The sequence below is a fragment of the Roseibium sp. genome, from assembly GCF_965233565.1.
Classification (GTDB): Bacteria; Pseudomonadota; Alphaproteobacteria; order Rhizobiales; family Stappiaceae; genus Roseibium.
The window spans coordinates 4,832,827-5,294,199 of the sequence record NZ_OZ247494.1; the positions used below are offsets into that span (position 1 = coordinate 4,832,827).

395 protein-coding genes, 5 tRNA genes and 1 riboswitch (2 of these 401 cut by a window edge) are annotated in these 461,373 nt (G+C 59.8%); of the genes, 222 read left to right on the forward strand and 178 right to left on the reverse strand.

Features of this window, described 5'->3' with window-relative positions; all coding sequences use genetic code 11:
- The 3 genes from ACO6TG_RS22105 to ACO6TG_RS22115 all read right to left on the reverse strand — a co-directional run.
- A protein-coding gene (locus ACO6TG_RS22105) for a DUF3179 domain-containing protein (protein WP_422375167.1) crosses the window boundary here: on the reverse strand, positions 1–967 show its 5' portion. The gene continues 62 nt to the left of window position 1, outside the view; 967 of the gene's 1,029 nt are visible here — the first part of the coding sequence; its start codon is at positions 965–967; the stop codon falls past the left edge of the window.
- A gap of 60 nt (positions 968–1,027) precedes the next feature.
- Positions 1,028–1,477, reverse strand: coding sequence for an NUDIX hydrolase (locus tag ACO6TG_RS22110; RefSeq protein ID WP_422375168.1), 450 nt, complete (start codon positions 1,475–1,477; stop codon positions 1,028–1,030).
- A 127-nt stretch (positions 1,478–1,604) separates the two neighbouring features.
- Positions 1,605–1,994 carry a hypothetical protein gene (locus ACO6TG_RS22115; RefSeq protein WP_422375169.1) on the reverse strand — a complete coding sequence of 130 codons (390 nt, stop codon included), beginning with the start codon at positions 1,992–1,994 and terminating at the stop codon, positions 1,605–1,607.
- 242 nt (positions 1,995–2,236) lie between these two features.
- Here ACO6TG_RS22115 and ACO6TG_RS22120 point away from each other — a divergent pair, with 242 nt between their 5' ends.
- Together ACO6TG_RS22120 and ACO6TG_RS22125 are read left to right on the forward strand one after the other, a co-directional pair.
- A complete protein-coding gene (locus ACO6TG_RS22120) occupies positions 2,237–2,998 on the forward strand; it encodes an SOS response-associated peptidase (RefSeq protein WP_422378934.1) in 762 nt (253 codons plus the stop codon).
- Positions 2,999–3,075: 77 nt separating this feature from the next.
- A complete protein-coding gene (locus ACO6TG_RS22125; protein WP_422375170.1) occupies positions 3,076–3,933 on the forward strand; it encodes a methyltransferase in 858 nt (285 codons plus the stop codon).
- A gap of 8 nt (positions 3,934–3,941) precedes the next feature.
- Here ACO6TG_RS22125 and ACO6TG_RS22130 read toward each other — a convergent pair whose 3' ends face one another.
- The 5 genes from ACO6TG_RS22130 to ACO6TG_RS22150 all read right to left on the reverse strand — a co-directional run bounded on the left by ACO6TG_RS22130 (position 3,942) and on the right by ACO6TG_RS22150 (position 10,624).
- Positions 3,942–5,741: a caspase family protein gene (locus tag ACO6TG_RS22130; protein ID WP_422375171.1), complete on the reverse strand. Its 1,800-nt coding sequence runs from the start codon at positions 5,739–5,741 to the stop codon at positions 3,942–3,944.
- A 178-nt stretch (positions 5,742–5,919) separates the two neighbouring features.
- Positions 5,920–6,351 carry a glyoxalase superfamily protein gene (locus tag ACO6TG_RS22135; RefSeq protein WP_422375172.1) on the reverse strand — a complete coding sequence of 144 codons (432 nt, stop codon included), beginning with the start codon at positions 6,349–6,351 and terminating at the stop codon, positions 5,920–5,922.
- Between the two features lie 414 nt (positions 6,352–6,765).
- A complete protein-coding gene (gene dnaA, locus ACO6TG_RS22140; protein ID WP_422375173.1) occupies positions 6,766–8,223 on the reverse strand; it encodes a chromosomal replication initiator protein DnaA in 1,458 nt (485 codons plus the stop codon).
- Between the two features lie 426 nt (positions 8,224–8,649).
- A complete protein-coding gene (locus tag ACO6TG_RS22145) occupies positions 8,650–9,141 on the reverse strand; it encodes a hypothetical protein (protein WP_422375174.1) in 492 nt (163 codons plus the stop codon).
- A gap of 70 nt (positions 9,142–9,211) precedes the next feature.
- A complete protein-coding gene (locus ACO6TG_RS22150; protein ID WP_422375175.1) occupies positions 9,212–10,624 on the reverse strand; it encodes an FAD-binding oxidoreductase in 1,413 nt (470 codons plus the stop codon).
- Positions 10,625–10,794: 170 nt separating this feature from the next.
- Here ACO6TG_RS22150 and fabI (ACO6TG_RS22155) point away from each other — a divergent pair, with 170 nt between their 5' ends.
- The 3 genes from fabI (ACO6TG_RS22155) to ACO6TG_RS22165 all read left to right on the forward strand — a co-directional run bounded on the left by fabI (ACO6TG_RS22155) (position 10,795) and on the right by ACO6TG_RS22165 (position 13,748).
- Positions 10,795–11,613, forward strand: coding sequence for an enoyl-ACP reductase FabI (fabI, locus tag ACO6TG_RS22155; protein WP_422375176.1), 819 nt, complete (start codon positions 10,795–10,797; stop codon positions 11,611–11,613).
- 95 nt (positions 11,614–11,708) lie between these two features.
- Positions 11,709–12,353, forward strand: a complete 645-nt coding sequence (locus ACO6TG_RS22160) for a histidine phosphatase family protein (RefSeq protein ID WP_422375177.1) — start codon at positions 11,709–11,711, stop codon at positions 12,351–12,353.
- A gap of 216 nt (positions 12,354–12,569) precedes the next feature.
- Positions 12,570–13,748 carry a DUF3095 family protein gene (locus tag ACO6TG_RS22165; protein WP_422375178.1) on the forward strand — a complete coding sequence of 393 codons (1,179 nt, stop codon included), beginning with the start codon at positions 12,570–12,572 and terminating at the stop codon, positions 13,746–13,748.
- A gap of 2 nt (positions 13,749–13,750) precedes the next feature.
- On the opposite strand, the gene ACO6TG_RS22170 is transcribed toward ACO6TG_RS22165, so the two are convergent.
- Positions 13,751–16,024, reverse strand: a complete 2,274-nt coding sequence (locus tag ACO6TG_RS22170; RefSeq protein WP_422375179.1) for a putative bifunctional diguanylate cyclase/phosphodiesterase — start codon at positions 16,022–16,024, stop codon at positions 13,751–13,753.
- A 307-nt stretch (positions 16,025–16,331) separates the two neighbouring features.
- Between ACO6TG_RS22170 and aroC the strand changes: the two genes are divergently transcribed.
- Together aroC and yghX are read left to right on the forward strand one after the other, a co-directional pair.
- The gene (aroC, locus tag ACO6TG_RS22175; protein ID WP_422375180.1) at positions 16,332–17,417 is read left to right on the forward strand and encodes a chorismate synthase; all 1,086 of its coding nucleotides are present in this window, start codon (positions 16,332–16,334) and stop codon (positions 17,415–17,417) included.
- Positions 17,418–17,549: 132 nt separating this feature from the next.
- Positions 17,550–18,437: a YghX family hydrolase gene (gene yghX, locus ACO6TG_RS22180; RefSeq protein WP_208989030.1), complete on the forward strand. Its 888-nt coding sequence runs from the start codon at positions 17,550–17,552 to the stop codon at positions 18,435–18,437.
- Between the two features lie 426 nt (positions 18,438–18,863).
- Here the strand turns inward: yghX and ACO6TG_RS22185 are convergent, their stop codons facing one another.
- The 15 genes from ACO6TG_RS22185 to ACO6TG_RS22255 form a co-directional block, all read right to left on the reverse strand.
- A complete protein-coding gene (locus ACO6TG_RS22185) occupies positions 18,864–19,418 on the reverse strand; it encodes a hypothetical protein (protein WP_422375181.1) in 555 nt (184 codons plus the stop codon).
- 25 nt (positions 19,419–19,443) lie between these two features.
- Entirely contained in the window at positions 19,444–20,763 is a 1,320-nt protein-coding gene (ribB, locus tag ACO6TG_RS22190) for a 3,4-dihydroxy-2-butanone-4-phosphate synthase (RefSeq protein WP_422375182.1), read from the reverse strand.
- Positions 20,764–20,835: 72 nt separating this feature from the next.
- The gene (locus tag ACO6TG_RS22195; RefSeq protein ID WP_422375183.1) at positions 20,836–21,945 is read right to left on the reverse strand and encodes a class I SAM-dependent methyltransferase; all 1,110 of its coding nucleotides are present in this window, start codon (positions 21,943–21,945) and stop codon (positions 20,836–20,838) included.
- Positions 21,946–21,948: 3 nt separating this feature from the next.
- Entirely contained in the window at positions 21,949–23,181 is a 1,233-nt protein-coding gene (locus ACO6TG_RS22200; protein WP_422375184.1) for a class I SAM-dependent RNA methyltransferase, read from the reverse strand.
- Positions 23,182–23,231: 50 nt separating this feature from the next.
- Complete coding sequence (locus tag ACO6TG_RS22205) at positions 23,232–23,957, reverse strand: LysE family translocator (protein ID WP_422375185.1); 726 nt, start codon at positions 23,955–23,957, stop codon at positions 23,232–23,234.
- The gene (locus tag ACO6TG_RS22210; RefSeq protein WP_422375186.1) at positions 23,927–24,667 is read right to left on the reverse strand and encodes a TlyA family RNA methyltransferase; all 741 of its coding nucleotides are present in this window, start codon (positions 24,665–24,667) and stop codon (positions 23,927–23,929) included. The genes ACO6TG_RS22205 and ACO6TG_RS22210 overlap by 31 nt, the downstream gene beginning before the upstream one ends.
- 12 nt (positions 24,668–24,679) lie before the next feature.
- Positions 24,680–24,814, reverse strand: a complete 135-nt coding sequence (locus tag ACO6TG_RS22215) for a hypothetical protein (RefSeq protein WP_256386407.1) — start codon at positions 24,812–24,814, stop codon at positions 24,680–24,682.
- A gap of 28 nt (positions 24,815–24,842) precedes the next feature.
- Positions 24,843–25,469 (reverse strand): SCO family protein, encoded by a 627-nt coding sequence (locus tag ACO6TG_RS22220; RefSeq protein ID WP_094074245.1) that lies wholly within the window; start codon positions 25,467–25,469, stop codon positions 24,843–24,845.
- A gap of 25 nt (positions 25,470–25,494) precedes the next feature.
- Positions 25,495–26,016 (reverse strand): copper chaperone PCu(A)C, encoded by a 522-nt coding sequence (locus ACO6TG_RS22225; protein WP_422375187.1) that lies wholly within the window; start codon positions 26,014–26,016, stop codon positions 25,495–25,497.
- Between the two features lie 36 nt (positions 26,017–26,052).
- Positions 26,053–26,436: a hypothetical protein gene (locus ACO6TG_RS22230; protein WP_422375188.1), complete on the reverse strand. Its 384-nt coding sequence runs from the start codon at positions 26,434–26,436 to the stop codon at positions 26,053–26,055.
- Positions 26,437–26,519: 83 nt separating this feature from the next.
- Entirely contained in the window at positions 26,520–27,941 is a 1,422-nt protein-coding gene (locus ACO6TG_RS22235; protein WP_422375189.1) for an MFS transporter, read from the reverse strand.
- 205 nt (positions 27,942–28,146) lie between these two features.
- Positions 28,147–30,066, reverse strand: a complete 1,920-nt coding sequence (dxs, locus tag ACO6TG_RS22240) for a 1-deoxy-D-xylulose-5-phosphate synthase (RefSeq protein WP_422375190.1) — start codon at positions 30,064–30,066, stop codon at positions 28,147–28,149.
- 390 nt (positions 30,067–30,456) lie between these two features.
- Complete coding sequence (locus tag ACO6TG_RS22245; RefSeq protein ID WP_422375191.1) at positions 30,457–31,590, reverse strand: helix-turn-helix transcriptional regulator; 1,134 nt, start codon at positions 31,588–31,590, stop codon at positions 30,457–30,459.
- 403 nt (positions 31,591–31,993) lie between these two features.
- Positions 31,994–32,242 carry an exodeoxyribonuclease VII small subunit gene (locus ACO6TG_RS22250; RefSeq protein ID WP_094075030.1) on the reverse strand — a complete coding sequence of 83 codons (249 nt, stop codon included), beginning with the start codon at positions 32,240–32,242 and terminating at the stop codon, positions 31,994–31,996.
- Between the two features lie 175 nt (positions 32,243–32,417).
- Positions 32,418–33,347, reverse strand: coding sequence for a histone deacetylase family protein (locus ACO6TG_RS22255; protein WP_422375192.1), 930 nt, complete (start codon positions 33,345–33,347; stop codon positions 32,418–32,420).
- A 241-nt stretch (positions 33,348–33,588) separates the two neighbouring features.
- Here ACO6TG_RS22255 and ACO6TG_RS22260 point away from each other — a divergent pair, with 241 nt between their 5' ends.
- Positions 33,589–34,362: a substrate-binding periplasmic protein gene (locus ACO6TG_RS22260; RefSeq protein WP_422375193.1), complete on the forward strand. Its 774-nt coding sequence runs from the start codon at positions 33,589–33,591 to the stop codon at positions 34,360–34,362.
- 440 nt (positions 34,363–34,802) lie between these two features.
- On the opposite strand, the gene ACO6TG_RS22265 is transcribed toward ACO6TG_RS22260, so the two are convergent.
- Positions 34,803–35,798 carry an L-threonylcarbamoyladenylate synthase gene (locus ACO6TG_RS22265; protein ID WP_422375194.1) on the reverse strand — a complete coding sequence of 332 codons (996 nt, stop codon included), beginning with the start codon at positions 35,796–35,798 and terminating at the stop codon, positions 34,803–34,805.
- Between the two features lie 216 nt (positions 35,799–36,014).
- Here ACO6TG_RS22265 and ACO6TG_RS22270 point away from each other — a divergent pair, with 216 nt between their 5' ends.
- From ACO6TG_RS22270 to ACO6TG_RS22285, 4 genes are all read left to right on the forward strand, one after another.
- A complete protein-coding gene (locus tag ACO6TG_RS22270; RefSeq protein WP_422375195.1) occupies positions 36,015–37,796 on the forward strand; it encodes an acyl-CoA dehydrogenase in 1,782 nt (593 codons plus the stop codon).
- A gap of 20 nt (positions 37,797–37,816) precedes the next feature.
- Positions 37,817–38,560 (forward strand): crotonase/enoyl-CoA hydratase family protein, encoded by a 744-nt coding sequence (locus tag ACO6TG_RS22275; protein WP_422375196.1) that lies wholly within the window; start codon positions 37,817–37,819, stop codon positions 38,558–38,560.
- A gap of 150 nt (positions 38,561–38,710) precedes the next feature.
- Entirely contained in the window at positions 38,711–39,574 is an 864-nt protein-coding gene (locus tag ACO6TG_RS22280) for an SDR family oxidoreductase (protein WP_422375197.1), read from the forward strand.
- A 188-nt stretch (positions 39,575–39,762) separates the two neighbouring features.
- The gene (locus tag ACO6TG_RS22285) at positions 39,763–41,304 is read left to right on the forward strand and encodes an ankyrin repeat domain-containing protein (RefSeq protein WP_422375198.1); all 1,542 of its coding nucleotides are present in this window, start codon (positions 39,763–39,765) and stop codon (positions 41,302–41,304) included.
- Here ACO6TG_RS22285 and ACO6TG_RS22290 read toward each other — a convergent pair.
- Positions 41,272–42,039 carry a DeoR/GlpR family DNA-binding transcription regulator gene (locus ACO6TG_RS22290; protein WP_422375199.1) on the reverse strand — a complete coding sequence of 256 codons (768 nt, stop codon included), beginning with the start codon at positions 42,037–42,039 and terminating at the stop codon, positions 41,272–41,274. The two genes, ACO6TG_RS22285 and ACO6TG_RS22290, sit on opposite strands and share 33 nt — an antisense overlap.
- A 101-nt stretch (positions 42,040–42,140) precedes the next feature.
- Here ACO6TG_RS22290 and ACO6TG_RS22295 point away from each other — a divergent pair, with 101 nt between their 5' ends.
- Together ACO6TG_RS22295 and ACO6TG_RS22300 are read left to right on the forward strand one after the other, a co-directional pair.
- On the forward strand, positions 42,141–43,322 hold the full coding sequence (locus tag ACO6TG_RS22295) for an N-acetylglucosamine-6-phosphate deacetylase (protein WP_422375200.1): 1,182 nt from the start codon (positions 42,141–42,143) through the stop codon (positions 43,320–43,322).
- A gap of 99 nt (positions 43,323–43,421) precedes the next feature.
- Positions 43,422–44,228 (forward strand): mechanosensitive ion channel family protein, encoded by an 807-nt coding sequence (locus ACO6TG_RS22300; protein ID WP_094074254.1) that lies wholly within the window; start codon positions 43,422–43,424, stop codon positions 44,226–44,228.
- Positions 44,229–44,440: 212 nt separating this feature from the next.
- Here the strand turns inward: ACO6TG_RS22300 and ACO6TG_RS22305 are convergent, their stop codons facing one another.
- Positions 44,441–47,272 (reverse strand): cation:proton antiporter, encoded by a 2,832-nt coding sequence (locus ACO6TG_RS22305; protein WP_422375201.1) that lies wholly within the window; start codon positions 47,270–47,272, stop codon positions 44,441–44,443.
- 110 nt (positions 47,273–47,382) lie between these two features.
- Complete coding sequence (locus ACO6TG_RS22310) at positions 47,383–48,315, reverse strand: DMT family transporter (RefSeq protein WP_422375202.1); 933 nt, start codon at positions 48,313–48,315, stop codon at positions 47,383–47,385.
- Between the two features lie 213 nt (positions 48,316–48,528).
- Between ACO6TG_RS22310 and ACO6TG_RS22315 the strand changes: the two genes are divergently transcribed.
- Both ACO6TG_RS22315 and ACO6TG_RS22320 read left to right on the forward strand, forming a co-directional pair.
- The gene (locus ACO6TG_RS22315) at positions 48,529–50,688 is read left to right on the forward strand and encodes a malate synthase G (protein WP_422375203.1); all 2,160 of its coding nucleotides are present in this window, start codon (positions 48,529–48,531) and stop codon (positions 50,686–50,688) included.
- Positions 50,689–50,986: 298 nt separating this feature from the next.
- Entirely contained in the window at positions 50,987–51,802 is an 816-nt protein-coding gene (locus ACO6TG_RS22320) for a substrate-binding periplasmic protein (RefSeq protein WP_422375204.1), read from the forward strand.
- 129 nt (positions 51,803–51,931) lie between these two features.
- On the opposite strand, the gene ACO6TG_RS22325 is transcribed toward ACO6TG_RS22320, so the two are convergent.
- Positions 51,932–52,684, reverse strand: coding sequence for a hypothetical protein (locus ACO6TG_RS22325; RefSeq protein ID WP_422375205.1), 753 nt, complete (start codon positions 52,682–52,684; stop codon positions 51,932–51,934).
- A 372-nt stretch (positions 52,685–53,056) separates the two neighbouring features.
- Here ACO6TG_RS22325 and ACO6TG_RS22330 point away from each other — a divergent pair, with 372 nt between their 5' ends.
- Positions 53,057–53,899: a hypothetical protein gene (locus tag ACO6TG_RS22330; protein WP_422375206.1), complete on the forward strand. Its 843-nt coding sequence runs from the start codon at positions 53,057–53,059 to the stop codon at positions 53,897–53,899.
- 262 nt (positions 53,900–54,161) lie between these two features.
- Here ACO6TG_RS22330 and ACO6TG_RS22335 read toward each other — a convergent pair whose 3' ends face one another.
- The 7 genes from ACO6TG_RS22335 to ACO6TG_RS22365 form a co-directional block, all read right to left on the reverse strand.
- Entirely contained in the window at positions 54,162–54,965 is an 804-nt protein-coding gene (locus ACO6TG_RS22335) for an ABC transporter permease (RefSeq protein WP_422375207.1), read from the reverse strand.
- Positions 54,958–55,725, reverse strand: a complete 768-nt coding sequence (locus ACO6TG_RS22340; protein ID WP_422375208.1) for an ABC transporter ATP-binding protein — start codon at positions 55,723–55,725, stop codon at positions 54,958–54,960. The genes ACO6TG_RS22335 and ACO6TG_RS22340 overlap by 8 nt, the downstream gene beginning before the upstream one ends.
- Positions 55,726–55,780: 55 nt before the next feature.
- Complete coding sequence (locus tag ACO6TG_RS22345; RefSeq protein WP_422378935.1) at positions 55,781–56,797, reverse strand: ABC transporter substrate-binding protein; 1,017 nt, start codon at positions 56,795–56,797, stop codon at positions 55,781–55,783.
- A gap of 7 nt (positions 56,798–56,804) precedes the next feature.
- Positions 56,805–57,491: a GntR family transcriptional regulator gene (locus tag ACO6TG_RS22350; protein ID WP_422375209.1), complete on the reverse strand. Its 687-nt coding sequence runs from the start codon at positions 57,489–57,491 to the stop codon at positions 56,805–56,807.
- A gap of 187 nt (positions 57,492–57,678) precedes the next feature.
- Complete coding sequence (locus ACO6TG_RS22355) at positions 57,679–58,890, reverse strand: mandelate racemase/muconate lactonizing enzyme family protein (protein WP_422375210.1); 1,212 nt, start codon at positions 58,888–58,890, stop codon at positions 57,679–57,681.
- 10 nt (positions 58,891–58,900) lie between these two features.
- On the reverse strand, positions 58,901–60,388 hold the full coding sequence (locus ACO6TG_RS22360) for an aldehyde dehydrogenase family protein (RefSeq protein WP_422375211.1): 1,488 nt from the start codon (positions 60,386–60,388) through the stop codon (positions 58,901–58,903).
- Positions 60,388–62,001, reverse strand: a complete 1,614-nt coding sequence (locus ACO6TG_RS22365) for a GMC family oxidoreductase (RefSeq protein WP_422375212.1) — start codon at positions 61,999–62,001, stop codon at positions 60,388–60,390. Before ACO6TG_RS22365 ends, ACO6TG_RS22360 begins: the two co-directional genes overlap by 1 nt.
- A gap of 183 nt (positions 62,002–62,184) precedes the next feature.
- On the opposite strand from ACO6TG_RS22365, the gene ACO6TG_RS22370 reads away from it, so the two are divergent.
- Complete coding sequence (locus ACO6TG_RS22370; protein ID WP_422375213.1) at positions 62,185–63,072, forward strand: LysR family transcriptional regulator; 888 nt, start codon at positions 62,185–62,187, stop codon at positions 63,070–63,072.
- A gap of 60 nt (positions 63,073–63,132) precedes the next feature.
- Here the strand turns inward: ACO6TG_RS22370 and ACO6TG_RS22375 are convergent, their stop codons facing one another.
- Both ACO6TG_RS22375 and ACO6TG_RS22380 read right to left on the reverse strand, forming a co-directional pair.
- Complete coding sequence (locus tag ACO6TG_RS22375) at positions 63,133–65,514, reverse strand: fatty acid cis/trans isomerase (protein ID WP_422375214.1); 2,382 nt, start codon at positions 65,512–65,514, stop codon at positions 63,133–63,135.
- A gap of 6 nt (positions 65,515–65,520) precedes the next feature.
- Positions 65,521–65,751, reverse strand: coding sequence for a hypothetical protein (locus tag ACO6TG_RS22380; protein ID WP_208988391.1), 231 nt, complete (start codon positions 65,749–65,751; stop codon positions 65,521–65,523).
- A gap of 203 nt (positions 65,752–65,954) precedes the next feature.
- Between ACO6TG_RS22380 and ACO6TG_RS22385 the strand changes: the two genes are divergently transcribed.
- Together ACO6TG_RS22385 and ACO6TG_RS22390 are read left to right on the forward strand one after the other, a co-directional pair.
- On the forward strand, positions 65,955–67,280 hold the full coding sequence (locus ACO6TG_RS22385) for an FAD-binding oxidoreductase (protein WP_422375215.1): 1,326 nt from the start codon (positions 65,955–65,957) through the stop codon (positions 67,278–67,280).
- A gap of 1 nt (position 67,281) precedes the next feature.
- On the forward strand, positions 67,282–68,604 hold the full coding sequence (locus ACO6TG_RS22390) for an NAD(P)/FAD-dependent oxidoreductase (protein ID WP_422375216.1): 1,323 nt from the start codon (positions 67,282–67,284) through the stop codon (positions 68,602–68,604).
- A gap of 41 nt (positions 68,605–68,645) precedes the next feature.
- Here the strand turns inward: ACO6TG_RS22390 and ACO6TG_RS22395 are convergent, their stop codons facing one another.
- Positions 68,646–68,870: a hypothetical protein gene (locus tag ACO6TG_RS22395; protein ID WP_422375217.1), complete on the reverse strand. Its 225-nt coding sequence runs from the start codon at positions 68,868–68,870 to the stop codon at positions 68,646–68,648.
- A gap of 356 nt (positions 68,871–69,226) precedes the next feature.
- On the opposite strand from ACO6TG_RS22395, the gene ACO6TG_RS22400 reads away from it, so the two are divergent.
- Positions 69,227–69,853: a GNAT family N-acetyltransferase gene (locus ACO6TG_RS22400; protein ID WP_422375218.1), complete on the forward strand. Its 627-nt coding sequence runs from the start codon at positions 69,227–69,229 to the stop codon at positions 69,851–69,853.
- A 76-nt stretch (positions 69,854–69,929) separates the two neighbouring features.
- Entirely contained in the window at positions 69,930–70,448 is a 519-nt protein-coding gene (locus ACO6TG_RS22405; RefSeq protein WP_422375219.1) for a ClbS/DfsB family four-helix bundle protein, read from the forward strand.
- 29 nt (positions 70,449–70,477) lie between these two features.
- Here ACO6TG_RS22405 and ACO6TG_RS22410 read toward each other — a convergent pair whose 3' ends face one another.
- From ACO6TG_RS22410 to ACO6TG_RS22420, 3 genes are read right to left on the reverse strand one after another with little or no spacing between them, the layout of a single operon-like run.
- Positions 70,478–71,176, reverse strand: a complete 699-nt coding sequence (locus ACO6TG_RS22410) for a GNAT family N-acetyltransferase (protein ID WP_422375220.1) — start codon at positions 71,174–71,176, stop codon at positions 70,478–70,480.
- Positions 71,169–71,489: an antibiotic biosynthesis monooxygenase gene (locus ACO6TG_RS22415; protein ID WP_422375221.1), complete on the reverse strand. Its 321-nt coding sequence runs from the start codon at positions 71,487–71,489 to the stop codon at positions 71,169–71,171. Before ACO6TG_RS22415 ends, ACO6TG_RS22410 begins: the two co-directional genes overlap by 8 nt.
- A complete protein-coding gene (locus ACO6TG_RS22420) occupies positions 71,486–72,016 on the reverse strand; it encodes a MarR family winged helix-turn-helix transcriptional regulator (RefSeq protein ID WP_422375222.1) in 531 nt (176 codons plus the stop codon). The genes ACO6TG_RS22415 and ACO6TG_RS22420 overlap by 4 nt, the downstream gene beginning before the upstream one ends.
- Positions 72,017–72,113: 97 nt before the next feature.
- Here ACO6TG_RS22420 and ACO6TG_RS22425 point away from each other — a divergent pair, with 97 nt between their 5' ends.
- The 3 genes from ACO6TG_RS22425 to ACO6TG_RS22435 all read left to right on the forward strand — a co-directional run bounded on the left by ACO6TG_RS22425 (position 72,114) and on the right by ACO6TG_RS22435 (position 75,084).
- Positions 72,114–72,467, forward strand: a complete 354-nt coding sequence (locus ACO6TG_RS22425; RefSeq protein ID WP_422375223.1) for an ArsR/SmtB family transcription factor — start codon at positions 72,114–72,116, stop codon at positions 72,465–72,467.
- Between the two features lie 10 nt (positions 72,468–72,477).
- A complete protein-coding gene (locus ACO6TG_RS22430; protein ID WP_422375224.1) occupies positions 72,478–72,969 on the forward strand; it encodes an SRPBCC family protein in 492 nt (163 codons plus the stop codon).
- A 273-nt stretch (positions 72,970–73,242) separates the two neighbouring features.
- On the forward strand, positions 73,243–75,084 hold the full coding sequence (locus tag ACO6TG_RS22435; RefSeq protein WP_422375225.1) for a pentapeptide repeat-containing protein: 1,842 nt from the start codon (positions 73,243–73,245) through the stop codon (positions 75,082–75,084).
- An 18-nt stretch (positions 75,085–75,102) separates the two neighbouring features.
- Here the strand turns inward: ACO6TG_RS22435 and ACO6TG_RS22440 are convergent, their stop codons facing one another.
- Together ACO6TG_RS22440 and ACO6TG_RS22445 are read right to left on the reverse strand one after the other, a co-directional pair.
- Positions 75,103–76,086 (reverse strand): DnaJ C-terminal domain-containing protein, encoded by a 984-nt coding sequence (locus tag ACO6TG_RS22440; RefSeq protein ID WP_422375226.1) that lies wholly within the window; start codon positions 76,084–76,086, stop codon positions 75,103–75,105.
- A gap of 197 nt (positions 76,087–76,283) precedes the next feature.
- Positions 76,284–76,751, reverse strand: coding sequence for an RT0821/Lpp0805 family surface protein (locus ACO6TG_RS22445; protein ID WP_422375227.1), 468 nt, complete (start codon positions 76,749–76,751; stop codon positions 76,284–76,286).
- Between the two features lie 80 nt (positions 76,752–76,831).
- On the opposite strand from ACO6TG_RS22445, the gene pdxH reads away from it, so the two are divergent.
- Positions 76,832–77,467 carry a pyridoxamine 5'-phosphate oxidase gene (gene pdxH, locus ACO6TG_RS22450; RefSeq protein ID WP_422375228.1) on the forward strand — a complete coding sequence of 212 codons (636 nt, stop codon included), beginning with the start codon at positions 76,832–76,834 and terminating at the stop codon, positions 77,465–77,467.
- Between the two features lie 43 nt (positions 77,468–77,510).
- Here pdxH and ACO6TG_RS22455 read toward each other — a convergent pair whose 3' ends face one another.
- From ACO6TG_RS22455 to ACO6TG_RS22465, 3 genes are all read right to left on the reverse strand, one after another.
- The gene (locus ACO6TG_RS22455) at positions 77,511–78,485 is read right to left on the reverse strand and encodes a magnesium transporter CorA family protein (RefSeq protein ID WP_422375229.1); all 975 of its coding nucleotides are present in this window, start codon (positions 78,483–78,485) and stop codon (positions 77,511–77,513) included.
- A gap of 159 nt (positions 78,486–78,644) precedes the next feature.
- Complete coding sequence (locus ACO6TG_RS22460; protein WP_198338308.1) at positions 78,645–78,788, reverse strand: hypothetical protein; 144 nt, start codon at positions 78,786–78,788, stop codon at positions 78,645–78,647.
- 281 nt (positions 78,789–79,069) lie between these two features.
- A complete protein-coding gene (locus ACO6TG_RS22465; RefSeq protein WP_422375230.1) occupies positions 79,070–79,507 on the reverse strand; it encodes a hypothetical protein in 438 nt (145 codons plus the stop codon).
- A gap of 146 nt (positions 79,508–79,653) precedes the next feature.
- Between ACO6TG_RS22465 and ACO6TG_RS22470 the strand changes: the two genes are divergently transcribed.
- On the forward strand, positions 79,654–80,643 hold the full coding sequence (locus ACO6TG_RS22470) for a DUF1499 domain-containing protein (protein WP_422375231.1): 990 nt from the start codon (positions 79,654–79,656) through the stop codon (positions 80,641–80,643).
- Between the two features lie 39 nt (positions 80,644–80,682).
- Here the strand turns inward: ACO6TG_RS22470 and ACO6TG_RS22475 are convergent, their stop codons facing one another.
- Positions 80,683–81,582: an MBL fold metallo-hydrolase gene (locus ACO6TG_RS22475; RefSeq protein WP_422375232.1), complete on the reverse strand. Its 900-nt coding sequence runs from the start codon at positions 81,580–81,582 to the stop codon at positions 80,683–80,685.
- 145 nt (positions 81,583–81,727) lie between these two features.
- Here ACO6TG_RS22475 and ACO6TG_RS22480 point away from each other — a divergent pair, with 145 nt between their 5' ends.
- The 9 genes from ACO6TG_RS22480 (at position 81,728) to phoB (ending at position 91,435) form a co-directional block, all read left to right on the forward strand.
- Entirely contained in the window at positions 81,728–82,207 is a 480-nt protein-coding gene (locus ACO6TG_RS22480) for an SRPBCC family protein (RefSeq protein WP_422375233.1), read from the forward strand.
- 187 nt (positions 82,208–82,394) lie between these two features.
- Positions 82,395–83,747 carry an ATP-binding protein gene (locus ACO6TG_RS22485; protein ID WP_422375234.1) on the forward strand — a complete coding sequence of 451 codons (1,353 nt, stop codon included), beginning with the start codon at positions 82,395–82,397 and terminating at the stop codon, positions 83,745–83,747.
- A 118-nt stretch (positions 83,748–83,865) separates the two neighbouring features.
- Positions 83,866–84,867, forward strand: a complete 1,002-nt coding sequence (locus ACO6TG_RS22490) for a substrate-binding domain-containing protein (RefSeq protein ID WP_422378936.1) — start codon at positions 83,866–83,868, stop codon at positions 84,865–84,867.
- Positions 84,868–85,183: 316 nt separating this feature from the next.
- Complete coding sequence (locus ACO6TG_RS22495; protein ID WP_422375235.1) at positions 85,184–86,221, forward strand: substrate-binding domain-containing protein; 1,038 nt, start codon at positions 85,184–85,186, stop codon at positions 86,219–86,221.
- A gap of 80 nt (positions 86,222–86,301) precedes the next feature.
- Complete coding sequence (pstC, locus tag ACO6TG_RS22500) at positions 86,302–87,774, forward strand: phosphate ABC transporter permease subunit PstC (protein ID WP_422375236.1); 1,473 nt, start codon at positions 86,302–86,304, stop codon at positions 87,772–87,774.
- Positions 87,774–89,123 (forward strand): phosphate ABC transporter permease PstA, encoded by a 1,350-nt coding sequence (gene pstA, locus ACO6TG_RS22505; protein WP_422375237.1) that lies wholly within the window; start codon positions 87,774–87,776, stop codon positions 89,121–89,123. Before pstC ends, pstA begins: the two co-directional genes overlap by 1 nt.
- A 20-nt stretch (positions 89,124–89,143) precedes the next feature.
- Positions 89,144–89,932, forward strand: a complete 789-nt coding sequence (pstB, locus tag ACO6TG_RS22510) for a phosphate ABC transporter ATP-binding protein PstB (RefSeq protein ID WP_422378937.1) — start codon at positions 89,144–89,146, stop codon at positions 89,930–89,932.
- 28 nt (positions 89,933–89,960) lie between these two features.
- On the forward strand, positions 89,961–90,656 hold the full coding sequence (gene phoU, locus ACO6TG_RS22515) for a phosphate signaling complex protein PhoU (protein ID WP_422375238.1): 696 nt from the start codon (positions 89,961–89,963) through the stop codon (positions 90,654–90,656).
- Positions 90,657–90,736: 80 nt separating this feature from the next.
- Positions 90,737–91,435 (forward strand): phosphate regulon transcriptional regulator PhoB, encoded by a 699-nt coding sequence (phoB, locus tag ACO6TG_RS22520; RefSeq protein ID WP_094074289.1) that lies wholly within the window; start codon positions 90,737–90,739, stop codon positions 91,433–91,435.
- Between the two features lie 443 nt (positions 91,436–91,878).
- Here phoB and ACO6TG_RS22525 read toward each other — a convergent pair whose 3' ends face one another.
- Positions 91,879–92,409, reverse strand: coding sequence for a GcrA family cell cycle regulator (locus ACO6TG_RS22525; RefSeq protein ID WP_094074290.1), 531 nt, complete (start codon positions 92,407–92,409; stop codon positions 91,879–91,881).
- A 428-nt stretch (positions 92,410–92,837) separates the two neighbouring features.
- Here ACO6TG_RS22525 and ACO6TG_RS22530 point away from each other — a divergent pair, with 428 nt between their 5' ends.
- The 5 genes from ACO6TG_RS22530 (at position 92,838) to ACO6TG_RS22550 (ending at position 100,947) form a co-directional block, all read left to right on the forward strand.
- Positions 92,838–94,037 (forward strand): aspartate aminotransferase family protein, encoded by a 1,200-nt coding sequence (locus ACO6TG_RS22530; RefSeq protein WP_422375239.1) that lies wholly within the window; start codon positions 92,838–92,840, stop codon positions 94,035–94,037.
- A complete protein-coding gene (gene argF / locus ACO6TG_RS22535) occupies positions 94,034–94,963 on the forward strand; it encodes an ornithine carbamoyltransferase (protein ID WP_422375240.1) in 930 nt (309 codons plus the stop codon). The genes ACO6TG_RS22530 and argF overlap by 4 nt, the downstream gene beginning before the upstream one ends.
- A 12-nt stretch (positions 94,964–94,975) precedes the next feature.
- On the forward strand, positions 94,976–95,950 hold the full coding sequence (locus ACO6TG_RS22540) for an Hsp33 family molecular chaperone (protein WP_422375241.1): 975 nt from the start codon (positions 94,976–94,978) through the stop codon (positions 95,948–95,950).
- A gap of 213 nt (positions 95,951–96,163) precedes the next feature.
- Positions 96,164–97,534: an efflux RND transporter periplasmic adaptor subunit gene (locus ACO6TG_RS22545; protein ID WP_422375242.1), complete on the forward strand. Its 1,371-nt coding sequence runs from the start codon at positions 96,164–96,166 to the stop codon at positions 97,532–97,534.
- An 11-nt stretch (positions 97,535–97,545) separates the two neighbouring features.
- A complete protein-coding gene (locus ACO6TG_RS22550) occupies positions 97,546–100,947 on the forward strand; it encodes an efflux RND transporter permease subunit (RefSeq protein ID WP_422375243.1) in 3,402 nt (1,133 codons plus the stop codon).
- Between the two features lie 15 nt (positions 100,948–100,962).
- On the opposite strand, the gene ACO6TG_RS22555 is transcribed toward ACO6TG_RS22550, so the two are convergent.
- A complete protein-coding gene (locus ACO6TG_RS22555; RefSeq protein WP_422375244.1) occupies positions 100,963–101,607 on the reverse strand; it encodes an alpha/beta family hydrolase in 645 nt (214 codons plus the stop codon).
- A 116-nt stretch (positions 101,608–101,723) separates the two neighbouring features.
- Between ACO6TG_RS22555 and ACO6TG_RS22560 the strand changes: the two genes are divergently transcribed.
- Positions 101,724–102,572, forward strand: a complete 849-nt coding sequence (locus tag ACO6TG_RS22560; RefSeq protein WP_422378938.1) for a sterol desaturase family protein — start codon at positions 101,724–101,726, stop codon at positions 102,570–102,572.
- A gap of 8 nt (positions 102,573–102,580) precedes the next feature.
- On the opposite strand, the gene ACO6TG_RS22565 is transcribed toward ACO6TG_RS22560, so the two are convergent.
- Together ACO6TG_RS22565 and ACO6TG_RS22570 are read right to left on the reverse strand one after the other, a co-directional pair.
- Positions 102,581–103,444 carry a transporter substrate-binding domain-containing protein gene (locus ACO6TG_RS22565; RefSeq protein ID WP_422375245.1) on the reverse strand — a complete coding sequence of 288 codons (864 nt, stop codon included), beginning with the start codon at positions 103,442–103,444 and terminating at the stop codon, positions 102,581–102,583.
- 598 nt (positions 103,445–104,042) lie between these two features.
- Positions 104,043–104,489 (reverse strand): Lrp/AsnC family transcriptional regulator, encoded by a 447-nt coding sequence (locus ACO6TG_RS22570; protein WP_422375246.1) that lies wholly within the window; start codon positions 104,487–104,489, stop codon positions 104,043–104,045.
- Between the two features lie 147 nt (positions 104,490–104,636).
- On the opposite strand from ACO6TG_RS22570, the gene ACO6TG_RS22575 reads away from it, so the two are divergent.
- Positions 104,637–104,864 (forward strand): DUF1127 domain-containing protein, encoded by a 228-nt coding sequence (locus ACO6TG_RS22575; protein WP_422375247.1) that lies wholly within the window; start codon positions 104,637–104,639, stop codon positions 104,862–104,864.
- A gap of 650 nt (positions 104,865–105,514) precedes the next feature.
- On the opposite strand, the gene ACO6TG_RS22580 is transcribed toward ACO6TG_RS22575, so the two are convergent.
- Positions 105,515–105,588 (reverse strand) — tRNA-Gly (locus tag ACO6TG_RS22580).
- Positions 105,589–105,775: 187 nt separating this feature from the next.
- On the opposite strand from ACO6TG_RS22580, the gene ACO6TG_RS22585 reads away from it, so the two are divergent.
- Entirely contained in the window at positions 105,776–106,576 is an 801-nt protein-coding gene (locus ACO6TG_RS22585; protein ID WP_422375248.1) for an ion transporter, read from the forward strand.
- A 543-nt stretch (positions 106,577–107,119) separates the two neighbouring features.
- On the opposite strand, the gene ACO6TG_RS22590 is transcribed toward ACO6TG_RS22585, so the two are convergent.
- Positions 107,120–107,668 (reverse strand): IMPACT family protein, encoded by a 549-nt coding sequence (locus tag ACO6TG_RS22590; protein ID WP_422375249.1) that lies wholly within the window; start codon positions 107,666–107,668, stop codon positions 107,120–107,122.
- A gap of 5 nt (positions 107,669–107,673) precedes the next feature.
- Positions 107,674–108,810, reverse strand: coding sequence for a 2'-deoxycytidine 5'-triphosphate deaminase (locus ACO6TG_RS22595; RefSeq protein ID WP_422375250.1), 1,137 nt, complete (start codon positions 108,808–108,810; stop codon positions 107,674–107,676).
- A 128-nt stretch (positions 108,811–108,938) separates the two neighbouring features.
- A riboswitch (SAM riboswitch) is annotated at positions 108,939–109,018 on the forward strand.
- Positions 109,019–109,062: 44 nt separating this feature from the next.
- Between ACO6TG_RS22595 and ACO6TG_RS22600 the strand changes: the two genes are divergently transcribed.
- Positions 109,063–110,262: an O-succinylhomoserine sulfhydrylase gene (locus ACO6TG_RS22600; protein ID WP_422375251.1), complete on the forward strand. Its 1,200-nt coding sequence runs from the start codon at positions 109,063–109,065 to the stop codon at positions 110,260–110,262.
- A 977-nt stretch (positions 110,263–111,239) separates the two neighbouring features.
- Positions 111,240–111,752 carry an Hcp family type VI secretion system effector gene (locus ACO6TG_RS22605; protein WP_422374345.1) on the forward strand — a complete coding sequence of 171 codons (513 nt, stop codon included), beginning with the start codon at positions 111,240–111,242 and terminating at the stop codon, positions 111,750–111,752.
- 492 nt (positions 111,753–112,244) lie between these two features.
- Here the strand turns inward: ACO6TG_RS22605 and ACO6TG_RS22610 are convergent, their stop codons facing one another.
- On the reverse strand, positions 112,245–112,859 hold the full coding sequence (locus ACO6TG_RS22610; RefSeq protein WP_422375252.1) for a LysE family translocator: 615 nt from the start codon (positions 112,857–112,859) through the stop codon (positions 112,245–112,247).
- 93 nt (positions 112,860–112,952) lie between these two features.
- Between ACO6TG_RS22610 and ACO6TG_RS22615 the strand changes: the two genes are divergently transcribed.
- Positions 112,953–113,867 carry a LysR family transcriptional regulator gene (locus ACO6TG_RS22615; protein ID WP_422375253.1) on the forward strand — a complete coding sequence of 305 codons (915 nt, stop codon included), beginning with the start codon at positions 112,953–112,955 and terminating at the stop codon, positions 113,865–113,867.
- Positions 113,868–113,874: 7 nt separating this feature from the next.
- Here ACO6TG_RS22615 and ACO6TG_RS22620 read toward each other — a convergent pair whose 3' ends face one another.
- A complete protein-coding gene (locus ACO6TG_RS22620; protein ID WP_422375254.1) occupies positions 113,875–114,486 on the reverse strand; it encodes a CDP-alcohol phosphatidyltransferase family protein in 612 nt (203 codons plus the stop codon).
- Positions 114,487–114,660: 174 nt separating this feature from the next.
- Here ACO6TG_RS22620 and apaG point away from each other — a divergent pair, with 174 nt between their 5' ends.
- Positions 114,661–115,062: a Co2+/Mg2+ efflux protein ApaG gene (apaG, locus tag ACO6TG_RS22625; protein WP_422375255.1), complete on the forward strand. Its 402-nt coding sequence runs from the start codon at positions 114,661–114,663 to the stop codon at positions 115,060–115,062.
- 11 nt (positions 115,063–115,073) lie between these two features.
- Here the strand turns inward: apaG and ACO6TG_RS22630 are convergent, their stop codons facing one another.
- The 3 genes from ACO6TG_RS22630 to ACO6TG_RS22640 form a co-directional block, all read right to left on the reverse strand.
- The gene (locus tag ACO6TG_RS22630; protein WP_422375256.1) at positions 115,074–115,481 is read right to left on the reverse strand and encodes a hypothetical protein; all 408 of its coding nucleotides are present in this window, start codon (positions 115,479–115,481) and stop codon (positions 115,074–115,076) included.
- A 121-nt stretch (positions 115,482–115,602) separates the two neighbouring features.
- Complete coding sequence (locus tag ACO6TG_RS22635) at positions 115,603–116,688, reverse strand: alpha/beta hydrolase family protein (protein WP_422375257.1); 1,086 nt, start codon at positions 116,686–116,688, stop codon at positions 115,603–115,605.
- Between the two features lie 19 nt (positions 116,689–116,707).
- Positions 116,708–117,121 (reverse strand): tellurite resistance TerB family protein, encoded by a 414-nt coding sequence (locus tag ACO6TG_RS22640; RefSeq protein WP_422375258.1) that lies wholly within the window; start codon positions 117,119–117,121, stop codon positions 116,708–116,710.
- Between the two features lie 214 nt (positions 117,122–117,335).
- Here ACO6TG_RS22640 and ACO6TG_RS22645 point away from each other — a divergent pair, with 214 nt between their 5' ends.
- The gene (locus tag ACO6TG_RS22645) at positions 117,336–118,994 is read left to right on the forward strand and encodes a lysine--tRNA ligase (RefSeq protein WP_422375259.1); all 1,659 of its coding nucleotides are present in this window, start codon (positions 117,336–117,338) and stop codon (positions 118,992–118,994) included.
- 52 nt (positions 118,995–119,046) lie between these two features.
- On the opposite strand, the gene ACO6TG_RS22650 is transcribed toward ACO6TG_RS22645, so the two are convergent.
- From ACO6TG_RS22650 to ACO6TG_RS22665, 4 genes are all read right to left on the reverse strand, one after another.
- Positions 119,047–120,939, reverse strand: coding sequence for a vWA domain-containing protein (locus ACO6TG_RS22650; RefSeq protein ID WP_422375260.1), 1,893 nt, complete (start codon positions 120,937–120,939; stop codon positions 119,047–119,049).
- A 191-nt stretch (positions 120,940–121,130) separates the two neighbouring features.
- The gene (locus ACO6TG_RS22655; protein ID WP_422375261.1) at positions 121,131–121,934 is read right to left on the reverse strand and encodes a pyrroline-5-carboxylate reductase family protein; all 804 of its coding nucleotides are present in this window, start codon (positions 121,932–121,934) and stop codon (positions 121,131–121,133) included.
- Positions 121,935–122,023: 89 nt separating this feature from the next.
- Positions 122,024–122,917: a thermonuclease family protein gene (locus ACO6TG_RS22660; RefSeq protein WP_422375262.1), complete on the reverse strand. Its 894-nt coding sequence runs from the start codon at positions 122,915–122,917 to the stop codon at positions 122,024–122,026.
- A 17-nt stretch (positions 122,918–122,934) separates the two neighbouring features.
- Positions 122,935–123,570: a helix-turn-helix transcriptional regulator gene (locus tag ACO6TG_RS22665; protein ID WP_422375263.1), complete on the reverse strand. Its 636-nt coding sequence runs from the start codon at positions 123,568–123,570 to the stop codon at positions 122,935–122,937.
- Between the two features lie 177 nt (positions 123,571–123,747).
- On the opposite strand from ACO6TG_RS22665, the gene ACO6TG_RS22670 reads away from it, so the two are divergent.
- The 3 genes from ACO6TG_RS22670 (at position 123,748) to ACO6TG_RS22680 (ending at position 125,777) form a co-directional block, all read left to right on the forward strand.
- Positions 123,748–124,092, forward strand: coding sequence for a DUF952 domain-containing protein (locus ACO6TG_RS22670; RefSeq protein ID WP_422375264.1), 345 nt, complete (start codon positions 123,748–123,750; stop codon positions 124,090–124,092).
- Complete coding sequence (locus ACO6TG_RS22675) at positions 124,089–125,183, forward strand: quinone-dependent dihydroorotate dehydrogenase (protein WP_422375265.1); 1,095 nt, start codon at positions 124,089–124,091, stop codon at positions 125,181–125,183. Before ACO6TG_RS22670 ends, ACO6TG_RS22675 begins: the two co-directional genes overlap by 4 nt.
- An 81-nt stretch (positions 125,184–125,264) precedes the next feature.
- Positions 125,265–125,777, forward strand: a complete 513-nt coding sequence (locus tag ACO6TG_RS22680; RefSeq protein ID WP_422375266.1) for a DinB family protein — start codon at positions 125,265–125,267, stop codon at positions 125,775–125,777.
- A gap of 134 nt (positions 125,778–125,911) precedes the next feature.
- Here the strand turns inward: ACO6TG_RS22680 and ACO6TG_RS22685 are convergent, their stop codons facing one another.
- Entirely contained in the window at positions 125,912–127,264 is a 1,353-nt protein-coding gene (locus ACO6TG_RS22685) for an MATE family efflux transporter (RefSeq protein WP_422375267.1), read from the reverse strand.
- A 155-nt stretch (positions 127,265–127,419) separates the two neighbouring features.
- Between ACO6TG_RS22685 and ACO6TG_RS22690 the strand changes: the two genes are divergently transcribed.
- Complete coding sequence (locus tag ACO6TG_RS22690; protein WP_422375268.1) at positions 127,420–128,346, forward strand: histone deacetylase; 927 nt, start codon at positions 127,420–127,422, stop codon at positions 128,344–128,346.
- Between the two features lie 6 nt (positions 128,347–128,352).
- Here the strand turns inward: ACO6TG_RS22690 and ACO6TG_RS22695 are convergent, their stop codons facing one another.
- The 7 genes from ACO6TG_RS22695 to ACO6TG_RS22725 all read right to left on the reverse strand — a co-directional run bounded on the left by ACO6TG_RS22695 (position 128,353) and on the right by ACO6TG_RS22725 (position 137,618).
- Positions 128,353–129,303, reverse strand: coding sequence for a hypothetical protein (locus tag ACO6TG_RS22695; protein WP_422375269.1), 951 nt, complete (start codon positions 129,301–129,303; stop codon positions 128,353–128,355).
- A 114-nt stretch (positions 129,304–129,417) separates the two neighbouring features.
- A complete protein-coding gene (locus ACO6TG_RS22700; protein ID WP_422375270.1) occupies positions 129,418–129,696 on the reverse strand; it encodes a DUF6460 domain-containing protein in 279 nt (92 codons plus the stop codon).
- A 534-nt stretch (positions 129,697–130,230) separates the two neighbouring features.
- Positions 130,231–131,304, reverse strand: coding sequence for an AraC family transcriptional regulator ligand-binding domain-containing protein (locus ACO6TG_RS22705; protein ID WP_422375271.1), 1,074 nt, complete (start codon positions 131,302–131,304; stop codon positions 130,231–130,233).
- Between the two features lie 157 nt (positions 131,305–131,461).
- On the reverse strand, positions 131,462–133,672 hold the full coding sequence (locus ACO6TG_RS22710; protein WP_422375272.1) for a 3-hydroxyacyl-CoA dehydrogenase NAD-binding domain-containing protein: 2,211 nt from the start codon (positions 133,670–133,672) through the stop codon (positions 131,462–131,464).
- 163 nt (positions 133,673–133,835) lie between these two features.
- Positions 133,836–135,044 (reverse strand): acetyl-CoA C-acetyltransferase, encoded by a 1,209-nt coding sequence (locus ACO6TG_RS22715; RefSeq protein WP_422375273.1) that lies wholly within the window; start codon positions 135,042–135,044, stop codon positions 133,836–133,838.
- Positions 135,045–135,068: 24 nt separating this feature from the next.
- Positions 135,069–135,707: a glutathione S-transferase family protein gene (locus ACO6TG_RS22720; RefSeq protein WP_422375274.1), complete on the reverse strand. Its 639-nt coding sequence runs from the start codon at positions 135,705–135,707 to the stop codon at positions 135,069–135,071.
- 114 nt (positions 135,708–135,821) lie between these two features.
- Positions 135,822–137,618, reverse strand: coding sequence for an acyl-CoA dehydrogenase C-terminal domain-containing protein (locus tag ACO6TG_RS22725; RefSeq protein WP_422375275.1), 1,797 nt, complete (start codon positions 137,616–137,618; stop codon positions 135,822–135,824).
- Between the two features lie 336 nt (positions 137,619–137,954).
- Here ACO6TG_RS22725 and ACO6TG_RS22730 point away from each other — a divergent pair, with 336 nt between their 5' ends.
- Positions 137,955–138,710: a VOC family protein gene (locus ACO6TG_RS22730; protein WP_422375276.1), complete on the forward strand. Its 756-nt coding sequence runs from the start codon at positions 137,955–137,957 to the stop codon at positions 138,708–138,710.
- 87 nt (positions 138,711–138,797) lie between these two features.
- Here the strand turns inward: ACO6TG_RS22730 and ACO6TG_RS22735 are convergent, their stop codons facing one another.
- A complete protein-coding gene (locus tag ACO6TG_RS22735) occupies positions 138,798–139,259 on the reverse strand; it encodes a MerR family transcriptional regulator (RefSeq protein ID WP_094074329.1) in 462 nt (153 codons plus the stop codon).
- 424 nt (positions 139,260–139,683) lie between these two features.
- Between ACO6TG_RS22735 and ACO6TG_RS22740 the strand changes: the two genes are divergently transcribed.
- The 5 genes from ACO6TG_RS22740 (at position 139,684) to ACO6TG_RS22760 (ending at position 147,622) form a co-directional block, all read left to right on the forward strand.
- On the forward strand, positions 139,684–143,655 hold the full coding sequence (locus ACO6TG_RS22740) for a peptidoglycan-binding protein (RefSeq protein ID WP_422375277.1): 3,972 nt from the start codon (positions 139,684–139,686) through the stop codon (positions 143,653–143,655).
- A gap of 193 nt (positions 143,656–143,848) precedes the next feature.
- Positions 143,849–144,778, forward strand: a complete 930-nt coding sequence (locus ACO6TG_RS22745; protein WP_094074331.1) for a sulfite exporter TauE/SafE family protein — start codon at positions 143,849–143,851, stop codon at positions 144,776–144,778.
- Positions 144,775–145,554: a TIGR02186 family protein gene (locus ACO6TG_RS22750; RefSeq protein ID WP_422375278.1), complete on the forward strand. Its 780-nt coding sequence runs from the start codon at positions 144,775–144,777 to the stop codon at positions 145,552–145,554. The genes ACO6TG_RS22745 and ACO6TG_RS22750 overlap by 4 nt, the downstream gene beginning before the upstream one ends.
- Positions 145,555–145,861: 307 nt before the next feature.
- Positions 145,862–147,004: an AI-2E family transporter gene (locus tag ACO6TG_RS22755; RefSeq protein ID WP_422375279.1), complete on the forward strand. Its 1,143-nt coding sequence runs from the start codon at positions 145,862–145,864 to the stop codon at positions 147,002–147,004.
- A gap of 237 nt (positions 147,005–147,241) precedes the next feature.
- Entirely contained in the window at positions 147,242–147,622 is a 381-nt protein-coding gene (locus ACO6TG_RS22760) for a hypothetical protein (protein ID WP_422375280.1), read from the forward strand.
- A 45-nt stretch (positions 147,623–147,667) separates the two neighbouring features.
- On the opposite strand, the gene pdeM is transcribed toward ACO6TG_RS22760, so the two are convergent.
- Together pdeM and ACO6TG_RS22770 are read right to left on the reverse strand one after the other, a co-directional pair.
- Positions 147,668–148,405 (reverse strand): ligase-associated DNA damage response endonuclease PdeM, encoded by a 738-nt coding sequence (gene pdeM, locus ACO6TG_RS22765; RefSeq protein WP_094074335.1) that lies wholly within the window; start codon positions 148,403–148,405, stop codon positions 147,668–147,670.
- Entirely contained in the window at positions 148,402–150,906 is a 2,505-nt protein-coding gene (locus ACO6TG_RS22770; protein WP_422375281.1) for a ligase-associated DNA damage response DEXH box helicase, read from the reverse strand. Before ACO6TG_RS22770 ends, pdeM begins: the two co-directional genes overlap by 4 nt.
- Positions 150,907–151,239: 333 nt before the next feature.
- Between ACO6TG_RS22770 and ACO6TG_RS22775 the strand changes: the two genes are divergently transcribed.
- Genes ACO6TG_RS22775 through ACO6TG_RS22785 form a run of 3 tightly spaced genes read left to right on the forward strand, consistent with a single transcriptional unit; the run spans position 151,240 to position 154,133 of the window.
- Entirely contained in the window at positions 151,240–152,262 is a 1,023-nt protein-coding gene (locus ACO6TG_RS22775) for a ligase-associated DNA damage response exonuclease (RefSeq protein ID WP_422375282.1), read from the forward strand.
- A 49-nt stretch (positions 152,263–152,311) separates the two neighbouring features.
- Positions 152,312–152,755 (forward strand): DUF4440 domain-containing protein, encoded by a 444-nt coding sequence (locus ACO6TG_RS22780; RefSeq protein WP_422375283.1) that lies wholly within the window; start codon positions 152,312–152,314, stop codon positions 152,753–152,755.
- Positions 152,748–154,133 carry a right-handed parallel beta-helix repeat-containing protein gene (locus tag ACO6TG_RS22785; RefSeq protein WP_422375284.1) on the forward strand — a complete coding sequence of 462 codons (1,386 nt, stop codon included), beginning with the start codon at positions 152,748–152,750 and terminating at the stop codon, positions 154,131–154,133. Before ACO6TG_RS22780 ends, ACO6TG_RS22785 begins: the two co-directional genes overlap by 8 nt.
- A gap of 10 nt (positions 154,134–154,143) precedes the next feature.
- On the opposite strand, the gene ACO6TG_RS22790 is transcribed toward ACO6TG_RS22785, so the two are convergent.
- Complete coding sequence (locus ACO6TG_RS22790; RefSeq protein WP_422375285.1) at positions 154,144–154,785, reverse strand: PAN domain-containing protein; 642 nt, start codon at positions 154,783–154,785, stop codon at positions 154,144–154,146.
- 69 nt (positions 154,786–154,854) lie between these two features.
- Positions 154,855–155,487, reverse strand: coding sequence for a TetR/AcrR family transcriptional regulator (locus ACO6TG_RS22795; RefSeq protein ID WP_422375286.1), 633 nt, complete (start codon positions 155,485–155,487; stop codon positions 154,855–154,857).
- Positions 155,488–155,787: 300 nt separating this feature from the next.
- Here ACO6TG_RS22795 and ACO6TG_RS22800 point away from each other — a divergent pair, with 300 nt between their 5' ends.
- Positions 155,788–156,615: a MipA/OmpV family protein gene (locus tag ACO6TG_RS22800; RefSeq protein ID WP_422375287.1), complete on the forward strand. Its 828-nt coding sequence runs from the start codon at positions 155,788–155,790 to the stop codon at positions 156,613–156,615.
- 45 nt (positions 156,616–156,660) lie between these two features.
- Here the strand turns inward: ACO6TG_RS22800 and ACO6TG_RS22805 are convergent, their stop codons facing one another.
- Entirely contained in the window at positions 156,661–158,721 is a 2,061-nt protein-coding gene (locus tag ACO6TG_RS22805; RefSeq protein ID WP_422375288.1) for a DEAD/DEAH box helicase, read from the reverse strand.
- Between the two features lie 308 nt (positions 158,722–159,029).
- On the opposite strand from ACO6TG_RS22805, the gene ACO6TG_RS22810 reads away from it, so the two are divergent.
- The 3 genes from ACO6TG_RS22810 to ACO6TG_RS22820 all read left to right on the forward strand — a co-directional run bounded on the left by ACO6TG_RS22810 (position 159,030) and on the right by ACO6TG_RS22820 (position 163,740).
- Positions 159,030–161,351: a methyl-accepting chemotaxis protein gene (locus ACO6TG_RS22810; protein ID WP_422375289.1), complete on the forward strand. Its 2,322-nt coding sequence runs from the start codon at positions 159,030–159,032 to the stop codon at positions 161,349–161,351.
- Positions 161,352–161,439: 88 nt separating this feature from the next.
- A complete protein-coding gene (locus ACO6TG_RS22815; RefSeq protein WP_422375290.1) occupies positions 161,440–163,095 on the forward strand; it encodes a cisplatin damage response ATP-dependent DNA ligase in 1,656 nt (551 codons plus the stop codon).
- Between the two features lie 114 nt (positions 163,096–163,209).
- The gene (locus ACO6TG_RS22820) at positions 163,210–163,740 is read left to right on the forward strand and encodes a hypothetical protein (RefSeq protein WP_422375291.1); all 531 of its coding nucleotides are present in this window, start codon (positions 163,210–163,212) and stop codon (positions 163,738–163,740) included.
- Positions 163,741–163,742: 2 nt separating this feature from the next.
- Here the strand turns inward: ACO6TG_RS22820 and ACO6TG_RS22825 are convergent, their stop codons facing one another.
- Entirely contained in the window at positions 163,743–164,612 is an 870-nt protein-coding gene (locus tag ACO6TG_RS22825) for a thioesterase family protein (protein WP_422375292.1), read from the reverse strand.
- A 565-nt stretch (positions 164,613–165,177) separates the two neighbouring features.
- Here ACO6TG_RS22825 and ACO6TG_RS22830 point away from each other — a divergent pair.
- Both ACO6TG_RS22830 and ACO6TG_RS22835 read left to right on the forward strand, forming a co-directional pair.
- On the forward strand, positions 165,178–165,861 hold the full coding sequence (locus ACO6TG_RS22830) for a response regulator (RefSeq protein ID WP_422375293.1): 684 nt from the start codon (positions 165,178–165,180) through the stop codon (positions 165,859–165,861).
- Between the two features lie 266 nt (positions 165,862–166,127).
- Positions 166,128–168,620: a putative bifunctional diguanylate cyclase/phosphodiesterase gene (locus ACO6TG_RS22835; RefSeq protein WP_422375294.1), complete on the forward strand. Its 2,493-nt coding sequence runs from the start codon at positions 166,128–166,130 to the stop codon at positions 168,618–168,620.
- A gap of 37 nt (positions 168,621–168,657) precedes the next feature.
- Here ACO6TG_RS22835 and ACO6TG_RS22840 read toward each other — a convergent pair whose 3' ends face one another.
- Complete coding sequence (locus tag ACO6TG_RS22840; RefSeq protein WP_422375295.1) at positions 168,658–172,179, reverse strand: PAS domain-containing hybrid sensor histidine kinase/response regulator; 3,522 nt, start codon at positions 172,177–172,179, stop codon at positions 168,658–168,660.
- A 282-nt stretch (positions 172,180–172,461) separates the two neighbouring features.
- Here ACO6TG_RS22840 and ACO6TG_RS22845 point away from each other — a divergent pair, with 282 nt between their 5' ends.
- From ACO6TG_RS22845 to ACO6TG_RS22870, 6 genes are all read left to right on the forward strand, one after another.
- Complete coding sequence (locus ACO6TG_RS22845; protein WP_422375296.1) at positions 172,462–173,640, forward strand: pyridoxal phosphate-dependent aminotransferase; 1,179 nt, start codon at positions 172,462–172,464, stop codon at positions 173,638–173,640.
- A gap of 74 nt (positions 173,641–173,714) precedes the next feature.
- On the forward strand, positions 173,715–174,914 hold the full coding sequence (locus ACO6TG_RS22850) for a two-component system sensor histidine kinase NtrB (RefSeq protein ID WP_422375297.1): 1,200 nt from the start codon (positions 173,715–173,717) through the stop codon (positions 174,912–174,914).
- A gap of 5 nt (positions 174,915–174,919) precedes the next feature.
- Entirely contained in the window at positions 174,920–175,534 is a 615-nt protein-coding gene (locus ACO6TG_RS22855; protein WP_422375298.1) for a response regulator transcription factor, read from the forward strand.
- 134 nt (positions 175,535–175,668) lie between these two features.
- Complete coding sequence (locus tag ACO6TG_RS22860) at positions 175,669–176,016, forward strand: response regulator (protein ID WP_422375299.1); 348 nt, start codon at positions 175,669–175,671, stop codon at positions 176,014–176,016.
- 240 nt (positions 176,017–176,256) lie between these two features.
- Entirely contained in the window at positions 176,257–176,970 is a 714-nt protein-coding gene (locus tag ACO6TG_RS22865; RefSeq protein ID WP_422375300.1) for a Crp/Fnr family transcriptional regulator, read from the forward strand.
- Between the two features lie 132 nt (positions 176,971–177,102).
- Positions 177,103–178,185 carry a MerR family transcriptional regulator gene (locus ACO6TG_RS22870; protein WP_422375301.1) on the forward strand — a complete coding sequence of 361 codons (1,083 nt, stop codon included), beginning with the start codon at positions 177,103–177,105 and terminating at the stop codon, positions 178,183–178,185.
- Positions 178,186–178,248: 63 nt separating this feature from the next.
- On the opposite strand, the gene hemN is transcribed toward ACO6TG_RS22870, so the two are convergent.
- On the reverse strand, positions 178,249–179,625 hold the full coding sequence (gene hemN, locus ACO6TG_RS22875; RefSeq protein ID WP_422375302.1) for an oxygen-independent coproporphyrinogen III oxidase: 1,377 nt from the start codon (positions 179,623–179,625) through the stop codon (positions 178,249–178,251).
- A gap of 88 nt (positions 179,626–179,713) precedes the next feature.
- Between hemN and ACO6TG_RS22880 the strand changes: the two genes are divergently transcribed.
- Both ACO6TG_RS22880 and ACO6TG_RS22885 read left to right on the forward strand, forming a co-directional pair.
- On the forward strand, positions 179,714–180,463 hold the full coding sequence (locus tag ACO6TG_RS22880) for a glutathione S-transferase family protein (protein ID WP_422375303.1): 750 nt from the start codon (positions 179,714–179,716) through the stop codon (positions 180,461–180,463).
- A 73-nt stretch (positions 180,464–180,536) separates the two neighbouring features.
- A complete protein-coding gene (locus tag ACO6TG_RS22885; protein WP_422375304.1) occupies positions 180,537–181,613 on the forward strand; it encodes an AbrB family transcriptional regulator in 1,077 nt (358 codons plus the stop codon).
- 91 nt (positions 181,614–181,704) lie between these two features.
- Here the strand turns inward: ACO6TG_RS22885 and glyA are convergent, their stop codons facing one another.
- The gene (glyA, locus tag ACO6TG_RS22890; protein ID WP_422375305.1) at positions 181,705–183,027 is read right to left on the reverse strand and encodes a serine hydroxymethyltransferase; all 1,323 of its coding nucleotides are present in this window, start codon (positions 183,025–183,027) and stop codon (positions 181,705–181,707) included.
- A 111-nt stretch (positions 183,028–183,138) separates the two neighbouring features.
- On the opposite strand from glyA, the gene ACO6TG_RS22895 reads away from it, so the two are divergent.
- Positions 183,139–184,026, forward strand: a complete 888-nt coding sequence (locus ACO6TG_RS22895; protein ID WP_422375306.1) for a LysR family transcriptional regulator — start codon at positions 183,139–183,141, stop codon at positions 184,024–184,026.
- A gap of 5 nt (positions 184,027–184,031) precedes the next feature.
- Here the strand turns inward: ACO6TG_RS22895 and ACO6TG_RS22900 are convergent, their stop codons facing one another.
- Complete coding sequence (locus ACO6TG_RS22900; protein WP_422375307.1) at positions 184,032–184,961, reverse strand: DMT family transporter; 930 nt, start codon at positions 184,959–184,961, stop codon at positions 184,032–184,034.
- A 296-nt stretch (positions 184,962–185,257) separates the two neighbouring features.
- Between ACO6TG_RS22900 and ccoN the strand changes: the two genes are divergently transcribed.
- From ccoN to ACO6TG_RS22945, 9 genes are all read left to right on the forward strand, one after another.
- A complete protein-coding gene (gene ccoN / locus ACO6TG_RS22905; RefSeq protein WP_422375308.1) occupies positions 185,258–186,913 on the forward strand; it encodes a cytochrome-c oxidase, cbb3-type subunit I in 1,656 nt (551 codons plus the stop codon).
- 14 nt (positions 186,914–186,927) lie between these two features.
- Entirely contained in the window at positions 186,928–187,662 is a 735-nt protein-coding gene (ccoO, locus tag ACO6TG_RS22910) for a cytochrome-c oxidase, cbb3-type subunit II (RefSeq protein ID WP_422375309.1), read from the forward strand.
- Positions 187,663–187,667: 5 nt separating this feature from the next.
- Positions 187,668–187,823, forward strand: coding sequence for a cbb3-type cytochrome c oxidase subunit 3 (locus ACO6TG_RS22915; RefSeq protein WP_094074356.1), 156 nt, complete (start codon positions 187,668–187,670; stop codon positions 187,821–187,823).
- 3 nt (positions 187,824–187,826) lie between these two features.
- Entirely contained in the window at positions 187,827–188,705 is an 879-nt protein-coding gene (ccoP, locus tag ACO6TG_RS22920; RefSeq protein WP_422375310.1) for a cytochrome-c oxidase, cbb3-type subunit III, read from the forward strand.
- Positions 188,706–188,877: 172 nt separating this feature from the next.
- Positions 188,878–190,341, forward strand: coding sequence for a cytochrome c oxidase accessory protein CcoG (ccoG, locus tag ACO6TG_RS22925; protein WP_422375311.1), 1,464 nt, complete (start codon positions 188,878–188,880; stop codon positions 190,339–190,341).
- 10 nt (positions 190,342–190,351) lie between these two features.
- On the forward strand, positions 190,352–190,864 hold the full coding sequence (locus ACO6TG_RS22930; protein WP_422375312.1) for a FixH family protein: 513 nt from the start codon (positions 190,352–190,354) through the stop codon (positions 190,862–190,864).
- Between the two features lie 4 nt (positions 190,865–190,868).
- Entirely contained in the window at positions 190,869–193,115 is a 2,247-nt protein-coding gene (locus tag ACO6TG_RS22935) for a cation-translocating P-type ATPase (RefSeq protein ID WP_422375313.1), read from the forward strand.
- A gap of 5 nt (positions 193,116–193,120) precedes the next feature.
- Positions 193,121–193,273: a cbb3-type cytochrome oxidase assembly protein CcoS gene (gene ccoS / locus ACO6TG_RS22940; RefSeq protein WP_422375314.1), complete on the forward strand. Its 153-nt coding sequence runs from the start codon at positions 193,121–193,123 to the stop codon at positions 193,271–193,273.
- Positions 193,274–193,394: 121 nt separating this feature from the next.
- Entirely contained in the window at positions 193,395–194,069 is a 675-nt protein-coding gene (locus ACO6TG_RS22945; RefSeq protein WP_422375315.1) for a class I SAM-dependent methyltransferase, read from the forward strand.
- Positions 194,070–194,103: 34 nt separating this feature from the next.
- Here the strand turns inward: ACO6TG_RS22945 and ACO6TG_RS22950 are convergent, their stop codons facing one another.
- Positions 194,104–194,271, reverse strand: coding sequence for a hypothetical protein (locus tag ACO6TG_RS22950; RefSeq protein WP_422375316.1), 168 nt, complete (start codon positions 194,269–194,271; stop codon positions 194,104–194,106).
- Between the two features lie 351 nt (positions 194,272–194,622).
- On the opposite strand from ACO6TG_RS22950, the gene ACO6TG_RS22955 reads away from it, so the two are divergent.
- Positions 194,623–195,102: a response regulator gene (locus tag ACO6TG_RS22955; RefSeq protein WP_422378939.1), complete on the forward strand. Its 480-nt coding sequence runs from the start codon at positions 194,623–194,625 to the stop codon at positions 195,100–195,102.
- Between the two features lie 23 nt (positions 195,103–195,125).
- Here ACO6TG_RS22955 and ACO6TG_RS22960 read toward each other — a convergent pair whose 3' ends face one another.
- A complete protein-coding gene (locus ACO6TG_RS22960; RefSeq protein ID WP_422375317.1) occupies positions 195,126–195,314 on the reverse strand; it encodes a hypothetical protein in 189 nt (62 codons plus the stop codon).
- Between the two features lie 237 nt (positions 195,315–195,551).
- Between ACO6TG_RS22960 and aroQ the strand changes: the two genes are divergently transcribed.
- Positions 195,552–195,995 carry a type II 3-dehydroquinate dehydratase gene (gene aroQ / locus ACO6TG_RS22965; protein WP_422375318.1) on the forward strand — a complete coding sequence of 148 codons (444 nt, stop codon included), beginning with the start codon at positions 195,552–195,554 and terminating at the stop codon, positions 195,993–195,995.
- A gap of 62 nt (positions 195,996–196,057) precedes the next feature.
- On the opposite strand, the gene ACO6TG_RS22970 is transcribed toward aroQ, so the two are convergent.
- Positions 196,058–196,747 (reverse strand): sugar transferase, encoded by a 690-nt coding sequence (locus ACO6TG_RS22970; RefSeq protein ID WP_422375319.1) that lies wholly within the window; start codon positions 196,745–196,747, stop codon positions 196,058–196,060.
- A gap of 319 nt (positions 196,748–197,066) precedes the next feature.
- On the reverse strand, positions 197,067–198,374 hold the full coding sequence (locus tag ACO6TG_RS22975; protein WP_422375320.1) for a UDP-glucose dehydrogenase family protein: 1,308 nt from the start codon (positions 198,372–198,374) through the stop codon (positions 197,067–197,069).
- Positions 198,375–198,704: 330 nt separating this feature from the next.
- Between ACO6TG_RS22975 and ACO6TG_RS22980 the strand changes: the two genes are divergently transcribed.
- Positions 198,705–200,852, forward strand: a complete 2,148-nt coding sequence (locus ACO6TG_RS22980; RefSeq protein WP_422375321.1) for an EAL domain-containing protein — start codon at positions 198,705–198,707, stop codon at positions 200,850–200,852.
- Positions 200,853–200,859: 7 nt separating this feature from the next.
- Here the strand turns inward: ACO6TG_RS22980 and urtE are convergent, their stop codons facing one another.
- The 5 genes from urtE to urtA form a co-directional block, all read right to left on the reverse strand.
- A complete protein-coding gene (gene urtE / locus ACO6TG_RS22985; protein ID WP_422375322.1) occupies positions 200,860–201,555 on the reverse strand; it encodes an urea ABC transporter ATP-binding subunit UrtE in 696 nt (231 codons plus the stop codon).
- 173 nt (positions 201,556–201,728) lie between these two features.
- Positions 201,729–202,475 (reverse strand): urea ABC transporter ATP-binding protein UrtD, encoded by a 747-nt coding sequence (urtD, locus tag ACO6TG_RS22990; RefSeq protein ID WP_422375323.1) that lies wholly within the window; start codon positions 202,473–202,475, stop codon positions 201,729–201,731.
- Positions 202,476–202,480: 5 nt separating this feature from the next.
- Positions 202,481–203,728 (reverse strand): urea ABC transporter permease subunit UrtC, encoded by a 1,248-nt coding sequence (urtC, locus tag ACO6TG_RS22995; RefSeq protein ID WP_422375324.1) that lies wholly within the window; start codon positions 203,726–203,728, stop codon positions 202,481–202,483.
- Positions 203,725–205,347 (reverse strand): urea ABC transporter permease subunit UrtB, encoded by a 1,623-nt coding sequence (gene urtB, locus ACO6TG_RS23000; RefSeq protein ID WP_422375325.1) that lies wholly within the window; start codon positions 205,345–205,347, stop codon positions 203,725–203,727. The genes urtC and urtB overlap by 4 nt, the downstream gene beginning before the upstream one ends.
- A gap of 208 nt (positions 205,348–205,555) precedes the next feature.
- Positions 205,556–206,842 carry an urea ABC transporter substrate-binding protein gene (gene urtA / locus ACO6TG_RS23005; protein ID WP_422375326.1) on the reverse strand — a complete coding sequence of 429 codons (1,287 nt, stop codon included), beginning with the start codon at positions 206,840–206,842 and terminating at the stop codon, positions 205,556–205,558.
- Positions 206,843–207,189: 347 nt separating this feature from the next.
- On the opposite strand from urtA, the gene ACO6TG_RS23010 reads away from it, so the two are divergent.
- The 3 genes from ACO6TG_RS23010 (at position 207,190) to ACO6TG_RS23020 (ending at position 212,387) form a co-directional block, all read left to right on the forward strand.
- Positions 207,190–210,579 carry an ATP-binding protein gene (locus ACO6TG_RS23010; RefSeq protein WP_422375327.1) on the forward strand — a complete coding sequence of 1,130 codons (3,390 nt, stop codon included), beginning with the start codon at positions 207,190–207,192 and terminating at the stop codon, positions 210,577–210,579.
- Entirely contained in the window at positions 210,569–211,483 is a 915-nt protein-coding gene (locus ACO6TG_RS23015; protein WP_422375328.1) for a response regulator, read from the forward strand. Before ACO6TG_RS23010 ends, ACO6TG_RS23015 begins: the two co-directional genes overlap by 11 nt.
- A gap of 181 nt (positions 211,484–211,664) precedes the next feature.
- The gene (locus ACO6TG_RS23020) at positions 211,665–212,387 is read left to right on the forward strand and encodes a FadR/GntR family transcriptional regulator (RefSeq protein ID WP_422375329.1); all 723 of its coding nucleotides are present in this window, start codon (positions 211,665–211,667) and stop codon (positions 212,385–212,387) included.
- A gap of 259 nt (positions 212,388–212,646) precedes the next feature.
- On the opposite strand, the gene ACO6TG_RS23025 is transcribed toward ACO6TG_RS23020, so the two are convergent.
- From ACO6TG_RS23025 to ACO6TG_RS23050, 6 genes are all read right to left on the reverse strand, one after another.
- Complete coding sequence (locus tag ACO6TG_RS23025; protein WP_422375330.1) at positions 212,647–213,450, reverse strand: ATP-binding cassette domain-containing protein; 804 nt, start codon at positions 213,448–213,450, stop codon at positions 212,647–212,649.
- Positions 213,447–214,325 (reverse strand): ABC transporter ATP-binding protein, encoded by an 879-nt coding sequence (locus ACO6TG_RS23030; protein WP_422375331.1) that lies wholly within the window; start codon positions 214,323–214,325, stop codon positions 213,447–213,449. The genes ACO6TG_RS23025 and ACO6TG_RS23030 overlap by 4 nt, the downstream gene beginning before the upstream one ends.
- A complete protein-coding gene (locus ACO6TG_RS23035; RefSeq protein ID WP_422375332.1) occupies positions 214,322–215,173 on the reverse strand; it encodes an ABC transporter permease in 852 nt (283 codons plus the stop codon). The genes ACO6TG_RS23030 and ACO6TG_RS23035 overlap by 4 nt, the downstream gene beginning before the upstream one ends.
- Entirely contained in the window at positions 215,166–216,176 is a 1,011-nt protein-coding gene (locus ACO6TG_RS23040; protein WP_422375333.1) for an ABC transporter permease, read from the reverse strand. The genes ACO6TG_RS23035 and ACO6TG_RS23040 overlap by 8 nt, the downstream gene beginning before the upstream one ends.
- 88 nt (positions 216,177–216,264) lie before the next feature.
- The gene (locus ACO6TG_RS23045; protein ID WP_422375334.1) at positions 216,265–217,791 is read right to left on the reverse strand and encodes an ABC transporter substrate-binding protein; all 1,527 of its coding nucleotides are present in this window, start codon (positions 217,789–217,791) and stop codon (positions 216,265–216,267) included.
- Between the two features lie 48 nt (positions 217,792–217,839).
- Positions 217,840–219,408: a phytoene desaturase family protein gene (locus tag ACO6TG_RS23050; protein ID WP_422375335.1), complete on the reverse strand. Its 1,569-nt coding sequence runs from the start codon at positions 219,406–219,408 to the stop codon at positions 217,840–217,842.
- Positions 219,409–219,518: 110 nt separating this feature from the next.
- On the opposite strand from ACO6TG_RS23050, the gene ACO6TG_RS23055 reads away from it, so the two are divergent.
- From ACO6TG_RS23055 to ACO6TG_RS23075, 5 genes are read left to right on the forward strand one after another with little or no spacing between them, the layout of a single operon-like run.
- Positions 219,519–220,310: a cyclase family protein gene (locus ACO6TG_RS23055; protein ID WP_422375336.1), complete on the forward strand. Its 792-nt coding sequence runs from the start codon at positions 219,519–219,521 to the stop codon at positions 220,308–220,310.
- A gap of 10 nt (positions 220,311–220,320) precedes the next feature.
- Positions 220,321–221,877, forward strand: a complete 1,557-nt coding sequence (locus tag ACO6TG_RS23060) for a phytoene desaturase family protein (RefSeq protein ID WP_422375337.1) — start codon at positions 220,321–220,323, stop codon at positions 221,875–221,877.
- Positions 221,874–222,368, forward strand: coding sequence for a MarR family winged helix-turn-helix transcriptional regulator (locus ACO6TG_RS23065; RefSeq protein ID WP_422375338.1), 495 nt, complete (start codon positions 221,874–221,876; stop codon positions 222,366–222,368). Before ACO6TG_RS23060 ends, ACO6TG_RS23065 begins: the two co-directional genes overlap by 4 nt.
- A gap of 23 nt (positions 222,369–222,391) precedes the next feature.
- Entirely contained in the window at positions 222,392–224,542 is a 2,151-nt protein-coding gene (locus ACO6TG_RS23070; protein ID WP_422375339.1) for a thiamine pyrophosphate-dependent enzyme, read from the forward strand.
- The gene (locus ACO6TG_RS23075; protein ID WP_422375340.1) at positions 224,542–226,101 is read left to right on the forward strand and encodes an indolepyruvate oxidoreductase subunit beta family protein; all 1,560 of its coding nucleotides are present in this window, start codon (positions 224,542–224,544) and stop codon (positions 226,099–226,101) included. The genes ACO6TG_RS23070 and ACO6TG_RS23075 overlap by 1 nt, the downstream gene beginning before the upstream one ends.
- Positions 226,102–226,378: 277 nt before the next feature.
- Here ACO6TG_RS23075 and ACO6TG_RS23080 read toward each other — a convergent pair whose 3' ends face one another.
- Positions 226,379–227,518 carry an aminotransferase class V-fold PLP-dependent enzyme gene (locus ACO6TG_RS23080; RefSeq protein ID WP_422375341.1) on the reverse strand — a complete coding sequence of 380 codons (1,140 nt, stop codon included), beginning with the start codon at positions 227,516–227,518 and terminating at the stop codon, positions 226,379–226,381.
- 234 nt (positions 227,519–227,752) lie between these two features.
- On the opposite strand from ACO6TG_RS23080, the gene ACO6TG_RS23085 reads away from it, so the two are divergent.
- From ACO6TG_RS23085 to ACO6TG_RS23165, 17 genes are all read left to right on the forward strand, one after another.
- Positions 227,753–228,460 carry a GntR family transcriptional regulator gene (locus ACO6TG_RS23085; RefSeq protein WP_422375342.1) on the forward strand — a complete coding sequence of 236 codons (708 nt, stop codon included), beginning with the start codon at positions 227,753–227,755 and terminating at the stop codon, positions 228,458–228,460.
- 26 nt (positions 228,461–228,486) lie between these two features.
- Positions 228,487–229,614, forward strand: coding sequence for a cupin domain-containing protein (locus tag ACO6TG_RS23090; RefSeq protein WP_422375343.1), 1,128 nt, complete (start codon positions 228,487–228,489; stop codon positions 229,612–229,614).
- Between the two features lie 30 nt (positions 229,615–229,644).
- The gene (locus ACO6TG_RS23095; protein ID WP_422375344.1) at positions 229,645–230,847 is read left to right on the forward strand and encodes an ABC transporter substrate-binding protein; all 1,203 of its coding nucleotides are present in this window, start codon (positions 229,645–229,647) and stop codon (positions 230,845–230,847) included.
- A 3-nt stretch (positions 230,848–230,850) separates the two neighbouring features.
- A complete protein-coding gene (locus tag ACO6TG_RS23100) occupies positions 230,851–231,624 on the forward strand; it encodes an ABC transporter ATP-binding protein (RefSeq protein ID WP_422375345.1) in 774 nt (257 codons plus the stop codon).
- On the forward strand, positions 231,621–232,337 hold the full coding sequence (locus ACO6TG_RS23105; protein ID WP_422375346.1) for an ABC transporter ATP-binding protein: 717 nt from the start codon (positions 231,621–231,623) through the stop codon (positions 232,335–232,337). The genes ACO6TG_RS23100 and ACO6TG_RS23105 overlap by 4 nt, the downstream gene beginning before the upstream one ends.
- Positions 232,334–233,224, forward strand: a complete 891-nt coding sequence (locus tag ACO6TG_RS23110; protein ID WP_422375347.1) for a branched-chain amino acid ABC transporter permease — start codon at positions 232,334–232,336, stop codon at positions 233,222–233,224. Before ACO6TG_RS23105 ends, ACO6TG_RS23110 begins: the two co-directional genes overlap by 4 nt.
- The gene (locus ACO6TG_RS23115) at positions 233,224–234,189 is read left to right on the forward strand and encodes a branched-chain amino acid ABC transporter permease (protein ID WP_422375348.1); all 966 of its coding nucleotides are present in this window, start codon (positions 233,224–233,226) and stop codon (positions 234,187–234,189) included. Before ACO6TG_RS23110 ends, ACO6TG_RS23115 begins: the two co-directional genes overlap by 1 nt.
- A 448-nt stretch (positions 234,190–234,637) precedes the next feature.
- Positions 234,638–235,078 (forward strand): DoxX family protein, encoded by a 441-nt coding sequence (locus tag ACO6TG_RS23120; RefSeq protein WP_422375349.1) that lies wholly within the window; start codon positions 234,638–234,640, stop codon positions 235,076–235,078.
- Between the two features lie 171 nt (positions 235,079–235,249).
- Positions 235,250–235,837, forward strand: a complete 588-nt coding sequence (locus tag ACO6TG_RS23125; RefSeq protein WP_094074395.1) for an ANTAR domain-containing response regulator — start codon at positions 235,250–235,252, stop codon at positions 235,835–235,837.
- Between the two features lie 59 nt (positions 235,838–235,896).
- Positions 235,897–237,006, forward strand: coding sequence for a CmpA/NrtA family ABC transporter substrate-binding protein (locus tag ACO6TG_RS23130; protein ID WP_422375350.1), 1,110 nt, complete (start codon positions 235,897–235,899; stop codon positions 237,004–237,006).
- Between the two features lie 386 nt (positions 237,007–237,392).
- Positions 237,393–238,775, forward strand: coding sequence for a CmpA/NrtA family ABC transporter substrate-binding protein (locus ACO6TG_RS23135; protein ID WP_208989038.1), 1,383 nt, complete (start codon positions 237,393–237,395; stop codon positions 238,773–238,775).
- An 83-nt stretch (positions 238,776–238,858) separates the two neighbouring features.
- Positions 238,859–239,941 (forward strand): ABC transporter permease, encoded by a 1,083-nt coding sequence (locus ACO6TG_RS23140; RefSeq protein WP_422375351.1) that lies wholly within the window; start codon positions 238,859–238,861, stop codon positions 239,939–239,941.
- Positions 239,942–239,951: 10 nt separating this feature from the next.
- Positions 239,952–241,712 carry an ABC transporter ATP-binding protein gene (locus ACO6TG_RS23145; RefSeq protein WP_422375352.1) on the forward strand — a complete coding sequence of 587 codons (1,761 nt, stop codon included), beginning with the start codon at positions 239,952–239,954 and terminating at the stop codon, positions 241,710–241,712.
- A gap of 17 nt (positions 241,713–241,729) precedes the next feature.
- Positions 241,730–244,183, forward strand: coding sequence for a nitrite reductase large subunit NirB (gene nirB, locus ACO6TG_RS23150; RefSeq protein WP_422375353.1), 2,454 nt, complete (start codon positions 241,730–241,732; stop codon positions 244,181–244,183).
- On the forward strand, positions 244,180–244,527 hold the full coding sequence (gene nirD / locus ACO6TG_RS23155) for a nitrite reductase small subunit NirD (RefSeq protein WP_422375354.1): 348 nt from the start codon (positions 244,180–244,182) through the stop codon (positions 244,525–244,527). Before nirB ends, nirD begins: the two co-directional genes overlap by 4 nt.
- Positions 244,528–244,579: 52 nt before the next feature.
- Positions 244,580–247,267, forward strand: a complete 2,688-nt coding sequence (locus tag ACO6TG_RS23160) for a molybdopterin-dependent oxidoreductase (RefSeq protein ID WP_422375355.1) — start codon at positions 244,580–244,582, stop codon at positions 247,265–247,267.
- Complete coding sequence (locus ACO6TG_RS23165; RefSeq protein WP_422375356.1) at positions 247,242–248,423, forward strand: SAM-dependent methyltransferase; 1,182 nt, start codon at positions 247,242–247,244, stop codon at positions 248,421–248,423. The genes ACO6TG_RS23160 and ACO6TG_RS23165 overlap by 26 nt, the downstream gene beginning before the upstream one ends.
- Here ACO6TG_RS23165 and ACO6TG_RS23170 read toward each other — a convergent pair.
- Positions 248,409–250,643, reverse strand: a complete 2,235-nt coding sequence (locus ACO6TG_RS23170; protein ID WP_422375357.1) for a DNA/RNA non-specific endonuclease — start codon at positions 250,641–250,643, stop codon at positions 248,409–248,411. The genes ACO6TG_RS23165 and ACO6TG_RS23170 overlap by 15 nt on opposite strands.
- An 845-nt stretch (positions 250,644–251,488) precedes the next feature.
- Between ACO6TG_RS23170 and ACO6TG_RS23175 the strand changes: the two genes are divergently transcribed.
- Complete coding sequence (locus tag ACO6TG_RS23175; protein ID WP_422378940.1) at positions 251,489–251,980, forward strand: dienelactone hydrolase family protein; 492 nt, start codon at positions 251,489–251,491, stop codon at positions 251,978–251,980.
- Between the two features lie 355 nt (positions 251,981–252,335).
- On the opposite strand, the gene ACO6TG_RS23180 is transcribed toward ACO6TG_RS23175, so the two are convergent.
- A tRNA-Thr gene (locus ACO6TG_RS23180) sits at positions 252,336–252,410 on the reverse strand.
- A 428-nt stretch (positions 252,411–252,838) separates the two neighbouring features.
- Between ACO6TG_RS23180 and ACO6TG_RS23185 the strand changes: the two genes are divergently transcribed.
- Together ACO6TG_RS23185 and murA are read left to right on the forward strand one after the other, a co-directional pair.
- Entirely contained in the window at positions 252,839–253,033 is a 195-nt protein-coding gene (locus tag ACO6TG_RS23185; protein ID WP_422375358.1) for a hypothetical protein, read from the forward strand.
- A 166-nt stretch (positions 253,034–253,199) separates the two neighbouring features.
- A complete protein-coding gene (murA, locus tag ACO6TG_RS23190; protein WP_094075051.1) occupies positions 253,200–254,489 on the forward strand; it encodes a UDP-N-acetylglucosamine 1-carboxyvinyltransferase in 1,290 nt (429 codons plus the stop codon).
- Positions 254,490–254,879: 390 nt separating this feature from the next.
- Here the strand turns inward: murA and ACO6TG_RS23195 are convergent, their stop codons facing one another.
- Positions 254,880–255,356, reverse strand: coding sequence for a DUF3124 domain-containing protein (locus ACO6TG_RS23195; protein WP_422375359.1), 477 nt, complete (start codon positions 255,354–255,356; stop codon positions 254,880–254,882).
- A gap of 47 nt (positions 255,357–255,403) precedes the next feature.
- Between ACO6TG_RS23195 and ACO6TG_RS23200 the strand changes: the two genes are divergently transcribed.
- From ACO6TG_RS23200 to ACO6TG_RS23260, 13 genes are all read left to right on the forward strand, one after another.
- Positions 255,404–255,700 carry a hypothetical protein gene (locus tag ACO6TG_RS23200; RefSeq protein ID WP_422375360.1) on the forward strand — a complete coding sequence of 99 codons (297 nt, stop codon included), beginning with the start codon at positions 255,404–255,406 and terminating at the stop codon, positions 255,698–255,700.
- A 140-nt stretch (positions 255,701–255,840) separates the two neighbouring features.
- Entirely contained in the window at positions 255,841–256,278 is a 438-nt protein-coding gene (locus tag ACO6TG_RS23205; RefSeq protein WP_422375361.1) for a DUF2948 family protein, read from the forward strand.
- Positions 256,279–256,332: 54 nt separating this feature from the next.
- Positions 256,333–257,628: a histidinol dehydrogenase gene (gene hisD, locus ACO6TG_RS23210; RefSeq protein WP_422375362.1), complete on the forward strand. Its 1,296-nt coding sequence runs from the start codon at positions 256,333–256,335 to the stop codon at positions 257,626–257,628.
- Between the two features lie 28 nt (positions 257,629–257,656).
- Positions 257,657–258,154 (forward strand): UPF0262 family protein, encoded by a 498-nt coding sequence (locus tag ACO6TG_RS23215; RefSeq protein WP_094074409.1) that lies wholly within the window; start codon positions 257,657–257,659, stop codon positions 258,152–258,154.
- On the forward strand, positions 258,154–258,606 hold the full coding sequence (locus ACO6TG_RS23220) for a low molecular weight phosphatase family protein (RefSeq protein WP_422375363.1): 453 nt from the start codon (positions 258,154–258,156) through the stop codon (positions 258,604–258,606). The genes ACO6TG_RS23215 and ACO6TG_RS23220 overlap by 1 nt, the downstream gene beginning before the upstream one ends.
- Position 258,607: 1 nt before the next feature.
- Positions 258,608–259,198: a GNAT family N-acetyltransferase gene (locus tag ACO6TG_RS23225; RefSeq protein ID WP_422375364.1), complete on the forward strand. Its 591-nt coding sequence runs from the start codon at positions 258,608–258,610 to the stop codon at positions 259,196–259,198.
- A gap of 145 nt (positions 259,199–259,343) precedes the next feature.
- Positions 259,344–259,562, forward strand: coding sequence for a translation initiation factor IF-1 (infA, locus tag ACO6TG_RS23230; RefSeq protein ID WP_006939340.1), 219 nt, complete (start codon positions 259,344–259,346; stop codon positions 259,560–259,562).
- Between the two features lie 34 nt (positions 259,563–259,596).
- A complete protein-coding gene (locus tag ACO6TG_RS23235; RefSeq protein ID WP_422375365.1) occupies positions 259,597–260,223 on the forward strand; it encodes a Maf-like protein in 627 nt (208 codons plus the stop codon).
- 38 nt (positions 260,224–260,261) lie between these two features.
- Positions 260,262–260,456 carry a DNA gyrase inhibitor YacG gene (yacG, locus tag ACO6TG_RS23240; RefSeq protein WP_157739121.1) on the forward strand — a complete coding sequence of 65 codons (195 nt, stop codon included), beginning with the start codon at positions 260,262–260,264 and terminating at the stop codon, positions 260,454–260,456.
- Between the two features lie 462 nt (positions 260,457–260,918).
- On the forward strand, positions 260,919–262,529 hold the full coding sequence (locus tag ACO6TG_RS23245; RefSeq protein ID WP_422375366.1) for a bifunctional metallophosphatase/5'-nucleotidase: 1,611 nt from the start codon (positions 260,919–260,921) through the stop codon (positions 262,527–262,529).
- A gap of 206 nt (positions 262,530–262,735) precedes the next feature.
- Entirely contained in the window at positions 262,736–264,151 is a 1,416-nt protein-coding gene (locus tag ACO6TG_RS23250) for a tetratricopeptide repeat protein (RefSeq protein WP_422375367.1), read from the forward strand.
- A gap of 9 nt (positions 264,152–264,160) precedes the next feature.
- Entirely contained in the window at positions 264,161–267,043 is a 2,883-nt protein-coding gene (locus ACO6TG_RS23255; RefSeq protein ID WP_422375368.1) for a FecR domain-containing protein, read from the forward strand.
- 197 nt (positions 267,044–267,240) lie between these two features.
- Positions 267,241–267,316: transfer RNA gene (locus tag ACO6TG_RS23260), tRNA-Phe, on the forward strand.
- A gap of 154 nt (positions 267,317–267,470) precedes the next feature.
- On the opposite strand, the gene ACO6TG_RS23265 is transcribed toward ACO6TG_RS23260, so the two are convergent.
- Positions 267,471–277,589: a LamG-like jellyroll fold domain-containing protein gene (locus tag ACO6TG_RS23265; RefSeq protein ID WP_422375369.1), complete on the reverse strand. Its 10,119-nt coding sequence runs from the start codon at positions 277,587–277,589 to the stop codon at positions 267,471–267,473.
- 475 nt (positions 277,590–278,064) lie between these two features.
- Positions 278,065–279,021, reverse strand: coding sequence for a LysR family transcriptional regulator (locus ACO6TG_RS23270; RefSeq protein ID WP_422375370.1), 957 nt, complete (start codon positions 279,019–279,021; stop codon positions 278,065–278,067).
- Positions 279,022–279,176: 155 nt separating this feature from the next.
- Here ACO6TG_RS23270 and chvE point away from each other — a divergent pair, with 155 nt between their 5' ends.
- The 7 genes from chvE to ACO6TG_RS23305 all read left to right on the forward strand — a co-directional run bounded on the left by chvE (position 279,177) and on the right by ACO6TG_RS23305 (position 288,347).
- Positions 279,177–280,256 (forward strand): multiple monosaccharide ABC transporter substrate-binding protein, encoded by a 1,080-nt coding sequence (gene chvE / locus ACO6TG_RS23275; RefSeq protein WP_422375371.1) that lies wholly within the window; start codon positions 279,177–279,179, stop codon positions 280,254–280,256.
- 96 nt (positions 280,257–280,352) lie between these two features.
- Complete coding sequence (gene mmsA, locus ACO6TG_RS23280; protein ID WP_422375372.1) at positions 280,353–281,867, forward strand: multiple monosaccharide ABC transporter ATP-binding protein; 1,515 nt, start codon at positions 280,353–280,355, stop codon at positions 281,865–281,867.
- A 13-nt stretch (positions 281,868–281,880) separates the two neighbouring features.
- Positions 281,881–283,125 carry a multiple monosaccharide ABC transporter permease gene (gene mmsB / locus ACO6TG_RS23285; protein WP_422375373.1) on the forward strand — a complete coding sequence of 415 codons (1,245 nt, stop codon included), beginning with the start codon at positions 281,881–281,883 and terminating at the stop codon, positions 283,123–283,125.
- 4 nt (positions 283,126–283,129) lie between these two features.
- Positions 283,130–284,125 (forward strand): AraD1 family protein, encoded by a 996-nt coding sequence (araD1, locus tag ACO6TG_RS23290; RefSeq protein WP_422375374.1) that lies wholly within the window; start codon positions 283,130–283,132, stop codon positions 284,123–284,125.
- 3 nt (positions 284,126–284,128) lie between these two features.
- Positions 284,129–285,871, forward strand: a complete 1,743-nt coding sequence (gene araD, locus ACO6TG_RS23295; RefSeq protein ID WP_422375375.1) for an L-arabinonate dehydratase — start codon at positions 284,129–284,131, stop codon at positions 285,869–285,871.
- On the forward strand, positions 285,871–286,794 hold the full coding sequence (locus ACO6TG_RS23300) for a Gfo/Idh/MocA family protein (protein ID WP_422375376.1): 924 nt from the start codon (positions 285,871–285,873) through the stop codon (positions 286,792–286,794). The genes araD and ACO6TG_RS23300 overlap by 1 nt, the downstream gene beginning before the upstream one ends.
- A 44-nt stretch (positions 286,795–286,838) precedes the next feature.
- On the forward strand, positions 286,839–288,347 hold the full coding sequence (locus ACO6TG_RS23305) for an aldehyde dehydrogenase (NADP(+)) (protein WP_422375377.1): 1,509 nt from the start codon (positions 286,839–286,841) through the stop codon (positions 288,345–288,347).
- A 175-nt stretch (positions 288,348–288,522) separates the two neighbouring features.
- On the opposite strand, the gene ACO6TG_RS23310 is transcribed toward ACO6TG_RS23305, so the two are convergent.
- The 5 genes from ACO6TG_RS23310 to ACO6TG_RS23330 form a co-directional block, all read right to left on the reverse strand.
- The gene (locus ACO6TG_RS23310; protein WP_422375378.1) at positions 288,523–289,683 is read right to left on the reverse strand and encodes a Gfo/Idh/MocA family protein; all 1,161 of its coding nucleotides are present in this window, start codon (positions 289,681–289,683) and stop codon (positions 288,523–288,525) included.
- A gap of 450 nt (positions 289,684–290,133) precedes the next feature.
- Positions 290,134–291,189 (reverse strand): sugar phosphate isomerase/epimerase family protein, encoded by a 1,056-nt coding sequence (locus ACO6TG_RS23315; RefSeq protein WP_422375379.1) that lies wholly within the window; start codon positions 291,187–291,189, stop codon positions 290,134–290,136.
- An 86-nt stretch (positions 291,190–291,275) separates the two neighbouring features.
- On the reverse strand, positions 291,276–292,232 hold the full coding sequence (locus ACO6TG_RS23320; RefSeq protein ID WP_422375380.1) for a substrate-binding domain-containing protein: 957 nt from the start codon (positions 292,230–292,232) through the stop codon (positions 291,276–291,278).
- A 108-nt stretch (positions 292,233–292,340) separates the two neighbouring features.
- Positions 292,341–293,357 (reverse strand): ABC transporter permease, encoded by a 1,017-nt coding sequence (locus tag ACO6TG_RS23325; protein WP_422378941.1) that lies wholly within the window; start codon positions 293,355–293,357, stop codon positions 292,341–292,343.
- A gap of 2 nt (positions 293,358–293,359) precedes the next feature.
- On the reverse strand, positions 293,360–294,883 hold the full coding sequence (locus ACO6TG_RS23330; protein WP_422375381.1) for a sugar ABC transporter ATP-binding protein: 1,524 nt from the start codon (positions 294,881–294,883) through the stop codon (positions 293,360–293,362).
- A gap of 203 nt (positions 294,884–295,086) precedes the next feature.
- On the opposite strand from ACO6TG_RS23330, the gene ACO6TG_RS23335 reads away from it, so the two are divergent.
- Complete coding sequence (locus ACO6TG_RS23335; protein WP_422375382.1) at positions 295,087–296,121, forward strand: LacI family DNA-binding transcriptional regulator; 1,035 nt, start codon at positions 295,087–295,089, stop codon at positions 296,119–296,121.
- A 42-nt stretch (positions 296,122–296,163) separates the two neighbouring features.
- On the opposite strand, the gene ACO6TG_RS23340 is transcribed toward ACO6TG_RS23335, so the two are convergent.
- The 8 genes from ACO6TG_RS23340 to ACO6TG_RS23375 form a co-directional block, all read right to left on the reverse strand.
- A complete protein-coding gene (locus ACO6TG_RS23340) occupies positions 296,164–297,279 on the reverse strand; it encodes an isocitrate/isopropylmalate dehydrogenase family protein (protein WP_422375383.1) in 1,116 nt (371 codons plus the stop codon).
- A gap of 10 nt (positions 297,280–297,289) precedes the next feature.
- On the reverse strand, positions 297,290–297,937 hold the full coding sequence (gene otnC, locus ACO6TG_RS23345) for a 3-oxo-tetronate 4-phosphate decarboxylase (RefSeq protein ID WP_422375384.1): 648 nt from the start codon (positions 297,935–297,937) through the stop codon (positions 297,290–297,292).
- Positions 297,934–299,166: a 3-oxo-tetronate kinase gene (otnK, locus tag ACO6TG_RS23350; RefSeq protein WP_422375385.1), complete on the reverse strand. Its 1,233-nt coding sequence runs from the start codon at positions 299,164–299,166 to the stop codon at positions 297,934–297,936. The genes otnC and otnK overlap by 4 nt, the downstream gene beginning before the upstream one ends.
- Positions 299,163–299,960: an N-acyl homoserine lactonase family protein gene (locus tag ACO6TG_RS23355; RefSeq protein ID WP_422375386.1), complete on the reverse strand. Its 798-nt coding sequence runs from the start codon at positions 299,958–299,960 to the stop codon at positions 299,163–299,165. Before ACO6TG_RS23355 ends, otnK begins: the two co-directional genes overlap by 4 nt.
- Positions 299,957–300,247 (reverse strand): putative quinol monooxygenase, encoded by a 291-nt coding sequence (locus ACO6TG_RS23360; RefSeq protein ID WP_422375387.1) that lies wholly within the window; start codon positions 300,245–300,247, stop codon positions 299,957–299,959. The genes ACO6TG_RS23355 and ACO6TG_RS23360 overlap by 4 nt, the downstream gene beginning before the upstream one ends.
- 14 nt (positions 300,248–300,261) lie before the next feature.
- The gene (locus ACO6TG_RS23365) at positions 300,262–301,545 is read right to left on the reverse strand and encodes a TRAP transporter large permease (protein WP_422375388.1); all 1,284 of its coding nucleotides are present in this window, start codon (positions 301,543–301,545) and stop codon (positions 300,262–300,264) included.
- Entirely contained in the window at positions 301,542–302,072 is a 531-nt protein-coding gene (locus ACO6TG_RS23370) for a TRAP transporter small permease (protein ID WP_094069761.1), read from the reverse strand. The genes ACO6TG_RS23365 and ACO6TG_RS23370 overlap by 4 nt, the downstream gene beginning before the upstream one ends.
- A gap of 67 nt (positions 302,073–302,139) precedes the next feature.
- Positions 302,140–303,153, reverse strand: a complete 1,014-nt coding sequence (locus tag ACO6TG_RS23375; RefSeq protein ID WP_422375389.1) for a TRAP transporter substrate-binding protein — start codon at positions 303,151–303,153, stop codon at positions 302,140–302,142.
- Positions 303,154–303,337: 184 nt separating this feature from the next.
- On the opposite strand from ACO6TG_RS23375, the gene ACO6TG_RS23380 reads away from it, so the two are divergent.
- The 3 genes from ACO6TG_RS23380 (at position 303,338) to ACO6TG_RS23390 (ending at position 306,949) form a co-directional block, all read left to right on the forward strand.
- On the forward strand, positions 303,338–304,375 hold the full coding sequence (locus ACO6TG_RS23380; RefSeq protein WP_422375390.1) for a Gfo/Idh/MocA family protein: 1,038 nt from the start codon (positions 303,338–303,340) through the stop codon (positions 304,373–304,375).
- Complete coding sequence (locus ACO6TG_RS23385) at positions 304,368–305,042, forward strand: GntR family transcriptional regulator (RefSeq protein WP_422375391.1); 675 nt, start codon at positions 304,368–304,370, stop codon at positions 305,040–305,042. Before ACO6TG_RS23380 ends, ACO6TG_RS23385 begins: the two co-directional genes overlap by 8 nt.
- Positions 305,043–305,332: 290 nt before the next feature.
- A complete protein-coding gene (locus ACO6TG_RS23390; RefSeq protein WP_422375392.1) occupies positions 305,333–306,949 on the forward strand; it encodes a di-heme oxidoredictase family protein in 1,617 nt (538 codons plus the stop codon).
- A gap of 766 nt (positions 306,950–307,715) precedes the next feature.
- Here the strand turns inward: ACO6TG_RS23390 and ACO6TG_RS23395 are convergent.
- The gene (locus ACO6TG_RS23395) at positions 307,716–308,234 is read right to left on the reverse strand and encodes a DUF2585 domain-containing protein (protein WP_422378942.1); all 519 of its coding nucleotides are present in this window, start codon (positions 308,232–308,234) and stop codon (positions 307,716–307,718) included.
- 215 nt (positions 308,235–308,449) lie between these two features.
- Between ACO6TG_RS23395 and ACO6TG_RS23400 the strand changes: the two genes are divergently transcribed.
- The 5 genes from ACO6TG_RS23400 to ACO6TG_RS23420 all read left to right on the forward strand — a co-directional run bounded on the left by ACO6TG_RS23400 (position 308,450) and on the right by ACO6TG_RS23420 (position 314,720).
- Complete coding sequence (locus ACO6TG_RS23400) at positions 308,450–310,051, forward strand: peptide chain release factor 3 (protein WP_422375393.1); 1,602 nt, start codon at positions 308,450–308,452, stop codon at positions 310,049–310,051.
- Positions 310,052–310,058: 7 nt separating this feature from the next.
- Entirely contained in the window at positions 310,059–310,529 is a 471-nt protein-coding gene (locus ACO6TG_RS23405) for a GNAT family N-acetyltransferase (protein ID WP_422375394.1), read from the forward strand.
- 117 nt (positions 310,530–310,646) lie between these two features.
- Positions 310,647–311,492, forward strand: a complete 846-nt coding sequence (locus ACO6TG_RS23410) for a metal-dependent phosphohydrolase (RefSeq protein WP_422375395.1) — start codon at positions 310,647–310,649, stop codon at positions 311,490–311,492.
- Between the two features lie 187 nt (positions 311,493–311,679).
- Positions 311,680–312,960, forward strand: a complete 1,281-nt coding sequence (locus ACO6TG_RS23415) for an MFS transporter (RefSeq protein ID WP_422375396.1) — start codon at positions 311,680–311,682, stop codon at positions 312,958–312,960.
- Positions 312,961–313,454: 494 nt separating this feature from the next.
- Positions 313,455–314,720, forward strand: a complete 1,266-nt coding sequence (locus ACO6TG_RS23420; RefSeq protein WP_422375397.1) for a diguanylate cyclase domain-containing protein — start codon at positions 313,455–313,457, stop codon at positions 314,718–314,720.
- Positions 314,721–314,774: 54 nt separating this feature from the next.
- Here ACO6TG_RS23420 and minE read toward each other — a convergent pair whose 3' ends face one another.
- Genes minE through minC form a run of 3 tightly spaced genes read right to left on the reverse strand, consistent with a single transcriptional unit; the run spans position 314,775 to position 316,729 of the window.
- Positions 314,775–315,035, reverse strand: a complete 261-nt coding sequence (gene minE / locus ACO6TG_RS23425) for a cell division topological specificity factor MinE (protein ID WP_094069771.1) — start codon at positions 315,033–315,035, stop codon at positions 314,775–314,777.
- Positions 315,032–315,853, reverse strand: a complete 822-nt coding sequence (gene minD / locus ACO6TG_RS23430; protein WP_094069772.1) for a septum site-determining protein MinD — start codon at positions 315,851–315,853, stop codon at positions 315,032–315,034. Before minD ends, minE begins: the two co-directional genes overlap by 4 nt.
- 57 nt (positions 315,854–315,910) lie before the next feature.
- The gene (minC, locus tag ACO6TG_RS23435) at positions 315,911–316,729 is read right to left on the reverse strand and encodes a septum site-determining protein MinC (RefSeq protein ID WP_422375398.1); all 819 of its coding nucleotides are present in this window, start codon (positions 316,727–316,729) and stop codon (positions 315,911–315,913) included.
- Between the two features lie 343 nt (positions 316,730–317,072).
- Here minC and ACO6TG_RS23440 point away from each other — a divergent pair, with 343 nt between their 5' ends.
- Both ACO6TG_RS23440 and ACO6TG_RS23445 read left to right on the forward strand, forming a co-directional pair.
- The gene (locus ACO6TG_RS23440; protein ID WP_157738628.1) at positions 317,073–317,405 is read left to right on the forward strand and encodes a hypothetical protein; all 333 of its coding nucleotides are present in this window, start codon (positions 317,073–317,075) and stop codon (positions 317,403–317,405) included.
- Between the two features lie 222 nt (positions 317,406–317,627).
- Positions 317,628–318,548 (forward strand): DMT family transporter, encoded by a 921-nt coding sequence (locus tag ACO6TG_RS23445; RefSeq protein WP_422375399.1) that lies wholly within the window; start codon positions 317,628–317,630, stop codon positions 318,546–318,548.
- 192 nt (positions 318,549–318,740) lie between these two features.
- On the opposite strand, the gene ACO6TG_RS23450 is transcribed toward ACO6TG_RS23445, so the two are convergent.
- The 4 genes from ACO6TG_RS23450 to ACO6TG_RS23465 all read right to left on the reverse strand — a co-directional run bounded on the left by ACO6TG_RS23450 (position 318,741) and on the right by ACO6TG_RS23465 (position 323,055).
- Complete coding sequence (locus tag ACO6TG_RS23450) at positions 318,741–319,889, reverse strand: ABC transporter permease (RefSeq protein WP_422375400.1); 1,149 nt, start codon at positions 319,887–319,889, stop codon at positions 318,741–318,743.
- Positions 319,886–320,824 carry an ABC transporter ATP-binding protein gene (locus tag ACO6TG_RS23455; RefSeq protein WP_422375401.1) on the reverse strand — a complete coding sequence of 313 codons (939 nt, stop codon included), beginning with the start codon at positions 320,822–320,824 and terminating at the stop codon, positions 319,886–319,888. The genes ACO6TG_RS23450 and ACO6TG_RS23455 overlap by 4 nt, the downstream gene beginning before the upstream one ends.
- A complete protein-coding gene (locus ACO6TG_RS23460; RefSeq protein WP_422375402.1) occupies positions 320,821–321,777 on the reverse strand; it encodes an HlyD family secretion protein in 957 nt (318 codons plus the stop codon). The genes ACO6TG_RS23455 and ACO6TG_RS23460 overlap by 4 nt, the downstream gene beginning before the upstream one ends.
- A gap of 573 nt (positions 321,778–322,350) precedes the next feature.
- The gene (locus ACO6TG_RS23465) at positions 322,351–323,055 is read right to left on the reverse strand and encodes a ParA family protein (protein WP_094069778.1); all 705 of its coding nucleotides are present in this window, start codon (positions 323,053–323,055) and stop codon (positions 322,351–322,353) included.
- A gap of 378 nt (positions 323,056–323,433) precedes the next feature.
- On the opposite strand from ACO6TG_RS23465, the gene ACO6TG_RS23470 reads away from it, so the two are divergent.
- From ACO6TG_RS23470 to ACO6TG_RS23485, 4 genes are all read left to right on the forward strand, one after another.
- Entirely contained in the window at positions 323,434–324,342 is a 909-nt protein-coding gene (locus ACO6TG_RS23470) for an alpha/beta hydrolase (protein WP_422375403.1), read from the forward strand.
- 153 nt (positions 324,343–324,495) lie between these two features.
- On the forward strand, positions 324,496–324,834 hold the full coding sequence (locus ACO6TG_RS23475) for a hypothetical protein (RefSeq protein WP_422375404.1): 339 nt from the start codon (positions 324,496–324,498) through the stop codon (positions 324,832–324,834).
- A 217-nt stretch (positions 324,835–325,051) separates the two neighbouring features.
- On the forward strand, positions 325,052–326,185 hold the full coding sequence (locus ACO6TG_RS23480; protein WP_422375405.1) for a serine hydrolase domain-containing protein: 1,134 nt from the start codon (positions 325,052–325,054) through the stop codon (positions 326,183–326,185).
- 117 nt (positions 326,186–326,302) lie between these two features.
- Positions 326,303–327,334, forward strand: coding sequence for a hypothetical protein (locus ACO6TG_RS23485; protein ID WP_422375406.1), 1,032 nt, complete (start codon positions 326,303–326,305; stop codon positions 327,332–327,334).
- Positions 327,335–327,419: 85 nt separating this feature from the next.
- Here ACO6TG_RS23485 and ACO6TG_RS23490 read toward each other — a convergent pair whose 3' ends face one another.
- On the reverse strand, positions 327,420–328,337 hold the full coding sequence (locus ACO6TG_RS23490) for a LysR family transcriptional regulator (protein WP_422375407.1): 918 nt from the start codon (positions 328,335–328,337) through the stop codon (positions 327,420–327,422).
- Between the two features lie 84 nt (positions 328,338–328,421).
- On the opposite strand from ACO6TG_RS23490, the gene ACO6TG_RS23495 reads away from it, so the two are divergent.
- The 3 genes from ACO6TG_RS23495 (at position 328,422) to ACO6TG_RS23505 (ending at position 330,632) form a co-directional block, all read left to right on the forward strand.
- On the forward strand, positions 328,422–328,568 hold the full coding sequence (locus tag ACO6TG_RS23495; protein WP_422375408.1) for a hypothetical protein: 147 nt from the start codon (positions 328,422–328,424) through the stop codon (positions 328,566–328,568).
- A 150-nt stretch (positions 328,569–328,718) separates the two neighbouring features.
- Positions 328,719–329,381, forward strand: a complete 663-nt coding sequence (locus ACO6TG_RS23500; protein WP_422375409.1) for a class I SAM-dependent methyltransferase — start codon at positions 328,719–328,721, stop codon at positions 329,379–329,381.
- A gap of 84 nt (positions 329,382–329,465) precedes the next feature.
- Positions 329,466–330,632 carry an MFS transporter gene (locus ACO6TG_RS23505; RefSeq protein ID WP_422375410.1) on the forward strand — a complete coding sequence of 389 codons (1,167 nt, stop codon included), beginning with the start codon at positions 329,466–329,468 and terminating at the stop codon, positions 330,630–330,632.
- 6 nt (positions 330,633–330,638) lie between these two features.
- On the opposite strand, the gene ACO6TG_RS23510 is transcribed toward ACO6TG_RS23505, so the two are convergent.
- From ACO6TG_RS23510 to ACO6TG_RS23535, 6 genes are all read right to left on the reverse strand, one after another.
- Positions 330,639–331,823, reverse strand: a complete 1,185-nt coding sequence (locus ACO6TG_RS23510) for a VWA domain-containing protein (RefSeq protein WP_422375411.1) — start codon at positions 331,821–331,823, stop codon at positions 330,639–330,641.
- A complete protein-coding gene (locus tag ACO6TG_RS23515) occupies positions 331,816–334,092 on the reverse strand; it encodes a DUF5682 family protein (protein WP_422375412.1) in 2,277 nt (758 codons plus the stop codon). The genes ACO6TG_RS23510 and ACO6TG_RS23515 overlap by 8 nt, the downstream gene beginning before the upstream one ends.
- A 21-nt stretch (positions 334,093–334,113) precedes the next feature.
- The gene (locus tag ACO6TG_RS23520; RefSeq protein ID WP_422375413.1) at positions 334,114–335,190 is read right to left on the reverse strand and encodes an ATP-binding protein; all 1,077 of its coding nucleotides are present in this window, start codon (positions 335,188–335,190) and stop codon (positions 334,114–334,116) included.
- The gene (locus ACO6TG_RS23525) at positions 335,187–336,608 is read right to left on the reverse strand and encodes a DUF5691 domain-containing protein (RefSeq protein WP_422375414.1); all 1,422 of its coding nucleotides are present in this window, start codon (positions 336,606–336,608) and stop codon (positions 335,187–335,189) included. The genes ACO6TG_RS23520 and ACO6TG_RS23525 overlap by 4 nt, the downstream gene beginning before the upstream one ends.
- Entirely contained in the window at positions 336,601–337,977 is a 1,377-nt protein-coding gene (locus ACO6TG_RS23530; protein ID WP_422375415.1) for an SWIM zinc finger family protein, read from the reverse strand. Before ACO6TG_RS23530 ends, ACO6TG_RS23525 begins: the two co-directional genes overlap by 8 nt.
- 235 nt (positions 337,978–338,212) lie before the next feature.
- Positions 338,213–339,124, reverse strand: a complete 912-nt coding sequence (locus ACO6TG_RS23535; protein WP_422375416.1) for a LysR substrate-binding domain-containing protein — start codon at positions 339,122–339,124, stop codon at positions 338,213–338,215.
- A 277-nt stretch (positions 339,125–339,401) separates the two neighbouring features.
- On the opposite strand from ACO6TG_RS23535, the gene katG reads away from it, so the two are divergent.
- The 8 genes from katG to ACO6TG_RS23575 all read left to right on the forward strand — a co-directional run bounded on the left by katG (position 339,402) and on the right by ACO6TG_RS23575 (position 349,698).
- Positions 339,402–341,576, forward strand: coding sequence for a catalase/peroxidase HPI (gene katG, locus ACO6TG_RS23540; RefSeq protein ID WP_422375417.1), 2,175 nt, complete (start codon positions 339,402–339,404; stop codon positions 341,574–341,576).
- Between the two features lie 418 nt (positions 341,577–341,994).
- The gene (gene fabI, locus ACO6TG_RS23545; protein ID WP_422375418.1) at positions 341,995–342,759 is read left to right on the forward strand and encodes an enoyl-ACP reductase FabI; all 765 of its coding nucleotides are present in this window, start codon (positions 341,995–341,997) and stop codon (positions 342,757–342,759) included.
- 9 nt (positions 342,760–342,768) lie between these two features.
- Positions 342,769–345,405: a DUF3141 domain-containing protein gene (locus tag ACO6TG_RS23550; RefSeq protein WP_422375419.1), complete on the forward strand. Its 2,637-nt coding sequence runs from the start codon at positions 342,769–342,771 to the stop codon at positions 345,403–345,405.
- A 146-nt stretch (positions 345,406–345,551) separates the two neighbouring features.
- Positions 345,552–345,782: a hypothetical protein gene (locus tag ACO6TG_RS23555; protein WP_422375420.1), complete on the forward strand. Its 231-nt coding sequence runs from the start codon at positions 345,552–345,554 to the stop codon at positions 345,780–345,782.
- A gap of 27 nt (positions 345,783–345,809) precedes the next feature.
- Entirely contained in the window at positions 345,810–347,171 is a 1,362-nt protein-coding gene (locus ACO6TG_RS23560) for a DUF2157 domain-containing protein (RefSeq protein WP_422375421.1), read from the forward strand.
- Positions 347,168–347,740, forward strand: a complete 573-nt coding sequence (locus ACO6TG_RS23565) for a GDYXXLXY domain-containing protein (protein WP_422375422.1) — start codon at positions 347,168–347,170, stop codon at positions 347,738–347,740. The genes ACO6TG_RS23560 and ACO6TG_RS23565 overlap by 4 nt, the downstream gene beginning before the upstream one ends.
- A 56-nt stretch (positions 347,741–347,796) precedes the next feature.
- Positions 347,797–348,840 carry a class I SAM-dependent methyltransferase gene (locus ACO6TG_RS23570; protein ID WP_422375423.1) on the forward strand — a complete coding sequence of 348 codons (1,044 nt, stop codon included), beginning with the start codon at positions 347,797–347,799 and terminating at the stop codon, positions 348,838–348,840.
- Between the two features lie 156 nt (positions 348,841–348,996).
- Positions 348,997–349,698 carry a pseudouridine synthase gene (locus tag ACO6TG_RS23575; RefSeq protein WP_422375424.1) on the forward strand — a complete coding sequence of 234 codons (702 nt, stop codon included), beginning with the start codon at positions 348,997–348,999 and terminating at the stop codon, positions 349,696–349,698.
- A gap of 52 nt (positions 349,699–349,750) precedes the next feature.
- Here ACO6TG_RS23575 and ACO6TG_RS23580 read toward each other — a convergent pair whose 3' ends face one another.
- Both ACO6TG_RS23580 and ACO6TG_RS23585 read right to left on the reverse strand, forming a co-directional pair.
- A complete protein-coding gene (locus ACO6TG_RS23580; protein WP_422375425.1) occupies positions 349,751–350,869 on the reverse strand; it encodes a TauD/TfdA family dioxygenase in 1,119 nt (372 codons plus the stop codon).
- Positions 350,870–351,125: 256 nt separating this feature from the next.
- On the reverse strand, positions 351,126–351,689 hold the full coding sequence (locus ACO6TG_RS23585) for an HdeD family acid-resistance protein (protein WP_422375426.1): 564 nt from the start codon (positions 351,687–351,689) through the stop codon (positions 351,126–351,128).
- Between the two features lie 149 nt (positions 351,690–351,838).
- On the opposite strand from ACO6TG_RS23585, the gene ACO6TG_RS23590 reads away from it, so the two are divergent.
- From ACO6TG_RS23590 to ACO6TG_RS23605, 4 genes are all read left to right on the forward strand, one after another.
- Positions 351,839–352,258, forward strand: a complete 420-nt coding sequence (locus ACO6TG_RS23590; RefSeq protein WP_422375427.1) for a MarR family winged helix-turn-helix transcriptional regulator — start codon at positions 351,839–351,841, stop codon at positions 352,256–352,258.
- Between the two features lie 90 nt (positions 352,259–352,348).
- Entirely contained in the window at positions 352,349–353,611 is a 1,263-nt protein-coding gene (gene fabF / locus ACO6TG_RS23595) for a beta-ketoacyl-ACP synthase II (RefSeq protein WP_422375428.1), read from the forward strand.
- A 268-nt stretch (positions 353,612–353,879) separates the two neighbouring features.
- The gene (locus ACO6TG_RS23600) at positions 353,880–354,437 is read left to right on the forward strand and encodes a helix-turn-helix domain-containing protein (protein WP_422375429.1); all 558 of its coding nucleotides are present in this window, start codon (positions 353,880–353,882) and stop codon (positions 354,435–354,437) included.
- A gap of 53 nt (positions 354,438–354,490) precedes the next feature.
- On the forward strand, positions 354,491–354,991 hold the full coding sequence (locus ACO6TG_RS23605) for a GNAT family N-acetyltransferase (protein WP_422375430.1): 501 nt from the start codon (positions 354,491–354,493) through the stop codon (positions 354,989–354,991).
- A gap of 4 nt (positions 354,992–354,995) precedes the next feature.
- On the opposite strand, the gene ACO6TG_RS23610 is transcribed toward ACO6TG_RS23605, so the two are convergent.
- Positions 354,996–356,804, reverse strand: coding sequence for an ATP-binding cassette domain-containing protein (locus tag ACO6TG_RS23610; RefSeq protein WP_422375431.1), 1,809 nt, complete (start codon positions 356,802–356,804; stop codon positions 354,996–354,998).
- Positions 356,805–357,006: 202 nt separating this feature from the next.
- Between ACO6TG_RS23610 and ACO6TG_RS23615 the strand changes: the two genes are divergently transcribed.
- The 5 genes from ACO6TG_RS23615 (at position 357,007) to ACO6TG_RS23635 (ending at position 363,101) form a co-directional block, all read left to right on the forward strand.
- Positions 357,007–357,504, forward strand: coding sequence for a BA14K family protein (locus ACO6TG_RS23615; RefSeq protein ID WP_422375432.1), 498 nt, complete (start codon positions 357,007–357,009; stop codon positions 357,502–357,504).
- Positions 357,505–357,726: 222 nt separating this feature from the next.
- Positions 357,727–359,313 carry a peptide ABC transporter substrate-binding protein gene (locus ACO6TG_RS23620; protein WP_422375433.1) on the forward strand — a complete coding sequence of 529 codons (1,587 nt, stop codon included), beginning with the start codon at positions 357,727–357,729 and terminating at the stop codon, positions 359,311–359,313.
- Positions 359,314–359,404: 91 nt separating this feature from the next.
- Positions 359,405–360,328 (forward strand): oligopeptide ABC transporter permease OppB, encoded by a 924-nt coding sequence (gene oppB / locus ACO6TG_RS23625; protein WP_422375434.1) that lies wholly within the window; start codon positions 359,405–359,407, stop codon positions 360,326–360,328.
- Between the two features lie 13 nt (positions 360,329–360,341).
- Entirely contained in the window at positions 360,342–361,466 is a 1,125-nt protein-coding gene (locus ACO6TG_RS23630; RefSeq protein WP_422375435.1) for an ABC transporter permease subunit, read from the forward strand.
- 9 nt (positions 361,467–361,475) lie between these two features.
- Complete coding sequence (locus tag ACO6TG_RS23635; protein ID WP_422375436.1) at positions 361,476–363,101, forward strand: ABC transporter ATP-binding protein; 1,626 nt, start codon at positions 361,476–361,478, stop codon at positions 363,099–363,101.
- A gap of 179 nt (positions 363,102–363,280) precedes the next feature.
- Here ACO6TG_RS23635 and ACO6TG_RS23640 read toward each other — a convergent pair whose 3' ends face one another.
- Positions 363,281–364,231: an SDR family oxidoreductase gene (locus ACO6TG_RS23640; protein ID WP_422375437.1), complete on the reverse strand. Its 951-nt coding sequence runs from the start codon at positions 364,229–364,231 to the stop codon at positions 363,281–363,283.
- 193 nt (positions 364,232–364,424) lie between these two features.
- On the opposite strand from ACO6TG_RS23640, the gene ACO6TG_RS23645 reads away from it, so the two are divergent.
- On the forward strand, positions 364,425–365,288 hold the full coding sequence (locus ACO6TG_RS23645; RefSeq protein ID WP_422375438.1) for an AraC family transcriptional regulator: 864 nt from the start codon (positions 364,425–364,427) through the stop codon (positions 365,286–365,288).
- A gap of 94 nt (positions 365,289–365,382) precedes the next feature.
- On the opposite strand, the gene ACO6TG_RS23650 is transcribed toward ACO6TG_RS23645, so the two are convergent.
- Complete coding sequence (locus ACO6TG_RS23650) at positions 365,383–366,150, reverse strand: GntR family transcriptional regulator (protein WP_422375439.1); 768 nt, start codon at positions 366,148–366,150, stop codon at positions 365,383–365,385.
- Between the two features lie 377 nt (positions 366,151–366,527).
- On the reverse strand, positions 366,528–367,592 hold the full coding sequence (locus tag ACO6TG_RS23655; RefSeq protein WP_422375440.1) for a dipeptidase: 1,065 nt from the start codon (positions 367,590–367,592) through the stop codon (positions 366,528–366,530).
- A gap of 160 nt (positions 367,593–367,752) precedes the next feature.
- On the opposite strand from ACO6TG_RS23655, the gene ACO6TG_RS23660 reads away from it, so the two are divergent.
- Both ACO6TG_RS23660 and ACO6TG_RS23665 read left to right on the forward strand, forming a co-directional pair.
- On the forward strand, positions 367,753–368,490 hold the full coding sequence (locus ACO6TG_RS23660) for a L,D-transpeptidase (RefSeq protein ID WP_422375441.1): 738 nt from the start codon (positions 367,753–367,755) through the stop codon (positions 368,488–368,490).
- Between the two features lie 86 nt (positions 368,491–368,576).
- On the forward strand, positions 368,577–369,110 hold the full coding sequence (locus tag ACO6TG_RS23665) for a hypothetical protein (protein WP_422375442.1): 534 nt from the start codon (positions 368,577–368,579) through the stop codon (positions 369,108–369,110).
- Positions 369,111–369,120: 10 nt separating this feature from the next.
- Here the strand turns inward: ACO6TG_RS23665 and trhA are convergent, their stop codons facing one another.
- The gene (trhA, locus tag ACO6TG_RS23670; RefSeq protein WP_422375443.1) at positions 369,121–369,774 is read right to left on the reverse strand and encodes a PAQR family membrane homeostasis protein TrhA; all 654 of its coding nucleotides are present in this window, start codon (positions 369,772–369,774) and stop codon (positions 369,121–369,123) included.
- 223 nt (positions 369,775–369,997) lie between these two features.
- On the opposite strand from trhA, the gene ACO6TG_RS23675 reads away from it, so the two are divergent.
- Positions 369,998–371,509 (forward strand): malonate--CoA ligase, encoded by a 1,512-nt coding sequence (locus tag ACO6TG_RS23675; RefSeq protein WP_422375444.1) that lies wholly within the window; start codon positions 369,998–370,000, stop codon positions 371,507–371,509.
- A 45-nt stretch (positions 371,510–371,554) separates the two neighbouring features.
- Here the strand turns inward: ACO6TG_RS23675 and ACO6TG_RS23680 are convergent, their stop codons facing one another.
- Positions 371,555–372,910, reverse strand: coding sequence for an MFS transporter (locus ACO6TG_RS23680; RefSeq protein WP_422375445.1), 1,356 nt, complete (start codon positions 372,908–372,910; stop codon positions 371,555–371,557).
- Positions 372,911–373,010: 100 nt separating this feature from the next.
- Positions 373,011–373,964, reverse strand: coding sequence for a LysR family transcriptional regulator (locus tag ACO6TG_RS23685; protein WP_422375446.1), 954 nt, complete (start codon positions 373,962–373,964; stop codon positions 373,011–373,013).
- Between the two features lie 79 nt (positions 373,965–374,043).
- Between ACO6TG_RS23685 and ACO6TG_RS23690 the strand changes: the two genes are divergently transcribed.
- From ACO6TG_RS23690 to ACO6TG_RS23700, 3 genes are all read left to right on the forward strand, one after another.
- On the forward strand, positions 374,044–374,961 hold the full coding sequence (locus ACO6TG_RS23690) for a DMT family transporter (RefSeq protein WP_422375447.1): 918 nt from the start codon (positions 374,044–374,046) through the stop codon (positions 374,959–374,961).
- A gap of 88 nt (positions 374,962–375,049) precedes the next feature.
- Positions 375,050–375,634, forward strand: a complete 585-nt coding sequence (locus ACO6TG_RS23695; protein ID WP_422375448.1) for a nitroreductase family protein — start codon at positions 375,050–375,052, stop codon at positions 375,632–375,634.
- A 128-nt stretch (positions 375,635–375,762) separates the two neighbouring features.
- Positions 375,763–376,296, forward strand: a complete 534-nt coding sequence (locus ACO6TG_RS23700) for a DUF2867 domain-containing protein (protein WP_422375449.1) — start codon at positions 375,763–375,765, stop codon at positions 376,294–376,296.
- Between the two features lie 10 nt (positions 376,297–376,306).
- On the opposite strand, the gene ACO6TG_RS23705 is transcribed toward ACO6TG_RS23700, so the two are convergent.
- Positions 376,307–376,963 carry a cupin domain-containing protein gene (locus ACO6TG_RS23705; protein WP_422375450.1) on the reverse strand — a complete coding sequence of 219 codons (657 nt, stop codon included), beginning with the start codon at positions 376,961–376,963 and terminating at the stop codon, positions 376,307–376,309.
- Positions 376,964–377,114: 151 nt separating this feature from the next.
- A complete protein-coding gene (locus tag ACO6TG_RS23710; protein WP_422375451.1) occupies positions 377,115–377,930 on the reverse strand; it encodes a substrate-binding periplasmic protein in 816 nt (271 codons plus the stop codon).
- 395 nt (positions 377,931–378,325) lie between these two features.
- Here ACO6TG_RS23710 and ACO6TG_RS23715 point away from each other — a divergent pair, with 395 nt between their 5' ends.
- Together ACO6TG_RS23715 and ACO6TG_RS23720 are read left to right on the forward strand one after the other, a co-directional pair.
- Positions 378,326–379,801: a helicase HerA domain-containing protein gene (locus ACO6TG_RS23715; RefSeq protein ID WP_422375452.1), complete on the forward strand. Its 1,476-nt coding sequence runs from the start codon at positions 378,326–378,328 to the stop codon at positions 379,799–379,801.
- A gap of 99 nt (positions 379,802–379,900) precedes the next feature.
- Positions 379,901–380,269: a hypothetical protein gene (locus ACO6TG_RS23720; protein ID WP_422375453.1), complete on the forward strand. Its 369-nt coding sequence runs from the start codon at positions 379,901–379,903 to the stop codon at positions 380,267–380,269.
- A gap of 13 nt (positions 380,270–380,282) precedes the next feature.
- On the opposite strand, the gene ACO6TG_RS23725 is transcribed toward ACO6TG_RS23720, so the two are convergent.
- Positions 380,283–380,690, reverse strand: coding sequence for a GFA family protein (locus ACO6TG_RS23725; protein WP_422375454.1), 408 nt, complete (start codon positions 380,688–380,690; stop codon positions 380,283–380,285).
- Positions 380,691–380,905: 215 nt separating this feature from the next.
- On the opposite strand from ACO6TG_RS23725, the gene ACO6TG_RS23730 reads away from it, so the two are divergent.
- Positions 380,906–381,376: a DM13 domain-containing protein gene (locus tag ACO6TG_RS23730; protein WP_422375455.1), complete on the forward strand. Its 471-nt coding sequence runs from the start codon at positions 380,906–380,908 to the stop codon at positions 381,374–381,376.
- Positions 381,377–381,431: 55 nt separating this feature from the next.
- On the opposite strand, the gene ACO6TG_RS23735 is transcribed toward ACO6TG_RS23730, so the two are convergent.
- Complete coding sequence (locus ACO6TG_RS23735) at positions 381,432–381,749, reverse strand: hypothetical protein (RefSeq protein ID WP_422375456.1); 318 nt, start codon at positions 381,747–381,749, stop codon at positions 381,432–381,434.
- A 227-nt stretch (positions 381,750–381,976) separates the two neighbouring features.
- Here ACO6TG_RS23735 and hmgA point away from each other — a divergent pair, with 227 nt between their 5' ends.
- From hmgA to ACO6TG_RS23775, 8 genes are all read left to right on the forward strand, one after another.
- On the forward strand, positions 381,977–383,350 hold the full coding sequence (gene hmgA / locus ACO6TG_RS23740) for a homogentisate 1,2-dioxygenase (RefSeq protein WP_422375457.1): 1,374 nt from the start codon (positions 381,977–381,979) through the stop codon (positions 383,348–383,350).
- Positions 383,347–384,216, forward strand: a complete 870-nt coding sequence (locus tag ACO6TG_RS23745; RefSeq protein ID WP_422375458.1) for an MBL fold metallo-hydrolase — start codon at positions 383,347–383,349, stop codon at positions 384,214–384,216. The genes hmgA and ACO6TG_RS23745 overlap by 4 nt, the downstream gene beginning before the upstream one ends.
- A gap of 7 nt (positions 384,217–384,223) precedes the next feature.
- On the forward strand, positions 384,224–385,237 hold the full coding sequence (locus tag ACO6TG_RS23750; RefSeq protein ID WP_422375459.1) for a fumarylacetoacetate hydrolase family protein: 1,014 nt from the start codon (positions 384,224–384,226) through the stop codon (positions 385,235–385,237).
- Positions 385,238–385,431: 194 nt separating this feature from the next.
- Positions 385,432–386,391, forward strand: a complete 960-nt coding sequence (locus ACO6TG_RS23755) for an MBL fold metallo-hydrolase (RefSeq protein ID WP_094069822.1) — start codon at positions 385,432–385,434, stop codon at positions 386,389–386,391.
- 2 nt (positions 386,392–386,393) lie between these two features.
- Positions 386,394–386,918, forward strand: a complete 525-nt coding sequence (locus tag ACO6TG_RS23760; RefSeq protein WP_422375460.1) for a DinB family protein — start codon at positions 386,394–386,396, stop codon at positions 386,916–386,918.
- 24 nt (positions 386,919–386,942) lie between these two features.
- On the forward strand, positions 386,943–388,562 hold the full coding sequence (locus ACO6TG_RS23765) for an FAD-dependent oxidoreductase (protein ID WP_422375461.1): 1,620 nt from the start codon (positions 386,943–386,945) through the stop codon (positions 388,560–388,562).
- The gene (locus ACO6TG_RS23770; RefSeq protein WP_422375462.1) at positions 388,559–388,750 is read left to right on the forward strand and encodes a DUF2783 domain-containing protein; all 192 of its coding nucleotides are present in this window, start codon (positions 388,559–388,561) and stop codon (positions 388,748–388,750) included. The genes ACO6TG_RS23765 and ACO6TG_RS23770 overlap by 4 nt, the downstream gene beginning before the upstream one ends.
- A 300-nt stretch (positions 388,751–389,050) precedes the next feature.
- Positions 389,051–391,492, forward strand: coding sequence for a methyl-accepting chemotaxis protein (locus tag ACO6TG_RS23775; protein ID WP_422375463.1), 2,442 nt, complete (start codon positions 389,051–389,053; stop codon positions 391,490–391,492).
- A 73-nt stretch (positions 391,493–391,565) separates the two neighbouring features.
- On the opposite strand, the gene ACO6TG_RS23780 is transcribed toward ACO6TG_RS23775, so the two are convergent.
- The 4 genes from ACO6TG_RS23780 to ACO6TG_RS23795 form a co-directional block, all read right to left on the reverse strand.
- The gene (locus ACO6TG_RS23780) at positions 391,566–392,828 is read right to left on the reverse strand and encodes a TRAP transporter large permease (protein WP_094074430.1); all 1,263 of its coding nucleotides are present in this window, start codon (positions 392,826–392,828) and stop codon (positions 391,566–391,568) included.
- A gap of 53 nt (positions 392,829–392,881) precedes the next feature.
- Positions 392,882–393,433 (reverse strand): TRAP transporter small permease subunit, encoded by a 552-nt coding sequence (locus ACO6TG_RS23785; RefSeq protein ID WP_422375464.1) that lies wholly within the window; start codon positions 393,431–393,433, stop codon positions 392,882–392,884.
- Positions 393,434–393,505: 72 nt separating this feature from the next.
- Positions 393,506–394,528 carry a TRAP transporter substrate-binding protein gene (locus ACO6TG_RS23790; RefSeq protein WP_422375465.1) on the reverse strand — a complete coding sequence of 341 codons (1,023 nt, stop codon included), beginning with the start codon at positions 394,526–394,528 and terminating at the stop codon, positions 393,506–393,508.
- A gap of 30 nt (positions 394,529–394,558) precedes the next feature.
- Positions 394,559–395,116 carry a gluconokinase gene (locus ACO6TG_RS23795; protein WP_422375466.1) on the reverse strand — a complete coding sequence of 186 codons (558 nt, stop codon included), beginning with the start codon at positions 395,114–395,116 and terminating at the stop codon, positions 394,559–394,561.
- A gap of 180 nt (positions 395,117–395,296) precedes the next feature.
- Between ACO6TG_RS23795 and ACO6TG_RS23800 the strand changes: the two genes are divergently transcribed.
- Positions 395,297–396,253 (forward strand): LacI family DNA-binding transcriptional regulator, encoded by a 957-nt coding sequence (locus ACO6TG_RS23800; protein WP_422375467.1) that lies wholly within the window; start codon positions 395,297–395,299, stop codon positions 396,251–396,253.
- A gap of 128 nt (positions 396,254–396,381) precedes the next feature.
- Here ACO6TG_RS23800 and ACO6TG_RS23805 read toward each other — a convergent pair whose 3' ends face one another.
- The 5 genes from ACO6TG_RS23805 to ACO6TG_RS23825 form a co-directional block, all read right to left on the reverse strand.
- Positions 396,382–397,725: a cytochrome P450 gene (locus tag ACO6TG_RS23805; protein WP_422375468.1), complete on the reverse strand. Its 1,344-nt coding sequence runs from the start codon at positions 397,723–397,725 to the stop codon at positions 396,382–396,384.
- 27 nt (positions 397,726–397,752) lie between these two features.
- On the reverse strand, positions 397,753–399,456 hold the full coding sequence (locus tag ACO6TG_RS23810) for a Dyp-type peroxidase (RefSeq protein ID WP_422375469.1): 1,704 nt from the start codon (positions 399,454–399,456) through the stop codon (positions 397,753–397,755).
- 11 nt (positions 399,457–399,467) lie between these two features.
- Positions 399,468–400,490, reverse strand: a complete 1,023-nt coding sequence (locus ACO6TG_RS23815) for a hypothetical protein (protein WP_422375470.1) — start codon at positions 400,488–400,490, stop codon at positions 399,468–399,470.
- Positions 400,483–401,145 (reverse strand): hypothetical protein, encoded by a 663-nt coding sequence (locus tag ACO6TG_RS23820; RefSeq protein ID WP_422375471.1) that lies wholly within the window; start codon positions 401,143–401,145, stop codon positions 400,483–400,485. Before ACO6TG_RS23820 ends, ACO6TG_RS23815 begins: the two co-directional genes overlap by 8 nt.
- A gap of 431 nt (positions 401,146–401,576) precedes the next feature.
- A complete protein-coding gene (locus ACO6TG_RS23825; RefSeq protein WP_422375472.1) occupies positions 401,577–402,650 on the reverse strand; it encodes a GGDEF domain-containing protein in 1,074 nt (357 codons plus the stop codon).
- Positions 402,651–403,294: 644 nt separating this feature from the next.
- Here ACO6TG_RS23825 and ACO6TG_RS23830 point away from each other — a divergent pair.
- Together ACO6TG_RS23830 and ACO6TG_RS23835 are read left to right on the forward strand one after the other, a co-directional pair.
- Positions 403,295–404,137: a hypothetical protein gene (locus ACO6TG_RS23830; protein WP_422375473.1), complete on the forward strand. Its 843-nt coding sequence runs from the start codon at positions 403,295–403,297 to the stop codon at positions 404,135–404,137.
- A gap of 344 nt (positions 404,138–404,481) precedes the next feature.
- Positions 404,482–405,738, forward strand: coding sequence for a diguanylate cyclase (locus ACO6TG_RS23835; protein ID WP_422375474.1), 1,257 nt, complete (start codon positions 404,482–404,484; stop codon positions 405,736–405,738).
- A gap of 34 nt (positions 405,739–405,772) precedes the next feature.
- On the opposite strand, the gene ACO6TG_RS23840 is transcribed toward ACO6TG_RS23835, so the two are convergent.
- Together ACO6TG_RS23840 and ACO6TG_RS23845 are read right to left on the reverse strand one after the other, a co-directional pair.
- Positions 405,773–406,579 (reverse strand): substrate-binding periplasmic protein, encoded by an 807-nt coding sequence (locus tag ACO6TG_RS23840; protein WP_422375475.1) that lies wholly within the window; start codon positions 406,577–406,579, stop codon positions 405,773–405,775.
- 260 nt (positions 406,580–406,839) lie between these two features.
- Positions 406,840–406,916, reverse strand: a tRNA-Pro gene (locus tag ACO6TG_RS23845).
- A 374-nt stretch (positions 406,917–407,290) separates the two neighbouring features.
- Here ACO6TG_RS23845 and ACO6TG_RS23850 point away from each other — a divergent pair.
- Positions 407,291–407,365 (forward strand) — tRNA-Gln (locus ACO6TG_RS23850).
- A 635-nt stretch (positions 407,366–408,000) separates the two neighbouring features.
- On the opposite strand, the gene ACO6TG_RS23855 is transcribed toward ACO6TG_RS23850, so the two are convergent.
- Positions 408,001–408,567, reverse strand: a complete 567-nt coding sequence (locus ACO6TG_RS23855; RefSeq protein ID WP_422375476.1) for a TetR/AcrR family transcriptional regulator — start codon at positions 408,565–408,567, stop codon at positions 408,001–408,003.
- Positions 408,568–408,628: 61 nt separating this feature from the next.
- Between ACO6TG_RS23855 and ACO6TG_RS23860 the strand changes: the two genes are divergently transcribed.
- Complete coding sequence (locus ACO6TG_RS23860) at positions 408,629–409,171, forward strand: dihydrofolate reductase family protein (RefSeq protein WP_422375477.1); 543 nt, start codon at positions 408,629–408,631, stop codon at positions 409,169–409,171.
- Between the two features lie 56 nt (positions 409,172–409,227).
- On the opposite strand, the gene ACO6TG_RS23865 is transcribed toward ACO6TG_RS23860, so the two are convergent.
- On the reverse strand, positions 409,228–410,634 hold the full coding sequence (locus ACO6TG_RS23865; RefSeq protein ID WP_422375478.1) for a phosphatidylserine decarboxylase: 1,407 nt from the start codon (positions 410,632–410,634) through the stop codon (positions 409,228–409,230).
- Positions 410,635–410,959: 325 nt separating this feature from the next.
- On the reverse strand, positions 410,960–413,122 hold the full coding sequence (locus ACO6TG_RS23870; protein WP_422375479.1) for a methyl-accepting chemotaxis protein: 2,163 nt from the start codon (positions 413,120–413,122) through the stop codon (positions 410,960–410,962).
- Between the two features lie 554 nt (positions 413,123–413,676).
- Between ACO6TG_RS23870 and ACO6TG_RS23875 the strand changes: the two genes are divergently transcribed.
- Positions 413,677–415,599 carry an acyl CoA:acetate/3-ketoacid CoA transferase gene (locus ACO6TG_RS23875; protein WP_422375480.1) on the forward strand — a complete coding sequence of 641 codons (1,923 nt, stop codon included), beginning with the start codon at positions 413,677–413,679 and terminating at the stop codon, positions 415,597–415,599.
- A 32-nt stretch (positions 415,600–415,631) separates the two neighbouring features.
- On the opposite strand, the gene ACO6TG_RS23880 is transcribed toward ACO6TG_RS23875, so the two are convergent.
- Positions 415,632–416,339: a helix-turn-helix transcriptional regulator gene (locus ACO6TG_RS23880; protein ID WP_422375481.1), complete on the reverse strand. Its 708-nt coding sequence runs from the start codon at positions 416,337–416,339 to the stop codon at positions 415,632–415,634.
- Positions 416,340–416,418: 79 nt separating this feature from the next.
- Here ACO6TG_RS23880 and ACO6TG_RS23885 point away from each other — a divergent pair, with 79 nt between their 5' ends.
- A complete protein-coding gene (locus ACO6TG_RS23885) occupies positions 416,419–417,015 on the forward strand; it encodes a glutathione S-transferase family protein (RefSeq protein ID WP_422375482.1) in 597 nt (198 codons plus the stop codon).
- Positions 417,016–417,104: 89 nt separating this feature from the next.
- Here ACO6TG_RS23885 and ACO6TG_RS23890 read toward each other — a convergent pair whose 3' ends face one another.
- Positions 417,105–417,605 (reverse strand): PilZ domain-containing protein, encoded by a 501-nt coding sequence (locus tag ACO6TG_RS23890; RefSeq protein WP_422375483.1) that lies wholly within the window; start codon positions 417,603–417,605, stop codon positions 417,105–417,107.
- 321 nt (positions 417,606–417,926) lie between these two features.
- Between ACO6TG_RS23890 and cysQ the strand changes: the two genes are divergently transcribed.
- Genes cysQ through cysN form a run of 3 tightly spaced genes read left to right on the forward strand, consistent with a single transcriptional unit; the run spans position 417,927 to position 421,692 of the window.
- Entirely contained in the window at positions 417,927–418,769 is an 843-nt protein-coding gene (gene cysQ / locus ACO6TG_RS23895; protein WP_422375484.1) for a 3'(2'),5'-bisphosphate nucleotidase CysQ, read from the forward strand.
- A gap of 57 nt (positions 418,770–418,826) precedes the next feature.
- Positions 418,827–419,756, forward strand: coding sequence for a sulfate adenylyltransferase subunit CysD (gene cysD / locus ACO6TG_RS23900; RefSeq protein WP_422375485.1), 930 nt, complete (start codon positions 418,827–418,829; stop codon positions 419,754–419,756).
- A 1-nt stretch (position 419,757) separates the two neighbouring features.
- Positions 419,758–421,692: a sulfate adenylyltransferase subunit CysN gene (cysN, locus tag ACO6TG_RS23905; protein WP_422375486.1), complete on the forward strand. Its 1,935-nt coding sequence runs from the start codon at positions 419,758–419,760 to the stop codon at positions 421,690–421,692.
- Between the two features lie 29 nt (positions 421,693–421,721).
- Here cysN and galE read toward each other — a convergent pair whose 3' ends face one another.
- Complete coding sequence (gene galE / locus ACO6TG_RS23910; RefSeq protein WP_422375487.1) at positions 421,722–422,711, reverse strand: UDP-glucose 4-epimerase GalE; 990 nt, start codon at positions 422,709–422,711, stop codon at positions 421,722–421,724.
- A 194-nt stretch (positions 422,712–422,905) separates the two neighbouring features.
- On the opposite strand from galE, the gene ACO6TG_RS23915 reads away from it, so the two are divergent.
- The gene (locus ACO6TG_RS23915; RefSeq protein WP_422375488.1) at positions 422,906–423,919 is read left to right on the forward strand and encodes an NAD-dependent epimerase/dehydratase family protein; all 1,014 of its coding nucleotides are present in this window, start codon (positions 422,906–422,908) and stop codon (positions 423,917–423,919) included.
- A 9-nt stretch (positions 423,920–423,928) separates the two neighbouring features.
- Here ACO6TG_RS23915 and ACO6TG_RS23920 read toward each other — a convergent pair whose 3' ends face one another.
- Together ACO6TG_RS23920 and ACO6TG_RS23925 are read right to left on the reverse strand one after the other, a co-directional pair.
- A complete protein-coding gene (locus tag ACO6TG_RS23920) occupies positions 423,929–424,405 on the reverse strand; it encodes a YbaK/EbsC family protein (protein ID WP_422375489.1) in 477 nt (158 codons plus the stop codon).
- Between the two features lie 540 nt (positions 424,406–424,945).
- Positions 424,946–426,106 (reverse strand): NAD(P)/FAD-dependent oxidoreductase, encoded by a 1,161-nt coding sequence (locus ACO6TG_RS23925; RefSeq protein WP_422375490.1) that lies wholly within the window; start codon positions 426,104–426,106, stop codon positions 424,946–424,948.
- A 122-nt stretch (positions 426,107–426,228) separates the two neighbouring features.
- Between ACO6TG_RS23925 and mnmD the strand changes: the two genes are divergently transcribed.
- Entirely contained in the window at positions 426,229–426,957 is a 729-nt protein-coding gene (gene mnmD / locus ACO6TG_RS23930) for a tRNA (5-methylaminomethyl-2-thiouridine)(34)-methyltransferase MnmD (RefSeq protein WP_422375491.1), read from the forward strand.
- 35 nt (positions 426,958–426,992) lie between these two features.
- Here mnmD and ACO6TG_RS23935 read toward each other — a convergent pair whose 3' ends face one another.
- Positions 426,993–427,862: a LysR family transcriptional regulator gene (locus ACO6TG_RS23935; protein WP_422375492.1), complete on the reverse strand. Its 870-nt coding sequence runs from the start codon at positions 427,860–427,862 to the stop codon at positions 426,993–426,995.
- Positions 427,863–428,019: 157 nt separating this feature from the next.
- Here ACO6TG_RS23935 and bla point away from each other — a divergent pair, with 157 nt between their 5' ends.
- Together bla and ACO6TG_RS23945 are read left to right on the forward strand one after the other, a co-directional pair.
- On the forward strand, positions 428,020–428,916 hold the full coding sequence (bla, locus tag ACO6TG_RS23940; protein ID WP_422375493.1) for a class A beta-lactamase: 897 nt from the start codon (positions 428,020–428,022) through the stop codon (positions 428,914–428,916).
- 92 nt (positions 428,917–429,008) lie between these two features.
- On the forward strand, positions 429,009–429,317 hold the full coding sequence (locus tag ACO6TG_RS23945) for an EthD family reductase (protein ID WP_422375494.1): 309 nt from the start codon (positions 429,009–429,011) through the stop codon (positions 429,315–429,317).
- Here ACO6TG_RS23945 and ACO6TG_RS23950 read toward each other — a convergent pair.
- The 5 genes from ACO6TG_RS23950 to ACO6TG_RS23970 all read right to left on the reverse strand — a co-directional run bounded on the left by ACO6TG_RS23950 (position 429,314) and on the right by ACO6TG_RS23970 (position 434,072).
- Positions 429,314–430,267, reverse strand: coding sequence for a 2-hydroxyacid dehydrogenase (locus ACO6TG_RS23950; RefSeq protein ID WP_422375495.1), 954 nt, complete (start codon positions 430,265–430,267; stop codon positions 429,314–429,316). The genes ACO6TG_RS23945 and ACO6TG_RS23950 overlap by 4 nt on opposite strands.
- A gap of 118 nt (positions 430,268–430,385) precedes the next feature.
- Positions 430,386–431,525 carry a serine hydrolase domain-containing protein gene (locus ACO6TG_RS23955; protein WP_422375496.1) on the reverse strand — a complete coding sequence of 380 codons (1,140 nt, stop codon included), beginning with the start codon at positions 431,523–431,525 and terminating at the stop codon, positions 430,386–430,388.
- Positions 431,526–431,782: 257 nt separating this feature from the next.
- Entirely contained in the window at positions 431,783–432,292 is a 510-nt protein-coding gene (locus ACO6TG_RS23960) for an SRPBCC family protein (RefSeq protein WP_422375497.1), read from the reverse strand.
- 20 nt (positions 432,293–432,312) lie between these two features.
- Positions 432,313–433,188, reverse strand: coding sequence for an alpha/beta hydrolase family protein (locus ACO6TG_RS23965; RefSeq protein ID WP_422375498.1), 876 nt, complete (start codon positions 433,186–433,188; stop codon positions 432,313–432,315).
- 38 nt (positions 433,189–433,226) lie between these two features.
- The gene (locus ACO6TG_RS23970) at positions 433,227–434,072 is read right to left on the reverse strand and encodes an SDR family oxidoreductase (RefSeq protein ID WP_422375499.1); all 846 of its coding nucleotides are present in this window, start codon (positions 434,070–434,072) and stop codon (positions 433,227–433,229) included.
- A gap of 151 nt (positions 434,073–434,223) precedes the next feature.
- Between ACO6TG_RS23970 and ACO6TG_RS23975 the strand changes: the two genes are divergently transcribed.
- On the forward strand, positions 434,224–434,799 hold the full coding sequence (locus ACO6TG_RS23975) for a TetR/AcrR family transcriptional regulator (RefSeq protein WP_422375500.1): 576 nt from the start codon (positions 434,224–434,226) through the stop codon (positions 434,797–434,799).
- Positions 434,800–434,892: 93 nt separating this feature from the next.
- On the opposite strand, the gene ACO6TG_RS23980 is transcribed toward ACO6TG_RS23975, so the two are convergent.
- Positions 434,893–435,258 carry a metalloregulator ArsR/SmtB family transcription factor gene (locus tag ACO6TG_RS23980; RefSeq protein ID WP_422375501.1) on the reverse strand — a complete coding sequence of 122 codons (366 nt, stop codon included), beginning with the start codon at positions 435,256–435,258 and terminating at the stop codon, positions 434,893–434,895.
- A gap of 246 nt (positions 435,259–435,504) precedes the next feature.
- Here ACO6TG_RS23980 and ACO6TG_RS23985 point away from each other — a divergent pair, with 246 nt between their 5' ends.
- The 4 genes from ACO6TG_RS23985 to ettA all read left to right on the forward strand — a co-directional run bounded on the left by ACO6TG_RS23985 (position 435,505) and on the right by ettA (position 440,434).
- Positions 435,505–436,524 carry an acyl-CoA desaturase gene (locus ACO6TG_RS23985; RefSeq protein WP_422378943.1) on the forward strand — a complete coding sequence of 340 codons (1,020 nt, stop codon included), beginning with the start codon at positions 435,505–435,507 and terminating at the stop codon, positions 436,522–436,524.
- A 38-nt stretch (positions 436,525–436,562) separates the two neighbouring features.
- Positions 436,563–437,618, forward strand: a complete 1,056-nt coding sequence (locus ACO6TG_RS23990) for a hypothetical protein (protein ID WP_422375502.1) — start codon at positions 436,563–436,565, stop codon at positions 437,616–437,618.
- 90 nt (positions 437,619–437,708) lie between these two features.
- Entirely contained in the window at positions 437,709–438,527 is an 819-nt protein-coding gene (locus ACO6TG_RS23995; protein ID WP_422375503.1) for a hypothetical protein, read from the forward strand.
- A gap of 257 nt (positions 438,528–438,784) precedes the next feature.
- Positions 438,785–440,434, forward strand: coding sequence for an energy-dependent translational throttle protein EttA (gene ettA, locus ACO6TG_RS24000; RefSeq protein WP_422375504.1), 1,650 nt, complete (start codon positions 438,785–438,787; stop codon positions 440,432–440,434).
- Between the two features lie 119 nt (positions 440,435–440,553).
- Here the strand turns inward: ettA and ACO6TG_RS24005 are convergent, their stop codons facing one another.
- Positions 440,554–441,081 carry a ricin-type beta-trefoil lectin domain protein gene (locus tag ACO6TG_RS24005; RefSeq protein ID WP_422375505.1) on the reverse strand — a complete coding sequence of 176 codons (528 nt, stop codon included), beginning with the start codon at positions 441,079–441,081 and terminating at the stop codon, positions 440,554–440,556.
- A gap of 117 nt (positions 441,082–441,198) precedes the next feature.
- Positions 441,199–441,531, reverse strand: coding sequence for a DUF2834 domain-containing protein (locus ACO6TG_RS24010; RefSeq protein ID WP_422375506.1), 333 nt, complete (start codon positions 441,529–441,531; stop codon positions 441,199–441,201).
- Positions 441,532–441,703: 172 nt separating this feature from the next.
- On the opposite strand from ACO6TG_RS24010, the gene ACO6TG_RS24015 reads away from it, so the two are divergent.
- The 3 genes from ACO6TG_RS24015 to ACO6TG_RS24025 all read left to right on the forward strand — a co-directional run bounded on the left by ACO6TG_RS24015 (position 441,704) and on the right by ACO6TG_RS24025 (position 445,864).
- The gene (locus ACO6TG_RS24015; RefSeq protein WP_422375507.1) at positions 441,704–443,806 is read left to right on the forward strand and encodes an FUSC family protein; all 2,103 of its coding nucleotides are present in this window, start codon (positions 441,704–441,706) and stop codon (positions 443,804–443,806) included.
- Positions 443,807–443,964: 158 nt separating this feature from the next.
- Entirely contained in the window at positions 443,965–444,804 is an 840-nt protein-coding gene (locus ACO6TG_RS24020) for a hypothetical protein (protein WP_422375508.1), read from the forward strand.
- A gap of 190 nt (positions 444,805–444,994) precedes the next feature.
- Positions 444,995–445,864 carry a hypothetical protein gene (locus ACO6TG_RS24025; RefSeq protein WP_422375509.1) on the forward strand — a complete coding sequence of 290 codons (870 nt, stop codon included), beginning with the start codon at positions 444,995–444,997 and terminating at the stop codon, positions 445,862–445,864.
- Positions 445,865–445,883: 19 nt separating this feature from the next.
- Here ACO6TG_RS24025 and ACO6TG_RS24030 read toward each other — a convergent pair whose 3' ends face one another.
- Positions 445,884–446,672 (reverse strand): substrate-binding periplasmic protein, encoded by a 789-nt coding sequence (locus ACO6TG_RS24030; RefSeq protein WP_422375510.1) that lies wholly within the window; start codon positions 446,670–446,672, stop codon positions 445,884–445,886.
- 259 nt (positions 446,673–446,931) lie between these two features.
- On the opposite strand from ACO6TG_RS24030, the gene ACO6TG_RS24035 reads away from it, so the two are divergent.
- Together ACO6TG_RS24035 and ACO6TG_RS24040 are read left to right on the forward strand one after the other, a co-directional pair.
- Positions 446,932–447,546: an MOSC domain-containing protein gene (locus ACO6TG_RS24035; protein WP_422375511.1), complete on the forward strand. Its 615-nt coding sequence runs from the start codon at positions 446,932–446,934 to the stop codon at positions 447,544–447,546.
- 44 nt (positions 447,547–447,590) lie between these two features.
- Positions 447,591–447,983 carry a RidA family protein gene (locus ACO6TG_RS24040; RefSeq protein ID WP_422375512.1) on the forward strand — a complete coding sequence of 131 codons (393 nt, stop codon included), beginning with the start codon at positions 447,591–447,593 and terminating at the stop codon, positions 447,981–447,983.
- A gap of 38 nt (positions 447,984–448,021) precedes the next feature.
- On the opposite strand, the gene ACO6TG_RS24045 is transcribed toward ACO6TG_RS24040, so the two are convergent.
- Positions 448,022–448,333 carry a DUF2293 domain-containing protein gene (locus tag ACO6TG_RS24045; RefSeq protein ID WP_422375513.1) on the reverse strand — a complete coding sequence of 104 codons (312 nt, stop codon included), beginning with the start codon at positions 448,331–448,333 and terminating at the stop codon, positions 448,022–448,024.
- Between the two features lie 9 nt (positions 448,334–448,342).
- Positions 448,343–450,340: a putative bifunctional diguanylate cyclase/phosphodiesterase gene (locus ACO6TG_RS24050; protein WP_422375514.1), complete on the reverse strand. Its 1,998-nt coding sequence runs from the start codon at positions 450,338–450,340 to the stop codon at positions 448,343–448,345.
- A 380-nt stretch (positions 450,341–450,720) separates the two neighbouring features.
- Between ACO6TG_RS24050 and ACO6TG_RS24055 the strand changes: the two genes are divergently transcribed.
- Together ACO6TG_RS24055 and ACO6TG_RS24060 are read left to right on the forward strand one after the other, a co-directional pair.
- The gene (locus ACO6TG_RS24055) at positions 450,721–451,347 is read left to right on the forward strand and encodes a helix-turn-helix transcriptional regulator (protein ID WP_422375515.1); all 627 of its coding nucleotides are present in this window, start codon (positions 450,721–450,723) and stop codon (positions 451,345–451,347) included.
- A 27-nt stretch (positions 451,348–451,374) separates the two neighbouring features.
- Entirely contained in the window at positions 451,375–453,258 is a 1,884-nt protein-coding gene (locus ACO6TG_RS24060) for an ABC transporter ATP-binding protein (RefSeq protein ID WP_422375516.1), read from the forward strand.
- A gap of 8 nt (positions 453,259–453,266) precedes the next feature.
- Here the strand turns inward: ACO6TG_RS24060 and ACO6TG_RS24065 are convergent, their stop codons facing one another.
- Positions 453,267–454,358 carry a hypothetical protein gene (locus ACO6TG_RS24065; protein ID WP_422375517.1) on the reverse strand — a complete coding sequence of 364 codons (1,092 nt, stop codon included), beginning with the start codon at positions 454,356–454,358 and terminating at the stop codon, positions 453,267–453,269.
- 299 nt (positions 454,359–454,657) lie between these two features.
- Between ACO6TG_RS24065 and ACO6TG_RS24070 the strand changes: the two genes are divergently transcribed.
- From ACO6TG_RS24070 to ACO6TG_RS24095, 6 genes are all read left to right on the forward strand, one after another.
- On the forward strand, positions 454,658–455,503 hold the full coding sequence (locus ACO6TG_RS24070; RefSeq protein WP_422375518.1) for a helix-turn-helix domain-containing protein: 846 nt from the start codon (positions 454,658–454,660) through the stop codon (positions 455,501–455,503).
- Between the two features lie 221 nt (positions 455,504–455,724).
- The gene (locus ACO6TG_RS24075) at positions 455,725–456,231 is read left to right on the forward strand and encodes a hypothetical protein (RefSeq protein WP_422375519.1); all 507 of its coding nucleotides are present in this window, start codon (positions 455,725–455,727) and stop codon (positions 456,229–456,231) included.
- A 164-nt stretch (positions 456,232–456,395) separates the two neighbouring features.
- The gene (locus ACO6TG_RS24080) at positions 456,396–457,079 is read left to right on the forward strand and encodes a PspA/IM30 family protein (RefSeq protein ID WP_422375520.1); all 684 of its coding nucleotides are present in this window, start codon (positions 456,396–456,398) and stop codon (positions 457,077–457,079) included.
- Between the two features lie 2 nt (positions 457,080–457,081).
- The gene (locus ACO6TG_RS24085; protein ID WP_422375521.1) at positions 457,082–457,837 is read left to right on the forward strand and encodes a YqiJ family protein; all 756 of its coding nucleotides are present in this window, start codon (positions 457,082–457,084) and stop codon (positions 457,835–457,837) included.
- 56 nt (positions 457,838–457,893) lie between these two features.
- The gene (locus tag ACO6TG_RS24090) at positions 457,894–459,738 is read left to right on the forward strand and encodes a flotillin family protein (protein WP_422375522.1); all 1,845 of its coding nucleotides are present in this window, start codon (positions 457,894–457,896) and stop codon (positions 459,736–459,738) included.
- Between the two features lie 114 nt (positions 459,739–459,852).
- Positions 459,853–461,082 (forward strand): hypothetical protein, encoded by a 1,230-nt coding sequence (locus ACO6TG_RS24095; RefSeq protein WP_422375523.1) that lies wholly within the window; start codon positions 459,853–459,855, stop codon positions 461,080–461,082.
- 46 nt (positions 461,083–461,128) lie between these two features.
- Here the strand turns inward: ACO6TG_RS24095 and ACO6TG_RS24100 are convergent, their stop codons facing one another.
- Positions 461,129–461,373, reverse strand: the 3' portion of a protein-coding gene (locus ACO6TG_RS24100) for an FMN-binding glutamate synthase family protein (RefSeq protein WP_422378944.1). 1,417 nt of this gene lie beyond the right edge of the window; only the last 245 of its 1,662 coding nucleotides appear in the window; the start codon falls outside the window, past its right edge — the gene reads right to left on this strand; its stop codon occupies positions 461,129–461,131.

A 461,373-nucleotide genomic window follows, 5' to 3' on the forward strand; every position in this document is an offset into this window, starting at 1 on the left:
ACGTGACGTCGTGAACGAGTGCCTGTTCACCTTCCGGTGTTTTCCTGACCGCCACGACGGACCCGACGGCCCGGCCGTCGCCGGTGGCAGATGCATCGAGGATGGACGCCTGTTCGCCGGTCCAGCGCAGCAACGTCTCGTCCGTCAGCGCAACCGTGCCGGCATTGCGGATATGCTCAAGAGTGGCGGCATGAAGTCTGGTGCCGTCCCGCACCAGAACGACCCGCGCCATCGGGTTGATGTTCTCCGGCAGGTCGCCCTGAAAAAGCGGGAAGGGTGCCGACCGGCTGTCGTAACCGACATAGGGATTGCGGCCATAGTCCCGCCGCGCGGGAACGGGCCGCGCGAGCACATCTGCAGTCGGGTGTTGCTGCCGGAAGGCAGCGAAGGAAACCACTCTCGACGGCAGCATCTTCAGGTCGCGGCCCGCATGAGTGCCGACGATGCCTTCGCCGGTGAACTGCTGCCACCAGGTTTCGCTCTGTCGGTCATACATGACGAGGTCAGAATTGCGCAGAAGACCCGTGGTGCCGAAATCCAGCGTTTCTCCGTCGAGGCGCCGGTCAAAGGCAATCGAGGAATTGCAAAGCGGGCAGTAGGTCACCGACACCGGAACGGATCCGATCCTGTCATTGACGATCTCGTGCCAGATCAGGATCTGCAGCGGATAGGCGCGGACAATACCGTCCACATCCAGCCGGATCACCGGTTCCCTGTCCTCCAGCCAGTCAATGTCTGTTGCCGTTTCAAACCGTGGCTCATCAATGGACGGGATACCGTCCTTTGGAGGACCGCCGGAAAAGATGGTGCCGAGATCAACCGTGCTCTTGCTGAAATCGGTGCTGAAGCCCGCGCGCCGCCACTGGTCCGGACTGGCCTGGGCGGAGACGACGACGAACAGGCAAAACACGGTGGCTTTTGCGATATGCCTGGAAATTGTCAGGCCCGTTTTGACAAGCTTGTCCATTGCTTGATCCCTCAGGAGTGAACCAGAGGCATGGTTGTCGCTATTCGCCGCGGTTTCGAATCACGGCTTTGCAATCCTGTGTGATGATGCCAGTGCCAGCAGCCGCCGGATCCGCTCGGGGGTACCAGGCGTTGTCGGCCGGCCGTCCAGGTCTTCCGGCAGGACCCAGTCCAGCGCCGCCGCATCGTCCTGGGCTTCGGGGGTGCCGGAAAGATAGGCGCCGCAAAACACGGTCAGGATGAAATGCGTGACCACCCTGCCGTCATCGTCGTGCTGAATGGAATCGAACGTCTCGACAGGTTGATCGAGATCCGCAGTGACCCCCGTTTCCTCCAGCAACTCGCGCGCGGCGGCTTCCTTGAGAGTTTCCCCGAGTTCAATCACGCCGCCCGGCAGGCTCCAGTGATCCTTGAAGGGCGGCTTGCCGCGCTTGACGACAAGCGCCCGGCCGTCCCGGTGGCAAAGCACGCTGACGCTGGCACGTGGTGCATCGGGATAGAACCTGGACATGAAGACCTCGGCAACAGGAAAGGAATCGGTGCGCTGCCAGAGAATAGGGCGCCCTCAGGCACAGGAACAGTCTTGAGAACGCGGACCGGTTCAATGAGCCTTATGGGGCCAGTCCCTAACGGGGAAATCAGGCGAACAGGGCGTCGATTTCTGCCTGTGCGCCGTCGCCTTCGTGTTCGGAGGCTTCCGGTTCGACATGGCCGTGAATGACCGCGCCGGCAATGGCGATCAGCGGTTTGATCTCGAGCGTCGCCTTGTCGGCGATCATGGCGGCAACCTCTGCCGGATTCGGTGCGGCGCGCAGCTGATCCTGGATCTCGCCGACAAGCCTGTTGATGTCGGCAACCTGGGCTTCCAGGTGCTCGCGCAAATAGGCAGGGGCCGCATGATAGGCCTGAATCGCCAGATTCTTGTCCTTGAAGGTGGAGTTCTCGAAATGCCCTTCATAGTCAAGAGGGTCCCACTCCAGGACATCTTCGGCGCAGTCCGGCATGTCGGGAAGCATTTCAAGAAGCATCATTACCTCATTGAAATGATTGAGGTAATCAGTGGCAAGCCCGGTCTGGGGGTTGATGTTTGCCTCCTCCAGCCGATCGGCTGCCAGCTCCCCGGCGCCCAATACTGGATGCAAACACTCCATACCTGTCCCCCTGTTATTGACTTGAGGCCTAAGCTACTTCTTTTTTGTTTCCAATTGCCTAACTTGGCGACAGCCAATTGCCGGACGCGTTTACCGGTGAAGAAACGGAGGGAACAGCCATGTGCGGCCGCCTGGCCCTGACGACGCCGCCCGACGCCGTGCGCTCCTTCTTCGGCTATGTCGATCGGCCGAATTTCCCGCCGCGCTACAACATCGCGCCAACCCAGCCGCTTGCCATCGTGAGACAGACACTGGACGGGACGCGCCGGTTTCACCTGGTGCGCTGGGGATTGATCCCGGGTTGGGTCAAGGATCCGTCCAGTTTCACGCTGCTGATCAACGCCAGAGCAGAGACCGCTGCGCAAAAACCATCCTTTCGCACCGCCATGCGGCACGGCAGATGTCTGATTCCCGCATCAGGCTTCTATGAATGGCGACGCACGCCGGAGGGCAAGCAGCCATTCTGGATAAGGCCCCGCAACGGCGACATCATGGGGTTTGCCGGTTTGTGGGAAACCTGGTCCGATCCGGATGGCGGCGACATGGATACCGGCGCGATCCTGACGATCGAATCCAACCGGATGATGTCCGAGATCCATCACCGCATGCCCGTGATCCTTAAGCCGGACGATTTTGGCACCTGGCTGGACGTTGCCAATGTGGAGCGGCGAGATGCGGAAAAACTGCTGTTGCCGGCCGAAGACGACTTTCTGGTCGCCAGCCCGGTTTCGACCCGGGTCAACAAGGTCGTCAACGACGACCCGGATGTTCAGCGTGAGATCTCCGCAGTGGAAATGGCGGTGCCGCTGAAAAAGATCAGGGACGCCGGCAAGGCATCGGAAAAGCAGGCTGCCGACGACAGTCAACTCGATCTTTTCTGAGCAAGCGGCAATTCAGATTTTGCGTGCATCTGACGTGTCAGCCCTGTAGGGCAGGAGAAAAGCGCCGGAACAGAAACATGATCGATGACGAGCACCCGTCCGACCAAGAGGACGACACCGAAAACGAAGCCCTTGCCGAGGCCTATAACCGTGGCCTTGAGCTTCAGAAGGCCGGCGACTTCAAGGGCGCCGAGGCAGCTTTCCGTGAAGCGCTTGCGCTCGATCCCGACGACAGCGGGGGCGTCAGCGTCCGGCTTGCGGCCATGGGCGCGGAGACAAGCCCGGAGAAGATGCCCGATGCCTATGTCGCAACGCTGTTCGACCAGCATGCCGACGTTTTTGACGAGATCCTGGTCGACGAGCTGGGCTATTGCGTGCCGCTGCTGGTACGCGACCTGATTGCGAAGCTGGAGATCGGACCTTTCGCAAGGGTGCTGGATCTTGGCTGCGGCACCGGCCTGACCGGAATGGCACTGGCTGACTGTTCTGTACACCGGACCGGTGTGGACCTGTCGGAGCGAATTGTGGAACTGGCCTATGACCGCGAAGTCTACGAGGATCTTTATGTCGGCGAGGCGGTCGAATTTCTGAAGGACTTCGAGGAAGAGGACGGCACGCGCCCGGGCTGGGACCTGATCGCGGCAACGGATGTGTTTCCCTATCTGGGAGCCGTTGAGCCGTTTCTGAAGGGCGCAGCCGATCGGCTGACCCCGCGTGGCTATCTGGCTTTTTCAACCGAGACCCTGTCGGACGCACTCCTGCAGGGACGTCCCTACATGGTCGGCCCGAACAACCGCTTTGCGCAAAGCGAAGATTATGTCCGTACCGCACTGGACAAGGCCGGTTTCGACATTCTGACGATGGACCCGATCACGGTGCGTCAGGAGGCTGGCGATCCGGTTCCGGGCCATCTCGTCATGGCGCAGATGCGCTGAAGGCGGATCTATTTGAGGAAATAGAACTCACGCCTCAGGGCAGAATTGTGCCAAGGCGATTGAGACCCTCTGGTGGCGGAGTAAACATCCGCTTTGACCCGTTTCATCATGATCTCGATTTCAAGGCCCGGCGTTTCGATGTGTTCAAGAAGGGCTGTGGTGAACGGGCTGTTGTCGCCGTCTCCATCAAGGGCGACTTCGCCAGGCGCTGTGGCATAACCAATCAGGATATTGCCGCCGCCGGCCTCGGGTGCAGCAAGACCACGGCCGACATAGGCACTGCGGCTGGTCCCGAGACTGCGGAACCGGCGGGCAAGCGGATTGTCCCGGCAGGCATCGAGCAGCGCGATCGAAAGCCGTCCGGGCGCATTCATGTAATTCAGGATGGTGCCAAGTTCGATGGTCTCGAAATCGACCGCGGTGGGGTCCTCGAGTTTCGCATCGATCGGGATCAGAAAATTCTTGCCGCCCATCTGCATGGCGTGTCCGGCATAGAAGAACAGGGCAACGTCGGCATCCCTGATGGCACGTACATAGGAGCGGACCGTGCTTTCCATCGCCACCTTGCTCTGATCCAGGCCGACGATGACCGTGAAACCGAGACGCTTCAATGTCTCGGTCAATCGGGCAGCGTCATTCTTCGGGTTGGGCAAGAGCGGGGCATATTCATAGGCTGAATTGCCCATCACCAGGGCAACCCGCTTGCCGTCCGGCAAGGTAGACAGATCCGGCAGAGACGGCGAGGAGGTAGGTGGCGCGCCTGGTGCGGGGGTGGCTACCTGAGGCGGGACAGGATCCGGTCCGATAACCGGGATGTCCTTGTCCGGTTCGCCATTGTTTCTGGTTGCCGCAGCAGCCAGGTACCGTCCATAGGCCCAACCGCGCATGCCGTTGCCGAGTTCGATCTCGATCCACGCACCCTGCTGGGTCAGCATGGTGACTTCCGTCCCTTCCAGCAGCCGGGCAATTTCCGCATGACCGGTTCCGGCTCCCGTGCGCAGCGACAGGAATGTGTCGCCGCTGTCGCTCAAGTCGCCGACAAGACCGGGGCGTGGCGGTGAAATGGCCCGGCTGACGACGGTCGGCGCTGGCGTCGGCTGGGGAGACACGGTCGGCGGTGTTGCCGGAGCAGACGGAACGGAGGCAACATATTTGCTATAGGCCCAGCCGCTGCGGCCGTCCTGCAGCCGGACACTCAGCCAGGAGCCCTGGCGTCCCAGGATTGTCAGAGGCGTATTCGTGCCCATTCTGGCGATTTCCTGGTATCGGGATCCGGGCCCTGTGCGCAGGGACAGGTAATTGTCACCGCGTGGATTGAGGCCGGTCACGTAGCCCTGATTGGACGGCCTGTAACTGCCCGATCCGGCGGGAGATCCCCCCTGCAGCGCCGTTGCCGACAACAGCGCCTGCGACAGGCCGCCGGTCACGCCGGTCGCCGACCAGACCGCATATTGAAACCGTTCTCCATTGTGGAAATAGCTGTCGCCGGGGATGGCACCGCTGGAAATCAGGCTGTTCTTGAAGGCATTGCCCGCTGGCTGGCGCATCCAGCCGAGCGTAACCGCATACCAGCCATTGTTGGACTGGAACACTGTTGTCTGCGGAAAGCGCGGTGCATACCCGCGCGCCAGCGAGACAGCGGAATTGGCATCGGACCGGCTTGCAATGACAAGCCAGCCGCTGTTGCCGCCGGGCATGACCGAGGCCTTTGCGAGGGGCACGGAGGCCAGCACAATCATGGCAAGCGCAAGCAGGATCTGCGTCACCGGTCCCAGACGGGAAGCGGGTATTGTAACTGGGAGGCTCATATCTCCGGCCCTCATCCTGCAGACGACATGCACGACCCGAGTATGGCACGGCTCCGGCAAGATGAAACAGGGGAACCTGCCGAAGGCGGCTGCATGCCGGGAAAGGAAGGGAGAACAGGAAGATGCTCCCGGCGGGAAACCGGGAGCATCGGGTTGGAACACCTGCCGATGTCAGCTCCTAATCGGCGCGGTGAAGCCTCAGATAAGGTTCGCCATCGGAGGTGCGTTTGATGGCGACACCTTCCGCATCGATCAGGCAGGTTACCCGGCTGCGATAGGCGGAGAAGCTGTCGAAGGTCACCACATCCACCGCTTCATCGAATTGCAGGGTCACCCGGTATTGCCCGGCCGGACCGATCCGGGCGAGCGCCAGGACTTCGCCCTGAAACACCTGTTTCATGTAGGAGCCTGAGACCCTGTCTCCGACGGCAAGGGACATCTGGTTCTGGTGCGAGGCCACCGCATGGGCGGTGTTCCAGTCCTTGAAGCCATATTGGGCGGACAGGAGTTCCAGCGCCTGGCTGTGCGAGAGTTTCTGCCCTTTTTCGGCCAGTGCGGCCTTGAGCCGTTTCGCCTGTGCCTTGAGCTGGGCAACGCTTGGAAGCGTCATGTCGAATACCTTTCCAGGAAAGGCAGGCGGTCGGGCATTGCCCGTCATGGGGCCCGCATTGCCATCAAGCCTGCACATCCGTGAAGGTCGACAAGAAGCCGCGACATCTGTCGCGGAAGGGAATTCACCATGGGCAGTGCCTGCGGGCGGCCGGCTCCCTCTGACCGCGCGCAGACATACGCATGCCGCCAGCATCTGTCAACGTGGCCGAAAATGCCAATGAGACAAAAAGAAAGCCGCAGAAGCGGCTTTAAGGAGAGGGAGGTTAAGATGAAACACCGGGCAGCTGCCACTGCCTGATGCAGCCTGCACTTTTTGCGCAGACGATTGATTGCTCCGTATGGGGGAGAGCAATCGCGACAGCGGGCGTGCCCGGTGTCGCTGGTCGCCGGGGGAGGGGTGTCCCCGGAGAGATCAGGTGTGGACCAGCCGCTTCAGGAGTTCGACCTCCTGCGAAAGAGCCTTGTCCTTGCTCACCATGTCTTCGATCTTGCGCACGGCGTGCAGCACGGTCGTATGATCGCGGTTGCCGAAACGGCGGCCGATTTCCGGCAGCGAACGTCCGGTCATCACCTTGGCGATATACATCGCGATCTGACGCGGCCGGACCAGGGTGCGGGCGCGGCAGGACGACAGGAGGTCGGCCTTGGTCACGCTGAAGTGCTTGCAGACAACCTGCTGAATTTCCTCGACCTTGATGGAGCGCGGCTCGCCGATCCGCACCAGATCGTGCAGGGTCTTTTCGGCCAGGTCCATGGTGACAGGCTGTTTGGTCAACTGGTTATGGGCAAAGAGCCGGTTGAGAGCACCCTCCAGATCCCGTGCCGAGGAAATGACATAGCGTGCGATGTAGTCGGACACCTCCTCCGGCACGGAGAAGCCGGGATGGGTCCGGCGGGCCGCGGAGACGCGCTTTTTCAGAATGTCGTGGCGCAGGGCATAGTCTGTCGCCTGAATGCCGACAACTTCACCCTTCTGAATGCGCCGCCGCAGGGCTTCGCCGAGCGTGTCCAGTTCATCCGGTGACCGGTCCGCCGCCATGATGATCTGCGACGGAGCTTCCATCAGCATTTCCAGGGTCTTGGCGAATTCATCCTGGCCCTGTTTGCCATGCAGGAACTGGAGGTCGTCTACCAGCAGCAGGTCGATGGAGCGCATGGCCTGGCGCAGAACCGGGAAGGCCGGAGTGCGCAGCGCCGGCACCAGGTGATACATGAAGAATTCGGCCGAGAGATAAGCCACCTGACGCCCGGTTTTGCGCGCTTCAGAGGCAGCAGCCTGCAAGAGATGGGTCTTGCCGATACCGGTGGACGAATGGATGTAGAGCATGTCCAGCGTGCCTTCATGGCCGGCGGCCATCTGGCGCACGGCCGCACAGGCCAGGCTGTTGGACGAGCCCTCGGCAAAGGTATCGAAGGTCAGTTTCGGATTGAGCGCTGCACCGTTCAGGAAGTCGGCAGCGGCTTCTTCGCCCGTATCCGCCAGGCAGGGAATGACTGCTGCGCCTGCGCCGAATTGAGGCGTGCTGCTGAAAGGACCGGGACGACCGCTGATGCGACGTGCTGTGATCGCCTTGGGAGCATTGCCCGCTGTGATCCGCCGGGGGCGAAGCGCACCGCGAACCGTCAGTTCGATACGTTTGATATCGTCCTGTTCGCGTTTCCAGAGGCCGACGAGCTGCTTTTCGTAGTTGCTCTGGATCCAGTTTTTCAGGAAGCGGGTCGGTACGGACAGGCGGACTGCATCGCCTGTGGTTTCTTCATGGTTTACCCTGCCGAACCAATTTGAGAATACATCGTCCCCGAGTTCGTTTCTCAGTTCCTTTTTCACACGATCCCATTGATCCGAACCGGCTAAGTTCTGAACCTGCATTGTGGCCTCCATTGGAGGGACCGCTTTTAACCGCTCCCTCCCTGTGCACTGTCTATGAGCCGCGAATTTCCGCCTTCGCTGCCCGTTTGCTTTTGTCCGGTCGCAGGGCCCTTTTTAGGCCTTCTGACCGCTGGCTTTTAACGCCTATGAAACATCATTAACCTTTTACTTACCATATTTTCAAATAGCTTATTTTTATGAGGTCATAGACGTTTCATATTGTAATTTTTGTAGATGACGGGCGCTGCGCATGTAAATTTTACATAGAGAATCTTAGCTTCCGTCATCGTCAGGACCTGCCGCAAGTCCTGACCGAGTTGTTCTCCTCTGGCTGTTTTGGCTCTTCCTGTGAGCACGCAAGCAATTTTAGGAAAAATTTAACTTTTAGGAAATTTTTCTGCGAGTTTTCAAAAGGCAGATGAAAAACTAGTGAAATCGAACGAGGCGGATACCGATCGGTTGGAAAAAAGCCTGTAACTTCTGCCGATTACCGGTTTTGATGCTTTTCGGATGCAGGTGTCCTGAACCGCCGAAAGAGTCGATGAGCCGCCTAAAGAGCGCTTTGGAGTGCCGGAAGTTGGGGACAGTTTCAGCCGTCAAAAAGGGCGCAGCGGTGGGGCTGAGGAGGCGCGGTTTAAAAGTGCCGTTTCCGTAAACTGCCATAAGATCAATCGCATGGGTCTCGATTTCGGTGCAGCCGATCCGGTCCCTGAATTTGAGCGCGATATTAACCTTATCCCCAACCCCACCAGTTTTCAGGCGATCCGTCAGTTTTGACAATTGATCGGACCGTTCGGTCAGCGGGTGAAATGTCGGTGTCAGGCAGAGCAGAACGGTTGAAGTAGTTTTAAGTGTAAAACAAAGACCTCCGCCCTGAACGCAACAAACGCAATCCGGCAGGCGCGCCAGACCGGCCAAAGAAAACGGCCGCTCTGCATTCTGCAGGCGACCGTTAAATGTTGCCGGTCATGTGACCTGACCGGACAGATCAGAGAACGCGGCCGGGGTTCAGCAGACCCTTGGGGTCAAATGCCGACTTGATGCGTTTCATGAGGTCCATCTCGATGTCGGTCTTGACCTGAGCCAGCAGATCCCGCTTGAGGCGGCCGATGCCGTGTTCCGCCGAGATGCTGCCGCCGAAGTCTCCGACGATGCCGTGGACAATGGTGTTCATCTCATCCCACTTGGCGAGATAGCTCTCTTTGTCCGCCCCGACGGGCTGGCTGACGTTGAAGTGAATGTTGCCATCGCCGATATGGCCGAAGGGCACCGGCCGGCACCCGGGCACAAACGCCTCGACGGCGGCCATGGCCTTGTCGAGAAACTCCGGAATGGAGGCAACGGGGACAGAAACATCGTGCTTGATCGAGCCGCCTTCGGGCTTCTGCACTTCCGACATGCCGTGCCGGATATGCCAGAAATCCTGGACCTGGCTGAGGTTTTGCGCAAAGGCCGCGTCTTCCACCAGACCGTCCTCGAACGCTTCACCGAGCACGCTTTCCAGGAGGTCGCGCACCGGAAAGGCCTCGGACCCGCTGGACATCTCCATCAGCACGTACCAGGCGTGCTGCCCTTCCAGCGGATCGCGCGCGCCTTCAAGGTGTTTGAGGCAGAATTCCACGCCGACACGGGGCATGATTTCAAAGCCGGTCAGCACCGGTCCGGCGCTCGCCTTGGCCAGGGTGAACAGCTTCAGCGCCGCTTGTGGATTCGGCAGACCGACGAAAGCCGCCTCGAGCTTCTTCGGCTTGGGGAAGAGTTTCAGCGCAGCCGCTGTAATGATCCCCAAAGTGCCTTCACCGCCGATAAATAATTGTTTCAAATCATAACCGGTATTGTCCTTGCGAAGCGTTCTGAGACCGTTCCAGATGTCACCATTCGGCAGCACGACTTCGAGCCCCAGAACCAGATCTCGGGTGTTGCCGTAAGCCAGCACGGCAGTGCCGCCGGCATTGGTGGAAATGTTGCCACCGATCTGACAGGAGCCCTGCGCTCCGAGAGATAACGGGAACAGGCGATCGGCTTTTTCGGCCTCCTGCTGCAGCGCTTCAAGCACGACGCCGGCTTCCGCCGTGAGCGTGAAACCGGCCGGGTCGACGTCCCGGATCTTGTTGAGACGCACCAGCGACAAGACGATTTCATCCCCGGTTTCCTGCGGGATTTGCCCACCCACCAGACCTGTGTTGCCGCCCTGTGGCACGACCTTGAGATCATGCTCATAGGCATAGGCCATGACCGCACTGACCTCCTCGGTGTTGCCCGGGCGAAGGACCATCGGCGTGACCCCTTTATAGAGATCGCGCCACTCGGTCAGGTAGGGGGCCTGGTCGTCCGGGCTGGTCAGAACATTGGCTGCGCCGATCAGGTCGGCGAAGCGGTCGGCGTGGGGGGAGCGCTCCATGAGCGAGGTCCTCGTGAAGTTTGACAGTGAAATTCGGGCGCCAACATAGTGGCTCGATCCGGCCACGTCGACGCTTCATTCCGTCGCCGTGTCACTTGAAGCTCGAAACCCCTTGTGCCATAGGATGCCAGCCCGTTCGGGTGGTAGTGGAATTCTTTTCGGAGATGAAGATGGCGGAAACGCGCGGACTGATGAATGGCAAACGTGGCCTGATCATGGGCGTGGCAAACAACAAGTCGATTGCCTGGGGTATTGCCAAAGCACTGGCCGACGCGGGAGCCGAACTGGCGCTGACCTATCAGGGGGATGCGCTGAAGAAACGTGTTGAGCCTCTCGCCGATCAACTGGGTGCCTTTGTCGCCGGCCATTGCGACGTCACTGATGGCGCTTCCATCGATGCCGTTTTCAAGGCCCTGGAAGACAAATGGGGCAAGATCGATTTCCTCGTTCACGCCGTTGCCTTCTCCGACAAGTCGGAACTGACCGGCCGGTTCGTGGAGACGAGCTCCGACAACTTCGCGCGCACCATGGATATCTCCTGCTATTCGCTGGTTGCCGTGACCCAGCGGGCCGAGAAGCTGATGGAAGACGGCGGTTCGATCCTGACGCTCACCTATTACGGTGCCGAGAAGGTCATGCCGCATTACAACGTCATGGGCGTTGCCAAGGCGGCTCTGGAAACCAGCGTGAAATATCTGGCGATGGATCTCGGACCGAAAAACATTCGCGTCAACGCAGTGTCCGCCGGTCCGATCAAGACACTGGCAGCGTCCGGCATTGGCGACTTCCGCTATATCCTGAAGTGGAATGAATACAATTCACCGCTTCGGCGCACGGTAACCATTGAGGAAGTCGGCGACAGCGCCATGTTCCTTCTGTCCGATCTCGGCCGCGGCGTGACCGGCGAGATCCAGCATGTCGATTGCGGCTACAACATCGTCGGCATGAAGGCGGTGGACGCGCCGGACATATCGGTCGTCAAGGACTGACCCATCGAACGGCCGGTTCCCAACCGGCCGTTTTTGCATTCAGGATGTGCTGTCCGCCCTTCCGAAGAGACGTTTCCCTCCTATCTGGTAACACCATGACCAAAGTTATTCCCGCGCCAGGCTTGGGCCTCATGCCGAAACTGCACGATCCCGAGCTGCTGATATTCGTCCGTCATGGCGAAACCGACTGGAATTTTGAAGGTCGCATGCAGGGGCAGAAGGACATTCCTCTGAACGCCACCGGCCAGGCGCAGGCAACAGATAACGGCCAGCGTCTCCAGGGCTATCTGGCGCAGGAGGGCATCGACCCGGCAACGCTCGACTTCGTTTCGTCTCCGCTCACCCGGACCCGGTCGACCATGGAACTGCTGCGCGGCGCCATGAACCTGGACGCGTCCGCCTACCGGCTGGAAGATCAACTGAAGGAAATCACCTTCGGAGCCTGGGAAGGGTTCACCCTGGAAGAGCTCGCGGAGGAAGAACAGGACCTTATCCTGCAGCGCCGTGCGGACAAGTGGGGCTTCGTGCCCCCAGGCGGCGAAAGCTATGAAATGCTGGCGGACAGGATTGGTGTCTGGCTCAAGACGGTCGACCGGCCCTCCGTCGTCGTCTCCCATGGCGGTGTGTTCCGGGTGCTCCGGGGGCATCTGGAAGGCCGGGAGAAGGTGGCGGTGCCCAAGCTGGATGTGCCCCAGGACAAGGTGTTTGTCTGGCGGAAAGGCTGTTTCGAGGTCGTTTGAACCTTTTCTGTTCCTCGGCAAAAAAGGCATCACGCCGTTGTGGTGCCTGGAACATGCGTCCTTTGGTCCGGCTGCGATACAGCTTCCGGCAACCCATCTTCCCATCGTCCCGTCTCTTCGGGCAGATCGGTGTACACAAAGAGTTTACACCGGGCCGGTCGCATGAGTTGATCGGCTTCTGCCGAAAAGGCGTAGACGGCGAAACCATCGGGGAAGATGACCGTGTCCGCGGAAGATTTTTACACCGAACTGCCCAGTTTTTCCGACTTCAGTACCGTTGGTGTTCTGGATGAATACCGGCCGGTTCCCGATGACTGGTATGTTTTGGTGGCCGATATCGTTCGCTCGACCGATGCCGTTGCGGCCGGGCGATACAAGGATGTCAACATGCTTGGAGCTGCCGTCATTGCCGGTGTGCTCAACAGTGTTGGCCGGGATCGTGTCCCCTTTGTCTTTGGCGGCGACGGCGCAACGCTGGTTGTTCCGGCAACCGATCTTGCGGCGGCGAGCGACGCGCTTGCCGGTGTTGTGGATCTGGCCCGCCAGGTCATGGAGCTTGAGCTGCGGGCCGCGGCCATTCCGGTATCTGCACTGCGCGAACTGGGCGGCGACATTCGTTTGCGAAAATACCAGCTCAGCCCGGGCAATCACCTTGCCATGATCATCGGCGATGGGCTGGCGCTGGCCGATCGTATTTTAAAGGATCCGGATCAGGTCGCGCCTTATGCCATCAGCGCAGATCGGGCTGAGCTCCCGCCGCTTGAAGGACTGTCCTGCCGGTGGGAGCCGCTTCCCTCACAGGAGGGACACATCGTGTCGCTGATCCTGAAACCGGCCGGCGGGAAAACCCTTCCGGGTCTGATGGAGGATATCGCCGCCCGGCTCGGCTACAACCCGCTGTCAGACGACAAGAAGGTGCGGATGGCGGAAGGGAAACGACTGAAGTTTCGGTTTCCACCCACCGGCATCCGCTCCGAAGTCCTGTTGGCGCACGCTCACAATCACCTGCGCGGCTGGTGCCAGTCCATGATGGAGAATGTCTTCTTCGTGATCTCCTATGCCACTGGCTGGCGCATCGGACCTTTCGATCCCAAAAAATATTTCCGGGAGCTTGGCCTCAACACCGACCACAGAAAGGTTGGCGACAGTCTGCAACTGGTACTGGACCTGACGCCAGGCCAGTTGTCGGACCTGGAGAACCATCTTGAGCAGGCCTATACACAGGGTGGCCTTGTCTATGGCATGCATGTCTCCGACACGGCTCTGATGACCTGTTTTGTCCAGGACATCGGCAACAGCCATCACATTCATTTCGTGGATGGTGCCGATGGCGGCCTGTCGATGGCGGCGGCAGCTTTCAAGAAAAGACAGGCGATCATAAGTGCAACGGGCTAGGGTCAGGAGCGCGCCCGGGCTGCCATGGAAGGTTCTGCCGCTGACACCGGTTGAACGAAATTCTGCTTGAGGATCAGCGCGGCAAGCTGATCTTCCGGCACGGCCTTTGAGATCAGGAAGCCCTGGATCACGTCGCAGCCGTTCTGTCTGAGCCAGTTGCGCTCGCCTTCCGTTTCAACGCCTTCCGCCAGGACGCTGATGTCCAGGCTCTTGGCCAGGTTGATCAGGGCGCTGGTGAATTTCTGCAAATCTGGGTTTGTGTCGACGCCGGACACGAAACTGCGATCGATCTTGACCCGGTCTACCTTGAGGTCACGCAGGCTTGAGATGCTCGAATGCCCCGTGCCGAAATCATCAAGCTCGATGAAAAAGCCGAGGTCTGACAGCCGGGCTATGTTCTCCTTGATCGGCATCGCCGTGATCTCGTCGATCATGACCGCTTCCAGAATTTCCAGACTGACGTCGGACGGTTCAAGGCCGAGCGCGCGAACCTGCTGATCGAGGGCGTCGACGGCCTTGGCGCTGGTCAGGAGACTGGCGGAAACGTTGAGGCCGAGATGGATGGGATGATGGCTTGCACCGCTCAGGTCGACGGCGAGACGAAGCGCCTTTTCGCGCACGGCCGCTTCGATATCCTCCATGTAGCCCGCCTCGACCGCAGCGGGCAGGAAAGCCCCCGGGAAACGGACCGTGCCGTCGTCGATCCAGCGCGCGAGCGCTTCGGCGCCGACGACCTTGCCCGAATGGATATCCACCTGCGGCTGGTACCAGGCGACAATATTGTCATCCTTCAGCGCCTTCTTGAGTTTCTTGGCGACTTCGTCGTGTTCCTCAAAGGCGGCCCGCATTTCCGCCGTGAACCTGACCACCTTGAGCGGCCCCTTCTGCTTTGCGGTGCGCAGGGCAAGGGCGGCATCGGTGAGCACATTGTCCGTGATTGGCTCGCCTTCCTGATTGATACATAGGCCCGCACTGGCATCAATCGCGGTCTTGTGGCCGTCAATCACCCTTTCCTTGCCGACCTCGCGCAACAGTTTCTGGGCAAATTGCTCGAAGCGGTCCCTTGTCTTGACCTTCGGTCTCAACAGCGTGAATTCGGTGCCGCCTGTCCGGCAGAGGAAATCGTCCGGTTGCGCCTGCTGCGACATCTGCTCGGCGACCTCCCGAAGGATAGAATCACCATTGTGATCGCCGAAACGGTCGTTGATTTTCTTGAACTGGCGCAGATCGAGCAGGATCAGGCCGGCCCGGCTCTTGCTGTCGAGCATTTCCATCGACCGGATCGTGTTCAGGAGCGCACGGCGATTGGGCAAACCTGTTAGCGGGTCGTGAAACCCAAGGTCTTCGAATTCCCGCTGCGTCCGGTCAGCGAGGGCGCGGCTCAGGGCAATCGCAATGGCAAAGGCCCCCAGGATGACCAGACCGCCGACAAGACCGGCCAGTGCAACAGCGAACAGGGTTTCGGCTCTGCGGGTCTGCAGGTCTTCATAGAGGTAGTCGATTGCCGCCTGCCACAATGTGAATGTGGCGCTGACCAGCTCAGGCTGAGCCGCAATAACGGGCTCCCAGACAACGTCGTCACCGGTTGCCGCCTTGATCGTGGAGGAAAGAAGTTTTGCGCCCTCTGTCTGGTAGGCGTGGTTGGCCTTGCGATAGGCCTGTGCGTGTTGCTGCAGCTCGACGGCACTTTCCCCGGCCAAGAGATCAAAATACTCGGTGGCTTCCCGCGATGCCCCGTCGGCCGCAATCTTGAATTGCCCCCCCTGAACGGGAATGAGCATCTTGTCCCAGACGTTGATCAAGGTCCGGTCTCTCAACATCCGGGCATTGGACACCATGATGGAGGACTCGATGACAACCGTGGGCAAGGTGTCATTGACGAGATGAGGGAGGCGGGAGGCTTCGAAAGAGGATGTTGAACTGATCTTGGCGAGCTGTGTCACGGACGAGGCCAGCATTCTGGCCTGGCGCAGCGCCAGCGGCACGCTCTCTTCTGTTAGAAAGGCATCGAGATGTCCGGTGAGTTCATCCGACATTTCCTGGCCGGTGAAAGCAGCCAGTTGCTTGCGCAGATTTTCCGGAGGGCGGCTGATCTCTCCCGTGAGGGCCTTTTCCTGCATCAGTGGCCCGAGCGCTTCAATCAGGTGCAGCCCGGCAAGGCTGCGGTCGATCGCGCTGACCTGTTCGAATCTGTTGTAGAACCAGAGCGATGCAAACAGCAGGCTTGGAGCCAGCAGAAAAATGATCAGTCCCGTCAGCCAGCCTCGGATCCGCAAGGTTTTGCCTCTTAATGCGTTTTTGCCCCAACATTGTCTTAGTGGTAGAGCCTTAAGGATTGGCAAATTTAAAGTCGTATTGGTGCCGGACTTGGAAGGTTCTTGAAGAATTTACTTATAAGTGTTTCCCACTCACGGATTGGTGAGTGTATTTTTCCTGTTCGACGCTCGCGAAAATTCACTAAGTCTTTGAGGGCAACCTGACGCCGAATGCGTCGTTTAACCAGCGTTCCGGGCTTGAGCTTGCTGGCTTGATGGCGTATCGCTCTGCCCCTGACAGCTCGTATTCAAGCCGCGGAAGCCTTTCATGTCGCATAACAGTTTCGGTCATCTGTTCCGGGTCACGACCTGGGGTGAAAGCCACGGTCCCGCCATTGGCTGTGTGATCGACGGGTGTCCGCCTTTGATCCCGCTGAATGAGGCCGATATTCAGGGTTTCATGGAAAAGCGCAAGCCAGGTCAATCCCGGTTCACCACGCAGCGCCGGGAACCGGATGAAGTAAAGATCCTGTCCGGTGTCATGGTCGATGAGGACGGTGTCCAAAAGACCACGGGCACACCGATTTCGCTGATGGTGGAGAACACCGATCAGAGGTCGAAGGACTATTCGGAGATCAAGGACCGCTTCCGCCCCGGTCACGCCGACTTCACTTACAACGCCAAATACGGCATTCGCGACTATCGCGGTGGTGGTCGATCCTCCGCGCGAGAAACGGCCATGCGAGTGGCTGCCGGCGCGGTTGCCCGCAAGGTCCTTCAGGGCGTGACCATTCGCGGCGCCCTGGTACAGGTGGGGCCGCACAAGGTTTCCCGCGACAACTGGGACTGGTCTGAAGTCGACAACAATCCGTTCTTCTCGCCGGACGCTGCGGCTGCCGCTTTCTGGGCTGACTATCTGGACGGCGTGCGCAAGGCCGGGTCTTCCGTCGGGGCCGTGGTGGAAATTGTCGCCGAAGGAGTTCCGGCCGGCTGGGGCGCGCCGATCTACGGCAAGCTCGATACCGATATCTCGGCAGCGATGATGTCGATCAATGCGGTCAAGGGCGTTGAAATCGGCAACGGGTTTGAAGCCGCGACGCTGACGGGCGAGGAAAACGCCGACGAAATTCGCGTCGACGATGTCGGTCAGCCCATGTTCCTGACCAACAATGCAGGCGGTGTTCTCGGCGGAATTTCAAACGGCGATCCCCTGGTGGCCCGTTTTGCGGTCAAGCCGACATCTTCCATCCTGACCGAGCGCAAGTCGATCACCCGGCAGGGAGAAGAAGTCGATGTCATGACCAAGGGCCGTCACGACCCCTGCGTTGGTATTCGTGCTGTTCCCGTGGGTGAGGCGATGATGGCCTGCGTGCTGGCGGATCATTTCCTGCGCCACCGCGGCCAGGTCGGTTGACGATAGCCGGGTTACATCTCGATACAATTCTGTAGCCTGGTGTCTCTGGATGTTGGCGGTCACACCCCTAATTCTGATTGCAGCACGGTGCCGTGCCTATCAGGGAGTGATGACATGAACGAGATGACCCCGATCCGCCGCATGACGGCGAAAGATTTTCCGCAGGAATTGCTCGATCTATACGACTATTACGCTCATGGAAAAATCACCAAGCGGGAGTTCCTGAGCGGGGCCGCAAAATTCGCGGTTGCCGGCGTGACCGCCTCAATGTTGCTCGATCAGTTGTCGCCGAATTACGCTTTGGCCCAGCAGGTCGCTCCCGACGACGACGCAATTGTCACCGAACGTATCACCTATCCGTCGCCGAACGGCCATGGCGAGGTCAACGGCTATCTGGTGAAACCGGCCGGTGTGACCGGCAAACTCCCCGCAGTTCTTGTGATCCACGAAAACCGGGGCCTCAACCCCTATATCGAGGACGTCGCACGGCGCCTCGGCAAGGCCGGGTTCATGGCATTGGCGCCGGACGGCCTGACATCTGTCGGCGGATACCCCGGCACAGATGACAAGGGGCGCGAGCTGCAGCGCACCGTGGACAGGGAAAAGCTGCTCAACGACTTCTTCGCCGGGTTCGAGTTCCTGCTCGCCCATGAAGGCAGCACCGGCAAGGTCGGCGCGGTCGGCTTCTGTTACGGCGGCGGTGTAGTCAATGCGATCGCGGTTGCCTATCCGGAACTTGCGGCCGGCGTGCCCTTTTATGGCCGTCAGGCGGATGCGGCCGATGTGCCGAAAATCCAGGCACCCCTGATGCTGCAATTCGCCGAGCTCGACGAACGCATCAATGCGGGGTGGCCGGCTTACGAAGAGGCCCTGAAAGCCAACGGCAAGGACTATGTCGCCCACATGTATCCGGGCGTGAACCACGGCTTCCACAACGACACCACCCCACGCTACGACGAGGCGGCTGCCAAGCTGGCGGAAGAGCGCACGGTTGAGTTCTTCAAGCAGCACCTGATGTAGGAGCTGCCCTGGGAGCGGTAACCCGAGACCCTATTCTTGGTCGTCATTGCCGGACTTGATCCGGCAATCCATGCCGTGACTTCTGTCTGTCCCGATGCCTTGCAACTGCAACCGGAACGGTATGGATCCCATGGGTCAGGCCATGGGATGGCGGCGGTGGAGAGGGGTTCCGCGACACGGACCAAATGCATGGCGGCGTGTCGCACCCACTTCTCTTGTTGTCATCCCGGTTTGACGCGAAAGCGTCAAGACCGGGACCTCGTAAACGCAGTCGCTTGAAGGAAGCTCGCATGCACCGGTGAGTACTGGATCCCGGACTTGGCTGCGCCAATCCGGGATAACAAACGAGCGGAATGTTGCCGTTCGGTATATTGGCCCGGCAGCGCTCAAAGAGCTTGGAGAAGCTGCATTAGTCTGGAAAAAATCTCAAACAAACTTGAACGCACGGATGCGGCTGAGGATTTCGTCCGGGTCGGCGGACAGCGTGTGCAGGTTGATCGCAATCAGCTCGCGGCCGTGCTCGCGCGGGGTGCGTTTCCAGTTGCGCATCATGAACTTTTTCCAGACCGGAAAGGTTTGGGCCTTGGAGACGGCATTTTCGAGTGGCCGGGTCAGTAGAACATCCAGCCTGACCAGCTCCATGTTGCGCACCGAGGTGCGCTTGACGTCGGTCATCCGGATCGCCGCCCAGTCGATAAAGCCGATGCGTTCCACGTAAAGCCCGTCTTCGTTGGCACCGAGTTGCGGCCTGCTTTTTTCGATCATCGGATAATGCCAATAGGCAATGCCGAGCGGTGCCAGTCCGGCAACCGCCAGGAGAGGAATGCCTCCGACCAGGCCGATGACAACAAACAGGATGCCGAGCAAGAGGCTGCCATAGACAAGGCCCTCGCTCTGGCCGCGGTTGAAGCCGACCGTGAAGGGCACCGGTTCCGGCTTCGCGGCCTCTTCGTTCGAAACTGCCTCGGTCTTAGCCGCCATGAAGGATCACCTCGTGATGGATCCTCTAGGTGTCGAGGATCTCGGTTTCGTCAATCTTGATGTCGAACCCTTCCAGCCCCACGTAATGGCGCTCACGTGATGCCAGCAGGCGTATGGAACTTACCCCCAGGTCCTTCAGGATCTGTGCGCCAAGTCCCACTTCACGCCATTGTTCCTGTCTAGCTTGTGCGGAGCTGTGTTCCTCGGAATCTGCGGCTTCAAAGTCGGATCTTGCACGTCTGGATTGACGGGCGACCCCGACCGAGCCCTCGCGCAGATAGACAATAACGCCGCGGCCGCGTTCGGCAAAATGCTTCATGATCTGATCGAGCGGCTGGCTGTCGCCGAACACGTCGTCGAGAACCGATTCCAGCTGAAGCCGGACGGGGACGTTGCGCCCGTCGAGAATGTCGCCATAGACGATCGCCAGATGGTGCATCGGGTCATAGGGCGTGGAATAGGTCATGGCATAGGCCGGACCGCAGACCGTGTCGACCGGCTGTTCATTCACCCGTTCGACCATGCGTTCGGTGCGCTGGCGCCAGGCAATCAGGTCGGACACGGAGACCATCTTGAGGTCATGCTCAGCAGCAAATTCGGCAACCTGCTGGCCGCGTTTGACGGTGCCGTCGTCGTTGACCAGTTCGCTGATGACCCCGACCTGTTCCAGGCCTGCAAGGCGGCAGAGATCGACGGCAGCTTCGGTGTGGCCGGAGCGGATCATCACGCCGCCTTCCTTGGCGACCAGCGGGAAGATGTGACCGGGCCGGACGAAGTCGTCCGCACCGACATTCGGATTGGCCAGGGCACGCACGGTGGAACAGCGTTCCTCGGCGGATATGCCGGTGGTCAGGCCCTGGCGATAATCGACGGAGATGGTGAAGGCGGTGGCCAGCGGTGCGTCGTTTTCCGCCACCATCGGGTCAAGGCGCAGTCGCCGGGCATGCGCAACGGTCATCGGGGCGCAGATGATGCCTGAGGTGTGGCGCACCATGAAGGCCATCTGTTCGGGCGTGACTTTGGAGGCGGCGACGATCAGGTCGCCTTCATTCTCGCGATCGTCATCGTCGGTCACGACAACCATCTCACCTCGTTCGAATGCGCGGATTGCTTCAGCGACACGGGCCTGGGACACGGGATGCTCCTTGGTTGTGGCTAGTCCGAGAAAGTCGTTGGGTGTGACCTCGCCATTGGTGGCGATTGCGATCTTGCGGGCCATGTCCCGCGAGACCCAGACATTCGGGTCATTACAGAGGGCGGTGACAGAGGCAGGCGAAAGGTTGGCGCGGCGTGCGAAGGCGCTGCGGCTTTCCCCTGTCTGTACAAGCCATTGGTCAAGTCTCATGAGCCAGCATATACGCCCGTTCTCTTTCAGCCACAAGAGAAGGCTGTGCGAAAATTCAGTGACACTGAAAGATTAGTCGGATTTTCGATATTCCGCGACGCGCGAGACAAACGCAGGGCTCATCCATGTCTCCTTGAGACCGGCGCTTGCGCACAGGCCTGTCAGATCTTCTGTGAGGTAGGACGTATAATACGGTTCGTGGAACAGCTGGGGAAAGAGCGACAGGAGGCCGTCGTAATCCGGCACGTCACCGGTCTGCAGGCTGTCGACAAACAGGAACGACCCGCCGGGTCTGAGGACGCGCGCAACTTCCGCGATCACCTGTCGCCGGACCTTGGGGGGCAATTCGTGGAACAGGAAAACGCAGGACACCACGTCCTGCGAACTGTCCGCAAAAGGCAGGGTCTCGGCCATGGCGGTGACGAAGCGCGCCCGCCGTGTCTGCATCCGGTCCTGCGCCACGTTGAGATAGGGCTCTGACAAATCGAGACCTGTGCCGGTCAGGCGCGGGAACGCCGTCAGCGCCGGTCGCAGCAAGCCGCCGGTCCCGCAGGCCAGGTCCAGATAGGCGATCTTGCGCTGGTCCTTCCGGCGCAGGATCTGGGCAAACGGCACCAGAGCCCTGCGGCGCATGGCGGCCGTCGCTCCGGAAAACAGCACGTCAACCTGGAAGTCGTAGAGTTTCGCGCTGTCTTCAGAGAGCCATCCATCCGTCTGGAAATGAAAGTTCTGCCGATAATAGCGCGGCAGGGCCGCGGCAAACCCGTCCGGGTCTTCATTGACTTCCTGATGGGCACCGGTGGCCCGGCGGCGGGCAACTTCCGGCACATCCTTGAAAAAGGCACGGCTGGTGGCCAGCAATTCGCGCGGGCTCATGGTGCCGTCCGACGGCATGGGATAGAGCCCGTCTTCGACGGCCTTCAGATCGGCGGCGAACAGCTTGACGATGTCGGCCAGCATGCGCCGCTGGCTTGGCACCGGGCCGTCCGGCTCCACCTTCGGCGTTTCCGGCAGATCCTTCTGCAGATCCCTGTTCATTCGCCGCATGGCTTCAGAATGCAGCGTGTAGAGTGCGAGCCGGCTGCCCTGATAAAGCGCATAGCGGGTCCGGCGGGCGAGACTGGAAAGCGGCAGGGAACGCCCCCGTGAAGAAGGTCCGGTGTCCTGGTCTGCCGCGCTCATGGCTCACTCCCTTGTCAGCACTGCCACGACTTCAATATGGGGCGAATAGTGGAACTGGTCCACTGGTGTGACGCTTTGCAGCACATAACCGCCGTCGATCAGGATCCGCAGATCCCGGGCAAGGGTGGCCGGATTGCACGACACCGCCACGACCGTCTTGACCTTGGAAAGCGCCAGTTGCTCGGCCTGGGCCTGGGCACCGGCGCGTGGCGGATCGAACACCACCGTGTCGAAGGGCTCCAGCTCATCGCGCACCAATGGGCGCCGGGAAAGGTCGCGGCGCTCGAAGGTGACTTTCTTCAGGCCTTGCGGTTTGCGCAGGGCCTTGTCGAACGCTGCGAGCGCCGCAGCGTCGCCTTCCACGGCATGAACATTGGCGCTGCGCGCAAGCCGCAAGGCGAAGGTGCCGACACCGGAAAACAGATCCGCAACGTTCTTGGCCTTGCCGATGCCGGCAAGGACCAGTTTCGACAGCGCTTCTTCGGCAGCAATGGTCGCCTGTGTGAAGCCGCCCGGAGCGGCCACGATGCCGACACCGCCCATGTCCAGCAGGGGCGGGCGGACTTCCAGGATCACCTCGCCATTGACGGAGAGCCGTGCCAGATCCAGCTCGACCACCTTTTGGGACAGGGCCGGGATCTTGCGCTCGTAAGTCTTGTCCGCCTTGTCGATGGCGATATCCAGCCCGGCGGTTGAGGCCAGCACGGTCAGGCGCAGGTCGCCTTTCTTGGGCAGGACTTCCGCTGCAAGCGACTTCAGCCCGGGCAGGGCTGCAACGATGGCAGGATCGAGCACCGGACATTCGGCGATGTCGACCAGACGGTGGCTGGCCTTCTCGTGATAGCCAAGCAGGGTGTGACGGCCCGCGCGTGTTGCCGTCAGGACGGCGCGGCGACGCCCGCCAGCCGTGGCCGCGACGGTCTGCTCAATATCGGTTTCAATGCCCCGGTCCCCGAGCGCCTTGGCGACCAGGCCGCGCTTCCAGTCGAGATAGGGGTGTTCGGCAAGATGCTGCACCGAGCAGCCGCCACAGGTCTTGAAGTGCCGGCAAACCGGCTCGATCCGGTCTGGTGACGGGGTGTCGATCACAGGCTTTTTCGCCCGTCCATCGACGACTTCGGCGCGAACGGTTTCGCCGGGCAGGGCACCGGCGACAAACACGGACCCGGTCTCGGTCTGGGCGATGCCGTCGCCGCGATGACCGAGCTCGGTAACAATCAGCTCTCTCTCACTCATGGCTGAGCGATAGCGCCAAAGGGCGCTGCGGGCAAGCGCTGCACCTCAAGTTAGGCCGAAGACAGGATTTTCACGCCGGCAAAGGTAAAGAACGCGCCGAACGCGGCCTGGATGGCGCGCCGGGCCCGGCGGTAGGCCGCAAGCATGAGAGAGGTGGAAAAAAGCAGGGCGTAGCCGACATTGACCAGGAACGAGAGCCCCACCGTGCCGACCAGGATAGGAATACCGATCCACCAGGGGCCGCCGTCCTGAACGCCGAGCGAGACGATGGCCAGCCAGCCAAAAATCGCCTTGGGATTGGTGATCATCACGAGATAGCCCCGCAGGAGCAGCTGGCGTCCCGAGAGTTTCTGATCTGCCGTTGGCATGGCTGTCATGTCCTGATGGGTCCCTGCGGCCCGAAAGGCCTTGAAGGCCAGGAACAGGAGATAGACCCCGCCGAAGATCTTGATTGCGATCAGAAGAAAACCGAATTGCGCCAGAAGAGCCGACATGCCGATCACCGTCAGGGTGCCCCAGGTGATCGAGCCGAGAACGACACCGAATGCAAAACAGACACCTGCCTTGCGGCCAGAATGCATGGCCGTTCCCATGATGGCCAACACGCTGGGCCCCGGACTGAGCACGGCAAGAAGAAAGGCGGAATAGACCAGCAACAAGCCGGGCAGGTAGGGGGTGATCGTGTTCATGAAAGACTTGCGGGCAATTGGCAGGAGCCAGAGCTTATCGTGGACGGCGTCTTGTGTCAGCCGGCCTTTTTCCCAAAAAGCAGCCATTCGGCATTGCCGTCACCGCCCTTGACGGGCGAAGGGATGAGATCCACGGCTTGCCAGCCGCCGACACTGTCAAGCCAGGTCCTGAGGGAACAGGCGGTCTCTTCGGCCGTGTCCGGATCCACCAGACCGCCCTTGCCGATATTGTCCTTGCCGGCCTCGAATTGCGGTTTGACCAGAAAGACGCCGCAAGCACCCGGAGCGGCCAGATCGAGAGCCGGGGGGAGGGCCAGTTTCAACGAGATGAAGCTGACATCGGACACAAGCAGGTCCGGCCGGTCTCCGTCCAGATCGGCAAGGCTCAGGTCGCGGGCGTTCAGGCCCTCTTTTGCGACTACGCGTGCGTCGCTGCGCAGCAAGTCATGCAACTGATCATGGCCGACATCGATGGCATGGACCTTGGCCGCACCGCGTTCCAGCAGCACCTGGGTGAAGCCGCCGGTCGAAGCGCCGATGTCGAGGCAGATGAGGTCTGCCGGGTCGATGGTAAAGCGGTCCAGACCCTCGATCAGCTTCAACGCCGCCCTGGAAACGTAGCGCGACGCCGGGTCCTCGACCTTGATCGCGTTGTCCGAGCCAACCTTCTGCGCCGGTTTGGTGCAGATTGCTCCATTGACGCTGACCGTTTCACGCAGGATGGCATCACGCGCCCTGGCGCGGCTCGGGAACAGGCCCAGATCGACAAGATGCTGGTCGAGGCGGAGTTTTGACATCAAGGACGAGGATCAGAAGCAATTGGCGATGGCGGAGAGCAGCCGGTCGGCATAAACACGGTCGCCCGCATAGACCCACAGCACGGCAGACAGCGCGAGCAGACCCGTCGCGCCGGCTGTCAGTCCTATGAAAAGCGGTTTGCCCATGGTGTCCGGGTCTCTCCGATATCAGGTGTCAGGAAGACGCAGGTGCCGTTGCGATCAGACGCTCCAGCTTCTTCATGGCGTTTTCCTCAGCTTCGCCATACGCGATGGTGCCGACGAACTTGTTGTCCGCATTCATCAGGTAGACGGCCGCGGAATGGTCCATCGTATAGTCACCATCGTCAAGAGGCACCTTCTTGGCGTAGACGCGATAGGCCTTGAGCATCGCGTCAACCTGCTCGCGGGAGCCGGTCAGCGGTAGGATGCGCTTGTCGAACGCCCAGACATAGTCGCGCATGACATCGGGCGTATCGCGCTCCGGATCGACGGTCACGAAAGCGTAATTCAGCTTGTCCGCATCAGGTCCGAGCGCTTCCATCCAGCCCTGCAGTTCCGACAAGGTCGTCGGGCAGACGTCCGGACAGAACGTGAAGCCGAAAAACAGCACGGTCGGTTTGCCGGCAAGCGTTTTGTCCGACACTGTTTCGCCCGATCCACTGACCAGCTCGAATGGTCCGCCGATAGCGGCGAGCGGTTCGATCAGGGCGCCGGAATTCTGATTGCCTGCGGTCTGCTGATAGACCAGGTATCCGGACACGCCGGCAAGGACGGCAACCGCCGCCCAAGCCACGTACCGGAAGAGTTTCAAGCCAGACATGGTCTCGTCCTCTTCTCAGTTAAGGTCAGTTCTTGCTGTGGTCGTGGCCATGGTCATGGCCATGCTCGTGATCCATCTTGCCGCCGTTCGGGGTCTTGGCACCCATCTTGGCAACATCGAGTTCGACCGACACCTCACCGGCCTTTTCGAACGTCAGGACCACAGGCACCTTGCTGCCTTCTTCGAAGGACTGGTTGAGGCCCATGAACATGATATGGAGGCCGCCCGGTTTGAGGGCAACGGTTTCGCCGGCCGGGATCTCGATACCGTTTTCCAGCTCGCGCATTTTCATGACGCCGTCGGTGACAGCCATTTCATGAATTTCCGTCTTTTTGGCGACATTTGAGCTTGCCGAGACCAGGCGGTCTGCTTCCGAACCGGTATTGACGATCTCGATGAAACCGCCACCGGCCTTTGCCTTCGGCGGTGTTGCCCGGGTCCAGGCCGTGCTGAGTTCCAGGTCGCCGGCCTTGTAGTCCTGTGCGAAGGCGGAAAGGGACACGAGCGTGAGCGCTGTTGCTGCCACAACAGATTTGAAGATGTTCATTTTGAGTTTCCTTGAAGTCTGAAGAAATGGTCGGTTTCAGATTCTGGAAACGGGTGGGGCCCGGATGGTCCGTGTTTTTTCCGGGAATCGAAGCGCGCTCGGGCCTTGGCGGACTGTTTCGACACTCTTCTGAGCGGTCCTGGCCGGTCCGGTTGCCTGGGCCTGCGGTGCGAGGCAGGGCCCCATGGCGCAGCCATGCGGACAGGCCTGGGCACACTGGCAATGAATGGGGTCGTGGGGCGCAGGCAGTCCCTGTTCGAGACCGGATGGTTGGCATAGGCTTGTCAGGCCGTCGGCTGCCGCCATTTGCGGCGAGAGAGCGCTCGCCAGCACCAGCAGGCACAGACGCAGCACAAATGCCGTTCCCGCCAGTGCCACAAGCGGGTGGCGCTCCTGCCGAAGCAATTGCATCTGTGTCAAAGGCCTTGCCATGATGCGGCTATAAGACGGTTCAGGTCGGAAGTCGAGCGGCGAAACGGCGCAGGGACGGGGCTGGGGCCGGCCTATGCGGGTTTTGCCGGATTTTCGGTTTGCGTCTCAGGTGCGTCAGGCTGTTCCTTGTCTGACGCATCGTCGGCGTTCGAAAGGGCCTCAGCCTCGGACGCATCGGCTGTTTCACTCTCCTCGGGTGTGTCGAAATTATAAATATCGTCTTCATAGGCCGGGAATTCTTCCGGCGGGATGACGTATTCTTCCGTTTCCCAATCCAGTGGCTCCGGCGAGATGACCGAACCGACCTGGGCCGTCGAGGCGTATTCGAAGTCGGTCTTTTCGTCGGAGGTCAGTGCCGAACGGGTGATGATACGGGTCAGGATGAAACCGACCATCACAACCATCACGACGGAGACCATCACGAACAGGCCGGACGGCCCGATCTTTCCCATCAGCAGGGAGGCCGCAAACGGGCCGACGATCGAGCCGATGCCGAAGGACAGCAGCATGCCTGATGAGGTCTCGACAAAATCCTCGGCTGCCGCGTGGTCGAATGCGTGCGCGACGGTGATGGCGTAGAGCGGCTGGGAAGCCAGGCCGACGAATATCGCCATTGCGATTGCCGCAATGAACCCGTCTGGCGAGAAAAAGACGATCGCCAGGGCACCCGCTGCGGTCCAAAGCCCCAGTCCCACAAGCACGAGGCGCCGGTCCATCTTGTCCGATAGGCGGCCCACGGGCCATTGGGCCAGCATGCCGCCGCCGATAAATGCCGCCGCGAAAAAGGCCGACTGGTTGGTCGAGAGGCCGATCTGCGATCCGTAAAGCGGTGACAGGGTCAACAGAGCGCCTTGTGTTGCACCGACAAACAGGACCCCGACAAAGGCGGCAGGGGAGTTCAGGTAGAGCTGCTTGGGGCGGAAGCGCACAAGCGTGATCGGAGCCGGCTGTGTGGAGTTGGTCAGCGATACCGGCATCACCGCGATGCTGACGGCAACAGACGCGATCACAAAGGGCACGAAGGAGGAGATGCTCATCGTTGCGATCGAGATCTGACCGAGCATCAATGCAGCGAACAGGATCACGATGTAGAACGACATGATCGTGCCGCGATTTTCATTTGTCGCGCTCTCGTTCAGCCAGCTTTCGACAATCATGTAGAAGCCCGCCAGGCAGAAACCGGAAATCATCCGGATCAGGAACCATGCAGTCGGATCAATCATCACCGGATGCATGATGGCGGAGGCTGACATCAGCGACACCAGCGCGGCAAAGGCCCGGATGTGGCCGGCACGCATGATGATCAGCGGCGCACCAAGGCAGCCAAGTACCATGCCGACGAAGTAGGCGGACGACATGGCACCGATTTCCAGATCGGTGAAATAGTACCTGTCGGCAGCAAGCGGCAGCAGTGTCGTTTGCAGACCGTGCCCGAAGATAAACAGGGCGACGGACAACAAAAGGGCGGACACGGAAAGAAGCGTCTGGGCCATGGCTGCGTCCTGAAAATGTGTGCCGACGTCTATTTGAACGACTGTCAGCTGAAGTTGCAGATGAAATTGCAAAAGCGCCGGACGAGCCGGCCGCCTGATCCTGCAAATCAGCCTTCACAGCTCTTCCGGTCCGTGTCAATGACCAAAAAAATCCGCTCCCCATGTCAGGCATGGGAAGCGGCGTTTTTGAAATGTATTTCGTCGGTTATGCGCGCTGCGGAGCGGTCATCGCCTCCGTGCCGAGAGCGGCAAAGACGGTCTTCATGATGCCGTCGCAGTTCAGGCCGGCGGCCGCATACATGGCGTCGGGCTTGTCCTGGTCGATGTAAGTATCGGGCAGGGCGAGCGTGCGCACCTTCAGACCGTTGTCGAGCAGGCCTTCTTCCGCCAGCCGGGTCAGGACATGGCTGCCGAAGCCTCCGACCGATCCTTCTTCGACCGTCACGAGAACCTCGTGCTCCCGCGCAAGGCGGCGGATCAGGTCCATGTCGAGCGGCTTTGCGAAACGCGCGTCGGCGACAGTTGTCGACAGGCCTGCGGCATCCAGCTCCTCGGCTGCCTTCAGGCACTCGGCCATGCGGCCACCGAAGCTCAGAAGAGCAACCTTCGTGCCTTCACGGCGAATGACGCCCTTGCCGATTTCAAGCACGCTGCCGCGCTCCGGCATCTCCAGGCCAACACCTTCGCCGCGCGGATAACGGAAGGACATCGGACCATCGTCATAGGCAACCGCGGTTGCCACCATGTGTCTCAGTTCCACTTCGTCCGCTGCGGCCATGACCACGAAACCCGGCAGACAGCTCAAGAAGGCTGTGTCGAACGCACCGGCATGTGTGGGGCCATCGGCGCCGACCAGGCCCGCCCGATCGATCGGGAAGCGGACCGGCAGCCCCTGGATCGCCACATCGTGGATCACCTGGTCATAGGCGCGCTGAAGGAAGGTGGAATAGATCGCGGCAAACGGCTTGTAGCCTTCCGTGGCCAGACCGGCGGCGAAGGTCACTGCATGCTGTTCGGCAATGCCGACGTCATAGGTCCGTTCCGGAAAGGCTTCGCCAAAGAGGTTCAGTCCCGTGCCGTCCGGCATGGCCGCCGTGATCGCAACGACCTTGTCATCTGCTTCTGCTTCCTTGATCAGGGAAGTGGCGAAGACGTTGGTGTAGCTCGGCGCATTGGCTTTCGGCTTGGCCTGTTTGCCGGTGACAACGTCGAATTTCGCGACACCGTGATACTTGTCTTTTGCCCCTTCGGCCGGCCCGTAGCCCTTGCCCTTCTGGGTGACTGCGTGAATCAGCACCGGGCCGTGATGCGTGTCACGGACATTTTTCAGGACAGGCAGCAGGTGTTCCAGATTGTGGCCGTCAACCGGTCCGACATAATAGAAGCCGAGCTCTTCGAACAGTGTGCCGCCGGTCCAGAAACCGCGCGCATATTCTTCTGCTCGCGCCGCCTTTTCAAAAACAGGCTTGGGCAGGTTCTTGACCAGGTTCTTCGCGGCGTCGCGCAGGGTCTGGTAGGTCGGGCCGGACACAAGTTTGGCCAGGTATGCCGACATGGCGCCGACGGGAGGGGCGATCGACATGTCGTTGTCGTTGAGGATCACGATCAGCCGCGAGCCAAGATGCCCGGCATTATTCATGGCCTCATAGGCCATGCCGGCCGACATGGCCCCGTCGCCAATGACGGCGATGACATTGTTGTCGCCGCCCTTGAGATCTCGCGCAGCAGCCATGCCGAGACCGGCTGAGATCGACGTGGAAGAATGGGCGGCCCCAAAAGGATCGTAGATGCTCTCCGCGCGCTTGGTGAAGCCGGATAGTCCATCTCCCTGGCGAAGCGTCCGGATCCGGTCGCGGCGTTCCGTCAGGATCTTGTGCGGGTAACATTGATGTCCGACATCCCAGATGACCCTGTCGTCCGGTGTGTTGAAGACGTAATGCAGTGCAACGGTCAGCTCGACCACCCCCAGCCCGGCGCCCAGATGGCCTCCGGTGATCGACACGGCGTCAATGGTCTCCGCGCGCAGTTCGTCCGCGAGCTGCCTCAGTTCGCCTTCCTCAAGCTGACGAAGATCAGCCGGCGAAAGAACCTTGTCGAGAAGGGGGGTGTCTGGTTTGGAAGTCACTCTGGAGACCGCTCCACGATTAGAAAACTGGCGCGCAGGCATACACTAACCCGATATAGGGCGCAAATTCGAAGAGAGGAATGCGCCAAATTGGCAGGGGGGAGCTGCCAAGACTCGGTCCTTGATCGAATTTGTCCAACTAAATTAGGGGTTGGACCAGCATTTTGTGTGCAACTTTTCGCGAAATTGTCATTAGTCACCCGTTTGGGTGATGCGTCCCCCTCAGAACTACCTTAAGGGAAAGGGGTGGTCGATGGGGCCACGTGCACAGTGATCAACTTGGGGTCGTATTTCGCGGCCCCATTTTTTTGTCCATTCACATGGGCAGGTTGCCCGATTTCGCCTGAATTGCAGGTACTTCCGAACGCCAGTGCGCAGAGGCTGTCTTCGCTAAAACAGCTGTGCCAGCCGATGAACCAGCTTTGCCAGCTGGAGTTGCGTGTTGTTGCCGGTTTTTTCGTAGATGCGCCGAAGGTGTGTCTTGGCCGTGTTCCGGGTGATCCCGAGGTCTTCCACGGTTGCGTTCATGGAGCCTGTCATCGTCAGGTGCCGCGCCAGATGAGCTTCCGACTGAGACAGGTCGAAGTGATCCTGAAGACACTTCTCGACGTCCTGGGGCACGTCTTTCGTTTCTGTGAACCTGATCATGAAAAGCGGAGCGGCGAACCGGGCCGGTGAAGGCGGGGTGGGGTAAACCGTTTTGATCAGGATGCGTTTGAGCAAACCATCTGGACCGACAACGCAGACAGATCGCTGAGGATGCTTCTCGGTGCCGGGAACGGGCCTGTCGGGAGCGTGACGCGTCGCCACCGCCAGTTCCAGAAGCGCGGCGTCCAGTTGCTTGTTTTTGACGACAAGCTTTTGACGCTGCTGGGTTGCCGTATCCGATCTGGTCAGGGCCTCGAGGCAGGTCGGCGTCTGGGCTAGAATATCCCTGTCGGTATTGATCAGCACTGCCGGATTGTCTGTCGCTGACAGCAGAACGCGATTGAACTGATTATTCTGCCGATGTTTTTCCAGCTGAAAGTGCAGGTTTAACCCGGGGGCCAGGGCCTTGACTATGTTCCGGAACGTGTCCCGTGCGAGGGCGACATCGATACTGTGTGGATGGTGCGACGTGAACAGGCAGCCGAAGAGAATGGTCGACTTGTCCGTTCGCCAGATCGGTGAGACGAGTCCGGGAGCAAGGCGCAGATTAATCAGCGGGTCGTTGATGTCCTTGCCGGTTTCATCGCTGGAATTCTCGTTGGCCGGATTTGCCTGTTGCACGGCAAGGTCGGTGAACACCTCTTTGCCTGTGTTGCTCCGATCCAGAGAGGTTTTGCAATAGGGGTAATAGAGAGATGCTTCGGACAACATGAACTGAAGTGCATCACGGCCTTCTTCAGTTTCAATCTGCTTGAGCAGAAGGCCCAGGTCTTGTGCTGGGCGGTGACCGCCGAAATGGGGCAGTGCTGCGCCGGTGCCATCAAATTCCGCCAGGAAAGACCTGCACTCCAGTGTCCGGTCGATGAAATCGAGCACCTGGGGCCAACCCTCGGTTTGAGAGGAGCACTCAAGAACCCGCATAAGTAGATTTGCTTGGTCTGTTTTGCTGAGTGCTGGCATAGCTTGCATTGTCTACTAATTATTACATAAATGCCTCGTTAGACTGTCAATATTACTAGCAATTTATCTCTTTCTTGGCAATAGTAGCGATATTTTTTCTGATTATTGCTTAAATTCAGGCGGACAGATGGAGGTGTCATGTCCCTGGATACAGGGCGGCAGTCGAGACTTCAGCGGGCGTAATTACGCACGTTCGTTGCATGGAAGCGTCGGGCAGGTTTGAACACGACAAACGCCTGAATTGGTCATGGCGCACCTACCCGAGTCTATGTCCTCGTCTATTGCGACCTGACCAGTCGACGACCGAAGACTATTGGCGTTATTGCGGGTCCAGGGCTTCCGTGCCGCTGGCGTCTCCGTTCTGGCCCAGCTGGATCTTTTCCACCTTCGCCTCGGCGGACTTCAGCAAGGTGTCGCAATGCTTGCGCAACGCGTCGCCGCGCTCATACATCTCGATGCTGCGTTCCAGCGGCACGTTACCCTGCTCCAGTTCGCGCACGATCGTCTCCAGCTGCTTGAGAGCCTCTTCAAAGGAGAGCGCGGAAATGTCGTTCGCTGCATCGGCCATCGGTGTGGGTTCCGTTCCTGTTCGCATCCAGTGATCCTGCTGCAAACTTGCGGGCGCAGCGGCTGAGGTCAAGGTGTCAAATGTCTTTCAGGGCGATCATCCACTTGGATTTGCGCAACGGACTGGCCCACTTGTGAGGGGCATGACGCACATTTGAACTTGTCGCCTGAGCTGGTCAGCCAGTCATCAATGTCATGACATGTGCCGCTGTGGACCGCGCCAGGCCCTCCAGATCGTACCCGCCCTCCAGCACAGAAATCAGATGGCCGTCGCTGTGTTTGTCGGCAACATCCATCAAGGCCCGTGTCGCCCAGGCGAAGTCGGCTTCGACCAGGTTGAGACCACCGAGAGGATCCCGGGCATGGGCATCAAATCCGGCCGAAATGATCACGAGTTCCGGGGCGAATGTATCCAGGCGTGGCAGGATCACAACTTCAAAAGCCTCCTTGAACCCGGCACCGTCCTCGCCCGGTGGCAGTGGGACATTGACGATTGTATTGGCGTCTCCCGTTTCGGAAGCCGCACCTGATCCCGGATAGAGCGGCATCTGATGGGTGGAACAATACATCACCGTCGGATCGTCCCAGAAAATGTCCTGTGTGCCGTTCCCGTGATGCACGTCGAAATCGATGATCGCGACTCGTTCCAGTCCGTATTTTGCCTGCGCATAACGGGCAGCCACCGCCACGTTGTTGAAAAAACAGAAGCCCATGGCCCGGTCTTTTTCCGCATGGTGTCCTGGCGGCCGGGAGGCGGAAAAGGCGTTGTTCACCTTGTCGGTCAGAACTTCATCGACAGCACGGCAGGCGCCGCCGACGCCGCGCAGGGCCGCCTCCCAGGTGCCCGGCGACATGGTGGTGTCCGCATCGACTCTGGCCGTTCCTTCCTGGGGGGCCAGCCGATGCAGCATGTCGACATAGCTCATCGGATGCGCGCGCGCGATGTCCTCCACCGCTCCCATTGGCGCCATGTCGCGTTCAACCGGCTGGAACTTCTCGTGTTCCAGGATCCGGTCGATGGCGCGAATTCTGTCCGGGCGCTCGGGATGGCCGACGGGCGTCAGATGATCGAGATAGGACGGGTGATGCAGGATCAGGGTAGACAAAGAGGCGTTTCCGGAAGGTCAGAATTGTTTTGAGCATCTGACCGGTTGCAATTGAGACTGTCAATTGCCGAAAGGGATATTGCAACGCGGTTGGGTGATGGAGGATTTCTGGGTTTTTGATTTCATGTATTGATAAAAATTACTATAACAAATTCAAATAAAAATTTTGACCAAGTAATCAAATTTTTAGTTTGTGCGGGTTTTACTCTGCGTGCAAAGCGTGTTTCAGCAGGGGTAAAACATGAAAAATCTCTCTTTCATCGCGGTCGGTGTTCTTGCGGTGGTTGCTGCCGGGTCCGCCCAGGCCGATGACATCAAGGTCTTGGCCGGAAATCTGCCGCCAATGTTCCTCGACGGCGGCAAGGGGCGTGAGGCCGAGATCATCACCGCCGTGATGGAAAAATGTGGTCATACGGTCTCCTTCGAAATTCAGCCCTTCACCCGCCACTGGGAAACCTACAAGTCCGGTGATGGTGACGCCGTTGCGACCGTTCCCCAGGGCATGCCGATCGACGGCACGGCAAGCGACGTTTACATCCATTACCAGAACGGGGTCTCGTTTTTGTCGGACAGTGGCGCCAGCTACACCGGCCTCGGCGATCTGGCCGGCAAGAAGGTGATCGGGTTCAAGGGAGCGGAAAGCATCATTCCAGGGCTTGCAGATCACACCGGTTCCTTCGCTGACTATCGCGAAGTGACCGACCAGATCACGCAAAGCCGGTCGCTGTTTGGGGGACGTGTCGATGCCATCATCGGTGACGGCATGCTCTTTGCCGAATACAATCAGCAACTGCGCGGCCAGAGCGACCTGCGCTTCGATCCGAACCAGTCGGTAACCTTCAAGGCGGTGTTTGCCTCCAGCCCTTACACCATGGCGTTCCGAAATGCGGCGCACGCGGAGGATTTCAACCGTTGCTTCAAGGAGCTGGATGCCGATGGCACGATTGCCGGGATCAACACGGCCTGGGTCGACAAGTATCGCGACAGTCTCGGCGAATCCTATCTGGGGTACTGAGCCGGCACTGCCTAAAAAAAGGGCCGGCTGTTAAGCCGGCCCGTTCCGAGGTGCGAGCACCGCAATGCCCGAGGGGAGGTCCGCTGCATCTCAAATCTGAGTTTTAATCTATGTGATTCCAGTAAGGGAATGCGAGCTTTTTACCGTAATCCTTTCGGTACATGGTGTTGATAAGTTTGAAGACGTCCCAGATTTCCCGGTGTCTATTGTATGATTTGCTTAACCAAAATCCGGTTTCGGGCACGTGTATTGTTTGTCCGTTAAAACGGAAACTTGTCCAGGCGGGAACTTTATTTCAGGCGGACATGCTTCACTTGAAAATTCAGAACCGGCGTATGACTTGCTGATTTTTCTGGCTTTTTGTTTGGGTGATGAAGAAATGGTCAGTTCCTCGAGGGAACGGCGATCTTCAACCAGCAGGACGATGGCCTGAAAACCTGTCAGGGCCGAGGGGCAGCGGCGCGGCGGAGCCTGTCGTTGATCGCTTCGCCCAGTCCAAAGTTGGGGATAATTTGTGCGCGAATGACGGCAACCCCGCTCGCATCGAGCCATCGCATGGCCTGAAACAGATTCGCGGCTGCTTCTGTAAGGTCGCCGGTCTGGCTCAGGTTGAACTCCGCACGGGCGACTTCGGCACCGGGCAAGCGGGTCGGGCCGAATGACAGCAGGCCGTCTTCCGCAGACGCCTCTGCGGCTTCCAGAACAAGACGGGCATTGGGCGCGTAGTGCGAGGTCAGCATGCCGGGGGCCGCGGGGGCATCCGGCTGCGTGGACGGGTCCCGCGTTGCCAGTTCCGTTCCAAGCACCTGTTCGATGTCTTCCCGGGTCAGTCCGCCTGGTCGCAGGAGGCGGGGTTGGTCATCGATCAGTCCGACAATCGTCGATTCGATCCCGACGGCGCAGGGGCCGGCATCAATTACATAGCTCAGGGAGGGTTCCAGGTCGGCAACCACGTCCCCGGCGCGAGTCGGGCTGATCCGGCCGGATCTGTTGGCGCTTGGAGCGGCGAGCGGACGCCCTGTTCTTTCCGCGAGAAACCGCATGACAGGGCCATTCGGCACGCGCAGGGCGACGGTCTCAAGCCCAGCCGTTGCCAGGTCCGAAATCGGTGATCCCTTTTTCTTCGGCACAACCAGTGTCAGCGGCCCCGGCCAGAAGGCTTTCGCAAGTTTCAGGGCTCGATCATCAAAATGCCCATGGTCCAAAGCGCTTTCCAGTGAAGGCACGTGAGAGATCAGCGGGTTGAATTGCGGCCGGCCCTTGGCTTCAAAAATTCTGGCGCAGGCTGTGCCATTGGTGGCATCCGCCGCCAGCCCGTAGACGGTCTCGGTCGGGATCGCGACAAGGTCTCCTGCCAGCAGGGCAGAGCAGACCGCATCCGCTTCCGGCGCGCTCTTCCAGTCAGGGCTGTCGATGTCGAGTGTCCAACGTTGCATGTGGCAAGGCTCGTCCTGCAGGTTCCGGCGACCTGACCAAAAAGACGATGACCTGCCGCAGCGATACGGGTTGACGTTAACGTCAACTGGTCTATTGTCCTGTCAACTCGCTGTCGATAGCGCCTTTTGCGGAGAAGCCGGGCTTCCGTCAAGCTTTGAGCCGCGAAAACAATCAAATGCCGGACGAATGGAGCCGGCAGGTTTGGGAGGACCTGAATGTATCGAGCCCCGGTCGATGAGATTGCTTTCACGCTGAAACATGTCTGCGGATTGGGTGATCTGCAGCAGAATGCCCGCTTCGCCGACCTTGGCGATGATCTGGTCGATGCCATTTTGACGGAAGCCGGCCGCTTTGCAGCTGAAGAGATTGCTCCCCTCAACAAGGTTGCCGATACGCACGGCACGCCGCTTGAAAACGGTGAGGTCTCGACGCCTCCGGGCTGGCGCGATGCCTATCATGCCTGGATTGAGGGCGGCTGGAACGGGCTGACCGCTGATCCGGAAGCAGGGGGACAGGGCCTGCCGCAAATGTTGTCGGCCGCCGCGCTGGAAATGTGGAACTCCGGATCGATGGCCTTTGCCATCGGTCCGACGCTGACCATCGGCGCTGTCGAGGCGATGGAAAAACATGCCTCCGAGGAGCTCAGGGCCAAATACCTGGAAAAGCTGGTTACAGGCGAATGGATGGGCACCATGAACCTGACTGAGCCGCAGGCAGGCTCGGACCTTAATGCCCTGAAGGCCAAGGCCGAGCGCCGGGACGACGGCACCTACCGCATTTTCGGGCAGAAGATCTTCATTACCTATGGCGATCATGACCTGACCGACAACATCATCCATATGGTATTGGCCAGGCTGCCGGACGCCCCTGCCGGAACAAGAGGCATTTCCCTGTTCCTGGTGCCGAAGTTCCTGGTCAACGATGACGGGTCACTGGGCGAACGCAACGACGTCAAGGTTGCCGGTGTCGAGCACAAGATGGGGATTCACGGCTCGCCAACCTGCACCATGGTTTATGGTGACGAGGACGGCGCCATCGGTTGGCTGGTTGGCGAGGAGAACCGCGGTCTTGCCTGCATGTTCACCATGATGAACAACGCCCGGCTGGCCGTCGGCATTCAGGGCCTCGGGGTGGCCGAGCGCGCCTATCAGCATGCGCTCGCCTATGCCGTTGAGCGCAGGCAGGGCAGGGCACCTGGCGACACCGGCGAAGGCATGAGCCCGATTGCCCGCCATCCGGATATCAAGCGCATGCTGCTGGGCATGAAGTCGCGCACACAGGTTGCCCGGGCAATCTGCTACGCCTGTGCTCATGCGATCGACATGGCCAATGTCGCGGAAGATGCCGAAAGCAGAACGTTCTGGAACGAGCGCGCCAGCCTGCTGACGCCGATTGCCAAGGCCCTGTCGACGGATTTTGGTGTCGAAGTGGCGTCGCTCGGCGTCCAGATCCATGGTGGCATGGGCTTCATCGAGGAGACCGGCGCTGCCCAGCATCTGCGCGATGCCCGTATTGCGCCGATTTATGAAGGCACCAATGGCATCCAGTCCATCGACCTGGTCATGCGCAAGCTTCCGCTGTCCGGTGGCGGACACATCAAGGGTTTCATTCAGGAACTGAAGGAGATTGCAGACGAAGTGACTGCCTCCAATCGTCCGGAATTCGGTGCGACGGCCGAACGGCTAGCCGCCAGCATTCAGGATCTCACAGAAGCGACCGACTATATGCTGAGCGCTCAGGCAGACGGCCGGGTTGCGGATGCCTTGTCGGGTGCGACCCCCTACCTGCGCGTGGCGGGACTGGCACTCGGTGGCGCCCTTCTGGCCAAGGGGGCGCTGCGGTCTGCCGAAGAGCCGGCCGCGCGGCTGTCGGAGCGTACGCTTCTGGCGCGCAGCTTCTGCGAGACCACCCTCGGCGAAACATCGGGCCTGAAATCGGACATCCTCCTGTCGGCCGCGGCCATTCAGGATTTTGATCCGGAAGCCCTGGCCTCCTGATCGCTGCCCTGGAGTAACAGATGATAAGAACATCCATTGAGGACGGCGTCCGGACCCTGCGTCTGGACCGGCCGGAGAAGAAGAATGCCCTGACGGGTGACATGTACAACGCGCTCGCCGACGCATTGGAAACCGGCAATGGCGACGACGCAATCCGCTGCCAACTGATCTGCGGTCAGCCCGAGGTCTTTACGGCCGGCAACGACATCGGCGATTTCCTGCAATATGCCGGCAAGGTTGCCATCGACGAAACGCCGGTCGTGCGGTTTCTGCGGGCGCTGGTGCGCAATGAAAAGCCGCTGGTGGCTTCCATCGATGGCCTGGCCATCGGGGTCGGCACGACCTTGCTGATGCATTGCGACATGGTCTTTGCCAGCCCGCGCTCGCTGATCCGCTCGCCCTTTGTCGATCTCGGACTGGTGCCCGAAGCCGGGTCCAGCCTGCTTGGTCCGCAATTGATGGGCCACGCCAGGGCGTTTGAACTGCTCTGTCTCGGCAATGGCTTCTCCGCTGAAAAGGCAGCTGCCTGCGGTCTGGTCAACGAGGTCGTCGAGGACGATGTCGATGCCGTGGCGTTCGCCTGTGCAAAGGACATTGCGGCAAAACCGCCTCAGGCCATGGCCCTGTCGCGCAAGCTGCTGCGCGGGGACACCTCGGTCTTGTCGGACAGGGTGGAAGAGGAAATCAAGATCTTCGCCAGCCGCCTGACGGCACCGGAAACCATCGCCGCTTTCCAGGCCTTCATGATGAAGAAAAAGGCTTGAGGGCAGAACGCCACCACTCCGTTGTCATCCCCGCGCAGGCGAGGGCCCAGTAATCGCCGGCGATGGGAATGGGATGAAGCAATTGCCACTGCCTTGAGGCATCGACGCAGAAACAGGACCGCCATCGGGCGAAATCCAGGAGGAAACATCATGTCCCTGAAGGGAAAAACACTTTTCATCACCGGTGCGTCGCGCGGGATTGGCAAGGAAATCGCGCTGCGTGCAGCCCGGGACGGCGCGAACATTGCCGTTGCCGCAAAAACCGCGGAACCGCATCCGAAACTGGACGGCACGATCTTCACCGCCGCCGAAGAGATCGAGGCCGCGGGCGGCAAGGCCCTTCCGATCGTGCTGGACGTGCGTGACGACGAAGCCGTAAAGGAAGCCATCGACAAGACGGCGGCCGAGTTCGGCGGTCTGGACATCCTGGTCAACAACGCAAGCGCCATTCAGCTGACACCCTTGCAGCAAACCGACATGAAGCGCTTCGATCTGATGCACCAGATCAATACGCGCGGCACGCTCGCCTGTTCCAAACACGCGATCGAGCATCTGAAAAACGCGGACAATCCGCATATCCTGATGCTGTCGCCACCGCTCGACATGCAGGAGAAATGGTTCGCACCGTTCACCCCCTATTCGATTGCCAAGTATGGCATGAGCCTTGTGGTTCTGGGACTTGCAGGCGAGCTCAAGTCCAAGGGCATAGCGGTCAATGCACTGTGGCCGCGCACGACCATCGCGACGGCCGCGATCAAGAACATCATCGGCGGTGACAAGATGATGCAGCAGAGCCGGACACCGGAAATTCTCGCCGATGCCGCCTACGAGATCTTCACCTCGCCCTCGAAGGACTTCACGGGTCAATTCGTCATTGACGACACGTTCCTGGCAAGCCGTGGCGTAACTGATTTCGACAAGTACCGGGTCGATCCGAGCCTGGCGCTGGCACCGGATTTCTTCGTGCCAGACGACAGCAAAGCGCCCTGCGATCTTGGTCCGGTCAAGAGCTGAAACGATCGTTGATCCGGCTGAACGGGCTTGCAATGTCCAGCCCGTTCAGGCAGGTTGCCGGTGCCGACGAGGGCGGCAACCGGATCCGCGGAAAGCGAAAGCACCCTGACACCTGACGACATATGCCGGTTTTTCACCTGCGCCCGATACCAGCGGATCACCCGGGCATCTGAACCAGGAGAAAAGCCATGTCCAACGGACCTGCATCTTCCCTCGATACCTATAAGAACGCGGCGCGCCGCTTGCGCAAATCGCATGCCAAAGGCGAGGCTGAAGCCCTTGCGCGCGTTGCCGCCCATGTTCCCTCAGACAAGGCGCTGAGACACGCAGACTTTCTGCATGTGATTGCCCGCGAAGCGGGCCATGACAGCTGGCCGAAACTGAAATTTGCGCTGGAAAGCGCGGCCATGAGCCGGGCGGAGCGGGCCGAACGGCTGAAGATGGCGCTCTATTTCGGCCAGCACTGGGTCACCGAAAAACTTCTTGCCGCGGACCCGGCGCTGAAAGAAGACAATCTCGGCCTGCAGATCGCTCTCTATGATCTGGCTGCGGTCAAGTCCGCACTTGAGTCCGAGCCGAATGCGGCGCTCAGCGAAATCGGTGTGCGCACGCCTATTCTGCATCTCGCCTTTTCCAAGGAAATTCATCGCAGTCCGGAGAGGCAGGGCGACATGCTCGCCATCGCCGAGCTGCTGCGCACGGGCGGCGCTGACGTGAATGACGGCTACGCCACCGAGCCGGGCTCTGAACACAAGGTCTCTGCGCTCTACGGTGCCCTGTGCCATGCCGACAATCCTGTTCTCGGCGAGTGGCTGCTGGAGCATGGCGCGGATCCGAACGACAATGAAAGTCTCTATCACAGCACCGAACTGTCCGGCACGGCCGCACTCAAGCTGCTTTTGAAACATGGCGCCAGGCCCGATGGTACCAACGCGCTTGCCCGCGCCCTGGATTTCCGTGAAGAGGACAAGGTACGCCTGCTGCTGGAAGCCGGTGCAGACCCGGACGAAGCGATCCGGGATCACCCGAGCGGCCAGCCGATCGAAACAGTCCCGGCTTTGCACCAGGCCGCGCGCCGCTGGTGTCCGGCTCCGCTGGCAGAGCTTCTCCTGGATCATGGCGCGGACCCGAAACGGGTCTGGAAGGGGCATACGCCCTACGCAACAGCCAGGATCTTCGGGAATGAGGATGTGGCAGCCCTTCTGGAACAAAGGGGCGCAGCAACACCCTTAAGCGAGATGGAAAAACGGCTGGCCGATTGCGCGATGGGAAAGACCCCCGCCGCGCCGTTCGACCTGGCGACCTTGCCGGAGGAAGACCAGCTCCTGCTGACCCGCATTGTATTTCAGGAGGACCGTTTGGATCATCTGAAGGCGCTCGTCGAGGCGGGACTTGATCCGAACAGGACGGATGAAATGGGACTGCCTCCGATCCATGCCGCTGGCTGGGCCGGCTTGCCGGAGGCGGTCGCCTATCTGCTGACCCTCAAACCGGACCTGACCTGGAAGAACGCCTTTGGCGGGGACGCTCTGGACACCGTGCTGCACGGCTCTGAACACCGGCTGGACAAGGACGAGCGGGACCACATCACCTGTGCCCGGTTGCTGCTGGAGGCCGGCAGTGAGCTCTATCCGCACTTCATCACCGGCTGCGGCAACGAGGACATGGTGCAGTTTCTGGAAGACTGGCAAGACAGGTCAGGCAAGCTCGATGGCAAGGCCACTGGCTGATAACGCCTCATAAGCGGGACCGTCGGCCTCCCTTTCCACGATCAACGTGTTGAGCTGGGTGACGGGACCTATCCTGTAGGTGGCGGCGGTGCCGATCTTGTCCGCCGTCACCACCGCAACGGACTCCGAAGCAGCCGAGATCATTGCCCGCTTGAGCAAGGCCTCGTCATGGCCGCTGGTTGTCAGGCCGGCTGACGCGTCAATACCGTGGACGCCAAAAAACAGAAGATCGGCGTGAATGTTTCCAAACGACTCCAGAACGGCCGTTCCGACAGTCATCCTGCTGTGTTTTTCAAAGACGCCGCCAAGTAGAATGACCTCGGCCGCCGGATGATCGACCAGCGCCAAAGCTGTCTCAGGGCTGTTGGTAATGGCTGTGAAGGCCAGGGCGTGCGAGACCTGACGGGCAATTGCCAGGTTGCTGGTGCCGCCATCGAAGATCACGACCTGACCGGGCTTGATCAGAGATGCGGCGCGGATTGCCAGCCGGTCTTTCACCGGGCGGGACTTTTGGGAACGCGTTTTGAAGGGGTGCTCGGCTGGCGACAAAGGCAAGGCTGCACCATGCACGCGCTGTATCAGGCCTTCTGTTGCCAATTCTCTGAAATCCCGCCGGGCAGTGTCCTCCGACATGTCGAATTCTGCGGCGAGATCTGCAGTGGTCAAGCGCCCCCTGTCTTTGAGGGCCGCCAGAATGAAGTGCCGGCGTTCGTCCGGGCTGCTGGTCATGGACATTGACAACTTCCATAGTTTGCATGTTTATGCACGAATAAGAAAAAACGTGCAAATCTCGAAATGCGCTTGCCTGCGCCACCTGTCCAGAGGCCCTGAACCCGATGGAAGAAACACGGATTTTCAAAGGGGCGATCGTACTGCCTGATCTGGTTCTACCAGATGGATATCTCGTCTGCCGAAATGGCAAAATCGACCATGTCGGCCCGGGTAATCCCTGGCCGAATTTACCGGTACAAGAAGTTGAGATCCTTGCGCCGGGCTGCGTCGACATTCACGTGCATGGTGGGGCGGGTGCCGATTTCATGGATGGCACAACTGCTGCCGTGGAGACCGTTGCCAGGTCTCACGCAGGCCACGGTACCACGACGTTGTTTCCGACGACGACGACAGGAAGTTTTGATGAACTGGAGGCCATGGTCACCGCCTGCGAAACGGTGTGTGACAATTGGCAACCGGATCGGGGCGCGCGCATCGCCGGCGTCCATTTCTACGGTCCCTATTTCGCAGAAGACAAAACCGGGGTGCACGCCAAGACAGGCCGCCGGGATCCCGTCAGGTCCGAATATGAGCATTTTCTGACACGTGACATCGTCCGGATCGCAACTTGTGCTGCGGAGTTGAAAGGGGCGGCGGAGTTCTATCGCTTCGCCGCTGCTCGGACCAGTTTGCTGACTTGCGGTCATTCGAATGCGTGCTGGCAGGAAATGGAAGCCGCTTTCCGGGACGGTGTCCGGCATGTTGATCATTTCTGGTGTGCGATGAGTTCCGTGGCTTCCCTGCGCAAGCGGTTCGGCACACCGATGCGCGCCGGAATGGAACAGTTCGTGCTGGCAAATGAAGCCATGAGCACCGAGGTCATTGCCGACGGGCATCACCTGTCGGACGACCTGCTTGCGTTCGCCTACCGGATGTTCGGCCCGCACCGTCTGTGCCTGGTAACGGATGCCAATCGTGCACTAGATTGTCCGCCCGGCACTTATCGCTTTGGCCCTGAGGCCTCGGGCAGTCTCGTTGTCAGCAATGGTGAAACGGTGTGCGGCGCGGACGGATCGCTGGCCAGCTCGATGCACGGCATGGATCGCATGCTTCGCATCATGGCAAAAGCTACCGGTGCGTCTTTGCCCGATCTCTTCCGGATGGCCAGCCTGACACCGGCGACCCTGACCGGAATTGCCGGCGATGTCGGCAGCCTTGAAACCGGCAAGCGTGCAGACATTCTGCTGTTGTCAGAAGACCTTGAGCTGCGAGACGTTTTTGTGGCAGGTCAGAAGTTCCGGACCTGAAAGAGGCGAACACCGGCAGGCCTTGTTGCTGGCCAAGCACCCTCAACCGCTGTTAGAACTTCCCGCAGGGTTTATTTTACCAAGGACGGAGGGGTCTTCATGGAAAGTGCAATGGACCAGGTAAGTGTCTGGATGCCACTGCTGATCAATGCGGTGAAAGCTGTCATCGTTCTGGTGATCGGCTGGTTCCTCGCCGGTTTTTTCTCGGCACTTGTCAAGAAACGCATCGTCAGCCACCCGCAGATTGACGACACGATCGGTGGGTTTGCCGCTTCGATCGTGCGTTGGCTGATCCTTCTGGTCACCGTGATTGCCATTCTCCAGCTCTTCGGCATCCAGGCAACCAGCCTTGTTGCCGTGCTCGGCGCCGGTACGCTGGCCATCGGCCTGGCCTTGCAAGGCACGCTCAGCGATGTTGCCGCCGGGGTCATGCTGATCATTTTCCGGCCCTACAAGATCGGCCAGTTCGTCGACATCGGCGGCACGTCGGGAACGGTGAAGGACGTCAATATCTTCGTGACGGAACTGGTGACGCCGGACAACGTCCAGATCATCATGCCCAACGGCAAGGCCTGGGGCACGGTGGTGACCAATTTTTCGGCCCACGCCACCCGCCGCCTCGATCTGACTTTCGGCATCGATTATGGCGATGATGCCGACAAGGCGATCCAGATCATCCTGGATGTGGCCGGTGCGGACAGCCGTGTTCACAAGGATCCGGAGCCCTGGGTACGCGTGACCAATCTCGGCGACAGTTCTGTCGATCTCGGCGTGCGCCTGTGGTGTGAGGCCGGCGATTATTGGGAGCTGAAGTTCCACATGCTCAAGGCTGTCAAGGAAGCCTTTGACGCCGGCGGCATCTCCATTCCCTATCCGCATCAGGTGGAAATCCAGAAGGCGGGCTGAGCCAGAGACATAATCCGCCACCTTTCCCGGCGGTGGATGCCTTGTGTCGTCTCCGCGCAAAAGGGGCCCCTGGGTGCTTCATCTATTGCCAGGGCAAATTCCCGAGTGGCCGGGATGCGGCACCGCTCTGTGCCTGGCCTGGACAACAAGCTGAAAAAGCTGCGGGCATTGCCACTGTTGGCTCTTGCCCGCCGCGACACCTCTCGTGCGTCTCAGACTTTCTCAGGTTCCTTTGGCATGACGCCATCCGGCAGTTCGGACCCGCCTTCCGGGGTGTTATCATCACTGGAAACGGGGGAGGAACTGGCTGCTGCTGTTGCGTCCGATGACTGTGGCGCGCCAGGTTCCGCTTTCGGATCCTCCGTGGCCTGGCCTGCCTCGGCCTGCTGACCGGTCTCGGAAGAGGCATCTCCCAATGGCTCGCTCGTCTCGTCCTCCGGAGTGCCGGCATTGGCGTCCGGCTTCACGGCGTCTGCCTCAGCGGCGGCCGCCGTTCGCACGTCTGCCTGAACCTCGGAAAACACCGGGACCACGGGATCCTCGATGTCTTCCGGGTCGTCGTCGGTATTCATCAGTTGCCGCTTCTGTGCCAGCGACACGACATGGTCCCGCAGGTCCTGGTGCTCGGCCATCAGTGCCTTGAAATCCTGGGCCTTCAGGCTGAGCAGCTGGCAATAGCCGAGCGCCACCACGTCGGCACTGCGCCGGCCGCCGGTCATCAGGGCAATTTCGCCGAACACGTCGCCGCGACCGAGCCGGACATTGTGGGTCGGTGCCTGCACTTCAACCGCGCCGGAGGCAATGAAATAGGCTGCATCGCCCCGGTCGCCCTTGCGGATCAGCTTCTCGCCGGGGGTTGCGAATTGCGGTCGCATCATGCGGCGGATCGCCTTTTGCTGCTTGCGCGGCAGGTCGGCAAAAAGCGGATGAGCGCTGACCAGCTCCCGCGTCTTGAGACCGAGATCCAGCTTCGGCCGGGTATGACACTCGCGGCGGGTGCGCTCGACATCGCGCAAGAGATCGCGATGCAGCTCGGTGCCGATCAGCATCTGCGCCTTGGCCTCGTCATAGGCGGTCTCTTCAAGCCGCACCCCTGCCTTACGCAGGAACTGGCCCTCCAGGGCATCCGCGTAATCAGGATATTGCAGGCGCAGGGCATCGATTGCGGCCAGGGTCTCGTCCTGGCGCAGGGTCAGTGTGTCCTGCAGAATGTCGGCAACGCGGTCGCCGAGCAGCGGCCTGATCCGCCGGTTGTTGAAGACGATCAGCTCGTCGGCGAGAATGCGGTAGACCAGCAGGAATTCGAACCGGTCGGCCAGCTGGATGGCCAATGGCCGTGCAATCCGTAGGCGACGTTGCAGCGACTGGGCCAGGCGGAAGCCTAAGCCGAATTTGAGCGGTTGGCGGGTGGCCCTCTTATAGCCAGACCGGCCGTCGCTGCGCGCCAGATCTCCTGACCGCCCTGTCAGCGTGAGGAACCGGGAGACGGAGCGTCCGGAAATTGTCTTTTCGTGAAAATGCTCCAGAACCAGTTGCTGTTCCCGGTCGGCCAGCGCAATCAGGCCGATGCGCACACGGTCCCAGTCCGTCAGTTCATCCAGCTTGTTGGTCTGGGCTGCGGCTGCTGCCCGGTCTTCGTAATCCTTGAGAACAGGTCCCGAAACATCTGGGCCAATATGATAGCTGCAGGCGGCGGATTCCAGCTCGTGCCGGATGTCCGTCAGGGACAGCGACAGGTATTGCGTCCTGAGTGCCTCGTCTCTTGCATTCAGCTGGTCGAGCTTGAGCAGCCGGATCAGCGGTTTCAGGCTGGTTCCGTAGACCAGCAGGGTGAAGAGTACAAAGCCGGTGGAAAGCTTGGTGACAAAGCCGGAAACTTCCGACGACAGCAGGGCATGTTCCGAAACGGAGAGGGCAAGCGTCAGCGTCACGGCGCCGCGCATTCCACCCCACAACATCACCGTCTTGTATTTGGAATTGACTGCCTGTCCGACCTTGAAAACGCTCAGGACCGGAAGCAGGCCGAAGATCACGACGGCGCGTGCTGCGAGGGCGGCGATGATCACGACCAGGAGCAGCAGAATATCGACGGGGGAAAACCCTTCGACAAAGCGCGGGATCAGGATGGCGGACAGAAGGAAAATCAGGGAGGCGGCCCAGAATGAAATCTGCTCCCAGACCGCGTGCAGAAACTGCCAGGCGGAAGGCTGGATCCTTGCCAGTCCATAAAAATTGAAAACGGTGCCAGCGCAGACAACAGCAACGACGGCGGAAACGTCGACAAACTGGTCGCTGAGCACATAGGTGCCGTACGGCAGGGCCAGGCTGAGCGTGACCTGGGCGAGGGGCAGGTCGCGCATCAGTGGCAGCAGGCTGACGGTCACCCTGCCGAGTACGGCGCCGACCAGGATGCCGCCTGCAAAGGACCGGCAAAAGGCAATCAACGCCTCGTCCACCTGCAAGGTGCTCTGGCCTGTCAGCATGTGCAAGAGGATGACGAAGATCACGATCGCGGCAGCGTCGTTCAGAAGGCTTTCACCCTCCACGATCCGAGCAAGCCGGGCCGGCGCACCGATGTCCCGGAAGATGGCAACAACAGCGACCGGGTCGGTCGTGGCCACGATCGCCCCGAGCAACAGGCAGGCGATCAGGCCGATGTCGTGCAGCGAGAACAGCAGGGCAAGCGGGTATAGTCCGAAACCGATGAAGGCAGTGGCCACGAAAACGGCCACCACGGCCATGACCAGAATAGGGGCAATATCTTCCATGATCCGGCGCACATCCAGCGTCAGGGCGGTCTGGAAGAGCAGGATCGGCAGGAAGATGTAAAGGATCATCTCCGAGTCGAGCGGAGGATTGATGAAAACATCGGCAATGGAATTGAATGCGTCGGTCTCCGCCGAATAGCGCAGATAGATCGCCAGAATGCCGATCAGCGTGCCAACGGTTGCCAACAGCACGCTCGGCGCAAGCCCCAACCGTCTGGCAAGGGGCTGCAGCAGCGAAATCGTGATCAGCAGCAGCGCAAAAGCGCCTGTTATCAAAGGTGTTTCCATCGCGCCATGGTGCACTGCGATTGCGGCAATTTCAAATTGGTGGATCTTTGTTCTGACAGCAAAAGGTCAAGGACATGTTGCCGCAGGATCGTTGCCGGCTATTCCCTCGCTTTGCGCTCGGAGAGCCAGATGCCGCCAAGCACCAACACAAGGGCGGTGCCATGGTGCCACTTGAACTCTTCTCCGAGGATCGACACGGCCAGGATCGCGGCGAAGATCGGAACGAGATTGATGAACACGCCCGCCCGGGCCGGACCGATCAGCTCCACGCCGCGCATGAAGAAGATCTGTGCCAGAAACGAGGGGAAGAGGGCGATGTAAAGCACCACCAGCCAGCCTTGCAGGCTTGGCCATTGGGCGCTGTCGGCCCCCATTTCGTAAAACAGGCCCGGTACCGACGTGACGGCGGAAATGCCGGCGAGCACCGCGAAGAACGTCAGCGGTGAGACTTGCGGCCGGTTTCGGAGCGCGAGCGTGTAACCGGAATAAAGCACACAGGCGATGAGCATCACGCCGTCGCCGGGATTAACCGCGAGCGCCAGCAGCACCTCCAGCTTGCCCTGGGCGGCAATCAGCGTGACGCCGGCAAGCGTCAGCAAGATGCCGAGCACCTGCAAGAGCCGCACCTTTGTGCCGAAGGCAATGACGGAGCCGATCAGAACCAGGATCGGCATGGAGCCCTGGATGATGCCGAGATTGACGGCGGTCGTTTCGGTAGCCGCGATGTAGAACAGCGAGTTGAACCCGACAAAACCGAAGATCGCCATTAGCAGCATGCGCGGAAAATAGGGCTTCATCAGCGGCCATTCGCGGCGAATACTGGCCCATTGCATCGGCAGCATGATCGCGGCCACGATCACCCAGCGCAAAAACACAACCACCATCGGCGAGACTTCGCCCACAGCGAGACGGCCGGCCACCGTGTTGCCACCCCAGAAAAGAGTGGTGAGCGCCAGCATCAGCAGCGCATTGCCATAGGTCAGGTCGCCAAGTCGTTTCACCAGCGCAATCATGGTGTCCTGTGGGGTCATGAGAGAAAACGGAAACGCCATCGGTAGCGGATCGCGTGAAGGGCCGAAAGGCCTTTTATTTTGTATACCGTCTTATACTGTTGGAGATAATGATCTGGATCTTTTCCAAATTGGAAAAAGTCATGGGAGGCATCCGGCAATTGACGCGTGCCGTCTTTCACCCCAAAACACCTGCAAACAGCCATTAAAAGAGATTTTCAAAGGAGCTGCCCCATGACAGGCCGGATCGATGTGCACGGATTGAAAGTTGCCAGCGACCTCTATGACTTTGTGAATGAAAAGGCATTGCCGGAAACAGGTGTCGATCAGGACCATTTCTGGAAGAGCCTCTCTGATCTCGTTCATGACCTGGCACCGAAGAACCGTGCACTTCTGGCTAGACGGGATCAGCTGCAGGAACAGATCGACGCCTGGCACAAGGCCAATCCGGGCACGCCGGACATGGCCGGTTACAAGTCCTTCCTGAAGGAGATCGGTTATCTCGTTCCGGAAGGGGAGGCCTTTGAGGTCGGCACCGCGAATATCGATCCGGAAATCGGCAGCGTTGCCGGTCCGCAGCTCGTCGTTCCGGTCATGAATGCACGCTATGCCCTTAACGCCGCAAACGCCCGTTGGGGCTCCCTTTACGATGCTCTTTACGGTACCGACGCCATGGGATCGAAACCCTCTGGCAAGGGGTTCGATCCGGCGCGCGGCGCTGAGGTCATCGCCTATGCCCGCAAGATCCTCGACGAAGCTGCACCGCTTGGCTCGGGTAGCTGGTCGGAAGCCACCGGCTTTTCCGTCGAGAATGAGAAGCTGGTGGTTGCCACCGGGAGCGGCTCTACGGGGCTGGCAAATTCGGCTCAATTTGCCGGTTATTCCGGTGACACTTCTGCGCCATACAAAGTGCTACTGGTAAAGAACGGTTTGCATCTGGAAATCGACATCGATGGTCAGCATCCGATCGGCAAGACCGACAAGGCGCATATCGCCGACGTGATCCTTGAATCGGCCATGTCGACGATCATGGACTGTGAGGACAGCGTCGCCGCCGTCGATGCGGAAGACAAGGTGGTCGTCTATTCCAACTGGCTCGGCCTGATGAAGGGCGACCTGGAAGAAACCTTCGAAAAGGGTGGCGAGACCATCACCCGCCGCATGAATGGCGACCGCAACTACACCGCGCCCGACGGCAGCGCCCTGTCGCTGCATGGCCGCTCGCTGCTTCTGGTGCGCAATGTCGGCCACCTGATGACCATCGACGCGGTGCTCGACAGGGACGGGAACGAGGTGCCGGAAGGCCTGCTCGACGGCATGATCACCGGCATGATCGCTCTGCACGACGTCGGCCCGAATGGCCGTGAGCTGAACAGCCGTGCCGGCTCGGTCTATATCGTCAAGCCGAAGATGCATGGTCCGGAAGAGGTTGCCTTCGCCTGCGAGATCTTCAACCGGGTCGAAGATGCACTCGGCATGGCCCGTAACACGCTCAAGATGGGCATCATGGACGAGGAACGCCGGACAACGGTGAACCTGAAAGAGTGCATCCGACAGGCCAGGGACCGGGTCTTCTTCATCAACACCGGCTTCCTAGATCGCACCGGCGACGAGATGCATACCTCCATGGAAGCCGGTCCGATGATCCGCAAGGGCGACATGAAGGCCGCCACATGGATCGGGGCTTACGAGAACAACAATGTCGATGTCGGTCTTGCCTGCGGCCTGCCGGGCCATGCCCAGATCGGCAAGGGCATGTGGGCCATGCCGGACCTGATGCAGGCGATGCTGGAGCAGAAGATCGGCCATCCGATGTCAGGTGCCAACACCGCCTGGGTGCCTTCGCCGACGGCAGCAACCCTGCACGCGCTGCATTATTACAAGGTCCGTGTTGCCGATCGCCAGGGTGAGCTGAAGTCCCGCGACGCCGCGAAGCTGGAGGACATTCTGTCGATCCCGGTCGCCGAGCGCCCGAACTGGGCACCGGAAGACATCCAGGCCGAACTCGACAACAATGCCCAGGGCATTCTGGGCTATGTCGTGCGCTGGGTGGAGCAGGGGGTTGGCTGTTCCAAGGTACCGGACATCAACGATGTCGGCCTGATGGAAGACCGGGCCACCTTGCGCATTTCCTCCCAGCACATTGCCAACTGGCTGCATCACGGCGTTGTCTCCAAGGACCAGGTCCTGGAAACCCTGAAGCGCATGGCTGCCGTCGTTGACGGACAGAACGCGGGCGACCCGCTCTACCGGCCGATGGCGGATGACTTTGACGGCTCTGTCGCCTTCCAGGCCGCCTGTGAACTGGTGCTTGAAGGAACAAGTCAGCCCAACGGCTACACCGAGCCTGTACTGCATCGCCGCCGGATCGAGTTCAAGGCGAAAGTCGCCTGACGGCCGGTTTCCCGACTAGCACGAAACGTCCTTGAGGCGGTCCGCATGGGCCGCCTCTTTTGGGTTTCGGTGTGCAGGGAAACAATCGCAGTCTGCGTTACCCGGCATGGTCGGACGGCAGAGACAAGCTATATGGTCGGCCCAGTCTTTCCGTTCTGGAAAAGACTGCCGTTGGGACTAACTGCAAAATGCAGCTGTTTACCTGACCGAATTTACGTTGGGTTAGGTTCGATTTGCGATAACGTACCACTTCTGGTTTTGTTGCTTCGGCAAATTGCGAGGGGGGAGCTGTGATCCGATGATGCGATTTTTACTCGCCGCTATCGTGCTTTGTCTTGCAACTTTCAACAGCCAGGCGAGCGCGAACGAATGCAAGAAAATCATCGCCTCCGCTCACCCGAACTATCCCCCCTATCATTGGCGTGAGGGCAATGAAATTGTCGGTGCGAGCGTCGATCTCAACAGGCTTGTGTTTCAGGAAATAGGGGTCGAATTCGCAGCCGTCTATTCCGGTCCCTGGAAACGGGTTCTGGCGACGGCCGAGAGCAACATGATCGACTTCGTCATGTCGCTGAAACGCACGTCCGAGCGCGAGGCCTTTCTTCGATTCACGGACTATCCAGCCTTTCCCAATCCCTTTACGGCGTTCACGCTTGTTGAGAACTCCTTCGATCTGGAACGTTGGAGCGATTTGAAAGCGCTCAAGGGAAGCAAGAATGCAGGAGATCGCTACGGACAACCTCTCGACAGTTATGTTCTTGAAATCCTGAAACTACCGGACAATGACTCTCTTGAAGACAATGTAAACCGGCTGATGCTCGACCGGCTCGATTACATCATTCATGGCCGGTATGTCGGACAGGCACATTTCGGAATTATCGAGGGTGGGGAAAAAATCGTTCCGCTGGAAAAGGATATTATCGGCGGGTTCATCCATAGCGGATTCTCTCTTGGCTCGAGCTGCGCCGTCCATCTGGAATATCTCAATCGGCGCTATCTTGAACTGTTTGGCGATGGAACCGCGGAAAGACTGCTCGAGGTGAACATCGAAAGGTGGGTAGCCTTCAATCACCGGCAGAAGGCCGGGGAGGAAAACACCCGCCGTCAGAATTGAAATCCGGACATGCTTGTTAACCGGCGGCAGATGCCGGAAGGGCGCATCGGCCAGAAAGCTTCCGCAACGATCAAGTGGCAGCCTGCGCTGGCGCGGAGCAACTTGTCCTAAATCGTCGCCCGCCTCCCTTTAATCTTCGTCCAGCATGAGAATTCCGCGGCCGCCATTGGTTGCAAGGTTCATGATCAGTTCAAGCTGCCTTTCGGTTACCTCGGGGAGATCCTGTGCAAGAAACTTGGAGGTGCTCATTTGCTTTGCAGGAACGTCGGAGGCCAGCATCACACGAGAGGCGAAGTAGCTTTTCTTAGGGTGCTTACGAAGGATGATACCCTTGAAGCGATTTTCGGACATGCCTGTCTTCATCACCATGAAAAACGGGTTTTCCTTGTCTTTTTCTATCCCGATGAAGACAAGGAAGGAATTGAACTGCATCACCCGTCCTGAAATGACACTGTCATGAGCCTCGTTCAGATCCTGGCTTGAATCGACGCGATATCGTATTTCGAAGCAGAGGTAGGAGCTGGAGCCATCGTCGCGAAAGGTCAGGCTGCCAACCGCCAGCCGAGGATCCTTGGCATGAAGCTCCGAAGAGTTTTTTGCGTATCGGTAGATGTGGCCGCCCTTTTGAAATTTGCGTTTCAGACGCGCGAGCGCGCTGCTGCCCTGTGCGGCATGCGGCGCCAAAAAGCTCTCCAAACTCACAGTATTCGGCGTCTCTTCGATGCCCAAGTCCGAACCGATGTCCGGGAAAACGTCTGCGACCAGTGGACGTATATAAGTGTCGATCTCGTGTAACCGTGTGTAGTTCCTTGTTTGGGCGTCCTGCGCGATCAGGCGCTGGTGGAGTTTTTTCGTATAGGCCGCGTAGACTGCGGCGGACATTGATCTCTTGCTTTCCGCATTTGAATGCGAGCTTTTGGATATCGGTCCGTTCGAAGAGTCTACATAATCGCTGTATGAGATTCCAAATTTGCTCTTGGCATAATTAAGTAGGCTTAACAGCTTTAAGATGTCGGAATCGTTCGGTTCTTTGTGATATCCAGAAAACTCATTGTTTATTGGCATCTAAAAATGTCTCCGAGAGGGGTAACTCTAATTAATTCAGAATAAGTGCCGCTGACGACAAGGCAACGAATCGTATTGATAGGGACCCCTTTTTTTCCGGATTCTTATTTTTGCTTTCCAGTTTTCCTTTGCTGCCAGCGTTCTGCAAACCCAGGATGTTTGAAGAACTCTGGAGACGGGAGGCTTCAAATGTTTAGGTCGATTGTTTGTTACGCAATGGTGCTGTGGTTGTTCAGTGCGCTATCGGCGCCAGCCTTTGGCCGCAGTCTGTTTAACGCGTGGGAAGTCGGGTCGCTTGACCAGATTGATGCCTACACAGCAACCATGCTCTCTGACCTTAAGAAATTCGAGCAGGCTTGGCGCATTACGCTGCATCACCGCAAGATGAAGGCCAATCATGACCATTTTGACCAAACAAAGTTGGCCGTGTGTCGGCTGTCGTTTCGATGGATCAATACCCAGCGTGCCATGCTCGAGGCGCGGAAGCGTCAGAAAACGGTGTACCGCCTGACGGTTCCGCCATCGGTTGACGGGCTCCGCGAGGCGACAAAGAAGGCGTTCGATCTCGCAAACGAATATGTTGATCGCCCAAAGGACTGCAAGGCGCTGACGATCCAGGACTATCAGAGGTTCGTCGAAGCAACGCGCAATCTGCGGGAGATTAGAAACCGGCTCGGGAAGATCTCGAAGAGGCAGCGGAAAACGGCTTGGTCGACGACCTTGTCAGTTGAGCTGAGCCCACTTCCCTTAAAACTGGAAGTCGTTGAGGGGTCGATCAAACTGAAGTTCACAAAAAACATTGGTCCATTGAAGTTTGATCTGCAAACTGGCCCCAAACTTCAGCGCTACAGCTCCTCCAGCGGATTGAAGTACCTGGTTGTCAGAACGCCAGATAAGAGAGCTCGTGTTTTTTTCGTTGCCGGAATGAATCTGGAATTCGCTCTGCCGGCGTCTGTTGTCAATGTCTCAGGAGAAACGCTGACGATCACGTGTTCGCAGGCTTGTCTTTCAGAGCTCAACCGGTCGATCTAGCTGGCTTGAATGACTGACGGATTGTTCCAAAAGGCGATTAGAGAGGCTGAAATCGAATGGCGGACAAAAGTTCCGCCATTCCGACAGCAAGATACCTTCTTAAACATTGGATGCCGACCATGATGTTCTGAGGCTCCAGCAGAGCAATGACACTGGCTGCGTTTTTTGATCGATTGAGACGAACAGGTCGGCTTTACTCAGACCTTGTTTCAGATCGGTGAATCCCTCACGGTTCCGTTCGGTTTTGTCGCGATGTGTCGTCTTAAGTCCGCCAGCCGAGCAGGTGCCGCTCAACCGCACCGATCAGCGCGCTGACCAGAACCCCCAGCAGGGACAGGATCACGACACCTGCGAACAGGCGCTCCAGATCATAGAGAGACCCGGCCTCCAGGATATAGGCTCCGATCCCGTATTCGGCTCCCAGCATTTCGGCGGCCACCAGCAGGATGATCGCAATGGCAAGGCTGATGCGAAGGCCCGACAGAATGCCGGGCATGGCGCCCGGCAGCACGATCTTGCGCACGATGGACCACCAGGACAGGCCGAAGCTCTGGCCCATACGAATGAGGGTCCGGTCAACATTGTCTACCGCGCCATAGGTCGCCACGACCGTGGGCGTGAAAGTGCCGAAAGCGATCAGCGCGTATTTCGAACCTTCACCGATCCCGAACCAGATAACAAAGAGCGGCAGCAGTGCGATCTTGGGGATCGGGAAAATCGCCGCGACCAGCGGCACCATGCCTGACCGGATATAGGAGAACAGGCCGATCAGCACCCCGACGCTGATGCCGATGCTGACACCGATCGCCGCGCCGACGATCAGTCGCGACAGCGAGGGGCCCAGATGTTTGAACAGAAGTCCACTTTCGTAGAGCTCCACCAGCGTCTCCAGCACGTCTGAGGGTCTCGGCAACGTGAGCGCCGAAATCCAGCCCGCGCGTGTTCCCCATTCCGCGATCAGGATCAGGCCGACAAAGACGGCGAACCCCACCCAGCGATGCGGTTTCGGTGCGAAACCGCCACCGCGAAAAGCGACGGCGTTTCGAGTGACGGTGTCATCAGACATGGATCAACTCCGCATCGGCCGCACGGGCTTCATCGCGCATCAGCTGCCAGAGATGTTTCTGCGCAGTCTCCAGATCGGCATCGCCGAACTCGCGACCGGCAAGGGGCTTGTCGATGGTCACGATCTCGCGGATCTGACCCGGACGGCGCGACAGAACAACCACCTGATGCCCAAGCCGAACCGCTTCTGCCAGGTTGTGGGTGACATAAACCGCCGTGAACGGCTGACGGGTCCACAGATCCACGAGATCATCCATCAACAGTTCGCGGGTCTGGCTGTCGAGTGCGGACAAGGGCTCGTCCATGAGCAGGACAGCCGGATTGACCGCCAGTGCCCGGGCGATGGCCACACGTTGTTTCATACCGCCGGACAGCTGTTTCGGCAGGGCCCCGGCAAAGTCGGTCAGTTTCGTGCGCGCCAGCACATCGTCGATGATGCTTCGGGCCCTGTCTCCCTTGATGCCATGATCCTCAAGCACCAGCGAAATGTTGCCGGAGACAGTTCTCCAGGGCAGCAAGGCAAAGTCCTGAAAGATATAGGTCAACGGGTTCAGGCAGCCTTCCGGCGGGTCGCCGAGTTGCAGGACCTGCCCGGACATGGGCCGTTCCAGCCCGCCGATGAAGCGCAACAGCGTGGACTTGCCACAGCCCGACGGGCCAACGATGCAGGCGATCTGCCCGCTGGGTATATCCAGCGAGATGTCTCGCAGCACGTCAAAGGAATCATAGGAATGGCTGATGCCATCCAGTCGAATGTCCATGGGGGTCTCGCAGCAAGAAGCAGGACCGAATACCTCCGGTCCTGCTCCGAAAGGGTCAGCCTTCGATGATGTCCACGTAGGATCCGTCGACGACCTGGTCGATCGTGATATCCGCATCGACCAGCCCCTCGGACTGGAACCAGGCGAGCTGGTCCTTGATCGAGGCGAGGTTGAGCGCCGCGCCCTTGTTGAGCCGCATGGTTCCGTTGATGATCGAAGGTGCCGCCTTTTCCCGCGGGCGATCCGTGTAGACATATTTGTGGATCAGGTCGACCATCGCGTCCTGGTCCGCCGTCTTGTCGATCATCGCGGCGGTGTAGTCGTCAACACCCTTGGAATAGGCTGACAGGTAGCGCTCGGTCAGGTCGCGTTCATTCGCGGCATTCTCGGCTGATGTAAAGACCGTGGTCACCTGGTAGTTCGGCAGGTAGTCGGAGACACTGCCGATGATGTGCACGGCACCGGAGCCGGCGAGCGGCTTGGCGATATGCGGCACGATGGACCAGCCGTCGACCTGACCGGACTTCATTGCGCCGATGATGGCGCCCACCTTCTGCAGCGGCGTGAAGGACATGTCGATACCTTCGGCCGCGGCCATTTTGGAGCCCATGTAATGGAAGGACGAGCCGGCCTGGGTGACTGCGAATTTCTTGCCGTCCAGGTCCTTCGGTGTTTTCACGCCGGCCTGGAAGGCAGCGTCGGCGGCCAGGAACTTCTGGCCGTCGATGCCGGCTTCTTCGCTAAGACCGCCGCCGATCACCTTGATCGCCCCTTTCTGCGCCAGGCTGATCAGGCCACCGGAGACCGCGGTCAACGCAAAGTCGACATCGCCCGAGGCAATCGCGACGGCCATGGGCTGTGCCGCCTGGAAAAACTCGAACTCGACGTCGAGACCGGCCTCGTCGAAATAGCCGCGCTCGAAGGCGACGAAGTTGCCGGCATGGGACGTAAAACGCAGAGCCCCGACCTTGATCTTCTTGTTTTGAGCAAGCGCAGGCGTGGCAAGGCCTGTTGCAGCCAGCGTTCCGCCCATCAGGGCGAGTGCCTTGCGGCGGTTGAGTTCGGTCATGATTCCCTCCCTATGATTTTTCCGTCGTTTTCAGGTCTGCCTTGATGTCGTCCTGCAGCAAGCTGAGTGCCATGGCCTCGTCTTTTCTCAGCACCGCGTCGAGCAGGGCCTTCTGGCGGGTCCGACGAGACGGCCAGTCCAGTTTGCCTTCGCGCAACTGCGCCAATCGGAACCGGCGGCTCTGATCAAAGAACTTGCGCTGCAGATCGATCAGCCGCGGGCTTGCGCAGGCTTCGATCAGGACAGCGGCAAAGGCGCCACAGGCCTTGTCCCATTCCAGCGCTGTCAGGTCGTCCGGATTTTCCGTCACCTGCTGTTCCGCCTTTTGCAAGGCGTGATGCGCCGCAATCACGCGCCCTTCCCAGGCAACATCTCCGATTGCGATCGCGCGCGAAAGCGCAACCGTTTCGATCTGCAGGCGCACCAGTTGAATGTCGCAAAGGTCGTCCTCCGTGGCCGACGTCACACGGAAGCCACGCTGTGCAGTGGCTTCGACAAGGCCCTCGGAGGACAGGATCCGCAAGGTCTCGCGCATGGAATGGTTTGAGCCGCCATAGCGCGTGCGAAGTTCATTGATTTTCAGCTTCTGGTCGGGCAGCAGCTTTCCGAACGCGATGTCCTTGCGCAGGGCGGAGGCAAGCAGTTCCACGATCGTGTTGTCTTCAGACGATTTACCCGAGAACAGCATTGCGTCCATCTATCCCAAAAAGTTGGATATTTTTCGTATTAATACATAATTCTGTCAATCTCTAATCAAGTGAACACGCCCTTGAGGCCGCCGAGCAGCACCCAGGTCACAGGCATCGGGGCCTCGCAGTCTTCGGAGGCAGCGAGACTTCACCGGACTTCGGTGGGCCCGAAAGATTTGGACCCGGCAATTGCCGTCAAAGCGGCAAAGCCGGTGTTTCCTGAAACCCGAGATGGAGCGCGTTGCCTTCGTAAGGATGCGCTCTGGCGACCTCTTCGTTGAGCTCGTGGCCCAGACCCGGTTCGGTTGACGGGATGACATAGCCGTCTTCCCAACGGATCGGTGTTGTCAGCAGGTCGGCATAAAACCCGTCAAAGGTGCGGATCGATTCCAGAACCAGGAAATTCGGACTGCAGGTGGCCAGCTGGATGTTTGCCAGAGCGACCAGCGGCCCGCAGTAAAGATGCGGGGCGACCTGGGCCGAATGACACTCGGCCATGGCGGCGATCTTCTTGGCCTCCAGAAGACCGCCGACCCGGCCGAGGTTCATCTGCAAGATGCTTGCAGCCCCGGTCTCCAGCACGCGCGCAAATTCGTACTTCGTACAAAGCCGTTCTCCGGTCGCAACCGGGATGGACGTAAAACGCGCGACGTTTGCCATGTCCTCCGGGCTTTCCGGCGGGATGGGCTCCTCGAACCAGAGCGGGTCATAGGCTTCCAGCCGGCGGGCGAGGCGCCTGGCACCTGAAACGGTGAACTGGCCATGGGTGCCGAACAGCAGGTCCGCCTTGGTGCCGACCGCGCTGCGGATCTCACGGCAGAAGGCTTCCGAGCGCTCCAGGTCTTCCAGGCTCGGCTGGTGGCCATCATAGATCGTGTAAGCCCCGGCCGGATCGAATTTGACGGCGGTGAACCCCTGCTTCACAGCCTTTGCGGCTGCTTCGGCTGCCATTCCCGCGTCGTTATAGACATTGGGTTTGTCCGGGTCCGGGTAAACATCGCCATCAGCCGGATAGAGATAGGTGTAGGACCGCAGTCGCTCATGCACCTTGCCACCCAGAAGTTCGTATGCCGGTTTGCCGGCGGCCTTGCCGATAATGTCCCAGCAGGCCATTTCCAGGCCTGACAGCACGCCCATGACAGAGACATCCGGGCGCTGAGTGTATCCGGCGCCATAGCTCTTGTGCCAGAGCTTCTCGATGTGATGCGGGTCTTCACCGGCAAACTGGCGATGAAACACGTCCTTTGCCATCTCGGCGACCAGATGCGGACCGAACGTGGCATTGTAGATTTCGCCGTAACCTTTGATGCCACAGGTGGTGACCAGCTTGACAAAGATGAAATAGCGGCCGCCATGCCGGGGAGGCGGGTTGCCGACGACAAAGGTCTCGATATGGTCGAGTTTCATGGAAATCCCGTTAGCTGGCGTTGCTGATCGTGATCGATTTCACCTTGGTATAGGCGTCGAGCCCTTCCCAGCCCTTTTCTCGGCCATAACCGGATTTCTTGTTGCCGCCGAAGGGCAGTTCAAGTCCGCCGGCCCAATAGTCGTTGATCGACACCTGACCGCAATCCATGGCACCGGCAACCCGCATGGCCCGGCCGACATCATTGGTATAGACGCTGGCAATCAGCCCGAACTCCGTGCCGTTGGCAAGGCGGATCGCTTCTTCTTCGGTCTCGAAAGTCTGAACGGATAGCACCGGCCCGAAAATCTCTTCCTGGACAGCCGGATCGTTCGGGGCGAGGTCGGCGATGATAGTCGGCTGGAAGAACCAGCCCTTGCCGGTGTCGGCGTCACCCGTGACATCCCCACCGGTCAGGATATTGGCGCCGCGGGCCTTGGCGGCATCGACATGGGCCTTGATGCGAGACAGATGCAGCTCTGAATTGATCGCGCCCATGTCCGGGGCGCTCAGGCCGTGGCCGGTTCTGATTTTCTTGGCCTGTTCGGCCAGGATCGCCAGCACGTCGTCACGCAGGGACTTGTGCAGGATGAGGCGGGAGCCGGCCGAGCAGATCTGCCCGGAATTGGAGAAGATTGCCCAATAGGCGCCATCGGCCACTTTTTCCGGATCGGCATCTGCAAAGGCAATCAGCGGCGACTTGCCACCGAGTTCCAGCGTCAGCCGCGTGACATTGGGAGCCGCCATCTGGGCAACATTGATACCGGTGGTGACCGAACCGGTGAAGGTCAGCTGCTTGATGCGTGGATCGCGCGCCATCTTGGCGCCGACATCCGATCCGAGCCCCGTTACCACGTTGACCAGCCCGTCCGGTACGCCGGCTTCGGCAAGCAGTTCCGCCATGACAAGAGCGGTGAAAGGGGTTGTCTCGGCCGGCTTGGCAACCACCGAGCAGCCGGCGGCAAGCGCAGGGGCAACACCGCGCGCGAAGGTCGAGGTGGGATAGTTCCAGGGAATGATGTGTCCCGTAACGCCGACCGGTTCGCGCATCGTGAAGGCGGTATAGGCGGGACCGAGATTGACGGACCGGCCGTCCAGCTTGTCGGCAGCACCGGCATAGTATTCGAACAAGCGCGCCGAAGACTGCACGTCGCCCTGGGCTTCGGCCAGGGTCTTGCCGCTGTCGATTACTTCGATCACCGAGAGGCGGTCGGCATTTTCCCTGAAGAGCCGGGCGACATTGTTGAGGATCCGGCAGCGCTCGCCGGGCGTCACCTGGCGCCAGTGACTGGCGGCTTTTTCCGCCGCATCGATGGCCCGGTCCATGTCCGTGTCGTCGCCAAGAGAAAATTCGGCGAAGGCCTCGGCACGGCCGGGATCGAAACTTTCCATCTTGCTATTGGAGGCTGCGGTTGCCTTGCCGCCGATGAAATGGCCATCGGGCAGGGCGTCCAGCTTGCCGGTGGAAAGATACGTTTGTGCGATGTCCTGGACTGTCATCAGTGAACCCGTTGCTGATCTTCTAGAATGAGGTCGGCCCCCTTGAGGGCCAGCATCATGGTCGGGGCATTTGTGTTGCCCGACGTGATATTGGGAAAGGCGGAGGCATCAACCACGCGCAGCCGGTCGACACCATGGACCTTGAGGCGGCTGTTGACCACCGTGCTGTTCCGGTTTTCGCCCATGCGGCAGGTCGAGACCGGGTGGAACACCGTTGAGGCACGGGTTCGGAAATCCGCCAGCAGGGCCTCGTCGTCAAGCTGCGGCAGATGAGGCGCTTCCGATTGCTCGACCAGCGCACGGAGGGCCCTGCTCGCCATCAACCGCTGACAGAGACGCCCACCGGCAATCACGGTCGCGCGGTCCTCCTCGGTTGCGAGGGAATTCGGCTGGATCCTGGGCGCTGCTGCCGGATCAGCACTGACGATGTCGACGCGTCCGCGGCTGGTCGGGCGTGCCGGCTGGGCGCAGATGATGAAGCCGTTGAACGGGTCGATGGTCAGCTGGTTCGAGTTCCCCCTTGGCAGGAGCCGGTAGCTGATCGGATTGAAATAGAGCTGCTGGTCCGGCCGGCTCAGCTTGCCATTCGAGCGCAGAAAGCCGCCGCATTGATTGACCGAAAGCGACAGCGGTCCTTTTCGCGTCAGTGCATATTGTGCGGCTGCCAACGCCCTGCCCACCAGAGGCCGCAGCACGGCATTCAGTGTCGGTTCGTTCGCCCTGAAAGTGAAGTTCGCGGCCAGGTGATCCTGGAGGTGGCCGCCGACATTGTCGTTCTCGTGGAGAACCGGAATGCCCAGATCGGAAAGAAGATGTCCCGGACCGATCCCGGAGAGTTGCAGCAGTTGTGGCGAGCCGATCGCGCCGGCCGACAGGATCACTTCGCGGCCTGCCATCAGCGTTTCACCACCAAGAAGCTCGACACCTATGGCTGTTTTGCCTTCAAACAGGATCCGGCGAACCTGAGCCCTGGTGCGCACGACCAGATTTGGCCGTGTCTTCGCGGGGTGCAGGAACGCCCTTGCGGAGGAACAGCGGCGGCCGTTCTGCGTGTTGATCTGGTAGATGCCGCCGCCTTCGGGCTGCTCGCCGTTGAAGTCATCGGTCCAGGGCAAGCCGACTTCGCGTATGGCATCGCGAAAGTGCCGGTTCACCGGGTGCACCTGGTCCGTCACGTTCTGGATGTGAATGGGGCCTTTCCCCTGCTTTTCACCGACGGGCGACACTCGTGTTTCCAGGCGTTCGAAGGCCCGTTTGACAGTGGGCCAGTCCCAGCCTTCGGCACCGGAGGCAGCCCAGTCGTCGAAGTCTCCCGGCAGACCGCGGCAATAGACCATGGCGTTGATGGAACCGGACCCGCCCAGGAGGCGTCCACGCGGCCAGGAGACACGGCGCCCGCCAAGGCCTTCATCCGGCTCCGTCATGAAGCGCCAGGTGCGCTTCGGGTCGGAATTCAACTTGCCATAGCCGAGCGGTAGAGAAACCCAGGGCGAGGCATCGGATCCGCCCGCCTCCAGGAGGAGGACACGTGTCTGCGGGTCGGCGCTCAGACGCTCCGCCAGGATGCAGCCGGCCGAGCCGGCGCCCACGATGATGAAATCGGCCTTGTCCATGTCGCAACACAGTCAGATTGCAGGTTCGCATTGATTGTGAAGGCGGTGCCGAAATTGGTGAAACGAAAAATGATTTGGTATAGCATTGAAAAATTTTGAAGGAATGCGCTGACATCAAAGGACAGAGTCGAATGACGCTTTGCCTGAACTGGCTGGTCTTTCCTGGAAAAAAAGGTGGTCTGAATGGCCTATAACCTGCCACCGCTTGGCTGGCTTCGTGCCTTTGAGGCGTCCGCCCGGCTGGGCAATTTCACCCGCGCGGCGGAAGAACTGCTGATCACGCCGGCAGCCGTCAGCTATCAGGTGCGCCAGCTGGAGCAGCAGCTGGGCTATCCCCTGTTTGACAGGGTACACCGGGAACTTGTGCTGACCCGACTGGGCCAGACCTATCTGCCGACAGTCGAAAAGGCCTTCTCCGATCTCTCGATTGCGACGGTTTCCGTATTCGGTGAACGTGCGCGCCAACCGGTCCGCTTTCGCTGCCTCAACAGCTTCGGTCAGCTCTGGATGATCCCCCGGATCAGCGCGTTTCAGAAGGTGCACCCGGGCATCGATCTGCAGATGATTTCCGCTTCCTGGGCGGAGACCCTCAGTCCGGAACTGTTCGAGATCGATATCCGCTTCGGTGACGGCAGCTGGACGGACGGTGCCGTTGAATTCCTCTTGAACGATCCGGTGATACCGGTCTGTCATCCGGACCTCGCCTTGCCGGCCGGCACGCGGGATGTCGTAGCACTTGCCGAAGCGCCACGGCTGGACATCATGGGCGTGATCGACACCTGGGAAAGTTTTTTTCGCGATTTCGGCCAGGCCGTGCCGACGCGAAACGGACTGCAGGTGGACCAGACCCTGTCAGCTCTGGAACTGGCAGCGTTAGGCCATGGGCATGCATTGGTCCTGGAAACACTCGCCCGACCCTATCTCGACAGCGGCCGGCTGATCCGTTCAACGACAAGACAGATAAAGAGCCGGCACAGCTATTATCTCGTTACCAACGGGCCTCGCCAGGCCCTCGGTCCGGACGCACAACTGTTCTGCGACTGGTTAATCCGGGAACTTGGAGGCAGGTAGAACCTGGCAACCGATCCACCGAGACGGACATATGGCCCGCCGCAGGATGGGATACGCCAGTCACTCAACTGAAAACCGGAACTCGAACAGCCGCTCTATCGGGTCGAGCGCCTTTGGGTCGCGGTAGCGGTTGAGGTCCAGCAATCCGGCTTCCACGGCGTTCTGGCCATTGAGCGACGTCTGAACGCGGTCATAGACCTGCCAGAAATCCTTGTGGGTGCGCCGGATGCCGTAAGTCGACACCAGTTTGAGATAATCACCCTGGGTTTTGACCTGGCCAAGCACCGCGACAAAGTCGGCAAGCTGGTCCGCCTGCAGCCGGAAGAAAAAATTCGGATAGCTGCTGATCTGTCCGCGAACAGTGGTGACGCTGTCCCGCTCCGGCTGCCGGCGCAGGCTCTCGTTGAAGAGGAAGGCAACATTGGCATGGGCTTCGTCGTGGATCAGTGAAAAAATCTCGTCGCCCTGATCTGTCTCCACCAGGACAATGGCTATATCGGGAAGGAACTTCGCAAAGGGCGCGGGCGTTGCGCTCAGCGGCCGGAGCTGGCTGGCAAGGGAACCGGGCGGGGCGCAAGCGTCACCCGTGCAGCGATTGATCGGGTCGGCGACCGGCCAGAGGGCTGGTTCGGTTTCAATAAGGGTCTGCAGAAATTCTGCTTTCGGGGCCTGGCTCCTGAACTCGATACCGGTCGGCGACGACGTGTCGATGCCGCTTTCCTTCCAGAGGTCGACAAGATTGACCAACGGCCCCTGGTACCAGCTGTCATGCAGCGGCTGACGCCGGTTCGGCGGCAGGAAGGACAGGAAGATCCGTTCGCCTTCCCGGCGCAGGCTGTCCATGTAGAGCCGCGTGGTCAGCTGATGTTCGACATTACCGAACACATCGAAACCGGCAACCAGATTGTAGTAGATGCGTTCAAACAACGGGAAATCGATCACCCAGGCCGTTTCCGGCACGGTTCCGGTAAATCCTGTCGTGACAGAGGCGGATGAGAAGTTCCGGTAGATGGTCAGACGTGCATCGACATTCGCACCGTCGCCGTCCCAGATATCCGAATACTCAGGTCCGCCCTGGGTGAGGTACTTGCGGGCATAGCGCGCCTGGCGAAATTCCTGGTACTTGACCGGGCCAAGTTGCAGGAAGCTTTTGAGACGTTCGGTGACCTTGCCGTCTGATCGGGCGACCGGCAGTTCCAGGATCGGAATGGCCGCTTCCAGAAACTCCGGGTCGGTCACGGAAAGATCCGCATCCGGCTCCAGAAAGGACACCCAGAACCGGTCCTCGATCACATTGACGGCCACCTGGCCATAGCAGACGGGGCCGCGAATGAACGAACGCACAAAATAAAGTGCGTCATCGAGCAGGTACCGGTAGCGGCTGCGGGCCGGGATGGCCCTGAAGGTGGAAAGCGGATTGCCGCCGGCCGCCGTGGAATAGGGCGGCAGCTTGTCCAGTGTCCAGTTCTCTGACAGGAACAGCGCCCGGTAGCGGTCAAGCCGCTTCGGCCCGATCTCGTAGACCATGTGTTCCTTGTGCAGGATGGTGCCGTCAAGCGGGACAAGACGATAGTGGAAATGCTCGCCCGGGTCGTCGAAGGGGCGCCGCGTGGCGATTTCGTCCGGCGGACTGCTGGGTGCGCCGCGCGACCTGATCAGGCGGAAGAAGCGGCGGGGATGATCCCCTTCGAGATGAAGATGGGCCAGGAACAAGTGCTCATAGATGTATCGAGCAACCAGCTGCTGTTTGAGCGTTTTGTCATTCAGAAAGCGTTCAATGGCCTGGATCTGCTCCCGGATCTGGGGCGGCAGGTCAGGAGCGGCTGCCGGTGCCGGAGTGCCGTCCGCTGCCCAAGCAAGGAGACGCTCGTATTCGCTATCCGGCAGCGGCGCCATGGCAAAGGGCATGCCGCCGGTGGGGTGGTCGTCCAGATAGTCGGAAATTCCGTTTTCTGCCGGGCAGGCATTTTTGCGCAGGGACCTGATGTCGAGGTCATCCGGCAAGGGCGCCCCAAGCGTGAAGGGCGCGTTGCGTCCCGCCCGCAGCAGCTGCTCCAGAACAGATGGCCCGTCAGACTGGTCTGTGACCGGGAAGAAGCCCTTCTGGCGCCACTCGGGCACGGTCTTTGCGTCAATACCGAGCCGCGTCATCGGGGCATCGTCGAGCCGGGTGGATTCATAGACTTTCTGCTTGCTGGCACCACGCAGCCAGCCGTCCGGCGAGGACAATTTCAGCTGGCATGGCGCGTCGTAACAGCCGTGGCAGACAACGCAGCGCTTGTTCAGCACATCCTGAATGGCAGGGGCGGATGGCTGCTGCGCCGAGGCAATGCCACCGAGCCACACGACAAATGTCAGCAAAGCCGCCAGGCAAGTTGCGGATATCTGAAGAGGTGGCCGACAGAACGGGAGAATGATCGGCACGCGTTTGAACACCGCCATGAAGCGTCAGCCTTCGTCCTCTTCCATTCTCGGCCGGGTTTCCCGGTCCGGATGTTCAGGCCCCTTGTAGGCAAAAAGATAGGCCCAGCCGGCATATCCGGTAATGGCGCCCATGATGATGGTCCAGGTCGAATTTCCGAGGGAGTACTCCATCCCCGTCCAGCCCGCGCAGAAAGCGACCAGAAGAATTCTGCGCCAAAGCGGATCAAACCAGGGGTGCTCAACGGGTCCAAACACAGTTTTGCCTTCCTTATGCATCATCTGGGCGTCGGCAGGTGCATGTCATGTGACGCTGCGATAGCCTCAAGAGCTTGCAATAGCACACAAAACCTGGCCGCGTTGGACTGATTACACCTTGAAACCAGCCGCTGAACAAGTGATTGTGAGCTTCCTATCCTGGTCGCCACCAATCATGCTGAAAAAGGAGCCGTGGAGCCGACATGCTGAGTGCGCTTGATCTCCTGACAGCTAATGACACTCCCGGTCAACACGCCCCTTCCTATTATGCTGCGACGGCCAGCCGGACAACGGCGCATCCGCCGCTCGAAGGCCCGCGCAGTTGCAGTGTCTGTGTCGTTGGCGGCGGCTATACCGGATTGTCCGCGGCCCTGCATCTGGCCGAGCGCGGGCTGGATGTCATCCTGCTGGAGGCAAACCGGATCGGCTGGGGGGCATCGGGACGCAATGGCGGACAGGTCGGCTCCGGTCAGCGGGTCGAGCAGACGGTGCTGGAAGAGCGTCACGGAAAGTCGCACGCCAGGCTGCTCTGGGACCTGGCAGAGGAATCCAAGGCGCTGGTCAGGAGGCTGATTGCCAGGCATCAGATCGACTGCGACTACACGCCCGGCATTCTGCATGCCGATCACCGCAAGAGTTTTGTCGAGGAAAGCCGCGACTATGTCGAACATCTGCGGCTGGTCTACGGATATCAGGACATCCGCTTTGTCGATGGCGAGGAGATCGGCAACCAGGTGGGCAGCCCGCGCTATTACGGCGGTTCGCTGGATATGGGCGCAGGCCATCTGCACCCGCTCAACTTTGCACTTGGCCTTGGACAGGCTGCCGAAGCGGCCGGTGCCAAACTGTTCGAGGAGACGAGGGTCACCGGCATCGAAGGCAAGGGCGCGGCGCGGATCACGGTCAGGACGGAACGCGGAGAAGTGCGCGCCGATCATCTGATCCTGGCCTGCAACGGTTATCTCGGCCGGCTCGACCGCGAGACGGCGGCCCATGTCATGCCGATCAACAATTTCATCGTGGCGACGGAGCCTTTTTCCGAAGACCAGGCCAAAAGGATCATCCCGAACAATGTTGCCGTGGCCGACAGCAAGTTCGTGATCAACTATTTCCGCCTGTCCGCCGACCGGCGCCTGCTCTTCGGCGGTGGCGAGAATTACGGCTATCATTTCCCTGAGGACATCAAGTCCTTCGTGCGTTCCCCCATGCTGGAGATCTTCCCGCAGCTCGAGGACGTTGCAATTGACTATGGCTGGGGCGGCACGCTGGCGATCACCCCCAAACGCATGCCCTATTTTGCGCGGCTGGCTCCCAACATGCTGACGGCAACGGGTTATTCCGGGCACGGGGTTGCCATGGCCACCCTGGGCGGCCAGATCCTGGCCGAGGCGGTCGCGGGCACCTCCGGGCGTTTTGACGTCTTCGAGAAGCTCGACATTCCGGCCTTTCCAGGAGGCGACAAATTGCGTTTCCCGCTCCTGGTTCTGGCCATGACCTGGTTTTCCTTGCGCGACAGGCTGGGGATCTGAGGTGTTACAGACCCGCACTGAGCCGCTCAAAACCATCGGCAGCTATTGGGAAGCGAGTGTTCCGCCCCAGAAGCAGGACCGGCAGCTGATCGGCAATGCCGTGTTCGAAGTCGCCGTCATAGGCGCCGGATATGCCGGGCTGAGTGCAGCACTCAAGCTGGCCCAGTCCGGCATTTCGGTCTGTGTTCTGGAGGCCGAACATGTCGGGTATGGGGCTTCGGGCCGCAATGGCGGCTTTTGCTGCCTGGGGGGCACAACACTCGATGAACGTCAGCTGATCCGGAAGTTCGGCCTTGAGGAAGCCCGCAAATTCGTTGCCTATCAGGTGGCGGGCATCAATCTGGTTGAACAGAGGCTGACCGAGTGGCAGTGCGATGCCGGTCGCCATTCTCAAGGTGAAATGTATCTGGCCCACCGAACAAAGGACATGGCGTCTTTGGGCGCCCACGCGACGTTCTTGAAGGAAAATTTCGGTATCAAGGCCCGATTGCTGTCGAAAGAGGACCTGTCGGCCGAGGGCTACGGCGGCCCTGGCTTCCATGGCGGTTTGCACCTGCCCTACGGCTTCGCCCTGAACCCCATGGCCTATGTGCAAGCTCTTTCCAGCGAGGTACGCCGGGCGGGGGGCAAGATTTTTGGCAAGTCTCCGGTGACCGGTCTGACGCGAGACGGTGACCGCTGGCACCTGGAAACCGAGCACGGCTTTGTCCGTGCGCGAAAGGTTGTTCTCGCCGGCAATGGTTATACACGTGAGGACACGCCGAAATGGCTGCACGGCAGAACCCTGCCGGTGATGTCTTCGATCAGGGTGACGCGGCCCCTGAGCGATGCGGAGCTTGAGGCTCAAGGCTGGACAGCGGACACGATGTCGGCCGACACGCGCATCCTCCTGCATTACTTCAGGCTCCTGCCGGACCGGCGTTTCCTGTTCGGCACGCGGGGCGGCATCTTTGAGAATACGCCGGCGCTGGCTGCGATGGAAAAACGGACCGATGCGGATTTCAAGAACATGTTTCCGGCCTGGTCTGAGGTTGAAACGGAGTACAGCTGGTATGGCCATGTGTGCCTGGCCAGAAATCTGACGCCGTTTGTAGGGGAGGTGCCAGGCCTGAAAGGTGTCTTTGCCGCAATGGGCTGGCATGGCAGCGGCATTGCCATGGCTTCGATTTCCGGGGAGAAAGTCGCCGGTCTGATCATGGGAAAATTAGAGCAATCGGAGTTGCCGGTTCCGCTGCAACGCCCCTTTGCCAGGTTCCCGGTACCGGCCTTGCGCAAACTGTATTTGCAGGGCGCCTACTGGTGGTACGGCTGGAAGGATCGCTGATACGGCGGCTCAAGGTGTTGTTCGAGCCGCCGTACCGCTGATTATTTCACCGTGATGACGTATTTGTCGACCACGTTCCGGATCTTGGCGGAACCGGAGACATACATGTCCATCGTGAAACCGACCTTGAAAACGTCTTCACCCTTGTAGCCTTTGTTGGGCTTGTAGATCACAAGGGTGCCCTTGACCGTTTTACCGGCGCAGCGACCCTCCTGAAGCTTGCCGCTGACCTGCTTGAAGCTGACCTTGCCATGTTTCGGTGCCACTCTGACCTTCATCTTGGGAGGTGCACCTGTGAGGCACCCCGGAAGAGTCGTTGCTCTGGAGCCGACAACCGTTGATTTGTTGCGCGGGACAGATTCACGAAACGTATCGGCGAAGGACAAGGATGAAAGGCACAAAAGAAACAAACCAGCTAAGAAAATACGCATTTTTTACTCCTAGTATTTCTAACAGGGTGTCCTTAGAGCCAGACTCTCGGATTGACAATCAGATCGAGACCTTGCACCGGCAGCAGTTGATTGGGTGTTGCGGTTTTGCCGCATGCCGAAAGGCATTGCGCCGCAAGGGCAAGTCTGGTTTTTGAGAGCCGCATGAGTTCCAAGCAAGAAGCCACCAGCCGATGACGCAAAAAATCCAGATCCGTCCCGCAGAAGGCCGAGACCTCGAAGCTGTATATTCTATTTGTCTCAAGACTGGCGATGCCGGCCGTGACGCCACCGCTCTTTACCGGGATCCGAAGCTTGTTGGTCATATCTATGCAGCGCCCTATGTCGCGCTTGACGGGGCCGTCAGTCATGTTGCCGAAGATGACCTGGGCGTGTTGGGCTATGCGGTCGGGGCGACGGACACAAGAGCCTTCGAGCAACGCCTTGAACGGGACTGGTGGCCGGCTCTGAGGTTGCAATATCCTGAAGGTGCGGATGGTGCCGTCGGAGAAATGCAGGACGCCCTGAGGATCAGATCCATTCACCATCCTGTTCCGGCACCGGACGACGTCGTCTGCCGCTTTCCGGCGCATATTCACATGAACCTTCTGCCACGCGCGCGGGGCAAGGGTGTCGGCTCAAGGCTGCTGGAGGCCTGGCTGGCGGAGGCGCGGTCTCAGAGTGCAACGGCGGTGCATGCAGGGGTCAGCGCGGTTAACAAGGCAGGCCTCGCCTTCTGGACGGCGAGAGGCTTCGAGCCGGTCCTGGAAGCGCCTGAAAGCGGCAGTCGCGGCACGATCTGGTGCGGACGGCAGGTTTGACCGAAGAGCCCTTGTTTTACATCAAGGCGGGCCGGGATTGGTTCCACCACCATTGCGCGTGGAAAAGGAGGACGTCATGCCAGCCAAATCCAAGCAGGAATTGCTGACGGTCACGCATGCCGAGTTTGAAAAGCTGCAAACCGTCCTGAATGAGCTACCGGCCATGTTGCGGCTGGAAAAGGATGACGAGGACACGTCCCCGAAAGATATCGTCGGGCACCGGGCGCACTGGATCCAGCTGTTCCTGGGCTGGTACCAGGACGGGCAGGCGGGCAGGGAGGTCCATTTCCCTGCAAAGGGTTACAAGTGGAACGAGCTCAAGCGGTACAATGCCGACCTGCGGCAGAACCAGGCGGGACTTTCCTGGCAGGCCGCACGATCGCTTCTGGACACCGGTCATGCCGAGCTTGTCGCGCTGATTGAAAGTCTCAGCGAGGAAGAGCTTTACGGCGGAGCGATGAAGGGCGCCAACAACAACTGGACCCCGGGCCGTTGGGCAGAGGCGGCTGGTCCAAGCCACTATCGTTCGGCCGGGAAGTATCTTCGGCAGAGAAGCAGAGCTTTCAAGGCAGCCCGGCCGGAAACCGCTGCCTGACGACACCTTCCGGCAAAAATTCGTCCGGCCTAACCTGCCCGCTTGACCACGGCGACATTCACCTCGCGCCAGATGTCAAATCCGAGTTTCCGATAAAGCGCAATCGCGCCGTGATTGTCGGCATAGGCATGCAGGAAGGGCGTGTCTCCCTGCGACCTGATATGGGAGGCGACGTGACATGACAGGACCGACGCAAGACCCTGGCCACGGAAGTCGGGATGACAGCAAATGCCGCTCAGTTCGGTGTAACCGGTCAGGTTCAGCCGCGTTCCCGCCATGGCAGCAAGCCGTCCATCCACTTTCACGCCCCAGAAAGGGCCAAGCTCCGGTGTGCGGGACGTGAAGGGGCCGGGTTTGGTGAGGGTGGCCAAGGCAACCATCTCGGGAATGTCGGCGCTGGTGAGCCGCGCGATCTCGGCGGGAGCCGTCTTGTCTGCAATTGGCCCGGTCTCTGTCATCAGCACACCCGTGGCGGTTGTTTCGGCAGCAAGAGTGTCCGGCAACTCGATCTCATCGGCCTGGAGCAGGTAGACGTGATCCTCACCCGGAGCGATCAGTTGCGCCAGCGCGTCGAGCGCTTCGCCGCTGTTGTCCTTTGTGGAAGCGAAAGGGGAAACAGCTGGATCGAACCGGCAGGCCAGCGGCCCTCCCATAACGAACTTCCGCTGTCGGGTGGTCAACGCAGACCAGACAACCCGGTCGAGCAAAGGGACGGAGGTGTCAGGCATTGTTTCGACTTTCCTTCAATTCATAATGCTGTGCGGTCTGGTCCCACCGTTTCAGCACGCTCTGTGCAGCTTCCGGCACGTAGCACTTTTGATAGTCGGCGCCCTGAAAGGCGATGATGTTGTCGAGGGACCGGAAACTCATGATGGTGACGAATTCGACTTCGTCGTCCAGCTCCCGGCGAAGCACTTCGATCCCCAGGTAACCGGGAATTGCCTTAGCCTCGATGCCTGGAATGACCTGTGTGGTCAGCACGTCGAAATACCGGTCCGCGTTTTCATGCGTCGTCCACCCATGCCACAAGCGCTTGATCATTCGGGCTTCTCCCTTCCTGGCGAGAGGCTTTCCCAGGCTGGCAGGGGGGCGTCGCTCCGGTCTGCCCCGAGCGGTTTCCGGTCAAGCGCCTTTTCCAGCTGATCAAGCTGTTGCAGCAATGGACCATCGAGGTCCACGCAGGCCTGTGCAACAGCAATGGAGACGGCCGGCCACAGGGTCGCCTTCAAGTGCAAAACCAGTTGCTCACCGTTCTCGGTCAGGGCAATGCGACTGACCCTGCGGTCCTCCTTCAGGGGGACCGCCCTGACCAGCCCGTCGGCCTTCATCTTGTTGATCATGCGCGTGACACCCGGCTGGCTCTGGCCGAGCGCTTTTGCCAGCTCGCCGATGCTCAGGGAGCCCTGACGGTCGAGCGCTGCCAGCACCGGGTTGTGCGGCGTCGGCAGGCTGGTGCCGGCAAGCTCCGAAGCCAGTTCCTGGGTCTGCATCTGCAGCTTCTCTCCGATCCGTTTCAGCCGGCTGCCGAGCGTGGCATAGCCAAGAACGCGAACAACATCTTCCGTCATGATCGCCTCAAAAAATAACAAGTTATATAACTATGCATGAAAAGCCCTGTCAATTGGAGCTGGACAGAGTCTGGAGAATCAATATAACTAATTGGTTATGGAACAAGTTGGTTATGAAAATGCGCCAGCCAGTCTCGATGCGGTGTTTTCAGCCCTGTCGGACCCGACACGCAGGGCGATCCTGACGCGGCTGGCCAGTGGTGACGCGTCGGTGAACGAGTTGGCGGCTCCGTTTGAAATGAGCCAGCCCGCTGTTTCGAAGCATCTGAAAGTGCTGGAGAAAGCCGGGCTGATCACACGTGGAACGGACCGTCAGCGCCGGCCAGCCCGGCTGAATGCGGCGCCGATGCAGGACGCTATCGCCTGGCTTGAAGAATTCAGCCGGTTCTGGGCCTCGAGCTTTGACCAGCTCGACGCATTGCTTGAAGAATTGAAATCAGTGGATCGTTAGGGAGTAGGCTATGGCTTTGCCTGAATTTGTTTTGGAAAGACGTTTCAACGCACCGCGTGCACTTGTGTGGCGAAGCTGGACGGAACCGGATCTTCTGGCGCGCTGGTACGGGCCTGGTGTGGAGACGGTCATTCACAAGCTGGATGTCACGCCGGGCGGGCTTTGGCTCAATGAAATGCGGATGGGCGGCGGGTCTCACTACCAGCGGGTCGAATACACTGAAGTGATTGCACCTGAGAAACTGGTCTGGCTGCATTCCGTCTCTGATGGCGACTGGAACATTGCCGCCAACCCGATGATGCCGGACTGGCCCCGCGTTCTTTTGACCACTGTCACCTTCGAAGAGAAGGACGGTCAGACCGATGTGCGTCTGACCTGGGTGCCGCATCAGGCAAGCGAGGCTGAAATCGCCTGTTTTGCCGGCGCCGTTGCCGGTCTCGACAAGGGCTGGGGCAAAGGCATGGAACTGCTGGCCGAACTGCTTGCGGAATTGCAGGCTTAGGCTCGTTGGCAAAGCCGCGATTGCAAATCGCGGCTTTGCGACAAGTCGCTTTCGCAAGATTGGTCTGTTGTTTTCTTTTTCAGTTGACCGTTTTCCTTATGCGGATCGCTCATTAGTGGCGTGCACCATTAGGTAACGGTCCTTTTCCTGGTGCCTCCAGCTGCTAGAAAATGCAGCTGTAGGTCAATTGCATTTCTCCCAGGATTAGCAGCCGTGGCAATCTTGACGCAGTCACAACTCTTGGTTTCAATATGCTAGGGGATGGAGGCGCGGATGGGCGACGGGCGTGCTGAGAAAATTGAACCGCTGACTGCGGCTGACAAGTCGATGCTGAAACATGTCGACGTCGTATCGACGAATGCGCGCGGGACGTGGTTTGTCTTGACTGCCACGCTCCTGTTTTCTGCTATCGCTGTCGCAGGTGTTAGAGACAGAGACTTTTTTGCGTATGGATCCGGCCTCACTCTCCCGTTGATCAATTTTTCCGTACCCATAAACTCCTTTTTCCTGGCCGCCCCGGTCATCGTCCTCGGCCTTTACATCTACCTTCATCTTTATTTGGGCAAGCTCTGGCGAGCATTGTACCTTTTGGGACCAAAACTCAGAGACAGCAGGTCCACGGATGATGTGGTCTTTCCTTGGTTGATTTCAGACGCAGCGATCTATCTTCTGCCCGATGCTCCCCAAAATGCTCGCAACTGGCTGACGATCGCAATCGTATTTCTCGTGCTTTGGCTCGCTGGCCCTGTCGTGCTTGGAATTTTCTGGTGGCGTAGCTTTGCGCCGCACAATGTCTGGTTGACCCTGTGGACCGGGGGCATCTTCGGCTTGGGCCTGTTGAGCGCTACCGTGAGCTTTCTATCCTTTTTGCAGCTCACCAGGTCCCGGGCCCAAGCCGGAGTGAAAAGCTTCTGGAAATTCGCTTTTGGTTTCTGGGTCGCGTTTGTGCTGGTCGTGTGTGTCTTGATCACGGCCATCGGTGTTTTTCGCACTGCCGGATTCAACCTGATAGTTGAGAAGGGCAATAGCCCCTCGTCAAGCGTCGACCAGAAGATTCTGGCGTTCTTCAATATTGACGAGCAAGCGATCTATTCAGCAAATCTCTACAAAGCTGAAATCGTCCAAAGACCGCAAGACTGGATTGACCACGATGAAGCGGAAGCCAGGTTTCTGGCCCAATACAGCGGCATTGAGCGCAGGCTTATAACGGGTGACGAAGACTGGGTTGTAGACGCAAAAAAAGCCTTCGACAACGAACAGAAGGCGAGACGCGACGGACTGAAATCACAGCCCTTTGAAGGCTGGAACCTGCGTGGGGCGAATGCTCAGGAGGCCTTTATGCCTGGCGCAGAAATGCGAAAAGCAGACTTGCGGGGAGCAAATTTTCTATCGGCAGTTCTCGAAGGTGCAACCTTGTTTCAGGCCAATTTGGAGCACGCCCGCTTCAGATTTGCGAATTTGCAGACCGCTCGGCTGTGGAAGGCCGACATGGATTACACCTGCTTGGAAAAGGCAAAGTTGGTCAGAGCCGATCTGTCCTGCTCCTTCATCCGTTTCGGCGAAATGAGAAAGGTGAACCTTTCTGAAGTCTACGCAGTGGAAGCAAACCTGATAGGCGCAAACCTAGAAAAAGCTGAGCTCAGAAAGGGCGACTTCAATAAGGCCAATTTTGCCGATGCAAATCTTGAAAAGGCAGACTTGTGGGGAGCAACACTAGTCGACGCGGATCTACAAGGCGCAATTCTCGATGGAGCATTGGTGGCATCTGCTGACTTGTCATCGAAAAATCTGTCGGAAAAACAACTCATGGCATCCTTCGGAGACGGGGCAACGAATCTACCAGACGGGTTTTTGCCACCTCCACACTGGCCCACGACCAAGCTTGATAGAGCGTCTGCCGAGAGGGAGTGGCGCAACTGGCGGAAGGAGCGCTCGGACAATGAACCCAACGCCGAGCAGTCCTCCCGAGCCGATGCGGGTCGATGCAATAGCAATGAACGTAGGTTTCGTGCCGACCAGATGCTGCAGCTCCTGGAACGAAAAACGTATGTTCAGGCTAAGGGAGGCCTGGAACCCCAATGCAACGTTTCAGAAGGACCGGAAGAGAAAAACTGATCAAGGCTCCAAGTGCCCTTAATCAAACTCCGGTCCACGCGCCCGGTAAGGCGTGATTTCTTTCCAGGCTTTCATGAGCGTGTCCAGTTCGTCGTCGCCGTGCGGCGGCATCACGATCTGGAGCTTGACCAGAAGATCTCCATGACCGCCGGTCTTGGTCGGCAGGCCCTTGCCCTTCAGCCGCATGCTCTTGCCGCTTGAGGCATTGGCCGGAATGGTCAGGTTCACGGCACCAGAGAGCGTCGGCGTGCGCACTTTTGCGCCCAGCACCGCCTCGTAAAGCGTCAGCGGCAGGTCGAGATGCAGGTCCGAACCTTTCACCTCGAACAGCTTGTGCGGCTTGAGGCGGATCTCCACCATGGCGTCCCCGGACGGTCCGCCGTTTTCACCCGGATGCCCCTGGCCTTTCAGGCGGATCTTTTCACCTTCGACAACGCCCTTGGGCAGGGTGACGTTGACGGTCTTGCCACTGGGCAGCGTCACCTGCGTCTTGCCGGAATTGACGATGTCTTCCAGTGAGACCCGCGCCACGATATCGGCATTGCTGCCTTTGGTCTTCGGTGGTGCCTTGGCTCTTGCCCCGGCACCGCCGAAACCGCCGCCGGCCGCTCCGCCGCGGGCCTTGCCGCCGCCAAAGCCGCCGAAAATGTCGTTCAGGATGTCATCGAAGCTGCCGCCACCGGCACCGCCTCCGCCAGAGCTTCTGTAGCTGCGCCGGCCGCCGGCTCCGAAGTCTTCGTGACCCGTAAAGCCATCGAACCCACCGGCGTGGAAGCGCTGCTTGCCTTCCGCGTCGATCTCGCCGCGATCAAACTGCGCACGCTTTTCCTTGTCGCCGATGATCTCGTAGGCTTGGTTGGCCTCGGCAAAGCGCTTTTGCGCCGTCGGATCATCCTTGTTCTGATCCGGATGGTATTTTTTGGCCAGCTTTCGGAAGGCCTTCTTGATGTCGCTCTCGCTGGCGTTTTTTGCCACGCCGAGAACGCTATAGGGATCACGCATTCGTTTCACCAGGTTTCTAAGAGTTCCAGCAAGGCGACCCGCTTTCCGCGGCTCTGCCGGTTGCGCCGGCGAGCTCAGGCGGTTTCGAGGTCAAGCCTGACCGGATTTATCCTTTATATCGGGACGGATAGGAAAAAATTCCAGCCCTCCGTCACCGCTTCAGGGACACATCGGTTTTAGCGGGTTTTTGCCTTAGTTCAAGCTTCGGAAACAGTGAGGGCCGTGACAGCAAATTTCCGGGTGATGTCCCGGCAGGCCGTGCCGTCATAGAGCTTGATGCCGGCAATGGTGTTTGCGGTGGTCCGGAAGGTCAGGCAACCGGTTGCGCTCAGCACGCTTGTGTCGATCCCGGTCACCGTGCCTGAATTGCCGCTTACGGAATTGAGCCAGGGCAGGGCAACGCCGGTTGCTGCCTGACCATCCGCAAGGGTCGCCCCGAGCGTATCGAGATGGCCGGCGATGATGCTGCGATCTTCTTCGTCAACGTCCGAATAGGCGACATCGGATGCAGACGGGATCGATCCGGTCAGAACGGTCGGGGTTGCCACGTTGTTGCTGCCCATCGGTACCGAGACCTGAGCGCAGCCGCCAAGCGACAGGCCTATCGCCAGGAGGATGCCTCCAAGGGGGTGGATCTTGATGTGTCCGTCAGTATATGAACGCATACGATACATGTTTGGACGGCCTCCGATTTGGCGCATTCGCTGCCATGCTCGAGGCCGCCAATTCCTTAGACAGGTTTCCTATGACCGACCTAAAAGATCCGCCGGAAGAGTTAACAAAAGGTGACTTCACGGAAGTCGTGAAGCCATTTGAACTGTTTGCTGAATGGCTTGAGGATGCCAAGGCGTCCGAACCCAATGATCCCAATGCGCTTTCGCTGGCCACGGTCGACGAGACCGGCTTGCCAAATGTGCGCATGGTTCTGTTGAAGGGGTTCGACGAGGCCGGGTTTGTTTTTTACACAAATTTTGAGAGCGCGAAGGGGCGGGAACTTCTGTCCGCCGGCAAGGCTGCCATGTGTTTTCACTGGAAGTCCCTGAGACGTCAGGTCCGGATTCGCGGCGACGTTGTCGAAGTGAGCAAGGAAGAGGCGGACGAGTATTATCGCTCGCGGCCACGCGGCAGTCGCATCGGGGCCTGGGCGTCGAAGCAGTCCCGGCCTCTGGAAAGCCGCTTTGCGCTTGAGAAGGAAGTTGCCAGGTTCACGGCCAAGTTCGGTATTGGCGACATTCCCCGTCCGGACCACTGGTCCGGCATGCGCCTGGTGCCGACCGAGATCGAGTTCTGGCACGACCGCCCGTTCCGTCTGCATGACCGAGTGAAATTCACCCGCTCATCGACGGATCAGCCCTGGACGAAAGAGCGGCTCTATCCCTGACGTACTGTCCGGTGTGCCTTGACGGCGCATTCTGCAAACCAGTTCAAAGCAATCGTTTCCAGCGGAAGAACAGGAACGTGGCAACGACGGATACAAGCATCAGTCCGATCGAAAACAGGAAGCCCTGCTGCCATTCCAGCTCCGGCATGTTGGTAAAGTTCATGCCATAGATCGAAGCGATCAGGGTTGGCGGCAGGAAGATCAGGCCGAGAACGGTGAAAATCTTCGAGATCTGGTTCTGTTCGAGTGTGACCAGGCCGACGGTCGCGTCGAGCAAAAACGCGAGTTTGTTGTCCAGCGCGTCGCCGTGTTCCTTGATGGAGTGGATGTCCCTGCCATACATCTTGCAATCCGCCAACTGGTCATCATTCAGTCCGAGGCGCTTGGCGTGGGTGCTTATATAAAACAGCATCCGGGCGAGTCCGGTGCACACGTCATGCATCTTGGATACGTGCAGGCCGATCTGCCCGAGGCGCTTGATGGCGATCTGGTAGCTGGCCGTCTTGCGTGTGTTGAGGCCATCACCGAATACCTCGACCGCCAGCTCGTCATATTTGGCGGACGCGCTTTCCATCTCGTCGGCGCAGCGGTCGACGATGATATCCAGCATGGCAAACAGGACCGCCGGTCCATTGTGCGGAATGGTTTTGTCGGCCTGAACTCTCTTTGAGGCAATGCTGATGGATTTCGGTTCGCCGTAGCGAACGGTCACCAGCCGTTTGGCGCTGGCCACAAAGGTGACCGACGACAGCGCCGGATCGATCATGCGTGTGGCGATCGGCAACTGTGCAGTCATCACCACAGCGCCGGGTTCCAGATAGAGGCGTTCGGATGTTTCGATCGACGCGATCTCGTCGCGTGTGGGGATTTCCGCCCCCATCAGTTTTTCGGCGGCCTGTTGTTCCTCGGGCGTCGGAGCCACAAGGTCGATCCAGACGGAGGTCGCAGGTACTGGGTCCCCCGGCAGAAGCTCATGGCGGTCAAGACCATTTACCGAAGGACAATAGGCAATAATCATTCAGGCAATCTCCGCAGGGACAGCATTCGTGTCCGGGTCGGCGGCAGTTTGCCCAAGAGGCGTTGACGGGGCAACAGTTTCGCGGCGAAACCAGAAGGCCGGATGGAGATTAGTCCGATCCGGCAGTCTGACGCGAGTGCACCGATGAAACGGTACGGATTACTTACCGCTTTTACCCAGTCCGCCGGGTTTCCGGCACATGGCGGCGGCGTTGAGCGCAGCAATGCCGACAGGCTTGTAGAGATTTACGAGCTTGGCTCCGGCCGTGTTGGTCGGGGTCGGGCGGGAAGATTGCTCAGACATGTCCTCAGTCCGTTGTTCATATCCAGAGCCCGCAAGCTGGTGATCGGTTGATGTTTCGCGGGCGTCGTGCATTTGGTATCCAATTGCGGCAAAGGGAAGGCGTTTTGCCTTCGCAGCTGACAGTTCCTGCTTGGAACCTGCAAAAAGCATGCGCTTGTTGGAACAATTCGGCCAGTCAAAAACCATAACAGGTTGTAACGAAACCCCCGTTGATTTGAAGTAATCAGGTAAGGGTTTATTTACTTTCGGGTAGGTCGGTGCCCGCTGAGACCAATTTCTGCTCAAATGAGGAAGCTTTTCGGGTCTCGAAGCGTCTTGTGCCGCGCTGCGCAAGACAGCCCGTAACAGCAACGAGAGAGAGCCACGAGAAGTGTTGCAGCGATCAAGGCCAGGCCACCGAGCATGAGCCCGGACGACAAGGGTGCTCCCAGCAGGATCAACAGGGTCCCAATACCGGTCCCGATCACGAGCAGCGCAATCGTCGTCCGGATATAGAGATAGTGTGCTTCAAGGGGTCTTTCGCCGGACTCGGCATTTCGGATTGCCAAGAAAAGGGCGAATGGTACGGTCAGGATGGCTGCGACCAGAAGGTAACACAGACAGATATTGGCAAATCCCGGGCTGAACAGGCCGGCCGGTGACCTACCTGATCTGGAGTTGTAGTCGCGATCCCGATGATCCGGGTTTTTCACCCGAAGACGGGAGCGTAGTCCGGTCATTCCCCACCTCGGATCTTGCGAAACGAACCTGCTTGCCCTCCGTCCATTTACGCTTTGTCCAAAGCGGATGTGAAGTTCATTTTTGACATTTCAGTCGGATGCGAACAAACAATGCATAAGTCGGCAGACTTCAGGGTCAGGACGAAATGAAGCGATATGCCACCCATCGAACCGCAACGGCTCCTGCAAGCCGTACGCTGGCGTCCTGCGCGTTGGCGCTTGCCGTGGTGACGTTTCTGGCAAAACGCTTCGGTCTGATCGATGCCGACGTCTTCGTTTTGTCCTTCATGGTGGCAGCAGCCGTCGCGCTGATCGCGATTCTTCTGGCGGTATTTGCGCTTCACCGTGTCTGGGCCCTTGGAGGACCGGGTGTCCCGGCAGCCCTGACGGGTGTGGTGCTAGGCCTGCTTGCGATCGGTCCGCCCGCTTTGACCGTGGCCATTCTGGTGCTTCGCCCGGGAGGACATGACGTGTCGACAGACCGCCTCAATCCCCCTGAGCTGACCAGTGCAGGCCTTTCCGGCGAGCAGCCGTTCTTGAGCTGGTTTGATGCAACGCTTGAACGGGACGTCTGGCCGGCCCTCGCTCAACTGAAGACCGATCCTTTGGATGTGCAAGCCGGTACCGGACCTGCGATGCTTTATCCCGACATCGTGTCGCGCCGCTATCGGATCTCGACGGCCCAGCTGCATGCGGCCGGGCGCAAGGCACTGGAGGGGCTTGGCTGGAACCTCGTGGATGAGTTGCCGCCTGATCTTCTGGACGTCGCAACGCGTCTTCAGGCTGTCGGCCGGTCCCAGCTGCTTGGGCTGGATCACGACGTGGCGCTGAGGATCCGGCCGGATCCGGTTGGTGCCCTGCTTGATGTGCGCGCGCGATCGCGCACGCCGCTCAAGGATCTGACGGGCAACGACGACCACATACGCGGTGTCTTTGCCGAAATCGACCGTGTCCTTTTGGAAACCTATGGCGACCTGTCCCGTCTGGCCGTGGACGAGGCCGAAGTGGAAGGTCTGGAACCGGAGCCTGTCGAAGAGCCGCGCGACACGATCCCGCTGCCCGGGTTCAAGCCGTATTTCGAAGAAGAAGACGCTCCCGTCCCAGATGGCGTCGAGCTGACGGATCTTGAAGGCTAGGGTGAGCCGCGCCTGATGCGGCCCCGTCGCGCTGACCGGTCAGGACAGGCGATAGGTTGCGTCAAGCGTGAGCGACGGCGCGGCTGTCACGAGGTCGCGGCTGCAAAGATCCTCCAGATGGGCGAAGACCGACAGGCCTGCGGCCGGATGGAGCGCGCGGTCAATGTCGGCATAAAGCGCCTCAACGATTTGCGGGATCGTTTTCCGGTTTTCGCGGAGCTGATCAAGAATGGCGGTTTCCCTTTGAAGCCGGTGCCGCTTCAAATCTTCCACATAGGACCGCGCCTTGACCACCAAACCGCCATGGCCGGGAAGATAGGTTTCCTCCGACCGGCTCAGCAAGGTGTCGATGGAGGCCATGTAGTCCCGCATGTTGCCATCCGGCGGCGCGACAATGGAGGTTGACCAGGCCATGACATGATCTGCCGAGAGCAACAAGTCGGTTCCCTCAAGCGCGAAACAGAGATGGTTGGCGGTGTGCCCGGGTGTGGCGACGGTTTCCAGCGACAACTCCTGCGCCGAGAACAGGTCGCCATCTTCCAGCTGTCTGTCAGGCTGATGCTCCTTGTCGCCGCTGGCATCAAGCGGATTGATTTCATTGGCGGCAAGATCGCGGGCGGCACGGTGCGGCCCGCAACCGACGATCGGCGCACCGGTCTGTTTTTGCAACAGCCGTGCGCCCGGTGAATGATCGACATGGGTGTGGCTGACCAGAATCGCCTCGATCTCGGCGCCGTCAGCAGCCTTCAGGATCGACTCAGTATGGTCCGGCAGCGCCGGGCCGGGGTCGACGACCACCAGACGCCGTGTTCCGAGCAGATAGGTATTGGTGCCATGGAAGGTGAAGGGACCGGGGTTCTGCGCCGTTAGGCGGCGTATTCCAGACTGGATTTCGACCGGAGAACCGTAACAGGGGTCAAACTGTCTATCATGTTTCATTTGGCCGATATCACCTTGTACCGCGGTCCTGTTGCGTCATGTATCTGACGTTTGAATCGGATAGGGAAGCAGAACTTTGCCAAGCCCCGGCAACATGTGAAACAGTGTCCCTTGAATTTAATCGTTTAGAGCATGGCGAAACATAATGGCGTATGAAACGGAATGCCGCTTCGATTGCTTGCTTGATCTTCCAAGGGATCAGGCGTTTTCGCTATTTGTCGATCGACTTGATCTCTGGTGGACATCGCCCTTCAGCAAGGCGAACGAGGAGGAAACCGAAGCCGGCATCGAGCCTTTCGCGGGTGGGGCCTGCTACGAAATCGACGGCAATGGTCGGCGGCGTATCTGGGGCACCGTCCTGTCCATCGAAGAACCGCTTTTCATCAGGCTTGCCTGGCAAGTGACCCTGGACGGCGAAGAAGAAGCGGATCCGGCTGCGGCCAGCCGTGTCATGGTCAACTTTCGAGACGCTGGAAGGTCAACTCGGCTTGAGGTCGTCCACACGGAATTCCTGAGGCACGGGGAAGCGGGGGCGGACTATATGGAACATATGCGTGCCCCGGCAGGCTGGCCGCACATCCTCCAGAAACTGCAGGCCGCTGCGAAATCGGGCGCCATGCGCTGAGAGCCGGGCAGGACACCGCTGACGGAAAATCTCCCCCTGTCGCTTGATTGACATGCTTTCCATGCTAGGTGGAAAGTCCAAAAACGCTTTTGTTTTCGCTGTTTCGGCCTTGTGCAATTATTAAGGCGTCGAAATAGTGCACTTCCCTGAAAGCGCATCCCGCTGGTTATAGTTTACGCATGAACCCATGACACAACCGTCGACGTCTAACGACCAGGCTCCGGAGCCGCAGCCGGCCGCCTCACCACTGACACGCCTTGGAGAGGCCAAGTGGCTCTTGCTCGCGGCCCTTTTTGCGGCGCTTGCCGCCGTCATCTTCTATGACGTTCCTTCGTCAAGCGCCTTTGCCTTTCTGGTGATCTTGTGCGTTGTCGCCGGTTTCATTCCACGCAGAACCGCCAGCCGGCGGGTGAAACTCAATGCGCAGCGGGAAATCCGGCGGATGTGGCCGGGCACGGGAATGAAGGTCACCCTGGATGCTTTGCCAACGCCCTGCTTCGTCGCCGATGGCCGCGGCATCACACGTTATGTGAACCAGCAGGCCCAGGTCACATATGAAGGTGTCAAGCCCGGCGATCCCCTGTCATTTTCCTTGAGGGCGCCGTCTCTGCTGGAAGCTTTCGATCGGGTCTGTGCCACCGGAGAGGCAGAACGGATCAGCTGGATCGAGAAAGTGCCGACGGAGACGTGGTACGAGGCTCATATCGCGCCCATCTACATGCCCGGCAATGCGGTGCCGGATCGCATGCCAGGCCTGCCCGATTTCATACTGGTGGTGATACAGGACCTGACCGAAAATCGGCGGCTGGAGCGCATGCGGACGGATTTCGTTGCCAATGCAAGTCACGAATTGCGCACGCCCCTCGCGTCGCTGACAGGTTTTATCGAGACTCTGCAGGGTCCGGCCCGGAACGACCCGGAGGCTCAGGACCGGTTTCTGTCTATCATGTTGGACCAGGCCGGACGTATGCGCCGGCTGATCGACGATATCCTGTCGCTGTCACGCATTGAGCTCAAAGCCCATGTGCGTCCGGTAAGCACAGTCGATTTTGCAGAGATCATTCGCCACACCGCCGATGCGCTCTCGCCACTGGCTGCAGATCTGGATGTTGAAATCCGGGTCCACCTTCCGGACCTGCCGGTGCGGATCAAGGGAGACCGTGACGAGCTGATTCAGGTGACGGAAAATCTGATCGAGAACGCGCTGAAATACGGACATGACGGGCAGTTTGTGGATGTTGAACTAGCCGAACAGATCGAAGCGGAAGATCACACCTGGCAAATGTCGGTTCGCGACTATGGCGCAGGCATTCCGCCGGAACATCTTCCGCGCCTGACGGAGCGTTTCTATCGCGTTGATGTTGAATCGAGCCGCGCGATGAAGGGCACCGGCCTTGGGCTTGCCATCGTCAAGCATATTCTCACACGGCACCGTGGGCGTCTGGAGGTTGAAAGCGAAGCTGGCAAAGGGGCGACGTTCAAGATCAATCTACCGGCTTCGGAAAGTGCTGAAACCGCTTCGGTTGTCACGCCCGCCTGAACTCCAGGCTCCAGGTGTCGTAAAGCTGACGCTCGAAACTGCTATTTCATGTCAAACCGCCCGATTTATTGGGGCGAAACTGATTTCTGCCGCGTTGCGAAAAGTTTTTAGGAGAAGCCTGGTGACACAGAAATTGACGATTCTTGCGATTTTGGGAGGCCTCTTCTGTGTGGCGCCTGCGACTGCGGAAGCGCGAGACCGGCTCCTGATCGTTGGATCCTCGACGGTCTTTCCCTTTGCAACGGCGGTGGCTGAAAAAGTCGGCGCGGTGGGCCAGAAATATCCAATCGTTGAATCGACGGGTACCGGTGGTGGATTTGACCTGTTTTGCCGCGGAACCGGCGCAGCCACACCAGATATCACCAACGCGTCCCGCCGCATGAAGCCGGAAGAATTTGAGACATGCAAGGCAAACGGTGTGACGCCGGTCGAAGTCGAGATCGGCTATGACGGCATCGTTCTCGCCAATTCCCGGTCTGGGCAAAAGATATCCCTGACGCTTGAGCAGATTTTCCAGGCACTAGCTGAAAAACTTCCCGGACAAGACTCTCTTGTGAACAATCCCCATGTGACCTGGTCGGACATCGATCCTCTGTTGCCTGCGGAAAAGATCAAGGTACTCGGTCCGCCGCCGACCTCCGGTACGCGGGATGCCTTCGAGGAACTCGTCATGGAAGAAGGCTGCGAAATGACCGGAGGCCTGAACGATGAGCAATGCACGCGGATCAGGCATGATGGCAGTTTTGTCGAAGCGGGCGAAAACGATGACCTGATCGTCGGTGCCTTGCAGGCCAGCCCCGTCACGGTCGGAATTTTTGGCTATTCCTTCCTGAAAGGGAACCTGGACAAGATCCAGGGCGTGAGCGTGAACGGTGTCGAACCGACCTTCGAAAAGATTGCCTCTGGCCAGTACCCGGTTTCCCGGCCGCTTTTCTTCTACATCAAGAAGGAACATGTCGGGGTGATTCCCGGGATCGAAGACTATGTGGCAGCATTCACCGATGAAGCTGCCTGGGGTGACGACGGTTACTTGGCGGACAAGGGCTTGATTCCACTCGCGCCCGAAGCCCGCAAAACGCAGGCCGCTGCGGCGCTTTCCCTCAATGCTCTGCAACTCTAAGTGCTTAGCCGGATAATGAATGCGATCATGCGGCGATGATTGGCAGACCGGTCTTTTAAGAAACACTGTCATCATTGCGCATATCTGCGACGACATTCACAAGGCGCCCTGACAAGTGACATATTTCGCCTCAAGATGACACAAAACCGTAAGACGGCGAAAATTTGTCATATTTTTCAAAATCTTAAATTGTCACAAAACTGAAAAACAACTGTCATAGAACTCTCATCCACGGGGCCTAGGTTCCCGGCATCGCCCATGCATATCCGTGCATGGCGACCATCTAGAAACCTTGACATTCAAAGGGAGTGGTCAAGTGAAATTTACGACCCTCGTTAGCGCAACTGCCCTGGCCGTTGCTTCCACTGCATTCGTTGGCGCAGCCCAGGCTCGCGACCAGGTCCAGGTCGCTGGTTCTTCCACGGTTCTGCCTTACGCTTCCATCGTTGCTGAAGCTTTCGGCGAAAACACCGATTTCCCGACCCCGGTGGTTGAGTCCGGTGGTTCTTCTGCTGGCCTGAAGCGCTTCTGCGAAGGTGTTGGCGAAAACACCATCGACGTTGCCAACGCTTCCCGCAAGATCCGCGAAAAAGAGATCAAGGCTTGCGCTGAAAACGGCGTCAAGGACATCATCGAAGTCCGCATCGGTTACGACGGGATCGTGTTTGCTTCCCAGAAAGACGGCCCGGCTTTCACCGCTTTCACTCCGGACGACATCTTCAACGGTCTGGCTGCCAAGGTTCTGGTTGACGGCAAAATCGTCGACAATCCGTACACCAAGTGGTCCGAATTCAACTCCGCTCTGCCGGACGTTGAAATTGCTGCCTTCATCCCGGGCACCAAGCACGGCACCCGTGAAGTCTTCGAAGAGAAGGTTCTGGCAGTTGGCTGTGAGCACACCGGTGCCATGAAAGCCATGATGGACGCTGGCATGTCCGAAGACGACGCTGAAGATGCTTGCATCGACGTGCGCGCTGACGGCAAGTCCACCGACATCGACGGTGACTACACCGAGACCCTGGCTCGCATCGACAGCAACCCGAACGGCATCGGCGTCTTCGGTCTGGCATTCTACGAGAACAACCAGGACAAGTTGAAAGTCGCCACCATGAGCGACGTTGCTCCGTCCACCGAGTCCATCGCTTCCGGCGAGTATCCGGTTTCCCGTCCGCTGTTCTTCTACGTCAAGAAGGCACATATCGGCGTGATCCCGGGCCTGAAAGAATACGCTCAGTTCTTCATCGCTGACGAAATCGCTGGTCCGCAGGGCCCGCTGGCTCAGTACGGCCTGGTTTCCGACCCGGAACTGGCTGCTGTCCAGGCTTCTGTCGCCAACGAAGACACCATGAAGTAATCGAGCCCCGGCTCGATCCGGGGGCGGCAAATCCCGCCGCCCCCTTTTTTGTTTCCGGACATTAATACTCGGGGGACCCAATGTCCTTGTTCTGGCTCGTTGTGATCGTGCTTGCCATTGCGGTGGTAGGCTACGTTGTCGGGCGCGGGCGCGCCTTGGCCAGCGCCGGGGGAGACATGCGACACCTGCATTCTCTTCCTTCTTACTACGGGTCGAACGTGGCAATGAAAGCTGCGGTCCCGGCCTTTCTGATCCTGATTGTCTGGCTGCTTGCGCAGCCGTTTTTTATCAACAACAGCATTTCCGGCATGATCCCGGACAGCGCGATTGCTGAAGGATCTTCGCGCGGTCTTGTGCTCGCCGAAGTTCGCCGCGCTGCGCGCGGCCTCGACAACGCGGTTGCCTCGGGGCTTATGGACGAAGACTTCGCCCGCAACGCCCGCGCCGACTTCAACGATGTTACGACGCGCCTCAAAGATGCGGGTCAGATCGTCACCTCGCAGATCACGCAGCCGATCCTCCGGGCTGCGCAGGCCTATCGTGTCCAGGTTGCGACCGGCAATTTCTTCATGTCGATCGTGGTGATCCTTGCCGCAATCGGTGGCGCGCTATGGGCTCTTCGCGAGACCAATGCGGATTTTCGGGCACGGAACACCGTTGAAAAAGGCGTTCGCGTCATTCTGCTCTCGGCGGCTTCGATTGCCATTCTGACCACTGTCGGCATCGTCCTGTCGCTGGTCTTCAACACAGCCGAATTCTTCCGCCTTTACCCCGCCTCCGACTTCTTCTTCGGCCTGACCTGGTCACCGAGCTTCTCCGGCCGTGGCGGCTCGTCCGAGCTGGGTATCATTCCACTGCTCTGGGGCACGTTCTACATTTCGCTTGTCGCGCTCGCTGTCGCAGTGCCGATCGGATTGTTCGCAGCCGTTTACCTCTCGGAATATGCCGGACCCAAAGTGCGCGCCATTGCCAAGCCGCTTCTGGAAATCCTGGCCGGTATCCCGACCATTGTTTACGGCCTCTTTGCTCTTCTCACGGTCGGCCCGCTGCTTCTCTCGGTCTTCGGTGACGGCGGTCTCGGCATCATGAAGGCGGGTACGGCCGTCATGACCGCCGGTCTCGTGATGGGCATCATGCTGATCCCCTTCGTGAGCTCGCTCTCCGACGACATCATCAACGCCGTGCCTCAGGCGATGCGCGATGGTTCCTATGGCCTTGGTGCAACCAAGTCGGAAACCGTCAAACAGGTGATCCTGCCGGCCGCGCTGCCGGGCATTGTCGGCGCGATCCTTCTGGCCGCCTCGCGCGCCATTGGCGAGACCATGATCGTGGTGCTCGGCGCCGGGGCCGCTGCCCGGTTGAGCCTCAACCCCTTTGAAGCCATGACCACGGTGACGGCGAAGATCGTCAGTCAGCTGACCGGTGATGCGGATTTCGCATCTCCAGTGGCTCTGGTCGCCTTTGCGCTGGGTATGACACTCTTCGTTGTCACCCTGGGACTGAACATCGTCGCGCTTTACATCGTGCGCAAGTACCGGGAGCAGTATGACTGATGACCGACACGACACTTACTCCCACGACGTCCGAAACCCCTGCCAGCGCGCCGAAACAGCCGAAATCGCTGTATGCGCTCGATGACCTGACCCGCAAGCGCAATGCAGCGGAAAAACGGTTCAAGGCTTACGGTATTACGGCCATCGGCATTGGCCTGTTCTTCCTGGTGGTGCTGGCCTACGCGATCATTTCCGAGGGCATCCCGGCCTTCACCAAGACCGTTGTTGAAGTCGACTTCACCCTCACGCAGGAACAGTTCGACAAAGCCGAAGGCACGCTCTTCAAGACCAAGGCCTATGAAGGGATCTTCATCGAGGCGCTGAAGGGACAGCTGGAGGAGAGCGGTGTCAGTGTGCCGTTCGATGCAGCAACCATCGAACGCATCGTCGGCAAGCCGGGGGGTACCATCCGGTCGTTCTTCCAGGCCAATCCGGAACAGCTGGGCCAGCCGGTCCGGTTCGAACTGGCCGCGGCGTCCAGGGTGGACGGCTATATGAACGGCCGCGTGACCCGGGACAACATGACCGACAGCCGCTTCCTGATGAAAGCCGACCTGGATCTGGTCGACACGCTGGTCGAGGCCTCCGTGATCAAGACGGTGTTCAACTGGAACTTCATCACGGGCGCCGACTCTGGCGTGGACAACCCGGGCGGGGCCGGCATCGGCGCAGCCGTCATCGGGTCCTTCTTCATGATGCTGGTGGTGCTGTTCCTGTCGCTGCCGATCGGTGTGGCCGCATCCATCTACCTTGAGGAATTCGCGCCGCAGAACAAGTTTACCGACCTCATCGAAGTGAACATCTCCAACCTGGCGGCTGTTCCCTCCATCGTGTTCGGTATTCTTGGCCTGGCCGTCTTCATCCAGTTCATGCACCTGCCGCAATCGGCACCGCTCGTCGGCGGTCTCGTGCTGACCCTGATGACATTGCCGACCATCATCATCTCCACCCGTGCGTCGCTCAAGGCCGTACCGCCGAGCATTCGCGATGCGGCGCTCGGCGTCGGGGCCTCCAAGATGCAGGCGATCTTCCATCATGTGCTGCCGCTGGCCATGCCGGGCATCCTGACCGGCACGATCATCGGCTTGGCGCAGGCCCTTGGCGAGACCGCTCCGCTGCTCCTGATCGGTATGGTTGGCTTCGTCGCCCGTGGCTATCCGGATGGGTTTGTTGACGGGTTTATCGAGCCGAACTCGGCGATGCCGGCCCAGATCTACACCTGGGCAGCGCGTGCCGACTTTGCCTTCTATGAAAAAGCATGGGGCGGGATCATCGTTCTTTTGATTTTCCTCCTCACAATGAACATTCTTGCGGTTCTCCTGCGCCGCAGATTTGAACGCCGCTGGTAAGGGACGAACCGATGAACCAGATGCTCAATACTGAACGGGCAAACAACATGACCGACAGCAAGATTTCCGCAAGCAAGGTGCAGGTCTATTATGGCGATACCCACGCCATCAAGGACGTGGACATTGAAATCCAGCCGCGCTCTGTGACCGCCTTCATCGGTCCGTCCGGCTGTGGCAAGTCGACGTTCCTGCGGACCATCAACCGCATGAATGACACGATCGACATCTGCCGCGTGGAAGGTTCGATCAAGATCGACGGCGAGGACATCTACGATCCCAAGGTCGATCCGGTGCAGCTGCGCGCCAAGGTCGGCATGGTGTTCCAGAAGCCGAACCCGTTCCCGAAGTCGATCTACGACAACATCGCCTACGGTCCGCGCATTCACGGCCTTGCCAAGAACAAGTCCGAGCTTGACGACATCGTCGCCTCGAGCCTGCAGAAGGCCGGTCTCTGGGAAGAAGTGAAGAACCGTCTCGACGAGCCGGGCACCGGCATGTCCGGTGGGCAGCAGCAGCGCCTGTGCATCGCGCGTGCGATTGCGGTCAGCCCGGAAGTCATCCTGATGGATGAGCCTTGTTCTGCGCTCGATCCGATCGCGACGGCCAAGGTCGAGGAACTGATCGACGAACTGCGCGAAAACTTCACGATCGTGATCGTGACCCACTCCATGCAGCAGGCCGCACGCGTGTCTCAGCGCACCGCGTTCTTCCACCTTGGCATTCTGGTTGAGGAAGGTCCGACCGAGGACATCTTTACCAATCCGAAAGACAAGCGTACGCAGGACTACATCACAGGCCGCTTCGGCTAAGCGCTTACCGAATTCGAGGGGACACGGGATGTCTGAACATACAGTCTCGGCTTATGACGAGGAACTGACGGCTATGGCCGGCAAGATCGCCGAAATGGGCGGTCTGGCGGAAAAAGCCTTCGCGGATGCCGTCCATGCGCTGGTGTCGCAGGATCTGGCCCTGGCCAAATCGACCATTGCCAACGACGTTCGCCTGGATGCTTTGCACCAGGAAGTCGAAGTCAAGCTGATCGAGATCATTGCCCGCCGTCAGCCGATGGGCCAGGACCTGCGTGAAGTCACCGCGGCAACACGTATTGCCAACGATCTGGAGCGGGTCGGCGACCTCGCCAAGAACGTTGCCAAGCGCGTGATTGCCATCGACAGCGATCTCCAGTCCAAGAAACTCGCCATTGGTGTGGAACACATGACCGAACTGGCGTTGTCGCAGCTGAAGCAGGTTCTGGACGCCTATACCCGCAAGGACGCGGAAACGGCGCGCAAGGTCCAGGAAGCCGATGCTGAAGTGGATGCGATCTATACCTCGCTGTTCCGCGAGCTGCTGACCTACATGATGGAAGACCCGCGGGTCATCACCCAGTGCGTCCATCTGCTGTTCTGCGCCAAGAACATCGAGCGTATCGGTGACCACGCGACCAACATCGCGGAAAACGTCTTTTACATGGTGACCGGTGAACGTCTGCCGGAAGAACGCGCCAAGGTGGACGAGACGGGCGCGGCCTAGTTTCGACACCTGTCGCGGTAGCGATCCGACCGGCGCAACAACCTTCACCCTGCGCCGGTTGCTGAAATTGGAGCGAATGCATGCCGAAGGTGCTCATCGTTGAAGACGAAGAACCCCTCAGCCTTCTGTTGAGATACAATCTGGAAGCCGAAGGATATGCGGTTGAATCGTGTGTCCGTGGGGACGAGGCCGAAATCCGCCTGCGGGAAAGCCTGCCCGACCTGCTTCTGCTCGACTGGATGTTGCCGGGCCTGTCCGGTATTGAACTCTGCCGCCGTCTGCGCGCGCGAGAAGATACCGAGCGTCTGCCGGTCATCATGCTGACAGCCCGCGGCGAAGAGGCCGAGCGCATCCGGGGCCTGTCAACCGGTGCCGACGACTATGTGGTAAAGCCTTTTTCCGTTCCGGAACTGATGGCACGCGTGCGCGCCATCCTGCGCAGGGCTAGCCCGGAAGTGGTGTCGACCATGCTGCGGTCCGGCGACATCGAGCTCGATCGGGAAACGCACCGTGTCCGTCGCAACACCAAGGAAATCCATCTTGGTCCGACCGAATTTCGGCTTCTGGAATTCCTGATGACGTCGCCTGGCCGCGTGTTCTCGCGCGAGCAGCTGCTCGACGGTGTCTGGGGCCATGATGTCTATGTGGATGAACGCACCGTGGATGTACATGTCGGCCGGCTCCGCAAGGCGCTCAACCGGGGCAAGGCCAAGGACCCGATCCGCACGGTGCGCGGCGCCGGCTACGCCTTCAATGACCAGTTCTCGGCCAGCGCCTGAGCGCTGACCGTGGAGCAAGACATCTAAAAGCCCGCCCTTGGCGGGCTTTTTATTTGATGTTTCTATCCATCGTCATTTCGGACGCAGCGAAGCGGAGATCCAGGGCCGGCGAGCTTCCGGTTTCTCCCTAATTTGTTCACGGACAAACGCTGGGCCTCCCAGGGCCCGGCACGCGCGTTGCTTGGCCGAAGTGACGAAAGGAAGGTCATGACAGGGAACCCATCCTCAACTCCGTCATTGCCGGACGTGATCCGGCAAGCCACGCCAGGACGATCCGGTTGCGCAGGGCCATGCGTTGGCCACAGGCCCTGGCAGGGATGCCATGGACTAGCCATGGCACGACGATGGCGGAAACGGCCGCTTCCTGCCGCCAAAAACCGCATTAAGAAAAAGCCCGCCGATTGGCGGGCTTTCAATAAGGGCAGACCTTTGAGGCGTTGCCGTTATCCGGCCTTTGCGACCACCTTGCGGTCACGCCGACGGTCGGCGACCGGCTGGTAAGCGATCTTGCAGTGGTAGGTGCAATAGGGGACACCGGCTTCGGACTGGCGGCCGCAGAAATAGAAGTCGTCGGTCGCCGGATCGCCGATCGGCCATTTGCAGGTCCGCTCGGTAAGCGTCAGGATCGTTGCCCGCTGGGAGATCGGCACCACATCGGCAATCGGTTCGATTTCCGGCTTGGCTTCAACAACCGGAGCTGGCGTAATATCGGCTTTCAGGGCCGTTGCGCCAATGCTCTGCGGCTGCTGCGTCGGCTTCTTGGGGGCGGCGCTGCTGGGAGCGGCCGTCCGCGGCCGGCGCGGCTTGGCGCTGGACGAAGAGGATTTCGCGCGACCGGACAGGCCAAGGCGATGCACTTTGCCGATCACGGCGTTTCGGGTCACACCACCCAGCTCGCCTGCGATCTGGCTTGCGCTCAAGCCTTCGCTCCAAAGCTTCTTGAGAAGCTCGACCCGTTCGTTTGTCCAACTCATTGCCGCACCCTTTTATTTGACCGCCTTGCGGCCATTAACCCCGTGTTAAGCATGCGTATGCATGCCTAAGTATGGCATATCTAGTGCCTCTAAGTGATTTGCCGCACGAGATCTCGTGTTCGATGTCCCAGAGGTTACAATAACGTTAATTTATCAGGCAACCGTTTGACCCAAACCAGTTGGGGATGAAGGGACTTTTCCCCAAATAAGCGATGCCCTTGAGACTTTTACGAAATCTGTCCTCGGCGACCCTGGAGCGGCATTTCCATTGACAGTCCATGGTGGGGGCGGTGTATAAGACTTCCGCTGCGTGCCGCCTCATCGGGCGGCACGTTGCGTTTTGGCCCGAACGCATCTGACAAGGTGCCGGTCCCGCGTCAAGGTGACGTTGGGGCCATTTGGGCGTTCTTGAGGAGATAAAAGAGGTTATGTCCGCGACTGCACTATTCGGAAATTACGCAAGATCGAACCTGTCTTTCGATCACGGGGAAGGTGTCTGGCTTGTCACGAAAGACGGCCGACGATTCCTCGATTGCGGTTCCGGCATCGCGGTCAATTCTCTCGGCCACAGCCATCCGCATCTGGTGCAAGCCCTCCAGGACCAGGCTTCCAAGCTCTGGCACATTTCCAACCTGCACCAGATCCCGGAAGGGGAACGGCTGGCGCAGCGTCTGTGCGAGGCGACATTTGCCGAAAAGGTCCTGTTCGTGAACTCGGGCGCCGAGGCCATGGAAGCGGCGATCAAATGCGCGCGTCGTTACCAGTATGACAAGGGCCAGCCTGAACGCTTTCACATCATCACCTTCGAAGGTGCTTTCCACGGCCGGACCATTGCGACCATTGCTGCCGGTGGTCAGGCGAAATACCTGGAAGGGTTCGGCCCCAAGGCGCCCGGCTTCGACCAGGTGCCCGCCAACGACCTGGAAGCCCTGAAGGCGGCCATCGGTCCGCAAACGGCTGCAATCTGTCTTGAACCGATCCAGGGTGAGGGCGGCATTCGCGAAATCCCGACCGATTTCCTGCGGGCCGTGCGCAAGCTGTGCGACGACAATGGTCTCTTGCTGATCCTTGACGAGATTCAGACTGGTGTTGGCCGCACGGGCAAGCTGTTTGCGCATCAATGGACGGATGTCGAACCGGACCTGATGGCGATCGCCAAGGGCATCGGCGGCGGCTTCCCGATGGGCGCCTGTCTCGCAACCGCCGAAACGGCCGCGGCGCTGGCACCGGGAACCCACGGCACGACTTTTGGCGGCAATCCGCTCGCCATGGCCGTCGGCAATGCGGTTCTGGATGTGGTCCTGGAGGACGGATTTCTCGCGGATGTCCAGAAAAAGGGTCTCAGCTTCAAACAGAAGCTGGCGGGTCTCGTCGACGGCCATCCAAAGGTGCTGGACCAGGTGCGCGGCAACGGCTTGATGCTGGGCCTCAAATGCGTGGTTCCGGCAGGTGACTTTGTCGGGGCGGCCCGCGAGGCCGGTCTTCTGGCCGTGCCGGCCGGCGACAATGTGGTGCGCATCATGCCGCCGCTGACCATGACCGAAGATGAAATAGCGCTGGCCGTGGAGCGCCTGGAACAGGCGGCCGAAGCGGTTGAAGCCAAATTGGTGGAAGGAGCGGCCGAATGACCGCGAACGGATCCTACCGGAATTTTCTGGACCTGACCGATTTTGAAGGCGACGACCTGCGTGCCATTCTGGCGACCAGCCGCAAGATTAAGGCGGAACGCAACGGCGTTCATCGCGGCGTCGGTCCGCTGGCGGGCAAGGTGCTTGCCATGATCTTCGAGCAGCCTTCGACCCGAACCCGCATCTCTTTCGATGTCGGCATGCGCGAGCTCGGCGGTGAAACGCTGATGCTGACGGGCGCGGAGATGCAGCTCGGCCGCGGGGAGACCATCGCGGACACGGCGCGTGTTCTGTCCCGTTTTGTCGATGCCATCATGATCCGCATCCTTGATCACAATGATCTCAGGGAACTGGCCGAGGCGGCAACCGTGCCGGTGATCAACGGTCTGACCAAGCTGTCGCATCCGTGTCAGATCATGGCTGACCTTCTGACTTTCGAGGAGCATCGCGGTTCCATTGCCGGCAAGAGCGTTGCCTGGACCGGCGACAGTAACAACGTTCTGGCGTCCTGGATCCACGCGGCTCCGCGGTTCGACTTCGAATTGCGCATTGCTACGCCGGGTGAACTGGCGCCGCCACAGGACCTGGTTGACGCTGCCCGCGCCAAGGGTGGTTCCATTCAGGTCACAACAGACCCATATGAGGCCGTCAAGGGGACCGACTGTGTCGTCACCGACTGCTGGGTGTCCATGGGGGACGATGACACGGAAACGCGTCACAACCTTCTGAGCGCCTATCAGGTCAATGAACGGCTGATGGCGGAAGCGAACGGGGATGCCCTGTTCATGCACTGTCTGCCGGCTCACCGGGGTGAGGAAGTCACCTCGGAGGTCATGGACGGTCCCAATTCCGTTGTGTTTGACGAAGCCGAAAACCGGCTCCATGCCCAGAAGGGTATTCTGGCCTGGTGTTTCGGCGCAGCTTAAGGCAAAGCCATCGTGGCACTCAATCTTGATGACCTGGGCATCACGCCGGCCGGACTGGATGCAGTCCGGCCTTTCGCCGTTGAAGCCCTTGATGTGCGCGGCCGGGCGGTCGCGCTCGGACCCGTTCTGGAAAACATCATCAGCCGGCACGATTACCCCGAGCCGGTCTCCAGGCTTCTGGCCGAAGCCATTGTCCTGACCAGCCTTCTGGGCACATCGCTCAAATTTGATGGCCGGTTCACACTGCAGACCCAGACCGATGGTCCGGTCTCCATGCTGGTGGTCGACTTTTCGACCCCGGATGCCATCCGGGCCTGCGCCACGTTCGACCGCGAGCTGGTCGAAGAACTGGTGGCGGGGGGCAAGGCAACCCAGGAAACTCTCCTGGGTCGCGGGCACCTGGCGATGACGATCGACCAGGGACGCCACATGCAGCGCTATCAGGGCCTGGTGGAACTTGACGGCATTTCACTGGAAGAAGTCGCGCGACGCTATTTCGAGCGTTCCGAACAGATCCCGACCGAAGTGCGGTTGAGTGTCGGGGAACTGTTTACCCGCAAGGAAGGCGAAGGACCGGTCAAATCCTGGACGGCCGGCGGCATTCTGGTTCAGTTCCTGCCCGAAGCACCGGAGCGTGCCAAGCAGGCTGATCTCGATCCGGGAGACGCGCCGGAAGGTGCCGTGCCTCACGAAGTCGAGGAAGACGATGCCTGGGTGGAAGCCAAGGTGCTTGTTGAAACGGTGAAGGATATCGAGCTGACCGACCCTGAAGTCAGCGTCGAGATGCTTCTTTTCCGCCTCTTCCATGAGCGGGGCGTGCGCCTGTTCGAACCACAGCCGCTGGCCGACAAGTGCAGCTGTTCTCGCGAGAAGATCGAAAGTGTTCTGGCCGGCTTCAGTGCCGAGGAAATCGAGCATATGACGATGGACGGCAAGATTGTCGTCACCTGCGAATTCTGCAGCAGCCGCTACGAATTCGATCGCTGATCTGTCATTTCAGCCCCAAAAAAGTAACCGGCGGTCGCAATTGTCGCCGCCGGAAACATCCTGTTACATTTTTCGGCGTGCCTTAAACCACCTTGAAAGGTAAGCCGGGCTTGAATTTTGCAGCGCGAAGTAAATCTATCGTCGTACGCAGGAGCATGTCCGGAGTTCAAAGGACAGACTCCAGGCACAGCCCGAAACGCCTTGTGAGCAGAGATGTTGCAGTCCTTACAGAAAGAGTCCGGCCAACAGCCCGTTTCCGAAGTCCTGCCGCCGCCGCAGTCTGAGGAAACCAGGAGAAGCGGACGGGTGCTGCTTGTCTTCAAGGCGATGCTGCAGGTATTGCTCGCCTTTGCCATCCTTTTCGGGGCCGTCAAAGGCATGAATGCACTGGTTGCGTCAAAGCCCGACGTGCCCAAGCGTCCCATCCAGGAAAAGAGCTACGCGGTTGAGACGATCTCCGTTGCACGCGCCGACCACGCACCTCGGATCAACGTCTTCGGGGAAACCATGGCGGGCCGGGAGGTTGAACTTCGGGCCCTGGTTGCCGGCGAGGTCATCGAGGTCCATCCGAACCTGAAGGCCGGTGGTGCGGTCAAACAGGGGGACGTCCTGGTGGCCATCGACCGGTTCGACTACGAAGGTGCGGTGACCGAGGCGGAAGCCAATCTGGCCGAAGCGCGCGCTGCCCTTGTCGAAAGCGAAGGCCGGGTCGAACTGGAAAAGGCCAATATGGTGCGTGCCCGGGAGCAGCTGGAATTTGCTCAGCGGGATTTGCAACGCGCAGAAGATCTGCTCGGCAAGGGCGCCGTCACCGAGAGGACGCTGGATGACCGCAAGCTGATCGTCTCGCAGCGCCAGCAGTCTCTTGAGCAATCCCAGAATACGCTCGCGCTGGAAGCGGCCAGGGTCGATCAGCAGACCGCAGCCATCAAGCGCCTGGAATGGCGCCTGCAGAACGCGCAGCGGCAGCTTGAAAACACTATCCTGACCGCGCCCTTCGATGCCATCGTGCGATCTGAAGCCGCCGAACTTGGCCGGCTGGTCAGCGTCAATGACGCCATCGTCTCGCTTTATGACAGCGACGCCTTCGAAGTCCGTTTCACGCTCTCCGACAACCAGTATGGCCGTCTCCTGGCGGAGACCGGCACAGTGGTCGGACGTCCGGTCGAGGTGACCTGGTATCTGGGCAATGAACCCGTCACCTTTCCGGCAACGGTGACCCGCATCGGCGCAGATGTCGCCAGCAACCGGGGCGGGGTTGACCTGATTGCCCAGATCGATACGACCGGCGTCGATATTCCCTTGCGCCCCGGGGCTTTTGTCGAAGTGGCGCTGTCCGACCGGGTCTATCCGCAAAGCTTCCGGGTTCCGGAAACGGCCTATTATGGCGGCGGCACGGTTTATGTCGTCACCGACAGCCGGCTGGAGCCGCGCGACGTGACTTCGCTCGCCATCGATGACGGTTTCATTCTTGTCACGGGCGCTTTGGAAAACGGGGAGACGCTTTTGACCACCCGCATTCCGGAAGCCGGTGAAGGCCTCCTGGTAAGGGATATTGCCAACAGCGCGGCCACGGCCGAGTAACGGGGCGTTCCATGGATATCGGCAACAAATCCCGCGGCTTTCTCGAACTGCTGGTCCGCCATGCCAATGCGGCCAATCTGATCATGGCCGTCATGGTGCTCTTTGGCGTCTATGGTTTTGCCAAGCTCAACACCCAGTTCTTTCCGACCATCAAGACCGACCGGATCGCGGTTTCGATTTCCTGGCCGGGCGCCAGCGCCGAAGACGTCGCCTCCAACATTCTGGAAGTGATTGAACCGGAACTGCGTTTCATCGATGGGCTCGACGAAATCGTCTCTTATGGCCGCGAAGGCAGCGCCTCTGTTCAGATGAATTTTGTTGAAGGCACCAACATGCAGCAGGCGCTGTCCGATGTGGAACAGGCCGTTGCCGGTGTCACGACACTGCCGGTGGATTCCGAAACACCGGTCGTGGCCGCCTCGACCTTCACCGATGGCGTCGCGACGCTGGCCCTGCGCGGTCCCTTCACCGAACAGGCCTTGAAAGTGTTTGCACGTCAGATGCGTGACGACCTACTGGCGCGCGGCATCGACAAGGTCGAACTTTATGGCTACCGGTCTCCGGAATACCTGGTCGAGATCCCGGAGCGCGAACTGCGCCGTCTCGACCTGACCATTGCCGACGTTTCCAGCCAGATCGCCGGCAACACGATCGATCTGCCGGCGGGCAATCTCGACGGGGCTGTGGAGCGGCAGATCCGGGCGCTTTCGGAGGAACGCTCGCCCGATGCGGTCGGGCGGGTGGAGGTCAAGGCCTTCGCATCGGGCGAGAAGACGCTGGTGAAAGACATCGGCACGGTCGTCCGGGACTTTGATTCCAGCGAGAACCAGGGTTTCTCCGGCGGTGAGCGGGCGGTGGAACTGCAGATCCTGCGCACGGAAAAGACCGACACGATCAAGGCCGCTAAGATCGTCGACGACTATCTGGCGGAAATCACGCCGCAGCTGCCGCAAAGTCTTGAGGTCCTGAAATATGACGTGCGTGCGGATGCCGTTGAGGGCCGCATCACCCTGTTGCTGGAAAACGGCCTGTCGGGTCTGGTGCTGGTTGTCGGCATCCTGTTCCTGTTCCTGAATGCTCGGATCGCCTTCTGGGTGGCCGCCGGCATTCCGGTCGCCATGATGGCAACGGTCGGGATCATGTGGCTGATGGGCGAAAGCATCAACATGATCTCGCTGTTCGCGCTGATCATGATGCTGGGCGTGATTGTCGATGATGCCATTGTCGTCGGCGAACACACGGCGACCCGGCGCAGTCTGGGGGACAGCCCGGGCGATGCGGCGGTCAATGGTGCAACCACGATGCTGGCGCCGATCTTTGCCGCCAGCCTGACCACCATCGCCGCGTTTTTGCCGATCCTGCTGGTGAGCGACGTGCTTGGCCAGATCATGGGTACGCTTCCCGTGGTTGTCGTTGCCGTCGTGATTGCCTCGCTGATCGAGTGTTTCCTGGTCCTGCCCGGACATCTCTCCCATGCAATGGAGAACCGCCCGGGCTGGAGCTGGTGGCGCGTCGTCATCCTGGCCGCGATCCCGGCGATTTTCGTGACGGCGCTGGTGTCCCAGCCGGACATGTCCGTGCCGCCCTATTTCGACCTGATCGACGACCCGTTGCGGGCTTTCAGGGATACGGTTGGTCTCGTGCCGTTCGAACTGGTGATCATCCTGGCCTTTTTTCTCTTGGCCGTCGGCTTCGAGACGCTGCTGATGGCGCTGCGCCGGTCCAAGAAGCGCCGCGGTGCCTATGAGCGTCCGGGCTGGTTCCGCCGGGGCTTCGATGCAGGGTTTGGCTGGGTTCGTGACTTCCCCTTCCGAGCCTTCGTGACCGCGGCCGTCAACTGGCGCTATGTCACCCTGGCCGTGGCGGTTGCCGCGATGATCCTGGCCGTTGGCCTCGTGCGGGGAGGCCGGGTCGGCTTCACCTTCTTCCCGTCGCCAGAAGCGGAAAACCTGACAGCCTCGATCTTCTTCCATGCCGGCATTCCCGAGGACGAGGCCATTGCCGGCATCTTCAGGATTGAGGACGCCCTGACCCAGGCCGAGGCGCAGCTGACGGACGGCACCGATCAGGAGCTGGTGGTCGCCACCTATGCCACGCTCGGCAAGGCCGGCAACAATCGCGGCGACAATGTCGCCAACATCACCGTACAGCTCAGCCGTTCCGAAGACCGAACGATCCGCACGCCCGATATCGTCCGCGCCTGGCGGGCTGCCTTGCCGGAAATTCCGGGTACGTCGCGGATCGCCATTGCAGAGCGCCGGGGCGGACCTCCCGGGCGCGATCTGGATGTGCGTCTCACCGGTGCGCCGTTGAACGAGCTGAAAGCGGCCGCCCAGGAACTGCAGCAGGAGCTTTCCGGCTTCCCGGGCACCAGCGGTGTCGAGGACGATCTGCCCTATGGCAAGCCGGAACTGGTGGTCGAGCTGACCCCGCGCGGCCACGCGCTCGGGTTCACGGTGGAAAGCGCCGCCCGTCAGATCCGCAACGCCTTTGAAGGCAATATTGCCCGGCGCTTTGCCGAAGGTGACGAGGAAGTTGCGGTCCGCGTCAAGCAGGTTTTCGATCAGGACGGCACCGCCGCGCTCCGGCAACTGTCCCTGAAGACCCCGGCTGGGGACTTCATCCCGCTGACCGAAGTTGTCAGGCTGACGGACGATCAGGGTTTTTCCGTCATCCTGAGGCGCGACGGCCGGACGATTGTCTCCGTGGTGGCCGACGTCGACAGCACGGTCACGTCCAACACGGAGATCATCGCCGAACTCAGCAAGGACTTCCTGCCGAGCCTCGCCGACCGCTATGGTCTGGACTATTCCTTTGCCGGCCGGGCGGAAGAGCAGTCCAATGCGTTCTCTGATCTCCTGACCGGGGTCATGCTGGCGGTTGTCGGCATCTACATCATCCTGGCGGCGATCTTTTCCAGCTATTCGCGGCCTATCGTGGTGATGTCGATCATCCCCTTCGGCATTGTCGGGGCGATCGTCGGTCACTGGGTGATGGGCTTCAACCTGACCATCCTCAGCATGATCGGACTGCTGGGCCTCGCCGGCATTCTGGTCAACAACTCGATCATTCTGGTCGCCCGGTTCGAGGAACGCCGCAAGACAGGCGAGGATCTGAACTCCGCCGCCGTCGGGTCCAGCTGCGACCGCCTGCGCGCCGTGCTGCTGACCTCGCTGACGACAATTGGCGGTCTCTTGCCGCTGATGTTCGAAACCAGCCTGCAGGCCCAGTTTCTGTTACCGATGGCGATAACCATCGTCTTCGGCCTCGGCACGGCGACGGCCCTCGTTCTGGTGCTGGTGCCGGCTCTGATCAAGATCGGCGATGACCTCGGCAGTCTGGTCAGGCTGCGGCGCCGGCCGCCGCCCGAAGCTCTGCGGTCCGCTGGCCGGGATCTGACGCCTGCCGAATAAACGCTGGCCGAGGGATCAGCCGAGGCGCTTGGCAAAAGAAGCGGTTGCCTTTGCCGCTTGCCTGATGTTGCCGTCGAGCGTTGCTGGCGACTTGCCGCGCGGGCCGAAATCGTGATTGCCGTCTTCCAGATAGGTCAGCGCCACATGATCCGGCACTGTGATGGCCTCGATCTCGGCGCGTGAACCGAACGGGTCGCGATCCCCTTGCAGGATCTGTACCGGCCGTTTGGCGTCTTCCAGCGGCGCCAGGCGCCAGTCGGCGTCCGGTTTGCCGGTCGGGTGAAACGGATAGCCGAAACAGGCAACGCCCTTGACGCGGCCGGGCAGGGAGCCGCCGCCGGCCAGCATCGCAGCCACGCGGCCGCCCATCGATTTGCCGCCGACCAGCAAGGGGCCGTCGCTCTCGTTCATCAGGGCCTGCAGGGCGGTCTGGAACTCGCCGATCAGCTTGTCTGCGCGTGGCGGCGGCTTTTTCGGGCCACCCGTCCGCCGGCCGGCCATATAGGCAAATTCAAAGCGGGCGACAGCGATCCCTTCGGCAGCAAGCGCCGTGGCCAGCTTCTCCATGAAGGTGGAATCCATCGGCGCTCCGGCGCCATGGGCCAGCAGCAGGGTTGCAGCCGGGTCGGTGTCGGGACGGGTCCATAAAAAGGCGGTCATGGTGATGTGATCTGTCGCAGAGGCAGGAACTGTATAGAAGGATATGGTTTCATCTGCCGTAAAGAAGCGCCATCTGAATGGCAAGCGGCTTCGACAAGGACCACCGGATTTCGGTAATGTTTGACCAGATCGATATCAACCAGCTGCGCATGGCCTGCTTTGGCGGCATCTTTCTTGTCATGGCGCTCCTGGAAGTCTGGCTGCCGCGCCGGGGCCTCAGGAACGGCCGTCTGAAACGCTGGCCCACCAATTGGGGCCTGATCGTTCTGGATGCCACGCTGGTGCGGCTGATCTTTCCGATCGGTGGTGTTGGCCTCGCCCTTCTGGCGCAGGAAAAGGGCTGGGGCCTCTTCGGTCTTGCCGGCTGGTCCGGCGGGCTTGCCGGCCTGATGACCTTCCTGCTGCTTGACCTGGCCGTCTGGTTCCAGCACCTGGTCTCTCACAAGGTGCCGATTTTCTGGCGGCTGCACCGGGTGCACCACGCCGACAGCGAGGTCGATGCGACAACGGCCCTGCGTTTCCACCCGATCGAAATCCTGCTGTCCTTTGTCTGGAAGGGCGCGGTGATCGTCGCGCTTGGCGGGCCGTGGGAGGCGGTGCTGGTCTTCGAGATTGTCCTGAACGGCTCGGCGGTCTTCGGCCATGCCAACATCCGTATCCCGGAACGCGCCGACCGGATGCTGCGCTGGCTGATCGTCACGCCGGACATGCACCGGATCCACCATTCGGTGATCCAGCGGGAGACCGACAGCAATTACGGCTTCTATCTCTCCGTCTGGGACCGCCTCTTCGGGACCTACACACATGACCCCGAAAAGGGTCATGACGGCATGGAGATCGGTCTCGGCCCGTCCCTGACACCCAGAGCCCATTCCTTCCCCTTCAGCCTGATGATCCCGTTCGTGAATAGCAACGAACAGAAACGGCAAGGGGATGATGCACGGGGCGCATCAACAGACAGCTGAGCCCCTGTTCAATAGAAGCTTTGCGGGAAATAGCGCAGATAGAGTTCGCGGTAGATGCCCTTCTGGTGCAACTGGCGCAGGGCATAGGTGAGGGCGGCGGCCCGCTCCGGGTCATCGGCGCGGGTGGCAATCGCCATGCCTTCATCGAAGTATCCCGGCTCCAGCCAGGGGCCTCCGGCAAAGCTGCAACAGTTTTCCGCCGCCTCGCTCGGCAGCCAGAAGGACAGGCTGAGCCCGTCGCCGAAATGGGCATCCACTTCGCCCGCCTTCAGGGCGTCGCGTGCGTCCTGCGCGGTTTCAAAGTCGACGGTCTCCGCATCGGGGAAAAAACGCTCGGCAAAGGCTTCGAAACGGGACCCTGCCTCCACCGCGATTTTCCTGCCGCCTAGCGCCTGTTCGTCGAAGCTCTCCAGATCGTCGGTCAGCACCACGAAGCGGGCGGGCAGTTTCAGATAGTCCTCGGTGAAATTGAGCTGTCCCGCACCGGGCCGGTTGCGGGAAAGACCGGCAATGATCGCGTCGCCTTCTTCCTCGTCCAGCGCCTTGATCAAGACGTCGAACAGCTTCAGCCTGAGCGCACAGGAACTGCCGAGCTCCTGGCAGAGCGCGCGGGCCAGATCGACATTGAAGCCGGTCAGGCGGCCTTGCGGGTCGCGGAAGACAAACGGCGGATAGCGGTCGATCGCCAGGAACTGGATCCGGTCCGGAATGGAGGTCGGCCGGTCATGAACGGCCTTCGGGTCCCAGAAATTCGGCACGCGCACATCCGGCTCCTGGGCAAACGCGCCCTGTCCCGGCACGCTCAGGAGAAGGGCCAGCAATCCGCCAACCAGTTGCTTGCGAAAGGTGAAAAGAGCTCGAGAAATGGGCACGCGGCCGGGTCCGTTCCGTGTCTGATCAGGCCCGGTTCCAGCGAGCCGGGATTCGTTGCTCCAAGACTATCGCGAACAGGCGGGGCTTGTCAGCCCGATGCGACCCGAAGAGACAAACGCGTCGTCTGATCCGGATCTCCGTGTCACAGGTGTTTCTTGCACGCGAACAGGCTGTCATGCGAAGGGCACCCATGCTGCGTGAAATCTCTGAACTCAGCTTTCCCTCAGTGTCATCCCGGACTTGATCCGGGACCCACTCGCTTCCAGAGCAATCGAACTGGTCGGAGGCTGTGCTGCAATACACTCATGGCGTCGGCAAGCTGCTCTTCGAGCAGGCCCCGGGTCTCGCAAAGCTCGCCCGGGGTGACACCAGAGAGGAGACGAATACGGTCCTTGGGCCAGGCCCCGGAGCGCTGCCTTCCCCTCAGTGTCATCCCGGACTTGATCCGGGACCCACTCGCTTCCAGAGCTATGAAACCGGTGGGAGGCGGTGCTGCAAAACACCCATGGCATCAGCACGTTGCGCTGCGAGTGGAGCTCGGATCGCGCTGCGCTTGTCCGGGGTGACGCCAGTGAGTGTAGACATGGCGCCAGGAGACTACGCCACCTCGGGATCATAGGAGCGCAGGACAACGATCGTGTCGAAGCCCTTGATCTCTTCGGCATAAAAATGCCGTTCGGTGAACGCGGCATAGGCTTCCATGGAGGCGCATTCGATGGTGAGCACGAGATCGGCCTTGCCGGTGACGTGGTAGAGCTTCTTGACTTCCGGCAGCTTCAGCAGCTTTTCGCGGGCGCGTGCGTTCCGCTCCGGCTGACCGCGCACCATTTCCAGCATGGCCAGAAGGGTGACGGTGGTCCCGGTTACTTCCGGCGCCAGAACGGCGATTTCCTTCCGGATGGCGCCGACCTCCCGAAGCCGCTGCACCCGGCGCAGGCAGGCCGCCGGCGACAGGCCCACCTTCTCCGACAACGCTTTGCCGGTCTGGCGCGCATCCAGACTGAGCAGCCGCAACAGCTGATGATCGAAATCGTCAAGATCCATGAATTCGGGTTCCGATTGCGAGTGATGCGAAAAATTATCGGATGATGGAGAAATTTGCGAGACCTTTTCTCGATTGCAAGAAAATTGCGCACCGTTCGCGGCGACTCCACATAGGCTTGTTGCATCGATCCAAGAAGGAGCAAGACCATGTCCGACCAGACCCTGACCCCGAGACTTCTCACTGTAACAACGGCCCCCAGGAGCGTCCGGAGTGCGGGATCATTCAGGCACTTCCTTGAAACCCTCACCCGCCTGCTGCGCCGTCGCCGCGACCGCGCGCACCTGTCCGAATTGCCGGATTACCTTCTGGAAGATATCGGGCTGACCCGGGCGGATGTGCCAGGGAGGCCGCCGGTGGGGGAGGGGTGGCGGTAGACACTCGTTCATGGAGTTGCGAGTTCAGCGCAAAGATCTCTTTTCGTGTCAAAATGTCGAGCGTGTCGGCATTGTGCTAAGCATTCAGAGAAGACTTAAACTGTTTTTTGTCTTAGGTATTCCGCGGGGCAACGGGGAAAACATTGAACGAATGTGAGGTCAGATGCTGAGTACGAAAGTCTTTATCGCGGTTCTATGTGTTGACATATTATTGTTTGCGTTTCTTGCGTATATTGCGAAGTGTTTTTTGCATGACTTCTTCTTTTATCGGGCGAACGGTTGGAATTTTGAAGAAGAGCGTGAGGGGGCTCTGAAGGTTTTTGATGGAGACCCAGGTGGTGATGAACCACTGTCAGGGAGAAAAAGGTTCTACTCGCAAATATTTTGCTTTGTGATTTGTGCCTTTCTGTTTGTCGTTTTTCTGGCTCCTTTGATATCAAGTGCGCGTCAGTGGTAAATTTGAAGAAAACTTGAGAATAATTTGGCGATATTATTAGATTGAAAAACTAGTTTTGTGATATCTATCGTTGGATAGGGCTGGAATTTCATTGATGTTGCATTGCAAGTAGCGTCGCTGGAATAGAATAGGGCTCTAAGTCCACTACTCGATTAGCGGATTCCTCAATTTTGAATTTGTGTAAGCTAAAATATGGAGCGGGTGAAGGGAATCGAACCCTCGTCTTAAGCTTGGGAAGCTCCTGCTCTACCATTGAGCTACACCCGCTGATCCGGTCCCCTGGCAGGATCGACCCCGCTTTCTGCGCCGATCCTATTTGCCTGTCAAGCAGGCTTCGCCGGGGATCGCGGCTTTTCCCGGGTCGGTTTGATCTTGCACTGCGGCAGAGAAATCGCCATGTTCCGCCCGGCGCGGCAGAAAGCCGCCGGAACTTCTAAATATTCGGGTCGGCTTTATGCGAAATCAGGTCAAGGCGCTGGTCACGTCGCGCACATGGGAATTCTGCATCATCGGGATCATCGTTCTGAACGCGATCACGCTGGGGCTGGAAACAAGCCACGCAGTGATGAACAGTATCGGACCGGCGCTGGTCCTGATCGATCAGATCATTCTCGGCATCTTCGTGATCGAACTGGCCCTGCGCCTCTTTGCCCACGGTGCAAAATTCTTCCGCGATCCCTGGAGCCTTTTTGATTTCGCCATTGTTGCGATCGCACTGCTGCCCTCCAACGGCCCTCTTGCCGTGCTGCGCTCGCTTCGCATCCTGCGTGTGCTGCGGCTCATTTCCGTGGTGCCGTCGCTCCGCCGCGTGATTGGCGGCCTGATCGCGGCGCTTCCGGGCATGGGCTCGATTGTCGTCCTGATGGCACTGGTCTTTTATGTCTTCGGCGTCATGGCGACCAAACTGTTCGGCGCGAGCTTTCCCGAATGGTTCGGCGACCTCGGGGCCTCGCTTTATACGCTCTTCCAGATCATGACGCTGGAAAGCTGGTCCATGGGCATCGTCCGGCCGGTCATGGAACAATACCCCTATTCCTGGCTGTTCTTCGTGCCCTTCATCCTGTGCACGGCCTTCACGGTTCTGAACCTGTTCATCGGTATCATCGTCTCGGCGATGCAGGAGGAGCACGAGGCGGAGGCCGACGCCAACCGTCAGGCGATCCACGACGAAACCGGCCTGATCCTGGAAGAGGTCAAGGCCATGCGCGTGGAACTCAGCCAGCTGCGCGCCGAGGTCGAGCGTACCCGGGCCTGACCCGGTCGGTAGCCGCGGCGATCTTCGGTGCCGCGCGGCTCGGGTTCCGGCCCGGAACCACTGGACTGGCAGGCAGCAAGGACCGGCGCCAGCACAAGCGCGATCAGGACACGTTTCAGCTTCATCGGGATGCTCCTGGTGGATCGGTTTCCTTCTTTACGCAGAAAACGCCCTGGATCGATCACGCCGTCTTCATCTTCGTCAGTGCCGGCTCCGATCCGGCAATCCACGCCGCCGCCTCGCCTCATTGGGCGTGTTTTGGATTGGGCGGCACTCCGGCAGAGACCTCGCCGGCTGGCATCGGGAGGGTGAGCGCTGGAAGCTCGGTGAAAATCGCCAGAGGGCGTTGGGTTTCGGTGCAGCCAGCGTTCCCGGGCCGATCCTTCGAGACGCCGCGCTGCGGCTCCTCAGGATGAGGCTGGTGCTGTGGCTGAGGCGGGTGCGCCATTCGCTGTTCAGCGCCATATTGCCCCGTGTTCAACCTCATCCTGAGGAGGGCCAACGGCCCGTCTCTAAGGATCGGCGACAGGCACCGCCGCGGACCTAAAGCGCGGCCAGGGCCTCTTCCGGCCCTTCGACCGTCAGCGTCACACCGTCTTCGGTGTAATCGCGTGACAGCACGGTGAGCCCAAGGCCGTCGATCCGGCGTTCCAGCTCCGAGCTTCCGGCGAAGTCCGCGCTGACCTGTTTCACCAGCACCTTCTGAAACGGAACGAGCACGGCATTTGCAATCGCGTCCTGGGCCGCGCCGGAATAGGCGCGGGCGAGGCCGCCGCCACCGAGTTTGGTGCCGCCGAAATAGCGAACGATCATAACGGCGCAATTGATCAGGTCGGCGCCCTGCAGAACCCGCAAGGTGGGCATGCCGGACGTGCCGGCAGGTTCGCCATCATCCTTGCCGCTTTCCTCGATGCGGCCATCGTCCAGAAGGCGTCTGTGCGCGGTGACGACGTGGTTGGCCTTCCGGTGTTCCTTGCGCAGCTCCTCCAGGCGCTGCTCGAACAGGTCCAGCGGCACCAGATGTGCCAGAAAGCGTGACTTCCGGTCTTCCAGAAATCCCTCGAATTCGCTTGTGACAGTTTTCAGGCCCATGAAACTCAGGCAGGGACCCTGAAATGCTTGGAAAGCTTCAGCGCCTGGCCCTGGTAGTTGGAGCCGATGCCCTCGCCATAAAGCCGCTGCGGCCTCTCGGCCATGTGTTCATAGACCAGCCGGCCGATGGTCTGGCCATGTTCGACGATGAAGGGCACATCGTGAGAGCGGACTTCCAGAACGGCTCTGGAGCCGACCCCGCCGGCGCCCGCATGGCCGAAGCCCGGATCGAAGAAGCCGGCATAGTGAACGCGGAACTCGCCGACCAGCGGGTCGAAAGGCACCATCTCGGCGGCATAATCCGGCGGCACATGTACCGCTTCCTGGCTGACCAGGATGTAGAAGGCATTCGGGTCGAGGATCAGCTCGGCGTGCTGACGCCGGTAGATCGGTTCCCAGAAATCGAGCGGATCCTGGGCGCCGACCTTGTCGACATCGATCAGGCCGGAATGATGCTTGGCGCGATAGCCGATCAGGCTGTTCTCACCGTCGCCTTCCAGGTCGATGGACAGCTGGACACCGTTGCCGATGCGCTCGTTGCCGCCGCTCATCAGGGTGTGGGTCTTGTGGACCTCTTCCAGGACGCTGTCGGCGATCAGGGACTGGCCGCGGCGGAAGCGAATCTGGCTGAGGCGTGAGCCTGAGCGTACCAGGATCGGGAAGGTCAGCGGCGAGATCTCTGCGTAGAGCGGGCCGGTGTAGCCGGCCGGTATGGTGTCGAAGGCAAGACCGTTGTCGGTGATCACGCGGGTGAAGACGTCGAGCCGGCCGGTGGAGCTTTTCGGGTTCGCGGTCGCGGAAATGTCGGCGGCCAGCGCCAGGCTTTCCTGCAGGGGCACGATATAGACGCAGCCGGTCTCCAGAACGGCACCTTCTGTAAGATCGACCGTATGAAGCTTCAGCTGTTCCAGCCTGTCGGCGACCTTGATCGCCGGTCCGGGCAGAAAACTGGCGCGCACCCGGTAGGCCACCTGGCCAAGGCGGAGGTCGAGACTGGCGGGCTGGATCTGACCTGACACCGGGGGCAGGGCAGCGGCGATCTCGCCGGTGGAGAACATGGCCTCAATGATACGTTCGGGCAGGATCCCCTCGGCGGAGAGAGTTGCGCTTCCGTTCAAGGTCTGGCCCGCTGTCACGTTCATCTTTATGTCCTGCTTTATTCTCTTCTATCGTCCTTAACGGATGCAGCGCGCTGCGCCAACAGGCTTTGCGGCGCCAGACGAGAATTCGGCAAAGAACATTGACCGGCGCGGCGTTTTCCCGTAGGAGAAGCACACTTCGTGGTGATTTGGGCCGGCCGGCTTGCAGCCACGTTAAACAAGTCGCTAAAAAGGCCGGAGGTGCGAACCCCGGTCTTGAGGCTGGGGTTTTTTGCGTTTGGAGCACTGGAAGACATGACTGAGACCACCAAGACCGGAAACAAGAACTGGCGTCCTGCCACCAGCCTGGTGCATGGCGGCACCATGCGGTCGCCCTTTGGTGAGACCTCCGAGACCATCTACCTGACGCAGGGCTTCACATATGCGGGTGCCGAGGCCGCAGAAGCGCGTTTCAATGGCGACGATCCGGGTTATGTCTATTCGCGCTATGCCAACCCGACCGTCACCATGTTCGAAGACCGGATCAAGGGACTGGAAGGCGCGGAAGCTGCCCGTGGCACGGCCAGCGGCATGGCCGCCGTCAATCTGGCGCTGATGGCCTCCGTCAAGGCCGGTGATCATGTCATTGCCTCCAAGGCCCTGTTCGGCTCCTGCCGCTATATCTGCGAAACGCTGCTGCCTCGCTTCGGTGTGGAAAGCACCCTGGTCGACGGCACCGACATCGATCAGTGGAAGGCTGCGGTGCGGCCGAACACCCGGGCGATGTTCCTGGAAAGCCCGACCAACCCGACGCTGGAAGTGATCGACATTGCCGCCGTTGCCGATATCGCCAAGGAAGCGGGTGCGCGCCTGATTGTCGACAACGTCTTTGCAACGCCGCTCTACCAGTCGCCGCTTGAACTCGGCGCCGATGTCGTCATCTATTCCGCCACCAAGCATATTGACGGTCAGGGCCGCTGCCTGGGCGGGGTTGTCCTGTCCGACGAGGAATGGATCACCGACGAGGTGATGCCCTTCATCAAGCATACCGGACCGCATATGAGCCCGTTCAGCGCCTGGGTGCTCTTGAAGGGCCTTGAAACCCTGCCGCTGCGCGTGGCGCGTCAGACGGAAACCGCCGGTCAGGTCGCCGACTTCCTGGCCGATCAGGCCAAGGTCTCGCGTCTGATCTATCCGGGCCGCGCCGACCACCCGCAGGCCGATGTGGTTGCGCGCCAGATGCGGGCCGGTTCCACCATGGTTGCCTTCGAAATCGACGGCGGCAAGGAGGCGGCGTTCCGCTTCACCAACGCGCTGGAGATCATCAAGATCTCCAACAATCTGGGCGACGCAAAGAGCTTGATTACGCATCCGGCCACGACAACCCACCAGTCGATCGGTGAGGAGGCCCGCGCCGAGCTCGACATTTCCGACGGCATCCTGCGGCTGTCGATTGGCCTGGAAGACCCGCTTGATCTTCTGGAAGACATCGAAAAGGCGCTCGGAGCGATCTGAGCCGAGGGGGCATGAGCCATGTGACCTGGACCTGGTGTCGGGCCAGGTTCAGGGCATGAGTGCCCGAGTGGTCTGGACTATCCCGATCCGAAAGGCGAGGCCAACCGCTCCCCTTTAGGGTTTTTCCCCGCTCGTCGCGCTATCGCCTTCGGTGTCACCCCGGGCGAGCTGCGCGAGACCCGGGGCCTACTCACTTCCAGAGAGCCTGATCCTCTCGCACAGCGGATCCGCAAAAATTTGAATGCCCTGCGCTACAGCAAGGGGCCCTGCGAGTAGGCCCCGGCTCTCCGCTGCGCTGCGGCCGGGGTGACACAGGTGCGAAGGCCGCACCACGTAAATCAGAGCTGAAAAGTGGCCTAATGTTGCCGGTCCCACTTCGCCACGCCGTCTCCTTCGGTGTCACCCCGGGCGAGCTGCGCGAGACCCGGGGCCTACTCGTTTCCAGAGAACCTGATCCTCTCGCACAGCGGATCCGCAAAAATTTGAATGCCCTGCGCTACAGCAAGGCGCTCTGCGAGTAGGCCCCGGCTCTTCGCTGCGCTGCGGCCGGGGTGACACCGGGGTTTGCAAGAGCCTCATTGGAAAAGCGGAACAGTTGGAACTAGACGGAGCGATTCTGCGCACTCGATCGCAAAAAGAGCTGCAAGTGGCACAAACCACTTGTCCAATCCTCCAAAAACTCGCCGCCATCCCCTCACTTGCCCCTCCGAAAACCCGTTTTGTGATGTTCGTCACACTTTGCCTGCGCGTGTTTCTTCGCAGTCCGGAGGTGACTGTGCAGAAAACTGCACAGTTCCATATTTTAACACTTTCCCGACGGACGGAATTTCCGCTGCGAAAACAATCACATCATGAAAATTACGCAAGTTGGCACACCCGTTGCAATTCTCTCCCCATCGGCTCCAGACAACGAGCCCCGGAAGTCAACAACAAGAACAGACACTCACTGAACGCACAGCCAAGCAGGAGATTTCAAAATGTCCAACATCGCTTACATCACCATCAAAGGCGCAACCCAGGGCGACATGACGTCTGACGCAACCACCGCCGACAGCATCGGCAACCTGTGGCAGGAAGGTCATGAAGGCGAATCCCTCGTCTACGCCTTCGAACAGAACGCCATCGTGCCCCGCGATCCGCAGTCCGGTTCGATCATCGCCACCCGCCGCCACATGCCGACCACCTTCATGAAGCCGGTCGACAAGGCCACGCCGCTCCTGTGGCAGGCCCTGGCCACCGGCGAGAGCCTGGAAATCGAAGTCCAGTTCTGGCGCACCTCGACTGCCGGTGTTCAGGAACACTACTACACGATCAAGTTCGAGGACGCGGTTCTGGTGGAAGGCAAGACGATCCTGCCGGACGTCAATGACGAAGCCAACGCATCCCGCGGCGACACCGACAAGTGGTCCTTCACCTACCGCAAGTGCGACTGGACCCACGAAAAGGCCGGCACCAGCGCGTCCGACGACTACCGCGCACCGGTCACCTAAGGCAAGACAACAAACTGACAACGCCTCCGGGCTGCGACCTGCAACGCAGCCCACCTGTCGGACAGGGTGCCCCTCCTGCCGGCTCAAACCGCCCGGTTCTGCGACCGGGCGGTTTTTCTTTGTTCGACGCAGTTGCTGCGACAGCCCTCAACCAAGTCCATGCTTTACGGTGTCACCCCGGGCGAGCTTTGCGAGACCCGGGGCCTACTCACTTCCAGAGTAGTCGGAATTTCAGAAGGGCATGGCTGCGCTTTTCTGCATTTCTTGCTCCCCCTCGGCAAGCGGATCTGCGAGTAGGCCCCGGCTCTCCGCTTCGCTTCGGCCGGGGTGACATTGAGGGATTGGTGTTGCAGGTGAGACATTGGGAGTATGGGAGCCTGCCGTTAATGCATCTCTCCAGCTGTGTCACACAGGGCGGGCCTTGCGAGACCCGGTCGCCGCAGCACCTTGATCGATTTGCCGATTGCGCTGACATCGGTCTCAGGGCGGGCTCTATCTGGCGAAGGCCAGGAACCCGGCCGCGCCCATCAAAGCGGTGCCGCCGACCTTGTTGAGCAAACCCGGATGCGCCCGCAAAAAACCGAAGGCAGCGCGAGCGCCAGCGGCGTAGAGCATGACAAAGGCGAAATCGAGCGCCGCCATGGTCGGGCACATCAGGAGCAGTTGCGGGCCGAGATCTGCTGTCGGGTCGATGAACTGCGGAAAGAAGGCCGTGAAGAAGACAAGGGCCTTCGGGTTGCCGAAGGCCACCAGAAAACCGGACAGGAACAAGCGGGCCGGGCGGGAAGAGGGCACATCCGGAGTTACCGGTCCTGCTGCTGCTGGCGCTGTGCGCAGCATCCTGAGGCTCATACAGATCAGAACGATGACCCCGCACCATTTCAATAGCTGAAAGGCGAACAGGGAATTGGCGATCAGGACGCCAAGGCCGATTGCCACCAGAAGCATCTGGATCAGGTTGGCAGTGATGTCACCCAGGGCGGTGAAAAGCGTCCTCTTTGACCCGAAATGCAACGCGTGCACCATGCCGAGCAGGATGCTGGGGCCGGGGCTCATGGTCAGGATCAGGGCGGCGGCCACAAAGGCCAGATAGGATTCAAGGGACATTTCTACCACGATACGAAAGGAAGGACATGACGGGAGGGTGTGTTCGTGGCATTTCTACGAGAAATGAATATCATGAAAAAATAACTGAGAGTTATGAAAATACTTCCCGAGTCCCAAGATCTTCCGCTGACCGTTGCCCGTGCCCTCGATCTGATTGGCCGGACCGGTAGCGTTTCGGAAGCCGCCGAGGCACTTGGTGTCACGCAGCCCGCGGTCAGCAAGGGGATTGCCCAGCTGGAGGCGCGCTTTGGCCTCAGCTTGCTGAAACGGGGATCAAGACCGCTGACACTCACCGAGGAAGGCGAAGCGCTGGCCCGCTTCGCCCGCCAGTCCGACCTGGCGCAAAGCCAGGCCCTGGGGGCACTGGAAGATGCCCGAAGCAACCGCCGCGGCACGGTCCGGCTTGGCTCCTTCGGATCGTCGGCCTCTTTCCACATCCTGCCGAAAACCCTGGCGGCCTTCGCCCGCAAGCATCCCGGAATTTCCGTGGAGGTTCAGGAATTTCCCGACGACGAATTACGCAAGGTACTGGCGGAGGACCTCGTGGATGTGGCGATCCTGTCAATCGAGGTGAAGGAGACACTCGAGGTCTTGCCGATCACCGCCGACAAGCTGGTGGCGTTGCTGCCGCTCGGTCATGCGCTGATGTCCAGGAGCTGCCTGACCGCAGCGGATCTTGCAGACGATCCGTTCATTTTGACGAAGGGGGGCAGTGGGCCCCTGGTGGAGCGCTGGTTCGCGCAAGCCGGCATCAGCCCCCGGATAACCCACACGATCCTGCAAGTGAATTCGATCGTGGCCCTGGTGCAGGCCGGGCTTGGTGTCTCCATCATCGCGGAACAAGCGCTGCCCGATGTGAGCGGCAGGTGCCATGTGGTGCCGCTTGATCCGATCGCTCCCAGAACCATCGGGTTTGCCCGGACCGGTAGGCCATTTCGTGCGCATGCAGCTGACACCTTCTGGCAGTTCTGTAGCCGGCTGGAACCCTTGGGTCCTGACCCCGGGTGACGGGCTTTTAGGACTTCCGCAGGGCCTTAACTCCGATGAGAAGCCGGGCACCTGCTGAGAGGAAGCAAATCGCTGCAAAGGCCCAGGCCAGCACCGGAAACCAGTCTGGCAGAAGGGCCATCAGCAGAAAAAGCGCAATGGTTTCTGCACCTTCTGCGAGCCCGCCAATGTAATAAAGCGATTTCGAGCCCTGCGCCGTGGTCGAGAGCCTGTTCTTTTCCGCCATGATGGCAAAGGCCAGGAAGGCCGAGCCATTGGCGTAGAAGCTCGCCAGCAGTGCTGTTGCGGCCAGTGCATTGGCCTCCGGATTCTGCAGGGCAAACGCCAGCGGAATGGACCCGTAGAAGAAGAAGTCGAGCGTGATGTCCAGATAACCGCCAAGATCGGTCTTGTGGTTGGCGCGGGCAACTGCACCATCGAGGCCGTCGGCGAAGCGGTTGAGGGCGATCAGAAAGAAGCCGAGCAGGAACTGGCCGCAGGCAATGGCAACGGCCGCGCCCATGCCCATTGCAAATCCGCAAATGGTGACGGTGTTGGCGCCAATTCCGATGCCGGCGACAAGCCGTCCCAGCTCGTTGAGCGGCGGATTGATCAAGGGGCGCAGGCGGGCATCGAACATGGGGCTTCGGCTTTTTTGTGAGTTTGTGCCGCCTACATGCAAAATCCCTCTGCAAATCACAAGCGAATCCGGCCCTTGAGCGAACAACCCCCTTTCACGCTTGTGTCATTCGCCCTATAAGCGCCTCCGGAACATTCGGGTTCACACCCTGGCCTGAAGGCAAAAGGAACAATCGTGTCGGGCAGTTACAGTGCCATTACCCATGGGATCGAGGTTTCGGTCGAGCCGTTTTATCTGGACGATGAATCGCAGCCGGATGAGCGCTCCTATATCTGGGCCTATATGGTCGAGATCCACAATGGCGGCAGCGAACCGGTCCAGCTGAAAACACGTTACTGGCAGATCACGGATGCCATGGGACGACAGGAAGAGGTCAGCGGCGAGGGCGTGGTTGGAGAGCAGCCGGTGATCGAGCCCGGCGAAACCTACGAATATTCCTCGCATTGTCCGCTCTCGACCGAGAGCGGCATCATGGCCGGATCCTATTCAATGGAGCGCCCGGACGGTTCGCGCTTCGACGTCATGATCCCTGCCTTTTCCCTGGACCTTCCGGATGCGGTTCACAGCCTGAACTGAGCGCGTCTGGCTCAGATGCTGAAGAGCCCGCCGACAAAGCCGATCAGGAGCCAGAGGATCCACTTGCGGCGATTGAAGGCCGTCAGCAGCGTCACCGCCAGAGCCCCGAAGACCAGATAGAGACTGTGACCGGCAAAACCGGTGCCAAGCACAATGGCAAACAGGTCCGGATCCGTGTTCTTGGCCAGGTGAAAATGGTCTTCAGCGAAACTCACCAGGCTGTCGGCTGCCAGGCCGCAGACAAAGCCTGCAAAGGCAATCAGCATGCGCGCGCCCCAGTTGACGGGCCTGGGCCCGCTGTGAACGCGGATCCGGCGCATTTCCGTTGCCGGCCGGTAACGGCGCACCGGAGCCTGTTGCCGGTGCCGCCGCAGCGGATAGCGAATGCTGACCTGATCTCCGAAAGCCTGTCCGTTCATGCAACCTTCCCACAGCATGTTGATGAGCGTAGTGGCAGCCCCTCGGGTCGTTGCCAGGACACCGCTCCCCCGATGTCGGTCATAGGTCAGCGGGCTTTAGGGAAGGGCAAACAAATTCGCTTCAATTTGAACGATCTGCGGATGCGCTTTTTCTTGAGCCGGCCGACGCCTGGTCGTTGATCCAGCCGCACAGAGCATCAAGGGCCCCGGGCGCATAGGCCTTGCGGCCAAGGACGGCAAAAGCCAGCTTCGACCAGGCCGGCATGTCACCTTCCGTTTGCTGATTGAACAGCGACGCTCTCAACAGGGCATGGGTGCCGTCTGCAATGACGAGGGACCTGTTGGCGTCGTTGCGGTGCTGCAGGATCTGACGGTAGCGGTCCGAATTATAGTCGGGATCGACATTGAGATCGTGGCTGCCATGCAAGGTCAGGACGGGAGCCGTGACCTGGGCAAGGTCCTGGCTTGCATCGGCAAGTGCGTTTTTCAGCACGAACCCGAACCGCGCTTCGGACATGGGTGTCCCCGAACGGGTGTCGGAAAGATAGCTTTGGTAGCTGTAGCCTTTGGAGAGAAGGCGCTTGTTGCCGGCCGTGTTCGCCTGCAGTGCTGCGTCAATGTCTTTGGCAGAAGCACCCTCGCGTTCCAGCCGGCGCCGCGTGAGATAGGCACCTTGCCGCAGCCAGTTGACCGCACCGCCGATGATGACAAAGAAATCCGCCTGTGCCGGTTCCCTTGCCAGGATCGGCACCACCCAGCCGCCTTGCGAGAGGCCGATAAATCCGGTGGCAGACCGGGACAGCTCCGGCTCGGCCTTCACCGCATCAAGCGCAGCCGTGGCAAGCTCTGCCCTGTCGGTCATGGAAAAGGACAGCCAGTCGCCGGAGCTCTGGCCAATGCCCGGCTTGTCCCAGGAATAGACGGCAATGCCACTGTCCAGAAGCGCGCTGATCATCGGCATGTAACCGCCGCCGCTATAGCGGTCCGCCGGACCGTCGCCATGGACCAGGAGAACTACCGCGGACGTATCGGCCTCGGGTAGATGCAGCGTGCCGGCGACGGACATGTCCTTGAAGCTGAAACTTAGCGGCCGGGTCCGGTATTCGGAAAAGTCGAAATCTTCCAGACCCTCGAAGGCGAGGATGAACAGGACCAGGACAAGGGCAATAGCTGTCCCGGCCCAGAAAACGAGCCTTCCACGTTTCAATCAATGCGCTCCGATGTGGTCAGGCTGACCGGTGGCGGGCAATCGCGCTGCGCTCGATCGCAGCGATGGTGAGCTTGTCGAGCTTGAAGCGGTCCCGCAGCAACTGCAGGATGCGCAGCTCTTCCTGCTCAACATGGAGATCGGCTGCCGCGACTTCAACCGCCAGCGCATAGGCCGTGTCGTAAAGCTTGTGCGGCAGCACGTCGCCAACAAGCTCTAGGACAAGCTGCAGGCCGTTTTCTTCCTGCAGGATGTCGCCGCAGCGCTGGGCGGCGGGAATGATGCGGCCGCCGTCATAGCCGTCGAAGACCGGCAGCATCTTGACGACGTCGCCGATAGTGGCGAGTTCCATGTCGGTCATTTCATTGTCCGACGCCGAAACGATGACCATCACGTAGATGAGGGCTTCCTGAACGCTAATGGGCTCATTCATAGACACAATTCATTCTCCAGTGGCGCCGGTTCCAGGGCAAATTGAACGCCCGGTTTATAGGCTTGCACGGCAAGCATCAAGTCACGGGCTTGCGACATGTGATTGCACATGCATGCGGCTTGATCTAGTGTCGCGCCGCAGCAATTGGCAGGAAGACACAAAAACCTGCCTGAGCTGCAATCCAACCAATCCCATGAACAGAACGAAATCCAAAATGACCGACCAATCCCTGCCTCCGCTTGACCTTTCGCAAGAGTTTGTCGAGGCGGCCCGGAAATCGAAAGCCTGGCCGTTCGAAGAGGCGCGAAAACTGGTCAAACGGATCGAAAAGCGGGATCCGGGCAAACCGGTTCTGTTCGAGACGGGCTACGGTCCGTCAGGCCTGCCGCATATCGGTACCTTCGGCGAGGTGCTGCGCACGACCATGGTGCGCACGGCCTTCCGCCTGCTTACAGAAGACAAGATCCCGACGCGGCTCCTGAGCTTTTCCGACGATATGGACGGCATGCGCAAGATCCCGGAAAATGTTCCGGACCGGGCCGCGCTGGAACCCTATCTGCAGATGCCGCTCAGTGCCGTGCCGAACCCGTTCGGCGGCGATTACGAGAGCTTTGCCGCGCATAACAACGCCATGCTGTGCCGCTTCCTCGATACCTTCGGCTTCGACTACGAGTTCGCCAGCGCGACTGAATACTACAAGGCCGGCAAGTTCGACGATGTCCTGATCAGGGCGACCGAGAAGTACCAGAAGATCATGGACGTGATGCTGCCGACCCTCGGCGCGGAGCGTCAGGCGACCTATTCGCCTTTCCTGCCGATCTCGCCAAGCTCCGGCCGTGTGCTTTATGTGCCGATGAAGGACGTCAATCCGAAAGACGGCACCGTCACCTTCGAGGACGAGACGGGTGAAGACATCACGCTGCCGGTCACCGGCGGCAATGTGAAGCTGCAGTGGAAGCCGGATTTCGGCATGCGCTGGGCGGCCCTTGACGTCGATTTCGAGATGTTCGGCAAGGATCACATGACCAACGCGCCGATCTACGACAAGATCTGCAACATCCTGGGCGGCAAGGCACCGGAACACTACGTCTATGAGCTGTTCCTGGACGACAAGGGGGAGAAGATCTCCAAGTCCAAGGGCAACGGCCTGACCATCGACGAGTGGCTGACCTATGCCTCGCCGGAAAGTCTGGCGCTCTACAATTACCAGAAGCCGAAAACGGCGAAGAAGCTCTATTTCGACGTCATCCCGAAGGCGGTGGACGAATACTACACCTTTGTCCAGAAATACGAGCAGATGCCGGTGGAGCAGAAGCTGCAGAACCCGGCCTGGCACATCCATTCGGGTGACATCCCGAAGATCGACATGCCGGTGCCGTTTGCCATGCTGCTCAACCTGGTCTCCGCCTCCAACGCGGAGAACAAGGACGTGCTCTGGGCGTTCATCTCGCGCTATGCACCGGGCGTAACCGCCGAAACGCACCCGGCTCTCGATGCCCTGGTCGGCTACGCGATCCGCTACTTCGACGATTTCGTCAAGCCGACCAAGTCGTTCAAGACGCCGGACGACGTCGAACGCACGGCACTGGAACAGCTCGACGCCAAGCTGGCTTCCCTGCCTGCGGATGCAGATGGTGCGGCCATTCAGGACGGCGTTCTGGACGTCGCCCGTGCCATCGAGCGCTACCAGGATCCGAACAAGAAGGGCCCGGATGGCGGTCCGGGCGTTTCGGTCGCCTGGTTCTCGGCGCTCTATCAGCTGCTGCTTGGTCAGGAAAAGGGCCCGCGCTTCGGTTCTTTCGTGGCGCTTTACGGCATTGCCGAAACCCGCGAGATGATCCGCAAGGCGCTTGCCGGAGAACTGGCCGCCTGACCCAGTCCCGATGTTTCAGAGGCGGCGGTTTCCCGCCGTCTCTGACGACCCGTCAATGTTTCGCGAAGGCTGCCAGGCGGAGCAATGACAGATATTCCGCCCGATACCCGTGCGGGTCGTTTCCCAGGTTTGCCGCAGCAAGCTTTTCGGCGTCCCCGACGCTCCAGTCCCCCAGATAGTCCGTGCCTTGCAGAAGCTGGCCGAAGCCCGCCACGGAGGCCGCGAAAAGAGCTTCGCCCTCCGGGATGCCGGCGGTGTCGCCGGTGACCGGCGTGGTGATCAGGTGGCTCTTGGTTTCGCCCGGCAGCTTGTAGCGCAGTTTCACAAAAGCCAGTTCGTCCGCGAACTCGCCCACCGCCGCCGGCAAGGCTTCTGGTGTCGTGGAGCCGTAGCGAAGATCATCCAGACGAACCGCAGGCGAGCCGACGGGCGTGATCTCATAGAGCGCGGTCACCGTATGGCCGGCCCCGATATCGCCGGCATCCACCTTGTCATTGTTGAAGTCTTCCCGTTTGAGCGCGCGGGTCTCGTAGCCGATCAGCCTGTATTCGGCGACCGTGGCCGGATTGAACTCGACCTGAATTTTCACGTCCTGCGCGATCGTCACGATCGAACTCACCACCTGGTCGACCAGGACCTTGCGGGCTTCCACCAGCGTGTCGATATAGGCGGCGGCACCGTTGCCATTCTGGGCAAGTGTCTGCATCAGCGTGTCGTTGTAGTTGCCGCGGCCAAACCCGAGCACGGACAGGGAAATCCCTTTTTTGCGCTGGTCGGAGATGTAGCGTTTCAGATCGTCGGGACCCGACAGGCCGACATTGAAGTCACCATCGGTGGCCAGGATTACCCTCGCGTCGCCGCCATTTTCGTTCATTTCTTCTGCAATGGCATAGGCGCCTTGCAGTCCCGCATGACCGGCGGTGCTGCCTCCGGAACGAAGGGAATTCAGGGCCCGTACGATGGTTTTCCTGTCATCGACACGGGTCGGTTCCAGAAGCAGTCCTGCCTCGCCGGCATAGGTGACGATGGCGACGCGGTCCTCCGGCCGCAGGCTCGACAGCAGCAAACGGAAGGCCTGCTGCAGCAGTGGCAGCTTGTTGGCGGCCGACATTGATCCGGACGTGTCGATCAGGAACACCAGGTTCTGCGGCGGCAGCTGGTCAAGCGGCACGGAATAACCCTGCAGGCCGATCTGCAGCAGCCTGGTATTCGCGTTCCAAGGCGTTTCAATCACGGAGACGCTGGTGGAGAACGGTACCTCTGTGTCCCCGGGCACCGGGTAGGCATAGTCAAAATAGTTGATCAGCTCCTCCGGCCGTACCGCTTGAGAGCGGGGCATGCGGCCGTGGGTCAGTTCCGAGCGGACAAAGGCGTAAGACGCGGTATCGACATCGACCGAGAAAGTCGAGACCGGCGCATCGGTGACTTTCCTGACCGGGTTGCCTTCGGCCTCGGGAAAGCGTTCCCGGTCGGGAAGACGCTGTGGGGCCACGACGGCTGTTCTTACTCGGTTGGGTTCCGGTCGCCTGGCTTCGTGTGCGACATCGGGTGAGGAGGGAGCCGCATGTAGTGGGGCGATATCGCCAGATCCTGCCGCAACGTCTTGTTCAGCGTAAAGGCTGTCCCCGGTCCGCGGAACCAGGCCCTGTGAGTTGGGTGGAAACCTTGTTCCGCCAGACAGTCGGAAGACCTCGGTCTCTTTGGTGTCCGGGACAGGAACAGGCTCGGGCGTGGGCAAGTGAGCCGGTGCCTCCTTCGGCGGTTGACGAGAGGCTGTACTCACCGTCGTCTCCGGCCCCTGTCGGTGTTCAGACAGGCCGACGTTCTCTTCGCTATATAGATTGTAGGTGTCCGTTCGGTTGATCAACAAAATGGCAAAGACCGCAATCAGGACGAGACTGAAAAGGGCGAGGGAAATGAGTGTTCTGGAACGCTTGTTGGTCACGATGTGCTCCTGCAGCAGGCAGAAAAACCGGGACGGGCAGGCAAAAAGACCTTGAAACCCGCAGCAATCACATAAGAAGAGGCGACAAAACGGCCGGTTTTGAGGGCAAACTTCGCGGGAAAACGGGCTTCATTCCGGCACAATTGTGGCGCGTGCCGGAAGGGTGTTGCGTCCGGAAGTGAAAACGTTGCTCAGCTTTCGTCAGCGATCGTCCGAACCCGCGCCGCGCTGGCATCGAGACCCTCGGCAATGAGGCGGGGCAGATCCAGTTCTTGCATCTTGATCAGCCCTGCGGCCGTGGTGCCGGCATAATCCACCATCTCCGAGACACGATCGGCTGGGGTGATCGTATCTTCGGACATGATCCGGCCTGAAGCCAGAAACAGCTGTTTGACGGCGCGGAGGGCAGTCTTGGCTTCAACACCGTTGGCCGTTGCATATTGCACCATGGCATCGGCAAAAAACGCTGCAAAGCCCGGAACCGGTCCGGTCAGCGCCGTGAATATCTCGATCTGGTTTTCGTCTGCGACCCTGTCCGAAAGGCCGCAGGCCGACAACAAGGTGGCCACGGTTTCCTGGTCGGTTGGGGCAAGGTCTCTGCTGGCACACCAGGGCGAATAGGCCAGCCGCTCTCTTGCCGCCGGGCTCGACATGGCACGCACCACCCGGGCCGATCCACACAGGTTGCTCAGCTGTTGCAGGGATACGCCCGCCATGACGGAGAGGACCAGCTTGTCTGCAGCTGCGATGCGGGCGCTGCTCGACAGGGCAGGGGGAACGGACAGGACAATCACATCACACGCATCGGCCAGCGCCTGATTGTTGTGTGTGAAAGTAATCTGCGGCCAGGGCTCGAAACCGGCTGGAGCGCCGGACCGGTTCGAAATCCAGAGCTGTTCCGGCGGCACACTCCCGCTTTCAAGCAGCGCGGTTGCTATCGCGCTGCCAAGCTGACCTGTGCCACCGATGATGCCGACCGTTTGCGTAAGGGTCATGACAAAACTCCGGAATGCGCGTCCAAATTCATCGGAACGTAGACGTCCGGATCCATTTCACCCGTAATTCGCCTTCGTTCAAGGACAGTTTATTGCACCGGAGACGGGTCATCGAAGTCGCCCCCTTGATCATCGCCCGGCGCCGGACCGGTTCGGAGGCTCCATTCCACGATTTCAGGTTCCAGGTCTTCAAGGCCCGGCAGTGGATCAGCCGGCCTGTTCTCCCAGTCGTTTCTAGGCAGCTCGGCAAGCCATTCGGACTGCCACTTGCCGATCTTCTTTTCCCTTGCCTGACTGGCGAGTTCAAAAAACTCCTCAGGCGCGTCTTCCGTCGGGTCCGCCCAGCCATAGCGGACCATCCGCTTGCTGAGGTCGAAACTGCCGCGGTTGCAGGTCGCCAGAATCTGCTGCGGACCGGTGTCCTCGATCTTTTCGCAAGTGACCTTGAACTGACGGATCAGGCCCCGCAGGAAAGTGCGCGCCCGTGCCCCGCAGGGCCATTTGCCGCCCAGGCGCGAGATGCAGGTTTCTTCCAGGTCGAGCGGCGCAATATGGGCGAGCGTTACCGTCAGGCGGTCCGACTTTATGTGACCGCCGCTCAGCACCTGCACGCGCACAAGTTCAAGCGGACCGTCGGGAATGGGCTCGATCGGCGGGTCCTTGAGCTCGAGATAGCGCTTTGAAGGCTCAATGCGCTTCAGATTGCCGTCCACTCTTGGCGCCGATACCCCGTCCGGGGAAACGTCCCGAATGGTTTCCGGGAGAGGGGCAGAAGCTGTTGTGTTTGACTGAGTGCCTTGTCTCTCGGGCGTTGCGGACGGGTCTGCGGCCGAGACAGAAGGCGGCGGCTGGACGTCTGTCGCATGGGCGACAGGCCTTGTTTCCGGTTCCACTTCCGGCGGATCGGCAAGCAACAGCCAGCCGAGCAGACCCCCACTGGCGGTCAGCACAAGGACGGGCACCAAAAGTGGCCGAAGGTTCATTCCGCATCAACTCGCTGTCACTGGCTTGCCCAGATGATACGGGCTCTCCACTCGATTGCCGAGAGTTGAAATTGCATGGATTTGGAATTGTCCCCGATTGTCACGAGATTCAGCGATGCCGGCGTTTCGTTTTCCAGGAAACAGAGCTGGACGGGCTCCTGAAAGGGTTTCACAACCAGGCGGTCACCCAGGCGCATCGGCGTTTCACGAGACACCATGATCGTGTCGCCAGGTCTGTAATGGGGCAGAAACCGGTCGTCTGAGACACGCAGCGCAAACGCACCGGACGTGGCCGCGGGAACCTGAAACGTTGTCCATCCGCTTCCGGCCGGTCGACCATGGGCGTCGAAGCTCTGGGTGCCGGTCAGATCCGACAGGCTGAGAAGGGGCACCAGGAACGGGCGCTCCGGAGTGTTCAACGTGGATGAGCCAACGCGGGCCGCGAACGTATCGAGCGCTTCACCGGTCGCTTCAAGCACCTTGGCAAGGGATTCCGTTGATGGCCAGCGTGGCCGACCATCACCCGCAAATCGCTTGGACCGGTTGAATGCGGTCGGATCCAGACCCGCGCGTCGCGCAAGGCCTGATGGCGACAGCCCGTTTTGAGCCGCGAGCGCGTCGATTGCTGCCCAGACTTTGTCATGCGAAAGCAAGGTTCGTATTCCCTGTTTGCGATCGAGTACGTCAACTCACCCTACGTGCATATGGTTTTTCCGGGCGAAAACACCAAACAGAATGGTTCATCACCTTTGCGTGGCTTGTTCAGATCAGTACTCCTGAGTAGTGTCCGACCGCGTCGGCAGTCTGGCCGGCAGCACCAGGGCAGGCAGATGACACTGATATTCAAGATTGTTCCAGAAACGCTTTGGCAGGAGGCCCTCGACCGGAAGGTCTTCCAGGGCGCCCCCGTTGATCTGGCGGATGGGTTCATCCATTTTTCCGATCCGGATCAGGTGAAGGAAACCGCCGCGAAACACTTTGCCGGACAGCAAGACCTGCTGCTGGTGGCCTTCGAGGCCGACGGGTTTGGCGATGAGCTGAAGTGGGAGCCTTCGCGCGGCGGCGCCTTGTTTCCCCATCTCTACGCAACGTTTGATCCTGCCGCGGCCCTCTGGGTCAAGGACCTGCCGCTTGCCGAAGACGGCACGCATGTCTTTCCGGAGCTCAGCCGATGACAGCGCCTTTTCTGGAAGCCGCTGCTCTGAAGGGACTGCATCTGCTGGATGCCGAAACTGCGCACCGCATGACGGTTTTGGCGCTGAAGACAGGCCTGGTGCCGGCACGGCACGCAAAACCGGATCCTCGGTTGTCGCAGACCTTCTGGGACCTGACTTTTCCCAATCCGCTCGGTATGGCCGCCGGGTTCGACAAGAACGGCGAAGTGCCGGACGCGTTGCTCAGGCTGGGGTTCGGGTCAACGGAAATCGGTTCTGTGACGCCACGGCCGCAGGCGGGAAATCCGCGCCCGCGCGTGTTCCGCCTGCCTGCCGATGAAGGGGTCATCAACCGTTACGGGTTCAACAACGAGGGACATGCGGCCGTGCGCCGCCGGCTCGACGCGCGCAAACGTCTGTCGGGCATTGTCGGTGTGAATGTAGGAGCCAACAAGGACGCGGATGACCGCATCGCGGATTATGTCGCCGGCATCACCGGGTTCGCCGATATTGCCTCCTATTTCACGGTCAATATTTCCTCCCCCAACACGCCCGGCCTGCGTGACCTGCAGGCGCGCTCCGCCCTTGCGGACCTTCTGACCGGCGTGATCTCGGCGCGTGACGCGTGCACCCACAGTCTGGGCCGCCGCGTTCCGGTTCTGCTCAAGATCGCGCCGGACGTCGCCGAAGAAGATCTGAAGGACATTATCGAAGAGGTGCAGCTCAAGAATGTCGACGGCCTGGTCGTTTCCAACACCACGATCACGCGTGATGGCTTGAGCGGTGCCAGCCCGGCGGACGAAGCCGGAGGCCTGTCCGGTCGGCCGCTCTTCCGAAGATCCACCATTGTTCTGGCGAAGGCACGCAAGCTGGCGGGCCAGGATCTGCCGATCATCGGTGTAGGGGGTATCGACAGCGCGGAAACTGCCTGGGTGAAAATCACGGCAGGCGCAGATCTGCTGCAGCTCTATTCCGCTCTGGTCTTCAAGGGAACGGGACTGGTGGACGAGATCCTTTCCGGCCTGTCGGCCAGGCTCGATCAACACGGTTTCTCGACCCTGCGCGAGGCGCGCGACGCCAACGTGGACGCCTGGGCGTCCGAGACAGCCTAGTTTGTGGGCTTAGCAAGGTATAGCGTGTGACGAAGGGGCAAGACCCCTGGAGCCGCCTGCCGCACATGAGGAAACTCGAGCATGATCACGCCGGACTACGTTGCAGAAATGGCGGCCTATTCACGCTGGCAGAACGACACGATCTATCGGATTTGCGATGAGATCGGTCACGAGGAGCGGCTGCGTGATCGAGGCCTGTTCTTTGGATCGATCCATCACACGCTCGATCATATCTGCCTCGTCAATCGCTCGATCCTGACATTTCTTGATGGCGTCATGCCGGAACGCGCATCGCCCAGGCAGATTGTCTGGTCTGACTGGGAGGACTTGAAACGCATTCGGGTGATGCAGGACGACATCTTGTCAGCGGGTGGACGTGAGTGGACCGAGGCGTGGCTGGCCGAAAAGATCGTCATGAAGAGCCCTCGGTTCGACGACCCGCCGACCTTTGCCCGCTGGGTGATGGTGGTGCAGATCTTCAATCACCAGACACACCACCGCAGTCAGGTCACCAGCGCCCTGCACACGATGGGCTTGGACTATGGCAACACGGACATTCCGTGGCGCCCGGACGCCGGGTACTTCGCGGGCTAGAGCATTCTCCCGACCGATGCGAGCGACGCCCTGGTCTCTCCGGCACAGGCGTTGCCGGAATGAGTTGAGCGTTTTGCAACTATTTGCGCCGAAACACCGCGCGAAATTGTCAAACAGCCGGCGCCAGGGACCCGTTAAGTTCGGGGTTCACCGAAGGTCTCCGCCGCGCGCCTCCGGCAGGCGGCGAGCAGCGATACACCACGAATTCCGAAAAACAGCAGGAAGGCGAGCCAGAGTCCGTGATTGCCCAAGTATGGGAAGAGGGCGTAGTAGGCCGCCAGGTAAAGAGCCAGGGACAGCAACATCATGTTGCGCATGGTCGCCGACCATGTCGCACCGATGAAGACCCCGTCCATCTGGAAGGCGAGCACACCAAGAAGCGGTGTCAGGATGGCCCAGACAAGGTAGTTCGATGCCGTCTCGCGAACTTCTGGCGCAGTGGTCATGAAATCGATCAGATAGGGGCCCAGAACCCAGAACAGCACCGCCAACATGGCGGCCAGCGAAAAACTCCAGAGCGCGGTGAGTCTCAGGGTCCTGTCGAAAGCAGGACGATGGCGTGCGCCGACGGCGCGGCCGGCCAGCTGTTCGGCGGCCGTGGCGAGCCCGTCCAGGAAGAAGGCCGCCACCATGATGAATTTCTCAAGAAGCGCGTTGGCCGCAAGCACCGTGTCCCCCTGGTCGGCCGAGCGGGCCATGAAGAAGGCAAACGCATAGAGCAGGGTGAACGAGCGGATCATGATGTCTCGGTTCACCGCCATCATGCGCATCAAAAGGCGCCTGTCGAAAATGACCGAGGCAGCGGGCCAGCGGCCATGTCGCGTGCTGGCGAATACCAGAGCAAGGCCGGCTATCGTCGCCGAGATCTCGCTCAGAACCGTTGCGAAAGCGACGCCTTCGACGCTCCAGCCGAAGCCGATCACGAACCAGAGGCTTAGCACGATGTTGAGGCCGTTCAGGAACAGCTGCAGAACCAGGCCGGTGCCGGCGCGTCCCAGGCCAATGAACCAGCCTAGAATGGCGTAATTGGCCAGAAGGAACGGAGCGCTGTAGATCCTCACGTCGAAGTAGCGAGTCGTCGCGGATTGCACATCATCGCTACCGCCCAGAAACCAGAGCCCCAGCTCCAGCAAAGGCACTTGAAGCAGAACCACAAGGCCGCCGCCGATTGCCGCCAGGATCATGGCCCTCAGCAGCGTCGCGCGGATTTCTTCCTCGTTTTTGGCCCCGAAAGCCTGGGCGGTCAGGCCGGTCGTGCCGGAACGCAGGAAATTGAAGGTGGTGAAGACGAGGTCGAATATGATGCCGCCAATCGCGATGCCGCCCAGAAGGGCCGCGTCCCCCATTCGGCCGATCACCGTCATGTCGACCACACCCAGAAGCGGGGTCGACAGGTAAGCCAGCGTCATCGGGACGGCGATTGCAAGCACCGAGCGATGGGTAACGGCAAAGGCGAGCTGGGAGGGATCAGGTGCGGTGCGGGACATGGAACACTCAAGACAACGACGAGGCCCTTCTTGTCCGGCCTTGGTTGTTTCGTCAATCCTTGCCTGAACATACCGGTCATTCGGATCCGGGAAGGGAGCTCCATTGTGACAGAAGAGGCCTTTAAGACAGGGCCAGCTGGCTTATATTGCGGGCAATGACGCTCCCCATCGTGCACCATCCCGCCTATTGCGCTGACCTTCCGGCAAATCACCGGTTTCCCATGGACAAGTTTCGCGCCGTGGCCGATCTGGTCCAGCGCGAAGGACTGCTCGAGGGGAAGGCTTTCTACCGACCGAGGCCAGCGCCCTTCGAATGGGTCGCCCTGGCCCACGATCCTCATTATGTGGATCAGGTCTTCACCTCGCAGGTAGCTGATAAGGTCGCAAGGGAAATCGGCTTTCCCATGCGCGAGGACATTGCCCTGCGTGCCCGCTGCGCCACAGGCGGCTCGGTACTGACCGGTTATCTGGCGCTTGAACACGGCGTCGCCTGCAACACGGCCGGCGGCAGTCATCACGCCAGACGAGCCCACGGCGCCGGCTTCTGTGTGTTCAACGACGTGGCGGTGGCCATCAAGGTTCTGCAGGCCGATGGAGCGATCCGCAAGGCCCTGGTGATTGATCTTGATGTCCATCAGGGGGACGGTACGGCGGATATCTTCCAGGGCGATCCGGACGTCTTCACTTTCTCCATGCATTCACAAAAGAACTATCCGGTGCGCAAGGTTCCCTCGCATCTGGATATCGGGCTCGCCGATGCCACGGGAGACGCGGACTATCTTGCAACGCTTGCTGACGTGCTGCCGCAGTTGATCGCACGCGACACATGGGATCTGGCGTTTTTTAACGCCGGTGTTGATCCTTACATTGAGGATCGCCTCGGGCGATTGGCCCTGTCGCGGGACGGTTTGCGCCAGCGCGACCTTTATGTGATCCGGACACTTCGCGACGCCGGTATTCCCGTCGCGGGCGTGCTGGGCGGCGGCTATTCAGACGATATAGACGAATTGGCCGACCGGCATGTGATCTTGCACAGGAGCGCCAGACTGGTTCTCGGTCAAAAGGAAGCGCCAGTGGTCTGATCGGACTCAGATCACGATGTTGGTCGACTGAAATGAAATCGAGCCGGCTGTCGAGACCTGCGTTGCAATCAGCATGGACGACACGGGGGAGCCGGCGAGATCGACGTCCCGTAGTGCGTCGACACCATCTTCAAGGTTGTTCCGAATGTTCTTGAGGTCTTTTCGAGCGTCCTTGTCGTCGTCTGCCAGCCGCTCAAGCGCATCAGCCAGTTGCTCCAGACTGGAAGCGATCTTGCCGAGATCTTCCTTGTCCTGCTTCAATCGCTCGCGCCGCGTGGTGGAATAAGTCTCTTCGCTTTCGAGTTGCGATTGCGTGTAGGAGGATATGGCTGCGCTGAGCTCCACCTGCCAACCGGGTTGTTTCTCGTCTTCGTTGGCAGAAGCGCTTTCCTCTGTGGATGGGTCTGCAGTGCGATTTGGTGCGGAAACCGGCTCTGTCCTTCGAGGCTCCTGATCTGTGCCTGAAGCGGTTGAGCCGGTGCCGGTCACCGATGACGGAGTGGAGGAAACGGACGTGGTTGATTGCAGATTGCCGGAAGAAGCTGCAGATGCCAGCCCCTCGGCTGAACTGCCCAACTCCTTGGAAACGGACTTGAACTCCCGAGACAGCTGTTTCAGCTCCTTGAGCATGCGCTTGGCCTGCTCGGGGGTTGCAAATCGCAACAGTTCCTTGAGCTGCTCGATGCGTTTTGCCATGAGCTCAATTTTCTGCTTGCGCATCGCATCCTGGCTGTCCTGTGCGGCGCGCTCCAGACCGTTGCCGAGTTCGACAGACTCCTTGAACGTGTCAAACAGCGACTTGGCCTTGTCCTCGGCATCTTCCGCGCCTGACTTGGCAATGGCCTGGACCAGGGTACCCGCCGCGGACAATCTGGCGGAGGATTTGGCCGAACTGGTGCCAAATTGCACATTCCCCAAATGCCTTGCGGCCTGGGCGAGATTGCCGTTGATGCTCATGAGATGTCTTTCAGGACCGAGACAGGTCCCGTCACTCTCGCCGAAACATGGTTAATGGAGTGTTAATTTTCCATCCCAGGTTGCTGTTCTGCCAGCCTGTCGGGAATCTCGGTTTTATTCCCTGGGCTTGCCCATTGCCAGCAGGCGGGACAGGAGCCAGATCGGCACAACGACCATGGCGCCGATCACCAGGTAGTTGCCCAGCCGGCCGATGGCATGGAAACCCATGTCCCAGAGCCGTTCGACAAAGGTTACGACCATGTCGATGAGGTCGAGCGGGTCGAGGTTCAGCGCCGACAGGATTATCCCGACCACAAAGGACAGAAAGACAAGCCTTAACAGGACCTGCGCGGGAGATCCTCCCAAGAAACGGCTCAGGCCTGTATCGGACATGTCGGGCTCCTGAAAATCGAGTGCTGGTCGCAATGAGAGTTAGGAAGTCTGACAAGAAATTGCAATGTGGCTTGCAAAGAGCGTGGCGCCCTGCCGCCCGAACCCTGGTCAAATATATCGATTAAATACATGTGGTGTCGTAAATCGCTAAATCCTGTTCGTGTTCCGCCAAAGACAAGACGGCTTTGCTGACGTATGCAAGTGAACAGGAAGTTGCAACCGGGCGTTAGCAAAGCACCCACTCTTGTTCGCGCCGGGTCTTCCTCAACCTGAAATGAAAGACTGTCGCCAGGCCAGTGCGGAAGGTGGTCTGACACCAAAAGACAAGCACATTTCAGGTCGCGCCTGCGGAATGTGTTCCGGATTGCACCTCACCGTTCCTGCATCCGGAAACGAGCGGCGCCGGGTAGATCAGTCGGAGGGAGTTTCGACGAGGTCTGCTCGCCACAGACGTTACTGGCACGGCGGTGGCATAGCCCGAAGCCATCACCGTGCCAAAATTCTCCCGGTTTTTCGTGGACCCCACTGAAGCGGTTACTCTGCAGCCTCTGAGTCGCCTCGCGGCGTTTTGGGCGAGGGCATGCGACGGGTGTTTCTGAGAGCCGACCGTTCGCGCACTTTTTTCGGCGGGACGCCGAACCAGGTTTTTACCGCGCGCGAGAACGTGCTCAGTTCCGAAAATCCCAGAAGATAGGCAATTTCCTTCATGGGCAGCTCGGTTCCCCGCAGATATCTTTCGGCGGCCGACCGGCGGATCTCCTCGCTAAGCTTGCGAAAACTGGTGCCTTCCTTCTCCAGAAGGCGTTGCACGGCGCGTTGCGACATGCCGAGTTTGGCGGCAACCTGTGGAAGCGAGTTCGCACCATTCGACAGGTTCGAGGCGACCTCGTTGGCAATGCGCGACAGCGGTGCTTCCATCTGCCCGAACTGTTCAAGTTCGCCCATCGCGGATTTCAGGATGATGTCATAGAGATGCGCATCGTTGCGGCGCAAAGGACGGGCCAGCAGCGCGCTGGGGATCAGGATCCTGTTGTGGGGCGCCCCGAATTTCAGTCGGCCCTGATATTTCTTCTGAAAATTCGATGTGGAGGTGGGGGCAGAGGTCGCCAGTTCGATCAGGATTGGCGGGGCCTTCATGTCCAGCGCGTGCTCAAGCTGCTGCGTTGCCCAGCCGATACGGCCAAACATGTTCTGGCGCCATTCTCCGCGACCCTCCAGGATCGGCCACTCCACATAACCGCCTGTGTCATCCTCTTCAAAAATCATGCGGTAGGCATTGGTCCGAATCGGCAGGAACTTGACCCAGGCCTGACACGCCTCTCTCAACGTCGGGGCGCAGGCGAACAGATAGTCGAATATGGAAAAACAGCCGATATCGACGGTGTTGAACAGGTCGAACATCACCGCGTCATCGCCAAGAACCTCTGCGATATGTTCAAAAACGGCGTGCCAGGCTGTGATCGAAACGGTGCCCTGCGGATCGTCCAGGCTCTCAAGGTCGAAATTATACCGTCTGGCCATATCAGGCCAATCCAGATTGGCATCTGAACAAATGTCGCGTAACACCCGGAACACATCCGAGCGCGCCCATTCGCCTTCAAGCGACATGCCTATCTCCAGCCGGCCCGTGCACAGTTCTTCAGCAGACTGTGCATGACCCGGCGCCGCGGATCAAGTTTTGTCGCATTTTGCTAACAATTATGTCGTTGGTATTAGGTAAAAGTGGCAATACCGCCTCAACTTTAGGCGGTATTGCCGGCATGGATCAGGCCGCGTCCTTGACCTTTTCTTCTGCCTTTGGCGGGAATTTGCCGTAGAACGTGGCGTTTTCCTTTGCCATTTCGCGCAGCAGCTTGTTGGGCTTGAAGCGCGGGCCCCATTTGCGCGTGAACTTCTTGCAAAGTTCCACAAAGGCAGGTGTGCCCATCATGTCGATGTAGCTGAGCGTGCCGCCCGAATAGGGGGCAAAGCCGAAGCCCAGGATCGAGCCGACATCAGCCTCGCGAACATCGGTCAGGCACTTCTCCTCAAAGATGCGGGCGGTTTCGAGCGCCTGCATCACCAGGAGGCGCTGCTTGAGTTCCTCGATATTGAAGCTCTCGGCAGGTTTCGGCTGACCGACGACGTCCGGAATGCCGGGCCACAGGCTCTTGTCCCGGCCCTTGTAGTCATAAAAGCCCTTGCCGTTCTTGCGGCCGAAGCGTTCCTGCTTGACCACCATCTCTTCCAGGATGTTGTCGAGCGGGCCTTCTACATACTTGACCCCGAGATCCTTGCGGGTGGCCGACACGATCTTCCAGGCGAGATCCAGTGCCACCTCGTCGCCGAGCGACAGCGGGCCGACCGGCATGCCGGCCATCTTGCCGGCATTCTCGATCATCGCCGCCGGCACACCATCCGCCAGCATCATCAGGCCTTCGCGGATATAGGTCATGACAACACGCGACGTGTAGAAACCGCGGCTGTCATTGACCACGATCGGCGTCTTCTTGATGGCCTTGATATAGTCCAGGGCCATGGCCAGTGCCCGGTCGGAAGTGCGTTTGCCGAGGATCACTTCCACCAGCATCATCTTGTCGACCGGCGAGAAGAAGTGAATGCCGATGAAGTTTTTCGGCCGCTTGGAGGCCTGGGCCAGCGAGGTGATCGGCAGGGTCGAGGTGTTGGAGGCAAAGATCGCGCGGGATTTCATCACGGCTTCCGCCTGCTCCGTGACGGTTTTCTTGATCTCGCGGTCTTCGAACACAGCCTCGATGACGAGGTCACAATCCGCCAGGGCCTCATAGTCGGTGGTCGCATTGATCCTGGAAAGCAGTTTTTCCTTCTGCTCTTCCGTGGCCCGGCCGCGTTTGATTGCCTTGGTGATCAGTTCTTCTGTATGGGCCTTGCCCTTGTCTGCTGCTTCCTGGCTGCGGTCGATCAGCACGACATCGATGCCGGCCTGAGCCGTCACGTAGGCAATCCCTGCACCCATGAAACCTGCGCCAAGGATACCGACCTTCTTGATCTTGTTCGGCCGCTGGTCGACCGGACGGCGCGCCAGCTTGTTGAGCTCCTGCATGGAGACAAACAGGGAGCGGATCATGCTGGCCGCTTCCGGCGTCTGCAGCACTTTGGCGAAGTAGCGGCTTTCCACCTGAAGGGCGAGATCCATCGGCAGCTGCAGGCCCTCGACCACCGAATGCAAGAGGTAGCGCGCACCCGGATAGTTGTCGAAGGTCTCGCGGCGGTAGATGGCATTGGCCGCCGGCCAGAACTGGAAGCCCGCCGGGGAATAGACCTTGCCGTTGGGCAGCTTGTAGCCCTTCTTGTCCCAGTCCTTGACCGGATCCAGACCTGCCTTCAGCATTTTCTTGGCACTGGCCACCAGTTTCTTGGTGCCGGTGACTTCGTCGACCAGCTTCATCTGCTTTGCCTGTGGCGCACGCAGGGTGCGTCCCTGCAGCAGGAACTGCATGCCCTGCTGGCCATCGGTCATGCGCATGACGCGCTGGGTGCCGCCGGCGCCCGGGAAAAGGCCGACTTTCACTTCCGGCAGGCCCATCTTCAGGCCTTCGTCGACGACGCGGCCGTGACAGGCTAGTGCCAGCTCGGTACCGCCGCCCATGCAGGTGCCGGCAACGGCGGCAACGAAGGGTTTGCCGCAGGTTTCCAGCTTGCGATAGACCAGCGACAGTTTGCGGGAGCCTTCAAACAGCGCCTTGGCGGCTGCTTCCGGATCGTTGCCGCGCTTGATGTGGAAGTCCTTCAGCAGGCCTTCCAGCATGGTCAGGTCCGCGCCGCCGGAGAAGGCGGCTTTGCCGGAGGCAATCACGGCACCCTTGATGGCCTCGTCGCCGGCGACCTGGTCGACCAGCGCGTCGAGTTCATCCATCACGGAAAGATCGATGACATTCATCGACTTTTCCGGCATGTCCCAGGTGATCAGGGCGAGACCGTCCTCGTCGGTTTCAATGGTAAAGTTCTTGTAGCTCATCTCAAATTTCCTCCTCGGATCACGCGTCGACCGGCCGGAGAAAGGAGCGCTTCCGCGCTGCTTCCGGGATACCGTTCACGACGCCGCTTCCGGTGTGTTTGGTCTCGGCAGGAGCGGTCACCGTCACGCAGGGCCTGGTCCTGGCGAGGGGCTGCGCCATTGCTCAAACCCGCTCGATGATCGTTGCGGTTCCCATCCCGGCACCAATGCAAAGGGTCACCAATGCGGTGTTGAGATCGCGGCGCTCCAGTTCGTCGAGCACGGTGCCGAGGATCATGGCGCCAGTTGCTCCCAGCGGGTGGCCGAGTGCAATCGCGCCGCCATTGACATTGACGGTTTCGGGATCGAGATCGAAAGCCTGCTGATAACGCAAGACGACGGAGGCAAACGCCTCGTTGATCTCGATGAGGTCGAGATCCTTCATTTCCATCTTGGCGTTTTTCAGAAGCTTCTCGGTAACGTCCACCGGCCCGGTAAGCATCAGGGCCGGCTCTGAACCGATATTGGCAAAGGCCTTGATGCGCGCGCGCGGCTTCAGGCCGGAGGAGCGGCCCGCTGTGCTGGAGCCGATCAGGACGGCGGCAGCGCCATCGACGATGCCGGAGGAGTTGCCCGCGTGATGAACGTGTTTGATGGCTTCAACTTCCGGATGGGCCTGGATACCAACCGCATCAAAGCCACCCATGGAGCCCATCATCTCGAACGAGGGGTTGAGCGACGCGAGCGACTGCATGTCGGTGTCCGGTCGCATGTGCTCATCCTTGGCGAGGATGGTGATGCCGTTGATGTCCTTCACAGGCACTACGGATTTGGCAAACCGGCCGTCCTCCCAGGACTTGCCGGCGCGCTTCTGGCTTTCCACCGCATAGGCGTCGCAGTCGTCGCGGCTGAAGCCGTATTTGGTGGCAATCAGGTCAGCCGAGACACCCTGCGGCATGAAATAGGAGGGGATGGCAACCTGAGGCTCGATCGGCCAGGCACCGCCCGACGCGCCGAGGCCGACGCGGCTCATGCTTTCCACACCACCGGCAACGACGAGTTTGTGCTGGCCGGACATGATCTGCGCCGCCCCCATGTTGACGGCGTCGAGACCGGAGGCGCAAAAGCGGTTGATCTGCATGCCCGGAACCGACGTGTCGTAGTCCGCCGCGAAGACTGCCGCGCGGGCAATGTCTCCACCGGCTTCACCGACCGGGTCAACACAGCCCAGCACGACATCATCGACCCGGGCCGTATCGAGCCCGTTGCGGTCGCGTATGGCTTCCAGCGCTGTCGCTGCAAGCCGGACGGCGGGCACTTCGTGCAGGGCGCCGTCCTTCTTGCCTCGTCCGCGCGGGGTACGCACGTGATCGTAGATATAGGCTTCGGGCATCAGATCCTCCTCTAGGGTCTGTCCTCAGTTTGTCTCCGGCATCGGATGGCCGGGCATGAGGTCATAAGGGTGTTTCCAGCCGGGCAGGGCCTTGATGCGGTCCAGCCAGGCGATGACATTGGGGTAGGGCGCAAAGTCGATGCCGGTTTCGTCCCGGACATAGAGATAGCCACACAGGGAGAAGTCGGCGGTTGTCGGCTTGGCACCAATGGCGAATTCCGAATTTGCAAAATGCTTGTCCAGGATGGCGAGCGCGGATTGGGCGCGTCCATCCAGGAATTTCGTGACCTCTGTTTCGCCGGTCCTGATCAGCGTTCGCATGAACCGGAGCGGGCCGATCATGCCGGAGACCTTCTGGTTGTCGAAGATCGTCCAGCGCAGCACTTCGCGGCGTTCCTCATCCGTGTCCCAGCCGAACCGGCCGAACTTCTCGACCAGGTAGTCCATGATCACAGCGGACTGGGTCAGAAGCTTGCCGCGGTGGTCCAGCACCGGCACTTCACCCATTTCGTTCAGGGTCGAGCGGAACGCTTCCGTCCGGGTCTCTCCATTGAAGAAGTCGACCCATTCGGGTTTCCAGTCGGCGCCACACAGTTCCAGCATCAGGGCCACCTTGTAGGAGTGACCGGACTGGGCCATGCAGTGAAGAACGTAATCAGCCATAACGTGTTTTCTCCCTGGCAAATTGAATCGGACGTGAGACTAACCGGATTGGATCCAATTTGCTTGGGTGAATTTCCGGCCCGGGCACACGAAACGTTGACCGGGCCGTTGGGGTCAGAATGCCTCGGCGCCGAGCGACATCATCGTGTCCGAACCGCTCGAGATCCGGGCAAGATGGGCTGCGGTTTCCGGCATGGTGCGTTCCATGAAGAACGTGCCGAAGGCCAGCTTGTTCTCCAGCCACTCGGCCTTGTCGCCGGCGCCATCTGCCAGCTTTTCCTTGATGGTCTTGGCCATCAGCGTCCACATGTAACCAAGCGCGACCAGTCCAAAGAGATGCATGTAGTCGGTTGAGCCGGCCCCTGCATTATCCGGGTTCTTCATGGCATTGTTCATGAACCACATGGTGGCGGCCTGAAGGTCGTCAGCCCCTTTCTTCAGCGGACCGGTAAAGGCGGCAAGATCTTCGTTGTCCTTGTTTTCCTTCAGGAAGGTGTTGACCTCGTTGAAGAAGCTCATGACAGCGCGGCCGCCATTGGCCGGCAACTTGCGGCCCACCAGATCCAGCGCCTGAATGCCGTTGGCACCTTCATAGATCATGGCGATGCGGGCATCGCGCACAAACTGCTCCATGCCCCATTCGCCGATATAGCCGTGACCGCCATACATCTGCTGCGCATTGACCGCGTTGTCAAAACCCGTGTCGGTCAGGACACCTTTGAGGACCGGTGTCATCAGGCCCATCATGTCGTCGGAATACTGGCGGGATTTCTCGTCGGAGGAGCGATGCGAAACATCGCCGTGAAGCGCGGTCCACATGACCAGCGCCCGTGCCGCTTCGTTGAAGGCACGGATCGACATCAGCGTGCGGCGGACATCCGGGTGCACGATGATCGGGTCGGCGGGCTTGTCCGCGTTTTTAGGCCCGGTGAGCGAACGGCCCTGAAGCCTGTCCTTGGCGTAGGTGACCGCGTTCTGATAGGCGACTTCCGACTGGGAAAGACCTTGTACGGCAACGCCGAGGCGGGCTTCGTTCATCATGATGAACATGGCCTTGAGGCCCTTGTTCTCCTCGCCGACCAGCCAGCCGGTGGCGTCGTCATAATTCATGACGCAGGTGGCGTTGCCGTGGATGCCCATCTTGTGTTCGATGGAGCCGCAGGTGACGCCGTTCTTGTCACCAACGGATCCGTCATCGGCGATCTGGTTGCGCGGCACGACAAAGAGCGAAATGCCCTTGACCCCGTCCGGTGCACCTTCGATCCGGGCCAGAACCAGATGGATGATGTTTTCCGCCATGTCGTGTTCACCGGCGGAAATGAAGATCTTGGTGCCGGTAATCTTGTAGGAGCCGTCGGCCTGGGGGACCGCCTTGGTCCGGATCAGGCCGAGATCCGTTCCACAATGCGGTTCGGTCAGGTTCATGGTGCCGGTCCAGGTGCCGGCGATCATGTTCGGCAGGTATTTCTGCTTTTGATCGTCCGTCCCGTGGATGGTCAGCGCGGCAACGGCGCCTGCCGTCAGACCCGGATACATGGAAAACGCCATGTTGGCCGAGGAGGCATATTCATTGAAGATGGTGGCCAGCGTATGTGGCAGACCCTGACCGCCATAATCGGGATCGGCCGACAGCGTGCCCCAGCCGTTTTCGCAGAACGCCTTGTAGGCTTCGTTGAACCCTTTGGGTGTGGTCACCGTGCCATCATCGTTGCGGGTGCAGCCTTGCTGGTCGCCGGTCTGGTTCAGCGGCTGCAGCATTTCCTCGGCAAATTTGCCGCCTTCACGCAGGATCGCTTCCACAAGATCCAGCGGGGCATCCGCAAAACCGGGAAGGTTCGAGTAGCGTTCGTAACCAAATACATCTTTTAGGAGAAAAAGCGTGTCATCGACGGGCGCGGAATAGCTCGGCATGGAAATCCTCCCAGATCTGCCGGTTTGTCTCAGGTTTACGTTTCCGTAAACGTCACCTTGAGCTCTATATACGCGGCTTGATGCAGTCCGGCAAGTGGTGTCCCTAGGGAAGGGATGACAAAAAAATACGCCCAAAACATGCTCAATGGAATGATTTTGGAGCACTGACAGCACGGATTCATGTTCAGGTGACGCATTTTTGAAGTGTCCGCCCATCTGGCGCAAATGACGTTACTCGCGCTAAATTCGGCAAATCCGGCCGTTTGGCACCAATTATAACAAGGCCGGACCAGCCCAAATCAGGCAGTCGGCAGTTATCGAAGAACAGGGAAAGGCATGGCGAGGATTGACAGGATCGTATTGCGCAGTCGCGATCCGCGCGCTCAGATAGAGTTTTATTGCCGCGCCTTGGGCATGGTGGAGTTTGCGGATCGAAGCATCGGGTACCCGGGCGCGGGCGCGAGGCTGAGTTTTGTCCCGGCCGAAACGGATCATGTTCCTTCTGCGGACGATCTTTACTGGAAAATAGCGCTGGCGGTCCCTGATCTGGACCTTGCCTGCCGCCAGTTGGCGGAGAAGGGAACGCCCGTCGGCAAACCGGAGCAGTTTGGCGACATTGGCTACCTGGCGCATCTGAAGGACCCGGAAGGGTTTACGATCGAATTGATCGCACATCGCTTTCAAGGGGAGGCCAGTCCGGCACCGATCGACCCGGGACTGTTCGGCGGTGGTGCCGTTCTCAATCTCCTGACCCTGCGCTGCGCCTCAGAAGAGCTGATTGCTGAAAAGTGCGAAGGCTGGGGCATGAAGCGCCTGGCGATCATGCCAGTCGAGCGCTACGGCTTCACGCTGCACTTTTATGCCTTCACGGAAGAGGAACCGCCATCAGCAGATCCGAGGGCGATCGAAAACCGGAGCTGGGTCTATCAGAGACCCTATACGGTTTTCGAGGTCCAGCACCGACCATCCCTGGCGCACACCCGTCTGCCGGCTGCCGGCGCGGCCGGATATGTGGAGACCGTGTTCGAGGGAGCTAAAGAGACCGCGTGGGAGGAAGTCTTCGGCGTTCGAACGGAAAAGGTGCGAACGTGAGAGACGACGCGTGACGCCCACTGAAAAAGGCAAAAACCGCCATCCCGGTCGGGAACGGCGGTTTTCAGATCGGAGCAACCCGGAAGCTTATGCTTCTTCGGCTTCTTTCTGCTTCAGCATGCCGGACACGATCTCGACCGTCCGGGACAGTTCCTCGATTGCCTGCTCGATGTCCTTGCGCTGGTCTTCCAGAACCGTGATCTGTTCATTGAACTTGGACAGGGCAACACGCAGCTGCGTCACCTGGCCGTCGCGCAGGTCGTAAAGATCAAGCATGTCGCGGATTTCGGAGAGGGAGAAGCCGACGCTCTTGCCCATCAGGACCAGCTTGAGGCGCGCGCGGTCGCGGCGATTGTAAATCCGGTTCATGCCGTCGCGCTTCGGATTGAGCAGGCCCTTGTCTTCATAGAACCGAAGGGTCCGGAGGGTGCAACCGAATTCCTTGGACAGGTCGCCGATGGTGAACTGGGTCTTCTTTGTGCTGTCGTCTGCTGCGGACACGACGTCCACAAGTTCGTTTTCGTTAAGGATCGAAAGCGCTTCGCTCATAGCCTAATCTACTCGTCTTCCAGCCGTTGTTCGGCTCATTTTGGTGTTTTGTCTTGATCGAAACCCGCGCCGCGTTGGTATCACAGGCCCGGTTTCAGGCCGCAAACTCGCGGAAATCCGCAATCGGACCGGCCCGTTTCTGCTGCACTGTTTAGCTTACGTTTGCGTTAAGGTCCAGTCGCGTAAGGTCGCCTTGGTAAAATTCGTTAATGTCCTCTTGGGCGATTCGCATAATATTGGGCTGTGGATAGCAAATTTTCATATGAAAACAGCCAGTTTTCGCATTTAGCAAGACCAATTAACGGCCTGTTTACCCTAAACCGACAAAGTCTTACCAAACGATGCGCTTGTCCCCTCTTGGGCGATTTTCGGGCGCAGACTGTTCCATCAGCGGTCCGAAGGACCGTCAGTCCAGGGTCAAGACATGCCGGCTTGGAAGAAACACGAGGCAGGACGCCGCGGCCGTGATGCGTATGAAAGCGACGACTATTACGATGCACCACGCCGTGAACCCGCGCGCAGCCGAATTGAAAGGCTGACCCGCACGGCGACGTCACTCGGCGGCCATGACCGCTATCCCCAGGACGAACGGGACGAGGATCTCGATGCGGTTGCCGATGAGCTGGACCGACTGCTGGCCGACCAGGAGGCGCCTGCCGGGCGCCGTCCGGCACCGCGGCGGCGCTCAGCGCGCCGCGAAACGGGGATGGACGAGGTGATGGGGGCTCTGGACCGCCTCGACGAGCAGGTTCAGGGACTGGCGCACGGCGACGACATTGACGAGCGCTACGAAAATGCGCCTCGGCGGCCCCGCCGTGCAGGCGGCTATGCCATCGACAACCTGCCTGAGGAAGATCGCTACGAGGACGAAGAAGACGACTTCGACCATGCCCCGCGGGCAAACCGCTTTGGCGGACGCAGCGCACGCGACAGCCGTGATGCCTCAATGCATATCTACAAGGATCTTGGTCGGCGGATCGATGCTCTGAGAGCGCCCCAGGAAAAGGCCTTCAATCAGGTGCGCGACGAGATCGGCTCCCTGCGTGACGCGCTTGGCGGGCTGTCCCGTGGCACCAGCGAGACTGTGAGCCGCCAGAATGCCGAACTGCGCCGCCTGGCGGACATGGTCGAGCGTCTGCGCGCCGACAAGAAGAACGACCAGCTTGCCAAGGAGATCCGCAAGGAAGTTGCCGATCTGAAGTCGATGGTCGGCCGCACCAATGTCGAAGGTGCGCTCCAGACCCTCGAACATGGCTATGCCCATATTCTCCAGCGCCTGGACGAGCTGTCCCGCGCTTCCGTGGATCCGCGGATCCTGCGCGGTGTAACGGCACGCCTCAACGAGATCGAGGATGCCTTCGCGGTACTGCCGCGCTCCGAGCACATGATGGTGCTGGAGGACCGTGTGGTCAGCATTGCCGAGCGCATGGAAGAGCTGCTGCAGAACAAGAGTCATGCGGATATCGAACCGCTGCGCGCCGAGCTGCGCGAAGTGCGTGGATTTGTCGAGCAGATCGACATCAAGGGCCTCGTCGAGGGCATCGACGACCGCATGAAATTCGTCTCCAGTCGTCTTGACGATCTGGAAGTTCTGGCGCGCGAGCAGCGCGGACTGGACAGTCGTCTCTCCGCCATGGAAGAGCGTATGCCCGAGCCGGAGACGATTTCACGGCTTCAGGGCCGGCTGGAAGACATTGTCGGCATGATGGCGGACGACCGGGCAGCGCCTGCGGACAATGCCCATCTGTCGAAAGTCGACCGTCGGCTCGACGAGATCGTCGATCGCCTCGAGCGCATGGAGCAGGCAGACCCTCTGCCAGCCGTTGCGGACACCGGTGCTTTCGAGGCCCTGGAAAAACGTCTTGAGGCAATTTCCGGCAAGATCGACACGATTGAGAAGAAATCCTCACGTCCGGTGCCCGTCCTGGACGCCGCGACCATGCGCGCCAGCGGCGGACAGGACACCAAGTTCCTGAACCAGCTGCAGGACCGCCTGAACGATCTGACGGCGCGTCTGGATCAACCCCAGGATCGTGTCACCACGTCCGACCTCGATAAGCTGCGCCATGAAATCGGTTCCATGCGCGCCAGCGTGGCAACCCCACCGAACACCGAAGCGCTGGAACAGCGGATCTCCGATCTGGCACAGATTGTGTCCAAAGGGTCGGAAGTGACGGATGACGGTCGTTTCGAGCAGCTGGGCGAAAAGGTTGCGGCCCTTGCGGCGCAAATTGAAAGCACTTCGTCGAAGGCTTTCAGTGTCGATCAGTTCTCACCCTATTTCGAGCGACTTGAAAAAGGGCTGGCACAGACCCGTGAGGATGTCGCGGATATTGCCAAGCAGGCTGCCAGGGAAGCTGTTGCGAATGCCCCTGCACCTCAGAACACGCAATATGACGAGGCAATCAATCAGCTTCAGGGTGATCTGAGAAAACTGCTGGATGCCGCGGAAGGCAGCGAAGAGCGGACCCGCAATACATTTGACGGTGTGAAATCCGTGCTGGGGTCGCTCACCGAGCGGTTGGACAACCTGGAACGCGTCGAGAAGGCGCAACCGAAGAAGCCGGCACCGGCTGCACCGGCAGCAAGCTTCTCGCCGCTCAAGGTCGAGGAACCCGCTCCGCTGTTCAGCCGCACGCCGCAGCCGGAAAAAGAGGATGCCACGCCGCATCTCGAACAACCGGCTGAGGGTCAGCATTCCGAAGACCGGGCAAGGGATCGCAAGGCCGACTTCATTGCCGCCGCGCGCCGCGCTGCCCAGGCCGCTTCGGCAGAGGCCGCTCAGCTCGAGAAAAAGCAGAAGGTCGATGACGACGCGGACGCCGCCGATGAAGAACGCGGCAAGGCGCGCGTAGGCTGGCTGCGCAACGTGCTGAAGCGCGACAAGTCGGCGAAGAAACAAGACGAGGACAAGCAGGACGAGGATCTGCAGCTCAGCCCGGAAGATGTCACGGATCGTGCGTTCGAAGCTGAAGAAGCAGCCGTTCTACCTGGCGACCGGCCCGCACCGGAAGCTCCGCAAGGCTCTGGTGGTCGCCGCCGTGCCATCCTCTACACGGCCGCCGCGGTGGTGCTGCTGATCGGCACGCTGCAAGTTTTCCGGCTGGCGTCGTCCGGTCCGGAAGAAGGCAACCAGGTCGCCTCCGTTCCGCAGGAAACACAGGTGGCGGAAAATGTGGTCCCGGCGCCTGCCGAGACCGCCACTGCCCCTGCCGCGCCGCAGGAGGCGGAAGCCACATCGACCGCGCAGGCGGAAAGCCGAAGCAACGAAAGCGGGCCGGGAACCGAGCCTGTTGTCCCTGTCGAGACACCGGCGGTGGTTGCCGCCCCGGCAGACGCGGCACCGGTTTCCCGTTCCGAAAATGTCCAGGCTGCCTCGGCAACCGCCCCGGCAACGCCAGAAAGCGATCTGGCCTTTGCACCGCCTGCCGGTGTCTCCGGCAGCTTCGGCGCGCCGCCGGCCGATACCAGCGGCGGTTTCAAGCCTGCGGGCACCGGCGACGTGCCGTCGAACCTGATTGCGTCCCTGCCGCCGGAAGGCGTCGGCCCGATGGCCTTGCGCAGCGCGGCCGCTAGCGGCAATGCCGCAGCGGAGTTCATGGTCGGGGTCAAGTACACCGAGGGCAGCGGTGTCCCGGCGGACCTCTCGAAGGCCGCCGTCTGGTACCAGAAAGCCGCGGACAAGGGGCTCGCACCGGCCCAGTATCGTCTCGCCAGCCTCTATGAAAAGGGCCGTGGCGTGGAGAAAGATGTGCCGAAGGCGAAGGCCTGGTACACCAAGGCTGCTGAAGCTGGAAACGCCAAGGCCATGCACAATCTGGCGGTTCTGTTTGCCGAAGGCGGCGGTACGCAGCCGGATTATGCCGCGGCTGCCAAGTGGTTCGAACAGGCCGCGAATTTCGGGGTCAAGGACAGCTTGTTCAATCTCGGCATCCTCTATGCTGGCGGCATCGGCGTCGATAAGGATCTGGTGGCAAGCTACAAGTGGTTTGCGATCGCGGCCGACCAGGGGGATCCGGAAGCAGCCAAACGCCGGGATGACGTTGCCAACATGATGGATCAGGAAGCCCTGGCCAACGCGCGTCTGGCAGTCGAGCAATTCTCGCTGAAAACGCCGGTACCGGCGGCCAACAAGGTGACCTTGGAACCGGGTTGGAGCGACAGCGCCTCGCTGCCTGCCGAGAAGGCAGCGGTGAAAACGGTCGACAACACTGCAATGATCCGCGAAGCCCAGGACAAGCTCAACTATCTTGGGTTTGATACCGGGACGCCGGACGGTCAGATGGGGCCACGTACCCGCAGCGCGATCCGGGCCTTCCAGCGCAGTCTCGGTCTGCCGGAAACGGGCGAAGTCGACAATCGTTTGATGGATGAACTCAAGAGCCAGGCGATCTGAGGACCAGACAGGAACCCTGCTGGCAGCATACCTGCCACAGGGCGCAGAAAAAACGACTGGTTCCAGCCAAAAAACGCCGCAACGAACCGAACAGGGCCGCTGGCCGGTTGACACACCGGTCAGCACAGGTCTTTAACCAATTTAACTGTAGTCTTTCAGCAGACTTGTCTGCAGTCAGTTCCGGCGTGACCCTGTGCAATTATACCTGCCCATAGCCGAGATACCGGTCAATATCTTTGTGATATTTGCGATGGGCGGTGCTGTGGGCTTTCTCTCCGGCCTGTTCGGCATCGGCGGCGGTTTTCTGCTGACACCTCTCCTGATCTTTTCCGGCATTCCACCGGCCGTGTCAGTTGCCACCGTGACGACCCAGGTCGTCGCCTCTTCGGCCTCTGCGGTGGTCAATTATTGGCGCCGCAAGGCCATCGACATGAAACTTGCCAGTATCTTGCTGGCCGGCGGTGTCATGGGCTCGCTGGTCGGCGTCGTTTTGTTCGAGGTGTTGCAGTCGGTCGGGCAGTTGGATCTGGTGATCTCCCTGTCCTATGTCACCTTTCTCGGCACGATCGGTGGCCTGATGCTGTTCGAATCTGTCCGGGCCATCCGGCGGCGCAAATCGGGCGCAGCGCCTAAGGCTCGCAAGCCGGGTCAGCACAACTGGATCCACGGTCTGCCACTCAAGGTCCGGTTTCGCCGGTCCAAGCTCTATGTCAGCGTCATACCCGTTGTTGGCCTTGGAGCGATCATCGGTTTTCTCGGCACGGTGCTCGGCATTGGCGGCGGCTTCATGATGGTGCCCGCGCTGATCTACCTGCTGCGTGTGCCGACCAGCATCGTTATCGGCACCTCGTTGTTTCAGATCCTGTTCACGATGGCGGCCGCCACCATCTTTCATGCCATGGGCACCAAGACCGTCGATATCGTCCTTGCCATGACACTGATGATCGGCGGTGTCATCGGTGCCCAGTTTGGTGCCCGGATGGGGCAGAACCTGCGTGGCGACCAGCTCCGGTTGCTTCTGGCGCTTCTGGTTCTCGGGGTCGGGCTGCGCTTTGCGGTGGACCTGTTGCTGGTGCCGGATGATCTTTATTCCATCGCCATTCGGAAAGGCGCGGGCGCATGATCCGCTTCTTCCTTTTGCTGCTCCTGAGCCTTGCTGCGACCCAGGCCCAAGCGCAGAACCGGCATGGTCTCGACCTTGTGACGTCACTGTCGTCCGACGTGATCTCGATCCAGTCGAATTTCACCGGTACGGAAATTGTTATTTTCGGCCAGGCGAGCAATATCGAACGCCAGCCCAATGATCCGAGCGGCTATGAGCTGGCAATCGTCGTGGAAGGTCCGCCTCAGGACATCACCACGCGGCGCAAGGGGCGCTTCCTCGGTGTCTGGGTCAATCGCGAGGCGGAGCGGTTCCAGAACGTGCCGTCCTTCTATGCGGTCGCCAGCACGGTCGATATCGGCGCCATGGCCAACCGCACGATCCTGGACGACCTCGGCATCGGCCTCAATCATATCAACCTCGCGGTGTCCGGCTCCTCCAATGTGGCCCTGGCCGACCGCGACGACTTCCGCCGTGCCTTCATCCGGCTGCGCGAAGAGACCGGCCTCTATTCGGAACAGGAAACCTCGATCGAGTTCCTCACCGAAACCATGTTCCGCACGAATATTCCCCTGCCGGCAACCATCCCGGTGGGCGAATACAAGGTGAAGAGCTTTCTGTTTCACCATGGTGAACTCGTCTCGCAGACCGAACAGATGCTGTCGGTTGCCAAGACGGGCTTTGAGCAGATCACGTTCCAGCTGGCCCAGAACTATCCGCTTGTCTACGGCGTGCTGGCCGTCGCGCTGGCCATCTTCACCGGCTGGCTCGCCGGCGTGATCTTCCGCAAGGATTGAGGAGGCGGGGCTGAAACCCGGCAAGCTCTTCACCTTGTTCGAACGAACCCCACTCTAAAGAACAGTCGTCGCCAGAGGAGCCTGGCACAGTCAGGCGTCTCGACGGAGGCCACTTGCTCCGCTGTATTTGGTCCATCTTTTTAGACAGGCCGCAGGCCGTCCTCAGGATGAGGTCGATCGAAAGCAGGGTTGCCTTGGCGGCAATATGCTCTGACTGCTTCTCGTTTCCCTCATTTTCTGCTGGAAGTCCGGTGTCCGGCCGGTATTGTCGAGCTTATTGATTTTTCAGATCATTATGGTGGGGAACATGGCAGATCAGTCTTCGAACGAACCTCATGCCACCGAGACTGGCAAATCGGAACCGTCGATCGACGCCAGGGTCATCGACATCGCCGTCCGGCTCGGGGTTCTCGGGCTGTTCGCCTATTTCTCGCTGCAGCTGATCGCACCGTTTTTCCTGTTCCTGCTCTGGGCAGTGGTGCTCACCGTTGCGCTTTACCCGGCCTATTCCTGGCTGGCGGGCAAGCTGGGGGGGCGCAAGGTCCTGTCGGCGATCCTTGTGACACTCCTGTGCCTCGCCATCGTTGTAGGCCCGGTAGCCGTGCTCGTGGTCAGTCTCGTGGAAACGCTTCAGGGCTGGTACCAGAGCCTGACTGCGGGTGGTCTGAAAATGCCGGTATTGCCGGAAAGAGTGGCCACACTGCCCATCATCGGCAGCAAGATCGCAGACTTTTGGCAGACGGCCGGGCAGGGGCTGGAGGCACTCTTTGCCAAGATCGGCCCGATGGTGGTGCCGGCCGGTGGACGGATCCTGTCCGTCCTGGCTTCCTTGAGCGGATCCGTCTTGTTTTTTGTTGTCTCGATCATCCTCGCCGGCTGCCTCTTCGTGCCGGGTCCGTCCCTGGCCAGAGGCGCGAAACGCGTTGCCGACCGGATCATCGCGCCACGCGGTGCGGAATTCGTGGATCTGGCGGGCGCAACAATCCGCAACGTCTCGCGCGGCGTGATCGGCGTTGCCGTCATTCAGGGGCTCTTGACCGGCATCTTGCTGATCGCCTTTGCCGTGCCGCTGGCCGGTCTCCTGACCTTCGTCGCCCTGTTTCTGTGTATCATCCAGATCGGTCCGGCTCTGGTCATCCTGCCGACCATCATCTGGGCCTGGAGTTCCTGGGACCTGGTGCCGGCGCTGCTCTTCACCGTTCTCATGGTTCCGGTGATGCTGGTCGACAACGTGCTTCGGCCGATCCTGATGTCGCGCGGTCTGGACGTGCCGATGCTGGTAATCCTGATCGGCGTGCTGGGCGGCACGATTGCCCACGGGTTGCTGGGCCTGTTTCTCGGGCCTGTCATTCTGGCGGTGTTCTATGAGCTGGTCATTGCCTGGGTAAAGGTCGGTGAAGAGGAGAGGGGCGAGGCCGAGGCACCGGGACCCGAACGGGAAGGGAAATAAGGACGGCACATGAGCAAGGAGCTCGACACTTTTCTGCGCAAGGAGTTGCGCAAGACGGTCATTCTGGCAGCGGTCGCAATTGCGGTGCTGGCCTGGGTGGGCTACCGGCTGATTTGAGTTTTCGTGAATGTCTGGGTCTGCTGTCCAGGTGCCATGCCGTATTGAAAGCGGCTGCCTGCAATTCACGCCACCAGCGAAGGTGTTGAGGCAGGTTGTCCGGGAAAGCGTTCAGGGGCATTGATTATCTGGCTTTTTTTGGATGACGTCGTCGTGGATAGACTAAGCAGGTACCTGTTGTGGCAACGGTTGAAGTCCATTGTCATTGTGTCGGCGATCATCGGTCCATTGCTCGCACTTGTCATTTTCGTGCTGACAAAACAAACGCAGTTCGCCGAGCTGCCCTATACCGAGCTGCGCGGTACACTGTTGCACCACACGAGAGTGCAAAACGACGAAGGCTCGCACGTCGCTTACCTGCGCGTACGGCTTGAGGATGGCAAGGAAATCAGGATCAGGGCTTACAAGCCGACACTTCCACCTGTGGGTACAGAGATCACACTTCTTGCGCGTCAGTTGCCGAGTGGAAAAATGAGATACTCACTGCCGTTCAGCCAGTAGAGCGGGTGCGTTAAAGCCGGCGGCAACACCGCAATGGGACCGGTGTCAGTCTCCGACGAGCCGCGTCGCCGTGAACGGGAACAGGCGGTCATTGCCCAGCATGAACACCGAGAACTGGCGGCGGCGGAAGATCATGCTGTAGGCCTTGTCGGTGACATTGAGGCCGCCGGTCAGGGCGCCAAAGGCCGGCAGGACCAGACGGGAGCCGTCGGTGACGAAGCAGGCGCGGCGGATCGACCGGCCGAAACGGCGCACGCGGGCCGCAGGATGCAAATGACCGCAGACTTCACCGGCCGCTTCCGAGGAGCCGACCTTTTCGATCGGTTCGTGGCGAAAGGTCAGCGGCCCGATGGTGATTTCCTCCACCGTCACGCCACAGAGCCTGACCGGAGCAACCGGGTCGTGATTGCCGGTGACCCAGATCCATTCCCGGCCGAGCTGCAACGTCGTCAGCATGGCGCGGTAGGGGGCGGGCAGGCGGTCGGAGCCGTCCGGATCGTGGAAACTGTCTCCAAGGCAGATGACGCAGGCCGGATCGAACGTGTCGATGACACCTGCGAGTTTCTCCAGCGTCGCGCCGGTATCGTAAGGTGGCAGCATCACGCCACGACGGGCATAGCTGGAGCCTTTTTCCAGATGCAGGTCGGCGACGATGAGAATGGATTCATCCGGCCACCACAGGACACCGCTGTCATGCAGGCCGACCAGCTGACCGTTGATCTGAATGTCATGACACACCGGCGCAGCAGCATATTTGCGCAAATGAGATGTCAGGGCACTCATTCCATGGCCTCCAGGATCATTTCTTCCGCCGCGTCCGCCAGCAGCGTGTCGATGGCTTCCCCGTAGACCGGTTCCTTGCCGATTTCCAGCAGAATGGGCACCGCGAGGGGAGAGACATGTGGAAGACCAGTATGCGTGATTCGTCCGCGAATTCTGGCAAGAAGTTCCCCCAGTCGCGAGATATCCAGAAGTCCTTCGGCCGCATCGTTCCAGGTGGCCTTGAGCAGGATGTGATCGGGCTCGTGGGCGCGCAGGACATCGTAGATCAGATCCGAGGAAACGGTGACCTGCCGTCCCGTTTTTTCCAGTCCCGGATGGCGTCGCTCGATCAGCCCGGCAATCACCGCGCAGTTGCGGAATGTGCGTTTCATCAGACTGGATTCAGCCAGCCAGGCATCGAGATCGTCCCCGAGAATGTCTTCTTCGAACAGTTGGTCGAGCGGGATCTTGCCGGACGAGAACAGCAAGGAGAGATCGCCGAGGCCCCAGACCGAGAGGGCATAGTCATTGGCGACAAATCCGAGCGGGCGGGCCCCCAGCCGTTCAAGCCGTTTTGTCAGGAGCATGCCGAGGGTCTGATGGGCCAGCCGGCCCTCGAACGGATAACACACCATGTAGTGCTTGTTGGCGCGTGGAAAGGTTTCCACCAGCAGCCCGTCACGTGCCGGCAGCACTGACTTGTCCTTCTGGATCTCCAGCCACTCCCGGACCTGGTCCGGCAGGGCTTTCCATGATGAAGGCGTTGCCAGCATGGTCCTGACGCCTTCGGCCAGATAGGTGGAGAGCGGAAACTTGCCACCCATATAGGACGGGATCATCGGGTTGTCGGATTTGGTGCGTGAGACATAGGCCTCGTTTTCGCGCAGGCCCTCGAAGCGCACGACCTCACCGCCGAACAGAAACGTGTCGCCTGGCGACATCTGTTCGATGAAATACTCTTCCATCTCGCCAAGCACCCGGCCGCCACGGCCGACCGGCGTGCGCCGTCCGTCGGCTTTCGAGCGCACCAGCCGAACCTTCAGCATCGGCGCTTCGACAATGGTGCCGACATTGAGCCGGTACTGTTGGGCAATCTTTGGATGGGCGATCCGCCAGAGCCCGTCCTTGCCTTTCCGCAGCTTGGCATACTGGTCGTAGCTCTTGAGCGCATAGCCGCCGGTCGCCACGAAGTCGAGCACGCTTTCAAAAGTCTCCCAGGTGAGGTGCCGGTAGGTCTCCGACGAGCGGATCTCTTCATAGGTTGCCAGCGCGTCGAGCGGGTCGGCGCAGGCGAGGCCGAGCAGGTGTTGGGCCAGCACATCAAGCGCCCCTTGGCGCAGGGGCGGGGTGTCCTGCTCTCCGCGTTTGGAGGCCGCCAGCGCGGCCTGGCACTCCAGCACCTCAAACCGGTTGGAGGGGATCAGAATGGCCTTGGACGGTTCGTCCATCCGGTGATTGGCACGTCCGATCCGCTGTGCCAGCCGGCTGGCCCCTTTCGGCGCGCCAATATTGATGACCAGGTCGATGTCGCCCCAGTCGATGCCCATGTCGAGCGACGATGTCGCGACAACGGCACGCAGGCCACCGGAGGCCATGGCCGCTTCCACCTTGCGACGCTGACCGACATCGAGCGAGCCGTGGTGAAGCGCGATTGGCAGCGTGTCGTCGTTGATCCGCCAAAGCTCCTGGAACACCATTTCCGCCTGGCTTCGGGTGTTCACGAACAAAAGGGAGACATTGTGTTTCTTGATCTGTTCATAGATATCGCGCACCGCGTAGCGCGAGGAATGGCCGGACCAGGGAACCCGTTCCTCGCTGTCGAGGATGGAGATGTCCGGTTGGGCGCCGCCGGCCACCTGGACCATATGCGACAGGCTGCGGCCATCCGCTTCCGGCTGATCGACCAGATAGGCCCTGAGATCATCCGGTTCGGCAACCGTTGCCGACAGGCCGATGGTCCTGAGACCCGGCGCGAGGCGCCGCAGTCGTGCAAGGCCGAGCGCCAGGAGATCGCCGCGCTTGGAGGTCACCAGCGCGTGCAGCTCGTCGAGTATGACGGTTTTCAGAGACGCGAAGAGCCGGGCCGAGGCCGGGTCCGACAGGAGCAGGGCGATCTGCTCCGGTGTGGTCAAAAGGATATCCGGCGGGTTCAGTTTCTGCCGCTGGCGCTTGTGAGAGGGCGTGTCGCCGGTGCGTGTTTCCAGCTTGACCGGCAGGCCCATTTCCGAAACAGGAGCCTCCAGGTTGCGGGCAATGTCGACAGCGAGCGCCTTCAGCGGCGAGATATAGAGTGTGTGAATGCCGCTTCCGGCCGCCCCCGGTTTGCGTTTGCCACGGGCTTCCAGCTCAACGAGACTGGGCAAAAAACCGGCGAGCGTCTTGCCGGCACCGGTGGGGGCGATCAGCAGCGTGGAATGACCCTGGGCAAGATGATCGATCAGCTGCAACTGATGCGGCCGAGGCGCCCAGCCTCGCGCGGCAAACCAGCTCTGGAACCGATTGGGAAGCAGCTGCACGTCCATCAGCCTGTTGTAGGTGAGCCGCCCGCAAAAGGCGAGGGGGGAGGGGTAAATTTGTTCTGCTTGTGTTCTTGTGAGGCTTGTCGTTGAAGTGCGGGGCGCAAAGTTGCTGGAAGAGCGCACGATGCTATTCCAGCACCTGTCATCCCCGCGAAAGCGGGAACCCGGGAACCTGCTGCGACTGTTTTGAAAAAGAACGGCTGCCCGGGCGTCCAGGGTCCCGGATCTCCGCTGCGCTTCGTCCGGGATGAAAAAGCTAGAGACTTTTTGAGCTGCGCATCAATCGACCACGGACCAGCACTGACAAACCCGCTCAAGAGACCTATTACTCTAAGAATGTCCGAACTCCTCACACTCACGCCGGAAGGCCTCTATTCCGCCGAAGCCGGTGCGCATATCGATCCGGTTCGCCCGGTTGAAAAGGCCATCATCACCCACGGCCATGCCGATCATGCGCGGGCAGGGCACGGTGCGGTGCTGGCGACCCGGCAGACGCTCGACATCATGGCCATCCGCTACGGCGAGAATTTTTGCGGTCAGGCACAAGAGATCGGCTATGGGGAAACGCTGCAGGTTGGCGGAGTGTCGGTCACCCTGCACCCGGCCGGGCACGTTCTGGGCTCCGCACAGGTTTTGTTGGCAGCGAAGGGGCGGCGAACCGTTGTGTCCGGTGATTACAAACGTCAGTCCGATCCGACCTGCGCAGCGTTTGAACTTGTGCCCTGCGATACGTTCGTGACGGAAGCGACGTTTGGCTTGCCGGTGTTTCGTCATCCGCCCGCCTCGGAGGAAATCGGCAAACTGCTTGCGTCTCTGGATCTGTTTCCCGAACAGACGCATCTTGTCGGTGCCTACGCGCTTGGCAAGGCGCAGCGCGTGATTGGCGAACTGAGAGCAGCCGGTTATGGCAAGACCATCTTTCTTCATGGTGCCCTGGAAAAGCTGACGGCCTATTACGAGAGCCAGGGCATCGCGCTCGGGCCGGTCGAGCCGGTCGGAAAGCGCGGCAAGGAGCTTGCGGGCGAAATCGTGCTCTGTCCGCCCGGCCAGTTGAGCGACCGCTGGGCCCGACGCTTCGGCGACCCGGTCGCCGCGATGGCCTCGGGCTGGATGCGCGTGCGGGCAAGGGCGCGCCAGCGCGGGGCTGAATTGCCCTTGATCCTGTCCGATCATGCCGACTGGGACGATTTGTGCAGAACGATCCTGGAGACCGGCGCCGAACAGATCTGGGTCACCCATGGCGCTGAGGAGGCGCTTGTCCACTGGTGTGAATTGAATGGACGAAACGCTCGCCGCCTCAATATGATAGGCTATGATGACGGCGAGGATACCGACGCAGCGCCGGTTACAGAACCTTAAACCGACCCGCGCTAGTCAACCGGTGGTTCAATCCTTTGGGGAGGCACGCATGGCGGACGACGGTGGATATCAGGGAACCGGCAATGGTTCGACCAATGGCGCCGGCACAGACAGCAACGGCGATGCCGAAGAGGTGATTGCCCAGCTTTTTGACGACTATCAGGCCGGCTTCAACGACTATGACATTGACCGCATCTGCGACTGCTTCGCGCTGCCGGCGATCATCTGGCAGCATGAAAAGGGCCACGTCTTCAACGACGACGAAGAGCTGATCGAAAACATCGAGGCCCTCTTAAAGGCGCTGGAAAAAGAAGGCGTCAGCCATTCCGACTTTCACGTTGTCTCGAGCCATGTCAGCGGTTCGACCGCACTGGTAACCCTCGACTGGACCCAGGAAAGCTCGGACGGTGAAGCGGTTTTCGAATTCACCTGCCATTATCAGCTGATCCAGGACGGTGCCGACTGGGTCATTGCCTGTATCGTCAATGAATAGTCGCGGTGTGTTGCTCCGCATTGCCGGTTGTTTGCTGGTTGCCCTCACCGCAGCCGCAACAGCGGCGGAGGCCGCAGCCGAACCCGGCGCATTGACGCCCGCGCCTGAAGACCTGCGTGCATGTGAGCCGCCCGACATCGTTACCGGGTTAACCCTTCTGGAGACCGGGTGCCGTTACACAAGCCCGCTTGTCATCAGCCACAGCGATGTCCTGCTTGATTGCCGTGGGGCGACCATTGCCGGCATGACCCGGCGCGGGATCACGATCCGGCCGGGCTTGAAAAACGTGATCATCCGCGATTGCCGTCTGCACGACACGGGTGGTGTGCTGATCGAAGGCCAAACGCCGGCGGATGATGCCGCCGCCCGGGATGAGGCACGGGCCAATTCTTCGCAGGGCGTGGTGCTTGATCACCTGACCATCACGAGTTCCTACATGACCGGCGTCTTCGTCGATCACTATGTGGTCGGTGCGACGATCCGCAATTCGATCGTTGAAGACGGCCACCATGTGGGCGTCTATCTGGAACACGGATCGCAGAAAAACGTCGTTTCAGGCAATCTTATCCGCAACAATGGCCTGTTCACCAACCGGGGCATTCGCCGGATTGGCCCGACACGCAGAGAAGGGCTGTCCGTCGACGGCTCGGCGTTTAATCTGATTGAAGACAACGTGTTTGATGGCAACGCGTTCGGTGGCATCTTTCATTACAAGAACTGTTGGGAATTCCATACCACCAACCCTGAAAGCCGCCCGCGATTGCAAGGCTCAGACGGGAACGTCATCCGTGGTAACACGTTCCGCAACATGGACATCGGCATCTGGGTTGCATCCCGCCAGGCGCGTGACCTGGTGACCTGGGACTGCGGCGACAAAAGCCCCTACGAAAACCCTGTTCCGCTCACGATCATGATGTCAGAGCGCCCCTGGGGCGTGTCCGATGCTTTCCTCGGCTATCATTTCAATCCGGAACTGATCGCTGGGCTTGTTGACGACAGAGCACCGGAACCGCGCTGGCCGTTTCCGGTGGCCCTTTATCTCTTTGAGGATTTCGCCAAGGACAACCGGTACGAAAACAACTGCTTCGAAGAGCTGAAAACAGGCATCCGCATAGAGGACGATGGCAACGTGGTTGCCGACAATCTTTTCATAGGCGACTTTGAATATCTCTACCTGGGTAGCCCCTTCAGAGCCCGGTATCTGGACCGGCCATTGAGGGACACGGCTATAGAGGGAAACCTCGCGGTCTCCCCGTCGGGAAAGGGATTTCTGGAAAACAGTTTCCTTGCCGAAGGGGAGCATGTCGGCACCACGCTTAGCCAAAACGGCTCGGCGGCAACGCCGCATTGCCCTTCCCCGGCAGAAGCCCCTTCTTAAGCGAAGAAGTTCAGTTTCGCAGGCGCGGTGCGTAGAAATAGTGATCGTATGGATTGCCTGGATAATCTGTCCTGAGTGAGCCGACATCCTCTTGGGCAACAGGTTGGACGTAACAGGCGCCATTGGTGCGATCGAAGTCTATGCTCTTGCACCAGGGCCTTTGAACGCAGATCGACTTGCAGATGTCGAGGGTCATTCCGGGAAAGCTCTCCTGGTTGTGTCCCGGTATTCCGGCGTTTGCGACCATGCCGAAACCATCTGCACCGACCGAGGGGGAGGCCGTTGCGGCAAATCCGGGCGCGTCCATGTGGTCCAGTTCTTCCTGCAGAAACGTGATCCGCTCCGAATACATGCTGGCATTGCACATGTAACTGTCTTCGCAGTCGTCGCGTGTGGCCAGCCATTCCGCGTATTCACGCGCCATCTCGGCCTTCCCCTGCGCATCCAGGAAGCTGTAGAGCCGGTCCGACAACTCTCCGAGCTGGGCATCACGCCTGAGCAGATCTTCATCGGAACAGATAAAGGTCTCGTTGTTGGTTCTGGCAGCGTGGCAATCCATATGGAAGTCTGGCGTGTCCTGAGCCGATGCGGTGGTGGTTGCTGCCAGAAACAGGAATGCGGCGCGTGAAAAAGCTGAAAACGGTTTTGTCATGTCGTCCCCCTAACGATTTCACCTACGGTAACGGTGAGCGGAACGGCACGACAAGCCTGTTGAATGTGCCTATCGACTGACGCACACCGGCTGAAGGCAGCCGAGGAGGCTGTCGGTCAGCGTGTCGATGATCTTGGCTCTGTCCACGTGTGACCCCTGATCGCGAACGGAGGCATGCATGACGGATCGGACCATGTTCATGATCACGAAAACGGTCTGGTCCAGCGGGGCCTCCTGCATGATTTCCGGCCGCTGCGACAGGAAGGTGCGTATGGCGGCGGCCATCTCCTGACGGAAATCGTCCCGGTCAACCAGTTTGGATTCTGCCGGGATCCACTCCTCGAATGCGGCATGCAATTTCGGGGACTGCAGATGCATGTCGAGATTGGCGGCAATGACGGAGCGGATAGCATCGCGCAAAGGCAACATGCCGGACAGCTGCATCGCATTCTTGACGGTGGTGAGGACGTCCTCATGGTGCCGTTTTTGAACATCCAGAATGAGTGAGTCCTTGTTCGGAAAATACTGATAGAGCGATCCGATGCTGATGCCGGCACGTTCCGCGATCTGGTTGGTGGTGGCGCCCTCGAAGCCATGCTCCGCAAACACCTGATGGGCCGCCTCCACGATCGTTTCGACCATCAGTCGGGAGCGCAATTGCTTTGGCTGGCGGCGCTGGCCAGGGTTCAGAAGTGTCGGCACGAAAGTCTCTCTTCAAAAGGGAATGGCCTATATCTGGCACGAGATTGGACGGAAATGTGACCGGAATGCGAGTGGCTCTCGCCCACAGTTATTGCTCGCTTCAAGGTCTGTGTCAGTAAACTTATGTAAATCAATATTTTAGACAAAAATCGAAACTCCGGATTCCGGCCTTACAGACACGTCTGAACGCGAGTTTTTTGAGATCCCGCTCCCCGTCAAAGTGCCTCGACCATCCGGTTCGCCGGAGGAACTCTTGTTCAACGGAGGTTGAGGGCTTTGTGTTCGTTTCGAAATCTATTGGTGGTGCCCCTGTCGGCCTGGGCAGCGACGGGGTGTGCGGTTGCACCGGCATTTGCCGCGGATCTGGCACAGAAGGAACCGGACTGGCCCACAGAGGAACCTGACGAGAAGGGTGGTTTTCACGGGCTGATCATTGTCGGTGGCGGCGCCATGCCGGATTACGAAGGCGCGACCGAATATGCCGCAATGCCGTTTTTCTATGCCAATCTTGAGGCCTTTGGCCTGGGACTTGAAATCGAGGGGCCGGAAGCAGCCTTGAACCTGAGGCCCGATGCGGCCTTTCAGTTCGGGCCGGCGATCCGCTACGACATGGGCCGGGACGGCGCCAGCAACAAGGTGGTCGACCGGCTCGACAAGATTGACGGGGCGTTTGAGGTCGGCGGGTTCGCGGCCTATCAGTTCAATGCTTTTCTCATGCAATCCGCCGTTTTCGAGATCTCGGCGGAACTGATGGCGGATGTCTCAGGTGTCCATGAAGGCGTTTCCGGATCCGTCTCCGCCTCCTACATGGTGGCGGCCACCGAACGGCTGCGGCTTGGCGCGGATGTGTCGCTTGGGCTCGCCAGCGATGGTTACATGGATACCTATTTCGGCGTGACGAATGCGGGCGCGAACCGCTCCGGTCTGGCGGCATATACTGCCGCCGGCGGCATCAAGGATGTCAGTCTCGGCGTCACAGCCAGTTACAATGTCACGGAGCGCTGGGGCATCGTCGGCCGGGCGTCCTATTCCAGGCTTCTGGGCGATGCTGCCGACAGTCCGATCGTCAAGAAGGAAGGGTCTCCGGACCAGTTCATGGGGGGACTCGGGATTTCCTATTCCTTCTGACCATCAAAAAAGCCGACGGTTTGTGCCGTCGGCTTTTTGACTTGATCAGGACTTGGACTTCGCCGCCTTGCGTTCGGAGCGGGAGGGCTTGTTTTTCTTGGCCGCCTTTTTCTTTGGCGGAGCGGACTTGGCCGCAGAACGGCTGCGCGGTTTGCGGCGGTCGCCGTCCTCCGCATCGCCGTGCCGGCTCTTGCGTGCCGGCTGGTCGCCGCCGTCGAGATCCCGCGCCAGAGCCTTCATATCGAGCGGCTCGTAAGCCGGGTGATGCGGCGGGGCGTCATCGTCGGAGTGACGCCGCTTCTTGCCGCGCGGTCCGTCGAACTTGTCCTTGTGGCCGCGCTTGGGGCGGTCCTTCTTCAGACTGTCTTCACGGCCGAGATTTTCATAATCGGGCGCGTCCGCACCGCGCGGGCGGCGCCTGGGCGGGCCGGACCGGTCGCGACGGAAACCGCTTTCCTTCGGCGGGGCCGGTATCTTGCCGCCGCGTGCGTCCAAAAGCGTGATGGTGACATTGTCTTCACCGGTGCCGTCGCGCTTGATCACCTCGTTGAAACGCTGGCCGTGGTTGCCGGCGATCTCGAAGTAGAGTTCGTTCTGGAAGATCTTGATCGCGCCGACTTCCTTCTTGGTGACATGACCGGCACGGCAGATCATCGGCAGGATCCAGCGCGGTTCTGCGCGCTGGCGGTGGCCAAGCGACAGCGAGAACCAGATGCCGTCCTCGAACTTGCCGGTGATCTCGGCGCTGCGGCCGCCCTTGGAACCGGCATCGCGGCCCCGAAGCGAGCTTTCGTCAAGATCGGAGACGTCTTCCGGTGCCGGCAGGCGGGACTGGCGCAGCTTCACGAAAGCTGCCGCAAGCTGTTCCGGGCTGTGCAAGGCCAGAAGTTCCAGGGCGATGGCGCGGTCTTCATCTTCCAGCTCCACGGTGAGAGCCGGGTCCGCCAGCAGCCGTTCCTTGTCCTTGGCACGGATGTCGTCGGCAGTCGGCGCGCCTTTCCAGGTCGCGGTGATGCCAGCGAAATGCAGGACCCGCTCTGCCTGGCGGCGGCGCGGGAACGGCACCATCAGCACGCATGTGCCTTTTCGGCCGGCGCGTCCGGTCCGGCCGGACCGATGCAAAAGGGCCGCTTTACCGGTCGGCAGGTCGGCGTGAATGACCAGGTCCAGATTGGGCAGGTCGATGCCGCGGGCGGCAACGTCGGTCGCAACACAGACCCTGGCACGGCCATCCTTCATGGCCGCAAGGGCGCTGGAGCGCTGCTCCTGGCTGAGCTCACCGGAGAGCGAGACAATGGAAAAACCACGGTTTGCGAGGCGCGAGGTCAGGCGGCTGACGGCTTCACGGGTTGCGCAGAAGACAATTGCCTTCTCCGCCTCAAAAAGGCGCAGCACATTGATGATCGCATTCTCGCGTTCGTTGGGTGCAACCGGGTGGGCGATATAGTCGATGTCGCCATGTTGTTCGCGGGCGTTGATGGTCGACAGACGCACGGCATCTTTCTGGAAACGCTTGGCGAGTTCGGCAATCGGGCGGGGAACGGTGGCGGAAAACATCAGCGTGCGCCGGTCATAGGGCGCGGCATCCAGAATGAACTCCAGGTCTTCGCGGAAGCCCATGTCGAGCATTTCGTCGGCTTCGTCGAGAACGACTGCCTTGAGCTCCGACAGGTCAAGCGCGCCGCGTTCGATGTGGTCACGCAGGCGGCCCGGCGTGCCGACGACAATATGGGCACCGCGTTCCAGCGCGCGCCGTTCGGTGCGCGGATCCATGCCGCCAACGCAGGACGTGGTGACGGCGCGTGCATCGGCGTAAAGCCAGGTCAGCTCTTCCTTGACCTGCAACGCCAGTTCGCGTGTCGGGGCAATGGCCAAAGCGACCGGAGCGCCTGCCTGGCCGAGCTGGTCATCTTCGCCCAACAGTGTCGGCGCGAGGGCCAGACCGAAGGCGACGGTCTTGCCGGAACCGGTCTGGGCAGACACCAGGAGGTCCGCTTCGGGCGGTGCGTCGGTAAGCACGCTTTCCTGGACGGGGGTGAGGCTTTCATAGCCGCGTTTCGCCAGCGCGGCCTGAAGGGCCGGGGCGACGGAAGTCAAATCAGACATAAAGATCTTTCAACTGCTCCGGATCATCTGCATGCCAATCAGCAGTCTACCGGATCGGGCAAATACCACACGTGCCCTTGGATGGCCGCGGCTTATATAGCCATTTGGCCGCGCCGTCCATCCTGTTAGTTTCACACCTGCCCACGCGATATTGCATAGATTGACCAAGGATTTTGCAGCCGCGCACAAATCGCCTCGGCAATTATACCAAGGGTATAGGTCTGCCTATTTTTTCATCTCTAGGTTATTGAAAAAATTAACCTGCCTCAGCGTTAATCTGGCGAGATGTCCAGGTTTGGGGGCTATTGATGCTGAAGTCCATTCGCGCACAAATTGCGCTGCTCGCGATCGTGCCGCTGGTCGCATACGCGATCGCGAGTTTCATCGCGCTGAACGAGGCCTATTCGGAAAGCAAGGTTGCTTCGGATATTTATCCGACAAGTGTTGTGGCGGAAAAGGCCGAAGCGGTTTTGCACGAGCTTCAGAAGGAGCGGGGGCGCACGGCCGTGATGCTGGCGACCGATTACGCTTCGGGACCGAAATCTGCGCTCGACAAGCAACGGCAGGCGACCGACAAGGCCGTCGCGGACATGACCGCCTTTGTGTCGTCTTTCGAGGTCGCGAATGAAAAGCTCCTGAAGGAAGTCCGGGAGGCCAGCAAGAGCCTCGACCAAATTGATCGGCACAGGTCTGGCATAGATTCCAGATCCATCGACGGCAAGGGCAACATCGCCTTTTACTCCGGCAAGGTGCACAGCCTGATCAATATTGTTCAGGAAGCACAGCACGCCAGCGCGGATCATGTTTATGCGGAGCAGATGACCCCATTCCTGCTGCTGACCGAGGCGATTGAAGCAGGGGGGCTCGAGCGTGCAATCGGCGGGCAATTGTTCACCATCGTGGCTAAGACCGGCGAAGTCCCCCACGAACGTTATCTGGCCTATTTTGACCGTTTGTCGGTCGAGGGGGCGTTTCTCCACGACTTCAAGCGGGTCGCCACCCCGGAAGAACTTGCCACCTACAAAGATCTGGTATCAGGACCGGCCGTCGATCAGGTGACGGAGTGGCGCAAGGTGCTGCGCACGCTGCCGGAAACGAAAGACGGTCAGGGTATTGACGGCTCGGTGTGGTTCGGCAAGGCCACGGAACGTCTCAATCTCATTCGCGACGCGTCGCATGTGATGCTCAAGGCTGCTGAAGAGAGAGCCCTTGAAATTGCGGCAGCCGCAGATTCGCACCTGAATTATGTATTTGCCGAAACGATCATTGTCGTTCTTGTGACGCTTGCGATCTGCGTCTGGACGCTGCGCAACGTCAACGGCCTGCTCGGCTCGCTGACGACGAACCTGGTCCGGATTGCGGAAGGCGACACCGACTTCAAGATGCCGATGGCGGAACGTTCGGATGCGATTGGCGATCTGGCGCGCGCAGGCGAGATTTTCCAGGAAAACGCGCGCGTGCGAACGTCGCTGGAAGCGGAAGCGGCGAAGGAGCGTGACAAGGAGCGCATGCGCCAGAATCATGTCGAGGACCTGATCAAGAAATTTGAAGAACTGATGGATAGCGTCACGGGTGACGTGAACCAGAAGACCGGCGACATGACCGATATCGCGTCGAGAGTGCGTGCCATTTCGCAGGATGCTTCAGGCGCCGCAACCCAGGCCAAGAATGCATCGGCTTCGTCTTCCAACAATGTTCAGACGGTTGCCGCTGCGGCGGAGGAAATGTCCGCCGCCATCCAGGAAATCATGAGCCAGTCGGAACGGGCCTCGAGCGCAACCGACGAGGCAACGGATGTGGCCAAGCGCACCGACGCCAACGTCTCCAGCCTGGCAGAGGCAGTCGAAAAAATCGGAACAGTGGTCGAGATGATCCGTGCCATCGCGGAACAGACCAACCTGCTGGCGCTCAACGCCACAATCGAGGCGGCACGTGCCGGGGAAGCCGGCAAGGGCTTCGCGGTGGTTGCCGCAGAGGTGAAAGAGCTGTCGACCCAGACAGCAAAGGCGACTGAGGAAATCTCTAGCCAGATCTCGTCCGTTCAGGGGCTGACCGATGAGGCGGTGGAATCCATCAGGCGGATCACCGGCTCCATCGAGATGATCAGCGAGGTCACCGGGGCCATCACGGCTGCGGTGGGCGAGCAGAGTGTTGCCACCCAGGAGATATCGCAGAGCATCACCATGGCGGCCAGCGAGACCAGCAATGCCGTCAACAGTGCGGAAACCGTGGACCAGGCGATCCAGGCGACCGCCAGCGAAGCGGAATCGGTTGACCGCATTGCCGGTGAGGTCAAGCAGGTCGCCGATCAGATGGCGCATGGAATTGAGGGCTTTCTGGAAGAAATGACCCGCGATGTCGAGGAACGCCGCCGGGCCAGCCGCAAACAGGAAGCCGGGCAGCGGGTCACCCTGATGGCCGAGAACGGCCAGCAGATCCGCACACGCCTGATGAACAGTTCCGAAGGCGGCATTGGTGTCATGGCCTTCACCGGAGCCGAGGTCGGCATGCGGGTGACCTATGAAGACAACTCGGGTCAGAATGTGCCGATGGAAATCAAGTGGATGCGCGACGACATCGTCGGTCTGCAGTTCCTGCATGCCATGGGTGAGAAATCCGCCGCAGCCTGACTGGCTGTCCGCTTGAAACAGTGATGCAAAATTGTATCTAACCGGGAAAGACTTGCGTGCGCGCAGCTTTCCCGGTTGGATCTTTTTGATGCAATGCTTTTCCCAATTACTGGACAGGCTTTCCCTGGAGCCGCGCCGCCTTGCCAAGGAGGCCCTGCTTGTCCGCTATTTCAAGGAGACGCCCGATCCGGATCGCGGATACGCCCTGGCGGCCCTGACTGGCGGACTGTCCTTCAAACATGCCAAACCCGCTCTTCTCAGAGGCCTGATCAGCGAACGGGCGGACCCGCAGCTGTTCGCGCTTTCCTATGACTTTGTCGGCGACCTTTCCGAGACCATCGCGCTCATGTGGCCAAGGCCGGAAAACACACAAGCAGACCTATTGCCGGATGCGCCGGGCCTTGCACAAGTTGTCGAGAAGCTGTCTGGGGCAGGAAAGACGGACGTACCCGGTCTGCTCGCCGGCTGGTTGGATGCGCTTGACGAGACAGGGCGATGGGCCTTGCTCAAACTCGTGACGGGTGGATTGCGTGTCGGTGTCTCAGCGCGTCTGGCGAAGTCTGCGGTTGCGCGCTTGGGCGGACTGGAGGTCGATCGGGTCGAGGAAGTCTGGCACGGGCTTAAAGCCCCGTACGAAACCCTGTTCGCCTGGGCCGAGGGAAGGGCCGGCCCGCCCGAGACCGATGATCCGGCGCCGTTCCGTCCGGCGATGCTGGCCCACCCGCTTGATGTCGACAAGGACACCCCTCAGCTCACGGCGACGGACTTTGCAGTCGAATGGAAATGGGACGGCATTCGTGTTCAGGCCGCTGCGGGAAAAACCTCCGATGGACAGGAGGTCAGGCGCCTCTACAGCCGGACGGGTGAGGATATCTCCAGGGCCTTTCCGGACATAGTCGACCTGCTCGACTTCAGGGCATCGGTTGATGGGGAGCTGCTGGTGGTGTCGGAGGGTAAGGTCAGGCCGTTTTCCGATCTGCAGAAGCGGCTCAACCGCAAGACAGCCGGGCCGAAACTGTTGCGCGAATACCCCGCTGCGATCCGAGCCTATGACCTTCTGGCCCTGGATGGAACGGACCTTCGCGACCGCCCCTTTGCCGACCGCCGCAAGCTGCTTGAAGATTTCGTGCAAGGACTTTCCAATCCCCGAATCGACCTCTCGCCAATGGTGGAGGCGGCCAGCTGGGAGGACATTGCGGCGGCGCGTGCGGCTCCGCAGGATCATCTCGCTGCAGCCGATGCGAAGGCTGTTGAAGGCCTGATGCTGAAACGCTGGGATGCGCCTTATGTGCCCGGCCGGCCGAAGGGGCAATGGTTCAAGTGGAAACGCGAGCCGCATCTGGTCGACACTGTCCTGATGTATGCCCAAAGAGGTCACGGCAAACGGTCGTCTTTCTATTCCGATTACACATTCGGTGTCTGGCGAGACGGGGACAACGGCCTCGAACTTGTCCCTGTCGGCAAGGCCTATTTCGGCTTCACCGACGAGGAACTCAGGGAAATCGACCGGTTCGTGCGCAACAACACGACCAATCGCTTTGGGCCTGTGCGGGAGGTGGCATACGGTCCCGAGACGGGCCTGGTTCTGGAAGTGGCGTTTGAGGGTCTCAATCGGTCCGGGCGTCACAAATCGGGTGTTGCAATGCGGTTTCCCAGGATCGCACGCCTGCGTTGGGATAAACCGGCTGCCGAGGCGGATCGGCTGGAAACACTGGAAGCCCTGCTGCCGCGTGAAACAGGGTGACGCTCTGGTGACACTTGGCGAAAAAGCCGGGATTGGTCGTGCTTTGGCCATGGAATCATGGCAGGTCTTGAATACCTGAACATAGCCGGTGCCTGCCGGCACCGGAAAGGCGACATGATGATACGTGATACCTTGAAGACGGTGATTGCCGGTGGACTGACCGCGCTGATGCTCAGTGCAGGGGCCGCTGCGCAGGACAACATGTCCCAAGCTGATGCGAATGCAGCAAGCGAGGGCAGGCCGGACCGGTTCTCCCTGGTCGCCGTTGATGACGAGATCCTGCGCGTGGATCGCCAGAATGGCACGGTGTCGATCTGCCAGGAGCGCAATGATGCCTGGCGCTGCAACCCCGTGCCGCTTGCCGAAGAAGCCTACCTTGCGGAAATCAGCGAACTTGCTGCTGAAGTGGACCGCCTGACTGCCCGGCTTGAGCAGCTGGAAAGCGGGGATGGCGGCCCGGACCGGAAATTACCGCCGGGATCCGCTCTGGACCGGTCCGAACGGGACAAGGATGGCTCCTCGTCGCTCTTGAGCGAAGAGGATGAGGAACTTGAGAAGGTCCTCACCTTTACCGAAAGCGCAATGCGGCGCTTCTTCGGCATGGTCCGCGACCTGCAGAAGGACCTTGACGGCGAGGGGAACTGACCCTAGTCGATCAGCATCTTGTTGATGGCCTGATGCGCCTCCGGAGGCAGCTCCACGGCCAGCCTTCTTTCAAGATCCATGGTCAGGGCAATGACGTCGAGCGTTGCCACCAGCCGGCTTGTTCGGCTTTCAAACAGGTGATGACGCATGGCGAATGTTTTTGCGCTGACACCGGTAAAGCCGGACAGGACAATCATCGTGTCGCCCGATTTCAACGGGGTTGCCCAGGTGAGTTTCATTTCCACGGCAACCCGGCCAAGCCCGTTTTCGGTCAGATAGGCGTGTGTCATTGGCGTCCGCTGCCAGACATGGGCGACGCCGTCGGTGCAGCAGGCCAGTGCAAACCGGTCGTCCGCCCGGCCATCCACACCTACATCCCGTGGCAGGACGGTCCCGCGATAGGCGATCTGTGCGCCCTTGGCTTCCAGATTGGCAATTGTTGCACGTGCGTTCGCAGGCCCGGCCGGTATGCCGCGTGGTGCTGCCTCGTCGATCATCGACGTCTGAAACGCCTTGAATCGCTGCCGAAGTGTTTTTGCTGAATTGGCGCTCGGTTCATACCCGTCGAGTGCGGTTGCCGCCAGTTCTCCGGAGGCGCCATCCCGCAGTTCGTGGATCACCGTCAGCATGTGCGGGCCGTCAAAGGCAATGCTTGAGTGAACGGTGATCAGATCACCCGTCCGAAGTTCCGCGTGAAAGCGCACATGCCGGACGCGGCGGGCTCCGACCAGCGTTTCACTGAGCCCGGAAAGCAGTCGGAATTGTCGATCTGCTTCTTCAAACCGACTAAAGTAAAACTGGACGTTCAGATGATCGTTTTCGTCGCATTCCCAGCGATTTACAAACGATAATAGGGTGGTTTGGACGGACATTGTATGGTTTCGCGCACTCAGAGATATTGTTTATAAGCCTGCTTGAGGCAGGTCAGTTGTTGCTGTCTTTGCAATGAATAGCAACTGCAAATTCAGACTATGGAAAACGAGTGTATCCGAGGCGTTGCGCGTAACTGAAGTTTATTCTTCAACTGATTTCACTATCTCACTAATCATGAGTTGTCTTTAAAGGTGTGCTGCAATTCTTTGGCTTGATTTTTGAGTGGACGCTACGCACAATTTCGATAACTGGCTTCGTAGAACTGACAGGTTCAAGATGGGAACTTGCAACCTTGTTGGTATATCGTCGCTGAATCAGCCCAAAATTTGTTGCCACCATGTTGAAGGTCCACGCGGCAGGTTCGCAATTCGCAGATCGTTCACGCCTAGTCCAAAAGCATTGTTTGACTTGCGCGTTCTCGGTGTTGCAAACATACTTCCCAATGGCCGCAACAAAAGGGCTCTGCCTGAGAAATCCGGTCTGACTGCGCGCTGGGAGGAACGAGCGCACGGTCTCTGTGAGGCGGGAGAGCGAACTCAAGGCCCTCGAGGGAGGAACAGCAACGTGTCGGCGACGTCGTATCGGTTCATAATCGCAGATGATCATCCCCTGTTTCGCGGTGCGCTGCGCCAGACGATCGAGACGCAGTACCCGAATGCTGCGATCGAGGAAGCTGGCGCGCTGGAAGACGTGACCGCCAGCCTGGAAAAGGACGGCGACGTTGACCTTATTCTCCTGGACCTGTCGATGCCGGGAATGCGCGGTTTTTCCGGGCTGATGTATCTAAGGGCGCAATATGCCGGGGTGCCGGTTGTGGTGGTCTCCGCGAACGAGGATCCGCAGGCGATCCGGCGGGCCGTGGAGTTCGGCGCTTCCGGTTTCATTCCGAAGTCCCACGGTATTGACGTGATCAGGGAAGCGATTTCCGAAATCATGACAGGCAATATGTGGACACCGCCGGATGTCGACCTGACGGCGGACGATGGCAGTGGTGATCTCGTCCAACGTCTGGCAACTCTCACCCCGCAACAGGTCCGGGTGTTGATGATGCTGTCCGAAGGTTTGCTCAACAAGCAGATCGCCTATGAACTGTCGGTCTCCGAAGCGACCGTCAAGGCACATGTCTCCGCCATTCTCCAGAAGCTGGGTGTGGAAAGCCGCACCCAGGCCGTGATCGCCGCCTCAAAAATCGAAGCAGGTCAATGGCAATTGGGGGGCGAGGCCGCGGAAGCTGCGAACGCTCCCTAGGCTTTGTCCCTTGTCGGGTGAACATGTGCCTGTTTTTGGCACCAGCTCCTGAAGAGCACTCGGGCGGCAGGCATAGGCCTGCCGTTTGTTGTTTGGAAAGACGGACCTGAACCGTCTTTCCCGCGTCGTCCGGACAGCCAGACCAGCTGAATTTCGAGGCTCCTGAATTCTACCAGTTCTTTTACCGGAATTTCAGGGAATGGCGGTAACAATCGTCTTCGTGGGGCTGTGCGCCGCACAGTGCGTGACCCTATTGCGGAGACAAGATGCGGCTCAGCTCCAATTGGACACTGATCCTTGTAACGATTTGCATGGCGTTTTTCAGGCCAGGCAAATCGTTTTCTGCTGTGGACCGCACCAAGGCGCCGGAACAGGCTGGAAAGCAGGAAAGTAATCCGACCAAGGCCTTTTTGCTTGCCTTTGGTCATCCGGTTGTCGACGAGCAGGTGGCGCGAAAGGTCCGAGCGGCACAGGTTGCCAGCATAGCGCGTCTGACGCCCTTCATCATCTTCGCCAATGTCATCAACACGATTGTCATTGCTCTGTCGTTTCAGACCTTTGTGCCGGTCGAGTATCTTGCGGTCTGGCTGATCGGCATTTGCGGTTTTTTGGCGTTCACGACACATAAGTGGTTGAAATCCCGCAAAGAGCCGGTCGAGTTCGTGTCCCGAAACGCGCTCAACAAAGCCGTTTTGCATGCCACGGTTTTCAGCAGCTTCTGGGCGGTGGTGCCGATTGCCGCCTTTGTTTCGGGAGACGCCAACGGGATCTGGATGGCCTCCTGCGTGACAATCGGCATGCTGTGCGGTGGCGGGTTCACTCTGGCGACGGTTCCGCAGGCTGCGTTCCGCTGGGTGGGGATCCTCTATCTGGCATCGTTGGTGTCACTTGCGATCGGCCAGAGCAGCGATATCTGGATGCTGTTCTTGTTGCTGACAAGCTACACGATGGTTGTCATTTGCAGCGTGGCTTCCGCAGGCTGGCTGTTTGCCTCGCATTTTCTGGCGGAAGCGGAGCTGGAGCAGCGCGGCGAGCTGATCGCCCTTTTGCTCAACGAGTTTGAAGAAAAGGCCAGCGACTGGATCTGGGAAGCCGACAGTGCGGGTCTTCTCCGCAACATTTCGGACCGGTTCCTGCATGCAAGTGGGCGCACGCGGTCGGAGCTTGAATCCAAGCGCATGGTGGATCTGGCCTATTCCCTCGACGAAGCCGAGGCACGCACGGCGCTGGTCAGGCTGGAAAATGCGTTTGACGAGCAAGAGGCGTTTCGGGACATCGTCATAGGCATTGACGTACAGGGCGAGGAGCGCTGGTGGTCACTCGCTGCACGACCGGTCATTGATGAACATGGCTCCTATGCGGGCTATCGCGGAGTGGCGTCCGACGTGACTGAAACGCGTAGGGCGAACGCTCTGGTCTCTCACCTTGCCGAACACGATTCTCTGACTGGTATTGGAAACCGGAGCTGGTTCCTCAAGCAGGCCGAGATGCGGCTGGAGAGCCAGACCAGTTTCAGTGACGACACGCTGACCTTGTTCCTGATTGACCTGGACAATTTCAAGGTCGTCAACGACACCAGTGGCCACCCTGCAGGTGACGAGTTGCTGCGGCAGGTTGCCAGCCGGTTCAAGGTGATCGGCGGAGAGGCGACTGTTCTGGCCCGGTTTGGAGGGGACGAGTTTGCCGCGCTTGGCCGGTTCGAGAGCGACGAAGCAGCGCTGGCCTTTGCCAATGATCTGGTCAGTGTGGCCCGCAAGCCGTTCCGGATCGGCCGGCGCGATTTTGCGATCGGCGCAACCGTTGGCTACACCCGGTTCCGCGACAGCCGCGACACGCTGGACGACCTGATGCGCAAGGCCGACATCGCACTCTACAAGGCCAAGGAAGGCGGCAGAGGGCGTGCGCTTGCCTTTGAATATGAAATGGAGCGCGAGGTTCTCGAGCGCAGGGAGCTGGAGTCGGATCTGCGTGAGGCATTCGAATACGAAAAACTCAACGTCGATTTCCAGCCGATCGTGAATGCCAGGTCCGGTGAGGTGGTCTCCAGTGAAGTTCTGGTGCGCTGGCTGCACCCGGTCCGTGGCGAGATTCCACCCGATACGTTTATTCCGATCGCCGAACATGCCGGTCTCATTCTGCCGCTGGGCAACTGGGTCCTGAAGAAGGCGTGCGCCGCGGCAGCTCTTTGTCCCGATCTGGAAAGCGTTGCGGTCAACCTGTCGTCGGTTCAATTCATGGATCCCAACCTGGTTGATCACGTCTATGCGGTTCTTGAGGAGACCGGTTTCCCACCGGAACGCCTCGTTCTGGAAATCACGGAATCGGTTTTCCTGCGCGACTTCGGTTCTGCCGCGACCAAGCTGGAGAAATTGCGGGATCTTGGCATCAAGATCGCATTGGACGATTTTGGAACCGGGTATTCCTCCCTGTCCTATTTGCGGCAGTACAAGTTCGACAAGATCAAGATCGACAAGTCCTTTGTCGACGAGATCGGAGAGCGCAGTGACGGCCTTGCGATCATTTCGGCCATTATCGCCCTGGCGCATAATCTTGGGCTGGAGGTGACGGCGGAAGGCGTCGAACGCCAATTCCAGGTCGATGCCCTGCGAACGCTCGGCTGCGACACGATGCAGGGCTACTATTTCGGGAAACCGGATTCCAATCCGATGAAGATCGCGCAGATCCGCAAGGAAGATTGGGAGGACCGGTCACCCAGCACGGCGCCCAGGAACCCCTCCGACATGCGCTCTGTTTCCTGACGCTCAACCTCGCTTCGTGCGCCGAAACGGATTGCGGTTATTCGGCAGCCTGTCCCGCCTGGCAGCGCGCCAGATGAGCACGCAGGGCGGCCGGTTTGAGCGGCTTGTTGAAAAACGCGATGTCCTTGTCGCTGGCTTCGGTGCGCACGGCCCGGCTGCGATCCGCGGTAATCAGAATGGCCGGAATCTGCTGACCGAACTTCCAACGCAGCTTCACAATCGCCTCGATTCCAGTTCCGTTGTCGAGATGATAGTCCGCCAGAATGACGTCGGGTGTCAGGCCGGCCTTGTTCAATTCCAATGCCGCTTGCGTTTCGTCGGGAGCGGTGACGACCCGGCAGTGCCAGTTGGTCAACAGGTGGCGCATGCCGCTCAGGATGTCCGGTTCATTGTCTATGGCCACAACACAAAGACCTTCAAGCTGACCGGAAGGGGGGGCGATCTGGTGCACGGGCGCACTGTCGGGAACTGCCGTGGACCGGGGCAACTCGACTGAGAAACAAGAACCCTTGTTGGCCTCGGAACGCAGCTCGACCGGGTGATTCAGCACGTGGCTGATCCGCTCGACTATCGACAGGCCCAGGCCCAGGCCCTTGGCCATGCGCATGCCGTCATCGAGCCTGTGAAACTCCTGGAAGATGGCTTTCTGTTTGCTTTTCGGGATGCCCATGCCTGTGTCGTAAATCTCGACCAGCACACGGTTGCCGCGCCGGCGGCAGCCGACCAGCACACGCCCTTCCTGCGTGTATTTCAAGGCATTGGACACGAGGTTCTGCAGAAGACGCCTCAACAGCCTGCGATCCGTGCGCACGGAAACGGATGTGGGAACGATCCTGAGATCGAGGCCCTTGTCTTCGGCAACGGGTTGAAAATCCAGAGCGAGGCCGCTTAACAACTCGTCAAGTCGGAAAACTGTCGGCTCGGGTTTCAATGCTCCGGTGTCCAGCCGTGAAATATCCAGCACGGCACCGAGAATGTCCTCGACCGATTCCAGGGACATCTCGACATTGCGCACCAGCTCCCCGTCTTCGGCCTCCCGGAGCTTGTCGACCAGAACGGATGCATATAGACGGGCCGCGTTGAGCGGCTGAAGAATGTCGTGACCGGCGGCCGCCAGAAACCGTGTTTTACCGATATTGGCTTCTTCTGCTGCCCGTGTCGCTTCCACAAGACGCTCGTTGACGTGGGTAAGTTCTTCCGTGCGTTCGCGTACTCTGCGTTCCAGCGTTTCGTTGGCTCTGGCAAGCGCCTCTTCCGCCAGGACGCGTTCGGTGATGTCGGTGTAGGTGGTCACGATGCCCCCGTCGGGCATGGGGCTGATGCGCACCTCGAACACGGTGCCGCTCGATTCCAGTTTTTCCTGGAAGGTTTCCTGAAGCAGCACCAGCTTCTCGATCCGGTCGGCAATCAGGGCCTCTACTGGGCCCGCGCCAAATTCCCCTCGCTCTGCATTGTAGCGAAGAATGGTGTCCAGGGTGGTTCCGACCTGGCCGTATTCTGCGGGCAGTCCAAGCTGGTCTCGGAACTGGCGGTTCCAGCAGATCAGCCTCAGATCCCGGTCAAACACGCCGATGCCCTGGCGCACCTGGTCGAGTGCGGTCTGCAAGAGATCGCGATTGTACTGAATCGCCATGGAGGCGTCGTCGAGCAGTTTCACCGCGCCTTTTGTTGACGGGTCATGCCTTTTCAGCATCAGGGTCAGAACCAGCCGGGACGACGCCGCGCCGATGGCGCTGGCAAGGAGCTGTTCGGAAAACCGGAGCAGGTTGGCGTCCGCCAGAGCATTCGGATCCAGCTCCTTGCCCCGTTCGCTGGCGAAACGAAGGAAGGAACGCTCCGTCCGCTCTTCACCAAGGTAGCGCGCGACTGTCGCCTGCAGATTGCCTGCGGTCACGGACGTGCGCCAGTACCGGAGATTGGGGGACGGCGTGAGTTCGGCCGGAACAAACACGTTGGCCTGCAACGTTTCCGCCGGCAGCGGCTTGCGCAGGAAGGAAGCGCCGACAAACAGGCAGATATTGACGCCCAGGCTCCAGAGCGTGCCGTGAATGAAGGGATCCATGTCGAGGCCGAGCAGGCCTTGCGGGTTCAGAGATTCGATGCCGAAAGGACCGGTTGCGAGAAAGCCGTCGGACATGAGTCCCGATTTGGCGAAAGTCGGCAGCAGCAACGTATAGGCCCAGACGAAAAAACCGCCGCAAAGCCCGGCAATCGCCCCAAGTGAAGTCGCCCGCCGCCAGAACAGGGCCCCAATGAAAGCCGGCGCAAATTGCGCGATGGCCGCAAAGGACAGCAACCCGATCGAGACGAGCGCAGCCGTATTCCCCGCCGCTTTGTAATAGGCATAGGCGAGAAGAAGAATGGCAAAAATAGACAGCCTGCGGATTGTGAGCAGGCGGCTGCTCATGTCCTTTCCGGAGGTGTTGACGATTTCCTCCTCGCTGTGCCGCCGAAGCAGCAAGGGCACGACGATGTCATTGGAAATCATGATCGACAGCGCCACGGTGGCAACAATCACCATGGCGGTTGCTGCGGACAGTCCGCCGATAAAGGCAAACAGGGCAAGCCAGTGCTGGCCCGCATCGAGCGGCAGGGCCAAAACGTATGTGTCCGGATTGATATCCTGACCGAAGCGCAACATGCCGGCGGCCGCGATCGGGATCACGAACAGGTTGATCAGCACCAGATAGAGCGGGAACATCCAGGTCGCCCGCCTCAGCTCCGCATCGGAATTGTTTTCGGTGACCGTGACGTGAAATTGACGCGGCAGCAGCAGCACGGCAAAGGCGGACAGACAGGACATGACCAGCCAGTTGCCGAGATTCATCGGCTGGTCGAAGACTTCGGCAACCTCCGGCGCTTCCGAGATCGAGCGGATCAGGTGCAGCGGCCCATCGAAGAGGAAGTAGGTAACCCAGATGCCGACGGCCAGAAAGGCGATCAGTTTGACCACGGCTTCCGCGGCAATCGCCAGCATCAGGCCTTCCTGGTGCTCGGTCGCATCGATATAGCGTGTCCCGAAGGCCCAGCTGAAGATCGCCATGCCGAGAGCGATCATCAATGTGATGTCGTCAAAGATCGGGGCAAACATGAAGCCGGGTGAAATCAGCGACCCGGCAAGCGTCGTGATCGACAGCGACAGGGCCTTCAGCTGCAGCGCGATATAGGGAATGACACCAATCACCGCGATGATCGTTGCCAGCGCCGCAACCGATTGGCTCTTGCCGTAACGGGCCCCGATGAAATCTGCAATCGAGGTGATGCTTTCCGTCTTTGATATCTGGATGATCCGCTGCAGCAGCGGATAGCCGAGTGCGAAAACAAGCAACGGACCAATATAGATTGTCAGAAACTCAATGCCGGTTCGGCTGGCATTGCCGACAGAGCCGAAAAATGTCCAGGACGTACAATAGACCGACAGCGACAGGGCGTAGATGAACGGGCGGCCGCGCGAGCGCGGTGATTTGCGCCGGGTCATGCGATCGCCATAGCTGGCAATCGCGAACAAGCACAGAATGTAGGCCGTCGCGGCCAATATCACGAGCCATCCATGCATCATGGTCTGGTTTGCCGTCCTCCCGAGCGGTTGCCCGTTTCCTCTGCCTCAGCTGCGGCGTCTGGAACCGAGTCGCGAATTCTTCGTTCGCTGTCCGCACCGATCGGACCACAGCCAGGATGTCCTGTCCATTGGTCATGTGAAGGAGACCGAGGCGAAACCCGACCAGGTTCAACTGGTTGTCCCTTCAAGACCGATCACGAGCGGTGAAGTCTGTTTCACATTCTTTCATGAAACATCGCGGGTCAAACGGGCTAAGCTGCGCCGAAACAGGACACAGGGGATATGAGTGTGACCAGCCTGATTGACCGGTTGAGCATGGGCGCGCGCAAGGCGCCGGAAAGCGGAATTGTCGAGATATTTAACGCTGGATGGGGGCGCGAAGACCTGATCCCCCTCTGGGCAGGCGAGGGAGACCTGCCGACGCCGGATTTCATTTCAGGAGCTGCGAAAGCGTCGCTCGACCGTGGCGAGACGTTTTATACCTGGCAGCGCGGGATTCCGCCGCTGCGTGAAGCACTCGCCGACTATCATCAGCGCCTTTATGACCGGCCCTTCTCGCCGGAACGCTTCTTCGTCACCGGCTCCGGAATGCAGGCCATCCAGCTTGCCGTGCAAGCGGTCTGCGATGCCGGCAGTGACGTCATCGTGCCGACGCCGGCCTGGCCGAACATCACTGCAGCAGTCGAAGTCCATGGAGCACGGGCTGTCAGTGTACCGATGCATGAAGATGAGGCCGGCTGGCACTTGAGGATCGAAGATGTCGAGGCGGCGATCACACCCCAGACAACGGCGCTTTTTCTGAATTCTCCGTGCAATCCGACAGGCTGGGCGGCAAGTGAAGACCTGCTCAAGGAATTTCTTGAGCTGGCGCGTCGCCATGGCCTCTGGATTATCGCCGACGAGATTTACGCATTGTTCTATTACGGCGATGCAGAACGGGCGCCGTCTTTCTATGACGTTGCCGATGACGATGATCAGATCATCTTTGTCAATTCCATGTCCAAGAACTGGGCCATGACCGGTTGGCGGGTTGGCTGGATTTCGGCCCCGCCCGCACTCGGGCAGGTTTTTGAAAATCTCATCCAGTATTCGACCTCCGGCGTGCCGTCCTTTTCGCAATGGGGCGCCGTCGCGGCTTTGACGGAAGGACAGGATTTTCTGAAGGACCAGGTCGCCAGAGCGCGCGTCGGCCGGGACTGCGTCGTCAACGGGCTCAAGGGCCTGAACCGGGTACGTGTGGTGCCGCCGCAAGGCGCATTTTACCTGTTCTTTTCGGTGGATGGCGTGACGGATACCCGTCGCTTCGCCTTGGACCTCGTCCGCCAGACAGGTGTCGGTCTGGCCCCGGGAACGGCCTTTGGAGAAGGTGGCGAACATTGTCTGCGATTGTGTTATGCGCGCAGCGAGGACCAGCTAAAGGAAGCGGTGCGTCGAATTAGCGCTTGGATACCAGAGATTTAGACTTTCTATGGGTTGCTGGCATACGTGAAACCCCTTAAACCTTGAATGGACGTGATTTCCATTTGGGTACCGGGATGGCCCACGACGACGTAATCGACCAGGATGAAGAACATGCCGCAGTAACGGAAGCGCGTCTTGCGAGCGTTTTCGATACGGCGGCGGACGGCATTGTCGTGATCAACGACCGTGGGCAGGTGCTTGCCTTCAACAAGGCCTGTGAGCGTCTGTTCGGATATGAAGCCTCGGATCTTCTGGGCCGCAATGTCAGCAGGATCATGCCTGCAGAATATGCCAGGGCGCATGATCGCTACGTTGACAACTATCTGAAGACCGGGACGAAAAAGATCATCGGCATCGGTCGCGAGGTTCAGGCCCAGCACAAGGACGGGACCGTTTTCCCGATCGAATTGTCTGTGGGAGAGGCCGGCACGCCCTGCGGACGCCAGTTCATCGGCATCTTGCGGGACTTGCGTCCGCGCAAGCAGATCGAAGACAGGCTGGCCAAGACCCAGGCGCAACTGCTGCATATGACGCGGATCAGCGCGCTGGACGAGATGGGAGCGGCCATCGCGCATGAGCTGAACCAGCCGCTGACGGCCGTTCTGCTCTATCTCCAGTCCGTCTCCCGCAAGGCCAGGGCTGAAGCATCACTGGATCCCTTGATCCTGGAAGTGATCGACAAGGCCGTCCGGGAAGCCGAACGTGCGGGTGACATTATCCAGCGCATGCGCCAGCTGGTGGAAAAAAAGGCGCCGGAACGGCAAAGCGTGGAGGTTGCCCAGCTGGTCGCAACCTGCCTGGAAATGGCGGAGCTCGGAGCTGGCGACAGCGCCCCCGTCATGCAGGCGGATGTTGCTCCGGACTTGCCCCCGCTGAAGGCGGACCCGGTTCAGATCCGGCAGATTTTGATCAATCTTCTGCGAAATGCGCGCGAAGCGGTGGCTGACCAAGCAGATCGCAAGGTTGTGCTGTCTGTCTGCCGCGCCGCGGACCGGCTGGAATTTAGAGTGACAGACAATGGTCCCGGGGTCCCGTCGGAAGTCGTCGACGGCTTGTTCCGGGCATTCACCGGGGCAAAACACAAGGGTGTAGGCCTCGGATTGGCCATTTCGCGCTCGATCGCGCAAAATCACGGGGGCGACTTGCGGCATGAACCGGTGTCTCAGGGAACTGGAGCCTCCTTTCTGCTGACCTTGCCCATTGATCCGCCGGATAACGGGCCGGACGGAGAGCCGCTGTCGGCCAGTCTGATTGAAGAGAGAACAGGGAATTGAACCAAATGAAAGCTGACGCGGAGGCCATTTACATCGTTGACGACGATCCTGCGGTGCGTGATGCCCTGTCGGTTCTGTTCAACATGGAAGGCTACGTTGTCGAGACCTTTTCCGATGGCGACGAATTTGTCAGTTCCGCGCAAAAGTCCACACCGGCCTGCGTGATGCTGGACGTGCATATGCCGGGGCGTTCCGGGATCGAGATCCTCAAGGCGCTCAACGCGGAAAGCTACCCGGCCCCGGTTTTCATCATTTCCGGTCAGGGCGACATTCCCATGGCGGTGGAGGCCATCAGGAATGGTGCTTTCGACTTCATCGAAAAGCCTTTTTCAGCCGAAGCCGTTCTGGAACGCGTGAAGGAAAGCATCGCCATCAACCGCGCCCGGCAAAACGAAGACGCTGCGCCTTCCTTCCAGGGGGCTGAGTCCTTGACCCGGCGCGAGCTTGAAGTGCTCAAGGAAATCACGGACGGTGCGTCGAACAAGGAGGCCGGCCGCTCGCTGGGTATCAGCCCGCGAACCGTTGAAGTCCACCGGGCACGTATTATGGAAAAACTCGGTGCGCGAAACGCGGCAGACCTGGTTCGTATTGTATTGGGTCACCCAACAACCGGTGCATGAGCTCCGCTTGGAATGTTTCATCCAGTAAAACCGCTGTGAGCGCGCAGTCGAAACGTATTTCTGCGTACAGTCTTGGCCGTTCAATTGGCGTATCATGAGAGGTAGCGCGATATGGAGTAGCGCTGTCAGGATGAGTGCGCGTGATTATTCACATTGTGGAAGACGATGAAGCGGTTGCTGATGCGCTGGCTATTGCGCTGGAAGCGCAGGACCATCGTCCGAAAACCTATCAGGATGGTGAAACCTTCCTCGCCGAGGCAATGCCGTCGGCCGAGGACTGGGTCATTGTTGACCTGGGCCTGCCCGGCAAAAGCGGGGCCGATGTCGTACGTGAATTGCTGAACCGGCCGGAAATACCGGGCATAGTTGCCATATCCGGCAAGTCACGTATCAATTTGCTACAGCAAATCAGAGATCTACCGAACCTGACGGTGCTCAGGAAACCGCTTTCCATCGACATGCTCACGAAAGCAATTGCTTGAGACACGTGAGTCGCCCGCCTCTTTGTCACGCGACTATTTAGCTCATATGTAATTGTTCTTACGCAGTCGACCGAATTTCTTCATCCCTTGGAGCTCGTTAGAGTTCCTCCTGCAAATCACGAAACGTCGGACGGGACGTTACGTGGTGGTTCGCTTTCCGGTGTCTGGACGAATTGGCAATGGAAGGCGCCGCGGCTTCGCCGCAACAAATGCCGTGCGATTGGGCACGAAGGAGGGACAATGGCTTATTTCGACGTAGGCACCGCCGGCCAGGGCGCGGGTGCAAGACCGCAGGTTACGCCACTCCAAAAACACCGCAAACAGACCTTTTCAGATTTCGGGGCAAAGAAGGTTTCGCATGAAACCCACTCTGTCATTTATTATGAAGGGGACACCGCCAGGCGCCTGTATGAACTGGCCAGCGGTTCGGTGATGCTTTTCAAGCTATTGCCGGACGGCCGCCGTCAGGTGGTTGAAGTCCTCCGGCCCGGTGACATTTTCGGACTGGCCGGTGGCGACGAATATGACTGCACGGCCGAGACGCTGACCGAAGCCGAGATGCATGAAATCGATCTGCGTCAGGTCGAGCAATCCACTGAGCTTCAGCGTACGCTCACCAAATGCCTCACCAATCAGATGCGCGTTCTGCATGAACATGCCGTGCTTCTCGGCCGGAAATCCGCCGTTGAACGTGTTGCGAGCTTCCTGATGCACCTTGTGCCGGACCGTGGCGGGCTGGGCTGTGTTGGTCCAGACGTCGAGGACCGGGATGGTCATGACCTGCAGCTGCACATGACCCGGCAGGAAATCGCCGACTATCTGGGTCTGACCATCGAAACCGTCAGCCGCGTTGTTTCCGATTTGAAACGGCGCAATGTGATCCGCGTCGACAAGGCCGACAAGATCCACATCAACAAGGTCTGCGGCCTTTGTCAGATGACCGGCATGCATTAAGACGTCCACGCAGATTTGGAACTGAAAAGGCCGCGAACATCGCGGCCTTTTTCGTTTTCGGCCTAAAAAAGCCGAAAAAAGTCTTGAGCCGGACCTACGGTCATAGCTTATCGGACCGGGCAGGAGGTACTCATGGAGACACAAGTCCCGAAGGACATGCTGCTTACCGCCGCCGATTGCGCCGCCCGGATCGGGATATCGGTCAGGGCGCTACGCGTTTATGAGGCCAACGGCCTTTTATCACCGGTGCGTACCGAGAAAAACTGGCGACTATACGGGGCGAAAGACATTGCCCGGCTGAACGAGATTATGTTCTTGAAGCAGCTTGGTCTTAGCCTCTCCACCATTGCCGATCTCCTGTCCGGTCAGACAACGGACCTCGAGCGGCTCCTGGAGATGCAGCATGTTTCGCTTCAGACCCGTCAGGAACAGACGGATCGCAGCTTGCGCTTGGTGGCGCGGCTGCGTGGGAAGGTTGGCGGCGGTGAAGGACTGACCATGGAGGATCTCCTTGATCTGGCGAAGGAGACCAAGATGACGGAAGTAGCCGATGAACATGCCTGGAAACGCTATGAACAGGCGCGCCCGCGCACCGAAGTGGAAGCGGATCCGCAAAACCTGACGGACTGCGCCGGAGAATATGTGTTTGAGGACGGGGTCGTCATGCGGATCCGCACCGCAGATGGAAGGCTGCTGGCGGAAGTTCTGGGACAGCCGGAATTTGAGCTTCATGCCGAAGCGCCGGACCGGTACTTCCTGAAAGTCACACCGGCCCAGGTCAGTTTTTCAAGGGGATCGGACGGGACCGTCGCGGGGCTCGTGCTTCATCAAGGCGGCTACGACATGCCCGCGGACCGCTGCGCCGAGGGGCTGTTTGATCAGACCCGTTCGGATCTGGCCGAGCGGGTTCGTTTGAAAACACCGATGCCGGAGAGTGAGGCAGCTCTGCGCAAACTGATCGCGGATCACCGCGCGGGTGCGCCGGATTTCGACAGTATGAGCCCGCTGCTGCGCGCCCTGGTTCGGGAACAGTTGCCCATGGTCAAGGCCGAGCTTGAGCGCCTCGGTGACGTGACTGAGATTTCATTCCGTGGTGTTGGGGCTGAAGGATTTGACGTCTATGTCGTCGACCTGGAACACGGGCGTCTGGAATGGGGTTTTTCCAAGGGAACAGACGGCGTCTTGAACGGTCTTTACATGAGGCCGACGCCTTGACGGCAGTGCCGGTCGTCAGGCGGGAAGGGCGCGCCAGATCCATTCTGGCGCGCAATTGGAACGTCAGACGGCGGCGGAGTGACGCGCCTTGCCGCTGGCCTGGCTGTCAGCCAGATAGGCATCAAAGGCTGCCGCCGCGAGACGTACATAGGGCCGTCCGGCTTCGGTCACCTCAAGCCGGGCCGTTTGCTCATCGTCGCGCTGAACGCGCACCAGCCCGTCCGACGCCAGTTCGTCCAGTGCGGCGAGTGCGTCCTGCACGTGCTGAACCGACAGGCCAAAAGCTTGGCAGACCGGTGTCAGATCGCAAGCGTAATTGGTCATGATCTCTTCGATGATGCGCCCGCGCAGTCGATCGTCGGTCGACAGGGCCAGGCCCTTGGAAACGGGCAGCTGACCGGCCATGACCGCCCGGCGCCAGTTGCCGACATCCGGCATGTTCTGAATGAACCCGGAGGACAGTTTGCCAATGGACGACACGCCGAAGCCTATCAACTGGTCGCCCTGATCGGTCGTGTACCCCTGGAAGTTTCTTTTCAGCGAGCCGTCTTCCAGTGCAACCGCCATGCTGTCGTCCGGCTTGGCGAAATGATCCAGACCGACAGCGACATACCCGGCCTTGATCAGCTCTGCCCGGGCAAGGTCGGCCAGTTGCAGCCGTTCTGCGGCGTTGGGCAGAGTGCTTTCGTCGATCAGACGCTGATGCTTGCGCATCCAGGGAACATGTGCGTAGCCAAACAGTGCAATGCGGCCGGGGGCCAGTGACAGGGTCTTTTCCACTGTGTCCAGGATTGTGGCAGACGTTTGACCCGGCAGGCCGTACATCAGGTCAAAGTTGAGATCCTCAAGACCGGCGCTGCGCAGATGTGCCACTGCTTGTTCCACGATCCCATAAGGCTGCACGCGCCCGATGGCCCTTTGAACGTCAGGATCGAAATCCTGAACACCCAGGCTCGCCCGGTTGACCCCGATCAGGGCGAGTGTCTCGGCGAGCTCCGCGCTGACAAGACGCGGGTCGAGTTCAATGGCGTGTTCCACTTTCGGATCAAGATCGAACTGAACCCTGAGCAGGCCCGCCAGATCGATCAGGCTCTGGCGCGGCAGCAGGCTCGGCGTGCCGCCACCCCAGTGTATGTGCCGTACCGGGCCAGCATTGGCCAGATGCTCACTGACCAGGCTGATTTCCTGGCCGAGTGTCGCTGCATAAGTCTTCAGCGGCGCATCCTGGCGGGTTGCCTTGGTGTGACAACCGCAATAGTGGCAAAGCTCCCGGCAATAGGGCACATGCAGGTAAAGCGACAGCGAATCGTCCGGCGAGATGGCACTCAGCCAATTCGCATAAGTCTTGGCCGTCACGCCGTCATGAAAATGCGGCGCTGTCGGATAGCTGGTATAGCGCGGTACATTGCGCATGGCGTGGGAAAGCGGGTCCTTCATCATGGCGCCATCTAAGCGACAGTCCTGTCGCGCCGCCTTGATATTGCTCAAGGCCAGCCTGCCGGTTCGGAAATGGAAGAGGATAATCTTCGTGACCCAGATACCTGCGGCTGTCGGCCCGAAACTCGAGGAAAATGGCGCATTGACGCGGTATCGGCTGCATGGGTCGCCGGACAGTGCCAACCTGGTGGTTCGCATGATGCTGGAGGAACTGGGCGAAGCCTATGACTACGTGCCTGTTGACCGGCTGACCTCGCAGCAGAAATCGCCAGCCTACCGCAAGCTCAATCCGCAGGGACTGATTCCGGTGCTCGAGGTGCCGGGACAGGATGCTCCCTTGTTTGAAACAGGCGCGATCCTGCTTTTCCTGAGTGACCGTCATGCACAACTGGCGCCGGGTGCAGCCTCTCCGGCACGTGGTCGCTTTCTCAAATGGCTGTTCTATCTTTCCAATACGCTGCATTCGGATCTGCGCATTTCCTTCAAGGTCAAACGCTATCTGCCCGACCAGAGCAGACATCAGCTGTTTTCAGACACCTTGATTGAGCGGATCGGTGCCGGGTTTCAGTTCCTGGAGGCGGAACTGGAAACGGGTGGCGGACCCTGTCTTCTTGGGAAGGACGTGTCCTGCGTCGATCTTTACCTGGCGGCCTGTGTTCGCTGGGCGCAGATTTACGGCAATAGCGGCAAGTGGAACCTTGCCGGAACGCCTTGTCTGCAAAAGCTTATGGAGTTCTTGGAGAAACGCCCGGCTCTGCGCCTGGCCTGTCAGAAGGAAGGCATCGAAGGTCTGCCCTTTACGAGACCGGTGCCGGTGACCTTGCCCGGTGTTACAGGATAATATTGATCAGATTGATCATGTTGATCTATGCAATCAATCATGAAGCCTGAAAAATCTTCGCATATAGAACCGGATGTCCGTAGATGATATCCGGTTGTTCATGTCGTTTTCCCACTACCAAGTTTCGGCTGCGCGCCTCACCCTGACCCTCCTGATTGCCGCTTGTGGCGGAAGTGTCTTCCACTGGTTGGGGCTTCCTGCTGCGTGGCTTTCCGGTGCGATGGTGTTTGTCGCCGTCACGACGCTTGCAGGGGCACCGACGCTGCTGCCCAATCGCCTCCGCGACGCACTGTTTGTTCTGATCGGCATCTCGATGGGAGCGGGTGTTCGGCCGGACGTGGTCGAACGGATCGGCGAATGGCCAATCTCCATGGCGCTGCTGGTTGTTGTTGTTGTCGGCGTTACGGCGGCCGGCTACGCAGTTCTTCATTTCGGGGCGAAGTGGTCGCGCGAAACGGCTTATTTCGGAGCGATTCCCGGCGCGCTTTCCTATGTGATCGCCCTTGCCACCGACCGGGGCGCGGACTTGCCGCGCATTGCCTCCAGCCAGTCGCTGCGCCTGTTTGTGCTGGTCGCCATCTTGCCGTTTGCAGTTGTGTCGACCAACGGCGTCATCGAAGGCGAGGGCGGGCAGCTTCTGGTCTCGTCTCCGACAGAAATCCTTGTCGGGGTCCCCATCTGCCTGCTGGCCAGCTGGCTGGCCGTCAGGGTCAGGGTTCCGGGAGGCTGGATGACGGGCGCGTTTTTCATGAGCGCGGGGCTGAACGCCTCCGGGGCCCTGACACTGGCCCTGCCGCAAATTGTCGTGCTTCCCTGTTTTGTCATGATGGGCGCCATGATCGGCTGCCGCTTCGCCAACATGACGTTTCGCGAATTTGTCAGCGTGCTCGGCGCGTCGCTTGCGGCTTTTTGCGCGGCCTTCCTGACGTCGATCGCGGGAGCGTTGCTGGTATCGAACCTGGTCGACATTCCCTTCGGGCAGGCGCTGCTGGCCTATGCGCCGGGCGGGCTGGAAGTGATGACGATCCTCGCCTTCATGCTCGATCTCGACCCGGCCTTTGTCGCGGCCCACCAGATCGCCCGCTTCACCGGCATGGTCCTGCTCCTGCCACTGGTAACCGGACTGGTGCTCGGCCGCCGGCAGGTGTGAGGTCATTTGACCCATCAAAATGACCACGTCACCTAGCTGCAGTGCTCGCTGAATGTCAGGTGGCGGTTCCTTGTCCAAACTGGGTCCGGGATCAGTTTGAAACGAAATGCAGGCTGTCGAAGGTTTTTCGCCAGGCAGCCGTTTTTTCAGCCATCGCAGCCGGATCATTCGATCGAAGTGCCTCGGCGACAAGCCTGGCCAGTTCCGGCATGTCAGCTTCGTTCATGCCCCAGCGGACGAGTTCCGGTGTGCCGAATCTCAGACCGTTCATGTCGCCTTCGACCGGTGCAATCGGCAAGCCGATGCCGCAGGCGAGGAACCCGGCCTGGCGCAGTTTCTTCGAGGCAGTCTGTCCGCCGCCTAAAGCTGCCGCTTCCAGGGCAAACTGATGCGAGGCCGTGATGCCCTTGCTGGTGGAAAAAACCGGCAGCCCCTCTGCGGACAAGGCCTCGGCCAGGCGTTTCGACGTTGCCGCCATGGTCTCTGAATAGGCTCTGCCATGGTCGCGCCAGTCCAGGAACGTGATCGCCAGGGCCGCCGACTTGGCGACGTCGAAATTGGCGGTCAGGCCCGGAAAGGCGATCTTGTCGAGCTTTGCGGCAAGTTCCCTGTCGTTGGTGACGATCAGGCCGCCGGCGGGACCACCCAGGCTTTTATAGGTGCTCATGGTCATCAGATGCGCGCCTTCTGCCAGAGGATCGGCAAAGACACCTCCTGCGATCATGCCGCACTGGTGGGCCGCATCGAACAGAACATGGGCCCCGACCTCGTCGGCAATCGCGCGGATTTCCCTGACCGGATGCGGAAAGAGATTGAGGCTCATGCCGATCGTGATCAGCTTGGGGCGCACGTCCAGAGCCATGGAACGCAGGCCTTCCAGGTCGATGGTGTAGCCGTCGGCGTCCACCGGAGCCTCGTGAATGGTGAGGCCATAAAGACCGGCGCATCCGGGAGCGTGGTGGGTGACGTGGCCGCCGACCGAAGCCGGCGGGGCGATGATCGCATCTCCAGGCTTTGTGGTGGCCATGAAGGCATAGAGGTTGGCGAGCGCGCCGGAAGCGACCCGGATCTCGGCATAGTCTGCGTTGAAAATCTCACAGGCGAGATTGGCCGCGATCACCTCGATTTCCTCGATCGCCTCCAGTCCCATTTCGTATTTGTCACCCGGATGGCCCAGCGAGGGCCGTGATCCGAGGCCACTGGCCAGCAAGGCTTCGGCGCGCGGGTTCATGACATTGGTCGCCGGGTTGAGGTTGAAGCAGTCGCGTTCGTGGATCTGCCGGTTTTCCTCCGCAAGCGTTTCGATACGCCCGGCGAGTGCCGTAGACGAAAGTCCGGAAGTGGCGCTGGTGATGCCTGAAATGCGGGTTCTGACCTCGCTGGCGAGCCAGGGAAAGGTATCGGCAAGTGTCATGTCGTTGCTCCAAGCGTCTCGGAAACCTGTTGCCTTGAGTGTCTTCGTTTGCTTGCTTTTCCGCAAACTAGAATTTAGAAAATAAAGGGCTAGAAAAACTAGGTCTTATCGATGCCGGTATCGCCTCCTGTTCCCAGATTGCCTTCCCTGAACGCCCTCAGGGCCTTTGAGGCTGCCGCGCGCCTGGGCGGCTTTGCCCAGGCTGCGGAGGAATTGCAGGTCACGCCAGGTGCTGTCGCCGCGCAGATCAAGTCCCTGGAAGAGGAGGTCGGAGAGGCGCTCTTTGAACGTCATGCCAGAGGGGTGCGGCTGACGGCCCTGGGCGAGCGCAGCCTGCCGCGTTTCGTGACTGCATTTGACACGCTGACCGACGCCGTCCGCGCAATGAAACTTGATGCGGCGCCGGGCAGGGTTCATGTCGCCGCGTTGCCCGCGCTGGCGCAGCTCTGGCTAGCGCCGCGACTGCCCTTGCTGCGCGAGCGCATTCCGGGTCTGGATATATCAGTCACCGCGATGGAGGCTCCGCCCAACCTGAAACGTGTGCCGTTTGACCTCTGTCTCTTTTATCATAGTCCGCAAAGCCCCGGAAAATCCGTGCTTGGCGCTGACGCGCTTGTGCCGGTCTGCACGTCGAAGGTCGCCGAGACATTGCGCAAGCCGGAAGACCTCGTCGATGCCGTCTGCCTGACCGATACGGCGTGGGCAGAGGATTGGCGTGTCTGGGCAGCTGCGGCCTGCCCGGAAATCGGTCTGGTGCCGAAAGGACCGGTCTATTCCCTCTATGCCCTTGCGGTCGAAGAAGCGCTCAATGGAGCCGGGGTTCTGATGGCCCATGAGGCTCTGGTCGCTGACCATCTGCAACGCGGAGCGCTTGTGGCGCCGTTCAGCATCCGTGTACCCCTGCCACATGTCATTTCGATGTGGAGCCTGCCCGGCGGGCAGGGCAGCGGAACCGTTGCGCGCGTCAGGGAGGAATTGCGCAAGATGGTGGCGTTCTGATGATTTCAGGCGGGATTGTCTTTTGCCCGGTCGGACGAAACGGACTGTATCTTGGCGCCGCGCCATAGGATGAACAGACCGGACCCGACGATGACCGCACATCCGGTCAGCATCTGGGCGTCGATGCCCTCGCCAAACCAGACGACACCCAGAAGGACGCCAAACAGCAGCCTTGTGTAACGAAACGGTGTGACGGTGGCGACTTCACCGGTTCGCATGGCTTTCATCAGCGCGCTATAGGCGACAACGCCGAAGGCCACCGCAGCGAGCAGAGCCAGCAGCGTCTCAGGGCCGGGCACGACAAACGCCGGCTGTTCCCAAAGCGCGAACGCCAGGCCGGCAATGACAATCGTCAGGAAGCCGTAAAAGCCCAGGACATTGGTGCTCAGGGTTGCCGGCGCGGCGCGGCTGGCCAGATCGCGGCCTGAAAACCCGAGCATGCCGACAACTGCCAGGAGAGAGAGCAGGGAAAAGCTGTCACCCGCGGGCCGCAACACGATCAGAACACCGATAAGGCCAACAAGGATCGCGGTCCAGCGGCGCCAGCCAACCGTTTCTCCGAAGAACAGCGCAGCACCGAGCACCACAAAGATCGGTGTGGCCTGAAGGATTGCCGTTGTCGAGGACAGCGGCGTCAGGGCAAGCGCAAGAATGTAGAACAGGCGTCCGACCAGTTCGAAGGCGAAGCGGATCTTCATGACGGGCGACAGTACGTCCCGGTGGAACACGGTCTCCCGCTTGATGCCGGCCAGTGCGCAAAAGGCGATGGCGCCACCAAGGCCGAACAGGATCAGGACTTCGCTCACCGGTAGGCCCGACGCGGCCTGTTTGACCAGGGCATCTTCCAGGGCGAAGGCGGCCATCGCGGCAATCATCCAGAGGCTGCCGGCGACATTCGAAGACAGGGCCGCGGATTTGAGGAAACGGAGAGGCAAGGATCAGGTCCGGATCGGGAGGGGGGCGAAGAGACACGCCTCTTACCCGAACAGGGCCGGAGGGGCGTGAGAGCTGCGTTGCTTAGCACGAATGGCCAGACGTTGCTTTCAGAAAATTACAGCTGCAACAGGCCCTTATGGCACTGCCAGATTGTCGCGCACCCCGGGATTTCTACCAAAGGCGGAGGGGCAAACCCGGATCCGTTGATATGAATCAACGCGTCTCCCGAAGGATCGTGCGCATGGTCGTGCCATCGTTGGCACCTTGCATGGATTCTAAGGACTGGGGCGCTAAAATGTCACAAAACAAGACCAATATGGTCTCGCTCGAGGAAGGTGGTTTTGCCATTTTTCTCGTGCTGCTTGCATTCGCCTGCATCATCGTTGCGGGCAAGACCTTTGATCAGGTCATGGCATTCCACGCTGGCATCGGCGCGTTGTTCGCCGCCGTCAGTGTCTTCCTGATCTTCAAAAACTACTTCGACGACGGCGGGCAGAAAATCCCGGCGGAAGTCGACGGCAAACCGAACTACAACATGGGGCCGGTCAAATTCGGCACCATAGCGGCGATGTTCTGGGGGCTTGCGGGGTTCACCGTCGGGCTCGTCATCGCGTTGCAGCTGGCCTGGCCGGCGCTCAATTTCGATCTGCCCTGGACCAATTTCGGACGCCTGCGCCCACTGCACACCTCTGCGGTGATTTTTGCGTTTGGCGGCAACGTCCTGCTGGCAACGTCCATGTATGTCGTGCAGCGGACCTGCCGCGTGCGCATGCCGGGCAAGATCCTGCCCTGGTTCGTGATCCTCGGTTACAACGCCTTCATCGTGATTGCCGGCACGGGCTATCTGCTCGGCGCCACGCAGGGCAAGGAATATGCGGAACCGGAATGGTATGCCGATCTGTGGCTGACCATTGTCTGGGTCTTCTACCTGCTCCTGTTCCTCGGCACGCTGTGGAAGCGCAAGGAACCGCACATCTATGTGGCCAACTGGTTCTATCTGGCGTTCATCGTCACGATCGCCCTGCTGCACATCACCAACAACCTGACGATCCCGGTCTCGATCTACTCGACCAAGTCCTACATCGTCTGGGCAGGTGTTCAGGATGCAATGGTGCAATGGTGGTATGGCCACAACGCGGTGGGCTTCTTCCTGACCGCGGGCTTCCTGGCCATTATGTACTACTTCATTCCGAAGCAGGCTGATCGTCCGGTCTATTCCTACCGGCTGTCGATCGTGCACTTCTGGGCCCTGATCTTCATCTATATCTGGGCCGGACCGCACCACCTGCACTACACGGCTCTGCCGCAATGGGCCTCGACCCTCGGTGCGACCTTCTCGATCATCCTGTGGATGCCTTCCTGGGGCGGCATGATCAACGGTCTGATGACCCTGTCAGGCGCCTGGGACAAGCTCCGCACCGATCCGGTGCTGCGCATGATGGTGGTTTCGGTCGCCTTCTACGGCATGTCCACCTTCGAAGGCCCGCTGATGAGCCTGCGGTCCGTCAACTCCCTGTCGCACTATACGGACTGGACCATCGGTCACGTTCACTCCGGTGCGCTCGGCTGGGTCGGCTACATCTCCTTCGGCGCGATCTACTGCCTGGTTCCGTGGCTCTGGAACAAGAAGCAGCTCTATTCGCTGAAACTGGTGAACTGGCACTTCTGGCTGTCCACGCTCGGTATCGTTCTCTACATCACCGCGATGTGGGTGTCCGGTATCATGCAGGGCCTGATGTGGCGCGCCTATGACAGCCTCGGCTTCCTGGAATACTCGTTCGTGGAAACCGTGGAGGCGATGCATCCCTTCTACATCATCCGTGCTCTCGGTGGTGCGCTCTTCGTGATCGGCGCCGTGATCATGGCCTACAATCTCTGGATGACCGTCCGTCATGGCGAGGCTGAAGAAGCCGACACCACGCCGGCTGGCTCCCTGGCTCCGGCCGAATAAGGGAGGCTTGATAAATGTCTGCATGGAATAAGCACCAAATCTTCGAAAAGAACTCCTTCGTTCTTCTTGTCGGCATCCTTGTCGCGGTCTCAATTGGCGGTCTGGTCGAGATTGCACCGCTCTTCTACCTGAAGAGCACGATCGAGAAGACGGAGGGCATGCGGCCCTACACGCCGCTGGAACTCGCCGGCCGGGACATCTACATCCGCGAGGGCTGCTATCTCTGCCACTCGCAGATGATCCGGCCGATGCGGGACGAACTGGAGCGCTACGGTCACTTCTCTCTGGCAGCAGAGTCGATGTATGACCACCCGTTCCAGTGGGGGTCCAAGCGTACAGGCCCGGATCTTGCCCGCGTTGGCGGCAAGTATTCCGACGCCTGGCACACGGAGCACCTGATCGATCCGCGCTCGCTGGTGCCGGCCTCGATCATGCCCGGTTATCCGTTCCTGGCTGAAAACAAGCTGAATGGACGCGATATCCAGGCTGCCCTGACCGTGAACACCATTGTCGGTGTGCCCTACACGGACGAGCAGGTCGAAAACGCGCTCAGCGACCTGATGGCCCAGGCGCGGCCGGACACGGATGCCGCCTACGAGTTCGAGGAACGCTGGCCGACGGCCAAGATCCGCGACTTTGACGGCAATCCGGACGCGGTCACGGAGATGGACGCCCTCGTGGCCTATCTCCAGGTCCTCGGCACCATGGTCGATTTCTCGATCTATGACGACAAGGCAAACGCGAGGTAACGGCGATGAACGAGACGTATACCGCTTTCGCGGGCTTCGCGCAGACCTGGGGCCTGCTCTACTTCATGATCCTGTTTGGCATCGTTCTGGCCTACGCATTGTGGCCGAAGAACAAGAAGAAGTTCGACGACGCTGCCCAGATCCCGTTTCGGGAGGATTGATTGATGGCTGATACACACAACAAGGAAGTCGACCAGGTCTCCGGGGTCGAAACCACCGGCCACGAGTGGGACGGTCTGAAGGAGCTCAACAATCCCCTGCCGAAATGGTGGCTCTACCTGTTCTATGCCACCATCGTCTGGGCGGTGATCTACTGGGTGCTCTACCCGTCCTGGCCGCTGATCTCCAGCTACACCACCGGTGTTCTGGGCGCTAATCAGCGTCTGGAGGCGATCCAGGCCTATGATGACGGCGTCGCCGGACGGTCAGAGTTTGCCGACAAGGTCGTTGCAACGTCCCTTGAGGACATCGCTGCCGATCAGGAACTGCTGCAATTCGCCCTGGCAAACGGGCAGGCGGCCTTCGGTGACAACTGCGCGCCGTGCCACGGTTCCGGCGGCACGGGGTCGGAAGGCTATCCGAACCTGCAGGACGACACCTGGATCTGGGGCGGCACGCTGGACGACATCCACACCACGCTGCTTTACGGCATCCGTTCGGACTATGACGATGCCCGCATCGGCGAAATGCCGGCTTACGGTCGCGACGAGCTCCTGAGCAAGGACGAGATCAAACAGGTCTCCAACTATGTGGCGTCCCGTGCCGGACTGGACACGGACGAAGGTGTTGATCTGGCGGCCGGGCAGGTTCTCTATGAGGACAATTGCGCGGCCTGTCACGGCGACAACCTGGAAGGCATCCAGGAAGTCGGCGCGCCGAGCCTGACCTCTGCCAACTACCTCTATGGCAAGTCGCTGGACGCCATCAAGGCGCAGGTCACCAATCCGCGCAACGGCGTCATGCCCGGCTGGGCCGATCGTCTGGACCCGGCGACCATCAAGTCGCTCACCGTCTATGTCCACTCCTTCGGGGGTGGTCAGTAAGACTGACAGTGTCCGGCGCGATAAAAGCGCCGGAACTGAAGGCCAATTTGATCCGGCGCAAAGTGTGACGCTTTGCGCCGGTTTATTTTGAGGCCATGTCGTCCATGATTGGCGGCATCTCGTTTATCAGGATCCCATTGGGGCGGGATCGCGTTACAAAGGACGGAACGGTATGTCTACGGACACCGAAACGCAGGGGGACGCGCACTCAGAGGAGTGGTTTGCTTCCGCCAAAAAGATCTACCCGATGGCAACACACGGCCTGTTCCGCAGGATCAAGTGGACGTTGCTGTTCATCACCCTTGGTATCTACTATTTCCTGCCCTTCATTCGCTTTGACCGCGGCCCGGACGCACCGAGCCAGGCTGTTCTCATCGATATGGAGGCCAAACGGGCCTATTTCTTCTTCATCGAGATCTGGCCTCAGGAAGTCTATTACCTGACAGGTCTCCTCATCATTGCCGCAGTGGCGCTGTTCCTGATGAACGCCGTCGCAGGACGGATCTGGTGTGGCTACCTCTGCCCGCAAACAGTTTGGACCGACCTGTTTCTCTGGGTCGAACGCAAGGTCGAAGGCGATCGCCGCGAGCGGATTGCACTCGACAAGGAACCCTGGACCTTCGGCAAGGTTGGCAAGCGCGCCACCAAACACTTCTTCTGGCTGATGATCGCCTGGTGGACCGGCGGTGCGTGGGTGCTCTATTTCAATGATGCGCCGACGCTGGTCTGGCAGCTTCTGACCTTCCAGGCGCCGATGATTGCCTATATCTGGATCGGTATCCTGACCACCACAACTTACCTGCTAGCCGGCTTCATGCGCGAGCAGGTCTGTATTTATATGTGCCCCTGGCCGCGGATCCAGGCAGCGCTGACGGACGAAAAGGCGCTGAATGTCACCTATCGCTGGGACCGGGGCGAGCCGCGCGGCTCGCTGAAGCAGAACAAGAAACTGGCCGCCGAGGGCATGCCTGCCGGTGACTGTATCGACTGTTACCAGTGTTTCCAGGTCTGTCCGACCGGTGTCGACATCCGCAAGGGCATGCAGCTGGACTGCATCCAGTGCGGCCTCTGCATCGATGCCTGCGACAACATCATGACGAAGATCGGCAAGCCGACCGGCCTGATTGCCTATGATACGGACGAGAATATCGAGCGCCGGATCGAGGGCAAGGAACCGGTCTACGAGATCGTCCGCGTGCGCACGGTCGCCTATGCGGCCATCATCGCCCTGGTTGGTGCGATCATGCTGTTCACTCTGCTGAACCGCGATTTTGCCGATATCAGCGTGTTGCATGACCGTAACCCGGTCTTCGTGGAACAGTCCGACGGCACCGTCCGCAACGGTTACACCGTGCGCCTGTCCAACAAGCGCCGCCACGAGCGCAGCTTCATGCTGCATGTGGAAGGCATGCCACCCAATACGCTTGTGGAAGCCGTCGGTGTCGATTCGACCTTTGCCGGGCGCCCGATCATTTCCGTCGGGCCGGACACAACCCGGGAAGTCCGGGTTCTGGTGACGTCACCGCCCTGGGCCGAGATGCCGCATTCCACACCCGTAACCTTCCGCATCACCGAAAGCGTGATGGGCGAGGTGATCACCGCCAAAGATACGTTCAAAGCGCCGGACAAGCCTTGAGGAGAAACGGATGACAATGGTTCAGTCGAACATGAAGGACCCCAAGGCCATCACCGGCAAGACGGTGCTCGCCTGGCTGCTCTGCTTCTTCGGTGTGGTCTTCACCGCCAATGCGATCTTCATCTATCTCGCGCTCGGGTCTTTCCCGGGCGTGGTGGTGGAAAGTTCCTACGAGGCCGGACAGGCCTATAACCAGGAGATCGCCGCGGCAAAAGCGCAGGCGGAACTCAACTGGCAGGTGACAAGCGAGTTTGTGCGCACCGACGGAAACAATGGCGAATTGATCGTCACCGCCAAGGATGCCGAAGGCACTCCGCTTTACGGCGTGGAGCTCAATGCCATGATGCGCAATCCGGTCGATGACAATGCCGATATGAGCGTTGTCTTCAATGCCGATGGCGGCGGCCGCTACATTGGTGAAGTCAGCGATGTGACGGCCGGCAACTGGTCGCTCATTCTGCTGATCAGCCAGGACGGCGAACGCAAGTTCAAATCCGAAAACCGGATTTTCGTGAAAGAGTGACGGCGTGACGGTTCATCAGCGTGACTGGCAGTCCTTTGTAACGCCTGGAAAAGACGGTGCGGTCCATATGGATCTCGCCGTTGACGGCATCACCTGTGCGGCCTGCATGGGAGAGATCGAGCGTGGGCTGAAACGTCTGCCGGGTATTCGGACAGCGCGGGTCAATCTGACCAGTCAGCGGCTTGCGGTCGACTGGGTCGAGGACCAGACCGGCGCAGACGAAATCGTCGCCGAGCTCGACCGGCTCGGTTACACGGCGCACCCGTTCGATCCGGCCAGTCAGAAACAGCGTCAGGACCAGACCGGCAAACAGCTTCTGCGCTGTCTGGCGGTGGCCGGTTTTGCCGGCATGAACATCATGCTGCTGTCGGTCTCCGTCTGGTCGGGCAATGCCACTGACATCACGCCCGAAACGAGAGACTTCTTTCACTGGCTGTCTGCCCTGATCGCCTTGCCGACCGTCGTCTATTCCGGCCGTCCCTTTGTCTCCAGCGCTTTCCGGGCGCTGTCGGCCGGCCGGCTCAACATGGATGTGCCGATCGTGATCGGCGTCTTTCTTGCGGTTGCACTGTCCGTTGTGCAAACGCTGCAACATCATCATCACGCCTATTTTGAATCGGCCGTAATGCTGTTGTTCTTTCTGTTGGTCGGGCGATATCTCGACCACAACATGAAAGGGCGCACACGGTCCTTTGCCGAGAACATTGCCGCCCTCAAGGCCGAAGTCGCCGCCCGCATCAATCCGGATGGAAGCGTTCGCGAGGTCCCTCTTTCAAAGATTGTTTCGGGAGATCTTGTGCTTGTGTCCGGCGGTGAGCGGGTGCCCGTTGATGGTCTGGTTGAAACCGGGACGTCGGAAATCGACCAAAGTCTGGTGACCGGGGAAAGCGTTCTCGTTCCGGTGATCGCCGGCCAGCGGGTCTATGCCGGCACGCTGAACGGGGCAGGGGCCCTGCAGGTACGTGTTGAGGCGGCATCTGGCGCGACGCTGCTCGACGAGGTCAACCGGCTGCTGGAGGCGGCCTCTCAAGCCAAGTCCAGTTATGTGCGCATCGCGGACCGGGCGGCTCAGCTCTATGCGCCTCTGGTCCACGGTGCGGCGGCCCTGACGTTTCTGGGCTGGCTGCTAGCAGGACTGAGCTGGCAGCCCGCACTCGTGATTTCCATCTCCGTTCTCATCATCACCTGTCCCTGTGCGCTGGGTCTGGCTGTGCCGGCCGTTCAGGTCGTTGCGTCCGGTCAGCTTTTCCGTCGCGGGGTGCTGCTCAATTCGGGGGATGCCATCGAACGTCTTGCCGAGATCGACACGATCCTGTTTGACAAGACCGGCACGTTGACGCTTGCCGAACCGGACTTGTGCAGCGATATCGATCCGGGCGATGCCGATATTGCACTGGCGGGTCGTTTGGCCCTGGCCAGCCGCCATCCGCTGTCGACCGCGCTGGTCAAGGCGACAGGCGCCCTGACGCCACTTCCGGAGGTCACGGAACACTCCGGTGCAGGGCTGGAAGCCATGGTGGACGGCAATCTTCTGCGCCTTGGCAGTCCGGTCTTTTGTGGCGCGTCACCGGAGCAGGTCGAAAAGGCTCTGCGGGACGCACCGGGGGCATCGCTTCTTGCCATCGGGCTTGGCGATCGCCCGGTCCGCCTGCTGGCTTTCCGTCAGAGACTGCGCCCGGACGCAAAGGCTGTCATCGCAGATCTAAAGGCACAGGGCCTTGCGCTCGAAATCCTGTCGGGCGACACGCAGCCCGCCGTTGCCGACTGTGCCGAAACCCTCGGTGTTGCCAACTGGCAATCTGGCATGAAACCGGCCCAGAAAATCGCCCGCCTGGAAGAGCTTCAGCGACAGGGGCGCAAGGTGCTGATGGTTGGTGACGGCCTCAATGATGCACCTGCGCTTGCCGGCGCGCATGTCTCGCTGTCGCCGGTTTCGGCGGTTCATCTCAGTCAGGCTGCTTCTGATGCGGTATTCCTGGGTGACAAATTGCAGCCGGTTGCCGATGCGCTCAGCCTGTCGAAACGGGCGCGTGCCGCGATCGAACAGAATCTCTGGATCTCGACGATCTATAATGTCATTGCTGTGCCGATTGCGGTCGCAGGTTTTGTAACGCCGCTCATGGCAGCCGTCGCGATGTCGGCCTCGTCCCTGGCGGTGACGGCAAATGCCCTGAAACTCCGCTGGGGAGAGGGACGTTCCCAAATGGAACAGACCGATCACAGTGTTGGTGGCAGCCCGGTGCAAGGTTAACGACGATGGATGTTCTGATCTTTCTGATCCCGATCGCTTTATTGCTCGGTGCGCTCGGGTTGGCGGCATTCCTGTGGTCCCTGAAAAGCGGTCAGTATGATGATCTGGAAGGGGCCAAGTGGCGCATCCTGGACGATGACGATCTTCCAGGCAAATAGACGGGACCGCGATTGCAACAGGCCGGGGTTCCATCTTGCGTAGGTGGGGAGAGGCGTTCCCGCCTTGTCGGCGCCGTATTGGCCATCTAGCCAGATCACCGCGCAGTTTCAAGGATGAGGCATGGAGCAGTTCCCCGAGGCTCACAAACCCGGCTATGCGGTTTATTCGCGCAAGTCGCTGGCTGTCTATGACGCCCTGGTGCTGGGCTTTTCCAACAGCTTTGTCTGGCGCTGTCCAAGCCGGCATCTGGTTGATCTTTATGATCGTCACCTGTCTGCGGACCATCTCGATATCGGCGTCGGGACCGGGTACTTTCTGGACAAGGCCTCGTTTCCGGTGGCCAAACCCAGGATTACGCTTCTCGACCCGAACGCGGAATGTCTGGAGGCCGCGGCTGAAAGGATCCGCCGGTATCAGCCCCGCAAGGTGAAAGCCGATGCTCTGATCCCGTGGCCGGAGACACTTGGCGCGTTTCAGTCTGTCGGGCTGAATTACGTCTTTCACTGTCTGCCAGGAACCATGTTGGACAAGATGGTTTTGCTGGACCACTTGCAACCCCATCTGGCTCCCGGCGGCACGGTGTTCGGGTCAACCATCCTGCAAGGCGATGTGTCTCGATCATGGGCGGCCCGGAAGTTGATGGGCATCTACAATGCCAAGGGTGTCTTCAGCAATGAAAACGACACGCTTCAATCCCTTCAAGGCGCGCTTCGGGAGCGCTTTGAAGAGGTCGAGATAGGCATGGTCGGATGTGTTGCGCTGTTCTGCGCCCGGTTGCCCCGCACAGCGCGGTGACCGGACGAGGCGGAAGACCCGAGGTGGGAAAATGTCACGACAGGACGTTGGACAGCGCCATGCCCGTGGCCAGCAGGACAAGCCCGACACCGGCAAGCAGCAGCAGATTGTCCCGTAACCTGCCATTGGCTTCCGGTTCGGACGGCTGAGGCTCGTGAGGGAGCGGTTTGTCTTCCCCGAAAGGGTCAGGATCCCGGGACATGGTTCTTAACGTCGTGTGCAAAGGCGTCTCTTGGATTTCGTTTTCTGCTTGCCAAGATGACGTTTCAGTCTTGAAAGTCCCGTTAACACCGCTTCCCACAAAAGATTAATTCGCTGCAATATTACCAAGGGATGAAATCGTCTCGTGTATTCCGAAGTTTTTGTGCAGGAAGTTGCACTGCTCAAAAGTTGTATGGAGGTTGCAGACTGTTTGGCGGCGTTCTCAGGACAGTGCAGACCAGGCTAACTCATTGTTCAGATTTTCATGTCAAGACTGGGTGCAAACATGGAGGACTAGGTGAGCCTCGATCTTGCCTCGCTGACATTCTTGCTGGTTGAAGACAGTGCCTATATGCGGACGATCCTGCGCACGATGCTGCAGGGCTTCGGCGCGCGTCGCATTGTCGAGGCCGAAGACGGTGCATCCGGCCTTGAGGCCATGGATCGCGCGAACCCGGATATCCTTATCCTCGATTGGGTCATGCCGATCCTGGACGGAGCCGACATGGTGCGCATGATCCGCAGCCCGAACAATCCCTTTGCCTATATCCCGATCATCATGGTGACGGCTCATACCGAGCGCAGCCGGATCGTGGAAGCACGGCGACTTGGGGTCCACGAGCTGCTTTCCAAGCCGATCTCGGCCAAGTCCCTTTACCAGAGGGTCTCCAGCGTGATCCTCCATCCGCGTGACTTCATCAAGACCGCCACATATTTCGGTCCCGCGCCGCGCGAAATTCGCAATCGTCAGAAAATCTGGCAGGGCGGTCCCGGGCAACCCGGTCAGCCTGGCGAAGCTGGCGGCGACGAAAACGTCACGGCCATCGGCTAAGAGTTTTTCAGAACTGAATGGGGTCAGGCAGCCGACTGCGCGTTGTTGCGCTGGACGTCGTGATAGCTGGAACCTGATTGCAGGGCGGCGTTTTCAGTTTCTGCAGCTTCGGCAAACTGTGCCAGCACATCAAGGTCAACGGTATAGTGGTCCAGCAGGAACTGCGACAGAACATCAATCGGCAAATGCTGATATCCGTCTACAGCGGCCATCAATGATTCAAGAGTGTCCAGCCGTTCCCGCTTTACCATGGTCGTCGTTGAGCCGTTTTGATTTTCCCCTGATTTGCATAGTTAATAATGCGTAAAACCGGTCAACGCAAGGCTGTGTTTTAGGCAGGTTAACGTGTTGGGAAACCGTCCACAGGGATGTGTTTAATCTTCGCGAAATCCTTGGTAAAACCCACGATCAAACCGCATGCTGCAGAGGCAGCTCAAAGGATCTTCTTCATGGCGCGACCGATCTTCATCCTGAACGGACCGAATCTCAACCTGCTCGGCAAGCGGGAGCCGGAGATTTACGGGTCTCAGACGCTGGACGATGTGGAGCAGATGTGCGCAGAAGCCGCGCAGCAGGCCGGCTTTGAAATCGACTTCAGGCAGAGCAACGCCGAGCATGAGCTGATCGACTGGATTCACGAAGCCAGGGAAAAGGCGTCAGCCATCATCATCAATCCGGCCGCCTACACGCACACGTCGATTGCCATTCTGGACGCGCTGAGCGCCTGTACCTGCCCGGTGATCGAGGTGCATATCTCGAATGTTCACCAGCGCGAGAGCTTCCGCCACCATTCCTATGTGTCGCAACGTGCCGAAGCGGTCATTGCCGGATGTGGTGTTGCAGGCTACGTCTACGCTGTTCAGCATGCCGCAAGGCTGAACGGTTCAAGATAGGTTCAGGAGCTTTTTTACCCGAGATGAAGGAGGGTTGGCTTCGACCAGCCGGAGGCAAAGGATCAATAGCCTTTGCCCTTGAAGAACTCCTTCACGACCGTGGTGGCCAGGATCCGGATATCCAGAAACACGGACTGCCTGCGAATATAGGCAAGGTCGTATTCCAGGCGCATGCGCGCTGCATAGGGATCGCGTGTTTCGCCGCGGAACCCGTTCACCTGAGCCAGTCCGGTAATGCCCGGAAGGACCCGGTGCCGGGTCATGTAGCGTGTGTCAAAATGTTCGTAGGGCATGCCCGCTGCCAGCATTCCCGGAACATGTGGCCGTGGACCGACAAGCGACATGTCTCCCCTGAGAACGTTGATCAACTGCGGCAGCTCGTCAAAATTGCTCTTGCGCAGAAAACCGCCAACTGCGGTCACGCGCGGGTCATCTTCCACGGTCTGTGAGACACCGGATTCGTCACACAGGTGCATGTGCATGGAGCGGAATTTCAGGACCGTGAAGGGGGTGCCGTCGCGGCCGTATCTTTGCTGCCGGAAGAAGACGGGGCCGCGGCTGGTGGCCTTGATTGCAACCGAGATTGCAACGAAGAGGGGAAACAGCAGGATCAGACCAGCAAAGGCACCGCTCAGGTCGAGCATTTTTTTCAGACCGGAATCCACCGCACGCATGACACGGCTGCGCCGTCGCGACACGTCGATCGTGTCAGCGTTCGCGCCGCGCCAGACGACATATTCAGCAAGAGACAAAGTGTCCCTGCCTGGCTCGTCGGCGTCGTATGAAACTGTTTCGTTTGCCAAGTTTTGTCAGCCTCAACCCGATACACTGGGATGTGCAAAATCATCCTATCCGGTGGCGGTTGCGTCCGCTATCGCATCGTTAATAAATGGTTAACGAGATCCGGAAAATTGTTGTCTGTTAAGGATTTGGTTACCATGCTGTCGCCGCAGGGGCAATAAACCAAAGGCAAATGTGATGTGAAATTTTGGTAATACAGAAAAAGTGAACGCCGGGCTGTTTTTGAACCCGGCGTTCCAGAATTGTCAGTAAAATGATGCCCTGAAAAGATCAGTAGCTGCGGCCGACGCTCGTATATTCGAAGCCGTGGGCAGTCATGTAGTCCGACTTGTAGATATTCCTGAGATCGACCACTTTCGGGGCGTTGACCAGGGATTTGACCCGGTCCAGATCGAGCGCGCGGAACTGATCCCATTCGGTGACGATTACAACCACGTCTGCGTTCTCGATGGCGTGATAGGGACCATCGCAGAACAGAACGCCGGACATGACCTTTTCCGCTTCTTCCATGCTGGCCGGGTCATAGGCTCTGATTTTCGCGCCGGCGGATTGCAACTTGGCAACGATGTCGATGCTCGGCGCTTCGCGCATGTCGTCGGTGTTGGGCTTGAATGCAAGTCCCAGGAGCGCGATCGTCTTGCCGTCGACATCGCCGTCCATGAAATCAATGACCTTGTCGGCCATCTTCTTTTTGCGCGCCGCATTCACTTCAATGACGCTGTCGACGATTTTCAGGTCCGACTCGGCGTCGGCAGCAATCTTGGAAAGCGCCAGCGTGTCTTTTGGAAAGCAGGAGCCGCCATAGCCTGGTCCTGCATGCAGGAACTTGCCGCCGATCCGGTTGTCAAGACCGATACCGCGCGAGACTTCCTGAACATTCGCGCCGACTTTCTCGCACAGATCCGCGATCTCGTTGATGAACGTGATCTTGACCGCCAGAAAGGCGTTGGCGGCATATTTGATCAGTTCGGACGTCCGGCGGCGGGTCACAATGATCGGCGTTTCGTTGAGATAAAGCGGCCGGTAGAGTTCCTGCATCACCTCGACCGCCTTGTCGCTGTCGGTGCCGACCACAACCCGGTCCGGGCGTTTGAAGTCGTTGATGGCGGCGCCTTCCCGCAGGAATTCCGGGTTGGACACGACGGCAAACTGCGCGTCCGGATTGGTCTTGGCAATGATCGCTTCCACTTCGTCTCCGGTGCCGACCGGAACCGTTGACTTGGTGACGATCACCGTGAAGCCGTCAATGAGCCCGGCGATTTCTTCGGCTGCCGCATAGACATAGGAGAGATCCGCGTGACCGTCGCCGCGGCGGGTTGGTGTGCCGACTGCGATGAAGACCGCATCTGCCTGCCTGATTGCCTCGCTCGGGTCGGTGGTGAAGAAGAGGCGCTCTTCGGCAACGTTCTTGGCAACCAGGTCCTGGAGCCCGGGTTCATAAATCGGGATCTGGCCGTTGTTGAGGGCGTCGATCTTGCTCGCGTCCTTGTCGATGCAGGTCACGACGTGACCGAAATCCGCAAAACATGTTCCCGAAACCAGACCGACATAGCCGGTCCCAATCATTGCAACGCGCATTCTAAAATTTCCTGCTTCCGAGCGGTGTCCGGCAGCGGCCGGTCGCCATGAGGCTTTTGAAGTGTGCCCGGATTACATGGCTGGGGTCGAAAAGACCAGTCCTGAAGTCGGTCATGCCGTCAATTTGCCGCTGCCGGATTGTGTGCCGATCAAGAATGCCGAGTTTCGGTCTGCGTATCGGTGAGGAGGAGGACTGGTAAAATTGCGCAGGAGTAATTGTTAAGACTGTGCAATATAAAACAAATCGACCCGGGCTGTAAGTTCTCGCTAAAATATCCAAAAGCCACCTTGTATTAGTTTGGTTGCAAGGTGAAGTTTAGACAGGGACTGATGTTAAAGATCGATGTCATCGGCTTCGCGGACGTCTTGAGCCGCATTTCCATGCTGACAGCCCTACAGCGTGGTCTGGCCCTGACGCTGCCCCTGATCATGGTCGGAGCGCTGGCCCTGCTGTTCCTGCATCCGCCCTTTCCCGAACTCAAAACCGTCTTCGCAGATCTGTTCGGACCGCAATTTGCTCCCGTGCTCCAGATTCTGGTGTCCTCGACTTTTGGTATCGCGGCGTTGCTGGCGATGTCCGGCTACGCCTATGTCTACACCAACCTGCGCAATACCCGCGGAAAAACACCGGTCGCGAACCCGGTTCTGAGCGTGATGGTTGTTGTCACCTGTTTCTTTGTTCTTGTGGCGCCAACCGATCAGCCGACGCTCCAGGCCGCCATCTCGCTCAGCTTCGGATTGCCGGTCGCCCTTCTGGTTGCCATCGGTGCAACAGAGGTGTTCTTGCGCCTTGCGAAGCTGCAGTGGCTGCGGATCAAGTCAAAATCCATCGGTCACGAGGGAATGATCGGCGATGTCTTCACCATCATGCCGGCCGCCGGCCTGACGATCATTGTCTTTGCGGTTCTGAAGGCCGTGTTGCTGAGCCTTGGATCAACGGATGTCGTTGCCGATCTCAATGGCTCGTTTGCACGTGCGCTGACCTCCGGCGAGGACACACTCGGTTTCGGGCTGACCTATATCGTCGTGTCACAGGTCTTCTGGCTGTTCGGGATTCATGGCCCGAACGTTCTGCAATCGGTTCAGGATGCGCAGCTGGCGCCGGCCAGCATCGCCAACAACATCGCGGTGATGGAAGGCCAGCAGCCGGAATTCATCTTCACGTCGCAGTTTTTCGACCTGTTGCACATGGGGGGCTCCGGCGCCACGATTGGTCTCATAGTGGCCATGCTGCTGTTCAGCCGTTCTCCCAGCACGCGGAACTTCGCTCTCCTTGCCGGTCTGCCAGCCCTCTGCAACGTCAACGAACCGCTGCTTTACGGATTGCCGATCGTCCTCAACCCGATCTTCGCCGTGCCGTTCCTGTTGGTTCCGGTCATCAATACGATTGTGATGTATCTGGCGATGAGTGCCGATTTCATGCCGCTCACCGGGCATCAGGTTGCCTGGACGACACCCGCCATCATCAATGGCTATGCGGTTACGGGTTCGATCAACGGTGCCCTGACACAAGGGCTTTGTCTTGCGATCAGCATTGCGGTCTATGCGCCGTTCGTTCGTCTGTCGGAACGGGTTGCCGCCCTGAAAGGGCAGGCGACCATGAAGGACCTTGTCGCTTTCAGCGAGCAGGGGGACAGCCGAACCGTCGGCAAGCGTCTTTTGTCGCGCACCGGTGATCCGGGCCGGATGGCTCTGGCAATCGCTGGAGATCTGGAACTTGCCGTGCGTCAGCGCGGTCAACTGTACTTGGACTTCCAGCCGCAGATCTGCCAGAGAAGCGGGCAGGCCTTCGCAGCGGAAGCGCTGCTGCGCTGGGACCATCCGGTCTATGGCAGGGTGCCGCCGCCGGTTGTCATTCAATTGGCCGAAGAGCTCGGCATCATGCCGGAACTTGGTGACCTGGTGCTGGATCTCGCCTGTGCGCAAAGAAAGGACTGGCAGGGCAGTGTTGCGGATGACTTCATGATTGCTGTGAATGTCGCGCCGGCCCAGATTCTGAGCGGGACGCTGGATAAAAACGTGTTTGACCGGCTGGACGCGCACTACCTGCCAACCCATGTCCTTAAGCTCGAAATCACAGAATCCACCCTGCTGATCCCGGACGACGCGGCGCTCGCCTCCCTGGAACGTTTACGCGAGCACGGCGTCCGCATTGCGCTGGATGATTTTGGCATGGGACATACATCCCTGCGGTATCTGAAGGCGCTGCCGCTGGACGAGGTCAAGGTCGACCGCTCGCTGACACAGTTCGGTCAGGGAGAAGTCAGCGAACACATCATCAGTTCCATTCTTGATCTGAGCAGAAGCCTGGCGTTCAGCACCGTTCTGGAAGGCGTTGAGACGGAAGATCAGCTCACGCGTTTGCTGCGGCTGGGCTGCACCCGCTTTCAGGGCTACCATTTCTGCCGGCCACAGGCGCCCGACAAGTGCCTGGCTTATGTGCAGGCGCTGGCGGACAAGGCCGAGCAAGTGGCCTAGGGCGGGCTCAAACCGTCAGATATCGCCGAACTTCGGTCTCCGACAGTTCCGCACCGCTGCCGGACAAGACCACTTCTCCGCGGTCCATCACTGCATAGTCATCGGCCAGGTCACGTGCGAATTCAAAATACTGCTCTACCAGCACAATCGCCATGGTTCCCTGGTCGCGCAGCCACGAGATCGCCCGGCCGATATCCTTGATGATCGACGGCTGGATGCCTTCTGTTGGCTCGTCCAGAACCAGCAGCTGAGGACGGGTGACCAGGGCCCGGGCAATCGCGAGCTGCTGCTGCTGCCCACCGGACAGGTCGCCGCCGCGCCGCGACAGCATGTCCTTCAGAACCGGGAACAGCTCGAAGATTGTTTCCGGCAGGAACCGGTCCTTGCGGCGGATCGGCGCGTAGCCGGTTTCCAGGTTTTCCTTGACCGTAAGCAATGGGAAAATTTCGCGTCCCTGCGGCACGATGGCGATGCCTTTTCGGGCGCGGGCATGGGCGGGGAGTGCGGAAATGTCTTCCCCGTTCCAGAGGATCTTGCCGGCGCTGATACCGTGCTGTCCGGCGACCGCACGCAAGGTTGAGGTCTTGCCGACGCCGTTGCGGCCCATCACACAGGTCACCTTGCCGATCTCGGCGCTCAGCGACACCTTCTTCAGGGCCTGGGCAGCGCCGTAATGAAGATCGATCTTGTCAACTTGCAGCATTGTTCAGGCCTCGTAGCTTGTGCACAGGCAAAGCACTTGATTTGTCATCCCCGCGGAGGAGGGGACCCAGTAGTCACGATCTTCGGCGGTTCTTGCTGAAACTGGGATTACTGGATCCCGGTCTTGGCTTTCAGCCAAACCGGGATGACAACCGTCGGGATTAGGCATGGTCCTCACCGCCCCAGATAGACTTCAACAACGCGCTCGTCGGCCGAGACATGGTCGAGCGATCCCTCCGCCAGAACGGAGCCTTCGTGAAGAACCGTGACTTTCACGCCCAGCGAGCGCACGAAGTCCATGTCGTGCTCGACCACGACCACGGAATGGTCCTTGGCAATGTCCTTGAGAAGGACTGCCGTTTCGGCGGTTTCCGCGTCGGTCATGCCGGCGGCAGGTTCGTCGACCAGGAGGAGCTTGGGGTCTTGCGCCAGCAGCATGCCGATCTCCAGCCACTGTTTCTGGCCGTGGCTCAGGTTCGCCGCCAGATCGTACCGCTTGTCGCCCAGACGGATCAGCTCCAGCAGGCTGTCGATGCGTTTCCTCTCCGCCCGGGCAATGACGTGAAACAGTGTGGCGAACGGCCCGCGCGGTGCCTTCAGCGCCAGTTCCAGGTTGTCCCAGACCGTGTGGCTTTCAAAGACCGTCGGTTTCTGGAACTTGCGCCCGATGCCGAGTTCTGCAATCGAGGCCTCGTCTTCGCCTGTCAGGTCGATGGTGCCGTTGAAAAAGACTTCGCCGCTGTCGGGCCGGGTCTTGCCCGTGATGACATCCATCATTGTGGTCTTGCCCGCCCCGTTGGGGCCGATGATGGCGCGCATTTCACCCGGATCGATGGTCAGCGACAATTCGTTCAGCGCCTTGAAGCCATCGAAGGAGACCGATACGCCGTCGAGATAGAGAAGACTGGTGGAACGGGTCATTCTGCTCACTCCGCTGGCTGGGGTTCGGCCTGGCCAGGCGCCCGATGAGCCGGCTTGGCCGGTGGCTCGTTAGCCGTCACGTTGGCTGGGGCGCTCGGTGACTGTGGCGGTCCGGGAGGCTCGTCGGAGCCGGCCTCAAACGCCGCCGATACCTTGCGCTGGCGAAGCGCCGTCCATCCGGAACTGACCGTCCCGACAATACCTTTCGGCAGGAACAGCGTGACCACCACGAACAGGCCACCCAGGGCGAACAGCCAGATGTCCGGCAGCGCCCCGGTGAACCACGTCTTTGCGAAGTTGACCAGAATGGCTCCCAAGACGGCGCCAACCAGCGTGCCGCGCCCGCCCACGGCAACCCAGATGACCACCTCGATGGAGTTGGCGGGGGCAAATTCGCCCGGATTGATGATGCCGACCTGGGGCACATAAAGCGCGCCTGCGATACCGGCCATCATCGCCGACAGGGTCCAGACGAAGAGTTTGTAGTGTTCCACGCGATAGCCGAAGAACCGTGTGCGGCTTTCCGCGTCGCGGACCGCGACCAGGACCTTGCCCAGCTTGGAGCGTGTGATCGCGCGGCAGATAAGAAAGCACAGGACCAGCGCCAGGCCTGAGGCTGCAAACAGGCCGGCGCGGGTCGTGTCGGCTTGAATGTCAAAGCCGAGAATGTCCTTGAAATCGGTCAGGCCGTTGTTGCCGCCAAACCCCATGTCATTGCGGAAGAACGCGAGCAGCAGCGCATAGGTCAGCGCCTGGGTGATGATCGAGAGATAAACGCCGGTCACCCGCGAGCGGAAGGCGAACCAGCCGAAGACAAAGGCCAGCACGCCCGGCACCAGGACGACCATCAGGGCCGCGAACCAGAACATGTCGAAGCCGTACCAGTACCAGGGCAGGTCCTGCCAGTTCAGGAAGACCATGAAATCGGGCAGGAGCGGATCGCCGTAAACCCCGCGGGTACCGATCTGGCGCATGAGATACATGCCCATGGCGTAGCCGCCGAGCGCAAAGAAGGCGGCGTGGCCGAGCGAGAGGATGCCACAATAGCCCCAGACCAGATCGACGGCGAGCGCCAGCAGCGCGTAGGTCAGGTATTTGCCCATCAGCGTGACGGCATAGGTCGGCACGTGGAAAGGCGAGGTTTCCGGCACCAGAAGGTTGCCTGCCGGCACCAGCACGATCACTGCGGCCATGAGCGCGAGAAAGATCCCCGCGCGCGCGTCCATGGCACGAAAGAGAAATGACGACATCATGCTTCGACTGCCCGGCCCTTGAGGGCAAACAGGCCCCTCGGACGCTTCTGGATAAAGAGAATGATAAAGACGAGCACGAAGATCTTGCCGAGCACGGCGCCGGCATAAGGCTCGAGGAACTTGTTGACGACACCGAGTGTCATGGCGCCGACCAGCGTGCCCCAGAGATTGCCGACACCGCCGAACACCACGACCATGAAGCTGTCGATGATGTAGCCCTGGCCGAGGTTGGGCGAGACGTTGTCGATCTGGCTGAGCGCCACACCGGCAATGCCGGCAATGCCCGACCCGAGACCGAAGGTCAGCGCGTCCACCCAGGGTGTGCGAATGCCCATGGAGGCGGCCATGCGCCGGTTCTGGGTGACAGCTCTCGTATAAAGACCAAAGGGCGTCTTTTTCAGCACGAGCATCAATCCGGCAAAGACCAGCATCGCAAAAACGATGATCCACATGCGGTTATAGGTGATGGTCATCTGGCCGAGTTCGAATGCGCCTGACATCCAGTCCGGATTGCCAACCTCGCGGTTGGTCGGACCGAAGATCGAGCGCACCGCCTGCTGCAGAATGAGTGAAATGCCCCATGTTGCCAGAAGAGTTTCAAGGGGGCGGCCATAGAGCCAGCGAATGACACCGCGCTCGATGGCGATGCCGATCGAACCGGAGGCCAGAAAGGCGAGGGGCAGGGCGATGAACAGCGAATATTCAAACAGGCCCGGTGCGGACGTTCTGATCAGCTCCTGGACCACAAAGGTCGTATAGGCCCCGATCATGACCATTTCGCCATGCGCCATGTTGATGACGCCCATGACCCCGAAAGTGATGGCAAGACCGATCGCCGCCAGCAGCAGCACGGAACCAAGAGACAGCCCGTACCAGATGTTCTGTGCAGCATCCCAGGTGGCAAGTGACTTCTCGATCTTCGCAACAGCCTGACCTGCTGCCGCCTGGACGGCACCATCGGATGTGGATTGCGCGGCGATCAGCAGGGAAAGCGCATCGCGGTTGCCCATGTCGGAGAGGGTCGCGACGGCGTCCAGCTTCTGGCTTTCTTCCAGATCCGAATTGAGAACGGCGGCGGCACGCGCCTGGGCCATGACCTGACGCACGTCGCTGTCTTCTTCGGCTGCAAGCGCCGTATCGAGCGCTTCGATGCTGTCCGGATCCTTGGCCTTGAAGATGGCTTCAGCGGCCGCCTTGCGGACGTTCGGATCCGGCGCCATCAGGGTCAGGGACCCGAGTGCTGCGCGGATCACGCGGCGAAGCTTGTTGTTGACCTTGATCTTCTTGACCTCGCGCCGTCCGGCCTCACCGGCCGCTTCCATCGTCAACGGATCGGTCAATTTGAAGATCTTGCCCTGTTTCTCGGCAATGAAGACCTGGTCGTCGGACTTGCGGAAATAGAGGTCTCCGCCGCTGAGAGCTTCCAGAACGGGAGCCGCCGCCGGGTTTCCGGTCGCGGCCAGAGCTCCGATCTGCTGTTCGGTTTCGGCGTACTTGCCCTTGGCAAGCTCATTGACCAGAGGCCGCAGGCTTTCCGCGTCGGACTGGGCCAGGGCCGGTCCGGCAACCGCGCTCAGGATCAGGCAAAAGAGGAGAAGAAATGGTCTTACCAGGGACATCGTGTCCACCGCGTTATGCGCGTTAAATGAAAGACTTCATCCTGAAGGGCCACACTGCGGCGTCTCGGCGGATGGGTCACTTATGTCGGAGCTTGCCGCCGGTCACTCGAAACGGACCTTGCATGCGCCAGACAGTCGCTCCCGGCGGATCCCGGGAGAAAAGGGGACGGGCTCACCCAAGCCCGTCCCCGTCTCCGTGTCTCCTCCCTTAGGACCCGGAGCCGGTGCACTCACCTGTGGCAGTGTTGAAGCTGCCGCAGGACATCGGTGCGCGCCAATCGGAGATCAGGTCCTTGGAGCCTTCCAGATAGTCGGACCAGGCATCACCGACGACGAGACCGGAGGTTTCCCAGACGGTTTCGAACTGGCCGTCTTCCTGGATCTCGCCGATCAGCACCGGCTTGGTGATGTGGTGGTTCGGCATCATGGCGGAATAGCCGCCGGTGAGGTTCGGTACGGACACGCCGACAATCGCGTCGATCACGGCATCCGGATCGGTGGTGCCGGCTTTCTCGACCGCTTCGACCCACATGTTGAAGCCGATAAAATGTGCTTCCATCGGGTCGTTGGTCACCCGCTCGTCGTCGCCGATAAAGGCTTGCCAGGTTTCAATGAACTCGGCATTGGCGTCGGTGTCGGCAGACTGGAAGTAGTTCCAGGCAGCAAGGTGGCCGACCAGCGGGGCTGTGTCGAGACCGGCAAGTTCCTCTTCACCCACGGAGAAGGCAACGACCGGGATATCTTCGGCCTTGATGCCGGCATTGCCGAGTTCCTTGTAGAACGGCACGTTGGCGTCGCCGTTGATCGTGGAGACAACAGCGGTTTTCTTGCCGGCGGAGCCGAAGGCCTTGATGTCGGAGACGATCGTCTGCCAGTCGGAATGTCCGAACGGCGTGTAGTTGATCATGATGTCTTCTTCAGCGACACCCTTGGACTTCAGATAGGCTTCCAGGATCTTGTTGGTCGTGCGCGGATAGACATAGTCGGTTCCGGCGAGAACCCAGCGCTCGACACCCTCTTCATTCATCAGGTAGTCAACGGCCGGGATGGCCTGCTGGTTCGGGGCCGCGCCGGTGTAGAAGACGTTGCGCTGGCTTTCTTCCCCTTCGTACTGGACCGGGTAGAACAGCAGTGAATTCAGCTCTTCAAAGACCGGCAGAACGGATTTGCGCGAGACGGACGTCCAGCAGCCGAAGACGGCATCGACGCCGTTGACTTCAATCAGCTCACGGGCCTTCTCGGCAAAGAGCGGCCAGTCGGACGCCGGGTCGACGACAACGGCTTCGAGTTTCTTGCCAAGCAGGCCGCCCTTCTTGTTCTGCTCTTCGATGAGCATCAGCATGGCGTCTTTCAGAGTGGTCTCGGAAATCGCCATCGTGCCGGACAGCGAATGCAGGATACCGACCTTGATGGTGTCTTCGTCCGCGGCCGCGCCGCCGATCATGGTGCTGGCCATCAGGCCGGCAAGTGCAAGTTTCGTGAATGTCTTTTTCATGGATGTTCCCCTTCTGTGACGTCACCAGGTCCCACGCCGGTGATTGGCGGCTGGAAGGTTTGCCGCTGTCGGGGAAGATCGTGCGCTCGAACTATCGCACTGCAACATACGTCAATTGACGTAGGTGGGCTCCGGCCGCTTTTTGGCACAGTTTTCAGGCAGTCGGCACGAAATGTGCTCTGAAGAGGGATTGGCGCAAATAACGAGGCGAAAAACAGCGTGTTGGTGTGGGGCAATTGCCAAAATTGCAGGCAACTGGTGAAATTTTGGGCTGATTGTGCAGGTGATGCCTCGGCTGATGCGGAACAGGTTTGTCTTCCAAACGCCGTTAACAAAGGGCTGGTGTCATGACCGCCCGTCAGCGCATCCTCCCGGTTCGGCGCCGGTACAACAAGTGGGTCAACAACCAGACCCTTGAAGACTATGCGCTGCGCTTCACCGCCAAAAGCGCGCGGCGCTTTTCCTCGCGGGCGATTTCGCAAACGGCCATCGGGGCTATTTCCTTTCTGGCGCTTGAGGCGATCGGCGGGGCGATCACCTTGTCTCACGGAACGGCTAATGCGTTCCTGGCCATCCTGGTCGGCAGCCTGGTGCTGCTTGTTGTGGGATTGCCGATCAGCCGGTATGCCATGCGGTATGGCGTCGATATCGATCTGCTCACACGCGGGGCCGGGTTCGGCTATATCGGCTCGACGGTAACCTCGCTCATCTATGCGAGTTTCACCTTTATCCTTTTTGCGATCGAGGCCTCGATCATGTCGAGTGCCCTGGAATTCGCCTTCGGCGTTCCGCTCTGGCTTGGCTACATCATCAGCGCGGTGGCCGTCATTCCTCTGGTCACCCATGGCATCACCTGGATCAGCCGGTTCCAGCTCGCCACCCAGCCGTTCTGGATCATTCTTAATATCCTGCCCTTCATCTTCATCATCTTCACCGACTGGCAGGCGGTCGGTACATGGCTGAATTTCTCCGGCATCGATCCTGCAACCGGAATGGAAAGGACATCGGGTGGAGGCTGGGACAGCATCAGTCTGATCAGCTTCGGTACCGCCTCGGCCGTGATCCTGGCGCTGATGGCGCAGATCGGCGAGCAGGTCGACTTCCTGCGGTTTCTGCCGGCTCAGGACTATGCAAGACGCCGCCATCGGCTGGCCCTGTTCCTGGCGGGGCCTGGCTGGGTCGTGCTTGGGGCGCCGAAGATGATTGCTGGCTCTTTTCTGGCCGTTCTGGTGCTTTCTCACGGCGTGCCTGTCGAGCATGCGGACGAGCCATCGCGCATGTACACCGTTGCCTTCGGCTACATGATCCCGAACGAGACCGTTGTGCTTCTGCTGATGGCCGCCTTTGTCGTGGTTGCCCAGCTCAAGATCAATGTCATGAACGCCTATGCGGGGTCACTTGCGTGGTCGAATTTCTTTTCCCGCCTGACCCATTCTCATCCAGGACGGGTCGTCTGGCTGGTCTTTAATGTCGGCATCGCGCTGCTTTTGATGGAACTCGGGATTTACCGGCTTCTGGAGGAAACCCTCGGGGTTTTCTCGATCATTGCCATGGCGTGGCTATCCGCCATTTCCGCCGATCTCTTCATCAACAAGCCGCTTGGCCTGTCGCCGCCGGGGATCGAATTCAAGCGGGCGCATCTTTATGACATCAACCCCGTGGGCACTGGCGCCATGCTGCTGGCGACCGGGGTCGCCCTTGCGGCCCATTTCGGCTTGTTCGGCGAGACCGCCGCTGCCCTGGCAACGTTTCTGGCCATGGCTCTTGCCTTTGTGGCCGCGCCTTTGATTGCCTGGGCAACAAAGGGCCGGTTCTATCTCGCCCGCAAGCCGCGCCAGAGCTGGCTGGCGAAGGACCAGATCGCCTGTTCCATTTGCGAAAACCCGTTCGAGCCCGAGGACATGGCCTATTGCCCGGCCTACCAGGCGCCGATCTGTTCCTTGTGCTGTTCCCTTGACGCGCGCTGCCATGACAGTTGCAAGCCAAAGGCAAGAGCTGCGCACCAGGTGGGAACGGTCGCTGCCCTGTTCCTGCCTGAAGGCGTGCTCGCCTTTCTGCGCACGCGGCTCGGCAGATATGCTTTGGCGTCCGCGGTCTCCATCTCCGCGATCGGCTGTGTGGTCTGGATCATCTATGCACAGGCGGCGAGCCGCTTTGGGGATCCGACCGGCATCATCGCCCAGACGGTCACGCTCATCTTTTTCGTCTTTGCCATCGTGGCAGGCATTGCCTGCTGGTTTCTGGTGCTCGCGCATGACACACGCCGGGTCGCAGAGGAGGAATCGGCCCGCCAGAACGCTCTGTTGCAGAAGGAAATCGATGCCCACAGCATCACCGACGCAGCGCTGCAGAAGGCCAAGGAGGATGCCGAAGCCGCCAACCTTGCCAAGAGCCGATACGTTGTCGGGCTCAGTCATGAGCTCAGAACGCCGCTCAATGCCGTCATGGGCTATGCCCAGGTGCTGGAGCAGGATGAGACCTTGCCGGCCGCCCGCAAGCCGGCCGTCAGCACGATCCGCCGTAGCGCGGAGCATCTTTCCGGCCTGATTGACGGCCTGCTGGACATCTCCCGCATCGAGAGTGGGCGCCTGCAGGTCTATTCCAACGAGATCAACATTCACGAGTTCCTCGACCAGATCGTGGACATGTTCCGCATGCAGGCAACGGCCAAGGGGCTCGGCTTCTTATATGAGCGCGCGCCAAATCTGCCGGTCTTTGTGCGCACCGATGAAAAGCGGTTGCGCCAGATCCTGGTCAACCTGTTGTCCAATGCCGTCAAGTTCACCGAAGAAGGCGATGTCTCATTGAAGGTGAGCTATCGCTCCCAGGTGGCCAGCTTTGTCGTGACCGACAGCGGGCCGGGTGTTGATCTGCAGGACCAGACCAAGATCTTCGAACCGTTCGGACGAAGCCGGGCGGCCAACAACCGGCGGGTGCCGGGGCTCGGGCTCGGTCTCACCATCACCAAGCTTCTGACGGAAACCATGGGTGGCGCGATTGCGCTTGCAAGCGAACCGGGAGAGGGAGCGTCCTTCGAGGTGCGGCTGATGCTGGCCGGTGTCGACCGGCCCGTGGACACCGTTCGGCTGGAGCGGCAGGTCAGGGGGTACGAAGGCGCGCGGCGGATCATTGCCGTGATCGATGACAATCCCGATCACCGGGCGCTTGTCAGCGACATTCTGAAACCCATCGGGTTTGCGGTGATGGTAGCGGACAGCGGCAGGGTCTGCCTTGAAACGGTTGCCCCACTGTCACCTGATCTTTATCTCATCGACATTCTGATGCCGGGCATGAATGGATGGGAGTTGGCAGAAGCGCTCCGCAGCCATGGGGACAAAGCGCCGATCGTCATGCTGTCGGCCAATATCGGCGATCAGAGCCTGCGCCCCGAAGGACCGGTCCACCATTCGGCAACCCTGGCCAAACCCTTTGCGATCGGACAGCTCTACGATCTCCTCCAGAAGCATCTGGGCATCACCTGGACAGAACAGGCCAAGGAGCGTGAAACAAGACCGGTCAGGCCCGAGGTGCTGCGATCGCCGGGCGCAGATCATGTCGCCGACCTGATCTCGCTCGCTGATATCGGCTATGTGGAGGGCATCGAGGCCAAACTGACCGAATTGGCTGAAACACCGGAGAACAAGGCGCTCATTCGGGAATTGCAGGAACATCTCACCCGTTTCGACTTCGAGGCGTATCGCAACGTATTGAACGGACTGGAAACCCATGACGGATGAGCGCCGCGAAACGGTTCTGGTGGTGGACGACAGTCCGGAAACCCTGGGCTTCGTCACCGAGGCGCTCAAGAAAACGGGTGTCGCCGTGCTGGTTGCGACCAGCGGCGATGCTGCGTTGAAAATCTGCGAGAAGGTCACGCCAGACACGATCCTGATGGATGCCGTCATGCCGGGTCTCGACGGTTTTGATACCTGCCGAAAGATCAAGGACAGCCAGGCCTTGCAGCATGTGCCTGTGATTTTCATGACCGGGTTGTCCGAGACCGAGCATATCGTCCGGGCGCTGGAGTCCGGCGGTGTCGATTTTCTCACCAAGCCGATTGACGTCGACGAGTTGAAGGCGCGCATCAAGGTGCACCTGAAAAACGCCCGTTCGGTGCAAAGCGCCCATGTGGCACTCGACGCAGCGGGCCGACATCTGGTGGCGGTCTCTCGCGAGGGAACCGTATTGTGGTCGACGCCGCAGATCCAGAACCTGCTGGCGCGCACCGGCGCCGCAGAGACAAGTCTTTACAGGCTGGGGCAGGCGCTCGGAGACTGGCTGGACGGCGCGCCCGGGGACGGTGCGCACAGGCGCAGCTTCATGCTTGGTCTGTCTGAAGAGCTGGCCGTGCAGCTGCATCCGCTGGGACGGGTCGGGCCGGACGAGAATCTGTTCCGGGTGACCGCGGAAGACGAGGCCGGCCAGGTGCAGGCCCTGCAGGACCGGTTCGAACTGACACAGCGCGAGGCGGAGGTGCTGATCTGGATTTCCAAGGGCAAGTCCAACAAGGATATTGGAGAGATCCTGGGCCTGTCGCCGCGCACCGTGAACAAGCACCTTGAACAGATTTTCGTCAAGCTAGGGGTCGAAAACAGGGCCTCTGCCGCCGTCCGTGCCGCCGAAGTGATCTTCGCACTGTGACATTTTTGTAATGGCTTGGAACGATGACCTTCCCCTTGGGAAGGACATCTCGACAAGATCAATGCCTTGGCCTATGCATGCATTGGTGCGTGGTATTAGCCAAAAGGATAAGACGGCATGGCCGCGCACGAGCCGCAACAATAATGAAATGCCAGCGGGCTTGGCAAAGAGGAGCGTGGCTATGACGAATTACAGGGAGGTGCAGCGGACAACGCTGCTGCCGGACCAGATCGCCGCAGACATCATGGCGAAAATCACAGAAGGCACATTGCAGCCGGGCGACACCCTGCCGACGGAGCATGCGCTTGCGGGCACGTTCGGTGTCAGCCGCAACGTGGTGCGTGAAGCCATTGCCAGACTGAGGTCTGACGGAGTGGTCGAGTCGCGTCAGGGCCGTGGGGCGGTCGTGAAACCGATCACGGAACGGGAAACCTTTCGTGTCGATATCCAGGCCCTCGGCAAGTCCGGAAATCTGGCGGACCTGTTCGAGTTGCGCGGCCTTCTGGAAATTGAAGCAGCCGGGCTTGCTGCGGTTCGCAGAACGTCGGTCGATCTTGAGGAGATGTGCAAGGCAATCGCGGAACTCGACGGCGGCAGCCGGTTTGATGACCGGCGCCTGGAAGCGGATGCTGCGTTCCACAGGGCGATCGGCAAGGCAACAGCCAATGCCTATCTTTATGGAATTATCTGTTACATTTCCTCGCGTCTCAAGGAGACCGCACGCATCACGTCAAACATCTATGAAAAGGATGACCTGGTTCAGGTGACACGAGCGGAGCACCTGAAGATTTTGAAGGCGATCGAGGTTGGCGACCGCACGCAAGCGCGCAGGGCAATGGCAGACCATATCAGCGCGGCCTCCAAGCGTCTCAATGTACCGGTCAAGCCGATCGGGCACCTTTAGGGCGAGGCCTCATTCATCTGATCGAAATGGCGCAACAGTCGGCAACGGTTGCGGGGAAAAGCGCGAAAAGCGGGCCTCTTGCCTGTTTGAGCGGTTTGACGCAACAGGTCAAAGCCGTCTTGCGTCGCTCCGGGAGAGGGTGAATTTGCCCGGCAACGTTGTAGCAAATCTCTGGAAACCGGAAGGTTTCCGCGGCTTTGCGCCTCGCAACCGAACAAATTCATCGCGGCCAATTCACTCGAAGGAATGTGGCCTGACCCTAGAACCAGGCCTGTGCGGGGTCGGGCAGCGGAATCGCATCCAGCAACATGCGTGTATAGTCCGCCTTGGGATTGTCGAAGAGCTCCGGAGTTGTCGCATGCTCGACGATCTCGCCCTGGTAAAGCACCAGGATCCGGGTGCACAGGCGGCGGATCACCGAGAGGTCGTGGCTGATGAAAGCGAGGGTCAGGCCGAGCTCTCTGACCAGGTCCTCCAGCAGGTTGAGGACCTGCGCCTGGGACGAGACGTCGAGACCGGAGACGATTTCGTCGGCAAGAATGAAATCGGGTCTGAGGGCGATGGCGCGCGCAATGCCGACCCGCTGCCTCTGACCGCCGGAGAGTTCATGCGGATAACGCGTGGCGAAGGAGCGTGGCAGGCCAACCATGTCGAGCGCCTCGTCGACCCGGCTCCCAACGTTGTCCAGGCCCTGAAGCTTCAGCGGACCGGCGATGATACCGCCGACCCTGCGACGCGGGTTGAGCGAGGACATCGGGTCCTGGAAGATCATCTGGAAACGGCGCCGCAGCGGACGCAGCCTGTCTTCGCCCATGTGGGAAATGTCGGTGCCCTCAAACTGAATGCTGCCGCCATCCGGTTCGATCAGCCGGATCAGGGCCCGTCCGAGCGTCGACTTTCCGGACCCGGAGCCGCCGACAATGCCAAGCACTTCGCCTTTCGGAATGTCGAAAGTCAGGCCTTTCAGGACGTCTACGCGCGGTGCCGGGCCCAGCAGCGGTTTCCGGGACAGGTCCGGAAAGGACACCTTCAGGTCCCTGAGTTGATAGATCGTGTCGCTCATCGCTGCCCCGCCTCCAGTCGCTCCGCATCAAAGGCGGCTATTTCCGCATCGACGGCGCTGACCACGCTGTCGGGAACCGGGGTGAGTGATCCGTCCGGGTCGGTGTATTTGGGCGTTGCCGCCAGCAGCGCACGTGAATAGGGGTGGGACGGGCCGGCAAAGAAGTGTTCGACACCGGTCTCCTCCACCACCTTGCCGGCATAAAGCACGCTCAGTGTCTGCGCGATCTTTGAAACGACGCCGAGATCATGCGTGACAAACAGAAGCGCGGTGCCATGCCGTTGTTGCATGTCCCGGATCAGTTTCAGGATCTGCTTCTGGACCGTGACGTCGAGTGCGGTGGTCGGCTCGTCGGCTATGATCAGCTTCGGTTCGGCGGCAAAGGCGGAGGCAATCAGGACACGTTGGCGCATGCCGCCGGAAAGCTCGTGCGGATAGGCCTTCATCACCCTTTCGGGCGCCTCGATGTGAACTTCCTCCAGAAGCTCCAGCGCACGGGCTTCGGCCGCCGGGCGTTTCCATCCCAGAATGTCGACCAATCGGTCGGTGACTTGAGGTCCTACCCGTCGCGACGGATTGAGCGCAGTGAGCGGGTCCTGCGGGATCAGCGCCACACGAGCGCCGATGCGTTGCCGGCGGGTCTTGGGCGGGAGACTTTCCAGGTCCTCGCCATCGAGAACGATGCGACCGTCCGTCAGGTGCGCGGCTCTTGGAAGGATCCCAAGCACGGCCTTGCCGATCATGCTCTTGCCGGCGCCGCTTTCGCCGACCAGCGCGCGAACCTCGCCCGCAGAAACATCGAGTGAAACACTGCGAAGCAGCGGAATGCCGTTGGAAAGCCGGACGCTCAGGTCTTGAATGGACAGGAAACTCATCGCAGCACCGGGTCAAAATGTTCCTTCAAGCCCTCGCCGAACTGGGAGAAGCTGAGCACCGTCAGGAACAGGGTGAAGAGCGGAAACACCAGCACCCACCAGGCCTGGTAGATCGAGGCACGCCCCTCGGCGATCATGCCGCCCCAGGTCGGTTGATCGGTGGAGATGGAGAGGTTCACGAAGGAGAGGATCGCCTCGACGATAACGGCGATGCCCATTTCGAGGGTCAGAAGGGCGACGATCGTCGGCAGCACATTGGGCAGGATCTCCGCAAGCGCCGTTCCGATGCGGGTTCTGCCTGCGACCTGGGCCGACGCCACATAATCCATGGCGCCCTGGCTCATGGCTTCTGCCCGCACGACGCGCGCAAACCGCGTCCAGTCGATCACCACGATTGCGACGATCACGGAGGTCAGGCCGGTGCCGATGACTGCGATCAGGAGAATGGCAAAGAGGACGGGCGGAAAGGCCATCCAGATGTCGATCAGGCGCGAGATCATCAGATCGGCCCAGCCCCGGAAATAGCCGGCAATCAGTCCAAGTGCCGATCCGATCAGGCAGGTCAGCGTGCCGGCCACCAGCGCCACGATCAAGGCGACGCGGGCACCATAAAGCATGCGGCTCAGGAGATCGCGGCCCAGGCTGTCCGTGCCAAGCAGATAGGCCGGGTCGGAGCCCTGTTCCCAGATCGGCGGCAGGCGACCGGCAAAGAGATCCTGGGCCAGCGGGTCATGGGGGCTGATCATGGGGGCGAAGATGGCGGCCAGGATCAAGAGGGTGAGCCAGCCTCCGCTCAACCACAGGCGCAGACCGGGCATGCGGCGGACATGTGCTCTGGCGTCAAGCATGGCGCAACCTCGGATTAAGAGCGGCATAGGTCATGTCGACGACCAGATTGACGAGTGTAAACAACAGCGCGAACACCAGAACGATGCCCTGGATCAGAGGCAGATCACGATTGATCACCGCGTCGATAGCCATGTTGCCGAGCCCCTCATAGGAAAACAGCCGCTCGATGATCACCGTGCCGCCGATCAGGAAGGTGAACTGGACACCGATCAGCGTCAGGGTCGGCAGGATGGCATTTGGCAGCGCGTCCTTCAGGATAATCGCGGATTCCGAATAGCCCTTGGTGCGCGCCAGGGTGATGTAGTCGTCGTGCATGCATTCTTTCAGGGATTGCTTGAGCAGCTGCAGGATGATGGCGGCAAGCGGGATGGCAAGCGCCAGCGCCGGCATCAGCATGTGACCGATCAGGTCGCCGACCACATCGAATCGCAGCCGCAGCAGGGCCTCGAAGAGGTAGAAGTTTGAAGTGAACTCAAAACCGAGGGAAGGGGAGATCCGCCCGGAAATGTGAAACAGCGGCCAGAGCACGCCGAAGAGCAGGATCAGCGCCAGGCCCCAGAGAAAGTCCGGCAACGACAGAGCGATACCGCCGGTGACATCAATGCCGCCTTCGATCTTCGTGCCCCGATAAAGCGTTGCCGTCAGTGCGGCGGCGCCGCCCATCAGAACTGCGATCAACAGGGCGAGGATCGAAAGCTCCAGCGTGGCCGGCAGGCGTCCGATCACAAGGTCATAAACCGGCTGACGCAGTGTGATCGAGGTGCCGAAGTCCCCCTGAACGACATTGCCGATCCAGATCAGGAACTGTTCCAGGATGCTCTTGTCGAGGCCATAGAGGGCTTTCAGGCGGTCAATGTCGGCATCGCTCGCGCCAGGCGGCAGCATCATGGCAATCGGGTTGCCCGGCACGACACGAATGACGACAAAGACGATGATGGCGGCCCCCAGAAGGGTGACCAGCGTGGTGGCGAAACGTGTCAGCAACGCGCGCACGATCTGCATGGCAATGTGGCCTGGTATCGGATCAAAAAGCCGCCGCAGCGCCCCGGGAAGCTGGAACAGCTGGGCGCTGCGGCGTAGGCGGGATGTGTTACGACCGTGTCATCAGGTGCGGCAGCAGCGCACCGGAGGCATGCGGCGTCACCTTGACCTGATCCGTATGAAGGATCGGCTGCACATACTGGATCAGCGGAATGACCAGTGCGTTGTCCGCGATGAACCGGTCGACCTCTTTCCAGCCGGCAATGCGCTTGTCCTCGTCGGCCTCACCCCAGAGCGGCAGGATCTTCTGCATCAGGTCCTCGCCGTCCCAGACCGAATGTGGTGAGGGGCCAAACATGGCAAATCCGGTCGAGGTGGTCGGGTCGCCAATCGCATTGCCCCAATTGTAGAAGGCAGCAGGGGCCAGCGTATCGGCCGCGCGCAGTTCATAGTGCTTGGCGATTTCGTAGACCTCGATTTCGGCCTCGATGCCCACCTTGCGCCAGAGCCCGACGATTGCCTGGATGATTTCATAATCCTTGGGCTTGAAGCCGCGCGTCGTCTGGATCCGGAAGGTGACCGGGTTGTCCGGACCGTATCCGGAGGCTGCCAGCAGTTCCTTGGCCTTGTCCGGGTCATAGGGCACCGTGATCGAGGGATCGAAAGCGGTGTAATCCGGGGTCTGCAGAGTGTCGATGGCGACGCCGTAATTCGACAGAAGCCTTTCGATGATGGTCTTCTTGTCAATGGCATGCGCCATGGCCTTGCGCACATTCGGGTCGTTCATCGGTTCGACATCGTTGATGAAGATCATTCCGATATCCGAGATCGGGGCAGCTGTTCCGACCAGGCCGTCCTGTTCCTTCAGCCGGTCGAATTCTTCATAAGGCATTTCCAGCGTCACATGGGCGTTGCCGGACATGACCTCGAAGGTGCGGCTGGAAGCATCGGTGACGAACTTGATGGTCACCGTCTTGAACTCCGGAGCCCCACCCCAGTACTTCTCGTTGGCTTTCAGGCGCACAAAGGCGTTGCGCTCGAACTTGTCGACCATATAGGGGCCGGTTCCGACGGGCGCGGCCTCGAAGCCGTCTGCGCCGGCTTCTTCATAGTACTTCTTCGGCAGCACATAGCCCGTCAGGAAACTCATCCACTTGAAGATGGTCGGCTCGTACTCCTTGACGTCGGCGGTGATCCGGTTGCCGTCGACACTGAAGTTGCCGATCTTGCCCCAGATGAACTGGATCGGATTGCCGGTGTCTGCATTGCCGGCCCGCTCCAGCGACCAGACAATGTCTTCCGGCGTCAACGGGTCGCCATTGTGCCAGGTGACACCTTCACGCACATCCATCCAGATCCTGGATTTGTCCTCGTTCCAGCCCCACTCGGTCAGAATGCCGGAGCCGAAGCTCAGATCCGGGTTCTGATGAATAAACATGTCGAAGACAGACTGGTAGATGCCCTGGATCGTCGGATTGACGGCCGACGGACCGACCGTCGGATCCCAGCTCGGCAGATTGACATTGTAGGCAATCACCAGTTCTTCGATGCCCTGGGCCAGGGCCGGTGTGCCAACAGCGGTCAGGACACCAGTTGCCGCTGCAGTTTGTAAAAGCGTTCGTCTTGTAAGCTTCATGGTTGTGTTCCCCAACGTGTCTCTGGAGCCGGTGCGTTTCTTTTGTCGCTATCCGGCAAGTTTTTGTGCGAGCAGATATCCGGGCCCGGCGCCGGTGCCTGCTCCGGGCCAGACGGCGGCCCCGGTATGGAAAAGGTTTCCAACCGGAGTGGTGCCGTCGGCAAAACCGCGTACGGGCCTGAACAGGAAATGCTGGGTCAAGTGATGGCTCCCGCAGATCTGGTCTCCTCCGACCAGATTGGGATTGTCCGCCTCCAGCATGGCGGGCGTCACGATATGACGGCCGAGGATCTTGGCTCGAGCGCCAGGCGCATAGCGTTCCAGAAGATCAAGGGCACGTTCGGCGAAGGGTTCGGCTGCGCTTTCCCAATCGGTCGCCGTGATCTGGCCGGCGGCATCTCCCTTGATCGTGCCGGGGGCCATGCGGACCTGAAGCCAGAGCACGTGCTTGCCGTCCGGGGCGCGGCTTGGATCAATGGCGGTCGGCTGGCCGCAGACGACCACCGGTTCATCGGGCAACAAGCCGGCCTGCGCTTGCGCATAAGTCCGTGCCATCTGGTCCAGATCCGGCGCGAGATGCACATAGGCGAAGGTCTTGAGCTCCTCAGAGGCCGTCCAGTCGGGCAGGTCTTCCATCGCGAGATGGATCATCATGGTGCCCGGCGCATGGATCGAGGTCTTCAGGCCGTTGTCATAGCGTTTGTTGCCGGTCGCGCCGGTGAGCCTGGCAAGTGCAGCGGGGGCGACGTTGGCGATCACGGCCTTTTTTGCCATTACCTGACGACCGTCGGAAAGTTCGACACCGACGGCTTGTCCCTTTTCGATCAGAATGCGTGTGATCTCGGCATCGCAGGTGACCGTGCCGCCATTTGCTTCCAGCGTGGCGGTCATCGCCTTGATGATCGCATCCGCACCGCCCTTGCCAAGGACCATGCCGAAGGCCTGGTTGGCCATGCCTTCCAGGTAGGGGAAGAGTGCACCGCCGGAGATATCAGGTGCAAAATCGAGATGCATGCCCCATGCGCCCAGGAGGGCGCGCACCTTGGGAGAGACGAAGGTCTCGCTCAGCCAGTCTCTTGGTGATGCCAGCAGGAAGCGGCCGAGATCCATCACCCCGCCGGTGCCGTTTCGGCGCCACTCCTTGAACAATATATATGCAAATGCACGTTTTTTCGCCGGACTGCCCAAAAGGCCGAACAGGCTTTCGGCGCGCGCCGGAAATTCGGCTGTCAGGGCACGCCATGTTTCGGCATCCAGCGCGTTTTCGGCGTTGATACGCTGTGCCGTCTTTTCCAGGTCGTTGCTGACGCCGAGCCAGCTGCCATCCGGAAAGACAGAAGAAAAACAATTGGCTACCGGCGCAAACTCAAGTCCGTTCCGACCCAGTTCTTCGCCGTATTCCTTGAAAAAGGCCGAGCCGGCAAAAAGTGAAAGGTTCATGGCGGCCCAGTCGTGACGGAAACCGGGAAGCGTATATTCGCCGGTCTTGACCGCGCCGCCTGGTTCTGCCGCGCGTTCGAACACACCGACCTTCCAGCCCTGGGCGGCTAGGTGGACAGCGCAGGCGAGGCTGTTATGCCCGCTGCCGATAATGATGCTGTCCAAGGTCTCGGTCACGCTCTTCCCCTCCGCTGACGAAGAAGATAATTGCAAATACAAATAAATCTGTCTAGCATCGAATTGCAACAACGAGCCGACAGGCCGCAGAGGTACAGAGGGAACACATCATGTCTGCAGAGAACGCACTCGGCGGGCTCGGAGCCAAGCTCCTGTCCGGAGAGGTGGAAGTGGTGGATTGCACGGGCGTCCTGGGACCGGGCACGCCGATCATTCAGTTGCCGCCGGATTTCGCGAAGGCGACGCCGAAGGTCGAGATTCACAAGATCAGCGAATATGATTCAGACGGGCCGTTTTTTGCCTGGAACTGGATGGTACTGGGCGAGCATTCCGGAACCCATTTCGACGCGCCGCATCACTGGATTACCGGCAAGGACTATGACGACGGTTTCACCGACACGCTCGATGTGCAGCGTCTTGTGGCGCCCGTGAACGTCATCGACTGTTCGCAGGAGAGCCTCGACAATCCGGATTTTCTTCTGACTGCGGACCTGATCAAGGCCTGGGAAGCCGAGCATGGCGAGATCGGCGAGGGCGAATGGGTTGTCATGCGCACCGACTGGGACAAGCGCGCCCATGACGAAGCGCTGTTCCTGAACACAGATGACACCGGGCCGCATAGTCCCGGTCCGACGCCGGATGCCATTGAATACCTGCTGTCCAAGAAGATTGTCGGCTGGGGCAGTCAGTGCATTGGGACCGATGCCGGACAGGCAGGAGGGATGGAGCCTCCTTATCCGGCGCATAATCTTCTGCACCGGGACAACTGTTTCGGACTGGCCTCGCTGGCCAACCTGGACAAGCTGCCGGCCAAGGGGGCAATCCTGATCGCCGCGCCGCTGAAAATCGAACGCGGGACGGGCAGTCCGATCCGCGCCTTGGCACTCGTTCCCAAGGCGTGAGGCAGACACCGTGACCGCTCCGCATGTCATTATCGGTTCGGGCATCAATGCCCTCGTTGCGGCAGCAATGCTGTCGCGCCGGGGCGAGCCCGTTCTTGTGCTGGAGCGGTCCGATCGGCTTGGCGGCTGCATGCGCACGGAGGAAATCACGCTGCCCGGCTATCACCACGATGTCATGGCGGCGACATTCGTTCTGTTTCTGACGTCGCCGGCCTATGCGGAACTGGCCGAGGATCTTGGCAAACACGGATTGGAATTCTGCCACGGCAATCATCCAACGGCCGTTTTGCGGCCAGGAGGCGAGGCGGCTGTCCTATCCATGGACCGGAGCCGGAACATTGCCGCCTTTGACGCGCTTTCGGTGGGTGACGGGCTGCAACACGCCGCCGATGTCGGCGGTATCGAGGCGGATGCCGAGTTTCTCTTTGCCCTGCTCGGAAGCCCGCTCTGGTCGGTGAAGATGGCGCGCCTGATGGCAGGGCAAGCCTGGAAGCGGGGCCTGACCGGCCTGAAGGCCTGGTTTGGCGCGGCGTTGCAGCCTGCCAGAGGCTGGCTGGAGACAAGTTATCGGAGCGAGACCCTGCAGGCCCTTTGGGCGCCGTGGGTTCTGCACACGGGCCTGACACCTGAAAGCACGTATTCCGGACAGATGGGACGGGTCATCGCATTTGCTCTCGAAGCTGCTGGCGCTCCTGTTGCCAAAGGTGGATCGGCGAGTGTTCCAGAGGCGTTTCGAAAGCTCATCGAGGCGAAGGGTGGGACGATCCGCACCGGTGCGGATGTCGACCGGATCCTAGTGAAAGACGGCAAGGCGGTTGGCGTCAGAACGGCAGATGGTGAGACGATAAAGGCACAATCGGTCATCGCTTCGGTAACCCCAACCCAGCTTTATGGACGCCTGCTTGGCGAGGAAGAGGCTGCTCCCGGTGCTGCCGCCTATCGGTACGGGCGCGGCAATTTTCAACTGCACTATGCTCTGGATGGCGATCCGGACTGGATCGCGGAGGGTTTGGAGGACGTTGCCCTGATCCATCTGGCGGATGGCATTGACAGTGTTTCGAAATCCGCGAACGAGGCAGAGCGCGGCCTGCTGCCGGAAACACCGACAATCTGTGTCGGCCAGCCGCATCGGCTCGACCCGACGCGTGTTCCGAAAGGCAAGGCCCTGTTGTGGCTGCAGGTGCCGGATGCGCCCCGGGTGATCAAGGGAGACGCTGCAAACGTAATCCAGACCGAACCACACTGGACGGAGGCGACACGCGAGGCCTTCGCCGATCGGCTGGAGGAAATCTTGCGGCGGCATATCCGGAATTTCGATGAGATCAAACTGGCCCGGCGGGCTTATTCTCCGGCGGATCTCAATGACCTCAACATCAATTTGGTAGGTGGCGATCCCTATGGCGGATCCTGCAGCATCGACCAGTTTTTCATCTGGCGCCCTTTGGCCCATTCCGTTAATAGCGCCACCCAAATCCGCAACCTTCACCAGATCGGGGCTTCGACGCATCCCGGTCCGGGTCTTGGCGGCGGATCCGGCTACAATCTGGCAAAGCGGATGGGTGCATGAACGAGGAAGACCGGACGGCAGAGGCGGTTGAAGACGAGCGCGTGCCGCGGCTCGGTGAAATCGGACTTGAGAATTTTCCGCCTTATCTGATGAACCGCATCATGGGGCGCTACAATGCTGCCCTGCGCGATGAAATGGCCAAGCTCGGGCTGACCACGCCCAAGATGCGGTCGCTCGCCGTCTTGTCCGTGATCGATGGACTGCTGATCCGGGATCTGTCCGTTTATGCCATCGTGGAAGTGTCGACGCTGAGCCGGGCTCTGGATGCATTGGAACGCGATGGGCTGGTGCGCCGTGTCGCCGACAAGGAAGACAGTCGGGCCGTCCGTGTCCACCTGACCGACAAGGGGCGTGACACGCATGAACAGCTCTGGCCGCATCTCGCAAGTGCCTACCAGGCAATGTTCAAGGGCATCGACGAGGCCGAACAGCGCGCATTCGTGGCCACATTGCAGACCATTTTGAAGAACGTGCGCAAGCACCCGATATGACGTGAGTTTCGAGGGAGGAGCCGATGGCCGAAAGGTCGTTCAAGGCTGAGGTTGAGCATCTTCGCAAAGGCACCGGCGACACCTTTACCGGTGAGGGCATTCTGGCCATCACCAAGGCGCTCCTGGAAAACGGTGTCGGCTATGTCGGCGGCTATCAGGGCGCACCGATCTCCCATCTGATGGACGTGCTGGCCGATGCCGAGGATCTGATGGGTGAGCTCGGCATCCGCTACGAAGCCAATGCCTCTGAGGCTGCGGCCGCGGCCATGCTGGCTGCCTCCGTGCATTATCCCATTCGCGGCGCGGTCACGTTCAAGGGCTCGGTTGGGGTCAATGTGGCTTCCGACGCACTGGCCAACCTTGCCTCGTCAGGCGTCAATGGTGGGGCCCTGGTTATCGTGGGCGAGGACTATGGCGAAGGCTCCTCGATCATGCAGGAACGGTCCTATGCCTTTGCCATGAAATCCCAGTTCTGGCTGCTCGATCCGCGTCCGAACCTGACTTCGATCGTCAAGTCCGTCGGCGACGGATTTGCCCTGTCGGAGGCAAGCAATTCGCCGGTGATGCTGATGGTGCGGATCCGCTCCTGTCATGTGACCGGAAGTTTTGAAACCAGGGATAATGTGCCGCCTCCGCTCTCTGTCCGCGATGCGCTGGCCAATCCCATGCGGGATTTCAAGCGGGTGGTGCTGCCGCCCATGTCCTACGCCCATGAACATGACAAGGTCGACAATCGCTGGCCGGCGGCCGAAAAATTCATCCTGGACAACAAACTCAACGAGCGGTTCGGACCGGACACCGGCAAGGTCGGTATCATCTGTCCGGGTGGCTTCTACAACAGCGTCATACGTGCGTTGCAACGGCTTGGTCTCGCCGATATCAGCGGCAATACGTCCGTGCCGCTTTATGTGCTGAACGTGACGTATCCGCTGGTTCAGTCAGACCTGCTTGACTTCTGCGCCGGCAAGGACGCCGTCCTGATGGTCGAAGAGGGGCAGCCGGAATTTATCGAACAGCAGCTCGGAGCCATGCTCTACAAGGCAGGCGGAACAACAAAACTCGAAGGCAAGGGCATCTTTCCGAAAGCCGGCGAATACACCGGCCAGATCATGCTGGACGGTCTCGACGCCTTTGTTCGCCAGCACGCAGCGGATCTACTGCCCGGCAAGGTTCTGGCGCCCAATGCGCCCAAGCCGGAGCTTCCCGATCTCAGCCAGACCGTGCCGATCCGGCCACCCGGCTTTTGCACGGGCTGTCCGGAACGCCCGATTTTCGCCTCGCTGAAGCTGGTGGAGCAGGAGGTCGGCCAGCACCAGATCACCGGCGACATCGGGTGCCATCTCTTTGCCTGCCTGCCGCCGTTCGAAATTGGCGGCTCGACCATGGGCTATGGCCTTGGCCCGGCCTCCAACGCGGCCTTTGACGGAGGCGGCGAAAAACGGGCGATCTCGATCCTGGGCGACGGCGGTTTCTGGCACAACGGCCTCAGCTCCTCCATCGGCAATATGGTCTTCAACAAGTCCGACAGCGTTGCCATCATTGTCGACAATTACTATTCGGCGGCGACCGGCGGCCAGGACATTCCCTCCAGCCGGGCGCGTAACAAGTCCAAATCCACCAACAATCCGATCACCAAGGCGCTGGAAGGCGCGGGCGTCAAATGGATCCGGCAGATTGACCGGACCTATGACGTCACCCGGATGCGGGCGACCATCCGCGAAGCGCTGACAACCGACTATGACGGGCCCAAGGTGATCGTGGCGTCGTCGGAATGCATGCTCAACCGGCAGCGCCGCGAAAAGCCGCTGCGCAACAAGGCGATTGCGGGTGGCCGGCGGGTCGAGGTGCCGCGCTTCGGCGTGGATGAGGATGTCTGCACGGGCGATCACGCCTGCATTCGCCTGTCGGGGTGTCCGTCCTTGTCGCTGAAGAAGCTGGACGATCCCTTGCGGGACGATCCGGTGGCGCATATCGACCAGTCCTGTGTCGGCTGTGGCAATTGTGGTGAGGTCGCCGACGCGGCGATCCTCTGCCCATCCTTCTACGAGGCGAATGTGGTTTACAATCCGGGTGGGTTCGAGAGCTGGTTTGCCGGTCTGCGTCAGAAGGTGATTGCCTGGCTGCAGACGCGCCGGGCGGACCGGCGTTTGACTTTCAGCGCGGAGGAGGCCTGATGTCCCTGGCACTTCCCCTGGAGGGGCAGCCGACCGATCCTGCGCTTGAAGGGATCCTGAAGATCGCGATCCTGGCCGTCGGTGGGCAGGGGGGCGGCGTGCTCACCAACTGGATCGAGGGGCTGGCGCGGGCCGAAGGTTATCACTGCCAGGCGACCAGCGTCGCCGGCGTGGCGCAAAGGACCGGCGCCACGATCTATTACATCGAGATAGCGCCGGGAGACGTGGCCTCACCGGTCTTTTCGCTGGCTCCCTCGGCCGGTGACGTCGACATCACCATCGCAGCGGAAATGATGGAAACAGGTCGCGCGATCATGCGCGGCTTCGTGACACCGGACCGGACCACCCTGATCGCCTCCACTCATCGCATGCTGGCGGTGTCGGAGAAAACTGTGCCCGGCGATGGCATGGCCTCCTCCGACGAAGTGAAGGCAGCTGCCGAGCTGGCTGCCCGGAAACTGGTCATGGCGGACATGGATGCAGCGGCGCTCAAGGTCGGATCCGTCATTTCGGCATCGCTCTTCGGTGCGCTTGCCGGATCCGAGGCGTTGCCGTTCAAACGGGAAGCCTTCGAAGAGGCTATTCGCGCCGGTGGTAAGGGCGTTGAGGCCAGCCTGCGCGCCTTTGCGGCCGGATATGACCTCGCCAGGAAGGGCGAGCCTGAGCAACCGGAAGAGAAAACCGCACCGGAACCGCAGATCCTGGAGCCGCGCGGGCCGGAGAAAAGCCGCACGGCCTATGCCAGTCTTCAGGCCCGGGTCGCTGCGCTTCCCGAACCTGCCCGGGAGATGGCGCGTGCCGGACTGCAAAAGGTCGTCGATTTCCAGGATGTCGCCTATGGCAGCGAATATCTGGACCGGCTCGAGGCACTGGTTCGGCAGGATGATGCAGAGCATGGCTTCGAGCTTTCAAGGGAAGCTGCCAAATACATTGCCAATGCCATGGCCTATGACGATGTCATTCGCGTTGCCGACCTGAAAACACGGCCACAGCGTTTCGAACGCATCAGTCAGGAAATGCGGATCGACGAGGGCAAGCTGCTGCGTCTGACGGACTATCTTCATCCGCGCGCCGAAGAGATCGTCGGCCTGTTGCCGGTCAAGCTGGGCAGCCGGCTGGAGCGCGACCCGGCCTGGATGGCCCGCATAGACCGCTGGTTCAACCGCGGCAGGCGGATGCGCACCGACGGATTGCGCGGTTTCGCGATGCTGTACATCCTTGGCGGCATGCGCGGCTGGCGCCTCAAGACCCTGCGCCACAAGATGGAGCAGGATCATCTGCAGGACTGGCTCAAGATGGTGTCCAGTTATCTGCCAAGCCGCTACGCCATGGCCGTTGAAATCCTGAAGTGCCGTCGCCTCATCAAAGGCTATTCCGACACCCATGCCAGAGGTCTTTCGAAGTTCGACAAGGTGCTTGCCGGCGCGCGGATGGTGGAAAACCGTGACGACGGACCGGAATGGGTTGCTCGTTTGCGGGAAGCCGCGTTGAAGGACGAGAAGAGCACCGATCTCGACGGTGCCCTGAAGACCGTGGCGAGTTTTGCCACTACGCCGTAAAGATGCCGGAACATGTGGCCGACCCTTCGAGACGGGCTTTCAGCCCTCCTCAGGATGAGGTTTGAGTTTGAGGTGCAGCCTGCTCAATCCGGCAAATGTAGCTTCACACTAATGAGTGTTGCTCTCTCAAGCCACAGAGGGCTTATGTTCACTCCACCCTCATCCTGAGGAGCCGCTTTAGCGCCGTCTCGAAGGATCGGCGCTTTACTCCGGGTTCTTTGAGAGACAGTCCCAGGGGATGGCTCCGCAGGCCCAGAACAGAAAGCTGAGAGCAACCTCAAACGGCCGCGCTCACCGATGATTTCAGAGCGTCCAGCACTTCCCGGCAGGCCTCTTCCGTCGTCTGGACGCCCGGAGACAACCTGAGTGTGGCGCCGCGCGTGTCGGCGGAAAAACCAGCCCTGCCAAGATCGTCCAGTGCGCGGCTGGCCCCTGCGTTAGAGCCGAGCGAAATCATCAGGCTGCCACCGCGCTCCTGTTCAGCGCGCGGCGTGAGCAGCTTCAGTCCGATGTCGTCAATGCCGGCAATCAGCAGATCCGAAAGATGTCTGTTATGTGCCAGGATGGCATCCGTGTCGGCATCCCTGTGCCACTTGAGTGCCGGGACCGTGGCAGCAGCCGGCAAAATGGCCGGCGTGCCATTGTCGAAGCGCCGGATATCCGGCGCGTAGTCGAAGGCGTCGATGTCCCAGTTGAACGGGTTGTCCTGACTGAACCAGCCGCGCAGTTCCGGCTTGCAGTCCGGGATCAGGTCCGGGTGAACATAGAACGCGCCTGCGCCAGGCGTGCCGCACATCCACTTCAGGCTGGTCGAGACCGCAAAATCAACCTCGGGCGCGGCAACCGAGAAAGGCAGCAATCCGGCGGCCTGGGTGATGTCGATGCCAATCAGGCTGCCCTTTGCACGGCCGTGGGGCACAAGATTTTCCAGATTGACCCTGTGCGAGGTTGTCGAGCTGACCCAGGTGATCAGCGTCAGCGCCACATCGCTGTCCCATTCGGCGATCATGTCCTCATCGGCCACCCAGTCCGCCCCCTGGCGCGCCCGAACCGTGACCAGGTCAAAGCCGAGACGGTCCTGCAGGCGGGTCAGAAGAAAATGGTTCGACGGAAAGCAGTCCTCCGCCACCAGTACTTTGCGCCCCCTGAGCCGATTTTCGGGTAGGGCAGTCAGGAACATGTGCACGCCTTGCGTGACATTCTCGCAGGTCGTGACCGATCCGGCCGGTGCGCCAAGCAGCTGTCGCCAAAGATCAATGAACTCTGCGCGTTTGCCCAGAAGATAGGGCCATTGCCGGTCGTTCGAGGTGCTCCACACCGCACCAAGGTCTGTCATTGCTGCGGCGAGATCCGCTTCCTTCTCCGGATACTGGCCAATCGAATGATAGAGGAAATAGCCGTCTTTTCTGGTGCTCATGATCCCCCCGATGGTTCCGCCGCTATCTGGTTGTCACGCCGTTCGAATTCGACGTCATTGGCGTTGTTAAGGCTGTTGACCCGTAGGGGATTATTCGTATACAGTTTTGACAATAGTTCAAGCTTAAAGGATTTCAGGTTTGCGATTTTTGGCAGAAATTAAAGATCGAGCCCATGGGCTCTTGACTTGTTCTGTATACGGTTTTGCGCCTGACTTGATGGAAGCTAGCTGGTCATGACACCCAACAAAGCCGACCCGACGCCTACAAGCGGGCAAAGCACCAGCGCTCAGATCCATGACGTTCTGATGGGGCGCATTCAGCGCGGTGAACTGTTGCAGGGCGTGCGTTTGGTCGACACGGCCGTTGCGGCGGAATTTGGTGTCTCGCGCATGCCAGCCCGGGATGCCCTGATGCGTCTGGCGCATGAGGGCTATCTGGAGCCGACGACGCGCGGGTTTGTGCTTCCGCGGCTCGATCATCAGGAAATTCTCGAGATCTTTGATCTGCGCCGGCTGCTGGAACCCCGGGCGGCGGCCCTGGCGGCGCAGGCGTTCTCGGAAACGGAGCTGGCCGCGCTGGGTGAAACGCTGAACGACGCGCGGTCCGCCATGGCGGAAGGAGACGCAGAGCGACTGTTTCGCGCCTGTGAGATCTTCCGAAACGGCTGGATCGATGCGGTGCCGAACGGGTCCTTGCGCAAGGCCCTGCAGCGCTACATGACCCAGGTCCAGGCTGTGCGCCTGATGACCTTTGCCGATGGCGTCAATCACCCGCTGATCGTCGAAGGCAATGCGCGTCTCTACGAGGCTTTCTGCCGCCGGGATGCCGTGGCCGCGTCCGACAGAATTCTGCGTTTCGTCTTTGACGGCGAAGCAGCCTATCTCGCCGCCCATGAGGCGGCACAACAAGACAAAACCGCTGCACCTGCCAAGGCAGGGTGACACGGGGATCGAAGGGGGAGAGCGACATGACGGAGACCCGTGCCGAGATACGATTGCCGACTGAAGACCTGTCGAAGGACCTGCCGTTTTTCACCAGGGTTCTGAAGATGCGGCTGGACATGATCTATCCGGCCGACAATCCGGAAATCGCGGTTTTTTCAGGTCACGGCCTGCGTGTTCGGGTCGAAAAAGGAGCGCCGGAAGGTCCGGGGACCTTGCGGATCCTGACCGAAGACCCGGATGGTTTTGCAGATGGAGAACGGTTGCTGGTCGCGCCCAATGGCACGCGTGTTGAAATCGATGAGCTGAACCCGCCGCTGGTTCTGCCGGAGACCGAGCACGCCTTTGTGGTGCGCCGGTTGGCGGACCAAGCGCCCTGGGTGATCGGACGCGCAGGCATGGAGTATCGCGATCTGGTGCCGACACGGCTGGGTGGTGCGATGATCGCATCGCATATCCGGGTGCCGGATGGTCCGGTGCCGGACATGGTTCATTTCCACAAGGTCGGGTTTCAGCTGATCTTCTGCGTGCGTGGCTGGGTGGATGTGCTTTACGAAGACCAGGGCGGCATGCGCCGGCTGACGGCCGGGGATTGTTTCATTCAACCACCGGAAATCCGTCACAGGGTCATGCATGCGGCGGACGGGATTGAGGTGGTCGAGATCGGCGTTCCGGCGGAGCACGTCACCGAAATCGATCATGAGATGACCCTGCCGACACTGCAGGAGCGGCCCGACCGGGAATGGCAGGGCCAGAAATTCGTGCATAATCTGGCGAAGGACGGCACGTTCAGGCCGTTTCGCGTTCCGGGCTTCGAGGCGCGGGACACGACCATTTGCGACAACACCCAGGGTGTCGCCTCCGTAATGGTGGCGCGGCCGACGGGGGAAGAGGCCCCCTGGACGCGCCATCACGGCGACATTCTGTTCAACTTTGTGCTGGCAGGCGAGATGACCCTTGAGGGTGAGGGCAAAGACCCTTTCCGCCTGACTGCCGGAGACGCCTTTGTGATCCCGCCGAAACTGGCGACCAGATACACGGGCGCAACGACCGACCTTGAGCTGCTGGAAGTCAGTCTGCCGGGCCGGTTCGAGACGGAAATCCTGCAGCAAGAAAGTTTGCCGAGGAGGAATGAGCAAACCGTGCAGGCGTGAACGAGCAAGTGTGTAAGAGGGGATGACAGCATGAACAGACTGATGACTTTCGTGGCAGCCGCTGCCCTGTTGGGTGCCGGTGCCTCAGCTCAGGCCGATGACACCAAGATCGGCATCCTGATGGACATTACCGGGCCGATTGCCAATTTCATTCCGCCGCTCCAGAACGCGGCCAACCTCGCGGTCAAGCATGTCAACGAGCAGGGTGGCCTGCTCGGCGGCAATGCCGTCGCGGTTTATGGCGACACAACCGGGACGGCCCAGGGCGCGGTCGACGCCGCCCAGAAACTGGTCAACATCGAGAATGTGCCGATTGTCATGGGCTCGCTCATGTCGGGCACCACGATTGCGGCAGCCGAGGCGGCGATCATTCCGGCCGGTGTTGCGCAGATCTCACCGACGGCGACGTCCCCGGCCATGACCGACCTTCAGGACGATGGTCTGGTTTTCCGTATCGTTCCGTCCGACAATTATCAGGGTGAGATCCTGGCCAAGATGGTTCTGAATGAAGGGCTGAACAATGTCGCGCTCACCTATGTCAACAACGACTATGGCGTCGGCATCGGCCAGACCTTCCAGGCCGCCTACGAAGCCGCGGGTGGCAAGATCACCGCGTCCAACAAGCACGAGGAAAAGAAGGACTCCTACCGGTCGGAACTGGCAAGTCTTGCCAAGGGAGAGCCGGAAGCGCTCGTTGTGATTGCCTATGCCGGCGACAGTGGCGGCAAGATCGTGCGCCAGGCCATTGAAGGCGGGCTCTTCACCAAGTTCGTCGGCACCGACGGTCTGCGGGACGAGCTTCTGATTGAAAATGTCGGAGCGGACGCGCTGAAGACCTCCTTCTTCTCCTCGCCGACGTCACCGGCGGAAAACCCCGCGCAGAAGACCCTGCATGACGCCTTCAACGCCGAATATGGCGAAGGTGCGGACAAGGCTTTTGTCGACCAGACCTATGATGCAACCTTCCTGGCATTGCTGGCGATTGAAAAGGCCGGCTCCACCGATCGTGCGGCCATGGCTCAGGCGCTGAGGGATGTCGCCATGGCGCCGGGTGAAAAAGTTGGTCCGGGTGAATGGGAAAAAGCCGTGGCGCTGATCAAGGCCGGCAAGGACATCGACTATGACGGTGCCAGCGGTGCTGCCGAGTTTGACGCCAATGGCGATGTCGGCGGTTACATCGGCAAGTTCGTCGTCGATGGCGATGGCTACAAGCAGATCGCGATTGTCGAATAACTCGTGATCCAGCTGGACAAGATCTGCGTCGATTTCGGTGGTTTGCGGGCAGTTGACCAGGCAAGCTTCGACATCGGCGCAGGCCGCATCACCGGTCTGATCGGGCCGAATGGTGCGGGCAAGACAACGGCTTTCAACGTCATTGCCGGGGCGATCCGGCCCAGTTCCGGCCGGGTGCTGCTGGAAGGGCGCGACATCACGCGGCTTAAACCCCATGAGCGGGCAGCGGCGGGCCTCGCGCGTACGTTCCAGATCCCGCATGAATTCGACCGGCTCTCCGTGCTTGAAAACCTGATGGCGGCGGCCGCCGCGCCCGAGGGGGAAAATGTCTTCAACGTTGTTTTCCGGCGCGGCCGTTTTGCGGCCGAGGAGCGGGCGGTCTACGACCGGGCGCGCGAAACGATCAGGCTCCTGGAACTGGAGCATGTCATTGACGAGCAGGCCGGCAACCTGTCGGGCGGGCAGAAGAAACTCGTCGAGCTTGGCCGGGCGCTGATGCGCGATCCCAAGATCATCTTGCTGGATGAAATTGGCGCCGGCATCAATCGGACTCTGCTGGGCAAACTGGCGGACAAGATCCTGATGCTGAACCGGGAGCGCGGGCTCACCTTCTGCCTGATCGAACACGATCTCGACTATGTCTCGAAGCTTTGCGACCACGTTCTGGTCATGGCCCAGGGCGCCCTTTTGACCGAGGGAACGGTGGAAGACGTGCGCAACGACGAGCGCGTGATTGAAGCCTATTTCGGCGGCGGCAAATACGAGGTCCAGATATGACGGAGCAGCTGACGGTGAAGGGGGTGACCGCCGGCTACGGTGGCCCTCCGATCATCGAGGACATATCTCTGGCGGTCGAGCCTGGCGAGATTGCCGTCATTCTGGGGCCAAACGGGGCAGGCAAGTCGACCTTGCTGAAGACAATCTTTGCGCTGACAGAAGTCTCTGCAGGGTCGATCCGTCTTGGAGACAGGGACCTCACCGGTGCCAAAACCTCAGCGCTTGTGCCGCTGGGCGTTTCAGCGGTGCCCCAATCCAAAAACGTGTTTGCGACCATGTCGGTTGCCGAGAACCTGGATGTCGGGACCTATGCCGCGCCGCCGAAAGACAAGGGAGCGACACTCGACAAGGTGCTGACCCTGTTTCCGGACCTGCGGGACAAGCTCAAACAGCCTGCCGGGGAACTCTCGGGCGGTCAGCGCCAGATGGTCGCCATGGGCCGCGCCCTCATGTGCGAGCCCAAGCTGGTTCTTCTGGACGAACCCACGGCGGGTCTTTCCCCCGCTTATCTGGAGCGGATCTTCGATCTGCTGCTCGACATCCGTAAAACCGGGATCACGATCTTGATGGTGGAACAGAACGCGCGCCAGGCGCTTCAGATTGCCGACCATGGCCACATTCTGGTCGGGGGCCGCAATCACGTCAGCGGCACGGGGCAGGAGCTTTTGGGCGACGAAAATGTCCGCCGTCTCTTCCTGGGAGGCTCGGCGTGATCGAGTTCATCAATTTCTATCTGTTTCCGGCGCTCACGATCGGCAGCATCTATGCGCTGGGCGCCGTCGGCATCTCGATGATTTTCGGGATCCTGCGCTTTGCCCATTTTGCCCATGGCGATCTGATGACGCTCGGCACCTACGGGATCCTGGCGGCCGCGGCCGTCATGCCGGTCAATCCGCTGTTGCTGATCCCCTTTGGAATGGCCCTGACGATCGTCTCCGCGCTTGTTGTCGACCGCTATTTCTACCAGCCGCTCAGGTCCCTGCCGACGATCTACACGGTGATTTCCTCCTTTGGCATTGCGCTTGTGTTCCGGTCCGTCATCCAGCTTGTCTGGGGCTCTGAAAACCAGGTGTTTTCCACCGGTGTGAAGCCGCCTCTGGTCCTGTTCGACACGATAAGGGTGTCCGTGCTGCATCTGCAGGCAATTGTGGCCACTGCGGTCATTGCCGTGCTGCTGCATTTTTTCCTGACCATGACCCGCACCGGACGGTCCATGCGCGCAGTGGCCGACGATCCCGAACTGGCCGAAGTCTCGGGCCTCGATACGGCAAAGGTGGTGCGCTGGACCTGGATCATCGGCGCGGCTCTGGCGGCCGTTGCGGGTGCGTTCGCCGCATTGAACACCAGTGCGCATCCCAATCTCGGCTGGAACCTGCTTCTGCCGATGTTTGCCGCGGCGATCCTGGGCGGCATCGGCAAGCCCATGGGCGCAATGGCCGGTGGTTTCATCATCGGTCTTGCCGAGGAGCTTTCCTCCTATCACTGGATCGGGGACGAGGCTCTGATCTCGCCGTCCTACAAAACCGCCGTGGCCTTCATCTGCATGATCGCGCTTCTGATCTTTAGGCCACAGGGCCTCTTCAAGGGGAGGCTGCTCTGATGGAACTGACCGGTCTCTTCTTCTATCTCGTCAGCCTGCTGATCCTGGGCGGGATCTACGCCCTCTTGTGCCTTGCGCTCAACATACAGTGGGGCATGGGCGGTCTGTTCAATGCCGGGATTGCGGGTTTTTATGGCGTCGGCGCTTACTCCTCCGCCATCCTGACGACAGCCGCTTCGTCCAAGCATCTCGGCGGGTTCAGTCTGCCCGTGCCGATCGGTCTTCTGGGGGCGGCCGTCATAGCTGGCTTGGCGGGTTGGGCAGTCGCCAGGATCTGCGTCCGGCTCAAGAGCGATTACCTGGCCATGGCCTCCATCGGCATTGCCGAGATCCTGCGGCTGGTCATTGTCAACGAGGACTGGCTCACCAATGGCAGCCTGGGGCTTTCCAGAATTCCGCGCCCCTTTGGAGATCTTGCAACGGGCCGCATGAGTGACGTGGTATTCCTCGGGTTCGTCTGGGTGGTGGTGCTGCTGGTGTATCTGGCCGCCAGCCGGCTCTACGACAGTCCCTGGGGACGCAGCCTCAGGGCCATCCGGGACAATGAAACCTCGGCCGCTGCCGCCGGCAAGAATGTCGAGAAGTTCCGGATCCAGACCTTCGTGATCGGTTGTGCGGTGATGGGGATCGCCGGCGGCCTGTCGGCGCATTACTTCCGCTTCCTGTCACCGACCGCAACCGATCCGCTGCTGGTCACGTTCCTCGTCTGGGTGATGCTGATGGCCGGTGGTTCCGGCAACAACCGGGGCGCCATCCTGGGGGCGCTCAGCATCTGGACGCTCTGGTCGGTCACCGAGATCTTCACCAACCGTCTGCCACCGGAATGGGCAACGCGCAGCTCCTTCATTCGCATGCTCCTGGTCGGTTTGTTGCTGCAAGTGGTGCTGCAGAAGTTCCGTGCCGGGCTGTTGCCGGAAAAATCACCGCCGGTGAAGTTCCGGAAAGAGGAAACGGGGTCGGGTTGACGAGCGTGAACACCACTCTCTGGCATGTTTCGACCCGGAGTGTCGCTGGGAAAGAGGGCGGCTGGCTCAGTTGCATTTGCTTATGTTTTTCAGATTGCACTCTTGTGTTGTCACCCCGGGCGAGCTCGCGAGACCCGGGGCCTACTCGTCAGCAGAGAGTTCGCTGATTTTGCTGCGGGGAGCCGCCGCAGTCTGGATGATGTCCGCTTCTGCAAGTTGAGTTGCGAGTAGGTCCCGGATCTTCGCTATGCTTCGTCCGGGATGACAATCCCCGCGCGAGAACGATGAAATAGGTTCAAGCCGCAAGGTGCTGTTATCTTGTCATATTGTTCATTAAAAATGAACAAATAGGCAAATATAATCGACCTTATCATAAATTAGATAAACAATATCTTGGTCTCACAGGAGGCGGTCATCGGGATCGCCTGACAGATGAGGACAAAATCCAATGGCTAATCTCGATGTGACTGCTGGTGCACAAGGCACCGACACTGCGCTGAACAAAACCCTTGAAGGTCTTGCTCCGCTTGCCGCACGTTTTCTGATCGCGCCGCTTTTCCTGCTTTCCGGTCTCAACAAGCTGGGCTCCGCAGAGGCAACCATTGCCTGGATCGATGCAGCCGGCTTGCCTTTTGCAACACTCGGCTACATCGCGGCCGTGATTGTGGAGATCTTCGGCAGCCTTGCGCTGATTGCCGGCTTCAAGACCCGTTACGTGGCAGCCATTATGGCGCTGTTCACGGTGGCTGCCGCGCTGGCTTTCCACAATCAGCTCGGCGATCAGAACCAGTTCATTCACTTCTTCAAGAACATTGCAATCGCCGGCGGTCTCCTGCAGATCGTTGCTTTCGGCGCCGGCCGGTTCAGCCTGGACGCCCTGCGCAAATAAACCTGCTCGATAAATCTCGACAAAATCCTGATGCTGCACGGCTCCCGTTCTTGACGGGAGCCGTGTGCGTTTCTGGCGCAGAAAATCCCGGGCAGGGGCGGCTGCCTCAAAGAAAATGTTGCGACGCAACAAAATGATTGCATAAAAAATAGCCCTGCGCATAATTGCGGCATGAGCGGCGGGCTTTCGATTCTGGTCATTGATGACAACAAGATCCGGGCATCCATCATTGAAGAGGGATTGCGCGATGCCGGGCATGACCAGGTTATTCTCGTGCACCAGATGGACGGCCTGGTGCGCCAGATCGCGGACATCAACCCGGACGTCATTGTCATTGATCTTGAAAATCCCAATCGGGACCGGTTGGAGCACATGTTCCAGGTCTCGCGCGCGGTGCAAAGACCGATCGCCATGTTTGTCGACAAGGCAGACAGTCAGTCGATCGAAGCGGCTGTCGATGCGGGGGTTTCGGCCTATATCGTCGACGGGTTGAAGCGCGAACGGGTCAAGCCGATCCTCGACATGGCTATCAGCCGTTTCCGGGCCTTTTCCAAGCTGACCAAGGATCTGGAAGAGGCGCGTTCCGAGCTGGCCGACCGCAAGACCATCGATCGTGCCAAGGGCATTCTCATGAAATCCAAGGGGCTGACCGAGCAGGAGGCTTACGATCTTCTGCGGCGGACAGCCATGAACCAGAGCCGCAAGATCATCGATGTGGCCCAAAGCCTGGTTATCGCCAGCGGACTGCTGGGAGACTAGGCGATGACACACCAACAACCCGGTCGGGGAGGAGCGGCCAGTATGGAGACCGGAGGATAATGGATACGCATCTGACACCCGTCATTGCCGGGTTCATTCCGCTCCTCGACTGCGCTGTGCTGGCAGTCGCCAGGGAGAAGGGCTTTGCAGAACAGGAAGGCATCGATCTGAAGCTGATCCGAGAGACCTCCTGGGCCAACATTCGTGACCGGATCGCCGTTGGACATTTCGACGTTGCCCACATGCTGGCACCCATGCCGATCGCCGCAACGCTCAACCTGACAAGCCTGGCCGTTCCGATGCTCGCACCGATGGTGCTCGGCCTCGGCGGCAACGCGATCACGGTTTCGACGACGCTTTGGGGTGAAATGCGGGAACGCGGTGCGGACCAGAACGGAGGTCCGGCGTCGACAGGTCAGGCGCTTGCATCCGTCGTGTCCCGCAGACTTGAGGCAACTGACCCACCCTTACGGTTCGGCGTTGTTCACCCCTTTTCAGGCCATGCCTATGAGCTTCGCTACTGGCTTGCGGCAGCGGGGATCGACCCGGACCGGCATGTCGAGATTTCCGTTCTGGCCCCGCAGCTCATGGCCGACGCACTGGCGGCGGGCCAGCTGGACGGCTATTGCGTCGGCGAACCCTGGAACACCGCTGCCGTTCTGGCCGGAACCGGGCGCATAGTCACCTACAAACAGGCAATCTGGCCGGACAGTCCCGAGAAGGTCCTCGGCGTGACGCGCAAATGGGCGGCAGCTCACCCGGTCACGTTGTCGGCCATGATGCGCGCTCTTGCCCGCGCTGCCGACTGGTGTGCAGATCCCGCTAATCGAAGCACGCTCGCAGAGATCCTCGCCGGCCCGGATTATCTGGCCTGCCCTGAAGAGCTGTGCCTGCCGGCGCTGAGTGGCGAGATCAGGCTCGGAGATGGGGTGACCAGGTCGATCCCGGACTTCCTGGTCTTCTCCGGCGGGGTGAAAGGGGCGCCTGCACCTGCGCAAGGCGTCTGGTTCTACCGGCAGATGGCGCGCTGGAACCAGGCCAGTCATACGGCGGAAGACGAGGCGGAAGTGAGCGCACTTTTTTCGCCGCAAGCCTATCTGGAAGCGCTGCAGATCGAAGCGGCACCGGAAGACCGGTCACCGCAGCTCTTTGACAGGCCGAAGCGGTGAGCACCGGGAAAGAGACTGCCGCCCGTTGCATCGCAAAGCGCGCGCTGCATTGCACAAAAAAAGATCACTTGCCTCAAAGCTGGGCCAACGAAACAGGCAGTCATGATCCGGCTCGTTTTAAAGTCAAACTAACAAGTGATTGAAAAATAGAAGAAAATGACAGTGAGGCGAGACTGGCACGCTTCATGCTAAGTAGACCACGAGGCCGACGCTGGCCTAACACATATCGCGCCCACGGACGGGCGCCCAGGCAAAGCCGCCGTTCTGATCTGCATTCTCTCCTCCTATGCGCAGATCAAGACGGCGGCTTTTTTGTTTTCAGCCAGCGTCCGCATAAGGACGTGGAAAAAGAGGGAACGGACGTGACACAGGCAAAGATTTTTCAGATGACGCGCCGGGCAGCACTGGGTGCCTTGATGGCCGCCACGGCCATGGTTCCGGCAACATCCGCCTTCGCGGAAATGCTCGACGTGGAAAAGGATGAACTGACTTTCGGTTTCATCAAACTGACCGACATGGCACCGCTCGCTGTCGCCTATGAGCTCGGCTATTTCGAAGAGGAGGGGCTCTTTGTCACCCTGGAGCCCCAGGCCAACTGGAAAGTGCTGCTTGATCGCGTGATCACAGGCGAACTGGACGGCGCTCACATGCTTGCCGGTCAGCCGCTCGCCGCGACTATCGGCTTCGGCACCAAGGCGCATATCGTGACGCCGTTCTCCATGGATCTCAACGGCAATGGCATCACCGTTTCCAACGAGATCTGGGAGATGATGAAACCGAACATCCCGACCATGGAAGACGGCCGCCCGCAGCACCCGATCTCGGCAGCTGCCCTGAAGCCCGTGGTCGACAAGTTCATCGACGAAGGCAAGCCGTTCAACATGGGCATGGTCTTCCCGGTCTCGACACACAATTACGAGCTGCGCTACTGGCTGGCCTCCGGTGACATTCATCCGGGCTTTTATTCCGAGACCGACATTTCCGGTCAGATCCAGGGAGAAGCGCTGCTCTCCGTGACCCCGCCGCCGCAAATGCCGGCAACGCTCGAAGCCGGTACGATCTATGGCTACTGCGTTGGCGAGCCCTGGAACCAGCAGGCCGTGTTCAAAGGCATCGGCGTTCCGGTCATCACCGACTACGAGATCTGGAAGAACAACCCTGAAAAGGTCTTCGGCCTGACCAAGGAGTTCACCGAGGAAAACCCGAACACCACACTGGCCATCACGAAGGCCCTGATCCGTGCGGCCAAGTGGCTGGATGAAAACGACAATGCCAACCGTATGGAAGCGGTCGAGATCCTGGCGCGTTCCGAATATGTCGGTGCCGACGCGGAAGTGATCGCCAATTCCATGACCGGAACCTTCGAATATGAGAAGGGCGACAAGCGGGACGTTCCGGATTTCAACGTCTTCTACCGCTATTTTGCGACTTATCCCTACTATTCCGACGCCGTCTGGTACCTGACCCAGATGCGCCGCTGGGGGCAGATCCCGGAGCACAAGCCGGACAGCTGGTATGACGAAGTCGCCAAGTCCGTCTATCTGCCGGAAACCTATCTGAAAGCCGCGCGCCTGCTGGTCGAGGAAGGTCATGTGGCCGAAGAGGATTTCCCGTGGGACTCCGACGGCTACCGTGCTCCGACGCCTGCAGCCGACATCATCGACGGCATTCCCTATGACGGCAAACAGCCGAACGCCTATATCGACAGCCTTCCGATCGGCCTGAAAGGCAAGCAGATCGTTGACGGCAACGAAGTCGTGGGGGGCTGATCTCAGCCCTTTGGAGCGGCGGTTCGCAGCGCCGCCGCTCCCTTTTTCGAAGAAGATCAAGACAGAACTAAGGGACCATTCCCATGGCCAACGCCGATACCGCCGGCTCTGCGGACCTAGCCCGGGCCGCCCGGAAAGAAAAACTCTTCACCTGGATCAACAAGACCGGCGGTTGGCTGGACGCACTCGGCTTCTCCTGGCTGGTGCCGTTGATGAAGATCGCTGCGGGCGACAGCCCGAAGGAGCAGCTGGGTGAACTGAAGCGCGTGCTTCTGATCCCTCTGCTCGGCATCATCGCCTTTCTGGTTCTTTGGGGAGCCCTCGCACCGCAGGTGCAGACGTCGCTTGGCGCCGTGCCCGGACCGGCGCAGGTCTGGAGCCAGACCATCAACCTTTGGGAAGACCATGTCCGCGAGCGTGAAAAGGCGGCCGCCTTTTACGAGCGCCAGGACGCCCGGAATGCCAAATATGAGGCAGAGGGCAAGACCGACAAGATCAAGCACCGGACCTATACCGGCAAGCCGACCTATATCGATCAGATCGGCACGTCACTGAAGACCGTCGGCCTGGGCTTCCTGATCGCAACCATCATTGCCGTCCCGCTTGGCATTGCCTCCGGTCTCTCCCGGTCCTTCAACGGTGCCATCAATCCTCTGATCCAGATCTTCAAACCGGTGTCGCCGCTCGCCTGGTTGCCGATCGTGACCATGATCGTCTCGGCGACTTACGCCAACCCTTACGACTGGCTCTCCAAGTCGCTGCTGATCTCGGCCGTCACCGTGACGCTCTGCTCCATGTGGCCGACCCTGATCAACACTGCACTTGGTGTCGCTTCGGTCGACAAGGATCTGATGAATGTCGGCCGCGTCCTGCAGCTGCCGACCTGGAAGACAATCACCAAGCTTGTGCTGCCGTCCTCGCTGCCGCTGATCTTCACCGGCCTGCGTCTGTCGCTGGGCGTGGGCTGGATGGTGCTGATCGCGGCTGAAATGCTGGCGCAGAACCCGGGTCTCGGCAAATTCGTCTGGGACGAGTTCCAGAACGGTTCCTCGCAGTCGCTCGCCAAGATCATGGTCGCGGTTCTGACCATCGGCCTCATCGGCTTCATGCTCGACCGGCTGATGTTCGCCCTGCAGCGCGCCTTCACATTCAGCGCGAACCGCTAAGGAGAGCCAAATGTCCTTTCTGGAAATTTCCGGCGTCTCCAAATCCTACGGTGAAGGTGCCGCGCGGACGGACGTCCTGGATGACATCAACCTGAAAGTGGACGAGGGCGAGTTCATCGCCATCGTCGGCTTCTCCGGAACCGGCAAGACCACCTTGATCTCGCTGCTCGCCGGCTTGATCGAGCCGGACGCCGGCGGCGTCATCTTCAAGGGCAAGGAGATCGACGGCCCGAGCCCGGATCGTGGCGTCGTGTTCCAATCCTATTCGCTGATGCCCTGGCTGTCGGTCACCGGCAATGTGGCGCTCGCAGTGGACAGCGTCTTCAAGAAGAAATCCGCCAAGGATCGCAAGGCGATCTGCGACAAGTATATCGAGATGGTCGGTCTCGGTCATGCCCGGGACCGCAAGCCGGCGGAGCTCTCCGGCGGCATGCGCCAGCGGGTGGCGGTGGCCCGGGCGCTTGCCATGCAACCGGAACTGCTGCTGCTCGATGAGCCGCTGTCAGCGCTTGACGCCCTGACGCGGGCAAAGCTGCAGGACGAGTTTGCAGCCATCTGCGAGCAGGAAAAGAAGACCATTCTCCTGATCACCAACGATGTCGACGAGGCCATCCTCCTGGCCGACCGGATCATTCCCTTGAAGCCCGGCGCAAAGGCAACGCTCGGTCCGGAATTCAAGGTACCGTTCAAACGGCCTCGGGAACGCGGCGAGCTCAACCACAACGACGCGTTCATCAAGCTTCGGGCCGACATTACCGAATACCTGATGGAAGTCGGTGCGGAACGCGGTGCTGATCTGGAGCGGGACATCATCCTGCCCAACATCGTGCCGATCACCCAGCGGATAAAAGGCGGTGACAAGCTTCCGGCTGCGTATGAGCGTGCGGCGGAAACCCACAACGACAGCCGTTTCCTGGAGTTTTCACAACTCAAGAAAGTCTATCCCACACCGAAGGGACCGCTGACGGTGGTCGACGGCTTCGAGCTGAAGATGAAAAAGGGCGAGTTCATCACGCTGATCGGCCATTCCGGTTGCGGCAAGTCCACGGTGCTGTCGATGGTCGCCGGTCTGAACCCGATCACGGAAGGAGCGATTGTCCTGGACGGCACACACGTGACCCAGGCCGGCCCCGACCGGGCCGTGGTGTTCCAGGCTCCGAGCCTGATGCCCTGGCTGACGGCTTACGAGAACGTCGCCCTTGGGGTCGACAAGGTCTATCCGGATGCTTCCAAGGCCGAGAAGCGGGATGTCATCGAGTATTACCTGTCGAAGGTCGGCCTGGCAGATGCCATGCAGAAAGCGGCTGTGGACCTGTCGAACGGCATGAAGCAACGCGTCGGTATTGCCCGTGCCTTCGCGCTCTCTCCGAAACTGCTGTTGCTCGATGAACCGTTCGGCATGCTGGACAGCCTGACCCGGTGGGAGCTGCAGGACGTCTTGATGGACGTCTGGAAACGAACTCAGGTGACGGCGATCTGCGTCACCCATGACGTCGACGAGGCGATCCTGCTCGCCGACCGCGTCGTGATGATGTCGAACGGGCCGAATGCCCGCATCGGCAACATTATGGAGGTGGATCTGCCGCGACCACGCTCGCGCAAGGAGCTGCTCGCTCACCCGGATTACTACGCCTACCGCGAAGAGCTTCTGGACTTCCTGGAAGCCTATGAGGGCGGGGCTGATCCAAGCGAAGACCAGCTGAAATCCATCCAGGAAAAACGTGCAGCACGCCTGGCCCGTCAACGGGCTGCGGTCGAGGCGGCGGAATAGGCCAGGGGAGGGAGATCATGACAAGAAAGAAACTCGTCATTGTTGGCAATGGCATGGCCCCGGGGCGAATGCTGGAATACCTGTTCGACAAGGACAAGGACGCCTACGACGTCACCATCTTCAATGCCGAACCGCGTGTGAACTACAACCGGCTGATGCTGTCGCCGGTTCTCTCGGGTGAAAAGACCTATGAAGACATCATCACCCATGGGGATGACTGGTACGCCGATAACGGCGTCACGCTTCACAAGTCGGCGCGTGTTGCCGAGATCGACCGGGCCGGGAAGACGGTCACCTCGGAAACGGGCATCACCGCACCTTATGACAAGCTCGTCATTGCGACAGGCTCCAATCCCTTTATCATTCCGTTGCCCGGCAAGGATCTCGAGGGTGTTCTGACCTATCGCGATCTCGACGATGTCGACAAGATGCTGGATGCTGCCAAGCTGGGCGGGCGCGCCGTTGTCATCGGGGGTGGCCTTCTGGGTCTGGAAGCTGCCGCCGGTCTCAAGATGCAGGGCATGGACGTCACTGTCCTGCACCTGATGCCAACCCTGATGGAGCGTCAGCTCGACCCCGCTGCCGGTTTCCTCCTGGAAGAGGAATTCAAGCGCCGGGGCATCGAAGTTCTGACCAAGGCCAACAGTCACGAGATCGTCGATGATGGCACCGGCAAGGTCAAGGCGATCCGGCTGGATGACGGCACGGAGATCGAAGCCAGCATCATCGTGATGGCGGTTGGAATTCGCCCGTCGGCGGATCTCGCCAAGGCCGTCGATCTGGACACAAATCGCGGCATTCTCGTCGGCGACGACATGCGCACCAGCGACCCGGATATCTTTGCCCTCGGTGAATGCGTCGAACACCGAGGCCAGTGTTACGGCCTCGTTGCTCCGCTTTACGAAATGGCGGAAGTGATCGCTGACAACCTGTTGGAGGGAAGCGCCGAATACACCGGGTCCGTGACCGCGACCAAGCTGAAGGTTACCGGTGTCGATCTTTATTCCGCCGGGGACTTTGCCGAGGGGGAAGACCGGGAAGAAATCGTCCTGCGCGATGCCACTGCGGGCGTCTACAAGCGGCTGGTCCTGAAGGACAACAGGATCATCGGAGCGGTTCTTTACGGCGAAACCTCCGATGGACCATGGTTCTTCGACCTTTTGAAAAAACAATCTGATGTCTCGGACATGCGCGAGACACTGATCTTCGGCCAGGCCTATCAGGGGGGCGCCCCCCTGGACCCTACGGCGGCCGTTGCAGCCTTGCCGGATGATGCGGAAATCTGCGGCTGCAACGGCGTATGCAAGGGAACGATCGTCAACGCGATCAATGAGAAAGGCCTGACCGCGCTCGATGATGTGCGTTCGCACACCAAGGCGTCGGCTTCCTGTGGCACTTGTACCGGGCTTGTCGAACAGCTCATGCAGGTGACACTGGGCGATGCCTATAATCCGGCGGCCGTGACACCGATGTGCGGCTGTACCGATCTCGGCCACAGCGAAGTGCGGCGCCTGATCAAGCCCAAGGGTCTCAAGACCATTCCTGCCGTCATGCAGGAACTGGAATGGAAATCCTCCGGCGGCTGTGCCAAGTGCCGCCCGGCGCTGAACTATTATCTCGTCTCCGACTGGCCGGATGAATATGCCGACGATTACCAGTCGCGATTCATCAACGAACGTGTTCACGCCAACATCCAGAAAGACGGCACCTATTCGGTTGTCCCGCGCATGTGGGGTGGCATGACGTCATCGAAAGAGTTGCGGGCAATTGCCGATGTGGTCGACAAGTTCGATATTCCGGCGGTGAAATGCACCGGTGGCCAGCGCATCGACATGCTCGGCGTCAAAAAGGAGGACCTGCCCGCGGTCTGGGAAGATCTCGGCAAGGCCGGGTTCGTCTCCGGTCAGGCTTACGCAAAGGGGCTCAGAACGGTCAAGACCTGTGTCGGCTCGGACTGGTGCCGCTTTGGCACTCAGGATTCCACCGGTCTCGGCATCCGGATCGAGAAATTCATGTGGGGCTCGTGGACACCGGCCAAGCTCAAGCTGGCGGTCTCCGGCTGTCCGCGCAACTGCGCCGAAGCCACCTGCAAGGATATCGGTGTCATCTGTGTCGACAGCGGCTTTGAAATCCACTTCGCAGGCGCCGCCGGTCTCGACATCAAGGGCACGGAAGTGCTCGGGCTGGTCAAAACGGAGGACGAGGCGCTCGAGCACATTGTTGCGCTCACCCAGATGTATCGCGAACAGGGACATTACCTGGAGCGTATCTACAAATGGGCCAAGCGTATCGGCTATGACGAGATCCGCAGTCAGATCCTGGACGATGCGGAACGGAGGAAAGCCTATTTCGACCGCTTCGTCTTTTCCCAGAAATTCGCCCAGGTTGATCCATGGTCCGAGCGGGTCTCCGGCAAGGACAAGCACGAATTCAAGCCGATGGCTGTTCTGACCCGGGAGGCTGCCGAATGAACGCGGAAACCAGAAACTGGGTCGCCATCGGCGACCTCGCCGACATCCCGCGCGAGGGGGCGCGGGTGGTCAAGACCGATGCCGGCTGCATCGCCGTTTTCCGGACCGTCGACGACGATGTCTTCGCGCTGGATGACCGCTGCCCGCATAAGGGCGGTCCGCTGAGCCAGGGCATCGTGCACGGCACGTCCGTGACCTGCCCCCTGCACAACTGGGTCTTTGATCTGGCAACCGGGCTGGCGCGCGGCGCCGATGAGGGCTCGGTTCCCGTGACGAGCGCCCGGGTCGAGGAAGGCAAGGTGCTGCTGGCCGCCGACGATCTGGCCCGCCGCATGGCGCGCTGACACCAGACACAACCATCCACAAAATCGAGGAAAGCCCAAGGAGTCCCGGCGCATGACCGCACAAGAACCGGAAAGAACGGTCAAGACAACCTGCCCCTATTGCGGGGTCGGGTGCGGTGTGCTGGCGACAGTCAAACAGGATGGATCTGTGTCCATTGCCGGTGACCCGGATCACCCGGCCAATTTCGGCCGGCTCTGTTCCAAGGGATCGGCTCTTGGAGAAACCCTGTCGCTTGATGACAGGCTCTTACATCCCGAAGTCGGCGGTAGGGCAACCAGCTGGGACAAGGCGCTCGACCTGGTAGCTGAAAAATTCACGGACGCGATCCGTGAGCACGGCCCGGACAGCGTCGCTCTCTACGTCTCCGGCCAGATCCTGACAGAGGACTATTACGTCGCCAACAAGCTGATGAAGGGGTTCATCGGCTCGGCCAATATCGATACCAACTCCCGGCTCTGCATGGCCTCATCCGTTGCCGGTCACCGGCGTGCTTTCGGCAGCGACACCGTGCCGGGTACCTATGAGGATCTGGAGCGCTGCGACCTTCTGGTGCTGGTAGGCTCGAATCTTGCCTGGTGCCACCCGGTGCTGTTCCAGCGGGTCGAGGCAGCCAAGGCGGCCAACCCCAATATGCGTGTTGTGGTGATCGATCCGCGTGAGACGGCAACCTGCGCGCTGGCGGATCTGCACCTAGCGCTCGAGCCGGATACGGATGTTGCGCTCTTTAATGGCCTTCTGGCATTTCTGGCGGAATCCGACACGCTCGACCACGGTTACATCGCGGCGCATACCAATGGATTCCGGCGGGCGCTGGAGGCTGCCGGACCTTGCGAAATCAACCGGATCGCGGAAGAAACCGGTCTGTCGCCAGCGGATCTGGCGACCTTTTACACAATGGTGGCTCGCACCGAAAAGACCGTCACAGTCTACAGCCAGGGCGTCAATCAGTCAGTGGTGGGCACCGACAAGGTCAATGCGATCATCAACACCCACCTGGCCACCGGCCGCATCGGCCGTCCAGGCATGGGGCCGTTTTCCGCGACCGGACAGCCGAACGCGATGGGCGGGCGTGAGGTCGGCGGCCTGGCGAACATGCTCGCTGCCCATATGGCGCTGGAAAACCCGGATCACCGCGACCTGGTCCAGTCCTTCTGGAGAAGCCCGGAGATCGCGGACAAGGCAGGGCTCAAGGCGGTCGATCTCTTCCGGGCTGTCGGCGAGGGCAAGATCAAGGCGCTCTGGATCATGGCCACCAACCCGGTTGACAGTCTGCCGGATGCGGATGCGGTTGCAGCGGCGCTGAAAACCTGCCCTTTCGTCGTCGTCTCCGACGTGACCCGTGCCGCCGACACGGTTGCCTATGCAGATGTGCTGCTGCCGTCTGCAGCCTGGGGCGAAAAGGATGGCACGGTCACCAACTCCGAGCGCCGGATTTCACGTCAACGCGGCTTTTTGGACCTGCCTGGAGAAGCGAGACCGGACTGGTGGCAGCTTAGGCAGGTGGGGCAGCGCATGGGCTTCGCCGAGGCCTTTGCCTATTCGGGGCCGGATGCGATCTTCCGGGAACATGCCGCACTGTCTGGTCACAAAAACAAGGGCCGCCGTGATTTTGACATCGGCCGGCTGAAAGACCTGTCTCACGAGGCCTTCGACGCGCTGGATCCGATCCAGTGGCCGCAGGCGCAAGGTGAAGCACCGGCGGCCGAAACCCGCTTCTTTGCAAAGGGTGGCTTCTTCACGCCTGACGGCAAGGCCACTTTCGTTGCTGTCAGACAAGGGCCCTCGCGCAAGACCGAGCGCCGCTATCCGTTCGTGCTCAACACCGGCCGCATTCGCGATCAGTGGCACACCATGACGCGCACGGGCAAGACCGGCCGGTTGCTGTCCCATATCGCAGAACCTTATGTGGAACTGCATCCAAAAGATGCCCGGCGGGCAGGCATTGCAGCCGCGGATCTGGTGGACGTGACTAGCCCGCACGGATCGGCATTGGTGCGGGCCCAAATATCCGAGCGCGCGCAGCCGGGATCCGTTTTCGTACCCATTCACTGGACTGATCAGGTGTCCTCAAGGGCCCGGATCGACACGGTGGTTGCACCGGAAACCGATCCGGTCTCCGGCCAGCCGGGGTCCAAATTCACACCGGTCGCGCTGAAGAAGCGCGTATTTGCCTGGCATGGCTTTGCAGTGCTTCAGGAAAAGCCGGATCAGCTCGAGTGCGACTATTGGGCCATTGCGCCGACACTGGGCGGCTGGCGGGTTGAAATGGCCGGCGCGGAGGACCGCGACCTGGTTGCCTTCGCAGCTCGGTACCTGACATCCGATGTCGACCTCTTGAGGTTCGAAGACCCGGGCAAAGGGTTGCTGCGTATCGCGGGCTGGAAAGACGCAACCTTCAAGGGCGCCTTCTTTTTCGGACCGGAACCGGTTGCCGTGTCGCGGCCATGGGCGTGTGGGCTGCTGACCGAACAGATTGCGACGGAAAACCGGTTCAAGGTTCTGGCCGGCGGTCCGCCGGTCGACAGCCCGGACAAGGGCGCAATCGTCTGCTCCTGTTTCCAGGTTGGCGTCAACGAAATCCAGGCGGCCATTGGCGGAGGGGCTGCAACGGTCCAGGCCGTTGGAACCTGCCTGAAGGCCGGCACCAATTGCGGTTCCTGCCGCTCCGAGATCCAGTCCCTCCTCGATGCCAGTAGCAAGGACATCGCCGACGATGCCAAGATCGCACAAGCCGGTTGAAAAACGCACGCGTCGCAGACCGCCGCGTGTTGAAGCGCTCGCAAGTCTGCCTCTGTTCTTCCGCCTGGACGGCCGCAAGGTTGTTCTGGCTGGCGGCACGGAAGCAGCAGGCTGGAAGGCGGAACTATTGGCTGCGTCCGGCGCGACCGTTCACATCTTTGCCGAAGAACTGGACGAAGGTTTCGCTGCTCTCCTTGAAAAGGGAGGTGTCGGCGGAACCTTCATCCACCACAGTCAGCCGTGGAGTGCGACCAGTTTCGAAGGGGCGGCTTTGGCGATAGCCGACGCCGGCAGCGAGGGCGAAGCTCAGGCCTTCTATTGTGCGGCCCGCGCAGCTGGCGTTCCGGTCAATGTCATTGACACCCCGCGCTTCTGCGAATTCCAGTTCGGCTCCATCGTCAATCGCTCGCCCGTTGTGATCGGCATCTCCACCAACGGCGTCGCTCCGATCCTCGGGCAGGCCATCCGGCGCCGCATCGAGGCGCTCTTGCCGCGCTCGCTTCAGGCCTGGGCCGCGTTTGCCGGCGTGGTGCGTGGCCGTGTGCTGCAGTCCCTCAAGGCCGGTGCGGAACGTCGCCGGTTCTGGGAACGGTTCACGAATTTGGCCTTTTCGGGAAAGACGGCACCAAAAGACCCCTTGGGATGTGATGTCGGATCCTTGTTTCAGGACGCGGCCGAAGCGGGGAGAGGGCTTATTTCCGTGGTGGGCACAGCCACCGGAGACGCGGAACTTCTGACACTGAAAGCCGTCCGGGCCCTGCAATCGGCCGACGTGATCTATTACGATGAGAATGTCGAGGACGACGTCCTGGAACTCGCTCGCCGGGAGGCGAAGAGGGTGGTCATCGGACAGCAGCCTGGCGTGCCGCGCGGACAAGACAACAAAATCATTGAGGACATGAGCGCGCTGGTCGAGGACGGCAAGCACGTTGTGCTGCTCAAGTCCGGCAGCCCGTCAGCAAACCGGGAATTGCGCGTGTTGCTTGCGCGCGGCCTGTCGGTCTCTCAAATTCCGGGTGTTGAGAGAGGCCTGGCCGAGATCGCATCATTTTCATCATTTGCGACCGGTAAACCTGAGACGACAGCTGCGTTTTTACACCAATTGTCTGCGCAGCCCATCAAACGACCCGTACGGGAGGAATCAGCGCGTCGGTGACACCCTGTCCAACGTATCCTCCAGCGACAGCGTTGCGAGTTCCTCGCCTTGCCGGCCGCGCCGGATATCTGCCTGTCTGACAACGTCCGGGAAGCGCATGTCGATGTCTTCTTCCAGTTTGGCGACGGTTGTCAGAAAATCCTTGAGCGCCAGCAGAGACGCAGTGTCATCCAGGGCTTCTGCTCCAGCGCGCAGCAACGTATCGCGTTGGCTGACGCGCATCGCCAGGCTGCGCAAATCGCCGTCCTCGCCAAGCCAGCAGGCAACTTTCCAGAATTCCAGCGGCACCTGGCGGCGGTACTCGTTGTCCGGCAGGCCGGCATAAACAGGATCGTCGTTGGAGAAGATGGGACCACCGAACACGCTGATCCGCTTCTTGTCGTCATGGGCGGCGCGCAGGATGGTGTTTTCCAGGGCGGCCCAAAGGCGTTTTTCCTCACCCGGAGACCAGTCGGAGGAATCGCGATTATGCGCGTTGAACTTGGACGTCTGCGGCGCAACATTGGGCCAGGCGTGGCTGTCGGCGTCAGCGGCTAGTCCCTGTTCCAGCGTACCCCAGACCGGGTCGAGCCTGCGCACGATATGCCCGCGCGAGAAATCGATCCTTGCGGCAAAACTCTGGTCTTCGCCTGGAGCCAGTCGGTTGTTGTCCCGCCGGTCGTAAAAAGGAGCGCCGGTCTGAAATTCCCGCCCAATCCTGTCGTCATAGAACCAGCTGGAGGCCTCGGCGGCTTCCGCAAGCCTGGCGCTGATCGCCTGGGGCTTGTCGGCGTATAGATATCTTTCTCCCTTGTCGCGGGTCAGGCCGAACACGGAATTGCCGTCGATGTTGCAGGCCGTCAGCATGGCCATCTTGCGCGCCTTGTGCATGACAACCGAAAAATGCGTATAGGCAAGCTCGTGGCTCGGCCGGCAGCGGCGCTGAAACTGTGGGAAGAGGTCCACGGCGACACCGTCCCGGATTTCGGGCAGAGGAATAGCCACACCGGGCAGGAAATTTTGGTCGTAGCCCTCCGACGCGGCCAGCCTGCTCATGTCGCGCGCTTCCGGGCCAAAAGGCCTGCCAGTGCCGGGACCGGTGCCGGTGGAAACCCTGGACTGGTGCTCGGTCGGAGTGATGTGCGCCGCAGAGGCCGGGGCATGGCCGGCGCCGCCGATGCCGACCGTGATTTCCACCGGGATCTGCCAGGTGACCGTGCCGTCCGCATTCACACGCTGATGGGGGGCGGTGACCGGCTCTGGGTCGCGACGGGAACGTGTTGTCTCATAGGGGCGGGCGGAATTGCCCCTGTCGAGCGCGTTGATGACGAGCTCGCGTCCCGGTGCCGCCAAACCGTCCTGCTGCTCGGTGATGTCCTTGACGATCCGGCTGATCCGGATGCCTTCATTGACGGAATCCGGGGCAAAACTTGTCGGATGTGCCCCCGGGTCCTTGACCGCGCCCCAGTGGTGAAGGGCGATCACCTGCCACAGATTGTTGAACACCGGCGAGCCGGAGGAGCCGGGTTCGGTGTCGGCGAGATAATGCAGGGCGGTTTCGTAACGGGCGGCAATGAGGTTGTCCTGCAGCACGACCTCCTTGGGCCGCCCGTCCGGATGCTGGATAATATTGGCGAATTCGCCGATCGCATGTTTGTTGGCTGAGGCCGACAGCGCGTTGTAGCCGAAATCCTGCAGCTGGCGCGGGCCGGACACACGCTCGCCGACGGCGACGATGACATAGTCGAGAAGGTCGACGTCGCTGGCGATGAACACCCGGTCGGCATCCAGGCGGTAGACGGTTTGCGGCCGCGTCCGCCCGCTCGGATCAACTTCCAGCTCGAACTCGATTTCAGCGGCATTGGCGTGGTCCGGACTTGGCAGCACATGGAAATTGGTGATGAAGAGATCCGGGGAGATCAGGAACCCTGTTCCGGTTCTGGAGCCGCCGAAGAGCGACACACGGGCAACCGATCGCGCGGCCATGGCGCCCGCTTCCAGAAAGGCCACGGGCACAAAATTGCTCCGCGGCCCCTGCCGCGCTTCGGCGCCTGACGGCCGGTTGCTGATGCTGGCTTCCCGGCGCAAGGAAGCAGCGCGCCGCCGGCTGGTGTTCGGTTCGCTTTTCAGAGGGTCGCCATCGAGCGAAGCAAGCGTATTGTTCCGTTCGCTTTCTGTTGCGCTGATCCGGCGCAAGGCGGCCTGTTCAAGCCGCTCGTCCAGTGCCTCGAAATCGACCATGTGCCTCTCCTGCTTGCCGGACCAGGACTTGCAGACCTGCCGTAGCGCAACCTTAGCCCCGTGCGCGTGGCGCTACAACTGCGCAGGGCGTTGCGCCGCGCGAAAACCGAAGCGTGAAGTCCGGCAGGCTTAGGCCCTGGAGCACCGCCTGTGGTCGGTCACACCCAGCCAGGCTGCGAAACGGGCAAAGGCGGCAAGTTGCCGCTGTGCCCTGCAAGGAGCCTTCGATCATTCGCAGGTGTCAGCTGAGGCGCGCAAGAGTTGAGACGCGGGCATCTGGTGTTCGCAACGGTGAGGCGATGGGCAAGGTGTTGAGGGCTATGCCGGTCGCTTCGGCACCTCAAAGGCGCCGCCTGGGAAGGGGACAGGACGTGCCGATCACGCGCCTTCGTGACATCTGGAGCGGGTGAGATTTTCTGTGTGCTGGTTCACACTTTATATACACCTGACGATGCATTTTTCTGAAAAGCAATTTTTACATGCAATTTTGATAGTCTGGATTCAGAATGGTTCGCATAGCTGTTCTCTCTACAATTCTGATCGTCCTGCTTTATGGCGTATGGCTGACTTTTCAGATCCCCTCGGCTCATGAGGCCCAGTCGCAACCGTTTACGCGTGTGCCTGCCAGCTTCAATGTCACCCAAATACAAGTGCCGGGTGCGGAGACCCGGCAGGTGCCGAGATACGAGGAGTCTCAGGGCAAGTATGAAACCAGATCCATAAAGCACTGGATGGGAGCGCGGCGGTATCATGTCTATGTCGGCAGGAAGGCCGATATGTCAGAACCGAAGCCCGCGGTGTTTCTTCTGCACGGCAGCCAGCGCACGGGTGCCTCGATGATCGACATGTGGGCACGTGTTGCCGATCAATACGGTCTTGTTTTGATTGCGCCGGACAGTTCCTCGCGCAAAGGCTGGTCCGGCTGGTTCGATCCGGCCTCATTCTTTGAAAATCTGATTGACGACGCTGCCACGCAATACGGTCTCGACCGTGAGCGGCTTTATCTGTTCGGGCACTCTTCCGGCGGTGTCAGGGCGACCTTGCTCGCACAGGACGGCACGCTCCCTTTCCGCGCAGTTGCCACGCATGCCGGCTTCCCGTCGGCGTCAAAAATCGACAGCGGAAACGGGGGCCGAACCCCGAGGCGGCCGATCTGTCACTTTCTGGGTGACAAGGACCACTTGTTCAGTGTCGAAGCGGCGAAGGCGACAAGTGAAGCCCTGAAAGACGCCGGGCATGACACGCTTCTGATGGTGGTGAAGAACCACACGCATTGGTATTACTACGTCGGCCCAAGCATCAACGAAAAAGCATGGTGGTTTTTTGAGCGGCACTGAAAGCAACGGCATTTGGTGTCTTTTTGTGGACCGGCTGTTCTTGCACGATGCCAATGACCGGGTGGCAGGGGCTGCAATAAGAGCTCGATGACCACGGCAAAATCTGTACGTAATTCTATAGGCGGTCCACTTGGCTGCTCCGAAACAGCTGCCCGATTGATCTTCGAACGCGCCGCAAACAGCTTGTTTTCGACAAGTGTCTCACTGCAAAAGATCTCGCTCTACGAGCAATTTCGCCGGGAACTTGCCCGAAACCCAAAGCAAATCGGCTTATTCTACGCATGAATTTGCGCAAGACTTTCAGCTTTGCCGGCTACGAGATGGATTAAGTCGCTGACTGGAATATCATTTTGAATGGTGCTGCCGGAGAGATTTGAACTCTCGACCTCTCCCTTACCAAGGGAGTGCTCTACCCCTGAGCTACGGCAGCCTATGCGTCGCTGGTGGACGCTTTCCAGGTCCGGGCCGGAGCGTTGAAAACGCCGGGCGTTTGGGACACGGAAGCTGGCCCCGATCAGCGGTGCCGACCGGAATGAGGGGGCTTTTGCCATAAGAGCCCTGGGGACGCAAGCGGAGTTTTGCTTTTTTTTCAAGACTTGGCGAATGCCGGAGAAAGCGGCTGCAGGGATTGCAGGAAAGTAGCCAAAAGCCGGTGATACCGGCTGGAGAGACCCCTGTGGATATTAATCAAGGGGCCAAGGGCGGGCCGTCTGCGCGAGAAATCTGTCTCCTGCCTTGAAAGACGGAGAGGGCTGCGCGCTCAGACCTCTCCTTTATTGACCGGAGCGGGCCGTTTCCGGGCCTCGGCGCGGGCTTTGCAAGCCTGTGCCCGGTTGGTAAGAAGAGGAAACCGGCAAGATGGACAAGGGCGCCATGAGCGAAAAAGAGTTGAAAGACCAGGCTGTTGCCGAAGGTGAAGAGGCTGAGGGGACGCCTGTGAACCTGAAGGCGGACAAGGCGGCGGCCAAATCGAAGGACGAGCGGCTGGCAGAAGCGCTGAGGGCCAACCTGCGCCGTCGCAAATCCGCTGCAAAGGCGCGCAAGGACGGATGATGCGTGTGGGTGGGCGCCGATTGCCCGCTGGGCGGCCGTGAAATTGCCCGAAAGCGGGCGCGCCGCTGCCTTGCATGGGCCATAAGTTGCGTGTAGACCGCTGGCTCTGGTTGAGCACTTTCTAGGGATGACCGCGCGGGGCGCGCGGGCCGGTTCGGGGAAAAACATGGACAGTATCAAGGTTGTTGGCGGTACGGAGCTGAACGGAACCATCCCGATTTCGGGCGCAAAAAACGCGGCGCTGCCGCTAATGATTGCTTCGCTCCTCACGGATGAAACGCTGACACTGTCGAATGTGCCGCGCCTGCGCGACGTTGCCCAGCTGATGCAGATCCTGTCCAATCACGGCGTCGACTATTCGGTCAATGGCAAGCGCAGCGGCCAGGATGAACTGGCCGGTCAGACGCTCAATCTGACCGCACGCGAGATTGTAGACACGACCGCGCCCTATGAACTTGTTTCCAAGATGCGTGCCAGTTTCTGGGTCATCGGCCCGCTGGTGGCCCGTTGCCACGAGGCGCGCGTGTCGCTGCCCGGCGGCTGCGCCATCGGCACGCGTCCGGTCGATTTCTTCATTGACGGCCTGACCGCGCTTGGCGCGGAGATCGAGATCGACGGCGGCTATGTGGTCGTTCGGGCGCCGGGTGGCCTGAAAGGCGGTCGCGTCGAGTTTCCGAAGGTCTCCGTCGGCGCGACCCACACCATCATGATGGCGGCAACGCTGGCGGCGGGCGAGACGGAAATCGTCAACGCGGCCCGCGAGCCGGAAGTCGTCGATCTGGCCAAGTGCCTGAAGGCCATGGGCGCGCGCATTGAAGGTGAAGGCACCGAAACCATTCGTATCCAGGGCGTGCCGCGCCTCCATGGCGCCCATCACGCCGTGGTGGCGGACCGGATCGAGACCGGCACCTATGCCATGGCCGTTGCCATGACCGGTGGCGACGTGCTGCTTCAGGGCGCCCGCACCGATCTTCTGGATGCCGCATTGGATACCCTGCGCCAGACCGGAGCAGACATCACCCAGACACCGGACGGGATCAAGGTCTACCGGAACGGCAATGGCATCCAGCCGGTGGATGTCACCACCGAACCGTTCCCGGGTTTCCCGACAGATCTTCAGGCGCAGTTCATGGCGCTGATGACCAAGGCGGGCGGCACCAGCCGGATCACCGAGACGATCTTCGAAAACCGGTTCATGCATGTGCAGGAGCTGGCGCGCCTGGGCGCCCAGATCCATATTGACGGCCGCACGGCAACCATCGACGGTGTCTCGACCTTGCGTGGCGCACCGGTGATGGCCACCGACCTGCGCGCGTCCGTCTCGCTGGTGATTGCCGGCCTGGCGGCGGAAGGTGAGACCACGGTCAGCCGCGTTTACCACCTCGACCGCGGTTTTGAACGCCTGGAAGACAAGCTTACCCGCTGCGGCGCGCAGATCGAGCGCATTTCCGGCTAAGAGTGGCCGGGGCACACCGGCCGCTAAACGTCCTTCCCGAGTTTTTCATTCGTCATGCCATGGCTTGACCATGGCATCCATGCCGTTTCGTCGCAGATCTGGCACTGTCAGTGCTTTTGGTTTCGGTCGCGGCATGGATTGCCGGATCAAGTCCGGCAATGACGAAGACTGAGGATGGGGCAAAAGCTTATTGCCCGGACGGTTATGCCCGGCTGGCGAACTGGATGTCTATTGTCGTCTCCGCGAACACGTGGGGCAGGAACCTTCATCGTCTGCCGTTTTACGCGAAGTCATCCTACCCGGGAGGCTGGGTTCCGGCTCTCTGCCGCGCTGCGGCCGGGACGACAGAGAGTGCCGGGTACAAAATCGCCGAGCCCGGAAGTGCGGTGCCTACTCCGCCACCCGCCGTTCGATCACCCGTCCGCGTGAGGCAAAAGACGGTCCGGGGCCGCCGCTGCCGCTGGTCATGATCGCTTCCGCGATCGGGCTGAGGGCGGGCGTTTCGGACGTCCATTCCAAGAGGAAATTGGCGCCAACCCCGCCACTTGTATCGTTGATCGGAATGAGTGCGGTGCTCGATTGCAGCGGCGCAAGGGTGACGGGGGCCTCCAGGAGCGCGCGCAGCAACTTGCCATCCTCGCCGTGATAATCCACGCGGGTCAGCGTGATTTCCGTGTCCGGATCGACATTGTGAACCGCCAGCGTGGCCGCCAGAAGGTCCGACCGGTTGGGATGGGAAAAGACGCGCGAATAGGCGGGCACATAGATCGTCTCGCCCAGGACCTTTTCCGTAAAGTCCTGCGCCGGGGCCGTAGCAGGGGCGAAAAGGCCGGCAACGAGAAAAAGGCCGGATAGCAGTTTCTTCATGTCGCTCTCGCCAATGCTGGCTTTATCTTGATCATTGGGGCAGTTTCTTGGATGACACGGTGGATTGCAAGATCAGCGGCGCCGTCGCCGGTCGTGTCATCGGGGATCCCACAATTCAGGAGCGGACGATCATGGGTGCACAGACAATCCGGTTCCTGATCCAGGTCTCCTTCGCGATGGTCGGCATGGTGGCGGTTGTCTTCGTGCCGGCGCCCTATGGTCCGACGCTGGGTCTGTTTCTGGTGGTCTTCGGCCTCTGGCTGGGGCGGCGCGTCTTCATGCGCATCGCGACACTCGACGAGGTCAAGAAGGACCTGCGCCAACGGGTCGATGAGGGGCCATAGCAGGCAGCATGCCGGGTCTGACAGGATTGCACATTGCCAAAGCATCAATTCCCCATTAGGTCATCTCACTTGGGGCCGGGGCGAAAATCGCCTATATGCCTCCTGCCACAGAACGATTGACCGGATCAGAACAAGACCAAATGGACCAGCTGAAACTCGCCGCCCTTGATCAGGAGGATCTTCAGGTTCTCTCCGCCCACCTTCAGGACGCCGTCTTGACGGTCGCCGACATCCGCTACCTGCCCAAGGAGCAGAAGGCGGTGTTCGTGCTGAACCGCTTTGTCTGGGACAAGGAAGCCGACAAGCGGTCGAAGGAACATGAGCGCCGCCGGTCTGCACTTGCCTTTGCGCAGGTCACGGCGATGAAAGCGCAGAACATCAACCAGCGGGCCAAGGGCGCCGTGCTGGAGCTGCTGGCCGTGACATTTGAAGCCGGTGAAGAACCGTCCGGCAAGATCCTGCTGGCCTTTGCCGGCGGGGCCAGCCTGGAACTCGACGTGGAATGCATCGAGGCCCAGCTGTCGGATCTGGGCGCTGCCTGGTCGACACCGAACCTGCCACAGCACGATCTCGGCTGAATAACTAAACTGGAAATTGACCGGTGCCGGGCACCTGAGCAAATGGAGTGACGCGTGGTTCTACGCCTGAATAGCAGCGATACCGGGTTTGAGGACCAGTTCAAGGCGCTTCTGGCCGGCAAGCGGGAAGTCTCCGAAGACGTCGACCAGATCGTTCGGGACATTCTGGACCGCGTGCGTTCGGAAGGCGATCGCGCGGTTCTGGATTATACCGCCAGGTTCGATCGGCTTGAGGCCGGCTCCATGGCGGAACTCAAGGTATCCGAAGCCGAGATCGAGGCTGCCCTGAGCCAGGTGCCGGCCGAGACGCTTGACGCGCTTCAGCTCGCCCATGACCGCATCAAGTCGCATCACGCGCGCCAGATGCCGAAGGACGACAGGTATACCGATGCGATCGGCGTTGAGCTTGGTTCGCTCTGGACGGCTGTCGAGGCCGTCGGTGTCTATGTGCCGGGCGGCCTGGCCAGCTATCCAAGTTCGGTTCTGATGAATGTGGTTCCGGCGCAGGTTGCCGGCGTGGAACGTATCGTCATGGTCGTGCCGAGCCCAGACGGTGTGCTCAACCCGCTGGTTCTGGCGGCTGCAAGAGTGTCCGGCGTTTCGGAGATCTATCGCATCGGCGGCGCCCAGGCGGTTGCCGCATTGGCCTATGGCACGGAAACGATCGCACCGGTCGCCAAGATCGTCGGGCCGGGCAACGCCTTTGTCGCAGCCGCCAAGCGCCGGGTGTTCGGCACGGTTGGCATCGACATGATCGCCGGCCCCTCCGAGGTGCTGATCCTGGCCGATGGTGAAAACAACCCGGACTGGCTGGCGGCCGATCTTCTGGCCCAGGCCGAACATGACACCGCCGCCCAATCGATCCTGATCACCGACAGTGCCGAGCTGGCAGACGAGGTGGAAAAGGCGGTCGAGGCGCAGCTGAAGACCTTGCCGCGCGAAGAGGTCGCGCGCGCCAGCTGGCAGGATTTCGGTGCCATCATCCAGGTGGATGACCTGGAAGGGGCCATGCCGCTCGCCAACCGGATCGCACCGGAGCACCTGGAACTGGCTGTTGCCGATCCCGAAGCGCTCCTGAAAAAGGTCCGCAATGCCGGGGCGGTTTTCCTGGGGCACTATACGCCGGAGGCGATTGGCGATTATGTCGGTGGGTCCAACCACGTGCTGCCGACGGCGCGCTCGGCCCGGTTCTCGTCCGGCCTGTCCGTGATGGAATTCGTAAAACGCACCTCGATTTTGAAATGCAATCCTGACAATCTGCGACAGCTTGGCCCCGCGGCCATCGCACTTGGAGAATCGGAGGGGTTGTCGGCGCATGCCCGCTCTGTTTCCATCAGGCTGAACTTGTAGGCAGGCAGAACAAAGAGGCTTCATCAGGATGAGCGAACCGCAATCCGATCCACAGCAGACCGGCAGCCGGCTGGTGGACGTGGTCCTGGATGAAGCCTCCATTGCCCGCTCGACGCCTGAAGTCGAGCACGACCGTGCCGTTGCGATCTATGACCTGATTGAGGAAAACACGTTCCAGCCGGTGGGGCATCCCACCGCGAATTATGTGCTCAATCTCTCGGTGGTCGAAAAAAAGCTCGTCTTGCGAATTCGCACCGAGGATGACGGCGAGGTGGTCACGCATGTCCTGTCCCTGTCGCCTCTGCGCAAGATCGTCAAGGATTACGATCTGATCTGCGAAAGCTATTACGAGGCGATCCGGCACGCGACGCCGAGCCAGATCGAGGCGATCGACATGGGCCGCCGCGGCGTTCACAATGAGGGCTCCGCGATCCTGATGGAGCGGCTTTCCGGCAAAATCGAGGTCGACATGCAGACCGCACGGCGTCTGTTTACCCTCGTCTACGCGTTGCACTGGAAGGGCTGATGACCGGGCCGGGCCTGCGTCCGACTGCGGTTCTTTTTGCGTGCGGGATGAATTCCGTACGCTCTCCCATGGCCGAGGCCCTGACGGAAAAACTCTTTCCCGGCCAGATCTATGTGCGCTCGGCGGGCGTGCGCTCCGGCAAGATCGACCCGTTCGTGGATGCCATCATGGCCGAGATCGGCATCGACATGAGCCGGCATCAGCCCAAGACATTTGAAGATCTCGACGAATCGGGTTTCGACCTGGTCGTGACCCTGGCGCCTGAGGCCCACCACAAGGCCCTGGACATGACACGCACCGACGCTGTCGAGGTGGAGTACTGGCCGACCATGGACCCGACACTGGCGACCGGCAGCCGGGACCAGATTCTGTCCGAATACAGAGCGGTGCGCGATCAGCTGATGATGCGCATCAAGAAGCGGCTCGAGTGGGCCCCGCCGCCGAGTGGATAAGATGAAACCGAAAGACCTGGTTATCGAGATCACGGATCCCCTGACGACGGATCGGCTTTTGCTGCGGCCGTTTCGGGAAACCGATGCCGCTGCCGTTCATGCCTATCAGTCGCTTCCGGAGGTTGCTCGGTATCAGTTCTGGGAGCCGCGCAGCCTTGAGGAGATCCGCTTGAAGCTCGCAGAGTGGGTGACGCTCTATCGCCTGAACGGGGAGGGGACACTTGAACTCGCCGTGGAGATCCGCGAGAGCGGGGATCTGATTGGCGATGTCATGCTGCAGGTGACCGACGCGGCAGCCCGCCAGGGAATGATCGGTTTCTCCATGCACCCGGCCCACCAGGGAAAGGGATATGCGACGGAGGCTGTCGGAGCATTGCTGCGCATCGGATTTGCGGATCTCGGCCTGCATCGAATCTTCGGCCGTTGCGACGCCCGCAATGACCCGTCCTGGCGCCTGATGGAACGGCTCGGCATGCGCAGGGAGGCGCATTTCCGGGAACATGCGCTCTTCAAGGGGGGCTGGGACGAAGAGTTTTACTATGCTTTGCTGCAGGATGAATGGCGGCACCAGGCCGTTGCGCAGGAAAAATGAGCGGACGATTGTCCTTTCGCTGCCCGTGTTTTGCACCCTGAGACCTTTCTTTGCACAGGAGCCGAAAGAAAGGTTCACTTTTTCCCCCTAATCCGCTAGGTTCCGCGGCACCCGCGGGCAGGGCCCGCTTTATTCAGGATATCAAATGGCCAAAGAAGAAGCTCTGGAGTTTCCGGGCGTCGTGACAGAACTGTTGCCGAATGCGACGTTCCGCGTAAAACTTGAAAATGACCACGAAATCATCGCGCACACCGCCGGGCGCATGCGCAAGAACCGGATCCGCGTCCTGGCGGGTGACAAGGTTCTGGTCGAAATGACCCCTTACGATCTCACCAAGGGTCGGATCACCTACCGCTTCAAGTAAGCGGCCTATCGGGTGACGGCTGCAAGGCGCGCAGATGAGCACTACACCACAGTTGATCCTGGCTTCCGCCTCGCCGCGGCGACTGGCTCTGTTGCAGCAGATCGGTCTCGAACCGGATCATCTCCTGCCGGCCGACATCGACGAAACGCCCAAAAAACACGAAACGCCGCGCAGCCTCGCATTGCGCTTGGCCCGGGCCAAGGCGGAAGCTGTACGCCAGACGGCGGACGCCTCCGACCAGTTGCGTGACAGCGTTGTCCTGGCCGCCGACACGGTGGTTGCAGTTGGTCGCAGGGCCTTGCCGAAGGCTGAGCTGACCGACCAGGCGCTGATGTGCCTGTCGCTTCTGTCCGGGCGCGGACACCGTGTTTTTACCGGTGTCGCCGTGGCCGAGGCCAACGGCAAGGTTCGGTCCAAGCTCGTTGAGACGCGGGTGCGCTTCAAACGGCTCTCCCGCAAGGACATGGACGACTATATTGCCTCCGGCGAATGGCGCGGCAAGGCCGGTGGGTATGCGATCCAGGGACTGGCCGGCAGCTTCGTTGTCAAGCTTGTCGGCTCCTATCCGGCTGTGGTTGGCCTGCCGCTGGTGGAAACCGCCAACCTCCTGAGCGCAGCCGGCTACCCGGTCCATCAGGGTTGGGCAACGGCGGCCGCCTGACCGGCTGGCGCGACCGCGCGGCAAGAACGGAGATACCCTTGGCAGACAGCGAGAAACCCGAACGGCGCATGCGCCCCTGTCCGATCTGTTCCAAATTGTCGACGCCGGCGGCCTATCCCTTCTGTTCCGACCGCTGCGCCAAGATCGATCTCAATCGCTGGTTTTCCGAAGGCTATACCATTCCGGTCGTGGAAACCGACGATATCGACGAAAGCAATTTTCCGGAGGAGTGAACCTGCGGAGGAGCTGATCTGTTGAACAACAGATTTGCTGGCTAACAAGACGCCTCTCAAACCGTGAACGTCGTAAGAACTCCCTGGCCAGGATGCCGGGTGAGACCCTGTCTCTGTGGCCAGATTGAGGGCGCGAAAAGCGGCTGAGTAACCACTGGTCGGGCGTCAGAGCCCCCAAAACGATCTTAAGTTCGGCGGAAATGCGCGAATTTTGGGCGCTTCTGCAAAAATATTTATCCAGCAAAATTTTTTTCAGTTTCACCCCCTCCAGCTCTTGCGGCTGTCACAAAACTGCACCAAGATCTTTCTATACCGGCGGCCCGAGCACCATCGAACCCGGTTGTGTCCATCGCAGATGACACGCCCAATTGGTGGTTGCTCCGGTCAATAACAACACCGGGAGCCGGTCTCGGGTGCGTATCCCGGGACGGCAACACCAACCTATCCAAGGGCGAGGGTCCGATGAAAAAACACATTCTGAGCGCCGCAGTGCTGTCCGTAACCACGGCGCTGTCAACGGCGGCCTATGCCGATTATTCGCTGACCGTTCTGCATTTGAACGACCTGCATTCGCGCATTGAATCGATCAACAAGTATGACAGCACCTGCAATGCCGAGTCTGAAGCGGAAGGCAAGTGTTTTGGCGGTGTTGCCCGGATCAAGTCCAAGCTGGACGAGCGGCGCGCAGCCCTGGATGGCGACGGCAAGAACGTTCTCGTGGTTGATGCGGGTGACCAGTTTCAGGGGTCGCTGTTCTACACCACCTACAAGGGCGATGCTGCTGTTGAATTCCTGAACGGCATGGACATCGACGTCATGGCCGTCGGCAACCATGAATTTGACGACGGTCCGGAAGGCCTTGCCAATTTCATCGAGAAAGCCGAATTCCCGATCCTGTCCGGCAACATCGACGTCAACGGCGAGCCAACGCTCAAGGGCAAGGTGCCTGGCGTTCTGATCGTTGAAAAAGGTGGCGAAAAAATCGGCATCGTCTCCGCGCTGGCCGAAGACACCGTCGATACGTCTTCCCCGGGTGAAGGTGTGCGTTTCATTCAGGCCGAGGACTACCTGAAAGGCGCAGTCGAGAGCCTTGAGGCGGCCGGCGTCAACAAGATCATCGCCGTGACCCACATGGGCCTGCCGCGCGACATGGAAATTGCGGCTGCCGTGCCGGGCATCGATCTGATCGTCGGTGGTCATTCCCACACGTTGCTGTCCAACACCCAGGAGCGTGCCAAGGGGCCTTATCCGGTTCTGGTCAAGAACCCGGATGGCAAGGACGTACCGATCGTTCAGGCCTATGCCTATGGCAAGTTCCTTGGCGAGATCAACGTGACCTGGGATGACGACGGCAATGTGATCAAGGCCGAAGGCGAGCCGATCCTGCTGGACGCGTCCGTGACCCCGGACGAAGAGGTTCTGGCCCGTGTTGCCGAACTGGCCGCACCGATCGAAGAGCTCAAGGCAAAGGTCATCGGCTCCTCTGAAGCCGCTATCGATGGTGATCGTGGCTCCTGCCGGTCCGGCGAGTGCCAGATGGGCAACCTTGTCGCCGACGCCATGCTCGACCGCGTCAAGGACCAGGGTGTTCAGATCGCCATCCAGAATGGCGGTGGCCTGCGTGCTTCCATCGATGGCGGCGAAGTCACCATGGGCGAAGTCCTGACGGTCCTGCCGTTCCAGAACACGCTGGCGACATTCCAGCTGAAAGGCTCGGACGTCATTGCAGCCCTTGAGAACGGTGTCTCCCAGGTCGAGGAAGGCAAGGGTCGTTTCCCGCAGGTTGCCGGTCTGAAATTCTCCTGGACCCGCAAGAAGGCTGCTAACGAAGGCCGTGTCCTCGTCGTAGAGGTCCAGGAAGACGGTGAGTGGGTGCCGATCGACGAAAACAAGACCTACGGCGTTGTCTCCAACAACTACATGCGTGGTGGCGGTGACGGCTACAAGGTTTTCGCCGAAAACGGCATGAATGCCTATGACTACGGTCCTGGCCTGGAAGTTGTCGTGGCGGACTTCATTGCTGCCCAAAACGGCTACAAGCCCTTTACTGACGGCCGGATCACCGAGCAATAAGCTCTTACACGCCAATTAAGCTTCGGGGCGCGCCGGCAACGGCGCGCCTTTTTGTTGTTAAGTGTGTCGATCTTTGAAGGCGCCTGCGGCATTGTCCTAAAGGTAAATGAATTTTAAGATATCGGCTTGTTTTGGCGCGTGCCCCGACGGCCGGCATGCGACAGATATTTCACAGGTGTGCGTACTCCGCTTTTCAGAAGCAGGAGATGAGTTTTTTGATCAGGGTCACTCATTGGGCAGGACGAGAGAGCGTGGCGTTCGTCAGGAGCGTGGTTGCTGCCATGTGCCTTGTCCTGGCAATGCCGATGATGACGAGCTCCGGCGCCTTTGCGCAGGAAATCGCTTCGGACGCAGGCGGCGCTCAGACAGCTGAAGCCCTGGCGGCACGCCAGGCGGCTCTTTTGCAGGTAATGCTGGCCTCCCCGGATGATCTCGATGCTGCATTTGAGTATGCAATGGTCTCGTCGCTGCTCGGCGACTATGAAGCGGCCATTGCCACGCTCGAGCGCATGCTGATCTACGCACCCGGATTGCCTCGGGTGCAGCTGGAGCTGGGCGTCCTTTACTTTCGGTTGGGGTCGACAGAGACCGCTCGCTTCTATTTTCAGGAGACACTCAACGCCACGAATGTGCCGCCAGAAGTGGAGGCACGTGTCCGTCTCTATCTGACCACGCTCGACAAGCAGGAAGATCCGGCAAGTTTTCGGGCTGCGGTGGTAACCGGCATACGCTATCAGAGCAACGCCAATGCGGCGCCCGGCAGCCGCCGGGTCGATCTCAACGGTGGTACGTTCCTGCTCGATGACACCGCGACGGGAACCGCCGATACCAATGCCTTTCTCGCCGGACGCGTTAAAGCCACCTACGACATCGGCACGCAGGGAGACCTGCTAGAGACCGAGTTCCTTTTCTACGGTGCCCGTTATGCGGACATCGTTCGGCTGGACACCGCGCTTGCCGAACTGACCTTCGGGCCGTCGCTTAATCTTGAACGGTTCGATATCGACGACACGCGCCTGGGCCTTTACGCGATTGCGGCCGGCATTCGTCTCAATCATGCAAACTACAACGGGGCGCTCGGCGTTGGCGCGCGCCTGGTGTCTCAGGTAACGCCGGCTGTTCTGGTGGACACCAAAATCGAATGGCGCCGCAGGTGGTACAACGACACAGCCGAGTTTCCGACAGTGTCGAACCGCGCCGGGTCCTACCTGCGTCTCGCGGCGACGGTCTCCCGGACAGTCTCGCCGACGGTCACGCTGCGTGCCCTGGTGCTTGCCGATTTCGAAGAGACCAAGGAAGCCTGGACACAAAGCTGGGAAGCCGGTGGCGGTGTCGGGGCAACGGTTCGGTTTGCCTCGCCGTTTGAACAGCTTCGACAGCCCTGGTCACTGGATCTGGAGGCCGGATTTATCTACCGCTCCTACGAAGGTCCGGATCCGTTTGTGGATCCGGCAATGGCGCAGGAAGACCGTGAAGGCTGGGTCCGCACCGGCCTGTCGGTGCCGTTCCGTCCGGATCTGGCCCTCGGAGTGACGGGGGAATTCCGCCGTCAGTATTCCAACTATGACCTGGCAACCTACTCCAACGCGTCGGCGCTTTTATCGCTGACAAAGTCCTTCTAGGAGAGACAGATGCACGTGTCCAAGCTGACAGGCCGTATGTTGCTCTCTCCAGGCTCTCTGTTTTCAATGCTGCTGTTGAGTGGTGTGGCAGTGGGCCTGCCGGCGCAAGCCAACGATGTCGGTGTCGCTGCTGCCGTAAACACGGATGCCTTCGGTACACCGCCGGGCGGGGCGCGCAGCACAAAGGTGCTGGGTGACAATGTCATTTACAATGAGCGGATCGAGACCAGCGGCACCGGACTGGTTCAGGTTCTGCTGGTCGACGGTTCGACGTTCACCGTGGGTGCCAATTCAGACCTTGTGATCGATGAATTCGTCTATGACCCGAATGCCCGCAGTGGCAAGTTGGTTGCGACCTTCGGCAAGGGTGTTGCCCGCTTCGTCGGGGGCAAGCTCAGCAAGAAGCGGGGCGGTGTCACAGTCAAAACACCTGTCGGGACGATCGGCATCCGGGGAGGGATCGCCAATCTCAACCTGACGTCCAATCCGCCCGTCTTCTCACTGATTTTCGGCAAGGACCTTACCTACACCGGTCCGGACGGCCGGACGTCCCGCATTCACAAGGCGGGTTACGCGATGGAAGTGGGGTCGGGCGGAACGCGCATCCGTCGCAGCACTGCCGCCGATTTCGGCTCCGTCCAGACGGCCCTGACCAACAGATCCCAGAATGGGGGCGCGCTGCGCAAGCCGTCCGACAGACAGATCGTCGGGTCGGGTCTGTCCGGCATCATCGCGGGATTGCAGAGCGTGACGACCTTGCCGCGCTCCAAACCGCTCACGCAAATCGCAAATGCCGTTCAGGAAAGCGTCGACACGCAGCTCCAGGTTCAGGTGTTGACCCAGGACACCACGACCCAGGATCTGAAGACCGAACAGGCGCAGTCAGGGACGACGGATCAGGCTCGGATCCTGCGCGCGGGCACGACCTTCAACGGCACGGCCGCGCTCAATCTCGCGCCGGGAACACTGGGTGTTGTCGGCGGCTCATCCGGTTTCGACCAGGTCGTCACGTTCACCCAGCAGCCTGATACGCAAACTAGTACCTACCGGTTGTGGACGGGAACAGCCGATGGGACCAACATCTATGTTTTTGATCCGGACGACACGGTAAACGAGTATTTCACGCAGTCGATCAATGCAGACGGGGATATTATCGAGGCCTACAATACCGGCTTCATCCCCGATGCGCCCTCAATTGACGGCACAATTGTCCAGAACGCACGGGGCCAGCGGATTTCGGGTGAAGGGTTCGGCTATTTTGTCCATTTCATTGCGACCCAGCCCGGCCCGGACCCGACCTTCAACTATGGCGGCACCGATTATTTCTATGGCCTTTATGGCGAAGCCACCAATTTTGACACGTTCGACAGCACAGACACTGAAAAAGTCAGGTCCTATACGCTGCACGGGGACGTTCTGACCGCCTTTCAGCTGGCATCGGTGGGCGAAACCGACACCTTGCAGGCCGCAACCTCGAATGCCCTTTTCCTGAATCCCTCCATTGCCGAGGATCTTGGGACGGGCTTCTTGTCGAATGTGAAAAGCAGCGGTCTGAAGGTTCTGGAAAGCAGTTCGGGCACGCTGGACGGCGCCCGCTACGTCGCCGCGTCGATGTATCTGTCGACGGGAGACAGCAGTCAGGCCTCCTTTGTGTCTGTCTCGCTGGGTGACATCGGCAACGAAGACGGCACTCTGGTCTTGAGTGGTGAACGTCGCGGAGGACACCGGACGGCGGCGGCAAACTCTGCGGCCCTTTATGGGGGGCAGGTGGAGAGCCTCGAGGGCGGAACCGGCGGTACGATCTTTGGAAACAATGCCAACTACATGTTGCTTGGTCCCGGCAATCTGGAGGCCGGCGGAACCTTCACTGACGGCTATGTCTCGGTGCCGAACGGGATCATCTCCACCGACCAGATGAGCGGCACAATGCATGTTGCCGAACTGTCGAGCGAGACCGAGATTTCCACGCTGGATCGTACAAGCCGGACGCTGACGGGCTATGCGGCCGGTGCCCTGGAATCCAGCTTCAACTATGGCTCGCCATTCGTCGGGCCACTGGTTTTTGGCACATCCACAGTCGGTGATTTCGAGATCAGCTTTGACGGCCAGAACGGCTCTCTTTATGCCACCATGACGCTCGACGATGTCAATGATAGCGACAGCGAGGTCAACAAGTATGCGTTTGCCTTTGGCGAACAGTCCGGTTCCGGACAGTCCGTTTTCGTTGACACGGACACATTTGCCGCCATCGAGACCACCAATGGTGCCGGGACATCCGTGACCAACAGCACCGGTGACACAATTGCGGTCAAACAGGGCACCACGCCCAGCAGCTATCTGATTTCGAGCACATTGGTGAACGACGCTGACGCGCCGCTTTTCGCCGGCAAGACCAAGTGCACCTGTGAGTTTCTGGAATGGGGCTATTGGGGTTCGAAGGTCGAGACCAGCGACAGCAGTTTCGCCGCCGATCGGTTTGACACATTCCAGATCGGGACCTGGGTGGCCGGGCAGGTGACCGGCTCCGCCGATCTGCCGAACACGGGCACGGCAACCTATGCCGGGCATGCCGTCGGCAATGTGATCAATGGCACATCGCAGTATCTGGCGGCCGGCGATTTCAGCATGTCTCTCGACTTTTCAACCCGAAACGGAACGGCAACGATCGCCAATTTCGACGACAGGACGATGAGCGCAACGGTCTCCGAACAGAGCATTGCCGACGGCAACCTGTTTTCCGGCCCGCTGTCGGGCCCATCCGGTTTGAACGGAGAGCTGCAGACGTCTGTGGTCAGCGGACCGAACGGCAACGACCAGGGTGTCATCGGTGATTTCTACGCGGTTCAGGGAACCTGGTCGGCCTCCGGCATTGTCGCCGGAGAAAAGCAATAGTGCCAAAGGGCGGCCTGTCGCTGTACGTCGGAGAAAAGGTTTGTTTTTCAGGAGGTTGAGGAGATCTCAGGTTATCAACAGCCGTGGTGGGTTTGAAATGCAAAAAACTTTGCCGGGGTGCTGGACAAGGTCAGATCCAGCCTCTATAAGGACCGGGCTTTCGGCGAAAGGGCCCGCCCCGACGCCTCGAACAGCAAGCCCAGATAGCTCAGTTGGTAGAGCAGCGGATTGAAAATCCGCGTGTCGGTGGTTCGATTCCGCCTCTGGGCACCACTCTTCTTCTTTTGAAATCTGAGAAATTCGAGCCGACAATTACTTGTTAGCGGTTATTGTACTGCGGCGCGATGCGGTTCGTTCGTGGACAAGTCAAAACGCCCTCTCCGAAGAAAGGGCGTTTCCGTAGGCTTACCTCTCGCCAAATTGCGGATCAGGCAAAGAGCTCGTCCCTGACCTCCACGGCACCAAGCTGTTCATCAAGGACCGTGAAGTTGAAGATATCGCCGTCGAAGTGATTACCGGTCCAGCCGATCTCGCCTGACGGGCTGCCCCAGCCATTGGCACCGATCATCAGGAACTCCTCGTTGCCAAGCCAGTCAGACCGGAACTCCTCGTCGCTGGCGACTTCAATGCCGTCCATGAACAGGAAGATACCGTCATCGCCGAAAGTGAAGGCAAAATCGTGTTCTGTACCGGCTTCGACAACGTCCCTGGCCTTCAGCCAGATCTCGCTGGTTTCGGTCTGGAACCGAACCTTCACTTCACCCCACTCCGTGACCCACGCCGTCAGATGACCTCCGGTGCCGTTTCCGCTCGCGTCCTTGGAGAAGAGCGCATCGTAACCGGTGATCGTGTCGGCGTTGAACGAGAAGGCTATTGTGCCCTCTGCAATTTCAAGCGCGTCCGAGTGCTGGATGGCGAGCTCGCCTTCGCGTGTGCCATCGAGTTCGATCGCACCTGCAATCGCAAACACTGGCGTGACACCTGCAGGCAGGTTCAGATCGCTCACAGACGGAATGTTTTCCGGTGGAGCGATGTCACCCCGGTCTTCACCCATCTCGATCGGCTTGAGGGCTTCCTCGAGGTCGGCAATCGACCGGACGATGCCATAGGCCGGTTTGGCCGATGTGGAGATGTCGTTCTGGGTGACGAGATCGCCATAGACCGTGATGGTTCCCAGATCATCATTGTTGTGGGCGCCGCCCCCGGAGCCCTGGTCGGAATAAAGGGCAATCACCGTGTGATCGACCACACCGTCGCCGTTCGAGTCGCCATAGGTGATGGAACGGATCTTGGTGGTGTGGCCTTCAATGACGATGCGGTCGCCTTCGTCCCGGTTGAAGTCGGTGATGACATCATTGCCGATCATGTCGACCCAGTGGTCGTGGATATTGGCGTTCTCACCGGCCACCCCGTGCCATCTGATGGAGCCGTCATCGTTGGTATGTTCCTCGATGAAGCGTTCCTTGGCATTGATGAGCGTCTGGAAGTAGAAGACATCGCCGCCCGAACCGCCGGTCAGGACATCGTCTGCCGGGATCGGCTGATCGGGATAGAGCTTGCCGTTTGTGAGCTCGTTGTAAGGATCGCCCTCATCGCGGTCCGGGTCTTCCGCAACCGGTCCCTCGCGTCCGTCGGAGCGGGAGATCAGGAGATCGTTGCCGTCCCCGCCATTGAGGATGTCCTCGCCGTGGCCACCGTCGAGCACGTCATTGCCGTCCCCACCATTGAGCTCGTCATTGCCATAACCGCCCTGCAGGACATCGTTGCCGCCATTGCCGTTGACGATATCGTCGCCAAGGCCTGCATTGATGGCGTCAGCGCCTTCGGTTCCCTCGAGGGTCTCGTCTGCGTCGGTGCCTTCCTGATAGGCCGCCCCGGTGGTCAGCTCGCCGTCATGGTTGAAGCCGTAGGCCATGGCGAGGGCCTTGGCCTCGTCGGACCCGTGATGCAGCTGCTGGAAGGCCGGCATCAGGTCGTCCTGGGCGAGGGCCTCAAGAGCGGACGCCTCGAAGCTTTCATCGACTTCACCGGCCAGGGCAGCCATGTCTTCGCCTGCAATCTGCTCGTCAAAGACCATGACGTCAGAGATGGTGCCGTCAAACTGCTGGCCAGCTGTTTGCGTGTCGGTCTTGCGCCAGGCGCCCGACGCACCAACCACCAGAGCGCGCTCATTCATGTCGATGCCCTGTTTGAACTCGGGCTCGGCAGCAACGAGTGCGCCGTTCAGGTAGACCATCAGACCGTCGTCACCGAATGTCACCGCAAGATGGTAGGTGGTGTTCGCGGCGATCTCGACATTCTGCACCTTGAGGTACTCTGACTTGTCGTCGGATTGCTGGCGGATATAGAGCTTGTTGTTGCACAGATAGGCGGTGATATGGCCGCCGTCTTCGTAGCCGCTGCCATCCTTTGAAAAGAGTGCCTGCGACCCGGTGACCTTGTCCGCATTGAAGGTGAGGGCAATCGTGCCATCAGTCAGATCAAGCGCTTCCGGATTGCCCGCCTGAAGGTAATCCCCCCAGTCGCCGGAGAACTCATTGTCGCCGGCAATGGCGAAGACAGGTGTCATGCCATCGGGCAGGGGCAGGTCGTCGACATCGGGCAGATCGGCCGGTGGAGCGATGTCTCCCCGGTCTTCCCCCATCTCGATCGGCTTGAGCGCCTCTTCCAGATCGGCAATCGAACGCACGATGCCATAGGCGGGCTTGGCCGATGTGGAGATGTCGTTCTGGGTGACGAGATCGCCATAGACGGTGATGGTGCCAAGATCATCGTTGTTGTGGGCACCGCCCCCTGATCCCTGATCGGAATAAAGGGCAATCACCGTGTGATCGACCACACCGTCGCCGTTCGAGTCGCCATAGGTGATGGAGCGGATCTTGGTGGTGTGCCCCTCGATGACGATGCGGTCGCCTTCGTCCCGGTTGAAGTCGGTGATGACATCATTGCCGATCATGTCGACCCAGTGGTCGTGGATATTGGCGTTCTCGCCGGCCACCCCGTGCCAACGGATGGAACCGTCATCGTTGGTATGTTCCTCGATGAAGCGTTCCTTGGCATTGATCAGCGTCTGGAAGTAGAAGACATCACCGCCCGAACCGCCGGTCAGGACATCGTCTGCCGGAATCGGCTGATCGGGATAGAGCTTGCCGTCGGTCAGCTCATTGTAAGGATCGCCCTCATCGCGGTCCGGGTCTTCCGCGACCGGTCCCTCGCGTCCGTCGGAGCGGGAGATCAGGAGGTCGTTGCCGTCCCCGCCATTGAGGATATCCTCGCCATGGCCGCCGTCGAGCACGTCATTGCCGTCGCCGCCATTGAGCTCGTCATTGCCATACCCGCCCTGCAGGACATCATTGCCATCGCCACCATTGACGGTGTCGTTGCCAAGGCCTGCATTGATGGCGTCAGCGCCTTCGGTTCCCTCGATGGTCTCGCCTGCATCCGTGCCTTCCTGATAGGCGGCACCAGTTGTGAGCTCACCGTCATGGTTGAAGCCGAAAGCCATCGCGAGGGCCTTGGCCTCGTCGGACCCGTGATGCAGCTGCTGGAAGGCCGGCATCAGGTCGTCCTGGGCGAGGGCCTCAAGAGCGGACGCCTCGAAGCTTTCATCGACTTCACCGGCAAGGGCAGCCATGTCTTCGCCTGCAATCTGCTCGTCAAAGACCATGACGTCAGAGATGGTGCCGTCAAACTGCTGGCCAGCTGTTTGCGTGTCGGTCTTGCGCCAGGCGCCCGACGCACCAACCACCAGAGCGCGCTCATTCATGTCGATGCCCTGTTTGAACTCGGGCTCGGCAGCAACGAGTGCGCCGTTCAGGTAGACCATCAGACCGTCGTCACCGAATGTCACCGCAAGATGGTAGGTGGTGTTCGCGGCGATCTCGACATTCTGCACCTTGAGGTACTCTGACTTGTCGTCGGATTGCTGGCGGATATAGAGCTTGTTGTTGCACAGATAGGCGGTGATATGGCCGCCATCTTCGTAGCCGCTGCCATCCTTGGAGAAGAGTGCCTGCGAGCCGGTGACCTTGTCCGCATTGAAGGTGAGGGCAATCGTGCCATCAGTCAGATCAAGCGCATCCGGATTACCCGCCTGAAGGTAATCCCCCCAGTCGCCGGAGAACTCGTTGTCACCGGCAATGGCAAAGACGGGTGTCATGCCTTCGGGGAGGGGAAGGTCGTCGACATCGGGCAGATCGGCCGGTGGAGCGATGTCTCCCCGGTCTTCCCCCATCTCGATCGGCTTGAGCGCCTCTTCCAGATCGGCGATGGACCGAACGATGCCATAGGCCGGTTTTGCGGATGTAGAGATATCGTTCTGTGTGACGAGATCGCCATAGACCGTGATGGTGCCAAGATCATCGTTGTTGTGGGCACCGCCCCCTGATCCCTGATCGGAATAAAGGGCAATCACCGTGTGATCGACCACACCGTCGCCGTTCGAGTCGCCATAGGTGATGGAGCGGATCTTGGTGGTGTGCCCCTCGATGACGATGCGGTCGCCTTCGTCCCGGTTGAAGTCGGTGATGACATCATTGCCGATCATGTCGACCCAGTGGTCGTGGATATTGGCGTTCTCGCCGGCCACCCCGTGCCAACGGATGGAACCGTCATCGTTGGTATGTTCCTCGATGAAGCGTTCCTTGGCATTGATCAGCGTCTGGAAGTAGAAGACATCACCGCCCGAACCGCCGGTCAGGACATCGTCTGCCGGAATCGGCTGATCGGGATAGAGCTTGCCGTCGGTCAGCTCATTGTAAGGATCGCCCTCATCGCGGTCCGGGTCTTCCGCGACCGGTCCCTCGCGTCCGTCGGAGCGGGAGATCAGGAGGTCGTTGCCGTCCCCGCCATTGAGGATATCCTCGCCATGGCCGCCGTCGAGCACGTCATTGCCGTCGCCGCCATTGAGCTCGTCATTGCCATACCCGCCCTGCAGGACATCATTGCCATCGCCACCATTGACGGTGTCGTTGCCAAGGCCTGCATTGATGGCGTCAGCGCCTTCGGTTCCCTCGATGGTCTCGCCTGCATCCGTGCCTTCCTGATAGGCGGCACCAGTTGTGAGCTCACCGTCATGGTTGAAGCCGAAAGCCATCGCGAGGGCCTTGGCCTCGTCGGACCCGTGATGCAGCTGCTGGAAGGCCGGCATCAGGTCGTCCTGGGCGAGGGCCTCAAGAGCGGACGCCTCGAAGCTTTCATCGACTTCACCGGCAAGGGCAGCCATGTCTTCGCCTGCAATCTGCTCGTCAAAGACCATGACGTCAGAGATGGTGCCGTCAAACTGCTGGCCAGCTGTTTGCGTGTCGGTCTTGCGCCAGGCGCCCGACGCACCAACCACCAGAGCGCGCTCATTCATGTCGATGCCCTGTTTGAACTCGGGCTCGGCAGCAACGAGTGCGCCGTTCAGGTAGACCATCAGACCGTCGTCACCGAATGTCACCGCAAGATGGTAGGTGGTGTTCGCGGCGATCTCGACATTCTGCACCTTGAGGTACTCTGACTTGTCGTCGGATTGCTGGCGGATATAGAGCTTGTTGTTGCACAGATAGGCGGTGATATGGCCGCCATCTTCGTAGCCGCTGCCATCCTTGGAGAAGAGTGCCTGCGAGCCGGTGACCTTGTCCGCATTGAAGGTGAGGGCAATCGTGCCATCAGTCAGGTCAAGCGCTTCCGGATTGCCCGCCTGAAGGTAATCCCCCCAGTCGCCGGAGAACTCGTTGTCACCGGCAATGGCAAAGACCGGCGTCATGCCATCGGGCAGGGGCAGATCATCGACATCGGGCAGATCAGCCGGTGGAGCGATGTCTCCCCGGTCTTCCCCCAACTCGATCGGCTTGAGCGCCTCTTCCAGATCGGCGATGGACCGAACGATGCCATAGGCCGGTTTTGCGGATGTAGAGATATCGTTCTGTGTGACGAGATCGCCATAGACCGTGATGGTGCCAAGATCATCGTTGTTGTGGGCACCGCCCCCTGATCCCTGATCGGAGTAAAGGGCAATCACCGTGTGATCGACCACACCGTCGCCGTTCGAGTCGCCGTAGGTGATGGAACGGATCTTGGTTGTGTGTCCCTCGATGACGATGCGGTCGCCTTCTTCGCGGTTGAAGTCGGTGATGACATCATTGCCGATCATGTCGACCCAGTGGTCGTGGATGTTGGCGTTCTCGCCGGCCACCCCGTGCCAACGGATGGAGCCGTCATCGTTGGTATGTTCCTCGATGAAGCGTTCCTTGGCATTGATCAGGGTCTGGAAGTAGAAGACGTCGCCGCCCGAGCCACCGGTCAGGACATCGTCTGCCGGGATCGGCTGATCGGGATAGAGCTTGCCGTTTGTGAGCTCATTGTAAGGATCGCCCTCATCGCGGTCCGGGTCTTCCGCGACCGGTCCCTCGCGTCCGTCGGAGCGGGAGATCAGCAGATCGTTGCCGTCCCCGCCATTGAGGATATCCTCGCCATGGCCGCCATCGAGCACGTCATTGCCGTCCCCGCCATTGAGCTCGTCATTGCCATACCCGCCCTGCAGGACATCGTTGCCGCCATTGCCGTTGACGATGTCATCGCCGAGCCCGGCATTGATGGCGTCTGAGTCTTCACCGCCGTTGAGGGTCTCGTCGGCGTCGGTGCCTTCCTGATAGGCCGCCCCGGTGGTGAGTTCGCCGTCATGGTTGAAGCCGTAGGCCATCGCGAGGGCCTTGGCCTCGTCAGAGCCATGATGCAGCTGCTGGAAGGCCGGCATCAGGTCGTCCTGGGCGAGGGCCTCCAGGGCAGCCGTTGCAAAGGCCGGATCGACTTCGCCAGCCAGCGCGGCCATGTCTTCGCCTGCAATCTGCTCGTCAAAGACCATGACGTCAGAGATGGTGCCATCGAACTGCTGGGCGGCGGTGTGGGCATCATCGGAGCGCCAGGCGCCGGACGCGCCGACCACCAGGGACCGCTCGTTCATGTCCAGGCCCTGCTTGAACTCCGGCTCTGCCGCCACCAGTTCCCCGTTCAGGTAAACCATCAGGCCATCTTCACCGAAGGTGACGGCGAGGTGGTAGTCGGTGTTCTCCGTGAGCAGCAGGTCATTGACCTTCAGGTATTCGGTCTTGCTGTCGGACTGCTGACGAACGAGCAGGCGTCCGTTCTGGACCCAGACGGTCAAGTGACCGCCATCGTCATAGCCGGAGCCGTCCTTGGAGAAGAGGGCGCGGGTTCCTTCCACGGTATCGGCATTGAAGGTGAGGGCGATGGTGCCATTGGCAAGGTCGAGGCTGTCCGGGTTACCGGCATCAAGATACTCGCCTTTCCCTCCAGAGAACTCATTGTCGCCGGCGATGGCAAAGACGGGTGCCATGCCTTCGGGGAGCGGAAGGTCGTCCACATCCGGCAAATCAGGAAGTGGCGGTGCGTCGGTGCGTTCCTCGCCCATCTCGATAGGCCTGAGCGCCTCTTCGAGATCCGCGATGGACCTGACGATGCCATAGGCTGGCTTGGCCGATGTAGAGATATCGTTCTGGGTGACGAGATCGCCATAGACCGTGATGGTTCCCAGATCATCATTGTTGTGGGCACCGCCCCCGGAGCCCTGGTCGGAGTAAAGGGCAATCACGGTGTGATCGACCACGCCGTCGCCGTTCGAGTCGCCATAGGTGATGGAACGGATCTTGGTGGTGTGGCCTTCGATGACGATGCGGTCGCCTTCGTCCCGGTTGAAGTCGGTGATGACATCATTGCCGATCATGTCGACCCAGTGGTCGTGGATGTTGGCGTTCTCGCCTGCCACCCCGTGCCAGCGGATGGAGCCGTCATCGTTGGTGTGTTCCTCGATGAAGCGTTCCTTGGCGTTGATCAGCGTCTGGAAGTAGAAGACATCGCCCCCCGAACCGCCGGTCAGGACATCGTCTGCCGGGATCGGCTGATCCGGATAGAGCTTGCCGTTTGTGAGCTCATTGTAAGGATCGCCCTCATCGCGGTCCGGGTCTTCCGCGACCGGTCCCTCGCGTCCGTCGGAGCGGGAGATCAGGAGATCGTTGCCGTCCCCGCCATTGAGGATATCCTCGCCATGGCCGCCATCGAGCACGTCATTGCCGTCCCCGCCATTGAGCTCGTCATTGCCATAACCGCCCTGCAGGACGTCGTTGCCGCCATTGCCGTTGACGATGTCGTCGCCGAGGCCGGCATTGATGGCGTCGGCGTCTTCGGTTCCCTCGAGGGTCTCTCCGGCATCGGTGCCTTCCTGATAGGCGGCACCGGTGGTCAGCTCACCGTCATGGTTGAAGCCGAAAGCCATCGCGAGGGCCTTGGCTTCGTCAGAACCATGATGCAGCTGCTGGAAGGCCGGCATCAGGTCGTCCTGGGCCAGGGCGGCGAGGGCAGCCGTTGCAAAGGCCGGATCGACTTCGCCAGCCAGCGCGGCCATGTCTTCGCCTGCAATCTGCTCGTCGAAGACCATGACATCGGAGATGGTGCCGTCGAACTGTTGGGCGGCGGTGTGGGCATCATCGGAGCGCCAGGCGCCGGACGCGCCGACCACCAGGGACCGCTCGTTCATGTCCAGGCCCTGCTTGAACTCCGGCTCTGCCGCCACCAGTTCCCCGTTCAGGTAAACCATCAGACCATCTTCACCGAAGGTGACGGCGAGGTGGTAGTCGGTGTTCTCCGTGAGCAGCAGGTCATTGACCTTCAGGTATTCGGTCTTGCTGTCGGACTGCTGACGAACGAGCAGGCGTCCGTTCTGGACCCAGACGGTCAAGTGACCGCCATCGTCATATCCGGATCCGTCCTTGGAGAAGAGGGCGCGGGTTCCTTCCACGGTATCTGCGTTAAAGGTCAGCGCGATGGTACCATCGGCCAGATCCAGGCTGTCCGGATTGCCTGCCTCCAGGTAGTCCCCGCGTTCACCAGAGAACTCATTGTCGCCTGCGATGGCAAAGACGGATGTCATGCCTTCGGGGAGGGGAAGGTCGTCCACATCCGGCAAATCAGGAAGTGGCGGTGCGTCGGTGCGTTCCTCGCCCATCTCGATCGGCTTTAGCGCCTCTTCCAGATCGGCGATGGACCGAACGATGCCATAGGCCGGTTTGGCCGATGTGGAGATGTCGTTCTGGGTGACGAGATCGCCATAGACCGTGATGGTGCCGAGATCGTCATTGTTGTGGGCACCGCCCCCTGATCCCTGATCGGAGTAGAGGGCAATCACCGTGTGATCGACCACACCGTCGCCATTAGAGTCGCCATAGGTGATGGAGCGGATCTTGGTGGTGTGGCCCTCAATGACGATGCGGTCGCCTTCGTCCCGGTTGAAGTCGGTGATGACATCATTGCCGATCATGTCGACCCAGTGGTCGTGGATGTTGGCGTTCTCGCCTGCCACCCCGTGCCAGCGGATGGAGCCGTCATCGTTGGTGTGTTCCTCGATGAAGCGTTCCTTGGCGTTGATCAGCGTCTGGAAGTAGAAGACATCGCCCCCCGAACCGCCGGTCAGGACATCGTCTGCCGGGATCGGCTGATCCGGATAGAGCTTGCCGTTTGTGAGCTCATTGTAAGGATCGCCCTCATCGCGGTCCGGGTCTTCCGCGACCGGTCCCTCGCGTCCGTCGGAGCGGGAGATAAGCAGATCGTTGCCGTCCCCGCCATTGAGGATATCCTCGCCATGGCCGCCATCGAGCACGTCATTGCCGTCGCCGCCATTGAGCTCGTCATTGCCATAACCGCCCTGCAGGACGTCGTTGCCGCCATTGCCGTTGACGATGTCGTCGCCGAGGCCGGCATTGATGGCGTCGGCCTCGTCCGTGCCATTGAGGGTCTCGTCGGCATCGGTGCCTTCCTGATAGGCGGCACCTGTTGTCAGCTCGCCGTCATGGTTGAAGCCATAGGCCATGGCGAGGGCCTTGGCCTCGTCGGACCCGTGATGCAGCTGCTGGAAGGCCGGCATCAGGTCGTCCTGGGCGAGGGCGGTCAAAGCGGCATCTTCGAAGGAAGCATCGACTTCGCCTGCGAGGGCGGCCATGTCTTCACCTGCAATCTGCTCGTCGAAGACCATGACATCGGAGATGGTGCCGTCGAACTGCTGGGCGGCGGTGTGGCTGTCGCTGGACCGCCAGGCCCCGGAGGCGCCGACCAGGAAGGCGCGCTCGTTCATGTCGATACCCTGCTTGAACTCAGGCTCGGCGGCCACCAGCTGGCCGTTGACATAGACCATCAGGCCGTTTTCGCCGAAGGTCACCGCAAGATGATAGTCGGTGTTGGCCGTCAGATAGAGGTCCGGAACCTTCAGGTACTCTGTGCTGTCGTCCGATTGCTGCCGGACGAGCAGGCGGCCGTTCTGGACCCAAACGGTCAGGTGACCGCCATTGTCATAGCCGGAGCCGTCCTTCGAGAAGAGGGCACGCGTTCCGTCCACCGTGTCTGCATTGAAGGTAAGCGCCACGGCGCCGTTGGTCAGGTCAAGCGCATCGGGATTGCCCGCATCGAGATAATCGCCTTTCTCGCCGGAAAATTCAGTATCGCCTTCAATGGAAAAGACAGGAGAAAGGGTGCTGGGCGCAGCAGTCGAATGCATGATTTTGACCTCCCGCAAGGTAAAAGAAACCTCTACGCCGGCTTGCCCACGGCGTTAAAAAGTATGGTGCCCAAGTGATTAATTTCAGTGGTGTGTTGTTATGGGCTTAATGTATTCGCCTCAATTTGGCGAAAAATCTGATCAAATAAGGCGAAAAAGCAACAATAATTAGATGATATTTGGATGATAATATTTTATGTAAAATTGTATTGAATGGTTTAATAGTGAAGTCTTTGTTTATAATGATTTTTTTGATTTGCCGTGTTTGCGTTTTTGGTGTTTGTCGGGTCTAAATCATCTTTAAAAGTACTACATTGGCGGGTGGTGCGGTTGTATTGTCTTGAATTCTTTTCCGGAAAGAATTTGTCACATCGTTAACCGGAGCAATTACTGAGACAGCTTTTTCCGGTTGTGGGCCGGTTGTGCCGGAAAATCGGCTGAAGAAGTCGGCAAGCAATGTGTCTGCAGGTCCTTTTCAGGGCAGTTCAGTTTCACCGGTCACGGCGCGAAGCACTTCCCGCGCGACGATCTGTGCCACCGGTGTCAGGATCTGCCCCTTGCGTGTCAGAAAGGAATAGGTCTCGACTTCCAGCAGAAGATCGCCTCTCAAGATGGTAACTGTGCCCTCCGCTCCATCCGGTCTGGTGGCAAAACTGTTGGCCACGGACTGGGCAACGGGGGCAACAGCATTGGTCTGCTGGATCGTTGCCAACGTGAACAGGAACGAGGACGTGGTCAGAACACGGTCGGGCAGTGGCAGGCGCTGGTCTCGGAGCGCCTGTTCGGCTGTTGTGCGAATCGGTGAACCGACCGGTGGCAGCACCCAGTCAAATCCCAGGAAGGCATCGGCGGGTATCGGTGCTGCCGTGCGCGTGAGCGGGTGGCCGATGCGCCCGATCATCACGGCGGGCTCGCGCAGCAACGGTTTTTCCTCAAACAGTGCCGGATCCTGATCTACGGGAACCCGGCTCAAGGAGAAATCCAACCGCCCTTCCTCCAGCATGGGGGCAAGCGTGTTGCTTGGGCCGACTTCAACCGAGATGGAAATCTCCGGGTAGCTCAAGCGGATGTGCCGCAAGGCGGGCAGCACGTACTCGATTGCGGGGCCTGTGACAGAGCCAATGCTGACATGGCCGCTCTGGCCCGATCTGTGCTGCTCAATGTCCCGGCCTGCATCGGCAAATTCCTGGAGGATCCGAACGCATCGTTCCGCGAGTTTGCGGCCTGTCTGCGTGAGCTCGATCCCTCTGCCGCTGCGGATATAAATTTCCGCGTCTGCAATGCGTTCGATCTCGGCAATGAGACGGGACGCTGCCGGTTGCGTGATGCCGAGCACCTGCGCCGCATCGGTCAGGCGCGCGTGGTGCGTGAGTTCGGCAAGCAGGCGCAAATGCGAGATCTTCAATCCACGCCGCAAGAGATCCAGGCTCATGTGATGTCAGTCCGTTACATATCAGAATTGGTATTTAATGATAATGAATAATAATTTGACGGTCATGTGATTTTTCGCCCATCTAACCCCCGGCATCACTCATGCATGCCTGAAATAGATTTGAGGCCGGTGGGGAGCCGGTCTGGGAGGACGATATGAAATTGGTTTCCAAGGCGCTTGTCGCGGTCGCGGCAGCAGCAACCCTCATGTCTGGCGCAGCTCTGGGTGGAGCGGCTCTGGCCCAGGACAAGGGCACCATCGGCATCGCCATGCCGACCAAATCCTCGGCCCGCTGGATATCCGACGGCAATTCGATGGTTGAGCAGTTCACCGAGGCGGGCTACGGCACGGATTTGCAATATGCCGAGGATGATATTCCGAACCAGCTGGCACAGATCGAGAACATGATCACAAAGGGTGTCGACGTGCTGGTTATCGCGGCGATCGACGGCACCACTCTTTCCAATGCCCTGGAGAATGCCGCGGCGTCTGGCATCAAGGTCATTGCCTATGACCGGTTGATCCGTGACAGCGGTGACGTCGACTACTATGCGACCTTCGACAATTTCAAGGTCGGCGTGCAGCAGGCCACATCGCTCGTGAACGGCCTGAAAGACCGCTTTGGCGACGGCCCCTATAATGTGGAACTGTTCGGCGGTTCTCCGGACGACAACAACGCCTATTTCTTCTATGACGGTGCCATGTCTGTTCTGCAGCCGCTGATCGATGACGGCAAAATTGTCATCCAGTCCGGTCAGATGGGCATGGACACGGTCGGCACCCTGCGTTGGGACGGGGCAGTCGCCCAGGCGCGCATGGACAACCTGCTGTCGGCTCACTACACCGACAAGACCCTTCACGGGGCACTGAGCCCCTATGACGGATTGTCCATCGGCATCCTGTCGTCCCTGAAGGGTGTTGGCTACGGCTCCGGCGACCAGAAGATGCCGATCGTGACGGGTCAGGACGCGGAAGTGCCTTCGGTGAAATCCATTCTGGCCGGCGAACAGTATTCCACGGTTTTCAAGGACACTCGTGAACTGGCTCGCGTCACCGTGGGCATGGTTGACGCCCTGCTGGAAGGCGGCGAGCCGGAAATCAACGACACCAAGACCTATGACAATGGCGTCAAGGTGGTGCCGTCCTACCTGCTGGAGCCGGTCGCGGTCGATGCCGGCAACTGGGAAGAGATCCTGATCGGCAGCGGCTACTACACGGCTGACCAGGTCAAGTAAGACCGGGGAATTCCCCTAAACTCCCAAGCAGACTTCCCGCCCGCGGCTCCGGGCCGACGGGCGGGTCTTTTCTTCCGAACTCGGAGATCGGGGTCAATGGCACTCCTTTCCATGCAGAATATCAGCAAGACCTTCCCGGGCGTGAAAGCGCTGGATCAGGTCAACCTGGACGTCCAGGAAGGTGAAATCCACGCTGTGGTCGGTGAAAACGGAGCCGGAAAATCCACGCTGATGAAGGTCCTGTCCGGCGTCTATCCGCACGGACAATATGACGGCGAGATCGTCTATGAGGGCAAGCCGGCCCGATTTTCCGGCATCTCGGACAGCGAGCGGCGGGGCATTATCATCATCCACCAGGAGTTGGCCCTGGTGCCGCAGCTGTCCATCGCCGAAAACATCTTTCTGGGGAACGAATGTGCCTGCAGGGGAATGATCGACTGGCGCGAGACCAACCGGCGGACTGAAGAGCTCCTGGCCAAGGTCGGTCTGATCGAGGCTCCGACCACCAAGGTCGACAACATCGGGGTCGGCAAGCAGCAACTGGTGGAAATCGCCAAGGCGCTTTCCAAGGACGTCAAGTTGCTGATCCTCGACGAACCAACCGCCGCGCTTCAGGAAAACGACAGCAGGAAACTGCTCGACCTGATGCTTGAACTGAAAGCGCAGGGGGTCACCAGCATCATCATTTCGCACAAGCTGAACGAGGTCCGCTATGTCGCCGACAGCGTCACGGTGATCCGGGACGGCATGACCGTTTCCAAGCTCGATGCAAAGGCGGGCCTCAGCGAAGACGACATCGTCCGCGACATGGTTGGCCGGGACATGACCCATCGGTTTCCCGAGCACAGCCGCACCCATGGTGACCTCCTGATGGAGGTCGAAGACTGGACCGTCTGGCATCCGGAGCATGTGGAGCGCAAGGTCATCAAAAACGCCTCGTTCAACGTGCGCGCGGGTGAGGTTGTCGGCATTGCCGGCCTGATGGGTGCCGGCCGTACCGAGTTGGCCATGTCGATCTTCGGCTGCTCCTACGGGCGCAACATATCCGGAACCGTGAAACTGAAGGGGCAACCGGTCGATGTCAGCACCGTCGACCGGGCTATCGACGCCGGTATTTCCTATGTCACCGAAGACCGAAAGGTGCTCGGTCTGGTGCTCGACGAGACCATTCGTTTCAACACGACGCTGGCAAATCTGGACGGTGTTTCCGCCGGCTCCATCCTGAAGCGCAATGAGGAAACCAGGGTGGCGGAAGACTATCGCGCGGCGCTGGCGATCCGGACGCCGTCCGTCTTCCAGAAAACCGTCAATCTGTCGGGGGGCAACCAGCAAAAGGTGGTTTTGGCCAAGTGGCTGTTCACGGCACCGGAAGTGTTGATCCTGGACGAACCCACCCGCGGCATCGATGTCGGCGCGAAATATGAAATCTACACCATCATCAATGACCTCGCGGCCCAGGGCAAAGCGGTGGTCATGATCTCGTCTGAAATGCCGGAACTGCTGGGCATGTGCGACCGGATCTACGTCATGAACGAAGGCGCTCTCGTCGGTGAAATCGATGCTGCCGAGGCGACCCAGGAGCGCATCATGTCGCTCATAGTCAACGAGTGAAAGAGCGAAAGCGATGGAAGTGGCAGAACGCAATAGCACTGTAACGCCGGTCGTGAAGACCAAGAGCATCGGGGAGTATCTCTCCTCGCATTTGCGCCAATACGGTCTTCTGTTCGCGCTGATCGCGGTGATGGCCTTTTTTCAGATTGTCACCGACGGCACGCTGCTGCGGGCGGTGAATGTCACCAACCTGCTCCTGCAGAACTCCTACATCGTCATCATGGCGCTTGGCATGCTGATCGTCATCGTGTCGGGAAACATCGACCTGTCGGTCGGCTCCGTGATGGGGTTCATCGGGGCACTTGCGGCCGTGATGATTGTCAACCACGAGCAGTCCGTATTGGTCACCATCATCACCTGCCTCGTGGTCGGCGGTCTCATCGGGGCTGCGCAGGGATACTGGGTCGCCTATTGGAAAATCCCGTCCTTTATCGTGACCCTTGCAGGCATGCTGGTGTTTCGCGGCCTCTCGCTCTGGCTGCTCGAGGGGCAGTCGGTCGGCCCTTTCCCTAAGGAGTTTCAGGTGCTCGCCACGGGTTTTGTGCCGGACGTCTTTCCGGCCGGCCTCGGTGCATCGCTCGCGGACCTGTTCGATGCGCGCAAGGTCAACGTGCTGGCACTTGCCACCGGCATCGCTGCGGCGGCAATGGTGGTCTGGATCGGATTGCGCCAACGGGCGCAGAACAAGGCCTATGGTATTGAGGACGAACCGAAGAGCTTCTTCATTGCACGCAACGTGATCATTGCCGCGGCTCTGATCTTCGTCATGTTCAAACTGTCCCTGTTTCGCGGTCTGCCGAATGTCCTGATCACCATGGGCGTTCTGACCGTCATCTACGCCTTTATTACCGAGACGACGACGGTCGGACGGCGGATCTACGCGCTTGGCGGCAACCAGAAGGCAGCAAAGCTGTCCGGTATCAAGACCGAGCGACTGACCTTCCTGGCGTTCACCAATATGGGGGTGCTGGCGGCTGCTGCAGGCCTTGTTTTCGCCGCGCGCCTCAATACCGCGACCCCCAAGGCGGGGTTTGCGCTGGAGCTGGATGTGATTGCGGCCGTGTTCATCGGCGGCGCTTCCATGTCCGGCGGGGTCGGCACCATCATCGGTGCCGTGGTCGGGGCCTTCCTGATGGGCGTGCTCAACAACGGCATGTCAATCATGGGCATCGGCATCGACTACCAGCAGATGATCAAGGGTCTGGTGCTGCTCGCCGCAGTGATTTTCGACGTCTACAACAAGAACAAGCAGGGATAGCGCCATGTTGATTTCCCAGATACGCGACGATGCCGGTGCACAGGCCGTCGTTGTGCGAAACGGTAGCGAAGCTTGCGTGCTGAAAGGCGTGCCATCGACCTATGCCCTTGTTCAGGAGGCCATCAAGACGGGAAAGACCCTGACGGAGTGTATCCGTGGATACGACCTGGGAGCCGCGGTTGATCTGGAACAGCTTGCCACCGAGAACCGTCTTTTGTTGCCGATCACCCATCCGGACGGTGCACATCTTCACCTCACCGGAACCGGCCTGACCCATCTGGGATCTGCCGCCACGCGTGACGCAATGCATGCCACGTCTCAGCTTAATGACGCACCGCTGACCGACAGCATGAAGATGTTTCGGATGGGGCTGGAGAAAGGGCGCCCGGCTCCGGGGCATGTCGGTGTCCAGCCGGAATGGTTTTACAAGGGCAACGGCACTTCCGCGGTTGTTCCCGGCGGGGATCTGGTCAGTCCCGGGTTCTGTTGTGACGGGGGCGAGGAGCCGGAGATTGCCGGGGTCTATGTCATTGCCGAAGACGGCTCGCCCTTCCGTGTCGGCTTCGCGCTCGCCAACGAGTTCTCCGACCATGTCATGGAGCGCCAGAACTATCTCTATCTTGCCCATTCGAAACTGCGTCCGGCGTCCTTCGGTCCGGAGCTGCTGGTCGGCGAGCTTCCCGAAAGTGTCCAGGGTGTCAGCAGGATCTATCGCGGCGGCGCACTTTTCTGGGAAAAACCGTTTCTGTCGGGCGAAGCAAACATGTCCCACTCGCTCGCGAACCTGGAACACCATCACTTCAAGTATGACGTCTTTCGCCAGCCGGGGGATGTCCATGTGCACATGTTTGGAACCGCGACGCTGTCCTTTGCCGACGGCGTTGCCTGCCGGCAGGGCGATGAAATCGAGATTTCCGCGCCAGGCTTCGGGGTGCCGTTGAAAAACAAACTCGTCTTTCAGCCGTCCGAGGAGGCTGCCATCCACGTGAAGGTGCTTTAAGCCATGGCGTTCAAACCGGCAGATTGGCCACGCAAGCTGCGCTCGGCCGAATGGTTCGGCGGCACGAGCCGGGACCACATCTACCATCGCAGCTGGATGAAGAACCAGGGGCTGCCGGATGACCTCTTCGACGGCCGCCCGGTGATTGGGATCTGCAACACCTGGTCTCAGCTGACACCTTGCAACGGCCATTTGCGGGACCTCGCGGAACGGGTCAAGCATGGCGTTTATGAAGCAGGCGGCTTTCCGGTCGAGTTTCCGGTCTTCTCGACAGGCGAGAGCACCTTGCGGCCGACAGCGATGATGTTTCGCAACCTTGCCAGTATGGATGTGGAAGAGGCGATCCGTTCGACGCCGCTGGATGGCGTCGTCCTGCTCGTCGGCTGTGACAAGACCACGCCCGCCCTGATGATGGGGGCGGCTTCCGTCGACCTGCCTGCCATTGTGGTCACGGGGGGGCCCATGCTCAACGGCTGGTTCCAGGGCGAGCGGGTCGGTTCGGGAACCCATTTGTGGAAGTTTTCCGAAGCCGTTCGGGCCGGCGAGATGACGCAGGAAGAGTTTCTGGAAGCCGAGGCCGCCATGAGCCGGTCACCCGGAACCTGCAACACAATGGGCACGGCTTCTTCCATGGCCTCGATGGCCGAGGCACTGGGCATGGCACTCTCCGGGAATGCCGCGATCCCGGCGGTCGACAGCCGGCGCCGTGTCATGGCGCATCTGTCCGGCCGGCGGATCGTGCAGATGGTCAAGGATGATCTCAAACCCTCCGATATCCTGACGCGGGAGGCATTCGAGAACGCCATCCGGACGAATGGTGCCATTGGTGGCTCGACCAATGCTGTCATTCACCTCCTGGCCATTGCCGGCAGGGTGGGGCTGGATCTGTCGCTGGACGACTGGGATCGGCTTGGACGTGACGTCCCCACGATCGTCAATCTCATGCCGTCCGGAAAATACCTGATGGAAGAGTTCTTTTATGCCGGCGGCCTTCCGGTGGTGATCAAGCGTCTGGGCGAAGCCGGCCTGCTCCACAGGGACGCCATCACGGTGGCAGGCGATCCGATCTGGGAGCAGGTCAAGGACGCTCGAAATTGGAATGAAGATGTGATCCTTCCGGTGGACAAGGCGCTGACGCAACAAGGTGGCATTGCGGTCCTGAAGGGCAATCTTGCTCCCAGCGGCGCGGTTTTGAAACCGTCCGCGGCTTCGCCGCATCTTTTGAAACACAGGGGGCGGGCTGTCGTCTTCGAGGATATTGACGACTACAAGGCCCGGATCAACGACGACGCGCTCGACATTGACGAGACATGCGTGATGGTCCTGAAAAACTGCGGCCCGAAAGGCTACCCGGGCATGTCCGAGGTGGGCAACATGGGCCTGCCGCCGAAGGTGCTGAAGAAAGGCGTTACCGATATGGTGCGCATTTCGGATGCGCGCATGTCCGGCACCGCCTATGGCACAGTCGTGCTGCACACGTCGCCCGAAGCCGCAGCCGGTGGGCCCTTGGCGGTGGTGAAGTCGGGCGACATGATCGAGCTGGACGTGCCGAACCGGAAGATCCATCTCGACATCCCGGACGAAGAACTGACCGCGCGGCTTGCAGCCTGGTCTCCAAGCCACCACGTCCCGGAAAGCGGGTACGCCCGGCTGTTCCACGATCATGTCCAGGGCGCTGACACCGGTGCCGATTTCGATTTTCTGAATGGCTGCCGCGGCTCGGCGGTGCCGAAGGATTCTCATTGATGGCAGAAAAACTGGCGCTTGTGGGCATCGGCAAGATTGCTCGCGATCAACACATTCCCGCGATCTCCGCTGATCCTGACTGGGTGCTTGAGGCTGCGGTCAGCCGTCATGCGGGCGTGGAGGGGATCGACCACTTCGAGGATATTGATGCTCTGCTGGACAACCGGCCCGATATCAGCGTCGTTTCGCTTGCCATTCCGCCACAGCCGCGCTTCGACTATGCCGCCAAAGCTCTCAAGGCCGGCAAACACGTCATGCTGGAAAAACCGCCTGGACAGAGCCTGGCGGAATGTTTTGCGCTTGAGGCGATGGCAAAGGAACAGGGCGTATCTCTTTTTGCCACATGGCATTCCCGCTATGCCGATACCGTTCCGCCGCTGAAGGCGTTTCTTGCCGAACGCACTCTCAAAAGCCTGAAAATAATCTGGAAGGAGGACGTGCGGCGCTGGCACCCGGGACAGGAATGGATCTGGGAACCAGGCGGCATGGGCGTATTCGACCCAGGCATCAACGCCCTGTCGATCCTGACGGAAATCCTGCCTTATCCGGTGCATCTGAGCGGGGCAACGCTGGAGTTTCCCGAAAACCGGGCTACCCCGATTGCCGCCGACCTGAAATTTGCCGACCCGACGGGGGCGGTGATGACCGCCGAATTCGACTGGCGTCAGGAAGGGCCGCAGACCTGGGATATCGAAATCGAAACCGATCAAGGGCGCGCAAGGCTGTCCCTTGGAGGAGAACGGCTGGAATTTGACGGCGCACCCGCTATACAGGGAGCGAACCACGAATATGCCAATCTTTATGCCCGCATGGCGGAGCTGGTGAAAGCTGGCGAGAGCGATGTCGATCTCTCGCCAATGATCCATGTCTGCGACGCCTTTTCTCTGGGCCGCAGGCTCATGACGGACGCCTTTCAATTCTAGCTCGGTCCCGGGCAACGTTCACCTTCGAAACCAAAAGGTTTGCCATGACATTCATGCCTCACGGAAAACAGCTCGTTGCCGGAAACTGGGTCGCGGGTGAGGGCCACTTCACTTCCGAGCCGTCCACAGGCACGGCCCATGCCTTCTCGATCGGCACGCGCGAACAGGTCGATGCTGCCTGCCGGGCTGCTGAAGAAGCGTTCTGGACCTATGGCTATTCTTCGAAGGAAGACCGCGCGAAGTTTCTCAATGCGATTGCCGATGAAATCGAGGCACGCGCTGAGGCTATCACCGAGATCGGCCTGGCGGAAACCGGTCTGCCTGAAGCCCGCCTTCAGGGCGAACGCGGCCGCACCACCGGTCAGTTGCGGCTATTCGCCAGCCACATATTGAACGGCGACTATCTGGACAAGCGCCACGACGCAGCCCTGCCGGACCGCCAGCCGCTGCCGCGCCCGGATCTGAAACTGGTCCAGCGCCCAATCGGGCCGGTCGCCGTCTTCGGTGCTTCGAATTTTCCGCTGGCGTTTTCTACAGCGGGCGGTGATACGGCTTCTGCGCTGGCCGCAGGCTGCCCGGTCGTTGTCCGTGGTCACCCGGCTCATCCTGGCACGGGTGAGATCGTTGCCGAGGCGATTGCGGCGGCCGTGACGTCCTGCGGCCTTCACCCGGGCGTTTTTTCGTTTATCCAGGGCAATGGCCATGAAGTCGGTCAGCTGCTTGTCCAGCACCCGCTGATTACGGCGGTCGGTTTCACCGGGTCCCTGCGCGGTGGCCGAGCCCTCTTTGATCTATGCGCACAGCGCCCCGTCCCGATCCCTTTCTTCGGCGAGTTGGGCTCCGTCAACCCGATGTTCCTGCTTCCGGAAGCGCTTGCCACGCGCGGCGCGGCAATTGCGAAAGGCTGGGCAGGATCCTTGACCATGGGAGCAGGGCAGTTCTGCACCAATCCGGGCATCGTTCTGGTATTCGACGGACCGGACGCGGATGCCTTCGTCAAGACGGCGACGGAGGCGCTTGGAGAGATCGGTGCCCAGACCATGCTAACCGATGGCATTGCCGACGCCTTTCGTTCGGGAGCCAGGCGGATTTCTGCATCCAGCGGTGTGCGCGAATTGATCGGCACCAGCTGCGACATGCGCGAAGCAGCGCCCTATGTCTTCGAGACCAGTGGCGACAATTGGCTGACCAATGAAGATCTCGGTGAAGAGGTCTTCGGTCCCCTGGGCATCGTTGTGCGCGTCAAAGATGAGACGCAGCTTCTGGAGATCGCAAAGGGCCTGGAGGGCCAACTCACCTGCACCCTGCAGATGGATGACGGCGATACGGATCTTGCCCGTAAAATGATGCCGGTTCTGGAACGCAAGGCAGGCCGGGTACTGGCCAACGGGTTTCCGACGGGTGTCGAAGTGGCCGATGCCATGGTTCATGGCGGGCCCTATCCGGCCTCGACCAATTTTGGTGCAACATCGGTCGGTACGCTGGCCATCCGTCGTTTCCTCCGCCCTGTCTGCTATCAGAACCTGCCGGACAATCTGCTGCCTCGGGATTGATTAAGTCAAATTCTCCAGCCGCTTGGCTTCAGACACATCATCCTCCTGAGACGGGTCTGTTGGCCCGTCGCAGGATGAGCGTTGTCTTTGCCATAGCGTGTTTTTCAGGATGACAAAACGAGAGCAAAAAAGCCCGGGCGGAAGACCCGGGCTTCCCGTTTTTTGTCGGACGAGATCAACTCTCCAATTTTACCCAGGCAGCGTTCTTTGCAGAAGATCGCACACAGGCGTCAATGAAGCGGACGCCTGACAGACCGTCGCCAATTCCGGGAACGAGCGTCTCCGTGTTCTTGCCCTGACTATGCGCTCGGATCGCCTCTGCCGCGTCCTTGTAGAGATTGGCAAACCCTTCCAGATAGCCTTCCGGATGGCCTGGCGGGATACGGGTTGCGGAGCCAATGCTGTCCAGCATGCCGGCTCCGCCGCGTGTCAGGATCTGTTTTGGTGCGCCGAACGGGGTGTAGTGCAGGTAGTTCGGGTCTTCCTGGTGCCATTCCAGGCCACCCTTGTCGCCATAGACACGGATCTTCAGATTGTTCTCGTTGCCCGGCGCGACCTGCGAACACCACAGCATGCCGCGGGCGCCGCTGGCATAGCGCAGCATCACGTGACCATTGTCATCCACTTGCCGGCCCGGCACGAAAGACTGCAGATCTGCAGCAAGGCTTTCCGGGGTTTCTCCGGTGATGAAGGCGGCCAGGTTGAAGGCATGCGTGCCGATATCGCCGGTGGAGCCGCCGAGGCCTGTCCGGGCAGGGTCGGTCCGCCAGTCGGCCTGCTTGTTGTTCTGTTCCACGGTGAGCCAGTCCTGCGGGTATTCGACCTGGACGACCCGGAGCGTCCCGATATCGCCCTTGGCGACCATCTCGCGGGCCTGACGGACCATCGGATACCCGGTGTAGTTGTGTGTCAGGAAGAACAGGGCGTCCGAACTTTCCGCCGCCTTGACGAATTTCTTTGCGTCCGCGAGCGTTGAGGTCAGCGGCTTGTCGCAGATGACGTGGATGCCGCGTTTCAGGAATTCCTTCGCTGCGGGATAATGCATGTGGTTCGGCGTGACGATTGCCACGGCCTCGATACCGTCCTTCAGCCGTGCTTCCCGTTTGGCCATGTCTGCGAAAGAGCCATAGATCCGGTCTTCCTTGAGGCCGAGCGCGCGTCCGGACTCCAAGGCCTTTTCCGGGGTTGAGGAAAGCGCACCGGCCACAAGCTCATAGGCACCGTCGATCCGCGAGGCGATGCGATGAACAGCGCCGATAAAAGCGTCCTTGCCGCCACCGACCATGCCAAGCCGGATCGGGCGCGTCTGCGTGTTGTCTTTTCCTTCAATGGCCATGGTGTTCCTCCTGAAGCTTTGATGATGCGTCGTTCTACGCACTGTAATCGATTACATAAAGAGTTTACATACCCAATTGCGTTGTCCTGAGGAAGCGCTCTGGTGCTTTGTCGGAGACTGCGGCCGGTCCGTCGAGACGGACCTGTCAGTCCTCCTCAGTGTCTGGCCCGAAAGCGCTCTAGGACGCAGTTTCATCGTTCCTGGCACGAACTCGCCCTCCTCTCGGTTGTCATCCCCGCGAAAGCGGGGACCCAGTAAACTCATGAATCGGCCCTATAAATTTGGATCTTACCTCTCGGAGTCCTGGTTTCCCGCTTTCGCGGGAATGACAAATGTGAGTGAAGCATTCGCCCCGGTCATCACTTTTGGGCCAGGCTCTCGGGATGAGGCAGAAAAGTGTGGTTGCTTCCATGCAATAGTCGCATGCGGCGTCTCAAACTGGTCTCAGCTTCACCCGATCCCCAGCATTTTGCGGTTGGCGGCCTCATCGCTGCCGCCGCCGGCAAAGTCGTCAAAGGCCTTTTCCGTGACGCGGATGATATGATCCCTGACGAATGCCGCGCCTTCGCGGGCCCCGTCCTCGGGGTGTTTCAGGCAGCATTCCCATTCCACAACAGCCCAGCCGTCAAAGTCGTTGGCGGTCATCTTGGAAAAGACAGCGCCGAAATCGACCTGACCGTCTCCGAGCGAGCGGAACCGGCCGGCCCGCTCCACCCACGGCTGGTAGCCGCTATAGACGCCTTGCCGTCCGGTTGGGTTGAACTCGGCATCCTTGACGTGAAACATGCCGATCCGGTCCTTGTAGATGTCGATATTGTCCAGATAGTCGAGGCATTGCAGGACGTAGTGGGACGGGTCGTAAAGCATCTTGCAGCGGGCGTGGTTTTCCACGCGCTCCAGGAACATTTCGAAGGTTATGCCGTCATGCAGGTCTTCGCCCGGATGAATTTCATAGCAGACATCGACCCCCATATCGTCGGCATAGTCGAGGATCGGCCGCCAGCGTTTGGCCAGCTCGTCAAAGGCAGTCTCGACGAGGCCTGCAGGGCGTTGCGGCCAGGGATAGAGATAGGGCCAGGCCAGCGCACCTGAAAAAGTTGCGTGAGCCGTGATGCCGAGATTGCGGCTGGCAGCCAGCGCCAGCTTTACCTGATCCACCGCCCAGGCCTGCCTGGCGGCCGGATTGCCCTGCACATGAGGGGCCGCAAATCCGTCAAACGCGGTGTCATAGGCCGGATGAACGGCGACAAGCTGTCCTTGAAGATGGGTCGAGAGCTCCGTGATCGCAACCCCGTTCTCCTGCGCTATGCCGGCAAATTCTTCGCAATAGGTTTTGGAACTGGCCGCCTTTTCCAGATCGATCAGCCGGCCGTCCCAACTCGGCACCTGGACACCGAGATAGCCGCAGTCTGCCGCCCATTTCGTGATCGCGGCCCAGGAGTTGAAGGGGGCCTCGTCCCCTGCAAACTGGGCGAGAAACAGGGCAGGGCCTTTTATCGTTTTCATGGAGTGCCTCCCGAAAATGGGCAAGGAAGGGAAAAAAGAGGCCGGGTCCCATCGCACCAAGTCCCGGCCTCAAGGTGGCTCGCTGTTTAGAACGGCGAGTCTGGGAAGTAGTAGCTTTCGGCGTTCTCTTTGGTGATCAGCGTCGCACCGAGAATGTAGCGGCCGGCCACCGGTCCGTTGGACTTGAAGGCCTGAACCGTTGCATCCATGGCGGTTGCGATCATTGCCGGCGGATAAAGAACGTCGACCGGGATCAGTTCGTCACCATCCATGATGCCCTTGATGATCTCCTTCATGCCGGCGCCGCCGACGACAAACATGCCGTTGCCGTCACGGCCGGCCTGTTTCAGGGCGGCAACAACACCGATGGCAATGTCGTCATCCTGTGCCCAGACGGCATCGATGTCCGGGAAGCGGGACAGGAAGTCCTGCATCACTTCAAAGCCGTCGTCGCGGTTCCAGTTGGCGTGTTTGTGGTCAAGCACATTGATGCCGGATCCCTCGATTTCCGCCATGAACGCATCGAAACGCTCGTTGTCGATCACGGTCGGAATGCCCCGCAGGACGACGATGTTGTCACCGTCCTTCAGACGGCCCTTCATGTATTGCGCGGAAACGCGGCCGAGTTCCGGGTTGTTGCCGGCAACATAAAGGTCTTCGATGCCCGGCTGGCTGAGACCACGGTCAACGACCGTGATCCAGGCACCGGATTTCTTGACGTTCAGAACCGGGTCGGTGAGCGGCTCGGATTCAAACGGCAGAACAACAAGGGCATCGATCTGGTGGACGGAAACCAGATCTTCCAGCGCACTGGCCTGGGCTTCCGGGTCCGGGGAGTTGACCAGGATCAGGTCCACATCCGGATAAAGCTTCTCGAGCCGTTTTTCAGCCTGTTCCGCGTGCCAGTTCATGCCGGCGGCCCAGGCATGGGTCGGTGTCGGGTAGCTGACGCCGATCTTGATCTTGTCCTGGGCAATTGCGGTTCCGGCGAAGGCCAACAGGCCGACGGCGGCGACTGCGCCCAGAGCTTTTTTCATAAACATCGTTTCCTCCTCCAATGTCATTCCGTTTGGACGCACCTCTCCCGTCCGGTGCGAGCCGGTTCAGATTTGGGGACGGGTCCCTATTCGGTTGAGTTCAGTGCGGGCGGCCTACTTGCTCTTGCCGAGCTTCCAGTCGCTGCGCTGCAGAAGAACCGCAACGATGATGATCAGGCCCTGCATGGTTCCATTCAGGTAGTTCGAGATCAGATCGGTGAAGTTCAGAATGTTGCCGATGGTGGTCAGGATCAGCGCACCGAGGATGGTGCCGCCAATCCGGCCATAGCCGCCTTTGAGGACCGTGCCGCCGATGATCACCGCCGCGATGGCCTCCAGTTCCCACAGCACGCCGGTCGATGCAGAAGCTGAGCCAAGGCGCGGTACATAGATGATGGTGGCAAAGGCGACGCACAGACCCTGGATGACATAGGTGAGCGTTTTCACCCGGTCGACATTGATCGCGGAGTATCTGGCGACCGCCTCGTTGGAACCGATTGCCGTGCAATAGCGGCCGAAGGCCGTCCGGTTCAACAGCAGCCAGCCGCAGATGGCGACACCGATGAACACCCAGACCGGATAAGGCAGGCCGAGAAAGCTGTCGTAATAGACCGGCCGGTAGGTGCCCCGGATGTCGAAGTTGAGCGACAGTGTGCCGCCATCGGCGAAATAGGTCACCAGCGAGCGGTAGATGCCCATCGTTCCGAGCGTGACGATAAAGGCCTCGATTTTGCCCTTGGTGGTCAGAGCACCGTTGATCCAGCCGGCACCAACACCCAGCACAAGGGCACAGCCACAGCCGAGCAGAACGGTTGGAACACCCGTGCCCATGGTTTCAACGGCACTGTTCATGATGATGATCATGACACCGGCGATGGCGGCTGCCATGGAGCCGACGGAGAGATCGATGCCACCGGCAGTGATGACGAAAGTCGCACCGACGGCAATGATGCCGATAAAGGCCGACCTGGTCAGCAGGTTGGTCAGATTGCCTTCGCTGATAAAGGCCGGATTCAGCAGGAAGCCGATGATACACAGGATCAACAGGGCAAGGGCCGGCCCGATGGTCTTGAAGTCCACGGAAGGCCGCTTGGCCGGCTTTGCCGCTTGCTCGTTGGATGCGGTCATCATGGTCAATGGAGGTCCTCCCGTTTCAGCCCGGCGGCGTAGCGCATGATTTCGTTTTCGTTGATGTGATCGCCCGTCAGGACGCCGGTGATCTGGCCTTCGCGCATCACGACGACCCGGTGGCAGATGCCGATGATTTCCGGCATTTCGGAAGAGATCACGACGACCGACACGCCTTCCGCGGCGAGCGCGGCAATGAAGTGATAGATCTGCTGTTTGGTTCCGACATCGATGCCCCGCGTCGGCTCGTCGATGATGACGATCCTGGGATCGCATTCCATGATCTTCGCCAACAAGAGCTTCTGCTGGTTGCCGCCCGACAGTTTGCCGACCGTGATGTTCCGGTCCTTGGAGCGGACGTCAAAGCGACGAATGGCCCGGCTGAGAGCGTCTTCTTCCGCCTTGCCGTTCAGCGCGAAGTTCTTCACGAATTTCGGCAGCGCGAACAGGGTCAGGTTGGGCTGCATTTTCTTGTCGAGCAGCAAGCCCTTTTCTTTCCGGTCCTTGGTCAGATAGGCAAGGCCCAGATCCCGCGCCTCTGCGACGGAGAGGGGGCTGGTGTCGCGGCCAAACAGCCTGACGGAGCCGCTTTCAATGGGGCTCAGGCCACAGATTGCTTCAAAGACGGCTGTCCGCCCGGATCCGATCAGGCCGGAAAATCCAAGGATCTCTCCCTTGCGCAATGAGAAGCTGACAGGGCCGATGCCCGGGGCAACAAGGCTGTCAACTTCCAGCGCAAGCTGGGCATCGACATCGGCTTCATGCATCGGTGGGTAAAGGTCGGAGAGTTCCCGGCCCACCATCATCTGCGCCATCATGTCCGGCGTCAGTTCGGTGGAGGAGCGCGTGTCGATCCATTGGCCGTCGCGCAAAATCGTAACCCGGTCGGCGATCGCCTTCACTTCATTGAGCTTGTGCGACACAAAGACGATACCGACACCGCTTTCCTTCAACTTTTCCACCTGGCGGAAAAAGACTTCCGTTTCTTCTTCGGTCAGGACGGCGGTCGGCTCGTCCATGATCAGGATGCGGGCATTGCGGCTGACAGCCTTGACGATTTCAACCATCTGTTTCTGGGCAATGGTGAGGTCGGAGATACGGTCGGTCGGGGCAATGTCGAGACCGATTTCGTCCAGATAGGTCTGAACGGCGGCCCGCATGGTGGCCTTGTCGAGAAAGCCCCTGGACCGGATTTCGCGGCCCAGGAAGACGTTTTCTTCGACCGTCATTTGTTCGGCGAGGTTGAGCTCCTGGTGGATGAGCACAATGCCGAGCTTTTCGGCGGCCCCGTTCGGGGGCAGGGCGGTCTTCTGGCCGTCCAGGCGGATCTGGCCGGAGGTCGGGTCGTGGAAGCCGGACAGGATTTTCATCAGTGTCGACTTGCCGGCGCCGTTTTCGCCGATCAGCGCATGCACCTCACCGGACCGCACATCCATGCTGACGCTGAACAGCACCGGGACGGGGCCGAAAGATTTACTGATGTTGACGGCCTCGATGACCGCCGTCGGTGTGGACGCTTGCGCGTTCATGTTCTCAATCCTCCCGGGCGAGAATGTTCTCCTCCACATTCACGCCATGATGTTTGTGTAAACGTTTTCATAGATCATGTAAACCTTTACATTTGGATGTGAAAACCTTTTCACAAGGTGCGATGCGCTCTATACAGCGTAGATGGCGTTGAGAATCAGGGCTTTATTCCCGTCTTGCGCTGCACCATCGCGGGACGGAAAAAATGAGCGAACCGGTAGACCGGCCGGCCACCATTGAAGACGTTGCAAGACTTGCGGGCGTGTCGATCGCGACCGTCAGCCGGGCCTTGCGATCGCCGGAGAAGGTCGCCGAGAGCACGCGCAAGAAGGTCACCGCCGCGATTGCCCGAACCGGTTACACCGCCAACGCGATGGCGCAGAACCTGCGTATGCAGAGGTCGCAGATGGTGCTGGTTCTGGCGTCTTCCATCGCAGATCCCAATTTTGCCGGTATCCTGACCGGGCTGGAAAAGGCAGCAGCGGACCGGGGCTACGGAGTGCTGATCGGCAATACGGAGGGAACCACCGGGATCGAGCAGTCTTATATGCGTTTCCTGTCGACCGGCATGGCAGATGGGCTGGTGCTGCTCACGGGGCATATTCCGGTGGCCGGAGAACCCCAGGCGCCACTCGCCTCCTTGCCGCCCATCGTTGCAACGGAGCGTCCGCTGTCCCGTACGGATGTGAGTTATGTCGGGGTGGATGATGTTGCCGCTTCAAAGATGGCGACCGAGTATCTGATCTCGCTGGGGCATCGGCGCATCACCTACATTTCGGGGGGACCTTCGGATGTGCGTAGCGACCTGCGTCATTCCGGCTACCGCCAGGGGCTGAAGGAATCACCGGAGGCCCTGCGGGACTGGCGTGTCGAGGGGGAGGGCACTGCCGAAAGCGGGCGTGCTGCCGTAGAGCGGCTGTTCATCAAGGACGATCTGCCGACGGCCTTCTTCTGTTTCAACGACAACACCGCCATTGGCGTCATCTCGGCCCTGCAGCTGCGTGGCTATCGGGTGCCGGAAGATTTCTCCGTACTCGGTTTTGACGACATTCCCTTTGCCAACAATTTTACGCCGGGCCTGACCACGATCCGTCAGCCGCGACACCATATCGGCGAAAAGGCGATGACGATCCTTCTCGATCGCCTTGCCAACCGCAGCCTCGAAAATCAGACCCACCTTCTGCATGGGGACCTGATCGTGCGCGAAAGCTGTGCCGGCGTGTCGCGAAATCGCTCTTGATGGAGGGAGGTAGGAGGCGCCCGCCCGATAGGCGCCTCCCAGTCACGCGCTAAGGGTCTTTCGGGCATGCTCCAGACCTGTGACCCGTGCAAGCAGCTCGTTGGTGACGGCTCTCGTCCCCATGTCACCACCGAATTCCATCGGCCTCAGCGCGTTGTCGTGAAAGCCGCTTTCGACCGCATCATTGATCAGCTCCGCAGCGTCGGTGAGTGCCGGTCTGTCGAGCTTTTCCGCCAGGTAGTCAAGCATGAGCGCGCCGCTCAAAATGGCAGCCAGCGGATTGGCCTTGTCCTCGCCCATGATGTCCGGCGCACTGCCATGAGCGGGCTGGAACAGGCCCGTCGTGTCGCCGATTTCGCCACAGGCAGCCATGCCCATCCCGCCAACGAGGCCGCCGGCCAGGTCGGACAAGATGTCGCCGAACATGTTTTCCATCACCAGCACGTCGAAGTCCCACGGTTTTCGAACCAGGTCGAGCGCCATGGCGTCGACGTAGTTGTAGCCAACCGGCACGCCCGGAAAGCCCGTTTTCACCTCGTCGAACAGCTGACGGAAGAACGCCATCGATGTGAACACGTTGGCCTTGTCCACGCAGGTCAGATGGCCCGGCCGGCCGCGTTCCCGGCGTTTTTCAGCAAGGCGGAAGGCAAAGTCGTGCAGCTTGGTGGTGGTCGCACGGGTGATCCTGAGGATATCCATGACCTCGTCATCGCTGACCACAAGGCTGCGCTTGTGGGCGGCGGCGGAATAGAAGAGGCCTTCCGTCGATTCCCGCAAGATGACCAGGTCGATACCGGCGGCTCTGGGATCGGCAAGACGCTGCGGCGCGTTCGGATAGGCCTTGACCGGGCGGACACCGGCATAAAGTCCGAACCGGTCGCGCAGGCGCAGATGTGGCGAGATCTCCGTGCCATCCGCGTGTCGAATGGACGGCAGGCCAATGGCGCCCAGAAAGATCGCGTCGGCGGCTTCCGCGCGCTCTTCCCCGTCAGGTTCGATGTCGCGGCCGGTCTCTGCGAAATAGCCGGCACCCGCCAGGATTTCATCGTAGACGGGAAGCGGTTGCCCGGTTTTTTCAAGAGCCGCTTCCAGAACGGTCATGGCCGCTTCGGCCACGTCGACGCCGATACCGTCACCTTTGATCAGGGCTATTTTCATCGGAAAATCCTTAAGTCCAATCGACGTCGAACCGGTCGACAATCTGTTGTGTTTGGGCCGCATTCAGCGCGTTTACGGGCGCACCGCGCAGCAAAAGGGCGAGCCGGGCGCTTGCCTCCAGCTCTTCGGTGGCATTAACCGCTGTTGCCAGATCCCTGCCCGCAACGACCGGGCCGTGATTGGCGAGGATCACCGCAGAACGTTTGCCGTCGAGCTGCCGGACTGCCTCGCCCATTGCCGGGTCGCCCGGTACGAAAAACGGCAACAGCTTCACCTTGCCGAGCAACATGATGCCGTAGGCCGTAAGCGGCTGCAGAACGTTGTCCGGATCGACATCTGCGAGGATCGACAGGGCAACGGAATGACAGGAATGGAGATGCACGACTGCGCCGGTCTGCTGGCGGGTCTCGTAAAAGGCCGTGTGCAGCGGCAATTCCTTTGTGGGGGGATCGCCGGAAAGAAGCACACCCGACGCCGACAGGTGGCTGATGCGGTCCGGTTGCAGAAACCCCATCGAAGAACCGGTCGGTGTCACAAGCAAACTGCCATCCGAGAGGCGTACGGAAATATTGCCAGTGGACCCATGGCTCAGACCGCGGTCGAACAGGGATTTCGACAATCTGCAGATCTGTTCGCGGCTGTCTGCGATCTCGCTCATTGGGCGCCCTCCAGCACCGCAAGCGCTTCGGAAAAGAACGCCGGTCCACCGAAATTGCCGGATTTCAACGCCAGAGCGAGCGGACGTTCGGCGACCTTCAGTGCAGGAACGCCGGGGGCGATCCTTGGGCCGATTTCCAGACTGTTGGCCTGTAACCCGGAAACGACGGCACCGGACGTTTCACCACCGGCAACGACGATCCTTTTGACGCCTGCCTGGGACAATGCGGCCGCCAGGTTGGCAAACACGCGCTCGATTGCCGCAGCGCTCTGTTCGCGGCCAAACCTTTCCTGTGCCAACGAGACGACTTTTGGATCGGCGGAAGAATAGATAAGGGGCGGGCGCTCCTGCTTGAGGGTCCACTCGACCAGCTCCTGCAGCGACAGTCTGTCGGCGATGATGTCGTCGGCAACAAGCTCTCGCGACGGGGCCTGGTCCTTGTAGACAGCAACCTGTTCCCGGGTTGCGGTGGAGCAGGAGCCGGACAGAACGACCGCCTCGCCCGAGACGCCAGCCCAGCCCGTGTTCGAGGCCTCAAAGCCGAAATTCTGCGGCAGGCCGAGCGCAATTCCGGAACCTCCCGTCAGCAGTTTCCGCTCTGCGGCGGCACGTCCGAGCGTTCTCAGATCGTCGTTGCGAATGGCGTCGACGATCATCATCGCCTTTCCTGCCTTTCTTGCCTCCCTGTCCAGGTCGTCAGCGCCGCGCCACACTGCGTCGATGGCCACATGACCGACAGACCAGGAGGTCTGCCGTTGCAGGATCCGGCGCAGATCCGGATCGTGCATCGGTGTCAGCGGATGGTTCTCCATACCGCTTTCATTCAAAAGCCTGTCCTTGACGAACAGGTGGCCCTGATAGACGGAGCGTCCGTTTTCCGGAAAGGCCGGACAGACGAGAACATTTGTCTCGCCGAGCCGGTCAGCGAGGGCTTCGGTCACCGGGCCGACATTGCCCTTGTCCGTGGAATCGAATGTCGAGCAGATCTTGAAGACAATCTGCGTACAGCCCTGATCAAGCAACCAGTCGCAGGCCTTGAGCGATTGGGTTATCGCATCGCGCGCCGGTTCCGTACGCGACTTCAGGCTGATGATGCCGGCCTCAACACCGTGTCCGGACGGATGGTCCGGAATTCCGACATACTGGACGGACGGCATGCCACCTTCCGACAGCATCAGGGCAATGTCGGACGCGCCGGTGAAGTCATCGGCTATGACACCGAGTTTCATGATCCGATCCCTTTCAGCGGTCCGCGGTCCAGCCGGACAATGTGATCCGGGCCGTGTGAGGGAAAAAGCTCACGCACCAGGGGGTCGTGCCCCGGAATGACCAGGTCTTTCGAACTGGCAAGGGACTGGATGATCGAAAATCCGCTGAACATGTCGTCCAGGTCGACGACAATCGGGAAAGGTTTTCCTTTCAGAAAATTCTCGTAGTAATGCGAGGCATCGGACGCAAGGCACATCCAGCCTGCTTCAGTCAGCACACGCACGACCTGAAGGCCCTTGCTGTGACCGCCGGTCCTGTGCACGGTAACGCCTTCACGAACTTCCCCATCGCCGTCATGAAAGACGACGCGGCCCGAATAAAGTCGTTGCACGGCCTCGCAGACATGGTCGGCCGTGAAAGGGGCATTGAGCGTGCCGTGGCACATGCAGGGCCCTGTTGCGAAGGCCATTTCTGCTGCTTGCAGGTGAATGGTCGCATTGGGAAAGTGCTTCAGGCCACCAGCATGGTCATAGTGAAGATGCGTGACGATGATGGTGCCAATATCCTCCGGCTGGAGGCCGAGAGGCGCCAGCGCTTCCACAGGGTTCAGCCGGATGGGCCGGCCGCGCCGGTCGCCCTCCTCGCTGTCATATCCCGTGTCGACCAGGAGGATGTCGCTGCCCCGGCGAAGAACCCACATGAAGTAGTCCATGTCATGGGGCTGGTCGTGATTGTCATCGAACAGAAAGCTGTCCTTGCGCGTGCGCGCATTCCGGTCTGCATATTTGACTGCAAAAACTTCCCAGGGTGTCATTGGGCTACCTGCAAATATGTGCGGACCGTCTTTTCCCGGATCATGTCGGCAACGGCGGCATCAAAGCTCAGGAAATGTGCCGTTTGAAGATGGGCCTTGAAGGCCGCTTCGTCATCATAGATCTCGTAGAGAAAGACTTCGTGAGGTCTGGCCGCATCGCGGCAGACATCGAATTGCCGGCAACCGGGCTCCAAACGCAGGGAGGCCTTGGCGTTGTCGATCATGAGGGGCATGAAGGCATCCATCTGCCCCTCCTTGATCTGAAACAGCACTGTGACTGCGAACATCTCTTGCTTTCTCCTCACCGGAACAGATGCACCATACCCATGGAAACGATGGGGAAGTAAGTGACGGCGAGCAGGGCTGCGATGGCGGCTGCGTAAAGCAGGGCCATTTTCCGGGCGATCGAGAGCACCCCGACGCCCGAGATCCGGGACGCGACATAGAGCGTTGCTCCGACCGGTGGCGTGAACAGGCCGACGGCAACGTTACAGGTCATGATTACGCCGAGATGGACCGGATCAACACCGAAGGCCTGGGCGGTCGGCAGGAACAGCGGGGCGGTCAGAAGGATCGCCGGCACCGGATCCAGCACCAGGCCGAGCACCAGAAGGACGATGTTGACCAGCAGCAGGAACATCCAGGGACTGGAGGAAAAGTCCTGCACGAAGCCGACCAGGATCTGCGGCATCTGCTCCAGGGTGATCAGCCAGCCGAGAACGGTGGTTGCACCGATTACGACCATCACGACGGCGCTGGTGACGAAACTGTCGATCAGAAGCCTCGGCAGGTCCTTCAGTTTGAAGTCCCGGTAGATCACGGTGGTCACGAAAAGACCGTAGACCACTGCGAGGGCGGCGGCTTCGGTCGGGGTAACCCAGCCGGTGAAGATGCCGCCCAGGATGACGACCGGCATGAACAGTGCCGGAGCCGTGCCGATGAAGGAACTGGTCAGTTCCTTGAAAGTCGTGGTCCGTCCGCCCGGGTCGCAATTGGTCGATTTGCCGACATAGTAGCAAACGGCCATGAACATGGCGCCGAAGAGCACGCCGGGAACCATGCCGGCGATAAACAGGTCCGCGACCGAGACATTGCCGACAAAACCGTAGATGAGCATCGGGATCGATGGTGGGATGATGATGCCGATGGTCCCGGCGGCTGCGACAAGCCCGGCCGCGAATGCGGTGTTGTATCCCTCGCGGGACATGTTCTTGATCATCACCGAGCCGATGGCGGCGCTATCTGCAATGGCAGAGCCGGAGATGCCGCCGAAAATCATGGAAGCGCCGACAACGACCATGCCGAGCCCGCCGGCCATGAAGCCGAAAGCGGCACGCGCGAAGCCGATGATGCGCAGGCCGACCCCGCCGCGGCTCATCATTTCACCGGCAACGATGAAGAGCGGGATTGCAAGAAAGTGGTTCGGTTCGACCCCGCCGATGAAATTCAGGAAAAGCGCCTGCAGCGGGTAGCCGAGATCGAAGACGATAATTGGCAAGACGGCCGTGATCAGGATTGCCCAGACCAGGGGAATGCCGAGAAAGACAGAGGTCAGAAAGACCGCAACGACAAAGAGCAGGATCATGACAGGGCCTCGCCGCCATCGGAATGGGTGGCATGGGGCACGACAGGGTTCTTGATGTCATACACCATGTTGTAAAGGTGGAAGATCAGCGACAGGGTCATGCCGGCGGGCATGGAGGCGTACAGCAATCCGACCGGCCAGTAGAGCACGGTGGTTTTCTGCGCCCAGGTGTGGGCGGAGATGTTGTAGCCGGTATAGATCAGGCTGATCAGCAGAACGGCGATGATGACGTCGATCCCGATGGACAGGATCCGCTGTCCGGTATGCGGTATCAGCTTCTCGACAACTTCGGTGACCCGCATATGGGCGCCGCGTGCGATCGCGGCCGCACAGCCGAAGAATGTGCTCCACAGCAGCAGGAAACTGGTGACCTCAAGTGACCAGGCAAGGTCGAAGCCGGCAAAACCGCGCAGCGAAGCGTTGCAGAACACCAGGGCCACGATGGCAAAGCCGCCAAGCGCCAGGCAAAAGTCGACCATGTGGCTGAGCCAGCGCAGCGCAGCCGGATAATGCTCTCGGTAATCCAAGGCTCTTCTCTTTTTAAGAAAGGGCCGGAACCCGAAGGTTCCGGCTAGGTTCACTCAGAATGCTTGATCAGTTCTGAGCCGGGAGTTTTTCGCGGATGGCAGCGGCATCTGCGAGGATCTTGTCGACGGCTTCGGCGCCATAGACATCCTTGGCCTTGGCGTAGACCGGTTGGACGGCCTCGCGGAACGGTCCGATCTCCGGAACGCTGACGGTTGCGCCGGCTTCCTGCATTTCGGTCAGCTGGCTGTCGACGGAGCTCTTGACGAGGTCACGGCTGAAAGCTGCGGATTCAGCGGCCGCTTTCAGAACGGCTTCCTTGTCCTCATCAGAGAAGGACTGCCAGGTTTTTTCCGCAATTGTCAGCGGCAGCGGGCTGTAGACATGCCGGGTCAGGGTGATGTTCGGCGCGACTTCGTAAAAGCGCAGGGACTTGATGGTGTCGACCGGGTTTTCCTGGCCGTTGACAATGCCCTGCTGGATCGAGATGTAGACGTCGGTGATGGGCATGACGACGGTCTGGAAACCGATGGCTTCCATTGACCAGCGGATCATGTCGTTCGGGAAAACCCGCATCTTCATGGATTCCGCGTCTGTCGGAGACGCCAGAGGTTCATTGGTGGTGAAGCTGCGGAAACCGGCTTCCCAGGTGCTCAGAACCCGGAACCCTTTTTCCGGAAGCTTGTCGAATTCGCCCTGAAGCCAATCGGAATTGTCGTAAAGCTCCCAGCCCTGCTCGTAGGTGTCGACCAGGAACGGCATGGCCGTCAGGTTCAACGAGGGCAGGTGGGTTGCATAACTGCCGGTTGCGGACACGGTGAAATCGACACCGCCGAGCTGCAGAAGCTCAATCGCCTTCGGGTCGTTGGCCAGCTGGCCGGACGGGAAGATCTGCACTTCATAGCGCCCATCCGTGTACTCGGCGACTTTTTCAGCAAACACCTCGGCTGCCGCCTGGCGGGAGCCGCCGGGATTGTCCGTGTGGCTGAAGCGCAGCGTTTCGGCGGCTTCGGCGCCTCCGATGCCGGCGGCCAGGATCGCCGCGCTCAAAAGCAGGCGGTTGAGTGATTTCTTGTCAAGCATTTCGGTCTCCTCCCACGGCCGCTCCAAGGCCGTATCGATTTACACATTCGATTGCGTATACGCAAATCAATCCCTTGTCAACTTGGCGAATGTCGACTATCAAAAAATCCATTGTTCGCCGGAGACCAGGCGCAACACGCGGGCTAAGCTGCAAGGCGGCGTTGGATCAGGAGTTTGGGAAGAGATGAAAAACGGCGCGGACACCTTGCGGGTTGCCTGTCTCGGGGCCGGATATTTCGCGCAGTTCCACTATGACGCCTGGCGGCGTTGCGATCGTGTGCGCCTCGTCGGGGCGTGCGACAACGACCGTGAAAAGGCCAAGGCGACCGGATTGACTGCGTTCGGCGAGCTGGACTGCATGCTGAAAATGGCGAAGCCCGATCTGCTTGACATCATCACGCCGCCCGCGACACACAGGGCCGCGATCTGCCAGGCCATCGATCATGGCGTGAAGGCCATTATCTGCCAGAAACCGTTCTGCACGTCCCTGGAAGAGGCCATGACCGTGACGGAAATCGCCGAAGCGGCCGGTGTCACCGTCGTCATTCACGAGAACTTCCGGTTCCAGCCCTGGTACCGGACCATCCGCCAGGCCCTGGACCGGCGACTGATCGGAGATCTGTTACAGCTGACCTTCCGCCTGCGCACCGGTGACGGGCAGGGACCGGGGGCCTATCTCGACCGGCAGCCCTATTTCCAGGAAATGCCGAAACTGCTGATTCACGAAACCGGCGTGCACTGGATCGATACGTTCCGCTATCTGCTCGGCGAGCCGGACGCCGTATACGCCGATCTGCGCAAACTCAATCCCGTGATCAAGGGAGAAGACGCCGGTTACTTCATCTTCGACTATGACAATGGCGTGCGCGCACTTTTCGATGGCAACCGGCTGCTGGATCATGCCGCCGAAAACTGCCGGACGACACTGGGAGAGGCGCTGGTTGAAGGCACCAGGGGTACGTTGATGCTCAAGGGAGATGGCTCCGTTCACGTTCGCCATTTCGGCGACCGGGAGACCACGGTCCTGCTGGCGGCGCAGGACTGGTCCGGCTTTGGCGGTGACTGCGTCAAGAATCTGATAAGCCATGTGATTGACGGACTGCTCGACGGGAAACCGCTGGAGAACGAGGCGCGGGACTATCTCAAGGTGATCGCCATCGAACAGGCAATCTACGAGTCGGACAGTTTGGGACGGAAAATCCGGGAGCTTGGCCATGCTTGAAGCGCCAAAACAGAAAACCATCACCACGCAGGCGATGGAACAGATTCGCCAGCTGATCTTTGACGGTGAACTGGCTGCCGGGTCCGATCACCTGGAAAGCGAACTGGCCGACCGGCTCGGCATGTCGCGTACACCGGTGCGCGAAGCCACCTTGATGCTGGCCCAGCAGGGGCTTCTGGAAGTCCGGCCGCGCAAGGGCGTTCGGATCGCGACCCTGTCCCTGACAGACATGGAAGAGATCTATGCCGTCCTGACCGAGCTGGAAGCGCTGGCCGCCGAGGAGGCGGCCGAAAAGGGCTATGCCGATGACGACCTGTCGGCGCTGAAGCAGTCTATCGAGTCGATGGAAGATGCGCTGAAGCGGGAAGACCGGGAAGCCTGGGCACTGGCCGATGATGCGTTTCATGCGGAACTGGTCCGTCTCGGTGGCAATTCGCGTGTCCAGTCCATCGTGTCGATGATGGCCAATCAGGTTCGCCGTGCCCGCGCCATGACACTTTACATCCGGCCGCTTCCGGTCAAGTCCAACGAGGACCACCGGGCGGTTTATGACGCCATCAGCAAGGGTGATTCTGAAAGGGCGCGGAACTGCCACAGAAGCCACCGCCAGCATGCCCGTGAAGTGCTGATTGAGCTTTTGAAGAAACACAAGCTGTTTCAGCTCTGACCGGGTCGTTCGGCGTTCCGCTGCCGAAAAGTGCCCCGGGACTTGCATCCCAACGCGCACAGCAAACCGCCGGCCGTCAAACAGTCGGGTGCGCGAAAGACTGGCGCTCTTCTGGCTTGTTTCTGGTTCTTCCAGAAATAAACTCCGCCATCTGCACAACACGTATAACTCAGGTTTATTCCTCGAAGTATTGAAAAAGTAATAAAAGTTTTTTCTCCCTCTTTTTGCCTAAATATCACATAATCGTGATCTCCCTTACTTCTGGAAATGAAAACAAAAGGGCGGGAATCATGTTTTTGCCAGCAAAAAGCCAGCTCGGAATTCTGTGTGCGATCTTGACCTGCGGCCTGTCGGGGACGGGGTTTGCGGAGGAACCGGAGCCAGTGGAACAAGGCCATCTCAACGCGCTTGTTCAGGAAGACCCCCAGGCAGCGTTCATCGAGGCCTTTGAGGCCGGGGACGAACTGACCGAAGCCTCTTTCTCCGCGCAAAGGGGGGTCGGGGCCAAGGTCAGCCAGGATGGCCGCCGGTTCACGCGCATGCCGCGCGCAGACCTCAAGGCCTTCGGAGAATGGACCACCCATCTGCCCCGGCGCGAGACCGGCCCCGTCGCCCAATCCTGCATCTCGTGCCATTCCGCGCCCTATGCCAACGGCGCCGGGTCCAACCCTCTCAATGGCGTGGTCGACCCGCTGCATATGGGTGATCCGTCCAGATATCTTCACAGAAACACGCCGCATCTCTTCGCGCTTGGCGCCGTGCAGCGTATCGCGGAGGAAATGACGGAAAGCCTGAAGGCGCAGGAAGCCAAGCTTGAACAGGAAGTCTGCACGCTCAATCAAAGCGCGACGATCGAGCTGCATGCCAAATCGGTCAGCTTCGGCACGCTGTCGGCCCATCCCATGCGCGATCCTCAATCCGGCATCTGCATTGCCGATTATGACCGGACGGCGGTCGAGGGCGTTGACGAAGACTTGGTCGTGAAGATGTTTGGCTGGAAGGGCACGCATGCCACGATCCGCGCCTTCACACGCCATGCGGCTCACAACGAGCTCGGCATGCAGGCTGATGAGCTTGTGGGCAGTCATGACGGTGATCATGACGGGGTGACCGGAGAGCTTACGGTCGGTGACCTGACGGCGCTTTCTATCTACATGGCGGCGCTGGAGCGGCCGGTCTCGAAACTGGAACTGCATGAAAAGGGCATTCTGTCCCTTGAGCCCGACGAGAAAGCCCGCATCGAACGTGGTGAGAAGGTTCTGGCGGAGGCCAAATGCACCGGCTGCCACCTTCCGGTGATGAAGGTGTCTACGCCGCTCTTCAGCGAACCGAGCCTGCAGGAGGGGTTTCGCGAGGACATCCTGCCCTCCGGACAAAAGGCGCTGGACGCGGGGCTGTCAGGCGACACTGCCATCTGGTTTGACCTGACCAAGGACGTGCCCAACAACCATGTCGAGATCGGCGGCAAAACGGTCAATCTGGGTGCTTTTCCGACGGACGAGAACGGCTCGGCTCTGATCGCCTGGTATTCGGACTTCAAGCGTCACGATATGGGCCCGAAGCTTGCCGATGCGGTCGATGTGCACGGCTTTGGCGCCTCCGTCTGGCCGACGGCGTCACTGGCGGGTGTCGGCTCCACCGGCCCCTGGCTTCATGATGGCAACGCGACCACGCTGGAGGAGGCCATTCTGGCCCATGGCGGTGAAGCAGAAGCCAGTCGTTTGGCATATGAAGCGCTGGAGGAAAGCGACCGCGCAGCGTTGATCGCCTTCCTTGAAAACCTGATCCTCATTGATCTGGACCCTGAAGACGAGGAAGAAGATCACGCCGGCAACGCGGCCGCCGAGCCGGCAACCATGCGCAGGGCGTCACTGACGGTTGACGTCTTGCCTCCGGTCAAGCCCTAGACCCGTGGAAAAGGCCGGTTTTCGAAAACCGGCCTTTTCCATCCTGGTCGCCGTCATCCCATGGCTTGACCATGGGAACCCTGCCGTTCAGGTGAGTTGACTGCCAGGCTGTGTTTCGAAGATCGGTCACGGCATGGATTGCAGGATCAAGTCCTGCAATGACGAAGAAAAGAGGGGCTCATCCCCTCCTTCGGGCAAGCCCTAGACCCGGGGAGAGGGCCGGCTTTTGGAAAACCGGCTTTTCCACCCTTGTCGCCGTCATCCCATGGCTTGATCATGGGATCCATGCCGTTGAGGCCCTTTGACTGCCAGGCTGTGTTTCGAAGATCGGTCACGGCATGGATTGCAGGATCAAGTCCTGCAATGACGAAGAAAAGAGGGGCTGAAACCCCTCCTTTGTCATCCCCGCGAAGGCGGGGACCCAGTAACCATCTGGGTTTGCCGTGGGACGTCCAACGGGAGCGACGGGCGTTTACTGGGTCCCGGCTCGCGCTGCGCTTGGCCGGGATGACAAGGGTGGGCAGGAAGTACGGGCTCTCTCGTGTACCGATTTGCGCGACCAAACGAAAGTTGCTTACAAAGAGGCTTGCGGCTTGCCCCGACCCCTCCTTTGTCATCCCCGCGAAGGCGGGGACCCAGTAACCACCTGTATTTGCCGTTGGACGTCCAACACGGTCGCCGGGCGTCTACTGGGTCCCGGCGCGCGCTGCGCTTGGCCGGGATGACAACAGTGAGGTTGCCACGACAGGGGAACTTGTAAGACCTCCTATCCGCCTTGCCAGACCTTGATCGCCTCCACCGGATAGAGAAGCATCAGAACGTTCAGCGTGAGATTGTCCCGGATCACCCAGAGCGCCAGCAATTCAAAGACGATGGCCGTCAGAACGGTCACCCAGACCGGCATGCGCCAGGCGAAGAAGAAGCCGGCGAGCATCCAGACGATGTCGAAAACCGAGTTGAGCACGCTGTCGCCGGTATAGCCGACGGCGATGGTGGCCTCCCGGTAGCGGTCGATGATCCACGGGCTGTTTTCCGCAACTTCCCAGGCGGCCTCGATGAAGACCGCCCCGAGCGCCCGTTCGCAGACGGAGTGCCGCCGGAAGGCGAGCCACAGCACCCAGTAGAAGATGAAGCCGTGAATGATATGCGAAAACGTGTACCAGTCGGCGATGTGCTGCGAGGACCCTGCCAGATCATCAGCCGGGGTCCACAAAAGCACATAGCCGCAGTCACAGATCGGGATCCGCCCCATGGCCAGAAGAATGGCAGCGGTGGCGGCAATCATGAGGATGCCGATGATCAGGCATTTGCTGTGGCTCACGAAGATCTCCCGGGCATGGGTGGGCAAAGGTGATTCTGGGGTGGAAATTTAGCAGGATTCTCTCTATGACCTTGCGCCAACGAAACATCAATCCGTCCGGCTTTTGTGAGTGAAGGCGCGCACCGGGTTTTCCGCGGCGTTGGCGCAGCCTCGCCGGACCGGCGGATCAGGAGATCTTTATGGCCAGTCAGAACGGTGTTGCGCCCTACCAGGCCCGGCGCACCTTTGCGATCATTTCCCACCCGGATGCCGGTAAGACCACGCTGACGGAAAAGCTGCTCCTGTCGGGTGGTGCCATCCGGGCGGCCGGTCAGGTCCGTGCCCGCGGCGAACGCCGTCGCGCCCGCTCCGACTGGATGAAGATCGAGCAGGAACGCGGCATTTCCGTCTCCTCGTCGGTCATGACCTTCGAGCGCAAGGGCATTGTCTACAATCTGCTCGATACGCCGGGCCACGAAGACTTTTCCGAAGACACCTACCGCACGCTGACCGCCGTTGATGCGGCCATCATGGTGATCGATGCCGCCAAGGGCATCGAGACCCAGACCCGCAAGCTGTTCGAAGTCTGCCGCCTGCGCGACATTCCGATCATTACCTTCGTCAACAAGATCGACCGCGAAGGCCGTCACGCCCTGGAAATCCTCGACGAGGTCCAGGAAGCCCTGGCGCTGGATGTCTGCCCGCAGACCTGGCCGGTCGGCATGGGCTCCGATTTCTTCGGCGTCTATGACTGGCAGAACAAGAAGTTCCACACCTCGGAAGGTGAGCGCGGGGGCCCCTTTGCCGAGACCAAGGAAGTCTCCGGCCTCGACGACGAGATCCTGACCGGCACGGTCTTCGACCGCATCATGGACGAACTCACCGAGAATGTGGAACTGGGCGCGGAAGGTTACACCGAGTTCGATAGGGAAAGCTTCCTGGAAGGTCACCTGACACCGGTCTTTTTCGGGTCTGCCCTGCGCGATTACGGCATCGAGGAAATCCTCGACTTCATCGCCGAATTCGCACCGCCGCCGCATTCCCAACCGGCCACAGGCGGGCGCACGATCATGCCGGAAGAGGACAAGGTCACCGGCTTTGTCTTCAAGGTCCAGGCCAACATGGACCCGAAGCACCGCGACCGGATTGCCTTCATGCGCCTGTGCTCCGGCACGTTCAAGCGCGGCATGAAGCTGAAACATGTGCGTGCCGGCAAGCAGATCGCCGTTTCTGCGCCGATCTTCTTCTTCGCCGAAGAGCGCGAGATTGCCGATCTCGCCTATCCGGGCGATGTCATCGGCGTGCCCAACCACGGCCAGCTTCGCGTCGGCGATACGCTGACGGAAGGCGAGAACATTCACGTGACCGGCCTGCCTGCCTTCGCCCCGGAAATCCTGCGCCGCGTGCGTCTCTCCGACACCATGCGTGTCAAGCAGATGCGCCAGGGACTGCAGGACCTGGCCGAAGAAGGTCTGGTTCAGATCTTCAAACCGGATCTTGGCTCCAACTGGATCGTCGGCGTTGTCGGCGCCCTGCAGCTCGACGTGGTTGTCGACCGGCTGAAAGCGGAATACGGCACCGAGATCGGCTTTGAGGCCGTGCCCTATACCACGGCGCGCTGGATCGAGACCGACAGCCAGACCCTGCAGAAAATGCTGGAAGGGCATCGCATGTCGATCGCCAATGACCGCGACGACAAACCGGTGTTCCTGTTCAAGAACGCCTGGGAAGTCGGCCATGTCACCGAGAAATTCCCGGATGTGACCTTCCGCGAAACCCGCGAGATCGTCTACGAGGCCTAGGCCGCTCATGTCGTTGTCTCTTCGCCCGGTTGCACCCAGCGATCTCGATCTCGTTTGTCGTTACCGGGAAGAGATGTTCCGGTCTGCGGGCCATGGGGAAGACGTTCTTGACTCCATGGCCGACCCTTACCGGGACTGGCAGGAAATGAGCCTTGGCGACGGCAGCTATTTCGGCTTCATTGCCGAGGTTCAAGGCCAGGCAGTCGGTGGCATCGGGCTCATGGAAATTGCCTGGCCGCCGCATCCGCTCCATCCGGATCAGGCGCGGCGCGGCTATGTGCTCAATCTTTTTGTCGAGCCGGACAGGCGCGGGCAGGGCATTGCCAAACGCCTGATGGCGGAAGCGGAGGCCGAGTTCAGTCGCCGGGGTCTTGCATTTGCCATTCTGCACGCCACCCGGCAGGCGCGGCCGATTTACGAAAGAGACGGCTGGGCGCAGACGTCTGAGATGGCAAAACGGTTTCCAGAGCTTCCCTGACCCTATTGAACGACATTTTCCTTCGGTTTTTCACGAACTTGACATCACGTTCCGCAAGGGTGCCAAATCAGGGGCCAATCTAGCCTTGTGAACAACCAGTCTGGGACGGGCCGTATCATGATCACCTTGCCGGAACTTGCGGCCGACGCACTGGGCGATTTTCTGACCGCCTATGTGCAGCGGCGCTTTGGCAAGTCGGAGCCGGAGCTGGCCGAACTTGTCCCCTCACTTGCCCGCATTGCCATGGAATGCATCGGCAACAGCGATGCGCTTTACCACAATATCGAGCACACCATGCTGGTCACCATGGCCGGCCACGACATCCTGCGGGGCAGGGCGCTGCACACACACATGGCGCCGGAAGACTATGCCCATGTCATCGTCGCCTGCCTGACCCACGACATCGGCTATGTGCGCGGCATACTGCCGGAGGATACGCCGGATGGATACGTGATCAATGAGGTTGGAGAGACGGTGAAGCTGCCGCGCGGGGCCTCTGATGCCGCGCTGACGCCCTATCATGTCGACCGCTCCAAACTCTATGTGTTTGAGCGCCTGACCGGCACCGGACTTCTCGATCCACAGCGCGTCGCCAACGCGATTGAGGGGTCGCGGTTCCCCAGCACGATCCCGGACGCAGACGAGGCATTGTGCGAGGATGCCAATCTGGTCCGGGCCGCGGATTTCATCGGACAGCTGGGCGATCCCCATTACATCCGCAAGGCCAATGCGCTCTATTTCGAATTCGAGGAAGCCGGCCTCAACCGGCAACTGGGCTATGATACGCCGGCCGATCTGGTACATCGCTACCCGCAATTCTACTGGAACAGCGTCGCCCCCTATATCCAGAAGGCGATCCAGTATCTGAAGGTCACGGCCTCCGGCCGTCAGTGGATCGCAAATCTCTATTCCAACCTGTTTCTCGCCGAACGCGATATGGCACTGCTGGGGCCGCAACGGTAGGCCCGCCGAACCGGTCGCCGCAAATTGCGGTATGACGGCATCAACAACAAAGTGTTGTGGTGCTTCCTCCGATCCCGTCCGTTTTGTCATGCAATTCCGGTAGCCGTGCTGGACGCATCGCCATAGGATGCCGTCAAAAGGGATAGTTGATCCCGTTATACAGCTTTGGATTGAGGGAAATTGCCAAGTGTCGGCGACGTCGGAACCAGTCACCAAACTGAAGCCAAAATCCATTGTGGCCGCTGCCAGCGGCAATGTCCTGGAATGGTACGACTTCACGGTTTACGGCTTTCTGGCGCCGACACTGGCGGCACTGTTTTTTCCCTCAGAGGACAAGTTGGCCTCGCTCCTTTCCGCCTTCGCCGTCCTTGCCGTGGGGTATGCAGCACGGCCGATCGGCAGCGTGATCTTCGGTCATATCGGCGACCGTATCGGTCGCAAGACGGCGTTGATGATTTCCGTGCTTCTGATGGGCGCGGGCTCGCTCGCCATCGCGGTCTTGCCGACCTATGACCAGATTGGCGTCACCGCGGCGCTTCTGCTGGTGGCCATCCGCATCGTTCAGGGCATCTCTGTGGCTGGCGAATACACGGCTTCCGGTGTCCTGCTGGTGGAGCAGGCGCGTCCGGGCCGAAAGGCGCTGACAGGTGCCTGGGTGGCTTTTGCCATGATGTGGGGGTGCGTCCTTGGGTCGGCGGTTCCGGCAGCCTTCAGCTCGGTTCTGAGCAGCGAGCAGATGACGGACTGGGGTTGGCGATTGCCTTTCCTGATCGGTGCGCTGGTCGCGGTTTTCAGCGCGATCCTGCGCCGCCACCTGACCGAAACAGTCGTCGCGGCGGATGAGGCCTCCAAACCGTCGCCGATCTGGCTGAGTCTCAGGGACCATTTCGGCCTGATCCTGCAAATGGTGTTGCTTCTGATCCCGACCTCGGTCATCTATTTCGTGATTTATGTCTACGCCGTTTCCTATCTTGGCAGCGAACCGGGTTTTTCATCGTCCGACGCACTCGATATCACCACGATCAACCTGATCATCATGGCCTTGTTTGTGCCGGTCTGCGGCTGGGCGGCAGACCGGTTCGGTCTCCGCCCGGTTTTTCTAGCCGGTGCAATTGCCACACTGGTTCTTGCAGGGCCGTGCTGGTGGTTGATGCACGGCAATTCTGTTGGCCTGATCTTTCTGGGACAGTTCGGCCTGACCCTGGCCAGCACCGCCGGATGGGCCTTGTCCATCACAGCGCTCACCCTTATGGCGCCTGACCACCTGCGCTGCAGCGTCGTTGCGCTCGGTTACAATTTTTGCCTCGCCATCTTCGGCGGCACCACGCCAATGGTGGCCACCTATCTCGTCAGCCGGACGGGCGACGACTATGCGCCGGTCTACTACATGATCGCAGCCACTCTTGTGTCGCTTCCCGTCATCTGGCGGTTGCCGAAACTGATTGGAAAGAAGCAATCCTCAACCTGACGTATGCCGTTTTCAGACGAACGCCGCATCTTCTGCTGGAAGGAGAGTTTCATCGGCGATGCGGTGAACATGACACTTTTATCGATGAATATTTAGACGATTAAATAACTTATATCGCGATTTGTAACTAAGTGCAGAGAGAGGGGTGAGGTTATTTAACGATGCTTCCTAAGTATTTGTTGTCTCAAGGGTTTTATTAATTGAATGAAGAGTGTTTGCTCAATAAGATTGAGCTAAATTCACGAATGCGAAAGTTCGTTGTTCTGCAACCAAGGGGTGGAAGCTCGCGTGCGCCACGAACCCGTCAGACACGGTTCGCCACCTGCCCGCCACTCGGGCACTGGAAAATCAGAAACGTTTGAGATCAGGCGCCTGTCGCGCCCGTTCTGGGCCACGATTCTGATCAGCGCAATCAGCCTCATGGTCTTCGTATCGTTTCTCTCTTACACGCTTGACCGCAATTCCATCGATTCCTCCGAGAAGATCTTTCCGCCATGTTTGGCGACAGAACCGAGCATCTGTCCGACATCACGCTGGAATATGGCTACTGGAACGACTCCGTCGAGAATCTTGTACCCGACGTCAATATGGGTTGGGTGCGCGAAACTTTCGTGGACTACATGCAGGCCGAACTGCAGATCGAAGGCGTTCATGTCATCGACGGTGCGGGCATGCCGACGCTTCATGTCGTCAAGGACATAGTTCGCGACGCCGATTTACAGGCCCGCTACGGATCGTCTTTGGGAGAGCTGGTTGCCAAAGCCCGCGAGACGGAAAAAAACAAGGCGCCGAAACCGGCGACCGGCCTGATCGGTGATATCGCGATGCTGTATCTGGCAAGCGCCGTGCTGATCACCGGATACGACGAGGAAAACGAGACCAGCACGGATCATGTGCTGGTCTTTGCCCAGCCGATCGGTGACGAAACACTTTCCGAATTGTCCGGCAAATACGGCTTGCCGGGGCTGAAACTGACGGAAGACCCGCCAAATCTCTGGCAGGCCGGCTTCGAAATTCGGTCTATCGGAGGGCTGACGCTTGGGTTTTTTGTCTGGAATCCCACGCTGGCCGGTCATCGCATCCTGCCGCTCTTGGGGGCGGGTGTTCTGCTGGTCTTTGGCGGCATGTTTCTGGCCGCGCGTCTGTTTTTCCGGCGGGCCAGCGAGACTGTGCACCAGCTGGAAGCCGCGAAGCTTGAAGCGGAGAAAACACGCGAGATGCTGGCAAACCAGGCCAGGAGCGACCCTCTGACGGGCCTTGGAAATCGTCGCATGCTTGACGAAAGGATTGCGGGGCTTCTGGAGCAGCGGCCCCTGCCAGACGGACATGCACTGCTCTATGTCGACCTTGACCGCTTCAAGGACATCAACGACACGTACGGACACGAGACAGGCGATCTGGTTCTGCAATATGTTGCCGAAGCCCTTCGGGACCTGGCCAATGCGGATGACACGGTCATTCGCCTCGGGGGTGACGAGTTTGTCATCGTCTTTGGTCGCGCCAAGCGGGAGCGGGTGCTGTCGGCCGGGCGAGTCATCGTGGAACAGTTGAGCCGGCCGATCAATCTGGACGGCGCCACCTATTCCTTCGGTGCGAGTGTCGGAATTGCGTTCTCGGACAATCCCCTCGAACTGCTCCGACAGGCCGATGTTGCGCTCTATTCAGCTAAGCGGCGGGGGAGGGGGCAGGTGGCCGTCTATTCGGCGGATCTGCTCGACTTCCGGCATGTGCCGATCCAGTCGGACACCAAGCACGCCTGATTTGGCGGCTCGGTAAAGACCGGCCGCAGGGCGACCGGTCTCATAGTCTGTCTATCAGGACGCCCGGGCGGAGGGCAGCTCGATGTCGATGCCGAGCGTGGTGACATCGCCGGAGCGGTCCATTTCGAGACGCACGGAATCGGGATCGATTTCGACCCTCTTGGCGACAACAGCGAGAATGTCTTCCCGCAGGCTGGAAATCAGAACCGCGTCGGAGCCGTCATCGGCCCGTTCATGCGCCAGGAGTATTTGCAGCCGGTTCTTGGCAACGGAGGCGCTTTCGCCCCTTTTGCCAAAGAGGCTCAGGAGGTTCATGCGGCCCTCCCTTTGAAGATCTTGCCGAAGAGGCTTTTCTTCTCTTCCGGGATAGTGACCGGAATGTTCTCGCCCAGGAGCCGTCTTGTGGCTTCGGTGTAGGCCTTGGCCGCCGGCGAGTTTTCGTCCGACAGAGTGATCGGCAGGCCGACGTTGGAGGCTTTCAGCACGTCCTTGCTTTCCGGCACCACGCCGATCAGCGGCACGGACAGGATGTCGACTACATCATCGGTGGCCAGCATGTCGCCGGTCTTGGCGCGTTCCGTGTCGTAGCGCGTGATCATCAGGTGCTTGGGCATGCGGCCGCCGTCTTCGGCGATCTTGGTCTTGGCATCGAGCAGCCCGATGATGCGGTCACAGTCGCGCACCGACGAGACTTCCGGGTTGGAAACGATAATGGCTTCGTCGGCATGACGCATGGCAAGAGTGGCACCGCGCTCGATGCCAGCCGGGCTGTCGCAGATCACGTAGTCGAAATACATGCGCAGCTCGCTGATGACACTGGCAACGCCTTCTTCCGTCAGCGCATCCTTGTCCCGTGTCTGGGAGGCGGGCAGCAGATAGAGGTTGTTCAGCTTCTTGTCGCGCACCAGGGCCTGCTTGATCGAGGCTTCGCCGCGGACCACATTGACGAGATCGAACACGACCCGGCGCTCGGCACCCATGATCAGGTCCAGATTGCGCAAGCCGACATCAAAGTCGATGGCACAGACCTGGTAGCCCTCTTTGGCAAGCGCCGAGGCGATGGCGGCGGTGGTCGTGGTCTTGCCCACTCCGCCCTTGCCCGACGTGACCACAACGACAGTGGCGTTGCTCATGGTGTTCGTCCTGTTTTTGTTGTCGGACCCGTCGCCCGGAGGCGGCGAGAACCGGGGTTAGTTCAGTTCTTCAAAGACCAGGGTCTCGTTTTCGAAACGGATCTGCGCAGGCGCGTTGCGAAAGGTGCTCTCGAAATCGTCAGCGACCTTGTAGAGGCCGTTGATGGACACCAGCTCCGCATCCAGTTTGGAGCAGAAAATGCGTGCGCAGTCCTTGCCGGACACGCCGGCGAGTGCCCGGCCGCGCAGTGCGCCGTAGACATGGATTGATCCGCCGGCGATCACTTCCGCACCCGAGCTGACCGAACCGATCACGGTGACGTCCCCGTCCGGGTGCAGGATGCTCTGTCCGGACCGCACCGGTTCGGTGATGACGATCGACGATCCGCTGGCAATACTGGCGGGCGCGGCCGGTTTTTCGGGAGTGTCCGGCGTGCCGTTGCCGCCGGCTTTCGTGCCTTTGGGCGCGGGCGGTTCAGCCTCACCTTCAGACACACTCTCACCGGTCTCGGATGCCTTGGCTGTCTGCGCCGCGGCGGTCTCTTCGTGTTCCGATTTTGCTTCTGTCGGCGTCGGCACGTCGATGTCGGACGCCAGCCGGCCACCGGAAAAACTTGGCGGCATCCCGGGTTTCAACCGCGTGCCGGCAACACCGTCAATGCCCATGACCCGGATCGACCGGTTGCCCAGTTCCTCCAGCAGCTTCTCGAGTTCTTCGATCGGGATCTTGCTGCCGCGCACGTCGAGAATGATCGGTCGGTCGATAAAAAAGCCCGGCGAGCGCGCAATGATGCGGTCGATCTCCTGAAGCCACCCCGTGAAAGGCGGTTCCGGGCTCAGAACGATGGCAATGAAGGATTTTCCCTTGAACTTCATCAAAGAGGTCCGGCGGCGTCAGCGGTCAAAGTGATTTGCTTGAATAAACCTATCATTAACCGTACCGCACAATTGGGCAGCCCGTCGTTTTCCACCGATATCAATTTTCACTAGGTTTTTCAGATAATTGGTGGATTGCCCAAGTGTTTTTGGTCAGGGACGGAGACAAAGCATGGCAGTCTTGCCAAGGCCATGCTTGTGTTTGCCGGCTGACGAACCGGTCGGAAATTGTTTGCCGGTGCACAAGTTAACTCAGATTCCGTAAAGTGCTGGATTTTCGCCATATTGCAGTGCAGTATTGAGCCTCGGGTAGTCGGGGCGCTCTGCGTCTTTGGGGATTTATATGAGTAATTTCAGTGATGTGATGGGATATCTTGGTTTGAAGCCGGCCGAGGCAGCCATGGCTTTGAACGTTCCTGAATCTGATATTGTTCGCTGGTGCAGCACGGATGAGGCGCCGCCGATCCATATCTGGCAGGGTCTGGTCCGCATGCTCGATGAAGTCCGCATTGCAGCCGAAGAGGCCGCCAAGTCGGCCGATCTCGATCATCTGGAAGCTGCTGATCTCAACCGGGTCAACCTGATGGTGCCCGGCCAGGCCGCAGCGGGATTTGCCGGTCCGAAACGGGCCGCGACCGCACTTGCCGTGGCGGCGCTTGCACGGGTGTTTGTGTAAGGACCGGATTGCACGACAGATGTGAGCTGAAGCTCTTGCGCACAGATCGAAGAGCCATCGTGCCTCTTTGGTGAACCGGAAAAGTCTGCTAACTAGGTTCCCGGGTCATTTATCCGCTGGCCTCCGGCGTTAGGCGTGGGACGGCCACGGGGCGCCTTTTCCCTCATCATGAAGTCCGTTTTTGCGGCGGGCTCGATCTGAACCCGAACAATAGGCCTTGCCATGTCAGCAACGCTCAAGGGACTTGCCGCAGCGCTCATCGCGTTTGCCCTGTTTTCCACCCATGATGCCCTGATCAAGGCGCTTGGGTCCGACTATCCGGTGTTCCAGATCATCTTCTTTTCCATGCTGTTCGCCTTCGTGCCGATGATGATGATGATGATGGCGGACAAGGCGGAGGCAAATTTCCGACCCAAGCACCCCTGGCTGGTTGTCGCGCGCGCCGGGCTTGCCATAATTGCCATGTCCTGTGGCTTCTATGCCTTCACCGCTTTGCCCTTGGCCGAAGTCTATGCCTTGCTCTTTGCCATGCCGCTTCTGATCACGGCCCTCTCGGTGCCGCTTCTGGGAGAGACGGTGCGGGCGCAACGCTGGGCTGCCGTTATTGTCGGTCTGATCGGCGTTTTAATCGTTTTACGTCCCGGCGTGACGGAGCTCTCTCTCGGCCATATGGCGGCGCTGACAGCAGCCTTTGCCAATTCCCTGTCGACCATTCTGGTGCGCAAGCTCGGCGGCAAGGAACGTCCGGCCGTCCTGATCCTTTATCCGATGATCCTGTCCATGGCGGCCATGTCGATGACCCTGCCGGCGGTATACGTTCCGGTCGAACTGGTGGACCTTGGCCTGATGGCCGCGATCGGGTTTTTGTCGGTGATCGCCCAGTTCTGCACGATCTCGGCCTACAAGGCCGCTCCGGCCGCTGTTGTCGCACCGCTGCAATACAGTCAGATCCTCTGGGCCACTTTCTTTGGCATGCTGTTCTTCTCCGAAACGCCCGATCTTTATGTGGGCATCGGCTCGGCGGTGATCATCGCCTCGGGCATCTTTGTCGTCTGGCGCGAAAGCCGCGAGAATGTTTCCGAACAGACGCCGGTTCTCAAGACCGCCAACCCGCGCTTCGACACGGGCCCTCAACCGAAATAGGGCGGGTGAGGCCTTTGTTTTGTCTGCATTTGGGTCTTTGCCACACCCATCAACCTCATCCTGAGGAGCCGCGTGAGCGGCGTTTCGAAGGAGGGGCCACTTACCGGACGGGAACAAGCCGCCCATCCTTCGAGACGGACCTGGCGGTCCTCCTCAGGATGAGGCTCTGGGAAAGTGATCGGGCCTGAAAACTCAGTCCAGCCGCTTCTTGAACCGGAGCGCGGCGACGATCAGCCCCAGCACGAAGAAACCGCACATCCACAGGACGTCGCGGTGCAGTTCGACAAGGCCCGCGTCCCGAAGAACGAAACCGCGGATCATGCGCATGAAATGCGTCGCCGGGAACGCTTCGGCGATATATTGCGCGATGAGCGGCATGCCTTCGTAGGGGAACATGAACCCGGAGAGCAGGATCGACGGCAGCAGAACGAACACCGTCATCTGGGTCGCCTGCAGCTGGCTCTGGGCAATGGTCGACAGCACGAGGCCGAGCGACAGGCTGGCCCCGATGAAGAGCAGGGTGCCGATGAAGAGATCCACCATCTTGTCACCGAAGGGCACATTGAAGAGCACATGCCCCAGGCCGAGGATAATGACGGTCTGCAACAGCCCGATGAAGATATAGGGGATGATCTTGCCGATCATCAGCTCCATCGGCCTGACCGGTGTGTTGATCAGCATCTCCATGTTGCCGCGCTCGCGCTCGCGGACAATGGCGGCGGAGGTGAACATGATCATCGTCATGGTCAGGATGATGCCGACAAGGCCTGGCACGATGTTGATGGCGGTCCGCTGTTCCGGATTGAAGAACAGCGCGACTTCGAACGTGGGCGTCGAGCGGTTGGGGGCCTGACGATTGAGCTCCGACAGCGGCATGCTGCGCAGGGACTTGATTGCGCCGGCGATCATGGTGTCGGAGCCGTCAACGATCCACTGCGCCACCGGCCGGCTGGTTTCCTCATCCGTTGATGGCGGTGTGCCCAGCCCGACGGATGGCGAACGCGCAATGCGCTGGGAGAGGTCCGGGGGCAGGATGAACGCAGCCCGGACCCGAGCCGCCTTGATTGCCTCCTCTGCCTCTTCCACCGAACTCAGGCGTTCGGTGACCTCAACCACGGTCGTGGCCTCGACGATCTGGATCAGGATACGGCTGAGACCGGTCTGGCTCTGGTCGACAACCGCGACCGGAATGTCGCGCACATTCGTGTTGATGGCATAGCCAAACAGGATCAGCTGGATCAGCGGGATCATGATGACCATGCCGAAGGTCATGCGGTCCCGGCGCAGCTGGGCAAGTTCCTTGGAGAAGATCGCACCTATGCGAGAGAGGGATCTGATCATTGCCGTCCTTCTCCCGTTGCCGTCACGAAGACATCTTCCAGGTTCGGCCGGACCTGTTCGATCAGTGTCGCACCGTCTGTTTCGGCCCGGTCTTTTAGGAAAGCGGCCGGATCGGGAACGTCCTGCCTGACCAGAACGCGCAGCCTGGCACCCAGCTGGGCCGCGGCCATGATGCCGTTCGTGCCGAGCAGGTGCCTGCGGATGTCGCGCAGGTTCGGTCCTTCGATTTCGACCACATTGGCGCCCATGCCGGCCATCAGCTCTTTCGGCGCGCCGTCTGCCCGCTTCTGCCCGGCCTCCAGGATCGCGATCTTGTGGCAGCGTTCCGCTTCATCCATGAAATGGGTCGTGACCACGATCGATGTGCCGCCATCAACCAGGTCGAACAGCTGTTCCCAGAAGTGACGGCGGGATTCCGGATCGACGGCGGAGGTCGGCTCGTCCAGAAAGAGCAGTTGTGGCTCGTGCAGGACGGCAGTCGCCAGCGCCAGGCGCTGCCGTTGACCGCCACTCATCTTGCCGGCAAAGCGGTTGCCCAGGTCGCTCAGCTCATAGCGCTCCATGACCTCGCCGATGCGCTGTTTGCGCTTTTTGGAAGAAAGGCCGTAGATCGTCGCCATGAAATCGAGATTTTCCCGGACTGTCAGGTCACCATAGAGCGAGAAGGCCTGGGTCATGTAGCCGATCCGGTATTTCAGGGTCTCCGCATCCTTTGGGACAGACAGGCCCAGCACCTCCACCGTGCCCTCGGTTGGTGTCAGCAAGCCCGTCAGCATGCGCATGGCGGTGGTCTTGCCGCAGCCATTGGGGCCGAGAAAGCCGTAGATCATGCCGCGCTCGATGGTAAGATCCAGGCCATCGACGGCGCGGAAGCCCCTGAAGCTTTTCACCAGGCCCTCGGCCCGCACGACAATGTCGCTCTCCGGCTTCGTCACGGCAGCACAACCTGGGCCGGAACGCCATTGGGCAGATCCTTGGCGCTGTCCGGCAGCTGGACCTCTGCCACATACATCAACCGCGCCCGTTCGGACTGGTTGAGGGCGTAATAGGGTGTGAAAGACGGCTCGGAACTGATCCAGCGCACGGAACCCTCGATGGGCTTGTCCAGCCCGTCCACCTTCACCTGAAGTCTGTCGCCTTCATTGATCTTCACCCTGTGCGGTTCGGGCACATAGACCCTGGCATAGGGCGCTTCGCCTGCCAGCATGACGGCAACGGGGCTGCCGACCGTGACCCGCTCACCGAGGTTCCAGGGCAGGTTGTCGAGTACGCCGTCGCGGGACGCTGTTATCGTGAGGTCCTGCAGCACCTTTTCCTGCGTGGCAAGGCTTGCTTCGGCAGCAGCCAGTTCCGCCCGGGCGATGTCCAGGTCCTCTGGGCGCGTGCCGATGACCAGTTCCTTCAGCTGCTGTTCGGAGCTTTCCAGGCTGGCCAGCGCCGCATCCCGGCTCGCCCGGGCACTGTCGAATTGTGCCTGGCTGGTGGTGCCGCGCTCTGTCAGGTCCTGGTAGCGCTTGAAGCTGGCTTCCGCGTCGACCAGTTCGGCCTTGGCGCCGGCAACGCTGGCGCGGGCCTTGGCGATATCTTCTTCTCGGGAGCCGTTTTCCAGTTTCAGAAGGTTGGCCTTTGCCTTTTGCACTTCCGCGCGTGCCTGGTTGACGACGGCCTGCTGTTCGGCCGGGTCGAGCTGCGCCAAGACGGTGCCTTTTTCGACAAATGTTCCCTGGGGAACAGGCAGGGCGATCAACACCTCGCTTGCAGTTGCCGTCAACGCCACCCTGTCCCGCTCGAGATTGCCGAGCGCCACATTGCCGTCCTCGCCAAAACACGCAGCAAGAAACAGGCAGGCGAGACCGGAAGCGGCAAGGCGGGAGAGGGGTGAAGACATGGCATCCTCCGGTAAAGTCGGCGGCTGATGGGACAACCCGGCTGAGTCGTAACCAGACCTTAGCGCGACTTCTAAGTGAGGGCCATCCGCTTGGCCGCTACCGGGCTCCACCCAAGCAGAGTAAGCGACAGCGACAGTCTTCATCCAGAGGAAGCGCGTCTGCGCCGTCTCGCAGGATCGGCAACTTGCTCCCGAGTGTGCGGCAGATCCACTTTGATGCGGCCGTGGTGGCCCTTCGGGATGAAGCCGAGGGTAAGAGTTTTAAGGAAGGAATTAAGCGGGGCAGGGTCCGGTTCAGACCGCTGACAAGCCCTCAGCCCGTCATTCCGGACGGTGTGCAGCGCAGCTGCATGGCCAGTTCCGGAAACCAGCGCTTAATTCGCGCCGCAGCTGCGTCCTTATTTGGAATGCCGGATACCTAACAGATTTTGTGCTCGCTATTGCTCGCGCTGAGATGCCGGGTTCCGGATCGGCGTGCAGCTTTACTGCACTTGTCCGGAATGACGAGCTGGGCGTTTTCAAAAAGCCGAACCGGGATGGGCCCGGCTCTTTGGGATTGCAGAACTCTTGGTATCAGCTTGCCCGCTTGAAGATGTTGTACCAGCGCTTTTTCGGCACGGTGATGGCCCGCTCCAGAAGTTCGGCGGCATAGAGCCCGGCGTTTTCGCGGGCCTTGGCGACGCCGCTGACAAGTTTCGGATCGAGATCGGCGAGGCCTCCGCCGAATTCCATCATGTCGCGGAAGGCGGCCCGTTCGACGATCGGGGTCATCAGGACATCGATGTTCTGCGCGGACAGGAAGTCCTGCACGGCCTTCATGGCGCGGGTGGTCACGGCCGCATTGGTGCGGGTCAGCACCACGCAGTGCTTGATGTCGTGCCGGACGATCTTTTCCAGCTTCTTGATCAGGGAGAGGATCTTGGCGCCGCCGCGGGCGTCCATCGAGGACCCCTGGATCGGCACCACCACCAGGTCCGATACCGAGAGCGCGTTGGCAACGATCAGGTTTTCCGTGCCTTCCAGATCGACGATCACGTAGTCGGAATGCTCGGCCGCGTAGGTGACCTGTTCGGTGATCGAGGCCGGCGACACTTCGCTGACAACGCTGATGCCCGGGCAGGTCCTGGGAAGCTCGGCCCACTTGGAGATCCATTTTTGCGGATCCGCATCAAAGATGGTGACACGTTTTCCCCGTGCCGCGACTTCTGTCGCCAGCAGCAGTGCGGCGGTGGTCTTTCCGGCGCCGCCCTTTGCGTTTGCGAAGGAAATGACTGGCATCTTGGCTCTCCTGACCTGGCCATGCATTGTCTAAATGAGGGTCCTTCTTGGACTTATCTCTCTGTCACTCTTGGATTTTTATGGTTACCAAATTCTTAAATTCGCATTTTGCATCAACGTTATTCAGTGCCCGGCCGACCTTGTGGATAAAACGCGCAGTTTTTCTTGGTACAATTTGCAGGGGTGAACGGTGACATCTGAATATGTTCAGTGACATGGAGGCAGACGTCTGGCTTAACCGTAGCCCTGGCATCTGAAAAAGCAGGTTCGCTGGGGTCAAGGATCAGCAGTGGTTTTTGATCTGCAGCCGATTGAAAGCCTTAGGGGCGATGCTTAGGGTAGGGCCGACCGCGTGATTTGCCGAACAAAGGACGTCCCATGCTGCACAGGATCATCAAGGCCCGCCACGCACAGGCCCTCGGTGCCCTGCTGCTCGGCGCCGTCATTGCAGTTGGCGGAGGCGCCGGCCTGGCGCAGGCCGAGGCGCTGAAGCCTTACAAGGACCGGCTGTTTCGCTACAAGAAAATCCACGAGACGCTTTATGGCGGCGATTTCCTGGTGGTGGAATACTCAAAGCAGCGGGACCTTCGCGACCGCGACGAGGTCGACGAGCGCAGGGTCTATGGCAATTACGTCTCCTACAAACCGAAGCGCAGCCGGGGCAGCGGTGAATTGCAGGCCAATGGCCGCACCATCAATTATATGGGCACCGGCAAGTGGAAGGGCGGGGCAAAAGCCATCGTCATCTATATCCATGGCCAGGGCGGCAACCGCTTCCAGGGCATGAACGACGTTTCCTTCGGCGGCAATTTCAATCGCATCCAGAACCTGATGGTCCGCAATGGCGGTGCGTATCTGACCGTCGACATCAAGAATTTCGGCAAGTCCGGCACGGCGGATGTCGCGGCGCTGATCCAGTATCAGAAGCAGCTCTCGCCTGGCGCCAAGGTGGTGGTGGCCTGCGGGTCCATGGGCGGCATCATCTGCTGGAACCTGGTCAAGAACGGCAATTACGCCAGCCTGATCAACGGCATCATGCTGCTCGGCTCCCCCAAGGATCCGAATTTCCTCAATTCCAGCGGCCTTCGCCGCAATGTGCCGATCTATATGGGCCAGGGCACGCTCGACCGTGTCTACAACTGGGAAGATCAGGCAAATTTCTATAAGCAGATCAAGAACCGCGCGCCCAACTACCCGATCAGGTTCACGCTGTTCGACACCGGCACCCACGGCACTCCGATCCGCATGACCGACTGGCGGCTCGTCTTAAACTGGATGCTGGGGTGAACCTGAAAGTCCTGCCATCAACCTGTCAGCATTTGGCTGCTTTGTGCTGCACAACCATTGTCCCGGGCCTGTTTCTGCTCTCTATTTCGGTCCATTGATTTTCTGGTTCTAAGCCCAGTTGAAGGGCTTGCCCAAATTTGATGGAAAGAGTTGATGACCTTCGAGGACCATAGACCTGCTGATCAGTCGGCCGGAACCAGTCTTAATGAAAAACTGTCCAACCTGCGCAGGAAGTCGATCAGCCACCTTCTGACCGGCCTCGGCAACGGTGTGATCGGCTATTTGCTGATCACCCATGCTTCTGATATCGCCTCGACCCTGAGCTTTATTCCCGAGTGGCTGGTGACGGGCGCTGGCTATGTAAGCGCCGGGGTTGGCGTGCTCTACATCCTGCTGTCGGTCCTGAGCGCGGTCATGCTGTTTGTCGTCAGAAAGAAGCTCGCCGGCTTGCCACAGGAGGTATTGGAAAAGGTGAACGCTGGCGAGAGTTGACGGGCGGCTGTTGTCTCGGCTGGTGAGACGTAAGCGATATTCGGCTGGCCCTCTTCATGTTCGAAAACCCTTGGCTGTTTTATCAGTCAAGACGCGAGCTTGTGCGGAACGCTGATGGTCACATCCGGTCTCAAGCTTCAGTCTGCTAATTAAGGAATTGGTCCTTTTGTCGACACGTTCCTTTGCCTTGATGGGCCTTTGGCGAACAACAAAGACCATGCGATTTTTGAAAGCCCTGCTTCTGACTGCCAGCGCTGGCCTGGGTGGCTTGGCGGTGGCCTATGCCAGTGGCCTGTTTGAGCCGCTGCAGGCGGCCTATCCGCGGGCGGTCTGGCCGGCGCTCGGGTCGTTTGAAACGATCTCGGGCCAACCGGAACCGCTGCATTACGCTCCGGTCCTTGCAGCACTGAACACGCGCGGACAAGACCTGTTCGAGGACGCCGACAGCCATGCCCTTCTGGTGTTGCGCGGTGACCGTATTGTTCTGGAAACCTATGCGGATGGCTATGGCCCGCACACGCGCTTCAACTCTTACTCGCTGATCAAGAGCGTTGTCGGCGCACTTGTCCTTCAGGCCGTGTCCGAGGGCAGGATTGCCAGCCTTGACGATCCGGTCAGCGCCTACCTGCCGGACTTCGGTTCCGAGCGCTTCGGGCAGCAGAGCGTGCGCAGCTTTCTGGAAATGCGCAGCGGTCTCGATTTTGAACAGGAAAGCGCCGACAAGCAGGATCGGCTGGTGACGTACAATCCGTTCGGCAGGCTGGCGCGGCTGCATGCAGGAGGCCTGGCGTCGGTTGAGGACGAATTGCAGGTCCGCTCCGACCGGGCCGGGCAGTTTGCCTATCAGAATGTCAACACGGCCGTGTTGGGGCATCTTCTTGAAAAGGTCCATGGCAGGCCGCTTGATCATCTTCTTGTCGAGCGTGTCTGGCTGCCAGCAGGAGCTGCCCGGGCAGACTGGCTGCGCCACGGCGAGGAGGGGAGCGTCACCGCCTATTGCTGCCTCTATGCCACTGCGAGCGACTGGCTCAAGGTGGGCAGATTTCTGGCGCAAAACGGAACCCCGGAGCGCCCTTTCCTGTCGGAAGAGCTCTGGAACCTCTATTTCGGCACCGGACTTTCGCCGAAGGCCCGCACCACGGGGGCTTATGGGACGCATATCCGCCACAACATCCTCGACCGCAAGGGCGAAGCGTTGCAAGGCAGCTTTTCCTACATGATGGGGCAGGGCGGGCAGATCGTTTACATGATGCCCGCCAAGGATTTGGTCGTTGTCCGCTTCGGCGACCGGCACTCGCTGCTTCACTCAACGCTCTATTCGGCCTGGAACAGTCTTCCTTCCGGGAACTGATACCCGAGCCATACGGCACGTTCGTGTCAGCAATCGTCCGCAGAGTTCGATCTGGCACATGTTCCGGCCGTCTTCTGCGCCCACCCTGCAGGCAGGTGAGACAGAACGGGCAAACGTATGAAGAATTTGATGATTGTCAGCCTGGTGCTGGCCTTGTCGACGGCTGCTTCTCATCGTGCAAACGCGTCGGACCTGAACTCCGGAGCACGAGGCGGCGGTCTGCTTCAAGCAACCGAACGTAAGCCGTCAACCGTGTCCGGACCCGCTCGGACATCACTCGTTGCTACTGCCGAGGGACTGTTCAGGCCAAAGACGGATCAGGCTTTGATTGTCTATCGGGACGGGATAATTGAACGCGCGAAATTCAAGGATGGATTCAATGCACACACACCTGTCCCTTCCGATCAGTTGACCGAACTCCTTGTCTCTGCGCTGGTGTTGAGAGCAGTTGCAGAAGGCCGAATTGGATCTCTTGAAGACATGCTCGCCACTTACGGAGCGGGTTTCGGAGACGCCGATTTTGAACATAAAGACCTTCGTACTCTCCTGAGTTCACGCGGCGCGGCGAATGTGCCGCCAATGGGGGCGAACCGCGCTTTGCCGGACGATGGAGGTCGATCGGCTCGCGAGAAGGGCCGGAAGGATGTGACGGCGGTTCTTGGCCGTTTGTTGGTACATCTTTACGGGCAGCCGCTGGAACAGCTGCTCCAGGAGAAAATCTGGCAACCTGCCGAAGCCGGTGAGGTGCGATGGACCGGCGTCGAAGGGGGCAGAAATGACGCCTCCTTCGCGTGTTGCCTATTGGCCTCCCCAAATGACTGGCTGAAAGTGTCAGCCTTTCTCTTGCGCAACGGGTCTCAAAAGGATCCCTTCCTGCCATTGGGTCTTTGGGAGCTAGTGCTCGAAACGGATCTGGTTACCACACAGAAATCGGTCATCGGTCATCGCATCAATTTACATACCAGGCGGCGTCAGCAAATCCGGGGACCGATGGTCATGACCATGGGGGGCGGAACGCGCTGGATATTCATGGTGCCGGAAAAACGATTGGTTGTGCTTTATTTCGGCGTGCGCACTTCATCCGATATGTCGGTCTTTGGTTCGATCTGGAACGGCTTGCAGAACCGGAAGCCCTTGAAAGGGCGCTGACGGTCAGGAGCCATCGCCGGGCTTGCACAACCTTGCGACTGGGGGCGCCAGAATGCCAGGCTTTCCCTGACGACAAGCAGCTCTCTTACGAAGGGCCGAACTTGCCGGTCGGCCTGAGCCTGAGCAGCCCCTCCGCCAGATGATCGAACACCACGCGAATGCGTCGGCTGGTGTGGAGTTCGCGGTGCGTCACCAGCCAGATCGGGAACGTGACCGGCTTGACGCCGGCAAAGGCCGGCACGATTTCCGGGAACCGCTCGGCGATTTCGTCGGCCATGATCGACAGGCCAAAGCCCTGTCGGACAAGCTCCCAGGCGACCACCCCGTTGGGAGAGCCCAGCCGGATGTTACCTTCGCTGACATCCAGCCCGAACGCGCGCAGGTAGCCGACCAGTTCCTCATTATTGTCATAGCCGACAAAGTCGAGGCTCTTGGCATCTTCCAGGGCCAGCGGCCGGCCGAATTGTTCGACATAGGACCGGGCGCCATAGATACGCGCAGGCGCGTCGCGCAGCTTGCGGGCGTAAAGATCCGGGTGGTCGGGAGAGACGTGGCGAATGGCGATATCGGCTTCCCGGCGGCGCAGGTCGCTGAGACTGTTGGTGCACAGCAGCTTGACCTCGATGCCGGGCGCCAGGTCGCGCAGGTCCCTTAAGATGTCGGGCAGGATATGCGCGGCCGTCAGGTCTGTGGTCGACACTGTCACAAGGCCCTCGACCTGCTGCGCCTTGCCGGAGGCAGCCAGTGACACGCGGCTGGCCGCTTCTCCCATCGCCCGCACATGTTCGACCAGTTCCAGCCCCGCATCGGTCAGGATCAACGACTTCGCGACGCGTTCGAACAGGGTCACACCGAGGGTTTCTTCCAGGGCCGCGACCTGACGGCTCAAGGTGGGCTGGGTCAGATTGAGGGCTCGGGCGGCTGCCGACAAGGAGCCTTCTTCGGCCGTTACGAGAAAGGCGCGGGCCTGGTTCCAGTCAAAGGTGATCGTCTGCCAGTTCATGCAAATATGTATATCAACTACGCAAATTTCCGCAATTTCCATGCCTTTGCGAAGAAGCTACTGTGATCGGGAAAGGAGGCGCCAATGACCTCGTCCTCGTTGATGATCCAGTTGGCAAATTTCGTTCTTTCGATCCTGGAGTTCATGGCGTCTCCGACGGGAGGCCGTGACATCGGTCGTGACATTCTGCAAAAGGTCGGCCTGCGCGGCGGGCCCGGACAGAAGAAATAGACCATCCTGGATCAGGTATTTACGGCCAGATGACAAATCAACGGCCGGGGACACGTATGTCCCCGGTGTTACAGTCATGCGTCCGGTGGTGAGCGGGATGCTCAGGTGCGCCTCTTGAAAAAAACGCTATCCGCGAGATCAGAGATGACAATGACACTGACAAACGAAGGCGGCTTTTCGACCCGGTTCTGGGACAGGGCTGCCCGCAAATACGCAGCTTCCCCGATCAAGGACCAGGAAGCTTATGAAAAGACCCTGGCGCGCACAATCGAGCACCTCGGCCCGAATGACACCGTTCTGGAACTGGGCTGTGGCACCGGGTCGACGGCACTGCTTCTGGCCGGCAAAGTGAAATCCTATCTGGCAACGGATTTCGCCAAGGGCATGATCGATATTGCCGATGAAAAGCTGGCAGCCGGCAAGGCAGCCGGCGAAGCGCCGCAGGGCCTGCGGTTCGCCGTGGCCGACGGTTTCAGCGAAGAGGTTGAGCTGCCGGGCGGTGCGAAATACGATGCAATCCTGGCCTACAATTTCCTGCATCTGGTCGAAAACCCGGAAGACCTGCTGGCCCGTGTGCGAGATCTCCTGAAACCGGGCGGTCTCTACATTTCCAAGACTGTTTGCCTGAAGCGGAAGGCCTGGCTGTTCGGACCGATGATCAAGGTGATGCAGCTCTTCGGCAAGGCGCCCTATGTACGCATGTTCTCCTTCGACGCGCTGGAGACCATGACAGCGGATGCCGGCTTCGAGATCATCGAGACAGGTACCTACCCGGAGCCTTACAGCCGGTTTGTGGTTGCCCGAAAAGCCTGACAGGTGCAGCTGACGGTTGCGGTGCAGCAGGTGGGATGCTACGAGTTAGATCCCACCTAAAACGCTTTTCCTGAAAGCGCCTCCATGCTTGTCCGCGACCGCGCGTTTTTCGCGTCCATGTTCCTCACGGTTCTGGCCGACCAGATCCTGTTGTTCCTTGTGCCGCTGGTGATTTTTCAGATCACCGGCAACGTTGCCTGGTCGGGCTTGGCCTTTTTCTTCGAGACCTTGCCGCGCTACCTGACCTTTCCGGTTGCCGGCATCCTCTGTGACCGGATCTCGCCGATCCTCCTGCTCAGGATCAGCCGGGTCCTGAGGGCCGTGGCCTGCATTATCGGCATAACCGGGCAGATCCTCTTTGGCGGCGTCTGGTGGCTGATCGGCCTGTCCGCCGTCGTCGGTATTCTGACCACCCAGGGCATGCTGGCGCTGGAGATGGTCCTTGTCCGGGCCTTTACCGACCAGCGCTTTGAAAAAGTGGCAAGCTACGGCCAGCTCGCCTCGCAGATGGGCGTTGTGCTGGGTCCGCTTACCGCTGCCTATCTGATGGCGTTCTGGCCCTGGGAAGCTGTTGTCGTGCTGGCAACGGTGCTGTTCCTGCTGGCCGACCTGGCCTTCATGCTCTGGCCCGGACAGGCACGCATGCAGGCAGCGCCCGGCAATGCAGAAAAACGTCACCCGGTTGCGGACCTGAAACACGCACTGTCCCTGATCTGGCGTCTGCCTGGCCTGATGCAGGCCATCCAGCAGGCCGCCGGTGTCAATCTGATCATCGGGGCGACCCTTGCGACGGCTGCAGCAATGGTGACCGGTTTCTTCGCCCAGAGCGAACAGGTCTATGCCTGGCTGCAGGTGGGCGGTGCCCTGGCAACGCTGGCCGTTCTCACCTTGACCGCACATGTGCATCTGGGGCTCAGGACGCTGGGTCTGACCGCCTATGCCCTGATCTGCATTGGCGCTGTCCTGACCGGTGTCGGGGCGCATCCGCTTGTCTATGCCCTGGGTTTTCTGCTGATTGCGGGTTTCGACAAGATGTTCAACATCTATGTGCGAACCTTGCGCAAGGAGATCATTCCACCGGAGGAGTTCGGAAAGACCACTGGCGCCATCATCTGCCTCAACAACCTCTCGCAGCCCCTGGCAGGGCTGATTGTGGCCGTGTTTGCCGCCGGCGACGATGCCAGGGCCGTGCTGCTGGGCCTGGCAGCCGCCATGGCGCTGCTTGGCCTGGTAACCTTTCGCCGGGCCTGAACCTGCTCAGCTCTCGTGATCGGCGGCGTCTGCCCGAATGGTCTTGATATCCTGAGAAGCCGCCCATTGCTGGATGTCCTCACGCCGCAGGGCACAGGCCATGAGATCGGGGAACTGGTCCGGTGTGGCGGCAAAGACCGGGACACCAAGCGCAGCGATGGTCGCCGCCATCTGGGCATCGTAAAACGGATTGCCTGTATCCGTCAGCGCGAGCAGGACAATGACATTCACGCCCTGTCCGGTCAGTCTGGCGATTCTGGCGACCATCTCCTTGGCGTTGCCGCCTTCATAGAGGTCGGTGATCAGGACGAGATGCGATTTGGACGGTTTTTCAATCTTGTCCTCGCAATAGGCCACGGCCTGATTGATGTCGGTGCCGCCTCCGAGCTGTACCCCGAACAGGACTTCCACCGGATCTGCAAGATCGTCGGTCAGATCGAGAACCGCCGTGTCGAAGCACACCAGTTTTGTTTTAACCACCGGCAAGGAGGCCATGACGGCCGCAAAGATCGAGGCATAGACCACGGAAGAGGCCATTGAACCGGACTGGTCGACGCACAGGACAACCTCGTCGAGATCGACGATCCTGCGTTGCCGCCGCATGAAGCCAATCAGTTTTTCAGGCACCACCGTATTGTGCTCTTCCTGGTAGTGGTGCAGGTTCGCCCGAATGGTGCGGGACCAGTCGATATCGGCAAAACGCGGCCGGAACGTGCGTTTGGATTTGTCTACGGCTCCGCGTAACGCTTCGGCGGTGCGCCTCTCCAGCCGTTCCATCAGCTCCGCGACCACTTTGGCGATCACCTCACGTGCGGCGTCCTTGGTCTTGTCCGGCATGACACCGCGCATGGCAACGAGATCGGCCACCAGATTGACGTCCGCTTCCATCACCGCCAGGAATTCCGGTTCCAGCAGCATCTGTTTCAGGCCGAGCCGATCGAAGGCGTCTTTCTGAACCACCTGAACAACGGAAGAGGGGAAAAACTCTCGTATTTCGCCGAGCCAGCGGGCCACTTTCGGCGCGGAACCGCCAAGGCCGCCACGTTTGCCTTTGCCGCCCTTGCTGCCTGATCCGCCGTCTTCCGGGTTGTAAAGCGCGCTCAGGGCAGCGGAGAGGCGCTGATCGCGCCCGGCCAGCCCATCATCATCGCCCCCCAGCGCAAGGCGCCACCGACGTCCACGCTCATCCATGTGCCTCTCCCCTGAGCAGTCGGGCCAGGATGTCCAGATGGGCCGGCCAGCGGGTCGCAGCATCCGGCGCCGCAATCATCTTTGATCCGCCGGAAACCGAATTGCCGAACAGGGCATCCATCAGTCGTCGCCGCTCGGTCTTGTCCATGCTTGCAAAAACGCGTCTGAACAGCGGCAGGAACTCCGTGAAGTCGTCTTCCTCCAGCGTGAGCAACCAGGTATCGACGCAGCCGCGCAGTCCGTCGTCATACAAGAGACGCTGGCCGGCGCCTTCCAGAAACCCGGCAAAATAGGCGGCCGCGTCCTGGACAGCGGTGCCGGGGGATAACATGCGCGCCAGCAGTTCGACCGCAGCGTCCGAAGACAGAAGATCAGCCTCATAAAGCAGCCGCGCGGCAAGACCGGAGATCAGCCGGTTGGCCTGTGGCTCTTCGATGATCGCCTCCAGTGCCTTTTGCCAAATGCCTTGCAGGTCCGGCTGGTCATCCAGCAGCCGGATGGCCCCGTCGGCGGCCTGGATCTGGCTACGCAGGGCCTGCGAGGCTTCGGCATCGAGATTGCGCACCGCATAGGGCAGGGACAGCGCAGCCTGGGTGGCGATCCGATCGAACAGTGTATGGAGGCGGACGGTATCGATCTCGCGGGCCGCCCCGTAGCGCAAGATGTCTGCCAGGGCGGGCAAGGCCGAGAGCATCTCGCTGCAGTCGGAAGTCTGGCCAGCGCGGGAACCAAGCAGGCGGACGCCTTCTTCTGCCGCATCGCTCAATTGTGCCGTCATCGCGCCGTACACAAGGTCAGCCAGGGCGCCGAGTGCATGGCTTTCCCGCAATCTGGATTTTGTCCTGCCGGAAGCAGCCTGTTCGATCGATGCACCGTAGACAAGGTTTTCCACCAGCTGAACGGCGAATTCCGGTTCCCAGCGCAGCGCCCAGCGTTCCCGGAAGGTGCCACGGCTTTTGCCCGGATCTATTGGACGTCCCCAGTCCACTTCGAGAATGCTCAGCCGGTGCAGCAGTGTTGAGCGAAACAGGCCACTGTCGGAGCGCAGGTCCAGAGACAGTTCCCGTTCCAGGGCTTCGGGTTTCAGGCGCGCCTTCTTCTGTTGCCTTTGCAGGTCCTCAAGCAGCGGCGCCATTGGTACATCGTCCGGTATCGCGCCGGTATCGGAACCGATCAGCAAGGCCACCGATATCGTGTCGAAAATCAGCGGATTGCCGAAACACAGGCAGGAAATGGCCGCTTCGCGCAGCTCTTCATAACCCGGCTGCGGCCGCCCGCGCACGGCTGCAAGCGACACCGCCAAACGTTCGGTTTCGATCAGCGACGCGGTCGAGACGATCTGGCCTTCGGCCCGAAGCGCTGTGGCGATGCGTGCGATCCAGCGGGTCGTTTTGTCGTCACCGGGTGTCTGCCACAGATGCAGGCACCATCCAGGCGCTGCAACGCCGGCGCCGTAACCGCTCGAAGTGGCAAGGCGCGGCGCCGTCCAGGGAGCCCAGGTGGCGGCGATCTTGACCTTCGACGCCCCCTTGAGCAAGGCGCGGTCGGATTTGGCCGTGTGTTTGGCCTGAAGCGCGGGAACATGCCAGGCGCCGCAGACCACGGCGACCGGACCGTCTGCCTGTTTGAGTGACTTGCCAATCTCAAGGCGCATATGGGCTTCGCGCGCCGCTTCGCGCTCCGGCAGCTCACCGGCATGCTCGCGAAGAGTGGACATGGCGTCGGCAACCGCCTCGAATACCGGGCCTGGGGCCGGGTTTTCTTCGATGACGTCCTGCCACCAGCTTTCGCCGTCCTCGTATCCGGCAACCTCTGCCAGCGCGCCGATCGGGTCCCGGCGCAACTGCAGATCCCTGTCAGAAAACGCGTCGTCCCGGTCGGCCAGTTTCAAAACATCGCCTGTTTCTTCGGTCCTGCTGACCTGCTCGCTGTCTTCGGCCTCGTCGGGCTGGAAATTCCAGTAAACGGGAAGATCGATAAAGCGCACCGGCACATGGTTGCGCACCGCCCAGCATACGGCCTGGTATTCAGGGGAGAATTCTGCGAACGGCCAGAAGGCGGCTCGCTCCGGTTCGTTGACCGGATAAGCCAGCAACGCCACGGGAGGTTTCATGGAGAGGCTGGCCAGGGTCGGCAGCAGGGCACTGAGGTCGGCTGGCCCCTCAACCAACACTTCGGCCGGCCGCAAATCGTCCAGCGCGTCAAGCAACCGCCTTGCAGAGCCGGGTCCATGGTGCCGGATACCGAAATAGGAGACGTGGGCTGTCACGAGGTTGCCGTCCTGTTCCCGTCAGACCAGCTCGGTAAGGGCCTGATAATAGTCGGCATAATCCCTACGCTTTTTCAAAACGGTCTCGAGATATTCCTCCAGCACCACCTTGTCCTGCACAGGATCCTTGAGAACGGCGCCAAGAACATTCGGCGCAAGGCTGCCCGCCGTCAGGTCTCCGCCACCGAAAAAGGCCGCATGGCTGAGACCGCCGACCGTGACGGCAATCGCCTCTGCGGTCGACAGCGTGCCGGAGGGTTTCTTCAAGGTGGTTTTGCCATCAAGGGTTTCGCCTGCGCGCAATTCCCGGAAGATGGATAGAAGCCGTTTGACTTCCTCCGTTACGTTCTTCGGTGCAGGCAGGTCCAAGGATCGGGCCATTTCGCCGACACGCTTGCTGACGATGGCAATCTCTTCGTCCATGTCGTCCGGAAGCGGCAGCACGACAACGTTGAAGCGGCGCTTGAGGGCGGCGGACAGGTCATTGACGCCTTTGTCGCGGTCATTGGCCGTTGCAATCACGTTGAAGCCGCGCGTGGCATAGACAGCCTCATTGAGCTCCGGGATCGGCAGCATCTTTTCTGAAAGAACCGTGATCAGGGTGTCCTGAACATCAGACCCCATGCGCGTCAATTCTTCCAGGCGGCAGAGCTTGCCCGTTTCCATGGCGCGGTAAAGCGGTGTCGGCACAAGGGCGTCCCGGCTGGGTCCCTTTGCCAGGAGCTGGGCATAGTTCCAGCCGTAGCGAACCTGGTTTTCGTCGGTTCCCGCCGTGCACTGGATAACCAGGGTCGAGTTGCCGGAAACAGCTGCCGCCAGGTGCTCCGAAACCCAGGATTTCGCCGTGCCGGGCACCCCCAGAAGCAGCAAAGCCCGATCGGTTGCAAGGGTCGCCACCGCAGTTTCGATCAGCCGACGGTTGCCGACATATTTGGCGCTGATTTCGGTGTCGCCGGCCCTGCCGCCCATGAGATAGGTGATGACCGCTTGCGGAGACAGAACCCAGCCTTCGGGTTTGGGTTTCGTATCGACGGCTTTCAGGGCCGCAATCTCGTCGGCGTAAGTGACTTCGGCAGGCTGCCGCTGGACGTCGCTCATAAGGGGTCTCCCGGTGTCAGGGCGGCGTTGAATTGCAACATGAGCAAGGACGCGTCCGTCCGGCTCTTGCCCGCCTCTAGGAACAATTGAATGAGAATTTGCGCGGCGTGCTGGTCGGCGATCAGGCCAAGCTGGAACAGCATGTGTTGTCGGCCGGTGGGGTCAACGCTCTTGCCATCGTCATTCGCTTCGGATTTCACAGACTTGAGCAGCGTCTTGACGGCGGGGGCCGCGACAAGTGTCTCGCCATCCAGACAGCCGAAATTGCCTTCCGCGCAGAACAGCACCCCATCCAGGCTATCCGTGGCCTGCCGCAGGATCTCGGGCAGATGCCGCCATCGATCAGCCACGGGCAGCCGGTCAAGCAGTGGCTGCAACAAACCGGCCCTTGCTGACACTTCCGAAACGATGCGGTCGGTGAGAACGTTGATTGCGGCCTCAGAACCGGTCCGGGCGACCTGGCAGCTGAACTCGTAATCCGCACGGTCGTTCCCGAAGTTCCAGCTTGAGACCAGGGTCTCCGCAGTCAGGCCAAGAGCTGCCGCGAAACCGGGAACACTCACCGTTTCAAACAGTTCGGTTCGCCGGGCCTGTTGTGCGCCGGTCTTGAGTTTCCGGACCTTGACGATGGTCTTGCGGTTGATCAGGCCCTTTTTGGCCAGTTCGTGGAAATCTGCCAGCTCGGCCGCATTTTCAGTTTCGTCCAGTATGCCGCCAAGCCGGGCCAGCAAGGCGCCGGCAAGGGCCTGAACCTTGGACGACCGGTCCTTGTGATAGAGCTTTTCCAGATAGGTACTATCGGATTTGGAAAGTCCGGCCGCGAGCGCAGCAACACATTTGAGACGTTGATCCGCAGGCAGGCTGTCAGCCTTGGCCTCGACAAGTTGCAACGCATCTTTCGGAGCTTTGAGGCGAAGCGCTGCAAGCGCATGGCCGCGCTCTGCCGGCAGAAAATCATCCCAGGTCTGTTCGCTCAAGGTGTCTGCAGCCAGTTCCCGGTCTCGCTCGTGCCAATTGTCCCAGGGGGCATAACACGCGGGCAGGTCATCGAAGCGGTCCGGCATGAAGTCCGCCGGATGGGTTGTGAACCCGCGCAGGGCCATGAAGTGCAGAAGCTGGGACTTCTGCGCGTCCGACAGTTTGTGCAGCGTGAAAAAGCGTCTGAACAGGACCCGGCAGGCATCGGGCAGCGGCGGGAGGTCGAGCTTTGGCAAACTCGGGAATGGAGCCAGGGCACCGGCTGGCGCGGCGCGAAACGCGACCTGGTCCGCCTGGGAGGCAATTGCCAGCAGGGCCAGCTCTGGCTGTTCCACTGCGGCAAGAGACGCGCGTATCTCTGCCGGGACCACGTCAATGCCGGACCCGCCGACCATCCAGCGGCCCTTGATTTTGGAAAGGGATTGCAGGAGATCAGTCATCCAGCTGGATCCTTCCCCAATTGGTCCGGGCACTGAACAGTCTCAGGCGCCGCCCATCCCACAGAGCAGCGGTCTGGTTCAGCTCCATGCCGGCAAACTGTTGTGCCGGAGCACTCTGGACCGGAAGCGTATGCACCGCGTCGCTGGACTGCCACCAGACGGACCTGCCGGACCTGAAAAGGCGGCCATCCGGCAACAGCAGCGGCGTTTCCGACGTCCAGGGCGCGATGTCCTGCTGGATCAGAAAAGGCTGCAACGGGTCGCCCTCGGGAGCGGTCGGCCATGGCAACTCGTTTTCCGCACCAGGTTGTCGTGTTGCCAGAACCGCGCGCAAGGGCGCCCGGGCGGGATAGAAGATCAACTCGGCTTCGAACTGTTCGCCGGCGGCAAAAGCGCTTGCGCGTTTGCCCAGGCTTGCCGGAAAAAAATCCAGCAGGACGGCGAAAGCGGGTCCGTTGCCAAGATTGATCAACCAGGTGGCCTGGCTCACCAGCCCGTCGCGCCGGGTCGAAATATCTTCACCGACCACTTCCCACCGGGATGTGACCTTGAGGGCATCCTGGTTATCGATCAGGCTGTCCCGTGTCTCGGATGTTGAAATGGCCCGTCGCAGTTCCGTGTCTTCCGGTGCACTGCGCCATGCCCTTAGCAGAAGAACGATTTTGCCCAGTTCCTGAAGCACCGTTTCCAGCCGTTCTTCGGTGGGCAGCTTGATGATCCGCGCCGGCAATTCATCGAGACGGCCTGCGAGCGCCTGAGCCTTGCCATCGACCAGACGCGCGGCAATCGCCCTGCAGCGGTTGCTGCAGTCGTCAAGAAATCCGGCAAGACCGGTGCGAAGCTGATCGGCGATCCATAGTTCCAGGTCGTCGGCGGCTGCGATCAACGCCGCTCTCGTGTCTTTGGCCCGCTTTTCGGCAGCCGCCTTTCGTCGAGACTCGGCTTGTGGATCCTCGGTTTTTTCAGCAACCGGGATCCTGGCGGCCGTGAGCGACTTGCCTGTTTTTGAGAGTTCCGGTTTGGTCGCTGCGCTTGTTGTCCGTCGGCGCCCCAACCAGTCGTTGACCCATTCCGGAACATTTCCTTGCTGAAAGGCCTGAGGATCGTCGACATACATCCACATCAGTGCAAGGGCATGCTTGCAGGGGAATTTGCGGGACGGGCAGGTGCACTTGTAGCCGTGGTCTCCGGTGTCGACGACCGTCCGGTATGGATTGGCTCCAGACCCCTGGCACTCGCCCCAGATCAGCTGGTCGGCGGCAGAAATCTCGCGCAATGGCCACTTGGACGCCTTGGTCAAGCCGTTCGCTGCTTTCAGCGACGACTGGTCCGGCGCGAGCGCGGTAATGACATCGTGTGTCAGTGGCATCGGATGGAAAAACCTTTGAGGCGTTGCCAGGCAAATGGATGATGCTACGAGATCCGGGGAAGCGCCCGGAGGCGGGTATTAGGTAACAATAACACTGATGAACATTCGCGATTTAGGCAAAAATCGCTGCGCTTGTAAATCGCGCCTTCCGGAAAATCTGTGGTTGAGCATTGTCTGCGGACAGCAGTTGACATCGACCGAAAGTGCGTTGCGTTTCCTTGGGCCTTTCTCGCGTTTAAACTGCCTGGCTGTCAGCCATTGAGAGGCCGGCCTGCCGGACGAGCTCGGCGATCTCGGACAGCTGACCGGCAAGCGGACTGGATTTGCGCCAAACCATGCCGACGGTGCGTTTTGGTTCAGGCGCCTCGAAACGGGAGATGGACACAGACGCCGATCGTGTTTCGACAGGCACGGCCATCTCCGGGATCAGGGTGACGCCCATGCCGGCACTGACCATTTGCACCAGCGTCGACAAAGAGCTGGCATCCAGCATCTCGCGCGGCGGTCCGGAGGGCATGTTGCAGAACGACAGCGCCTGATCGCGAAAACAATGCCCCTCTTCCAGAAGCAGCAGGCGCATCTCCCTGAGACTGTCCGCATTCGGCAGTGGCGCATTGGCCTCGCGCGCGGACCGCAACAGAACAAAGCGCTCGTCGAAGAGCGGTGTTTCCTGCAAGGTGTGTTCTGAAACGGGGAGGGCAACGATAGCGGTGTCGAGCCGGCCTGCCCCGAGTTCTTCAATCAGCTTCGGCGTCACGGTCTCGCGCACATGGATATCGAGCTCCGGATAGCGCGCAGTCAGGTTGCCGATGACCTTCGGCAACAGATAGGGTGCCACAGTCGGTATAACCCCGATCCGGAGTCGACCGACCAGTCGGTCCCTGGAGGCACGGGCCAGATCGCCAAGCTCATCCGCGGACCGCAGAATGTCCCTTGCGCGCTCGACCGCCACTTCACCAAATTGGGTCAGCTGCACCTGACGGGCGCCTCGGTCGAAGAGGGCAGCGCCAAGGACTTCTTCCATTTCCTTGATCTGCATGGACAGCGCCGGTTGCGAGATCGCGCAGGCTTCTGCGGCGCGTCCGAAATGACCGTGATGGGCGAGCGCTTCAAAATAGCGGAGTTGCTTGAGCGTGATATTGATCATCATTTTTTCTTATCAAATCAATCAGAAAATTCAACTTCTTCTGATTGAAAAGCTTTGCTACTTTAGAACTTGTAAAGAGTGGAACGGCAGCCTCTGGTGGTTCAGCGGCTGCCTGAAACCTGCTCTTTTCTTGAGAATTGAACCGTCGTGGCCCGTATCCCCTGCCTGGTCCCGCGGCGTTTCCCGTCGAATGCCCCGTCCGTCTGTCAAATTGCTGACACCGGATCGGAGTTGTCTAAGCCGGTGCCAAGCACCAACAATCGAATTGGAGAGGAAAATGGACGCTAAGGTCGATAAATCTGGCGGTTGCCCCGTGATGCATGGCGGCAATACCGCAATGGACAAGCCTGTAACCAAATGGTGGCCGAATGCCCTGAACCTCGACATTCTGCACCAGCATGGTGCCCGCACCAATCCGATGGACCCGGACTTCGATTTCCGCGAAGCGGTCAAGGGCCTGGACCATGAAGCCGTCAAGGCCGACGTGCGCGCCCTGATGACCGACAGCCAGGACTGGTGGCCGGCTGACTGGGGCCACTATGGCGGCCTGATGATCCGTCTTGCCTGGCACTCCGCGGGCTCCTACCGCATGCAGGATGGCCGTGGTGGCGCCGGGTCCGGGAATATCCGGTTTGCTCCGCTGAACTCCTGGCCGGACAATGCCAGCCTCGACAAGGCTCGCCGTCTGTTGTGGCCGGTGAAGAAGAAATACGGCAACGCGCTGTCCTGGGCCGACCTGATCATTCTCGCGGGCAACATGGCTTACGAATCCATGGGCTTCAAAACCTTCGGCTTCGGCTTTGGTCGTGAAGACATCTGGGGTCCGGAGACCGATGTTTACTGGGGGTCTGAAAAAGAGTGGCTGGCACCCGCTGAAAACCGCTACGAGAGCACCGACGACGCCGCGTCCCTGGAAAACCCGTTGGCAGCGGTGCATATGGGTCTGATCTATGTGAATCCGGAAGGTGTCGACGGCAAGCCCGACCCGGCCAAGACCGGCGCCCATGTACGTGAAACCTTCAAGCGCATGGCCATGAACGACGAGGAAACCGCGGCCCTGACCTGCGGCGGTCACACGGTCGGCAAGGCGCATGGTGGCGGTGCGGGCGACAATATCGGTGTTGAACCCGAGGCAACCGGCGTCGAAGCGCAGGGTCTCGGCTGGGCCAACCCGGACCAGGACGGCAAGGCCTCCAAGGCCTTCACTTCGGGCATCGAGGGCGCCTGGACCAAAGAGCCGACCAAGTTCGACATGGGCTATTTCGACTACCTCTTCAACTACGAGTGGGAACTGACCAAGTCTCCGGCAGGCGCGTGGCAATGGAAACCGGTCGACATGCCGGAAGACCAGAAGCCGGTCGATGCCAGCGACCCGTCGATCCGTCACGATCCGATGATGACGGATGCGGACATGGCCATGAAAGTGGACCCGGTCTACAACGAGATCTGCCGGAAATTCATGGCGGACGAGGCCTATTTCCGCGATTGCTTTGCCCGCGCCTGGTTCAAGCTGACCCACCGCGACATGGGCCCGCGCGCCAACTATCTTGGGCCGGACGTTCCGGCTGAAGACCTGATCTGGCAGGATCCGATCCCGGCCGGCTCGACCACCTATGACGTCGATGCCGTCAAGGCAAAGATCGCCGCAAGCGGTCTCAGCGCAGCCGAAATGATTGCAACGGCCTGGGACAGTGCCCGCACGTTCCGCGGTTCTGACAAGCGCGGCGGCGCCAACGGTTCCCGCATCCGTCTGGCACCGCAGAAGGACTGGGCCGGCAACGAGCCGGAGCGTCTTGCCAAGGTGCTGGCCGCACTTGAGCCGATTGCTGCTGAAACCGGTGCGTCCCTTGCCGATGTCATCGTTCTGGCTGGCAATGTGGGAGTGGAGCGGGGCATCAAGGCAGCCGGTTTTGACGCCACCGTTCCCTTCACAGCCGGTCGTGGTGATGCAAGTGACGAACAGACCGACGCAGAATCCTTCGAGGTTCTGGAGCCGCTCGCTGACGGTTTCCGGAACTGGGAAAAGGAAAACTACGCCGTCAGCCCGGAAGAGATGATGCTCGACCGTGCACAGCTCCTGGGCCTGACCGGCCAGGAAATGACGGTACTGGTCGGCGGGCTGCGTGTGCTCGGCGCCAATCACGGCGGCAGCAAGCACGGTGTCTTCACCGACCGGGAAGGCGCTCTGACCACGGATTTCTTCGTCAATCTGACCGATATGGCCAACAGCTGGCTGCCGGCGTCCGACGGAACCTACGAAATCCGTGACCGCAAGCTCGGCACCCTCAAGTGGACGGCCACCAGCGCTGACCTCGTGTTCGGTTCCAACTCGATCCTGCGGGCCTATGCCGAAGTCTATGCCCAGGACGACAATGCCGCGAAATTCGTCAAGGATTTCGTTGCCGCCTGGACCAAGATCATGAACGCGGACCGGTTTGATCTGGCTGCCTAAGCCAGTTTCGACATCCTGAGCGATTGGACGGCGCCCCGAATAATCTGGGCGCCGTTTTTTTTGTTTCCGTGTTCGTCGTTGCAGGGCTTGATCCAGCAATCCATGCCGTAACCTTTCACGGATGCCTCAGTCTAAGGTCTGGGCTATGTCATGGATCCCATCGTCAAGTATGGGATGACGAATGGCTGTCTCCTGGTTGGTCTAACTCAAGGCAATTCTCATCAATAAATTCTGCGCTGCGTCATAATGTAAAAGCATCCGCAAGAACCCCTATTTGCCTTGAAAAGTCATTGTTCCGTCACAAGGTTCATGTTGCACTGCGAAGCAGGTTCAAGTTGTACTTGAGGCCGCGCTACGTGGTGGCCGGACGGAAATGCTGCGGCAACGGCCGGTCCTGAATTTCAGGAGCTGTGTTCATATGTTTGATTTGACGGGGCATAAGGCCCTTGTTGTCGGCGTCGCGAATGATCAGTCCATCGCCTATGGCTGCGCCAGGGCGTTTCGTGCGCAAGGGGCCGATCTCGCAATCACTTATCTGAACGAGCGGGCCGAATCCTTTGTCCGTCCCCTGGCCGAACAGCTGGATGCGGAGATCATCGCGCCACTGGATGTGCGCGACGAGAGCCAGATGGATGCCTTGTTCGCAGAGATTGCAGGCAAGTGGGGCCGGCTCGATACGTTGTTGCACTCCATAGCCTTTTCCAAAAAGGAAGACCTTCATGGGCGTGTGGTCGACTGCTCCGCGGACGGCTTTGGCCTGGCCATGGATATCTCGGTTCATTCCTTTCTCCGCCTGATCCGCCGGTCCGAGCCGCTGATGCCAGAGGGCGGCACCTGCATGACGGTCTCTTTCATGGGCGCGCAGAAGGTGGTCGAAAATTACGGCGTCATGGGGCCGGTCAAGGCTGCGCTTGAAGCGGCGACGCGCTATGCTGCTGCTGAAATGGGGCCGAAGGGCATCTCGGTCCACGCATTGTCGCCGGGACCGCTGAAGACCCGGGCCGCCTCCGGCATCGCCGAGTTTGACGCCCTTCTGAATGACGCTGCGTCCCGTGCACCGACCCATCATCTGGCGACGATCGACGATGTCGGCGCCTATGCCGCGTTCCTTGCAAGCCGTGAGGCCTTCAACGTCACCGGTTCCGTGCATGCCATCGACGGCGGCTACAGCATTCTTGGATAGGAGGTCCTGATGAAGGACATTTTTGACGCATTTGAAAAGGGTCACAACGAGTTTCTGAACTCGCTCCAGGATGCGACCGCCTGGGGACCTTCGCAGCAGTTTACAAGGTTTCAGGCCCAGGCAACGGAACTCAGCAACCTCACCGAACTGATGGGCAGAGGGCTGACAAAACACCTGACCAATATCACCGAGGTGTACAAGACCCGCTGGCAGCAGAACATGTCGGCGCTTGGCAAGGCGATGGAAGACCTGGGAACCGCGCAGAAAGACGGGTCGTTTTCGGGTGATCTGGAGAGTTACTGGAAAGATGCCGCGCAGCGCATGGTGCTGACCATGGACACGCTCCGTCAGCGCGGTGACATCTTCCTGGAGCACGAGGAAGAGGGCTGTCCGCCGGTTCTCGTCTACGACTACGAGGTCGTGCTGGAAGGCGCCGACCTGCCGCGCCCCTCCTGTTATAGGCTGCTGAAGATCATCCCGCCGAAGGATGCCGTGCACCGTGAACCCAAACCCTGGAAACGGCCCTATATCATCATCGACCCGCGTGCAGGTCATGGCGCCGGCATTGGCGGGTTCAAGCCGGACAGCCAGGTGGGCGTTGCCCTGCGGGACGGCCATCCGGTCTATTTCGTCGCCTTCAAGCGCATGCCGGAGAAAGGCCAGACACTGGCCGATGTTACCCATTCCGAGGCGGCCTTTGTACGAAAGGTCATGGAACTCCACCCCGAAGCCCCCAATCCGGTTGTCACCGGCAATTGCCAGGGCGGCTGGGCAACGCTTCTGCTGGCGGCCACCAATCCGGATCTTTCCGGTCCTATCATCCTGAACGGTGCCCCCGTGGCCACCTGGTCTGGCCGGGTCGGCGAAAACCCGATGCGCTACAACGCCGGCATCCTGGGCGGCACCTGGAACGCCATGTACTATTCCGATCTCGGACATGGCGTCTTCGACGGGGCAGACATCGTCCAGAATTTTGAATTGCTCAACCCGGCCCGCAACTATTTTGGCAAGTACTACGACCTCTATGCCAAGGTCGACACCGAACCGGAACGTTTCCTGGACTTCGAACGCTGGTGGGGCGGCTATTTCCTCCTCAACGAGGCGGAGATGAAGTGGATCGTCGAGCAGCTTTTCGTCGGCAATCGACTTTCCAAGAACGAAGCGCAACTGGAACCGGGCCGCAATGTCGACATCAAGCAGATCCGGGCACCGATCATTGTTTTTGCCAGCTGGGGCGACAACATCACACCGCCGCAACAGGCGCTCGATTGGATCCTGGACACCTACACCGATGAGCGTGAAATCGCCATTCGGGGGCAGCGAATTATCTATATGATCCATGACCAGGTCGGACATCTCGGCATCTTTGTCTCCTCCAAAATCGCGAAGAAGGAACACACCGAGGTCACGTCGACGCTGAAGACTATCGAGGCCTTACCTCCCGGTCTTTATGAGATGACCATCGACGACTATGAAGGCGAGATACTGGAGCGCGAATTCACGGTCAGCTTCCACGAACGCACCATGGAAGACCTTGAGGCCATAAACGACGGACGGGAGGATGAAATCCCGTTTGCCGCGGTTGCAAGAGCCTCCGAGCAGCAGGCGGAATTCTACGATGTCTGCATTCGACCCTTTGTCCAGGCCGGTGTGACCGAACAGAGCGCGGAGCTGCGCCGTCAAACCCATCCGCTTCGGATGCAGCGGGCGATGATGTCGAGCCTCAATCCCTTCCTTCAGTGGTTGCCGGATCAGGCGGAACGGATCAAATCCGAGCGCACTCCAGTGACCAAGGACAATCCCTTTGTCAAGCTGGAGCGGGTCAACGCTGCTCTGATCGAGCAGTCGATGGATCTCTTCCGTGATCTGCGCGATACGGCTTACGAGAACATGTTCTTCACGCTTTGGGGCTCGCCTTTCATGCGCTGGTTTGGCCGCACGCACCAGCCGGGCCGCACGCTCAAACGCAAGGACGAATTGCGCAGCCTGCCGCCCGTTCAATCGGCGCTGATGCATGTCGAGGAAGGCGGATTCCGCGAGGCGGTGGTCCGCATGCTGATCCTGCTGGCCGAAAGCCGTGGCAATGTCCGCCGCGACCGGCTCGAGCGCTCCGCCCGGGTGCTGACACAGGACGAACCGTTCAGGTCGCTGACACCGGACGAACGCAGTTTCATGTTGCAGGAACAGACCCTGATCTGCGAATTCGCGCCTGAAAAGGCGATCGAGGCCTTGCCCAAGCTCTTGAAAACGAAACAGGAGCGGGAAACGGCTTCAAAAGTCGTCCGCTATATTCCGGGGGCGATCGATGAAATGACGACGCATACGCTGGAAACCCTGCAGCAGTTTCACAAGGTGCTCGATCTGCCGCCGGTTTCCGGAGACATCACGGAAGACCCCTTGGCCGTCGATGATGTTGAGAACGAGCCGACGAAACTGATTGAGGAAGACGGTCGAATAACGGTCGCCAAGACACCGGTCAAAGCTGTAGCCGCTGCCGAGGCTCCGAAGAAGGCGTCCTTACGCAAGCCTGCTGCACGCAAACCGGCGACCCGCAAGACGCCCGCCGGCAAGACAACTGCCGGCAAAGGCACAACGTCCCGCAAGCCGCGCAGCACATCCAAAAAATCGGAAGAACCGGCTGAATAAATGAAAAGGGGCGTCCGGGCCTCTCGGACGCCCCACAGAGCCCCCCTGGAATTTTTATTGGAGTTCGGCTCTGATCTGAAACGATGTTCCGCTTAGCTGGCGAATGGTATGTTCGGTTTGAGCTCCAAGGAATATCGGGATGCGTCTTGGTAGAACTGCCAAGACAGCATAGCAAGAACGCCTCCCGTCACAAGCCTTGCGACACGCTGGAACGGCAGAAAATTATCCGGAAAAATTGCGATGCTGATTTTATTGCGTTTTTTGCCGCATGCGGTGAGCTGAGCTTTTTTCTCATCCTTCCGCTGGGCGGCAAGAGCCCCTATGTTGGCCTGAGCCAGAAGTGCAGCAAGGCAGCGATTGACTGGCAGCCAACCTGAGGATTTCAAAGGAGTTCGAACAAACACATGTTCGACTGGGCCTATAAGAAGCGTCTGAAGGACGATCTGGAAAACTGGGTTGCCAAGGGTTGGGTCAGTTCCTCAGGTGCAGCAGCTATCCTGAAGGATCAGGATCAGGATGACGGCCGTTCGAGACTGCCGATGGCCCTGGCCGGAATTGGTGTGATCTGCGTTGCCCTGGCGGTTCTGGCCTTTATCGCGGCCAACTGGGATGCGATCCCCAAGCTTCTTAAGCTGATCGGGATCGCACTGCTTATTGTGACAAGCCACGGGCTTGCCGCGGTCGCAGCCACCAGAGGCCGCTCTGGTATTGCCGATCTGGCGACCGGTTTTGCGACGCTGGTCTTTATCGGCGGCATGGCGCTTGTCGGTCAGATCTTCCACTTGCCGTCGGACTGGGCGGGGGGCGCCTTCCTGGTTTGCCTTGGCGGCCTGGCCGGGGCCTGGCTGACCGGATCCAGAACCTCACTGACGGTGGCAGCCGGTGCCGCGATCACGTGGCAGGTCATGCGTGCCGACATCGGGGCGCCCGACCTTGCAGCCTCACTGATTGGTCTTGCGCTGACCCTTGCCGTGTTTCTGCATCCGGTCCTTTATCCCTCGCGTCTGACGCGCTGGGCGGCGATCGCCTTGCTCTGGGTGACCTATGGCCGATGGTTCGGCGAGACGGCAGATATCCTGTCAGGAGGAGACGACCTTGTGGTCGCGATGCTGCTGGCTGGCGCCGGCGGGCTCAGTGTCGTCATGCTGCAGCTCGACGCTGTCGCCGATCTCTACGTGAAATGGTCCAGCGATCTGCCCGCACGCGGGCACGGCCATTGGCTGATGGCAAGGTCGCTGCAGGATGTCGGCATGCTGGTCCTGTCGGTGCTGGTGGTTCTGTCTCTGGTGCTGGTCCCAGAAATAGCCGATGACCTGTCCGGTGAGGGTTTACTTGCGCTGCCAGGCCTGCTTCCGCTCGCGGCTGCTTTTCTGCTGACGGTGATCGGTCTGTTGCTGTCCTTTCAGACCGCAAAGGCGCGTGTGTTGTTTGCGGCAACCGGGCTGGCTCTGGTATCGGTGCTGATGCCTGTGGTCACGACCAATGTTCTGCTGTTGGCCGCGGTTTCCCTGACAGCCCTGACCGGACTGTGCGCCCTTGGCACCTGGTACAACAACCGTTTCTGGATGCTTTGCGCCTATCTGGCCCTGACGGCCGAGGCGCTTTGGCTCTTGCAGGTGACTGTCGGATCCCTACTTGGCCAGTCGCTGTTCTTCCTGGTGGCAGGTCTGGTTCTGCTTGCCATGGCGCTATGGCTTGCGCGTCTGTTCAGGCGCAGGCAGGCGCCCACCGCACCCGTTGCTGATGCCGGGGAGGTGCGCTCATGACTGCGGCCACCCAACCCTTGAGCGACAAGAAACCGTTTCTGTCTCCCTGGCTTCGCTGGGGGCTGCTGGCGCTGATCCAGCTTGGTTTGATCGCGATCCCGCTTGCAGACCGCATGCAGGTGCAGACGAGCGGGACCCTGGTGCCGCTTGCTGTTGTTCCGATCGACCCGCGCGACCTTTTGCGGGGCGACTACGTCATCATCAATCTGGCGATCGCGCGTGTGTCGGCAGACCTCCCCGGAAGCGAGGACCTGCGCGCCGGCGACAGTGTTTTTGTGGAGCTTGACCGGCAGGGAGATGGCGCTGCCACCCCGGTCGCGCTCTCAAGGGATCGATCGAAACTCGGGTCTCTGGCAATCGCCGGAACAGTGCAGTCCGCTACAGCCGAAGCGATCCGGATCGACTACGGCATCGATGCGTTTTTCCTGCCTGAAGGCGAGGGGCTTGAGATTGAGCGCATGGACACGGACCGTATCCTGTTGGAAGTGGCCGTCACCAAAGACGGCCGGTCGCTGCCGGTCAATCTTCTGGTTGATGGAAAACAGTTCCGCTCCGATGCGATCTTTTGACGTTTCGCCAAGAGGGGAGTATGAGCGCAGCACCCCTTTTCAGCTGAAAGTTCCTCATGACCGATCCTGCGCTCGACACTCTTCTGCTGCCGCTTGAAAGCGGCGAAGTCGATCTGCCCACCGGCGCGCGCTGCCTGTTCCTGCGCGCGCGGGCCGGACGGTCCCTTTCAAGCCTTTCCGACTTCGATGTGCTGTGCGAGCAGAGTTTTGCTCCGGACCGGGATGCCTTGCAGAAAGCCGGGCTTTCCGTGGAGGCGGAAACGCAATCCGATGGCTTCGATGCTGTTTTTGTCCTGCCGGGCCGTCAGCGTCAGGAAGCGCGGGCCCAGCTCGCGCGAGCTGTCTCCAAGACCAGACAAGGCGGTCTTGTGATTGCCTGCGCGCCGAACACGGAAGGGGCCAAGACCCTTGAGAAGGATCTCGGGGACCTTCTGGGCGGCGCGGAAAAGCTGACCAAGAACAAATGCCGTGTCGTCTGGCAGTCGGTGGAACCCGGTCGGCTTGACCAGGACCTGATGGCTGGCTGGCTGACGCTCGACGCACCGCGTCCGGTGATGGATGGCAATTGGACCAGCCGTCCGGGCATTTTTGCCTGGGACCGCATTGATCCGGCTTCCCGGTTGCTGGCAGATCATCTTCCGGAAACGTTGAAAGGAATGGGCGCCGATCTCGGCGCGGGTTTCGGCTTCCTGACCAGGACCGTCTTCGAAAAGGCGCCGAAAGTCACGGGGATGGATCTTTACGAGGCCGAGAAGCGGGCCCTCGATCTTGCGGAGCAAAATCTTGCAGCCTTCAAGGGCAAGCGGGCGATGAACGGCATCTGGTCCGACGTGACCAAAGGGATTGAAGGTCCCTACGACTTTATTGTCTCCAATCCCCCCTTTCACCAGGCTGGCAAGGCCGATCGGGCTGATGTTGGCCAGGGGTTTATCCGGGCAGCCGCTGCAGGTCTGCGCCCCGGCGGAGAGTTCTTTCTCGTTGCCAACCGGCATCTACCCTATGAGCAGACGCTCAGCGCCGTTTTCGCCAATGTCAGCCAATTGGCCGATGAAGGCGGCTATAAGGTCATCCGGGCCGTCAAGGCCAAGGGAGGGCGGTAAGATGACGGAAGCGACCGACCTGAAACACAGGGTTCAGGACTTCCCGAAGTCCATCTGCTTGTTCCTTTCTCCCCCCTGGCGGGGGAACAAGCGGCTAAGCCGAAATCTGCGCGCAGGCCTTTCGTACGGCTCCTGTCTTTTAAAAGGAGGCACGTCATGCGCCTTGTGAAACTCCTCGCCAATCTCGGCTATGGCAGCCGCAAGGAAATGCAGCAGGCGATCCGCAACGGCTGGGTATCCGACCGGGAGGGCAACCGGCTGAAAGCGGACGCCAAGACGGCGCATGAGGATATTCTCTTCGACGACGAGCCGCTTGATCCGGCACAGGGCGTGGTGATCCTGCTGAACAAGCCACTCGGCTACACCTGCTCGACCAAGGATCAGGGACGTCTTGTCTATGACTTGCTGCCGGATCGTTACCGCATGCGCAAGCCGGCATTGTCGACCATTGGCCGGCTCGACAAGGAAACCTCCGGGGCGTTGCTGTTCACCGATGACGGCACTTTTCTGCACAAGGTGATTTCGCCCAAGTCGGAAGTACCCAAGGTCTATGACGTCACGCTGGACCGGCCGATGACCGGGGACGAGGCAGCGCTCTTTGCCTCCGGCGAGATGATGCTGGAAAGCGAGGTGAAGCCTTTGAAACCGGCGGAACTCGAAGTGTTGGGAGAGAATAAGGCCCGTTTGACCCTGCACGAGGGGCGGTATCACCAGGTGCGTCGCATGTTCGCTGCCACGGGAAATCATGTCACCGACCTCTCCAGAACCCGTGTCGGCAGGCTCGGTGTTGATGGTCTTGACGAGGGTGGCTGGAAGATCCTGTCCGAAGAGGACAAGGCGTTGATTTTCGGCGCCTGACGATCAGAACATCGCCCGGCCATTTGGCCGGGCGATCTGTTTGTCGGGTTGATCAGGCGTTCGCCCGGCTCAACACCCGGATCCGGCTATCGAACTCGCCCCGGTCGACATAACAGCCGCGCAGGTGCCGGAAGCCCGTGTTGGGATCAAAGGCCGCCCGGCCGTGCAGGACACGCCGATTGTCGAAGATCACCATTTCACCGCCCTTGAGGCGCGTGGTGATGACGTAGTCCGGTGAGCGTGTCATGTGCATCAGCTTGCGATAGGCGCCATAAAAGGTCTCCATCCGGTCGGCCGGCAGATCGAAGATGCCGGCGAGATGGGCGTTGAAGTGCAGCTCCTGCAGATCTCCGAACGGGTCCAGGTCGATCACCCTGTGGTGCCGGCGGATGTCGTAGTCTTCGTCCTGGAAGCGGAACGGCACAGGCGTTTCCGCCAGCAGTTTGAAAGCCTCCGGATCCTCCGTCTTCAGATCAGAGGCAATGGCAAAGCCGTCACAGAAGGTCGAGCCGCCGCCTTCCGCCTCATTGGCCAGGCAATGCAGGAACTGAAAGCCCGGCGGCAGTTCCTGATTGGCAAGGTCGGTGTGCAGCGGCAAGGCGTGGGACGTATAGGCAAGGTTGTTCGGGTTCGGCTTCGACATGACTTCGAAGGTGGTGCCGAAATTGGTCTCGCGCAGGAAGCCGATGCGCCGGGCCATGGCCATGCCGGCTTCGGTGTCGTCCACCATGCCGTCAACCAGCGCAAGGCCGGTCTTCTTGGCTTCGATGAGAAAGTCGAGCAGGGCGTCGTCCCTCGTCATCAGGTCCCTGGCCGCTGCGCGTGGCAGCGACGCCGGGTCGAGATCGCCTCGCCAGAGCACCGGGGCGACCTTGGCCGGGTCGGCGAGGCCGACACCCGGACGATGCGCCAGCAGCCAGTCTGCCCGGTAGCGGCTGACATGGCCGTCATCGGCCCAGGTCAGCACGATGTCGCCCTCGTCCTGATCGGCACTGTCAATGGTGATGTCCATCGGGATGCTGGTCAGGTCGAATTGGCGTTCCTGGGTCTGCGGATGAAAGCCGCTTGGGCAATTGTCTCGCAGCCAGAGAAAGGGAAAGTCTGCCTGGGTTCCGTCCGGCCAGGCAACATGAAGCACGCGGTCATCGCCGCGAAGGGTAAGGCTTGTCATTTTTTTGATCGTCCGTCGATGTCAGAATCTGGTGGCGTGCCGGGCACGCAAACATCAACAGCTTGCGGGGGGCGGCCACCACCAGTAGGCTTTTGCATGCGGATTGCCGGGGTTGCGCCCGAGAATTGCAAACATAAGGATCATGCCTGTTCGCGGGACATGGCCCGCAGATCAACGTTGCGCTGACGTTACATCAAAAGAAACACCCGGCAAAACAGATTTTGCCGGGTGTACATGTGTTTTTGAGCGGGCTGTTTCAGGACCTTGATGCCCTGGCCGCAAGCGCGATGGTGATATAGCTCCAGCCATTGACCAAGACCGAGATGCCGGCGATCAGGCCGAGCGCCCAGGCGGCGGAACTCGGCAGTTCCATCCAGATCATGCCGCCGGCCGCCAAGGAGACGATGCCGGCAATCAGGACCCAGACCCAGCCGTCATGCGGCTTCAGCTTGAATGCGAGCAGGATTTGCGTCACGCCCTGGGCGATGAAAATCGCGGCAATCACCAGAGTCAGGGCGAAGGTGCCGGCAAGCGGGTTCACATAGATCACGATCCCGCCGATGACGGCGATGATGCCGGTGATCAGGTTCCAGAGGAAGCTGGAGGTACCCTGGGTCTTGAAGGAATTGTAGATCTGCACCAGTCCGCCGATGAACAGCACGGCGGCAATCAGGATCGTCACGGCGATGGACGTCGCCAGCGGTGCGGCGATCAGGATCATGCCGCCGATCACGAGGGCTACCCCGAGCGCCAGAAACCAGCCCCAGTTTTCCTGGATTTTCTTCTTCATGTCTTCCACGGCCTGAACGGCATCTGTCATCTTGACCTCCTCACGCACCGGTTGAGCGTTCAATTTGGACACGGTAACCCCTTCGCAAATAAACGCAATATGCTGATGACAATCGAAAGAACGGGAGGCCCCACGGGCAAAGCCTTGACAATGGGTGTGTATATGCACACAAGAAGGGCATGGAAGAGGACGATTTTTCGCTTTGCGTTCTGGACAACGCCCGCAAGGCGGCGCGGGCCGTCAGCCGGCACTATGACCGGTTGGCCCGGCAGGTGGGTATGACGGCCGGTCAATTCTCGGTGCTCGTCGCAATCCGCCAGACCCGTCAGGAGACGACCGGAGAGCTGGCGTCCCGGCTGTCCATGGAGCGGACGACGCTGGTGCGCAACATCGCGCTTCTGGAGCGAAAGGGATTTGTGACAGCCGGCCCCTTGCGGGAGGGCAGGGGCAAAACCTATCTCCTGACCGAGCGCGGCGCCCGCCTGCTTGAAGAAGCCCTTCCGCTTTGGCGAAAGGCGCAGGGGGATGTCAGGGAGCTGCTCGGGACGGAAGATTTTTACAAGACCATCGATACCTTGAAGCGCCTGTCGGAGCTTTGAGGCAAACCTGGCTGAGACGGATGATCGTCAGCCGATTTCTAGGCAGATATGTGTAATTGCACATCGTAAAAGTAACAAGTGAGGTAGGGTATGCGCCGTGTTGTCGTAACGGGTTTGGGTGTGGTGTCTCCGGTCGGGACGGGTCTGGAAGGGTTCTGGCAACGGATCTCGGCCGGAGCAAACGGCATCCGCAAGATCAGCCAGTTTGATGCCGGGGATCTCGCCTGCCAGGTTGCCGGAGAAGTTCCCGCCAAATCCGAAGACGAATTCGGCTTTGATGTCGATGCCGTGATGGAACCGCGCGAACAGCGCCGGTCTGACCGCTTCATTCACTTTGCCATGGGCGCGGTTCAGGAAGCGCTCGCCCATGCCGGCTGGGAGCCGAAAACCGACCGCGATAAGGAACGCACCGGCACCATCATCGGCACCGGCGTTGGCGGCTTTCCGGCGATGACCGCAGGCACGCGCCTTGTGGATGAAAAGGGACCACGCCGGGCGTCGCCGTTCCTGGTGCCGTCTTTCCTGGCCAATCTGGCAGCCGGTCAGGTGTCCATTCGCCACGGTCTGAAGGGCCCGATCGGGGCACCTGTGACCGCCTGTGCCGCCAGCCTTCAGGCCCTTGGTGACGCCGCACGCCTGATCCGCGGCGGGGAAGCGGACGTGATGGTGGCCGGAGGCGCAGAGGCCTGTATCGACAAGGTCTCCTATGCCGGTTTCTGCGCCGCCAAGGCCATGTCGTCCAAACGAAACGACGACCCGGCCCATGCCTCCCGTCCGTTTGACCAGGACCGCGATGGCTTCATCATGGGAGAGGGTGCCGGCATTCTCATCCTGGAAGACTATGAGCACGCCAGGGCCCGGGGTGCGACCATTCACGCAGAGCTTTCCGGATATGGCACAAGTGCAGACGCTTTCCATGTCACGGCGTCCTCGCCGGATGGCGAAGGCGGATTGCGCGCCATGCGCCAGGCGCTGTCGACCGCCAACCTGTCGCCTTCCGACATCGGCTATGTCAACGCGCATTCGACCTCGACCCCGGTTGGAGATGCGGCTGAAATCGCTGCGTTGAACACGCTCTTCGAGAGACGCGGCAAGGATCTGGCGGTTTCGTCTTCCAAATCCATGTTCGGACATTTGCTCGGTGCCGCTGGCGCGGTGGAAGCGATCACCTGCGTCAAGGCGCTGATGAGCGGTCTGCTGCCGCCGTCCCGAAATCTGGACAACGCTGATGAGGCCATGCAGCGGTTCGAACTTGTCCCCGGCAAGGCGATTGCCCGCGAGGTCAACCACATCCTTACCAACGGTTTCGGCTTTGGCGGCGTCAATGCAAGCGCGGTGTTTTCTCGGGTGTAAGCCGGCTTATCGGTAAGCATGATGCAATAGCGTGAACCTTCAACTTCGTCATTGCAGGGCTTGACCCTGCAATCCATGCCGCGACCATGCCTCACGAGAGGTTTTCATCTGCGTGAGACAACGGCATGGATCCCATGGTCGAGCCATGGGACGACGGGGTTCGATCAAAAACTCCGCCAAGTTTCCACCGGCGGTGCCAGTCCACGATTTTCACTTGGCAATTCATCGATTCCCATTTATGAGAAAAATCTCAAATATGGGAATCGACATGAAAGACCTCGATCAAGACATCGGCCGGCGAATTGCCGAGCTGCGCCGCGCGCGGGACTGGCCGCTGGATCAATTGGCGGACAGGTCCGGCGTGAGCCGGGCGACCCTCTCGCGCATCGAACGTGGTGATACCAGCCCAACAGCCGTCGCGCTCGGGCAGCTCGCCCGGGCCTTCGGGCTATCCATGGCGGATCTTTTCGGTTTTGGGGCGCCGACACTGGATGCCCGGATCGCCCGTGAAGACCAACCGGTCTGGCAGGACCCGGAGACCGGATTTTGCCGCCGGAGCGTGTCGCCGGCCGCGAGCGGCTTTCGCGGCAGCATTATCGAAGGTGAGCTGCCGGCAGGCCAGACGATTTCCTATGCCGTACCGCCTTTGCCGGACCTGGAACATCACCTTGTGCTTCTGGACGGTGCTCTGGTGATGACGCTTGGCGAGGAACGATACGCGCTTTCACCCGGCGACTGCCTGCGCTTCCGCCTGAACGCCGCCAACGCCTATCATGCGCCCGGACCTCAAAACGCCCGCTATCTCCTGACAGTGATCACACCATGACTTTGCCTGACGCACACACTAAGACCTTTCAGCCTGAGGCACCGATTAAGCTGATGACACCGGAGGACGCCGAAACCTTGGTGCCTCAACTCGGCGCTCTGCTGACGGCCTGCGTGGAAGATGGAGCGGGCATCGGCTTTGTTCTGCCCATGTCTCAGGAGGAGGCGGAGGCGTTCTGGCAGAGCAGGCTGCCGTCACTGGAAGCGGGGGAGGCATTTCTCATGATTGCGCGTGACGGCGTCGACATCGCAGGTGTCGTTATGCTGGCACTTGCACCACAGGACAATGGTCGTCATCGGGCGGAGGTCGCCAAGCTGATGGTGCACCCGAACCACCGCCGAAAAGGGCTCGCCCGCAAACTGATGGCCGCGATTGACGGCCTGGCATTGTCCCTGGACCGCTGGCTTCTGGTGCTCGACACCGTCACTGGCGACCGCGCCGAAACCCTTTACCCGACCTGCGGCTACGAGAAAGTCGGCATCATTCCGGACTATGCCTATGGCAGCCACGGTACGCTGGATGCGACGACCGTGTTTTACAAGGACCTGCGCTGATCAGTTAAGCCTCGCTCAGCATCTCCAGCTCCAGCCACTGTTCCTCCGCAGCATCCTTTTCTGCTGTCAGGTCAGTGATTTGCTGGGAGATCCTGGCAAACTTGTCCGGGTTCCTGGCAAAGAGGTTCGGGTCGTTCATCTCGCCCTGAAGCGCTTCAAGCTGCGCTTCAAGTGACTCGATCGTGTCCGGTAACGTCTTCAGAAGATGCTGCTGCGTGAAGCTGAGTTTCGACTTTTGCTGCGGCTTGGTGGCCGAACCGTTTGACGTTGCGGCCTTTTCCTTCTTTGCCGTTACCTGTTTTTCGGCCTTTCGGGCCGTGACGCCTTCACCGCGCTGCGCCAGCATGTCGCTATAGCCGCCGGCATATTCGCGCCAGAGGCCCTTGCCTTCCGAGACGATCACGGAAGTTGCGACGCGGTCGAGAAAATCACGGTCGTGAGAGACGATCAGGGCCGTGCCGGGGTAGTCGGCCAGAAGCTCCTGCAGCAGGTCGAGGGTTTCCAGATCCAGGTCGTTGGTCGGTTCGTCGAGCACCATCAGATTGGATTTGTTGGCGAGCGCCCTGGCCAGCATGGCGCGGGCCCGTTCACCGCCAGAGAGCGCATGCACCGGGGTGCGGGCCTGTTCCGGCGAAAACAAGAAGTCCTTCATGTAGGACATCACGTGCTTGGTCTCGTCGCCGATCACGACCATGTCGCCGCGACCGCCGGTCAGGACGGAAGACAGGCTGTCATTGAGGTCGAGATTTTCACGCTTCTGGTCAAGCGTCACCATTTCCAGATTGGTGCCAAGCCGGGTGGAGCCGGTGTCCGGTGCCAGCTCGCCGGTGAGCATTTTCAAAAGTGTGGTTTTTCCGGCGCCATTGGGGCCTACAAATCCGATTCGGTCACCGCGCTGAATCCGGCTGGAAAACTCCTTCACGATGGTGCGCTCACCATAGGTCTTGGAAATGCCCTTGGCCTCGATCACCAGTTTGCCGGAGACTTCCGCTTCCGTTGCACTCAGCTTCGCGGTGCCCTGCGGGCCGCGATGCTCACGCTTCTGCTTGCGAAGATCGGCGAGCTCCCGCACGCGTCGCATGTTGCGTTTGCGACGTGCGGTGACACCGTAGGTCATCCAGTGTTCTTCGCGCTTGATCTTCTGTGCAAGCTTTTGCTGGTCGATCTCTTCCTGTTCGAACACCTCGTCCCGCCAGGCCTCGAAATGGGCAAAACCCTTGTCCATGCGCCGGGCCGTGCCTCGGTCGATCCAGATTGTGGCGCGGGATAGATTTTCCAGGAACCGGCGGTCGTGAGAAATCAGCACGAGGGCCGATTTCAGGCTTTTCAGTTCGTCTTCCAGCCATTCGATGGCCGGCAGGTCCAGGTGGTTGGTCGGCTCGTCCAGCAGCAGAATATCGGGTTCGGGCGCAAGTGTTCTGGCAAGCGCCGCCCGGCGTGCCTCTCCTCCGGACAGGGAATTGGGGTCTTCCTTGCCGGTCAGGCCGAGGACCTCCAGCAGGTAGGCGCCGCGATAGGGATCGTCGCCCTCCGTCAGGCCTTCGTTCACATAGTCGAGCACCGAGGTGTAGGCGGATAGATCGGGGTCCTGTGGCAGGTAGCGGACAGTCCGGCCCGGCTGGAAGAACCGCTCGCCCTTGTCCATGTCCACCATGCCGGCGGCAATCTTTAGAAGGGTCGATTTGCCCGAGCCGTTGCGGCCGACCAGGCACAGCCTGTCGCCCTCGGAGACGGAGAGGTCAGCGCCGGTCAAAAGCGGAGTGCCGCCGAAGGTCAGGTGAACGTCGCGAAGCGTTAGAAGAGGCGGGGCCATGTATCTTTTGAACGGGTGCTTGGTTTGTGATCGGCGCCCGGTTTACTGGGCGGGCGAGAGCCGCGCAAGCGAAACGGAAAGACGCTCTGACATTTTTGATCGGCCGATCCGAGATTTCCGCACCTAAATCGGCTATGATGTCCAACAAGTGGACAGGGCTGACCACGAGAGCGCAGCCACGGGGCTGCCGGGAGAAAGCTGAATGTCTGTCTGGAACGTCAGTCCCCTCATGCGCGGATTGGCGCGCGGAACGCGGAATATCTGTCTTGCTCTGGCTGTTTCTGCAGCCGGGGTCCTGGCGCTGGAAACGACAACCGGCACCGCGCATGCGGATGGGATCTATATTGGCGGCGGCGGTGTCGGCATTGCTTTCGGCACAGGCGGGTATCGCTATGGCTATCGGGGCTATCGAGGCGCGTTCTTTTTCGGGCCTGGTCTTTATGGTCCGCCCTACCGTCCCTACGGCGCTCCCTATCATTATCATCCCTACGACATGCGGGCCTATCCCTACCGGTCGCGTGTCTATGTCAACCCGCCGCGCCATTACCGCGGACAACCGCAGCGTGTTCCCTATACCAAGACCGGATTGGCGCCATTCACGCCGCAATGGGTCGCCTATTGCTCGCGGAAATTCAAGTCATTCAACCCCAATACGGGGACCTATCTGGCCTATAGCGGAAAATATCGCTTTTGCCGCTGACTTTGAAACAAAATTGCGCGTCTGGCGGTCAACCTGTTTGACCAAACAGTAAAACTGCGGAAAAAATTTCCTCTCCTTGTCAGAATTCCGCAAAAACATCGCCTTTTTGCGACCAAAGTCGAAATGTGCCGTTGGGGGATGCTTGATTGCGCGCAAAGAGCGTGGAATCTTGTGCCCCATCGTTCCATTTGCTTCAACTATAAACCCAGAGGGGAGAGCGATATGTTCAAGTCCATGCGTGTGACAGCGTTGGCGGCTGCCTTGATGGCTGCCACATCTCTTACGGCAATGGCCGAGGTGGTTTACCACCGCGGCAACACGGCTGATCCGGAAACCCTGGACCAGCACAAGACCTCCACAACCTATGAGGCGCATATCCTGCGCGATCTTTACGAAGGCCTGGTGTCCTACAGCGCCGACGGTAAGGTGATCCCGGGTGTGGCAACCGACTGGTCCGTTTCCGATGACGGTACCGTCTACACTTTCACCCTGCGCGACGACGCCAAGTGGTCCAATGGCGATCCGGTTGTTGCCGGTGATTTCGAATATTCCCTGCGCCGCATCATGACGCCGGACACAGGTGCGAAATACGCAACCGTTCTCTATCCGATCAAGAACGCCGAAAAAATCAACAAAGGCGAACTGAAGCCGGAAGATCTCGGCGTCAAGGCAGTCAATGACAAGACGCTTGAGATCACCCTCGAGCAGCCGACCCCGTATTTCATCGACCTGCTGGCGCACCAGACCGGCCTGCCGGTTCATCCGGCAACCGTTGATGCCCATGGCACCGATTTTGTGAAGCCGGAAAACATCGTCACCAATGGTGCCTACACCCTGGCCGAGTTCATCCCGAACGCGCATGTCAAGGCAACCAAGAACCCGCATTTCCATGATGCGGACAACGTCAAGATCGACACTGTGTTCTTCTATCCGACTGAAGACCGCGGTGCTGCCATGCGCCGGTTCCAGGCTGGTGAGCTGCACACCAACAACGACGCGCCGACCGAGCAGGTCGCGTTCATGCGTGAAAACCTGGGCGACCAGTTCCGCGTGGCACCGTATCTCGGCACCTATTATTACGCTCTGAACCATGAAGACGAGGCTCTGTCCAACCCGGACGTGCGCCAGGCGCTTTCCATGTCGATCGACCGCGAGTTCCTCGCTGACGAGATCTGGGCGTCCACCATGGTCGCAGGCTACTCCTTCGTGCCGCCGGGAATCGGCAACTACGGCGAGTCCGCTTTCGCAGACTACAAGGACATGTCCCAGATCGATCGCGAAGAAAAAGCGATGGAACTGCTGGAGAAGGCCGGCTACGGTCCGGACAATCCGGTCAAATTGACCATCAACTACAACACCTCGGAAAACCACAAGAACACGGCTGTTGCGATTGCCGACATGTGGGCTCCGCTCGGCGTTGAAGTGTCGATGCTCAACACCGACACCAAGACCCACTATGCCATGCTGCGTGACCGTCAGGACTTTGACGTTGCCCGCGCCGGCTGGATCGGCGACTACTCCGACCCGCAGAACTTCCTGTTCATGGTCGAGAGCGACAACACCGGCTTCAACTACGCTCGTTACGAGAACCCGGAATATGACGCGCTCATGGACGAAGCTGCTGCGACGGTCGATCTGGAAAAGCGCGCTGACATCCTGAAAAAGGCCGAAGAGATGTTCATGCGTGACCTGCCGTTCATCCCGCTGATGTACTACGGCTCCATGAACCTGGTCTCCGACAAGGTCTCCGGATTTGAGGACAACCTCCTCAATATCCATCCGACCCGTTGGATGAGCATCTCCGAGTAACCTTCAAACCACAGAGCCGGCAGGGATTTCCCTGCCGGTTTCTGCAAGGTGGCGACAAAAGACCACCGTTTGAACAACAGGGGCAAAGCCTATGCACCGCTATGTGCTCGGTCGATTGCTCGGCGCAATCCCGACCCTCTTTCTAATTGTCACGATTTCCTTCTTCCTGATCCGGATTGCTCCGGGCGGCCCGTTCGATTTGGAACGGCCTCTCGAAGCCAAGGTCATGGAAAATCTGAATAAGATTTATCACCTGGATGAACCGCTCTGGAACCAGTACCTGCTCTATCTGAAGAGCATCGCGCAGCTGGATTTCGGACCGAGTTTCTATTTCCGCGATTTCTCGATTAACGAGCTGTTCGCCCAGTCCTTGCCGATTTCGATCCAGCTTGGCTTGTCCGCGTTGTGCTTGGCGCTGGTGGTCGGGGGCATCCTCGGCATTGCCGCAGCGTTGCGCCAGAACCGTCCGGCAGACTACACGGTCATGGCCGCTGCAACGCTTGGCGTGACCATTCCGAATTTCGTCGTCGCACCGATCCTGACACTGATCCTGGGGGTCTGGCTGGGCTGGTTGCCGGTGGGCGGCTGGAACGGTGGTGCCTTTGTCAACGTGATCCTGCCTGTCGTCACTCTGGCATTGCCGCAGATCGCGGTGGTGGCCCGACTGACCCGTGGGTCGATGATCGAAGCGTTGCGCTCCAATCACGTACGCACAGCCCGGGCCTACGGTCTGACCTCCTACATGATCATCGTGGTGCATGCGCTAAGGGGCGCAATCCTGCCTGTCGTGTCCTATCTGGGCCCGGCGGCAGCAGCGCTTCTGACCGGCTCGGTCGTCATCGAGACGATCTTTGGCATTCCCGGCATCGGCCGCTATTTCGTGCAAGGAGCCCTCAACCGCGATTATACGCTCGTGATGGGCACCGTGGTCGTGGTCGCCTGTTTTGTTATCCTGTTCAACCTCGTGGTGGATCTGCTCTATGCGTTGCTCGATCCGCGCGTGCGCTACGATTGAGGAGGGCTGAACCATGACCATGACCCTTTCCACAAACGAAGCGCCCGCCAAGGGACGTTCGCTTTGGGACGATGCCCGCGACCGGCTGCTGGCCAACCGCGCAGCCGTCGCCTCCATGATCGTTCTGCTGGCGATCACCTTGCTTTCGGTATTTGGCCCGATGCTGTCACCGCATCATTTCGACACCGTCTACCGTGACTATGTGAAGGTGCCGGCAAGCTTGCAGGCCTATCCCCGTGCAGAGCAGGTCGAACCCGGCTTCGCGACGGCGGTAAAACGCGCCCGTGTGACGCTGGATAGCTTTGAGCGGGACGGCGATCAGGTAGTTGCACAGATCAGCTCCAAGAGGGAAATCGACCCGCGCACCACGCGCTATATCGACCGCAGTGATCTGTTCAAGAATGCCGAGATCAGTGATTTTTCGGCAGACAAGAAACAGGCGACGCTGCGGGCCGACATCAACTACATACACTTCTATTTCGGCACCGACGCCAACGGCCGGGACATGATGACCCGGACCTTCATTGCCGGCCGCGTGTCCCTGACCATCGGCCTGCTGGCAACCGTTGTCGCGATATCCATCGGCGTGCTCTACGGCGCAACGTCCGGCTATCTCGGCGGCCGGGTCGATCAGATGATGATGCGTGTCGTTGACGTGCTCTATTCACTTCCCTTCATCTTCTTCGTGATTATGCTGGTGGTGTTTTTCGGCCGGAACTTCATCTTGATGTTCATTGCGGTCGGCGCGGTCGAATGGCTCGATATGGCCCGTATCGTCCGCGGCCAGACACTGTCCATCAAGCGCCAGGAATATGTTCAGGCGGCCGAAGCCATGGGTGTTGCCGATGGCGGCATCGTTCGCCGGCACATCATTCCGAACACGCTCGGTCCCGTGGTGGTCTACATGACCCTCCTGGTGCCCAAGGTCATTCTCCTGGAAAGCTTCCTGTCCTTCCTGGGCCTCGGCATTCAGGAACCTATGACCAGCTGGGGCGTGCTGATCTCGGAAGGCGCCAGGAACCTTCAGGGCGCCGCCTGGATGCTGATTTTCCCGTCGATCTTCCTGACATCGACGCTGTTCGCGCTGAACTTCATCGGCGACGGACTGCGTGACGCTCTGGATCCGAAAGACCGATAGGAGGTGACCATGACACAAGACAGCAAAAAAGCGGTCCTCTCCATCAAGGATCTGATCGTCGACTTCGAGACAGCGACCGGAACGGTCAATGCGGTCCGCGGCGTGGATATCCACGTCGATGCCGGAGAAACCGTCGCAATTGTTGGCGAGAGTGGCTCCGGAAAAAGCCAGACCATGATGGCGGCCATGGGGCTCCTGGCCTCCAACGGACGCACCCAGGGGGAGGTGACCTATGAAGGTCGCAACATCCTCGGCCTGCCGATCAGTCAGCTGAACAAGGTCCGCGGCAAGAAGATCACCATGATCTTCCAGGAGCCGATGACCTCGCTCGACCCGCTCTATACCATCGGCCGTCAGCTGGCTGAGCCGATGGTTGTCCATGGCGGATTGTCCTGGAAGGCGGCCAAGGCCAAGGCGCTGGATCTGCTCAAGCTCGTCAACATTCCCGAGCCGGAGCGCAAGATCAAAGCCTATCCGTACGAGATGTCGGGTGGCCAACGCCAGCGCGTCATGATCGCCATGGCCCTTGCCAATGATCCGGACGTCCTGATCGCCGACGAACCGACGACCGCACTGGATGTCACCACACAGGCCCAGATCCTGGACCTGCTCGCGGATCTGCAGAAGCGGCTCGGCATGGCGGTGATCTTCATCACCCATGATCTTGGCATCGTCCGGCGGATCGCAGACCGTGTCTACGTGATGAAGACCGGCGAAGTGGTGGAGAGCGGCGAAACCAAGCAGATCTTCACGCAGCCGGAACATCCCTATACCAAGATGCTGCTGGATGCTGAGCCGACCGGGCACAAACCGCCGGTCCCCGAGAGTTCCCCGGTTCTGCTCGAAGCGCAGAAGGTCGAGGTCGAGTTCGAACTCGACAGCGGCTTCCTCAAACCGAAGCACATTCTGCGCGCCGTCGACGATATCAGCTTCTCACTGCGCAAGGGGCAGACACTTGGCATCGTGGGAGAAAGCGGGTCCGGAAAGTCGACCCTCGGGCGGGCGGTCCTGAACCTGCTTCCGGCCGGTGGCCGGGTAGTCTTCCAGGGGCAGCAGATCTCCGGCAAGGACCGCAATGCCATGCGGGCGCTGCGCAAGGATATGCAGCTGATCTTCCAGGATCCGTTCGGGTCGCTGAGCCCGCGCATGACCGTCGGGCAGATCATCTCCGAAGGGCTCCTGGTACATGAGCCGTTGCTTTCGGCGAAGGACCGGGATCTGCGTGCCTGCCAGGCTCTGGAGGAAGTGTCGCTCGACCCCATCATGCGTAACCGCTATCCGCACGAGTTTTCAGGCGGCCAGCGCCAGCGCATTGCTATCGCACGGACCATGGTGCTGAAACCGGAACTGGTCGTCCTTGACGAGCCGACTTCCGCGCTTGACCGCACGATCCAGAAGCAGGTGGTTGAACTCTTGCGCGATCTGCAAAAAGCGCATGACCTGACCTACCTGTTCATCTCGCATGACCTGGCGGTCGTTCGGGCGTTGTCTGACACCGTGATGGTGATGCAGCGGGGCAAGGTCGTGGAGGCAGGGTCTGCAGACGCGATCTTCGAAGCGCCCAAATGCGACTACACCAAGGAGCTGATCGGTGCGGCCATGCTGACCCAGCAGCAAATGATGGAAAGTGCCTGACGGGTGTCCCGCAGGCCAAGGACAATCGGTCTCGTCCCGGTGGCCAGGAGGCACCGGGACGTTCCTGTTTTTAGAGCGCCATCTTGGTGAAACGGACATTAAGCCGCGCACCGGCCAAGAGTATCCTCCTCCTCTTCGGTGTATTCCAAAGACGGATCGCAAGGCGGGGCTTTTGCCGTCTATCCGAGAGGCCAACTGAACTCCGTCGCTGTCTCTGATCTGTCCCATAGCCTGCTCATCACGTCCTTGTCATGGGCATAGGGTTCCAATGTGCCTTGCCCGACCGGACCAACCCATTCCATGGCACCCGTTGGGCCATAAAGAGCCCGCTGGGTCAGGCCATCTTGTGTTGCGCACATGACTTCCGGATAGGCGCCTTTTTCGGCGGATTGCACGATCGGTGTAAGCGACATGAGGCTGAACATGACCCTGGTGGCAAGGCTTCCACTGGTCTTGATGAGTGAGGTTGCGGACGCACCAGGATGGCAGACATGGACTGTCACGGACTTCTTTGTGCGCGCGATCCGGTCCTGCAGTTCGTAGGCAAACATCATCTGCGCCAGCTTGCTTTGGCTGTAGGCAGGATTGGCGCGATACCCTTCGTTCCAGTTCATGTCGTCGAACCGGATGGTCCGAAGCCCCATCTTGTAGCCGAGGCTGGCAACGACAACGATCCTGCCTTTGCAGTCGTTGATGCGGTCAAACAGCAAACCACTTAGGAGGAAATGGCCGTAGTGGTTCGTTCCAAGCTGGCTCTCAAACCCGTCCCTGGTAAGCTTGCGTGCTGGGACCTGAGCAATCGCCGCGTTGCAGATCAGCGCGTCAATCCTTGGAACGCGCGTTAAAAGCTCTGCTGCGCCATCGCGAACGCTTGCAAGATCAGCGAGATCCATGCGGACGAAATTCACCGGAACGCTTCTGCCAAACTCTCCCCTCAGCTGATCGATAGCGTTGGTCGACTTCTCTTCGCTCCGGTTGAGCATCACCACGTCAGCACCCTTGGACAGGAGAATGCGCGCGGCCTGGAAACCTGCGCCTGCATTGGCGCCAGTGATGACGTAAGTCTTTCCGGTAAGTGAGCCCAGGCGTTCCGGGGTCCAGCCCTGGGGGCCAAATTGGGTGTCTTTCATGCTCTTGCTCGTTTCTGACCTGGCGGCTGCGATGCGCATCGGGTTTCAATGCGATGGCAAATAACTCTCACAGAGGGTCAAAAACAGATGCATTCGTTGCAAATACTTGCCTGATCGTATCAATCAGTTTGTTTCGATAGCTGGCCGGACTTAAACTCCACTCATGAGCAAAACACAGATCTTGCAGATTCTCATGGACCGAGCCCGAAAAGATGGCCTGACGGAGACCGGCGTGAACGGTGTCAGGCTTTTCCGGGCCACCGCTCCCCTTCCATGCGCGCCGGCTGTCTACGAACCCAGCGTCATAGCCATCGTCAGCGGAACAAAAGAGGCTGTTCTGGATGGCGAAAGATTTGTCTATGACAACAGCCGCTACCTGTGCTGCCCCATGTCTATGCCGGTCCAGGCAGGAACACCTGCTGCATCACCGGAAGCACCTCTTTATGGCGTTTATGTTGCGTTGGATCCGCGCGTCATGACGGAAATGATCATCGACATGGAAGACGCGGGTGACAGCGTGCCGATGGCCAAAGGGGCACCGCCCGTGCAGGGGGTTCGGTTCGCGCATTGGGACGAGGCATTCTCCGACGCTTTGTTCCGTCTGCTGCGGTTGGGAGACAACCGTATCGACACCGCGATCCTCGGAAATGCGCGACTGCGCGAACTCTATTATGCGCTCTTGAAAGGTGAAGCGGGTGTTTTCGCCAGGCAAGCCTTTGGTGCTGGCAATGCGATTGCAAGATCCATTCAGCATGTGTCGTCCAATCTGGACAAACCGGTCTCGATCGATGACCTGGCAGCACGTTCGGGCATGAGCCGCGCCGCCTTTCATCGCAAGTTCAAGCAAACCACGTCGATGTCGCCAATCCAGTTCGTAAAGTCGATGCGCTTGAACAACGCTGCGATGATGATCGCGGGAGGCATGAGCGTGAGCGAGGCGGCGAGTGGCGTGGGCTATGTCAGCCCCTCACAGTTCAGCCGCGAATTCAAGCGCATGTACGGGGCGTCTCCAAGGCAATGGAGCGACACCCAGCAAGCTTCCACGGAAATGACCTGACAGACGACAAGCTCTACCTGCCTGGCGATCGGACGCATTTGCGTTGCGGAAAACCGGCAGCGTTCAACCGGGTCCTTACATCTGAAACGAGGCGTCAGTGTCCGGCAAGGCCAGCCGACTGCGCCGGCGGCGTCTCGACCTGTCCCTGCAGCTGGCCAATGTCTGTGCCGTAATAATGCGGCGCCAGAAGCACGGCGCTCGACAGGATGTGAGAGCGCAGCGCCCGCAGGCTGGTATCGGTGTCTTGTGACGCGAGCGCGTCGAAAATCTCGGTATGCGGCGTTACATTGGGCCGGCCCCATGAGGTTTCCGGCCGAGGCTTTGACAGCATGACCTGCTGGAGGATCATGAAGGTGCGCAGCAGCATCGGTTCGAGCACAGGCATCTGCGCGATTCGAAACAATCTCAGGTGCAAGGCGCGATCGATTTCCGCGCAGCCAAACACGTCTTTCCGGGCGCGGCATTCTTCAAACTGCCGATCGAGCTCGTAAAGCTCGTCCAGTTGCGACCGGCTGATCAGTTTCACTGCTTGCGCAGCGCCCGTTGCTTCAATGTCCAGACGCAACTTCAGCATCAGTTTGGCTTCGGTCAGGCTCGGGTCAGTGACGAACGTTCCCTGATAACCACGACGCACAACAAGGCCATATTCCTGCAGCGACATCAGCGCTTCGCGGATGGTGCTTTGGGAACAACCATAGTCCTGGGCAAGGGCCTGTTCGGTGATGGGGCTTTCGGACGTCATTTCGCCCGTCAGGATCTGGCGTTTCAGATCCTGGTAGACAGACTCGGACTTTCTGGCGCGCTTGCCTGCGCGCGCAGCGCCCGGGTTCTTCCTGCCCTCCGCAGCAGCTGTTGCGTTCACGTCGTTGCCCCCCCAATGGCATCGCGATCGATTGGCAACGCACATCAAGACTGCAGCCGGCGGCTTCGCCGGCTGCAGTCTTGTTCTCCTCGGTAACCGATCATACGCGTTTGCGAAGGACCGGTCGATGGGGCGTGCCAACTCTCTTCAGCCGCCTTGCCGATCTCTGCACTTGTCTGACTGGTGTCCCGACCGCAACCGCGGGGGCGTGAGAACAGGCTGTTACAGGCCGGTTTGTGTATTTGGACGACTGCGAAAAATAACAATAAATGCATTGTTCCGCCGTCATTGTGCAAATGCAATCGCTAACTTGTGGGCCTTGGTAACAAGTTCGCGAGGAGCTGCGAATGCAGGGATAAAAATGAGCTGGTTAACTATCAGGCAGCTTGTTCAAGAGCGGAAATCCAGTTCCGAAAAGCGATCTTCTCCAGAACGTCCTGAGAGAAACCGCGCGCGTCGAGCGTTTCCATCAGGCGGCCCAACCCGGTGACATCGCCGAGATCCCTCGGCAGCATGCAGCCGTCGAAATCAGACCCGAGCGCAACGCAATCCTCTCCCAGGCGGTCAATGAGATAAGCGGCATGATCCGCAATGACGGAGAGGGGCATGTCGCGGCCATAGCCTCCGTCCGGCCGCAGAAACGCGATATGAAAGTTGATGCCCACAAGACCGCCGCTTTCCTTGATGGCATCGAGCTGCTTGTCGGTCAGGTTACGGCTGCTGGCGCAGATCGCATGCACATTGGAGTGACTCGCGACAATCGGCCGGTCCGTGATCCGGGCCACGTCCCAAAAGCCTTTTTCATTCAGGTGCGAGACGTCGATGAGGATGCCGAGCTGATTACATGCCCGTACAAGGTCGCGGCCGGCGCCTGTCAGACCCGGGCCGATATCGGGCGAGGCGGGATGAGCCATCGGCACGCCGTAGCCAAAGGCATTCTCGCGGCTCCAGACCGGACCGAGCGACCTGAGACCGCGGCGGTAAAGGTCTTCAAGGGCATAAAAACTCGTGTCGATGGCTTCGGCCCCCTCGATATGGAGGCTGACAGCCATCTGACCAGCTTCGATCGCCATGCGGTTTTCTTCAGCCGTCCGGCAGATGACAACGCTTCCCTCTGAAGCCGCTTCGATCCGCTCGGCGCGTTCGATCAGCCGGTTGGTAAAATCAAGAGCTTCTGTCTGGGCCACCGGCTCATAGTTCGACGGATCCTTGGGGTCAAAAGGCTTGGAAAAATCCTGGTCGGGCTTCGAAGGCACGAACATTGCGAACAAGCCGCCGGCAAATCCGGCTTCGTCGGCCCGGACCTTGTCGATGTGACCGCTGTCCAGGCGATCGAAGAAACTGATGTCCCGGCCTTTCATGGCCTCGATCTCGAGCTTCAGGAGCGTGTCGTTGTGGCCGTCGAAAATGGGAAAGGGAGATTTGATTGCAGTGTCTGTCACGGATGGGCCTTGAAAACTGGGTGGCGTCGGAGCCGGAGGTGTCTGGTAATTTAGACACTCGTCGGGAGAATGTAAGGCGCCATAGATAATGTGACTTGAAACTGTTGGAAAGCTGGCTCAAGAAGAAGCCTGAATTTTCGCAGGTCCCACGAGAGATGCCATGACGCGTAGCCAACCGCAGACCGAAACTGACGCCGAGTTCGAGAGCCGATTGCCCAGCCGCCGCGGTTTCCTGACCGGCGGGCTCGCTCTTGGAGCATTGACCCTGGCTGGTTGTCAGACGGCCGACCTGGTGGGCCTGCCGGATCAGCCGGCATTGCCGGATGAAGAATTTGACTATGCCGCCGCCTATGCTGCGTTGCCGGATGGCGATTTCACCTGGCCGGCCATCAACTACAAGAAATTCGACCAGAAGTACTGGCGTCAGGTGGTGGACTACAAGACCCGCGAACGTCCCGGTACCGTTATCGTCGACCCCTACAATAACTTCCTCTATTGGACGCTCGGTGGCGGCAAGGCACTGCGGTATGGCATTGGCGTCGGTCGTGCCGGCTTTGCCTGGTCCGGTGAAGCGCTGATCCGGGTCAAGCGTCCGCATCCGATCTGGCGCCCTCCACGGGAGATGATTGCGCGCAAGCCCTCTCTTGAACGCTACTGGGAAAAGGGATTTCCCCCGGGGCTGCGTAACCCGCTCGGCGCGCGGGCCATGGATTTGTGGCAGGGAGCGACAGACACGCTCTACCGCATTCACGGGACCAATCAGCCGAATTCCATCGGCAAAAGCGTCTCCTCCGGCTGTATTCGCATGTGGCAGCAGGATGTGATCGATCTCTTTAACCGGGTTCCGCTCAGAACCAAGGTCGTGGTCCTTCAAAAGGATCCGAATGCGGAAGCCTGATGGCATTGCCTTTTTGCACCCTTGCTGCTCACACTGGTTGAGTTGCAAGGGCACATCTTTACGTGTGCGGCAAAAGGGAGAATTCCATGTCCAGAATACCGGTGCCGGAAGACGACGAACTGGACGCACGCACACGTGCGTTCATCAAGGATCTGCCGGATCTCAACATGGTGCGCATGTTGGCGCGAACCGGCATTGCACCGGAAATCTACCAAAGCGTTTCCGCACTCTTCAAGGAAGACTGGTTCCCGGCACTGGATCGGGAAATCATGCTGTTCCGCACGGCTTATACGAACGGTTCACCCTACGAAATCGGCTTCCACAAGGCGGTCTATTCTTTCCCGGACGGACTGGTGGAGGCGGTTCTCTCGCAATCTCTGGACGGGCTCGACCCCTGGCATCGGCGACTTTGCGAAATGTGCGACGAACTGGCCCTGAAAACAGAATTGTCGCCACAATCCGTCGCCGATCTTGTGGCGCATTACGGTGACTACAATCATGCGACGCGCGCGATTTTCCTGATGTCCTGGTTCAACATGCTGTCGCGATTTGCCGACAGCACCGGCGTGCCGCCGGAAACGGAAGAACAACTTGCCGGCGTGAAAAGCCCCACCAGTTAAGGTTACAGTTTTAAAGGCTGTGAGCCAGGGCGACGTCGTGGAAGACGGCCGTGAAGTGGCAGACAGCTGCCGCCAGCACAAAGGCGTGCCAGATGGCATTCTGGAAGGGAAGGCGTTTCCAGGCATAGAACACCGTGCCGACCGTATAGAGCAGACCGCCGGCCAGGATCATGTAGAAACCGAAGGTGGAAGCATTTTCGATCAGCGGATTGACTGCGAACACGACAATCCAGCCGAGACCGAGATAGATCGGGACAGTCAGTTTTTCCAGGCCCTGCAGATGCAGCAACTTGACGATGGCCCCGGTCAGTGCGCCGGTCCACACAACCGCAAGCAGAATGCCTCCGGTCCAGCCACCGATGATCATGGCGGCCAGTGGTGTGTAGGTGCCTGCGATCAACAGGAAGATCGCCGCATGGTCGAGACGGCGCAAGATCCCGGTTTTGTAGTCGCGGGCAAACATGTTGTACAGCGCGGAACAGATCAGCATGGCCATCAGGCAGGCCGCATAGATCATCACGGTGACCTGTCGGGCCGCGTCACCCGTGTCCCACAGGGTCACTGCCAGAACGATGGTTGCCGTCAGACCCAGGCAAATGCCGATGACGTGAATGGCGCCATCTGCAACAAATTCAGCGAAAGTCAGCGGTCTGTTGGTCGACATGAGTGATCCTTGCGTGTCTGCTGCGCTGGTCGAAGCCTGAGGGGCAAAGTTTCAACCGAGCGTGGTCGAATTTGGGCAAAGCAATACACGGCCATGTCTCAGCATGAAGGCAAAGGTTTAGGAAAGTGTAATGGCGTTTGATTGCCGTTGCGGCACTTGCTCAAATTCCAGAGACTTGCTTTAAATTTAAGCATCTCCTGCCTGCCAGTCCGGATATTCAATCATGAGCAATCATCTTTTTGACGCCCTGACCGCCTTCATTCCCGACAGGGACAAGACCTTTCTGGAACTGGCGGGCGGTGTAACCCTGAGTTATCGCGACATGTTTGCCCGTTCGGCGCAATATGCCGGAGCCCTGCTCAAGCTTGGCGTGAAACCCGGCGATCGGGTGGCGGTGCAGGTGGAAAAGACCCCGGAAGCGTTGATGATCTATCTGGGCACGATCCGCGCCGGCGGTGTCTTTCTGCCGTTGAACACGGCCTATACACCATCAGAGATCGCTTACTTTGTCGGAGATGCAGAGCCGGCTGTCTTCGTCTGCGACCCGGCAAAGGCGGATGCGCTGGCGGGAACGGCGCAAAAGGCGGGCGCTAAACTACAGACCCTTGATGCGGGCGGCGAGGGCAGCCTCCGGCAACTGGCAGACGAAATGCCGACCGACTTCGACAACAGGCCCCGGCAAGACGATGATCTTGCGGCCATCCTCTATACCTCGGGCACGACGGGTCGATCCAAAGGGGCGATGCTCAGCCACGATAATCTGGCGTCCAACTCCGCAACGATGGTCAAGGTCTGGCGCTTTACCGAGGATGACGTTCTACTGCACGCCCTGCCGATCTTTCACACGCACGGTTTGTTTGTTGCGACCAACTGCCTGATGATGGCCGGCGGTGCCATGCAATTCCTGCCGAAATTCGATCTGGATCAGGTCCTGGCAATGCTGCCGAAGGCAACGGCCATGATGGGCGTGCCGACCTTCTACACGCGCCTTCTCGGTTCGGACCTGTTCACGAAAGATCTTGTCGGCCACATGCGGGTGTTCATTTCAGGATCAGCGCCCCTTTCCGCTGAAGTTCACAAGGAGTTCTCGGCTCGCACCGGACATGCCATCCTGGAGCGCTACGGCATGACCGAAACCAACATGAACACGTCAAACCCCTATGACGGCGAGCGGCGCCCGGGCACCGTCGGCTTCCCTTTGCCCGGTGTCGGGCTGCGCATCGTTGACCAGAAAACCGGCCGGGAATTGCCGGCTGGTGATGTCGGCATCATGGAGGTCAAGGGGCCAAACGTCTTTCAGGGCTATTGGCGCATGCCGGAGAAAACCGCACAGGAGTTCCGGGCCGACGGTTATTTCATCACTGGCGATATGGGACGGCTGGACGAGGACGGTTATGTGTCCATTGTCGGCCGGTCGAAGGATCTGATCATCTCCGGCGGTTTCAATGTCTATCCGGCCGAGGTCGAGGCTCTGCTGGATGAACTGCCGGGCGTTGCCGAAAGCGCAGTGATCGGTGTGCCGCATCCTGATTTCGGTGAGGCGGTGGTTGCCGTCTTGGCGCCCAAGAACGGGGCAAGCCTCGACCAGGACGCCATTCTGACCGCATTGGGTGGAACGCTCGCCAGGTTCAAGCAGCCGAAAAAGGTTCACGTCCTGGAAGCACTTCCACGCAATGCCATGGGCAAGATCCAGAAAAATGCGCTCCGGGACCAGTATGAAAGCGATTTTGCCTGACTGCAGAGCGGAAAGGCGCGTCGTGGAGACCACCCACAACTGGTCTCAAGCTGGCGCATCCTTGTCAAAGGCGGTGGCGCCATAGGCGCAGCATGCGAGTATCATCGCACCCATCACCCAGAAGATGAGGCTGAAACCTTCGCCCATGGCCAGAAGCACGCTGCCCATGGTGACCCCCAAGGTTCCGCCGACCAGCCTTGCGGTGATGACCAGTCCGCTGACTTCGCCCTGTTTGTCCTTGGGAACAGCGTTTGCCGTGATGCGGCCCGTCGGGATCATCGCAAAGGGCAGGGCCACGCCCCAGATCAGGAGGGCCGGGGCAAGAGCCCAATAGTTTTCCAAAAGCATCAGGCCGCCGATCGCGATATTGACGGTCCCCAGGACGGCGAGCGAGATGAGAACCGGATTGCGGGAACCGTGCTTGTCGGCAAATTTGCCCGCGGGCGAGGCCACAAACGGAAACGGAAAGACCGCAATCACCGTTGCGATACCGGCCCAAAGTGCCGTGTATTTCATATCCAGCTGCAGGAAATGCGGAACGAAGATCGCAACCGTGATCTTGCTCATCTGGGTCAGCAGAATAACCAGGGCGCTGGCATGAAAGGGCTTCAGCCGAAACAAGCGGACATCGATCAGCGGTTTCGCCTGGCGGGCTTCATAAGAGATGAATACGGCCACTCCGATCACACCGGCGACAAGGCTTCCGATGATCGCCGGTTTCGTCCAGCCGAAATCGGGTCCTTCCATCAGGCCGAAAATCAGACCGGTGAGCCCGATCAGCAGCAAGACTAGACCGATACGGTCGATGACAGGCTTCGGCCGCGGCACCTCCGGGTTGCGCCAGAGAATACAGGCAAGTGCGCTACCGGCAATGACGATCGGAATGTTGATCCAGAACACCCATCGCCAGGACAGGAAGTCGGTGAGGATGCCGCCAAGCAGTGGTCCGGCCGCCAGGAAAATCGTGGCCATACCGGCCAGAATGCCGATGGCCCGTCCACGTTCGTTCTCGTCAAAGGTCAGGGTCGCGGCTGCCAGCGTCATCGGGAACATGATGGCGGCGCACAGGCCCTGGACGACCCGCATGGTGATCAGCATGGCAACACCATCCGCGAACCCGGCCAGCAGACTGGCGAGAGCAAAAATCACGCAGCTGACGATCAGGGCCGGACGCAAGCCAAAAAGATCGATCGCCTTGCCGCCAATGGCGGCGAAACAGGTGAAGGCGAGCATGTAGGAATTGATGATCCAGTGGGCGGTGGTCGGTGATATTCCGAGTTCTGTTCGAATGGCTGGGAGAGACACGCCGAGAATCGTTTCGTCCAGCATGACAAGGCCGCCAAGACCGCCCATGGCCAGAACAAGTCCGCGTTTGCGTTCCTTGTCAGACAGTCCCGCCATGTGTGTCTCCCCCACGAACTCAGATCCCTGCCGGCAGCTTAGGCCAGATTGAAGGTGGGCCATAGATGATTTCTGAGAAGCGGAAGGGGCACCGTTTTGCTCAACTTCCCTGAGATCCAGCGCCAAAGGCCAGCGTCGACAGGGCCCGGTCCGTCTCGCGGCTCCAGTTGGCCAGGGCGCTGGCAAGACGGGCGGCCGGGCTGTCATCCGGGTCGGACGCCCGGCGCACGCACCACCAGTCCATGGAAACACCGTCCACATCGATTGGCCGGCAAACGAGGGTGCCATCCGCCAGTTCCGGCTCGATCGCCCATTTGCTGAAGATGGCGACACCGAAACTGGCGCGGACAAGATCAATTACCGCTTCCGGTGTCGGCATCGGCGTGAGTTTGCGGAACGGTTTGGTCGGTGTTCCCAGGAGCGTTGTCCAGTCAAAACCGGGTTCGGCGGTCAGCGGATAAACGAAAAAACGTTCATCGCCCATATTGATACTGTTGACGACCGGTTCTGCTGCCAGTGGATGCGTCTTTGACAGCACCGCAACTATCGGGTCCGTGCCGAGCTTGACGGAGCGAAACTGCGACAAGGCCGGTTCGCGGCCGAACACCAGGGAGACATCCGCCGAACCGTCGAGAAGGCTGGCCAGCGGACGAGAGGTGGCACGGCCGGACAGGTCGACGGTCAGGCCGGGATCTGCCGTTTCAAGATAGTCAAGAAAAGCCGGGAACCAGTGGTAGCGGCTGTAGGTGGCCTGACCAAGCCGGACAAGCGTCTTGGCGTCCCTCGCGGACGCTTCCAGGTCCTGTTCGAGGCGGAACAGGTCCGCGAGAAAGGCATCCCCGAGATGTTTCAGCCGTTCGCCTTCAGCCGTCAGCGAGATCCCGCTTTCCGTTCGCTGTGCGAGCCGGACACCGAGCCTGCGTTCTGCTTCCCGCAGGCGGTGAGACGCGGCGGACTGGGTGACGCCGAGACGCGCGGCGGCAGCCGTCATGCTGCCGGTATCGGCCAGCGTGGAGAGGAGAGTCAGATGATTGATGGTAAGGCGCGGGATCATGAGGTATATGAAATCATTTCATGAAGAAGATGAAAACTAGGAATTTTATTTTCTTTCTTTTTCTTTGTACCAACGGGTTATGACCCTGTTTCAGCTGCCCCAGTTTCGCCTCGGCAGTGCAAGCGCAACGCTTGCCATTGCCGGTTCCGCCATTTGCTTCGGCCTCGTGCCGCTGTTTGTGCGTGAACTCCAGGGGCTCGGGGCGGGGCCCGCCACTATTGCGCTTTATCGCTATGGTTTTTCCGCACTGTTGCTCTTGCCTTTTCTGCCTCTGGAAAAGTCGAAACGCGGGGGAGCGCTGTTGCTGATCGGCGCGGGTGTTGTCTTCAGTCTCAGCCTGATTGGCTACCTGGAAGCGCTGGTGACGGCACCGGTTGCCGCCGCTGGTGTCGTTTACATGACCTACCCGGTCTTTGCGGCCCTTTTTGCGTTTCTGCTGCTTCGGCAGGCGCTGAGCTGGCGCTCCTTTGCCGCCGCAGGTCTGGTCATTCTTGCAGCAGCCTTGCTGCTGGACCCGTCGTCCCTGTCGCCAGAAGTGTTCGAGGCACTGGTCTGGGCCTTTCCGGCACCGGTCGCCTTCGGGTTTCTGGTGGTCGTCCTGAGTGGTCTGGCCAGTCAGCTCAATTCGCTTGAGCGGACGGCCTGCGGTTTGTTCGGATCGGTCATCGGCCTGTTGCCATTAGCGCTGCAGGAGGGGCAGGGGTCACTTCTGCCGGCCACCGGCACGGAGTGGAGCCTGGTTCTGGCCATGGGACTGCTGACGGCCCTTGTTCCCCAGCTGGTTTTCACCGTCGCTTGCCAAAAGGTTGGTCCTGTCCGCTCGGCAGCGGCTGGCAGCTTCGAATTACCAACCATGTTCGTCATTGGCTGGTGGGTGTTCGGAGAAGAGCTTGGTGCACGCGAAATGTTCTCGGCCCTGCTGGTACTCGCTGCCATCCTGATCGCGCCCGCAATCAGCGGCGGAAGACGAAAAATGGTGGCCGCTGAACTATCTTGAAAAAAAGTATCTTGATATAAAGATAAAAAACACCTATCTCCGTCTTGCCCGGGCGGCTAGAAGCCCGGAAGGATTTTGGAGAAACGACATGACTGCCCGTACCCCTGACCACCCTGTCGATGAGTTGTTTGTCAACCGCTGGTCGCCCCGCGCCTTTGATCGTTCCGAGATGCCGGAAGCCGATCTGAAAACCATCCTGGAGGCGGCCCGCTGGGCACCGTCCGCCTTCAATATTCAGCCCTGGCGCTTTGTCTATGCGCGGCGCGGCGACGCGAACTGGCAGACGCTGGTCGATCTGCTCAACCCGTTCAACAGGGACTGGGGCCAGCACGCTTCAGCACTCGTCTACCTGTTCTCTGATACCGAGGTGGACGGCAAGGACGGCAAACCGGGACGGCCGAACGGGTATCATGCGTTCGATGCCGGTTCAGCCTGGACCCATGCCGCCCTGCAGGCGACCAGACTTGGCTATCACGCCCATGGCGTCGCCGGCATTCTGAAGGAGGAGATCCACGAAAGGCTGGGTGTGCCGGAACGCTACCACCCGCAAATCGCGTTCATCATCGGCAAACGAGGCGACGTCAGCGAACTGCCGGAAAGCCTTCAGGCCCGCGAAGTCCCGAGCAGCCGGATGACACTGGACGAAGTTGCCCATGCCGGGGCCTGGGCCTGAGGCATCGACCCGGCCGGAAAGCGAAAAACGGCGCATGGCGCCGTTTTTCCTGCGGCAATCCGCGCGAGGGCGTTCCGCTCGCAGGTCCGGTATGGTCGGTCCGTTGCCTCAGACCGATGGAGCAGACCATGAGCCAGAGCGACACACTTCCCGCGGAAAGCCGCCTCAACGCTTATCGTTCGAAGGGCGATTTTCTCGACTGCTATTCCGTTTCGCTGCGCAGCAGGCCCGACCTGCTGGAGGCCGACATGAGAGTACTGGCCAACCACATTCTCAACTCCGATATCAGCTGGATGCGAACCTTGCTGGCAATTCGAGACCGGCTGACCGGGCTTGTCGGCATGAAAACAACGGACAGGCTTGCGCTGGAACAGAGCGGGTTGCCGCTGGAAGAACGGCAGGTCGGTGACCGTGTCGAATTCTTCAAGATCTATTCGGTATCGGACAACGAGATCGTCCTCGGGGAAGACGATTGGCACCAGGACTTCCGCCTGTCGGTGCTGCGCACCGCCGGCCGGTCGCCGAGGGTCTTTGCAGCCACCTGCTGCAAGCGCCACAACCTGGCGGGCTACGCCTATCTGGCCCTGATCCTGCCGTTTCACAAGCTGATTGCACGTTCGGTTCTGGACAAGGCGGTCACAAGCAGACTGGCATCCGCGTAAGGTCCTGCCCCTAGCTTTCCAGGTGGCCTGTCTTGCGCCAGACGCGGGCACCTTGTGACGTGCTGATCTGTTGCCGGGTCGAAGGTGGCAGACGCAGCCAGGTGCCCTGGTCATACCGTCCGTCCTGATCCTCGAAGCTGCCTTCGACGACGAAATATTCAGCGCCGCCTGGAAAGTCCTGGGCGTCGAAACGCGAGCCTCGCTGCCAGTCGAGCATGACGACCTCTTCGTCCGGACGAATATGGAGCGGCAAGATGGTTTCGCCGGGGCGCCCGGCCTGCCAGGCCGCCGGATCGAGCGTGTTCACCCGCACATAGGCCTCGTCATCCGGCTGCATCTGGCGCAGCTTGACCAGAATGACGGCGCCGGGTTCGCTTGACGGGACGTGGCTCGAGCCCGGCGGGTTGCGCACATACATGCCTTTCGGGAAATCGCCGCTTTCGTCGGAAAAGACCCCATCCAGCACCAGAAATTCCTCACCCATGTCGTGCGTATGCGCGGAAAAGGCGGAGCCGGGGGCATATCTCACCAGGGAAGTCGCCCGGGCGACTTCTTCCCCGTCGCGCTCCAGCATGCGCCGCTCGACACCGGCCATGGGCGAGGGCACCCAATCAAGCGTCGCACTGTCGACCACGGCGCGTTCAGCAAGGTCTGCGTGGATTTTCATGGCCTTGGTCCCGTTTCTATGTCCCTGACAATAGAGATGGGGCAGGAGAACTGGTTTTGAAAGGGAGCGTATTGCCGACCACGGCGCGGCACAATTCGAGCGGCAGACCCTGATCTGTTTTCCCGGGGGGGAAACCGACGTGAGTTCCAGCTCAGTTCAGGGCGGCCTTCGGGTCGATGACATGCATGCCCATGGATCCATAAAGGGTCTTATAGGCCTTCTCCTGGACTGCCGCCTTCAGGGCGTTGTCGATCTTGGCGATCAGTTCGGGCGAAACCGACTTCTTGCTGTACATGAAATGCACCGGGTCGCTCCAGAGCAGCAGCGGGTGTTCGGCAAAACGGTCGGGCAATCCCATTTTTGCGGCCATCGCCAGGGTCGCGGCGGGCATTTCCACCATCGCGTCAATTCGGCCAGCGCTCAGCATCTTGATGCCCTCGCTGGCGGAAACCACGTTGAACACATGCGGCTTCGAGGCCGGGTTCTCCAGAAAGGCCTTGAAGAACTCACCCCGGTAGGCCGATTGTTCGTGTCCGAGCACCAGCCCCTGATCGATCACATCGTCCAGCGAAGTCAGCCGGTATTTGCCAACATCCTCCTTGCGGAACACCATGCCAACGGTTTCGTTCCGGTAGGGAGTTGAGAAATAGGCAAATACCTTTCGTTCTTCGGTGATCGAAGCAAAGGGCATCATGTCGATGTCGCCATTCGCCAGTTCGAATACCGCGCGTTTGAAGGGCATGACCACAAAGGAGACCGGACAATCGATCTTTCGAAACAGTGATTCAATAAACTCTACGTCAATTCCACTGAGTGAGCCGTCGCTCTCCAGGTGGCTGAATGGCAGGTAGTCTGCGGAAAAACGAATTTTCAGCGGTTCGGTGCACGAACTGTCTTGTGCAAAACTGACAGGTGAGGCAGCAATCCAGAATATAATCGAAAGTATGAAATAGCGTATAGATTGCATTTTCTTTGCCTGGGAATTGTTTGCCTTCTTGAGTGTGCTTTCGAAAGACTAATTTTTTACTCAGGCAATCTAATAAAATTGGTTTTTTGCTAAGTTTGGAAGAGGGGCTCGTGAAGGGGCAGGCACCCTCTGCCGTTTACAGCCAGCCTGGAAGCATGGGACTGCAGAACAGCGTCTGCTTTTCCGGAATGGCTTGACACGCTTGTGAGAAGTGGCGAAGAGGGGACGTGCATGCCGTGACGCTTAAGTCCAAACGGTGGAATTCAGGGAAAACTGCGCTTTCCAGGCAAGACGGCTTTGCAAGCCGGTCGGAATCGTGCTGACTACCGCACTGCACGAAGTCGCGGAAAACGGGGTGTCCGCAGCGCTGCCGAAGCTGCACCAAAGTAAAAAGCATGACGGTTCAGATCGATATCGGGGAAATGACGGGCGGCAAACGGGCCGGGCTCGACCTTGAGGAGCTGCTGGCGACGCGGCTTCTGGTGCAGGGCAATTCCGGATCTGGCAAATCGCATCTGTTGCGGAGGCTTCTGGAACAGTCGGCCAATTGGGTGCAGCAGGCCATCATCGATCCGGAAGGGGACTTTGTTTCGCTTGCCGACAAGTTCGGTCATGTGGTCGTGGATGCGGTCGGGACCGAAAAGGATCTGCAGATGATCGCGGGCCGTGTCCGGCAGCACCGGGTTTCGGTGGTGCTCAACCTGGAAGGCCTCGACGCCGACCGCCAGATGAAGGCGGCAGCCACGTTCCTCGACGGCCTTTTCGATGCGGACCGGGATCTCTGGTACCCGATGATTGTTGTGGTAGACGAAGCCCAGCTGTTTGCGCCGGCTGCCGCCGGAGAAGTCACGGAAGAAGCCCGGCGGCGTTCTCTCGGCGCCATGACCAACCTGATGTGCCGTGGCCGCAAGCGTGGCCTGGCCGGCGTCATCGCCACGCAGCGCCTCGCCAAACTGGCCAAGAACGTCGCCGCCGAAGCCTCGAACTTCCTGATGGGCCGAACCTTTCTCGACATCGACATGGCCCGTGCCGCGGATCTCCTCGGCATGGAACGGCGACAGGCGGAGGCTTTCCGGAACCTCGATCGCGGTCACTTCATCGCGCTTGGACCCGCCATGTCCAGGCGGCCGGTACCGGTCAAGATCGGTCCGGTGGAAACCATGGGCCGTGGTGGCAGCCCCAAGCTGATGCCGCTGCCGGAGCAGCCCAAGGAAGAGGCCAAGGATCTGATTTTCACGCCGGGTGCCGACGAGGTGCAGCCGGTGCGCCAGCGCTTCGTCGAACCGGTCGCCTCGACAGGTGAGGTCCTCGACCAGCTGACCAGCGCTGAACGCGCCAGCGAAGAAGCGGCGCCGCAACCCGAGAGCCTGCTCGATTTCGGCGAACGGGAAGAAAAGATCTCAGAAATCATCGCCGGTATCCTGGAAGACGAAGAAGCGGCCTTTCAGCCCATTGCCTCGCTCTACCAGGATTTTCAGGTCCGCTGCCGGATCACCAAATTGCCCGGCGGTGCTCCGGACCTGCAGACATTCCGCGAAAAACTCTCTGTCGCCCGTGCAGGTGTCGACAAGGGCGAAATGGATGACGGGGCCTGGGCCCAGGCGGAACTGATCGCTTCCGAGCTGCCGGAAGACATGCGAGGGGTCTATCTGCTGTTGGCCAAGGCCGCCCTCGCCAAGGCGCCCTGTCCCGGAAATCTTGAAATCGCGACAGCCTATGGCACCCGGTCTCCGGGACGCGCGCGCTGGCTTCTCAGTCACATGGAAGAACGTGGCTTTCTCGTCTGCGCCACCGATCTGCGCGGCAACCGCATCGTAACGCTGACCGATCTCGGTTGGCAGACCGAACCCGGTGACGAGGCCGCCGCCTGACGGGTGAAGACGGCGTTCGGTGCCGAGACCGCGGGGAAAAACCGGAAGCTCTGGCAAGTTCCTCGTTTTTCACGCATCCTTGCAAAAAGGGAGGCGCGAATGACCCTGGAAGAAACAATCGACATCTACTGCGCGGCCTGGTCGGAGCGTGATCCGGCCTTTCGCCGGGAATTGCTCGATCGTGTCGTGACCATTGACATTCGATATACTGACCCGGAAACGGATGTGCGCGGCCGGGCTGACCTAGTTGATCACATATCGGGGGTTCTGGCTGGGCGGGTCGGGGCCAAGATCGTCCGCAGCAGTGAGATCGATGCACATCACGACATGGCCCGGTTTGCCTGGCGGCTGGTCAAGGCCGATGGAACCGCACTGCCAGATGGACTGGACATTGTTTCAATCGATGAGCAGTCCGGCAAACTGAAGGCGGTGCTCGGCTTCTTCGGGCCGCTCAAGGACGGGACCTGAACCCGTTTTCGCGTCAACCCGGAAATGACTCGAACGCTGGCAGAGCCTCCAGATCCCTGTCCCACGCGGCCCGGCTGGCTGCAAAGATATGCGCATTCGGTTTTAGAGCAACGTTGGTATCCAGGCTGCCCGCGGGGACGACTAAAAGCTTTCCATCCATCTGCAAGGACGGGGTGGCGGACCCGCAGGTCTTGCAGAACGCCTTGGTGTGGCGGGAGCCCTGAAGCGTGAAGCAGGTGACGTTGTCGGCGCCGGACACCCATGTCAGCCGGGCTGTTGTTGAAAACAGGTTGGCGGCATGTGCCGAACCGCTATCTTTCTGACAGTGGCTGCAATGGCAGAGGAAAAAACTCTCAAACGTGCCTTCGACCTGAAAGGATACCTTGCCGCAGAGACAGGATCCTGTGTGCATTGAGGACATGATCGACCTTTCCTAGCCTTGGTGGAGAAGGGGCGGCGTGGTACGCCGGGTAGAGAAAAGTGTCAAGCTGGGATGACCTGAGTACCGGACACCTGTGCTGCTGCGGTTAGGGCGTGCCGGTAAACCATCTGGCACGGGAATGTCATCAGTCGTTTGTTGTGCCTGCAGGAATGCACCCTACGTCTGGCTGTGATCGATTTATGCGAGGATGAACCATGTTTCGTTGGCTGCTGCTCTTGTGTTCCCATGGCGCCATGTTGGCGGTCGGGTTTGCACTGGGTGTCTATTTCCTGCCAATCCTGACGGCTCCGAAAGGCCCGGGCGAAGCGGCCCTGGTGGCAGCAGCCGAACAGGCAAAATACGATGTCACTCTGACACGCGATCTGAAAGGCAGTGACTTCCTGCATTGGGGCGAGGGAACGATCAGCCTGTCTCCGGCCCAGATCGTGCACAAGGGCGAACTCGCGCCGGGACCGGATTACAAGCTCTATCTCGTCAAGGAATTCGTTGAAGACGAAGCCGGTTTTCAGGCGGTCAAGGACACTGCGGTTCAACTCGGTGACGTGAAAACCTTCGACGGGTTCATCGTCGATGTCCCGAAAGGGGTGAACATCGACGACTATTCGACAGTTCTGGTCTGGTGCGAAGCGTTCGGCGAATTCATCACGGCTGCCAGGTACCGCTGACGCTTTCAATCCGGTTCAACCACTTGGGCCATGAGGACGGCTGATTGATTTCCCCTCAAAGAGCCGGGCGCATGCGGTTGCCGCAGCTCCGTGCCGGAACGGCAACAGCGGGTTTTTGGGCAAGCAGATAGTCCAGTTGGGACAATTCCAGGGCGATGCCGTCGATGGTGCGGGTCAAGACGCTTTCCAGATAGCTGCCGCCCGGCGAGCGGTCGCGTATGGCGATCGCCCTGTCCCGCGCCTTGCGCAGATACAGCATCATCGCACGCACGTCCTCGGGCGTGACATTTGTCGTCCGGACGGTTTCAGAAGACACCGGCAGCGCGGTCATTGCCGCGGCAGTATGCTCGGGGGACAGGTTGGCCAGCCGCATCACTCACCTCATAAATGTTCTCTATTTGTTCTTTTTAGTGCAGAAGCGTTTCAGGATCAACTGGGATTCTCCTTTCCGGGATCCGCCGGACCTTGGTTCGGCCATCTGGACGTGTGAAAAAGTCTGATAGATTCTAGATTTAGGGCATCATTTGAAACGCGGCTTGATCCGTGGGATCAAAATGGTTACATATGCAACTAAATTCATCTCCGAAGCGGGAGCCCGTCATGGATCATAGAGCGGACAGCAGTCAGAACGTTGCGGAAAACGGTCGAAATTCGACCGACCTGGAGTATATGCCGGGCTTCGGCAATGATTTTGAGACCGAGGCCCTGCCGGGGTCTTTGCCGCAGGGCATGAACAGCCCGCAGAAATGTGCCTTTGGTCTCTATGGAGAGCAGCTCTCCGGAACAGCCTTCACGGCGCCAAGCCACCAGAACGAGCGCACCTGGTGTTATCGCATTCGCCCGTCCGTCAAACATACCAGCCGGTTCCAGAAGATCGATCTGCCCTACTGGAAATCGGCCCCGAATGTCTGCGACGATGTTGTCTCCCTCGGCCAGTATCGCTGGGACCCCGTGCCTCATTCCGACGACGGCCTGACCTGGCTGACCGGCATGCGCACCATGACCACCGCCGGGGACGTCAACACACAGGTCGGCATGGCCAGCCATATCTACCTGGTTACCCAGTCGATGGAGGACGCCTATTTCTACAGTGCCGACAGTGAGCTGCTCGTGGTGCCGCAGGAAGGTGTTCTGCGTTTTTGCACCGAGCTCGGCGTCATCGAGCTGGAGCCGAAGGAAATTGCCATCCTGCCGCGCGGACTTGTCTACCGGGTCGAGGTGATCGAGGGGCCGGCGCGCGGGTTCGTGTGCGAGAATTACGGTCAGAAGTTCGAACTGCCGGGCAGGGGGCCGATCGGTGCCAATTGCATGGCCAACCGCCGTGATTTCAAGACGCCGGTTGCGCATTATGAGGACCGGGAAGCCCCCTCCACGGTGACGGTCAAATGGTGCGGCCAGTTCCACGAGACCAGGATCGGCCACTCTCCGCTCGATGTGGTCGCCTGGCACGGCAATTATGCGCCGTGCAAATACGATCTCAGAAACTACTGTCCGATCGGCTCGATCCTGTTCGATCATCCGGACCCGTCGATCTTTACCGTGCTGACGGCCCCTTCCGGCGTGCCGGGGACAGCCAATATCGACTTCGTTCTGTTCCGCGAACGCTGGATGGTGATGGAAGATACCTTCCGCCCGCCCTGGTACCACAAGAACATCATGTCCGAGCTGATGGGCAACATCTACGGCCAGTATGATGCCAAGCCGCAGGGCTTTGTGCCCGGTGGCATGAGCCTGCACAACATGATGCTGCCGCACGGTCCGGACAACAACGCCTTTGAAGGTGCGTCCAACGCCGATCTCAAGCCCGAAAAGCTCGACAACACCATGTCCTTCATGTTCGAGACCCGCTTCCCGCAACACCTGACGGAATTTGCCGCCAAGGACGCGCCGTTGCAGGATGACTACATCGACTGTTGGGATTCGCTTGAGAAGAAATTCGACGGCACCCCTGAGGGGACCTGGAACAAGAAATGAGCAAATCAGACTTTCCGGACCGTCTGGTCATCCTTGGCTCGAAGGGCGGGCCGGCCATCCGTCCGGGCGGCCCGTCGCCGACCAGTTCCCTGATCGATATCGGCGGTCGGCGCTGCGTCGTCGATTGCGGCCTCGGTGTCACGCGCGGCCTGATCGACGCAGGTGTGGTGCTGAAGGAGCTGGATCTCATCTTCATCACCCACATGCATTCCGATCACGTTCTGGAGCTGGGGCCGTTGATCCACACGGCCTGGACAACCGGTCTGGCAACACCGGTCAAGGTCTTCGGCCCGGCCGATCTCATCGAGTACTGGGACGGTTTCCTGAGCTCCATGCGCTATGACATCGATCTTCGGATCGAGGACGAGGGTCGGCCGGACCTGCGCGATCTGGTCGAGATCCATCTGCTTCAGGAAGGCGACGTGCCGCTGGAAGACGACGCCGTCAGAATTAAGGCCCTGCGGGTAGATCACCCACCCGTGGTGGACTGCTACGCGCTGCGGTTCGAGGTTGACGGCTGGTCGGTCGTCTTTTCGGCCGACACGGCCTATTTCCCGCCGCTTGCCGACTTCTCAAAAAGTTGCGACCTGCTGGTCCACGAAGCCATGCTGGCGCGCGGCGTCGACAGGATCGTGGAAATTACCGGCAATGGCGAGCGTCTGCGCGAGCATCTCCTGGCCAGTCATACCATGGCCCCCGACGCGGCGAAGATCGCCGAGGCCGCCGGCGCAAAGACGCTGGTGCTCAATCATCTCATCCCGGCGGACCTGCCGGGCTTTGAAAAACAGGAATGGCTGGAAGCGACCAAGGGCTTCCAGGGAGAAACCATCGTCAGCCATGACGGCCTGGCGATCACAAGGAGCTGAGAACCTCATGAAACTGGCAACGCTCAAGGACGGCACGCGCGACGGCAAGCTGGTAGTGGTCAACGACCGCCTGACCTATTGCACCGATGCAAGCCATATTGCGCCTACGCTGCAGGCCGCGCTCGACGACTGGGACCAGGTGGCGCCGAAGCTGGAGCTCCTGGCCGAGAGCCTCTCTCATGAAGCCGTGCCGACGCTTCGCTTTCACGAGCACGACGCCCTGTCGCCGCTGCCGCGCGCCTATCAGTGGGCGGATGGCTCTGCCTATGTCAATCACGTCGAGCTGGTGCGCAAGGCGCGCGGTGCCAAGATGCCGGAAAGCTTCTGGACCGATCCGCTGATGTATCAGGGCGGTTCCGACACGTTCCTGGCGCCGCGCGATCCGATCGCCATGGGCGAAGAAGCCTGGGGCATCGACATGGAAGGCGAGATCGCCGTCATCACCGGCGACGTGCCGATGGGCGCCACGCCGGAAGAGGCGCTCAAGGCGGTCCGTCTGATCCTTCTGGTCAATGACGTTTCCCTGCGCGGCCTGATCCCGGCCGAGCTTGGCAAGGGCTTCGGCTTCTTCCAGTCCAAGCCGTCTTCCGCCTTCTCGCCCGTGGCCGTGACCCCGGCCGAGCTGGGCGATGCCTGGAAAGACGGCAAGCTGCATCTGCCGCTTCATGTCGATCTCAATGGTGCACCATTCGGACGCGCCGATGCCGGTGTCGACATGACCTTCGATTTCGGCCAGCTGATCGCCCATGCCGCCAAGACCCGCCCGCTGGGCGCCGGCGCCGTCATCGGCTCAGGCACGGTCTCCAACAAGCTGGACGGCGGCCCTGGCAAGCCGGTCACCGAGGGTGGTGTCGGCTATTCCTGCATTGCCGAGATCCGCATGATCGAGACCATCGATACCGGTGAGGCGAAAACGCCGTTCCTGAAATTCGGCGACACGGTCCGTATCGAGATGATGGACGGCGAGGGCCACTCCATCTTCGGCGCCATCGAGCAAACGGTGGAGAAATATCAGAAGTAACGGCCGCCATTCCGGACAAGTGCAGCGAAGCTGCATGCTGATCCGGAATCCAGCGGTTTTGCCGCGCGCATGCGCGCCAAATTGAATTTGTGCGGGCAAGCCCACGCTGATGTCTGGATGCCAGATCAGCGTTCGGCCTGGCCTCACTTGTCTGGCATGACGTGCATGGCACGAGAACGGATTGAGGAAAAATCATGAGCAAGCAATTCGCGTCCGTCGGAGACATGAGCGAAAAGAAGATCTCCTTCACCGAGATCGGCAAGGACCTCTGGGCCTTCACGGCCGAGGGAGACCCGAATACCGGCGTCATCATCGGCGATGACAGCGTCATGATCATCGAGGCGCAGGCGACCCCTGAACTTGCCAACAAGGTGATCGAAAAGGTGCGCTCTGTCACCGACAAGCCGATCAGCCATCTTGTGCTGACCCATTATCACGCCGTGCGTGTTCTGGGCGCTGCCGCCTATCAGGCGCCGACCGTGATCATGAGCCAGAAGGCGCGGTCAATGGTTGTGGAACGCGGTGCGGAAGACCGGGAATCTGAATTCATGCGTTTCCCGCGCCTGTTCATGGGGTATGACAATGTCAACGACATTCCGCCCCTGACCTGGCCGACCACCACTTTCAATGATCGCATGACGGTCTATCTCGGCAAGCGCCGGGTTGATCTGCGTTTCCTCGGCCGGGCTCACACGGCCGGTGACATCGTCATTCATGTGCCGGACCAGAATGTCATGTTCACCGGTGACATCGTCGAGTACCACTCTGCGTGCTACTGCGGCGACGGCCATTTCAATGATTGGCCGACGACGCTGGAGGCCATCCGGTCCTTCGATGTGGAAGCCATCGCACCGGGCCGCGGCGACGCGCTGGTCGGCAAGGAGATGGTGGGCAAGGCGCTGACCAACACGGCCGACTTCGTGTCCTCGACCTACCGGCCGGTAGCCCGGGTCGCCCAGGGCGGCGGATCGCTGAAAGAAGCGTGGGACGCCTGCCGCGCCGAATGCGATCCAAAGTTCAAGGACTATGCGATCTACGAGCATTGCCTGCCGTTCAACGTCGCTAGGGCCTATGACGAAGCGCTCGGCATCGACACGCCGCGCATCTGGACGGCAGAGCGCGACGCCAAGATGTGGGCGGACCTGCAGGGCTAGGCATGACCACGGCCCTTGATCACATCCACCTCATGGCGCGCAACAACGCCTATGCCAACGAACGTCTCTATGAGGCCTGCTGCCAGCTGTCTCCGGAGGCGTTCGTGGCGGAGCGGACCAATTTCTTTCCGTCGATCCGGGAGACCCTCAATCACAATTGGGAGGTCGACCGGTATTACCTGGATGCACTCCGGGAAGAGGGCAGGGGTCTTGGCGTTTTCGACGCACCGCATCTGGAAACGGCCTCGGAGCTGAAGCAGGCTCAGGAGCTGCTTGACCGGATGCTGATTGGTTTCTGCGACAGCCTGACCAAGACCGATCTGAGCCGAAAAGTTGTGCAGGACCGCGGCAGGAACGGCCGGTTTGAAGAAACCATCGCCAACACGCTGCTGCATCTGTTTCAGCACCAGACCCATCATCGGGGGCAGGTGCATGCCATGCTGGCAGGAACGAATGTCGCCCCGCCGCAACTCGATGAGTTTTTTCTGGATTTCGACCGCCACCCGGCGGCCGAAAGATTTCTCTGACGCAGGAGCCGGGAGGGAACCCCTGTGACCAAATTGTTCGAAGCGCCACTTTATCCCTACAAATGGTCCTCGGATCAGGAAGCGCCGTCTCCGGTGCGCCATCCCGTGGTGATCATCGGAGCCGGGCCGGTGGGGCTCGCAACGGCGATCGATCTGGCCCAGGCCGATGTGCCGGTTGTTGTTCTGGACGACAATGACAAGGTCAGTGTCGGTTCGAGGGCAATCTGTTTTTCCAAGCGTTCGCTGGAAATCTTCGACCGGCTCGGCTGCGGCGACGAAATGGAGGACAAGGGGGTCGTCTGGAATGTCGGCAAGGTCTTTTTCGGCAACCGCCAGGTCTATGACTTCAACCTTCTGCCGGAGGACGGCCACAAGCGCCCGGCCTTCATCAACCTCCAGCAATATTACTGCGAGCTTTTTCTGGTCGAACGCATCCGGGCCCTGCAGGCCGAAGGCAAGCCGATCGAGATCCGCGGTGGCAACCGTGTGGAGAATCTGCACACCTATGACGACCACACGCTGGTCACCGTCGAAACACCGGAAGGCGCCTACAATCTTGAAGCCGACTGGCTGATCGCCTGTGACGGTGCCGGATCACCGACCCGCCGCATGCTCGATCTTGATTTTGTTGGCCGCGTCTTTGAGGACAATTTCCTGATTGCGGACGTGATCATGAAGGCCGATTTCCCGACGGAGCGCTGGTTCTGGTTCGACCCGCCATTCAACAAGGATCAGTCGGCCCTCCTGCACAAGCAGCCCGACGGAGTCTGGCGCATCGACCTTCAGCTCGGCTGGGACATCGACAAGGAAAAAGAGAAGAAGCCGGAAAACGTTATTCCGCGTCTCAAGCAGATGCTCGGCCCGGATGTCGAGTTCGATCTGGAGTGGGTGTCGATCTACACCTTCCAGTGCCGCCGCATGGAAAACTTCCGCCATGGCCGGGTGATCTTTGCCGGTGACAGTGCCCACCAGGTTTCGCCCTTCGGCGCACGCGGTGCCAATTCCGGCTTCCAGGACGCTGACAATCTCGGCTGGAAACTGAAACTCGTTCTGGAGGGCAAGGCGCCGGACGCCCTGCTCGACAGCTATTCCGTTGAACGTGAATATGCGGCGGATGAGAACATCCGGCAGAGCTCGCGCTCAACCGATTTCATAACGCCGAAATCCGAGATCAGCCGCGTCTTCCGGGACGCCGTGCTCGATCTCTCCGAGCTCTACGAGTTCGCCCGGCCGCTGGTCAACTCCGGCAGGCTCTCGGTGCCCTGCACCTATGACGGTTCTCCGCTGAATGGCCCGGATGTGGCAAGCTTGCCGGCCCGGACGCGCCCGGGCAGCCCGGCGGTCGACGCACCTTTGAAGGACGGTTGGCTGCTCGACGGGCTCGGCGAAGGATTTCATCTTCTGGGCCTGGGCGTTGATGTTCCCGCAAGAACGGAACTCGACGGAATGGACCTGACCGGCCTCTCACTCTCCGCGTCGGATCTCAACCGCGATCTGAAACACCGTTATCTCGGCGAGGCACAATCGGCGGTTTATCTGATCCGCCCGGACCAGCATGTTGCCGCGCGCTGGACGGATTACGATGAAACCGCTGTCAGGCACGCCCTGGCGATCGCGCTGGCCAAGAAGGAAGCAACTCAATGACGGACGTGGTCACTGCCCCCAACCTGGACAAGCCGGACGAATTCTACGCCAGGCTGCTGGCTGCTCATGAAGGGCTCAGCAAGGCGGAAAGCGATGCTTTCAACGCGCGGCTGATCCTGCTGATGGCCAACCGGATTGGCGACTTGAACGAGTTGGACGCCTTGATGGAGGCGGCCAAACGGAAGTGAGACTGCTGTCAGGCAGCGTCTGCCGTCGAGTAAGGCACACGATTTGTGGCGCAAAGTTCGGTTGCGGACGAATCGTAAAACGGATCCTGAGTAGTAATTCTGCGTCGAATTTTGCTGCGTGAGGGCTTCTGATTTTTTTCGGGCAAAAAAATCTAAGTAAAAATCACGAAGCATCTCTTTGCTGGCAAAGACAAAAATGCGTTCGAATTATTTCGCCAATAGAAACAAAAGGTCAGGCCGTAACTCTTCATCATTTCATTAACCCCCGACGTCTTCAATTTAGGAAAGTGCGGGGGAAACATGTCCAAGCTACTCACACCATTGAAGAATGCTCGCTTCTCCGCGAAGGTCGGCGGCGGGTTTGTCACCATGATCCTGGTTGCCGCTGCGGTTGGGGCGGTCGGCACAGCCGCGATCCTCGGGTTGCGGGCGCAGTCCGACGTCAGTGCCAAGGCAACAGCGGCCATGGCCAACTTGCAGCAGGTGGCCCAGGCCCAGGAAGCCTATCTGTCCGCACGCAGCCCGGAACTGGCCGCGGCCGCCGAAGCCCAGATCGGACATCTGGAAACGGCGCTGGTGGCTCTCGACGATGTCTCCGGTCAGGGGGACACCGGAGCGACGGCCGAAGCGATCGCGCTGGTTGACCGCCTGCACGACGAATTCAACGGGGTCGTTGTTGCGGTGGACAACCGCAAGGCCCAGGTCGACAAGCTTTTGCGGTCGGCTGTCGGACTGGAAACCCAGGCGATCAGCATCACCGACCAGATGACCAAGATCCAGAGGGACGCCGGCAGCGCTGCGAAAAAGGCCTCCGGAACCCGCAACCGGGCCGACAAGATCGGCCGTGGTCTGTCGGACATCGAGGACACTGCCGCAGAAACCGCAGCAATGATTGCCGGGGTCGGTGAAAACGCGGAATTGTCCCCCGAGACCGGCAAGTCCGTTCAGGATGCCATCGCATCAATGGCAAAGACGGCCAGGAAATCCGCCAAGCTGAAAGTGGACGGGATCGACAAGGCGCGCCTGACCAGCCTGGCGGACGCAGCAAAGGCCCTTCTGGACAAGATGCCGAAGGCTGAGGGTGAGGGGGCTGAGATTGCTCCGCTTACCGCTTCTGTCGCCGGGGAGCTCGCCCGGGGGCTGAAAGACCTGCACGATCAGGCATCTGCCCTGCGCAAGGAAGTTTATGCGGCAACGGATGAGGCCAAGAAGGTCGCCGGCAAGGCGTCCTCCAAGCTGGGGATCGTTGATCTGGTCAACGTCAACGCGTCGAAATTCCTGCGCGCGTCGCTGGAAATCCGCTCCGCGACGATGGAGTTTTTTGCAGGCTTTGAATCCATGGGGGCCGACGAGGTCGTCAACCGGATCGAGACCCTGCGCTATCTTGCCAATCTCCTGAAGGCGGACAGCGCGGCCTTTCCTGAAATCACCGATGCTGTCGCAGCCATCGAGCAGGAAGTCTCCACCTTTGAGACCGAGTTCGCGGGCATGGTCACGGCCAAGGAGGCCTTCGACATCAAGCGCGAGGCTCTGGTGGCGATCTCTGCCGACGTGAGACGGGTGATTGCCGGTCTGACGGAGGCCCAGTCTGCAAGTGCCTATGCCCGGGCGGACACGGCTCTTGGCTTGATTGCGGCTGCACTGGTCGCGGCAATGATTGTCGGCGGATTGCTGGCCTTTGTCCTGTCGCTGGTGATCACTCGTCCGACGCGCGCGCTCACCGAAGCCATGGGCCGGCTTGCCGAAGGCGAGATCGACGTTGTCATTCCGTCCACCGAGCAGGGCGACGAGATCGGCGACATGAGCCGGACCGTGCAGGTGTTTCAGGAAAATGCCCGTGAACGGGTGCGCCTGGAGAGCGAAGCCAATGCGCATCGTGAAGCCCAGGGCGAACGCCAGGACGAAATCGAGCGCCTTATTCAAGGGTTTCGCGAGGAGGTTCAGGGACTGCTCGGCGCGCTCGATGAAACCGCAGACAGCATGTCCCGGACGTCGTCGGCGCTCGGCGGCATTGCCGAAAACAGCGCCGAACAGGCGGGCGACACGGCGCGGGTCAGTGAAGATGCCAGCATGAGCGTTGAAAACGTGGCCGGCGCTGCCGAAGAGCTTTCTGCATCCATTGCCGAAATCGGCGATCAGGTGCGCCGTTCCTCCGATATCGTGACGTCTGCCACCAGCGCGGTCCATGAAACCAACGACAAGGTCCAGGGTCTTGCCGAAGCGGCCTCCAAGATCGGTGAAGTCGTCACCCTGATCCAGGCGATTGCCGAGCAGACCAACCTCTTGGCCCTGAACGCCACCATCGAGGCGGCAAGAGCCGGCGAGGCGGGCAAAGGTTTTGCCGTTGTGGCTGCTGAAGTGAAGGAACTGGCCACACAGACCTCACGTGCCACGGAAGAGATCTCCTCCCAGATCCAGACCATCCAGAACTCCACCGGCGAAGCGGTGGCGGCCATCGGGGCGATTTCCGACACGATGGAAGAGGTCAATGGTTATACCCAGGCGATCTCCTCTGCCGTCAGCCAGCAGGGCGCTGCCACGAACGAGATTTCGGGCAATGTGCAGCGCGCGGCCCAGAGCACGCAGGCGGTCCAGTCGAACATGGCTCGGCTCGCCCAGGCGGTTGACGAAACCCGCGAAGCTTCCGGCGACGTTCAATCCGCTTCGGGTGACCTGAGCGACCGTAGCGGCGCCCTCAAACAGGGCATTGAGACTTTCTTGAACCGCGTGGCAGCGGCGTAGCGACGGTCCCCACCCGTTCACTGCTCCGCCAACAACCGCCGGCAAACTGCCGGCGGTTCTTCTTTGGGGCGCGCTACCGCCCGGTGATACCCGGGAAGAACAGCAGGATCCCGACCGCCAGGATCTGCAAGGCAATGAACGGCAGCAGCGAGCGGAAGATGGTTGCCAGGGTTATGCCCGGCGGCGCCACGCTTTTTAAATAGAACGCGGCAGGTCCGAAGGGCGGCGACAGGAAGGACACCTGCATGTTCATGCAGAACAGCACCCCGAACCAGACCGGGTCGTAACCCAGATCCTTGATGATCGGCACGAAAATCGGCATCGTCAGAAGTGCGATCCCGACCCAGTCCAGGAACATGCCGAGCACGAACAGGATCAGCATCATGAAGAGCAGGATGATGGTCGGGTTCTCCGAGATGCCGGAGATCAGGGCGGAGACGAACTTGATTCCGCCCATCAGGTTGAAGACGCCCACCAGCGCGCTGGCGCCGATGCCGATCCAGACGATCATGCCGACGGTCTGAAGTGTTTGCAGGGCCGCGCCCTTCAGCAGGCCGAGTGAGAATTCGCCCCGGATGACCGTCGACAGCAACACTCCGGCAACGCCAACGGCGGAGGCTTCGGTCACGCTGGCAACGCCGCCATAGATCGAGCCGAGCACGCCGGCAACCACCAGCAGCGGCAGGAAAAGGCCCTTGAGCAGGCGCAGCTTTTCCGCTGTCGGCACCGGATCGCCTTCCGGCACCGGCGCGACATTCGGATTGAGATAGGCCCGGATCAGAACATAGGTGATGTAGAAACCGGCCAGCATCAGGCCGGGGACGAAGGCAGCAGTGAAGAGGTCGCCGACCGAGACATTGGCAGTCAGCCCATAGATGATCAGCACGATGGAGGGCGGCACCATGGTGCCGAGCGCACCGCCGGCGCAGACCACGCCGATCGCCAGGTGCTTGTCATAACCGAGACGCAGCATCTGGGGGAGAGCGACCAGCCCGAGCAGAACGACCTCGCCGCCGATAATGCCGCTCATCGCTGCCAGGATCACCGCCACGACGATGGTCTGGATGGCGACCCCGCCGCGCAGGCGTCCGCCCACCAGTTTCATGGCGTCGAAAAGGTCTCTGGCAATGCCGGACCGGTCGAGGATCGCCGCCATCAGCACGAACATCGGCACGGAGACGAAGACGAAGGACCCGACAAAGGAATAGACCCTGCTGGTGATCAGGGGCACGACCATCGGTCCGAACCAGCCGAGTGCGAAGATGAGGGCGACCAGCAGGGTCACGAAGGCCAGCGGAATGCCGGAGACCAGGAGCACCAGCAGCATCGCGAACATGAGCAGGGTGCCGACCTCGATGCCGAGGCCTTGGAGAGAGCCGAAGAAATCGATCACTTGCGCCCCCTGGCGTAATTGACTGCGAGCATCAGGAACTGGACGGCCATGACCGTCATGACCACCAGCAGGAAGACCTTGATCAGGCCCGGATAGACCGGATCCCAGGCGCTGCCGGACCGTTCCAGACGGAAGCTGCCATCCGGGCGAAACGCCGCCTTTTGCACCATCAGCCAGGACGCATAGGCAAAAAAGCCGCTGGCGACCATGCAGATCAGCGAGATGACCACGTCAAAGACGCGCCGGAGGCGGGGCGGAAGGCTGTCATAGATCAGGACGACACGAATGTGCCGGTCGCGGGCCGTGCAATAAAGGCCACCATAAAGAAAAGCCATGCCACAGAGAAAGATGGTGGTTTCATGAGCCCAGATCGTCGGCGCATTGAAGACATAGCGCAGCACGACTTCGTTCAGCAGCACGACCATGGAGATCACGATGCCGCCGGCGAACAGCAAGCCGCCCTTGTTGATCCACCGGCCAAGCAGACCGGCTTCGGCAATCGCGCCGGGATCCGTCTTCTCCTCAGGTCCGTCTGTAACTTCCGCCACGGTGTCCTCCCGTTCATTCCTTATGAAACGGGCGCCCGCAGGCGCCCGTCGAACCGCTGCTATCAGGGCAGCTTACTGCATCAGGCCGTTCTCTTTCAGATAGCCGGTCAGGACGTCATAGACCTTCTGGGCATTGTCGGAGCGTTCAGCGACCTTGGCCCATTCGCCGGTGGCGATAGTCCGGAATTTGGCGCGTTCCTCGGCCGACCAGTCGGTCACCGTGACCTCGCCGCTGGCCTTGGCTTCTTCCACGGCTTTCAGGTCCCGGTCGGCCAGTGCGGCCACCTGGGCCTTGGCAAACTCGGCAACGCTTTCTTCAAGTGCTGTCTGCAGATCCGCCGGCAGGGCATCCCACTTGGCCTTGTTCATGGAGATTTCCACGAGCGGCATGGAGTGGAAGCCCGGATAGACCGGGTTCGGCGCGACCTTGTGCATGCCCTGGGCATGGTTGGTCGAGAACACGGTATAGTCGGCTGCATCGATCACGCCCTTGTCGAGCGCGGTGAACACCTCGGAGCCCGGCAGGTTCACCGGCGCGGCTCCGGCGGCTGCAAAGACCTGCTGCACGAGGCCTTCGGGTGCCCGCATCTTCAGGCCCTTCAGGTCGTCGACGCCATTGAGCGGCTTCTTGGAGACAAAAGCTTCCAGACCAGGTGTGGTTGCTCCGATGAAATGAAGGCCATAGGGCTCGACCAGTTCGTTCATCAGTTCCTTGCCGCCGCCGTCAGCCATGAAAGCGAACATCTCGTCCGGGGAGGACCAGGCGCCGACCGGGTTGGCGATCAGGCCGAAGGCCGGGTCCTTTCCGGCAAAATAGGACGTGTCTGTGATGTGACCATCAAGAATGCCGGCCGAGATCGCGTCCTGGGTCTCGTTGTGGGCAACGATGGATTCCACCGGCAGAAGCTCGATCTCGATGCGGCCGCCGGTCTTTTCCTTGACCGCTTCCGTCCAGCCCTGCTGCAGTTCGAAATTCGGGTTACCCGCCGGGTCGGACGATTGGAAGCGGAACGAAAAATCCGCCGCCATGGCAGAGGTGGCAAGGGCACTGGCCGCAACGGCGGCGAGGGCGGTTCTCTTCAGATGTTTCAGCATGTTTTCCTCCCGTTCAAGGCACCGCGTTCATCACGATGCGATGGTTTCAATCGGCGGCGGAGCCTGCCGCAGTTTTTCCAGGGCACTGTCGACGAGCTGATCGACAGGCCTTGAAATTTCCAGGGTGAAGCCCGTTTCGCCGGCTTCGAGCGGTTCCAGGGTCGCCAACTGGCTGTCGAGCAGCGCTTCGCCGACAAAATGACCCTGGCGATTGGTGAGGCGTTCCGCGATCAGGGCGCGCGGCCCGGCCAGGTGAACAAACCGGCAGGCGGGCAGGGACGCCCTGAGACGATCCCGGTAGGCGCGCTTCAGGCTCGAACAGGCGACCACGGCGCCGCCGGTGCAATAGAGCTGCAGCTGGGCGGCCATGGCGACCGCGTCCAGCCAGGGCATGCGGTCCGCATCGGTAAGGGCCTCGCCACCTGCCATCTTGCGCTTGTTTTCGGGGCTGTGGAAGTCGTCAGCCTCCACCATGCCAACACTGAGCTGCGCGGACAGCTGTTCAGCCAAACGGCTTTTGCCGGCGCCGCAAACGCCCATGACGACGATGGCGATCTTGGATCCGGCGTTTGGCAGTTCAGCCTCCATAAGTGTCCCCGTTGGATGTTCCTGTTGCGCCTATTCAAAATGGTAGCGCTAACATTTGTCAAACATTTTTTTCTGGCCTATCATTCGAAGTGATCGAATACGCCAATTAAACGCATGAAATGGTTTGGTAATTTGCGAGCAACAATTGCCGATGTCGCCAGGGAAGCTGGTGTTAGCGCTATGACCGTTTCTCGTGCCTTGCGCGACCCGGACAAGGTTTCGGCAAAAACGCGGGTCAAGATCCAGGCGGTGGTTGACCGCCTCGGCTACGTTCCCGACCCGGCGGCAAGCGCGCTGGCGGCTGGCAAGACCAACGTGATCGGCGTGATCGTGCCATCCGTCACCAACAACGTTTTTTCCGACGTCATGCGCGGCGTTTATGAAGTGGCGGAGGGCTCCAAATGGCAGATCCAGCTCGGGAACTCTCGCTATTCGCCGCTGGAAGAGGAAAATCTCGTACGTACCTTCCTCAGTCAGAAGCCGGCCGGGCTGATCCTGTCGGGTCTCGACCAGTCCGACGAAACCTCGAAACTTCTGATGAATGCGGACTGCCGCATCGTTCAGATCATGGAATGCGGGCCTGACCCCTTCGACATGATGATCGGCTTTTCCCATGTCGAAGCGTCGGCCGCTGCCACGCGCCATCTGCTGGAAGAGGGCTATCAACGGCCGGGTTACATTGCCGCCCGGCTCGACCCGCGCAGTCAGCGCCGCTTGGCAGGTTTCAGGGCCGAAGCGGAAAAGGCCGGTGTCTTTTCGGACGGCCGGATTGTCACGACACCGCGTCCCTCGACTGTAACGCTTGGCTGCGAGTTGGTTGCGGATCTCTTGTCCAAAGCGCCTGAAACCGATGCCATCCTGTGCAACAACGATGACCTTGCGCTTGGCGCCCTGTTCGAATGCCAGCGCCGGGGATTACGGGTGCCACAAGACTTCGGCATTTGCGGCTTCAACGACCTGGAGATGATGGCGGCGGCCAACCCGTCCATCACCAGCGTTCGGACCTACCGGCTGGATATGGGGCGCGAGGCGTTTGAAATGCTGACAGGCGCGCTTGGTGGTGCCGAGCCCGGGCAGGCCTTGATCGATCTGGGCTATGAAGTTGTCGCCCGCCAGAGCACGGCACGACACAGATAAGTGAGTTCCTGCCGCGGCCCAGCATCGGTGGGTGCTGGTGGCCACGCGCGTCTTTTGTGCTGCAGAGCGCTTCGCGGATCTAATGGGTGCTTATCGGAAAACCCCGGACGGTCCCGCCTGAACGTCATTCAACTGTCGAATTCCAGATGGAAATGCTGCGGAAAATTGGAGGTTCCGGTGTCGATCTGCCCTTCGGCTCCGGGCGCGCGGCGCAGGTTCTTCTGCTTGAGCAACGGTTTCAGGAGGGTGGGAATGACAGCCTTGTTGATCGTCGCCCCGAAACACTCATGCATGCCGTAGCCCCAGATGATGTAATCCTCCCAGGGCCGGTCGGTTTTGAAACTGTTGGGGGACTTGATGTCGAGACGGTCGAAACAGGCGGAAAAGTTGGCGGCAAAGACCATCTGCCCTTTCCGCACCTTCATGCCCCTGAAAGTGGAAGGAGCCACCATCGTGTCGCGCGTTGCCCGGCGGTAGATCACCGGGTTGAACGGGTTGAACCTCAGGGCCTCCCAGACATGCTGGGCGAACAGGTCGTCCTTGTCGGCACGTGCCGCCTGCTGGGCGGATGCCAGGGCATCCGGTCGATTGAGAAGTTCATCAAGGGCAAGACAGCTGGCCTTTGAGATTGTCGGAATGGCCCCGATCAGAAGGCCAAGCAGGTTGTTTCTGATCCCGAGATCACTCATGCCCGGCGTATCAGCCGATTGCAGTTCAAGGCACCGGTTCAGGATGTCGGGTGTCGTTGTCGGATTGGCTTTGCGTTCGGCGATGGCGCCGTCGAGATAGTCGCGCAGTTGCGAGGCCTGGCCCATCGCGATGGCATCCAGTTGCGGGTCGGCGCCAAGATCCTGGAACAGATACCAGAAGAGATTGGTTGTCCACTCCTGCATCTGCTTGCGTTCGCCGCCGACACCGAAATAGGTGGCTGTCATATCCCAGGGCACTTCGAGCGTGAGGGTCGGCACGATGTCAATCTTGCCGCCACTGTTCTCGACGATGGTTTGCGCCAGTTCTGCTGCGCGCGGCTGTACGATTTCAGCAACATCGGTCATGCGGGCCGCAAGACGCATCGCGGACGTGTCGCGCGTATAGTCCCAGCCGGGCTGCATACCGAGAAAGAAGTTTTCCCCGGCCGTCAGCTTGCGCATCCGCGGGCCGTAGACAACCTCGAAATCCGCATTGCGGTTGAGCACGTCCAGCACGTCCGACCGCCGGGTGACGATGGCCGTGCCCGTGTTTTCATAGGCTTTCATCACCTGGCGTTTGAGCGAAAAATTCGGCACGAAGGCGCGCAGCACGGCAAAGACCCGGCGTTGCGTCACCGGCTGCAGAAAGAACGCGGCCACCTTGCCTTCAAAGAGGGCTTTCAGGCCCAGGCCGATCAACAGGACGAGGGCCCAGAGACCTTCCCCCCAGATGACAAGTCTCTGAAAAATCGCCACAAAGATATTGGTGACCGCACTGAGCATTCTTGTCTCTCCCTTCGTCCCGGACTTTTATGTCGGGTCGACGATCCCCATGGCCATCATGCGCAGGGCAGTCATGGACGGTACAAAGAAATAGTCGCCGCCACGGCATTCCACGAAGGTGTCCAGCTTGCTCATGACATAGGGCGGTTTCCCGCTTTCCGGATTTTCAGGAATTGTGTGCCGCTTGTGCCTGTCGTGCCGGCCAAGCAGAGGGCAGGTGTTGTTGCCCTGGTGGAAGTCCAGGCCGTACTGGATCCATTGCTGCTGCACGAACTCGAACTGACGAAACAGACTGGCGCACATGATCAGCATGATCACGCCCTGTTCGGTGCTGTCGTCCTTGGCCTCGTTGTTCGAGGGGCCATAAGGCAGCCCGCGGCGGAGAATGCGTCGGCGTTTGTTGAGTGCACTGGTGGCGTCGGGGTTCTCGTGCGGTTTTCCGGTTTCGGGATCCAGCCCCGTCTTGTTGAGCGGGTCCAGGTAGTCCCGTGTATTGACCCGGCGGATATGAGCACCGGAAGGACATTTGTAGCCTGGCATGTCATCCGCGTAGCGGAAGTCCCGGGCCTCGCCCGAGCGCACATAGACGTCATGGTTCTTGTAGGCTTCGAGGTCCGGTGTGTTCGGGTCGAACTTGTGTTGCTTCTGGAAGGCGCGCCAGTCCTGATATGTCGGAACCTTCGCCAGCGGCACACCATCGCTCCAGCGGCCGCACATCTTTGCGCGCAAGGTTTCTTCTGCCTCCACGTCACTGACATTCGCAACGTTGGCATAGCGTTTCGCTTCTTCCTTCAGAACCCGGTCAAAGGTGCCGACATTCTCGTGAAGCTTCCGGAAAGCGACAAAGGTGCCGTTGCGCATGAATTCGTAAGGTGGGGCCGTCGGCGGCAGTTCCTGGCTTTCGTCCGGATGGCCGAGGACAAATTCGCCCGTGGCAAGCGGCTGCCAGCCTTCGCCCATCAGCTTGCCGCGACCGACAACGGCCTTTGCCTCGTCTGCCGCGCTGAGCTGGCCTTCGAAAACGGGGTCACCGATGCCGTCGGTAAAGCCGAAATGTTCCTTGCGGGTGGGTAGATTGACGCCGCCAACGTTCTCAAAGACCGCGGAGGCGGATTGATAGTCCTGGTCGCCTTTGGCGCCGATGCCGCCAAGGTGACGAACACCTGCCTTCTTGGCCGCCGCCAATAGCCACTCGGCGCGTTCTGCGAGAGCCGGGTGTGGCTTGTCTGTGGTGTCCGGCGCAAGCTGGGCATTGAGCGTGACCAGCATGTGCACGTCCCCGTCCGCAGGTGCCGAGGACGTCCGGTTGTTCTGCCAGATCGGATCCCAATGGGCATCCCACTTGTTCTTCTCTGCAGCCCTTTCGGTTTCACCGGGGTCGCGGTCGCCGAGTATGAAGGCGCGTGCCTTCATGCCTTCGATAAACTCATCCGGAAAAGCCTGGAGGGTTCTCACGGGGAGCCCCAGTGCCAACAGGCCGGTGAAGGACAAGGCAATGTTGGTTGTGCAGTCCGGCTTCGGCTGCACCATGGACGGGTCTTCCGGTTTCTGATCTGTCTTCGGCCAGCGGGCTGCCGTTGTCACGACGGTGCGCACCGTGTCGACAAAGGCCCGACCGGAGGCCGGGTTCGGAAAATGGAAGAAGTAATAGCGGGCAAATGGAAACGAATAGCGGCCATAGGCGCGCGTGACATTTCCCTGAATGTCGTTGAGGTCGAGTTTCCGGGTCATCTCACAGCCTCTCAAGGGGTCACGTTTTTCGGTGATTCTGACGAGATCACCCCGGGCATCTGGGTCATTGATTTCCGGTCATAGGGCTTGTGTTCCTCGATGAACTTGCCGAAGGCATCATAAAGGTCCTGATCAGATGCCCCCTGATTGTCGACGTAAAGGTCGGACATCTTCTGCTGCACGTAGAGGGCCTTCAGCACGGAGGGCAGGTCGTCATACTTGCCTGGCGGCAGGGGCTTTCGTCCGTTCCAGAGGGCAAACCGGATTGCCCCGTATGCGAAAAGCAGGCCCAGGCCAATCGCGATGATCCAGGTTGCCAGTGTCGACCATCCGAGTAGAGGCACTTCCGAGACGCCGATGAGCCACAGGACCAGCGTCAGCAGCCCCACGACAAGGGGCGCAAGCACGCCGTAAAGAAGCGTCTTGAAGGGCAGATTGTGAAACTTGGGAAGTTCCAGATAGTAGTCGTGGAACGGCATCGTCGTTTCCACGTGGCACCGGTCCAGATAATCGGCGAATTGATCGGCCGTCTTTACGGTCTCGAAGCCGTAGCAGTTGGAGTAGATCTCCGTGAGTTCCTCCTCCATCGTGTCCCATAGTTTGCGCGCATAGGACTTGCGCACGTCCTGCTGTGCTTCCGGTGTCAGATTGGTTGGCAGCGGGTCGCCATCCTGCGTGATCGCGTCAATATCTGCACAGAAGACGAGGTAGGGGGCGTTCAGCCGGTCGACCGGTTGTGGCTTGGCCTGGTCGTTGCCTTCGATCTTCGCCAGGATCGGGTTTTGCGTATTGCGCCCGTTATAGACCACGTCTTCCAGCACGAACATACGCGCCAGATGGTTGCGTTGATTGCGGGCAAAAGGGCTGTTGTATTTGGTGTCATTGGTGGCCGGCGACTGGTGGGCCGTTGGCAGTTTGGCAAGCGCAATACGTGCCAGCTGGACATGGGAGGTTTGCAGGTCGTCGACAGGAGCCCCGGGTTTGATCGGGGCGAGCGTCGTCAGGAACAGATGGCCGGTATCCAGATCAGGCATTTTTCTGTTCCTTTCTGCGTGACCGCAGACCCTGAAAACGCTCCTGGGAACGCTCGACATAGTCTTTCCGGTTTTCGTCGGCGGCTTCAGTCGCAAGGCTGGCCACGGGACCGAAGCCCGGGTCGCCCAGTCCGATCTGCATGTTGTAGGCGGCTTTGTGGAAGGCGGCGGCGAACTCTTCGGGAGAGGAATTCTTGTGAAGGTCTACGAGCTTCAACACCTGGTCGTAGATCGCCAGGCTCGTCTTGATGTCCCGTTGGGCGCTGCCCGGCGTGGCATTATAGTAGTAGTCGGTGTCGATCTGATTGAACGTGATGTAGTTCTTGAAGGGCGTGATCGGAATGGACTTGGGGTATTTGACCGCCGAGTACCAGAAGAGGTCGAGACCACTTGGAATGCCATCGGAAAAGGCATCGATATACTGGTCCCAGGTGCCGTTGAAGTTGGAGCAAAAGAGCATGTAGTCGTTCTTTAGCTCCTCCTTGCCTTGTCCAAGATCCGGCCAGTCGGCCGGCTTCAGAATGACCCAGCGTGCAAAATGGATCAGCGACAGGCCCAGCAGTCCCAGAAGGTTTTCGGGCAATCCCCGCGAGGCCATGAAAAGAAGTCGGTTGATCCAGGTATTGCGCGGGTGGCTGGGTGTCACAACGTTCATTGCATAAGCTTTGCCAGCGATATTTGACAAGAAGCACCTATGAGTAGCAAAAAAAGTAACATAAACCAGATATATTAGTGCATACGCCAACCCGTCGTGGCGTGCAATATCGAACTGGAATAATTTGCCTTCGTTCTCTGTATTTTAGGTCTAGGCCGATACTTCTTGCTTGAAATTTCTGAATTATTGAAAATTTTACTGGTTATTAAGTCGGCAATTTCTAATTGAGTTGAAGGTTGTGCTGAAGTTTGCGTCAACAATTTCCGCATTGTTGGGTGCGTTTTCTTGGTTGTCAATGTATCTGTTCAGGTTGACTGGAGCAGACAATGAACCCGCCAGCCCCTTCCGGAGGATATACACACGCCGTCAATGCGCTTCGCAGCTATCGACCTGCTTTTAGGTCGCTCTGGTCCGGTCGCGAAGCTGGAGGATCACTGGGTAATCAGGCGAGGTTTCGCCAGGCCTGGCTGAGCGCCTTCGGCATGATGCTGTTCGATCCGGTTCCTCCCCATCCGCTTGGCCTGATAGAGCGCTTCGTCGGCCTTGCTGATTGCGTCGTCCAACTTTGAAATTTGCGCTTTCACCGCAAAGACGCCGGCGCTGAGCGTGATCGCCTGTGTGCTCTCGATGGTCCGGCTCGCGTTTTCTTCAAAGGCAGTGCGGAGGCGTTCCAGCAGGCGGGATGCGGCGGCGCTCTCCATATCCGGTAGAAACACGGAAAACTCTTCTCCGCCGGTGCGGCCGAAGACGCCTTTGTCGCCTATGACCTCGCTCATCATGTTCGCCAGATAGGCAATCACCTTGTCGCCCGCGGCATGGCCGAACGTATCGTTGACGTTCTTGAAGTGATCAATGTCGATCACGGCAACACTGACATTGCGGCTGCCATCTTCGCGGCACAGACTTTCCAGCATCTGGTCCGCGTCATCAAAAAAGGCGCGGCGGTTTCGAATCCCGGTCAGGGCGTCTATCCGGGCGAGTTTCTTGTATTTGGCGCTGTGGTTTTCAAGAACCAGTGCCAGCATCAACGGCGCCAGAGACAGGATCACCATCAAGAGCAGGAAGTAATTGGCCTTGAAGACGATACTGTTATAGGCCGCGGCAACCCAGGCTCCGGATTGGATGAATGACCCTGAAAAGAGCACCAGATACGACAGCGAGCCCAATGCGAACACGGCGGAAAGCAGTCGCGCGCTCACAAGCTTGTTTTCGTTGTGGTACGCATAAAGATAGGTCGCCCAGGCACAGAGCAGGGCATTCAGCGATGTGTTGACGCGCGATCTGGCGACAAAGCTGTCCCGCAGGTCCGGGAAAAGATAGATGCCAAGCGCGAGCACCACCGGAACGAACACGAGGATAAATCTTGGCTGGAGGCGGTAAAACACTTGCGCCGACAGAACGAACAGCCCGCTCGAGATCAGATACAGGAACGAAGAGATCCTGATGTAAAAATCTCCGTGCCTGTTCATAATGGTCGCGGTCGCGATCAATGTCAGCGTCAACATGTTGATGATGATGCTCGAGCGGACATTTTTGGGGAGATTTTTGACGGAAAACAGCGAAATGAACAAAATCAGAGCGCCAATATATTCTATTATTGCAAGAATATATCCCATGGTGTCAGAGTTTATTTTTGACAGCACACCGCTACTCCGCATCCAAATTAGACGATGACAATTTATAACATAGTTCAGAATGTCAGTTTGAAGATCTGGCCTTCAAATATGCTTCCATACGGAAGCTGATTATTCTCGGTATCGAGCCAAGTGACCTTTCGGCAGCTCAGCATTGCACAATGCAGCATTCCAGCTGCCGGAACAATTTCAAAGACTTGAATCAATCACACGACTCAGTCCTCAAGTTGAGGATCTTGATAACCGATATTGAAAAAAATGACTACATCATTTCTTAACAAGATTGAGTCAATATATTTGACAATCAGTGGTTAAGTATTGGTGGGGCTTTCGTAAAACCGGTTTCCTGAAGCGATGTTGTCGCCGAGCAAGCAGTCTTGCGGGTGATGTTTTATTCAGTGTGCTCTGTTTTTTTGGAACTCGTTGCATAAGAACCGGAATATCCCTGAGTGCTTTCAAGAAATATGGCCGCTGATTGTGGGAAATCTTGCGAGTCTTGTGTGGGAAGTTCAGAGATGAAACAAAATCGGCTAATCACGCTGCTGCCATCCACAGATGTGGATCTGGGGCGGTGGTTGTTGCAGCATTCCGGCGTTCCCTATCGGGAGGAGCCGAATGCGCCTGTGTTCCACGAGCTGGTTTTCTGGATGTGGAGAGCTCCGGCTTCGCGCTATATCCTCTTCGTTCCGGAAAAGGGGAAGGCGCGGTATTCCGGCGTTGACGACATTCTTTCTTATCTCAAGACCGTGCCGGGTTTCGACCAGGGGCTCATCCCGGACCCTGACAAGGAGCCGGATGAACATTGGGCGGTTATGGATCTGCAGCAATATGCCAGAAGCACGATCGGCGATGAGTTGGACCGCTGGTGCTACTATCACCTCCTGAGAAACCGCAGGGCCATCTGGCCGTCGATCACCACGGGTGTGCCGCTTTATCAAAAGGCGGGTGTCTTCGTCGGCATGCCTGTGATCCGGCGCCTGATGAACTACGCCTTGAAACTGAACGCGAAAAATGCCCAGGAGGCCTTGCAGCACACGTGTGCCGGGATGGAGCGCATCGACAACATGCTCTCCGATGGAAGGGAATTTCTGGTTGGTGGACGCCTGACACTTGCCGACCTGGCGGTGGCCGCCTCCTTTGCGCCGATCATTCTGGCCCAGGGCTATCAGGGCATGCTGCCCAATCAGGCGATTTGCCCGCCGGAAATGGTGCCCGTGATCCAGAAGATGAGGGAAAGCCCGACCGGGCGGTTCATTCAGCGGATCTATGATCAATACCGGCCGGTTGAAACGGCTGCCGCCCTGGAGCGCGGTCTTGCGAAGCCGTTGAGCTCGGACGGGCATCGGCGCGCAGCATAAGTGTCGGAGGCGTCGTACTCACGAGGGGCGTGGAGATGAGGCGATCATGCCGCACGCTCCTCTGTCGCGGGAAATTTGCGTGACCGCCCTACCGGCGGTAAGGAAGGGTCGATAGACAATGGTCTTGAAGGCCAATCAGGCCTGGTGTGGTAACATGGTGGCTAATAGAGGGGGCGGTTGTTGCGTGTTTTGGCAAGCATCATGACCCGCAACCATTTAATAACACCTGCGAACTACACCTGTGTCTGATGTGGAAGTACATGTGCTCACTTTCGTGTTTCAGGTTCGAGCCCGTGATATTTGGTCGGGATCGCGCGTCGTGAGGAATCGGGCAGGGGCATAGAATGACCTTTGACTTCGATGTGAATACGGCACGGGTCGCACTCATCGTCATCGAGCTGATTTGTGGCATCACACTCTTGTCGGCTTTGTGGCTGACGCGCGAGTGTGAGCGGCACATTTCCCTGAGCGTAATATCTTCCAGCGCGAGCCTGATGCTCCTCAGTGCCGCCAATTTCGCGGAGATCACCAGCTATCTCTATGATCCGTGGCTGGCGATGGTTTTACGCGAGGCGCTGGTTTACGCCTCTGTCGGCTTTGCAGTCCTGGCGGCGCGCCTGTTTTTTGACCTGAAGCCATATCTTGCCGTCGTTTTCGCGCCCCTGTTCATCTGGCTTGGCCTCGGTGTTTACACCGACATCGGGGCAACAGCCGCCGGACGCCTGCAAGTGTTCGCGCTCTTGGGCGGCGGCTTGGCGTTCTGGAACGCCTATTTGTACTTCCACTACAATGCGCGCCATCTGGTCGCCGCCTACGGTCTGTCTTTCTGGGCGGCTCTTTCAGGCGTCAATGTGGTTTACGCAGGCGCGTCTTCATTTCTTGCAGGTGGTGGCGATCTGGCCATGGACGGACCGCTCGTCAAGGCGCATCTCATCTTCATGCTGATCTATGTCTCGATGAAATATGCGCTTATCTACGCCCTTGTCATCGAGTTTCAGCAGAAACGGCATCGCAGCGCCGCACAGCGAGATGCTCTCACGGGCCTGCGCAACCGGCGGGCGTTGTTTGACGATGCTGAAACAGCTCTTGCAGGCAATCGTGCTGGAGACGCGGCCCAGTCCTACAGCCTGGCGATGGTGGATATCGACCATTTCAAACAGGTCAACGACACCTATGGTCACTCTTGCGGCGACAAGGTACTCGTCCTTCTGGGAAGACTGTTGGAGCAGGGACTGGATCCGGGTCACATTGCCGGGCGCAGTGGTGGTGAAGAGTTCGTCCTGGTGTTTCCGGGCGGGTCCAGGGAACAGGCCTTCCGATTGGTTGAAAGACTGCGCAAGAGTTTCGAACAGGCAACGCCAGGCATCGAGGATCTGCTGACGCCGGTGACCTTGAGCGCAGGCATTTCGCATTGTCCGACGGGAGAGACAGAATTGAGTGCAGCCCTGTTTAAGGCAGATGAAGCTCTCTACGAAGCCAAAAAGGCCGGTCGGAACAGGGTTTTCCTTTCAGATGAAAAGACGCGCGGTCAAAAAGACACCGCCTATCGATCCTTGTCGGCCGCCAGTTCGCGCTGGAATGACCAGGCCGTCGCCCGCTGAAGCGACAGATGTCTGACCTCCGGCTTTGGCCGTCCTATCTCACTTTCGTGGCGGGCGGAGCGTCCTGCAGCATGTCTGGAACGGCGCTGACCGAGAATGAGAAGAAGTCGCGGATAACCGCATCAATGTCTCCACGTGCTTTCAGTCGTTGCGTCGCCTCTTTCAATGCCAGTACGTAACCGTCCTCGGGCAGTGTCTTGCTGCAGATCAGCACAAAGGGATATTGCGTGGTGATGAGGGGTTTTCCGAAGATTTCGTGAGCGATATTCGCTTTCATGAAAGCGCTGTACCGAACGCTTTCAATTGCCCCCATGATGGCGTCAATTCGACCGACCTCAAGCATTCTTGCGCTTTTTTCGTAGTCCGGTGTCTGCACCTTGTCGAGGGTTTCATCGCTGTCGAAAGGATCGCCGATGCTCATGCCGGCAGGAACACCGATCTTCAGGCCTTGCAGGTCTTCATAGCTCTCCAGGTCGATACCTTTGCGAGGGATGATGCCGACCCTGAGTTCATAACCAATATTGGCAACATGCATGAAGTTTTCTTGCGCGAAAGGAGAGTGGGCAGCGATTGAGCAGTCGGCCGTGCCGCTGGTCAGTTCGACGACCATGCGCTTGATCGGCGCAGTTGTTGCCTTGTGGGAGAAGCCGGCTTCTTCAAGGATCAGATTGGCGATCGTATAATGATAGCCGTCGATATTGCCGTTTTTGTCGAGGTAACTGTAGGGCTCCTGCTGCATGGTGATGAAAATGGGCCGCTTGTCATCGGCCTGGACAGCATCTGCAGTCAGGCCGAGGAGCATAACTCCACATAACCAGGATGTGCTGAAGCGCTTCTTCATGCGTTTTTTGAGCCTCCAGTCGGAAACCCTGATTCTACGCATGCAAAAGGAGGTCAGCCAGCTGTCATTATTGTCCAGCTGGGCAGATACCAACGTGCGGTCTGCCTGTCTGGACCAGACCTGGAACGCCGTGTTCGCTTGCCTCAAGGAATTGATACAGTTCTATCGCCGAGACCGAAACCTAGGCCCGGATACATCGAGAACCGGCACGGGTCTAGGCGGCCTGTAAACGCTGAAAATCAGTTTCAAAAAGAAAGAAATGGTCGGAGTGAGAGGATTCGAACCTCCGACCCCCTCGTCCCGAACGAGGTGCGCTACCAGGCTGCGCTACACTCCGACTTGTTTCTTGGAACTGTCAGGACAGGTCCATCGGGAACAGCGTGGCAGGGCCGCGCTGCGTGGAGGGTCATTTAGCAAAGCTGACCTGTTCCCGCAAGGGGTTTGGTGAGGGGGCTGGCATTTTTTTGAAACTGTGAACAAGTTCAGGCAGATAGCGACAAATTTCGCGAAAAATCCTGAACGGGGTATGCGGGACTGCCCGCGTCTGGCGTCTCAAACGTCGGTGTCTCGACTTGGCGACTGGAGCGCGCCTGCGAGAAAATCAGGTCCTGTTCACCCTTCTGGGGAAAACCTGCCTGAAGGGCCAAAACTTTGCCCTTACAGCCTCTTGCGCTCCGCAGCCGGTCTCGTTATACAGCGTCTCCACGGCCTTGGGGTGTAGCCAAGCGGTAAGGCAGCGGTTTTTGGTACCGCCATGCGAAGGTTCGAATCCTTCCACCCCAGCCAGTCTTCTCCGACCAGATCCGATGAAAAGTGTTCCTTCCAGGACCCGAACGGTTTTGGGGAAAGCAGTGGCTTGTCCAATATTCGGCTTGATCTTCTTAAGTCTCTGTCCCGAAAGGCGATATTTTATTCTCTGGAAAACTGTTAACAGCTTGTTAACAGGTGAATTTCTACAGGTGTTGAAAAGCCAAAAGTGAAGTAGACGCAAGGTCATTCCGTCGGCATTATCTTAATAACTACTGAGCCAGATCGGTTCCGACTTGGTAATCGGGTCTCCGGACTGGGGTCTCAGTAGCCCATGCCGAAGCTGCTCTTTCGGTCTTTCTTTCGGGAAGGTCTGACCGGTCGGTTTTCGGACCACCACATGGGACGCGCTTTCTGGCGGTTGCGCACCGCGGATAGCGCCCCGGCAATCCGGTTACGGCGGGTTATCCGTGGGACCGGCGTGACATCAGAGCCTGCCAGGCCTTGGCGTCATGGGCTGATGCTCCCGGAGGGAGGTGAAGCCGTCGGAGATCAGGGTCGCTTTGAGGGCCTGTCTGAAAGGACGTGCGTTCAAAACAAGTATTCTGCTCCAAACAGGGGGGTGCTGGTGCAAACCGGCACCCTTTTGTTATGCGCCTTTGTCTTTGACGTCATCATCGTGTCACACCAGCCGTCCGGCACCAGTCTTCCAGAGCGTGCCGGACCACGTCCCTTGCAGAGCCGGAACGATTGAAGCCCCACCAGAGTGTGGTGCCCTGCCAGAGACAGACCATCTGCCGGCCGAGCCTGTCTTGCTGCGAAGGGTCTTGCGTCAGCCTGCGCCCCAGAACGGTTGCCAGCGTCGTCCCCCACGCGGCGCCTCGGCTGCGCAGGGCAGGGTTGCGCATGTCTTCCCGCAACAGCAACAGGCCGTCGATGGTGCTGTCCTCGTCCGTGTCGGGCGGCATCAGGTCAAGCAGCAGCGTTATGGCGCCGTCCGGTGTCAGGTCGTGGGCCTGGTCCGCAAGCCGGGTGGCTTCGTCGAGGCCGTCCCAGGCAAAAAGAAGCGTCCTTTCAACCATGGCATCCCGGCTGCCGAAACGCTGCACAAGTGTTGCCGCTGACAGCCCGACACCCTGGGCAGCCCGTTGAAACGTTAGGTTTTCCGGGCCGCAATCGGACAGGGTTTGCAACAACCGGTCAAGCACGGTTTCGTCGGGGAGGGATCTGGGTCTTGCCATGTATTATTTATAAACATATATTCATTTATAAATAAAGCGTATTGCGTAAGAGGGGCTCTGGATGGCGAAAATCCGCGGTTACATTGCAGCAAGCCTGGATGGCTTCATTGCCGGCGAGGCGGATGACATGACCTGGCTGCAAAAATACGATGACATGGACCTTGGCGAACATGCGTTCCCGGCTTTCCTGCAGAACATTCAAACGGTTGTCATGGGACGCGCAACCTATGACTTTGTCGCCAGTTGCGGGTTCCCCTGGCCCTATGGCGACAAGCGCGCCTATGTGGTCACCTCAAGGCCGATCGAGGACCCTGCCGGGTCGCTGGAGATCTGCCGGGACGTCGACACGCTCATCGGCCAGCTGCGAGCGCTGGAGGATGGAGATGTCTGGGTGGTTGGCGGCGGCCGGCTGCAGATGGCTTTCCTGGAACACGGCGCGCTTGACGAAATCGAGATCTATCTGATGCCGGAGCTGATCGGTGGCGGGGTGCCGTTGTTTCCTGCAATCGGCCTGAAAGCGTCTCCCAGACTTCTCAACGTCCAAGCCATGGATCGTGGCTGTGTGCGTCTGCACTATGTTTTTGCGTCCGGAGAGACGGCCTGAAACGTATTTGGCAGCGGCTTTCCGGCCGCTGCCCTGTCGCGGTGAAAGAGCAGCCGTTATCTGTCCGCGGGTGGCGCCGGTGGGGTATCCGGCGTGGCGCTGCAGGTGGTTACGCCGCCAAAACAGCCATATTTCTGGCCTTGCAGCGATGAGGCATAGTTGACGCCGGCACCCGGGGCCTGTTCCTTGAGCGTGTCGACAGTCAGGACAAAGTCGGCCTCTTCCTGGAAGATCACCACGAAGTCCGAGCCACCAAAGGCAAAATTGGCAAATTCCCAGCCCTTGTCAGCCTGAGCGCCTTCCGTGACCCAGTCGCGTTTGACGATCGACGACACTTGCGCCATGCCCATCGGTGAGATGACGACCATGCCGTGATCCGCAGTCTCGATACCGATCACCATCCGGGTCTGTCCGAATTGCCAGTCGGCGGTGTCCTGGGGGTCATAATGGCTGACTTCGCCCGGTTGCCGGGCTTCGGCCCATCCGGATTTCATCCGCACACCCGCCTGCAGATGCTTCAGGTATACGATCTTGCCGGCGACCGGCACATGAAGCCGGTGGTAGTTGTTCACATTCAGGAACTGATGGGTCCAGGTTCCGCCTGCAAAGAGCGTCGGGTCGATGGAGCCAAAGCTCTCAATGACCTTTTCGCCGTCCTTGCCTTCAATGAATTCAAAGACGTTGCTGTAGAGCTGGCCCTTGATCATCTCACCGGCCTGGGAGATGCCGTCATAGGTTGTGACCAGCTTGCCGTCCCGGCTGATCGGCCACCAGCCGGCGGAAGTGCTGTCGCCGATGGAAACCACCGTTGCAGGATCGTCATACCCTTCGACAGGGCGGGAGCCGGTCGGGAAGGTTGTGGCGCAGAGTTCGCGCACGAAGAAATCCTGGAAGGTCGCGTAGCCGCCCTCCGGCGGGCAATACCAGTCGCCGAAATTCGGATCGCTGGTGAAGTCCGGGACATGTATGGCAGATGGAGGGGTTTCCAGATATTTGCCCCACTCGACCGCGATGTCGCGCATCCAGGCGGAAAAGGCATCGTTCTCGAACTGGATCTGGCCGCGCGGATCGGTGGTCAGCTGCCGGTCCACCAGGAAATAGCTGTAGGACAGGATATCGAGGATGTTCCAGTTGCAGTAATTGCTGCCGTCCATACTGACCCGAATGCCGTCGTCTACGACCCCGGTCTTGATGTTCTGCGGCGGATAGGTCACCAGCGCATCGACGAAATCGTAATAGTCTTCAAGGCTTGCCACCGGATTGGTGGTCGGATCGGAATTGATGATCTGCCCGAGTGCAATGGACCGGGTCAGCTGTTCCTGCAAGGCAGGATCGCTCTCGACAAGCGCGATCAGCGCTTCGGTTGCGGGCTGGCGGCCCGGATCCGGGCAGTCGGCGGCCAGGGCGCCGGAGGCCGCGATCAGACTGACGAGGGAAAATGCGGAAGCTGCGCGAAGATGCATTGGAAAACACTCCTCTTGTTCTAAGGAGCCGGGGACACGTTTCCGGTCACTGCCGGGCGTTGCACATGCGGCGACGCAGATTATAGAAGTGAAGTTTGAATATATACAATCTTAGGTAGTTTTAAACCTTGTAGAACACCTCTTGTAGCGACTGGCAGATGGGCGCCCGGCCACTGCATTGCGTGCTCAAATGAATTCACTTGCAGGCACGTAAGGTCCTCGCATGGGGGTGTCGAAACACCCATCTGCCAGCCACTGTCGCGGCGGCCTTAGCGCAAGCCAGGTCGCCTGTGTCTGCAAAGAGATGCCAGAGGTGAAGCCGGGATCAGGCAGCCGCCACTTCCGAGAGAAACCTCTGGATCCTGCCGGAGAGCTGCCGGGTGTGATCACTGACGGCATCGGCGGCCTCGTGAACATTGCGGGCGGCTTCGCGGGTGTCGCCGATGGACTCGGTGACGGCCTCGATGTTGACGACGATCTGTTCGGTTCCTGTTGCGGCCTCGGCCACGTTCTGGCTGATCCGTTCCGTTGAGACGCGTTGTTCGTTGATCGAGGCGGAGATGGCCTGGGTGTGGCCGTCAACCTCGTCCATTGTGCCCGAAATCTGGGAAATTGCGTTCACGGAAGCCGATGTCGAGGATTGCAGGTCGTTGATCTGGGAAGAGATCTGCTCGGTCGCCTTGGCGGTCTGCTCGGCGAGCTGCTTGACTTCCGAGGCCACGACGGCAAAGCCCCGGCCGGCGTCTCCGGCACGTGCGGCTTCGATCGTGGCATTTAGGGCAAGCAGGTTTGTCTGTTCCGCGATGTCCTGAATGAGGGAGATGACCGCACCGATGCCCTTGGCCGATTCAGACAGGCTGGCCACCTGCTCATTCGTTGAGTGGGCTGTCCGGGCCGCTGTGCCGACCGTGTCCTTGGTGTCCGTTACCCGCTGTCCGATATTGTTGATGGACGTGGTCAGGGCTTCGGCTGAATGCGCAACGGTCTGAACGTTCTGGGACGCCTCCTGGGTCGAGCGGGCTGCCGCAGACGCCTGGTCCAGGGCGTTGTTTGCAAGGTTGGACAGAAGGTCGGAGGCGTCGGTCATGGTGGACGCATTTCGTGCGAATTCCTCCAGGGACGCTTCAATGGAAGTTTCAAATTCCGAGACAAGCGTGTCGATCCTGGTCTGCCTGACCTGCCGTTCCCGTTCCGTCGCTGCGTTCTGTTCCGTCAGGTTGGCCCGTTCAACCAGATTGTCCCGAAAGACGGCAACGGCACGGGTCATGTCGCCGACTTCATCTCGTCTGTCCTTGCCCGACAGGCTGATCTCTGTATCGCCGGCGACCAGTTTTTCCATGTCCGCCACCAGCCGCTTGATCGGCCGGGTAATGCCGTTGCCGGTCAGCCAGGCGATAAAGGCAACGACGACGAGCAATACGCCACCGATGGCGGCCATTCGCCAGGCCAGTGTCCTGACAGGAGCCCTGGCCTCGTCGAGTGACTGCATGGCAACCACTGCGTAGGGAAAGCCGGCAAAGGTAAAGCCGGCAATCTCGACCCGCATCGTCTCTTCGCCAAAGACCGGGCCAGTCGCCGATGCCCGGCCGGTCTCAAATGCGCCGGAAAGCTGCGGCAAAGAGAAGGAAGTCTTCAAGATATCCAGCGCGGTTTCGGTTGCCTTGGAGTTGCTTCTCAAAAAGCCGTCTTGCCCGACCAGGACGACTTCTCCGGTTTCCCCGAGACCGGTTGCCGATTGCATCATCTTGTCGATGCGATCCGGCGGGATGCGCAAGGCAAGCACGCCTTGCGGCTTGCCGTTCTCTTTCAGGATAACCCTTGAAATGAACGCCGATGGGGCATCTCCTGCAAAGGTATACGGCGCGAAGTCAGTGAAGTGGTTGGCCAGGTCTTCGACGTTTTCGAGGGCTGCCCCATAGACCTCAGCCAGTCTGGAGGTCGCAACCGGGCTGTCGTCCTTCTTGAAATTGGCGGCAAAATCCTCTCGCTTCTGCACGGAGTAGACTAGGTTGCCCTTGGTGTCGAAAAGATAAAAGTCGGCAAATCCGCTCTGATTCTGGATCTCGCGGAAGATCGGATGATATCTGGAATGGACTTCGTCATAGAACGTCCCGGACTCGGCAACGTTCAGGAGATGCTTTTTCCCCTCCGGATGCGGATTGTTTTTCAGGTAGGCGTCTGAAATCTGTTTGGACGGATCACCACGGAAGAGCTTCCATTTTTTCCAGCCATCCGTGAATTCCCGCAGGGCCTCGGTGGTCGAAGGATTGCGTGCCAGGAGGTCGATATCCGTGTTGACCTGGTTGAAAAAATCTTCCGCAGTTGTTCTGGCCCCTTCGGCTGCGGCTGTCAGCCTTTCATTCGTGATCTCCTCGATGCTGCTCGAGGCGGTCACGTATCCGCCTATGCCAAGCACAAGGCCAACAATGGCGGTAGCGCCCAGCATGATGGCCGGAACCTTTTTCGAAAATCTGATGTTGTCCAGCATGTGCGCTTTCACCCCCCATTGAAAAGCGACGCCGTGAAGCTTCTGAATTTGCTCAAATAAAGTCGGGCTAAATGTTATTTAAAAGGCTTACTTAGTTATTAAGATCACTGTAATTATTTATAAGGGTAAAAGTTACTTGGTTAAACTTAAGGTCAATTAGCCGGCAAAATAAAGTAGAAATCCTGGGCATTACATGCGGGGTGTTTTCTGGGGTGCTGCTTGGTGTCAGGATCTCTAATTTGAATGAAATGGTGGGGGTCAACTTGTTCGGCTACGAGGCGCAAAGCTGCAGGAAACCCGTCGGCCCTCAAAGATTTGCAATGACGTTGCCGGGCATTGTCACCCTATCCCGGAGGGGCGCAAAACGGCTTTGATCTGCTGAGTCAAACCGCTCAATCGGGTACGAAGCCTGCTTTTGGCGCTTTCCCTTGCAGCTCATCATCGTTTATTGCGCCATTTCGATTAAATGAGTGAGTCCTGACCCTAACCTATAGCGCTACTGGACGCCCGCCGTTCTTCCGGTCCACACTGCTGGCAAAAATCGGGAGGAACCTATGCGTCGGAAAGTTGTCTCCGCGGCGGACGCGGCTGCGCTGGTCAAGGACGGGGATACCATCACAACATCCGGCTTCGTCGGTATCGGGGTGCCGGACGAGTTGCTGGCCGCGATCGAGGCGCGGTTTCTGGCGCGTGGAACACCGCGCGACCTGTCTCTCGTGTTTGCGGCCGGGCAGGGGGACGGCAAGGATCGGGGCCTCAACCGGCTCGGACATGATGGTCTTCTGAAACAGGTGGTCGGCGGCCATTGGGGCCTGATCCCGAAAGTGGCTGCACTCGCCGTAGAGGGCAAGATCAAGGGCTGGAACCTGCCGCAAGGCTGTATCAGCCAGTTATACCGGGATGCAGCAGCCGGTAAGCCTGGCATGCTTTCGAAGGTCGGCCTGGAAACGTTTGTGGATCCACGAAACGGCGGCGGTGCGATCAACGACATCTCCACGGAGCCCCAGGTCGAGCTGATGGAGTTCGGTGGCGAAGAGTTGCTCTATTATCCTGCTCCGAAAATGACCGTGGCGCTTCTGCGCGGCACGACGGCGGATGAGGCCGGCAATGTCACCATGGAGCGCGAGGCACTGGTGATCGATAATCTGGCCCAGGCCATGGCCGTTAAAAATGCCGGTGGTGTGGTGATCGTGCAGGTGGAACGGCTGGCGCGCAGCCGCAGTCTGCAGCCGCGCGAGGTTCAAATCCCCGGCATTCTGGTGGATGCCGTGGTTGTGGCGAGCCCGCAGAACCACATGCAGACCTACAAGACAGCCTTCTCCCACGCCTTCACCAACCGGATCCGTCCGCCGGATGGCGAGATCCCGGCGATGGAACTCGGTCCGCGCAAGATCATCGCAAGACGCTGCGCCTTCGAACTCCCGGTCAATGGTGTGATCAATCTCGGCATCGGCATGCCGGAAGGGGTCGCTGCCGTTGCCGCGGAAGAGGGGCTCTTGAACCATGTCACACTGACCGCGGAACCGGGAGTGGTTGGCGGTCAGCCGGCCTCTGGCCTGGATTTCGGAGCGGCGGTGGATGTGGACGCGGTGATCCCGCAGAATTCCCAGTTCGATTTTTACGATGGCGGCGGGCTCGATATGGCCTGTCTCGGCCTTGCCCAGGCCGATGCGGATGGCAATGTTAATGTCTCGCGCTTCGGTCCGCGCCTTGCCGGGGCAGGCGGGTTCATCAATATCAGCCAGAACGCCAAGTCTCTGGTCTTCGCCGGCACCTTCACCGCCAAGGGGCTGCATGTGCAGCTGGACGAAGGCCGCATGAACATCCGGCAGGAAGGCAGCTCTCGAAAGTTCCTGGACCATGTCGAACAGGTGACCTTCTCTGGGCGCCGGGCCGCGCGACTGGGGCAGCCGGTTCTTTATGTGACCGAGCGTTGCGTGTTTCAGCTGAGTGCGGAGGGCCTGGTCTTGAAGGAAGTCGCGCCGGGGATCGACATCGAGCGTGACATTCTCGGTCAGATGTCCTTCCGGCCGATCCTGGACGAGGTCGAGCAGATGGATGCGCGTCTGTTTGCCGACGGACCGATGGACCTGCGCCGGGAGCTGTTGCATCTCGACCTTCCGGAACGGATCGCGCTCGACAGTGCGGAAAAACGTCTCTTCATCAATTTCGAAAAGATGCGCATTCGCACCACGGAGGAAGTCGAACAGGTCCGCGATCAGGTGGAGCGGGTCTGCGGCCCCTTCGGCGAACGGGTCGATGTCATCGTCAACTATGACGGGTTCCACCTGGATGACGACGTGAGCAATGACTATGCGGAGATGGTCGCCGACCTGGAAAACCGGTTCTATGGAACCGTCACGCGCTACTCAGGCTCCGCCTTCCTGCGGCTGAAACTCGGCGAAACCCTTCAGGGCGCGTCGCATATTTACGAGACCCGGGACGCGGCACAGTCGTTTCTGGACGGCCGGGGGTGATCTGAAGCGCGCCGCGTGACGCTGAACGGCCCTCAGCCCTGTGCGCCGGAGGCACTCCTGTTGCGCCGCCCGACCACATAGTCCCTGAGCAAGCTGACCCGTTTCGGCCGGAAACTCTCAGCGCCGCGTGTCATTGTTTCGATGCGGCTGACATGAAAATGCCGGAAATCCAGCCGCAGGCGGCAATGGGCAAGCAAAAGCAGGGTGTCCTCTCCATAGGACATGCCGAGCGGCCAGATCTCGCGGTTTGTCAACCGCTCCTGCATGTCGCGGTATGTAATTTCCAGGCTGAACTCCTGCCAGCAGGCTTCACGCAGGAGCGCCAGATCGATTGCGACCGGCGGGCGCTGATCCTGTTGCCGCCAGCTCCGCAGCACGGTGTGCATGGCCTGGCGGGCCTGGGCATCTGGCAGGGTGGCGACGATCCGGGCAATCGCGGTGCGCCCGGCCTCGATCAGGGCGGTGTCGCCGATCTGTTCCAATCCGCTCTGGGCAAGCGCGAGTGCCTCGATCTCCAGCCGGGAAAAGCTCTGCGGTGGCAGGGACGTATCTTCCGTCAGCGTGTAGCCCACACCAGCTGCCCCATCGATCAGGGCGCCGCCGGCCCGCAACGTTGCAATATCCCGATAAAGCTGGCGCAGCGACACGCCGCTTTCTTCCGCAAGCCGGGCAGCTGTCACCGGTTGCGGCAGCCGCCGGAGCGTGTCCATCAGGCGCATCAGTCTGTCGGTGCGGGCCATGATTGCGATTTCCTCCTGCCGGAAAGTGTCAGCAGGGGGAGGCTATAGCTTCTCCATTCAATTCGAAAGGAGCATTTTCATGACCACGCTTTACCATTCTCCCAACAGCCGGTCGTCTTCCCTTGTCGCACTCGTTGAAGAACTCGGCGCGGCGGTCGACATCAAGGAGGTGACGATCACTCGGAACGACGGCAGCGGCGGACCCGACCCGCGGAACCCGCATCCGGAAAAGAAAGTTCCCTATCTCGTGGATGGAAATGAGAAGATCCGTGAGCGCGGAGCGATCGTTCTTTATCTGACGGACAAGTTTCCCGAGGCGGGGCTCGGACCGATCGAGGGGCAGGCCGGCCGCGGTGATTATCTGTCCTGGCTGTTCTACTACCAGGGCATCATGGAGCCTGTTGGCGTCTTGCGCTTCACCGGCTTGACCCATCCGGCTCTGACGGCCACGTTCCGGGACTTTGACACCATGGTCCAGCGACTTGCAGAGGCTCTTGAAGGCCAGCCCTATCTGCTTGGGGATCGGTATTCGGCGGCGGATCTCCTGTGCAGCAGTCCGTTTAACTGGGCGCCGGACCTCATGCCGGACAACCAGGCCATCCGTGATTGGGTCGCGCGTTGCTCAGACAGGCCGGCTGTCAGGAGAATAATGGAACAGGATAACAGAGCTGCCTGATCGGTTCGGATGGCAGAAACACAAAGGCCCTTTCAGCTCACGCCGAAAGGGCCGATCTTCTGGGTGGGAACGGCGAGAAAACCTTGGCCTTAGCGCCTTTTGCCGAAAGTCGGTTTGCCGCCACCTGTCGGCCGTGCCTTGCGCGTCGGGCCTTGCGGCACGCCTTGCGGATCGCTGAAATGCTTGCGCTGGAAGAAATTGTCCGGGCTGTCGCGCCGCTCATCGAGTTCGCTTTTCAGCGCGTCTTCAGACGTTTTCAGCACTTGGGCGCGCTGCGCCGACACCGGGCGCTTTTCGCTGATGAACTGCACACCGCAACGCAGGCCCTCTTCCCAGCGTCGTTCGCAGGTCACCTCATAATTTTCCAGATCGATGTGAAGATCGAATTCCTTTGGCAGCATGAAAGCCTGCTCGAATTCGAGCATGGCGCCACCGTCGGAAATATTGCGCACGGTGCAGGGGATGGACCTCAAGCCGTGCTGGAAGACCATTTTCCCCTTCTTGAACACGCGGGCTCGCCGCGCCCGAGGAAACTGATCGCTGGCGCTTTCATCCGCAACATGGTGCGGGACTGGTTTGGCGTCCGACATAGTCATCTCACGGTTTACGTGCCTCGTTGGACGGTTTTCGCCCTACTCGGCAACCAGTTTAACAACAAATGCCTTGCCAATCCGTGAATCTCTCGTGCCGCCGCCCAGAATTCCCTTGAACCCCCGAAATCGGCCCATCTGTTTGCGATTTGCAATAAAACGGCGTAAGCGAGGGGAAGAGAAACCTGAGCGTTTTCATTTCGCGGGCATTCGTGGAACACCATTCCTTGAATTGATACAGGTTCTTTCATTATTTACGGGCAAGCCAAATGAAAGAAAGGCGCGGATAATCGTTTGATTTCCGCCAAGATTGAGGCGTTGATGACCGAAGACCAGATATCCTTTTTGAATCAGCTTGCGATCCGCGCTGGAGAGGAAATCCTGAAAATTTATGCTCAGCCGTTTGAGGTTGAAAACAAGACGGACGGATCTCCGGTTACCAAGGCCGATGCAGCTGCGGAAAAAATCATTTTGGCGGGATTGGCAGACCGATTTGCCGACATTCCCGTTGTTGCCGAAGAAAGCGTCGAAGCGGGAAACGTGCCGACTGTCGATGGACGCTACTTCCTCGTTGATCCCTTGGATGGAACCAAGGAGTTCCTGAAGAAGAACGGCGAGTTTACGGTCAACATTGCCTTGATTGAGGACGGTCAACCGGTCTTCGGAGTGGTGTCGGCTCCTGCGATTGGTGAAATTTTCTGGGGTGGACGTCTGGAAGAAGACGGTTTGGCGGAGAACGCAGCGTTCAAGGGCAAGATCGAAAATGGCGCGGTATCCGGCACTGAACGCATTACCGTGCGGACAACGCCGGCAGAAGGCCTCAGCATTCTGGCCAGCCGGTCGCACATGTCGGAGGAAACGGCATCCTTCATCAGCAATTTTCAGGTGGCGGAGCAGCTGTCCGTTGGCTCTTCCCTGAAATTGTGCTGGGTAGCAGCCGGTCGCGCAGATCTCTACCCGCGCCTCGCGCCCACAATGCAATGGGACATTGCGGCAGGCGACGCTGTCGTGCGCGCGGCGGGCGGCGCGGTTGTCTATGCCGAAAACGGCGCGGATTTCAGTTACCACGTGCCCCGAAATGCAACCAAGGACGACCTGCGCAACCCGCATTTTCTTGCCGTGAGCAACAAGGCACTGCTTGAAGGCCTGGCCCCCGCCGCCTGACAGACGTCCCGGACCTTATGACGATGGCCGTTTTGGCGGCCCAACGGAAAAGCGAACATGAACATGCAATCTCAGGGGATCACACCCGAGCGCCTTAGCAATCTGAAGCGGCTGGAAGCGGAAAGCATCCACATCATCCGCGAAGTTGCCGCAGAATTCTCCAATCCGGTGATGCTGTATTCCATCGGCAAGGATTCAGGGGTGATGCTGCACCTGGCGATGAAAGCCTTTTACCCGTCGAAGCCGCCGTTTCCATTGCTGCATGTGGATACGACCTGGAAATTCCGGGACATGATCACGTTTCGTGACGAGACCGCAAAGCGTCTTGGCATGGATCTGATTGTCTATACCAACCCGGAAGGGGTGGCGAAGAACATCAACCCGTTTGACAACGGGTCTTCCGTACACACGCACATCATGAAAACCGAGGCGCTGAAACAGGCGCTCGACAAGTATGGTTTCGATGCGGCTTTTGGCGGTGCCCGCCGGGACGAGGAAAAATCGCGCGCCAAGGAGCGGGTGTTCTCCTTCCGCAATGCCAGTCACGGCTGGGACCCGAAGAACCAGCGGCCGGAACTCTGGAGCCTCTACAACGCCCGGGTTGCCAAGGGCGAAAGCATCCGTGCCTTCCCCCTGTCCAACTGGACCGAACTCGACATCTGGCAATACATCCTGACGGAAAACATTCCGATGGTTCCGCTCTATTTTGCTGCCAAGCGGCCAGTGGTGAACCGTGATGGCATGCTGATCATGGTCGATGACGAGCGCATGAAACTGCAGGCCGGTGAGACGGTTGAAGAGAAAATGGTCCGCTTCCGCACGCTCGGCTGTTACCCGCTGACCGGCGCCATTGAATCGGACGCCGACACGCTGCCCGCCATTGTCCGTGAAATGCTGATTGCCCGTACGTCGGAGCGCCAGGGGCGCCTGATTGACAAGGACGAAAGCGCCTCAATGGAAAAGAAGAAGCGCGAAGGATATTTCTAAGATGACCATCACCGATATCCAGACCTCCACCGAAACGGCTGTTACCGATTATATCCTGGCACAGGAAACCAAGGACCAGCTGCGCTTTCTCACCTGCGGTTCCGTGGATGATGGCAAGTCGACCCTGATCGGCCGCCTTCTTTACGACACCAAGCTGATCTTCGAAGACCAGCTTGCGGCACTGGAACGCGATTCCAAAAAACACGGTACGGTCGGCGAGGAGATCGATCTCGCTCTCCTGGTTGATGGTCTTGAAGCCGAGCGCGAGCAAGGCATCACCATTGATGTCGCCTACCGTTTCTTTGCCACCGAGAAGCGCAAGTTCATCGTTGCCGATACGCCGGGGCACGAACAATACACCCGCAACATGGCCACCGGCGCGTCAACCGCGGATCTTGCTGTCCTGCTGGTCGATGCCCGCAACGGTCTGATGGTCCAGACACGACGCCATGCGTTCATTGCCTCCCTTTTGGGCATCCGGCATGTGGTGCTGGCGATCAACAAGATCGATCTGGTTGGCTATTCGCAGGAACGATTTGAAGAAATTCGCAAGGAGTTCGAAACCTTTGCCAATGGTTTCGACTTTGAGACCCTGCAGGCGATCCCCATGTCGGCGCGCTACGGTGACAATGTCACGGCCAGCAGCGACAAGATGGGCTGGTATTCCGGACCGACACTCCTGGAACACCTGGAAACCATCGAAGTCGGCGAGCATGTTCTCGAAGCACCGTTCCGGTTCCCGGTCCAGTGGGTCAACCGCCCGAACCTCGATTTCCGCGGCTATTCCGGAACGGTCGCCAGTGGCAGCGTTGCCGTTGGAGATGACCTTGTTGTCGCCGGACCGGCCAAGATTTCCAAGGTGAAGTCGATCATTGGGGCGGGCGGTGAAGTGTCCGCTGCCCGGGCCGGTGAGGCGGTCACCATCACCCTGGAAGACGAGATCGACATTTCCCGTGGCGATCTTCTGTCATCGACGGCACACCGGCCGGAGGTGGCTGACCAGTTCGCGGCCCATGTCATCTGGATGTCTGACGAACCCTTGCTGCCCGGACGGCCGTATCTTTTGAAGATCGGTACGCGAACCGTCACGGCGACGGTTTCGGAAATCAAGCACAAGATCAACGTCAACACGTTTGAGCATGTTGCCGGCAAGACGCTTGAGCTGAACGAGATTGCGTTCTGCAATTTCGCACTGTCGTCCTCCGTGCCGTTCGACCCCTATGAAGCCAACCACACGACCGGCTCGTTCATCCTGATCGATCGCATGTCCAACGCCACCGTTGGCGCAGGCATGATCTGGTTCGCGTTGCGTCGGGCGAGCAACATCCACTGGCAGGCACTTGATGTCGACAAAGCCGCGCGTTCGGAAAAGCTCGGTCAAAAACCGGCCGTTCTGTGGTTCACGGGTCTGTCTGGTTCGGGCAAGTCGACCATAGCTTCGATTGTGGAGAAGAAGCTGCATGTCGATGGCCGGCACACCTATACGCTCGATGGCGACAACGTCCGGCACGGGCTCAACAAGGATCTTGGCTTTACCGATGCCGACCGGGTGGAAAATATCCGCCGCGTGGGTGAAGTCGCCAAACTCTTCGCCGACGCGGGACTGATCACGCTGGTGTCCTTTATCTCGCCGTTCCAGTCCGAGCGGCAGTTGGCGCGCGATCTGATGCCCGAAGGCGAATTTATCGAGGTCTTTGTCGATACGCCGATCGAAGAATGTCGAAAACGGGATCCGAAGGGGCTTTATGCCAAGGCCGACCGCGGTGAGATCAAGAACTTCACCGGCATTGACAGCCCGTATGAGGCTCCCGTGAACCCGGAAATCCATATCCGTAATGTCGGTCGGGAGCCTGAGGAAATTGCCGAGGAAATCGTCGATTACCTGCGTCAGAACGGGTTCCTGAGCAGCTTCGGAGTGGATGGCGAAGGTATCTGATTGGTCCCGGCCGGCGAAACGACGCGCACCTATACGCGGTTACGCCGGCCGAGCGCCTGTTCCCATCTGAAGGCATCGCCCACAATACGATCTATGTTGTCCAGACTGGGCGTCCAGTTGAGTTCGGACCGGGCGAGGCGGCTGTCGGCGACGACCTCCGGGCAGTCGCCGGCGCGGCGTTCACCCATTTCGACGGTGAAATCGTTGCCGGACACGGTTTTGACCGCGCGCACCACGTCGAGCACCGAATATCCCCGGCCATACCCGCAATTGGCAACCAGATTGCCGCCGCCCTGACGCATCCGTTCCACGGCGAGCCTGTGCGCCGCGGCAAGATCCGAGACGTGAATATAGTCCCGGATGGCCGTGCCGTCTGGCGTGTCATAATCCTGGCCGAAAACGGTGAGCGCGGGCCTTTTGCCAAGAGCGGTTTCGCACGCAACCTTGATGAGATTGGTGGCATCACGGGTCGCCTGTCCGGCTCGTCCCTCCGGGTCTGCTCCTGAAACGTTGAAGTAGCGGAGCGCAGTAACGGTCAGGTCATGGGCCCTGGAAGTGTCCTGCAACATCCGTTCGGTCATCAGTTTGGAAGCACCATAAGGTGCCTCCGGGTGAACCGGCGCCGCTTCAGAGACGGGGACACTGTCCGGCTGCCCGTAAACGGCAGCCGTCGACGAGAAAACAAAATGCTTGATACCGCAGGCAACCGCAGCTTCGACGAGGCCGAGTGAGTTTACGGTGTTGTTGCGATAGTATTTCAGGGGATTTTCGATCGATTCCGGCAGGATAATCGAACCCGCAAAATGGATGATGGTTTCAATGGAATGTGCGCGCAGCACGTCCTCGACGGCGTCCCTGTCCGCGATGTCATACTGAAAAAACGGCACATTCTCCGGCACCAGCCAGTCAAAGCCGGTGCTGAGATTGTCGATCACCACCGGTGTCTCTCCGGCATCCAGGAAACTCAGGACGGTGTGACTGCCGATGTAGCCGGCTCCGCCGGTAATCAGAACGGTCATCTTTATTCCATCCTTCCTGTCAGCTCGGCCGCCAGATCCGACCCTGATACGCGATTCCAGTCGCTGGCAGCAAATGAACAAAGCGGCCTTTGGCGGGACTTTCCGATTGCCCGTTGAAGCGAAGCCTTTTATGACCACGCCGTTGACCTGAATTTTTCTGACCAAAAATCCGATTTGAAAGGCTTTGGCGCGACATGAAAACCGTTCTGGTGACCGGCTCGGCGGGATTTATCGGTTATTTCCTTTGCACCCGCTTGCTGCAGGATGGTTTCCGGGTCATCGGTCTCGATGCGATGACTGACTACTATGATGTCCGGCTCAAGCAGAGACGTCAGCAGATGCTGTTGCAGCACGAGCAATTCACGGCGGTGAACGACCGGGTTGAAACACCCGATCTCCTGATGTCGCTGTTCCGCACCGAAACGCCCGACGTCGTCATACACCTGGCAGCGCAGGCCGGTGTGCGCTACTCGATCGAACAGCCACGCTCCTATCTGGAAAGCAACATTTGCGGCACGTTCGAACTGCTGGAAGCGGCTAGAGCCTACCCGCCGGAACATATGCTGCTGGCATCAACCTCGTCGGCCTATGGCGCCAACTCCGAGATGCCATATACGGAGACCGACAAGGCTGATCACCAGATGTCGTTTTACGCCGCGACCAAGAAAGCGACGGAATCGATGGCGCATTCCTATGCGCATCTCTATCACCTGCCGGTCACGATGTTCCGTTTCTTCACGGTGTATGGTCCATGGGGGCGGCCCGACATGGCGCTGTTCAAGTTCACTAAGGCCATTCTCGAGGATCGCCCGATCGACGTTTACAACCACGGCGACATGAGGCGCGACTTTACCTACGTGGAAGACCTGGTCGAGGGCATTCGCTTGTTGATAGACGCCGTGCCCCAACGGCTGGAAGAAGGCGAAACCGTCCCGGAAGGTGACAGCCTGTCGCCAGTTGCCCCGTGGCGGGTGGTCAATATCGGCAATTCCAATTCCGTTCAGCTGACCGATTTCATCGAGGCGATCGAAGCAGCCACCGGCAAACGGGCAGAGCGCAACCTGATGCCGATGCAGGCGGGCGATGTGCCGGCCACCTGGGCCAACGCGGATCTTCTGCAAACTTTGACGGGTTATCGCCCGAAAACGAACGTTCAGGAAGGCGTCGCAAAATTTGTTGCCTGGTACCGCGACTATTACGGCGTTTGAAACGCCTGATCAGTCGGCGGTCACCGGTGGCTGACAGACATCCACCCATTCTGCCGCGGTAATCTCCGCAAGACGCAGCGGGGAAATCCGGACAGCGGCATTGGTCGCACCGGCCGCAGGGATCACGATGTCGAAATCCTTTAGGGAAACGTCGCAATAGACCGGCAGTGGTTGCGCCAGACCAAAGGGGCAAACGCCACCAACCGGATGACCAGTCAGACGCTCGACTTCATCTAGGCCCAGCATTTTCACCTTGCCGCCAAAGGCTGCCTTTGCCTTCTTGTTGTCCAGCCGTGCATCGCCGCGGGCGACCACCAGGAATATCCGGTCCTTGAGCTGGAAGGACAAGGTCTTGGCGATCTGGCCCGGTGTTACCCCATGTGCCTTGGCGGCGAGGTCCACGGTCGCACTGCTGTCGTCAGTCACGATGACGTCAAGGTCGGGAGCAACTGCACTCAGATGGGCGCGGACGCTTTCTAGGCTCATGGAAAAAGTCTTTCATCAAACCGGCGGGAACTCGAAAGGGATGAATACAGGTGCCCCGTGCAATCTGGCAAGTCTGCCGAGAATTTGTGCATATCTGCAATTGAAGACTGTCCCAAATTAACAATGTATTCATTATGATCTTAAACGGGTTTTAACCATTAGGTACTTAAACGGTACATTGACGGAGAACTGGGATCATCCTTGGACCTCCGCGGTTTGTGTCTTTTAAGGAATGCCTCAATGGCAAGGGCCATGACCACTGCATCGCAAGTTTGTCCTCCAGGGCAGGAGGAAGACGAGCACTATGATCGTGTGGCAAATCGGGGTGGGACCATGAACATGCCGCTCTTGGTGGCAAAAAATCTCCTGTTCTGGGGATCTATATCGGTCAGCCTCTATGGGCTGTATGCCGTGGTCGCCGTTCTCTGATTGCTGCCCGCAGATGCGCGTTGGCAGATGTTCCCTGAAGATGTGAACGCTACCTCTCTCATTTTATTTCCGAACCTGAACAGCTCGAAAGCCGTTCAGGTGCCAAAGCCGTCAGCGATCTGCGTCGAGACGGTTGGCGCCGAAATGATGGTCTGGCCGAAACGTCGCGGGCAGGGGAATGACGGGTTTTTTTCCTGAAATCTCGGCAATGAGCGCGTCGGCGATCAGATGGGCGATGCCGAAGGAAATCTTGAAGCCTCCGGTTGCTGCAAAGACCTTTTCATGCCCGGGCAAGCGGCCGACAAGCGGATCGCGTTTGTGGCAACGCGGCCGAATGCCGGCCCAGTCGGAAATCACCTCTCGCCCCTTGAGCGGCGGACAGAATGCCGTTGCCCGTTGCAGCAGTTCGGTGGATCTGTCTGCTGACGGGAGATCGTCCTGAAATTCTCGATCAGACGTGCTGCCGATAGCGACAGTGCCATTGGCATGGGGAACGACATAGAGACCGTCGCAATAGATGGCAGGCCGGTCTTCCAGGCCCTTTCCATCCAGAAGCAGAGCCTGCCCTTTTTCACCCCGTCCGACGCGCTCGCCGGTCAATCGCTCGATCAGGTCGAAGGCGGCAAAGCCGCCTGTGACGACAAGTGAACGGGCTCTTGCCACCACCTGTCCGCCGACACTCTCAATCCTTGAGTTCGTCGGATCGAAGCCGGTCACCTCGATGCCTTCCATCAGGGTGCCGCGTTGACGGACAAACGCTGAGAGAGCGGCAAGGTATTGCCGCGGAGAAATGCGTGCTGCCAGGGTTTCATAGACAATGCCATGGGGCGCGGCGGCCGCGTCCAGCCAGTCCGACCGGCTTCCTGCCGCCTCGACGACATAGGTGAAACCGGTTTCCTCCGACTTCCAGCGAAGCCTGCTTTCCTCCGCCCGTTCCAGGTGGTGCTCAAGCTTGTCTGTCGTGGTCAGCGGCAGAATGCGGCCGCAGCGGGCATAGCTGCAGGTCTGTCCGGTCTCCGTTTCCAGCAGGCGGATACGCTCCTCCAGACAGGATAGGGCCTGGAACTGGAATTCCTTCTTCGGGTTCCAGCGGGCCGGCATGTGCGGCATCAGGGCGCCAAGGACACCGCCACTTGATCCGGCCCCGACATGGGCCCGGTCGAACACCACTGTCTTCAGCCCCGCTTCGATCGCCGCACGTGCGATGGCCAGCCCGAAAATGCCGGCGCCGGCGATGGCAACGTCATAAGTGTCCGAGGCGGCAGGGGCCATGGCGAAAATCGTCCCAGAAAGTTGAATGTTCGGTCCGCGTCTCTTATGAGATCGCATGGGATACGGCAGGGTCTCGAAAGGCCCTTGCCGCAAACCGCACCTTCTAGGCAGAACAGGGCAAGATGTCTACCAAAGCGCCGGATCTGGAGTGGTTGGAGGGCGATGTGCCGCGGGCCGGCGCCTTCGACGACACGTATTTTTCCAGGGCAGGAGGATTGGCGGAAACACGACATGTGTTTCTGGCCGGCAACCGCTTGCCAGAGCGTTTTACCGCGCGCAAAAGTTTCACCATTGCTGAATTCGGCTTCGGCACAGGGCTCAATTATCTGACAACTCTAGCCGCGCTGCACCCTTTGGACACTGCTCCGGAGTTGACCTTCCTGTCGTTCGAGATGTTTCCCATGTCGGTGGATCAGCTGGCCAGAGCCCTCTCTGCCTTTCCGGAACTCGGTGACCTTGCGGAACAGCTCCTTGGGAAGTGGGCACCGCAGCCTGGATGGAATTGCCTGACCGTTGCAAACACGCAGCTCTTTCTGGGCATCGGCGATGCCAGGGAATTGATTCCCTCCATCAACGCGGGGCACGGGGAAAACACCCTGCAGGCGCCGCAGCTTGATCCTGTCGACGCCTGGTATCTGGACGGTTTCAGCCCGTCGAAGAACCCGGAACTCTGGGACCTGGACCTTTTGAAGACCGCCGCTGCCCTGACCGCACCGGATGGCACGCTGGCCACCTATACAGCCGCCGGCTGGGTGCGCCGCAATCTGGAAGCCGCAGGGTTTGCGATTGAAAAGGTGCCGGGTTTTGCGGGCAAACGGGAAATGGTTGTCGGCGTGAAGGCACAGGTCTGACCCCCGTTGCAGAGGCACACTGGAGTGGTGAAAGGCTAGCTTTCCATCACTCCCTGAAGCCAGGTTCGAAACTGTGTCATTGCGGCGCTTTCCTCGCGGGACTTCAACCAGGTCAGCCAGTAGCTGCCGGTCAAAACGCTCGCCCTGAAAGGCTGCACCAGCCGCGCGGACCGAAGATCGTTTTCGAACATGCAGACCGGCACCAGTGCAACACCTGCGCCTTGCGCGGCGGCTTCCGCCATGGTCAGGGAACTGTCGAACATCCATCCTCGTGCCTGAGGCGGTGTCAGGGAAACGCTCTGGAACCATCTCGACCATTCGTCCATCCGGTAGCTGCGCAGCAGTGGTTCGCCAAGCAGATCCGCGTGCGTCTTCAGTCTTTCGGCTGTTTCCGGCGTGCAAACCGGTGAAAACGGTGCATCCATCAGGTGCAGGGCGTTGGTGCCGTGCCAGGCGCCGTCTCCGAAGCGGATGAAACAATCCAGGCCGTCGGCAAGGATGTCGGCCCGGTTGTTGTTGGTCTTCAGCCGCAAATCGATATGCGGGTGCTGGCGGGAGAAGTCGGGAACACGGGCGAGCAGCCAGCCGGTGGCGAATGTGCCGACGACGCCCAGTGTCAGCACTTCCTGATAGTTTCCATCTTCGATGCGGCTGAGCGCGGCCCGCATTCGCTGAAAGGCATCCGTCAACACCGGGAGCAGGGCCTGGCCCTCGTCTGTCAGGGCGACGCCGCGCGGAAGGCGTTCGAACAACGTGATGCCGAGCAGGTCTTCCAATGCTTTCACCTGGTGGCTGATTGCGGTTTGAGAAACGTGCAGCTCGAGCCCGGCGCGGGTGAAGCTTGTCAGCCGGGCGGAGGCCTCAAAGGCGCGAAGCGCGTTGAGCGGCAGCTGGGAAACATCCATGGAACTCTCAATATGGCCAAGTTTTTTTCATGTCAGACCGGAGTAATCATCATTTGCGTAATATCTATGGCAACGGCACGTTGATCCTGCTTCTGCGACCGCCCCGGGGGGCAACCGGGCGACAGCAGATCTGACCAAACCAGGAGAGACGATCCTAATGTTGCGATTGACCCGAAACATTGCCCTTGCAAGTGCCGTCCTTGCCGGACTGTCCTTGTCGATACCCTTTGAGGCCGTCAGAGCGGCCGACTTCGTTGCAACGCCCCTGGCATCCGCTGTGCTCGATGCCGAAAAACGTCTGTCTGCCCGCGTTGGTGTCTCCGTTATCGATCTTGAAACGGACACCAGGTGGCAGAACCGGGCGGACGAGAGGTTCCCGACCAACAGTACGTTCAAGACCTTCCTGTGCGCGGCGTTCCTGGATGCAGGGGCGAAGGGGGCAGTTGATCCGGACCGGGCGATTGTTATTCGCCAGAGCGATATCGTGTCCTATTCGCCGGTCGCCAAGGAGAAGGTCGACGGCGCCCCCGTCACGCTTCGCGAGTTGTGCGCGACGACGGTGACCATCAGTGACAATGCCGCTGCCAACCTGGTGATGAAAGAGCTTGGTGGGCCTGAGGCCGTAACGGCTTATCTGCGCAGTATTGGCGATGAGGTGACCCGTGTTGATCGGTGGGAACCCGAAAGCAACAGCGGCATTCCGGGGGACGCACGAGACACGACCAGTCCAAATGCTGCGGCTGAAACCTTGAAAAAACTGGTCCTGGAAGAGACCTTGCCCGACGCCGAACGCCGGCTGCTGACAGAATGGCTGATCGGCAACAAGGTCGGCGACGCGACCTTGCGTGCGGGCCTGCCGGAGGGCTGGCGCATTGCCGACAAGACGGGTGCCGGTGCCAACGGCTCGCGCAACAACATCGCGGTGATCTGGCCGGACGGACGCAAGCCGGTGGTGATCGCGATCTACATCACCCAGACCGCAGCCTCCTTCAAAGCCCGCAATGCGGCCATCGCCGATATCGGCCGGGCGCTGGCGGCAAGCCTCGCGCCCTGACGGGCACGGTCCTGAGTTGACGCCGTCAGGACTTCCCGTTCGAATGGGTTGCATCGGGTCCAGTCCGGAACCGGTGCAACCGGGAGGCAATGATGGCCGTTTCTCTACAAGTTCTTTATCCGATCCTACCTGATACCACCTTCGATCACGACTATTACAGCGCCACGCATATGCCGCTGGTCAACGAACATATGGGTCCGTTTCTCTTGATGGTTCAGGCGTCAAAAGGCGTGGCGGGCGGCCCAGATACGCCGCCGGACTTTTATGCGATCGCAACGATGGTGTTTGAAAACCAGGAGAAACTGTCGCTTGCGATGCAGGCCGCCGGCCCGGTTCTAGAGGACATTCCGAACTATACCAACACCAAGCCACAGATCCTGATCGGCGAAGTGATCGGCTAGCCACCCATCTCCGGAACCGGCGTGACTGCCTTGCCCGTCTCGAACCAGGCATTCAGATTGTCGACCACCAGCTGGCCCATGGCGTTGCGGGTTGCCTGGGACGCTGAGCCGACATGGGGAAGCACGGTAACGCGCGGGAGCTCCAGGAGCGCCGGCGGCACATGTGGCTCGGCTTCGAAAACATCCAGGCCGGCACCCTGAATAGTGCCGGCTTTGAGTGCCTCGGTCAGGGCAGCTTCGTCGACGACCGTGCCGCGACCGACATTGATGATGATTCCGTTGGAGCCAAGGGCTTCCAGAACGTCCGCATTGACCGCGTGATGTGTCTCAGGCCCGCCGGGCGCGACCACCATCAGCGTGTCGCAGGCCTTTGCAAGGTCGACCAGGCGTTCATGGTAGGGATAGGTCACATCGTCCTGTCTGCGGCGACCAAAGTAACGGATGGACATGCCAAAGGCCTCCGCACGTGCAGCGATGGCCTTGCCAATCCGGCCTAGCCCGAAAATGCCGAGTGTACGGCCGCGCAACGTTCCTTGGGTCAGCGGGTAGGGACCCTTTGCTTCCCAGTTGCCCTGCCGCAGCCACCTTTCCGCCTGGCCGAATTCGCGCACCGTCATCAACATCAGTCCGAGGGCGGTGTCGGCGACTTCCTCGGTCAGCACGTCCGGCGTGTGGGTGACCATCACCTGGGCTGCAAGGCAATCGTCGGTGTTGATATGGTCATAGCCGACACCGAAGCTGGAGAGGATCTCCGCATTCGGGAGTTTGGAGAGCAGTGCGGCGTTGACCGGCCCGAAGGCCATGGCGATGCCGCGGACCTTTGGCCCGATCTCCGCCAGCATCGCGTCCGGGTCTTCCGCCTCATAGAGCCGGTACACGGTGTAGCGCGCGTCAAGCTGTTCCTGAACGATCGGCAGCATCGGGCGGGGCATCAGGATATCGATGGTCATGAAAGGGATCCGGTGGCGGGAAGACTGAGAAGAGCGACATGGAGCCGTGAAAATACAAAAAACGAAGCGGAGGGAAAGTCAAACTTCGGAACTTTGTCAGCTTGTGGATCGGTCCGGCTCACCCGTCCTTTCGGCCGTAGAGATAGGTCTCCAGTATCTGCATCGCTTCAAAGGCGTTGCCGAGGTCGTCGTCCAGACCGGCGACGAAGATCAGGTCTCCCTGATCGGCATAGTCGCCCCACTGGGCGGAAAACAGATCGTTGCCGCCATCATGCCAATAGACCCGCCCGATCCCTTTGACATCCTGCACGACCAGTCCATAACCGTAGTGGCTGACAGCGTCCTCGTCTTCTGAAATATGGGCAGTGTGAATTGCGGCAAGTGTTTCCGATTGAACGATTTTCCCCTCTAGGACGGCGCGGCGGAACCGAAGCATCTCCGGAACCGTGGAGAGCAGACCGCCGTTTCCGATCAGGTTCCAGAAAGGGGCGTGTCCGCCCCAGCTGGCTTCCCATATGTCCTGGCCATTCTTCGTCCTGATCGACCGGGTTTTGTCATAGACGTTGAGATATCCGGTGTTCTCAAATCCGAGTCCGGACAGAACATCCTGCTGCAGATACTCTTCGTAGATTTTGCCGGACCGCAGCTCGATGATTGCAGCAACGAGGCCATATCCGACGTTGGAATAGGCGTAGGCCTCACCGGGGGGCGACTGCAGTTTGCTGCGAAAAACCCGTTCGAGAAACTCCTGCCGATCGACCGGTTCCTCGTCGTCTCCAACGGCCTCGACCAAGCCGGCTGAATGTGTGAGCAGCTGGTGCAGGGTAATCCCTGCCTTGTCCTCCGGAACGTCCGGAAAAATCTCCGAAAGTGTCTCGTCAAACCGGACCTTGCCGTCGTCAACCAGCTTTGCAGTCATGACGGCGGTCACCGTCTTGGTCACGGAATTGATGTCGATCTGCATCGTTTCCGGATCGATCCAGTCTTCGTCAAGGCTGCCAAACTCCTGAATGCGAATGGGACCTCCCTTGTGAGACACGCCGACAACAACGGGAAGGTTGGCATCGGCGATCTTGCTGAGCGCATGTTGCAGCCGGGCATCGAAGGGAGCCTCTATGCCAAGAACCGGGGCAGACGACGCTGGGTCCGGTTGCCCAGTCATATGCCCAAAAAAGACAAGGCCAGCAACAAGGACGGCACAACAGGCAAGGCCGAGCGCAAAGAATGGTCTGCGATGATAGGCGTTTCGCAAGAACAAGCGGTGCTCCAGGTTGGGCATCCTTAAAGGGACACTCCGTGCAGACGATCCGGCGCAAGCCTGGTCGTCTCACACATCAGTCCTGATGGCACTCTCTATAAGTGTGCTGCGGGTAGTGTTGTCTTTTTGGTTGGCGGAATCAAGGCGCAAAGAACCGCGCAGCTGGCGCGTGCAAGCGGCAACGGGTCAGCTGTCGTTCAACCTGGTTTTGTCTCCTGGCCCTGTTCATGTTCTTGCCCATGACCGTGTTGGGTGTTTCATTCATCAGACCCATGCAATAGCAACAAGACGCGCTCCTTCACAGCAGCCGAAGTCTGTTGATAGGCTGGTTGAACCCAAGAAGAATCCCAGACCCAAAGATAAGCGCCTCGGTCGATTTCAAGCTGGATCAGCCTTGTTCCACCATTTACAGGCACAAGTTCCCAAGAATGGTCGAAGGTCAAGAGGCCTGAAAGGCCGCCTTGCTGGCGAAGCTTACGTAAAGGCACGAACTCGGAGATCCTGGCCTTGATGGTGAGCACCCCATCCGGGGACTGAACCTTGTTGACGACCTTTGCCCCATTCCGATAGGAACCTTCGACCTCAATGAAGACAGGATTCCAGGCGGGATAACTTTTTGTATCCATAAGCACTTCCCAGACAATCTCCGGCGAAGCGGGTATATGGATCTCGGTGTGGAAAGTTTTGCGTCCGGTCAGTGCTAGTGTGGCAAAGAGTAGAAGCAGGAGCGCGGTTGAACCGGCGCCCCATTTCAGCACAGTGATCATTATGGATTGTCCTGGCTGTCTCACAGATGCCGGTCAAACCAGCTTGTGACGGACGCGGGCTCGCGGCCGATGTAGTCATAGGCAGCGAACCGGTTTTTTTCGATGTCGAGCCACATCATCTCCTTGTCGCAGGTCAAACCGTCATAATAGGCCTTGACCATGTCCAGGTTGGTCCAGGGGTCGTTCTTGTTCTGGACGACGAGCGTTGGCATGGATATTTTTCCCACGTCGTTGAGGAAGGACCGGTCTCCAAGATCATATCCGATACGGCTTTGGGTTACCTTGCCACCTGCACGGCGGAGAAAGCCAGGCATTCCGAACGCATCGAGGAAGTAGTTGTAAAGCAGAGGCTGGACAGCAACCATGGCTTTCACGTTTTGACGCGCACTCATGCCGTCTTCCATTCCGTAGGCATAGGTCGTTGCGCCTGCACCCATGCAGATTGACAGGAGACCGATCTTTGCTCCCTGGAAACCGGGTCGGTTGCCGATGTAATCCACTGCGGCCAGAACGTCCTTGGCTTCTTCCGGGCCCCAGGTAACCCACGGGGTCGGGCCGGCGTCGCTCTCTCCATGGCCGCGCAGGTCATACATCAAAACGGAATAGCCTTGGTCGGCCAAAAATTTAGCCTGGCGCAGAAATGAGATGTTTGTCTTCCAGGGTTTGATCAGACCCTTGCCCTTCGGGCAGTAGCCTGCCCGATTGCACTGGACGCCAAAGTGGCTTTGCACGATCACCCGGTCCGTGCCGCCCTTGATGAGCCAGCCGCGCAGGGTAACCCCATCGCTTGTTTTGAATTCAACGTTGTCATGGTCGAGGCCATAGTTCGCCGGGTCGTCAAAGAGAGGGGACTGAAACGGCTTGACCATCATGTCTGAAATCATGTTGCCAAACATATTGAATGGTTCCTTTGAAGTGTTTGGGGGAGTCAGGATTAGGCCTGGGGCAGCAGCATCGTGCGCATCTGCTCCAAGAATGCCTGTCGCGACGGAGCGGACTGGATCATGCTGTCCAGCATCCGGGCGTCTGCTCCGGTCGGGTTGTGAATGGGGGCATCCTTTGATGTCGCGCAGGAATAGATGGCATCGGCGACCTCCTGAGGGTCCGCCAGGTCTCCACCCTGTTGCGCCATTTGCTCTCCCAACGCTTCGATATGCGCACGCAGTTTCCTGGAATATCCGGCTACCTGATCATCACCGACGTCTAAAGCATTGTCCGTGTTGGCACCGAAACGAGTGGTCGGGTAAGCGCCCGGCTCGACAACATGAACCCGGACACCGAACGCTTCGCACTCCAAGGCCATTCCCTCCGAAAGCCCGTTCAACGCGAACTTGCTGGCAGAATAAAAAGCATTGCCCGGCAGCCCCAGCAATCCGGCCATGGAAGACACGTTGACAATGGTGCCGTGGCCCTGCTTGCGCATCATTGGCAGCACTGCGCGCATGGTATTGACCGGGCCAAAGACGTTGGTTTCAAACATCGCCCGCATGGCCGCATCGTCGAATTGTTCGAAAAGGGCATGACCGCCATAGCCCGCATTGTTGACCAGGCAATCGATTGAGCCGAAGCGCTGCACGGTTTCCGTGACAGCTGCTTGAATGCTGGCGGTGTCGGTCACGTCGAGACGCACCAGAGCAACACCGGGCAGGTCTCTCAGGTCGGTATCTTTTTCTGGTGCACGCATCGTGGCCATCACGTTCCAGCCATTTGCGCTGAACGTTCTGACCGCCAGTTGTCCAAATCCGCTCGAGCAGCCGGTGATGAGAACAGTTTGGGCCATGTTTTGCCTCTTCAATTCTTGTCAAAAAATTTTCCTTCGCCCTTTTTAGATTTACATTCATACATAAAATGTCAAGTTATCTGTCAGAAAAAAGTTTACAAAGTGATCAGATCTGTCTAACTGACATTCCCAAGACACTGAAAAGACAGCCATGTCGGAAACTGAAAAGAAGATCATCGAAGCCGCCATTCGCGTGTTCGTGCGCTACGGGGCCCGCAAAACAACGATGGCGGACATCGCTTCTGAGGCGGATGTCTCGCGCCAGACGCTTTATGCCTCCTTTGGAGGCAAGGACGATCTCATCGTCGCGTCCATCCGCTACATTACCGGACGCAACCTGGAGCGGGTTCGGTCTCTGCTGCCGGAATGCAGTTCGCTCGGTGAACAGCTTGAGGTTTACTTCGCCGAGACGGTGGTGAAGTCATTTGAGTTGCTGCAGTCCTCCTCGGATGCGGCCGACCTGGTTGCCGGTCACAACGAAGCAGGAAGGGACGCCATTCTCCAGTCGCATCAGCTGCACAAAGAGCTGATCGGCAGTCTCCTTGTGCCTTACACACGGCAAATTGGTGCGACGGGTCAGTCCCCGGCGGATATGGCAAGGTTCATCGTTGCGGTCGTCATGGGCTTCAAGACAGAAGCCAAGACCCGTGACGAGCTGGACCAGCTGCTGAAATCACTGAAGATCGTGGTTCTGTTGGCGGCAGAAGGTGCCCAGCCGGTGACATGATCTACCAATCGTGTTTAGCCAGTCGCGACATGTTGTTTGGTGATCGGAAAGAGAACAGCTTTTCAGTCGTGGAGTGCTGAAAGTCGCACGGTCTTAGGTGCCTTGCTCTTCGTTCCTGTCCTTCAAGGCTGCGCTTTCCTTCTTGAGAGGTCGGGACACAGGGCAGACTTCCTGAACGTAGCTGTTGAGTGTGTTGGTCAGGCTTTCCTGCACGATGGAATAGTGCACATACTGGCCGCGCTTTTCCTTGCGCACCAGTCCCGCACTTTCCAATACACCAAGGTGTTGGGAAATCGACGGTTTCGACATGTCGAAACGGTCGGCGATTTCGCCGGCGGTCAACGAGCTGTGGGACAGATAGGCCAGGATCTTACGCCGCGGCGCGGAAGCAAGGGCCTCGAATATTTTCTGGATGCCGCCGGACTCTGCCGCGTTCAGAGACTCCTGCAGGTCACTCATTTTCTGCGCTCCGGTTCCTGGACGATTCAAAATAGCAATTAGGCGGTTGCCTAATTATCTAACAGATGGTAATTAGCTTACAGCCTAAATAGTGGACGTCTGTTCCAAAGGCAAGCACCCACCGGTCACGGCGGATCCGTCACGAACCAAACCAGCATGCTTTCGGAGAGGTCTCCGGAAGGTGAGAACCTGCGCCCGTTTGCCGGGAAGGAGGGGAGTATCATGTCTTCAGTTCCATATCCCTCGATGAAGGCCGTCTCGACGGAGCGCGTTTCGTCCGATGGTGGCGCCAATCCGGTAGAAGGCGAGGTCGTCTTCAAACCCGTCAAGGCCATCTGGATCGGCGGCATGACGGCCGCCGCTCTGGTGGCCGGCCCATTGACGGCAACGCCCGCTGCTGTTGCCGTCTTTGCCATTTTGACCGCGATCACGATCTGCGGTGGCCATTCGGTTGGCATGCACCGGCTCCTGATCCACCGCTCCTTCCGAACCCACCGGGCCATTGAGCGGTTTCTGGTCTATCTCGGTGTCCTGGTGGGCATGGCCGGTCCGTTCGGCATGATCCGGCTGCACGATTTTCGTGACTGGGGCCAGCGCCAGCCAGACTGTCATGATTTCTTTTCCCACCGGTCCGGCTTCTGGAATGATGCCTGGTGGCAGCTTTGTTGCGGCATCAAGCTGAAGAAGGAACCCCGGTTCACAATCGAAGACGCAGTCGCCAGCGACCCGTTTTACCGGTCCGTCGAAGCCACCTGGATGGCGCAACAGCTTGTCATTGCCGTGCCGCTTTATCTCCTTGGCGGTCTGCCCTTTGTGGTCTGGGGTGTGTGTTGCCGTGTCTCGGTGTCTCTCATCGGGCATTGGCTGGTCGGTTATTTTGCGCATCAGCCAAAGGACCACCTGCTCTTCATCGAAGGTGCTTGCGTTCAGGGCTACAATCTGCCGAGGCTCGGCCTTGTCACGTTCGGAGAAGCCTTCCACGAAAACCATCACGCGTTCCCGAACTCCGCGAAGCTGGGGATTTTGCCGGGTCAGACAGATCCGGGCTGGTGGCTGGTGAAAACCCTTGAACGGCTTGGCCTTGCCTGGCAGGTGAAGACACCGGAAACGCTGGAGGCGCGTGAGGGGCTGACGGTGAATGGGAACAGCGAGGAACCGGCACGTCTCCCGCACTGGCTTGCCGACCTGCCGCAGGTGGCGCCCAGAAAATCCAGTGGAAAAGGGCACCGGGTCAAGACGTCAACCAAACTGTCACAAATGATGTGATACCAAGTGATGCACTTTAGGGTTGTTTGGTGGTGGCTATGGTCAATAGGTTCCTGGGCAGCATTGTCGCTGCAGTTTCGACGGTTTGTATCTGCATTGCCTTGCTGATGCCGGTCTCCACAGTGAACGCGCAGGCCAATGAAGAGGGGCTCGTGGGTCCCTTCGATGCGGTCTATTTCGACAGAACGGTCGACAATCCGCACAAGATCCGCGAGACGGTTCCCAGCATTGCCATCCAGTTCGATGGGCACGACGGGTTTCAGGGAATCAAGGCCAATAGATTTGCGGCCTCCTGGAGCGGCTTTGTGTCGTTTGACAGACCGGTCACCAAGCTGGTCCAGGTCAGCCAGGGGCACGCAAAAACGCGGATCAAGATCAACGGAACCGTTGTCTATGAGGGCGGTTCGAACGCGGAGTTCGAACATGCATTTGCACCCGGCGAACACCTTGTTGAAGTCTTTCACATCAACAATTGGCACACGGTCGAATTCAAGGTCACGATCCAGGACAAAATCCGGCTGTTCTCGGCAAACGAGCTGGCAAGCCAATTCACTGCCCTGCAGCAGCGCCCGCGCGACCTCGTCTATTTCGGGCTCTACGGGAGTAGATCAAAAGACCTATCCGTCAATATCGACCTCTCGGAGCACCTTGAAGGGGCGGTGGTCTGGCTGGATTCCTACGAGGCCATCGACTGGACCTTTAGAAGAGACCCTGGCATCCGGGCCGTCGTGATTGCCGCCTATACGCCGGGATCCAGAGTGATCGGACTGGACGGCAACGTTCCTGTCTTTCACACACGCGACACGCTGGACGTTCGTTCGAAGCCCAAGACGCGCTGCACCTGTTCGGGAGCTGTCTTCCACTGTGAGAACCAAGGCCGGTGGGCCGCGTTAGAAGAGCGCCTGTACGAACGCACCGGCGCTCAGATCACGGCGATTGCCGCAGAATCCTCGGCTGAAAGCCTGCGCCCGGAGGCATTCGATCAGGCCCTGCGCAAAGCAATTGCCGTGGATGCGGAAAAGGTGAAGCAGGCGGAAGCGGCCTGCAAAAAGAGGCGCAATCCGGATTTTGATACGTTGTTCGAAAATCAGTAGTGTTGCCTTAACCTGCTCCGGCCGCGTTGTGGTGCGACGAAGGCTTTGGCTGGAGCGTCACCGCAAAGCCTTTCTGTCGAGCAGTGGTAAATGGCGAGAAAACCTACATGGAAACCTATTGAAGTAGCAGAAGCTGGCTATCTAAGGATAATTAGCGATTCAATACAAAATTTAGAAAAAAAAGTAGAAGATGTTTTTTTTCCCTTGGTGGAAGGGGACCTAATAGTCGGTAGTGATTATTCGGGGCAGCACAAAGGGGCCAGCCACGAAGCCTACTCGTTTATTGTGACGAGTGATGTATTTTTCGTCGAGTGGTTGGGGCAATTGGCGGAATTCCGAAGACAATGGCTCCCAGATGGGCGCAGGCTTTCGTTCAAGAAATTAAATGAAAACGTTCGTTGGAAAAGCCTGCCGCATTTCTTGACACTTTCAGGCGAACTCAAAGGTAATCTTATAACGATACTGGTTTCGAATGAGATTAAATCCTTCATTGCTGGTGGTCCTGATTCAATAGTGGAAGCGTTTCCAGACTGTTTTAGTGCTGGTATTAATCTCGGAACCGCAGAAAAAATGTTTAGACTCGCAAGCTTTCAAGCAATGATTTTATCTTGTTTTCGCAAGGAAGCACAAACTTCGTTCTGGGTTAGTGACCATGATGAGACTTTAGACAGCCATGAAAAACGAGAAGATTTTGGCAAGATGGCGTCTTTGATTAATTTTGGAATTTCAAATTGGTCGAAACCTGCACCACATTACTTCACAACAACTGAGCTTGAGGATGCGCCATATTGGTCTGAAGACTTGGTTGCAATTGCAGACATCGCAGCCGGTGCTTACTGCAAAATGAGCAACGTTATTCCCAAATATTTTGGTTGTCGGAATTGGTCTGTAATACTTGCTAGTGAATAAGTGACTGATCAACGAGCAAAAACGGTCGGAAATTGGTTGTCGATTGCGGAGAAGAATTTGAGGCACGTGTTGCTCAGATTGGAAGTTGGTGAGGGAGGCGGAGTAATTGCAATTGCGCAGTTAATGACTGATAGAGATACTCGCATTTAAGTCGATTTCAATACGATTCCCCCCATTGCCCCACGGTCAAAACTCCCCTAAAAGACCCGGCAGAATTCCAAAGAATCCCGTCAGCTTTAGTGGAGAAGCGGAGCCCCATGGCGCGCCAGTTCATTTATCACATGCATGGCCTGTCCAAGGCCTATAACGACAAGAAGGTCCTCGACAACATTCATCTGTCCTTTTACCCGGACGCCAAGATCGGCATCCTGGGTCCGAACGGGGCTGGTAAGTCGACGCTCTTGAAGATCATGGCCGGTATCGACAAGGAATATTCCGGCGAAGCCTGGGCGGCAGAAGGCGCCAAGGTCGGCTACCTGCCGCAGGAGCCTCAGCTCGACAATTCCAAGACGGTGATGGAAAACGTCATGGAAGGTGTCGCCCACAAGCAGGCCAAGCTCGACCGATACAACGAGCTGATGATGAACTACTCGGACGAGACCGCCGAGGAAGGGGCCCAGCTTCAGGACGAAATCGACGCCCAGGACCTGTGGAATCTGGAAAGCCAGGTGGAAATGGCGATGGAAGCCCTGCGCTGCCCGCCGTCTGACAGCAGCGTTGAGAACCTTTCCGGCGGTGAGCGCCGCCGTGTCGCGCTTTGTAAACTGCTCCTCAGCGAACCGGATCTCCTGCTTCTCGACGAACCGACCAACCACCTGGACGCTGAAACCGTCCACTGGCTGGAACGGCATCTCAGAGAGTTCAAGGGCTCCGTCCTGATCATCACCCACGACCGCTACTTCCTGGACAATGTCACCGGCTGGATCCTGGAGCTCGACCGCGGTCAGGGCATCCCGTACGAAGGCAACTACTCGGTCTATCTGGAAAAGAAGACCAAGCGTATGGAGCAGGAAGGCCGCGAGAACATGGCCCGCTCCAAGGCGATTTCGCGCGAGCGCGAGTGGATGGGCATGTCACCCAAAGGTCGTCAGACCAAATCCAAGGCCCGTATCAAGGCCTATCAGGACCTGGTCGCCATGCAGGAAGAGCGGCAGCCGTCCATCGAGCAGATCCTCATCCCGGTCGGAGAGCGCCTTGGCGCCAACGTCATCGACCTGGAAGGTGTTTCCAAGGGCTTTGAAGACCGGCTTCTGATCGACAACCTGTCCTTCAAGCTGCCGCGCGGCGGCATTGTCGGTGTCATCGGCCCGAACGGCGCCGGTAAATCGACCCTGTTCAAGATGCTGACCGGCCAGGAAAAGCCGGACAGCGGCAATGTCACCATCGGCGACAGCGTCCAGCTCGGTTATGTCGACCAGTCCCGTGATGCGCTCGACCCGAACAAGACGGTCTGGGAAGAGATTTCCGGCGGTGCCGAGGTGATCTATCTCGACGACAAGGAAATCAACTCGCGCGCCTATTGCTCGTCCTTCAACTTCAAGGGCCCGGCTCAGCAGGCCAAGGTCGGCGACCTCTCCGGTGGTCAGCGCAACCGCGTTCACCTCGCCAAGGTTCTGAAAAAGGGCGCCAACGTGCTGCTGCTCGATGAGCCGACCAACGATCTCGACACCGAAACCCTGGCTGCTCTCGAGGATGCGCTGGAAAATTACGCCGGCTGCGCCGTAGTCATCAGCCACGATCGTATGTTCCTCGACCGTCTGGCGACCCACATGCTGGCCTTCGAAGGCGACAGCCACGTGGAGTGGTTCGAAGGCAACTTCGAAGACTACGAAAAGGACAAGGTCCGCCGCCTGGGAGCCCATGCCGCCGACCCGCGCCGGATCAAGTACAAGCCGCTGACGCGTTAAGCGAAGCGGCAAACACCGAAACTGGAAAAGGCGGCCCGATCGGGCCGCCTTTTTCGGTTTTGCGCAGCGTCTGGTGAGCGGGGCCGAGAGGAGCCGGACAGGACCGCTCAAAAGGCGGCTTACTCCTGGATCACCCACTGTTTCTGTGGCGCCGGTGTTGACGTGCAATCGGCAAGAGCCAGGTCGCGGGACACGAACGGGCCTGCCTGACGTGTTTCGCCAGGGCTTGCCAGGCAAAGCTCGGTGGCTCCCTTCGGGTGAAACTCAAGCTTGCCCACATCGTAGGTGAAGGCCTGCAGCGGCGTATCTGAGCAGTTAAGAAGACCGAGACTTACACCGGCTGCGGCCGGTTGCAGCAGTTCCGCGCAGAGGTTCTCGAATGTTGCAGAGCGGATCTGGCCGGATTTCGGGTCATAGAGAAACTGGACATCACCGCCTTGCGGTTTGCAGGAATGGGCATGCAGGCGGTCCGACAGGCCGCGGCCGACGGTGTCGATGCAGAAGCCGAGCTTCTGGTTTTCATCCAGATTGTCCGCCAGAAAGATCACCGGGGCAGGTGTCTTCAGGTCGGGCGGAGACGCCTGGGCGTTGTGGGTTCCTGAAAGCAGCAAAAGCGCTGCGACTGCAGCAAGGCCGGTGCGGATCATGAGCAACTCCAGAACTTGAAAGCTCTGACAGGCTAGGCATCTGAAGCCCGGGCGGCAACAGCGCCTCTTCCGCAAAAGTGTAACGGAATGTCTCTGAAGCGCCGGTCATTGCCTGTTTCAGGCGTGGATAGGGCCGGGCTGTTTCTCCAGGGCCCGCTCCCTCAGCCACAGATAGAGCGGCAGGCCAAGCGACAGTCCAACCAGCCAGATCGCCGGGATGGTCAGCCACCAGCCAGCCACGTTGTTTTCTCGCGCATCCCGAAAAGACCAGATCCAGAAGACGGCACAGGAAATCAGAAGATCAACTGTGAAACCTGTTGCCGGCCCGTTGGCAAAGATCTGCGCAAGGAACACGGGCAGGTCGATGCCGTTTTGCGCAAGAAAACCGGCAAAGAAGGACCAGGGGAGGAGTGTGCCGATGATGGCGGCGGCGAGATAGATGGTCTTCATGAAGTCTGGTTTCCGTCGTTGGGGCCGGCCATGAGCTTTTCAAGATCAGGGGCCGCTGCTCAATTCCCTTGAAGGGAATAAACGGTCTGGATGGCTTTCGTTGCCGGGACCTGCCATTCTGACCAACCAGTTGCCCAATCACCGATTTGGAGAATGCGGTTCCGGTTTTTCGATGCGTCATCAAGTTTCCGATTTCCTGACATGGCTGATGCGATATGACCCCGGCGGGTTGAGGTTGGTCCGCGGACTTCACCTGATGGTGACCGTGTTGCTCTGCGTGGCTCTTGCCAACGGACTGGCGCTGTTTCTGGACAAGGTGCCCGCCTTTACCATGGCCGTGCTGACAGCTGCGGCGGGCAGCCACTGCCTCGTCTTCACCCCGGTTTCCACCCGGCAGGAGGAAATGGCAGGCATTCTTCGCATGGGGATGGTGGTGACCGTCCTGTTTGGCGTCGGTGCGCTGATTGGTTGGCTTGCCGGCACGGTGGCCATGATGGTTCTGCAAATGGCCTGGGTCGGGGTGATTGCTATCGGGTTTGCTCTCGACGGACTGGGGGGCTTCTGGCAACGGACAGGCCGCGCGATCTCCATCTTCTGGCTGTTTGTCATCCTCACCAGCCAGCCGGTCTCACCCGGAATTTGGCTGCCGGTTCTCGCCGTGCTCGGTTCAGTAGTGGCGTTTGTGGTCCGGATCGGCTTGTGGCGTCCGTCCAGCGAAGGCACCTATCTCTGGGTCGAAGCGACCAACCGGCAAGCGCTTGCCGACCATCTCGAGGAGGTCGCAGCTGACCTTTCCGGCCAAACGCCGCATGTAAATGTTCCCGTTCGCGAATTGGCGCGATTGCGCATGGAGTTGCAGCTTTGTGTTGCCCTGATCGGCCCGGCTCCGGTAGCGCGTGGCCTTTCTACCGAAACGGCAACGATGATGGAGCTTGCCCTTGAGGTGGTTCGTGATGCCACGGGACATCTGTCCGAAGACGCGCGCGGCAGACTGCGCACTGATGCGGGGTTTTCGGCAGATCTTGGCAAGGTTTCCGGCAAGCTGCGAACGGGACAGGCGTCTGAGACCCGTGACCTTGACCTGAAATGGGCGGAGCCGGATGCTGGCCTTGAGACCCAGGACCAGTTTCAGATCCTAAGGATCGCACAATCGTTCAAGCGGCTCTGGCTGCTCGCAGAACGAGGTGATCCGGTGCTGGAGGCTGAAAAGCAGGCGCCGCCTGGTACCGGACCGGCCTGGTTTCGTCTGCTGGACTGGCGGCTTGCGCTCCAGGGTGGTGTGGCCGCGTCGCTTGGATTGGCAATCGGCTGGTATTTCGAACTCAGTCACGCCTATTGGGTAACGCTGACCGTCGTTGTGATCCTGTGCAACAGTCTGGGCACCACCGTTCAGAAAACGGTGCAACGCGTTGGCGGAACGGCTGTGGGTGTCGGGGTTGCCATGCTGGTCGATCCGCTGCTGTCAGGACTGCCTGAACTCCGTCTGGCGCTGATCATTCTGTCGATACCGGCCATCGTCGTTTTCATGGATCGCAACTACGCCATTGCAGCAGGCTTCATCAGCTTCATGGTCGTGGCGGGTCTGCATGCGATCGTCGGTCTCCCAATTGGGGCTCTCTGGGTGCGCCTTTGGGACACGGTCATAGGCGCGGGCGTCGGGCTCAGTGTTGCCTGGATCCTGTTCCCCAATCGCACGGGGGAAACCATCTCCACTCTGACCAGGGCCTATCTGTCGGCCTGCGCGGCAGCGCTGCAGGACAGGGGTGCCACGGTTATGAACGACCAGCAGGACTTTGCCGATCTGCGCCAGAGCGCGAGCAACCTGATCAAGACAGCAAGATCTTACCGGGCCGAGGTCGCGCCCTGGTCTTCCTATTCCGAGACCACCAGCGACCTGGATGTTCTGGTCATCGTTCTTGGTCACTATGTCATCTTGTACCGCCAGGCACGGGCCGTGGTGATGAAGGCCGCGACCGGCACCAGGGAGACAGCGATCGCATCGCTCGTGGCTCGAATGGATGACCGGGTGAACAGTGAGATCGCTGCCGTTCTGGAGGGGCGCGACAAGCAGGCCGTGCCGGGACTGGCCGACGACTGGCTGGCAGCCATGCCGGACGCCGAGGCTGCCGGACCGAAGCTGATGACCAATTGGGTCGCCATGCTCTATCACGCCCGCAAGATCGTTCGCTGTCTCGACGGATTGCGTCAGGACGGCCTTTTGAAGACCGCGTCCGACCTGACACCGCCCATTTCCGGGGCTCTTCACGAGAGTTGAAAGCCGACGGGAGGAGGGGCAGCGCCTTACCAAGATTTCATCCTGGCGCCTTCATCCGGCTGCAATTTGAACCGCAGATTGTGTTCTATGTCACAATCGGCTCCGCGCAGACATGCAATAAGTGCGCATCGGCCTCGCCCGACAGGAGGATATTCAGCATGACGCAATTGAGATTTTCCCGCAGTTTAACCCTTGCAGCAGGCCTTGTCGGCTGTCTCGCGCTCGCGCCGGCGCAAGCCCAGGAGGTTCAACCGGTCAACGCGGACCCGACGCCACCGCCGACTTATGATTTTGTCCAGCAGGCCGGAGCGATGACCTATGACGGCAGCACGCTCACCCTGACGGACGCAAACACGGGTGTGCTCTTTTTCAGTGACCGTCCCTACCGCGTGGGGGGCCAGATCTCGAATGCGGACTTCGCGGAGTTCTGGGGCGCTCCCGACGGGTTTGCCGGGGATCCTCCGAATGCGGTTGTGAGCCTTCTGGGAGCAACGGACAAGGCGCCGGCGCTGGTCGAGCTGACGTCGGCCAAGACCGAAGGTTCATCTGTGGTCTATGGCGTCAAGCTTCTGCGCGGAGAGCTTCCAGACAGCGCCAAGGGCATCGCGCTTTTCATTGATCGCAGCGCCCGGCCTCATCATCAGCATCAGCATCCGCATCAGACCGGCGCAACGTCGGCCAGGTCGGGCCAGGTCGGGTTTGAACCCTACGGCCCCTATTGTTATCACGCCCCCCAGGATCCGCGTTGCCGCGCCTGGCACCATCCGTATCATCCCTATTATCCGCCCTATCACCCTTACTATCCGCCGTATCCGCCCTATGGCCCCTATTACCATCCGGGCGCCTATGCAGCGGGCGTTGCAACGGGTGCGGCGATCGCCAATGCCAGCAAGCAACCGGTCTATTACTACTATCCGATCCCGACCGGCCCTCTGCCGCCCAATTGCTGGATCAACTCCCAGCACACCCAGATGGTCTGCACCGTCAAGCTGCAGTAAAAACGAGCCTGAAGCGCAGGCCCCGCACCAATGGTGCGGGGTTTTGCTTTCCGGAAGTGGTTCGGTTCGGTGACACCGCCCACCGATGCCGTTTGACAAAAGTCGTAAAGCCTCCCGTCAGAAATCCCTTAATACCAATCCGGTATTGGTATTTAATGCCGTAGGGTCGAGCAGGGAGGAGCAGACGCCCATGCGACGTGCGCTCGCTTTGAGTTTTCTGTTTTTCATGTGTCTGGCGTTTCAACCGGCCTCTTCAGAAGACAAAGTCAGTGTTCATCTCGGTTTGCTCGGTGCTGGAGAGCAGGTCTTTGCCTATGAGATCTCCGTGCTCAAGCTGGCGCTTGCACATAGCGGGCGGCAAACAGAGCTGGTGATCACGCCGCTGACCATGCCGCAGGAACGGGCCTTTCTGGAACTTGAGAGCGGCCGGGCCCGGTTTAATCTCTTTTTCAGCGGTTTTTCTGAGGAACGCGAAGCCAGATTTCGCCAGATCGATATTCCCCTGTCTCGAGGGCTCCTGGGGCACAGGATCTTCATCACCACAGACAGGTTCAGCGACGATCTGGCTACAATCAAGGATCTCGACGCGTTTAAACGCTTTGCAGTGGTGGGATCAGGCAACGGCTGGCCGGACACGCGCATCTTCGAGGCAGCAGGGTTTACGGTTCAGCGATCCCGTTACGAAAATCTCTGGAGGATGCTGGCGAAAGAGCGGATCAATACGTTCAACAGGGGCATCCACGAAGCTTATGTCGAAATCGATATCCGCAAGCCGGAACACAGCAATCTGGTTGTCGATCAGCACCTCATGGTCCGATACCGTTTCGACTACCTGTTTTATGTCCGGAAAGACAATGAGGACCTTGCACGTCTTCTGGAAACCGGTCTGAAGCGTGCCTATGAAACGGGTGCCTTCATGGAAAACTTCATGTCCCACCCGATGATCCGCACGGTGATCGACCAGGCCAATCCGAAGGACCGCCTGACTTTCGACATCGACAATCCTCTCATGACCGAGCGCCAGCGGGCGATCCCGGACCAGTATTGGCACAAGTTCTGAAACAGCGTTGTGCGCGGACTTAGGAAGATCCGGTGTAGCTGGCAACGATGCCGTCGATCGTACCATCGGCCTTCATCGCGGTGAGGGCCTTGTCCATCGCCTCGATCAGGGCATCGGCTTCCGGGCCGGTCCACTTGTCGGTCCAGCCGATATAGGCGGGTTCGATGGAGGCCGTTGCGACAATCTCGACGTTCTTGTAGTTCTCGCGCTTGATCAGGATCTCGGTTGCCAGCCGTTCGACCACGTAACAGTCGATCCGTCCCAGGACCAGTTTGGAGAGGTTCTGCTCCGTCGTCTGGGCTTCCTCAAGCATGATACTGCCCTGGTCGACCATCTCGAAGAAACGTGGTCCAGGCGCCTTGTAGCCGGCAACGTTTCCGAAGAGCAGACCCTTGAAATCGTCCGGATAGATCCAGCCGGCCTTGGCGACACCTTGCCTGCAAAAGACGCTGACCTCTTCCTGGTAGAGCGGCTCCGACCAGTGCCGGATCCAGGGGCGGTCCTGCGGCTTGTAGTAGCTGCCGACGAGCGCCTGGGCCTTGCCGCTTTCAACCAGCACGGTGGCACGTGTCCAGGGGACGGCGCGCAGAACCAGGTCCTTGTTCCCGATACGCCGCTTGGCTTCCTGTATGATCGCCGCATAAAGACCGTCGGGCTGGTCCTTCGTGACCGACATGTAGGGCGGGTAGGAATTGTCCTGCAGCAGCACGACTTCATCGGCCCAGGATTTCGGCAGCAGGAACAACATGCCGACAAAGAGCATAGCCAGGAAGGGCGAAAGGCGACGGGGCATAGCGACGACAGTCATGAAGGGCTTGCCTGACACATTGGTTGACCAAGGTTTCATCAGTATTACAGCTGCCTGTTGAAAGTTCATTACTGAGCAGAGAACACCTGGACCTCGGCAGCAAGTTCGCAAATTTGACCAGAGAGCTCACTTATTCCCGTCTTTTTCAACTCATGGCTGAGGCATTCACGTCATCAATGAACTCATCAAACAGTTTCGATGGTCCGGCAGCCTTCGGGCGGCTAGGTTTGTTCGTGAGAAATAACAGGAGTTCAAACAAGTGGATCAACCCGCGCTTTTCCAAGACACTCTAGAAATCACGCGGAAATTCAAGGTCGGCGGCGTGGTGGAAGGCGTCTATCACACACCTTCTCCGGAGGACTTTCAGACCGCAGCCCTGGAAAAGCTGGACCTCGGCTTCCAGGGCATCGAAGGCGACCGTCACGCCGGCTTCACACGTCTGTCCGGCGGACGCGAACCCTGGTATCCCCGCGGCACCGAAATGTGCAACGAACGGCAGATCTCCATTCTCTCGCTGGAAGAACTTGCAGAGATCGCGGCACGCATGGACCTTCCTGAGCTGAAACCGGAATGGATCGGGGGCAACATCGCCGTGTCAGGCATTGCCAGTCTGAGCCTTGTGCCACCGCGCACCCGGCTGGTGTTTGAAGGCGGAACGGTCATTCGGGTGGATGGAGACAACGCCCCTTGCCGTTTTGCCGGTGCCGCTATCGCCGCGCATAATCCGGGCCGCGAGGGGCTCGATCTCCTGTTCCCGCAAAAGGCCAGGCGGCTGCGCGGGCTGGTCGGTTACATCGAGAAACCCGGAACCGTCAAAAAAGGCGAGGCCGTCGAGGCGCATATTCCAGAACAATGGATTTACCCGCGCCCGTGAGGCGATAAGCTGGTCGGCAGCCAGAGTTCCCCAAGGAGACAGTGATGCTGCCGATCCACCACATGATTGACCAGGCACCCCAACCTGTTGCGCCTTTTTCCCACGCTGTTGAAATCGACGGCTGGGTCTTTGTGACAGGCCAGATGCCGACCCTGCCGGATGATCCCGAAGCGCCCCTACCGGATGGAATAGAAGCCCAGACGGTCCGGGTAATGGACAATCTCAAACTTGTATTGGATGGGCTCGGACTTGGTCTGGAAAATGTCACATTTGTCCGAGTCTACCTGACCGAATTCAAGCGCGACTACCAGGCAATGAACGAAACCTATCGGTCCTATTTTGACGTCGGCAAGTTGCCGGGGCGTACCTGTGTCGGTGTGTCAGGACTTGCGGTGGACGCCCTGGTGGAGATCGACCTTGTGGCCAGGCGTCCCTGAGCAAAAGGCATTGGCTGCGGCCAGGCAAGTCGTGAAGATCAGCCGTCCGGTGCGTCCGAGACCTGCTTGTTGCAGCCCCAGTCCTGTAGCACCGAGTTCATGTCTTCGAGAACGAAAAATCGGGCGGCATCCCGGTCGTAGCCATCCTCCAGCAATGTGTCGTAGTCGGTGCGTTCGTGCCGGACATGACTTGTCGTGGCCTGCCAAAGGGCTATGGAAGGTGGCAGATGGCGCAGGTGCCCGGCAAGGGCGGCGGCGAGGATGGCCTCGGCATCGCGCATGGGAACTCTGGGAAGAAGCAAACGCAACGCCTTGCGCATCTCTTTCTGCCGTTTGGTTCCCCCGGTCATGGCGGACCGCTAGGCTCGGCTGCGCATCTGGTTTTCGGCTGCTTCGGTGCCTGCAAGCGGCAGTCCATGGACAACGCCGCTTGAGGTGGCAGCCTCCCGAATGTCGTCAAAAGCCTGCGGACGGGCAAAATGATAGCCTTGGACAAGGCGGCAATGCATTGCCTCCAGCAATTCGCACTGATGGCTTTCCTCCACCCCCTCCACGACGCAGGTGATCTGCATCGACCGGCACAGGTTCAAGATGGAATGCACGACGCCACATGCGACAGGGTCCTTGATCCCGGCGACAAAACTGCGGTCGATCTTGACACAGTCGATGGGCAGACGGTGCAGATATCCAAGGCTGGAGTAACCGGTTCCAAAGTCGTCGAGCGCCAGTTTCACGCCTGCGGCGCGCAGCATCAACAGGCAGCTTTCGGCAATCTCGTAGCTGCCGATGACCGAGGTTTCGGTGATTTCAAAAGTGATACGGCGCGGATCCATTTCCCGCCGGCGGATAATGTCCAGAAGCTCCGAAACGGTTTCCCGCGAGGTAATGTCGTGAGCCGAGAGGTTGAAAGCCAGGCTGAGTTCCCCGGGCAGGGACTGGATCTGCTCGACCGCCTTCTCGAACAAACAGACGGTCAGGCGATGGATTTGGCCAGTTCTTTCGGCGATCGCAATGAACTTGTCCGGCGGCACTTTGCCAAGGCTCGGGCTGTCCCATCGGGCAAGGGCTTCAAAGCCGATGGCGATACGTTCGGGCAGGGCAACGATCGGCTGAAAGTGGACCTGAAACTCCTTTCGGAGATCGGCGATCTGCAGCGCGCTTTCAATGGCACGTTCGGACCGGATGCGGGCTTCATGTTCGGACGAATAGACCGTGGTGCTGCCGCGGGACGTGGTCTTTGAATTGTAAAGCGCGTAGTCGGACCGGTCGAACAGCACGTGTGCTGACGTGCCGGCCTCCGGATAAAAGGCAATGCCGCAGGACGCTCCGACCGAGACTTGAAGATCGCCGATCCGGTAGGGTTCGCAAATCACGTCGCAGATCGTCTGGCCGGTTGCTGCCGCGTCTTCCAGATTGCCGAGATAGAGAAATCCGAACTCGTCTCCCCCAAGGCGGCAGATCTCAATTTGGGTAAGTCCGAGGGATTTCAGCCGGTTGCCGACTTCGGTCAGGAGCTGGTCGCCGAGCTGATGCCCATAGGTATCGTTGATCGGTTTGAAACGGTCGAGGTCAACAACCCCGACCGCGAACACCTTGTCAGTTTCCCTAACCTCGTCAATCAGCGCTTCCAGCCTGTTGAAGAAATAACGTCGATTGGGCAGATCCGTCAGGGCGTCGGTCTGGGCAAGGCGGGCATTTTCCGCATTCAGCCTCTCGGTTTCGCGTTGTTTTGCTGCCAGGTCCGACTGGGACTGAATCAGTTTGCAGAAACCATTGTAACCGTTGAAGAGCACCTGAAGAATGACCAGGCAGACCAGGAAGATGTTCAGTGCGATGGCGTTGTAGACGTCCTCGTTCTGGCTGAGATAGTGCACCAGGTAAGGCACGGTCACGATGAACATGACCATCAGGGCCGCCTGGGGCAGATGCATCAGGCAGAAGATGCAGCCGATCACCGTGATGGCGATGAACAGGGCAACATGGCCGCGTTCTGAAGGGCCGCCGAAACTGTCGAGACTGAGAGACCAGGCAATGTAGATGACGGCGACGATGCTGCCGAGCACGACGGTCTGGCGCATCTTTCGGATCGCTTCATCCGGTCCCAGCACCACGTTGCGTGCGCGGATCCAGGCTGCGAGACGAACCGTGGTCAAAACCAGGATCGGCGCCAGGATGCCCACGGTCAGATAACGTGGGGCCGCGTCGAAATGGGTATAGGAGACGGCAACGGCGTTGACCATCAGCAAGGCGTAAAGGGACGGGATCTGGGTTTTCAGCTCATTGTACTGAGCCTGCGCAATATCTGGACGACTGGGATCAATCATCATCCATCTTATGAAAGCCCGGATTTTTTCCATTCTTCCCTCCGCAATAATCCCTTGTATCAGTGCGAACGTAAATATTTGTTTGAGATATAACTTCCAGTTTGTTTGGCTAAACTTCCGATTACGCGGAGGTCACGATTTTTACCTTTGTTGATCCTCAAGTAGCCATTGGAACGGCTTGGGCAGAAAACAATTGATACACGAATGAACACCGAAGAATGTTCAAGCTGCGACCAAATGGTGCAAAATTACTCCAGCCTATCCCGATTTGACCTGATTGCCGCCAGCCGGGTCCGTTTACCCTAACAAGTTTACGTAAAGGCGTCAGGGTTTTGTCGCAGGACCGGGTAATTGGCTCACAATAAGAAAAGCTGACTATTTTTTTATCGGCCAAATGCGCTATATAGAGGCCTATGGCAGATCGAACGAGAACACGTCTCCTGAACGCGCTGAAATCGTCCGGACCACAGACGGCTGCAGATCTTGCGACCGGGCTGAAGGTGACGACGGTTGCCGTTCGCCAGCATCTTGATGGCCTGCATCAGGATGAGTTGGTCGATTTTGAAGATTTGAAAGGATCGGTGGGCCGGCCCAAGCGGGTCTGGGCGCTGACATCCGCCGGCCATCAGCAGTTTCCGGACAGTCATTCGAACCTGGTGCTGGGTCTGCTCAATGGCATGAGCGAGATTTTCGGGGAAGACGGTCTTGAAAAGCTGATCGCCCACAGGGAAGCCGAAAGCCGGAAAACCTACGCGGAGGCTGTTGCGACCGCAGCGGACCTTCCCGGCAAGCTGGACGCACTGGCCCGGCTGCGCACACAGGAAGGTTACATGGCCGAGGTGGCCAGAGACGGTGACGGTTACCTGCTCATCGAGAATCATTGCTCAATCTGCGCGGCCGCGACCGCCTGCCAGGGTTTTTGCCGGTCCGAGCTGAAGCTTTTCAAGGACGTTCTGGGTCCTGACATTCAGGTTGAACGGACAGAGCATCAGCTTTCCGGCGATCGCCGCTGCGTCTACAGGATTGAATCTCGCGCCTGATCGGCGCTTCCAAAAGGACCACCAATCGTGTCACCAGTTGCGCCGGCTCTGAAGCGGCTGTTGGAGGCCTATTTCCGGCCGTTCGAGACGCAGATCAAGCCGCTGGATCTGCCGATTACACCCTTGCCGGACAAGGGGCCACTGCATCTTGTCTGGCACTTCGCCAAGCTGTTCCGCTGGCAGCTGGCGATTGTCTCTGTTCTTGGCATGCTTGCATCCAGCCTGGGGCTGGCTGCGATCTGGGCCATTGCCTTTGTTGTCGACGGTCTGACCAGCGAAGGCGTTCGGCCGTTTCTGGAAGAATATGCCTGGCTTCTGGGCGTCTTTTTCATCCTGTTCGTGATTGTCGATCCGCTGGTCTTCCTGCTGCGTGAGACCTTTGGCGCCCAGACCGTGCGTATCCTGCTGCCTGCCGCGATGCGCTGGCAGGCGCACAAGGCGGTGGAAAGCCAGGATCTGGCATTTTTCGAAGACACGTTCGCCGGTCAGGTCGCCTCCCGGATCGCCCAGATGACGATGTCCGTGCATCGGCAGCTGATGCTGGCAATCGGCACGATACCGTTCCTGACGATCCAGTTCGGCGGGTCGTTCATGTTGTTGCTTGCCCTGGCCTGGCCGTTGGCGGTTCCGGTTTTCTTCTGGATCCTGGCCAATTGCCTGGTCGCCTGGGCCGCAATTCCGGCGTATATGCAGCGTTCTGCAAAGGTCGCTGCCGCCAATTCCCGGGCAACCGGCGCCATGACCGATGTCTATTCCAACATCGCCATGGTCAAACTGTTCGCTGCTGAAGATTCCGAAGCCGGTGCGATCCGCAGGGTGCTTGGCGAAACCATCGACACGCGCCACAGCGAAAATCGCTCCTACATCCTGACCGACAGCGCGGTCTATTTCCTCAATGTGCTGCTGTTGCTGTCAGTCACAGTGATCGGCTTCTGGGGCATGCTGTCGGGCTTTGTGACCCTCGGCGACTTTGTTGCCGGTCTGACGGTCACCCGCTCCCTGTCAGGAGCTTCTTCCAGCTTCATCGGCGTTGGTCAGTCGATCACCAGCACGCTCGGCACGATCCGGGACGCGATGCCGATCATGACCAGCCGGCCGGAAATCACCGACCGCGACGGCGCGGCCGAGCTGGAAGTCAAAGGCGGGGAAATCCGCTTTGACAAGGTTGCCTTCGCCTATCAGCGTGACCGCGAGCCGGTACTGGAAGATTTCAACCTCAAGATCGAAGCCGGGGAGCGTGTCGGGCTGGTCGGCCTGTCGGGTGCCGGCAAGTCGACCGTGATTTCCCTGCTGATGCGCCTGCGCGATGTGACGTCAGGCAGCATCTCGATTGACGGCCAGGATGTGCGCGGCGTGACCCAGGCCTCGCTGCGCAGCCGCATCGGCGTGGTCACTCAGGACATCTCCCTGTTGAACCGCTCCATCCGTGACAACATCCGCTATGGCAGACCGGAGGCTTCGGACGAGGACATCCGCGAGATCGCGCGGGCCGCCGAAGCCCTGGACTTCATCGAAGCGCAGAAGGACAGCAAGGATCGCGAAGGCCTGGATGCCCATGTCGGCGACAGGGGCGTAAAGCTCTCCGGTGGGCAGCGCCAGCGCATTACCATTGCAAGGGTTCTGTTGAAAGACGCGCCGATCCTGATCCTGGACGAAGCCACATCTGCGCTCGACAGCGAAGCGGAGCTGGCCATTCAGCAGAACCTTGCACGCATGATGGAAGGGCGCACAACACTGGCGGTCGCGCACAGACTGTCGACCATCGCGGCCATGGACCGTCTTGTCGTCATGGACAAGGGCAGGATCGTCGAGGAAGGCAGCCACCGGGAACTGCTGCAACAGGGCGGGCTCTACGCAACGCTCTGGGAGCGTCAGTCAGGCGGCTTTCTGGCGCTCAGCGCCGCGGAATAGGACGGGGCCTACTTTCGGCGCAAGATGACCTCCAGCAGCCATTGTTCCAGCGCCAGGGCGCTTGTCCGCTCCCGGTAAATGGCTTCGTAGCGATCGAAAAACATCTGCTCGAGCCGGTCCGCGCTCATGGTCTCTCCCGCTGAAGGGGCAAACAGGTGCGTGCGCAGTGTCGAAGCGGCAAAGGCGCGGGTGTAGCCCGTGTAACGGCGGGCATAGTCCTGCGGATCCGCTGCAGATCCGGCAAAGATGTCGCCGGGAGCGACCGTGATGACCTCCACCGTGTCGATCTCGTAAAGCTGCGAAAGCTCCGGATCAGCCTCGATGCTCTCCCGGGCCTCCCGGGCCGTCAGGAACCAGAGCCCGAACACGAACCTGTCGGCGACCTGCCTGTCCAGCAGGCCATCATCGACCATGCCGGCGGTCACCTCCTGCATGGTTCGATAGAGCGTACGGCCAGCCGCTGCTGTGCCATTGATCTCATCCGTTTCGGGAATGGCACCAAGCGCCGAGACATAAAGGTAACCGCCCGGTTGCAGCTCTTTGGCGCGCTGACGCAGGAACAGGGCCCAGTCGGACCGGGCGCGCGTCCACATGGCGCCCCTGGCAGCTCCGGTCAGATCGGCGAACCAGAGCGTGTCCGGTGCCGTGAGCTGGACGGGTCCGTTGAGCCAGTGGCTGGCAAAAAAACAGGTTGCCAGCGAAACGCTGCCCACCGGCATCATGCGCTCATAAAAGGAACCGACCGAAGTCATGACCAGCGGAGCATTTGCGTCGTTTGCATAGCCGCTGTCTCCCTGGATCAGACCAATCAGGGCATTCCAGTCATTTCCGGGCTGGTCGGCATGGCAGACTGCAATCGACTTTTCGGGAACGCGTTGCCGCCAGATGTCCAGTGCCGGCCGAACGGTCTCAATGGTGCTTTGTCCCGGACCGCAGCCGAAGTCGGCAAACGTGAGTGTTTCGGTAGTTTTGGCAACTCGTGCGGCTAGGTCGGAAATAACACCTGCGTTTCGCAGCGCGTTTTGCTGCTGGGCCGTCGAATTGGCGTTGTAATCAACCATCCCGTCGGTTGCCCGGTCGCCCTTGTTCTGATCCGTCATGACGTCCTCCCGCGCAAAGGGTCGGGCAGGGGCCGGTCCGTGTCAATGCTTCGGCATGGGCCGGCCTGGCAATCTTCAGCTTGTGAGGAAGGTAGCCCTGTCAGCAGCGGCAGCATTTGTCTCCGACGGAAAATGCTCGTGCAGCTGCCTGACCAATGGCCTAGAGTATGGCCGGTCATGCCGAAGCAATGTCACTCCATTGAGAGCTTTGCCGTCCTGGTGAGATAGGCGTGGATGGTGCCGGGTAAGCACCCGGGCGCGCTGTTGATTTTCCGAAACGTAGATGACAATACTCCCGCATGGATAAAAGAGACCGTGCTGATCTGTTCCGCGAACGTCTGTCCGATGCCTTGCGCAGCCGGGACATGAATCGCAGCGATCTGGCGCGTGGGGCCAATCTGGACCGCTCCACGGTCTCTCAGCTTCTGTCGGAAGACGCGCCGCGCCTGCCCAACGGTCAGGCACTTGCCGCAATTGCAACGGCATTGAGCGTGTCCTCGGACTGGCTTCTTGGCCTGTCGACACACAGGGGAGCCGCAGCGGAAATACTCGATCAGGCGGTGCAGGTGGCGGAGACCGAGCGCCACCCGGTGGATGAGCATCTGCTTGCCTGGTTCCGCGATGCGGTTGGCGCCAAGATCCGCCATGTCCCGGCCAATCTGCCGGACGTTCTCAAGACAGAATCCGTTCTGGCTTATGAATATGCCGGCGAAACTTTGCGCACGGCGGATCAGGCGATTACAGGAACGCGCGACCAGCGCGCGCTGCTGCACCGGGCGGAATCCGACATGGAAATAGCACTCTCCAAGGAAGCGCTGGAAGGCTTTGCGCGCGGCGAGGGGCTCTGGGCCGGGTTGACGGAGGCAGCGCGCCGCCAGCAGCTGGACGTCATGGGGCATACGCTGAACGAGCTTTACCCATCGTTACGCCTGCATCTGTTCGGTGCAACAGACCGGTTTTCAGCTCCGTTTACGGTCTTCGGCCAGAAATGGGCGGCGCTCTATCTTGGGCAGCGCTATCTTGCGTTTTCCAACACCCGGCATGTCCAGCTTTTCGCCGGTCACTTCGACGATCTCGTCCGCCACGCCCTGGTCCGTTCCCACGAAGCCGGGCAATTTGCGTTGGACCTGAGCAAGAAAGTCTGAGCCCCGGCATCAGGCAATAGCGGCGGCAGACAGGGGCCAAAGCAGTCAGTCTGCGGCCGAAAACCCGCCGAAATCTCAAAAAACATTTGAAAGTGACGTAGCGCGTCTCTGGGTTGAGGTGTGTTTGGGCTGAATTCCTGATTGAAAAACATTGACAATTCGTAACAAATGAATACATATGTAAACGTATCGATACAAACGATGACAAATTGGTAGGGCCAATGCCGAAGAGCATTCCGATCAGTGTCAGGCTCAGCGACGATGATGTCGCCTTCCTGGCAAGCTACGAGGTTCAGGGAGCGCGCACACCAAGCGACAAGCTCCGGGAGATTCTGAAGGCGGCCCGCGAGCGGGAAGAGGGTATCCAGGACGTATCGTCCTGCGAGGATCTGCTCCGTTCGATGGCGCGGCCGGCTGAGAAGGGGCTGCGGCAATTGCAGCGGGAAGCCGGGATCAGGTCAGACCTTGTCATCAAACTGTATGAGAGGTTGCCGGAAATGTTCGCGGAGCTGATTGCTTCAGCACCCGGACCGACCGGAGATGAAAAGGAGTTGAGGCGGTTCGAAGCGGATCTGTCTGCGGAACTGTTCTCGCTGATTGAGGAAATTTTTGATCTTGGACTGACGTCTCCAAGCCGGACCTACGACCCGGAACTGATGGACAGAAGGCTGAAGCCTATCCTGGAAATCGCCCGGATCTTGGACCAAAGACGCCAGTCCGGGACCTGAGTGAAGGCGGAAATTTCAGTGTCCGCCGCCTGCAGGACGAGCCGCTGTCTCAGCCTGTGGATTGCTCAGGTCCCATTTAAGGAGCCGGGTGCGGATGCCTCGACAGGGATGCCCGGGCCTGGCGGGAATTGAACATGCAACGCTTAACGGAAAGGGAGAAAATCATGTCTGAAGGTCTTGTTACACGGGTGACCCGTCTTGTATCCGGTGGTGTCAATCAACTTGTGGATTCCATTGAAAATGCGTCTCCCGAAACCGTCATGGCGGAAGCGATCCGGGAGGTTGACCGCGCCATCGACCAGGTGCGCGACGAACTGGCATCTGTGCTGGCCAACAAGCATCTGGCCAATACCAGGCTGGGTGACACCACAACCCGTCACGAGGAACTGCAGGGGCAGGTGGCGCTCGCCGTCAAGGAAGGCCGGGATGATCTGGCCGAAGCGGCGATTGCCCGACAGCTGGATCTGGAAAGCCAGATCCCTGTGCTTGAAACAGCCGTGTCGGAGGCCAGCCGGGAAGAGAAGGAGCTGGAGGGGTATGTCGATGCACTCCTGGCCCGTAAGCGGGAAATGGAGGCGGAGCTGGACAATTATCGCCGATCCCAGCAGCAAACGGTCGCCGATGCCGCAAGCACCGGTTCGGCGGCGCCGAAGAACAGCGTCGAACGCAAGACCCGCAAGGCGGAGGAAACCTTCGACCGGGTCATGAAAAACGCGACCGGCCTGCCGAGCGGTCAGGCTGCGGATATGGCCAGTGCCGGCAAACTGGCGGAGCTGGATGAACTGGCACGGCAGAACCGCGTGTCCGAACGCCTCGCTGCCCTGAAGGCTGCAGCGAGAGATGGCTGAGCATGATTGATTTCATCTTAGCGGACCAGAACACGCCCTTTGCGGTTGCGCTCGGACTGATGATCGCAATCGCGCTGGCGGAAGGTGTCGGCACGTTGATGGGGCTGGGGCTGTCGAGCCTGATCGACAGCCTGTTGCCGGAAGTCGATCTGCCGGACGTGGATGTGCCGGATGTGGATGCACCGGATTTCGACGCTGACATCTCCGGCGGGGCGCTTCCCGCGGACCTGGAAGCGGTCGGCGCCAGCGCGGACACCAATGTCGCCGGTCCCGGCCTGTTCGGTCGGGTGCTTGGATGGCTCTGCTTCGGTCGCGTGCCGGCGCTGATCATCTTCGTCCTGTTCCTGACGGGGTTCGGCCTTGCCGGTTACATCGTGCAGAGCCTGGTGCAATCGACAACCGGCTGGTTGTTGCCGGGTTTCGTGGCGTCCGGTGTCGCCTTTGCAGGCGCATTGCCCTTCACCAGAACCACCGCCCTGGGCCTGTCGAAAATCATGCCCAGGGACGAGAGTGACGCGGTTTCCAGGGCAACCTTTGTCGGGCGTCCGGCGCTGATCGTCCAGGGCAATGCCCGCAAGGGGCTTCCTGCCCAGGCGCGCCTGCGCGATCCGACGGGTCAAAGCCACTATCTGCAGGTGGAGCCGGATATAGACGACGAGGTGCTTGAGCAAGGCACGGAGATCATCGTCGTGCGTCAGCTCGGAGCCACCTACACCGCGATCAGGAACACGAATGAAACTCTGTCCGGCGCCGGCTGACGGCCGGTGCCGGACACCAGAACTTTTCAAAAACAAGCAGTAAGGAGTGCATGGTTATGGACCAGATTGTTGGCATAGTCATACTCGTCGGCGTGGGCTTTATCGCCCTTCTCGCCATAGGTCTGATCATTTCCCGGCTGTATCGCCGGTCATCCAAGGAAGTCTCGTTTGTGCGGACCGGTTTCGGCGGTCAGCGGGTCGTCATGAATGGCGGCACGCTGGTCTTGCCGGTGCTGCATGACATCATCCCGGTCAACATGAACACGCTGCGCCTGGAGGTCCGCCGTTCCAACGAGCAGGCCCTCATTACCAAGGACCGCATGCGTGTGGATGTTCTTGCCGAGTTCTATGTCCGTGTGCAGCCGACCATCGAGTCGATTGCCAATGCGGCCCAGACCCTCGGCCAGCGCACCATGAAACCGGAAGCCCTGCGGGAGCTGGTGGAAGGCAAGTTCGTCGATGCGCTCAGGGCCGTGGCCGCTGAAATGGCCATGGAAGAGCTGCACGAGCAGCGCGTGAACTTCGTCCAGAAGGTGCAGGCGGCCGTCTCCGAAGACATTCTGAAGAACGGTCTGGAACTGGAATCCGTTTCGCTGACCGGTCTCGATCAGACCAACCGCGAGTATTTCAATCCGGAAAACGCCTTTGACGCGGAAGGTCTGACCAAATTGACCCAGGCGATCGAGGAGCGTCGCAAGAAGCGCAACGACATCGAACAGGAAACCGAGGTCCTGATCCGTCGAAAAAATCTTGAAGCACAGCAGGAAAGTCTGCAGATCAGCCGGGACGAAGAATTCGCCAAGCTGGAACAGCAGCGCGAGGTGGAAATTCGCCGGGCCGAACAGACCTCGCTCATTGCAAAGCAGCAGGCTGAGCGCGAGCGTGAGGCGGAAGAAGCCAAGATCATGGCCCACCAGAAAGTGCGTCATGCGGGCATTGAGTCCGACCAGGCTGTTACAGAGCGTCAGATCGCCATGGACCAGCAGGTGCGGGAGCGCGAAATCGCCAAGGAGCGTAGCGTCGAGGCCGCCAATGTCGAGAAGCTGAAGCTGATCGAGCTGGCCGAGCAAGACCGTGACATCGCCGTTGCTGCCAAATCCCGCGAGAAGTCCGAGGCTGAGGCGGAGGCCGACGAAGCCCGCGCGATTGCCGCCCGTGCTGCCGAGCAGGTTGTCACGGCCCGTGACACGGAAGTGGCCGAGCGCGACAAGCAGATCGAGCTGATCGAGGCGCGCAAGGCAGCGGAAATGGAAGCTGTCGCGATTACGGTCGGTGCGGAAGCCCAGAAACAGGCTGCCGTCGATCAGGCCGAAGCGGTTCGCACCGCAGCCGAGGCCGAGGCCTCCAAGCTGCGCATCGAGGCGGAAGGTGCTTCTGAAGCCGACAAGCTGCGGGCGGCCGCTCAGCAGGCTGTCTACGAAGTGGAAGCGGCCGGTCAGCGTGCGATCAACGAAGCCGCCAACCTGCTGTCCGCGGATCAGATCGCCATGCAGGTGCGTATCAAGCTTCTGGAGCAACTGCCTGAGATCATTGCTGAAAGCGTCAAGCCGATGGAGCAGATCGACGGCATCAAGATCATTCAGGTCGATGGCATGACCGGTGGTGCGAGCGGTGCTTCCAACGGCGCGACGACCAACGGATCCGGCGGTAATCTCGCCGACCAGATGGTCTCTTCGGCCCTGAAATATCGCTCTCAGGCTCCGCTCCTGGACGCGATGATGAAGGAAGTCGGCCTGGACGGCTCGGGCCTGTCGGGTCTGACGGCCGGGCTTGGTACGGCGCCTTCTGCAACGGACGAGGAAGCTCCGGCGGCGGAGGAAGTTGTTGCTCCTACTCCCAGAGCGGCTGTTCCGGTCAAGGCGCCCAAGGCAGATCCCGGCGAGAACTTCGCTGCGGATTGACGGATGGGGAACACGTGACGTTCCGGCCCGGCTTGCGCCGGGCCGGTCTTGCCGAAGAACAACCTCGGCACCGATGTTTCACGACACTTTCCTGGCAGAACAGTGAAAACAAGAATGAGCTATGACAACAACTGGAGTGGTGGGGGAACCAGGGACAAGGGATTGACGGAAATCGCGGTTCTTCTTGTCCTTTTGGTCTTTGTCCTGTTCGGTCTCCTGTTCTATTTCTTCTATCTGAGAGTGAGTGATCTCGGCGAACAAAACGCTGTGCTTACCGAACGGATCGCCGCACTTGAAAGCCGCCTTGAACGTTCGATCCCACCGGCGCCGGCTTATACCGAAAAATGGTCACCGCCTGATCCTCAAAAACGGTCAGATGAGGAAACCGAGGCCGCAAAGGCCACGCAAAAGGCCCCTTTCACCAATTTGTCCGGTGTGGCGCCCAAAAAGGTGGACACACTCCGTGTCCGGCCAGACGGCAAGGTGATCGGCTCGACCCCAAAAGACGAAGGCGGGTCGGACCGCAAGGCGACACGGATGCAAGGTGCTCAGGCCCGGAAGGCGAGCCACACCGAGGTAGACATTGAAAAATGCTGGAGGGACAAGCAGATCGTTTTCTGCGATCTCGTCGTCTCGACACAGAGTGATGACAATCGGAAAATCGTGATCCATAACAAGGATAGTTTCGCTTCCGGCTATGACCAGGCGACCTATCGTGTTTCGTCATTTCAGATCGGTGTGCTTGGTGACAGGAAGCGTTTCAGATCAACGGCTTTTTTCAGCAGCAACATGCCTCTACCGGTTCAATTTCAGTTCTATGGGGTTTCCGCCGACGTTGCCGTCTTCAAGACCGTTCAATTCAACATTGATGGCAGAACGTTCGCTTTTGAGGATCTGAAAATCGGCGAACCCGAGGCGCCAGGTCGGCAAATCGTGAAGACTTCTGCCTCGGCTAAACGAAGCGGAGCCGGGCCCGTCCGTCAGAAAAAGACAGCTGGTGATATCACTGTGGATCTTCAGCATTGCACGGCTCGAAAGAAGAAGGTGTTTTGTGACCTGAGGCTGACCAATCTGGGCCGTTCAGCGCGGCAGGTTGTCATTTCGAAAGACAAGACCTTCGCCCGGTCCCAACGCAACACGGTCAGGAGATTTACCTCTTTTTCGCTCCTGGCGAGCGACGAGGTACATCACCACCACACGAGAGCTTACCTCAAGAAAGAAAGACCTCAGGTGGTGCGTTTCCATCTCTTCGATCCACTGCCGACGAATGCCGGCTACAAGTCGATGCAATTCAACATCGACGGGCAGACGATCGTGTTTGAAGACGTTGCCATCGGCAGTTGAGCTGCCTCAGCTGCCATACCGGGCAAAGCGGGGCCCAGTGATGCCCCTAGTGATGCCCCTTGTGATGCTGTAGTGCCCTGGCCGCTTCGACGGACTTGGACGCCTGGAAGCTTTCCGCTTCCGCCATCGCCCAATAGGTAGAATAGCCTGGTATGTCATGGTCATCGGTCAGGAGCGCATTTTTCTTGAGCCAGGGCAGGGCTGCGCTGGCCGGCAGGATCTCGCGTAAGCCCTCGCGCAGATAGAAGTGTTCCGGCTTGAAATCCTTCGGATGGTCGAAGCCGGCGGCAG

Excerpts from the sequence above, each read along its gene's own strand:
- ACO6TG_RS22110 (WP_422375168.1), bottom strand. The coding sequence starts at position 1,477 with ATGTCCAGGTTCTATCCCGATGCACCACGTGCCAGCGTCAGCGTGCTT.
- ACO6TG_RS22115 (WP_422375169.1), bottom strand. The coding sequence starts at position 1,994 with ATGCTTCTTGAAATGCTTCCCGACATGCCGGACTGCGCCGAAGATGTC.
- ACO6TG_RS22120 (WP_422378934.1), top strand. The coding sequence starts at position 2,237 with ATGTGCGGCCGCCTGGCCCTGACGACGCCGCCCGACGCCGTGCGCTCC.
- ACO6TG_RS22125 (WP_422375170.1), top strand. The coding sequence starts at position 3,076 with ATGATCGATGACGAGCACCCGTCCGACCAAGAGGACGACACCGAAAAC.
- ACO6TG_RS22130 (WP_422375171.1), bottom strand. The coding sequence starts at position 5,741 with ATGAGCCTCCCAGTTACAATACCCGCTTCCCGTCTGGGACCGGTGACG.
- ACO6TG_RS22135 (WP_422375172.1), bottom strand. The coding sequence starts at position 6,351 with ATGACGCTTCCAAGCGTTGCCCAGCTCAAGGCACAGGCGAAACGGCTC.
- dnaA (WP_422375173.1), bottom strand. The coding sequence starts at position 8,223 with ATGCAGGTTCAGAACTTAGCCGGTTCGGATCAATGGGATCGTGTGAAA.
- ACO6TG_RS22150 (WP_422375175.1), bottom strand. The coding sequence starts at position 10,624 with ATGGAGCGCTCCCCCCACGCCGACCGCTTCGCCGACCTGATCGGCGCA.
- fabI (WP_422375176.1), top strand. The coding sequence starts at position 10,795 with ATGGCGGAAACGCGCGGACTGATGAATGGCAAACGTGGCCTGATCATG.
- ACO6TG_RS22160 (WP_422375177.1), top strand. The coding sequence starts at position 11,709 with ATGACCAAAGTTATTCCCGCGCCAGGCTTGGGCCTCATGCCGAAACTG.
- ACO6TG_RS22165 (WP_422375178.1), top strand. The coding sequence starts at position 12,570 with ATGACCGTGTCCGCGGAAGATTTTTACACCGAACTGCCCAGTTTTTCC.
- aroC (WP_422375180.1), top strand. The coding sequence starts at position 16,332 with ATGTCGCATAACAGTTTCGGTCATCTGTTCCGGGTCACGACCTGGGGT.
- ACO6TG_RS22185 (WP_422375181.1), bottom strand. The coding sequence starts at position 19,418 with ATGGCGGCTAAGACCGAGGCAGTTTCGAACGAAGAGGCCGCGAAGCCG.
- ribB (WP_422375182.1), bottom strand. The coding sequence starts at position 20,763 with ATGAGACTTGACCAATGGCTTGTACAGACAGGGGAAAGCCGCAGCGCC.
- ACO6TG_RS22195 (WP_422375183.1), bottom strand. The coding sequence starts at position 21,945 with ATGAGCGCGGCAGACCAGGACACCGGACCTTCTTCACGGGGGCGTTCC.
- ACO6TG_RS22200 (WP_422375184.1), bottom strand. The coding sequence starts at position 23,181 with ATGAGTGAGAGAGAGCTGATTGTTACCGAGCTCGGTCATCGCGGCGAC.
- ACO6TG_RS22205 (WP_422375185.1), bottom strand. The coding sequence starts at position 23,957 with ATGGCTGCTTTTTGGGAAAAAGGCCGGCTGACACAAGACGCCGTCCAC.
- ACO6TG_RS22210 (WP_422375186.1), bottom strand. The coding sequence starts at position 24,667 with ATGTCAAAACTCCGCCTCGACCAGCATCTTGTCGATCTGGGCCTGTTC.
- ACO6TG_RS22215 (WP_256386407.1), bottom strand. The coding sequence starts at position 24,814 with ATGGGCAAACCGCTTTTCATAGGACTGACAGCCGGCGCGACGGGTCTG.
- ACO6TG_RS22220 (WP_094074245.1), bottom strand. The coding sequence starts at position 25,469 with ATGTCTGGCTTGAAACTCTTCCGGTACGTGGCTTGGGCGGCGGTTGCC.
- ACO6TG_RS22225 (WP_422375187.1), bottom strand. The coding sequence starts at position 26,016 with ATGAACATCTTCAAATCTGTTGTGGCAGCAACAGCGCTCACGCTCGTG.
- ACO6TG_RS22235 (WP_422375189.1), bottom strand. The coding sequence starts at position 27,941 with ATGGCCCAGACGCTTCTTTCCGTGTCCGCCCTTTTGTTGTCCGTCGCC.
- ACO6TG_RS22250 (WP_094075030.1), bottom strand. The coding sequence starts at position 32,242 with ATGGCCGATGCAGCGAACGACATTTCCGCGCTCTCCTTTGAAGAGGCT.
- ACO6TG_RS22260 (WP_422375193.1), top strand. The coding sequence starts at position 33,589 with ATGAAAAATCTCTCTTTCATCGCGGTCGGTGTTCTTGCGGTGGTTGCT.
- ACO6TG_RS22265 (WP_422375194.1), bottom strand. The coding sequence starts at position 35,798 with ATGCAACGTTGGACACTCGACATCGACAGCCCTGACTGGAAGAGCGCG.
- ACO6TG_RS22270 (WP_422375195.1), top strand. The coding sequence starts at position 36,015 with ATGTATCGAGCCCCGGTCGATGAGATTGCTTTCACGCTGAAACATGTC.
- ACO6TG_RS22275 (WP_422375196.1), top strand. The coding sequence starts at position 37,817 with ATGATAAGAACATCCATTGAGGACGGCGTCCGGACCCTGCGTCTGGAC.
- ACO6TG_RS22280 (WP_422375197.1), top strand. The coding sequence starts at position 38,711 with ATGTCCCTGAAGGGAAAAACACTTTTCATCACCGGTGCGTCGCGCGGG.
- ACO6TG_RS22285 (WP_422375198.1), top strand. The coding sequence starts at position 39,763 with ATGTCCAACGGACCTGCATCTTCCCTCGATACCTATAAGAACGCGGCG.
- ACO6TG_RS22290 (WP_422375199.1), bottom strand. The coding sequence starts at position 42,039 with ATGTCCATGACCAGCAGCCCGGACGAACGCCGGCACTTCATTCTGGCG.
- ACO6TG_RS22295 (WP_422375200.1), top strand. The coding sequence starts at position 42,141 with ATGGAAGAAACACGGATTTTCAAAGGGGCGATCGTACTGCCTGATCTG.
- ACO6TG_RS22300 (WP_094074254.1), top strand. The coding sequence starts at position 43,422 with ATGGAAAGTGCAATGGACCAGGTAAGTGTCTGGATGCCACTGCTGATC.
- ACO6TG_RS22310 (WP_422375202.1), bottom strand. The coding sequence starts at position 48,315 with ATGACCCCACAGGACACCATGATTGCGCTGGTGAAACGACTTGGCGAC.
- ACO6TG_RS22315 (WP_422375203.1), top strand. The coding sequence starts at position 48,529 with ATGACAGGCCGGATCGATGTGCACGGATTGAAAGTTGCCAGCGACCTC.
- ACO6TG_RS22320 (WP_422375204.1), top strand. The coding sequence starts at position 50,987 with ATGATGCGATTTTTACTCGCCGCTATCGTGCTTTGTCTTGCAACTTTC.
- ACO6TG_RS22325 (WP_422375205.1), bottom strand. The coding sequence starts at position 52,684 with ATGTCCGCCGCAGTCTACGCGGCCTATACGAAAAAACTCCACCAGCGC.
- ACO6TG_RS22330 (WP_422375206.1), top strand. The coding sequence starts at position 53,057 with ATGTTTAGGTCGATTGTTTGTTACGCAATGGTGCTGTGGTTGTTCAGT.
- ACO6TG_RS22335 (WP_422375207.1), bottom strand. The coding sequence starts at position 54,965 with ATGTCTGATGACACCGTCACTCGAAACGCCGTCGCTTTTCGCGGTGGC.
- ACO6TG_RS22340 (WP_422375208.1), bottom strand. The coding sequence starts at position 55,725 with ATGGACATTCGACTGGATGGCATCAGCCATTCCTATGATTCCTTTGAC.
- ACO6TG_RS22350 (WP_422375209.1), bottom strand. The coding sequence starts at position 57,491 with ATGGACGCAATGCTGTTCTCGGGTAAATCGTCTGAAGACAACACGATC.
- ACO6TG_RS22355 (WP_422375210.1), bottom strand. The coding sequence starts at position 58,890 with ATGAAACTCGACCATATCGAGACCTTTGTCGTCGGCAACCCGCCTCCC.
- ACO6TG_RS22360 (WP_422375211.1), bottom strand. The coding sequence starts at position 60,388 with ATGACAGTCCAGGACATCGCACAAACGTATCTTTCCACCGGCAAGCTG.
- ACO6TG_RS22365 (WP_422375212.1), bottom strand. The coding sequence starts at position 62,001 with ATGGACAAGGCCGATTTCATCATCGTGGGCGCCGGCTCGGCCGGCTGC.
- ACO6TG_RS22370 (WP_422375213.1), top strand. The coding sequence starts at position 62,185 with ATGGCCTATAACCTGCCACCGCTTGGCTGGCTTCGTGCCTTTGAGGCG.
- ACO6TG_RS22375 (WP_422375214.1), bottom strand. The coding sequence starts at position 65,514 with ATGGCGGTGTTCAAACGCGTGCCGATCATTCTCCCGTTCTGTCGGCCA.
- ACO6TG_RS22385 (WP_422375215.1), top strand. The coding sequence starts at position 65,955 with ATGCTGAGTGCGCTTGATCTCCTGACAGCTAATGACACTCCCGGTCAA.
- ACO6TG_RS22400 (WP_422375218.1), top strand. The coding sequence starts at position 69,227 with ATGACGCAAAAAATCCAGATCCGTCCCGCAGAAGGCCGAGACCTCGAA.
- ACO6TG_RS22405 (WP_422375219.1), top strand. The coding sequence starts at position 69,930 with ATGCCAGCCAAATCCAAGCAGGAATTGCTGACGGTCACGCATGCCGAG.
- ACO6TG_RS22410 (WP_422375220.1), bottom strand. The coding sequence starts at position 71,176 with ATGCCTGACACCTCCGTCCCTTTGCTCGACCGGGTTGTCTGGTCTGCG.
- ACO6TG_RS22415 (WP_422375221.1), bottom strand. The coding sequence starts at position 71,489 with ATGATCAAGCGCTTGTGGCATGGGTGGACGACGCATGAAAACGCGGAC.
- ACO6TG_RS22420 (WP_422375222.1), bottom strand. The coding sequence starts at position 72,016 with ATGACGGAAGATGTTGTTCGCGTTCTTGGCTATGCCACGCTCGGCAGC.
- ACO6TG_RS22425 (WP_422375223.1), top strand. The coding sequence starts at position 72,114 with ATGGAACAAGTTGGTTATGAAAATGCGCCAGCCAGTCTCGATGCGGTG.
- ACO6TG_RS22430 (WP_422375224.1), top strand. The coding sequence starts at position 72,478 with ATGGCTTTGCCTGAATTTGTTTTGGAAAGACGTTTCAACGCACCGCGT.
- ACO6TG_RS22435 (WP_422375225.1), top strand. The coding sequence starts at position 73,243 with ATGGGCGACGGGCGTGCTGAGAAAATTGAACCGCTGACTGCGGCTGAC.
- ACO6TG_RS22440 (WP_422375226.1), bottom strand. The coding sequence starts at position 76,086 with ATGCGTGATCCCTATAGCGTTCTCGGCGTGGCAAAAAACGCCAGCGAG.
- ACO6TG_RS22445 (WP_422375227.1), bottom strand. The coding sequence starts at position 76,751 with ATGCGTTCATATACTGACGGACACATCAAGATCCACCCCCTTGGAGGC.
- pdxH (WP_422375228.1), top strand. The coding sequence starts at position 76,832 with ATGACCGACCTAAAAGATCCGCCGGAAGAGTTAACAAAAGGTGACTTC.
- ACO6TG_RS22455 (WP_422375229.1), bottom strand. The coding sequence starts at position 78,485 with ATGATTATTGCCTATTGTCCTTCGGTAAATGGTCTTGACCGCCATGAG.
- ACO6TG_RS22460 (WP_198338308.1), bottom strand. The coding sequence starts at position 78,788 with ATGTCTGAGCAATCTTCCCGCCCGACCCCGACCAACACGGCCGGAGCC.
- ACO6TG_RS22465 (WP_422375230.1), bottom strand. The coding sequence starts at position 79,507 with ATGACCGGACTACGCTCCCGTCTTCGGGTGAAAAACCCGGATCATCGG.
- ACO6TG_RS22470 (WP_422375231.1), top strand. The coding sequence starts at position 79,654 with ATGAAGCGATATGCCACCCATCGAACCGCAACGGCTCCTGCAAGCCGT.
- ACO6TG_RS22475 (WP_422375232.1), bottom strand. The coding sequence starts at position 81,582 with ATGAAACATGATAGACAGTTTGACCCCTGTTACGGTTCTCCGGTCGAA.
- ACO6TG_RS22480 (WP_422375233.1), top strand. The coding sequence starts at position 81,728 with ATGGCGTATGAAACGGAATGCCGCTTCGATTGCTTGCTTGATCTTCCA.
- ACO6TG_RS22485 (WP_422375234.1), top strand. The coding sequence starts at position 82,395 with ATGACACAACCGTCGACGTCTAACGACCAGGCTCCGGAGCCGCAGCCG.
- pstC (WP_422375236.1), top strand. The coding sequence starts at position 86,302 with ATGTCCTTGTTCTGGCTCGTTGTGATCGTGCTTGCCATTGCGGTGGTA.
- pstA (WP_422375237.1), top strand. The coding sequence starts at position 87,774 with ATGACCGACACGACACTTACTCCCACGACGTCCGAAACCCCTGCCAGC.
- pstB (WP_422378937.1), top strand. The coding sequence starts at position 89,144 with ATGCTCAATACTGAACGGGCAAACAACATGACCGACAGCAAGATTTCC.
- phoU (WP_422375238.1), top strand. The coding sequence starts at position 89,961 with ATGTCTGAACATACAGTCTCGGCTTATGACGAGGAACTGACGGCTATG.
- phoB (WP_094074289.1), top strand. The coding sequence starts at position 90,737 with ATGCCGAAGGTGCTCATCGTTGAAGACGAAGAACCCCTCAGCCTTCTG.
- ACO6TG_RS22525 (WP_094074290.1), bottom strand. The coding sequence starts at position 92,409 with ATGAGTTGGACAAACGAACGGGTCGAGCTTCTCAAGAAGCTTTGGAGC.
- ACO6TG_RS22530 (WP_422375239.1), top strand. The coding sequence starts at position 92,838 with ATGTCCGCGACTGCACTATTCGGAAATTACGCAAGATCGAACCTGTCT.
- argF (WP_422375240.1), top strand. The coding sequence starts at position 94,034 with ATGACCGCGAACGGATCCTACCGGAATTTTCTGGACCTGACCGATTTT.
- ACO6TG_RS22545 (WP_422375242.1), top strand. The coding sequence starts at position 96,164 with ATGTTGCAGTCCTTACAGAAAGAGTCCGGCCAACAGCCCGTTTCCGAA.
- ACO6TG_RS22550 (WP_422375243.1), top strand. The coding sequence starts at position 97,546 with ATGGATATCGGCAACAAATCCCGCGGCTTTCTCGAACTGCTGGTCCGC.
- ACO6TG_RS22555 (WP_422375244.1), bottom strand. The coding sequence starts at position 101,607 with ATGACCGCCTTTTTATGGACCCGTCCCGACACCGACCCGGCTGCAACC.
- ACO6TG_RS22560 (WP_422378938.1), top strand. The coding sequence starts at position 101,724 with ATGTTTGACCAGATCGATATCAACCAGCTGCGCATGGCCTGCTTTGGC.
- ACO6TG_RS22570 (WP_422375246.1), bottom strand. The coding sequence starts at position 104,489 with ATGGATCTTGACGATTTCGATCATCAGCTGTTGCGGCTGCTCAGTCTG.
- ACO6TG_RS22575 (WP_422375247.1), top strand. The coding sequence starts at position 104,637 with ATGTCCGACCAGACCCTGACCCCGAGACTTCTCACTGTAACAACGGCC.
- ACO6TG_RS22585 (WP_422375248.1), top strand. The coding sequence starts at position 105,776 with ATGCGAAATCAGGTCAAGGCGCTGGTCACGTCGCGCACATGGGAATTC.
- ACO6TG_RS22590 (WP_422375249.1), bottom strand. The coding sequence starts at position 107,668 with ATGGGCCTGAAAACTGTCACAAGCGAATTCGAGGGATTTCTGGAAGAC.
- ACO6TG_RS22595 (WP_422375250.1), bottom strand. The coding sequence starts at position 108,810 with ATGAACGTGACAGCGGGCCAGACCTTGAACGGAAGCGCAACTCTCTCC.
- ACO6TG_RS22600 (WP_422375251.1), top strand. The coding sequence starts at position 109,063 with ATGACTGAGACCACCAAGACCGGAAACAAGAACTGGCGTCCTGCCACC.
- ACO6TG_RS22605 (WP_422374345.1), top strand. The coding sequence starts at position 111,240 with ATGTCCAACATCGCTTACATCACCATCAAAGGCGCAACCCAGGGCGAC.
- ACO6TG_RS22610 (WP_422375252.1), bottom strand. The coding sequence starts at position 112,859 with ATGTCCCTTGAATCCTATCTGGCCTTTGTGGCCGCCGCCCTGATCCTG.
- ACO6TG_RS22615 (WP_422375253.1), top strand. The coding sequence starts at position 112,953 with ATGAAAATACTTCCCGAGTCCCAAGATCTTCCGCTGACCGTTGCCCGT.
- ACO6TG_RS22620 (WP_422375254.1), bottom strand. The coding sequence starts at position 114,486 with ATGTTCGATGCCCGCCTGCGCCCCTTGATCAATCCGCCGCTCAACGAG.
- ACO6TG_RS22630 (WP_422375256.1), bottom strand. The coding sequence starts at position 115,481 with ATGAACGGACAGGCTTTCGGAGATCAGGTCAGCATTCGCTATCCGCTG.
- ACO6TG_RS22640 (WP_422375258.1), bottom strand. The coding sequence starts at position 117,121 with ATGAATGAGCCCATTAGCGTTCAGGAAGCCCTCATCTACGTGATGGTC.
- ACO6TG_RS22645 (WP_422375259.1), top strand. The coding sequence starts at position 117,336 with ATGACCGACCAATCCCTGCCTCCGCTTGACCTTTCGCAAGAGTTTGTC.
- ACO6TG_RS22655 (WP_422375261.1), bottom strand. The coding sequence starts at position 121,934 with ATGACCCTTACGCAAACGGTCGGCATCATCGGTGGCACAGGTCAGCTT.
- ACO6TG_RS22660 (WP_422375262.1), bottom strand. The coding sequence starts at position 122,917 with ATGAACCTTCGGCCACTTTTGGTGCCCGTCCTTGTGCTGACCGCCAGT.
- ACO6TG_RS22670 (WP_422375264.1), top strand. The coding sequence starts at position 123,748 with ATGACACTGATATTCAAGATTGTTCCAGAAACGCTTTGGCAGGAGGCC.
- ACO6TG_RS22675 (WP_422375265.1), top strand. The coding sequence starts at position 124,089 with ATGACAGCGCCTTTTCTGGAAGCCGCTGCTCTGAAGGGACTGCATCTG.
- ACO6TG_RS22680 (WP_422375266.1), top strand. The coding sequence starts at position 125,265 with ATGATCACGCCGGACTACGTTGCAGAAATGGCGGCCTATTCACGCTGG.
- ACO6TG_RS22685 (WP_422375267.1), bottom strand. The coding sequence starts at position 127,264 with ATGTCCCGCACCGCACCTGATCCCTCCCAGCTCGCCTTTGCCGTTACC.
- ACO6TG_RS22690 (WP_422375268.1), top strand. The coding sequence starts at position 127,420 with ATGACGCTCCCCATCGTGCACCATCCCGCCTATTGCGCTGACCTTCCG.
- ACO6TG_RS22695 (WP_422375269.1), bottom strand. The coding sequence starts at position 129,303 with ATGAGCATCAACGGCAATCTCGCCCAGGCCGCAAGGCATTTGGGGAAT.
- ACO6TG_RS22700 (WP_422375270.1), bottom strand. The coding sequence starts at position 129,696 with ATGTCCGATACAGGCCTGAGCCGTTTCTTGGGAGGATCTCCCGCGCAG.
- ACO6TG_RS22705 (WP_422375271.1), bottom strand. The coding sequence starts at position 131,304 with ATGTCGCTTGAAGGCGAATGGGCGCGCTCGGATGTGTTCCGGGTGTTA.
- ACO6TG_RS22710 (WP_422375272.1), bottom strand. The coding sequence starts at position 133,672 with ATGAGCTACAAGAACTTTACCATTGAAACCGACGAGGACGGTCTCGCC.
- ACO6TG_RS22715 (WP_422375273.1), bottom strand. The coding sequence starts at position 135,044 with ATGCCCGAAGCCTATATCTACGATCACGTGCGTACCCCGCGCGGACGA.
- ACO6TG_RS22720 (WP_422375274.1), bottom strand. The coding sequence starts at position 135,707 with ATGGCTGATTACGTTCTTCACTGCATGGCCCAGTCCGGTCACTCCTAC.
- ACO6TG_RS22725 (WP_422375275.1), bottom strand. The coding sequence starts at position 137,618 with ATGCCGAGCTATTCCGCGCCCGTCGATGACACGCTTTTTCTCCTAAAA.
- ACO6TG_RS22730 (WP_422375276.1), top strand. The coding sequence starts at position 137,955 with ATGGCGAGGATTGACAGGATCGTATTGCGCAGTCGCGATCCGCGCGCT.
- ACO6TG_RS22735 (WP_094074329.1), bottom strand. The coding sequence starts at position 139,259 with ATGAGCGAAGCGCTTTCGATCCTTAACGAAAACGAACTTGTGGACGTC.
- ACO6TG_RS22740 (WP_422375277.1), top strand. The coding sequence starts at position 139,684 with ATGCCGGCTTGGAAGAAACACGAGGCAGGACGCCGCGGCCGTGATGCG.
- ACO6TG_RS22750 (WP_422375278.1), top strand. The coding sequence starts at position 144,775 with ATGATCCGCTTCTTCCTTTTGCTGCTCCTGAGCCTTGCTGCGACCCAG.
- ACO6TG_RS22755 (WP_422375279.1), top strand. The coding sequence starts at position 145,862 with ATGGCAGATCAGTCTTCGAACGAACCTCATGCCACCGAGACTGGCAAA.
- pdeM (WP_094074335.1), bottom strand. The coding sequence starts at position 148,405 with ATGAGTGCCCTGACATCTCATTTGCGCAAATATGCTGCTGCGCCGGTG.
- ACO6TG_RS22770 (WP_422375281.1), bottom strand. The coding sequence starts at position 150,906 with ATGGACGTGCAGCTGCTTCCCAATCGGTTCCAGAGCTGGTTTGCCGCG.
- ACO6TG_RS22775 (WP_422375282.1), top strand. The coding sequence starts at position 151,240 with ATGTCCGAACTCCTCACACTCACGCCGGAAGGCCTCTATTCCGCCGAA.
- ACO6TG_RS22780 (WP_422375283.1), top strand. The coding sequence starts at position 152,312 with ATGGCGGACGACGGTGGATATCAGGGAACCGGCAATGGTTCGACCAAT.
- ACO6TG_RS22785 (WP_422375284.1), top strand. The coding sequence starts at position 152,748 with ATGAATAGTCGCGGTGTGTTGCTCCGCATTGCCGGTTGTTTGCTGGTT.
- ACO6TG_RS22790 (WP_422375285.1), bottom strand. The coding sequence starts at position 154,785 with ATGACAAAACCGTTTTCAGCTTTTTCACGCGCCGCATTCCTGTTTCTG.
- ACO6TG_RS22805 (WP_422375288.1), bottom strand. The coding sequence starts at position 158,721 with ATGTCTGATTTGACTTCCGTCGCCCCGGCCCTTCAGGCCGCGCTGGCG.
- ACO6TG_RS22810 (WP_422375289.1), top strand. The coding sequence starts at position 159,030 with ATGCTGAAGTCCATTCGCGCACAAATTGCGCTGCTCGCGATCGTGCCG.
- ACO6TG_RS22815 (WP_422375290.1), top strand. The coding sequence starts at position 161,440 with ATGCAATGCTTTTCCCAATTACTGGACAGGCTTTCCCTGGAGCCGCGC.
- ACO6TG_RS22820 (WP_422375291.1), top strand. The coding sequence starts at position 163,210 with ATGATGATACGTGATACCTTGAAGACGGTGATTGCCGGTGGACTGACC.
- ACO6TG_RS22825 (WP_422375292.1), bottom strand. The coding sequence starts at position 164,612 with ATGTCCGTCCAAACCACCCTATTATCGTTTGTAAATCGCTGGGAATGC.
- ACO6TG_RS22835 (WP_422375294.1), top strand. The coding sequence starts at position 166,128 with ATGCGGCTCAGCTCCAATTGGACACTGATCCTTGTAACGATTTGCATG.
- ACO6TG_RS22840 (WP_422375295.1), bottom strand. The coding sequence starts at position 172,179 with ATGATGCATGGATGGCTCGTGATATTGGCCGCGACGGCCTACATTCTG.
- ACO6TG_RS22845 (WP_422375296.1), top strand. The coding sequence starts at position 172,462 with ATGAGTGTGACCAGCCTGATTGACCGGTTGAGCATGGGCGCGCGCAAG.
- ACO6TG_RS22850 (WP_422375297.1), top strand. The coding sequence starts at position 173,715 with ATGGCCCACGACGACGTAATCGACCAGGATGAAGAACATGCCGCAGTA.
- ACO6TG_RS22855 (WP_422375298.1), top strand. The coding sequence starts at position 174,920 with ATGAAAGCTGACGCGGAGGCCATTTACATCGTTGACGACGATCCTGCG.
- ACO6TG_RS22865 (WP_422375300.1), top strand. The coding sequence starts at position 176,257 with ATGGCTTATTTCGACGTAGGCACCGCCGGCCAGGGCGCGGGTGCAAGA.
- ACO6TG_RS22870 (WP_422375301.1), top strand. The coding sequence starts at position 177,103 with ATGGAGACACAAGTCCCGAAGGACATGCTGCTTACCGCCGCCGATTGC.
- hemN (WP_422375302.1), bottom strand. The coding sequence starts at position 179,625 with ATGATGAAGGACCCGCTTTCCCACGCCATGCGCAATGTACCGCGCTAT.
- ACO6TG_RS22885 (WP_422375304.1), top strand. The coding sequence starts at position 180,537 with ATGTCCGTAGATGATATCCGGTTGTTCATGTCGTTTTCCCACTACCAA.
- glyA (WP_422375305.1), bottom strand. The coding sequence starts at position 183,027 with ATGACACTTGCCGATACCTTTCCCTGGCTCGCCAGCGAGGTCAGAACC.
- ACO6TG_RS22895 (WP_422375306.1), top strand. The coding sequence starts at position 183,139 with ATGCCGGTATCGCCTCCTGTTCCCAGATTGCCTTCCCTGAACGCCCTC.
- ccoN (WP_422375308.1), top strand. The coding sequence starts at position 185,258 with ATGTCACAAAACAAGACCAATATGGTCTCGCTCGAGGAAGGTGGTTTT.
- ccoO (WP_422375309.1), top strand. The coding sequence starts at position 186,928 with ATGTCTGCATGGAATAAGCACCAAATCTTCGAAAAGAACTCCTTCGTT.
- ACO6TG_RS22915 (WP_094074356.1), top strand. The coding sequence starts at position 187,668 with ATGAACGAGACGTATACCGCTTTCGCGGGCTTCGCGCAGACCTGGGGC.
- ccoP (WP_422375310.1), top strand. The coding sequence starts at position 187,827 with ATGGCTGATACACACAACAAGGAAGTCGACCAGGTCTCCGGGGTCGAA.
- ccoG (WP_422375311.1), top strand. The coding sequence starts at position 188,878 with ATGTCTACGGACACCGAAACGCAGGGGGACGCGCACTCAGAGGAGTGG.
- ACO6TG_RS22930 (WP_422375312.1), top strand. The coding sequence starts at position 190,352 with ATGACAATGGTTCAGTCGAACATGAAGGACCCCAAGGCCATCACCGGC.
- ccoS (WP_422375314.1), top strand. The coding sequence starts at position 193,121 with ATGGATGTTCTGATCTTTCTGATCCCGATCGCTTTATTGCTCGGTGCG.
- ACO6TG_RS22945 (WP_422375315.1), top strand. The coding sequence starts at position 193,395 with ATGGAGCAGTTCCCCGAGGCTCACAAACCCGGCTATGCGGTTTATTCG.
- ACO6TG_RS22950 (WP_422375316.1), bottom strand. The coding sequence starts at position 194,271 with ATGTCCCGGGATCCTGACCCTTTCGGGGAAGACAAACCGCTCCCTCAC.
- ACO6TG_RS22955 (WP_422378939.1), top strand. The coding sequence starts at position 194,623 with ATGCGGACGATCCTGCGCACGATGCTGCAGGGCTTCGGCGCGCGTCGC.
- ACO6TG_RS22960 (WP_422375317.1), bottom strand. The coding sequence starts at position 195,314 with ATGGCCGCTGTAGACGGATATCAGCATTTGCCGATTGATGTTCTGTCG.
- aroQ (WP_422375318.1), top strand. The coding sequence starts at position 195,552 with ATGGCGCGACCGATCTTCATCCTGAACGGACCGAATCTCAACCTGCTC.
- ACO6TG_RS22975 (WP_422375320.1), bottom strand. The coding sequence starts at position 198,374 with ATGCGCGTTGCAATGATTGGGACCGGCTATGTCGGTCTGGTTTCGGGA.
- ACO6TG_RS22980 (WP_422375321.1), top strand. The coding sequence starts at position 198,705 with ATGTTAAAGATCGATGTCATCGGCTTCGCGGACGTCTTGAGCCGCATT.
- urtE (WP_422375322.1), bottom strand. The coding sequence starts at position 201,555 with ATGCTGCAAGTTGACAAGATCGATCTTCATTACGGCGCTGCCCAGGCC.
- urtD (WP_422375323.1), bottom strand. The coding sequence starts at position 202,475 with ATGACCCGTTCCACCAGTCTTCTCTATCTCGACGGCGTATCGGTCTCC.
- urtC (WP_422375324.1), bottom strand. The coding sequence starts at position 203,728 with ATGATGTCGTCATTTCTCTTTCGTGCCATGGACGCGCGCGCGGGGATC.
- urtB (WP_422375325.1), bottom strand. The coding sequence starts at position 205,347 with ATGTCCCTGGTAAGACCATTTCTTCTCCTCTTTTGCCTGATCCTGAGC.
- urtA (WP_422375326.1), bottom strand. The coding sequence starts at position 206,842 with ATGAAAAAGACATTCACGAAACTTGCACTTGCCGGCCTGATGGCCAGC.
- ACO6TG_RS23010 (WP_422375327.1), top strand. The coding sequence starts at position 207,190 with ATGACCGCCCGTCAGCGCATCCTCCCGGTTCGGCGCCGGTACAACAAG.
- ACO6TG_RS23015 (WP_422375328.1), top strand. The coding sequence starts at position 210,569 with ATGACGGATGAGCGCCGCGAAACGGTTCTGGTGGTGGACGACAGTCCG.
- ACO6TG_RS23020 (WP_422375329.1), top strand. The coding sequence starts at position 211,665 with ATGACGAATTACAGGGAGGTGCAGCGGACAACGCTGCTGCCGGACCAG.
- ACO6TG_RS23025 (WP_422375330.1), bottom strand. The coding sequence starts at position 213,450 with ATGAGCGACACGATCTATCAACTCAGGGACCTGAAGGTGTCCTTTCCG.
- ACO6TG_RS23030 (WP_422375331.1), bottom strand. The coding sequence starts at position 214,325 with ATGAGTTTCCTGTCCATTCAAGACCTGAGCGTCCGGCTTTCCAACGGC.
- ACO6TG_RS23035 (WP_422375332.1), bottom strand. The coding sequence starts at position 215,173 with ATGCTTGACGCCAGAGCACATGTCCGCCGCATGCCCGGTCTGCGCCTG.
- ACO6TG_RS23040 (WP_422375333.1), bottom strand. The coding sequence starts at position 216,176 with ATGCAGATCGTGCGCGCGTTGCTGACACGTTTCGCCACCACGCTGGTC.
- ACO6TG_RS23045 (WP_422375334.1), bottom strand. The coding sequence starts at position 217,791 with ATGAAGCTTACAAGACGAACGCTTTTACAAACTGCAGCGGCAACTGGT.
- ACO6TG_RS23055 (WP_422375336.1), top strand. The coding sequence starts at position 219,519 with ATGTCTGCAGAGAACGCACTCGGCGGGCTCGGAGCCAAGCTCCTGTCC.
- ACO6TG_RS23065 (WP_422375338.1), top strand. The coding sequence starts at position 221,874 with ATGAACGAGGAAGACCGGACGGCAGAGGCGGTTGAAGACGAGCGCGTG.
- ACO6TG_RS23070 (WP_422375339.1), top strand. The coding sequence starts at position 222,392 with ATGGCCGAAAGGTCGTTCAAGGCTGAGGTTGAGCATCTTCGCAAAGGC.
- ACO6TG_RS23075 (WP_422375340.1), top strand. The coding sequence starts at position 224,542 with ATGTCCCTGGCACTTCCCCTGGAGGGGCAGCCGACCGATCCTGCGCTT.
- ACO6TG_RS23080 (WP_422375341.1), bottom strand. The coding sequence starts at position 227,518 with ATGAGCACCAGAAAAGACGGCTATTTCCTCTATCATTCGATTGGCCAG.
- ACO6TG_RS23085 (WP_422375342.1), top strand. The coding sequence starts at position 227,753 with ATGACACCCAACAAAGCCGACCCGACGCCTACAAGCGGGCAAAGCACC.
- ACO6TG_RS23090 (WP_422375343.1), top strand. The coding sequence starts at position 228,487 with ATGACGGAGACCCGTGCCGAGATACGATTGCCGACTGAAGACCTGTCG.
- ACO6TG_RS23095 (WP_422375344.1), top strand. The coding sequence starts at position 229,645 with ATGAACAGACTGATGACTTTCGTGGCAGCCGCTGCCCTGTTGGGTGCC.
- ACO6TG_RS23105 (WP_422375346.1), top strand. The coding sequence starts at position 231,621 with ATGACGGAGCAGCTGACGGTGAAGGGGGTGACCGCCGGCTACGGTGGC.
- ACO6TG_RS23115 (WP_422375348.1), top strand. The coding sequence starts at position 233,224 with ATGGAACTGACCGGTCTCTTCTTCTATCTCGTCAGCCTGCTGATCCTG.
- ACO6TG_RS23120 (WP_422375349.1), top strand. The coding sequence starts at position 234,638 with ATGGCTAATCTCGATGTGACTGCTGGTGCACAAGGCACCGACACTGCG.
- ACO6TG_RS23125 (WP_094074395.1), top strand. The coding sequence starts at position 235,250 with ATGAGCGGCGGGCTTTCGATTCTGGTCATTGATGACAACAAGATCCGG.
- ACO6TG_RS23130 (WP_422375350.1), top strand. The coding sequence starts at position 235,897 with ATGGATACGCATCTGACACCCGTCATTGCCGGGTTCATTCCGCTCCTC.
- ACO6TG_RS23135 (WP_208989038.1), top strand. The coding sequence starts at position 237,393 with ATGACGCGCCGGGCAGCACTGGGTGCCTTGATGGCCGCCACGGCCATG.
- ACO6TG_RS23140 (WP_422375351.1), top strand. The coding sequence starts at position 238,859 with ATGGCCAACGCCGATACCGCCGGCTCTGCGGACCTAGCCCGGGCCGCC.
- ACO6TG_RS23145 (WP_422375352.1), top strand. The coding sequence starts at position 239,952 with ATGTCCTTTCTGGAAATTTCCGGCGTCTCCAAATCCTACGGTGAAGGT.
- nirB (WP_422375353.1), top strand. The coding sequence starts at position 241,730 with ATGACAAGAAAGAAACTCGTCATTGTTGGCAATGGCATGGCCCCGGGG.
- nirD (WP_422375354.1), top strand. The coding sequence starts at position 244,180 with ATGAACGCGGAAACCAGAAACTGGGTCGCCATCGGCGACCTCGCCGAC.
- ACO6TG_RS23160 (WP_422375355.1), top strand. The coding sequence starts at position 244,580 with ATGACCGCACAAGAACCGGAAAGAACGGTCAAGACAACCTGCCCCTAT.
- ACO6TG_RS23165 (WP_422375356.1), top strand. The coding sequence starts at position 247,242 with ATGCCAAGATCGCACAAGCCGGTTGAAAAACGCACGCGTCGCAGACCG.
- ACO6TG_RS23170 (WP_422375357.1), bottom strand. The coding sequence starts at position 250,643 with ATGGTCGATTTCGAGGCACTGGACGAGCGGCTTGAACAGGCCGCCTTG.
- ACO6TG_RS23175 (WP_422378940.1), top strand. The coding sequence starts at position 251,489 with ATGTGGGCACGTGTTGCCGATCAATACGGTCTTGTTTTGATTGCGCCG.
- ACO6TG_RS23185 (WP_422375358.1), top strand. The coding sequence starts at position 252,839 with ATGGACAAGGGCGCCATGAGCGAAAAAGAGTTGAAAGACCAGGCTGTT.
- murA (WP_094075051.1), top strand. The coding sequence starts at position 253,200 with ATGGACAGTATCAAGGTTGTTGGCGGTACGGAGCTGAACGGAACCATC.
- ACO6TG_RS23195 (WP_422375359.1), bottom strand. The coding sequence starts at position 255,356 with ATGAAGAAACTGCTATCCGGCCTTTTTCTCGTTGCCGGCCTTTTCGCC.
- ACO6TG_RS23205 (WP_422375361.1), top strand. The coding sequence starts at position 255,841 with ATGGACCAGCTGAAACTCGCCGCCCTTGATCAGGAGGATCTTCAGGTT.
- ACO6TG_RS23215 (WP_094074409.1), top strand. The coding sequence starts at position 257,657 with ATGAGCGAACCGCAATCCGATCCACAGCAGACCGGCAGCCGGCTGGTG.
- ACO6TG_RS23220 (WP_422375363.1), top strand. The coding sequence starts at position 258,154 with ATGACCGGGCCGGGCCTGCGTCCGACTGCGGTTCTTTTTGCGTGCGGG.
- ACO6TG_RS23225 (WP_422375364.1), top strand. The coding sequence starts at position 258,608 with ATGAAACCGAAAGACCTGGTTATCGAGATCACGGATCCCCTGACGACG.
- infA (WP_006939340.1), top strand. The coding sequence starts at position 259,344 with ATGGCCAAAGAAGAAGCTCTGGAGTTTCCGGGCGTCGTGACAGAACTG.
- ACO6TG_RS23235 (WP_422375365.1), top strand. The coding sequence starts at position 259,597 with ATGAGCACTACACCACAGTTGATCCTGGCTTCCGCCTCGCCGCGGCGA.
- ACO6TG_RS23245 (WP_422375366.1), top strand. The coding sequence starts at position 260,919 with ATGAAAAAACACATTCTGAGCGCCGCAGTGCTGTCCGTAACCACGGCG.
- ACO6TG_RS23250 (WP_422375367.1), top strand. The coding sequence starts at position 262,736 with ATGAGTTTTTTGATCAGGGTCACTCATTGGGCAGGACGAGAGAGCGTG.
- ACO6TG_RS23255 (WP_422375368.1), top strand. The coding sequence starts at position 264,161 with ATGCACGTGTCCAAGCTGACAGGCCGTATGTTGCTCTCTCCAGGCTCT.
- ACO6TG_RS23265 (WP_422375369.1), bottom strand. The coding sequence starts at position 277,589 with ATGCATTCGACTGCTGCGCCCAGCACCCTTTCTCCTGTCTTTTCCATT.
- ACO6TG_RS23270 (WP_422375370.1), bottom strand. The coding sequence starts at position 279,021 with ATGAGCCTGGATCTCTTGCGGCGTGGATTGAAGATCTCGCATTTGCGC.
- chvE (WP_422375371.1), top strand. The coding sequence starts at position 279,177 with ATGAAATTGGTTTCCAAGGCGCTTGTCGCGGTCGCGGCAGCAGCAACC.
- mmsA (WP_422375372.1), top strand. The coding sequence starts at position 280,353 with ATGGCACTCCTTTCCATGCAGAATATCAGCAAGACCTTCCCGGGCGTG.
- mmsB (WP_422375373.1), top strand. The coding sequence starts at position 281,881 with ATGGAAGTGGCAGAACGCAATAGCACTGTAACGCCGGTCGTGAAGACC.
- araD1 (WP_422375374.1), top strand. The coding sequence starts at position 283,130 with ATGTTGATTTCCCAGATACGCGACGATGCCGGTGCACAGGCCGTCGTT.
- araD (WP_422375375.1), top strand. The coding sequence starts at position 284,129 with ATGGCGTTCAAACCGGCAGATTGGCCACGCAAGCTGCGCTCGGCCGAA.
- ACO6TG_RS23300 (WP_422375376.1), top strand. The coding sequence starts at position 285,871 with ATGGCAGAAAAACTGGCGCTTGTGGGCATCGGCAAGATTGCTCGCGAT.
- ACO6TG_RS23305 (WP_422375377.1), top strand. The coding sequence starts at position 286,839 with ATGACATTCATGCCTCACGGAAAACAGCTCGTTGCCGGAAACTGGGTC.
- ACO6TG_RS23310 (WP_422375378.1), bottom strand. The coding sequence starts at position 289,683 with ATGGCCATTGAAGGAAAAGACAACACGCAGACGCGCCCGATCCGGCTT.
- ACO6TG_RS23315 (WP_422375379.1), bottom strand. The coding sequence starts at position 291,189 with ATGAAAACGATAAAAGGCCCTGCCCTGTTTCTCGCCCAGTTTGCAGGG.
- ACO6TG_RS23320 (WP_422375380.1), bottom strand. The coding sequence starts at position 292,232 with ATGTTTATGAAAAAAGCTCTGGGCGCAGTCGCCGCCGTCGGCCTGTTG.
- ACO6TG_RS23325 (WP_422378941.1), bottom strand. The coding sequence starts at position 293,357 with ATGATGACCGCATCCAACGAGCAAGCGGCAAAGCCGGCCAAGCGGCCT.
- ACO6TG_RS23330 (WP_422375381.1), bottom strand. The coding sequence starts at position 294,883 with ATGAACGCGCAAGCGTCCACACCGACGGCGGTCATCGAGGCCGTCAAC.
- ACO6TG_RS23335 (WP_422375382.1), top strand. The coding sequence starts at position 295,087 with ATGAGCGAACCGGTAGACCGGCCGGCCACCATTGAAGACGTTGCAAGA.
- ACO6TG_RS23340 (WP_422375383.1), bottom strand. The coding sequence starts at position 297,279 with ATGAAAATAGCCCTGATCAAAGGTGACGGTATCGGCGTCGACGTGGCC.
- otnC (WP_422375384.1), bottom strand. The coding sequence starts at position 297,937 with ATGAGCGAGATCGCAGACAGCCGCGAACAGATCTGCAGATTGTCGAAA.
- otnK (WP_422375385.1), bottom strand. The coding sequence starts at position 299,166 with ATGAAACTCGGTGTCATAGCCGATGACTTCACCGGCGCGTCCGACATT.
- ACO6TG_RS23355 (WP_422375386.1), bottom strand. The coding sequence starts at position 299,960 with ATGACACCCTGGGAAGTTTTTGCAGTCAAATATGCAGACCGGAATGCG.
- ACO6TG_RS23360 (WP_422375387.1), bottom strand. The coding sequence starts at position 300,247 with ATGTTCGCAGTCACAGTGCTGTTTCAGATCAAGGAGGGGCAGATGGAT.
- ACO6TG_RS23365 (WP_422375388.1), bottom strand. The coding sequence starts at position 301,545 with ATGATCCTGCTCTTTGTCGTTGCGGTCTTTCTGACCTCTGTCTTTCTC.
- ACO6TG_RS23375 (WP_422375389.1), bottom strand. The coding sequence starts at position 303,153 with ATGCTTGACAAGAAATCACTCAACCGCCTGCTTTTGAGCGCGGCGATC.
- ACO6TG_RS23380 (WP_422375390.1), top strand. The coding sequence starts at position 303,338 with ATGAAAAACGGCGCGGACACCTTGCGGGTTGCCTGTCTCGGGGCCGGA.
- ACO6TG_RS23385 (WP_422375391.1), top strand. The coding sequence starts at position 304,368 with ATGCTTGAAGCGCCAAAACAGAAAACCATCACCACGCAGGCGATGGAA.
- ACO6TG_RS23390 (WP_422375392.1), top strand. The coding sequence starts at position 305,333 with ATGTTTTTGCCAGCAAAAAGCCAGCTCGGAATTCTGTGTGCGATCTTG.
- ACO6TG_RS23395 (WP_422378942.1), bottom strand. The coding sequence starts at position 308,234 with ATGATTGCCGCCACCGCTGCCATTCTTCTGGCCATGGGGCGGATCCCG.
- ACO6TG_RS23400 (WP_422375393.1), top strand. The coding sequence starts at position 308,450 with ATGGCCAGTCAGAACGGTGTTGCGCCCTACCAGGCCCGGCGCACCTTT.
- ACO6TG_RS23405 (WP_422375394.1), top strand. The coding sequence starts at position 310,059 with ATGTCGTTGTCTCTTCGCCCGGTTGCACCCAGCGATCTCGATCTCGTT.
- ACO6TG_RS23410 (WP_422375395.1), top strand. The coding sequence starts at position 310,647 with ATGATCACCTTGCCGGAACTTGCGGCCGACGCACTGGGCGATTTTCTG.
- ACO6TG_RS23420 (WP_422375397.1), top strand. The coding sequence starts at position 313,455 with ATGTTTGGCGACAGAACCGAGCATCTGTCCGACATCACGCTGGAATAT.
- minE (WP_094069771.1), bottom strand. The coding sequence starts at position 315,035 with ATGAACCTCCTGAGCCTCTTTGGCAAAAGGGGCGAAAGCGCCTCCGTT.
- minD (WP_094069772.1), bottom strand. The coding sequence starts at position 315,853 with ATGAGCAACGCCACTGTCGTTGTGGTCACGTCGGGCAAGGGCGGAGTG.
- minC (WP_422375398.1), bottom strand. The coding sequence starts at position 316,729 with ATGAAGTTCAAGGGAAAATCCTTCATTGCCATCGTTCTGAGCCCGGAA.
- ACO6TG_RS23440 (WP_157738628.1), top strand. The coding sequence starts at position 317,073 with ATGAGTAATTTCAGTGATGTGATGGGATATCTTGGTTTGAAGCCGGCC.
- ACO6TG_RS23445 (WP_422375399.1), top strand. The coding sequence starts at position 317,628 with ATGTCAGCAACGCTCAAGGGACTTGCCGCAGCGCTCATCGCGTTTGCC.
- ACO6TG_RS23450 (WP_422375400.1), bottom strand. The coding sequence starts at position 319,889 with ATGATCAGATCCCTCTCTCGCATAGGTGCGATCTTCTCCAAGGAACTT.
- ACO6TG_RS23460 (WP_422375402.1), bottom strand. The coding sequence starts at position 321,777 with ATGTCTTCACCCCTCTCCCGCCTTGCCGCTTCCGGTCTCGCCTGCCTG.
- ACO6TG_RS23465 (WP_094069778.1), bottom strand. The coding sequence starts at position 323,055 with ATGCCAGTCATTTCCTTCGCAAACGCAAAGGGCGGCGCCGGAAAGACC.
- ACO6TG_RS23470 (WP_422375403.1), top strand. The coding sequence starts at position 323,434 with ATGCTGCACAGGATCATCAAGGCCCGCCACGCACAGGCCCTCGGTGCC.
- ACO6TG_RS23475 (WP_422375404.1), top strand. The coding sequence starts at position 324,496 with ATGACCTTCGAGGACCATAGACCTGCTGATCAGTCGGCCGGAACCAGT.
- ACO6TG_RS23480 (WP_422375405.1), top strand. The coding sequence starts at position 325,052 with ATGCGATTTTTGAAAGCCCTGCTTCTGACTGCCAGCGCTGGCCTGGGT.
- ACO6TG_RS23485 (WP_422375406.1), top strand. The coding sequence starts at position 326,303 with ATGAAGAATTTGATGATTGTCAGCCTGGTGCTGGCCTTGTCGACGGCT.
- ACO6TG_RS23490 (WP_422375407.1), bottom strand. The coding sequence starts at position 328,337 with ATGAACTGGCAGACGATCACCTTTGACTGGAACCAGGCCCGCGCCTTT.
- ACO6TG_RS23495 (WP_422375408.1), top strand. The coding sequence starts at position 328,422 with ATGACCTCGTCCTCGTTGATGATCCAGTTGGCAAATTTCGTTCTTTCG.
- ACO6TG_RS23500 (WP_422375409.1), top strand. The coding sequence starts at position 328,719 with ATGACACTGACAAACGAAGGCGGCTTTTCGACCCGGTTCTGGGACAGG.
- ACO6TG_RS23505 (WP_422375410.1), top strand. The coding sequence starts at position 329,466 with ATGCTTGTCCGCGACCGCGCGTTTTTCGCGTCCATGTTCCTCACGGTT.
- ACO6TG_RS23510 (WP_422375411.1), bottom strand. The coding sequence starts at position 331,823 with ATGGATGAGCGTGGACGTCGGTGGCGCCTTGCGCTGGGGGGCGATGAT.
- ACO6TG_RS23520 (WP_422375413.1), bottom strand. The coding sequence starts at position 335,190 with ATGAGCGACGTCCAGCGGCAGCCTGCCGAAGTCACTTACGCCGACGAG.
- ACO6TG_RS23525 (WP_422375414.1), bottom strand. The coding sequence starts at position 336,608 with ATGACTGATCTCCTGCAATCCCTTTCCAAAATCAAGGGCCGCTGGATG.
- ACO6TG_RS23530 (WP_422375415.1), bottom strand. The coding sequence starts at position 337,977 with ATGCCACTGACACACGATGTCATTACCGCGCTCGCGCCGGACCAGTCG.
- ACO6TG_RS23535 (WP_422375416.1), bottom strand. The coding sequence starts at position 339,124 with ATGATCAATATCACGCTCAAGCAACTCCGCTATTTTGAAGCGCTCGCC.
- katG (WP_422375417.1), top strand. The coding sequence starts at position 339,402 with ATGGACGCTAAGGTCGATAAATCTGGCGGTTGCCCCGTGATGCATGGC.
- fabI (WP_422375418.1), top strand. The coding sequence starts at position 341,995 with ATGTTTGATTTGACGGGGCATAAGGCCCTTGTTGTCGGCGTCGCGAAT.
- ACO6TG_RS23550 (WP_422375419.1), top strand. The coding sequence starts at position 342,769 with ATGAAGGACATTTTTGACGCATTTGAAAAGGGTCACAACGAGTTTCTG.
- ACO6TG_RS23560 (WP_422375421.1), top strand. The coding sequence starts at position 345,810 with ATGTTCGACTGGGCCTATAAGAAGCGTCTGAAGGACGATCTGGAAAAC.
- ACO6TG_RS23565 (WP_422375422.1), top strand. The coding sequence starts at position 347,168 with ATGACTGCGGCCACCCAACCCTTGAGCGACAAGAAACCGTTTCTGTCT.
- ACO6TG_RS23570 (WP_422375423.1), top strand. The coding sequence starts at position 347,797 with ATGACCGATCCTGCGCTCGACACTCTTCTGCTGCCGCTTGAAAGCGGC.
- ACO6TG_RS23575 (WP_422375424.1), top strand. The coding sequence starts at position 348,997 with ATGCGCCTTGTGAAACTCCTCGCCAATCTCGGCTATGGCAGCCGCAAG.
- ACO6TG_RS23580 (WP_422375425.1), bottom strand. The coding sequence starts at position 350,869 with ATGACAAGCCTTACCCTTCGCGGCGATGACCGCGTGCTTCATGTTGCC.
- ACO6TG_RS23585 (WP_422375426.1), bottom strand. The coding sequence starts at position 351,689 with ATGACAGATGCCGTTCAGGCCGTGGAAGACATGAAGAAGAAAATCCAG.
- ACO6TG_RS23590 (WP_422375427.1), top strand. The coding sequence starts at position 351,839 with ATGGAAGAGGACGATTTTTCGCTTTGCGTTCTGGACAACGCCCGCAAG.
- fabF (WP_422375428.1), top strand. The coding sequence starts at position 352,349 with ATGCGCCGTGTTGTCGTAACGGGTTTGGGTGTGGTGTCTCCGGTCGGG.
- ACO6TG_RS23600 (WP_422375429.1), top strand. The coding sequence starts at position 353,880 with ATGAAAGACCTCGATCAAGACATCGGCCGGCGAATTGCCGAGCTGCGC.
- ACO6TG_RS23605 (WP_422375430.1), top strand. The coding sequence starts at position 354,491 with ATGACACCGGAGGACGCCGAAACCTTGGTGCCTCAACTCGGCGCTCTG.
- ACO6TG_RS23610 (WP_422375431.1), bottom strand. The coding sequence starts at position 356,804 with ATGGCCCCGCCTCTTCTAACGCTTCGCGACGTTCACCTGACCTTCGGC.
- ACO6TG_RS23615 (WP_422375432.1), top strand. The coding sequence starts at position 357,007 with ATGTCTGTCTGGAACGTCAGTCCCCTCATGCGCGGATTGGCGCGCGGA.
- ACO6TG_RS23620 (WP_422375433.1), top strand. The coding sequence starts at position 357,727 with ATGTTCAAGTCCATGCGTGTGACAGCGTTGGCGGCTGCCTTGATGGCT.
- oppB (WP_422375434.1), top strand. The coding sequence starts at position 359,405 with ATGCACCGCTATGTGCTCGGTCGATTGCTCGGCGCAATCCCGACCCTC.
- ACO6TG_RS23630 (WP_422375435.1), top strand. The coding sequence starts at position 360,342 with ATGACCATGACCCTTTCCACAAACGAAGCGCCCGCCAAGGGACGTTCG.
- ACO6TG_RS23635 (WP_422375436.1), top strand. The coding sequence starts at position 361,476 with ATGACACAAGACAGCAAAAAAGCGGTCCTCTCCATCAAGGATCTGATC.
- ACO6TG_RS23640 (WP_422375437.1), bottom strand. The coding sequence starts at position 364,231 with ATGAAAGACACCCAATTTGGCCCCCAGGGCTGGACCCCGGAACGCCTG.
- ACO6TG_RS23645 (WP_422375438.1), top strand. The coding sequence starts at position 364,425 with ATGGACCGAGCCCGAAAAGATGGCCTGACGGAGACCGGCGTGAACGGT.
- ACO6TG_RS23660 (WP_422375441.1), top strand. The coding sequence starts at position 367,753 with ATGACGCGTAGCCAACCGCAGACCGAAACTGACGCCGAGTTCGAGAGC.
- ACO6TG_RS23665 (WP_422375442.1), top strand. The coding sequence starts at position 368,577 with ATGTCCAGAATACCGGTGCCGGAAGACGACGAACTGGACGCACGCACA.
- trhA (WP_422375443.1), bottom strand. The coding sequence starts at position 369,774 with ATGTCGACCAACAGACCGCTGACTTTCGCTGAATTTGTTGCAGATGGC.
- ACO6TG_RS23675 (WP_422375444.1), top strand. The coding sequence starts at position 369,998 with ATGAGCAATCATCTTTTTGACGCCCTGACCGCCTTCATTCCCGACAGG.
- ACO6TG_RS23680 (WP_422375445.1), bottom strand. The coding sequence starts at position 372,910 with ATGGCGGGACTGTCTGACAAGGAACGCAAACGCGGACTTGTTCTGGCC.
- ACO6TG_RS23685 (WP_422375446.1), bottom strand. The coding sequence starts at position 373,964 with ATGATCCCGCGCCTTACCATCAATCATCTGACTCTCCTCTCCACGCTG.
- ACO6TG_RS23690 (WP_422375447.1), top strand. The coding sequence starts at position 374,044 with ATGACCCTGTTTCAGCTGCCCCAGTTTCGCCTCGGCAGTGCAAGCGCA.
- ACO6TG_RS23695 (WP_422375448.1), top strand. The coding sequence starts at position 375,050 with ATGACTGCCCGTACCCCTGACCACCCTGTCGATGAGTTGTTTGTCAAC.
- ACO6TG_RS23700 (WP_422375449.1), top strand. The coding sequence starts at position 375,763 with ATGAGCCAGAGCGACACACTTCCCGCGGAAAGCCGCCTCAACGCTTAT.
- ACO6TG_RS23705 (WP_422375450.1), bottom strand. The coding sequence starts at position 376,963 with ATGAAAATCCACGCAGACCTTGCTGAACGCGCCGTGGTCGACAGTGCG.
- ACO6TG_RS23710 (WP_422375451.1), bottom strand. The coding sequence starts at position 377,930 with ATGCAATCTATACGCTATTTCATACTTTCGATTATATTCTGGATTGCT.
- ACO6TG_RS23715 (WP_422375452.1), top strand. The coding sequence starts at position 378,326 with ATGACGGTTCAGATCGATATCGGGGAAATGACGGGCGGCAAACGGGCC.
- ACO6TG_RS23720 (WP_422375453.1), top strand. The coding sequence starts at position 379,901 with ATGACCCTGGAAGAAACAATCGACATCTACTGCGCGGCCTGGTCGGAG.
- ACO6TG_RS23725 (WP_422375454.1), bottom strand. The coding sequence starts at position 380,690 with ATGTCCTCAATGCACACAGGATCCTGTCTCTGCGGCAAGGTATCCTTT.
- ACO6TG_RS23730 (WP_422375455.1), top strand. The coding sequence starts at position 380,906 with ATGTTTCGTTGGCTGCTGCTCTTGTGTTCCCATGGCGCCATGTTGGCG.
- ACO6TG_RS23735 (WP_422375456.1), bottom strand. The coding sequence starts at position 381,749 with ATGCGGCTGGCCAACCTGTCCCCCGAGCATACTGCCGCGGCAATGACC.
- hmgA (WP_422375457.1), top strand. The coding sequence starts at position 381,977 with ATGGATCATAGAGCGGACAGCAGTCAGAACGTTGCGGAAAACGGTCGA.
- ACO6TG_RS23745 (WP_422375458.1), top strand. The coding sequence starts at position 383,347 with ATGAGCAAATCAGACTTTCCGGACCGTCTGGTCATCCTTGGCTCGAAG.
- ACO6TG_RS23750 (WP_422375459.1), top strand. The coding sequence starts at position 384,224 with ATGAAACTGGCAACGCTCAAGGACGGCACGCGCGACGGCAAGCTGGTA.
- ACO6TG_RS23755 (WP_094069822.1), top strand. The coding sequence starts at position 385,432 with ATGAGCAAGCAATTCGCGTCCGTCGGAGACATGAGCGAAAAGAAGATC.
- ACO6TG_RS23760 (WP_422375460.1), top strand. The coding sequence starts at position 386,394 with ATGACCACGGCCCTTGATCACATCCACCTCATGGCGCGCAACAACGCC.
- ACO6TG_RS23770 (WP_422375462.1), top strand. The coding sequence starts at position 388,559 with ATGACGGACGTGGTCACTGCCCCCAACCTGGACAAGCCGGACGAATTC.
- ACO6TG_RS23775 (WP_422375463.1), top strand. The coding sequence starts at position 389,051 with ATGTCCAAGCTACTCACACCATTGAAGAATGCTCGCTTCTCCGCGAAG.
- ACO6TG_RS23780 (WP_094074430.1), bottom strand. The coding sequence starts at position 392,828 with ATGTTCGCGATGCTGCTGGTGCTCCTGGTCTCCGGCATTCCGCTGGCC.
- ACO6TG_RS23790 (WP_422375465.1), bottom strand. The coding sequence starts at position 394,528 with ATGCTGAAACATCTGAAGAGAACCGCCCTCGCCGCCGTTGCGGCCAGT.
- ACO6TG_RS23795 (WP_422375466.1), bottom strand. The coding sequence starts at position 395,116 with ATGGAGGCTGAACTGCCAAACGCCGGATCCAAGATCGCCATCGTCGTC.
- ACO6TG_RS23800 (WP_422375467.1), top strand. The coding sequence starts at position 395,297 with ATGACCGTTTCTCGTGCCTTGCGCGACCCGGACAAGGTTTCGGCAAAA.
- ACO6TG_RS23805 (WP_422375468.1), bottom strand. The coding sequence starts at position 397,725 with ATGCTCAGTGCGGTCACCAATATCTTTGTGGCGATTTTTCAGAGACTT.
- ACO6TG_RS23810 (WP_422375469.1), bottom strand. The coding sequence starts at position 399,456 with ATGACCCGGAAACTCGACCTCAACGACATTCAGGGAAATGTCACGCGC.
- ACO6TG_RS23815 (WP_422375470.1), bottom strand. The coding sequence starts at position 400,490 with ATGCCTGATCTGGATACCGGCCATCTGTTCCTGACGACGCTCGCCCCG.
- ACO6TG_RS23820 (WP_422375471.1), bottom strand. The coding sequence starts at position 401,145 with ATGAACGTTGTGACACCCAGCCACCCGCGCAATACCTGGATCAACCGA.
- ACO6TG_RS23825 (WP_422375472.1), bottom strand. The coding sequence starts at position 402,650 with ATGTTGACGCTGACATTGATCGCGACCGCGACCATTATGAACAGGCAC.
- ACO6TG_RS23830 (WP_422375473.1), top strand. The coding sequence starts at position 403,295 with ATGAAACAAAATCGGCTAATCACGCTGCTGCCATCCACAGATGTGGAT.
- ACO6TG_RS23835 (WP_422375474.1), top strand. The coding sequence starts at position 404,482 with ATGACCTTTGACTTCGATGTGAATACGGCACGGGTCGCACTCATCGTC.
- ACO6TG_RS23840 (WP_422375475.1), bottom strand. The coding sequence starts at position 406,579 with ATGAAGAAGCGCTTCAGCACATCCTGGTTATGTGGAGTTATGCTCCTC.
- ACO6TG_RS23855 (WP_422375476.1), bottom strand. The coding sequence starts at position 408,567 with ATGGCAAGACCCAGATCCCTCCCCGACGAAACCGTGCTTGACCGGTTG.
- ACO6TG_RS23860 (WP_422375477.1), top strand. The coding sequence starts at position 408,629 with ATGGCGAAAATCCGCGGTTACATTGCAGCAAGCCTGGATGGCTTCATT.
- ACO6TG_RS23865 (WP_422375478.1), bottom strand. The coding sequence starts at position 410,634 with ATGCATCTTCGCGCAGCTTCCGCATTTTCCCTCGTCAGTCTGATCGCG.
- ACO6TG_RS23870 (WP_422375479.1), bottom strand. The coding sequence starts at position 413,122 with ATGCTGGACAACATCAGATTTTCGAAAAAGGTTCCGGCCATCATGCTG.
- ACO6TG_RS23875 (WP_422375480.1), top strand. The coding sequence starts at position 413,677 with ATGCGTCGGAAAGTTGTCTCCGCGGCGGACGCGGCTGCGCTGGTCAAG.
- ACO6TG_RS23880 (WP_422375481.1), bottom strand. The coding sequence starts at position 416,339 with ATGGCCCGCACCGACAGACTGATGCGCCTGATGGACACGCTCCGGCGG.
- ACO6TG_RS23885 (WP_422375482.1), top strand. The coding sequence starts at position 416,419 with ATGACCACGCTTTACCATTCTCCCAACAGCCGGTCGTCTTCCCTTGTC.
- ACO6TG_RS23890 (WP_422375483.1), bottom strand. The coding sequence starts at position 417,605 with ATGTCGGACGCCAAACCAGTCCCGCACCATGTTGCGGATGAAAGCGCC.
- cysQ (WP_422375484.1), top strand. The coding sequence starts at position 417,927 with ATGACCGAAGACCAGATATCCTTTTTGAATCAGCTTGCGATCCGCGCT.
- cysD (WP_422375485.1), top strand. The coding sequence starts at position 418,827 with ATGAACATGCAATCTCAGGGGATCACACCCGAGCGCCTTAGCAATCTG.
- cysN (WP_422375486.1), top strand. The coding sequence starts at position 419,758 with ATGACCATCACCGATATCCAGACCTCCACCGAAACGGCTGTTACCGAT.
- galE (WP_422375487.1), bottom strand. The coding sequence starts at position 422,711 with ATGACCGTTCTGATTACCGGCGGAGCCGGCTACATCGGCAGTCACACC.
- ACO6TG_RS23915 (WP_422375488.1), top strand. The coding sequence starts at position 422,906 with ATGAAAACCGTTCTGGTGACCGGCTCGGCGGGATTTATCGGTTATTTC.
- ACO6TG_RS23920 (WP_422375489.1), bottom strand. The coding sequence starts at position 424,405 with ATGAGCCTAGAAAGCGTCCGCGCCCATCTGAGTGCAGTTGCTCCCGAC.
- ACO6TG_RS23925 (WP_422375490.1), bottom strand. The coding sequence starts at position 426,106 with ATGGCCCCTGCCGCCTCGGACACTTATGACGTTGCCATCGCCGGCGCC.
- mnmD (WP_422375491.1), top strand. The coding sequence starts at position 426,229 with ATGTCTACCAAAGCGCCGGATCTGGAGTGGTTGGAGGGCGATGTGCCG.
- ACO6TG_RS23935 (WP_422375492.1), bottom strand. The coding sequence starts at position 427,862 with ATGGATGTTTCCCAGCTGCCGCTCAACGCGCTTCGCGCCTTTGAGGCC.
- bla (WP_422375493.1), top strand. The coding sequence starts at position 428,020 with ATGTTGCGATTGACCCGAAACATTGCCCTTGCAAGTGCCGTCCTTGCC.
- ACO6TG_RS23945 (WP_422375494.1), top strand. The coding sequence starts at position 429,009 with ATGGCCGTTTCTCTACAAGTTCTTTATCCGATCCTACCTGATACCACC.
- ACO6TG_RS23950 (WP_422375495.1), bottom strand. The coding sequence starts at position 430,267 with ATGACCATCGATATCCTGATGCCCCGCCCGATGCTGCCGATCGTTCAG.
- ACO6TG_RS23960 (WP_422375497.1), bottom strand. The coding sequence starts at position 432,292 with ATGATCACTGTGCTGAAATGGGGCGCCGGTTCAACCGCGCTCCTGCTT.
- ACO6TG_RS23965 (WP_422375498.1), bottom strand. The coding sequence starts at position 433,188 with ATGTTTGGCAACATGATTTCAGACATGATGGTCAAGCCGTTTCAGTCC.
- ACO6TG_RS23970 (WP_422375499.1), bottom strand. The coding sequence starts at position 434,072 with ATGGCCCAAACTGTTCTCATCACCGGCTGCTCGAGCGGATTTGGACAA.
- ACO6TG_RS23975 (WP_422375500.1), top strand. The coding sequence starts at position 434,224 with ATGTCGGAAACTGAAAAGAAGATCATCGAAGCCGCCATTCGCGTGTTC.
- ACO6TG_RS23980 (WP_422375501.1), bottom strand. The coding sequence starts at position 435,258 with ATGAGTGACCTGCAGGAGTCTCTGAACGCGGCAGAGTCCGGCGGCATC.
- ACO6TG_RS23985 (WP_422378943.1), top strand. The coding sequence starts at position 435,505 with ATGAAGGCCGTCTCGACGGAGCGCGTTTCGTCCGATGGTGGCGCCAAT.
- ACO6TG_RS23990 (WP_422375502.1), top strand. The coding sequence starts at position 436,563 with ATGGTCAATAGGTTCCTGGGCAGCATTGTCGCTGCAGTTTCGACGGTT.
- ACO6TG_RS23995 (WP_422375503.1), top strand. The coding sequence starts at position 437,709 with ATGGCGAGAAAACCTACATGGAAACCTATTGAAGTAGCAGAAGCTGGC.
- ettA (WP_422375504.1), top strand. The coding sequence starts at position 438,785 with ATGGCGCGCCAGTTCATTTATCACATGCATGGCCTGTCCAAGGCCTAT.
- ACO6TG_RS24005 (WP_422375505.1), bottom strand. The coding sequence starts at position 441,081 with ATGATCCGCACCGGCCTTGCTGCAGTCGCAGCGCTTTTGCTGCTTTCA.
- ACO6TG_RS24010 (WP_422375506.1), bottom strand. The coding sequence starts at position 441,531 with ATGAAGACCATCTATCTCGCCGCCGCCATCATCGGCACACTCCTCCCC.
- ACO6TG_RS24015 (WP_422375507.1), top strand. The coding sequence starts at position 441,704 with ATGCGTCATCAAGTTTCCGATTTCCTGACATGGCTGATGCGATATGAC.
- ACO6TG_RS24020 (WP_422375508.1), top strand. The coding sequence starts at position 443,965 with ATGACGCAATTGAGATTTTCCCGCAGTTTAACCCTTGCAGCAGGCCTT.
- ACO6TG_RS24025 (WP_422375509.1), top strand. The coding sequence starts at position 444,995 with ATGCGACGTGCGCTCGCTTTGAGTTTTCTGTTTTTCATGTGTCTGGCG.
- ACO6TG_RS24030 (WP_422375510.1), bottom strand. The coding sequence starts at position 446,672 with ATGACTGTCGTCGCTATGCCCCGTCGCCTTTCGCCCTTCCTGGCTATG.
- ACO6TG_RS24040 (WP_422375512.1), top strand. The coding sequence starts at position 447,591 with ATGCTGCCGATCCACCACATGATTGACCAGGCACCCCAACCTGTTGCG.
- ACO6TG_RS24045 (WP_422375513.1), bottom strand. The coding sequence starts at position 448,333 with ATGACCGGGGGAACCAAACGGCAGAAAGAGATGCGCAAGGCGTTGCGT.
- ACO6TG_RS24050 (WP_422375514.1), bottom strand. The coding sequence starts at position 450,340 with ATGGAAAAAATCCGGGCTTTCATAAGATGGATGATGATTGATCCCAGT.
- ACO6TG_RS24055 (WP_422375515.1), top strand. The coding sequence starts at position 450,721 with ATGGCAGATCGAACGAGAACACGTCTCCTGAACGCGCTGAAATCGTCC.
- ACO6TG_RS24065 (WP_422375517.1), bottom strand. The coding sequence starts at position 454,358 with ATGACGGATCAGAACAAGGGCGACCGGGCAACCGACGGGATGGTTGAT.
- ACO6TG_RS24070 (WP_422375518.1), top strand. The coding sequence starts at position 454,658 with ATGGATAAAAGAGACCGTGCTGATCTGTTCCGCGAACGTCTGTCCGAT.
- ACO6TG_RS24075 (WP_422375519.1), top strand. The coding sequence starts at position 455,725 with ATGCCGAAGAGCATTCCGATCAGTGTCAGGCTCAGCGACGATGATGTC.
- ACO6TG_RS24080 (WP_422375520.1), top strand. The coding sequence starts at position 456,396 with ATGTCTGAAGGTCTTGTTACACGGGTGACCCGTCTTGTATCCGGTGGT.
- ACO6TG_RS24085 (WP_422375521.1), top strand. The coding sequence starts at position 457,082 with ATGATTGATTTCATCTTAGCGGACCAGAACACGCCCTTTGCGGTTGCG.
- ACO6TG_RS24090 (WP_422375522.1), top strand. The coding sequence starts at position 457,894 with ATGGACCAGATTGTTGGCATAGTCATACTCGTCGGCGTGGGCTTTATC.
- ACO6TG_RS24095 (WP_422375523.1), top strand. The coding sequence starts at position 459,853 with ATGAGCTATGACAACAACTGGAGTGGTGGGGGAACCAGGGACAAGGGA.